Consider the following 458,036-nt stretch of genomic DNA (forward strand, 5'->3'; position numbering starts at 1 on the left):
CATATGGCGGCCTTAGATGGCTGTGATGCCCTAGTGATCGTGACGGAATGGAAAGCCTTCCGCAGTCCTGATTTTGATCTTCTCATGCAAAAGCTCAAACGAGCGATCATTTTTGATGGCCGTAATTTATATGAGCCAAGCGCCATGCGCGAAGTTGGTATTGAGTACCACGGCATTGGGCGTCATAATTAAACCAATTTATATTTGAAAAGTAGCCCTGTGGAAAAAGCAAACCGAGAACAGTTTTCAAAGACCCGCTTACTGGTAGTGGGCGATGTCATGCTCGATCGTTACTGGTTTGGCGACACTAACCGGATCTCACCAGAAGCCCCAGTTCCAGTAGTTCAAGTCGGCAAGATTGATGAGCGTTTAGGTGGCGCTGCAAACGTGGCCCGTAACGTAGCTGCTTTAGGTGCTAAAACAACTATTCTTGGCGTTATTGGAGATGATGAGTCAGGCCGTCGTGTTACCGATTTACTGGGGTCTAGTGGTGTTGATAGTCAACTCGAGATCGATGCAAAGGTTCCCACGATAGTGAAGTTGCGTGTCATTGCACGCCAACAGCAACTGATTCGTTTGGATTTTGAAGAAACTCCTAGTGAGGCAGCTTTAGCTCATAAATTAGAGCGTTTTGAAAAATCATTAGGTGATGCCGATGTAGTGATCTTGTCAGACTATGGCAAAGGTGCCTTAGGTCAAGTTGCTCTCATGATTGAACAAGCAAGAAGCCAAAACAAAGTGATTCTGGTTGATCCCAAGGGTGAAGACTACGAGAAGTATCGTGGTGCCACGGTCTTAACCCCTAATCGTAGCGAGTTACGACAAGTGGTAGGTCAGTGGACTAGTGAGGAAGATTTAACGCAGAAAGCGCAAGCATTGAGAAAATCGCTCAACCTACAGGCCTTATTGCTGACTCGTTCAGAAGAAGGGATGAGTCTCTATACCGATTCAGGTGTGACGCATGTTAAAGCGCAAGCGCGCGAGGTATTTGATGTTTCTGGTGCTGGAGATACTGTGATTGCCACGCTTGCAGTAGCATTGGCGTCTCAATGGCCTCTAGAGAAAGCAATGGCGCTGGCCAATCGAGCTGGTGGTATTGTCGTTGGTAAATTAGGAACCGCAACCGTAACAGCAGAGGAATTGCAATGACCATCATTGTCACTGGCGCAGCCGGTTTTATTGGTGCAAATATCGTTCAGGCCCTCAACGCACGTGGCGAGAAAAATATTATTGCCGTAGATGATTTACGTCCGGCTGATAAGTATCGCAACCTTGCTGATTTAGACATCATTGATTACCTGGATAAAGATGAGTTTTTAGAAGCTTTTAGAAGTGGGCGTCTTGGCAAAATCAGGGCAGTCTTTCATGAGGGAGCTTGCTCTGACACCATGGAGACTGACGGTATTTTTATGATGGCGAACAACTATCGCTACACCATGGATTTACTCGATATCAGTACTGAGCAAAAGGTTCAATTGCTATACGCTTCTTCCGCTGCTACTTATGGTGGCTCTGATGTATTTGTGGAAAGTCGTGAGCATGAGAAGCCATTGAACATCTATGGCTATTCTAAGTTTTTATTTGATCAAGTCATGCGCAAGCGTTTTGCAGAAAAGGCCACGAGCGCTCAAGTAGTGGGTTTTCGTTACTTCAATGTCTATGGTCCACGTGAGTCACACAAAGGCCGGATGGCATCAGTTGCTTTCCACCAATATCATCAATACAAAGCCAATGGCCAGGTCAAACTCTTTGGTGAATATGGTGGCTATGGTCCGGGCGAGCAAAGTCGTGACTTTGTCTCAGTCGAAGACGTTGTAAAAGTAAATCTCTTCTTCTTGGATCACCCTGAAATTAGTGGCATATTTAATTTGGGTAGTGGCCGTGCGCAACCCTTTAATGATGTTGCGCACGCGGTGGCCAATGCGATGCGCAAGCTTGATCAAGCGCAACCAGCAACCCTACAAGAGTTAGTGAAAGAAAAAGCCATTGAGTACATTCCATTTCCGGATGCACTCAAAGGAAAATATCAATGCTTTACGCAAGCAGATTTAACTCAGCTTCGTTCTGCTGGGTATACCGAGCCCTTCTTAAATGTAGAGCAGGGTGTAGGTAAATACATTGAGTGGCTATCAGCTAATGCTGATTTTCTGGCCAATCCGCTTTAGGTACCCCTATCTAGTCAACACCTGCTTTAGTTCTCCGTTGTAAATGATCCATGTGCACTGTGTGCCCATGGATTTTTTATTAATCAATGGAGATTCGATGACTACATATCAGAATTTAGATAAGCTAATTGGTTTAGTAAGGTTACTTGCAGTGTCCGGTACGCTCGCATTTACTTCATTAAATGGGGCTATAGCCGCACCTGTCAATGTCAACACAGCAACACAGTCTGAGCTTGAAAGTATCAAGGGGATCGGCCCATCAAAAGCAAAAACGATTATTGCTGAACGTTTGGATGGGGGTCATTTTCAAGATGCCAATGATTTACAAAAGCGGGTGCGCGGCATTGGGATGAAGTCAGTAGAAAAGATGGTTGATAACGGCTTAACCATTGAGGCTCCTAGCGCGTTTCGTGAACCAAACGGCAGAACTGGCAAGGAAGCGGCTGGCTCTAATAGACGTGGTTCACGCAATCAAGCTGGCTCTCGCAATAACGCGGATCGTACAAGCTCATCTCGCAGAAATTAAGCCTGTTCGTATTGATGGGAACTTATGGCTAAAATGACTTAATGAGCAGACCTTCATACTTAACCATTTCACAAACAGTGGGCAATACTCCGCTCGTTCGTTTACAGCGCATTCCAGGTGCGGAAAACGATATTCGAAATAATGTGTTATTGGGTAAGTTAGAGGGTAATAATCCAGCCGGGTCGGTGAAGGACCGACCTGCGCTGTCGATGATTTTGCGTGCGCAAGAGCGCGGTGAAATTAAACCTGGCGATACTCTTATAGAGGCGACCAGTGGCAATACAGGCATCGCATTGGCCATGACTGCTGCGATGCTTGGTTATAAGATGGTATTGGTGATGCCGGAGAATCAGAGTATTGAGCGTCGCCAAAGTATGGCCGCTTATGGTGCTGAATTAATTCTGACTGCAGCATCTGGCGGCATGGAGTTTGCTAGAGACTATGCCTTGCAATTGCAAAAAGAAGGTCGTGGAAAATTGCTGGACCAGTTTGCTAATCCAGATAATCCGCGCGCTCATATTGAAACCACTGGTCCAGAGCTTTGGCGTGATACAGATGGACAGATTACCCACTTCATTTCTGCGATGGGCACTACCGGCACTATCACAGGCGTGTCTACCTATTTGAAGTCGATGAATCCTGCTATCCAGATTATCGGAGCGCAACCAGAAGCGGGTTCGCAGATTCCGGGTATAAGGAAGTGGGCGCCTGAATATTTACCTAAGATCTATCAAGGCGATCGGGTTGACCGCATTGAGTACGTTACACAGGCAGACGCAGAAGAGATGGCGCGCCGACTAGCGGCTGAGGAGGGTATCTTTTGCGGTATCTCTGCCGGAGGTGCATTGGTTGTTGCTTTGCGAGTGGCAAGGCAAGTTGAAAACGCGACTATCGCCTTTATTGTGTGCGATCGTGGCGATCGTTACCTGTCGACAGGCGTCTTTCCAGCCTAATTGTTAGCTTAGCTCAGAGTGGATTTAATTCTGACTCTGCTTAGGCTTTTTCTTAGTGGACGATTTTTTCGATGTGGATTTAGCCGGCTCAATTACTGGAACAGCACTTTGATTTTTATATCCCAAAGCTTCTGCAAATTCAGCAACACTTTGTGCGTAAAAGTAACTGCGGTTGTATTGCACAATGGCTAAGAAGTTATTTAAACCCACAAAATATTGCGCTTGATCATTTCCATCTTTATCAGGGTAAGGAAGATCGATAATGAATGCTTTACTTTGCGGGGCAACACCTCCTTGCTGAAGGTCCCCCTGGCTAGGCTTGAGGATGCCCTTGCTAATGAGGTCTTGCACGGTGTATTTCAGGAGGGGCTCACCATCAGCTAGCGCTTTGGCTTGAGCAATGCCTGCTTCTTGAACCGGGAAATAAATTGGCATGTCCGCTTGCCAGCCTTGGGCTTTTAGAAAGTTGGCTACGCTCGCAATGGCATCCTTAGGATTTTGTCGTAAATCAATATGGCCGTCGCCATCACCATCTACAGCGTAAGTACGAATGCTGCTAGGCATAAATTGCGGTAGACCAATAGCGCCTGCATAAGAGCTATTTTGATTTAAACAGGCATTTAGTTGAACCTTATTGACTCCCAAATTGCTATTTTGAGAGGGTAGTTTGCCGCCCGCATCATTCCAGCACATCAAAATCAACTCTTTTAATTGATCTTTAAATAATTGCTCTCTACTTGATTTATTGGGTGTATCTGGATAACTAAATGCTAGGGTAGCCAATACATCCTTCACCCTAAAATTGCCCATCTGGCGACCATAAATGGTCTCGATTCCAATGATGGCAACAATGATTTGAGCTGGCACCCCGGTTTCTTGTTCGGTTTTGCTTAAAAAGGCCTCATTTTGCTCCCAGAATGCCCTACCAGCCTTCAGTCGGACGGGTTCCACAAAGCGCTTGCGATAGGAAAGCCAGTTCTTTTTGAATGTGCTGGATGGGGGTAATACCAATTTGCGTATTGAGGGAATCGTTTTAGCATCTAGAAAAGCAGATTGCAGGGTATTTAGAGGAATTTCTTGGGTTTGTGCCACCTGAACTAATAGTGACTCCAGGTTCTGGCTAAAGCGTGCCTCGCTGGCTGCATCATCTGCTAGATTTGGAATGGTCTCAGACTTGGTGGTTTGCTGTGTGGGTGTGCTAGAACAGGCGTTCAATAAGAGAATAAAAATAAATGTAATGAAGCGGAATTTCATAGCAAGTCGCAGCCAATGATGATGAAGTAATCATCTATTAGATTATAAAAACAGTAATTTTGATATTAGGGGTTTTGCTTTATGGCAACAGGATACATAACTCATTCAGATTTCTTAAAGCACGAGATGGGTAGTCACCATCCAGAATGTCCAGAGCGGATTCAGGCAATCAATGATCAATTGATTCGAAGTGGGATCGATGGCTTCCTGCAGCATTTAGAGGCGCCATTGGCCACTGAAGAGCAAATTGAGTTGGTACATACTCCAGAGCATGTCGCCTTCGTTAAAGAGCGCTCACCAGAAAGCGGTTACGCCATGATTGATGGTGACACGATTATGAACCCCCATACATTGAGGGTGGCGTTACGCGCTGCTGGCGCTGCAATTGCAGGGGTCGATGCGGTAATGAAGGGAGAGGTTGAAAATATTTTCTGTGCAGTAAGACCTCCTGGTCATCATGCCGAGCCAGATCGTTCCATGGGCTTTTGTATTTTTGATAGTGTGGCGGTAGCTGCTCGCTATGCAATTGAAACTTATGGCATCGAGCGTGTCGCCATTATTGACTTTGATGTACACCATGGTAATGGTACCGAAGCCGCTTTTTTTAACGATCCCCATATTTTGATGTGTAGTTTTTTCCAGCACCCCTTTTATCCATATAGCGGTCTGGATGGCAGCAAGAATATGGTTAATGTACCTTTACCAGCATCAACACGCGGCGATGTAGTGCGCTCAATTGTTGAAGAACGATGGTTGCCAGCATTAAGAAACTTTGAACCTGAGCTCATCATGATTTCTGCTGGCTTTGATGCTCATCGTGAAGATGATTTGGGGCAAATGGGTTTAGTAGAAGATGACTATGCTTGGATCACTAAACGGCTCAAAGAGGTGGCTGACGAGTTTGCCCAAGGCCGCATTGTGAGTTGCTTGGAGGGTGGTTACAACTTATCCGCATTAGGGCGTAGTGTAGTTGCGCATATTAAGGCTTTGGCCGACCTATAAGAACAAAACAAAGACGAGAACGAGACATGCACAATCAGTTTGAGCAGGGCTTAGAGCGTAATGCGGCTAACTTCACGCCAATTACACCTTTATTATTTATAGAGCGGGCAGCCCAAGTTTATCCAGAACGAATAGCAATCGTTCACGGAAATTTACATCAGACTTGGAAGCAAACATATGAACGCTGCTGTCGCTTCGCAGATGCCCTGCAAAAGAATGGAATTGGCCTTGGCGACACCGTTGCTGTCATGCTGCCCAATACACCGCCAATGGTTGAGGCGCATTTTGGTGTGCCCATGTCAGGCGCTGTTTTAAATGCCCTCAATACCCGTTTAGATGCAGAGTCGCTCGCTTTCATGCTGAACCATGGTGAAGCTAAGGCAATCATCGTTGATCCAGAGTTTGCTGGAGTCATGAAAAAAGCGATCGAACTAGCAAAGCAAGAGAGTGGCAGAGAGTTTTTGGTAATTGACGTTGAGGAAACTCAGTTTGACATTGCCGGCGAGAAGCTGGGCAGCTTAACCTACGAGCAACTATTGGATTCTGGTGATCCAAACTTTGCATGGCGGATGCCTGAAGATGAGTGGCAGGCAATTTGTTTAAATTACACCTCTGGCACCACAGGAAATCCAAAGGGGGTGGTTTATCACCATCGCGGCGCAGCGATGAATGCAGTCTCCAATGTTTTGGATTGGGATATGAATAAACACCCGATTTATTTGTGGACGCTACCCATGTTTCATTGCAATGGTTGGTGCTTTCCTTGGACGGTAGCTGCGCGTGCAGGAGTGAATGTGTGCTTAAGACGGGTTGATGCGCAGCATATATTTGCAGCAATTAAAGAACATCAGGTGACTCATTATTGTGCAGCGCCCATCGTACACAACCTGCTAGTCAATGCGCCTGCAGAGATGAAGCTAGGGATTCCTAAGGGCGTAAAGGGTCTGATTGCTGGCGCTCCACCGCCGGCATCGATCATTGAAGGCATGGAAAAACTTGGCTTTGATTTGACTCATGTCTATGGCTTAACTGAGACCTATGGGCCTGCCGCAGTTTGTGTGAAGCGGGATGAATGGAATGATTTAAATATTGGTGAACGCGCTCGTCTCAATGCACGTCAAGGAGTGCGATATCACCTGCAGCATGCAATTTCAGTAATTAATCCCGAAACAATGGAGCCGGTTCCCGCTGATGGTGAAACCATGGGTGAAATTATGTTTAGGGGCAATATCACCATGAAGGGTTACTTAAAGAATGAGCACGCTACCAAAGAAGCTTTTGCAGGGGGGTGGTTTCATTCGGGAGACTTAGCTGTCATCAACCCCGATGGCTATGTAAAAATCAAAGATCGCAGTAAGGACATCATTATTTCGGGTGGAGAGAATATTTCCTCTATTGAGGTGGAGGATGTGCTTTATAGACATCCTGCTGTAATTGCGGCAGCTGTTGTGGCCATGCCGGACCCAAAATGGGGAGAGACCCCTTGTGCCTTTTTGGAGATTAAGCCCGGGGTCGAGGTCACCGCTGCCGATATAGTGACCCACTGTAAACAGCATTTAGCAGGCTTTAAAGTGCCTAAAGCAGTGGTTTTTGGGGATTTACCAAAGACTTCAACGGGGAAAATACAGAAGTTTGAATTACGCAAGAAGGCAGGTTCAACTGGCGCAATCGATGTTTGATATTGAATCTTAGTGATCAGTTAAAATAAAACGATCGTGCTTTTTGAAGTAGCTTTATCTTTATTACACATAAATCGAAGGAATTTCTTAGATGAAAATCTTAGTAGCCGTGAAACGCGTGGTTGATTACAACGTTAAGGTGCGCGTCAAGTCCGACAACAGCGGTGTTGATATTGCTAACGTCAAAATGAGCATGAACCCTTTTGATGAGATTGCCGTTGAAGAGGCTGTACGCTTAAAAGAGGCTGGCGTTGCTACTGAGATTGTGGTTGTTTCTGCAGGCCCCACTCAATGCCAAGAGACCTTACGTACTGCCCTTGCCATTGGCGCCGATCGTGCCATTCTGGTCGAGACTGAGTCTGAATTACAGCCTTTGGCAGTGGCTAAATTACTCAAGGCATTAGTAGATAAAGAGCAAGCTCAAATGATGATCCTTGGCAAACAAGCGATTGATGACGATAGCAATCAAACTGGTCAGATGCTGGCTAGTCTTTTGGATATTCCCCAGGGCACCTTTGCCTCTAAAGTAGTAGTTGCAGATGGAAAAGCTTCGGTTACCCGCGAGGTAGATGGTGGCCTAGAGACGCTTGCACTCACATTACCTGCCGTGATCACCACTGACTTACGCCTCAATGAGCCACGTTACGTTACTTTGCCAAATATTATGAAGGCTAAGAAAAAAGTGATTGATATTGTGAAGCCTGAAGATTTGGGTGTAGACATTAGCCCACGTCTCAAAACGATCAAAGTGGAAGAGCCGCCAAAGCGCTCTGCAGGCGTGATGGTTGCTGATGTAGCGGCCTTAATTGAAAAACTTAAAAATGAAGCGAAGGTGATCTAAATGGCTGCTCTTGTTATTGCTGAACACGATAATCTTTCTTTAAAGGCTGCAACCTTAAATGCAGTGGCAGCTGCTCTGCAGTGCTCTCCTGAGGTGGATATTTTGGTAGCCGGAAGCCAATCTGATCCTGCTGCTCAGGCGGCAGCGCAAATTGCCGGTGTTCGCAAAGTAATTCAGATTGACGCTCCTAATTTAGTCGATCAATTAGCGGAGCCGTTGGCTGCGCAAATCTTGGCATTGGCCTCCAGCTACACCCATGTCTTAGCACCTGCAACAGCAAATGGAAAGAATGTCTTGCCTCGCGTAGCTGCTAAGCTAGATGTGGCGCAGTTATCTGATGTTACAAAAATTGTCTCGCCCGATACTTTTGAGCGTCCAATCTATGCTGGCAATGCAATTGCTACTGTGCAGTCAAGCGATCCCATTAAGATCATTACGGTTCGCACAACTGGTTTTGACCCGGTATCAGCTGCAGGCGGATCTGCTGCAATTGAAAAACATGCCGCCGCTGCTGATGCTGGCAAATCTGCTTTCGTAGGGCGCGAGTTGACTAAATCCGATCGTCCTGAATTGACTGCTGCCAAGATCATTGTCTCTGGTGGTCGCGGCTTGGGTTCGGGTGAAAAATATCAAGAATTGATTGCTCCCTTGGCTGATAAGTTAGGCGCAGCTTTAGGGGCATCGCGCGCCGCAGTCGATGCGGGTTATGTTCCTAATGACTATCAAGTGGGGCAGACTGGCAAGATTGTCGCTCCGCAGCTCTATGTTGCTGTTGGGATCTCTGGAGCCATTCAGCACTTGGCTGGTATGAAAGATTCCAAGGTGATTGTTGCGATTAATAAAGATCCAGAGGCGCCAATATTTAGTGTGGCTGACTATGGATTGGTTGCTGATTTATTTACTGCAGTGCCCGAGTTAACTAAGGCATTAGGCTGAGGAATGAATAGCCTTTTCTTGAATCACTTTTTGCTGATGAATTACTAGGAGTTGAAATGACTTACGTAGCCCCGGTCAAAGACATGCTGTTTGTGATGAATGAATTAGCGGGGCTTGCGGATATCGTTGCTTATCCCTCTTATGAACAAGCAGGTGCTGACCTTGATTTAGCTCCAGCAGTCTTAGAAGAGGCTGCAAAATTTAATCAAGATGTTCTTGCGCCTCTCAATTGGATTGGCGATCAAAATCCAAGCTCATGGAAAGACGGTGTAGTTACAACTACCCCCGGATTTAAGGAGGCGTTTGAGCAATTTGCAGCTGCGGGTTGGCAAGGTGTTATTCATCCGACTGAGTTCGGCGGGCAAGGTCTTCCCAAATTGATTTCAACCGCCTGCTTGGAGATGATGAATTCCGCCAATCTCTCCTTTGCTCTTTGCCCTTTATTGACTGATGGTGCCATAGAGGCCCTACTTACTGCAGCAAGCCCAGGTCTAAAGGATCAATTTATTCCTAATATGGTTGCTGGAAAATGGACTGGCACCATGAATCTCACTGAGCCACAGGCAGGTTCTGATCTTTCTTTAGTGCGTACTCGAGCGGTGGCTCAAGCAGATGGTACTTATAAAATTTCTGGTACAAAAATTTATATTACCTATGGCGATCACGATATGGCAGAGAATATCGTGCATCTAGTATTGGCGCGCACCCCAGATGCACCTGAAGGTATTAAAGGTATTTCACTGTTTGTAGTTCCGAAGTTTGTAGTCAATACAGATGGCTCTTTAGGCGAGCGCAATGATGTGCAGTGTGTCTCGATTGAGCATAAGCTGGGAATCAAGGCTAGCCCAACTGCGGTCCTTCAGTTTGGTGATCATGGCGGTGCCATTGGTTACTTAGTCGGCGAAGAAAATCACGGCCTGGAATACATGTTTGTAATGATGAATGCAGCCCGCTTTGCTGTCGGCATGCAGGGTATTGCTGTAGCCGAAAGAGCATATCAAAAAGCGGTTCAGTACGCTAAAGATCGCGTACAAAGTCGCGACTTAGCAGGCTCACCAGGCCCAGTTGCCATCATTCATCAGCCTGATGTTAAACGGATGTTAATGACAATGCGTTCATACATTGAGGGTTCTAGAGCATTGGCTTACTATGCAGCGGCTGCTTATGATGCGCAACATGCATCCCCCAATAAGGTGAGTGCGAAAGAGAATCAAGAGCTCTATGAGTTTTTGGTTCCGATTGTGAAGGGATTTTCTACAGAAATGTCGATTGATGTAGCTAGCTTGGGTGTTCAGGTGCATGGCGGTATGGGTTTTATTGAGGAAACCGGTGCTGCTCAATACTACCGTGATGCGCGTATTCTGACGATCTATGAAGGCACTACTGCGATTCAGGCAAATGATTTGATCGGTAGAAAAACGGTACGTGATGGTGGCGCAGTAGCAAAAGGAATTGCTCAAAAAATATTGCAAACAGAAAAAGATTTAGCTGCTAGCGGTTCTGCGGATGCTAAAGCAGTGCTAAAGCAATTAAGCCCAGCGCGAGAAGCATTTGAAACATCGGTAACTTATATTGTTACCCATGCGAAGACCGACATAAAGGCAGTCTATGCAGGCAGCTTTGCCTACTTACGTTTGTGTGGCTTGCTTTTTTCTGCCTGGCAAATGGCCCGGGCTCTTCTGGCGGCTGAGCGCTTGCTCGCTGGAGATCCTAGTTTCTTCGACGCAAAAATTGCAACGGCGCGTTTCTTTGCTGAAAATCAGTTGCCCCAAGTGCAGGCTTTAGCAACCTCTATTTTAGAGGGTGGGCATTCAACCAATGCACTTGCAGTAGAGCAGTTTTAACTGTGCTGATATTGATGCATTAAAACTATCCCAAACTTACTGGGATAGTTTTTTTGCTTCGTAAATCTGAGAAATAAAGAATTGCTCAAAAGCAATTGCAAAAAAAGTCATCATTACTCCCGCTCCCAATACCAATGACAAAATCACAGTCAGGATGGTGAGCCAGCCAGATTGGGTTTTACTCTCTTCGCCCGATCTAAACTGAGCATCCCAACGTTCGTCTGGGCGCAAGCCAAGCGCAATCGTGGTCAGCCAAGATGCCTCTATTGCGATAAAGCCAAGGGTAATGAGCACCCAACCTGGCGCAGAGTTAAAGTGCTCTAGCTTTAGTAGAGACCAGCCTAGGATGCCGCAAAGAAGCGCCAATAATTGAGACCAAGCCCAAAATGATTTAAGGCCGAGCAAATAAAAACAGTTCAAACCAGTGCCTGGAAAAAATAGTCCTAAGGAGCAAAAAATGAGTTTAGAGTTTTTCATAAGGTAATCGTAGTGCTACTAGTGGCGTGATTCTGAATTTATTTTTTAATGGGATTGCGCTGCGCAAAGGTGAGTACTTCACGGTCATTGCCAATCATCAGCATGCGGTCACCATCACGCACGATGGTGCGGTAATCGTTGAGCTCGTATAGAAAATCATTTTCTAATTCCATACGCGGGGCTGCACATGCCATTTTTGTAGCTGCAATTTTGTTTAAGGTGAATCCGCGAGAGTCTTCATCTAGAGCTGCCGTGAAACGATTACAGCCTGTAAAACCACTCAGCTGTTGGCCTGAGCTATCAAAAGACATTTGAATTGGGTTGCTGCTTTCGCCTTGGGGTATTTGCCTGGCTCGCACCTCACCAGAGCTATTGGGTGGTAAATTCCAACGAATTAACTCCCATTTGGTATTTCTGAGCTCGCTGCTAGGAGGGCTGGTTTTCGCTGTGCAAGGGGGAATAATGTTGGCGCAAGCGGTCAAAAGAGACAATCCCAGGCAAGAAAGCATTAAAAAAAAGCCATTTGAGGGGCCTCGATATGAAAATAAAGTATCTTTTTTAACGGACATTTTTATGTAAATTACTGTTTTTAAAGGTTAATTTAATGATACTGGGTATTTATTCTATCTACTGGAAGTCTTAAATAGGTAGAACAAATAGGGGTTTTCGTCTAGAATATGAGGTTTTCCGCTTTACCGTGCATTTGTTTTGTTGATTTGCTTGGTAACGGAGCCCAAGATTTTTTGTAGAAACTTCATTGGGTTGTAATCAACCTGTTTTCATTTTAGATTTTAAGGAATAAGTATGGTCGTCATTCGACTGGCACGCGGCGGTTCTAAGAAGCGCCCTTTTTATAGCATCGTTGCTACTGATAAGCGCAATCGTCGCGATTCGAACTTTATCGAGCGTATCGGTTATTTCAATCCACAGGCAGCTGCTACTGAGCAAGCAATGCGTATTGCTCAAGACCGCTTGACCTATTGGACTGGTGTTGGTGCTCAGATTTCTCCAACTGTTGTGCGTTTGATCAAAAACAATCCTGCAGTCTAAAAATCTTTTAGATCCAGACTTTTTCGTAATGATGAAGTCGCCAGTTGTGGGATTGCAATGTCGTGTTATCTGGGGAAGATGGGTAACTTCACTATGAGTACACCCTCCCTAGATACTTTAATTGAGCTGGGCGCAATTGCTGATGCTCAAGGCTTGCAGGGTCAAATTAAGGTCAGACCGCATTCGACCGACCCTGTAGCGCTTCTCTCCTCAAAAGAAATTTGGCTATCTCTCATCCCTCGTCGGGATGCGGGAGTCTCTGCTTCTCATGAGCAGGCCTCTTTGCGCGCCTATAAAGTGAAACAGGCCAAGATGCATAGTGGTACTGTGGTGATGGCTCTGGATGGCGTAACGGATCGAGATCAAGCTCTTGCATTAAAGGGCGCCAGAATTTTGGTGGGTCGTGAAGTTTTTCCAAAAGCACAAGCGGATAGTTTTTACTGGGTAGACCTCATTGGCTGCCAAGCTAAAAATCTCCAAGATGAAATCTTAGGCGAGGTTATTGATATGACTGAGCATGGTGCCCATGGCGTTATTGCAATTGGTGATGCCTCTACCAAAGTCATCAAGCAATTGGTGCCTTTTGTAAAAGAGGTTGTCCAAAATGTCGATTTACCCAATAAAGTAATCATCCTAGATTGGCAGTCTGACTGGTAACTATGCGCTTTGATGTTGTCACCTTATTCCCGGAGATGTTTTCGGCGCTGACTCAGTGGGGGGTGACGGGGCGTGCATGTGAGCATAATTTGGCAAGTGTCCACCTCTGGAACCCGCGTGATTTTTGTACCGATCCTCGCAAAACAGTAGACGATCGAGCTTATGGCGGTGGGCCTGGCATGGTAATGATGGTTAAGCCGCTGGAAGATACCGTTTGTGCCGTAAAAGCCACACATCTTACAAAGGGTATTCAAGGCGGCCCAATTTGCCTATTAGCTCCGCAAGGTGAGACCTTTTCTCAAAAAATAGCTGAAGATATCCTCAATTACGGTAATTTAACCTTCATTTGCGGTAGATATGAGGCTATTGATCAACGTTTTGTGGATCGGAACGTCGATTTACAGCTTTCCATGGGTGATTTTGTGCTCTCTGGAGGTGAAATTGCTGCGATGGCAATGATGGATGCTGTTATTCGCTTGATCCCAGGGGCCTTGGGAGATGGCCAGTCAGCGGTTCAGGATAGCTTTGTAAATGGCCTTTTAGACTACCCACACTACACCCGCCCAGAAATATATGAAAATTTATCGGTGCCGGACGTGCTTTTAGGCGGACATCACGCTAAAATAGCGGATTGGCGTCGGCAGAAGTCTTTAGAGCTGACGTTCAGGTTAAGGCCGGATCTTATAGAAACGGCCAGAGCCAAAGGGTTGCTAACCCGAGAAGATGAACAATATCTTCGTTCACTGTAAGCAATTACGGTAACGAATTCAGAGTTTTAATTTTGGTTTAGTGAAAATTGTTTTAACTGCATCCTCTATCAGGTCCGTTGATTGATATCTCGGGATTAAACGCTGACAAGATGTTTAAGGATTAATAATGAATTTGATCGAAAAAATTGAGCAAGAAGAAATTGCTCGCTTAAGCGCCAATAAAACGCTTCCTAGCTTTGCTCCTGGCGACACCGTGGTTGTTGGTGTAAACGTTGTTGAAGGTACACGTAAGCGTACTCAGGCATTTGAAGGTGTTGTGATTGCTAAGCGCAATCGTGGACTCAATTCCAGCTTTATCGTTCGTAAGATCTCTTCTGGTGAAGGTGTTGAGCGTACATTCCAAACTTACTCACCATTAATCGCTAGCATCGAAGTAAAGCGTCGCGGTGATGTACGTCGTGCCAAGTTGTACTACTTGCGTGATCGTTCTGGTAAGTCTGCACGTATTAAAGAGAAGTTGCCGGCTCGTAAAGTGGCTGCTACTCCAAACGCTGCATAAGAATTACGATGAGCAAATAAAAAGGCGACCGAGGTCGCCTTTTTTGTTGGCCTAAAATAAGAATATGCCTAAGATTGATACCGCCGAAGAAGTGCTCAATGTTGCTGCGCCTTTAGGGTTTGATGCACAAGCTATTCCAATTGAATCAATATGCACTGGGCAAGTTGAGGTTCCAAAACAGATGCTGCAGCCCGAGGCTATTAGGGCACGTTTGGCAGCTCCTCCTGCTTGGCATCCCGAAATCACCGATGAGAATCGACATGTCATTGCAGCAGACATTATTGCCAGGCGGCAGGCAGCCGGCAAGGTCACTCGCGCTGCCGTATTAATCCCCTTAGTTTTGCAATCTGAGGGTCTAGCGGTTTTGCTGACGCAGCGCACCAATCATTTGCGTGATCACGCGGGTCAAATTAGCTTTCCCGGTGGACGTATGGATGAGGGCGATAAAGATGCGATTGATACAGCTTTGCGTGAGAGCCAAGAAGAGATTGGCTTGAGTGCAGATCATGTCGAAATTATTGGATGTTTGCCAGAGTATTTGACGGTTTCTGGATATAGCGTTACCCCGATTATCGGTTTGGTAAAACCTCAGGCAGAATACGTATTAGATGAATTTGAAGTGGCGGATGTTTTTGAAGTGCCATTACGTTTTTTAATGAATCCGGAAAACCACCAAGTGCGGGTTTGGGAAAGTGCGCAGGGCAGTCGACGTTTTTATGCCATGCCTTATGAGAATCGTTTTATTTGGGGTGCAACTGCAGGTATGTTACGTAACCTTTATCATTTATTAAAAGTATGACTTTCTTTTCTATCCTCTTCGCATTAATTGCTGAGCAATATCGCCCGGTCACTGCCAATCACTGGATTCGGAGGGTGAGTGCGCGCTGGTTAGATTGGGTCGCGGGTGAATTTGGTGGAAAAACAGAAGCAGGTGCAAGCCCGATTGGTGCGCGTCTGGCTTGCATGGTTGCATTCATATTGCCAACTTTTTTTGTCTTTGTTGTGTATGTCAGTTGTATGTTGACCTACCCAATACTGGGATTTTTATGGAACATACTCATTGCCTATCTTTTCTTTGGTTTTCGCCAATTTAGCCATTCTTTTACGGCAGTTCATGAGGCGATTGAGAATCATGATTTGCCTGCCGCCCGACTTGCTTTGGGCCAATGGTATGGAGCTGATTTGGATGTTTCGGATTTAACTGAAACAGAAGTCATTACTTTGGCATTGGAACGAGCGATTATTGGCTCCCAGCACCATGTGTTTGGTGTCCTCTTTTGGTTCTTGATGCCGATCGGACCAGCAGGTATTGTTTTATATCGTTTGGCAGATACAGCCTCTATGCGCTGGTCCGAAAGAGGCGATTTCAATTTAAGCGAAGCGTCTCGCCATTTCTTTTACGTTTTAGATTGGATTCCATCGCGTATCACTGCGATGGGATTTGCAATTGTTGGCAACTTTGAGGATGCCGTCTATTCCTGGCGTCATCTGACACAAAAATGGTCTGATCCTTTATCTGCTGTGATCCTGGCAAGTGGCAGCGGCGCCTTGGGTGTTCGCTTGGGCGAACCCTTGACTGAGCCCGATAGTGATGAGGCTTTGCGAATGGCTGAAGCTGGTGAGCCACTCATTTATGAAATTGGTCTTGAGCCTACTGAGCGAACGATGCGTTCAGCCGTTGGCTTAGTCTGGCGCTTGGTTATCGTTTGGATGGCTTTATTGCTAATGCTGACCATCGCTCTTTGGCTTGGCTAATACCTTGAATTTGGGTGTCTGCTGTTTTTGAGTCAGCCCACAATTGCCTAAATAGCGCTAGTCTCTCTGGCGCTATTTCATTTTTATCTACAGCTTCGCGAACGGCGCAATCAGGTTCACTGAGGTGTGCGCAATTATGAAAGCGACACTTGCCTAGATAATCTTTAAATTCTCTAAAGGCATGTTGCAATTCGCTTACCGACATATGGGCTAAACCAAATTCCTGAAAGCCCGGAGAATCAATCAGCGCTCCTAATTTGCCAGCCGCATTACGACCCCAAGATTGTGGCAATTCAAAATAGCGGCATGCTGTCGTGGTGTGTTTGCCAGTATCGAGTCGTACCGAATATTCTTGGGTAAGGGCGGCGGCATTGGGAACCCAGGCATTTAAGAGGCTGGATTTACCCATGCCAGATTGCCCAACAAATACGGAGACCTTGCCTTGGAGGGCGGGGCGTAGAGCATCAATTGATGCCCGATCAAATTTGGCTGACACCTCGCTCACAGGGTAGCCCATGCGAGCGTAAGGCTCAATTATTTTGCGTGCATGCGCTAAATTATCTTTGAGATCGCACTTATTCAATAGGATATGCAGGCCAATTTGATTTGCTTCTGCAGCTACAACCGCCCTACCAAGCAGGTCGGGTGAAAAAGCGGGTTGGGTTGCCAGTACTACTAAAATTTGATCGACATTAGAGGCAATTAATTTGCTCTTAAATGCATCAGAGCGATAAAGCAAATTTTCTCTAGGTTCAATCTGAATGATGCGTGCTTGATCAATCGACGTCATCTCCAGCAGCATGCGGTCACCCACGGCGCCGATATGTTGTTTCGCTGGCGTGCTTACTTGAATCAAATCGCCCTGTGGAGACTCATGACCGGTAGAATCGGTCACCAAGCGCTGCGCTAAATAGTGTCTTCCATAAGAAGCAATCAATAGCGCGTGAAATCGGTCCATGCCAGATTAATGAGGGCGCGCGAGGTTGGCAATGCGCAAAGGGGCTGGTGGATGGGAGCTATAGAAGGCAGTGTAGATTGGGTCTGGTGTTAAGGTTGATGCATTATCTTGATATAGCTTTACCAGCGCCGAGATTAAATCTTGCGCAGAAGATTTTTCTGCAGCAAAGTTATCCGCCTCATATTCATGTTTGCGTGATGCCAAGCTTGATAAAGGGGTGAAGAAGAAACTAAATACTGGAGACACCAGCATAAAAAGAGCCAATGCTAGACCACCATTAAAACCATAGGGATCAGGCATGACACCTAGGTCTAAATAAAACCATGCTTGCGTACTGAGCCAACCTAATAGGGCAAACATTCCAAAGCTCAATGCAAATGAAACCAGCAAACGCTTGCGAATGTGATTGCATTTGTAATGACCTAACTCATGCGCCAATACAGCCTCTACTTCGCCGGGATTGAGCTTCTCAATCAGGGTGTCAAAGAAGACAATGCGCTTAGCTTTGCCCATACCGGCAAAAAATGCATTGCCATGTGCGCTGCGCTTACTGCCGTCCATGACAAATAAACCTTGACTAGCAAAATCACAGCGTTGCAATAGAGCCTCAATCTGAGTTTTTAAAGGACCGTCTTCTAGGGCCTTAAACTTATTAAATATGGGCGCAATAAAGCTTGGGAAAATCCACTGCATGAGCAGGCTAAAGCCAGTAATGACAGCCCAAGCCCAGAGCCACCAGAGACTGCCAGCTTTGGCCATCAAGCTCAAGATTGCCCAGAGTAATGGGGTGCCAATCACAATAGCAAGTGCAATGCCTTTGATCATATCGGTAAAGAATAATTTTTTACCCATGCGATTAAAGCCAAACCGCTCTTCTAGTTGAAATTGCTTGTACCAAGAAAATGGCAGATCAATTGCTCCAGAGATAAGGGCGATTGAACCAAGTAAAGCAATTTGCTGAATCATTCCTTCGCCAAGCCATTGGAGTAAGGCGAAATTCAGAATCTGTAAACCGCCCATGAGAGTAAAGGCAATCAATACAATAGCACTCACACCATTTTCTAAAATACCAAGACGTAATTTCGCGATAGTGTAGTCAGCTGCTTTTTGATGATCGGCCAAGGTGATCTTTTCCGCAAACTCTGTTGGTACGGATTCACGGTTTTTGGCTACATGGCGAATTTGTCGTTGAGCAAGCCAATGGCGTAGGCCAAAACTGGCGATAAAGGCGATTAGAAAAACAATTGTGAATGTCATGAGATCATTATAGATATGAGCGAAATAAGCACACCAAGCAACCCCAAAACCCCATCCCCCAGCGATAATCTCATTTGGGTGGATATGGAAATGTCAGGCTTAGACCCTGAAAAAGAACGTATTTTAGAGATTGCCATCATTGTTACGGATGCGTATCTGAATACTATTGCCACAGCGCCAGTATGGGTTATTCATCAAGAGGATGCCCTTTTGGATGGAATGGATGCCTGGAATAAGGGCACGCATGGACGTTCTGGTCTAATTGATAAGGTGAAAGCCTCTACTTTGGATGAGGCAACAGCCGAAGCCCAGTGCATTGCCTTTTTGAAGCAATATATCAAACCAGGTATAGCGCCAATGTGTGGCAATACGATCGGTCAAGATAGGCGCTTTATGGCGCGCTACATGCCTAAGTTAGAGGCTTACTTTCATTATCGAAATATCGATGTTTCTACCCTCAAAGAGCTTTGCAAACGTTGGCACCCAGAATTGGTAAAAGGCTTTACTAAAAAGCAGGCCCACACGGCTTTAGCTGATATCGAAGAGTCTATCGAAGAGCTGAAGTACTACCGCGATACATTTATTGTGCCTTTGCCTTGAGGGCACTTTTTGGTCGAAAGGCCTTGATGAATGCTTCATTGGTTTGAATGTAAGGTCCACCTATCAAATCAATGCAATAAGGCACTGCCGCAAAGATTCCTGGAACAATAGATTTGCCCTCGGCATTTTTAAGACCTTCCAGCGTTTCTTGAATGGCCTTTGGTTGCCCCGGCAAATTAATCACGAGGGCAGCATGCCCAGGGATTTCTCTGAGAACAGCAGTTTGGCGAGACAGGATGGCAGTAGGGACAAAGTGCAGGCTGATTTGGCGCATTTGCTCGCCAAAACCCGGCATCTCACGCGTTCCAGCGTCCAGGGTAGCCTCAGGGGTCACATCCCGTCTAGAGGGGCCCGTACCGCCTGTGGTGAGCACCAAATGGCAGTGATGCTCATCTACTAGTTCCATAATCGCTTTCGTGATGGTTGCACGTTCATCTGGGATTAAGCGCTCTTCAAAAAGAGATGGGTTACTGATGGCAGCGCCGAGCCAATTTTTGAGGGCGGGCAGACCCTCGTCAATATAGACACCCTGGCTTGCACGGTCTGAAATCGAAATCAGACCAATTTTGACAGTATCTTGCTGCTCGTCGTCTGGGGTTTGGTTATGCTTCATGTTTCTATTCTAGCTATTATTAGGGTATGTTCACATACACATCAAATCAGTTCCAAGAAATCATTGATTTCATGCTTAAAGAAGCGCGTCGCCGCGGAGCCTCCGATGCAGTTGCCGAGGTTTCTGAGGGTCAGGGTTTATCCGTTACGGTTCGCAAGGGTGAGGTAGAAACCATTGAACAAAGTCTGGATAAGCAGGTCGGCGTCACCGTTTTTTTGGGCCATCGTCGCGGCAATGCCAGTACCAGTGATTTCTCGGTCGATTCATTACGTGCCACTGTAGAAGCTGCGTACCATATTGCTCAGTACACTGCTGAAGATGACTGCGCGGCACCGGCAGAAAAAGATTTATTAGAAAAAAATCCACGCGATTTGGATTTATTCCATCCTTGGGCTTTAGATGCGGCACTAGCAATTGACATTGCACGTACCGCCGAAGGCGCTGCTTTTGCAGTTAGTAAGCAAATTAAAAATAGCGATGGCGCATCAGTATCAGCTCATCATGCGCATTTTATGATGGGTACCTCTCAGGGTTTTATGGGGGGCTATCCATTTTCACGTCACTACATTTCCTGTGCGCCAATCGCAAGTGAGGGCGGTAAAAAATCTCCCATGCAACGAGATGATTGGTATTCCAGTTCACGCATTCCTGAGCAGTTAGCTGAGCCAGCCTCCATTGGTACGTATGCCGCCCAACGCGCACTTTCCCGCCTAAAAGCAAGATCATTAAGTACCCGGCGTTGCCCTGTCATTTTTGAAGCACCTTTAGCCGCTGGATTGCTAGGTTCTTTAGTGCAAGCAGTATCGGGAGGCGCTCTCTATCGACGCTCTAGTTTCTTATTGGATAGCTTGGGCAAACAAGTGCTGCCTAAACACATCAGTCTTTTTGAAAATCCCCATCTTAAGTCGATGACGGGAAGTGCGCCATTTGATGAGGAGGGTGTCAAAACCTCTCCAAGAACAGTGGTGAATAAAGGTATTTTGGAAGGTTATTTTTTATCAACTTACTCTGCGCGTAAGCTTGGTATGAAGACCACTGGCAACGCAGGCGGTTCACACCATTTAACTTTGCAGAGCCGCAAGACACCCCAAGGTGGCTTACCTGCTTTATTAAAAGAAATGGGTACCGGTTTATTGGTCACTGAATTAATGGGTCAGGGTGTGAATTATGTGACTGGTGATTATTCTCGTGGCGCATTTGGCTACTGGGTTGAGCATGGTGAAATTCAGTATCCCGTTGAAGAGCTCACAATTGCTGGTAATTTAAGGGATATGCTATTAGACATTGAGCTCATAGGAAGTGATTCTTTAATTCGCGGTACCAAAGAAACCGGTTCGATATTGATTGGTTCAATGACGGTGGGTGGTAAGTAGCGCCCTGGGAAAACTGAGTGGCTCAAAGGAGAAATGGACCCTGTTGGGCCCATTTTTTTATTTTCGCTCGAGGGTGATAAATCGAAAATGAATATCACCTTCAGACCCCGGCGTCTTCTCGATTTCTTGCCAATTTTCAGGGTCAGGGATTTCAAAAAAGGTATCTCCGTCTACAATATCAATATCGATTTCTGTGAGGTATAGGCGATCTGCTTTAGCAAAACTTTGCCTAAATAGTTGTTCCCCACCAATCACAAAAACCCGTGGTGAGTCCGATAAGCGATTGAGCGCTTCATCCAAAGAGCTGGCTACTTCTGCGCCAAGCAAATGCAAATCAGTGTTTCTGCTGACCACAATATTGCGACGGCCAGGCAAAGGTCGACCAATCGATTCCCAAGTTTTTCTGCCCATGATTACTGGGTGGCCCATGGTGACGCGTTTAAAGAATTGCAAATCAGCGGAAATCTTCCACGGCATCTGATTATCTTTGCCAATGACGTGATTACGCGAGCGTGCAACGATCATAGAGATAGCAGCTTGTGTCATCTTGTTCTTAAACTGCTACAGGAGCTTTAATGGGTGGATGGGATTCATATCCGACAATTTCAAAGTCTTCAAACTCATAATCAAATAATGACTCTGGTTTGCGTAAGATATTTAATGTAGGTAATGGATAAAAGCCACGCGATAGTTGTAAATCAACCTGCTCGAGGTGGTTGCTATAGAGGTGGCAATCACCGCCAGTCCAAATAAAATCACCCACTTCAAGATCGCATTGCTGAGCCACCATATGCGTCAGCAAGGCATAGCTTGCAATATTAAATGGCACGCCTAAAAAAATATCTGCACTGCGTTGATACAGTTGGCAAGATAGCTTCCCATCGGCTACATAAAATTGAAAGAAGGCATGGCACGGTGCTAAAGCCATCCGAGGAATATCGGCAACATTCCAAGCCGAAACAATAATACGACGTGAATCTGGGTTGGTCTTAATTGTCTGAATGACCTCGGAGATCTGGTCAATATGCTGCCCATTTGGCGCAGGCCATGAGCGCCATTGGTAGCCGTAGATTGGACCTAGGTCGCCATCAGGCGCAGCCCATTCATTCCAGATTGATACACCGCGCTCTTTTAGCCAGTTATTGTCGGTGCTCCCTTTGAGGAACCAGAGTAATTCATAGATGATTGATTTGAGATGCAGCTTTTTGGTTGTCACCATGGGAAAGCCGTCGGCTAGATTAAACCGCATCTGATGACCGAATACAGAGATTGTGCCAGTACCGGTTCTATCGGACTTTTGAGCTCCTTTGGCAAGGACTTCCTTCATGAGGTTGTGGTATTGGCGCATGGGACTAATTTATCAGTGATTAAGTATTAGCAAGAGCTTACTCGATATTGGGCGAACTAACACCAAGCGCCTTATGGAGCTTGGGCGAGGTCGTGGTGTACTGCAATGGAATCTGTTTTTCCGGTTGGAGATAGGCTGCAGCAGCAAAGGCGGCTAGAGCAGCTTCATGAAATCCTGACAAGATCAACTTCTTTTTTCCTGGATAAATATTGATGTCACCAACTGCATAGATTCCGGGAATATTAGTTTGAAACTTTTCTGTGTCGACGGTAATTTGTTTGCGATCAATAGTTAAACCCCAGTCAGCAATAGGTCCTAATTTTGGTGAGAGACCAAAAAAGACTAGTAAATCATCGACGGGGATTGTTTGACTTAGCCCATCAATATCGGTGACTTGAAGTGCGCAGAGACGTCCATGCATCGTCTCAAAGCTGGAGATTTGACCAATGAGCAGCGCCATCTTTTGTTTGGCGCAAAGTCTGCGCATTTCGCCAATAGCCTTAGGCGTTGCCTTGAAATCGTCCCTGCGATGAAGGAGGGTAACGGATTTAGCTTTACCTACCAAATGCAGTGCCCAATCCAGCGCGGAATCACCGCCACCACAAATTACGATTTGCTTATCAGTAAAACGCTCGGGATCATTGACGTGATAAAAAAGTTGTTTACCTTCAAATGCTTCAATGCCCTCAAGCTTAAGGGTGCGTGGCTGAAAGGCGCCTACTCCAGCAGCAACAAAAACCGTCTTACTTAAGAATTGGTTGCCTTGTGAAGTGCTCACCAGAAAGCGCCCATCACCTTGACGCTCAAGGCTTGCAACTTCCTGTCCCAGATGAAATTGTGGGGCAAAAGGTTCAATTTGCTTAAGTAAATTATTGGTGAGTTCTCGTCCAGTGCAAACTGGAATAGCCGGTATGTCATAGATGGGTTTATCTGGATACAACTCGATGCATTGGCCGCCTACTGCTGGCAGGGAGTCAATGACATGGCTTTTTATTTCCAGCAAACCAAGCTCAAAAACTTGGAAGAGGCCCACTGGACCTGCGCCAATAATCAGGGCATCGGTTAGTGTGGGCTGATTCAAACTAAATCTCTTGGATATAGCTTAGTGGGTGGAGAAGTAAATAAACCTTACTTCACCAATTGATCTAATTTATTTTTAATATCTTTCCATTCATCGGCCTCAGGCAAGGCGCCCTTAGATTTGGTAATGGAAGTCCATGAAGAAGCTAACTCTGCATTGAGCTTGATAAATTCTTGTTGATCGCCAGGTACGTCGTCTTCGGCATAAATTGCATTGACTGGGCACTCGGGAACGCAAACGGCACAGTCGATGCATTCGTCCGGATCGATAACTAAAAAATTAGGACCTTCGCGAAAGCAGTCAACTGGGCAAACATCCACACAGTCGGTGTACTTGCAGCGGATACAGGATTCGGTAACAACGTAAGTCATGGCGGAGTAGTTTCAATGGCCCATTGAAAATGGGCTGACAAGTTATAAAAATACAATTTTAGCCGAATTAGCCTATTTTTTAGGTAAAGTGAGGGCTATTACCACTTCAATTGAATGCATATGAACACCTCAGCACAATCCCATTCCCTTCAAAAACCCAAAATTTTGGTAGCAAGAGCTATTTTTCCGGATCAATTAGCAAAACTAGAGGAATCTTTTGAGGTTCAGTCAAACCAGGAAGATCGCATTTATTCTGCAGACGAGTTAAAAAAAGCCCTGTCTGGTGTAGTCGGCGCCCTAGTTACCGGCAGCGAACGAATTGATGCAGGCGCCTTGGCCGATGCTAAAGATTTGAAAATCGTGGCCAATATTTCAGTGGGCTACAACAACTTTGATGTGCCAGCAATTACGGCGGCCGGTGTCATGGCATCCAATACTCCTGACGTTTTAACGGATACAACTGCAGACTTTGGCTTTGCTCTTTTGATGGCTACCGCTAGACGGATTACAGAATCTGAGCATTGGGTGCGCGCAGGCAATTGGAAGCAATGGTCGCTGATCAATAATCCACTTGGGATGGACTTGCACCACACTACCATTGGCATTATTGGTATGGGGCGGATAGGTCAGGGGATTGCTAAGCGGGCCTCAGGTTTTGGTATGAATGTCATTTATCACAACCGCAGTCGTTTGCCCGAGGCAGATGAAAAAGCATGTCGTGCTACTTATGTTTCTAAAGAAGAGTTGCTAAAAACTGCCGACCATGTGGTCTTGGTGCTGCCTTACACCCCAGAAAATCATCACACTATTGGTGAGAAAGAATTAGCCCTCATGAAGCCGACTGCGACCCTCGTCAATATTGCGCGCGGTGGTATCGTAGATGACTTGGCTTTAGCGCAAGCCTTGAAGGCAAAAAAGATATTTGCAGCAGGCCTAGATGTGTTTGAGGGTGAACCAACAGTTAATCCAGAATTGCTTAAATTGAGCAATATTGTGTTGGCACCTCATATTGCTAGCGCAAGCGAAAAGACGCGCAGAGCCATGGTGGATTTAGCGGTGAAAAATCTCACTGCAGCAGTTGCTGGAACTAAGCCACCAAGCTTAATTAATACTGAAGTCTTTAAGGGCTAAGTAAGAAATAGACCCTGTAAATAAATTTGTGTAAGTTCCTGCGGTCAATTAACCTTCATAGAAGGATAGCCACATGGAACACAACACAATGGATCGTAGTAAATTACAAGCCTTAGCCAACGAACTAGCCAAGGACCTCAAGACTCCAGAAGATTTAAATATCCTTTCACAGGAGTTGGTTAAGCTCACGGTAGAAGCAGCTTTAAATGCGGAGCTGACCCACCATCTGGGTTACGAGAAGCATCGCAATCGGCCTAGTAGCAATGCGCGTAATGGCATTACTAGCAAACGCCTTAAAGGCTCCCATGGCGAGGTGGTTATTGACACCCCCAGAGATCGAGATGGCAGCTTTGAGCCGCAACTGCTTGCTAAGCACCAAACCCGCTTAACCAGCATGGATAGCCAGATTTTGACGCTCTACGCCAAAGGCTTATCCACCAGAGAGATCGTGGGTGCTTTTAAGGAGATGTACGATGCCGATGTCTCAGCTACACTGATCTCTCAGGTGACTGATAGCGTCATTGAGCAAATCACTGACTGGCAGGCTAGACCACTCAATGCCATCTATCCCATTGTGTATTTGGACTGCATTGTGGTCAAAATCCGCGAGAACATGCAGGTTATCAACAAATCCATTTACCTGGCTCTTGGGGTTGATATGGACGGACATAAGGAGCTATTAGGCCTATGGATCTCCGAGAACGAGGGGGCCAAGTTCTGGCTATCTGTACTGACAGAGCTCAAGAGTCGTGGTGTGCAAGATATTCTGATTGCCTGCATTGATGGGCTCAAAGGCTTTCCACAGGCCATTGCCAGCGAGTTTCCACAAGCTCGAATTCAGCTATGTATTGTGCACATGGTGCGCAACAGCCTGAAGTACGTTTCTTGGAAAGATTACAAGGCGGTCACCGCTGATCTCAAACGTATTTATCAGGCCAGCACCGAAGCGCTGGCTCAAAAAGCGCTAGAAGAGTTTGGCACCACCTGGAACAGCCAATATCCGCAGATCGCTAAATCCTGGACTAGTCACTGGGAGAACCTACGAACCTTATTTGACTATCCCCCAGAGATCCGCAAAGCCATTTACACCACCAATGCCATTGAGTCTTTGAATAGTGTTATTCGGTCAGCCACCAAGCGCAGAAAGTTATTTCCTAGCGATACCGCAGCCACTAAAGTCATTTACCTAGCCATCATGCAAGCATCAAAGAAGTGGACGATGCCGATACGGAACTGGCGGGCAGCACTGAATCGCTTTGATATAGAATTTGGAGAACGCATCGCTGTTCACCAATAACCCCGCGGTGAACTTACACAGAAATATTTACAGGGTCAAGAAATAAATCGAAGCCGATTTATTCGGTTTCGATTTCTTCTGGTAATTCTCTTAGGGCTACTTCAATGCCACCAAAGGTATCTGCAACCCAGTTATACACTTTGCAGGCAATCCATAAGAGCGCAAAGCCAAGCAAGGCATTCAGAATCAGGGCTGATAGAACGGTGAATCCTGGGATTGCACCATCACGGATGAAAGCCACAAATAGTGCCAAGAGCACAATTGGGAATGAGAAACAGAGATAAACCAGAACCAAGGTTTTGGCGGTATGGACTGGATCGACGAAGACAATTTCTTTTTTGGTGAGTTTCATAGCCGCAATCTTAAAGCAGTCCCTCAAAAAGTGCCACATCTACCCACTCTCCTGCGGCTACATTGCCTTGCTCGTGATTGAGAATGACAAAGCAATTTGCCTCACTCATGGAGCGTAATATGCCGGCACCTTGACTTCCAGTCAGCCTGACAGTTGGCCTGCCATCCTTATTGCGCCCTAGAATGGCGCGCTGAAATTCTGTTCGACCCGCCTTTTTGCGAATGGGAGCTTCAGCAATAGCCTGCATCAGCGTTGGTTCAGTTTGTGAGGCGCCATTCAGAGCAAGCAGCGCTGATTGCACAAATTGATAGAACGTCACCATGACTGCTACGGGATTTCCTGGAAGGCCAAAAAATAGCGTTCGTTTTTTATTGGCTTGCCCATCTACTGGCTTGAGTGTGCCAAAAGCCATGGGCCGACCTGGACGCATGGCAATCTTCCAAAAGCCAACATCACCCAGTTCTTGCATGATTTGTTTGGTGTAATCGGCTTCACCCACTGAAACGCCGCCCGATGAAATCAATACGTCTGCTTGTTTGGCTGCATCACAAAAGGCTTTTTTGAGAGAGGCGGGATCATCACGGACAATCCCGCAATCAATGATTTTGAAATTGAGGCGATTTAATAAGCCAATCAGACTATAGCGATTGCTATCGTAAATTGTCCCGGTGCTTAAAGGCTCTCCGAGTGGGCGTAATTCATCACCGGATGACAGAATTGCCACTTTTAATTGAGGGCGTAAGGGCAGCTCTTTGATACCAAGGGAGGCTGCCAAACCCAAATCAGATGGCCGTAATATTCTTCCTGCCGATACCGCAGCCTTCCCCTTTTGTAAATCTTCACCGCGCAGACGACGATTATCGCCAGCCTTGAGCAGCTTTTTCTCAAACTCAATAGTAGCCACATTGTTTGATGACTCAATTATCAATTCTTGTGGAATGACGGTGTCGCATCCCGCTGGCATGAGTGCGCCTGTCATGATTTTGACGCATTGGCCACTGGAGACTACTTTATCAAATGGCTTACCAGCAAAAGCTGTGCCTACTATTTGGAGCCGAGCGAGATCGCCATCATCTTTGAGGCATGCGCCATCAAATGCATAGCCATCCATTGCAGAATTGTCTGCTGCTGGTACATCAATAGGTGAAAGTAAATCACTACCCAAGATGCGATTAATAGATTGATCTAGAGGTGTTAATTCAAAATTAAGGGGAGTCTGCTTTTGAGCCTCCTCGAGCAATTCCTTGACTAAGTCAGCGATAGCCTCGCGGGCCTTTTCCACTGGCAAAGCAGGGTTTAAAAGTGGGGGTCTGTTAGGGGAATGCGGTTCCATATAGCTTATTTTGCTGCATTCTCTAGTGCATGTAATTCTTCAGGCGTATTGACGTTGGCAAAAGCATCTTCATTTTCAAAGACAACGGTACTGGTGCGTAACTCTGTAAACCAGTGATCAATCTTTAAATCACCCTTGCTCAAGAAGGTGCGTAAAGAATCTGCCAAATCACTGCGCATCAAACAAAAAACCGGCTGAGCCCAATGCCTGCCATTTGCACTCTTGGTGGATGCATAAACTAGTTGTGCATTGGTCTTCTCCAGCTCTACGGCGAGCATCTGAGCTAGATCTATGGGAAGCAATGGAGAGTCACAAGGTGAAGTGAGTAGGTAAGGTGTTTGAGCTGCCTTGAGGCCAGCCAAGAAACCCGCTAAGGGGCCTGCAAAGTCTGGCGTCTCATCGGCAATCACTGCGTATCCATACACTGAGTATTTTGTGATGTTGCGATTGGCGTTAATCATGATCGGCCCAACTTGCTCCTTTAGTCGGGTAATCGCGCAGTCAATTAAAGGTTTTCCTTGAAAAGAGATTAGGCCTTTATCAATACCGCCCATGCGTTGGGCGCGACCACCCGCCAAAATCAAACCAGTAATCGCTTCTTTTTTAATCATTAGCCGCCAATATAAGACATCTCGACCTTGCGGCCATTGGATATCTTTTCTTCAGGGTGTGAGCCCCTCATTTCTGAGTAGTTATCCGTGCGCTGTGACCAGGTACTCATAATGGCATTGGCTATTTCAAGATCTGATTTTCCCGAACGCAGTAGCGTTTTAAAGTCAAAACCGGAATTGGCAAATAGACAAAGATACATTTGGCCATCAGTGGAAATGCGTGCACGCGTGCATTCATGACAAAAGGTTTGTGTAACGCTGGAGATCACACCGATCTCTCCAGAACCATCTTGATAGCGCCAGCGTTGCGCCACTTCGCCAGCATAGTTTGCCTCAATGGGTTCAAGCGGGAAGACGGTATTGATCTGGGCAATCACATCTTTGGATGGAACAACTTGTGCCATATCCCAACCATTTGAACTGCCAACATCCATGAACTCAATAAATCTCAAAATGATTCCGCTGCCCTTGAAGTGTTTGGCCATTGCCAAAATTTGATGTTCATTGCAGCCCTTCTTAACCACCATATTCACTTTAATGTCAGTGAAGCCGACATCTTGTGCAGCCAGAATGCCATCTAAAACATCGGTAACAGGAAAATCGACATCATTCATTTTTTTGAAAATGGCATCATCTAAACCATCTAAGCTTACGGTGATTCTGTGCAGCCCTGCTGCTTTTAAAGCCGCAGCTTTTTTTCGTAAGATGCTGCCATTGGTTGTCAGCGTCAGATCAAGCTGTTTGCCTGATGGCGTGCGAATCTTTGCCAACATCGCTATCAGTACCTCGAGGTTCTTACGAAGTAAAGGCTCGCCACCAGTAAGGCGAATCTTTTCGATGCCAGTAGTGGCAAAAATAGTACTTAGCCGCGTGATTTCCTCAAAGCTCAATAATTCTTGATGAGAAAGATAGGGGTAGTTCTGATCAAAGATCTCTTTGGGCATGCAATAGGTGCAGCGAAAGTTGCAGCGATCGGTTACAGAGATGCGTAGATCACGTAGCGGTCTGCCGCGAGTATCTTGAGTGAGGTTACTTGTGGGAAGGAGTGCGGTTGGAATGGACGGCACAAGACCTGCACCTTCAGCAATTCGTATTGGGATTACTTTTTCAACCATGGGTGAATTATGGCTGTGAATGAATGTTTCTGCCAAACCGCCATAAATCCTTTTGAGATCTATGGCAGCCTGGAGAAAAGTTTAAATAGTTTTTTCTTGCCCGCCGGTTTCAACAAGAACCATTGGACCTTCTGGCAGGCTAGCAGCCGGTTTGGGGGCTCTTCCTAAGTTCAGAGAGATTGGCTCTGCACTAATCTGATTCTGAGCTTCAGCATGCTTATTCGCATCGGTAGCAACCCAAACCATGCCCGCTGATTGAACAACATGATGCAAAGGAGTTTCCTCAAGCGCCTGGAAGGACACCTTTGGAAGCTCTGGCGCTGGTTTAGCGGCCACTTCAATTGGTGCTATTGCGTCCACTACTTGGGCTGGTGCTGTAGCTGTTTCAGTTGGGCGATTGTTTTGACGGGGCGCGCGTGGCGCTCTTTCAATTTTTGGCTCAATCGCGGGCGTGCTGACATGAAAGCTCTGCACAATATCTTTGATTGGCATAACAGAGGATGCACCCGACATTCCGGCAGGAGGTCCTGAGAAGCTTGGCGCTACAGCATTGCTAGGCGCTGTAGCTACATTCTCGTTGCTCGCATCTGTGTTGCCTTCGGTGCGCTCACCACGTTCGCGTTGACCACGTCCACGACCACGACGATTGCGTCCACGACCACGACGCTCTTCTCCCTCGGCTGTTACTGGAGTTGCTTCGTTTGCTGGCGCAGCTTGTGTTGCTGGTGTCACTACTGCTGGCTGTTCTGGCTTTGGATTATTGCGATTACCTTGGTTGCGGTTGCCATTGCGGTTGCGACCTTCTTGGCGAGCTTTGCCTTCAGTATTCGCAGCAGCTCCCTCAGCATGATTGGATGTACCCTCTGCGTTGGCAGCTGGACGATCACCACGATCATTGCGTTCGCCGCGACGACCACGATTCCGATTGCGATCGCCGTTGCGGTTACTTTGGTTGCGACCACGGGGCGCGCTTGGGGCTGGTTTTGCTTCTTCCTCAGGAGCAGAGACAAAGAGGCGCTTGATAAAGCCAAATAGACCACCAGAGCTTGCAGCGCTAGCTTTAGGTGCAGTACGGGCTGGGCGTGGCTGGCTTACTGGAGCAGGTTGATTGGGAGTAATTCCTTTAACAGCTGCCTCAGGGCGAGCTTTTAATTCTGCATCTTTGCGACTAACGGTAGTGTCAGTTTCCAATTCACGTGCAGCTTCTTCCGCCATCACATAGCTTGCCTTTTGGTCATCCAAACGAGGATCATCATGGCGCAAGCGCTCGAGTTTGTAGTGTGGTGTTTCCAAATGCTTATTTGGGACCATCAACACATTCACTTTGAAGCGAGTTTCAATTTTAATTACTTCAGCGCGCTTCTCATTTAACAAGAATGCAGCGACTTCAACTGGTACTTGCGTATGAATCGCGGCAGTGTTCTCTTTCATTGCTTCTTCTTGGATGATGCGCAAGACTTGCAATGCGGACGACTCAGTATCACGAATATGGCCTGTGCCATTACAGCGAGGGCAAGTCACATGACTGCCTTCAGACAGGGCGGGGCGCAAACGTTGGCGCGACATTTCCATCAGGCCAAATTTGGAGATCTTGCCCATTTGTACACGTGCACGATCATGGCGCAAAGCATCGCGCAAACGATTCTCAACGTCTTTCTGTGCCTTGCTTGACTCCATATCGATGAAGTCAATGACAATCAAGCCACCCAAGTCACGCAAACGCGCTTGACGAGCAATCTCATCGGCAGCTTCTAAGTTGGTACGGGTGGCCGTTTCTTCAATATCAGAGCCGCGGGTAGCTCGTGCAGAGTTGACGTCAACTGAAACCAAGGCTTCGGTGTGGTCGATCACAATCGCACCGCCAGATGGCAATGGCACGGTGCGGGAATAGGCGGTTTCTATCTGATGTTCAATCTGAAAGCGAGAGAACAAAGGCACATCATCTTGATAACGCTTTACTCGGGAGAGGTTGTCTGGCATTACTACAGACATAAATGCCTGAGCTTGCTCGTAAATGTCATCGGTATCGATCAAAATCTCGCCGATATCAGGCTGGAAATAATCGCGGATTGCGCGAATAACCAAGCTTGATTCAAGATAAATCAATAAAGGAGCTGAGTTGCCTTTGGCTGCTTCATCAATTGCACCCCAAAGTTGCATTAAGTAGCTTAAGTCCCACTGTAATTCAGTGGCATCACGACCAATACCGGCGGTACGGGCAATAATGCTCATGCCATCGGGCACCTCTAATTGAGCCATTGCTTCACGCAGCTCTTGGCGATCTTCACCTTCAATGCGACGCGAAACACCGCCTCCACGTGGGTTATTGGGCATCAATACCAAATATCGACCAGCCAAGGAGATAAATGAAGTTAAAGCCGCGCCTTTTTGGCCGCGCTCTTCTTTTTCTACTTGAACAATAATTTCTTGCCCTTCGCGCAAGGCATCTTTAATGGACGCATTGCGAACATCGATACCTTCTTTGAAATAAGTACGGGCTACTTCTTTAAATGGCAGGAAGCCGTGGCGTTCCTCACCATAATTTACAAAGCACGCTTCAAGCGAAGGCTCAATGCGGGTAATAACACCTTTGTAAATGTTGCCTTTACGCTGTTCGCGTCCGGCAGCTTCGATATCAATATCGATGAGTTTTTGACCATCGACGATGGCAACTCGCAACTCTTCTTGTTGAGTTGCATTGAATAACATGCGTTTCATAACACTCTCCTATGGGGGAGGGTGTCGCTGCGGCGGTGCGTTAGGGGACAGGTTAGATCGCTTAAGGCAGGGCCCATGGGCGAATGGTGAGTGTGGGTCAAGCTAATCTGGGCATATCTTGCCCAGTCCACCAAGTTCAATGTTTGTTAAACCGGTGCCACACTTGACGATCGCCGCAGAGACCTCCTTTAGGTCATCAATGCAGGCGCTCGCCTGAAAACTGTCTTCTAATCGCGGGTCGCGGCATACGGCACACCAACCCTGCGCCTCATTACAACGGGGGAGGGGCAACCCCGGGAGTCTATTAAGGGCGACTCCAAGCTCCACGATTCAAACCTGACTTCAGGTTGGGATCAAGCTAATAAATTAGCTAGAGCGTTGATTATACGGCACAAGTTGAATGACAATGGGGTATTGTTAAGTCCCTCGCCGAGGTGGCGAGAGAGATAAACTATGAAATCAACACCCATTCCGAAGACCCCACAGCCAAAAACAGCCATACCTGCATCCGTTCATTTGCAGACGATTGGTCCCGAGGAGGCTGGGCAGCGCTTAGATAACTATCTTCTTCGCTGGGCCAAAGGGGTTCCCAAGAGCCACGTATACCGGATTATTCGTTCTGGCGAGGTGCGGGTCAATAAGAAGCGGGCTGAGCCGACTACTCGCTTGATTGAGGGGGACGTGGTCCGTTTACCGCCCGTTCGCTTGGCTGAACCAGCTCAGATGGCGGCAGTCAATACAGCTCAAACCAAGTCACGTGCCCGGGGTTATTCAGACAAAATGCCCATTTTGTTTGAAGACGAGGCGCTCTTAATCGTCGATAAACCACCGGGTTTGGCGGTTCATGGTGGTTCCGGGATTGCGTTGGGGGTGATTGAGACCCTGCGAATCACTCGCCCAGAGCTCAAGTTCTTGGAGTTGGTGCATCGTTTAGACCGAGACACCTCCGGGGTCTTGCTGTTAGCTAAGAAAAGAAGTGCTTTGGTTGAATTACATCGTCAAATCCGCGAAGGTCAGACCGATAAGCGCTATTACTTGATTGCACATGGTGAAATTGTCCAGACTGCAGGGGTAATGCAGTTGAAATTTCCTCTCCATAAATACCTACTCCCTAACGGTGAGCGCCGTGTGCGGGTGGATCCGGATGGATTGCCTAGCCACACTGCCTTGCGGATCAGCAAAATCATGAAACAGGGCGACCTTGCTATTACTTTGGCAGAGGCGCAATTAAAAACAGGCCGTACCCACCAGATTCGGGTGCATTTGCAAAAATTAGGCCACGCCATTCTGGGCGACGATAAGTATGGTTTTGAGGATGAAGATAAGAAAGTAAAGTCCAAGCGCCTCTATTTGCATGCGCATTTGGCTGGGTTTACCCATCCAAGAACTGGTGAAAAAATGCGCATTGAATCACCTTTGCCGGACGAATTTACTGCCTTGATGAGTCGTTTTGAGTCACACGAGTAACGTAGTATTGCCACCATGAATGTAGATAAAAAGCTCGCTAGACGCTACGACCTGATTGTTTGGGATTGGGATGGCACCATCATGGATTCCACCCCAACGATTGTTCAGTGTATTCAGCAGGCCTGTCGTGATTTGGGTTTTAAAGAGCCCGATGATTCTCTGGCGAGCTCCGTCATTGGTTTAGGTATTCATGATTCTTTACGTCGTGCAGTTCCTTGGATTGAACCCGCGCATTTTTCTAAATTGACTGAACGTTTTCGTTATCACTATTTAGCTAAAGACCATGAGCTCCATTTATTTAAGGGCGTTCGCGATTTGCTAGAAAAATTACGTGCAGATGGTTATCTATTGGGAGTAGCTACCGGTAAATCACGCGTTGGTTTGGACCGCTCTTTGCAGCACCATCAGTTAGAGCATCTCTTCCATGAGACACGTACAGCAGATGAATCCTTTTCTAAGCCTCATCCTGGCATGTTGTTAGAGTTATCCGATGCTCTCCAAGTGCCAATGCGTCGCATGCTGATGATCGGTGATACCACGCATGACTTAGACATGGCAGTCAATGCTGGGGTGGATGCGGTTGCGGTGACCTATGGCGCACATCCACCGGATACCTTGAAAGAATCTACGTCACTTGCACATGTGGATGATGTGCCTCAGTTAGCGCAGTGGCTTGATACCAATTTAGTTATATAAGAACTGGGTTAAATGAAATGAGCGATATGAATCGTAATAACAATGACAGTGCAAATTGGGAGCGCCAAGCACTAGAGCACTTATTGCTTGAGAACTTAAAAGAGACGCGTAAAGCACGCCGCTGGAAAGCGGTATTTCGGGTGCTCACATTACTGATTTTTATTGGAATTGTGTTGGCGGTTTTTGATTTTCATTTGCCAGGCGGTAGCATGAGTGTTGAAAGACACACTGCATTAGTTACGCTTGAGGGTGAAATCGCTGCAGGTTCAATGGCTAATGCCATGGACATTAATTCATCGCTTGATGCTGCTTTTGAGAATGAGCATAGTGCGGGTGTGATTTTGCAAATCAATAGCCCAGGCGGCTCGCCAGTCCAAGCCGGCATGATTAATGATGAAATTCATCGCTTACGCAAGCTTTATCCAAGTAAGCCTTTTTATGTAGTAGTTGAGGATATCTGTGCCTCAGGTGGATATTACGTCGCTGTTGCTGCCGATCAAATTTTGGTTGATAAGGCAAGTCTGGTTGGCTCGATTGGTGTGATTATGGAAGGCTTTGGTTTTACTGGCTTAATGGATAAATTAGGTGTCACACGCCGCATGATCACAGCGGGTTCCAATAAGGGCATGATGGATCCATTCTCTAAAGAAAATCCTCAGCAAGTAGTCATGATGAAAAATATGATTGATGAAATTCATCAACAATTTATCGCCGTTGTAAAAGAAGGGCGCGGAGCACGACTCAAAGATGTGCCTGATTTATTTTCTGGTCGAGTTTGGACTGGTGAGCAAGCCGTCAAAATTGGTTTGGCTGATGGTTATGGCACAGTAGATTCAGTTGCCCGTGACGTCTTTAAAGCACCAAGCGTGCTTGATTACACAGTGAAAGAAAATTTTGCTGAGCGCGTAGCAAAACGCTTCGGAGCTGAAGCAGGAAATGCGGCCGGTAAAGCCTTGCTGAAAACTCCCGACCTCAGATAAGTTTGCTTTGTAAATTAGCCCAACAACAGAAATACAGTTGGTCTATTTTGCAGGCCTACACACGCAGCTTCATTAGGGTAACGTTTGCGCCACTCGGCAATAGTCAGAGTGGTAGTCATCTCTGATTTGAGACTCAGGTCTACTCCAAGGCAAAGTAGTGTTTGCGGAGCAAGGGCGCTCAGGCAGGCCATCAGCATGGCGGTATTGCGATACGGTGTTTCAATCCAGATTTGTGTTTGCTTTAATTTGCGCGACTCAATCTCTAGTTGCTTAAGGCGGTTAATTCTTTCCTGAGCATCATGGGGAATGTAGCCTTGAAATGCAAAACGTTGCCCATTTAAGCCGCTGGCCATGAGCCCCAGTAAGATTGAGCTTGGCCCAACCATGGGCCTTACTTTTGCTCCCAGTTGATGTGCAGCCAATACCAGTTCAGCGCCTGGATCAGCCACTCCCGGGACACCTGCTTCCGACATCAGCCCCACGTCATGACCCGCCAGCAAGGGCTTTAGAAGTTCGCTAGGTTTGACTGCATCACCATACTTTGCGTTACGCGTTGCACCACGCCACTCGCTCATTTGCATGGTTTGAATCGAGCACGCCAAAGGGGAGATAGTGTCAACTGCTTTTAAAAAGGCGCGCGCTGTTTTAGCATCTTCCACAATCCAATGAGTCAATTTAGCTGTTTGCAAAATTGTTTCATTAGGCAGAACCCAGGGCAATTGCTCCACTCGAGAATCCTCTCCCAAGGTGTTGGGAATTAAATATAAGGTTCCAAGTGAATGACTCATGAATTTGTTTCTATATTGGATTTTTTAGGCGGAATGGAAAATCCCGCATTACGTAATAAACCACTTAAAGCAATCAGGGGCAAGCCAATGAGCGCCGTCGGGTCATCACTCTTAATGGACTCCAGCAGGGAAATTCCCAAGCCTTCTGATTTGGCGCTACCAGCGCAATCATAAGGCTGCTCTGTTAGCAGGTAGGATTGCAAAACATCATCCGGTAGTTTGCGAAATGTGACTGCAGTTGGCACGCATAAGGTGGTGTGCTGATCACCTTTCATTAAACATAAGGCTGTTTGAAAAGTCACATCCGAGCCACGCATAAGTTGTAATTGCGCCATAGCCCTCTCAAAATTGCCTGGCTTGCCAATTGCGGCGCCACAAAGATCAGCCACCTGATCCGATCCTATCACCCAGGCATCCGGATGTGATTGCGAAACGGCTGCTGCCTTAGCTGTTGCAAGGCGCATCGCTAAAGCTAGGGTGCTTTCCCCGGGTAGCGGGGTTTCGTCAACCTTTGGTGAGATCACTTCAAAAGGAATGCCAAGACGGCTGAGTAGTTCCCGGCGATAAACCGATGTGGAGGCCAAAATGAGCTTGGTTTGAGAGGAATTGGGCATAACAACTTCGACTTTCTTAGGTGGCTTCATTTAGACTAATGTCATGAATCGTAATCAAGTTTTACCTCAAGTTGCACTTCCAGCCGATCCAGGCGCTTTGCGAAGGGTCGATCTTTCGTCCTCTCAAGCCTATCGAGGCGAGGGTTTCTTGGCAATTTCAATGCTGGCAAGGCTGGCACAAGAGGTTTCTACGATTGACTCTAAAGACGGAGTTAAATGGGAGGCGGAAACGTATTTTGAGGATTCTCCTGGGGAAGAGCCTAAGCAGTACCTCAATTTAGCTCTAAAAGGGCATCTCCATCTGCTGTGCCAGCGTTGTTTGCAGGATTACCCTCTCGAGTTAACTGAAAAGCGGCAATTTGCCTTGGTGGCTAGTGAAGAGGAGGCAGATGAATACCCAATGGACGATGACCTACTGGAGCCTTTGGTAGCTAGTCAGTATTTTGACCTTCTGGGAACGATTGAGGATGAGATTTTGTTATCTTTACCCTTAATTCCCAAGCATTTGGATGGCCAATGTGAGGCATATATCACGACATTTGGCGATGAGGAGCTAGATTTGGAAGCATCCGAAAAGCCAGAAAATCCTTTTAACATATTGAAAGATATAAAGAAAAACAAATAAACCGCCTTTTCCGCCTGGCGGGGTGTCAAATCTATTTCAACAGTAAATCAAGCGCTTAGCGAGTTTTTCATGCTAGAATATTGCCTTGCTTAGGAGTTCAATATGGCCGTCCAACAGAATAAAAAATCACCTTCAAAACGTGGCATGCACCGTGCACACGACTTTTTAAATGCACCTGCTACGGCTGTTGAAGCCACAACTGGTGAGGCTCATTTGCGCCACCACATTTCACCTAACGGTTACTATCGTGGCCGTAAAGTTGTTAAAACTAAAAACGACTAATCCCTTAGTCTAAAAAGATCGAAGCGGCTCCCGAAAAGGCCGCTTTTTTCTTGGATAAATCACTTGCAGCAGCCAAAGATTTTATGAGTGTCACTCTAGCTATTGACGCCATGGGCGGTGATCATGGGCTCGTGATTACGGTCCCTGCTTGCTGCGATTTTCTAGAAAAACACAGCGATGTCAAAGTCACGCTGGTTGGAGATGCTGATTTACTCAAGCAAGCATTGAGTCAATTTCCAAAAGCACCTTTAGATCGCATTCAAATTATTCCGGCTAGTGAAGTTGTTCTAATGGATGATCCCATTGAAATTGCATTGCGTCGGAAAAAAGATTCTTCTATGCGAGTGGCAATCACTCAAGTGAAAGAAGGTCTTGCGGACGCTGTCATTTCCTCTGGGAATACAGGTGCCTTAATGGCAATTTCCCGCTATATCTTGAAAACCCTTGACGGCGTTGATCGTCCCGCTATTGCCACAGCCATTCCAAATGAATTGGGGAGTGGCACCACCATGCTTGATCTTGGTGCGAATGCTGATTGTGAGCCCATGCATCTGCTGCAGTTTGCGCAAATGGCCAATGTCATGGTGCAAGTAGTGGATGGAAAAGAGAATCCTACTATTGGCCTTTTAAATATTGGCGAAGAGGTGATTAAAGGCAATGAGGTGGTGAAGCAGGCCAGCGAGCTTTTACGTGCCAGCGGTTTAAACTTTTACGGTAATGTAGAAGGAAATGATATTTTTAAAGGCACCACTGACATTGTTGTCTGTGATGGTTTTGTGGGTAATGTAGTCTTAAAGGCGAGCGAAGGCTTAGCTAAGATGATGAGTGGTTTAATTCGCCAGGAATTCAATCGCTCATTGATAACCAAGTTGATGGCCTTTTGTGCAATGGTTCCGCTCTTGCGGGTTCGCAAGCGCGTAGATCATCGTCGCTATAACGGCGCTGTTTTATTGGGCTTACGTGGTTGCGTAATTAAGAGTCATGGCTCAGCAGATCGCTTTGCATTTGGCTTTGCATTAGAGCGTGCTTATGAAGCCGCTAAAAATCACATGGTTGAGCGGATTGCTACAGCCTTTGTTGTGGAGACAAAAGAATGACCGTGTACTCAAGAGTGCTAGGGACCGGCAGTTATCTTCCGGCTGAACGATTAACGAATCATGATTTAGTTGAGCGCCTTGCCAAGATTGGTCTGGAGACAAGTGATGAGTGGATTAAAACCCGTAGTGGAATTTCAGCGCGTCACTTTGCCGCTGCAAATGAGCTAACCAGCGATTTGGCAGTGAAAGCGGCCCAGGCAGCTTTAAAGAGTGCCGGTATTGAATCTAGCGATCTTGATTTGATTATTTTGGCTACCTCAACACCTGATCATTTGGGTGGTTTTCCCAGTACTGCTTGTGTAGTGCAGGATAAATTAGGTGCACACAATCATTGCGCTGCATTTGATGTCCAGGCAGTCTGCGCAGGCTTTACTTATGCCTTAGCAATAGCCGACGCATTTATTCGTGTTGGGACCTATAAAAAAGTAATGGTTTTAGGCGCCGAAACTTTTTCACGCATATTAAACTTTCAAGATCGCACTACATCCGTTTTATTTGGGGATGGCGCTGGCGCTGTGATTTTAGAGGCATCTGCCGAGCCCGGCATTCTGTCCGCAGCCTTGCATGCCGATGGAAGTCAACGCGACATTCTGTGTGTGCCTGGCCGAGCTACTAATGGCGGGGTTGAGGGTGCTGCATTTTTAACCATGGATGGTCCTGCTGTCTTCAAGCTAGCGGTCAAAGTATTGGAGCAAGTGGCGCATGAGGCATTGGAAAAAGCGAATCTCAAGTCCGAGCAAATTGATTGGTTAGTACCACATCAGGCGAATATTCGAATTATGGAGGGCACTGCCCGCAAGATGGGCATGTCCATGGATAAGGTAATTGTGACGGTGCATGAACATGGCAATACCTCTGCCGCATCGATTCCTCTTGCTTTGGATGCCGGTATTCGCTCGGGTCAAATAAAGCGTGGCCAGCACTTGCTTTTAGAGGGCGTTGGCGGTGGCTTTGCGTGGGGCGCTGTCACCATTAAATACTAAGTGCAGTCTCTAGAATTTATTCATTACTACATCCTTTAACCGATCTATTTATATGATATTTGCTTTTGTATTTCCTGGCCAGGGCTCCCAATCAGTTGGCATGCTCAATTCCATCGCAAGTCGCCCAGAAGTAAAAGCTACTTTGCAGGAGGCCTCCGATGCTCTTGGTGAAGATGTTGCAAAGTTAATTGCTGAAGGGCCAGCAGAGGCGCTCTCACTAACTACGAATACACAGCCAGTGATGTTGACTGCTGGTGTAGCTTTTTTTCGGGCCTGGGTTGCGGCTGGTGGTGCATTGCCTAAGGTGATGGCGGGTCATAGCCTAGGTGAGTATTCAGCCTTGGTTGCAGCCGGTGTTATTTCATTTAAAGATGCGGTACCGTTAGTGCGATTTCGTGCTGAGGCTATGCAAAATGCAGTTCCCGTTGGAACTGGTGGCATGGCTGCCATATTGGGCTTGGATGATGCCGCGGTTATTCAAGTATGTGCGCAGGCAAGTGACCAGTCAGGTAGTGTGGTCGAGGCGGTGAACTTCAATGCTCCCGGCCAGGTTGTGATTGCTGGTGCAAGTAGTGCAGTGACTAAAGCATGTGAGTTGCTCAAAGCTGCTGGTGCTAAACGTGCACTGCCATTGCCAGTATCCGCACCATTTCACTCCTCCTTGTTAAAACCTGCCTCTGAGAAATTAGATGCTTATTTGGCTGGGATTGAGTTTAAAGTGCCCGCCATTGCTGTAATTAATAACGTGGATGTGGAGGTGCTTAATGACCCTGCAGCAATTAAAGAAGCCCTAGTGCGTCAAGCTGCCAAACCCGTTCGTTGGCATGAAACGATTCAAGCGATGGCTAAGCAGGGCGTCACGCAGGTAGTCGAATGCGGACCAGGCAAGGTGTTGGCTGGTCTTACAAAGCGTATTAATGATCAACTTACTGGCGTGCCAGTATTTGATGAAGCCAGCCTGAATGAGGCCTTGGCTCATTTGAAATAGGAACAGAAAAATGAATATCGACTTAAGCGGACAAATTGCTCTAGTTACCGGAGCTTCACGTGGTATTGGTCAGGCCATTGCCGAAGAATTGGTCAAGTGCGGAGCTAAGGTAATTGGAACGGCAACCTCGCCGGATGGTGCAAAAGCAATCAATGCGCGTCTAGAGTCCAGTGGCGGTCGTGGCGAGGTTCTCAACGTGACTGACCCCCAAGCCTGCGAGCAAATCATTGATTCAATCGTCAAAGATTTTGGTGGTATCTCTATTTTGGTCAATAACGCTGGTATTACACGTGATCAATTGGCCATGCGTATGAAGGCCGACGAGTGGACGGACGTGATTGATACCAATTTAAGTGCGGTTTTTCGATTGTCTCAGGCGGTGATGCGCCCCATGATGAAGGCGCGCGCCGGCAGAATTATTAATATCACCTCTATTGTTGGCCATATGGGTAATCCAGGGCAGGCGAATTATGCTGCTGCAAAAGCGGGTGTCTCAGGCATGACCCGTGCCTTGGCGCGTGAAATCGGTAGCCGCAATATCACCGTAAACTGTGTTGCCCCTGGTTTTATTGATACCGACATGACCCGTGCTCTGAGTGAAGAGCAGCAAAATGCCCTAAAGGCGAATATTCCGCTAGCCCGCCTGGGTAGCCCGGAAGATGTCGCTCAGGCGGTGGCCTTTTTGGCCTCTCCTGCCGCAGGATATATCACTGGTAACACACTACACGTCAATGGCGGACTCTATTTAGCCTAACGGCAAAGCAAGGATTTATTCAATTTTTGGCGGATTTTTCTGATTTCTTCTGCCAAGCTGATAAAATCCTTCCATCGTTTTTACAACCCCTGGGGAAATTAATGGACAACATCGAACAACGCGTTAAGAAAATCGTCGCTGAGCAATTGGGCGTCGCAGAAGGAGACATCAAGAATGAATCTTCCTTCGTGAACGACTTGGGCGCTGACTCTCTTGACACTGTTGAGCTTGTAATGGCTTTGGAAGATGAATTCGGAATCGAAATTCCTGATGAAGAAGCTGAAAAAATCACTACTGTTCAGCTCGCTATCGACTTTGCTACTTCTAAAGCTCAGGGTTAATTCCCTTTGCTATAGCTAATTTTTAGTTATTACTGTGTCAGCATCAAATGGCCGACGCCGGGTAGTAGTCACCGGCTTAGGCCTTATCTCACCAGTTGGAAATTCGGTTGACGCCGCTTGGTCTAATTTGCTTGCGGGCAAATCAGGTATTGCGACGATCACTAAATTCGACCATGCTCCGCTAAGCGTTCATTTCGCTGGAGAGGTGAAGGATTTCAATGTTGAGGAATATGTTTCCGCCAAAGAAGCGCGCCACATGGATACTTTTATCCATTACGGTATTGCCGCTGGTACGCAGGCTATTCGCGATAGCGGTCTTCAAGTAACAGAAGAAAATGCTGAGCGAATTGGCGTGATGGTTGGCTCTGGTATTGGCGGTTTGCCAATGATCGAAGAGACCAGTGCTGAATTGTTGGCCCGCGGCCCGCGTCGTATCTCCCCCTTCTTTGTGCCTGGCTCAATCATTAATATGATTTCTGGGCACTTGAGCATCTTGTTTGGATTGAAGGGTCCCAATGTAGCTGCTGTGACCGCTTGCACAACAGGCTTGCACAGTATTGGCTTAGCTGCCCGCTTGATTCAATATGGTGATGCAGATGTGATGGTGGCTGGCGGCGCAGAATCCACTATCTCTGCTTTGGGTGTAGGTGGTTTTGCTTCGGCCCGCGCTCTATCCACTCGCAATGATGATCCGGCAACGGCATCACGCCCTTGGGATAAAGATCGTGATGGTTTTGTTCTTGGTGAGGGTGCTGGCGTAGTGGTTCTTGAGGAATATGAGCATGCAAAAGCACGTGGTGCAAAGATTTATTGCGAGCTTTTGGGTTTTGGCATGAGTGGTGATGCATATCATATGACAGCACCAAATATGGATGGCCCACGCCGTTGTATGGTTAATGCTATGCGCGACGCCGGTTTAAATCCAGATCAAATTCAGTACATTAATGCGCACGGCACTTCTACCCCTTTGGGCGATAAGAATGAGACCGCTGCAATCAAGGCTGCCTTAGGCGATCATGCCAAAAATACCTTGATTAATTCGACCAAATCGATGACTGGTCACCTTTTGGGCGGCGCTGGTGGTTTGGAATCTGTTTTTACAATTCTGGCTTTACATCACCAGAAATCCCCGCCAACCATCAATATCTTTAATCAAGATCCTGAGTGCGATTTAGACTACTGCGCTAATACAGCACGGGACGTAAAGATAGATCATGCCGTTAAAAATAACTTTGGTTTTGGTGGAACAAACGGCACCTTGATTTTTGGTAAGCTCACCTAATATTCTTTACATTGTTTATTAATTGGTTTTTACCAAGTGGGTTAATTAGCATGATAAAAAAGTACTTCATTGCACTCTTGGCGGCCTTAAGCCTAGGGAATTTCTCATTTATTTCCAGTGTATATGCGCAAAGTCCACGCGTTTCTATTCCTGATTTTGCTGATTTAGTTGAAAAAGCCAGTCCTGCAGTAGTGAATATTCGTACCACTGAAAAGGTGGTAGTGCAGCAAGCGCAAGGTGGTTTCCCTGGGATGCCTGATGATCAGGCAGAGTTCTTTAGGCGTTTTTTTGGGGTACCTATCCCTGGAATCCCAAGCGCTCCTAAGCAGCCACCCGCAAATCAAGGTCAGCCGCAGGAAGCTGATCGGGGTGTGGGCTCCGGTTTCATTTTTGATGCCAATGGTTTGATTCTGACAAACGCCCATGTGGTTGAAGGTGCTAGCACTATTTATGTGACCCTCACAGATAAACGTGAGTTCAAAGCCAAGCTCTTGGGGTTGGATAAGCGGACTGATGTTGCTGTGGTGAAAATTGAGGCACACGACCTCCCAAAATTGCCTTTAGGGGATTCATCTAAGGTTAGGGTGGGTGAGTGGGTGTTGGCGATTGGATCGCCATTTGGACTTGAAAACTCAGTTACCGCAGGTATTGTTTCGGCTAAGAGTCGCGATACCGGGGACTATTTGCCCTTTATTCAAACGGACGTCGCAGTCAATCCTGGGAACTCTGGCGGCCCCCTTCTAAATACCGCTGGTCAAGTAATAGGAATCAATTCGCAAATCTTTAGCCGCTCGGGCGGTTATATGGGAATTTCTTTTGCTATTCCAATTGATGAGGCAATGCGAGTGGCTGATCAGTTGCGCACTAACGGTAAGTTGGTCCGCGGCAAGATTGGGGTTGCATTGGGCGATATGACTAAGGAGGTGGCTGAGAGCTTGGGCCTTGGTAAGCCACGCGGCGCCTATGTACGCAATGTGGAGCCTGGCGGCCCTGCTGCATTAGGTGGGATTGAGTCTGGGGATGTCATTCTGAGCTTTCATGGCAAGGAGATTGCTAAGTCGACTGATTTGCCACGGCTAGTTGGGGAAATCAAGCCTGGCACAGCGGTGAATGTTCAAGTTTGGCGCAAGGGATCTACGCGCGATCTGACGGTCACTGTTGGAGGTGATTCTGAAGTGGCTGCTACAGCGAGCAAGAAGCCTGAAGCTGGAAGTGCTGCCGGTGGCAGCGCCAACGCTCTCGGCGTGAGCGTTGGCGAGCTCTCAGATGCCCGTAAGAAGGAATTAAATATCCATGGAGGTGTCGAGGTTATCGGCATTAATGATGGTGCTTTAGCTCGCTCTGGAGTGCGTCCGGGCGATGTCATAGTCCGCATTGCTGACGTAGATATTTCGGGAGTGAAGCAGTTTGAGTCCCTTGTGAAGGGGCTGGATTCCAATAAAGCGGTGCCAGTGTTTGTCCGACGTGCCGATAGCACTCTGATTATTCCAGTCCGGCCAAAGTAAGCCTAAATGCCCTAATTTAGGGCAAATAATTGGGTTCGGCGCCTGCAGGGCGCCACCCATTACAATCCTACCAAGACGACTTTTTGCAGCGCATCATTGTGGTGCGTTCTGACAAGGCGTTTTTTGAATGACCTAATAAGACGCCATGGATTTAATCCGCAATTTTTCTATCATCGCCCATATCGATCACGGTAAATCTACTCTTGCTGATCGCATTATTCAGTTGTGTGGCGGTCTTTCTGACCGTGAAATGGAAGCCCAGGTACTCGACTCGATGGATATCGAACGCGAGCGTGGCATCACCATCAAAGCGCAAACAGCCGCTCTGGCTTACAAGGCAAAAGATGGCAAAACCTACAACCTCAATCTAATTGATACCCCGGGGCACGTCGACTTCTCATATGAAGTGAGTCGCTCCTTATCGGCCTGTGAAGGCGCTCTCTTGGTGGTGGATGCGAGTCAAGGTGTAGAAGCGCAAACAGTTGCTAACTGCTATACGGCGATTGAGTTGGGTGTTGAGGTCGTGCCTGTATTAAACAAGATTGATCTGCCACAAGCAGATCCAGAGCGAGCAAAACAAGAAATTGAAGATGTGATTGGCATTGATGCATCAGATGCCATGACCTGCTCTGCTAAAACAGGTGTAGGTGTGATTGACGTGATTGAAGAGATGATTCGTCGCGTACCGCCTCCTAAGGGGAGTGCGACAGATCCCCTACAGGCCCTGATTATTGATTCTTGGTTTGATAACTACGTTGGCGTAGTGATGTTGATACGCGTAGTCAATGGCACCCTAAAGCCCAAAGACAAAATTACATTGATGGCCAATGGCTCGAGTCATCTTGTTGAACATGTTGGCGTCTTTAGTCCAAAGTCGGTAGATCGCCCGCAGTTATCTGCTGGACAGGTAGGCTTTGTGATTGCCGGTATCAAGGAGTTAAAAGCGGCCAAAGTAGGCGATACAGTGACCCATTCTCCAGGTCAACAAGGCCGCGTTCCAGCGAGCGAGCCATTACCTGGTTTTAAAGAGGTGAAGTCGCAAGTTTTTGCTGGCCTGTACCCAGTCGAGGCAAGTGAATACGATCAACTGCGCGAGTCGCTTGAGAAGCTACAGTTAAATGATGCCTCTCTTTTATATGAGCCAGAGGTATCGCAAGCTCTAGGCTTTGGCTTCCGTTGTGGTTTCCTGGGCTTGCTGCACATGGAGATCGTGCAAGAACGCTTAGAGCGTCAATACGGCATGAACTTGATCACCACGGCGCCAACCGTGGTGTATCAAGTTGAGCAATCGGATGGCACGATTTTGATGGTAGATAACCCATCCAAGATGCCTGAGACCAGCAAGATCAATACCATTCTTGAGCCAATTGTTACCGTCAATCTCTACATGCCGCAAGAGTATGTGGGCGCGATTATTACCTTGTGTGTTGGGAAGCGCGGCATTCAGACGGACATGAACTATTTAGGTCGCCAGGTCAAGCTTACTTATGAATTACCGATGGCTGAAATCGTGCTCGATTTCTTTGACAGGATGAAATCCATCTCACGTGGCTATGCCTCAATGGATTATGAATTTAAAGAGTACCGCCCTGCGGATGTCGTCAAAGTCGATATCTTGATTAACGGCGAACGTGTGGATGCACTGTCAGTGATTGTCCATCGAAGTAACAGTCAGCATCGTGGTCGCGAAGTCGTGGCTAAGATGCGCGGCATCATTCCAAGACAAATGTTTGATGTAGCGATTCAGGCGGCTATTGGTAGCAATATCGTGGCACGTGAAAACGTGAAGGCTTTGCGTAAGAACGTATTGGCCAAATGTTATGGCGGGGATATCTCTCGTAAACGCAAGCTTTTAGAGAAGCAAAAAGAAGGTAAGAAACGGATGAAGCAGGTCGGAAATGTGGAAATTCCACAGGAAGCCTTCTTGGCTATTTTGCAGGTAGATGATTAATGAATTTTGCGCTAGTTCTTTTTATTTTGGTCCTTGTGTCTGGTGTTGCCTGGCTTGCAGACCGATTTTATTTCGCACCACAAAGGCGTGTTGCAGGCATCAATCAAATGCCCTTATGGCTGGAATACACCGCTGGTTTTTTCCCAGTCATTTGTGCGGTGTTCTTGTTGCGTTCGTTTATAGCTGAGCCATTCAAGATTCCGTCTGGATCAATGATTCCGACTTTGCAGATTGGCGATTTTATTTTGGTTAATAAATTTACTTATGGCATTCGTTTGCCGGTAATTAATCAAAAAGTGATTGAATTAGGATCTCCTAAACGAGGCGATGTAGTGGTATTTCGTTACCCACGCGATGAGTCAGTTGATTACATTAAGAGAATCATTGCTTTGCCTGGCGACACAATTGAATACCAAGACAAGCGTTTAAAAATTAATGGCCAGCCATTGCAATATACCGGAGGCGAGTCTTATCTTGATCCGGAAAATATGCGCTATGCAAAGCGCTATACCGAAACTTTTCCAGCTGACTTGGGTGGCAACAGTCACTCCATTCTGAATGACCCAGAGCGTCCTGCGGGCAATTTTCCGAGCGAGCGTTTTCCTGGCTTTGAGAACTGCCAGTACCAAGCCTCTGGAGTGATATGCAAAGTACCTGAGGGTAACTATTTTGCAATGGGTGATAACAGAGATAACAGCGCTGATTCTCGTTACTGGGGATTTGTGCCGGATAAAAATATTGTTGGAAAAGCCTTCTTTGTATGGCTCAACTTAGGTTCTTTAAGTCGCATTGGCAGCTTCGATTAGGCATATGAACGCGCGCGCTGTTATCGAAACCGCACCATTGCAAGAGCGCCTCGGCTATAGCTTTAAGAAGGCTGAGTTGCTCAATCAGGCTCTCACGCATCGCAGTCATAGCAAAAAGAATAATGAGCGTCTAGAGTTTTTGGGCGACTCAATTTTAAATTGCGTGGTTGCTGAAATGCTCTACGAACGCTATGCAGATTTGGATGAGGGCGATCTCTCGCGCGTCAGGGCCAATTTAGTAAAACAACAAGCTTTATACGAAATTGCCCAGACACTTTCTTTATCTGACTACCTTCGCTTGGGTGAGGGCGAATTAAAGAGTGGTGGATTCCGCCGCCCATCTATTTTGGCTGATACGCTTGAGGCAGTTACAGGCGCAATATTTTTAGATGGTGGGTTTGATGCTGCTAAGACATGCTTGCGCAAACTGTATTCTGTCATTCTGGCTAATGTAGATCCAAAGACTCTAGGTAAGGATGACAAAACCTTGCTTCAGGAGTATTTGCAGGGTTATCAGTTGCCGCTGCCAACCTATAACGTGACTGGTACTACTGGTGCGGCACATAACCAGCAATTTGAAGTGGAGTGCCTTATTCCCAGTCTGAAAGTCAGCGTAAAGGGTGAGGGTGCTTCTAGGCGTGCAGCTGAGCAGGCGGCTGCCAAACTTGCTTTAATGGCAGTACTCAAGGCATTGCCTCAAGAGTCACGTAAACCAAGGAAAACTCGGTCGGCCAAGAAAAAGGCTGCAAAAAAAGAAGCGACCGAAGAGCAGTTAAATCTTAAGCTGAAGGGCTAATCGTGTTTAGATGCGGCACTATCGCCATTGTTGGGCGCCCCAATATGGGTAAATCGACCTTGCTCAATGCACTGGTGGGTCAGAAGATCAGCATTACTTCCCGTAAGGCTCAAACTACGCGCCATCGAATTCTCGGAATCCAGAATCGCGATGATGCTCAATTTATATTTATTGATACGCCTGGGTTTCAAACACGTTTGATGAATACCTTGAACAAGGCCTTAAATCGTACAGTGACTACTGCGCTGCAAGATGTCAATGTGGCCTGCTTTGTAGTTGAGGCTGGGTATTTTGGTGAAGATGACAAAAAGGTCTTAAAGTTATTACCTGCGGATTTGCCAATCGTGTTGGTGCTTAACAAGCTCGATTTATTTAACAGTCGCTTTCAGACCCCTTCTGAGCGAGATCAGGCTTTATTGAATTTCATGAAAGAAATGAGTCGCCCCTGGAGTGAATTGGGTGGTCATGAAGATCAGAATCAATGTGAGTTTGCTGAGATTGTCCCAATGAGTGCCAAGAGTCCACCCGATATTGCGCGCCTGCTCGATGTCTTGGAGGGATATTTGCCTGAAGGTGAGCCGGTTTACGATGGCGATACGATCACTGATCGTAGTGAACGATTTTTGGCGGCAGAGATTCTGCGTGAGAAGGTGTTTCGCTTTACTGGTGAGGAGTTGCCCTACACGAGTACTGTAGTGATTGATCAGTTCAAGATGGATGGCAAAATGCGCCGCATTGCTGCAACTATTTTGGTAGATCGTGATAGCCATAAAGCAATGATCATTGGTCAAAAAGGCGAGCGTCTCAAAAAGATTTCGACTGATGCGCGCATTGATATGGAAAAGTTATTTGACGGGAAAGTCTTTTTGGAGACTTGGGTCAAAGTAAAACGCGGCTGGGCTGATGATCGTGCAGAATTGCGGGCGCAAGGCCTAGAGTAAAAAATGGCCTCCATTCGTGTAACTGACGAACCCGCTTTTGTATTACACAGCATTCCTTATAAGGAAACTAGCTTAATTCTGGATGTTTTTACTCGCCAGCATGGCCGTATGGCTTTGATCGCTAAAGGTGCAAAGCGTCCACACTCAAGCTTACGTCCAGTCCTGCAGCGCTTCCAGCCGCTGCTCGTTTCTTGGAGTGGTAAATCAGAATTACGCACCCTCACAAAATCAGAGTGGGTTGGTGGTACACCTTCATTGGTAGGCGATGCTCTTCTCTGTGGTTTTTATCTAAATGAGCTCTTAGTCAAGTTTTTAGCACGTGAAGATGAGTACGAAAGACTCTACGATCACTACACTAATACAATTTTAGCGCTCTCTAACTTAGAATTTGAATCAAAGGGCTTAGAAGAAATTTTGCGCCCATTTGAGCTGACTCTTTTGCAGGAAACTGGTTATGCCGCTGCCTTGGATCGTTGTGTTGAAACCAATGCTGCGCCGGTCGCACAAGAGAGGTATGTCTATCAGCCTGAGCGCGGCGTCAGGCCTGCGCAAAGCGATGACCCTGGTCATTGGCCTGTATTAATGGGCAAATCCTTGCTGGCAATCGCAGTTGGAGATTTTTCTGATCCAGAGACACTCTCAGAGAGCAAGCAGCTGATGCGATTTTTGTTGGGACTGCATTTACAAGATCAGGTTTTAACCACCCGCCAAATTCTGATTGATTTGAAAAAAATCTAGTAATCTAGCTAAATGAGTAAGAACTACCCCCTTGAACTTGGTATCAATATTGACCATGTGGCGACACTGCGTAACGCACGTGGGACGATTTATCCAGACCCTTTAAAGGCTGCTTGCCTAGCAGAAGAATCGGGCGCGGATTTGATTACGCTGCATTTACGTGAGGATCGACGTCATATTAAGGATGCTGACTTAATTGCATTGCGTCCCTTGATAAAAACCCGGATGAACTTGGAGTGCGCGGTTACACCGGAGATGGTTGATATTGCCTGTCAAGTCAAGCCGCATGACGTTTGTCTTGTCCCAGAAAAGCGTGAGGAAGTCACCACGGAGGGTGGCTTGGATGTTGTGCGTTACTTTGATGCCATCAAGGAAGCTACTACAAAACTTGTGAATGCAGGTATTCGGGTATCTTTATTTATTGACCCAGAAGAGCGGCAAATCCAGGCCGCCAAAGATGTTGGCGCCACAGTGATTGAATTGCATACTGGCCGTTACGCAGATCTTTCTGGGGTTGAACAAGAGAAAGAGTTGGAGCGTATTCGTAAAGCTGCCCAGTTTGGTAAAAATATTGGTCTGCGGGTAAATGCAGGCCACGGTTTGAATGAGGGTAACGTATTGCCTATCGCCGGCATTGTTGAGCTATCAGAACTCAATATTGGCCATGCGATTGTTGCTGAGGCTTTGTTTAAGGGTTGGCAGCGGGCGATTACCGACATGAAGTTTCTTATGGCTCAGGGTCGAGACAAGTAAGCGCATGATCATTGGTATTGGTACAGACATTTTGCAGATTGAGCGGCTGCAGGCTGCTTATGATCGCACTCATGGTCGATTGGCTGAAAAAATTCTTGGACCTGATGAAATGATAGTTTTTAAGCATCGTCTTGCCAGAAATCACAAACGCGGCATCGCATTTTTAGCAACTCGCTTTGCAGCCAAGGAAGCTTTTTCTAAAGCAATTGGTTTGGGTATGCGCATGCCAATGACTTGGCGATCCCTGCAAACCTTAAATGAGCCAAGCGGTAAGCCGGTAACAAGTTATTTAGGCGCATTGGCAGGTTTTATGGCTGAGCGCAATTGGGAAGCGCGGGTCACGGTCAGTGATGAGCAGGATATGGCGATTGCCCATGTGATTGTAGTGCAGAAATAAGTTCAACAACAGATACAGCAGAAGGAATTCTGAGGAAAAAATGAGTAAGCTAAATATGAAGCCAGGCCCAGTTACTTTGGATGTTGTTGGTCTTGAATTAAATGCCCAAGATCGTCGACGTATTCAAGATCCTCTGACTGGTGGCGTCATTTTATTTGGTCGTAATTTTGCTAGTCGCAAGCAGCTTACTAAGTTAACCGGAGATATTAAAAAGTTACGCCCTGATGTATTGATCTCAATTGATCATGAAGGTGGAAGAGTCCAACGCGCTAAGCAAGATGGCTTTACACACTTGCCGGCGATGCGTAAATTAGGCGAACTTTGGTCGGTAAAAAATACCTCTAAGCATGCCGCTCAATCTGCTGCTTTAGCAATGGCAGCTGCTACTGCCTGTGGTTATGTGCTTGGTGCTGAGCTGCGTGCCTGCGGAGTTGATTTCAGCTTTACGCCTGTACTTGATCTGGATTTTGGACGCAGCGGTGTCATTGGCGATCGTTCTTTTAGCCGTGATCCCCAAATTGTCTTTGCTCTAGCAAAGAGTTTGAATGATGGCTTGCGCATGGCGGGTATGGCCAATTGCGGCAAGCATTTTCCGGGGCATGGATGGGCTGAAGCTGATTCGCATGTAGCCATTCCAGTTGATGAGCGTTCATTACAAGACATTCTCAATGATGATGCGAAACCATATGAGTGGCTCGATTTGAGTTTGGCAGCCGTAATGCCAGCCCATGTGATTTATCCGCAGGTGGATAGCTTACCGGCTGGATTTTCTAAGATCTGGCTGCATTCGGTATTGCGCCAAGAACTCGGTTTTGAAGGCGTGATCTTTAGTGATGATCTTTCGATGGAGGGCGCTAGTGTTGCGGGCTCAGTTGTGAAGGGTGCAGAGCTGGCATTAGAGGCTGGTTGTGATGCTGTATTGATTTGTAATCGCCCAGATTTGGCTGACCAGTTATTAAAAGACTTAAGGGTCTCAAAAGCGAAGCAGTCTGAGTCGATGAGTCGCTTAAACCGTTTAATGCCGCAGCCCCCCGCACTGGATTGGAATGCCCTGCAGAAAGAGGCTCAGTATCAGCATGCTAAAGGCTTGTTACAGCAATTTCAATTGATTGCTTGAGTCCTATTTTGATAGGGCTTCGGAAATAATAAAAAAGCCCGGCATGCCGGGCTTTTGCTTTAATGACAGACGCTGATTAGTTCGCGCGGCTGCGATACTCGCCTGTGCGTGTATCAATTTCAATCTTGTCGCCGGTATTGCAGAAAAGAGGAACTTGCAATTCATAGCCGGTGGCTAATTTTGCGTTCTTCAAGACCTTGCCAGAGCTGGTGTCACCTTTTACTGCTGGCTCGGTATAAATAATTTCACGAACCAAAGAATTTGGCATTGCTACTGAAAGCGCTTTACCTTCATAGAACACAACTTCACATGGCATACTTTCTTCTAGGTAGTTCAATGCATCACCCATGAATTCGGCTTCAACTTCGTATTGGTTGTAGTCGCCGTCCATGAAAACATACATTGGATCAGCGAAATAAGAGTAAGTACATTCTTTCTTATCAAGGATCACGACATCGAATTTGTCATCGGCCTTGTATACGCCTTCGTTTGGAGCGCCTGTTAACAAGTTCTTAAATTTCATTTTCACAACGGAAGAGTTGCGGCCTGAGCGGCTGTATTCGGCTTTCAAAACGACCATGGCATCGGTGCCGATCATTACTACGTTACCAACGCGGAGTTCTTGTGCTGTTTTCATCTTGCTATTCCTGGGTGCAGAGCTGATTTTCTGCGGGTTTTGTCAAAAACAAGATTGTAACCGCCCGCCCGCCTTTATTGCTTGGGATTAACCGACAAATGCCAATAAACGAGCTGCTAAACCACCACCCCCTTGTTTTTTGAGTAAATGGGCACGCCAAGCCTCGCCATGGGCACTCCAAGCGTCGATAGCCCCAAACCACTGGCTCGGCATTGCCCAAGTCATAGCTGCAATTGTCGATAGCCTCAAATCTTGATTAGCCCCCTCTAGATAGAGGTCTAGGAATGCAGCTAATTTCACCTCATGGGCACGGTCTTCTTGGGGATAAATGTGCCAAATAAATGGTTTGCCTGCCAATTGCGCTCGCACAAAAGAGTCCTCACCTCGAACGATATTGAAATCACACTGACTTAAGAGCCAGTCGTATTCATCTTGTGACACAAAGGGAAGGGGGTGCAATTGGATGTGCTCGGGCAATTGAATTGCTTGGCCGGTATTGATGCCTAGCAGTTCGGCATGACCGTGCGTGAGCAGAATGTCAAAGTCCTGATCAAGACTAGCAAGATCTTCTAGCCATTTACGCAAAGGAGCTCCAGGATAGCAAAAGATACTAATGCGTTTGGCATGAGGGCGAAGCTGCGACCACACTTTCTCAAGACTTGCGGGAATGCTTGAAATGCTAGGAGGACTGCTTGGCGGTACTGGGTCTATTAAGATTCCGCCAGCCTGATCTTGAAAACCGGGAAAGAAAAAATACTTCGGTATGCCGTGAGATTGCGGCGAAGATTTGCCATGGAAATCCACAATCCATGGTTCAGCACTCAAGTACTCAAGATTAATAATGATCGGTTTTTTGGGGGCCACCAACAGGCCTGCTAGGTAGCGCTCGGGGAGTTGGCAGCCAAATGCCTCAATCACTACATCAGGCGCTTGCGCTTGGTGCCGATGGTTTTCAAAGCTACTCTCCCATGGCAATAGTTGGATTTTGTCTTTAATGTCTACATGAACCCCAGATGCGAGTAAATTGAGGGTTGGCAGGTTATCGCAAAAAATACGTACTGTTTGGCCATGAATGCTTGATAAGCTTCGGGCTAGGCGCCAGCAAACACCGGCATCACCATAGTTGTCCACGATTTGGCAGAAAATATCCCAATGCATGAGTAATTCGCTTTTTGAAAATCTACAGCAAGACGTTAAACGGCTGCCCGGATTGCCGGGGGTGTATCGCTTCTTTGATGAAGCTGGACAGATTCTATATGTAGGCAAAGCACGCAACCTAAAAAAGCGTGTTTCGAGCTATTTCCAGCGTACCCAGCTTTCACCTCGAATTGCTCTCATGGTGAGCAAAATCGCTCGTTATGAAACCACGGTCACGCGCACAGAGACTGAGGCCTTAATTCTGGAAAACAATCTGATTAAGGAGTTAGCGCCGCCATTTAATATCCTCTTCAGAGATGATAAGTCTTACCCCTACGTGATGCTGACTGGTCACGAATTTCCAAGGCTTGCCTCTTATCGTGGCAAGGTGGATAAGCGCAATCATTATTTTGGCCCGTTTCCAAACTCATGGGCGGTGCGCAATAGTGTGCAAATTTTGCAAAAAGTGTTTCGTTTACGCACCTGTGAGGATTCCGTTTTTAAGAATCGTAGTCGGCCTTGTTTGCTTCATCAAATACACCGCTGTAGTGCACCCTGCGTTGGTCGTTTGAGTGCGCAGCAATATGGACAAGATGTTGCGCAAGCTACTCGCTTTTTAGAGGGAAACCACAGTAGCGTGCTTTCTGAGCTTGAGAGAGAGATGCAAGCGCATAGCGATGCGATGGAATTTGAAATGGCTGCGGTCTTGCGTGATCGTATAGCCGATCTCTCCAGCGTCTTACAACAGCAGTCAATGGATGCGGTTGCTGAAGGCGAGGGTGACGTTGACATCATTGCGGTAGCGCAAATGGAAGGTATGGTTTGTGTTAACTTGGCGATGGTTCGCGGTGGCCGTCATTTGGGTGACCGCGCTTATTTCCCTAAGGGCTTGCGGACACACTCTGGGCAATTACCATTGCCAACCGAGATCTTAGAAGCATTCATTGGCCAGCATTATTTAGATGATCAAAATGAAGGTGAGGCAGCTACGGCCCAGGCAATTCCGCCAGTCATCATTCTCAACCACTCTTTGCAGTCAATAAGCGAAGCTGAATCTGATGCAGGGGATGAGCTACCCGAGAATTTGCAAGATTTGCTGAGCAATCAAGCGGGTAAGAAAATTACCTTCTTGCATCAGCCTCAAGGTCAGCGGCGTCATTGGTTGGCGATGGCAGAAGGTAACGCCAAGATCGCTTTGGCTAAACGTCTAGTAGAAACTGGTGGACAGTTGGCTAGGGCCCGCTCTTTAGCTGACATCTTAGGCCTTGAACTTGAATCCCTGGAGCAACTTCGGATCGAGGGTTTTGATATTAGCCATACTTCTGGAGAGGCAACCCAAGCTTCTTGTGTTGTTTATGCAAAAAATGCAATGCAATCGAGTGAGTACCGTCGTTTTAATATCAACGATATCACCCCTGGTGATGACTACGCAGCAATGCGTCAAGTGTTGCAACGGCGCTATGCGAATTTCCAAGAGCTTCCAGTTGAGAAAATGCCGCAAGTGATTTTGATTGACGGGGGTAAAGGCCAGGTAGAAATGGCTCGACAAGTGCTTGCAGAATTTGGCATGGATGTGAGCTTGATTGTGGGGGTTGCCAAAGGAGAGGGTCGTAAAGTTGGCTTAGAAACATTAATCTTTGCTGATGGTCGAAAGCCTTTGGAATTGGGTATAGATAGCGCGGCTTTACTATTAGTCGCTCAAATACGAGATGAGGCTCATCGGTTTGCAATTACTGGAATGCGCGCTAAGCGTGCAAAAGCGAGAACAGTTTCCCGCCTCGAGGAAATTGAAGGTATCGGTGCTAAGCGCCGTCAAAAATTACTGGCTCGATTTGGTGGTTTGCGCGGGGTGGCCAATGCCAGTATTGAGGAGATTGCTAGCGTAGATGGAATTTCTACTGCGTTGGCAGAGCAAATTTATAAACAACTCCATTAATTTTTTTGGACATATCCAGAGTCATCAGATTCGTTTATGCTTACCAAATGCCATTTAACTTGCCCATCGCCTTAACCTGGTTGCGTGTAGCAGCAATTCCATTGCTCGTGGCAGTCTTTTATTTACCCACGAATTGGCTTAGTCCTGCAGAGCAAAATCTCATAGCGACTCTTATTTTTATTTCTGCTGCTGTGACTGATTGGCTCGATGGCTTTTTAGCTCGACGCATGAAGCAGGAATCTGCTTTTGGTCAATTCCTAGACCCGGTGGCGGATAAGTTAATTGTGGCTGCATCATTATTGGTTCTTCTTAACCTCGATCGTGTTCAGGTCTGGGTGGCGCTTGTCATTATTGGACGTGAAATAACGATCTCTGCATTAAGGGAGTGGATGGCATTACTGGGTGCAGGCAAAAGTGTTGCAGTACATATGGTTGGCAAGCTCAAAACAACTGCTCAACTCATTGCCATTCCTTTTTTACTGTTTAACGACACCTTATTTGGTTGGCTTGATTGCGCTAGGGTAGGCACTTGGTTGATCTGGGTGGCTTCTTTTTTAACGCTTTGGTCGATGTTTTATTACCTAAAGAAGGCATTGCCCCAGCTGGCTGAAAAGACGGAATAAGCCTAGAGGCCAATTGGCATCAGGCTTTGTGGGTCTAAGTAAAACAAATAATGCCTTCTTTGAAATTGTTTGTTAAACTATCGCCCTGTTATGCGGGAATAGCTCAGCTGGTAGAGCGATACCTTGCCAAGGTATAGGTCGGGAGTTCGAACCTCCTTTCCCGCTCCAAGTTCGATGGGAAGCCCTAAAAAGCTTCCCATTTTTGATTTAGGTATCTTTGGCGCGTTGGCCGAGTGGTTAGGCAGGAGCCTGCAAAGCTTCGTACGGGGGTTCGATTCCCTCACGCGCCTCCAAAATTTCTTGACGATTTTGGGGTCTCACCTAAAATACTTATAGCTAACATAAGTAGCATTGACTCTGAAAGATCACTCTCATGATTCAAATCAAACGCATCCCATCTTTAGCAGCCATTTTGTTGATCTCTGGTTTGTTATTTGCTTGCGCCTCATCGGGTGATTCGCCAACCGGTACCCCTGCAGAAATTCAAGAAGTGCAGGCTCAATTACTTGGGGATATGCCGCTTCCACAGGGCGCTCGTATTTCCGGTGGTGAATCCATCATCATTGGCGGTGGATCCTCATGGGTTGGGCGTGCCGTGATTAATGCCCTGCAAGGCGCAACTGATGTCTACGCATTCTTCCAATCTGAATACCCTAAAGCAGGTTGGACCACTGTGAGTGCCGTGAAAGCAAAAACCAGTATTTTGGTTTTTACCAAGGGTGATAGAACGGCAACGGTTGAGATTACTGAGGGCTCTCTTGGCGGCCCTAAATCGGTTATTACAATTACCTCATCACCAAAAAATGCCAGCGTGACTGCGCCAGTTAAACGTTAATCCTTTAGTAAGACTGGGAATAAAAAAGGACTCACTAGGAGACCTGTTTTATTTGCAACAAACCTTGTTCAAAGACCTTCTGCTCTGATCAGCCCTACTGCTTGACCTTCAACGGCAAAGTTTGCTTGACGCGCATCCACTAGGATATTTTTGAAGTCGGGGTTCTCTGCTTGCAATTCAATTACGAGACCATTGGCGGTTTTCTTTTGATTCCAGCGCTTGACTGTGACTTCGTCATCCAGACGTGCCACCACAATATCGCCATTACGAACCTCGGTAGTTTTTCTCACGGCCAAATAATCTCCATCCAGGATGCCGGCATCACGCATGCTCATACCCTTCACTTTTAACAAGTAATCAGCACCCTTGCTAAATAAACTGGGATCAATCGGCACTTGTTTTTCAATATGCTCGACGGCCATGATGGGTGAGCCTGCCGCCACTCTACCAATGAGTGGAAGAGTGAGTTGTTGAAGTGCGCCAGACGGCAATGACATCTGGCGATATTGGTTCGGGTTGTGTGTTTGGTTAAACCGCTGGGCAATTCGAATTCCACGTGAAGTCCCTGGCGTGAGTTCGATATACCCTTTTTTAGCTAGTGCACGAAGATGTTCTTCTGCAGCATTTGCTGATGCAAAGCCGAGTTGAGTCGCAATTTCTGCTCGAGTTGGTGGTAGTCCGCTATCCTCGATTGCCTTGCTAATTAAGTCCAAAATCTCCCGTTGACGTGGGGTGAGCTTGGGGAGGGCAGTCAGCTCCTCCAAGAAATCAACTGTATTTATGTCCATACTGGGATTGTATACAGCACTTTTTGATAATTCAAGGGATTTTGAAGGAGATAATGGGGTATGAGCTCAACTTCTATAAGCGGTAATGAAAATATCCCCCATATATTGGTGCTTGGTATGGGGGGAACCATTGCTGGCGTCGCTGCCAACCCTGAATCTAAGCCGATGGAGTATGCGGCTGGCCAACTCGAGATTGGCTCATTATTGACTCATATTCAGTCCGCCATTCCTCAAGGTGTGCATTTGGTTTCCAAGCAGCTTGCCAACATGAATAGTCGCAATCTCACCGAGTCTTTGTTGACCCTGTTGGGGACGAGCGTGAGGGAGGCCCTTGAAAATACAATGGTGAGAGGGGTAGTGATTACTCACGGAACTGACACTATAGAAGAAACGGGGGTGTTTTTACAGCTGACTTGTGGCAAATTTGCCGAAAATTTAGGCAAGAGAGTCATCTTAACTGGTGCAATGCTGCCGGCAAATGCACCTGGAGCTGATGGACCATCAAACTTATTGGATGCAGTCCGTTGGGCCTGCCTCCCTATTGATAATTGCCCAGGCGGCATTTATGCAGTGATGGATGGAAGGGTCTGCATGGCCATGGATCTAGCAAAGCGCCATGCAACAGCCTTAAATGCCCCCATTCAAAGTGCACCTAGTGGTTCGGTGGGCTTGGTCAATCCCTCATGGTTATCCGGTGCGAAGGCGGTGCAGGCAGCTTGGAATGAGGATTTACCTATACCCGAGGAGGGTGAATGGCCTTGGGTGGAGATTTTGACAAGTCATGCTGGCGCACGTGCCAAGACTATCGATCTGTGGCTAATAAGCAATGTTCGCGGTTTGGTGCTTGCCGGCTCAGGCATGGGCGGCTTTCATGATGAGTGGCTTGCCCCACTCAAACAGGCGATCACTCTGGGAATTGCTTTGGTTCGCACTACCAGAACTGGCGCTGGCAGGACTTTACTGAACATTCCAGAAAAAGACCCGCCTGGGTGCATGGCATCAGGCACTTTAACTGCCCCTAGGGCTCGAATTGCTCTGCAATTGGCATTAAATGCTGCAGATTTAGCTCAATCTGAAGGTAAACCACTGACTTGGCAGGATTTTTTTGCTAGAATAGCCAACTTGCCTGAAATCAGGTGAGTGTTTTAAAAGTCTTGTATGTTGTACCTACAATTTGTTACTACCTTGTCACACTGGCGCTAACTTTAACAACCATCGGAAGTTAGCAAGACGCCCAGGTGACTTTATCCTTAAGGAGTGTTTGATGCGTCATTATGAAATCGTCTTTATCGTCCATCCGGACCAAAGCGAGCAAGTGCCTGCGATGATTGATCGCTACAAAGCGACATTAGCAGCAGCTGGTGGAAAAGTTCACCGTATTGAAGATTGGGGCCGTCGTCAAATGGCTTACATGATCGACAAGCTTGCTAAAGCCCACTATGTTTGCATGAACATTGAGTGCGACCAGAAAACTCTGGAAGAGCTCGAGCATGCGTTCAAATTTAACGATGCTGTTTTGCGTCACCTCATCATCAAGACTAAGAAAGCGGAAACAGAGCCTTCCATCATGATGAAAGAAGTGCAACGTGAAGAAGCGCGCAAATCAGCTCAAGCCGACGCTCCTGTAGCGGCAGCCTAAGTTAGAAATTTGAAGAGGAATACACAGACTAGAGAACGTATCTGAGTGGCGGAACGGCGTTGAATCATTTCACCCTAACTGCATTCTTGGTAGCTAAAGACGCGATTCGATTTACACCAGCAGGAATACCGGTGATGCATTGCCAGCTAGAACATAGCGGCGTAGCAAACGAGGTAGGAGTGGCAAGGAAAATTCAGATGAGTGTTGAAGCCATAGCAATTGGTCCGATACAAAAGGATCTTGAGCAAATGGACTTAGGAGCCGAGGCAGTGTTTGAAGGATTCATGGCACCCAAGACCCTGCGTAATCAAAGACTTGTTTTCCATATTACCCATATTCAATTGAAAAATTAAAGAGGAAATCATCATGGCGTTTGGAAAGAAACCCGATTTCAAAAAGAAACCAGCTCAGAACCCATTGTTCAAGCGTAAGCGTTATTGCCGTTTCACTGTTGCTGGTGTTGAACAGATCGACTACAAAGATGTAGACACATTGAAGGACTTCATTGGCGAAAACGCCAAGATCACTCCTGCTCGTTTGACAGGCACAAAAGCAAAGTATCAGCGTCAGTTAGACACTGCTATCAAGCGTGCTCGTTTCTTGGCCTTGTTGCCATTCTCCGATCAACATAAGAAATAATTGGGAGCCCTCAATGCAAATCATTCTCTTAGAAAAAGTAACAAATTTGGGCAACCTCGGCGATGTAGTTCGCGTGAAAGATGGTTACGCTCGCAATTTCTTAATTCCACAACGCAAAGCGCGTCGTGCAACTGAAGCAGCAATTGCCGATTTTGCAGTGCGTCGTGCCGAATTGGAAAAATTGGCCGCTGAGAAGTTGGCTGTTGCGCAAGCGGTTGGCGAAAAGCTCAAGGACTTGGTTCTTGAAATCAGTCAAAAAGCGGGCGTTGACGGTCGTTTGTTTGGTTCTGTAACCAATCATGACATCGCTGATGCTTTGAAAGCAAAAGGTTATGCAATTGAAAAATCTTCTGTTCGTTTACCTACTGGCCCATTGAAGATGGTTGGTGATCACCCTGTAGCAGTAGCTGTTCATACTGATGTAGTGACTGATATCACTGTCCGCGTAGCTGGCGAGCAAGCTTAAGTATTAAATCGGTACACTAGCCTGATGGCTGAATCCCGTTCACGTTCCGTTGCGTCGAATCCTGGCATGATGGGCTCTGGGGATCCAGTCGTGCAGGCTCTCAAAGTACCGCCGCATTCTGTAGAAGCCGAGCAATCTTTGCTCGGCGGTCTACTGATTGACAACACTGCCTGGGATCGCCTAGGTGGCATCCTCAACGAAAAAGATTTTTATCGCCCTGAACATGCTTTGATCTACAAGGTCATTGCTCGTTTGGTTGGCGACAATCATCCTGCTGACGTGATTACCGTGCATGAAGCGGTTAAATCAGAGCAGGGTGGTGATTTGGTGGGTATTGATTACCTCAATTCATTAGCGCAAAGCACCCCCAGTGCCGCCAACATTAAAGGCTATGCCGATATTGTTCGTGATCGCAGCATTCTGCGTCGCTTAATTGAAGTTTCAGACAATATTGTTAACTCCGCATTTGTGCCGGAGGGCCGTTCCGTCAGAACACTTTTGGATGAAGCAGAGTCCCGCATTTTGCAAATTGGTGAAGAGGGTAGTCGTAAAGCCGATTACCTTGAAATCGAGCCTTTATTGCGCACAGTGGTTGCACGCATTGACGAGCTTTATAACCGCCAAGGTGGCAGTGATATCACTGGAATTGCAACTGGATTTATTGATCTCGATAAACAAACTAGTGGTTTGCAAAAAGGCGACTTAGTGATTGTTGCCGGAAGACCCTCAATGGGCAAAACGGCGTTCGCACTCAATATTGCTGAGAACGTGGCATTGGCCGAAGGTTTGCCGGTCGTGGTCTTCTCAATGGAGATGTCGGGCGAACAATTGGCGGCACGTTTATTGGGATCGGTAGGGCGTGTTGATCAAGGTCGCATGCGTACTGGTAAGTTGCAGGATGATGAGTGGCCACGTGTGACTGACGCGATTGCTCGCTTGAGTAATACCCAAATTTTGATTGATGAGACAGGTGCCTTATCTAGTCTAGAATTACGCGCTCGCGCACGTCGTATCGCTAGAAACTTTGGTGGCACATTAGGTTTGGTGGTGATTGACTACTTGCAACTGATGAGCGGCTCTGGCTCTGAAAACCGTGCAACTGAAATTTCTGAAATCTCTCGCTCACTCAAGTCTCTTGCAAAAGAGTTGCAGTGCCCAGTAGTTGCCCTCTCGCAGTTAAATCGTGGCTTGGAGCAGCGCCCCAATAAACGCCCAATCATGTCTGACTTACGTGAGTCTGGCGCTATTGAGCAGGATGCTGACTTAATTATGTTCATCTATCGTGATGAGGTATATCACCCTGATACTACTACTGACAAAGGTGTGGCGGAGATCATCATTGGTAAGCAACGTAATGGTCCAATCGGAACTATTCGTCTAAGCTGGCAAGGCCCATATACCAAGTTCGACAATCTCGCTGCTGGATCAATTGCTTATTCATCGGGTGGATATGAGCCCTTCTAATTGGCTCATTTAGATGCCTAGTAAAAAAGCCTCGCACTGCGAGGCTTTTTGCATCTAGGGTACATCTATGCTTCTGGACTTTGCTTTACGATCATATGCTGAGATGCTACTGGTGCTGGGAAACCTGCCGCATTTAAAGATTCACTCATCACTCGGTTAGTATCAAAATACACTTGCCAATAGTTTTCATTCTTACAGTAAGGCCGAACGGCTAATACAGGGCCTACTAAATTAAACTCAAGAATATTGACCTCAACTGCTGGTTGATCTAATACGTTTTCTATTCCAGAAACTTTTTCACGGAGCAAGGCCATGGCTGTAATCGGATCTGCTGCGCTGGAAATTTGGTATTTCATATCAACGCGACGATAGGGGGTGTTGGTGTAATTTTGAATGTTATCGCCTAATATTTTGGTGTTACCAATAATGGTGGCGATATTGTCAGAAGTGTAGAGGGTTGAAGAGAAGAGTCCAATCTCTTTGACGGTTCCGGTGATGCCGACCGCTGTAATGGTATCGCCGACCTTAAAAGGCCGTAGCACAATAATGAATATCCCTGCAGCAAAATTAGATAGTAGGCCAGCCCAGGCAGCTCCTATCGCAACGCCGGCAGTAGCAATCAGGGCGGCAAAACTCGTCGTTTGAATACCAAAGTTTCCAAGGATGCCAATGACTAGCAGAATATTTAATGTGACTGAAACAACTGAGTGCGCATAGCGCAAAATCGTTGCATCGATATGCTGGCGCTGTAATCCAAGCTTGATTACGCGTAGGGTTATGCCAATTAACCAACGGCCAATAATCCATATCGCAATCGCTGCCAGAATCTTAAGGCCAACATCGGTAGCGGCATTAATTAATACATCTTGAATATGGCCTAAATCGATTTCTTTCATTGCGCTCCTCAATGGATTGACTTAATTAGCAATTCGGCGAGCCTCAGTAAATTTAGCTGCCCAATAAGGGCTTGTAATATATTCAAGTCTTACTGTGCCACCTGTGCTGGGCGCATGGACAAATCGGCCTTGCCCAACATAAATTCCTGCATGGGAGTACTTCTCGCCTGTTGTATTGAAAAAGACTAGATCGCCAGGAGCGGGCGGCTGATTATCAACGCTCCTGCCCACAGCGCTCATAGCTTGAATGGTGCGTGGTAGTTTAATGCCCGCGGCCTTGTTATAGACATACGCAATCAGCCCGCTGCAATCAAAGCCACCCCTAGGAGTATTGCCGCCATAGCGATAGGGTATATCGACTAAGCCAACTGCGGCAATAGAGATATCTTCCGTACCAACGCTGGTGTCCTGTTTAAATTGAGAGACTTTGCTCGTATTGGGTTTAGAGCTGAAGCTACTACAGCCTGACAATGCCGATAGGATGCAAATAAAAATACCGCACCCTAACAGAGTGCGGCATGAGGGGGGCGACTTAGAGTGCGTCAGCAGCATGATCCGCAAGACGTGAGCGCTCCCCACGTGCCAAGGTCACATGTCCACCGTGACGCCAGCCTTTGAAGCGGTCCACCACATAAGTTAAACCGGAAGAACCTTCTGTTAAGTAAGGCGTATCAATCTGGGCGATATTACCTAAGCAAACAATTTTGGTTCCTGGACCCGCGCGAGTAACTAAGGTCTTCATTTGTTTAGGAGTTAAGTTTTGCGCTTCATCAATGATTACAAACTTGCTCACAAAGGTTCTGCCCCGCATGAAGTTCATGCTCTTGACTTTAATGCGCGAACGAATCAGTTCCTGAGTGGCAGCACGCCCCCATTCACCAGCATTATCTTCATTGCGGTGAAGGACCTCAAGGTTATCGTCAAACGCACCCATCCAAGGCTGCATCTTTTCTTCTTCGGTTCCAGGTAGGAAACCAATGTCTTCGCCCACCGGCACAGTTGCACGGGTAATAATGATCTCGTTATAACGCTTGCTATCTAATACTTGCTCAAGTCCGGCAGCTAAGGCTAGCAAGGTTTTACCAGTTCCCGCTTGACCCAATAAAGTCACAAAATCCACATCTGGGTTCATCAGTAAATTCATGGCAAAGTTCTGCTCACGATTGCGAGCAGTCACACTCCATACATTATTTTTCTGGTGCGAAAAATCACGCAAAGTTTGCAGAAGTGCAGTTTTGCCATTGATTTCTTTTACCTGAGCATAGAATGGAGTCGATCCATCTGGATTCTCTTGGTAAACAAACTGGTTGACCAGCATGCTAGGGACCGCAGGACCAGTGACTCGATAGAACATGGTTCCTGATCTTGAGTCAGCCCAGCTCTCCATCGCTTTGCCATGCTTGGGCCAGAAATCCGCTGCCAAGGCCATGACGCCTGCATACATTAAGTCACGATCTTCGAGCACTTGATCATTGAAATAATCTTCAGCCGGTAAGCCAAGTGCGCGTGCCTTGATGCGCATATTGATATCTTTGGATACCAAGACCACCTCTTGACCTTTGCGGGTTTTTTGAAGTTCACTCACTACTGCCAAAATGAGGTTATCCCCCTTGCCTTCAGGAAGGCCTTCTGGAAGTGCTTGAGTGGTTAGTTTTGTTTGAAAAAATAAACGGCCAGATACATCCTGGTTGCCGAGTTTATTGAGTGGAATACCTTCGTCTAAAGTACCGCTAGTACCAGCAACCAATTGATCAAGCGAGCGACTCACTGTACGGGCATTGCGCGCTACTTCAGTCATGCCTTTCTTATGGTTATCCAACTCTTCAAGCGTGGTCATCGGCAAGAAAAGATCGTGCTCCGAAAAACGGAAGAGGGAGCTGGGATCGTGCATCAACACGTTAGTGTCCAAAACAAATAAGCTTGGAGGGCCTGTACGAATCATGCGTTTAGGCTTTTCCGGAACGGACGAGGCTTTGATTTCTGTTTTATTTGGGCGTGAAGCGGGGCGGTCCGCTTTGATTCGATCTAAAGCTACTTCAGCTGCTGAGAGGTCTTCAGGCGCTTCTTCAGTCCAGGAGGCAGAATGACTCTCCATTACAACCGGTTTTGCTGGTGCGGGACGCTTTTTTAAATTGGGGGTGTCCTTCGAGCTCAACTTCACTTGATCAGCAATTTGAGTTGGAATGGGGGGCAATGGCATGCAGACTCTCCTAAAAGAAAAAACCGCCAAGCAAGTTGCGTTGACGGTTTGTTGCGCTACTAATTAAAAAACAATCTAAAAAATTCAGGGGGTTGCTCATCAAGCCTGTCTTTGTGTACTCAGGCTCCTGATTGAAACGGATGAACTGTATTTCCCGTCGTTTACGGTGCATGTAAACCACTTTACCCCAATTTTTAGAGTTTGCAAGCACCCGCTTACAAAATAATTAAAAAATTTATTTTGCTTCTTGAGCGGCCTGTAATACCTCTGTCACATGGCCTGGAACCTTGAGGCCGCGCCACTCTTTTACTAGCTTGCCGGAGGAGTCAAACAGGAAGGTGCTGCGCTCAACACCGCGGACTTGCTTGCCATACATATTTTTCATCTTCATGACTCCAAATAGCTGGCAAAGCACTTCTTCAGTATCGGCCACCAACTCAAAAGGCAACTCTAATTTGCTGCGGAAATTGTCATGTGATTTAAGGCTATCGCGTGATACCCCCACGACCAGGGTATTCGCTTTTGTGAATGCCTCAATATTGTCGCGGAACTCTCCTGATTCGGCAGTGCAACCTGGCGTCATATCCTTGGGATAGAAATAGAGAACCAACTTCTTGCCTTGAACTGAAGTTGGAGAAAAGGTGAGTCCAGAGGTTGCAGGTACTTCGCACTGGGGAATGGGTTGTCCAATTGCTACTGTCATGATCATCCTTTGATTGATTAATGTTGCCTCAGATCCCTAATAATTCTGATGTTAATTATTTAGGGTGATTCAATAATTAACTCGCCACTTCTATTTGGTATTTCGCCCCAGGCGAGGGGTAATACAGCTATTTTATCGAGTTGTTTCGTAGCCGCCCATGATTGGTGTAACTCCCCCATGGTAACTAGTTCGTGACCTTGATTTAACCAGCCTATCAGCAACTTCTCAAACGCAGGGAGTAGTTTCTGGCCCTCTAGTTCTGCGTGGAGGGTGAAAACCTGGTCATTTGGATTGCTACCAGTGATTTCTAGTAACTTGGTCACCGCGCCAAATTCATCAGCCCCATCAATACCAATTAATTCATCAAATGTCGGTAAGGTAGTGGGATATTGCACATGCTTTGCTTTCCCGGAGGGTAGCTGGAGGCGATATGGCATTAAGTTGGGTTCTGCCCTGCCATCCGAGGAATAGGTAATGCCCCATTGATCGAGTTGCTCAAAAGCGGCTTCATTCATTTGCCAACCTGCAGCACCATAGGTGGCGGGAGGGCGACCAAATATCTCTAGAAAACGATCCCAACTTTTTTGCATCTGAGCCTTAGTCCAGACTGCATCTTGCTTGCGCACATTATCTTGCCAGTCCACGTGGTCCCACGTATGGATTCCAGTTTCATGACCAGCCGCATCAATTGCTTGCATTTCCTTGGCAGCTTTTTTGCCAATATCAGGCCCTGGTAGCAGTACACCATACAGCAGGGTTTTGATGCCGTAATGCTCAAGCACAGAGGTACGGCTGACCTTCTTAAGAAAGCCAGGCCGAAAGACGCGTTTCAGGGCCCACCCGGTATGGTCAGGGCCAAGACTAAATAGAAAGGTTGCCTTAAGACCAAAACGCGCTAGGGCGCGCGCTAAGTTTGGAACACCTTCCTGAGTACCGCGTAAGGTATCTACATCTACCTTGAGTGCTATTTTGGCCATGAACCTCGGTGCTTACTCTTTATCGACCAGGTGACGGGCTTTTTCAACATCTTGACGGTATGCTTCAAAAATATTCTTGAGCGCATCAGCCATGGTTGTCGTTGGCTTCCAGCCTAATTCACTCATGGTGTTGTCAATTGCAGGAACGCGATTTTGTACATCCTGATAACCTTCACCGTAATAAGCGCCTGAAGTCGTTTCCACGATCTTGACTGCGTTGGCTGTCTTTGCGTACTCAGGAATGCTTCTAGCAATTTCCAGCATTTGGTTGGCGAGTTCACGCACGGAGTGATTATTTTTGGGGTTGCCGATGTTGTAAATCTTGCCATTGGCTACGCCATCTTTATTGGCAATGATGTGCATCAACGCATCGATACCATCATCAATATAGGTGAAAGCACGTTTTTGAGCGCCACCATCTACTAAATTGATTGGTTCACCACGTACGATGTGACCGAGGAACTGAGTAACTACGCGGGAAGAGCCTTCTTTTGGAGTGTAGATACTATCAAGGCCAGGTCCAATCCAGTTAAACGGACGGAAGAGGGTAAAGCGTAAGCCTTCCATGCCGTAACCCCAAATGACGCGATCCATCAGTTGCTTAGAGCAGGCGTAGATCCAGCGCGGTTTATTAATTGGGCCATAAACCATATTCGATTTCGCAGGATCAAATTCGCCATCTTCACACATGCCATACACCTCAGAGGTGGATGGAAAGACCAAGTGCTTTTTATATTTGACGGCTGAACGAACGATTGGAAGGTTGGCTTCAAAATCGAGCTCAAATACTTTAAGTGGTTGCTGTACATAAGTTGCTGGGGTAGCAATCGCAACTAAAGGCAGTATGACATCGCATTTACGGATGTGATACTCAACCCATTCTTTATTGATAGTAATATCGCCCTCGAAGAAATGCATGCGAGGATGATTTATCAAATCACCCAAGCGGTCATTTTGCATATCCATGCCGTAGACGTCCCAATCGGTTGTCTCCAGAATGCGTTTCGAAAGGTGATGGCCAATAAAACCGTTTACGCCAAGAATGAGTACTTTTTTCATCTTTACTGCCTCGTATTAATCGAATCTGTTTGTGCCGCGCTAATTATTTTGTTTTGCTGGGAACCAATGGAGTATCTCTACTGCCTGTTGGTTGCCGCAAATCCCGAATACCCGATTATCAACCACTTGGATACCAGGCGCCCCAAGATTGAGCTGACTCGGAAATGGCCCTTTCAGGGTGGTTTTTGCAACGATTTGATCTTGCCCTTGCCACTGCGTGAACGCGCCCGGATACGGCGGGGCAACTGCTCTCACTAGATCATGGACCTGCTGGGCTGTTTTGCCCCAATCTATCCGCCCATCCGCTGGTTTACGGCCGCCAAAATAACTTCCTTTGGCCAGTTCATTGGGCTTTCTGGGAACCTTTCCCTGGATCAAGGCTGGCAAAACTTGCTTCATGACTTCAACGGCAGCTTTGCTCACTTTTCCAAACACATCTGTCGCCGTTTCATCTGGGCCAATACTGACTGCAATTTGACCAACAATATCACCCGCATCTGGCTTTGTTTCCATAACATGCAAGCTAGCGCCTGTTTGTATTTCTCCATGCAAGATCGCCCAATTGACTGGAGCGCGGCCGCGGTATTTTGGCAATAGCGAGCCATGCATGTTTAAGGCTGCAATCTTGGCGCAACTTAAGATCTCGCCAGAAATCATGTGTCTGTAATAAAAAGAGAAAATATAGTCGGGGGAAATTGCCTGAATTTTTGGGGTGAGAGTCTGTAATTCAGTGGCGCTCGGTGTGAGATAAGGGATTCCTTTTTCTTCACACAGCTTAGCAACACTTCCAAACCAAACATTTTCCTTGGGGTCATCTTGATGGGTGAGAACGAGATCTATTGTGACGCCCGCTTCCAATAGTGCATTGAGGCAATTGACGCCCACATCATGGTAGGCAAAGACGACCGCGTGCAATTATTTTTTCTCTAAAACGGTTTGAACTACGTAGCGTGGTCGTTGCCTTACTTGTTGGTAGATGCGACCCACATATTCACCTAGTAAACCTAGGCCAAATAACATGACCCCAATTAGGAAAAAGGTGAGTGCGAAGAGGGTAAATACACCCTCTACTTCAGCCCCTAAAACAAAGCGACGAATCAGAAGGTAAATAAATAAACTGCCAGCAGCCAAAGATAAAAGCATGCCTAGACCAGAAAAAATCTGCAACGGCATTACCGAGAAGCCGGTGACCAAATCAAAGTTCAGGCGAATCAATTGATATAGGCTGTATTTAGATTCACCAGCAAAGCGTTCTTCATGCTTCACAGTAATCTCGGTGGGATTGGCTGCAAAGGTATAAGCAAGGGCCGGAATAAAAGTATTGCTTTCATCACACTGACGCACAAGATCAACAATACGGCGGCTATAGCCACGTAACATGCAACCTTGGTCAGTCATAGTGATGCGCGTAATGTTTTCGCGTAAGCGATTCATTGCACGTGAAGCAAATTTTCTAAAAAAGCTATCGCGACGATCTGCGCGAATTGTTCCTACATAGTCGTGACCATGAATTAGTTGTTGAACCAGGGCATCAATTTCTTCGGGTGGATTTTGCAGGTCTGCATCAAGGGTAATGATGTATTGGCCTCGAGCATATTCAAAGCCAGCCATGATGGCCATATGCTGGCCAAAATTGCTGTGAAAGAGTACGGCCCGTGTGACATCAGGGCGCAACTCTACTTGTTTGGCCAGAATGCCTGCAGAACGGTCTTTGCTGCCATCGTTTACAAAAACGATTTCATAGGCAAGATTGCGCTTGCTGGCAAGGGAGTCCAAAGCAGGATAAAGGCGATCAAAAAGGGCTTGGAGGCCATCCTCCTCGTTGTAAACAGGTATTACAACGCTCAGCTTGGGTGTGCCGGTTTGGCTCTCTAAATTGGCAGTCATAGTGCAATTTTGCCTGATCTTCGATTTTCCCTTCATTTCTGCGGAAAAACAGGTTTTTGACGCTTATTGGACTTATTTTTTAGCGTGTTGCTGCAGAATGTTGACTAAGGCTTCAACTACTCGACCGATATCCTCATCTGCCATTCCCGGAAAGAGGGGGAGCGTCAAAATGGATCGGCCGATCCGCTGCGCAACGGGGGTATCACTCGCTTGGTAGCCAAGATTTTTGTATAGACTAAAACCAGTGATGGCCGGGTAATGAACGCCAGTACCAATCCCAAGCTCTTTGAGCTCGGTCATGACTTGGGCGCGATCGACATTTAATTGCTCAAGAGGTAAAACGACTTGAAACATATGCCAATTAGTATCAGTGAAATTCTCCACTGGCAACTCTAACTGGAGATGCTCGAGGCCAGCACTTTTTAATTTTGCACGAAATGCATCAAAGTATTGACGCGCCAGATTGGTTCTGCGAATTTGATAGCTCGGTAATTGTTTGAGCTGATGCAAACCAATGGCTGCATTGAGGTCAGTCAGATTATCTTTCCCGCCCAAGACCTCTACATCCATGCCGTCCATGCCTTGACGAGTAAGACCTTGCAGTCGCAGCTTTTCCGCTAGCAGCGCTTCCTTCTCATTATTTAATACCAGGCAACCGCCCTCTACGGTGGATAAGTTTTTGTTTGCCTGAAAACTAAAGCTCACTAAATCACCAAAGGCACCAATTTTTTTATCATTCCATTGGGAGCCAAATGCTTGGGCAGCATCTTCAATAACACGTAAATTAAATTGCTTTGCTATTGCGTAAAGCTCGTCCATGTTGACCGGTAATCCAGCTAGATATACCGGCATGATTGCTTTTGTTTGTGGTGTCACTGCTGCGGCGATCTTGGATAAATCCAGATTGCGCGTTCTTGGATCAATGTCTACAAAAATGGGCTTTGCACCCACGCCTAGAATGACATTGGACGTGGCCACCCAAGAAATAGGTGTTGTGATCACCTCATCACCTGGACCAATTCCGGCAACTTGCAGGGCAATTTTCATGGTAGCTGTGCCATTGGCAAAACAGCGGACGGGACGGCCACCAAAATAGTCGCTTAATGTTGCTTCAAATTCAGCTAACTTAGGGCCTGAAGTAACCCAGCCAGAGCGCAATACCTCGCCCACCGCATCAATCGTTTCTTGGTTAAAGCTGGGTCGAGTGAAGGGGATAAAGGGTAGTGCTGACATGGGCAACCTTCTGATTGACTGATTGATTATTGAGAGAAGCTTACCGCATCTGGATGCTTCACAATCACCCTTCGAGAATCGCGCCCAAGCTCCTGCATAGGTAGTCCGGTTTTTTGCAGTTCTAGATATTGTTCTGGAACCATGAGGGCATAAGCACTTTGATCCTCATTCCAGCGGACTTTAAAAGCATCTAAGGAGGGGATCCACAAATCGGGCTCTTGATTTACGCCGAACTCAAGTTCATCTGGAAACTCCACCATCACCATAGTTCTACCTAGGTAAAAAGGAACTGTGTGATCCAAGATACGGACAGAATAAATATTGGCGTTCTTGGGAATACTTGCTTTGACTTGATTAGCCAGATCGATGCCCGAAACTGCCCGACCCAGCACTTCATGGCCGGTGCCAGCAATAATCGCGCACAGAAAAAAACCACTCGCAAAACTGGTAATACTGGCCAAACCCTTGCGTTTACTTTGTACGAATGCGAAGAGATTAAAGCCAATGAGCGCAATCAGAGCGGCAATGACCCAGTGGGTGTATTGCGTATATGCCTCAATCTCATCGGGTCGAGCTTGTTGGCCAATTGCAGACAAAAAGAAGAATCCCACAAAACCCAACATTGCAAAACCAAGAGTCTGCAATTGCCAAGATTTAGAGAGTGAATTAATGAGACCTAAATTTCGATCTAGGCAATTGCCAACCAGCATTGCTAGTGCTGGAAAAATGGGAATGATGTACCCGGGCAATTTGGAGTGAGAGATACTGAAGAAACCGAGTATCACCAAAAACCAGCAGACCAAGAGCCAGCTAGGGGAGAAGTAACCACGTCGCTCGCGCCAGGCCTGTGCAATCGAGCTTGGGATTTGTGCTATCCATGGCAAGAAACCAATCAATAGCAATGGTATGAAATAGTAGATGGGGCCGGTACGACTATGGTCATCTTGGGTAAAGCGCTGCAAGTGTTCGTGAATAAAGAAAAATTCAAGGAATTCGGGATTGCGCCTCGCCACCAGCGCAAACCAGGGTGCAGTAATTGCTAAATAGAGTGCGATCCCACTGATGAGATACAGACGCTTCCAAATTTTCCAATCCCAAGCGGATATCGAGTACACCACAAAGACCATCGCCGGAATTGCTATGCCAATGACGCCTTTAGAAAGGGTGGCTAATGCCATACAAGCCCAACAAGCCCACATCCAATTTCGAGAAAGCGTTTTATTTTCCGATGATTGTGCAAATAGCAAACTACAGAGTGCAGCAACTAAAAAAGCGGAAAGACCCATATCGAGGGAGTTGAAGTGTCCCGCAATCACCCACATGGGGCTTGAGGCGAGTACTAATGCGCCTAACCAGCCGGCCCGCGCGTTGTAAATTCGCGCCCCAGTAAAACCAATACAAAGAATAGTCAGAAAGCCAGTGAGCGCGGTCCATAACCTTGCCTGCCAATCGCCAATGCCGAAAGCTTGAAATGCAGCAGCGGTCGCCCAAATTTGTAGGGGTGGTTTTTCAAAATACTTATAGCCGTTATAACGTGGGGTGATCCAGTCACCGGTGACCAGCATTTCACGAGCCATTTCTGCATAACGCCCCTCATCAGATGGAATAAGGTGACGATAGTTGAGTGTGCCAAACCAGAGTAAGCTATAGAGCAATACTAATAAAAGGATCTTGCCTGGATTTAAAGCGCTTGACTGCCGGATTTGCCCAAATTGCATTAAGCAGCGTCCACGAGTAAGGCCAGCATCACCTTGCGACCCTCGCCTACAAGGATGTTGTAAGTTCTGCAGGCAGCCTGTGAATTCATGATCTCAAAGCCAATTTTTGCGTTAATGAGGTCTTTCAAAAGCTCCGGTTTTGGGAATTGCTGACGTTTGCCGGTGCCAATCAGAATTAATTCTGGTTTCAAATCAATCATTTGTGTGAAATGACTTGGATTTAACTCCTCAAAAGCAGCAACTGGCCAACGCGATATAGCGCCATCTGAACTCAATAAAACCGCATGTTCATAAGGGATCTTATTAATCTCTACATAGCCAGCGCCGTATCCGGTAATGGCATTGGCTCCGAAGTGGGGGTCAGATTGAAGCTTCACGTGGACTCTCTGTCATAATTATGTCGATTATAGCTAGCTGTTTTTTCCTAGATTTCAAGAACTTACCCTTTAATTTATTGTGAAACCCATCCTAAAGTCCGAAAAACTCAATAACGTTTGTTATGACATACGTGGACCCGTGCTGGAGCTTGCTCAGCGCATGGAGGAAGAGGGTCAAAAAATCATCAAATTAAACATCGGAAATGTGGGGGTATTCGGTTTTGATCCCCCTGAGGAGATACAGCTCGACATTATTCGCAATTTGGCTAATGCCTCTGCCTACTCAGATTCCAAGGGTATTTTTGCTGCTCGCAAAGCCATCATGCAGTATTGCCAAGAAAAGGGTATCCAGGGCGTTACTCTGGAGGACATCTATACCGGCAATGGGGTGTCTGAGCTCATCGTATTAGCAATGAATGCCTTGCTCAATACGGGTGATGAAGTCTTGGTGCCTGCGCCAGATTATCCCTTGTGGACGGCGGCAGTGAGTCTGTCTGGCGGTACTCCAGTGCATTACTTGTGCGATGAATCCAAAGAGTGGGCTCCGGATTTAGACGATCTTCGTAAAAAAATTACGCCTCGTACTAAAGCGATTGTGGCAATCAATCCCAATAATCCCACGGGCGCGATTTACTCTAAAGAAATCTTACTTGAGTTGACGCAGATTGCGCGTGAGCATGGTTTGATTTTGTTTGCCGATGAAATCTACGACAAGATGTTGTATGACCAAGAGAAGCATATTTCGCTTGCATCTTTATCAACAGACGTAGTGGTGATCACCTTTAATGGCCTTTCTAAAAATTATCGTTCTTGCGGCTATCGTGCTGGCTGGATGGTGGTTTCAGGTGATAAGGAAATGGTGCGCGACTATATTGAGGGTCTCAATATGTTGTCATCTATGCGTCTGTGTGCCAACGTGCCAGGACAATACGCTATTCAAACAGCATTAGGCGGCTATCAAAGTATTAACGATTTAGTTGCTGAGGGTGGTCGCCTAGCAAAACAGCGCGATTTAGCCTGGAAATTGTTAACGGATATTCCAGGCGTTACCTGCGTGAAGCCAAAATCTGCCCTGTATTTGTTCCCGAAATTGGATCGCGATATGTATCCAATTGAGGATGATCAGCAATTTGTTGCCGATTTATTAAAAGAGGAAAAGGTGTTGTTGGTGCAGGGCTCGGGTTTTAACTGGGTCCAGCCAGACCATTTCCGTGTAGTGTTCTTGCCCCATGAGGATGTGTTGAAAGAGGCTATTAGCCGCTTAGCGCGATTCTTGGAGCGTTATCGTCAAAAACATGGCCGCAAAGCGGCTTCAACAGCAGCAAAGGCATCATGAAACCGATTCAAGTTGGACTGTTAGGTATTGGTACTGTAGGCGGCGGTGTTTTCACCGTACTTGAACGTAATCAAGATGAAATTTTGCGTCGTGCTGGTCGTGGTATTCATATCCATACTGTTGCTGATCTCAATGTTGAGCGTGCCAAGGAGTTGGTAAAAGATCATGCACAAGTAGTAAGTGATGCGCGTGCTGTGATTAACAATCCTGAAATTGATATTGTGGTCGAGTTAATTGGTGGTTATGGGATTGCCAAGGATTTGGTGCTTGAGGCCATTGCTGCTGGTAAGCATGTGGTCACCGCCAATAAGGCCTTGATTGCGGTTCATGGCAATGAAATTTTTAAAGCTGCTCATGAAAAAGGTGTCATGGTTGCCTTTGAAGCTGCTGTTGCTGGCGGTATTCCAATTATTAAGGCTTTGCGTGAGGGTTTAACGGCCAATCGGATTGAGTGGATTGCTGGAATTATTAATGGCACAACCAACTTTATCCTTTCTGAAATGCGTGACAAGGGCTTGGATTTTGCTACCGTCTTAAAAGAAGCGCAGCGCTTAGGTTATGCAGAGGCTGATCCAACATTTGATATTGAAGGTGTGGATGCAGCCCACAAAGCAACCATCATGAGTGCGATTGCATTTGGTATTCCGATGCAATTTGAGAAGGCGCACGTTGAGGGCATTACCAAGCTCGATGCAATTGATATTCGCTATGCTGAACAATTGGGTTACCGCATTAAGTTACTGGGTATTGCCAAGAAGACTGCTAGTGGGGTTGAGTTGCGCGTGCACCCAACCTTAATCCCTACCAAGCGTTTGATTGCAAACGTAGAGGGCGCTATGAATGCTGTTCAGGTATTCGGTGATGCAGTTGGAACCACTTTGTACTACGGCAAAGGCGCTGGATCAGAGCCAACTGCTTCAGCAGTGATTGCCGATTTAGTCGATATCACACGCTTATTAGGCGCAAGCCCCGAGAATCGCGTTCCTTATTTAGCATTCCAGGCTGATGCAGTGCGCGATACACCTGTTTTACCGATGGGTGAAATCACCACTAGCTACTACTTGCGTTTGCGTGTTGCTGATCAAGCTGGCGTGTTAGCAGACATCACAAGAATTCTGGCTGCGCATGGCGTTTCGATTGATGCCCTCTTGCAAAAAGAGGCTGATGAGGGTGAGAGTCAAACTGACTTAGTGGCATTGACCCATGAAACAAAAGAAAAGAATATGCTTGCCGCAATCAGTGAGATTCAAGATCTCAAAACAGTCGCTGGTGAAGTAGTGAAAATTCGTTTAGAAAATTTGTCTTAAATTACGAGTAGGCATCGAGCAAGTACCCATATATGCGTTACCAATCCACTCGTGGCAATAGCCCGCAACAATCCTTTCTTGAGATCTTACTTGGTGGTTTAGCGCCAGATGGCGGCTTGTATTTGCCAACGGAATACCCGCAGATTACGCCGGCGCAGTTAGATGCATGGCGTAGCTTGTCATATGCTGATCTTGCTTATGAAATTCTCAGCTTATATTGCGATGACATTCCTGAAGATGATTTGCGATCTTTGCTCCGTAAAACATACACTGAGCAGGTTTACTGCAATGGACGTCCTCAAGATAATGCAAAAGACATTACGCCTTTGCATTGGTTGGGTGAGGAGCAGGGAGCTCGTATTGGTTTACTTAGTCTTTCAAACGGGCCTACCTTAGCATTTAAGGATATGGCGATGCAATTGCTTGGCAATTTATTTGAATACGCCTTAAAGCGCGCAGGTCAGAATCTCAATATTTTGGGTGCAACTTCTGGTGATACTGGTAGTGCTGCCGAGTACGCTATGCGCGGTAAAGAGGGTGTCAAAGTATTTATGCTTTCACCGCGCGGCAAAATGAGTGCATTTCAGTCTGCACAAATGTATTCCTTGCAGGATCCCAATATTTTTAATTTGGCAGTTGCTGGCGTGTTTGATGATTGCCAAGATATTGTCAAAGCAGTTAGCAATGATCACGCTTTTAAGGCTAACAATCAAATCGGCACCGTTAACTCAATTAATTGGGGGCGGGTAGTCGCTCAAGTCGTTTACTACTTCCAGGGTTATCTCCTAGCGACTAAGTCTAGTAGTGAGAAGGTATCGTTTACGGTTCCTTCGGGAAACTTTGGAAATATTTGTGCTGGGCATATTGCTCGCATGATGGGTTTACCAATCGAACATTTAGTTGTTGCCACCAATGAGAATGACGTGCTTGATGAATTCTTCCGCACTGGCGTTTATCGTGCGCGAAAATCAGCGGAAACTTTGCACACCTCAAGTCCCTCGATGGATATTTCTAAGGCGAGTAACTTTGAGCGCTTTGTATTTGATCTGATGGGTCAAGATGGCAAGCTTACTGCTGATATGTTCAAGCAGGTGGACCAGTTTGGTGGCTTTGATTTATCCAAAGACTCTGTTTTTAAAGAGATCGGGAAGTACGGTTTCCAGTCTGGACGCAGTACTCATGAAAACCGCTTGGCAACCATTCGTAATGTAGATGAGCAATATGGCATCATGATTGATACCCATACCGCTGATGGTGTGAAGGTTGCTCGTGAGCATTTACAAACAGGTATTCCGATGCTGGTATTGGAAACGGCCTTGCCTATTAAATTTGAAGAGACAATTGAGTTGGCTCTAGGACGCCCTGCAGAATGTCCTCCAGCATTTAAAGATATCAAATCAAAACCACAACGCGTTGAAAATATCGATGCTGATGTGAATCAGGTCAAAGCCTTCATCACTCAGCATTTGAATTAAATCAATTAGCGCTTCCATTATTTAAGGTCAGATGAATAAGCCGCCGATGTTGACTGCGCAAGAGGCCTTGGACCATCTATTGGCTCATGCAAAACCAGTTCACGAAACTGAGCTCGTTACAACCCAAGCTGCACTCGGACGTGTTTTGGCTGGCGATATTGCTAGTCAAGTTGACGTGCCTCCCTTGGACAATACGTCTATGGATGGCTATGCAGTGCGCTGCACCGATATCCTCTCGCCTGGCACTACATTGAAAGTGACTCAGCGCATTCCTGCTGGATCTATGGGTCTTCAATTACAGCCTGGAACTGCTGCACGTATTTTTACAGGAGCCCCTATTCCAGCTGGGGCTGATGCCGTAGTCATGCAAGAAGACTGCAGTGCGGTAGAGGGTCAAGCTGATCATATTCAAATTAATAGTGTTCCTAAATTGGGGCAATGGATTCGCCGACGTGGTGAAGATTTAAGTGCCAGCAAAACAGCTTTGCACGCCGGAATGATTTTGCGCCCACAAGAATTGGGAGTGGCCGCCTCAGCCGGTCTCACCCACCTCAATGTCAAACGGCGCATCAAGGTCGCCGCATTCTTTACGGGTGATGAGTTGGCTTTGCCCGGTGAGCCGCTAAAACCTGGTGGAATCTACAATTCGAATCGCGATACCCTGTTGGCCTGTTTGCGCTCCTTGGGTTGTGATGCCACGGACTTAGGAATCGTGCCTGACCGTTTGGATGCAACCCGTGAAGCTTTACGTAAAGCCAGTAAAGAGCATGATTTGATCATTACCTCTGGCGGGGTATCGGTGGGCGAAGAAGATCATATTAAGCCTGCTGTGACTGCTGAGGGGCGTTTAGATTTATGGCAAATCGCTATTAAGCCTGGTAAGCCCCTGGCATTTGGTGCTGTTCGTAAGTCAGATTCATCTGCGGATGGAGAGGCCTGGTTTATTGGTTTACCTGGTAATCCAGTCTCAAGTTTTGTCACCTTTTTATTATTCGTGCGACCTTTTATTTTGAAGTTAGCTGGACGCAATGACTTATTTTCACCAAGCTATCAAATGCGGGCTGATTTTGATTGGCTTAAAGCAGATCGCCGCAATGAATTTTTAAGGGCCAAAGTCAATTCCAATGGCGGCCTTGATGTGTTTCCCAACCAGAGTTCGGGTGTGCTCACTAGTGCTTCATGGGGAGATGGTCTGATTGACTGTCCTGCCGGACAAACATTTAAGGCTGGTGCATTGGTTAAATACATACCCTTTAGTGCATTACTATCTTAAAAGATGTTTTGAGCTTAAGTGATTACGAAAGTCATATGAACCTTCAATTACGTTTTTTTGCCTCATTACGTGAAGCCTTGGCTTGCTCCGAGGAGGCTATTGATATCCCAAGTCAGATTAAAACAATTTCGCATTTGCGTTCATATTTACGTGAGCGTGGGGGCCAGTGGGCTCAAGTGTTGGCGGAAGGAAAGCCGATTCGATGTGCGCTTAACCATGAGATGGTGCCTGAAGATACTGCATTACAAGAGGGTGCTGAAATTGCCTTCTTTCCACCAGTGACCGGGGGTTAAATTGACTGTTCGTATTCAAGAAGAAGACTTTGATCTCGGCACTGAAATTGCCGCCCTTCGCAAGGGTGATGCTCAAGTAGGTGCGGTAGTTAGCATCTTGGGTACAGTTCGCGATATGAATGAGGGTTGCCAGGTCAAGGGAATGACGCTTGAGCATTACCCACAAATGACTGAGAAATCACTAGAGAATATTGCCGCTCAAGCCAAAGCGCGCTGGGATATTCGGCAGGCCTTAATTATTCATCGGGTTGGTCCATTGCTTCCAGAAGATCAAATTGTCCTGGTTGCTGTGACTAGTAGCCATCGCGGGGAAGCCTTTGCTGCATGTGAATTCATTATGGATTACCTCAAGACTGCAGCCCCTTTTTGGAAAAAAGAAGAAACTCCTGGGGGTGGTCGGTGGGTGGATGCGCGCGTTACTGATGATGTGGCTATGGCACGCTGGGTAGAAAATAAGCCCAAGAGCTAAACGGTTATCAGATTAAAAATCATCAGAAAGGTATAGAATCTGAGTGATGCTACCGCGTTCTTCTAAAACAATCGTTTTAGGTATTTGCCTCTTTTTATTCGCCTTTAAGGTTGCAGCTTCAAGTATATTTATTGAGGCAGCCTTGGAGCGCGCCTATCAAACAACGCACTTCAATTTAAGTGCGGCAAGTCAAGGTGCTCATGCCAGTAAAGAGTCGGCCGATGATAAGCATCATCAAGTGAGTTCATTGAATATCATGAGTCATATCACAGCGCATCTTAGTGAGATGAACAATACGCTGACATTACCTGAATTTACACAGCGTAAGTACATTTTCGAGAACGACGATTTGAGAACGCAAAACTTTCCAGACTCTGCATTTAAACCCCCCAAAATAAACGCCTAATTTTTGGCGGGGTGATATATATCGCCCCTAATTTTTATAAGACTCATGTTGAGTCTCTTTTGGGAAAAATGATTATGTTGAAATTATTGAAAATTGTGCCTTTGGCATGTCTCATCTTATTTGTTGCCGCTTGTAGTACTGGTGTGAAATTGGATGACACCAACGGTGTGGCATCGGTCAATGCCGGGGGTGGAAGTGGTTACGATCCCATTAGCGATCCTAAATCAAGCGTCTATGGAAAGCGCTCTATTTATTTTGAGTTTGATAGCTACACCATCGATCCAAAATATGCTCCGGTGATTTCTGCCCATGCTGCCTATTTAAAGGCATTTGAAAAACAAAAAGCTTCGATCATTATTCAGGGTAATACAGATGATCGTGGGACAGCAGAATATAACTTAGCACTGGGTGAAAAGCGTTCTGAGGCTGTCAAAAAAGCCTTGATGGCTCTTGGAGTGAATGAATCCCAGCTTGAGGCGGTGAGCTTTGGTAAAGAGAAGCCTGTCAATCCTGCGCAAACCGAGGCCGCTTTTAAAGAAAATCGTCGCGCTGATATTGTTTATCGTTAAGCAACAGACTTTGTTAAAAAACAAATTAATTAGGAAAATGGATGAAAAATACTTACAAGGTCATGTGCTTGTTGCTAGTTGCTTTGACTGGTTGTGCTGGAACACAAACATCGGTATCTCAGCCCGCAAGTAATAATAGTGGTGAACAATTGCAAAAGCAGGTGAATGTCATTCAGAAAAAATTAAATGACTGTATTGCTAAGGTCAATCAATCGGATGATGCGAAATTTGTAGATGCTCACGTTATCTCGTTAACTGCAAATAATCCGAATGCGCAAGAGTTATTTAATTCAAGCGAGAAGATCACACCTGAACAAGCAATTGTTTTGAGCCGTTTTAAAGATTCCACTGTAGTCTGCAGGGCCATCTCGGATGAGTTTCCTAAGCCGGCTTTAGTAGCCGTTTATAGTGATTTTTATAAGAACATTGATGCTGTGTATGCAGATCTTTTGTCTAAACGGGTCACCATAGGCGTTGCCAATCAGGAGCGGGCAATGCGTATTCAGTATGCTAAGTCTCAGTGGGTAGAGACAATGCAGAAGTTACGGGGCAATTAAGAGCTTCGAATTTTTGTACTGTAATGAATAGTAAAAAAGCTGCGCTCGCGTGGCTTTTTTACTATCTAAAAAATAATTATTGCCAACCAAAGCGTTTTGAATAAAAGTTTTTCATTAGTTGAGTCAGTACGATATATCCAATTAAGATGGCTCCCAAGATTGGAAAATAAGTCAACGGTAGCGGCACCATTTTGAAGTAGGACGCTAGTGGGCCCATAGGCAGAAATATACCTGCCGCCATGATAGCTATTGTCATTGCTAATAAGGCGTTTCCCGGACGGCTTTGGATGAATGGAATTTTTCTAGTGCGAATCATGTGCACTACCAATGTTTGGGTCATTAGCCCCTCAACAAACCAACCCGATTGAAATAGTGATTGGTGTTCGGCTGAGTTCGCTGAAAAAACAAACCACATGACGCAATAAATTGTGATGTCAAAGATCGAGCTGACCGGTCCAAAAAAGACCATAAAGCGGCCTATATCACCAGGATTCCAGCGTTGAGGGAGTTTGACGGATTCTGGGTCGACATTATCAAAAGGAATGGCAATCTGAGAGATGTCATATAACAAATTCTGTACCAATAACTGCATTGGCAGCATGGGCAAGAAGGGAATAAATGCACTTGCAATCAATACGGAAAAAACGTTTCCGAAGTTTGAGCTGGCAGTCATCTTAATATACTTGAGCATATTGCCGAAGGTTTTGCGACCCTCAATTACACCCTCCTCTAGAACCATCAAACTCTTTTCTAGCAAGATGATATCGGCCGCTTCCTTAGCGATATCAACTGCAGTATCGACGGAGATTCCAACATCTGCTGAGCGTAAGGCTGGCGCATCGTTGATGCCATCGCCCATAAATCCAACTACATGACCTGCAGCCTTGAGTGAGCGAACAATTCGGTCTTTATGTGCTGGAGTCAGTTTGGCAAAAATATGATGTGACTCAACTATCGCGGATAGCGCCTCGTTATCCATGATCTCAATCTGGGATCCAAGGATAATTTCGCTGGCATCTAATCCAACCTCTTTGCATACTTTAGTGGTTACCAGCTCATTGTCGCCCGTTAATACTTTGACGGTGACTCCATGGTCGGCCAGCGCTTTTAAAGCTGGGGCTGTTGATTCCTTTGGGGGGTCTAAGAATGCTACATAGCCAATCAGCATAAGACCCGATTCATCTGCAACGCTAAATGTTTCTTTGCAGACATCAAAGGACTTGGTGGCTACCGCAACAACTCGTAAGCCATCCTCATTGAGGTCGGCGGTAACCTCCTTCACACTGGCTAACACTTCAGGGGTTAGTTTGCTCTTATGACCCCCTTGTTGCACTGTAGTGCAAATGCTGAGGATCTCTTCAACAGCGCCCTTACAAATGAGGATGTTTTTACCTTCGTGATTGGAGACGATAACCGACATGCGCCTTCTTTGAAAATCAAAAGGAATTTCATCGATCTTATGAAAGTTTACCGTGGGATTGAGCTCCTTATATACATGCTTGTATTCCAGCACGGCTACGTCGAGTAGATTTTTCAAGCCAGTTTGATAAAAACTATTGAGATAGGCAAACTCAAGCACATCATCTGAATCTTTGCCCCATGCATCTGTATGATTTGCTAAGAAAATTTTGTCTTGTGTGAGGGTGCCGGTTTTATCTGTGCAAAGCACATCCATTGCACCAAAGTTCTGGATGGCATCCAAGCGCTTCACAATCACTTTTTGCTTCGAGAGCACCACCGCACCTTTGGCTAGCGTCGATGTCACAATCATCGGCAGCATTTCTGGGGTTAGGCCCACCGCTACGGACATTGCAAACAGAAATGCTTCTGCCCAATCGCCTTTGGTAAAGCCGTTTATGAAAAATACGAGTGGCGTCATGACCATCATGAAGCGAATTAGCAGCCAGGCCACCTTATTAACACCCATCTGAAACTGTGTAGGCTCTTGATTAGAAGTCGTTAGATCCTTAGCCAATACTCCAAAATAGGTGCTATCCCCTGTGCTGATCGCAATTGCGGTTGCCGTTCCCGAGACCACGTTAGTACCCATAAAGGCGAGGTTCTCAAACTCCAGAGGGTTATTTGTTTGGGCTGATTTTGGAGATGCGAATTTTTCAACAGGTAGAGATTCGCCGGTCATCGCGGCTTGGCTGACGAATAAATCTTTAGCGCTCAATATGCGGCAATCAGCTGGAATCATATCGCCCGCAGAGAGCGCAATAATATCGCCCGGTACCAACTGATTTATAGGGATTTCCGTTCTTTCGCTCATCTCAGGGTGCGATTGAATTCCAAAATGAACCTGCGCTTCTTCCAAAATAGATTCACTCGGATCCCGCCTGATGACGGTAGCGGTATTGCTTACCATTGCCTTAAGTGCATCAGCAGCTTTATTGGATTTTCTTTCTTGCCAAAAGCGAATCAGAACGGATAGGAAGACCATGCTACCAATCACAACGGTGGCCTTCATATCTTCAGTAATATAAGAAATGATGGCTAGGACGGTCAGTAGAATGTCAAAGGGGGTCTTGTAGCAACGCCACAAATGCATCCACCAGGGAGGTGGTTTTTCCTGCTGAATTTCATTTAGGCCAACGAGCTCACGCACTGCAAATGCTTGCGTTTCTGTCAACCCATGTTCATGAGAGCCAAGTGTTTGAATGACTTCGTCAATAGTGCTGGTAGCTGCCAAGCTTAATTTATGAGAAATACTTGCTGGTATGTCTTTACTGGCACCAGACCCATGAAATGAGTCAAACATCGCTAGGCGACGAAAGTGTCTCCGCATACCTCGATTGCTAATGAACCGATTAAAGAATTCGCTGAGAAATGAGAGCTTCATATGCAATGCCCGATGCGATGAGGAGTATTACAAGTCTATGACATGAATAAGGCCGTTGCATGTAGCCAGTTGATGAATTTTATTGCCTTAGCTCTCAAAAAAGGCTATTTTTTTCTTTCGGGGTAGGCGTTTTAGCTTGGCCTCTGCCTTGGAGGCCTCTGAGCGGTCTTGATGGGCTTGGGTTGCCAGGAGAATCACTGGTCTACGTGAGCGGGTATAGCGCGCACCCTCCCCCGAATTATGGGCTTCCAGGCGATGCTCCAGGCGATTGGTAATGCCAGCATAAAAACTGCCATCAGCGCATTGGAGTAGGTATACGAGCCAGGACAAAATAAGTGGGTTCTTGAAGGAGTATTGTGAGAAGCCGGGCTAGGGGTTTTGCCTAAAGCGGGGCAAAAACCTTGAAATTGGTCATATTGTCCTTATATTCTATAGATAAGAATACATGGAATATGTGAGATAGAAAAATGAGAATAGATAAATTAACAACTAAATTTCAAGAGGCCTTGAGTGAGGCACAAAGTCTGGCTCTGGCCAAAGACAACCAATATATCGAGCCTGCCCATTTGCTATTGGCTATGTTGCGTGATTCGGATGGTGGAGCTAAGAGCTTGCTAACAAGAGCTGGTGTCAACGTACCTGGCTTGGAAAAAGCCACTGAAAAATTAATTGGCAATCTTCCTGAGGTACAGGGTACCAGTGGGGAAGTGCAGGTGGGTCGGGATTTAAGTAATTGGCTCAACTTGACTGAAAAAGAGGCCAATAAGCGTGGCGACCAATTTATTGCAGGTGAGCTGTTTTTATTGGTAGTCTCCGAAGATAAGGGTGAGCTCGGAAAAATTGCTCGTGAAAATGGTTTAAATCGGAAGTCATTAGAGGCGGCCATTGAATTAGTACGCGGAGGAGAATCAGTGAATAGTGCAGATGCCGAAGGCCAGCGTGAAGCCTTAAAAAAATACACTGTGGATTTAACAGAGCGTGCACGGATGGGTAAATTAGATCCGGTGATTGGGCGCGATGATGAAATTCGTCGCACTATTCAGATTTTGCAACGTCGCGGTAAAAATAATCCGGTGCTGATAGGCGAGCCTGGGGTTGGTAAAACAGCCATCGTCGAGGGTTTGGCCCAACGTATTGTCAATGGCGAGGTTCCAGAAACCCTCAAAGATAAGCGCGTCTTGGTCTTGGATATGGCTTTGCTATTGGCTGGCGCCAAATATCGAGGTGAATTCGAGGAGCGATTGAAGGCTGTCTTAAGTGATGTGGCTAAGGATGAAGGTCGCACTATCATTTTTATCGATGAAATTCATACAATGGTAGGCGCTGGTAAAGGCGATGGCGCAATGGATGCAGGCAATATGCTCAAGCCCGCATTAGCTCGTGGTGAGTTGCATTGTATTGGGGCTACTACGCTAGATGAATATCGTAAATACATTGAAAAAGATCCTGCCTTGGAGCGCCGCTTCCAAAAGGTGATGGTTGAGGAGCCTAGTGTCGAAGCAACCATTGCGATCTTGCGCGGCTTGCAAGAGCGTTACGAATTGCACCACGGTATTGAAATCACTGATCCAGCAATTGTTGCGGCTGCTGAGTTATCGCATCGCTATATTACGGATCGCTTTTTGCCAGATAAGGCAATTGATCTGATCGATGAGGCCGGCTCACGTATTCGGATGGAGATTGACTCCAAGCCAGAGGTAATGGATAAATTAGAGCGTCGCTTGATTCAATTAAAGATTGAACGTGAGGCCGTGAAAAAAGAGAAAGATGAGGCATCCCAAAAACGCTTAGGTCTGATTGAGGATGAAATCAAGCGCCTTGGTGCTGAGTATGCCGATCTGGAGGAAATCTGGAAAGCTGAAAAAGGTGCCGTTTTGGGCGCTGCCAACATCAAAGAGGAAATTGAGAAGATCAAGGCAGATATCGCTAAATTACAGCGCGAAGGTAAGTTAGAGAAAGTCGCAGAGCTTCAATATGGAAAATTACCAGAGTTGGAGGCTAAGCTCAAATCCGCCGCCGCTGCAGAAGCTAAGGGCGATAAAGATGGTGTTGTGAAACATAAGCTCTTGCGCACCCAAGTTGGCGCTGAAGAGATTGCTGAAGTTGTTTCTCGTGCAACCGGTATTCCAGTATCCAAGATGATGCAAGGTGAGCGAGACAAGTTGCTGAAGATGGAGGAGTTGTTGCATCAGCGCGTTGTTGGCCAGGAAGAGGCTATTCGGGCAGTATCTGATGCTATCCGCCGCTCGCGTGCCGGACTGGCAGAAGAGAATCGTCCTTATGGCTCGTTCTTATTCCTTGGACCTACTGGCGTTGGTAAGACCGAGCTTTGCAAGGCATTAGCTGGCTTCTTGTTTGATAGCGAAGATCATCTTATTCGTATTGATATGAGTGAGTTCATGGAGAAGCATAGTGTTGCACGCTTAATTGGCGCGCCTCCCGGCTATGTTGGTTACGAAGAGGGTGGTTATTTAACTGAACAAGTTCGTCGTCACCCATACAGTGTGATCTTGTTTGATGAGATTGAAAAAGCGCACCCAGATGTATTCAATGTACTCTTACAGGTACTAGATGATGGTCGCTTGACTGATGGTCAAGGTCGTACCGTGGACTTTAAGAACACTGTGATCGTCATGACCAGCAACATTGGTTCGCATTTGATTCAGTCAATGACCGATAAGAAGCAATCTGAAATCAAAGATGCCGTATTTGAGGAGTTAAAGAATCACTTCCGTCCTGAGTTTTTGAATCGTATTGATGAGATCGTGGTATTCCATGGACTCGACAAAGGCAATATTGCAAATATCGCCAAGATCTTATTGAAGAACTTGTCAGATCGATTGGCTAAGGTAGATATGCAACTTGATGTGAGTGATGCCGCCTTAGGCAAGATAGCTGAAGTTGGTTTTGATCCCGTGTTTGGAGCTCGCCCACTAAAGCGTGCAATTCAGCAGCATATTGAAAACCCAGTTTCTAAGATGATCTTAGAAGGCAAGTTTGGCCCTAAGGATGTGGTGCCAGTGGATGTGGACTCTAAAGGTGACTTTAGTTTTACGCGCCAAGTGCATTAACAATTTTTGGGTAACAAAATGTCCTGATGGATATGGCGCTCTTTGAGCGCCTTTATTTTGGTTTCTCCAATAACATTTCATAATATGAAATGTTATTGCGCTGCGTAAAAAGCAATACAGCATTAGGGGGTGATTTGTATTTCATCGGTTGATTTTTATTTTCATAATGTAAAAAAATAATATAAGTAACTGATTTAAATGGATTAAATATTTATTTAAATCCCATCAATTTAGCTTGCATCGTTTTGCAATATATCTAAACTCTTATATAAGACATAAGAGTTAATTGTCTAAATATTTCGATATATCAGAGGTACTTGTTTAACTTAGGGAGAAAAACATGGCAGATCGCAAAGCAGAAATCGCAGCAATTCAAAAAGATTGGGATACAAATCCACGCTGGAAAGGTATTACCCGAGGCTATACGGCCGAAGACGTTGTTCGTTTGCGTGGTTCATTAAAGATTGAACATACTTTAGCTAAGCATGGCGCTGAAAGATTGTGGGATTTAGTCAATAACGAAGCTTATGTAAATTGTTTGGGTGCATTGACTGGTGGCCAAGCAATGCAACAAGTTAAAGCCGGAATTCAGGCGATTTATCTTTCTGGTTGGCAGGTTGCGGCTGACGGTAACTCATATGCTGCTATGTACCCAGATCAATCTTTGTATCCAGTGGATTCAGTTCCAAAAATGGTTGAGCGCATCAACAACTCATTTCAACGCGCTGATGAGATTCAGACTGCAAAGGGCATCAATCCCGGTGATGCTGGTTATATTGAGTACTTTGCACCAATTGTTGCCGATGCTGAGGCTGGTTTCGGTGGCGTATTAAATGCATTTGAATTAAGTAAGGCGCTCATTAAGCAGGGTGCTGCTGGCGTTCACTTCGAAGACCAACTCTCTTCAGTTAAGAAGTGCGGGCACTTGGGTGGGAAGGTATTGCTGCCAACGACCGAATCTGTACAAAAATTAATTTCTGCGCGTTTAGCTGCAGACGTAATGGGTGTACCGACTATCATCTTGGCGCGTACTGATGCTGAAGCAGCTGATTTATTGACATCAGACTACGATGAAAACGATAAGCCATTCTTGACTGGCGAACGAACTCCAGAAGGCTTCTACAAAACTCGCAAGGGTTTGGATCAAGCCATCTCACGTGGTTTGGCTTATGCTGCATACGCTGATATGGTTTGGTGTGAAACTGGTACGCCCGACCTTGACTTTGCTCGCAAGTTTGCTGAAGCGATTCGTGCGAAGTTCCCTGGAAAAATGTTGGCTTACAACTGCTCGCCATCATTTAACTGGAAGAAAAATCTGGACGATGCAACGATTGCTAAATTCCAACGCGAACTAGGGGCAATGGGCTATAAGTATCAATTTATTACCCTCGCTGGTATTCACTCTATGTGGTACAACATGTATGACTTGGCACAAGATTACTCTAAGCGCGGCATGACAGCTTACGTAGAAAAAGTTCAAGAGCCAGAATTTGCAGCGCGTGATCGTGGTTACACTTTCGTTTCGCATCAGCAAGAAGTTGGTACCGGTTACTTTGATGATGTCACCACAGTCATTCAGGGTGGCAAGTCTTCCGTGACTGCGTTGACAGGCTCCACTGAAGAAGAGCAATTCCACTAAATCGAATCCCTAAGTAGTTTGTATTACCTGGGCATCTAAATTACCTCACAAGGGTGACTTAGATGCCTTTTTCATATACATTTCTATTATGACCAATTGCATACTTTGTAAAGAAGCATCTTCTACAGATGGGGAAACTCTGATTTGGCGCGGAGATGATTGCAGGGTGATCTTGATAAATGACCCTAATTTGCCGGGGTTTTGTCGTGTGATTTGGGCTGATCATGTGGCTGAGATGACTGATCTCACTTCTGCTGAACGTGGCCATTTGATGGATTTGGTTTTTGTGGTTGAAGCGGCGGTTCGTCATGTCATGAACCCTGGCAAGATCAACGTAGCCTCGCTGGGCAATATGGTTCCCCACATCCATTGGCATATTATTCCCCGATTTAATGATGATCCATTCTTTCCTGGATCTGCCTGGTCTGAAAAAACCCAAGACACACCAAAATCAACTCTTGATGCCCGCAAGGCAAAGGTCTTAGAGTTACCGGCAGCCATTAAATCAGGTATTGCCGCGTTATTCTGATTGCATCTCCTTTGGACAAGTGCATCTGCTATCCAAGAGTTTATAAAAGGTATAATCAATTGAAAGATTAACCATTGTGACTATCAGCAAAATCCTTCAAAATAATTTATCAGAGATAGGCATCTCTTTCTTGCTGTATTGGGTTTTTTTTGGCTTTACTTTTTTGATTCCAGGCTTGCAGAGCAGTCCGATCACTTATTTCGTCTTTATGCCGGCAGGCATGAAGTTGTTTGCAATCTTAATATTTAACTGGCGTGGCGCACTCGGTTCTGGCATTGCCATTTTCAGTCGTTTAATGTTGATGAACTCAGTACAATTTTGGAGTGATTGGCTATTGCTAGCAATAGCTGTCAGTCTGGCCCTGTATCTATTAGTGGAATTGATGCTGTGGTGTTTTAGGATTGATCCTAGTCTTGATGGCCTCAGCTACTATCAAATAGTGATACTTGCCACCCTAGCTAGCATTTGCAATGGTTTTGTTTATGCATACACTTATAGCCAATTGGATATTGGGTATTTGGGTGGCGGGAACATTATCCACGCAGGCTATTTAACTATCATGGGTAACCTAGCCGGTAATGCCATTTTTGTCTGTGCAGCCGTGTTTATATTGCGCAATAAAGAATTGATCAAAGTCATTCTTCGCTTAAAAAAATAAGCTTACAATCATCTCTAAATAAGAGATTTATTAGAAAACATAGAACGAAATATAGCCATGAGTAAGATTAATCATTCTTCATACTTGCGTTTCCTGAATTGCTTAAGTGCAATGGATGCAAAAAAGCCAGAGAAAAAGTTGGATGCAATTGAGACGCAATTGCTCGATCAAGTTATGCTGGGGTATACACAGAATCGCGAAATTCTGGTGGGTGATTTATTGGTCTTGAGTCAGATTGGCTCTCAGGCAACTTTGCATGGCCGTATTAAAAAGCTTGATCGTTTGGGCTATATTAAGCTGGTAACTGATAGCGTTGATCAAAGGCGGAAGTGGGTGCAGCCATCAAAGAAAGCACTGCGTCATTATGAAAAACTTTCTCAGCTTTTGGAGATGGCTGTAGCAAGCTGAGATATTAACAAAGCCGTTTTAGGGCCTCGAGGTATTTCTCGGGGCTCAGTTGCCCCCCTTCTCGCTGCGCTTCCCACATTACTTGACCCAAGCATTCCATCATCTGGTGTTGCGCTTTGTGTTTTGATCCCAATTTTTTTGTTAAATCTTCAGCTATCTTGCGAATGCCAGGTGGCTGATCGATTGATATCTGCTCACTAATAGAGAGATGCATTGAAAGGTGCAAAAAGGGGTTGGTTTCGCCACGCTCTGGTGTGTAATCTTGCTCTAAGGCGCCCTCAGGATCGGCGAGTACTGCATGGTATTCCGGATGTTCGGTCATCCAATCTGCGGCCAATGTTTCCATCGGCGTCAGGATGTGATTCTCTATTTTCTTTTTCCAGGTATTGCAGAAAAAACGTCTAACTTCTTCACGGGTTGGGTTAAATATCGCCACGAACTTTTCCTTTGCCTGTTTTTTGCTTATAGCTGCATAAAGGTTCGACAATGCATTGTTCGCACTCGGGATTGCGAGCCTTGCATGTATACCTGCCATGCAGAATAAGCCAATGGTGGGCATCTTGCAAAAATTCTCGAGGAACACGTTTCAGTAGCTGCTCCTCCACTTTGACTACATCCTTTCCAGGTGCTAGGCCGGTACGATTTGATACTCGAAAGATATGGGTATCAACCGCCATGGTAGGTTGACCAAAGGCAGTATTCAAAATGACGTTAGCAGTCTTTCTACCAACGCCTGGTAGCGCTTCTAACTCCTCCCTTGTTTGTGGAACGATGCCTTGATGTTTTTCTAATAAGAGGCGGCAGGTTTCTTGTATATGCTTGCCCTTGGAGTTGAACAAGCCAATATGTTGAATGTACGGCTTTACACCTTCCTCCCCAAGCTCTAGAAGGGCTTGGGGAGTATTGCCAATCTTAAAAAGCTGACGAGTGCCCTTATTGACAGAGACATCCGTTGCTTGGGCAGAAAGTAGTACGGCAATCAGTAACTCAAAAGGTGAGCTGTACTCCAACTCCGTCTCCGGATGGGGGTTGTTGGCTTTGAGTAATTCAAAGAAAGCGTGCCGTTTTTCTAGGTTCATCATTTTTGTTGTGCTGCTCTTGCTATGGCGGCTGCAATGATTGCCCGTTTGCGATCCTGCTCTTTTTTTGCTTCCTCGGAGTCAGGTCTTTCGGCGTTAACTACAGTTAATTTTGCCGCAGCTTTTTTAGCCAGACGCTCTTCGTTATCTCGAATTTCCCGATCTAAGCGCAATGATCTTGAATGATATCTAGAGCGAGCCTCATCAGCCAGTTCTGCAGACCATGCGTCCCATCCTGTTTGATGATTTGAAACTTCAATCATCGTGATGCAGTCTACCGGGCAAGGTGGTAGACACAAGTCGCAGCCGGTGCACCATTGATCTAGCACCACATGCATCTGCTTGGAGGCGCCAACAATGGCATCAACAGGGCATGCTTGGATACATAAGGTGCAACCAATACATTGCTTAGGATCGATAAAGGCAATTGCTCTAGTGCGTTCTTCGCCACACTCTGGAACGATTACAGGGTTTTGTGCAAATGCATCCTGAGGGAAAATTGGTTCCAATGCGGCAGATAGGCGTCGAATACCTTCTACACCCCCAGGTGGGCAACGATTGGGACGCACCTCACCTGTCGCTAGGGCCTGAGCATAAGCTCTGCAGTCGGGGTAGCCGCATTTAGTGCATTGAGTTTGCGGAAGAATATCTTCCAGGCGATCGATAAGTGCGTTCGCTTGCTTGATCTTCATGGAATACCTGAGACACTAATTAAATAAGAGGCCAATTGGCCTCTTATTGTCTTGGCTTACTTTGCGTTTAGTTTTGGTAAGCGGGCTTTGGTTTTTCGCTGCGCAGGTTGATGCTCGCGAATGAATGATTTGATCTTTGGATAGACCTTTTCACGCCAACGACGACCTGCGAAGATGCCATAGTGACCTGCGCCAGCAACTTCGTAATGATCCTTACTTGTTTTTGGAATGCCGTCACACAATGCATGTGCAGAACGCGTTTGGCCACTTCCAGAAATATCATCTAATTCGCCCTCTACCGTCAGAAGAGCAGTTTTTTTGATATCTTGCGGCTTCACCAATTGACCAGCTACTTCCCAAGTGCCGTTTGGTAAAGAGTAATCCTGGAATACTGTTTTGATGGTATCCAAATAGAATTTGGCATCCATATCCAATACAGCGTTGTATTCATCATAAAAACGAATATGGGCTTCAGCATCTTGCTCGTCACCGCGCACTAGGTTTTGGAAATAATCCCAGTGAGACTGCAAATGGTTTTGCGGATTCATGGCGATAAAGCCAGTGTGCTGCAAGAAGCCTGGATATACCTTACGTCCAGCGCCTGGATATGAAGGCGGAACTTTATAAATCACATGACTTTCAAACCACTCATATGACTTTTGGTCCGCCAAGTTATTCACAGCGGTAGGCGACTTACGGGCATCGATTGGTCCACCCATCATGATCATGGATGCTGGAGTTACTTCACCAGCCGAAGCCATCAAGGAGATTGCCGCTAAAGTCGGAACTGTAGGTTGGCATACGGAAATCACATGCAAATCTTTTGCGCCAATCGTGCGAATAAAATCCTGTACATAATGAACATAATCATCTAGGCCAAAGTCACCCTCTGAAGTTGGTACGAGGCGGGCATCTACCCAGTCGGTGATGTAAACCTTATGATCCTGCAAGAGGGTGCGCACAGTGTCACGCAATAAAGTGGAGTGGTGACCAGAAAGTGGGGCAACCACCAAAACAGATGGATCTTCTTTTAATTTTTTAATGACTTCGACATCGTCAGAAAAACGTTTAAAGCGAATTAATTTACAAAAAGGTTTGGTAATCGTAGCAATTTCATGAATGGCGACTTCACGTCCATGAGCTTGCACAGAGCGAATGCCGAACTCCGGTTTTTTGTAGTCTTTGCCTAGGCGATAGAGTAGCTCGTAGCTTGCGGCTAAACGTTCTGATCCCGGAACCTTAGATGCTGGATTGGAGGCATTAATAAAAGCCTCTGAGGCCGCACGAGCCCACGAGCTCATTGGTTGAAGTAGCGCTTTTTGAAACTCATGTAACTGATAAAGCATATTACCTCCTGTAAAACAGTGATCCGCTTGTTACGCTATGACGCGGGCAATCGCTGTAGCTACTTTATCAATATTTTTGGTATTGAGGGCAGCTACGCAAATACGACCTGTTGAGAGGGCATAAATGCCGTCTTCTTTTTGTAAACGCTCCACTTGCTCTGGAGTTAAGCCGGAGTAAGAGAACATACCGCGCTGGGCATTAATAAATTCAAAATCTTGTTTGGCGCCGGCGGCCGCTAATTTGCTGACAAGCGCTTCACGCATCGATTTAATACGCTCGCGCATCTGCGCTAATTCATCTTCCCAAAGCTGGCGTAGTTCTGGTGAGGTCAGGACAGCAGTAGCAATTGCTCCGCCATGTGTGGGCGGATTTGAGTAATTGGTGCGAATCACACGTTTGAGTTGAGACATGACGCGCGCTGATTCATCCTTAGATTCTGTGACGATGGAGAGTGCGCCAACACGCTCACCATAGAGTGAGAATGATTTAGAGAATGAGCTTGATACAAAGAATGAGAGACCAGATTGGGCAAATAAACGCACGGCAACCCCATCTTGCTCAATGCCATCAGCAAAGCCTTGATAAGCCATGTCCAAAAATGGAATCAGCTCTTTGGATTTGCAAATATCAATTACTTGGCGCCATTGCGCTTCGGTCATATCTGCGCCGGTAGGGTTATGGCAGCAGGCGTGAAGCACTACAGTCGTATTTTTTGGGAAAGACTCCAGGGATTTCACCATGCCATCGAAATCAACACCACGAGTTTTACTATCGAAGTAGCTGTACTCAACAACATCAAAACCCGCTGCTTCGAAAATACCGCGGTGGTTTTCCCAAGTTGGATTGCTAATTGCGGCAGGGGCATTTAAGTTGAGACGCTTAATAAAATCTGCGCCTACGCGTAATGCACCGGTGCCACCGATACATTCAGCAGTAACAACGCGACCATCTTTAATTAAAGACGAGTCGTTACCAAAAAGTAGTGTTTGAACGGCCAGGTTGTATTGACTTGGGCCCTCCATTGGGATGTAGCCACGAGGCGCGTGTTTTGCAACTAGCGCTTCTTCTGCCTTAATTACCGCTTGCAAGAGTGGAATCTTGCCTTCATCTGTGTAATAAACACCCACACCTAAATTCACCTTATCAGCGCGTTGATCGGCAACATAGGCTTCGGTAAGGCCAAAAATAGGGTCTTTAGGGGCTAATTGAACAGAGTGGAAGAGAGTCATTTGGAGTCAGAAGGGGTAATTTATAGGTTATTTCAGGATTAATCGACGTTAAATTTGGCTAAATTGTTTAGTTTTGAGAACGTATTCAACTTTTTCCAAAGAAAAACGGCAAAATCAACGTTTATACAAAATTCGCTGTGAACAAAGCTCACAGATGAAATGATAGCTGAGATGCCCCCTAAGTCCCCTAAAAAATCCCCCGTTGACCCAGTTGCTGAGATAAAAAAAGTTCCAGCGGTTGACCCTTTGGGCGAGGTCGGACATGATTTGGATCCAGCGAAATTCGTTACTTTTCCAGATTCGCCATATCAGCTCTACCAGCCCTTCCCACCTGCTGGAGACCAGCCAGGCGCCATTGATGCCCTCGTAGCGGGCGTTGAGGATGGATTGACGTTTCAGACGCTCTTAGGGGTAACCGGCTCAGGCAAAACCTTCACAATGGCCAATGTGATCGCCCGTACTGGACGTCCGGCCATCATTTTTGCTCCAAATAAGACCCTGGCCGCTCAGCTTTACAGCGAGTTTCGGGAGTTTTTCCCCCGCAATGCAGTCGAGTATTTTGTTAGTTATTACGACTACTACCAGCCGGAGGCGTACGTTCCCCAGCGGGATTTGTTCATTGAAAAAGATTCATCCATCAATGAGCATATTGAGCAGATGCGTTTATCCGCTACCAAGAGTTTGTTAGAGCGGCGTGATGTCATTATTGTTGCGACTGTTTCAGCAATCTACGGTATTGGTAATCCTGGCGACTATCACAGTATGGTGATGACATTACGCCCTGGCGACAAGATGAGTCAGCGCGATATCTTGATGCGCCTGATTGCGATGCAATACGACCGCAATGAAACAGATTTCAAGCGTGGTGTATTTAGGGTGCGTGGCGACACGATTGATATCTTTCCAGCAGAGCACAACGAGCTAGCAGTGCGCGTGGAACTATTTGATGATGAGATTGAAAGTCTGCAGTTTTTTGATCCACTAACAGGACGTATTCGTCAAAAGATTCCACGCTTTACTGTGTACCCAAGTTCTCACTATGTAACTCCACGTGAAACTGTTCTAAAAGCCATTGAAACGATTAAGACTGAATTACGCACGCGCCTAGATGAGTTTGTGAAAGACGGGAAGTTAGTAGAGGCGCAGCGACTGGAGCAGCGCACGCGCTTTGATTTGGAGATGCTCAATGAATTGGGTTTTTGTAAAGGGATTGAAAATTACTCCCGCCATCTTTCTGGTGCCGCTCCAGGGGATGCCCCGCCTACCTTGGTAGACTATTTACCTAACGATGCGCTCATGTTCTTGGATGAGAGTCATGTATTAATCGGTCAACTCAATGCAATGTATAACGGTGATAAGTCGCGAAAACATACCTTGGTTGAATTCGGCTTTCGCTTGCCATCGGCAATGGATAATCGACCGCTCAAGTTCACCGAGTTTGAAACCAAAATGCGTCAAACCATTTTTGTTTCTGCTACCCCGGCTGACTATGAGAAGACGCATCAAGGGCAAGTAGTGGAGCAAGTTGCAAGGCCAACTGGTTTGGTAGATCCAGAAATTGAAGTTCTGCCGGCAACTACTCAGGTTGACGACCTATTGCAGCAGATTCATGAGCGCGTCAACCTACATGAACGCGTATTAGTGACTGTACTGACAAAGCGTATGGCAGAGCAGTTGACGGATTATTTATCGGATAACGGCGTCAAAGTGCGTTACGTGCATTCGGATATCGATACAGTCGAGCGTGTCGAAATTTTGCGTGATTTACGCTTAGGCATTTTTGATGTGTTGGTTGGTATCAATTTATTACGCGAAGGTTTGGATATTCCAGAGGTTTCCTTGGTGGCCATTTTGGATGCTGACAAGGAGGGCTTCTTGCGCTCAGAGCGTAGTCTGATTCAGACGATTGGCCGTGCCGCAAGAAACGTTCGCGGCAAGGCCATCTTGTATGCAGACCGTATTACGGATTCGATGCGCCGCGCTATGGGTGAGACCGAAAGAAGGCGAACCAAGCAAATTGCTTTTAATAAGGAGCATGGAATTGAGCCCAGAGGGGTACAAAAGCGCATCAAAGATATCATTGATGGGGTTTACGACGTCAAAGAGAAGCGTTCTGAGATGCAATCTGAGCAAGAGCGCGCTCGTTATGAGGATATGAGTGAAAAAGACCTAGCGGCCGAAATAAAGCGTCTGGAGAAGCAAATGAACGCCGAAGCTAAGAACCTGGAGTTCGAAAAGGCGGGGGCAACCAGGGATCGCCTCGCTAAGGTAAAAGAAATGGCTTTTGGAGCGATTTCTCATGACTCTGTCTAGCGTTTTGGGATGAATGCCCCTTGGTTTTTTGGGATAATTCCCGAGCAAATTAGTGGGGAATGTGGTAAAGTTGAGTGGAATAGTCGGGTATTACCCATCCGACTGTTAGCTGTCCATAACAATCCATTACCAAGGTGACATATGAGACTTACAACTAAAGGCCGTTTTGCAGTAACCGCAATGATCGATTTAGCCCTGCGTGAAACGCATGGACCTGTAACATTGGCTGGAATTAGCCAAAGACAAAAAATTTCCCTCTCTTACTTAGAGCAGTTGTTCGGCAAATTACGCCGTTTCAACATTGTTGAAAGTACCAGAGGACCCGGTGGTGGATACACCCTAGCGCGTAAATCCGACGAGATTAGCGTGGCTGACATTATTGTTGCTGTTGATGAGCCTTTAGATGCAACTCAATGTGGTGGCAAAGGAAATTGCCATAGCGATGAAGACAATCAGGGTCGTTGCATGACTCATGATCTTTGGTCTAACCTCAATTCGAAGATGGTTGAGTATCTGAGCTCTGTTTCATTGCGTGATTTAGTACAACAGCAAGAAGGGCGGGGCATCGTTATACATGACATGCGCCAAAAGAAAATGAGAGGTGATGGTTTTAAAACGGATAAGCCAGCACCTATCATTGCAGTCAAAAAAGAGATCACGCCAAAGCGACCACTTATTAATTCTGTTTTTAATCTAGCGCAGCAAAGTTAAAGAAATCAATCAATCATGAACGCACCACAAGAAACCTCACTACAGCCGGTTCCAATGTTTAGTCCTAAGCATTTCCCGGTCTACATGGATTACTCGGCAACTACGCCAATTGATCCGCGTGTGGTTGACAAAATGTTGCCTTATTTGCGTGAGCAGTTTGGTAACGCCGCCTCTCGTAGCCATGCCTACGGCTGGGCAGCAGAAGAAGCGGTTGAGTGGGCGCGTTCAGAGGTTGCTCAGTTAGTACATGCTGATCCACGTGAAATTGTGTTCACTAGTGGCGCTACTGAAAGTATTAACTTGGCCCTCAAAGGTGCAGCGCACTTTTATAAAGAGCGCGGTAATCACATTATTACTGTGAAAACCGAGCACAAGGCTACGTTAGATACTTGCCGCGAATTAGAGCGCGAAGGTTTTGAAGTGACCTACTTGGATGTGCTGCCTAACGGCCTGATTGACTTTGCTCAGCTAGAGGCGGCTATGAAGCCTGGCACGATTCTTGCTTCTGTCATGTTTGTCAATAATGAAATTGGTGTTGTCCAAGATATCCCTGCAATAGGTGAACTTTGTCGTGCTCGTGGAGTGATTTTCCATGTAGATGCGGCCCAGGCTACAGGCAAGGTTGAAATTGATTTAGAAAAAATCAAAGTGGATTTGATGAGTTTTTCTGCCCACAAAACATACGGACCAAAAGGTATTGGCGCATTGTTCGTGCGTCGTAAACCGCGTATTCGTATTGAGGCGCAAATTCATGGTGGTGGTCATGAGCGCGGTATGCGTTCTGGCACGCTGGCTGTGCACCAGATTGTTGGCATGGGCGAAGCATTCCGTATTGCCCGAGTTGAGATGGTTGAGGAAAATAAACGTATTCGTGCCTTGCGCGATCGTTTGTTAGCGGGCTTGAAAGATATCGAGGAAGTATATGTAAACGGCGACATGGATGATCGCGTTCCCCATAACCTGAATATCAGCTTTAACTATGTTGAAGGTGAGTCGATGTTGATGGCGCTGAAAGACTTAGCAATCTCATCTGGTTCAGCATGCACTTCTGCTTCCTTGGAACCTTCTTATGTATTGCGCGCTTTAGGTCGCAATGATGAATTAGCGCATAGCTCAATTCGTTTTACCTTGGGGCGCTTTACAACGGAAGAAGAGGTAGATTTCACTATCAATTTGGTGAAAGAGAAGATTGCAAAATTACGTGAACTTTCGCCTTTATGGGAAATGTTTAAAGATGGTGTGGATCTGAGCACTATCCAATGGGCGGCGCACTAAGTAAATAAAAGAATTCGAGAGGAAATATCATGGCATATAGCGACAAAGTAATTGACCACTATGAAAACCCACGTAACGTTGGATCGTTTGCAAAAACAGACGAAAACGTTGGTACTGGGATGGTTGGCGCACCAGCTTGCGGTGACGTCATGAAATTGCAAATTCGCGTGAATGAAGCGGGCGTGATCGAAGATGCAAAGTTCAAGACCTACGGTTGCGGCTCTGCCATTGCCTCATCTTCTTTGGTTACCGAGTGGGTAAAAGGCAAGACTTTAGATCAAGCCTTGGAGATCAAGAACTCCTTAATTGCTGAAGAGTTAGCTCTGCCGCCTGTGAAAATTCATTGCTCAATTTTGGCCGAAGATGCAATCAAGGCTGCAGTTCAAGATTACAAAGAAAAACACCCAGGCAAGTAGAGAAGAGGGTAGGGTACTTATATGGCTATTACCTTAACTGATAAAGCTGCGAAACATGTGCAGCGTAATTTGGATAAGCGCGGCAAGGGCTGCGGTTTGCGCCTAGGTGTTCGCACTACAGGCTGCTCTGGTTTGGCCTATCAACTTGAATACGTTGATGAAGCCGCCCCTGAAGATACGATGTTTGAATCGAATGGCATTAAGGTATTTGTTGATCCAAAAAGCTTGGCCTATTTAGATGGCACCGAGTTGGATTTTGTGCGCGAGGGTTTGAACGAAGGATTTAAATTTCAAAATCCAAACGTCAAGGATGAGTGTGGTTGTGGCGAATCTTTCCGCGTCTGACAACTACTTCCAGTTTTTTGGATTAAATCAGCAATTCAAGATCGATTTGTCTGCACTGGATCAGGCTTATTTGGCAATCCAAAAAGAGGTGCATCCAGATCGTCATGCCCGTGGTAGTGATACGGACCAACGCTTAGCGATGCAGATGGCAACATTTGCCAATACTGCACTGCAGACGCTTAAAAACCCGATTCAGCGCGGACTGTATTTGTGTGGACTCCATGGGGTGGATGCCAAACTCGAAACGAATACTGCCATGCCAGCTGCTTTTTTGATGCAGCAAATGGAGTGGCGCGAAAGTCTGGATGATTATGCAAACGACTTGGCGGCTCTCGAGACATTGATGACCGAAGTAGAGCAATCTAAGCAAATTATCTTAAGTGAAATTGCTCAAGCAATTGATGTGGATAGTAGTTACGAGAAAGCAGCGGAGTTACTAAGGGGGCTACTCTTTATTGATAAATTTGCTGCTGAGCTCGACGATGCAATATCTGCATTGGTATAGCTTTAAACTAAGAAACTATGGCCCTATTACAAATTTCTGAACCCGGTAAATCCCTTGCCCCTCACCAGCGGCGCATTGCAGTTGGGATTGATTTGGGGACTACGAATTCTTTGGTTGCCATTGTGCGCGATGCCTTGCCTAAAGTCCTGCCAGATGAACAGGGGCGTGAGCTACTGCCCTCAGTGATACGTTATTTGCCCGATGGCAGAACGCAAGCTGGTTTTGAGGCTCTTGATAGCGTGGTGATTGATCCTAAAAACACGATTGTTTCAGTAAAGCGTTTTATGGGCCGTGGCTTAGTCGATGTCGAGCATCTTGAAAGTGCGCCATATGACTTTGTGGATGAGCCCGGCATGCTCAAATTGAGAACTGTTGCTGGTGATAAGAGTCCAATTGAGGTATCTGCAGAGATCTTGGCGCGTTTGCGTCAGTTGGCAGAAGATTCTGTTTCTGATGAAATTGTGGGTGCGGTGATTACGGTGCCTGCTTATTTTGACGATGCTCAACGCCAGGCAACCAAGGATGCCGCCAAATTGGCTGGTATTGCAGTATTGCGATTATTGAATGAACCAACTGCAGCAGCGATTGCCTATGGCTTAGATAATGGCTCCGAGGGTGTGTATGCCGTCTATGACCTAGGTGGTGGCACCTTTGATATTTCTATCTTGCGCATGAGTCGCGGAGTATTTGAAGTACTCTCTACTGGTGGTGATACTGCGCTTGGGGGCGATGACTTTGATCATCGTTTGTATTGCTGGGTGATTGAGCAAGCCAATTTACCGCCTTTGTCGATCCAGGATCATCGTGCTTTATTGCAGTGCTGCAAGAATGCAAAAGAGCACCTGAGTCATAGCCCATTGGCGCGTGTTCATCAAACTTTGAGTGATGGCACCTTAGTCAATGTTGGCATTAGCCAGGCGCAATTCTTTGAGATGACGCAAACCTTGGTCGCCAAGACTTTGGTTTCTTGCCGCAAAGCTCTCCGCGATGCGGGTCTGAAGGCTGAGGATGTGAAGGGTGTGGTGATGGTTGGTGGTTCAACCCGTATGCCTAATGTGCAGCGTGCTGTTGGTGAACTGTTTGGTACGCAGCCATTAAATAACCTCAACCCGGATCAGGTGGTTGCCCTGGGCGCCGCGATGCAGGCTGATTTATTGGCTGGCAATCAAAGCAAAGATGACGAGTGGTTGCTATTGGATGTGATTCCATTGTCTTTGGGTATTGAGACTATGGGCGGCTTGGTAGAAAAGATCATTCCTCGTAACACCCCTATTCCAGTTGCGAGAGCACAAGATTTCACGACTTTCAAGGATGGTCAAACTGCCCTTGCGATCACGGTAGTGCAGGGTGAGCGTGAGTTGGTTCATGATTGCCGTTCCTTGGGTAAATTTGAGTTACGCGGAATTCCTCCAATGGCAGCTGGTGCGGCCCGGATTCGCGTTACCTTCCAAGTGGACGCTGATGGTTTGTTGTCTGTCAGCGCTATGGAGCAAGGTTCTGGTGTACAAGCCTCAATCAATATTAAGCCGTCTTATGGCTTAACGGATGCTGAGATCACTCGGATGTTGCAAGATGGCTTTGCTTCAGCCAAAGAGGATCTTTTGTCTCGTTCTTTGCGTGAAGAACAGGTTAATGCGCAGCGTTTACTCGATGCCGTTCAGACTGCCTTAAATAGTGATCGTGCTCTGCTCAGTGAGCAAGAGCAGGCCGCAGTGGATCAAGAGATGGCTACTCTGGAGCGAATTCTCAAGGAAGAAACTGACAGCGCCGTGTTACGTAAAGCGGTAGACCACGCTGCTAAAGCCACTGATGAATTTGCACAAAAGCGCATGAATGCCAGCATCCAGAAGGCCTTAGCGGGCAAGAATGTGGCAGAAATTTAATCTATAAAAACAATACTTAATTAAAACACCATGACCCAAATTGTTGTTCTACCCCATAGTGAATATTGCCCTGAAGGTGCGGTTGTTGAAGTGGCACCTGGAACGTCAATTTGTGAAGCTTTGTTAGAAAACGATATTCCAATCGAACATGCTTGCGATATGGTGTGCGCTTGCACCACTTGTCATGTGATTGTGAAAGAGGGCTTTGCTAGCTTGAATGCCCCAGATGAAAACGAAGAAGATTTGCTTGATCGTGCCTGGGGCCTAAACCCTCAGTCGCGCCTGTCTTGCCAAGCCATTGTGGCAAGAGAAAATTTGGTAATTGAGATACCAAAATACTCAATCAACCACGCCAAAGAAAATCACTAATTTACTGCGCAGTCACTTCTCGAATCATGCCGGCTGCAACGGTGTGATTACTTGTTTCGTCAATCAAAATGAATGCGCCAGTATGTTGGGATTGTTCAAACAAGTCAGCAACAATTGGCTTTTGCAAAATAAAGTCGACCCGTCCAATTTCATTGGTATTGAGTGCGTGAATATCACTGGCGTGCGATAGCGTTTCAACATCCAGCACCCTTTGAATACCTTTTACTTTGGCACCTACCGTATTGGTAGTATGGCGCAGCGCATACTTACGACTCAAAGAGAGTGGCTCACTATCTAACCAGCATAAATCAGCAGAGAGTTGTTTGCTCAGCGTTGGTGGTGTTACGTCATCAGCGCTTACAAAGAGGCAGCCACGTGACACATCAATATCTTCAGATAGGCAAATTGCCACAGCTTCGCCAGTCTGAGCTGATTCAACAGCATTATTGCTATGGGCTTGATTGCGATCGGAACGATTACCGAGGTAAATTTCCGAGACGGTTGCCTCTAGGTTTCCTGGTAATACTTTAATTTTTTGCCCTTTGAGAATGCTGCCCGATTCAATTTGCCCTAGATAACCGCGGAAGTCATCAGAAGCACTGCCATCTTGACGTGCAACATACTGTACCGGAAAGCGTAGGGCAGTTTTTTCAGACTGAGGGCTGGTATCTAAAACCTCTAACCATTCGAGCAAGGTAGGACCTTTATACCAAGGGGTGTCTTTGCTAGCAGTCACCACATTGGTACCTAAGAGGGCTGAAACTGGAATGAGGGTTGGTTGAGGCAGACCAATTTTTTCGGTCAAATCCTCAATAGCCTCTTTGATGGAATTAAACACAGTTTCATCAAACTGAAAGAGATCCATCTTATTTACGGCAAACACCACATGACGCAAGCCCAATAAATGGACGATAGCGGCATGGCGTTTGGTTTGGGCAAGCAAGGTAGCGGGTTTGGTATTTAAATCTACGCGGGTTGCATCGACTAGTATCACTGCAACATCCGATTGTGATGCTCCAGTCACTAGGTTACGGGTGTACTGCACATGCCCGGGGGCATCGGCAACAATGAACTTACGTTTGGGTGTCGAGAAGTAGCGATAAGCTACATCAATGGTGATACCTTGTTCACGCTCCGCCTCAAGTCCATCGGTGAGCAATGCTAAATCAACGCCTGCATCGGATGAGGTCACGCGGGCATGTTTGGTTTTGGATAAGGACTCCAGTTGATCAACAAGAATAGACTTAGTGTCATACAGTAAGCGCCCAATTAAGGTGCTTTTGCCATCGTCAACGCTTCCAGCATTAATAAAGCGCACTACATTTTGCTGTGCAGTTGGGTTGATATTTTGAGTCATCAGAAATAGCCTTCTTTTTTGCGGCGCTCCATTGAGGCCTCATTTGTTTGATCATCCATACGGGTTGCGCCACGCTCAGTGATTTCAGTAATGGCGGTTTCGGCAATGATGTCTAGTGGATTGGCTGCAGTACTCAGTACTGGGCAGGTGCAGCTAATATCGCCCACGGTACGGAAGCGCACGTCTAAAATTTCACTGACATCACCAGCAGCTTTGGGGGTGATATCGGTGACGGGCACAAATAAATTATTCTTACGTACAACCTCGCGCTTGTGCGTGTAGTAAATGCTTGGTAACTCTAATTTTTCGCGGGCAATATATTGCCAAATATCGAGCTCTGTCCAGTTAGAAATTGGGAACACGCGCATATTCTCACCTTGGGCGATACGAGCGTTATAGAGATTCCATAACTCAGGACGCTGTGCCTTTGGATCCCATTGACCGAATTCATCGCGGAAGGAGAATATGCGCTCTTTAGCGCGGGCTTTTTCCTCATCGCGACGGGCTCCACCCATCAAGGCATCGAATTGATATTCAGCAATTGCTTCTAGTAGTGTTACAGCTTGAGCAGCGTTGCGTGAATCAGTTGCCTTGCGTAGACGCACTGTACCTTTTTTAATTGAGTCTTCTACATGGCCAACGATTAATTTGACGCCCGTATTTTTAACCACCGCATCGCGGTAGGCAATGACTTCAGGATAATTATGTCCCGTATCAATATGCAAAATAGGGAAAGGCAGCCTCACTGGGCGATCGCCAAACTGGAAGGCCTTGCGTGCCAAGTGAAACATGACGATAGAGTCTTTACCACCTGAAAACAGCATCGCTGGATTGGAGCATTGAGCCACCACTTCACGAATGATGTAAATAGATTCAGCCTCAAGCCAATCTAAGTGATCATCTAATAATTTTTGTTCTTGCATTCTGTAAATCGATCTTTGCTAATGGGTAATTCGGTAACGATGTATTTTATCGATTGATGTGTAAGCCACATTCTTTGCTATCACTTTGTAGCCACCACCAGCGACCCGCGCGGATATCTTCACCTTGTTTTACTTGACGGGTGCAGGGCTCGCAACCAATGCTAGGGTAGCCCTTCAGGTGCAGTGGATGAATAGGCACGCTCTCTTGTTTGATGTAGGCCCAGATGTCTGCCTCCGTCCAGTCAAATAAAGGATTGAATTTGGCGATCCCTCTGGCTTCATCCATCTCCTCAAAATGCAATTCTGTGCGGGTGGTTGACTGTTCACGACGTTGACCAGTCAACCAGGCATCTGCGCCAATTAAGGCAGCATTGAGAGGTTTGATTTTGCGGGCGCCACAGCAGGCCTTTTTGGCTTCTTCACCATCGTAAAAACCATTCATGCCATATTCATCTACGAAAGCATCAATATCAACTTCATGAGGATAGATTTTGTCAATCCGCAATCCATACTGATCTTCAGTAGTCTTGACCATATCAACCGTCTCTTGATGTAAGCGACCGGTAGCTAATGTGAATAAAGCAATTGAAGTTTTGGTTTTAGAGATGGCGTCCGTTATCACCATGTCTTCAGCGGCTAAGCTTGTAGCAAAACGCACCTTAGAGAAGCGTGCACCAATGTCCTGCAATCGTTTGTAGAGCGTAGCTGACTTTTCAGCTAATTGTTCTGGTGTGAGGGTGCTTACTGGTATTGACCAAAGTTGCGGAGTCATCATGAACAAACTAATTTAATCCCGACTAAGAAGAGGGTGCTGGCGAGAGTCATTCTAGTGACTTTCTCTGAAAGGGTGCTCGAGAGTTTAGCGCCCAACCAAATTGCTGGTACTGAGCCAATTAAAAGGCCAAAAAGCAGGTCAAAATGGACATTGCCCAGCCACCAATGACCTATGCCAGCCAAAGCTGTAAGCGGAACGGCATAGGCTATATCCGTACCAGCAACTTCTGCGGCTCTGAGATGTGGATAGAGAATCAGAATGAGGGTAGCACCAATAGCGCCTGCGCCAATTGATGAAATGGTGACAAGAACCCCAATCACTGCGCCTACAGCAATAGTTGCAAGCTTTAATGCAAATCCACTAGGTAGGTAGTTCGGATTAGCTTGTACCCATTTGAGTATTTTTGCTCTGAATAAAAGTGAGGCCGCAGTTAGCAAAACCGAGACACCGATTGAAAGGCTAATGAGGTGCGTGAAATCTTTTGAAACTGGACCCACATACTTTAAGGTCAAAATGGACAAGACAGCAGTGGTGATGCTGCCGATGCATAGTAAAGCAACTATATTCCAGCGTACATTTCCGTGGAGCCGATGTGCTGCAGTGCCAAACCCTTTAGTAAGGGCTGCGAATGCAAGGTCAGTGCCCACAGCAGTAGTTGGAGCAACACCAAAGATGATGGTGAGCAAAGGCGTCATCAATGAACCGCCACCTACGCCTGTCATTCCAACCAATAAACCGACGAGAGCTCCTGAGAGAATAAATTGTGAAGAATCAATAAAAAATTGGATCATGAGGGGTCACTGTTTAATTATGCAAATGATTGCTCAAACTCTTCGAGTTTGATGGCATTCATGAGAAAGAGAATTTGGCGCTGAAAAGACTTCCGCTCATTGACCATGTCATGCGGTAAGCAATCATGCTCGCGCAATAGTTGGGTGATAACTGGGTTGTAATGTTCTCTTACGGGTGACATTTCAAATCCTTGGTAAATAGCGTATGAAACACAATTTACCAAGTCTCCTATATATCTACAAGAAATATATAGCGATACTTATATGACTTTTAGATATATAGATTATTTCTCTACGAAGGCGCGTTCAAATACGTAGTCGCCGAGTTGGCCGAGGCTTGGCGAAACCTTGAAGCCTCTGGAGTCAAGCATTTCACAGGTTTCTTTGAGCATGGAGGGGCTGCCACATATCATGGCGCGATCTACTGCTGGATCTAAGGGGGGCAAGCCAATATCTTTGAAGAGCTGACCAGACTCGATTGCAGTAGTTAAGCGTCCGGTGTGCTTAAAGGCTTCACGGGTTACTGTTGGGTAGTAGATGAGTTTGTCGCGAATTAATTCGCCTAGGAACTCGTCTTGGGAGAGCTCATTCTTGATGTAGTCACCATAGGCTAATTCGCTTACAAGTCGAACGCCATGAATTAACACAACCTTCTCAAACTTATCGTAGGTCTCAGGATCCCGAATGATGCTCATAAATGGAGCAAGGCCAGTGCCAGTGCTAAAGAGATAGAGGTGCTTTCCAGGATTGAGATCGTCAATCACCAAAGTACCAACAGATTTCTCGCTAACCAAAATCGGGTCACCCACTTGAATTTTTTGCAGGCGCGAGGTGAGGGGGCCGTCTTGCACCTTAATGCTTAAAAACTCGAGATGTTCTTCGTAATTAGGGCTGGCTACGCTATAAGCTCGCACCAAGGGCTTGCCCTCAACCTCCAGGCCAATCATCAGGAAATGGCCGCTACGAAAGCGTAAACCCTTATTGCGAGTGGTGGTGAAGCTAAAGAGGGTATCGTTCCAGTGGTGAACGGTAAGGACTGTTTCGGTGTTGTATGCGGCCATGAGGAAAGCTTAGTAAATTAAGGTAAAACGGTGATTATCCTCATAATTTGCCTTGTTAGCCCGTGAAAGCCGGATTAACTTCTCATATCAAATCAATTTTTAGTTATAAGGACACCTCCCTTAACGGAGCTATCATTTACCCATGCGTCAGAGCCAATACCTTTATATCTCCCTTTTATCTCTTGGCTTAGTTGCTTTTGCCGTGATTCTTCAGCAAGTGGGCTATCAGGGGGTGAGCTTTATGCCCTGCCCACTGTGTATATTGCAGCGCGTTGCTTATTTGGGGGTAGCCCTTACTTGCCTCTTAGCTGCGAGATTTTCCTCGGCTAGAAAGTTGTTTCATGGGTTGGCTATTATTTCGGCGGGCTATGGAATATCGGTGGCTGGACATCAAGTCTGGTTGCTTTCTCATCCTGAAACCTCTTGCGGCATTGACCCACTGGAGACTTGGATTAATCAATTCCAGTTGGCAAATCTTTTGCCTTGGCTCTTTAAGGCGGATGGACTTTGCTCTGCAAAGCTTCCTGCCATCTTGGGCTTGCAAGTTCCAGAATGGTCCTTATTCTGGTTTGCGATTCTCTTTGTCCTGTTATTAATGAGCTTTTTAAGAAATCTCAAGCATAGATCAATTAGTGCTTAACTTATAACCAGAGCTTCTTTTACAAGAACCGACTCCTAGCCTAGTATCACTTATTCATGTTGTATACCTATTTTGCTTTAAGGAAAGCCTGATGACTTACTTTACCGATAATTCTCAAACCATTGGCCGCACACCTCTAGTGCGTTTAAATCGAGTGACTGATGGTGCTAATGCCACCGTTCTAGCAAAGATCGAAGGCCGTAATCCTGCCTTTTCAATTAAGTGCCGTATTGGTGTATCAATGATCAATGATGCACGGGAAAAAGGCCTGCTTGGGCCCGGCAAGGAATTGGTTGAGCCAACCAGTGGTAACACTGGAATTGCCTTGGCATTTGTAGCGGCAGCGCGAGGTATTCCGCTAACACTAACGATGCCAGAAACGATGAGCATTGAACGACGCAAGTTATTAACTGCTTTAGGTGCCAAGATTGTCTTGACAGAGGGTCCTAAGGGCATGAATGGCGCCGTTGCGAAAGCGAAAGAGATCGCCGACTCCGATCCAGCCAAATATGTGTTGCTACAGCAATTTAGTAATCCTTCTAACCCAGCAATTCATGAAAAAACAACTGGCCCAGAAATTTGGGAAGATACCGATGGCAATATCGATGTATTTGTTGCTGGTGTCGGTACTGGCGGAACCATTACTGGTGTGGGTCGTTACCTCAAGAACACAAAGAAGAAAAATGTAGAAATAGTGGCGGTAGAACCCACTACTAGCCCTGTGATTACTCAAAAACTTAATGGCGAAGAAATCAAACCAGCTCCGCATAAGATTCAGGGCATTGGCGCAGGCTTTATTCCGGATAACTTGGATTTATCAATCGTAGATAAGGTCGAGCAGGTGAGCAATGAAGAGGCGATTGAATTTGCACGCCGTATCGCTAGGGAAGAGGGTATCTTGGTTGGTATTTCTTGTGGGGCTGCAGCAGCAGTAGCGGTGCGTCTAGCGAAGAAGCCTGAGTACGCTGGTAAAACTATTGTTGTGGTACTGCCAGATGCGGCAGAACGTTACTTGAGTTCTGCTTTATTTGAAGGCGTCTTTGATGAAAAGGGTTTGCCTGCCTAAGTGCATGCATGAGAGCTAGGAATAAAAAAGCACCCTCGGGTGCTTTTTTATTGCTACTGAGAATTCGCTTGCCCAATATTTAAAATTACTCTTCCTCGCGACGTAAATGCGGAAACAAAATCACATCCCGAATGTTGGGTGCATCGGTAAGCAACATGACTAAGCGGTCAATACCAATACCGCAGCCGCCAGTTGGAGGCATGCCGTATTCAAGAGCGCGGATGAAATCATGGTCAAAATACATAGCCTCTTCGTCGCCCGCCTCTTTTTGCTCCACTTGCTTGCGGAAACGATTGGCTTGATCTTCAGCATCATTTAATTCGGAGAAGCCATTGGCAATTTCACGACCGGTGATGAATAGCTCAAAGCGTTCGGTAATACCTGGGCGTGTGTCAGACTCGCGTGCTAATGGGCTCACTTCAATCGGATAATCGATGATGTAAGTTGGCTCCCAGAGGTGCTCTTCAGCTACCAATTCAAAGAGGGCTAATTGCAAGGCACCAATACCGGCATTTTTAAGAGTGGGGCTATCTGGGTTCTCGCCACCTTTTTTCAGTTCAGTGCGAATGAAATCAGCGTCGTCTAATTGAGATACCTCATAGCTTTTGCCAGATTGACCGCAGTATTTTAGGATGGCTTCATTGATCGTTAAGCGTTGAAAAGGCTTACTTAAATCTAGTTCACGACCTTGATGCGTTAAGACGGCTGTACCTTGTGCATCGACTGCTGCTGCACGAATCAAGCCCTCAGTAAAGTCCATGAGCCAACGGTAATCCGTATAGGCTGCATAGAATTCCATCATCGTAAATTCGGGATTGTGACGTGGGCTGACGCCTTCGTTGCGGAAGTTGCGATTAATTTCAAAAACGCGCTCAAAGCCACCAACTACCAAGCGCTTTAAATAGAGCTCTGGCGCAATACGCAAGAACATCTGCATATCCAAGGCATTGTGGTGGGTGATAAATGGCTTAGCGGTTGCGCCACCTGGAATCGGGTGAAGCATTGGGGTCTCGACTTCCATGAAGTCAGCCTCAAGCATATGGCGGCGCAATGAAGCAATGGCATTGCTGCGTGCTTTAAATGTATTGCGACTCTCTGGATTCACAATCAGGTCAACATATCGTTGACGATATTTTGTTTCCAAATCAGATAAGCCATGAAACTTGTCTGGTAGGGGGCGTAGGGATTTGCTGAGAAGGCGTAAATTACTTGACTCTACTGAGAGCTCGCCTTTGTTGGTCTTGAAGAGCTTCCCTTCGGCTGAAATAAAGTCGCCCATATCCCAATGCTTAAATGCGCCATGGGTGTCAGCACCACTGATTTCATCATTGATATAAAACTGAATTTGTCCACTACGATCTTGAATCGTTGCAAAGCTGGCTTTACCCATTACGCGCTTTAACACCATCCGGCCCGCAACTTTGACGTGAATGTTTTTCTCAGCCAATTCTTCTTTTGAAAAGCCATCGTAATGGGCGTGCAAGTCTGCGGCTAAATGGGTGGGTACGAAATCATTTGGAAAAGCTACCCCGCCTGCGCGTAGTTTGGCTAACTTCTCGCGACGCTCTGCAATGATGTGATTTTCATCAACGGGTTCGTTTGCGGGGGATGGATGGGTTTTATCGTTCATGTCTTTAGCGCGATACGGGTAAGAGAATTCGGTTTAAACGCCTTGCTTCAGGCTGGCTTCAATAAAGGCATCAAGATCACCATCTAACACCTTCTGGGTATTGGAGATCTCAACGTTAGTGCGTAAGTCTTTAATGCGACTTTGATCAAGTACATACGAGCGGATTTGATGACCCCAACCAACGTCGGTTTTGCTAGCTTCCAACTTATCTTGTTCGGCACGACGCTTTTGCATCTCATGTTCGTATAGTCTTGACTTGAGCATGCTCATGGCTTCTGCGCGATTGCGGTGTTGGCTGCGATCGTTTTGACACTGCACCACAATACCTGTTGGTATATGAGTTAAACGAACTGCAGAGTCAGTTTTATTAATGTGTTGCCCACCCGCACCCGAGGCACGATAGGTATCAGTACGGATGTCAGCAGGATTGACGTCAATCTCAATCGAATCATCAATTTCAGGATAGACGTAAATACTGGCGAAGGAAGTATGACGTCCATTGGACGAATCAAATGGAGACTTACGTACTAAGCGATGGACACCTGTCTCTGAGCGTAGGTGTCCGTAGGCATACTCACCATCGACTTTAATCGTGGCGCTTTTGATGCCAGCAACGTCGCCATCAGACTCTTCCAAAATTTCAGTCTTGTAGCCTTTTCGTTCGCAATACTTGAGGTATTGACGATAGAGCATGCTCGCCCAGTCGCATGCCTCGGTACCACCAGCGCCCGCCTGAATATCAATAAAGCAATTGCAGGAATCCATTTCGTTATGGAACATGCGACGGAACTCGAGGTCACCAATGATTTTGCTATAGGCTTCTGAGTCCTGCTCAATAGCAGCGATGGTCTCAAAATCACCTTCTTCTTTGGCCATATCAAATAATTCAATGGCACCAGTGATATTGGTATTTAAATCAGTAAGAGTGGTAACAACACCATCAAGCAATTTTTTCTCTTTGCCGAGGGCTTGCGCTTTCTTCTGGTCATCCCAAATGGTGGGATCTTCCAGAATGAAATTAACTTCGGTAAGGCGGCGTGACTTTACTTCGAAGTCAAAGATACCCCCGAAGTGCTTGCTCGCGCACGAGCAGATCGGAGAGGGTGTTTGAAATACTGTTTAATTGTTCGGCTTCCATCCCCTAATTATAAGGTGGTTATTGATCCTTGCCCTGAAGTAGGGGGTTAGGCAATATCTTCGTCATGCGCTTCAATCATCAGCTGTACACGGGCTTGCCCCTGATAGCGGTCCGTGGCAATCCGATAGGCCAGCTTTGCTTTGGCTGGTAAGGTTTGTGTGCGATTGAACCAGACTCCCGTGAGGGGTTTCGAATCTAGAGCCCCATTTCCTACGGGGCGAAGTTGTAGGCGCAGATGTTTTTCTTTCATGAGGCTTTGCTGTCCAATCTCAAACTCCCCATAAAAAATAGGCTGTGGAAAGCCTTGCCCCCAAATTTCCTCTGCTAATAGATCACCAATTTCTGGGGTAAAGTCTGCAGCAGATAAGGTGCCATCATGAATATGTTTACGCTCAAGCAGTTCATCGTTGAGCAATTCCTTTGATACCGCCTGAAAAAGGGTATCAAATTTTTCAAAATCAGCCTGACGAATCGATAAGCCTGCTGCCATGGCATGACCGCCAAATTTCAAGATTAAGCCTGGCTCACGCTTCGAAACAATATCCAAGGCATCTCTTAAGTGAAAGCCAGTGATAGATCTACCTGAGCCACGTAATTCTTCACCAGTAGCGCCATCGGCTGGAGCAAATACGATCGCGGGGCGATTAAAGCGCTCTTTGAGGCGAGAGGCAACAATCCCGACCACCCCTTGATGCCATTCTGAGTGCCATAAGCAAATACTGTTGCGTCCCTCAATACCCCCGGCAATCTGATCTTCTTGCAAATGGGCAAGAGCGGTCTCTTGCATACCCGTTTCAATGACGCGGCGTTCACGATTAATGCGATCCAACTCATGCGCTAGCTCATAGGCCTCTTCTTGTGTATCACTCAGTAATAAGCGGATGCCTAAAGTCATATCCGCAAGGCGCCCTGCAGCATTGAGCCTAGGCCCTACTGCAAACCCAAGATCAAATGTATTGGCTTTACGAGGATCTCGATTGGCTACTTGAAATAAGGCTTGCATACCGGCTTGCGAGATGCCGGCACGAATTCGTTTTAAGCCATTGGCAACTAGGATGCGATTATTACGATCTAGTTGCGCAACATCTGCCACAGTACCCAGTGCGACTAGATCTAACAGATTTTCAATTTTCGGCTGGTTCTCGCTGGTAAATTTACCGCGCTTTCGTAGCTCTGCGCGCAGGGCAACTAAAAGATAAAAAATAACACCTACACCAGCTAAAGCTTTGCTGGGGAAGCTGCAGCCGGGTTGGTTGGGATTGACTAGCGCACTGGCTTTGGGGAGCGTATCTCCGGGCAGGTGGTGGTCCGTAACGATAACTTCCATACCGAGTTCGCGCGCGCGATCTACACCAGCCACACTGGCAATCCCGTTATCAACGGTAATTAAGTAACGCGGTTTTGGTGTTTGTTGCGCTGCCAATTCCACCACTTCAGGGGTCAGTCCATAACCCATCGTAAAGCGATTTGGCACCAGAAATTGCACGGGTATTTCAGGACCACCCAGCATTTTCAGCCCACGAAGCGCTACGGCGCAGGCGGTCGCTCCATCGCAATCATAATCAGCCACCACCAGTATGGGCTCATTCTTCTCAAAGATGTCCGCTAAAAGTGCGGCAGTGCTAATGCAATTTTTTAATTCTGTGGGTGAGAGCAATCGCTTCAGATCTAAAGGGAGGTCTTCCGGAGAATCAACGCCCCTTGCGGCAAATAGCCTTGCAAGTAGGGGATGTAAGCCGCTTTGCTGCAGCCAAAGTGCAGTGCGTTCGGAGAAGGGACGTGCTGAAAATTGACTCATGATGTGATGTTTATTCAGCAATTTCTTGCCAAGAGCGCATTGTTGGTTTATTCCAAATCTTCCAAGATCTCTTGTAGAGATCACCTATTTTGAAGATGCGTTGACGCAATTTACCTTTTGGAAAATCAATCAATTCAATTTCATCCAACTGCTTATCGATCAGTGCTTGAGTGAGTATTGGCCAAATACTCTCGGCCTGATTCAACCAGGCAAAAGTATTTATCAATTGCGAAGGGTCTAATTGCTCTTGATGAGTAATTCCCAGATATTTTGCTAAACCAGGCAAAAGTGGATGAGATCCACAAAGCATTTTCACTTCTTGCAATGGCATGGGTGTCTGCACATCTTGGAGTTTGCCAATGCCGCTAATCCACAGGGAATTGATGCTGGGAAGGCCGCGTGCGGTACGTTCCTCATTTGTGGGGTCTACATGCCAAAGCATCTGGATTTCATTTTGAAGTTTGCGCCAACGCTTGGCTACCCCTTCCTGATCAGTATCTCTGGGCATCCACCAATCTATATTGCGGCCATGAGCTTGATCAACGCTATGCGTGGCTAGGCTTGTAAATGGCCCAGCCTGAATAAACCAATCATTTCCGCCATTAAAAAGGAGGGGTGATTCAAAGTCTTCCTCAATAAATGGAAGTGCTGCTTGCAGTAATTGGGCGGATTCTGAAGCTGTCAGATTCACCTGAGATTGGCCTAAGAGAACCAAGTGGTCTCGGGTGGCATGAAAATGAACTGGCTGTAGGCAGGCAATCGATAGGTTTGGATCGAATGCCTGGTCAGACTGACCAAGCAGAAGAACTGGGGCGATTGGTAGCTTAGCGCCAAGCAGAAAGCGCTCATGCGGTAAGCCATTGGCTGGGGCGCCATCTAAGGATTCTTGGACGTCGTTATCCAAAAAGTCTTCTCCAGACAGCATGAGGGTAAAGCGTTTTAGGGTTGAATTTGCACTCATTCCCCTGATTTTAGGTGGCATTTAAGTATTCCATCAGATTGATGCGCAATTGTCTAAACTGTAGGGATGTACAAACTACCTCTTGAACTGGAAATCGGCCTACGCTATACACGCTCTAAGCGTCGTAAAACGGTTGGTAAACGGGATGGCTTCTTATCCTTTATCTCCGGAATATCCACTGCTGGCATTGCTTTAGGGGTTGCCTCATTGATTGTGGTCCTATCAGTCATGAATGGGTTTCAGAAGGATGTGCGTGATCGGATGCTCTCGGTGCTATCCCATATTGAGATCACCGCCCCTGATGGCCTAGCTAATTGGGAGGCGCTAGCAACAAAAGTGGCTCATCAGCCCCACGTCATTGGTGTTGCTCCGATGGTCAATTCACAAGGTTTGCTGACCCGAGAAAATGTCATGCGTGGCGTTTCCATTCGCGGAATTTTGCCAAGCGAAGAAGCTAGGGTTTCAGATTTGCCTAGGCAGTTTGTTGCAGGCAGTGTTGATGATCTGAAACCGGGAAGCTTTGGCGTTGCCTTAGGTGCCCAGTTGGCCTCTATGGTTGGGGCTCATGTTGGTGATCGCATTAATTTAATTGTGCCGGAGAGCGATTTAACTCCTGCGGGCTCGATGCCTAGAATGCGTACCCTACAAGTAGTAGGCATCATCGATAGCGGTCATTACGAGTATGACAGCTCGCTTGCGGTAATGCATTGGAAGGATGCTGCTGCCTTACTGCGTCTGCATGATCCATCTGGGCTACGTGTGAAGGTCGACGATATGCAACATGCTCCAGAGATCGCAGCTCAATTGTCTGAAGTGGTTCCTCCGGAACTCTGGATCAGTGATTGGTCACGTTCTAATCGTAATTGGTTTGCTGCGGTTCAAACCGAGAAAAAGATGATGTTCATTATCTTGACTTTAATTATTGCAGTAGCGGCATTCAACTTGGTATCCACTCTAGTAATGACGGTCAATGAAAAACAGGCTGACATTGCGATTCTAAGAACGATGGGCGCGAGTCCTGGACTCATCCAGCGCATCTTTTTGGTTCAAGGTTTGGCTATTGGTTTGTTGGGTTCTTTGGCTGGTGTTGCTCTGGGGCTTCTGATCGCTTTGAATATTGATGTCATCGTGCCAGCGATTGAAGCTATCTTCAGGGTACGCTTCTTGCCTCGCGATGTTTATTTTATTAGCGAGTTACCTTCCGATGTCAGGTTGCATGATGTCTTAACCGTAGGCTTCATGGCTTTTGGTTTATCCGTTTTGGCAACGCTGTATCCGAGTTACCGCGCAGCAAAAGTACAACCTGCGGAGGCACTACGCTATGAGTAATTCTGTTGAGTTGGTGCTTAGTGCCAAAAACCTCGCCAAGCAATACGGCGAAGGAGATACAGTAGTTGAAGTTCTTAAATCGGTCGATCTTGAGGTTGCGCCTTCTGAGAAGGTGGCAATCGTGGGTTCGTCTGGATCCGGAAAGAGTACGCTCTTACATATCTTGGGTGGCTTGGATACAGCCAGTTCCGGTACGGTCATCTTGGCGGGATCGAATCTCGCTAACATGTCGGTTGCCAAGTTAGATCGATTGCGTAATCAAAGTTTAGGTTTTATTTATCAGTTTCATCATCTTTTAGATGAGTTCAGCGCACTGGAGAATGTAGCCCTTCCTTTGCGGATTCGGGGCTTAAGCGCTGATGAGTCAATGGACAGGGCAAGCAAAATGCTCAGTTTGGTTGGCTTGCAGGCGCGAGAACTTCATACTCCCGGAGAACTCTCGGGTGGTGAGCGTCAGCGGGTAGCAGTGGCTAGAGCTTTAGTTGGGAATCCAGCTTGCGTATTGGCAGATGAGCCTACCGGAAATTTGGATGCCGAAACCGCTGATGGTGTCTTTGATTTAATGTTAGATGTGGCGCGCGAACAAGGCACTGCATTTGTTATCGTGACACATGATCCCATCCGTGCAAGACGATGCGATCGCATTTTGCATTTAGAGCGCGGAGTATTAAAGACGTTTTCTCAATGAGCGTAAACCATCCATGGATTGATACCCATTGTCATTTAGACGCCTCTGAATTTTCCGAGGATCTAGATCGGGTGATTGCTGATGCCGCGCAAGCTGGCGTCAAGGCAATATTGCTGCCTACTGTCAAAGCGGCAGATTGTGAAAACGTTCGCAATGTAGTTAAAAAATACAGCAATGCGATTCCTGGCTTGGTTTATACCTTGGGTATACATCCCATATTGATTCATCAGGCTCAAGAACATGACCTTCAAACCCTTCGTCATGAAATCGAAACATCTCTAGCTGATCCTCGTTTTGTAGGAATTGGGGAAATTGGCTTGGATTACTTTTTACCGAATCTAGATCCCCAAAGGCAAGAATTCTTTTTCCACGAACAACTCGATATTGCCGCACAATTTCAACTGCCAGTGATATTGCATGTTCGTCGCTCGCAGGATGCCATTCTGAAAGCCTTACGTCGTCGCAATATCAATGGCGGTATTGCCCATGCTTTTAATGGCAGTCTTCAGCAGGCAGAGCAATTTATTGATCTGGGCTTTAAGCTTGGCTTTGGCGGGGCTGCTACCTATGAGCGTGCACTGCAAATTCGTCGGCTATTAACGAGCTTGCCTCTTAGTGTAATCGTTACAGAAACGGATGCCCCTGACATTCCCCCGGCATGGTTGAGTGCAGAGGGTTTGAGATACAACGAACCCGCATTTTTACCTCGTATTGCAAAACAATTGGCTCAAATCCGCGCTATAGATGATGGACAATTTGCAACTGCAGTATGGCGTAATGCGATGGACGCAATACCTCGCTGGTCAACCTTATTGACCTCACTCAATCTTCCTGTAGTTTCTTAAGAACTTGCGTTTCGCTATTGCGGCATTTATTGCCGGGGGTTCGCTTCTTCTATTTTTGCCGGTTTTACCCGGTTTATGGCTGGAGGGATCTCTCTGCGCAACTGTGATCAGCCTCTTTGGATGCACATTCAGTGGGAGGGTATTAAAACATAATCGGGCCCCTTACCAGTATTTCTGTTTTTGCCTCATATTTTTCTCGCTAGGATTTGCCTGGAACGCATATTACGCACAAGGCCGCCTCAATAATTTATTGCCAACAGAGCTTGAAGGTAAAGATTTGCAGATTGAGGGTAGGGTAAATTCACTCCCCCAAGGCAATGCCTCTGGCGCTAAGTTTTCCTTTTCCGTGGAACGAATGCTGCTTGCTCGTGAAGTAGTAGTTGATTTTCCAGAGCGCATCTATTTAAGTTGGCAGCCTGCTTGGCGCAATCCTGAGGATATTCCAGAAATCGTTCCTGGACAGCGCTGGAAATTACGGGTGAAGTTAAAGCAACCTTACGGCTCATTAAATCCATACACTTTTGATTTCGAGCGCTGGTCTTTTCATCAAAACTATGGCGCAAATGGTTCAGTTAGATCTGGAGAATTAATTTCCAAAAAAGATATTGGGGTAACTGAATTCCCTTTAGCTATCGAGCTCCAGAGATGGAAGTTAAGGAAGAAGATACAGCGTTTACTACCCAAGGGCGCCCCTTATGCAGGTGTGATTATTGCTTTAGTCATGGGCGACCAAAATGCGATTGATCAATCTGATTGGCGTGTATTTAATGCAACGGGTATCGGTCATTTGATTTCGATTTCCGGACTCCACGTCACGATGCTTGCTGGTTTAGGAGCCTCATTCGCTTCTTTTTTATGGCGGCGTCAATCCCTTCCTTTGATTATTCCGGTTAGCAAAGTAGCAGCGGCCTGTGGGTTTTTAACTGCTTTTTTTTATGCCTGGTTGGCTGGATTTCAAATCCCAGCGCAACGAACCATGTATATGGTTGGCGTGGTCGCTTTTGCTTTATGGTCTGGCAGAAATCCTAGATCTTTTGATATTTGGTGGTGGGCTTTAGCTTTAGTTCTGATCTTTGATCCTATGGCGCCCTACACCCCGGGGTTTTGGTTGTCATTTGGGGCGGTCGCGGCAATTCTATATGGGATGGGTAATTCGGATGGTTTATTGGGAATACCCACAGGCAGGGAATTGGAGCTAGGTAAACGAGAGCGTTTTTTGCAGGCGCTGCGAGAGGCATGTCGTGTGCAGGCAATAGTTACCTTTACTTTGTTGCCCGCCACGCTCTATTGGTTCTATCAGTTTTCAGTTATTTCACCAGTGGCAAATGCATTAGCAATTCCGATAGTGAGTTATATCGTTACTCCCTTAGCCATTGGGGGTGCACTTTTACCGGATTTTATTGGTCAATACTTATTGTTACCAGCTCATGCCGCAATGGAATACTTGGCCATGTTCTTGAAATGGCTTGCCGACTTTGATTGGGCGGTAGTGTGGTCTTCACAACCAAGATGGTGGGCTCTCATCATTGCTTTGCTTGGCATTGTTGTTGCTATTCGACCGGGAGAGTTGAAAACATCCTATTGCTCTAGATTGATAGGCCTTTCCTTGTCGACCTGTTTATTTTTCAATCCTGTGGGTTCTGTTCCCTTGGCCTCTGGTGATTTTCGCGCTCATGTGCTCGATATCGGGCAAGGCACATCGGTTTTAATTGAGACGGCGTCACATCAGTTGCTTTATGACACCGGACCCATACAAGGAAAAAAGGATGATGCTGGGCAAAAGGTAATCTTGCCATTCCTGAGAGGAAAGGGGGTAAATCAAATCGATCGCATGGTCATTAGCCATAGCGATAGCGACCATATCGGTGGTGCTACAACGCTTTTAAGAGAAATTAAGTTTAATTTAATGATGGGGTCATTGCCGAGCGGCAATCCCTTATTGCTTGATTTAAAAGGCAGGGGGATTGCCAGCATCCCTTGCCGATACGGCCAGCAGTGGAATTGGGATGGTGTAGATTTTTTAATCTGGCATCCGCAAGAATATACTTTATTTGAGGATCAATATCCCTATAAGCCAAATGAAATGAGTTGCGTGCTTGAAGTGCGCAATCAAAATCATTCGTTGTGGTTGACTGGAGATATAGAGAGACAGGGAGAGGCGGAGTTAGTTGATCGTTTAACGAGTAAACAGATAAAGCATTTGGACGATAAGCAGTTGGTTTTTATGGCGCCACACCATGGAAGTAAGACCTCTTCTTCTATCGAGTTACTGAGCAAATTAAATCCCAATAGGGCCTTTGCTCAAAACGGCTACCGTAATCGATATGGCCATCCTCATCCTTTAGTTACTGCGCGTTATGCCGATCTAGATATTCCCTTTTATCACACCCCCTTAACCGGTATGCAAGAGTGGACTTTTTCTAATCATGCGTATTCAAGGGTCTTATTTTGGAGAGATGAGAATGTCCGTTTATGGCATCGTTTCAGTGGCGAACAATGACTCTATTTGTCGGCAATTTGTTTGACATCCCAACCTCCCCCGAGCGCTGTAATCAAGCCTACATGGGCCGCAATCTGTCGATTTAGAAGGGACATCAATGTTCGTTCATTTGCGAGCTCAGACGCTTGCGATGTTGCCACATCTAAATAAGTGATGACTCCCTCTTTGTATTGGTTCATGCTAATACGTACTGCATCTTGAGCATGCTTGACTGCGCTGGCTTGAGACTTGCTTTCCTTTTGCAACAGCCGCAGAGCAACCAAATTGTCTTCGACGTTCTGAAAGGCTGCCAAAACAGTCTGACGATATTGCGCTACATTTTGGTCGTAGGCTGCCCCAGCTTGTTGATAGGCGCCGATACGAAGACCACCATCAAATAAAGGTTGTGCAAGAGCAGGACCAATCGACCAGTAGCGTAAAGGCATACTTAAGAGACCAGGTAAATCAACACCTTGATATCCACCACTTGCTGAAATCGTTAGGGTGGGGAAGAAGGCGGCGGTGGCTACACCAATTTTGGCATTTGCGGCAGCCATTTGGCGTTCTGCAGCGGCAATGTCAGGACGTCGCTCTAAGAGTGTTGAGGGGACACCTACGGGGACATCTGGTAATTCAGCGACTAATCTTGAGACCGGGCTTACTACCAGGCCAGTAACCGGATCAATTGTGCGCTCTTGAGCTTGCAAAGAGAAAGTTGATGGCGTTTGGCCAACGAGTACTGCAATAGCATGCTCGAGTTGTGCGCGTGCGAGTTGCACATCAATTGCAAGAGCAATTGTTGATTCGAGTAGTGTGCTGGCTTGGGCAACATCTAGCTGCGTTACTATGCCAGCGTTATATTGGTTTGTAGAAATCTGTAGAGATCTTTCGTAAGCTTTGATCGTATCTTCATACATCTTGATTTGCATATCAGCGATACGAAGCTGAAAATACGTTTGGGCTAATGTTGCTTGGGTTGAAAGTCGCACAGCATCTAATTGGGCGGCGCTAGCTTGAGCATTATCCCCACTAGCCTCTACATTGCGCCTCACTTGACCCCAAATATCGGGCACCCAACTGGCACCGATATTGGCATTGAAGGTTTGATCAATAGTTGAAAATCCACCATTAGAGTTTCCGTTAAGTGTTCCTCTATTGCCACTACCATTTGCGGTTAATGTGGGGAAGAGTGCCGCCCGTGCTTGGGTTAGAAGGGCAGTTGCTTGACGGTATTGGGCATCAGCAGCAATGATATTTTGGTTGTCAACATTGACCTTCTCCATCAACTGATTAAGTACGGGGTCTTTATAGATCAGCCACCATTTTGTATTCAAACCCGCTTCATTGGGCTGCGCAAGTTTCCAGCCATCACCGCTTTGCATGCCATCCAGCTCTTTATAGCTGGGTGCAGTTGCGCTGTCTGGTTTTTTGTAGTCAGGGCCAACCATACAGCCTGTCATTAGTGAAAAAAGACTAATCGCACATAGCGCCTTGAGTGCCGTATTGGGATGCATGATTTTGCTTGCGTTACTCATTTTCTTTTCCACTTCCAGGTACGAAAACGTTCCATGTAAAGATAAACCACTGGTGTTGTATAAAGCGTTAGTAGTTGACTCATGATGAGTCCGCCTACGATCGAAATTCCTAAGGGTCTATGAAATTCTGCACCATCACCCGATCCAATGGCCAGTGGGATAGCCCCTAGAATCGCTGCCATTGTGGTCATTAAGATAGGGCGAAAGCGCAATAAACATGCCTTGTAGATTGCATCTTGCGCCGATAAGCCATCGGTTCTTTGTGCGTGAATAGCATAGTCAATCATCATGATGGCATTCTTTTTAACAATGCCAATGAGCAAAATCACGCCAATTAAAGCAATGATACTAAATTCAGTATTGCAAATCATCAGCGCAAGAAGGGCTCCAACACCGGCTGATGGAAGAGTTGAGAGAATCGTAATGGGGTGAATCAAGCTTTCATACAAGATGCCCAAGACAATATACACAGTAATGAAGGCTGCCAATATCAACCAAGGTTGACTGGAGAGGGAATCTTGAAATGCCTTTGCGGTGCCCTGAAAGCTACCCCTGACGGTATTGGGAACATTAAGTCTATCCATCATGGCATAAATAGCATCGGATGCTTGTCCAAGTGATACACCTTGTGGAAGGTTAAAAGAAATAGTATTGGCAGTAAATTGACTCTGGTGATTGACTACCAAAGGCGTATTAGTTGAGGCGTATGTAGAGAAGGCTGCCAGGGGAACTTGACCTCCTACCACCTTTGTACCCGGGGCATGCACAGCATTAATGGGTATAGTTGCCGCAGTTATTGACTGAGCAGCCCCAACGGAGAACGAGTTCGGGGTTGGTGCTGCAGTGCTGACATAAATCTGCTTGAGCGTTTCTGGGTTCTGCCAATATTTGGGAGCCACCTCCATCACCACATGATATTGATTGAGTGGATTAAAGATGGTGGAGACTTGGCGCTGACCAAAAGCATCATTCAGAGTGGTATCAATGAGATTGGTAGTAAGACCAAGCTTAGCTGCCGTGTCGTGATCGATGGTGAGGGTTGTTTGAATGCCTTTATCTTGAGCATCGGTATTAACATCAACCAGTTCAGGCAAATCAGTCATAGCAAAACGAATCTTAGGCCCCCAGGTTCTTAGGTCCTCAAGGTTGTCTCCCAGTAGCGTAAATTGATACAGGGCATTACTTGCTCTCCCGCCAATCCGAATATCTTGCACTGGCTGCAAGAAGAGTGTTGCACCTGCCACTATATTGAGTTTGCGGCGTAATCTACCAAGCACTTCATCCATACTGCTTTGACGAAGATCGAGTGGCTTAAGAACAATAAATAAACTTCCTGTATTGGTTTGACCGCCACCATTAAAACTGACTACTTTGCCTACATCCGGATCTTGCATGGCAATTTTCATAAATTGCGCCATCTTTAATTGCATTGCCTGAAAAGAGATAGCTTGATCTGCCTGGACGCTGCCAATCATTCTGCCGGTATCTTGTTGTGGAAAAAAACCTTTGGGTATGTTGATGTAAAGATAGATATTAAGTCCAATGACCGTAAATAAAATCATCATCATCATGCGTCGATGTTGCAGAGCGTATTCAAGTGAGCTCGCATAATGCTTATTTACACTGGCGAAGAACTTTTCAATTGCCAACATAAAACGGTTATGCGTTCCCTTATCGTGGGCTTTGAGTAATTTGGCACATAGCATTGGGGTTGCGGTGAGAGAAATTACCAGAGACACTGTAATAGCCACCGATAGAGTGATGGCAAATTCTCGGAAAAGTCGCCCAACAATTCCGCCCATCAATAGAATTGGAATAAATACAGCTACCAGCGAGATGGTGATTGATATTACTGTAAAACCAACTTCCTTTGCGCCTGCAATCGCCGCGGCTAGTGGCGTCTCACCCTGTTCAATCCTGCGTGCAATCACTTCAAGAACCACAATGGCATCATCAACGACAAATCCAGTGGCAATCGTTAGGGCCATTAAGGAAAGATTGTTGAGAGAGAAGCCGCATAAGTACATCGCGGCAAAGGTTCCAACCAGCGAGACTGGTACGGCAATGCTTGGAATAATGGTTGCACGCGCATTACCTAAAAATAGGAAAACCACCATCACCACCAGAATGACTGAGATGATTAGGGTGCGCTCGACCTCGCGCAAAGAGGCGCGAATGGTTGGCGTCCGATCTAATGCAATATCCATATCAATAGCCGCTGGTATGGAGGCCTTCAGTTGCGGTAGTAGGGCTTTAACACCCTCTACGGTATCGATGATGTTCGCGCCCGGCTGACGCCAGATGACCAGTAGTACAGCTGGTTTACCATTGGCTAGACCGCCATTGCGCAAATCCTCAACAGAGTCAACAACCTCTGCAAAATCCTGAATGCGCACCGGTGCACCATTGTTATAGCCAACAATCACCGGCATATAGTCTTTTGCAGTACTGGAAGTGTCGTTTGCCACTAGTTGCCAGGCGCGATCGCCGCTTTCAATAACACCTTTGGGTCGAACCGTATTGGATGCCGCAATGGCGGTGCGGACATTCTCAAAACCAATCCCTAGTGCAGACATGAGGGTGGGGTTGATTTCCACTCGAACTGCTGGAAGAGAGCTGCCCCCCACCGTAACTTGTCCTACCCCTTTGGACTGCGAGAGCTTTTGTGCCAAGATAGTGGAGGCGGCATCGTACAGCTGCGCTCTGGGCATAGTGTCAGAGGTCAAGCTGATAATCAGAATCGGCGCATCGGCTGGATTGACTTTGCGATAAGTGGGATTACTTGGTAGTCCGGTTGGCAAAAGTGCGTGAGCCGCATTAATGGCGGCTTGGACATCATTTGCGGCACCATCAATATTGCGACTCAGATCAAACTGCAGGGTGATGCGGGTTGAGCCTAATGAGCTCGATGAAGTCATTTCGGTAACGCCAGCAATGCGGCCCAGTGAGCGCTCAAGAGGGGTTGCTACAGTTGCCGCCATCGTTTCTGGGCTAGCTCCAGGCAGACTGGCCGATACGGAGATCGTCGGAAAATCGACCTGTGGCAATGGCGAGACTGGCAGCAATCGAAATGCTGTAATACCTGCCAGCATGATTGCTAGCATCAATAGCGTGGTGGCAATTGGCCGATGAATAAATGGTACGGAGATATTCATCAACGAATTCGTTTATTCATGGATTAATTGTTACGACTGGCTTGGTAAGTTTTAATGCGCCTAGAGAGTCGATCAAAGGCTAGATAAATTACCGGAGTAGTAAATAAGGTCAGCACTTGACTTAACAGCAATCCACCGACCATAGTGATACCTAGGGGGTGGCGCAGTTCAGAGCCGGTACCCGTACCAAGCATGAGCGGTAAGGCGCCTAATAGAGCGGCCATTGTTGTCATCAGAATCGGGCGCAAACGTAAGAGGCAAGCCTCATAAATCGCCTCCCTCGGTGTTTTACCTTCAACCCGCTCGGCCTCAAGAGCAAAGTCAATCATCATGATGGCGTTCTTCTTCACAATGCCAATCAACAAGATAATGCCGATAACACCAATGATGCCTAAGTCATTACCAGAAATGATGAGTGCAAGTAATGCGCCTACACCAGCAGATGGTAGGGTCGACAAAATCGTAATCGGGTGGATATAGCTTTCATATAAAACACCCAAGACGATGTACATGCAAATAATTGCTGCAAAAATAAGGGTGACGGTATTGTCTAGGGAGGCATTAAATGCTTTGGACGCACCTTGAAAGCGTGTAATTAAGCTGGCAGGAACCTGCATGTCATTTTGCGCATCTGTAATTGCTTGCACAGCATCACCTAAAGAGGCAGTGCGCCTAAGATTAAATGAAATGGTTGCAGCAGGAAATTGGCCTTGATGGTTAATATTCAGCGAACCATAGCGCTCCTCAATATCAGCCAGCACGCTCAATGGGATTTGTTTGCCGCCTGCACCTGGAACATAAATTTGATCTAGGGCATTGAGTCCTGATTCCGGGCTTGGCATAGCTTCGAGAACAACACGATATTGATTGGTCTGAGTAAAGATAGTTGAGATCAGTCGCTGACCATAAGCGTTATAAAGCGCATTATCGATTGAGGCAATGGTTACTCCGAGGCGTCCAGCAATATCACGATCAATATTGATATAGGACTGCAAGCCCTTGTTCTGTAAATCGCTGGCAACATCACTTAATTGGGAAAGCGTCTTGAGTTTCTCGACAATCTTCGGGGTCCACTCATTTAATTCGGCAGCATTAGCGTCCTCAAGGGTAAATTGATATTGAGTGCGACTCACTCGATCTTCGATAGTGAGATCTTGTACCGGCTGAAGAAATAGTTTGATATCGGATAGTTGATCTACTTTGCTTTGCAGACGACGCAATACGGTTTTGACATCATCACGCGAATTATGTGCCTTGAGATTGATGAGCATTCGGCCATTATTCAAAGTGGCATTAGTGCCATCGACCCCAATAAATGAAGATAGACTTTCAACATCTGGATCTTTGAGGATGATGTCTGCCAAAGCTTGTTGGCGACTGGCCATTGCTTGATAAGAGATTGACTGGGGTGCCTCTGAAATGCCCTGGATCATGCCCGTATCTTGAATTGGGAAGAAGCCTTTCGGTATAAAGATATAGAGCAGAACAGTTAAAACCAAGGTCAGGACTGCTACTACTAGAGTTGATTTTTGACGATCAAGTACCCAGTTCAATCCGCGGCTATATTGATGAATGAGTCGATCAAACTGAGCGCCACTCCAGTGATAGAACTTCGATTGTTTGGATTCAGGGATATGGTGCAGCAGCAGAGCGCACATCATCGGCGTGAGGGTTAGTGACACTACTGCCGAAATAATGATGGCAACTGCTAAGGTCACAGCAAATTCTCTAAATAGTCTACCAACTACATCACCCATGAATAGCAGTGGAATCAGCACGGCAATCAGCGAAATAGTAAGTGAGATGATCGTAAAGCCAATTTGTTTCGATCCTTTGAGCGCAGCCTCTAAAGGCTTGTCACCCTCCTCGATATAGCGAGAGATATTTTCAATCATCACAATCGCATCATCAACCACAAAGCCGGTGGCAATTGTTAAAGCCATCAGTGAGAGGTTATTGAGCGAGAAGCCTGCCCAACTCATGATTCCAAACGTACCAATTAATGATAGGGGAACTGCAACGCTTGGAATGATGGTGGCTGGAACGCTTCGCAGAAATACGTAAATGACTAAAACAACGAGCAAGATGGAGAAAAGGAGCTCTATCTGGACATCATCAACAGAGGCGCGGATCGTGCTTGTTCTATCGGTCAGAATATTAACTTCTAGTGACTGGGGCAGCGTGGCTGATAGTTGTGGCAATAGCTTTTTAATTTGATCAACTACTTGAATCACGTTCGCGCCAGGTTGGCGCTGAATGTTCAGAATGATCGCCGGCTGCTTATTGGCCCATGCTCCCAGGCGAACGTTTTCAGGACCGCTCACCACCTTAGCAACATCCGATACCCTGACAGGGGCACCATTGTTGTAGGTGATGATCAGGTTCTCATAACCCTCAGCCGATTTAATTTGATCGTTTGCATCAATCGTTGAAGATTGGAATGGACCATCAAAACTGCCTTTTGCTGAATTGACATTGGCATTGCCAATCGCTACCCGGACATCATCCAAGCTCAAGCCTTTGCTCGCGAGCGCTCGAGGGTTAGCAATAATGCGTACCGCTGGTCTTTGGCCACCAGAAACGCTGACTAAACCAACGCCTGGAATTTGTGAGATCTTTTGTGCAAGGCGGGTATCGACTAAATCCTCGACGCGAGTTAATGGGAGCGTAGCTGAAGTGATCGCTAAAGTCAGAATTGGGGTATCGGCGGGATTTACTTTGTTGTAGATCGGGGGCGCAGGTAGATCGCCTGGCAATAAAGAGTTGGCGGCGTTAATGGCTGCCTGAACTTCTTGTTCTGCTACATCAAGACTGAGATCGAGTCCAAATTGCAGAACAATCACTGAGGCCCCACCGGAGCTCACAGAAGACATTTGATTTAAACCCGGCATCTGACCAAACTGGCGCTCAAGCGGGGCGGTCACTAATGAGGCCATGACATCAGGACTGCCGCCTGGGTAAAGGGTGACTACTTGAATGGTCGGGTAGTCAACTTGAGGCAGGGAAGAGATTGGCAAACTGCGATAGGCCAGAATACCGCCCAATAAAATTGCCACCATCAATAATGAGGTGGCAATCGGGCGGAGGATGAATATCCTGGATGGATTCATGGGGACCTTAGAAGCTCTCTATGTAATGAGGTGGGGTAACTAAGGCTTACTGGCTTGACCGGAACCCTTAGCTCCTTTACCACCAGCATTTGCAGCCCCAGATGCTTGCCCAACCATGACTTTTGCGCCATTGCGCAACTTATCTGTGCCATCGACTACTACGATGTTTCCAGGCTCAAGACCTTCAAGTACCTGCACGTTATAGCCATCGACAGGGCCGAGCTTGACAGGCACAACTGAGACGGTATTGTTTGAGTTGAGTCGGTATACAAAGGTGCCTGGTGTACCACGCTGAACCGCGGGCACTGGAATGACCACAACATCGGATAGAACGTCCAGTATCACCCGAACATTAACAAATTGATTCGGGAAAAGATTCATCTCATCGTTAGAGAAAATGCCCCGTAACTTTACCGTTCCTGTGGTGATATCAATTTGGTTATCAATACTTTCAAGATAACCTGTGGATAATTTTTTAGTACTATCACTGTTCCAGGATTCCACTGGAATAATTATTTTTTCAGGGGCATTGCTTGTGCTATCGGTTTTGGCGCTGCGGTTTTGCTTACTATGATCTGTATATGAGGCATTAGCTGGAGGCACGGTTTTAATGGTGTCAACGATCGCTATGACTTCAGGAGGCGGTGGCTCTTGTAAGAATTTTCTAAACGAAGGAATGACTTCCTGGGGAACTGAGAAAAGAACCGTAGTGGGTTGTAGTTGGGTAATAACAAATAAACCAGTGGCATTATTTGGTTGCACCAAATTACCTGGGTCAACTAGTCGCATACCAATTCGACCATTGATGGGGGATGTAATGTGCGCAAATTCGAGTTGCAATTTTGCGTTGCTGACCAAGCCTTCATCAGTGAGGACATTGCCTTTGTACTGCTCTACTAAGGACTTTTGAGTTGCGTAGACTTGCTTGGATATCGAATCTTGCTTGAGCAATGTGTCGTAACGCTTCAAGTCGAGCTCAGCATTGGCTAACAGGGCTTTGTCTTTACTTAAAGTACCTTCAGCTTGCTTGAGACTTGCCTCAAAAGGGCGGGGGTCAATCAGGGCTAGTAATTGACCGGCTTGAACCAGGTCACCCTCTTTAAAAAATACTTTACTCAAGATGCCACTTACTTGTGGAAAAACGGTCACAGTATTTCTTGGGGTAACGGTACCGAGCGCAGTCTGGACCACCGTAATTTTGCCAAGCTTTACCGGGGATGTGACTACTGAAACAGGGCGCATCCGGGCATCACGTGCTTTAGTGTCCTCTACAAATCCACCAATGAAATGCCAAAGGGTACTGAGCACAATATAAATGGCGATATAGAGAATAATTTGAGTAGCTTTAAAGCTGAGTGCGAACTCTTGATTTTTACTGACGCGACGAACGAGTGTTTCCAGCCTTGGTTGGGTGTAAGCAACCATCTTGAAGTTCGCCACCTTTAGTTTTTGGATGCCCAATAAGATCTTCACCTTGCAGTAATTGAAAGTCCTTAACCAAACAGGATTACTTTTCAGACGTCCCCATAAATTTTGACTGGCTGAAAGCAGTTTTTCTAATAATTTTTTCATTACATTCGCATTGTGAGCTACATCAAGTCATGCCTCAGGAGGACCGCTCCAGGCTTGACTTAGTTTAACAAGACTACAGGTACTGCCGGTGGCGCATCAAGGTATGTTTAGTAGCTCCGCCAAAAGTATCTAGTTGGGCGCCCATTTGCCATTATCGGCTGGAGGGTTGCCACCCATATCCGGCAGGTTGTAGCTCGACTGATTGGGGAGTTTTTGGGGGCTTGCGGCAATAAAGCTGCTTATTTTGCTGTCAAAAATACCTTTTTGTTCATTGCTTAGGAGTTTGTAGAGGGGTTTGGCGGTTTCCTCAACTTCTTTTAGGCTGGTATAGCGGCTTTTTGCATTTTCCTCAGCAGTATTGAGATACTTGAGGGCATCGCCTTGGGGTGCTGTACCACTATTGAGCCTAGCCCTTTCTTTGGCAACATCGCTGGCATAGATACGCACCTTGCTTGCAAAGTTATCCCAAGCTTTTGTTTGATCTTGCGTGAGCTTTAGGCTGGTTTCCAGCTGAGAAAGGCCTGCCTCCATTTGTTCATAAGTCAATAGATTGGCCCCTGGGCTTGGGGTATTGGCATGGTTATTCTGGGAGCCGGCATTGCTATTTGAGTTCTGGCTATTGGAATTGCCGCCACGTCTCATGCTGGACATGCCTGAATTGATCAGGCCGCCCCATTGCGCATTGGCCTCCTGTATGGGTGACAAGACAGTCAGTAGGGTTAGTATGAAAAGAGTGGATCGAAGTGAAAAAGCGGTCATGGCAATTATGAAGTGATTAATCGGATGCAGCTCATTAGACTAATTGGACGCTTAAATACTTACGATCATGATGAAATATATTTTTGTACAAGCCATAAGTATTTCATAGGCTATCCAGTCTAAATGCCAACAAATAAGGAGAAATAGATGAAAAGAGCAATACAGGGTTTCATGATGGCAAATATTTTATTGGTTAGCACTATTGGGCTAGCTTCAGCGGCTTTGCCTGAGCCTCAAGACCCTCAGGTTGTGGCGAATATGACTTTTGAGCAAAGAATGCAAATGTCAAAGGATTTGCGTGAGCAGTTTAAGCAGGCGACCCTAGAGGAGCGTCGTGAGTACCGCCAAAAACTGCATGCCAAATTTAAGGCTTTAAGCCCCCAGGAGCGTAAAGCATTGCGTGACAAGATGCATGCGCAGTGGGAGGCCTTAACACCCGCCCAAAAGAAGGAGTTGCGTGATAATCGCAAAGCAATGATTGCCTCTATGACTCCTGAGGAACGCGCGGAAATGAAAAAAGAGCGGTCCGAGTGGATGCAGGCTCATCCAAATGCGCAAGATCATTGGAATAAGCCAATGAATAACTAGGAATCGGTTTGAGTTTATTTACCGGTAAACAATATCGGGCTGAGCAGGATTTACTGAAAAAAGCAGTAGCTGGTGATTCTGGTGCGTCGCAGGAGATTATCCGATCCCTTAGCCAGTCAGCCTACTCGCTTGCCTGGAAAATGCTAGGGCGCCGTGAAGATGCTGAGGACGTTGTGCAAGAGGCCTTCATCAGGCTTTGGCGCTCAGCAGCTAACTTTAATGGCAAGTCAGCTTTATCCACTTACTTTTATGCAATTGTGAGCAATCTGAGTTTGGATCGCTTAAAAGCAATGAATAAAACGGCTTTTGAGGTGTTTGACGAGTTAGAGAATCTGCCTGCCGAGTTGGTTCATGTCGATTTTTCGGACACGTTTGATTCTGGGCGAATTTCAGAAGCAGTGCGTTCTTTGAGTGTGAAGCAGAGGATGGCAATCTTAATGTGGGCATATCAAGATTTAACTGCGGCAGAAATTGCCAAGGTCATGGGGATGAATAAGAACAGCGTCGATCAGCTATTGTTTCGCGCTAAATTGAAATTGAAGTCTGAATTAGAAAAAGGTGGTGCATATGCGGACAACTGAAAACAAAAATCTACAAAAACTGTTGGACCAAATATCTGTCCCCTGCTCTTCTGTTCATTTTGAGAAAACTCTGCATCAGGATTGGCGCAGAGTGGTGCATCAGGAGGTTTACCCCAGTCATCGCATGTCTCATGTGCTGACCTTGGCAAAGTCGCATCGCCGCCTTACTGCTTTTATAGTGGCCGCTGCATTTTTGGCTTCAGCCCTGATGGGCCAACATTTACTGAGCTCTCAAGAAGAGGATTTACGTCAAATGGATACGCTTTCAGAATTGAGTCTATCGACTCTTTAGGCGGCTTAAAGAAGTCTCTTCCCTTTGCCCCTCTCCCGATTAAGGTTGAGGGGTTTTTTTTTGATGGGATCGTTGCGCGCTATAAATGCTCGAATGACCAGAGAATAGATAGCTCACCACGCAAGTAATGGCAGCATAGATGCCTACTTCCCCGCCAAACAATTCCATGGCCATGACCATGGATGCAAGAGGTGTGTTTGCGGCGCCTGCAAATACCGCAACAAAACCCACACCCGCTAATAATGAGAAGGGCATATCCAAGAGGGGGGCCAAGGCGTTCCCTAAGGTCGCCCCTATATAAAACAGGGGAGTGACTTCGCCCCCTTTAAATCCGCTGCCAAGAGAGGTGATCGTGAAAATCATCTTTCCTAAAAAATCGTACGGAGCGACTGGTTGATTAAAGGCCTCATAGATAGTGGGGATGCCCAACCCAATATAGCGATCTGACCCCATTAGATAAGTGGCAGCTATGATCGCTATCCCGCCAATGAATGGCCTCAGAGGAGCATAAGCAACGATCTTCTTAAAGTAGGCCGTAAGGTGATGGGTAGTCTCTGCAAAAGCTTTTCCAGTCAGGCCAAACGCTACGCCGGCAATCACCATGGCAAATAGTCCCCATGACGTTATTGCAGGGATTACTTGAATGCTGTATTGGGTGTGGTGAACACCCCAAAGTAAAGAAATCTGATCTGCAATGATGGCGGCAGTCATGCAAGGAAAAATCGCATCGTAGCGCATGCTGCCAACAATCAGGACCTCAAGGCCGAAGATGGCGCCAGCCAAGGGCGTTCCAAACACGGAGGCAAAGCCAGCGCTAATACCGGCCATGAGAATAATTTTGCGATCTTCGGAATTAAATTGAAAGAGATGGGTGAGTTGGTCTGCTAACGCGCCACCCATTTGAACTGCCGTTCCTTCTCTGCCAACCGATGCACCAAATAGGATGGAGATGATATTGCCAAAAAAGACGAAGGGGGCCATCCGAAAAGGGATGATTTTTTTAGGATCATGAATTTCATCGATCAGCAGGTTATTGCCTCTTTCGACATGTTCCCCAAACCGTAAATAGATCCAACCTACAGCAAAGCCAGCCACTGGCAGTAAAAAGATGAGCCAGTGATTTGCGGTGCGGGTATCGGATGCCCATTCCAAGGCAATCAAAAGAAATGCGGATGCTGTTCCTGAAAGAATTGCAATTGCCGTTGTGATTACCAGCCATTTACCCAAATAGGGAATCAGCTTCATTTGCTCGAAAAATGGTGGTTTTGGCATATGTGTGAATATTCTAAGTGAATAGGCCCTCAGTTAAGCTAAAAACTTCGTTTTCGGCCCAAAAGTCAGCGACATCACCCAGATTGACTTATTTTGTTTCTTGGAAATATGAAACAATGGGTTTTGACTGATTTGGCGCTATTGCCACATCCAATCTTTTATTCAAATTAAAGGCTTCAAAATGTACCGTATCGCTCTTTTCCTCCTGCTGACTATGAGTCTGGTTGCTTGTCATAACAACGAGAAGATAATTGAGGCGCAAGAAGCAAATGATGTTTACAAGGCAACCATGGCTTCGCCAAGCCCCCTTAATGGTGAGAAGGTGTATGTTGGGCCATCAATCAATACTATGGATGATGCCAACACATTTGAGATGTATAGCTTGGTAAGTGAGGCCTCTCCAAAGGGATCGAAGTCTTATCAGTTGATGGTATTGCTGACCTACTTTAAAGAGTGGCGTTACTACGATTCAGCTACCTTGGAGAATAATCCAGCCACTACCTTCAAATCCGTCTCCAGGGAGGCAGGGGTTTGTGATGATAGGGGTTGTATTTTCAAAGAGTTGATGTCCATTCAGCTGACGGATGCTTTTTTACGCGACCATCTTAAAAAAGGTTTTCAGATCAGCGTTTCATCAAAAGTTGGCATTAAGAGTGACCTCTTCGTGCCGCCCGAATACATAAAGGGCTACCTCAAAGCTGTAGATGGGCCTAGTAAGTAAGACCTCGAAGGCCCTTGCAAATGAGTGATGATTTAAAAAACACAAACAGAGTCAAATTCGAAAAAAGAGTGCAAATTGCCATATTTGCACTCATTGTCTTGGTATTCGTGCTGGCCTACGTACCATGGTGATGTCCTTTACTAAAGAGATCAATTGAACAAACAAAGCACCCATTTCACTCTATTGATGGTATCGCTCCTACTTACCATTCCTATGGGCGCACATGCTCAAAATACTACCTACTCTCCTTATACAAAGGAGCAGTTAAAGGAATTCAATTCTCAACCGCTGGCACCCGCAGTTGCTGTAGATGAAGTAGATGGAGAATCAAACCCCAGAGTGCCAAAGATTGATAGTAAGTACTTTCGTCAGCCTGAGGGCGAGGAGGAAGCCGAAGTACTAGAAACTGGATCCTCAGATCCCTACACCCCAATACAACCGATGTTTACCTTCTAAGGCCAGAAAAGCAAAAAGGCTTCTGAGTCAATTGACCTAGAAGCCTTCTACTGTTTGGTTGCGGGGGCAGGATTTGAACCTACGACCTTCGGGTTATGAGCCCGACGAGCTGCCAGACTGCTCCACCCCGCGTCTGAAGCTAACATTCTACCATTTTTTCAACCCCTGTGTCGAGGCTTTCCTTCAATAAAGTAATAAATAAGGGGGTTTTGAGGGGTAAACTCACCCCTCAATCAGCTGGCATAAGGAGTAATATATTGCCACGCAACAACAGGGCGGAACATATTCATGTCAGTCAGTAATCCAGAGTTTTCAGAGTCATCCTTGCTAAGGCCAGTAGAGATCTCCCGCGAAGACCATCTACCTAAAAAAGGTGCCTCTCTTGCGCTAATGATGGCAGCCATTGGCGTTGTGTTCGGAGATATTGGCACTAGTCCTCTCTATGCCCTTAAGGAATGCTTCAGTCCTGAGCACGGTATTCCATTCTCGGCGGATGCGGTTTATGGCGTTATTTCAATGGTCTTTTGGGCCTTTGCAATCGTTGTGTCTCTAAAGTACGTCTTGTTTGTGATGCGTGCGAACAATAATGGAGAAGGCGGCATCTTAGCCTTAATGGCTTTGGCCTTGCGTACTGCACCAGCCGGATCCAAAAGAGCGTTTTTGATCATCATGTCAGGTGTCTTTGGTGCCTGTATGTTTTATGGCGATGCAATTATCACTCCAGCAATTTCAGTTTTATCTGCGGTTGAAGGTATGGAAGTGATTTCACCTGATTTCACACGCTATGTTCTGCCGACCACCATTCTCATTCTAATTCTTTTATTTTTTATTCAAAAAACGGGTACCGCGGTTGTAGGAAACCTTTTTGGGCCAGTCATGTTGGTATGGTTTGCGGTGATTGGCCTGATGGGTCTCAATCAGGTGGTTCAGAACCCGGCCATCTTCGCCGCTGTTAATCCCTTATATGCGGTGCGTTTCATGCAGGAGAACGCTCTGCAAGGTTTCATTGTGCTTGGCGCTGTTTTCTTGGTGCTGACAGGTGCTGAAGCGCTCTATGCAGACATGGGTCATTTTGGGGCTAAACCAATTCGTATGGGCTGGTTCTTCGTGGTCATGCCATGCTTAATATTGAATTACTTTGGCCAAGGCGCGATGTTTTTAAATAATCCTGAAGCCATTCAAAATCCATTCTTTTTGATGGTTCCAGAAGCCTTTGTTTTCCCTCTCGTAATCCTGGCAACTGTTGCCACGGTGATTGCTTCGCAAGCCGTCATTTCTGGCGCGTTCTCGATGACTAGTCAAGCTATCTTGTTGGGATTTGTACCGCGCATGAAAGTGCAGCATACCTCTGATAAAGAGATTGGCCAAATTTATATGCCATTGATCAATTGGACCTTATTGGTTTTGGTAGTAGCTGTTGTATTGGCTTTCAAGAAGTCTGAAAACTTGGCGGCTGCCTATGGCATTGCTGTGACGACCACTATGATCGTGACAACATTTTTAGCGGCCATTGTGATGCGTGTGGTGTGGCGCTGGAACACGATTTTAGTATCTTTGGTTATTGGCGCCTTCTTGGTAGTGGACTTTGCTTTCTTGCTGGCAAACTTATTAAAAATCATGGAGGGTGGTTGGTTCCCATTGCTATTGGGTGCCGCCTGCTTCTTACTCCTAATGACTTGGTATCAAGGGCGTCAATTACTGCGCCAACATGCGACTGATAACGGTATCGAATTAAAAGGCTTCATTGACAGCCTGATGAAACATCCGCCCCATCGGGTGGAGGGTACTGCCATCTTCTTAACTGCTCACGTTGATTATTTGCCAGTGTCTTTCTTGCACAATCTCAAGCACAATCATGTCTTGCATGAGCGGGTCTTCTTCTTAAAAGTGAGTATTTGGGATGTACCTTATGTGAAAGACGATGAGCGAATTACTTTGCGAGATCTAGGCAATGGTATTTACGTCGTCCGTGCCGTATATGGCTTTAATGAAACGCCAGATATGTTGAAGATTTTGGAGTTGATTGAGCATAATTCTGATCTGAAATTTGACTTAATGAATACCTCCTTCTTCTTATCTAGGGACACGATTGTTTCTACGGAAATTCCAGGAATGGCCATGTGGCGTGAACGTTTATTCTGCTGGATGTATCAGAATGCTGGTCGCCAATCCGATTTCTTTAAGATTCCCACCAATCGTTTGGTTGAACTGGGCGCGAAGGTAGAAATTTGAGAGTCTGTTTTTCATTACGTGCCAAAGTATTTTTATCAATACTGCTTTTGGTTTGCTCTTTTAGTAGGGTGGCATTCGCTACCCCCGAAGAGGATGCCGAGTTAGTGCGCTTGGATAAAATTGACCAAGAGCTTGAATTGCAGCGAGATTGGGCTAAGTACCGCTGGGGTGCTGCCCAGCATGATTGCTATAGCCTTTATTTGGTGAACCGCTGTTTGCGTAATGCACGTGCTCAATATCGCAAAGAAATTGATCCCATTCAGGAGCAGCAGGTAGCACTCCATGCAGTGCAGAGAAAGCTAAAGGCGAGTGTCAAAGATCAGAATGATGCTAAGCGTGCAGCAGATCTGGCATCTCCAGAAAAGGCTGCAGAGCGGGCGGATAATCAACGTGAATTCGAGCAAAAACAAAAAGATGCGGCAGCACGTGCAGCAGATTTAGAGCAGCGTCGTAAGGATGCGCCAAAACGCTCGCAAGAAAATAAAGCGGGCACCCAGCTCGATTGATCTGTTTCCACCGACCCTCATTTAATTAGGTAAAGCTTTGGCCAAGGTAAAAACGATTTACATCTGCCAGTCCTGCGGTGGCACCTCTGCTAAGTGGCAGGGACAATGTCCCTCTTGCCAGGCCTGGAACACGATGGAAGAGGGTTTGCCGGAGGTAAGTGCCAACTCGCGTTTTCAGGGATTGGCCCAAGCACTACCAAGACAAAAACTATCTGCCATTACGGCAGAAGACTTGCCTCGCTTTTCTACAGGCGTTGAGGAGTTTGACCGCGTATTGGGCGGTGGTCTCGTTCCCGGTGGAGTAGTCTTGTTGGGCGGGGATCCTGGTATCGGCAAATCAACTTTGCTATTGCAAGCTCTGGCTGAGATGAGTTCTGCAGGTATGAATGTGCTTTATAGCAGCGGCGAAGAATCAGCAGCCCAAATTGCGCTGCGAGCAAAGCGGATTGCACTCGACGCACCTCAGCTAGAGGTGCTTGCAGAAATTCAGCTCGAAAAGTTGCTCTCCATTATGGATACCGTTAAGCCTCAGGTATTGGTGGTGGATTCGATTCAGACCTTGTATTCAGAGGTGCTGAGCTCAGCGCCAGGATCGGTTGCTCAGGTTCGTGAGTGTGCCGCACAACTTACCCGAGCAGCTAAGTCGAGTGGTATTTGCGTATTAATGGTTGGCCACGTCACAAAAGACGGTCATTTAGCTGGGCCGCGTGTGCTTGAGCACATTGTTGATACTGTTTTGTATTTTGAGGGTGACACCCATTCTTCATTCCGTTTAGTTCGCTCCATTAAGAATCGCTTTGGAGCCGTCAATGAACTTGGCGTTTTTGCAATGACAGAGAAGGGTTTGCGCGGTGTTGCCAATCCTTCAGCAATCTTTTTATCCCAGCATGCTGAAATGGTCCCTGGCGCTTGCGTTCTTGTGACCCAAGAGGGTAGTCGCCCCTTGTTGGTGGAGATTCAGGCTTTAGTGGATACTGCCCACATTCCCAATCCAAGAAGGTTGGCGGTTGGACTTGAGCAGCATCGTTTAGCCATGTTGCTGGCGGTATTGCATCGTCATGCTGGCGTTGCGTGTTTTGATCAAGATGTCTTTTTAAACGCCGTAGGTGGTGTGAAGATTTCTGAGCCAGCAGCTGACTTAGCAGTGTTGCTGGCGATTCAATCGTCGATACGTAATCGCGCACTGCCAAAAGAACTCATTGTGTTTGGTGAGGTTGGCCTAGCTGGAGAAATTCGTCCATGCCCTCGTGGTCAAGAGCGCCTTAAAGAAGCGGCAAAACTTGGGTTTACGGTGGCGATTATTCCGAAGGCGAATATGCCGAAATCTAAAATTCCTGGTTTGCGTGTGATTCCAGTTGAGCGGATTGATCAAGCCATTGCCGCTGCTGCCGAGCTAAGTTAACTTCTAATGCAGATCTTCCGCCTGAATTAAGAGAACTTGCTCTTCGCCGGCAGAAACCTCCATCCAGATGACTGGGATTTGTGGAAAGGCATTTTTGAAGTTCTCATATTCATTGCCAATTTCAAGAAGGAGTGCGCCGCGTTCAGTGAGGTAGTCAGGTGCGGCGGCAATGATGCGTCTAATCAAATCCATGCCATCTTCACCACCGGCTAGTGCAAGCTCAGGCTCTGCGTGATATTCAGCAGGCAAAGTATTCATCGAGCTGGCATTCACATAAGGAGGATTGCAAATAATTAAATCAAAGCGATTGTCATCATTCGCTTCAGGCAAGGCATCCCACAGATCGCCATCTAATAAATCAATCTGGGAGCTAAGACCATGGCGATCTAGATTGCGTGATGCAACCGCCAGCGCAGGAAGACTAATATCACATGCGGTTACCTGAATATCTGGGCAGCTTAACGCTAGCAAAATCGCCAGTGAGCCATTACCAGTGCAAAGATCAAGCGCCTTGCCATCGGCGGGTAACCAGGGTTCTAAGGAGCCATCGGTAATCAGTTCGGCAATCCAAGAGCGCGGCACAATGCTTTGCTCACTGCAGAAAAAGGGAACGCCCATTAACCAGGCTTCACCCAGAATGTAGGCAAGTGGTTTGCGCGTTTGAATCCGCTCCTGGGTGATTTCCAATGCTTTAGCTTGATCTGTTTCGCTGATCAAGTCATTCAAGTGATCAAGTGCCTCTGCAGGGCTCATATCCAGTTGCTTGCTAACTAGCCACAAGGCTTCGCTGCGAGCATCGATAGCGCCATGACCGTAGTGCAAATCAGCAGCTTCTAACTGCTGTGTAATATGATCAATAAATTGGTTAATGCTGATTACTTGGGCAGGCTCAGGGTCCATGATGGATTAGTTAGATTTGAGGAAATTAAGCAACAAGTTGCTCAAGGGTCTTGCGATAAATATTTTTCAAGGGTTCGATGTCATCAACAATGACGCTCTCATCAATCTTGTGACTCGTGGCATTGAGTGGGCCGAATTCAACTACTTCTTTGCAGATCTTGGCAATAAAGCGACCATCACTGGTGCCGCCAGTAGTTGATAGCTCAGTATCAATTTCTGTTTCAGTTTTGATGGCATAGCGCAGAGCATTAGCCAGGGCACCATCCCCAGTAATAAATGGGTTACCACTTAAAGACCATTCGATTTCAAACTCAACCCCCGCAGCCTTCAGTATTTGCTCTAAGCGTTCGCGTAATTGCTCAGGCTTACTCTCGGTAGAAAATCGAAAGTTGAAATCAATGGCAAGTTCGCCTGGAATCACGTTGTTGGCACCAGTACCAGCGTGAATGTTGGAGATCTGAAAACTAGTCGGCTGAAAATATTCATTACCTTTATCCCACTCGGTCTCTACCAGATTCTGAATAGCAGGCGCTGCTAGGTGAATTGGGTTTTTTCCAAGATGTGGGTAGGCAATATGCGCCTGAATTCCTTTGATCTTGAGCTTGCCAGATAGGGAGCCGCGACGACCATTCTTAATCATATCGCCCAAGTAATTTACAGAGGTTGGCTCACCAACGACACAGTAGTCAAGCCGCTGACCGTGTTTTGCAAGACGTTCACACATGATGACAGTGCCGTCGTGTGCAGGCCCTTCTTCATCGCTGGTAATTAAAAAGGCGATGGAACCTTGGTGGTCGGGGTGTTTGACAACGAATTCCTCTGCGGCAACTACAAAGGCTGCGAGAGAGGTTTTCATATCAGCGGCACCACGACCATATAAGTAGCCATCACGAATACTTGGCTCGAAAGGATCGCTGGTCCATTTTTCCAGTGGGCCAGTTGGAACAACATCAGTGTGTCCTGCGAAGAGAAGAACCTTCCCCTGATCGCCAGACTTACCTTTTTTGATTGCCCACAAATTAGTTACTTGGAATGATTCTGGTCCACTGACCACGCTCTCAGTATGAAAGCCGATCGCTTTGAGGCGATCGGCAATCAATTCTTGGCAGCCGCCATCTACTGGCGTAACAGAACGACAGGAGATGAGGGCTTGAGTTAGCTCAAGAGTGGCGCTCATAAAAAGTCTTAGTCGCGGAGTAATTCATTGATGGCAGTTTTTGCTCTGGTTTGAGCATCCACTTTCTTCACAATGATTGCGGCATAAAGACTGTACTTGCCGCAAGCAGATGGCAGTGAGCCAGGAACCACTACGGAGCCAGCAGGAACGCGGCCGTAATGAACCTCGCCAGTTTCGCGATCGTAAATTTTGGTACTTTGACCAATGTAGACACCCATTGAAAGCACAGCGTTTTCTTCGATAACAACCCCTTCAACAACCTCGGAACGAGCCCCGATAAAGCAGTTATCTTCAATAATGACTGGACCAGCTTGGATCGGCTCTAAAACGCCGCCAATGCCTACGCCACCAGAAAGGTGTACGTTTTTACCAATTTGAGCGCAAGAACCCACGGTCGCCCAGGTATCAACCATCGTACCTTCGCCTACATAAGCACCAATATTGACATAGGAGGGCATTAAAACAGCATTTTTGCCAATAAAGGAGCCGCGACGGGCTACTGCAGGAGGTACTACGCGAAATCCACCTTTGGCGAAGTCCTCAGCAGTGTAGTTTTCAAACTTGCTTGGAACCTTGTCATAGAACTGGGTAAATCCACCCGCGGACATTGGTTTGTTGTCTTCAAGGCGGAATGAAAGCAAAACAGCTTTCTTGACCCACTGATTGACTTCCCATTTGCCAACGCTTTGGCGTTCAGCCACGCGAATCGTGCCTGAATTAAGGCCTTCAAGTACCGCATTGACTGCATTGCGGATTTCCGCTGGGGCAGCCTCTGGAGAGAGGTTTGCGCGGTTTTCCCAGGCTTGTTCGATGATGCTTTGTGGTGATTGGCTCATGCTTTTTAGTTAACTATCAGATTGTTAAGGGATTTTGACCCTGAAGGTAGATTTATCATTATATCGGTGGGGCAAAATCCCGTCCGAGAAGCCCTAAGCTTGCTATCATCTTCCAACTTAAGTTTTAAATAAATTACCTCCTTTCTGACCCTTTTTCCCTACAAAGTCCGCCGTGCAACTGAAATCCATCAAACTTTCCGGCTTTAAGTCTTTCGTTGACCCAACCCATTTTGAGATGCCAGGCCAATTAATTGGCGTAGTTGGTCCAAATGGTTGTGGAAAATCAAACATCATTGACGCTGTTCGTTGGGTCTTGGGTGAATCCCGCGCCAGCGAACTGCGCGGCGAATCCATGCAAGATGTCATCTTTAATGGTTCTGGATTGCGTAAACCTTCAGGGCGTGCCAGTGTTGAATTGATTTTTGATAATTCAGACGGTCGGGCACAAGGGCAGTGGGGTGCATTTACCGAATTAGGGGTCAAGCGCGTTTTGACTCGTGATGGCAACTCTAGTTACTACGTTAACAACCAAGTAGTGCGTCGTAAAGATATTCAAGATATTTTTCTGGGCACTGGTATGGGCCCGAGAGGTTATGCCATTATTGGTCAAGGCACCATTAATCGTATCTTGGAATCTAAGCCTGAAGAATTGCGCGTCTTCTTGGAAGAGGCCGCTGGTGTTTCAAAATACAAAGAGCGTCGCAAAGAAACTGCTTCACGCTTGGAAGATACCAAAGAGAATTTAGTTCGTGTAGAAGATATTTTGCGCGAGCTTGAGCAGCAACTCAATCGCTTAGAAAAACAAGCTACCGTAGCAGAGCGTCATGCCGAACTTTCAGCGCAGATGAAGTCGCAACAACAGCTCTTGTGGTTCGTGCGTCAAACTGAGGCAGGTAAGGAGCAAGAGCGTCATGCCAATGGTATACGTGATACTCAGGTGAGCCTTGAAGAGCAAACCGCCAAGCTACGTCATGCCGAGGCTGAATTAGAAACCATGCGTACTCATCAGTACGCGTTGCAGGACAAAGTATCACAGGCCCAGGGCGATCTCTACCAAACCAATTCTGATGTAAGTCAAGTCGAGTCTCAGATTCATTATGTGCAAGAGGCACGTCAGCGCTTACAACAGCAAACCCAGGATTTACAGGCGCAGCTCCAACGTTGGACAGTGCAAGAGCAGGATGCAGCGCAAGCACAGCGTTCTGCTGAACACGAGTTAAGTCTGGCTGTAGAAAAGGAAGAGTCTTTGCTTGCTGATTTGGCCGGCTTGCAAGAGCAAATGCCTGGAAGCGAAGAGATGTATCAAGTCAATATGCGTGAGTTAAATGAAGCACGCAATCATTTGGCTTCGATTGATCAAAGATTGGCTAGCTTAGGCGAGCGCACTCGCTCTTTGAGTGCGCAGCTGGATGAATTAAAGGGTCGCGAAACCCGTCTGAATGGTGAGTTAGGCGGTATGCGTAAGCCCGATGCGGAAGCCTTGCAAATGGCGCTTGATCGTCATGCAATGGCTCAACGTAAAGTCGAAGAGACGCGTAACCGTGCGATTGAAACCCAACAGCGCGTTCCAGCGGCTGATGAGGCGCGCAGTACTGCCCAGCAACAAATTCAATCTGCTAATCAAGATTTGGCTCAAACAGAAGCCAAATTGACAGCCTTAACCGCTTTGCAGGCCAGCGTGCAAGCACAAGGCAAGATTGGTCCTTGGTTAGAAAGTAAAGGTCTTAAAGAAAGTAAGCGCCTTTGGCAAGAGTTAAAGGTAGAGAGTGGCTGGGAAGCCGCTCTGGAGTCAGTTCTGCGTGAACGCTTGGCAGCCATTACTGCTAAGAGCGTTCAGGAAACGTTAGCACTTGCACAAGAGGCGCCACCAAGTCGCTTGGCTATTTTGCTCACCGATGAAATTATCCCCGCACATACCGCGATACCCGCTAACTTCATAGCGTTGCTTACTCGCGTACAAAGTGCAGGTGCGCCTGGAGTGGCTGCTGTATTAGAAGAGTGGCTTGACAATGTTTATATTGCTGACAGCATAGAAGATGCTTTAAACCGTCGTGAAAAATTACCAGCCGGCGGTGCCTTGGTAACTCAGCAAGGTCACTTAATCAGTCGGGTTGGTGTTCAGCTCTATGCAGCTGATTCTGAGCAAGCTGGCATGTTGGCGCGCGCTCAAGAAATGGAAAGTCTTGAGAAGCAATTACGGGCACAACGATTAATGCAAAGTGAATTGCAAGGTGAGCTGGATCAATGCGTCGCCAATTATCAAGCTGCCCATCAAGCGGCGGAACAAGCTCGTATCGCCGCTGAACAAGCTGTGCAAGAAGCGCATGGCTTTGAAGTTGAAAGAATGCAGTTAACTCAGGCTGAAGAGCAATATAGTCAGCGCGCCACGCAAATTCAAGGTGAGTTGGGTGAGCTACGTGAGCAAATGGAACAGCTTGGCGTAAACCAAGAGCAGTCTGCTGCTGAATTGATTCAAACCGAAGAGACTAAGCAAGCTTGTGGAGAAGGTCTGGCGATTGCTCAAGAAAAATTAGAGCAGGCCAGCCAAGAGCGTGATCATTTACGCGAATCTCTGCGTATTGCTGAGATGGCAGCACAAGAAGCAGCCTTTACGACTCGCTCCCTGCAGCAACGCATCGCTGATTTGCAGCGCGATCAAAGTACTGCACGTACTCAGATCATGGAGATTCAGGATAAGCATGCTTTGGCCGAGCAAGAGCTTGAAACTTTGAGCGATGTTGAGGCGCAAGAAAAATTACAGGGTTTATTGGTTACCCGCAGTGAGCGTGAAGGTTTGCTTGCGAATGCCCGTACGGAACAAGATGCTTTATTGCATCAACTGCGTGAAGCTGATGAAGTGCGTATGCAAATAGAGCGTAGCTTGCAGCCCATGCGCGATAAGGTGGTTGATTTGCAATTGCGCGAACAGGCTGCTCGTTTGAACTTTGAACAGTTCGCAACCTTGCTGGCAGATGCAGAGGCCGATTTAATTGCGCTTGAGGCCAGCTTCAGTGCTGACCTCAAGGTGGGTGCATTGCAGACTGAAGTAAATCGCTTAACGAGTGAAATTCAATCGCTCGGACCAGTCAATATGGCAGCCTTGGATGAATTGGCTAGCTCACGTGAGCGCAAGCAATTCCTCGATGCGCAATCAGCTGACTTAAATGAGGCCATGCAAACCTTGACGGATGCCATTGCTAAGATTGATGCTGAGACACGTGACTTATTGCAAGGCACATTTGATCAAGTAAATGGTCATTTTGGACGGCTATTTCCTGAGTTATTCGGTGGCGGTCATGCTGAATTGGTAATGACCGGGGAAGAGATCTTGGATGCGGGTGTTCAGGTAATGGCTCAGCCGCCTGGCAAGAAAAACAGCTCTATCTACCTGCTTTCCGGTGGAGAAAAAGCCTTGACTGCCATTGCCTTAGTTTTCTCATTATTCCTTTTGAATCCAGCCCCATTCTGCTTGCTTGACGAGGTTGATGCACCATTAGATGATGCGAATACCTTGCGTTACGCGCAAATGGTTGCCAAAATGTCAGATAAGACCCAGTTTGTATTTATCTCGCACAACAAGATCACTATGGAAATTGCTCATCAATTAATCGGTGTGACCATGCAGGAACAGGGCGTATCTCGAATTGTGGCTGTCGACATTTCCTCTGCGGTGTCGATGGTGGAGGCTGCCTAAGTGAATTTAGAGCAAATCATGACAAGCCTTGGATTGTCTGAATTGCAATTTGCTTTGGGGGTCATTGGCCTCCTGATATTGCTGTTCGTGCTCATATTAAATATTTACTATGCTCACGCCCGTCGTAAAGCGGGCTCTCAAAGGGATCTTGCACTCGATGAGCTTTTTGTAGCAAGAGAGCCCAGTTTGAATGCGGGTTTTGCACAGGCAGCAAATCAAGAGCGTGTAGAACCTTCATTGGGTGAGTCAACAAGCAATACGCCACCCGCAACGATTTTTACAATTGATCCTCGTATTGATTGTGTGATTACCTTGCGCTTTGATGAGCCTATTAGTGGCGTAGAGCTTTTATCTGAAATAGAGGCTTTGTCAGATGAAGGGGGTGCGCCACACTTACCTTGGATCTGCGAAGGTTTAAATGCGGATGATGGTGCACCTGAGGATTGGGAGCAATTAAAAGCAGATGCAAGCTACGCCGAATTACAGCTTGCGATGCAGCTAGCTAATCGACGTGGTCCGATTGGAGTGCTCGAGTTATCCGATTTTTGCTCCCGCGCGCAAGCACTTGCAGAAACTCTAGGGTCACAAATTGATATGCCTAGCGTGAGCGCTATGCTGGAGAGTGCCAAGGAGTTAGATGTATTGGCTGCTGAAAGTGATATTCAATTAAGTATCAATGTGGTGTTTGATCAGCCACTTCGATGGGCGAACTTTGATGCTCTTATGCGTCAACGTAGTTTCCAATTGGCGCGAAATGGAAGGCAATACGATTTTTTCAGCAATGGTAGTCTTATTTTTAATAGTGCTGATGTGGATCCTAATAAACCCGTTGCTCAAGTAACCCTCTTATTGGAGGTGCCCTTGGTAAGTCATGAAGAACGTGCCTTTGAGAGAATGTTAAGTGAGGGCGTAGAGATTGCGCAGGCTGTTCATGGCCGGCTAGTGGATGACAACGGCATCAATTTAACTGAAAACACTGTCATCACTATTCGTCAGCATTTAGACATCCTCTATGCCAATCTTGAGAAGGGTGGCATTGCTGCTGGCTCTTCTACTGCCAATAGACTTTTTAGTTAAGGACCACCCTGTTGTCCTCAAGTTCGCCAAATTTAGCGGAGCGCTACGCTTTTTTACAAGGTGAGTTAGCCCGTCTAGAGCATGCTTACTACGTGCTCGATAACCCCCTATTGCCTGATAGTGAATATGATCGCTTGTATCGTGAGATGCTCGAGATTGAAGCAGTTCACCCAGAGTGGGTAAGTCCCCAATCCTTATCCCAGCGTGTTGGTGGAGTCGCCTTAAAAGAATTCGATACCGTTGTGCATGTAGTGCCCATGTTGTCGCTCAATAATGCCTTTGAGGATGCAGAGTTAATTGCCTTTGATCGCCGTTGTCGTGAAGGATTGCATGTAGATCACGTGACGTTTGCTGGAGAATTGAAGTTTGATGGCTTGGCGATTTCATTGCGTTATGAGGATGGAGTCTTGGTCCGCGCTGCAACTCGTGGTGATGGGGCAAGTGGTGAAGATGTAACGGCTAATATCAAAACGATCCGTGCAATTCCGCTTCAGTTGCTTGGCAAAAATATTCCGAAAGTCCTTGAGGTGCGCGGTGAGGTCTTCATGTATCTCAAAGATTTTGAGAAGATGAATCAACAAGCAGCAGCTCTGGGGGAAAAGGAGTTTGCCAATCCTCGTAATGCTGCAGCAGGCAGCTTGCGCCAGTTGGATTCTAAAATCACCGCTAAGAGACCCCTGTCTTTTTTCGCCTATGGCCTGGGTGCATTAGAACCCCAGTCTTGGCTACCAAGTACGCATGAGCAGTTATTAAATGCATATGTCCGGCTTGGTTTACCTGTATGTCCAGAGCGGCGGCTATTGCATTCGGTGGCAGAAATTCTGGATTTTTATAACGAGATTGGCGCTAAGCGCGATTCACTCCCCTATGACATTGACGGCGTTGTCTATAAGGTGAATTCTTTTGCAGAGCAAGCTAAGTTGGGCTTTGTTTCAAGGGCACCTCGTTTTGCTTTGGCTCACAAATATCCAGCCCAAGAAGCCTTGACAACTGTTTTGGGAATTGATGTTCAGGTTGGTCGCACCGGTGCAATTACCCCAGTAGCGCGTTTAGCCCCCGTTGAGGTTGGCGGCGTCACTGTTACTAATGCCACCTTGCATAATGAAGATGAGGTGAAGCGCAAAGATGTCCGTATTGGTGATACGGTTTCGGTTAGGCGTGCAGGGGATGTCATTCCTGAGGTTGTTTCGGTAGTTAAAGAGCGTAGACCGGTAAATGCCCAGCAATTTGTCATGCCAGTTCGTTGTCCGGTATGTGATTCTCATATCGAACGTTTGAGTGATGAGGCAGTGGCTCGTTGCAGTGGCGGCCTCTTTTGTGCAGCCCAGCGCAAGCAAGCCTTAATTCATTTTGCACATCGTAGGGCGATGGACATTGAAGGTCTCGGCGAAAAAATAGTGGATCAATTAGTTGACCTCAATTTAGTCAGAACTCCAGCAGACTTATATCGACTTGGCTTTACCGCCTTAGCTAATCTTGAGCGTATGGGTGATAAGTCTGCAGACAATCTCATGCAAGCAATAAATCAATCCAGAAACACGACCTTAGCTAGATTTATCTTTGCCTTGGGCATTCGCCATGTGGGTGAGACGACTGCTAAAGACTTGGCCAATCATTATGGCTCTATGCACTCCTTAATGGATGCTTCTCTGGAAGACCTTCTCACAGTCAAGGATGTCGGTCCTGTAGTAGCTGATTCCATTACCAGTTTTATGCAAGAAGCCCATAACCGTGAGGTAATTGAGCAGTTGCTTTTCTCGGGTATGCAACTTTCAGTGGAAGAAAAAATCTTCAGCGCAGCTGTTTCTGGAAAAACCTTTGTACTGACAGGCACATTCCCAACTATGACGCGCGATGAGGCAAAGGATCTCTTAGAAAAGGCTGGCGCCAAGGTAGCGGGATCTGTCTCTAAAAAGACCGATTTTGTTGTAGCGGGCTCTGATGCTGGTAGCAAGTTAATTAAAGCAGAAGAGCTTGGTGTGCCCATCATTGATGAAGCTGCCATGCTTGAGTTGTTAAGCTAGAGCCGCTCTAGGAGTCTTAAGCTACCAAAGCCTCTAAGAGTTCAGTCTCAAGCTGTATTTGTAATTTCGGATTTTTACTCAGATTCACAGCGTCTAATAGCAATACGTCCTCTACGCGCTCACCTAGGGTATTAATGCGCGCAGTGTGAAGTGAAATGTGGTGTTTCGCCAGCACTCTGGAAATTGCATATAACAAACCAGTGCGATCACTAGCAGAAATCGACAATGAGTAATAGCGACCCCGATCATCAGGAGTCATGTGGACTCGAGGCTGAATTGGGAAGGTGCGAGATTGCCTGGAGAGACGACCCATACTTGCATTGGCGAGCGGTTCAGCGTTCGTAAGAGCTTCGGTAAGCTCGTACTCAACTAACTGAATGAGGTCACGATATCCACCACCTTCGCTTACTAAATTACCGCCTGATATCTGGAAAGTATCCAGTGCATAACCACTATTGGTTGTGTGAACTCGGGCATCCCAAATGGAGAAGCCGTGACGCTCAAAGTAGGCGCAAATGCGTGAGAATAAATCCTCTTGGTCTTTGACATAGACGGCAACTTGTAGGCCTTCGCCTATGGGTGAGAGGCGCGCACGTACGACTGGTTTATCACTATCGACTTTATTAAACAGATGGCGTGTCAGCCAGGCGATGTCTGCTGAATCCTGGCGCAAGAAAAATCCAACATCCAATTGCTTCCAAAAATTTTCATAAGCAGAATCTTCGATGCCATAGAGGCGCAATTTGGTTCTGGATTCTTCTTGGCGCTGAGCAAACTCAGAGGAGGCATCTGGTTTAGCACCGCCAAGCACTCTGAGTGTCGCTCGATATAAATCTTCGAGTAATTTGCCTTTCCAGGCATTCCATACTTTTGGACTGGTTCCCCTGACATCAGCAACAGTGAGTAGGTAGAGTGCGGTTAAATGACGCTCATCCCCAACCTTCTTGGCAAATGCCCTAACAACATCTGGGTCAGTAATGTCTTGCTTTTGAGCAACCTGACTCATTTGTAGATGTTCAGCAACCAACCAGATTAACAATTCTGTATCGGCCTTGTCTAGGCCATGCTCTTTAGCAAACTTACGGGTATCGGCTTTTCCGAGAAGGGAGTGATCACCACCGCGTCCTTTTGCGATATCGTGAAAAAGAGCGGCAATCACTAGCAGCCATGGTTTCTCAAAGTGCGCAATCAGGCGACTGCAAAAAGGAAATTCATGTGCATGTTCAACCACCATAAAGCGCCGTACGTTGCGTAACACCATCAGTATGTGTTGATCAACGGTATACACATGGAACAAGTCATGTTGCATCTGACCGACAATTTTTCTGAAGGCTGGTAAGTAACGCCCCAGCACACTAGTGCGATTCATTAGCTGAAAAGCTCGGCTCACACCCTCTGGTTGCTTTAAGAGCTCAATGAAGAGTTTCCGATTGCTAGGATTATTACGCCACTGCGCATTCATTCTGTGGCGTGCGTTATACAGGGCTCTGAAAATTGTGGCTGACAAGCCCTTGACGCTGGAAGTTTGTGAAAAGACTAAAAAGGTGCGCAGGATTTGATCGGGATCTTTTTCATAGAGCTGCGGATCTTTAATATCAAGTACGCCTTGGCGTTCAATGAAATGTTCATTTCCTTCGCCTGGTATGGGGTAAGTGGTTTTGGATTCTTTAGGAAAAAGCAGTGCCTCAATATTTTGTAAGAGCACATCATTGAGCTGGGTTACCGCTTTTGCAGCCCAGTAGTAGCGCCGCATAATGGCTTCACTAGCAAGGCGTGAAGAGTTCTCTTTGATACCCATAGCTGCCGCTAAGCCTGCTTGCAAATCAAATACAAGTACATCCTGTCTACGGCCCGCTAACAGATGCAGGTTAGCGCGCAAGGTTTCCAGGAAGCGTTGATTGCGCGTGAGCTCTTTAAGTTCATGCTCAGTAATCAAGCCTTCTAGATTTAAGTCTTTAAATGTATTCCCTAAATGCGCAGCTTTACTTACCCAGGAGATCACCTGAAGATCACGCAGGCCGCCGGGGCTTTCTTTGCAGTTGGGCTCCAGTGAGTAGGGGGTGCTTTGATATTTGTAATGACGCTGTATTTGCTCTGCTAACTTTGCCTGAAAGAATGCTTTCGGGTCGAGTGTTTTTGCAAACGCAGATTCAAATTCTTTAAATAAGATTTTTTTGCCACAAATTAGGCGTGACTCCAGCATGGCAGTGCGCACAGTAATATCCTGTTCTGATTCAGAAATGCACTCCGATACAGATCGAACGGATGAGCCAATTTCAAGGCCAGTATCCCAGCATTTAGCTATAAAGGATTCGATCTTGGTGGCTAAAATTTCTTCAAAGAGTTTTTTATCACTAGGAACCAAAATCAGAATATCGATATCGGAGTAGGGGAATAGGCTGCCTCTACCAAACCCACCTACAGCAATCAGTGCGGCCTGATTATTCAAGCCACATGTATCCCACAGGCTAATCAGTAATTGATCGCTTAATTTTGTTAAGGTCTTTGCTAGCCTACCAACAGATTGTGTTTTACGAAATTGGGCATACGCTTGCTCGCGTGCAGCTCGTAGCTGGGCAATATCCGTAATGTGATTGGCTTGTGTTGCGGCTTGCATTGCCTAAGCGATGACAGGCGTAGGTCGGAAGGATAAGCCTTTGACGCAATCGGGTGGGGGATTGCTGCCCTCTGACCAAGTAAGCACCTCAACGCCAGTTGCCGTAACTAAAAGTGTGTGTTCCCATTGCGCCGAGAGGCTACGATCCTTAGTTTTCACGGTCCATTGATCTGGCATGGTGCGAATTTCGCGGCGACCAGCATTAATCATTGGCTCAATCGTGAAAGTCATACCTTCAACCAATTTCTCGCCCGTGCCGGCGCGACCATAGTGAAGAATTTGTGGATCTTGGTGAAACACCTTGCCAATGCCATGACCACAATATTCTCTGACGATGGAGTAGCCCGCATTTTCAGCATGTCTTTGAATCACATAACCAATGTCACCCAATGTAGCCCCAGGTTTCACTTGGGCGATGCCAAGCCAGAGGCATTCGAATGTAATTTGAGTCAGGCGCTTGGCTAAAACTGAAACATCGCCAACCATAAACATGCGGCTGGTATCGCCGTAATAGCCATCTTGGGTAATTACGGTGATATCTAGGTTTACGACATCACCCGATTTGAGGACTTTTCCCCCGGGAATGCCATGACAGATGACATCGTTTACGGATGTGCAAATGGATGCTGGAAATGGGGGGTATCCAGGGGGTTGGTAATTTAATGGGGCAGGGATGGTTTTTTGGACGTCACGCATATATTCGTGGCAAATCCGATCAAGCTCACCGGTGCTCACCCCAGGCTTTACATGGGGGGTCACATGGTCCAAGACCTCGCTGGCTAAGCGGCCAGCCTCACGCATCCCTAAGATGTCTTTTTCGGCAGTAAATACACTATTCATGCCTTGATTATCAACGACTTGACGAATTTTAGTTACCCATAATTGCCTAAATATTAGGCAAAAAACCTCAATTTACCCTCTCCAGCCCCTATACCTCCAGTGACAGCGACTAGATAAACGTCGCTAGAGTACTGATATTTAAGCTATAATTCGGTTCTCAAGACTTTTTTGACTTGAAATCGCGGGTTAAGCCTTCCAGGGTGGCGTTTTTTAGCGCAGCTAGGACTTAACCTTAGAACACAACCCTTAGGAGAAGTTATGTCAGTAACTATGCGTCAAATGCTGGAAGCCGGTTGCCATTTTGGTCACCAAACCCGTTTCTGGTCCCCAAAGATGGCCCCTTATATTTTCGGCCATCGCAATAAAATCCACATCATCAACTTGGAAAAAACATTGCCAATGTTTCAGGACGCCCTGAAGTTTGCAAAACAAGTTGCTGCCAATCGTGGCACTATTTTGTTTGTTGGTACAAAGCGCCAGTCCCGTGAAATCATTGCTGAAGAAGCTGCACGTGCTGGTATGCCTTACATCGACAGCCGTTGGTTGGGCGGTACGCTCACCAACTTCAAAACCGTCAAGGGTTCGCTCAAGCGTTTGAAAGATATGGCAGTTGCTAAAGAAGCGGGCGACTGGGAAAAGCTTTCCAAGAAAGAAGCTTTGACAAACGACCGTGATCTCGACAAGTTGCAAAAAGCACTTGGCGGTATTCAAGATTTGAATGGCGTTCCTGATGCTATTTTTGTAGTGGACGTTGGGTATCACAAGATTGCTATTACTGAAGCCAACAAGCTTGGTATTCCTGTGATTGCTGTAGTGGATACTAACCATTCACCAGAAGGTGTTGATTACATCATTCCTGGTAACGATGACTCCAGTAAAGCTGTTCTTCTGTACGCTCGTGGAATTGCTGATGCAATCCTTGAAGGTAAAGCAAGTTCAACTCAAGAGATCTTGACTGCTGTTAAAGAGGGTGAAGAGGAGTTTGTTGAAGAAGGGAACGCAGAATAATGGCCGCTATTACCGCTGCAATGGTTGGCGAGTTACGCGCCAAGACGGATGCTCCAATGATGGAGTGCAAAAAAGCTTTGACCGAAGCCGATGGGGATATGGCGAGAGCGGAAGAAATTCTGCGCGTCAAATTAGGTAGCAAAGCTGGTAAAGCAGCTTCACGCGTTACTGCTGAAGGTGTTGTAGCTTCGTTTATCAATGGCACTACTGGCGCTCTGCTTGAAGTAAATTGCGAAACTGACTTCGTATCTAAGAACGATGACTTTTTGGCTTTTACTGCTGACTGTGCAAAGTTGGTTGCTGAAAATAATCCTGCTGATGTCGCTGCTTTGTTGGCCTTACCTTTGAATGGCTCTACTGTGGATACGATTCGCAGCGCCTTGATTGGTAAGATCGGTGAAAACATCATGCCACGCCGCTTCAAGCGTTTTGCTGGTAGCAATAAGCTGGTTTCCTACCTGCACGGCACACGTATCGGTGTAATGGTTGAGTTTGAAGGTGATGAAATTGCCGCTAAAGATGTGGCTATGCACATTGCTGCGATGAAGCCAGTGGCTTTGTCGATGGCTGATGTACCTGCTGAGTCAATCGCTATTGAGCGCAGCGTTGCTGTGCAAAAGGCGGCTGAATCTGGCAAGCCACCAGAGATCGTTGAAAAAATGGTTGAAGGTTCTATCCAGAAGTACCTCAAAGAAGTATCTTTGTTGAACCAAACTTTTGTGAAGAACGACAAGCAAACCGTTGAACAGATGCTCAAGGCTGCCAATACAACTATCAAAGGATTTACGATGTTTGTTGTTGGTGAAGGTATTGAAAAGCGTCAAGACGACTTTGCAGCTGAAGTAGCCGCACAGGTTGCTGCTGCGACTAAAGCTACAGCGTAATCGTTGCAGGCTCTGGCCGGGCTTGTTCTGGCCGGACTGAAATGCTCAAAAGGGCATAGAAACCTTGGTTTCTATGCCCTTTTGTTTTATTGAGCCCAAGCCCTTTATAATTCAGCTGAGATATTAAAAGTACTTAAAGATCAATAAGCTAAGAGAGTAAATTGCTTAGCAAATTACGGAAAAGATAATCATGCCAACCTACAAACGCGTCCTACTAAAACTATCAGGTGAAGCCCTTATGGGGGATGATGCTTTCGGTATCAATCCAGTAACCATTGACTTAATGGTGAAAGAAATTGCCGAGGTGGTGAATAGTGGGGTCGAGTTGGCAATTGTGATTGGCGGTGGAAATATTTTCCGCGGAGTGGCTGGTGGGGCAGCAGGCATGGATCGCGCTACAGCTGACTATATGGGTATGTTGGCAACCATGATGAACTCCCTTGCCTTGCAAGATGCCTTGCGTCAAAAGGGTGTCGAGGCACGCGTTCAATCTGCTTTGCGTATGGATCAGGTAGTTGAGCCCTATATTCGCCCGCGCGCCATTCGCGCCTTAGGTGAGGGTAAGGTGGTTATATTCGCAGCCGGTACGGGCAATCCTTTCTTTACAACAGATACTGCCGCCGCTTTGCGTGGCGCTGAAATGGGTGTCGAAATTGTTCTGAAAGCAACTAAGGTAGATGGCATTTATACCGCTGATCCAGTGAGGGATCCGAGCGCCACTTTGTACAAGACCATTACTTTTGATGAGGCCATCATTAAGAACTTGCAGGTTATGGACGCGACGGCCTTTGCTTTATGTCGCGATCGCAAACTACCAATCAAAGTGTTTTCGATTCTTAAACCAGGCGCTCTCATGCGCGTGGTCCAAGGAGAGTCTGAGGGCACGTTAGTACACGTTTAATAGGAGGCTTGATGTCTGCAGCAGAAATTAAAACCAATACCGATCAAAAGATGCAAAAGTCTCTTGATGCATTGAAAACCAACTTAGCCAAAATTCGTTCGGGTCGTGCAAATCCAGGAATTTTGGAACACATTCAGGTGGACTACTACGGTAATCCAACGCCCTTGAGTCAGGTAGCTAGCTTAGGCTTGGCCGATGCCCGCACCATCAATGTTCAACCCTTTGAAAAAACAATGGTTGCAGTCATTGAAAAGGCTATTCGTGATTCTGATTTGGGTTTGAATCCAGCTTCTCAAGGCACGGTTATTCGTGTTCCAATGCCAGCCTTAACTGAAGAGCGCCGTCGTGACTTAACAAAGGTAGTAAAAAACGAAGGTGAAGAGGCCAAAATTGCGATACGTAATTTACGTCGTGACGCTAATGAGCATCTTAAACGCCTAACCAAGGATAAGGAAATCTCTGAGGATGAAGAGCGCCGTGCAACTGACGAAATCCAAAAGATGACTGATAAGGCGGTTTCGGATGTGGACAAGATTGTTTCTGAAAAAGAAAAAGAGATCATGACGGTTTAGCCGTCGCCGATTTGATTTTTACTTTTACCCCATGACGAGCCACGCTAGTTCCACGCAAACTATTCCAGAGGTCAGTGCGATTCCACGTCACGTGGCAATCGTCATGGATGGTAATGGTCGCTGGGCAAGCAAACGCCTTATGCCTAGGGTAGCGGGTCACTCAGAAGGTCTTGGTGCTGTCCGCAAGATTGTTGAAGAATGTCGCAAACTCGGCGTTCAATACCTCACTGTGTTTGCATTTAGTTCCGAGAATTGGCGCCGCCCACCCGAAGAGGTGGGCTTTTTAATGAAGCTGTTTCTGAAATCGTTGAAGGGTGAAGTATCGCGCCTTGCAGAAAATGATATTTCATTGCGGCTTATTGGAGACTTAAGTCGTTTTGATTCTGCCATCCAAGAGATGGCGCAATTTTCTGAAGAAAAAACAGCTGGCTGCAAAGGTTTGACTTTCACGATTGCTGCTAACTATGGCGGACGCTGGGATATTTTGCAGGCGATGCGTCAATGCCTGGCAAATAATCCAGGCTTACAGCCTGAGCAAGTGACAGAAGATTTGCTCACCTCTTATTTGTCGATGGCTTATGCCCCTGAACCGGATCTATTTATTCGTACCGGTGGCGAGCAGAGGGTCAGCAATTTCTTGTTGTGGCAACTCGCTTATACCGAGTTATATTTCACTGATGTCTTATGGCCTGACTTTGATGTAGCCCATTTACATCGCGCTTTCGACTGGTTTTCTCAGCGAGAGCGTCGTTTTGGCCGCACCAGTGCGCAGCTTGCATCGGCGGGCGCTGACAATCCAGTCTGACCTTCATTTACTAAACTCCCCTCATGCTAAAAACCAGAGTGCTTACTGCCATTGTTCTTTTGGCGGTTCTTTTGCCGATCTTATTTTTCCTGCCGCCCATTTACTTGAGTATATTTTTGTTGATTGCTGTTGTTGCTGCAGCCTGGGAGTGGAGTCGTATGATTGCACCCAATGCTAAGTACTCCGCTTGGATTTATGCCGCCTTATGTTTATGTATTATTTTTGCTTTGTTTGGCTTGAATGATCCGACTTGGCAGTTTGGCTTGCTGTTTATTGCTGTTTTGTTTTGGTTTTTTAATGCACCTTTTTTGCTTGCCAGGGGGATGAGGCTATCTTTAGAGAAGTGGCGTTATTACTATGGAGTCTTGGGTTTAATTCTTTTGCCAGCCACATGGTTTGCCCTGATTTTCTTACGAGAAATCGGCCTTATTTTTATGCTTTCCACTATGGCTTTGGTGTGGATCGCCGATATTGGTGCTTACTTTGTCGGCAAGGCTTTTGGAAAGCGCCGCTTAGCAGCTCAAATTAGCCCTGGTAAGTCAGTGGAAGGGGCCTTGGGTGGCATGGTGCTCTGTTATGTATATGTACTTGCCTGCGTATTTTTTCTCCCTTTGGACGCCACGTTATTTGGCGCCTGGGCATTTCGTTTTGGTTGGATTCCGCTTTGGTTGATGGTCACTGTACTGGTAGCCTTTAGTATTTTTGGTGACTTGTTTGAGTCCCAGTTAAAGCGCTTGGCAGGAGTTAAAGATAGTAGTCAGCTTCTGCCTGGTCATGGCGGCGTCTTAGATAGGGTAGATGCCTTATTGCCGGTCATGCCTATTGCTGCCTTGTTAGCTGGATTTATTTGATGGCTATTCAGCGTGTAGCAATTCTGGGCTCTACGGGCTCTATTGGGGTAAGCACTTTAGATGTGATTCGAGCTCACCCCGATCGCTTTCAAGTAGTTGCCTTAACAGCAGGTCGGCAGGTCGAACGCTTGGCTGAGCAATGTCTTGAATTCAAACCCCTGATTGCGGTTGTGACTGATGCGGTAGGGGCGAGCCGGTTGTCAGACTTGCTGCGCGAGCAACATTGCACAACAGGGGTTTTATACGGCCCAGAGGCATTAGTGAGTGCAGTGCTAAATTCTGACTGCGATACGGTAATGGCAGCCATTGTCGGTGCTGCCGGTTTGGTCCCTACATTAGCGGCAGCCAAAGCGGGGAAGCGGGTATTGTTGGCAAATAAAGAATCATTGGTAATGGCTGGCGATTTATTTATGCAAGCTATGAAGTTGGGTGGTGGCGAGTTATTGCCAATCGATAGTGAGCACAATGCCATTTTTCAATGCTTGCCAGCAGACTTTACGAGTGCCCCGCAGGCAAGTTTCGGTGTTGAAGAGCTATGGTTAACTGCTTCTGGTGGCCCATTTAGAAACACCCCCCTTGCAGATTTGGCCATGATTACTCCCGATCAAGCTTGCGCCCATCCCAATTGGGTGATGGGTAGGAAGATTTCGGTGGACTCTGCCACCATGATGAATAAAGGCCTGGAAGTGATTGAAGCTTTATGGTTATTTGGCCTACCTTTGGAAAAAATTAAGGTGGTAATTCATCCACAAAGCGTAGTGCATTCTATGGTTCGGTATCGAGATGGTTCTGTCATTGCTCAAATGGGCCAACCTGATATGCGAACACCGATTGCATACGGACTTGCATGGCCAGAAAGAATCGACGCAGGAGTCGCGCAGTTAAATTTGACGCAGCTTTCTGCTTTAAATTTTGCCGAACCTGATCTTGAGCGTTTCCCGTGCTTGAATATGGCATTTACTGCAGCCCGGGCTGGAGGTACAGCTCCCACGGTATTAAATGCGGCCAATGAAATTGCTGTCGCTGCATTTTTGGATCAAGGCTTGCCTTATTTGCAGATACCCGCAATCGTAGAGCAGACTCTTGACCAAATTCAAGTCAGTCCCGCCACTTCCATAGAGCATCTCTTGGAGATGGACGCTCAAGCTAGACAGTTGGCGGGTAAATTGGTTACGCAAGTCAGCTCCCGTTGATGGGTTCTTTAAGGAGTCCCTTTTCTTGCATCCCTTGATCACGCTACTAGCATTTATTGCAACCCTCGGTATCCTGGTAACTTTTCATGAGTTCGGGCATTACTTGGCTGCTCGCTGTTGCGGTGTGCGGGTTTTGCGCTTCTCATTGGGCTTTGGCAAGGCAATTTTTACCTATCGTTTTGGAGGTAATCAAAATGCAACCGAGTGGGTGATTGCTTCGATTCCCTTGGGTGGCTATGTCAAGTTATTGGATGGTCGAGATCGGCAGCAGCTTATTTCAGAGATCGATCGAACTAAAGCATTTGATCTTAAGCCCTTATGGCAACGCTCAATCATTGTGGCTGCTGGCCCCCTAGCTAATTTTGTATTGGCCATTCTTCTCTTTGCGGCAATTTACCTTAGAGGTGCTCCCCAGGTGCCATCCTTTTTACAAGCTCCTCCCGAGAATTCGGTAGCAGCCAGGTTGGATATACAGGCGGGGGATCGGGTAATTGGATGGAAAGAGTTGGGTGCAACCCCTGGTGCCAATGAAGAAGAGGGTGGCTTTGACCCGATTTTGAGTTGGAATGCCCTGCGCTGGAATCTCCAGGATGCCATCACTGCTCGACAGGGCTTTGTGCTGGAGGTGCTAGCGCCATCTAAAGACATTTATATCAAGGTCATTCAGAAGGCTGATTTACCCAGGCTGGACCCCGATTCAGACCCATTTTTGACTCTTGGGCTCCTGCCAGCCCCGATCTCCGCAGATGGGATGCAAGTGCTCAAACTGGGCCCTGTTGACGCTTTGGTTTATGCGGGCAAAAGGGTTTGGCAAATCACCAAGGTTTCTACTCGGATGATGCTTGGATTTTTGACTGGAAATACCTCATTTAAGCAGCTTGGAGGCCCCTTGAGCATTGCTGATATGGCTGGGAAGTCAGTCCAGGTTGGCTGGCAGCCTTTTTTAGGGTTTTTAGCGCTTCTTAGCATCAGTATTGGCCTATTAAATTTGGTGCCTTTACCAATGCTGGATGGGGGTCAGCTACTGTATGATGCATGGGAGTTGGTTTCCAGTAAGCGGATTTCGATATCCATGCAAGAGCATTTTCAAAAAATTGGCTTTTTCTTGTTGATTTCGATGTCTCTTCTGGCTTTGTTTAACGATTTGCAACGCTACTTTTTATCTTGAATTTTTTAACCTCTTCATTCCGCGCTGTTACCCATTTTGCTGTGCAGGCTGCTTTTATATTTTTGGCTACCCTCAGTGTTAATGCACATGCAGCTGATACCTTTGTCATTAAGGATATCCGCATCGAAGGTTTGCAGCGCGTTGAGCCTGGAACCGTATTTAGTTACTTACCAGTTCAGGTTGGTGATACATTCAACGAAGAGAAAAGTGCTGAAGCAATTAAAGCTTTGTACACCACCGGCTTTTTTAAAGACGTTCAAATTCAAGCTCAGGGCGATGTATTGATTGTCATCGTCGACGAGCGCCCAACGATTTCCCGAATTGAATTTACCGGCATGAAAGAGTTCGACCAGGAAACGGTACGCAAATCTTTGAAGGCGGTAGGGGTTGCAGAAGCCCGCTTCTATGATAAGGCTCTGATTGATAAAGCCGAGCAAGAATTAAAGCGTCAATATGTCGGTAAGGGAATGTATGCCGCAGAAGTCGTGGCGACGGTTACTCCTGTTGAGCGTAATCAAGTGGCTATCTACTTCAATATTGATGAAGGCCCTACAGCAAAAATTCAAGAAATTAAATTTATTGGCAATCAAGAGTTTAGCGAAAGTACCTTGACTGGCATGATGCAGTTAAAAACGGGCGGCTGGCTGTCTTGGTACAGCAAAGATAATTTGTATTCCAAGCAAAAGCTGACTGCTGACTTGGAAACAATCCGTTCGTATTACCTCAATCGTGGCTATTTAGAGTTTGCCATTACCTCCACTCAGGTTTCTATTACGCCCGATAAAAAAGGGATTTACCTGACCATTAGTGTTAAAGAGGGGCAGAAGTTCACCGTGAAGGATGTTCGTCTGGCTGGTGATCTATTGGGCAAGGAAGATGAGCTCATGCAGTTAATTACCCTAAAGCAGGGTGATACTTATTCTTCAGCCAAGTTAACTGAGAGCACTAAAGCAATCGCAGAAATTCTGGGTTCATATGGTTATGCGTTTGCAGTTGTTAATCCCCAGCCCGATATTCGCCGTGAATTAAGCGAGGTAGATCTCACTTTGGTGGTTGATCCTGGTCGACGTGTATATGTCCGTCAAGTGGTCATTACTGGCAATGCAAAAACACGCGATGTGGTTATTCGTCGCGAGATGCGCCAATATGAGAGCTCTTGGTTTGATAGCTCCAAAATTGACTTGTCGAAAAAGCGTGTAAATCGCCTTGGTTACTTTACCGAGGCTGAAATTACCACTGAAGATGTCCCCGGAGTGTCTGATCAAGTGGACGTTAAAGTAAATGTGAAGGAAAAGCCCACAGGATCGGTATCTGTTGGCGCGGGCTATTCTTCTACAGAAAAAATCATGCTTACCGCCGGTATTAATCAGGACAATGCATTCGGTACTGGAACGGCTATTGGCTTGAACGCTGGCCTGGGTAAGATTAATCAAAGCTTAACCCTGTCGCAGTATGACCCATATTTCACGGATGATGGTATCAGTCGTTACTCTGATGTCTACTACCGCTCATCTAAACCGCTTTATTACGTTGGCGATCCCGACTATCAAATTAAGTCCGTTGGTACGAGTCTGAAGTTTGGTGTTCCGTATACCGAAGTAGATCGTGTGTTCTACGGTACAGCGTTTGAGGCGTTCCAAATTAGTTCCACAGTAAATACGCCTCAACCCTATCTCAACTACATGCAGAGTTACGGGGTGGCTGCTCCTGGTTATCCAGCTACTTTGAATACCTATAACGTTCCAGTGACCGTTGGTTGGACAAGGGATGGCAGGGATAGCGCTTTAATTCCTTCTACAGGTTCTCTCGAGACATTATCTGCAGAAGTGGGTACTCCAGTTGCTAATATGGAATATTGGCGTCTTTATGGCAAGTATCAGCAATATCATTCCTTTGATAAAGGCAATATCTTGTCTTTCAATGGAGAGGTCGGTTATAGCCAGGCTTATGGTAGCAACCCCTTCCCGATTACTAAAAACTACTATGTTGGAGGTATCGGTTCCGTTCGTGGCTATGCGCCAGGCTCATTGGGCCCCACCTACTACAACACACTTGCAGGAATTTGGATGCCAACAGGTGGCCAATCAAAGATTGTTGGTAATGTGGAATACACTGTTCCAGTGCCGGGGACTGGTGTTGACAAGACTCTGAGAACCTTTGTCTTTACCGATGGCGGTAATGCTTTTGGAAGCAATCTTAATCTGGTCTTGCGCTACTCTTACGGTATAGGTTTAGAATGGATATCACCGTTGGGACCGCTAAAATTCAGTTATGGTATTCCGATCAGCCCACAGCCTACGGATAATATTCAGCGGTTACAGTTCCAGATCGGTACAGCGTTTTAATTGTTTAAGGAAAGTTTTATGAAGCTGCGTCAATCCTCTAAGTGGATTCAATTGAGTTTGGTAGCCTTTGCCTCTGCCCTTTTGGCATCACATGCATTTGCTCAGGATGCTGGTACGCGTGTTGCAGTGGTTAACTCAGAAAAAGTGTTTAATGAGTCAAACTTGGCAAAGGCGATGCAAACGCGTTTGCAGAACGAATTTACCAAACGTCAAAATGACTTACGTGATAGTGCTCAAAAAATTAAGAGTGCCGCTGAGAAATTGGATCGTGATGCGGCTGTCATGACCGAGGCAGAGCGTATCCGTCGTCAACGTGAATTGGCAGATCAAGATCGCGAGCTGCAACGTAAACAACGTGAGTTCACTGAAGATTTGAATCAGCGTACTTTTGAGGAGCGCGCCAAAATTGCTGAAAAGGCTAATGCGGTTCTCAAGCAAATCGCTGAGCAGCGCAAAATTGATCTCATCGTGCAAGAGGCAGCATATGCCAATCCAAAAGCTGACGTAACCGATGACGTCATCAAGGCTTTGAACAGCCAGAAGTAAGTCTTATGCCCACTGCCATCCAGCTGGCCGAACAGTTTCACATCAGCTTGGTGGGAGAGGGCTCTGCGGTGTTCCGTGGGTTAGCCCCCTTGGAGCAGGCTCAAGCAGATCAAATCTCTTTTCTTTCAAATCCACTTTACCGTACTCAAGCTCTAGACAGTGCGGCTGGTGGTTTAATTCTTAGTCAATCAGACTATGAGTTTCTTAATGCGAACTCAACTAGCGCTAGTTCTAAGCGGGTTTATTTTGTTGCAAAAAATCCCTATGCAACTTTTGCTAGAATGGCGCAGTATTTTGCTAAAGCCTCTGCTAGAGAGCATATGCCAGGCATTCATGCCAGTGCAGTAATTGACTCTTCAGCAGTCATTCCTGACTCTTGTCATATTGGCCCCTTTGTCCAAATTGGATCAGGAGTGCATTTGGGTGAGCGGGTAGTCATTTTAGGAAATGTCTCGATTGCCAATGGGGTAGTTATTGGAGGTGACACAACCATTCATCCAGCGGTATCCATTTACGCTCAAACACAAATTGGTGAGCGTTGCATTATTCATAGTGGAGCCATTCTAGGCGCGGATGGTTTTGGTTTTGCCCCTGATTTTTCAGCAAGCGGCGGTGAGTGGGTCAAGATTCCTCAAACTGGTAGGGTTGTCATTGGTAATGATGTGGAGATTGGCGCCTCTACTACGATTGACCGTGGCGCAATGACTGACACTACCATTGGCTCCGGAACCAAGATTGATAATCAAGTTCAGATTGCACACAACGTGATTATTGGTAATTGCTGCGTGATTGCTGGATGTGCTGCAATTTCAGGGAGCACCAAGATCGGTAATTTTTGCATCATAGGTGGGGCAGCCAATTTTGCTGGTCACCTGACGATTGCTGATAGAACAACAGTTTCTGGAAATACATCTATTATTCGCTCCATTACAGAGCCTGGACAGCACTTCACAGGTGTTTATCCCTCCATGCTGCATGCAGCCTGGGAGAAAAATGCCGCAATTTTGCGTGGGCTCGATAAAATACGTCAACGCTTACGTTTGCTAGACAAGAATAAAGCGACAGAGTCATAGGCTGTTAGCAGTCATTTCATCATTCATCTTTTTATGTAGGTAAGCTCATGAGTAAAGCAATCGCAATCGACATCAATCAAATTTTGAAGTTATTGCCACATCGCTACCCTTTTTTATTGGTTGACCGCGTACTGGAGTTAACTCCACGCGAAAGCATTACAGCCTTAAAAAATGTCACAATGAATGAACCTTTTTTTCAAGGACATTTCCCTGATTTTCCGGTGATGCCTGGCGTCTTAATTATTGAAGCCCTTGCTCAAACTGCTGCTTTACTGACCTTCTCTGAAGAGCGTCAAGAGGATGCAATTTATTACTTTGCTGGGATCGATGGCGCACGCTTTAAAAAGCCTGTTTTACCTGGGGATCAGTTGATCATGACCGCTAAATTAGAGCGTGAACGCGCTGGAATCTATAAGTTTCAAGTCCAAGCAACTGTAGATGGTGAATTAGCGGCAGAGGCTAATATTACTTGTGCGGTACGTACGAAAGGCGCGTAATGACTCGGATTCATGCATCCGCTCTTGTAGATAGTAAAGCTGAGTTAGCTGACGATGTCGAGATCGGCCCCTATTCCGTAATTGGTCCTAATGTCAAAATTGACTCTGGCACTAAGGTTGGCTCTCATACAGTCATTGAGGGTTGCACCACAATCGGCCGGGAGAATAATTTTGCTCACTTCGCTGCTATTGGTGGCGCGCCGCAGGATATGAAATATCGTGGTGAACCAACCCAATTAATTATTGGCGATCGTAATACGATCCGTGAATTCACCACCATTCATACTGGTACCTCACAAGATGAGGGGATCACGCGTATTGGTGATGATAATTGGATCATGGCTTATGTACATATTGCCCATGATTGTCAAATTGGTAATCACACTATATTTTCAAGTAATGCGCAGATTGCGGGTCACGTGCAAGTCTGTGATTGGGCGATCATGGGTGGTATGTCAGGCGTACATCAATTTGTGCGCGTTGGCCAACATGCCATGCTAGGTGGGGCATCTGCTTTGGTACAAGATATCCCGCCATTTGTCATTGCTGCTGGCGATAAAGCATCACCACATGGCATTAACGTTGAGGGTTTAAAGCGTCGGGGATTTTCTAGCGAAACCATTTCTGCATTACGCCAAGCCTATAAGGTGCTTTACAAAGATGGTCTCAGTTTTGAAGAGGCAAAAGTAGAAATTCAAAAAATAGCCCTTGCTCATTCAGCCGATGCAGCTACTGCAGAAAAGCTTACCCAGTTCCATGATTTTATTGCCGCCTCAACGCGCGGCATTATTCGTTAACGATAGGTAAGGCTTTGCCAAAATTAGCCTGCGTAGCTGGTGAGCCATCGGGTGATTTACTGGCTGCCCCTGTTTTAAATGCGCTTCAGCAAATTCCAGATATGTCTGGAATAGAAATGTATGGCATCGGCGGCCCTCGGATGCAGGCGGAAGGCTTTCGTTCCGATTGGTCAATGGAAACACTCAGTGTGCGCGGCTATGTTGAGGCTATTAAACAATTACCTGCAATTCTGAAATTACGTCGACAACTCATTGACAATTTAATGGGGGAAGGGCGCCCTGATGTTTTTTTAGGAATTGATGCGCCTGACTTTAATTTGGGTGTGGAGTTAAAGTTGCGTGAAGCAGGTATTCCTACTCTGCATTTGGTATCCCCTTCGATTTGGGCATGGCGTGCTAGCCGCATCAATAAGATTGCACGCGCTGTAGACCGAATGTTGTGCATCTTCCCGTTTGAAATGGAAATATATGCACGTGCTGGTGTCCCGGCAACTTATGTCGGTCATCCGCTAGCCAGTGATATTCCACTTCTCCCGGATACAAGTAGCGCCAGAAATAAAATTGCCTCACTAATGCATATTGACCGTCCTAACTTAGATGGGACTGTCATCGCTGTGTTGCCTGGTAGCCGGGGCTCGGAGATAGAGCATATCGCGCCAATATTCTTTGAAACCATGAGTCTGATAGCCCATAGAATGGCTGGGCAAAAACTACACTTTTTCATTCCAGTTGCTACACCACGCCTTCGAGAGCCGTTGGAGGCTTTACTTGTTCAAGTTAAAAAAAGAAATCCTGACATTCGGATTCACTTGATAGACGGTCATGCGGACCCTATTTTGGAAGCAGCGGATGCAGTTCTGATTGCTAGTGGCACAGCCACCTTACAAGCTGCTTTATGGAAAAAGCCAATGGTAATTTCTTATAAGGTGCCTTGGTTAACGGCGCAAATCATGAAGCGTCAAGGCTACCTGCCATATGTTGGGTTGCCTAATATTCTTTGTGGTGAGTTTGTTGTTCCAGAGTTACTGCAAGATGATGCTACGCCAGAAAATTTAGCCAATGCGGTAATGAACTGGTTAGATCATCCCGAGAAGGTATTGCAGTTGAAGGAGCGCTTTATGCAGATGCATGAAACCTTGCGCCGACCCACTGGCTTGCTGGTTGCGCAGGCTATCTCTCAAGTCATTCAAGCTGGCCATAGCGCATGAGTGCTATATGGATATGTGGGGTAGATGAGGCAGGTCGTGGCCCCTTAGTGGGGTCGGTAGTTGCTGGCGCTGTAGTATTGGATTCGAATCACCCGATTGAGGGTTTGAGGGACTCAAAAAAATTGTCCCCTGCAAAGCGAGAGTTTCTCTTTGAGCAAATTGTTAGCAATGCCAAAGCCTGGGGAATTGGTGAGGCTAGCGCGCAAGAGATTGATCAAATCAATATATTGCAAGCTACTATGCTGGCTATGCGTCGTGCAATAGAGGACCTGACTACCCGTTTAGGTGCTTGGCCGGATAAAGCCTTAATTGATGGTAATCGCTGCCCTGAGTTGACGATTCCAGCAGAGGCAATTGTGAAGGGTGATTCAAAAGAGCCTGCTATTTCAGCGGCATCTATTTTGGCTAAGGTAACGCGTGATCGGCAGATGATGGTTTTACATGAGCAGTATCCACAATATGGCTTTGCGCAACATATGGGTTACCCCACAGAATTTCATTTTGCTGCTTTAAAACAGTTTGGTGCATGTGACCAACATCGCCGCAGTTTCTCGCCCGTAAGAAATGTTTTAGAGGTGAATGCGTGATGGCGTTTGATTTAATTTCATCAAAAGAAAATTCTTTATTTAAAGAGCTGCGTCTCTTGCAGGCTACGGGTTCAAAAGGTCAGAAGGTACGCTTGGCAAGTGGCCATGCTTTGCTTGAGGGCATTCATTTAATTCAGACTTGGGTAGGCGATCCTGCCCTTAAAACACTCTTCACTTCAGAGTTTGGATTGCAAAATCCCGAAATCTCAGAGGCAGTTTATTCTCACCTTGAGATTTGCCCAGAAACCCGAATATTTCAATTGGACTCGAGTCTGTGGGATCAATTAAGCGAACTGGCAAATGCACCGCACATCGCCGGCTTACTCAATCTTCCGGCTTCACGCCTTAAAGCGCCGCAATCGATTTCAAACTTAGAGGGTGATCTAGTCATCTTGGATCGGATTCAGGATGCAGGCAATGTAGGTTCTATTCTACGCACAGCCGCAGCGGCAGGTTTTACACAGGTTATAGCCCTATCGGGATGTGCGCACTTATGGTCTAGCAAGGTATTAAGAGCCGGTATGGGCGCTCATCGTCTTTTGGATTTATATGAGGGCTGGTCCAATCAGCAACTCTTGAGTGCCGTGACAGCACCTTTGCTTGCAGCTGCTGCCGATGCTCCGCAGGATTTATTTGATCTTCGAGAAGAGCTCATGCATCCAGTGGCGTGGGTAATGGGGAGCGAGGGGCAAGGTGTTTCAAGTGATTTGATGGCGCAGGCCAAACCCGTCTCCATCCCAATTGACCCACGGGTTGAATCACTCAATGTTTCTACAGCAGCTGCTATTTGTCTTTTTGAAACAGTTCGAGTTCGACGCTCTTAAGTGACTCTCATCCCAAAATCGTTTTATCGGATTTAATGGCCTGAAGAACGGTTGTCGCGATTTCTTCGATTGATTTGCTAGTGGTTGCCACCCAGGGAATAGATTCCTTTTTCATCATTGCGGTAGCCTCATTGATTTCATAGCGACAATTCTCTAATTTGGCATAGTTACTGCCTGGACGTCGTTCATTGCGGATTTCAGATAAGCGCTCAGCATCGATCATCAACCCAAAAATTTTATGGCGGTAAGGTGCTAAATCTTTAGGCAATTGACCGCGTTCAAAATCCTCTGGGATGAGGGGGTAATTAGCCGCCTTCATGCCGTACTGCATTGCCAAATAGAGGCTGGTAGGGGTCTTACCAACACGGGAAATGCCCACAAGAATGACATCTGCATCAGCTAGATTTTTATTCGACTGCCCATCATCGTGAGCCAGGGAGTAGTTAATCGCTTCAATACGGTTTTTATAGGCCGCAGTGTCAGCATTGTGATGCAAGCGGTTCATTGCATGGGTCGATTTCAGGCCAAGAGCTTGTTCGAGGGGTGCAACAAAGGTTTGGAACATATCCAAAATTAAGCCATTAGCCCGAGCAACAATGGCATTTAATTCAGGGGTAATAAGAGTAGTAAAAACAATGGGTTGGACACCATACTTAGAAGCAGCCTGATTAATCGCTGCAACGGCATCATGGGCTTTATCGACGCTATCTACAAAAGGCACCCGAATATGCTTAAAAGTGGCCTCAAATTGCGCCAAAATTGACTGGCTGAAGTTCTCGGCAGTAATGCCAGTGCCATCGGAAACAATAAAAACAATGCGGGGGTCGTTGGACATAGGATTTGGGCTAAAAGTCATGGTCAGCACTACAATATGAGGTTATTGAAGTATGCCGTATTTTGTTCGGCCGCTCGACCAGTTTCCTTATCCTTAGAGAGTTTTATATGTCCAACCAACAGCAGCAAAATAGCAATGTAGCAAACGCCTATGTTCTCCCTTTTGAGCAACTCCGCATGACCGATGTTGAATCGGTTGGCGGTAAGAATGCTTCTTTAGGAGAGATGATTTCTCAATTGGCCACTACCGGTGTGCGTGTGCCAACCGGTTTTGCAACCACAGCCTTAGCCTTCCGTGACTTCTTAGAGCACAATAATTTGACTGAGCGCATTCAAAAGCGCTTGGAAAATCTCAATATTGATGATGTGCGTGCATTGGCTGAAGCCGGTAAAGAAATCCGTCATTGGATCGAAACTGCACCATTTCAGGAGCGCTTGGATCAAGAAATCCGTGAGGCATTCGCTAAATTAGACGATTCTGGTAAAGGCTCATTTGCAGTGCGCTCCTCTGCAACAGCGGAAGACTTGCCAGATGCTTCTTTTGCTGGTCAGCAAGAGACCTTCCTGAACGTGGAAGGTATTGATGATGTTCTAAAGAAGATTCGTGAAGTATTTGCATCCCTTTATAACGACCGCGCTATTTCTTATCGCGTTCATAAGGGTTTTGCTCATGCCGAAGTTGCCTTGTCTGCAGGCATTCAGCGCATGGTACGTTCTGACTTAGGTGCAGCCGGTGTGATGTTTACTCTGGATACTGAATCTGGTTTTGAAGATGTCGTGTTTATTACTTCTAGCTATGGCTTGGGTGAAACAGTGGTGCAGGGCGCGGTTAATCCGGATGAGTTTTATGTATTCAAAACCACTTTAGCTAAAGACAAAAAAGCGATCATTCGCCGTTCTTTAGGTTCTAAGTTAATTCAGATGCAATTTGCTCCAGCAGGCTCGACTGAAAAAGTGATCACCGTTGATGTTAGCCCAGAGAAACGCAACCGGTTTTCTTTAGAAGACGCAGACATTACTGAGTTAGCTAAATACGCAGTCATTATTGAAAAGCACTATGGTCGTCCAATGGACATCGAGTGGGGTAAGGATGGTCAAGATGGCCGTATCTACATCTTGCAAGCTCGCCCAGAGACCGTAAAGAGTCAGGCAGCTGGTCAGGTAGAGATGCGCTATAAATTGAAGGGCAGCTCTAAGGTTTTGGCTAAAGGACGTGCAATTGGTCAAAAAATTGGTGCGGGCCCCGTTCGCGTGATTCGCGATCCAAGCGAAATGGATCGTGTACAACCTGGCGATGTATTGGTTGCCGATATGACCGACCCGAACTGGGAGCCGGTGATGAAGCGTGCTTCAGCGATCATTACTAATCGCGGCGGCCGTACTTGCCATGCTGCAATTATTGCCCGTGAGTTGGGTGTGCCAGCGGTTGTAGGTTGCGGTGACGCTACTGAACATTTGCAAGATGGCATGATGGTGACCGTTTCTTGTGCAGAGGGTGATGAGGGTCACATTTACGATGGCTTGATTGAGACTGAAGTCACTGAGGTTTCTCGCGGAGCTCTCCCAGAGATTCCTGTGAAAATCACCATGAACATTGGCAATCCTCAGTTGGCATTTGATTTCTGTCAGATCCCCAATGCTGGGGTTGGCTTAGCCCGTCTTGAGTTCATTATCAATAACTACATTGGTGTTCATCCGCGTGCTGTTTTGGAGTATCCAAATATTGATGCTGACCTGAAGCGTGCCGTTGAAAGTGTTGCGCGTGGTTATGCAAGTCCACGTCAGTTTTATGAGGATAAATTAGTTGAGGGTGTTGCTACCATTGCGGCTGCTTTCTATCCAAAGCCAGTGATTGTGCGTTTGTCTGACTTTAAGTCAAACGAGTACAAAAAGCTGATTGGTGGTTCACGTTATGAGCCGGATGAAGAAAATCCAATGCTTGGCTTCCGCGGCGCATCCCGTTATGTGTCTGCTGATTTTGGCGAGGCTTTTGCTTTGGAGTGCGCTGCAATGAAGCGTGTTCGTGAAGATATGGGCCTGGACAACGTCGAAATCATGGTTCCATTTGTGCGTACGATCAAGCAAGCTGAGCGTGTCATTGACATGATGGCTAAGTTAGGGCTCAAGCGTGGTGAAAATGGCTTACGCCTCATCATGATGTGCGAAATTCCTTCAAATGCTATTTTGGCCGATCAGTTCTTAGAGCATTTTGATGGTTTCTCCATTGGCTCTAACGATATGACTCAGTTAACTCTGGGTCTTGACCGTGACTCTGGTATGGAGCTGTTGGCGATCGACTTTGATGAGCGTGATCCTGCGGTTGAGTTCATGATTGCGCGCTCTATCGAAGCTTGCCGTAAGCAAAATAAATATGTTGGAATCTGTGGTCAAGGACCTTCTGATCACCCTGACTTTGCTCGTTGGTTGGTGGAGAAGGGCATTACTTCCATCTCATTAAATCCTGATAGCGTAGTTGCTACATGGGAAATGCTTGGTAAGCAGTAAGCAGCAAAAGAAGTTTGATCAAGACCTCTCAATAAGGTCTTGATCCCAAGGCGGTTTGTTTAGGCTTTTGCCTTTACAGCCGCCTTTTTCTTTTTAGCCGGCGCAATGGCCTTAACTGACTTTTTTCCTTTGGTCATACTTAGACTCGGTTTATTGATTGGCACCAAGCCCATTTTCTTTGCAGGTGCCGAGATAGAGCCACCCGGCGTGCTAGTTGACCAAGTGGGTTCTGCAATGGAGTTAAATGCAGACCGCAATTTTTCTCCCCAAAGCTGATGAATCATCTGGAAGTAGGGGTTGGATTCATCCAGGGTGACGAGCTTATTGGGTTTTAAGGAGTTCTTCTCATACACCAATAAATCAAGTGGTAGGCCTACGGAAATATTACTGTTGAGCGTTGAGTCCATTGAAATCAGGGCACACTTAGTTGCTAGGTCTAGTGAGGTATCAAAGCCCAGGACGCGATCTAGGATGGGTTTGCCATACTTAGATTCACCAATTTGGAAATAACAAGTCTCAGGGGTAGCTTCAATAAAATTACCAGCTGAGTAGATGTTAAAAAGTCTTGGTCTTTCGCCTTTAATTTGACCGCCAAAAATTAAATTGCAATTAAAGTCAATGCCGGCTTTTTCTAGGGCCGCATGATCTCTCTCGTAGACCTGCTTTACTGCATCTCCAACCACTACGGCTGCATCATGCGCATTTTTGATATTCCACAAGTTTTTGCCATTGAGCAATTGACCCTGAAGCAAGATTTCTTTTATGGCCTGAGTAATAGCTAAATTTCCAGCACTCATCAGCGCAAAAAATCGATCGCTGCTTTGAAACAATGACATCTTTCGAAAGGTGCCGATCTGGTCAACGCCAGCATTGGTGCGTGTATCAGATAAAAAAACTAAACCATCCTTTAGGCAAAGCCCAACACAATATGTCATACAACAACCCCTTCAATTAATTTCCTAGAATTATCTCTTAATTGTGGGGTACTTAGTCCAACTTCTGAATAGAGATATTGGCGGTTAATTCTTCACCGCCGCCGCCTGATCGAACGCCCTTCACAGGGGCGGCAGAGTAGTAGTCGCGGCCAATTGCTAGGCGAATATGGCGTGCGTCTACTAAGCAGGCATGAGTGATGTCTACGCTGTGCCAGATACCTTTGGCGATGTCACTACAGAAATCAATCCAAGCATGGCTGGCAAGATTAGGTGATTCTTCTGCAAAGAAATAGCCGCTGACATAGCGTGCTGGAATATTGGAGGCGCGACAAATGCTAAGCATGACGTGGGCGTGATCTTGGCAAACTCCTGAGCGCATTGCAAATGATTGAGCTGCTGTGGTTGCGAAATTAGTTTGTCCTGGATTGTATGTAATGGCTCCTTGTACTGCTCCAGCAAGCTTTAATACTGCATCCACCGAGTTTGTCTTTGGAAGGTGTGGGGCAAAATATTCGAGCATGGCTTCAGAGGGCTCAGTCAAATTAGTTTGCTGTAAAAGATAAAAGGGCGACACAGCCTTAGCATCATCGATAAACTCAGATGCCCCTTCTGTTTGTACTTCACCCTCGGCTTCAATCATCATTGAGGTGTATGGCGACTCCTGAACAAATACGCTATAGGTGTTACCAAAAGCGTCTATTGAGTTGCTGGCCTTGATGGGCGTGCTAATTTTCCACTTATCAATTTTTTGACCTGCCACATTGGCAGGCGTTAGGCGCAACTCTTGAATCGAGTAGTGAACCGGTGTTTCATAGCGGTACTCGGTGCGATGGCGAATTTTTAGGTGCATATGTTCTTAGGCTACCGCTAAAGGTATGAGGTAAGCATTACTAAATTCATCAGCAATGTGGTTGATGCGAGCCAAAAATTCCTCAATATATTCTTCAAGACCCTGGGCAAATACTTCATCGATATCGGAATAATCTAAATTGGCCTTGAGCTTTCCTAGCAGACGTTCAATTTCTTTGGATTGAGCATTTTTGATTTCCGCTACCAATGGAATGAGTTCATTTACGCAGCAAACCAAGGAGCGCGGCATTTGTTTATTGAATATCAATAATTGAGCGACTTGTTTGGGTGTTACTTGATCAGAATAGATTTGGCGGTAGATTTCAAAAGCGGAGACGGAGCGTAGTAAGGCAGCCCAGTGATAAAAATCAAAGAACTCACCATCAGCGCCATCATCCGCGCGCTTCTCATTTGCGCCTAAAACCTTTGCGCTCTGACCTTCATATTTAGTTTGCAAGATGCGGGCGGTATTGTCTGCGCGCTCTAAAAGAGTTCCCACATTCATGAAGTAGAAAGATTGATTCTTAAGCATGGTGCCATGCATTACCCCTCTAAAGAGGTGGCAGCGATGTTTTACCCATTCGAGCAATCTACTAGGGTCGGCTGAGTTACGCGCCTCCACAATCCTCTGCCATTCGAGCCAAGTGGTATTTTGAGTTTCCCATACTTCCGAGGTAATTTTTCCACGTATAACGCGTGCATTCTCACGGGCGGCAAATAGGCACGAAGCAATGCTAGAGCTATTACTGGTTTCATAAATCATAAAATCCAATACATTCTCACGATTGATCACTTCATATTTTGCTAAAAAACTATCTTCGAGTTTGGAGATGGTCAGCAATTTTTTCCAGCTTTGCTCTAAAAATTCTTCGGGCTGGGGAAGCAATGACGTCTGGTGATTGACATCAAGCATGCGCGCGGTATTCTCAGCGCGTTCTGTGTAACGGGCCATCCAGTAAAGGCAATCAGCGGTGCGACTCAGCATATTTTTTCTTCGCTCTTCTTTTATTCTTCTAGAACCCAGGTGTCCTTCGTGCCGCCACCTTGTGAGGAATTCACCACCAAGGAGCCTTCTTTTAAGGCAACTCGTGTTAATCCGCCTGGAACCATTTTGATGGTTTTTCCTGAGAGGACAAATGGACGTAAATCAATATGACGAGGTGCTACACCAGACTCAACAAAGGTTGGGCAAGTCGATAGCGCTAAGGTAGGCTGAGCAATGTATTTATCTGGATTGGCTAGCAAGTGAACTCTAAATTCCTCAATCTCTGCTTTGGTAGATGCTGGGCCAACCAACATGCCGTATCCGCCGGCACCATGCGTTAATTTAACGACTAGCTTATCGAGGTTGGCTAGGGTGTATGCCAAGTCATCTGACTTACGACACTGAAAGGTGGGAACATTATTGAGGATGGGCTTCTCGCCCAAATAGAACTCAATCATATCTGGTACGTAAGGGTAGATTGATTTGTCATCTGCAACACCGGTACCAATTGCATTGGCTAGGGTGACATTGCCTGCGCGATGTGCTGACAACAAACCAGCAACGCCTAAAGTAGAGTCTGAGCGAAATGCCAGGGGATCTAGGAAGTCATCATCCACGCGGCGGTAGATCACATCAACGCGCTCTGGGCCTTGGGTGGTGCGCATAAAGACTTGCTCATTCTTGACAAATAAGTCTTTACCTTCGACCAACTCAACTCCCATTTGCTGGGCAAGATAGCTATGTTCAAAATAAGCTGAGTTGTACATCCCCGGGGTGAGCACAACTACATTGGGTTTTTTAACATCATCCGGCTTGACTGACTTCAAGCATTCGAGCAGTAGATCGGGGTAATGCTCAACCGGTGCAACCCGATATTTTTGAAACAAATCTGGAAAGAGGCGCATCATCATCTTGCGATCTTCAACCATATAAGAAACGCCGGATGGTACGCGCAGATTATCTTCTAATACATAAAACTCACCTTCGCCTGCCCGCACAATATCAATACCCGCGATTTGCGCATAAATATCTCGAGGCACATTCACGTTGCGCATTTCTGGGCGATATTGCGCATTGTTATAAATTTGCTCGCCAGGAATAATCCCAGCTTTAATAATTTCTTCGTCGTGATAGACGTCGTAAATAAAACGATTGAGTGCTTTTACTCGCTGGCGCAATCCGGCCTCAAGTTGCTCCCATTCTTTGGCTGTAAAGATGCGAGGGACCTGATCAAAGGGAATGGTTCTTTCCGAGCCAAGGTCGTCGCCATAAACTGCAAAGGTGATTCCAACTCTGCGGAATATGAGATCAGCTTCAGCACGCTTCAGACCCATCAGGGTATCGCTCTGCTGTTTTAGCCAGTTATGGAATATTTGGTAATGTGGCCGCGCTTTACCGCTGGCATCGAGCATTTCGTCAAAGGGCAATTTCATAGTTACAAAATAACGCCTTTTGGATGGCTGCATTGAGGTCGAGGTAGCGGCTTGGTGCTTATATGCACTAAATTAGTGCATAAATGCCTACTTAAGCTTCCCTAGTGGGTGTTTAGCCCAGTTTAGGCGTTTAAGTCACCTCTGGCAATACGACCTTTTTGCACCTCCCACTCACGCTCTTTAGTGGCTGCACGTTTGTCATGTTGCTTTTTGCCTCGAGCCAAGCCAATTTCGCACTTCACATTCCCCTTGGAGAAATGTAGGTTTAAGGGGACTAGGGTGTAGCCCTTTTGTTCCACTTTGCCAATCAACTTTCGGATCTCAATCGCATTCAAAAGTAGTTTTCGGGTGCGTGTGCTATCCGGAACAATATGGGTGGAAGCAGATAGCAGGGGGGTGATGTGGCAACCTATGAGGAATAGCTCCGCCTGGCGAATGACGACATACGCTTCTTTAATGTGCACGCGACCAGCCCGGATTGCCTTAACCTCCCAGCCTTCCAGAACCAGCCCTGCTTCAAAGCGTTCCTCGATAAAATAATCGAAGAAGGCTTTTTTGTTATCGACGATACTCATATTTATTTAGCTTCTCAAGATCGATTATGGCAGACGTCTATAAGACCGTTTTAATTGGCCAATCCGCTGACCGGATGTACGGCCTAGTAACTGATGTTGCGCGTTATCCAGAGTTCTTGCCTTGGTGTGGAGGAGTAGAGATTTTTGAGCAAACCGAGACGGTGTTAGATGCCAAAATCAATATCCAATTTAAGGGTATTTCTCAGTTTTTCCATACCCGCAATGTCAATCATCGTCCAGAAACCATTGATATGGTTTTTGTAGATGGCCCATTTAAGCAATTTTCAGGGCAATGGAATTTCATTCCATTGGGCGAGGATGCCTGTAAGGTTGAATTCAAGCTGCACTGGGAGTTCAAGAGTGTCATTCTGGACAAGATCATCGGCCCAGTTTTTAGCCACATAGCGGGTACGTTTGTGGACTGCTTTGTAAGGCGGGCTGAAACACTCTATGAGTGAGAGCGCTCTCGAGATTTTGCTGTGCGATGCGAGGGGGCGACAGCCCATCTTGAGGCCTTTCAGGCTTGAGTTGCGCCCAGGAGAGCTTGCCACGGTTGGCTTGGCACTGTGTAAAGCGGGGATTGCCAGTGGCCCAGAGGACCCTGTTTTAGAGCGAAAAGGTAGTTTTGGTGTCTTTGGGAAGCGCAAGGATTGGGATAGCCCACTGTATTCCGGGGATCGCTTGGAGCTGTACGCCCCACTGTTGATTGATCCTAAGGCGGTTCGTCGAAAGAAGGCCAATCAGAATCAGGATGCCAAATTTCAAGCTGCCGCAGCTAGAAGGAAGGCTAGGAGGCTATAATCTGTTTTTGCGACTAGGGGTTTTGCATGCGACTCATTCAAAAAGCACTCACTTTTGACGATGTGCTCCTCGTACCGGCTTATTCATCGGTACTTCCTCGAGATGCCAGTTTGGCAAGTAAGTTAACTCGAGACATTTCACTCAATACACCATTGGTTTCAGCTGCTATGGATACTGTGACCGAGGGTCGCTTAGCGATTGCTATGGCCAGCGAGGGCGGTATTGGGATTATTCATAAAAATTTAACGCCAACAGAGCAAGCTCGTGAAGTAGCTAAAGTAAAGCGTTATGAATCTGGTGTTCTGCGTGATCCGATCACCATAGGGCCAGATGTCACACTGCGTCAGGTTATTCAATTGTCGCGCGAACATGGATTCTCGGGATTTCCAGTGTTGATTGGTAAAGAAGTTGTCGGAATCATTACCAACCGAGATTTGCGCTTTGAAGAAGATCTTGATACTCCCGTCAAAACTAAAATGACACCCCGTGAGCGCTTGATTACTGTAAAAGAAGGTTGCTCCCTTGATGAAGCCAAGCGCCTCATGAGTCAGCATCGCTTAGAGCGCGTATTGGTTGTCAACGACAAGTTCGAGCTGCGTGGCTTGATTACAGTTAAAGATATTTTGAAGGCGACTGAGCACCCAAATGCCTGTAAAGATAGCGAAGGAAAGTTACGCGTTGGAGCGGCAGTTGGCGTAGGCCCTGACAATGATGAGCGTATTGAGCTCCTGGTTCGTGCAGGTGTGGATGTCATCGTGGTTGATACTGCGCATGGTCACAGCCAAGGCGTATTGGATCGCGTGAAGTGGGTGAAAAAGAATTACCCACAAGTTCAGGTAATTGGTGGAAATATTGCCACTGGCGATGCTGCAAAAGCATTAGCTGATCATGGCGCTGATGGGGTCAAAGTAGGTATTGGCCCGGGATCTATTTGCACTACTCGTATCGTAGCTGGTGTTGGAGTTCCTCAAATTAGCGCCATTGTGAATGTGGCGGCAGCCCTAAGGGGTACAGGGATTCCTTTGATCGCTGATGGCGGCGTTCGTTACTCTGGTGACGTGGCTAAAGCATTGGCAGCTGGCGCAAGCTCTGTCATGATGGGTGGCATGTTTGCTGGTACAGAAGAAGCGCCTGGTGAGGTATTTTTGTATCAAGGGCGTTCATACAAGAGCTATCGTGGTATGGGTTCATTGGGCGCGATGGCCGATGGTTCTGCAGATCGCTACTTCCAAAGCGATATTGTTGCTAATGCTGAAAAACTGGTTCCTGAAGGTATTGAAGGTCAAGTGCCTTATAAAGGCAGCGTGCTTGCAATCTTGCATCAATTGACTGGCGGCATTCGCTCATCAATGGGTTATTTAGGATGCAGAACAATTGACGAATTGCATGAAAAAGCCAATTTTGTGGAAATCACTTCTGCTGGTGTGCGCGAGTCGCATGTCCATGATGTGAAGATCACTAAAGAAGCGCCAAATTACCATATTGATTAAGACTTAAATTAAGGCTGTTTCTTTCGTGCACGACAAAATACTTATTCTCGACTTTGGATCACAAGTAACCCAGTTAATTGCGAGACGCGTACGCGATGCAAAAGTGTATTCAGAGATTCACCCATACGATTGTGACCCTGAGTTCATTCGTCGCTTTGTAGGGGAGCAAGGTTGTAAGGGAATCATTTTGTCAGGAGGCCCAAGCTCAGTGACTGAGGATGGCAGCCCACGTGCACCCCAAATAGTGTTTGAATTAGGTGTTCCCGTTTTGGGGATTTGCTATGGCATGCAAACCATGGCAACTCAGTTGGGTGGCGCAGTTGCTTCGGCGGAGTCACTCGGTAAAGCCCGTGAGTTTGGTTACTCTGAAGTGCGTGCGCATGGACACACCGAGTTGCTCAAAGGAATTGAAGATTTCGCGACTAGTGAAGGTCACGGTATTCTGAAAGTATGGATGAGTCATGGTGATTCAGTCACCACACTGCCGCCCGCATTTAAATTAATGGCCTCTACGGAGTCATGTCCCATCGCTGGTATGGCTGACGAAGACCGCCGCTTTTATGCTTTTCAATTTCATCCAGAAGTAACGCACACCATACAAGGCACAGCCATCCTTGAGCGTTTTGTTCATCAGATTTGTGAATGCAAGGCCGATTGGGTGATGGGCGATTACATTGCTGAAGCGGTCGAACATATTCGTCAGCAAGTTGGTGATGACGAAGTCATTCTTGGGCTTTCTGGTGGCGTTGATTCTAGTGTTGCAGCAGCACTGATCCATCGGGCAATCGGTGACCAGCTGACCTGTGTGTTTGTCGATCATGGTTTGCTTCGCCTGAATGAAGGCGATATGGTGATGGAAATGTTTGCACGCAATTTGGGTGTCAAAGTGATCCGGGTAGATGCTGCCAATACTTTTATGTCCCAATTAGCTGGTGTGGCGGATCCAGAGGCCAAGCGCAAAATCATTGGCAAAGAATTTGTGGAGATTTTCCAAGCAGAATCTGGAAAAATTCAGAACGCTAAATGGTTGGCTCAAGGCACCATTTACCCTGATGTTATTGAATCGGCCGGCAAAGGGAAGAAGGGTGCGCACACCATTAAGAGTCATCATAATGTCGGCGGCCTCCCCGAAGATATGCATCTGAAGTTACTTGAACCATTGCGCGAACTCTTTAAAGATGAGGTGCGTGAGTTAGGTGTTGCCTTAGGGCTGCCACGAGAAATGGTTTATCGTCATCCATTCCCAGGTCCAGGCCTTGGTGTTCGTATTCTGGGTGAAGTGAAGGCTGAGTTTGCTAGTTTGTTGCAACGAGCTGATGCTATCTTTATTGATGAGCTGCGTAGTAACTTTGATGAAATTAGTGGCAAGTCTTGGTATGACTTAACGAGCCAAGCTTTTGCTGTCTTTTTGCCAGTTAAATCAGTTGGTGTGATGGGCGATGGACGCACTTATGAGTATGTAGTGGCTCTGCGTGCTGTGCAAACTCAAGACTTTATGACTGCGCATTGGGCTCATCTACCACATGAATTACTGGGTAAAGTATCCAATCGCATCATCAATGAGGTGCGCGGCATTAACCGAGTGGTATACGACATTAGCGGAAAACCGCCGGCCACAATAGAGTGGGAATGATAATTATATCATAAGTTATTGATTTATAAGCAATTTATTTTTACAAAGTTTTTACAATAAAATCAATTTCTTATGTAAACTCATAGAGTTACGAATTTACTCTATGAATGATGTTACATACTCTACGAACGATTGATATCAATAGTAGTAACAAGAAAAAGAAGAATTTAAAAACTTCTGAAAAAGTTTCTCGTATGTCTGACATTACAGACATCTTCGATGGACATGTTCGTATCTTCAAAACTACTCATAGTGGTGATGTTTATCAAATGAGAATGTATGTTCAAGAAGAGAAGAGATACATTCGTAAGTCACTAAAGACAAGGGATAAACAACTTGCTCTATCAATTGCTCAGAAAGAATTTATTTTCTATCAAGCAAAAATACTAAATGGTGAAAAACTATTCTCATTAACTGGGAATGAGATGAGAGAAAGATACTTAAAGTATGTTCAGACATTGGTAGATGAAAAACAAATTAGTGTCGGTAGACAAACAAATATTAAGACATTTACTAAACACTATCTTGAGTTTGTTGGTAAGAATACAAAGATACAAAATATTGATAAGAAGTTCTTTCAGGGATATCGATCACATAGACAATCAAAGAAAAAAGATATCACTATGACAGTTGTTGTGAATGAATCAATCACAATTAAACAGATGTATAAGTGGTGTGTGAATGAAGGTTTAATACAGTCTGGATATGTTCCAGATTTTGGAACAATTAAAGTTCGTAAGAATGAAGTTAGACGAATCGGTTATACGATTGAAGAATATAGACAACTCGTAGATGTATCAAAGAGATGGTATTCAAAAGTGTCTAAAGAACATCTATTAAGAGATGAAGAAATTTATTACAGAAAGACTATTCGTGATTTCATTGTTCTAATGGGAAATTATGGATTTAGAACTGGTGAATTAAGACTTCTCAAATGGAAAGATGTAAAAGTTCATCAAGATGAAACTTCAACAATAACAATTCATTACGAAACAACTAAAGTTCGTGAATCAAGAACTGTAACTGGTAGAAGAGGTGATGTATTTATTAGAAGGAAAACATACTCAAAATTTACTGATAACGATGATTATGTATTTTCACATTTCAGAAGAAATGATGTCATTACAAAAGAACTCTTATACGATTACTTTAATAAGTTAGTAAAAGATGTAAAACTTAAATATGTAGATTTTGATACTAAAAAAACACTCTATGGAATTAGACATTTTTGGATTTCACTACATCTTTTAGTTGGAAAAGTTGATGTTTTCAAGATATCAAGATTTAGTGGAACTTCACCGAATCAAATCTATAAACACTATGACAATGTCAAAGATGAACAGATTTCTAAACAAATTCTCTCGTATAACTTGAAATTTGATAAAAATAACGAAATCATTCTTGATGATGACTTCAAAGAGTAGTTATTATTACTAGAACAAGTTCTAAAATAGTTCGGAATTGTTAGAGATACACATACTCAAACTATCTAGAAATTCTGTAATGGAGTTATCTTTTTGGAGGATTCGATGGAATTCAGTTATGTAATTTTTCCAATATTTTCATTCGTTACTGTTTATTACATACACAACATTATTAAACAGTTAGTAGATCTACAAAAACTTCAACTAAAGTCAAATGAATTGTTGTATGAAATAAATTCAAAATTAGGTTCTTTAAATAACAAATAGACTTCTTACGATATGAAATGAATTAAATGACACTCAAATCTATCTTTGAATCAATTATTAATTTTGATTTATCAAATTTATTCAACTTCTTATTGAAGATTATTTTTCTATTATTTATCGTATATGTTTTCTATTACTTCATAAGTAAAGTTCGTGAAGAATTCAAAACATCATCTCTGTCTGGAAAAATACAGTTTATTGTCGGTGGAATTTTTCTTATATGTCTTTTACCGACATTCATAATTATGTTGATATCTTAAAAAAACTATATTGAGGGAAAATTAAATGAATAACGATGAATTAAGTAACTGTATTGAAGAATGTCATAAATGGATTGATGATGTTGTTTCTAAGTTCAAATATTCATCTGATGAGTATGTATAAATTTATTAAACATGAAAATCAGTTAGAAAAACTTGAAGATTCAAATAATACAGATGAAGAAAAAATAACTAAATTGAGATTTAAAACACATATGTATCACATTGAAATAAGAAAAAGCATCATTGATTTAATTACAAACTACTCAATTGAAGATAGGTTACCAAATAGGTTTTATTTGACTGATTTGTAATTTAACTCTTATCTTCCAATACAACTAACAATAGTTTCTTCTTTGTATTGAATTTAACAAATTTGTTCAAGTCATTTAAGTAACTTTGAACGACTGATTCCTTTAAATCATCACAAACTCTTAAACAGTAAAGAGATTTTTTCTCTAAAAGTTCCAATTCTCTTGAGTTCATAGTTCATTACTATCAAGAACAGGTTCAACAGAAATCATCACATCTGAATTCTTTAACATTTTAAGTGTAAGTGGAACTAATTCATTCATGTAATAAACAACATCTTCTTTACTCATATCCGAAAATAAGTCTAACGAATACCACTTCTCTTGTTCTTCCTTAATAAATCGTTTAAATGTTTTTATAGTTGTTTTTTTCATTTTTATCTTTCTTTTTAATCAATCAAAATTACTAACTAAGACTGTTAGTAACGACTACGGTTACGACTACTTGTGACTCTCGAGGAACTCTGTGACAAACTTTGTGAGAACTCGTCTAGTGAATGTAGATTTGTTCATTTTGTAAGTCTTGGAGATGGTTTCAATGTGTTCTAGTAAGTCATTTGACACACGAATATGAATGTCTTTTTCTAAGTTTTCATTCATTGATAAATTCATCTGTATTTCTCTCTTTTTATTGTGTTCTGATACATATATTTATGTCACATCAAAACACTAGAAATACAGTAAAACTCACTACTACACAGTAAAAGTCATATAGATATTGACTTCTAGGGTAGTTCTTAGAAAAACGACAGATTTTGGTAGGTGAAATTTAGTTCAAAAAATCACTCAAAGTGGTGGGTAATTTGTTGGATTTTTGTTGGGATTTTATGTAATTCTGATAAATGTCTTTTGAATACTTTCCACTTTTTGAGTGGATTAGATAACCTTTTTTATCTCTTCTTTGACACATCAATTTATGAATTACATTTGTAAGTAGTGAAATTTCAAAACGATTTAACGAGAGAACATCTTCAATTCCTTCTTCTCTCTGTTCTTTCTTGAGAATCTCATTTCTTCTCCAGTTCTTCTTAATCCAAGAATCTTCTGAATCATAAGATTCGTTATCAAATCCAATTTTGTATCTTAGATATGATTTGTTTCCATACCAATCATTTCCACCTTTTGTTATGTATGTAGAGATATGTTTTAAGTTTTCATTAAGAGATTTAGAACTTCCTTGAAAAGATGTAGATAAGTTCTTCAATTCAATTTGTCTTGGAATCTTGTTCCAAGTTGGATTCAATCTTAAAAGATAGTTAAATCTTTCTAAGTTGTAATCACTACTTGAAGTAACGATTCCATGGAAGTGAATCAGAACGAGTGATTCAGATTCTCTTTCTTTCTTTTTTCTCAATCTTTTTGAAAGTTTTTCTAATACATCTAGTTTTCTGTGTTCAGAATCACTAAATTTATCTTCTTCTCTAATTTTTCTCATCATTCCTAGAGAAACAACTTCTACTTCAATACTTCCTAAACACCAAATAGACTTAGATTCCGATACGACTTTATGAATCTGATATCTCATTTCTTCAATAGAATCCAAGATTCTCTGTTCATTCAATATCTCTACCGAATGAAGTAGTGTCAAAAACTTATAAATCTTCTTAGACTTCGTTTCTTTGTGTTTAATGAATCGTTCATATAACGACTTTGAATGAATCTTATGAATCTGTGGATTTAGTAGAGTTTTATCTAGTAAATATAAATCATTCGTTAGAGAGAGTGATTTCCTTAATTTTTCTTTGTTATGAGATTGAATGATGAATCTAGAACTCATTAATTCCTTACGAATTCCTTCAACAGTCACTTGACTGTTCTTTTTCATTTTCTTACGGAATTCTTTGTTTATTGTTGAGTTCATGTTTTATTTATACACTTTGTTACACAAACATGAGTAGTGTTTTCCATCAAAAAGTAAATTATTAAAGTTTTCAGTTTGAGTGGAAATAAACTTTTTTAGTATGTTCAGAAATCATCCAAAATTTAACACCTTCCAAAGTATCAAATTTGATGTTTTTTTGACATTTTGAACATCTTCAGAAAACTAATGATTTGTGAACTATTGATATCTATCATTTAGATTTTTTGTATTGTCGTGTCGATTTGTTCTAGTTTATTGATAATTTTATTAAGTGATGAATAATTTTCAATTGATGACAATTGACTCTCAATTCTTTTTAGAGAGTATTTGATATCTTGTAATTCTAGTTCAAGTTTGTATGAGTTATCTGAACTTGAATTGTTTTTTATGAAACTCAGTGATGACTCTATGTTCCATAGTAAATATGTAATACCACCAAGTAAGGTAACAAAAATTCCTATTATATTTTCATTCATATTATCCTCATAAAATTTTATATACAGTTCCGACACCAATCTTTAATTCTTTTGAAATATCTTTAATCCCCATTCCCTTATCTCTTAGTAACTTTACCGCAGTTATTAAACTTTCATTAATTTTTGTTTTTCTTCCCAACTTCTTCCCTTGTTCTCTCGCCCGATTCAACCCACTCATGATTCTTGAACGAATCATTTCTCTTTCGTATTCTCCAAGAGAACTGAATACATGAAATATCATTCTTCCAATACTAGTTCTTGTATCTACACCTTCTCTTAAAAAAATGATGTCTATATTTAATTCATTTAATTGATTCACGATTTCAATACATTCTTTTGTATTTCGAGCAATTCTATCAATTGATGAAACTATCAATACATCAAATAACTTTCTACTTGCGTCTGATAACATTTGAGATAGTTGAGTTCTTTGACTAATTTCTTTTCTACTTGATGTTGAATCATCTTGAATCGCTACCAATATCTTAGACACTTCCCAACCTCGCTTGGTACTGCTCTTCAAATCTTACCGGAGAAAGTCCATTGTTGTAACTATGGCGTCTAACCGGGTTGTAAAACATTTCGATGTAATCAAAAATATCTTCTCTTGCTTTTGCTCTGCTGGCATAGGTTTTACGTTTAATCCGCTCCCGCTTGAGTAGTTGGAAAAAGCTCTCCACTACGGCATTGTCATGGCAGTTTCCGCGCCGACTCATGCTTTGTTTGAGGTTATGTTCTTTTAAGAACGCTTGCCACTCGTAACTAGAAAATTGACTGCCTTGATCCGAGTGGATCATCACTGTCTGCTTGGGTTTTCGTTTCCATAAAGCCATCAGCAAGGCGCTGACCACCAACTCCTTATCCATTTGACCTTGCATCGACCAGCCTACAATCTGGCGGGAGAATAAATCCAAGACCACCGCCAAGTACAGCCAACCCTCATGCGTGCGGATATAAGTAATGTCCGTTACCCAGGTCTCATTAGGTTCTAAAACATCAAACTGCTGACCCAAGTGATTGGGGGCTGCCACATGAGGCTTACCAGTATGGTGCCGTGGTTTACGCTTGTAGCCTGTTTGGGAACGTAGGCCTTGCGCCTTCATCAAGCGATACACCCGTTGCTCTCCACAAGCAATCCCCAGATCTTGCAGGTCATCATGGATCTTGCGATAACCATAGATGGTGCCGCTTGCCAGCCACGCTTGCTTAATTTGACCTACGATCATCTGGTTCTCATACGCTCGAGACGAGAGCGGCTCTTTAAGCCAAGCGTAATAGCCACTGTGGTGGACTCGCAAAACCTTGCACATCGTGCGGATGGCATGCTCATGCTGGTGCTTTTTGATGAAGGCGTACTTTAACCGGACTCCTTGGCAAAGTACGCGGCGGCCTTTTTTAGGATGTCGCGCTCTTCGGTAACCCGCCGCAGCTCCGCCTCCAGTCTTTTAAGCTTAGCTAATTGATCATCTTGAACTAAGCGCTGCTCGGCTGGAATACCATATTTATTAATCCAGGCATACAGACTATGGGGTGAGGTGCCCAGCCTAGCAGCCACATCTCGAACCCCAAATCCTCGCTCAACGACTTGCTTGACTGCCTCTAACTTGAACTCTTCAGTAAACCGTCTTCTTGTACTCATTACACACCTCCTAATAGACTAAATATTAGGCTAGAAAGTGTCTATAGAAGTGGTAGCGATTCATCTTGATAAGTTTTAACTATCTCTAAATCACTTCTTTTCGTGTATTCAATCATTTCCAACACTTGATTCAAACATTGTTGTTTTTCAGTAGATACACGACTGTATAGAACACATCTTTTCATTTTTAACTCCAAATTTAAGATTCAACACTTATTCAAAGTTCTTACTTTTTAGTGATTAAACTCAATTACTACTGTTAAAAATGTCATTGAAATACAGTTGTTTCTAGTAAACTCAATGTATTCAATGAATTACAAGTGTTTTGAGTGATAAATCTACTATTAAAAGTTACAAACTCCCTACAAAGTGAAAAAATACTCAATGAAAACAGATACTTGTAACTTAACTATCATTGAGTGGGAATAAGCAACTTAAGCTTGTGATGAACCATGCTTGAGTTACGAGAAACCGCCCTCGCAATACTGGCAAGCACTGACGCGCAATCAAAGGTAAAGCAGCTGCATCATTTATTTGATGAGTATCAGCTTGGGCGCGTTGGCTTGGTAATCTCTCGCACGCTTGAGGATCGAAGTCTGAATCTGCCGGGACGCCCTTCCAAACCTGAATTGGTTCCGCCCTTGGAGGTGCCAAAAAGAAGAATGGATACCCTTGAAGGAAGGGCTATCCTATTGCACTCACTTGCTCACATTGAATTTAATGCTATGAATCTGGCCTTAGATGCGATTTGGCGATTCTCTGATATGCCTCAAGCGTATTACGAGGATTGGTTGAAAGTAGCCAAAGAGGAGTCATATCATTTCAGCTTAGTGAACGAGCATATGCAGTCTTTAGGTTACTGCTACGGCGATTTTCCAGCGCACAATAGTTTGTGGGAAATGGTTGAGAGAACATCAGATGCAGTGATTGCCAGAATGGCCTTGGTTCCAAGAACTATGGAGGCCCGAGGCTTAGATGCGGTTCCAGGGATTCGTGATCGCTTCAAGCAAGTTAAAGAAAGCAGGGCAGTAGAAATACTAGAGATTATTCTTCATGATGAGATAGGCCATGTCTTGATTGGTAATCGCTGGTTTAATTTTTTATGTTCCAAGGCTGGCCTATCTCCAATCGCCACCTATCGAGATTTGGCGAGAAAATATTGTGCACCCACTCTGAGGGGGCCATTTAATGTGGAGGCTCGTAAGCAGGCTGGCTTTACCTCTGAAGAGTTAAGTATTCTGGGGGTGATATGAAGGTTCTGAGTCTCATTCCTCCGATGACTCAATTAAATACGCCGTACCCATCGACTGCCTATCTCACTGGTTTTTTACGTTCAAGAAAAATCAATGCCGTTCAAGAGGATTTGGCACTTGCCTTAGTTCTTGATTTTTTTACACCCGCTGGCCTTGCTCAAATAAGAGCGCAAGCCTTAAGCCTGCCTGAGCAAGAGCGTTCTGCAAGCGTTCATTTTTTCCTAGATTATTTTGAAGATTATCAAAGTACTATCGCGCCAGTCATCGCCTTTTTGCAAGGTCGTGATAGCACCTTAAGTCACCGAATCAATAGCCGAGACTTTTTGCCAGAAGGACCTAGATTTACAGTCATTGATGCTTTTGATGATGACTCGGGAGATTCTTTAGCTTGGGCTTTCGGCGCTTTGGGTTCACAAGATAGAGCGCGCCACTTTGCCACCCTCTATTTAAATGATTTGTCAGATGTGTTGCGCGATGCGGTGGACGATCGCTTCGAGTTTGTACGTTATGCCGAATCTCTAGCCAGCAGTCAGCCAAGTTTTGAGCCATTAGCCCAAGCTCTGGCAGCTAAGCCAACATTAATGGATGAATATCTTCGGCGCTTGACAATCGAGGCGCTCGATAAACATCAACCATCTTTGGTATTGCTCTCAGTACCTTTTCCTGGTGCAATGTACGCAGCACTTCGCATCGCTCAAACGATTAAGGCCAGCTACCCAACAATCAAAATAGGTTTGGGCGGGGGCTATGTTAATACAGAGTTACGCGAGTTAGATGAGCCAAGAATATTTAATTTCGTTGATTTCATTACCCTCGATTCTGGGGAGAGGCCTTTACTCTCGTTGTTAGAGCATCTTGCCGGCAAACGAAGTGCCGATCGCTTGGTAAGAACATTTATTCGAAATGAGCAAAATCAGGTTGAATATAAAAACTGGCCCGAACCAGATATTCCTTTCGAGGATGTCGGAACGGCTACCTGGGATGGTTTGCCCTTAGACTCCTATTTATCCCTATTGGATATGCTTAACCCCATGCATCGACTTTGGAGTGATGGCCGGTGGAATAAGCTCACTGTAGCGCATGGATGTTATTGGAAAAAATGCAGTTTTTGTGATGTGAGTTTGGATTACATCTCCCGCTATGAAACGGCATCAGCCTCTTTGTTGGTTGATCGTATCGAGGCCATTATTGCTGAGACTGGGCAAACCGGTTTTCATTTTGTGGATGAGGCAGCACCACCCAAAATACTCAAAGCCTTGGCAGAGGAGTTGTTGCGCCGTAAGGTCCTGATTTCTTGGTGGGGAAATATTCGGTTTGAAAAAACCTTTACCCCTGAGCTTGCGCAACTCTTGGCCAAAAGTGGGTGTATAGCCATGTCCGGTGGGCTGGAAGTGGCCTCTGATCGATTATTAAAATTGATGAAAAAAGGGGTTTCAGTTAATCAAGTTGCACAAGTGACCAAAAGTTTTTCGGATGCAGGCATTTTGGTACATGCTTATTTGATGTACGGATTTCCAACGCAAACCGTTCAAGAGACGGTTGATTCACTTGAATATGTTCGTCAATTATTTGCAAATGGCTGCATTCAAAGCGGTTTCTTTCATCGCTTCAGTTGCACAGTACATTCACCTGTGGGTCTGAATCCCCAAGAGTACGGCATCAAATTAATTCCACTTCCCCCAGTCAGTTTTGCTAAGAATGATATTGGCTTCATAGACCCCAGCGGGGTTGACCATGTGGCGCTTGGTCTTGGATTGAAAAAGGCAATTTATAACTTTATGCATGGCATTGGTCTTGATGAAGATATTCGTGCTTGGTTTGATATCTTGGTGCCAAAGCCTTCTGTCTCGCGCCAGCAAATTGTAAAAGCCTTGCGCATGTAGTAATTTGGTGAAATGATTGTTTAAGATTTCGATTACAGGGTAACTTCATGAACTTATCTAGACGTGCATTTATCACTTCAGCCGCTCTGGCACCGGTTGCCTGCGGAATGCCACTTTCCTATGAAAACGGTACCCCAGTTCCCCAGCCGAGTCCTTTGCCATCCGTTCGATTACCCCAAGTGGGTCAAGAATGGACCTATGTCAAGCGCGACGTCTTTAATGGAAAAACACTTGGGGTGCTTACTGAGCGTGTTGCTAAGGTTGGATCTGCCATTGTGATTGAGCGTAGCTTGGCAGACGGAGCACAATTACCCAGTGAAATTCAGAGTGCATGGGGGATGGTGACGACTGATCCGCAATGGCCTCGTTTGCTTCACTTCAACCCCGCTTTACCCCTTTGGCCGCAAGAGTTATCTAGCAAGTGGAGCAAGCAATTTACTACGCATTACACCATCGGAGATTACTCTGATTCAAAGCTAGGCTGGCAAGAGTACATGAGTGCAGAAGGTTGGGAAAAAATTACGGTACCTGCAGGAGTATTTGTTGCTTTGCGTTACCAAACTCAAATTCATTATCAAAGTGATGATGACAATAAAGTGGATTGCATGCGCAAAGAAACAATGTGGTTTGCTCCAACAATTGGTCGCTGGGTTGCACGCGAAGCCTCTGGTTCTTATGAAATACAAGGCCAGCTAGGTGAAGTAATTAATGAGGGGAGCTATCGTTGGGAGCTGACAGCCTACAAGTAAGTTTAGTGAGTGTATTTTGGCGTGGCCTCGTTCTAGTAACACAGCTTTTGCTAGTGGGTTGTATTTCATCGCAACCTTTCCCAGCTGGCGCCCCATTACCGCAACCTCAACCACTTCCCCTGCTTAGGGCACCTCAAGTTGGTCAAGAGTGGGTGTATGAGGTGCGAAATGTATTTAACCAAGCTATTGTTGATACGGTAACTGAAAAAGTTGTATCGATTGGAGAGCAAGTTCGCATAGCAAGAGCCAGTGAAAAATCTGGTCCATTGCCAGATGAAATCCAAGAGCCTTGGGGATATGTTGTGCAGGATCCCCATTGGAATCCACCGCAAGTATTCAACAAGCCGTTACCTTTGTGGCCAGAGCAGCTCTCTATAGGACCATCTTCATTCATTCGCACCCGTTATCAAGTATTAGGCTTCCCAGATAACTCCTATTACTGGGGTTTCAGTATGCAGGCGATAGAGTGGGAAACAATCTCGGTCCCAGCAGGTCAATTTACTACTTTGAGATACCACAATGAAGCGCCAACATTCCAAAGTAATGATTTATTTAGATTGGCCAACATGCGCCAAGAGGATGTTTGGTTTTCTCCCGAAGTTGGGCGATGGGTTATCCGGAGGTCATATGGAAGATATCTTTTGGGTGGAATGGCCTGGAACAACGCCTTATGGGAGGATTACTTTGAATGGCGCTTGGTGTCGTGGAAGTAAGCAACTTGGCATTAAGCGCTTAAAATAGCGAATCTATTAAAAGCTGCTATGTATACCGTAAAAGAACTCTTTCCCACCCTTCAAGGCGAAGGCGCACATGCTGGTCGCGCTGCTGTATTTTGCCGTTTTGCTGGTTGTAACTTATGGAGCGGCCGCGAAGAGGATCGCCAAACTGCGATCTGCCAATTTTGTGACACTGATTTTGTGGGAAGCGATGGTTTTGGTGGCGGCAAGTTTCAGACTGCGCAAGCTTTAGCTGATGCGATTGAGCTCTCCTGGAAATCTACCTCAGCTGGCCCTCAACAGCGGTATGTTGTTTTTACAGGCGGCGAGCCGCTACTTCAAATCGATCAAGATCTGATTGAGGCAGTGCATGCTAAGGGTTTTAGTATTGCTATAGAAACCAACGGAACAATCAAGGTTCCCAAAGGAATTGATTGGGTTTGTGTCAGCCCTAAGGCGGGTGCTGATTTGATTGTTTTGCAGGCTGATGAAATTAAGCTGGTGATCCCTCAGGCAGGACACGATGCACTAGAGACTTTACTGGCGCGCTTTGAGAAGATGGATTATCGCAATCGTTTCTTGCAAGCTATGGATGGACCCAATCTAAAAGACAATATACAGTTGGCGGTGCGGTTATGTCAGAAACGTCCTTTGTGGCGTTTGAGTGTGCAAACCCACAAGGTTATTGGTATTCGCTAAACAAACCTGAATCCATTTTGATTGTTGATAAAACTATGAAGTCTTCCCCTATTTCAATTACACGTCGCCTCGAATTTGATTCTGGCCATCGCATACCAAATCATGATGGCCAATGCCGTCATTTGCATGGCCATCGCTATGCAATTGAAGTTACCTTAACGGGTGATGTGGCAAATCATCCGGGCAAAGCCGATGATGGGATGGTTCTCGATTTTGGCGATATTAAGCGCCTTACTAATCAATACTTGGTTGATTTATGGGATCACGCCTTTTTAGTGGCGCAAGAAGATCAGGGTTTGGTTAATTTTTTAGCCACTATGCCCAATCACAAGACAGTCATCATGGAGCATGTACCTACTGTTGAGAATCTTGCAGCAGCAGCATTTGCTATTTTGCAGCCTATATTTGAAAAAGCTTTCTCTGGATCTTTGCGCTTAACGAATATCCGTTTATTTGAAACTCCCAATTGCTGGGCTGATGTAAGTCACCCTTAAATCATGCAAGCGCAGCTTGACCGTCAATTTATGCAAGAGGCCCTAGAGCAGGCTAGATTGGCTGCACTTGCTGGAGAAGTGCCAGTGGGGGCGATTCTGGTGCGCGATGGACAAGTGATTGGAAGAGGCTTTAATCAGCCAATAGGAAATCATGATCCTAGCGCACATGCAGAAATGCTGGCCTTACGAACTGCCGCTCAAGGCGTTGCCAATTATCGTTTGCCGGGAGCAACCCTTTACGTTACCCTGGAGCCTTGCGTGATGTGTTCGGGTGCGATGCTCCATGCGAGAATTGATCGGGTTGTTTTTGGTGCCTCTGATCCTAAAACTGGCGCTGCAGGGAGCGTTTTAGATATTTTTGCAAGTAAGCAGATTAATCATCAGACGCAAGTCGAAGGTGGAATATTGGCTGAAGAATGTGGCCAGATATTGCGTGATTTTTTTAGGGGGCGACGTTGAAGTCTATTCATTTGATTGCCCCGTCTGGAGCTTGCTTGGATAGCCGTAGTCCTGCTAATGGGATTGACTGGCTAAAACGACAAGGATTTAGTATTTCAAATGAGGCTTGTGCGCAACGCATTCATCAGCGCTTTGCAGGCACTGATATCGAGCGTTTATCGGAACTGAACCAATTGAGTCAGCTAAGCCCCGACTCATTAGCAATGGCAACCCGCGGAGGATATGGGTTACAGCGCTTATTGCCAGGTATCAAATGGGATGCTATTACCAAAGCCATCCAAAATGGCGCGCAAGTGTGCGGACATAGCGATTTCACGGTATTTCATTTAGCTTTGTTAGCTAAAACAGGGGCGATCAGTTTGGCGGGCCCGATGCTGAACTTTGATTTTGGATGCCTTGATGAGCAGGGGGGCTTAATAGAGCCAAGTCCTTTTATGTGGCAGCATTTTCAAAATGCTATAGAAGATCGCAAGCTAGATATTGCTACCCAGCACCCACAGAATTTTCTTGGAGAAAGCCTACAAGGACTTACCTCGGGCATATTGTGGGGTGGTAATTTAACGGTACTTGCCGGTCTAGTTGGTACACCTTATTTTCCGAGTGACAAGCAAATAAGTGGCGGCATTTTATTTCTGGAGGATGTCAATGAGCATCCATATCGAATTGAGCGGATGCTGATGCAATTGCTTGACTCTGGAATTCTCTCTAGTCAGGCGGCGATTATGTTGGGTGGATTTTCAGCATACCGCTTGTATGAGAATGATCGTGGTTACAACTTGAATGCCGCCATTGAAATGATTCGGCAGCGTCTGCCCAAGGCTATTCCAATGATTACCGGGCTACCATTTGGTCATCAGGCAGACAAAATTACTTTGCCCGTGGGTGCTCGGGCTCAATTAAGTTATCAATCATTCGGGTTTGCTCTGACAGCAAGCTGGTAGCAGCCCCCCAGTTTATTTAGCCTCGAAGCTTTTCAGTAAAAAATTTGCGCCAGTATCTTGAGCTAGAGCCTTTGTTAGGATCGGTAACGCTTCTGCCAAGTCTTTCTCTAGCGTCCAAGGTGGATTAAAAATGAACATGCCGCTCGCCTGAAGTCGGCGCTCTCTAGGAGCGTTCTCCACTCTCAGTTCTGCTTGTAGCCATGATCGGTTGTGCGCTGCTGCAATTTTTTTCATCCTACCCGGTAAATCCGCTGCCTCTCTACGAGATAGCATGGGATACCAGATTGCATAACATCCCGTTGCAAATCGCTGCAGCGCTTCTTCCATCATGACTTCTAAATTTCGATAATCTTGTTTATCCTCATAAGAGGGATCAATTAAAACAAGCCCGCGTCTGCTGGGTGGTGGCATCAGACCCTTCAGTCGCGCAAAACCGTTTTCCGCATAAATATCAATTTGCTTTGATTGCTTTAACTCACCAATATTGTGGCGCAAGATATCAATTTCTTTTGGGTGTAGCTCGAAGAGTTTTAAGCGGTCCTGAGGTCTAAGTAAGCGTGCCAGAATAAAAGGGGATCCGGGATAGATGCGGGTGTGCTCGGTGGTATTTTCTGCATCAATGCAGGCCAGATAGTCGTTAATGCTTTGTGCAAGCTTATTCCCCTCGCTGCCACATTCATTTGCAAAGCGCTGTAGACGCATAATCCCGTTATCCGCCTCTTTGCTGACAGCAGCAAACCCATCTTCTAGGTTGTAGATGCCAGCGCCTGCATGGGTATCTACAATGGTTAGGGCGCCCGGCTTTTCTTGAAGATATTGAACCAGGTGAACGAGGGTGAGATGCTTCAAGATATCGGCATGACTACCGGCATGGAAGGCATGGCGATAACTAAACATGGTCGACTGACTTTGCGTTTTGCGCTTTTATAAAAAAGAAGAGGGTAATCGCAATGAAGGCAACACATACATACTGTAGTGGGGCATTCAACTTGATATCAATAGTTTGTGTGAGGAGTATGTAAGCGGTGATGAGGCCACTGCTTGCGATGAGTCGAGCCCAGATACTCTTGGGTATTAACCAAGACTCAGGTATAGCGCATGCTACTTTTGCACCCAGCATGCCACACCAAAGACCAATGCCCATGCCGGCTAGAACATCGGTCAACCAATGAGCACCAACAGCAATGCGCGATAAACCTATTAATAGAGCAAGCACAAAAAGAGTGGAGAGGTATTTACGATGTTGTGCATTGCATACAAAATAGATGGCACCCGCAATCGCAAATGCAGTCATTGTGTGACCTGATGGAAGTGAATTGTTAAAGAGGGGTTCACCTATCCTGTAAAAAGAGCCATCATTCAATACTCCCGCTGGTCTGGGAAGATCAAAAAAAGGCTTCAGTATTTGAGCGGCTACCCCTGAGATCAGGCCGCCAAAAATTCCTGCGCTTAATAAACGTGGCGCCAGCAAGAGTAGTGGCAGGGTCACTGCAAGGGCGCCCCAACCGTTGCCAAGAAAAGTGAGTCCCGCCCACAATCGATCAGGCAATAGCTGAGTAAAGTGATTAATGAATAGAAAGCTACTTACTTGCCAATCTGCTTGATAAATCAAAAAAGCCAATGCAAGTAGTAGGTATGGGAAAAACCAAGCAAATAGAGGGAATGGTTTTTCATGCATGGCGATTAACGTGCTTTAGCCTGGTCAACGCCCTGTAACTGGATTGCTACTTTCTCTAAGACTTGCTCAACGGTAATGGCTTGCATGCAAACATTGTCATGACAAGGTGTCTTGCGGTGGTTGGCTGCACTAACGCAAGGGGAGCAAGCCAGATTGGCAGTAATGGCGATTGAATTACCAACCGAGCTGTACAGCGCTGGTGTTTCAGGACCAAATAACACCACTGTTCTAAGAGGTGTTACAGCGGAGAAATGTCCAGGCCCAGAATCGTTAGTTACCATTACATCTGATAAGGTGTAAAGGGGAGGTAGCTCAGCAAAACTGACTTGCCCAGCAAAATTGATTGCTTGCTTCACATTGGCTACAGAGCGAACTTTTTCAACGTATACAAACTCTGCTGGAGAGCCGGTAATTAAAATCAGATCATTTGGATAGCGCTGATGAATTGCTTGGATTAATTCGGAAAAACGTTGTTGTGCCCAGCGACGTTGTGGAAGGAGATCGCTGGCATTAGGGTTAATTAGAATGATGCGGTCTTTTCCAAAGGCGTATGGAATATTCGCTTCCTTAGCTTTTTTCTCAATTCGCTCTTGCACTTTTCTTAATGAGATTGGGTCAATGACTGCTTGCTCCAAACGCACTTCTGAATCAGGAATGTGAATTTTGCTAAACGGTACCTCGATCTCTTTAGCAAAAGCAGCATGAATTAAGGATAAGAAATTCTTTGTGATGTGAATATGTGGGTTGTAGTGAACCTTGCGCGTCAACATAAAACCACGCCAGAGACCTTCCCCATGAAAAATGTGATATCCCACACGACGACGCGCACCACACAAGCCCGTTAAGAGGGCGGTAAAACGCGAAAAAAGCTCTAAGTCAATTGCAGTATCAATTTTGTGACGACGCGCTAAGATTAAAAAGCGTAAGGTGTCTTTAATTAAGCCGCCTAGGCTAGATGAATCAATCGTGAATATATTCTCAGGCTTAACAGTGTTGAGTAAAGTTAAGCTCGCACGATTGCTTTTAAATATCAGGAAAAATATTTCAGCGCCTCTGGCCTGTGCATTCCGCATGGCTGGATCAACCAAAATAGCACTACCCATTTCAGAGAGTTCTATGAAGAGCAGTTTTTTGGGTTGAGCAAGATCAGGGCTCACCAAGCTCTTGATGCGATCGACTAAAGCTACCAGTGGGCTTACTAGAGCGCATAGTGGCACACCGACCCAGTGATCGATGGCACGCATAGTGTTGACGCTAATACTCATAGTTTGTCTCTAAAAGAGTTATTTTCGTTTAAATAAAAAGTAGGCCCCTGGCAAAACAGAGATGACACTAATCGCGCCATAACTAATAGATGCTAATACGGTAAGCGAGGGGTTGACGCCCCAAAGCGCCAGAACAGAAGAAAGGGTTGCTTCACGAAGTCCCCAGCCTGAAATGCTAATGGGCAGCATGAGGAGGAGGCTTAACGCTGGCAGGCCAATCATGAGGCTTTGAATAGGGGCATTGACTCCATAGGCTTTTAAGCAGCAAAGGAGAGTCAAAATAGTGAGGAAGTGAATGCCGATACCGCATATGCCTTGAGCAATATTATTGGGCCATGAAAAAGCAAAGCGAATACCCAGAATCGCATTAGGCATTTGCAAGCGCTCTAATAATTTTTTAAGAAGGAGTTGGGTGCTACCCCACGCCAAGGCAAGGGCGGTGACGATTGCCGCAAAGACCATGATGGCAATGACTAGATAGCCTAAGCTCGGCCCCCAGGCCGCTAAAGTAGCGCCGCCGAATACCAGTCCAATGCCGCCTAAGAGATTGTTACCTGCCAAGCCAACCAGACGATCGACTAGAACCATGGCAAAACTCAGACGTAATTTTGGTGCCGAATGCTCTAGATTAATAGGGTGATGTAGTTCTGAATCTAATTCTTTGATATGGGTATAGCCACCGGCATGGCTGAGGTGGGTTGCTGCAATGGCGCGATAACTATCACCACCGAGCGTACTAGGTAGACCCTGATTGATCAGGCCGCCAGCAAAATACAGGCCAATATAGCTCAGCGGGCGTTTGGGGAAGCCTACGGATTGCATAAAAAGGGCCCAGCGGTAGCCACCAAACATAAATGCCAATGCCATGCATCCAAGGGCTGCCAAAAACCAGATCGGCTGCATCTGAATTTCAGAGCTCAAGAGGGATTGCCAATCGATTCCGCTAGTCGCTTTCCATAACAGCGCAATGGAAAGCAACACCCGAATGCTTGGCCATGCGCGCTTCAGAATGGACTTCCACCCTGCTGATGCTGTGGGGGTGGCTTGGGGTTGTGAACTCATAGGCGTAAGGATAATGCCTAGCGCTCCTAAGGTCTTGAATTTGGTGAATTACTGACCTTGCCAGTTGGAGCACAGACTGAAGTCAAACCGAGATAAAAATTGTCCAAATCGGACAATTTCAAGGGTATCTATGATTTTGCATTGCTCAAAGCCTGATTTAGTACCAATGGGGGCATTAAATGACATGCCAGACCAGTTAATGAGGAGGGTGCTAGCCCCTGCGCTTAATTGTCCAAACCAAATATCAAATTGATCTTGGCGTTGGTCTAGAACAAATACAGGCAGCGGTCTCGCATACCATGCTGCACGACTAGCCAAAGTCCAATTTTGGACGGCAATACTCTCAACGTGATTGGTTTGGGCTATTTGTGCGGCCTTTTCTCCTGCGATCTTCCAGCCATACAGATCAGCAATAGGATTGGATTTAACGGCGATCGAAGGGATGCCGCCAGCAAGAACAAAAGCAAAGCCAAGCAGGCAAAGCAGTACCTGTATTACTAGCAGAGCGCGAATGGCTCTCGAGAGGATCCGGTGGCGCATTGGCCATGCATTTGCAAGACCAATGCCTGCAAATGGTGCCAAACAAAACCAGGCTGGTGTTGTCCAGTGAGGCAGGCTGCCACCGCCAGAAAGGGCCGCAAAGATCATGAAGGGAATCAAAAAGAAGCCAAATAGGGCACCCAAAACCAGTTTTTTACTGTGGCAATATTGCTTGATAAAGAGCATGGCTCCCAAAGTGAGGGCGGGGCCAAAGCAGGCAATTTGGATGCCAATAAAAGCTGCGACCCTACGCCAGACCCAAGCACTGCCACCGCCATGGGCTAATTGATATCTAAATGAGATCCAGTCATGTGTCGCATTCCAATAGAGCACCGGGCAGATGAGTAGTAATGCAATGCTTGCTGCTAGCCAAAATCCGCTGCTATTAATCCATGGCTTCTTTGGAGTGCTTAAAAAAACAAATAGTAGGGCTAGGGCTGTAAAAGCGGCGGTGTATTTGCTCAGACCTGCTAGTCCAAGCAAGATGCCAAGCAACGCCCATTCCGCTTGATTCAAACGATCTTTGCGCAGCCAGCGCAAGGCCATCATCATCAGCCCCAGACTAATGGGGGTGAGGATGGTATCGGGTAATAAGCCAATTGCTAGGACATGTGGCAAAGGCGATGCAATGATGGTGAGTACTGCCATCAATCCACAGGTTTGAGGCAATGGGAGTGCTTGGGTCAAATAGTCGCTATTGCGCTGTTGTAATAAGTGGTGGATTTCCAAAGTGACTTGGTAAACCAGGTAGCTTGATAGAACCCAGAGCAACTCCGGAATGATACGGATCAGACCTTCAGATGAAGTGAGGTGAATGAGTGGCCACTGAATCCAGCCTACTAATGGAGGGTGGTCAAAATAGCTCCACGCCAAATGATAGGCATATAGAACGTAATGCGCTTCGTCTACCGAAAACTCAATGGAGAAGCCTAATGCGAAGTGCACCACTGCGGCAATGAAGACGCAAATCGCTGCCCAAGTAGAAGGTGAGTGGTGTCGCATCTTTGTCTTTAGGTAATAGGCTCAAGCTAGGCTGAAATGATTTTAGACTCACTTGTTGCTTACTTTGAGACAATTGTGCATATGTCTAGTAAATCTGGCTTCCTGCTCATCTTGACGCTCTGCTTATTGGCTGGCTGCGCGGGTTTTTCAAGAAACTCCATTCAGGATGAATCAGGCAAGACCCTGCAATTGGATCAAATACCGGCGCAAGAGGCGATTCCTAAGTTTTCAGCTGAAACAGCACGCGATGGTATTCCGCGGGGTTGGCAGTTTTATCGAATTGCACCATATAAGAACAATACGGTGTATCGCTTGGAAAATATTCAGGGGAAAACAGTCTTAAGCGCCAAGGCAAACACTTCGGCCTCTGGTTTAGCAGTCAATCTACAACCACGTCCAGCAAAAAATCTATGGCTGAGCTGGACGTGGATGGCGTTTAGCGCTATTCCCCAGGCAGATAATGCTGAGCAAGCACAAGACGACTCTCCGTTGCGAATTTTGGTGGCATTTGAAGGTGATAAATCAAAATTGACTTTGAAGGAAAAGTTAAATTTTGAGATGGCCAATCTCATTAGTGGGGAAGAGATGCCCTATGCCACGCTCATGTACATCTGGTCAGGCAAGACACCAGTCAATACAGTTTTAGATAATGCGCACACCTCGCGCGTCAAAATGATTGTGGTTGATTCTGGTTGGGACGATTTAAATGAGTGGCGTGCGCACGATCGCGATCTGGTTGCTGACTATCAAATGGCTTTTGGTGAAGTGCCCGGGAAGATTATTGGCGTAGCCATCCTTACTGATACGGATAACACTAAAACAAAAACAAGCGCCTTTTATGGTGATATCGAATTGATTAAGAAGTCACCAAAGTAGATGTTTTGCTTAATGTCGTGCCTGCCAACGGGTTAATAACAAGGCATTAGACAGTACGCAGAAGCTCGATAGTGCCATGGCGCTGCCAGCTAACATGGGTGATAGGTAGCCAAAAGCTGCAAGCGGAATGCCAGTAGCGTTAAAGATAAAGGCCCAAAATAAGTTTTGCCGAATCTTGTCCCATGTTTTTTTGGAGATATCGATCGCGTCTGCTACTAGACCGGGGTCGTCTCGCATTAAGGTAATTCCAGCAGCTTGCATTGCTACATCTGTACCGGTTGACATGGCCATGCCAACATCGGCAACAGCGAGTGCAGGTGCATCATTGATGCCATCACCCACCATGGCTACCCATTGTTTTTTCCCGGTTGACTCTGAGCTTTTGAGTTTCTCAATAATGAGTGCTTTATCACTGGGTAGGCTTTGGGCAAATACTTCGTCGATCCCAATGGAGTGGGCTACACGTTCTGCGGCGGACTTGTTATCTCCTGAAAGCATCACGGCACGAATACCCAACTCTTTTAAAGCTTGAATAGCTATTCCTGCATTGACCTTTAGTTCGTCACCAAAAGCAAAGGCGGCTATTGGGGTGGATGAAACTACATTGATCAAAATAGAAACGGTCTGACCCGCCTCAAAACAGGGTTGTACTTTTTTCATCACCATTGGAAGAGCAGGATTTTGCTTCAGTGACACAACGCCTTGTAAGCTCAACAACATTCCATTCCATGGTCCTAAACCTGGGCATCCTTCAATGCCAACGCCGGGTAATGCTTTGCTTTGTGAGGCTTTAATAGGAGTAAGTCCCTTTTCTGTGGCTGCCTCGATTAATGCTTTAGCTAGAGGGTGTTCACTACCGAGCTGGAGTCCTGCAGCTGTCATCAATGCAAAATCAGCATCTATGCTTGTCTCGAATGTAATCAGATCTAAGAGTCTAGGCTTGCCAATTGTCAATGTGCCAGTTTTATCAAAAGCCACGATACTGAGGCGATGCGCTAACTCTAAAACCTGAGGGTCTTTAATCAGAATGCCAAATCGAGCAGCTACCCCAGTACCCGCCATAATGGCTGCAGGTGTGGCTAAGCCCAGAGCGCATGGGCAAGCAATGACCAAGACAGCAACCGATCGAAGAACAGCGATTGCTACCGAGTGGTAATAAAACCAATTACTCAGGCCCGTAATAAGCGCAATCACAATCACTGCGGGTACAAAAATGGCGCTCACATGATCTACTAATTTTTGAATAGGCGCTTTTTGTACTTGAGCATCTTCTACCAAGGAAATAATTTTTGATAGAACGCTTTCTATGCCAACTGCCTGAGCCTCTACGACTAAAACGCCTTCGCCATTTAATGCGCCACCAATTAGCTTTGCACCAAACTCTTTTTTGATGGGCTCACTTTCACCGGTGATAAGTGATTCGTCAACATGACTGCTTCCAGAAAGGATGACGCCATCAACAGGGATGCGCTCACCGGGTAATACCAAGACACGATCTCCTGGCAGCACCTGGTCAAGCGGGAGGTCCTGATAGTGGTCGCTTGTAGCTGCTTGATGATCGAGATTGAAGTCGGTATTGAGTACCTTGGCGTGCTCTGGCCATAGTTTTTGTAATGCACGGATTGCTTCGCTCGTTTGTTTTTTGGCGCGCGCTTCCAGCCATTTGCCAAGTAAGACCATGCAAATGATGACGGCTGAGCCTTCAAAATAAAGCTCATGATGTTGATGGGGAAAGGCCAGGATTTGATACACACTCAGGCCATAAGCAGCGCTGGTGCCTAATGCCACCAATAAATCCATATTGCCCACGCCGGCCCTGAGTGATTTAAAGCCTGCAAGATAGAAGCGCCAGCCTAGAATCAATTGTACTGGTGTGGCTAGGGCTAATTGCCAGTTGGGCGATAAAGACCAATCAATACCAAATGGCATGAGCAGCATTGGCAGAAACAGGGGCGCAGAAAGAGTAAAGCTGAGTAATACTCGGCCTAGACCATCCGCTTTCCAGAATGATTGCACTTGCTTGCTTGCCGGCGTTCCTTGCGGCGCACTGATTTTGGCTTCGTAACCAGTTTTTTGAACTACTTCAATCACGTCCGCAAGGCTTGGTCCCGAACCGGATTTAATGCGTATGCGGGCCTGTTCAGTCGCTAGGTTGACTGTTGCTGCCTGCACTCCAGGAATCTTGCTTAAAGCCTTTTCTACGCGCCCCACGCATGAGGCACAAGTCATTCCCCCAATATCCAGGGAATAAAACTCGGAATTTGTCTGTTTTGGGCTATTCATATCGACGATAATCTACTTTAAGCCCTAAAAAGGCTAGATAGTGCGATTTCAATAGAGGATAGGAAAGTTAATGTTAACTCTGACAGTTTCTGGGATGACCTGCGGCGGCTGTATTAAGGCCATTACCCGCGCTTTACAGGTGCAAGATCCTGCTGCAACTGTAAAGGCAGATTTGGCAAGCCAAACTGTCGAGGTTCAGTCCAGTCTGAGTCCAGAGTTAACCCGCCAAATTATTGGTGATGCTGGTTTTCCGGTAATTGATTAAATTTTTTGTATTTGGCAGGGAATTTATTCGCTTTGAGCAAATATTTCTTTATGGGGTTAATCTACGCCCCATTCATTCAATTGTAGGAGAGCGTTGTGGCGGTTACTGAAGAGCTTGTAAAGAATGTATTGAAGGATCTGATTGATCCCAATACGAAGATTGATTTTGTCACAGCCAAAACAATCAAAAACCTCAAAATTGAGAACGGCGATATTAGTTTGGATATCGTTTTAGCTTATCCAGCCAAAAGTCAATTTGATTCGATTCGTAAGTCGGTGATTAATACCTTACGCAGTATTGAAGGCGTTACCAATGTCGGCGTGAATGTTTCTAGCAACATCGTCTCTCATGCGGTTCAGCGCGGCGTTAAATTGCTACCAGGCGTTAAAAATATTATTGCAATTGCCAGTGGTAAGGGCGGCGTTGGAAAATCCACCACTGCAGTCAACCTGGCGTTGGCACTAGCTGCTGAAGGGGCTCAGGTTGGCATCTTGGATGCTGATATCTATGGCCCTAGTCAGCCGATGATGCTTGGCATTACCGGCAGACCAGAATCGGTTGAGGAAAATACGATTGAGCCAATGGAAGGTCATGGTCTTCAAGCAAGCTCGATTGGATTTTTGATTGAAGAGGATAGCCCGATGGTGTGGCGCGGACCGATGGTCACCTCTGCGTTGGAGCAACTTCTTCGTCAAACCCGCTGGCGTGATTTGGATTACCTCATCGTCGATATGCCACCTGGTACAGGTGATATCGCTCTGACTTTATCGCAGAAGGTGCCCGTTACTGGCGCAGTGATTGTCACTACTCCGCAAGACATCGCCCTATTAGATGCGCGCAAGGGCCTTAAGATGTTTGAGAAAGTGGGTGTGCCCATCATTGGCATTATTGAAAACATGAGTACCTACGTATGCCCGAATTGTGGCCATGAAGAACATGTCTTTGGTTCTGGCGGTGGTGAAAAAATGGGCAAAGACTTTGACGCACCGTTTTTAGGTGCGCTACCCCTCAATCTTTCTATTCGGGAGCAGGCCGATGCAGGTAGGCCAACCGTGGTGGCCGATCCAGATGGTGCGATTAGTGCAATCTATAAGGGTATCGCAAGGCAAGTCGCCATCCGGGTTGCAAGCTTGTCTAAAGATATGAGCAGCAAATTCCCAAATATCGTGATTCAAAATACCTAAGCAAATATGCGTTTTGCAGTCTTCATGCGCAAGCAGAACATCGACAATCCTTGGGTATCCTACAAATGGATTCCTCAGGAAGTTCTGCCAGACCATGGGCAATTTTCTGTGCTTGAAGCGGGCTCAAAAGCGATTGTTGGTGAGTATCTGGGTAGGGATACTGATGGTGAAAATTGGATTTTCACTGGCTATGAGCTCAATCTTTTTCCAGATGAAGCCGAGGGCTACTACTTAAACATCGCTGCCGATAATCCATGCTGGTTCGTGATGTGGCGCCTTGAAGAGAACTTTGTTCAATACATTGACAGCCAATCGCTTGCCATGGCGAAAGACTCGGAAACGATTGCAGTGCCACATCGGATTTGTCTGAGCTATAACGAGGCGGCTCGCTTAATGGATGGCGGTGAGTCAGTCGATGCGGTGCCCTTAAGTATTGAGTGCGCTTCATGGCTGCAAGATTATGTAAATACCCATTACAAACCTGAACCGAAAAAACGCCATCGACCCGCCTCTTTCAAGGGTGCCGAGCGTCCAGCGGAGGAATAATGTCAGAGGGATTTCTGAAGCGCTGGTCGCGTCGCAAGACTGAAATAGAAAGCTCAGAGGTAAAGCCGCTGGAAGATTCTGCGCAGCAATCTGATATCGCTAAGCCGTCTCAGAATGTGAATGAGTCAGCATATGGTGATCAGAAACCGCCAGTAACAATGGACGATGTCGAAAAGATCGATACATTTGCCCCAGATTTTTCTGCTTTTATGAAGCCTGGAGTTGATCCTGCGATACAGCAGGCTGCCTTGAAGAAGATGTTTACAGACCCTCATTTCAATGTGATGGATCGCTTAGATATTTACATTGATGACTACTCCCAGCCCGATCCATTGCCTACTGAGACGCTCAAAAGAATGGTGCAGTCCGATATGCTTGAGCTGTTTCGTAAGGATGAAGTGAGTCAACCAGCAGAAATTGAAGAATCTATTCATGCAAAGCAAGCCTTACTATCAGATAGTGAGGGCGATAGCTCTATTGCTGATAGCACTATTAAGACAATCCACAAAGAAGAGTAATGAGTCAGAAATTAATTTGTAACTGCAACGAGACAATGCCTTTGGACTCGAAGGCCTTGGGCTTGCCTATACACACCTCCTTATGCAGACAAGAGGTGGGCTCCTTCTTAAAGGCTCTTGATGGTGATGATGCTGTGCTGGTTGCTTGCACGCAAGAGGGTGCATTGTTTAGTGAGCTAGCTGAGCAGTCTGGTAAACCATTGGTGGCGCCATTGCGCTTTGTCAATATTCGCGAATATGCTGGCTGGACTCAAGAGGCAAAACAATCGAGCCCCAAGATTACGGCATTGCTTGCCTTGGCAGATATGCCTCAAGCGGAACCAGTTCCTGTAGTCTCTTACGAAAGCGGCGGGAGCTTATTGATCATTGGCGCAGCAGAGCAGGCCTTACCTTGGGCCGACAAACTCAATACTGCCTTGGATGTTTCTGTCTTATGTGCGAAGGCTGGTGATCTGCCCTTGTCACGTACTTTTCCAATTTACAGCGGCGAAGTATCTAAATTAGAGGGATTCTTGGGGTCTTTTTCAGTAGATTGGAATTTACAAAATCCCATTGACCCTGAGATGTGTACACGTTGCGGTGCTTGTGTTGAGGTTTGTCCAGAGCAAGCAATTAATGCCTCTTTTCAGATTGATCTAGATAAGTGCAAATCACATCGTGCTTGCGTAACAGCGTGTGCGGGTATTGGTGCTATTGCATTTGATCGTATAGATACTAAGCGCAGCGGTGAATTTGATCTGATTTTGGATCTTCGCCCTGATCCAAAGATGCCCATGAGCCAAACCCCCCAAGGTTACTTTGCCCCTGGCCCAGATCCATTTGATCAGGCTCTGGCTGCCAATGAATTGCTCGGCATGGTTGGAGAATTTGAGAAGCCTAAATATTTCGTCTACAACGAAAAGATTTGCGCTCATGGTAGAAACGGACAGGTTGGGTGTAGTGCCTGTATTGATGTTTGTTCAACTGGCGCAATTCGTTCTATTTTCAAAAGTGGCCAAGGCCATGTTGAGGTGAATCCTAATTTATGTATGGGTTGCGGTGCTTGTTCAACAGTTTGCCCATCCGGTGCCATGCGCTACAACTACCCGAGCGTTGCCCATCAAGGTAAAGAAATAAAAGCGCTCGCTACTGTATTTATCACTGAGACTACCAAACAAAATCGCACGGTAGCGCCTACTTTATTGCTCCATACCCTAGAGGCTGGCGCTCAATTACTCGATGGCTTAGGGCGCGCCGCCCATATTCAGTCAAAGCAATTTGAAGGCTTACCTTCCTATGTATTGCCATATGGTATTGAGCATATTGCGTCGACTGGAATGGAGTTCTGGTTGGGCGCCTTAAGTTATGGCTTTGGCGAAGTTGTATTGCTTCTGAGTGGTGAAGAGGATCCTGCATATCGTGCCGCACTTGAAATACAGGTGGATGTTGCCAATACGGTTCTGCAGGCCTATGGATTCACTCCTCGTATTCAGATGGCATGCGTCAGTTCATCAAAGGACTTAAGTGCAGTCTCAGTGGTGATGGGGCAATTGCGTCAACGCGGCCCATTGCCTTCCTTGGGGGCTCCAGCCAGTTTTGGTTTGAGTATCCAAAAGCGAGAGACTTTAGAGGTCATCCTGGAGTATTTGCAAAAACATGCCAAGACACCTCTGCCAGATCAGGGCAGCGCTCTACCAAAAGCATCCCCCTTGGGTGGCCTACAAATGAATTCCGAGGCATGCACTTTATGCATGTCTTGTGTGGGCAGCTGTCCAGAGGGCGCTTTATTGGACAACCCGGATGAACCTAAGCTCTCTTTTATTGAGAAGAATTGCGTACAGTGCGGTATTTGCGTGAAGACTTGCCCAGAAGAGGCTTTGTCCTTGCTTCCCCGTTTAGTGAATGTTGAGCAACGTAAGCAACGCATGGTTTTGAATGAAACCCAGGCATTTCACTGCATTAGCTGTGGCAAACCGATGGGCACTCTGAAAATGGTCAATTTGATGTTATCAAAGCTATCAACCCATGGAGCCTTTTCTGGCTCCGCCCTGGATAGACTCAAAATGTGTGGTGACTGTCGTGTAGTTGATATGGTGAAAAAAGAGCTATGAAAGAGTTAAGGAAAGAAGAAAATGCGATTGAGGTAGGTGAGATTGGCTTGCCCGAGGATCTTGCCCGTGCTGATCTCTATGGCTTGATTGCACGCTTCTTTTACCAACCGCCAGATCAGGAGTTGCTAGATCAAATTGCTGCTTCAGCTGCAGATGAGGCTTCTCAGTCCTCTGAGGGGAATGCCCCTCTTGCACAGGTATGGTTGAGTGTCGTTGAGGTGGCTAAAAATAATTCAGCAAAAGCTTGGCATGATGAGTTTGATTTGAATTTCATCAGCGTTGGTCGGCCCAATGTGATTTTGAATGGATCTTTTTATATGGCTGGTCATTTAAATGAAAAGCCTCTCATCGAAATTAGGCGAGCATTAGACGCTTTTGGGCTTGAATCTGCCCAGGAAATTACCGAGACTGAAGATCATATTTCTTCCCTTTGCGAAGTCATGCGTTATTTGATTGCTGGAGACGACGTCGAGGTTTCTAACCTGACCAATCAGCAAATATTCTTCAATGCCCATATACGGCCTTGGTACGAGCAATTATGTGAAGCTATTGAGGAAATTCCGGAAATGCATCTGTATCACCCAGTTGCTGCGCTCACCCGAGAATTTTTGGATATCGAGGGCCACAGTTTCGATATGTTGTAATGTTGCAGTGCACTAATAAATGCCCTGGATTTTGCTCAAAAACTGCAAAAAATACCAATAGCCTATAAAATTGATGCAAATCAATTATTAATAAAAACGGATACGCCATGAGCTCAAAAAAGCCCGCCTCAGCAGCAAAGGGTAATCAAGCTTCACGCCGCCAATTTTTCATTGGGGCGGGAGCAGCAGTCGGTGCTGCAGCCATTATTTCTCAAACTCCTGCAGGTAAAGCAGTGATCAAAGAGGTGACTTCTACTGTCACGGATAAAGTCGATGGTTATCAAGCATCTGCACACATTCGAAAATATTACGCAACAACCTTGATTTAATTCAAGGCTTGGTTTTTCAAAAAAATAAACATATAAAAAATTCCCTAGGTACGCCACATGAGTTTGACTCGTAAACCGAATACCCCTCAGAGCAGTCGTAGCAGCTCATCTTCTCGTTTAATAGGTAGCCTATCGCGAGGTCTCAAGGCTGCTGTCCCAACCATGGACCGCCGTACCTTCTTAAAACGTTCAGGCATTGGTGTTGGTGCGGGTATTGCTGCTGCTCAACTTAGTATGGTGCAAAAGACAAGCGCCGAGCCAAGCCAGGCGATGCTCGATGGCAAAGCAGGAAAGATTGAAGTAAAGCGTTCTGTATGTACCCACTGCTCAGTTGGTTGTGCGGTCGATGCTACTGTTGAGAATGGTGTTTGGGTCCGTCAGAACCCCGTCTTTGACTCTCCAATTAATATGGGTGCACATTGTGCCAAAGGTGCGGCTCTGCGTGAGCATGGTCATGGCGACTACCGCTTGCGCTATCCCATGAAACTGGTTGATGGTAAGTATCAGCGTATTTCTTGGGACCAGGCTTTAACCGAGATTACTGCGCAGATGAAAGATATTCGCAGTAAATACACGCCAGACTCAATGTTTTTTATTGGCTCCTCCAAGCATAACAATGAGCAGTCTTATTTATTGCGTAAATGGGTGTCTTTCTTCGGTACTAACAATACCGATCATCAAGCGCGTATTTGCCACTCAACGACTGTTGCTGGTGTAGCGAACACGTGGGGCTATGGTGCGATGACCAATAGCTTCAATGACATGATGAATTCCAAAGCAGCTCTCTATATTGGCTCGAACGCTGCTGAAGCCCATCCTGTTTCGATGTTAAGCATGTTGCATGCTAAAGAGAGCGGTTGCAAATTAATCGTTGTCGACCCGCGCTATACACGAACTGCTGCAAAGTCAGATCAGTATGTACGCATTCGCTCCGGAACTGACATCCCATTTTTATTTGGCGTTCTGTATCACATCTTTAATAACGGCTGGGAAGATAAAAAGTACATTGATGATCGTGTTTACGGTATGGATGAAATCCGTAAAGAGGTCATGGAGAAGTGGACTCCCGCTAATGTAGAAGCAGCTTGTGGTGTGCCTGAAGCGCAGGTTTATAAAGTGGCGCAGACAATGGCCATGAATCGTCCGAGCACCATTGTTTGGTGTATGGGTCAAACACAACATACAACGGGTAATGCGATCGTACGCGCCTCCTGTATCGTGCAATTAGCACTTGGTAATATTGGTGTATCTGGTGGCGGTACTAACATTTTCCGTGGGCACGATAACGTTCAAGGCGCAACTGACGTAGGCCCCAATCCAGATTCATTGCCAGGCTACTATGGCCTTGCAGCGGGCGCTTGGAAACACTTTGCTTCTATTTGGGGTGTGGACTACGAGTGGATCAAGGGTCGTTATGCACCCGACATGATGGAAAAGTCTGGGACGACAGTCTCTCGCTGGGTTGATGCAGTGCTTGAGAAAACGGATCTCATTGATCAGCAAAATAATGTCAAGGGATTGTTCTTCTGGGGTCATGCGCCAAACTCCCAAACACGTGGTCTTGATATGAAACGTGCTATGGATAAATTAGATCTATTGGTAGTAGTTGATCCATATCCAAGTGCGACTGCGGCCATGGCTGCGATGCCTCCTGCAGAGGGTGGGCAAGTAAATCCAAAGCGCAATGTGTATTTGTTGCCGGCAACCACTCAATTTGAGACGCATGGTTCAGTAACCTCTTCAAATCGCTCTATTCAGTGGCGTGAGAAAGTAATTGATCCGCTATTTGAATCGGTGCCTGACCATGTCATCATGCAGGCCTTTGCTGATCGTCTTGGTTTTGGTCAAGAGCTCTCGCAAAACTATCAGTTGCTCGATTCCAAATATGCTGGTACGCAATGGAGAGAGCCAGAGATCGAATCGATCTTGCGCGAAATCAATCGTGGCATGTGGACCATTGGTTACACAGGCCAAACGCCAGAGCGCCTGAAAGCCCATATGCGCATGATGCATGTGTTTGATCCTAAAACTTTGAAGTCACGTGGTGGCGTAGATCTAGTGACTGGCTACGACACAGCGGGTGATTACTTTGGCTTGCCATGGCCTTGCTATGGAACAGCTGCAATCAAACATCCTGGCTCACCGAATTTGTATGACACTAGTAAGAGTGTGATGGAGGGTGGTGGTAACTTCCGCGCTAACTTTGGTGTGGAGCGTGATGGCAAGAGCTTGTTAGCTGCTGACGGTTCTTACTCAAAAGGGTCTGCAATCAAAACCGGTTATCCAGAATTTGATGCAACCCTAGTCAAGAAGTTGGGCTGGTGGGATCAGCTTACTGAGGATGAGAAAAAACTCGCAGAAGGCAAGAATTGGAAGACTGACTTGTCAGGTGGCATTCAGCGCGTAGTGATGAAAAACGGTTGCATGCCTTTTGGTAATGCAAGGGCTCGGGCAGTTGTTTGGAACTTCCCGGATCCGATTCCGACCCACCGTGAGGCTCTGTACAGTACGAACGAGCCAATGATGCGCAAATATCCAACGATTGCGGATAAGAAGAATTTCTGGCGCTTGCCAACGCTCTATAAGACTGTCCAGGATAAGAACTTGAATGACAAGCTGTATGAGAAGTTCCCAATCACTCTGACTTCTGGTCGCTTGGTTGAATACGAGGGCGGTGGTGATGAGACGCGTTCCAATCCATGGTTGGCTGAATTGCAGCAAGAGAACTTTGTTGAAATGAATCCAGCCGCTGCTGCCGCACGTGGAATTAAAAATTGGGATTATGTTTGGGTGAAGTCTCCAACCGGGGCTCAGATTAAGGTTCGCGCTTTAGTAACTGAGCGCGTGGATGCAAGTACGGCATTTGTGCCTTTCCATTTTGCTGGATGGTGGCAGGGTGCGAACTTGCGCAAATACTATCCCGACGGTGCGAGTCCCGTGGTCTTGGGAGAGGCTGTGAATACAGCCACTACTTATGGTTACGACATGGTAACTATGATGCAAGAAACCAAAACCACAATGTGTCAAATCGAAAAATTTGCCTAAGTCAAAAATAAGATCAGGAAAATAAAATGGCAAGAATGAAATTTATCTGTGACACAGAGCGTTGCATTGAGTGCAATGGTTGCGTGACAGCTTGTAAAAATGAAAATGAAGTGCCTTGGGGCGTCAATCGTCGCCGGGTGGTTACGGTAAACGATGGCATCATCGGGCAAGAAAAGTCGGTATCAGTGGCTTGTATGCACTGTACTGATGCGCCGTGCATGGCCGTGTGTCCAGTCGATTGTTTCTACCGCACCGATGAAGGGGTGGTATTGCACGATAAAGATATTTGCATTGGTTGCGGCTATTGTTCATTAGCCTGTCCATTTGGCGCCCCTCAGTTTTTGAGCAAAGGTGCATTTGGTGTCCGCAGCAAGATGGATAAGTGCACATTCTGTAATGGTGGCCCTGAAGAAAATGGTAGCGTAGAAGAATTTGAGAAATACGGTCGTAACCGTCTGTCTGAAGGTAAGTTGCCATTGTGTGCAGAGATGTGTTCTACCAAGGCTTTAATTGCGGGCGATAGTGAAGTAATCACCAGTATTTTCACGAACCGTGTAACTACCCGTGAAAAAAATGGCCACTACCCTGGTAGTGAAGCATTTGGTTGGTCTACTGCCTATGGTGGACCGGGTACGCCAGGCCCAACGCCAACCCCTGGCGCTCAAGTTCCTGGAGCGAAATAATGAAATGTAATTTCAAACTGCTGGGCTTATGTCTTGCTGCACTGACCTTATTGTTAGCTTGTTCTGAGCCTCCTGAGATTGCTGCCAAAGCTTCGAAGCGTCCCGATATGGCTCCATATATGGGCGCGAACGATGGCTTCATGACTAAAGATTGGACGCCTGGCAATCGCGAGAGCTGGATTGATGCGCTCAATAAGCGTAATGAAAACCAGAATGAATATGCCCGCCTGAAGTGATTAGCGATACAACAATAAATAAAACAGAATCGTTCAAGGATATCTTTATGACCCAATCATTTTTTCGAGTCGTGCGCCCGCTGATCTTGGCGCTAGGTTTAACGCTTACTCTAGCTAGCGGATTTAGTTTTGCAGAGCGCGCACCAATGGCACCCCTTCCAAGCCCGAGTGGTGTGGATGTGCCGCGCAATCCCAATAGTTTGGCCAATGGCACGCAAGCTCAATCACAGCCGGCCAATAGCCCACCTGCCAGTGGCCCAATTTGGGAGACGGCCAATAGCGATCCCCTGAACTATGTCAGCATTCCGGATACGCAGGCTGGTGTTTTGATTCAGCGCTCTGGTCAGCAATGGCGACTGATTCGCAATGGTATTGTGACTGTCTATGGCGCATGGTTATTGGCGATCTCTGTATTTGGTATTGCAGCGCTCTATCTACTAAAAGGCCCGATTAAATTGCATGAACCGCTGTCAGGAGTAATGATTAAACGTTTTAGTAGGTTTGAGAGGTTTGCTCATTGGACAATGGCCTACAGCTTTGTGGCATTGGCATTCACTGGATTGATGATCCTGTATGGTAAATATTTTGCCATGCCTGTGATTGGTGGCTTGGCTTACGGCAAATTCTTATTTGTATGTAAGAACATCCACAACTTCACTGGACCTCTATTCACCCTCAGCATTATTGTTTTCTTCTGCCTCTTCGTGCGCAAGAATCTTCTGGATAAGGTTGATATTGAGTGGCTCATGGCATTTGGCGGCATTCTATCTGGCAAGCATGTACCATCAGGCTTTTTTAACTTGGGTGAAAAGATTTGGTTCTGGTGTGGCATGGTGATCTTAGGTTTAACAATTTCAGCATCGGGTTGGGTGCTAGATATGATCGTGCCATTTATTCATATTGAATATTGGCGTGGCACCATGCAGCTCGCTAACCTAGTACATGCTATTGGTGCCTTATTGATGACTGCGATGGCGATGGGTCATATCTATATTGGAACGATTGGCATGCAAGGCTCAATCGATGGCATGAAGACAGGCTATGTTGATGAAACTTGGGCTAAAGAGCATCATGAAATTTGGTACAACGAAATTAAGTAAAGGCGAAGTAATGAAAAACATCGGTATCTTCGCTATTTGTGCCTTGGTGTGTGTATCTTCGTACGCTGCATTGCCGCCATTGTCTGAAGAGGCGCAGCTTGCAGCTAATTTAGCGAAGGCAAAGGCTGCTTATGGCGATAAGGTAGCTGCTTACCAGCTATGTCAGGCGCAAAATCGCGTTGCTGATCACTATCGGGTCGCTGGCACTCCTTCGCCAGCTGCCTGCATAGCGCCACCACCATTTGAGGCGCCAGTGGTTCAGGCTGCAGAAGCGCCAAAAGTAAAATAATTAGCTTATTGCTAACTCGTGATTTAAGTAGTGCTGCGCTGCAAGGGTTTGGGGGTTGGAGAAGAAGGCGTCAACAGGCCCAATCTCTTTTATCTCCCCCTCATCCATAAAGATCACGTATTGCGCTACACGTTTCACTTGTGCCAGTTGATGCGAGGAGAACAAGACTTCTGCGCCCCGATTCTTAAGCTCCTGTATGAGCCTCTCAACTTGCGCGCTTGAATTTGGGTCAAGATTGGCTGTTGGCTCATCCAATAAAACAAGAGCCGGTTTTTGCAAAATAGCTCTTCCAATGCATAGCTTTTGGCGTTCACCCGCTGATAATTGAGTCGCTGGGCGATCGGCATGATCGCTTAATTCAATTTCTGCAAGCACTGCGTCAACATCTGCATCGGTAATGCGTGAATCAACATCCTTTACCATACTTAAATTGGTTTTACAGGAAGCTCGCACCATCGGAGTGTGATGAAGTACTAGGGCAGTTTTTTCATGACCATTTAAATATGTGATGGTTCCGCAGTCAGGCTTGATGAGTCCGGATAGCAGTTTTAAGAGCGTAGTTTTACCTGCTCCATTTGGACCAATGCAGGCTACGATTTGCTGATTTGGGATGATGGCGTGCTCAATGCTTAAGATGGTTTTGCCATTGCTGCGGACCTGAATATCTTTGAGCTCAATCAATTTATCCATAGCGCCGCTCCGATATTTGCCGTACAGCAAAGATAAACAGGTTAGCTAGTAAGACGATGCTTAAAAGGATGATTCCTAGGGCAAGAGCGAGTGGCAAGTCACCCTTACTGGTTTCCAATGCAATTGCAGTCGTCATCGTGCGGGTTGCATGATCAATATTTCCGCCTACGATCATGACTGCACCAACTTCTGAAATTGCTCTTGCCAGACCTGCCAAAACTGCAATTGTGAGGGAATAACGGCAGTCCCAAATCAGCCATTTGAGACGGGACAATTGAGGAAGGCGAAGAGCCAAAAAGGAGTCGCGATGAATTCTCCAGGAATCCTCTAGGATTTGCCTGCTCAATGCGGCGATCAAAGGGGTTGTGAGCAAGATTTGAGCCAAAATCATGCCCTTGACTGTGAATAGCATGCCCCAAATGCCTAACGGTCCAGAGCGTGAGAGAAGTAGGTAAACAATAACACCTACAATCACCGTTGGAACGCCCATGAGGGTATTGAGGGTCACAATGATGGCCTTTCTGCCGGCAAACTCTTCAGTAGCTAAAAATGCACCAATTGGCAGCCCCAGCACAATGCCAATGAATAGCGCGCTCAGGCTCACCTCTAGTGAAACCAGCACAATCCCCATCACACCTTGATCTAGATGTGCCAAAAGGAAAAGAGCAGCTTGAAATGCGGTAAACATGGGCTTGATTCTATCAAGGCGGTGGCAAAATAGGCCTAATGCTATTAAATACATCCATTTACCCAAATGTCTGAAATCATTTGCCTTTGTAATGAGGTCCATGAAGCGGATTTGCGTGCCTATTTAGATGCAAACCCCGTGAACTCAATTGATGAGTTACGTGAACAAGCATCTATTTGCAATAAATGCATGCAGTGCCAAGATTTGGTGGAGGGCGAGATCTACTTGGCTCGTCTAAGACGTCAACAGGCGGGCAGTTAATTTAAATGCATAAAAATAAGCCTGGGCAATTCAGCGTCATGACTATGAATGTGCATAAAGGCCTTTCCCCATTGCATCGGCGCACAACGATTTATGAGTTGCGTCAAAAAATGCGGCATCACCATCCCGATCTACTTTTTCTGCAGGAGTTGCAGCAAGAGCACCGGGGCAGAATACGTCGGTATGGGCAATGGCCCTTGACTGAGATGACCCATTTCTTGTCAGAGAACTTTTGGCAAGATTGGCATTACGGTAAAAATGCAGAATATGCTGATGGGCATCATGGCAATGCCATTTTGTCAAAGCAACCTTTGTTTAAAGGACAAAACTACGATATTTCTGCCTATCGTTTTGAAAAGCGTGGTCTGCTTCATAGTGTGATGCAGTTGGAGGGCCTCAGTGCATCTGTTCATTGTTTCTGTGTTCATCTAGCCCTTTTTGAGAGAGGCCGGGAGCGTCAGCTTGAAGAAATTATTCATTACATTGATACGCTTGCTGCAGATAGACCGGTGATTGTTGCTGGCGACTTTAATGATTGGCGCAATCGGATGAGTGTGCCGATGCAACAAGCTGGCTTTGCAGAAGTATTTGAAATCCTAACCGGCGCACCAGCTAAAACCTTTCCAAGTGTTAAGCCCATACTCCCCATGGATCGAATTTATGTCCGGGGTTTGCGTGTACGTTCGGCCAGTATTTTGCATGAATGGCTTAAGCTCTCAGATCATCTGGGTATCACCGCTCAATTGGAGCTAATATGAATTCTCTTCTCGCGCCTCTATTGGAATCAATGACCTCATTCCATCTACATTGGTTATTCTTGGCCCACATTACTTTTGTGATCCTTTTCATTGGGGTGATTATTTCCGTCAGAAGGCCAGTAGGAGTGGCATTCGCTTGGATTTTTATTGTGGTAGTCTTCCCTTTGATTGGAATAAGCCTATATATCTTGATAGGCGAAAGGCCGGTAGGGCGTAGTTTGAGACAAAAAATTACGCGTATGAATGTCCCTTACGCAAAGATTACTGAATTATTGCGTCAGGAGTACGCTGCCGATCGAGAAAAACTGCCGGCTGAAGGTAAAGCCTTGAGTATTTTGGCTGAAGCAAGCAATGGCACACCAGTAATGGCCGGCAATAAAATTGAATTGCATACGGACTCGTTAAAAATTCTGCAGCTCTTTGTCGATGAGATTAATCGGGCAAAAGTCAGCCTGCATTTGGAATTCTATATTTGGGCTTTGGGTGGAGATGCTGATCGTGTTTGTGAAGCACTCATTGCAGCTGCTAAACGCGGTGTGGCTTGCCGTGTTCTATTGGATTCCTTGGGAAGCAAGGATTGGTTCAAATCAAGTTGGCCAAAACGTTTTCGTGAGATTGGCATTCAAGTAACTGAGGCCTTACCAATTCAAGTGGGTCGCTTTCAATTTCGTAGAGCTGATCTGAGGCTGCATCGCAAAATCTTTGTAGTCGATGGATCTGTAGTGTGGTCTGGCAGTATGAACATGGTCGATCCAAGAACATTTAAGCAGGGCGCAGGGGTGGGTGAGTGGGTAGATGCCATGGTGCGCGTTGAAGGCCCGGTTGCATCCCAGTTTGAACTGACATTTGCATTTGACTGGAGTGTTGATAATCCTGACATTACTAGCTTTGATGATCGTATGCCACCAGCTTCGCCGGTTGAGGGTGGAGCGATTGCTCAGGAGTTTTCTTCTGGCCCGGTATATCGAGACGATATCTTGTATCAGGTCCTCCTATCTGCAATCATCGATGCCCGTCAAGAGTTGACAATTACCACCCCATATTTTGGCCCTGATGATGGTCTGTTACAGGCTCTAATGGCTGCTGCTCGGCGGGGCGTGAAGGTAACGCTTATCGTGCCTAAACTGAATGACTCTAAATTAGTGGCCTGGAGTAGCAGAAGCTACTATGAAGACCTCATGAATGCAGGTGTTCATATCGCTGAGTTTCATGGTGGCTTGCTGCATACTAAAAGCTTGTTGATTGATAAGCGGATTGCTATTTTTGGCTCAGTTAATTTTGATCAACGCAGCCTACGCCTGAATTTTGAGATTAGCTTAATTATTTATAACGAAGATTTCTGTGCAAAACTAGAGGGCCTCATTGGAACCTATTTAGCACAATCCGAATACGTTGATTCACAAACTTGGGCTAAGAGACCTAGATGGCAGAAATACTTATGTAATGCCGCCCACCTTACCTCACCATTACTTTAAAGGCGCAAACTGATGGAGCATTTTTTAGGATGGTTTGCATTACCTTCGATTGGTCTTCCTGCTGTATTTGTAAGTGCCTTTTTATCGGCTACCTTAATACCTGCTGGATCTGAGCCGATTCTATTTGGGTATACCTCGGTTAATCCTCAAATGTATTGGATTGCTATATTTTTGGCGACGATAGGTAATACTTTGGGTGGAATGGTCGATTGGTGGATGGGTTTGCTCGGCAGAAATGGCTTTGAAGCATTTAAAGGGCATACGGGGGGCAAACTGCAGGATTGGCTAAAGCATTGGGGGCCTAAGATTTTATTGCTTGCATGGCTCCCAGGGGTTGGCGATCCCCTCTGCTTGGCGGCAGGCTGGCTTAAGCTTCCTTTATTGCCTTGTACGATCTATATGTTTTTTGGCAAGCTATTTCGTTACCTGGCCTTGACTTGGCTGCTAACCCTAGTTCCTGAGAGTGTTTGGCACCAACTAGGACATTGGCTGCATTTAATTTAAGCCACTCTATACGGCGCAATATTTTTGTTGAATTTCATCATTGGCCAATAAATTTTGGGCTGTGTCATGAAAAACAATTTCGCCTTGATCAAGAATGTAGGCTCGATCAGAAATCTTGAGGGCCTGTTGAACATTTTGTTCAACCAGCAGTATGGTCAGACCTTGCTGTTTAAGCTTTGCAAATAATTCAAACATTTCTTCAACCAAAACCGGCATGATGCCTTCGGATGGCTCATCTAGCAAGATGACTTTGGGCTTACTAATCATAGCCCTTGCAATGGCCAGCATTTGCTGCTCACCACCTGACATAGAGGTGCCGTCTTGATGAAGACGCTCTTTTAGTCTTGGAAATATCTCGGCGATTTCATCAACCATGGCACTCATGTTGCCGCGATCCTTTTTAACAATGACCCCAAGTTCTAAGTTTTCTTTTACAGTCAATCCAGGAACAATTCTGCGATCCTCTGGAACATAAGCCAAGCCTAGGTGAAAGCGTTCATGTGCAGGTAAGTCTAAAAAAGAGGCTCCATCGATTGATGCTTTTCCTTCCCTTTTGCTTAATAAGCCCATTAAGGATCGGAGTGTGGTCGTTTTACCTGCGCCATTGCGACCCATTAAGGTGACAATTTCTCCTTTATGCACATTTAAGGAAATTCCCTGGAGGATATGACTATGGTCATACCATGCGTTTAAGTTTTCTACGAGCAACATATTTTTAACCCTGTCCTAAGTACACGCGGCGTACTTCTGCATTATTCTGAATGTCCGCTGGCGTACCCTCAGCCAAAAATTCTCCATGATGGAGGACGATAATTCTTTCGCATAGTCCCATAATGAGTTTCATCTTGTGCTCAACCAAGATCACTGTTCGCTCTGTAGCTAATGTACGAATCAACTCCATCATGACAAGCGTTTCTTCAGGCGACATACCAGCGGTTGGTTCATCTAAAAGCAAGAGGCTAGGATTACAAGCTAATGCCATTGCAATTTCGAGGGCGCGTTGTTGCCCATGAGCTAGATCACCAGTTTTTTTATTTCTTAGATGCTCTAGATTGACGCGCTTTAATAGCTGATCTGCAAGCTCAATTGGACGTGGATAGTGTTTTGCATTCGTTAAAAAGTTGTAGCGACTCGTTTCCATTTGTGCCGCTACCCGAACATTTTCATGAACTGTTAATTGCTTGAAGACATTGGTGATTTGAAAGCTTTTGGAAATTCCTATGCGGGCAAATTCATGCTGTGCAAGACCTGTAATATTTTTGCCATTAAATAAAATTTCTCCACTGGAAGGTGGAAAGGCACCGCTGAGGACGTTAAAGAAAGTACTTTTACCAGCACCATTAGGACCAATGATGGCAGTTAGTGTGCCAGGCATAAAGCGGGTGGATACATCTTTTAGTGCCTGAAATTTTCCGAAGATTTTGCTAATATTGCGAGCCTCAAGAATGGGCATCTCATGCTTACTGGTCATTGTGATGAGTCCTGCGAAATATGTAATTTACTTAAAATGCTGCCCCAAATTCCCTTAGGAAAAAAGAGGACGAAGAACATAAATACGATGCCAACGACTGCCATCCAATGCTTGGTATATCCGGTAACAATGTCCTCCAAAAATAGCATGACCGCAGCGCCAACAAAGGGGCCAAAAAAAGTCCCCATACCACCCAAAATACTCATCATGACCGCTTGACCAGACTGCAAGTAATTCAGGGAATCTATGGGAACAATGGATAAATGTAGAGCGCGCAGAGATCCTGCTAAGCCGCAAATTGCCGCAGACAAAATAAATACTAGTAACTTGGTGCGCGCAACATCATAGCCGCAGGCAGCCGCCCGCTTTTCATTCTCTCGAATGGCTTCCATTACAGCGCCAAGCGGAGAATTCAGGATACGAGAAATCAGCCAAATTGCAAGAACGACAAAAAATAAAATGACGTAGTACTTCGCTAGGGGATTGAGGAGGTCAACTGGAATCCCAAATATTTCAAAATTATCTACTCGCACCCCTCTCAAGCCATTTTCTCCGCCCGTAAGGCTCTCTGCTTTATAGAAGATGAAGTAAACGATTTGCCCAAGCGCTAAAGTGACCATCGAAAAATAAATGCCACGAGTCCTTGTAGCCAGGAAGCCCATCAAAAGACCCCCAATCGCAGCGCCAATGACTCCAATCAGAATCGCCAAGCCCCAAGGTAGAGAGTAATGAACAATGCTGATTCCTGTCAGATAGCCGCCAATGCCAAGAAATGCGGCATGCCCAAACGATAGGAGTCCCATATAGCCAAAGAGGAGATTAAAACCCATGGCGAATAAACCAAAAATCAAGATATTTACAGCCAATGCTTCGTATGGCATTAAAAATGGAAAGATCATCAAAAACAGGCTACTTGCCAATACGCGATGTCTTGCAATGAGTTGAAAGAATGAGTTCATATTGATCATTGGGCTTAACCCATTGCTCCCGCTTTACCAAATAATCCTTGCGGACGAATAATGAGAACCACTGCCATTAATACAAAAATAGAAAGTTCTGCAAAGTCTGGGAAGAACAGGGAGGTCATGCTGTATACAATCCCAACGAGAAGTCCGGCAACTACCGCTCCAACTGGTGAGCCCATTCCGCCTACCACCGTAACTACAAAAGATTCCGCCAAAATGGGAATGCCCATCTCAGGGTTTACAGAACGAGTGGGCGATGCCAAAATTCCAGACAACCCAGCAATCGCACAACCTAAAGCGAATACAAAAAGCCATACTTTCGCAATATCAATACCCAATACCTTGACGATTTCTTGATCAGCTGCACCTGCTTTAATGATCAGTCCATATTTAGTCTTTTGGATGAAAAACCAAACAGCAAAAAGAATTAGTGCAGTTGCGCCAATGAGGAATATTCGATATTTTGGAAAATAACCAAATCCAACATTCATTGCGCCACCCAAGCCTTCTGGCGTAATGGAGGGTAGGCCTTCAATACCAAAGGTCACGCGCATTGCTTCGATCAGCACATACGACAGCCCAAAAGTAAGGAGAAGAGGGTAGTCGATGCCGCGTCCATAAAGAGGGCGAACCAAAAACCGCTCTGTAACTAAGCCAATGCAGCCGGTTAAAAGGGGGGTAATAACGAGGCTTAACCAAAAGTTACCTGTAATGCCTAAGAAGTAGACCCCTAAAAAGGCGCCAACCATAAAAAAGGCGCCGTGCGCAAAATTAACGACATTGAGCATGCCGAATATGAGGCAAAGCCCAAGCGCCAAAAGTGCATAGATGCTACCCAGGGAAATTCCAGTGAGTAACTGCATGCAAAAAAGTTCGAATGAAAGTCCGGTCATAAGTATGTGTGATAGGCGTCTTGCTTAAACGCGATAGAAAAATGAATCGGGGTAAATAGATCATTTACCCCGAAATTCTAGATTTAAGCTTTGAAGCCCAACTCAGTGCACGAGCGCATATTCTTATCGGTGGTTGGTTCGATCGTCAAAATATTAAATATGTCGTACTTATCCTTCATATTCTTCGATTTTGATTCAATGATGATCACCGATTGCACCGCCTGGTGATCGCATTTGCGATAGTATTCAGGACCCTTATACCAGTCGTACTTCATGTTCTCCATTGCAGCAATTACTTTTGGAGTATCGATTGATTTAGCAATCTTGACAGCAGCCAATACGCTCTTGACGCCGGCATATCCGTAGGAGCCGTAATCCGATGGAACTGCCCCGTTATACATTTTTCGATAGGCGTCATTAAATACTTTGGCGCTAGGAATGCGATCTTCAAGGCCCCAGTAGTAAGAGGTTCCACCAATAATTCCTTCAAATGCTTCGGGACCACCAGCGAGGCGAGCGGTATAGAGTAGTACAGGCGTAACTATTTTCATACTAGACTTCAAGCCAAAGTCCGTACATTGTTTGGCAGCATTGACCAAGTCGCGACCAAAGTTGCATAACACCAAAATATCGGGATTGAGTGCTTTGATGCGTGGCAAAAATGCCGAGTAATCAGAGGCACCCAGTGGGTGGCGAATATCGGCAAGAGTCGTAGCACCCATTTCTTTACCGGCTCGCTCAAAAGCGCGCACCATTTCATGGCCATACGCATAATCCGCAGTTAAGAATACGATCTTTTTTCCATAGCGAGGGATGGCGTAGCGGGCGACAGCGCCAGCAGTCATGGTTGGGTTAAGGGCCTCATGAAAAGTGTAAGTGCTCCAATCTTTTGCTTCATTAATGGCATCGGATTGACTGATGGAGTTAAAAAGCACCTTACGCTCTTTACATACCGCATTAATGGAAAGCTGGGTGGCTGCGGATACAGAGCCAACAACGAAGTTAACCTTATCTTTTTCGATTAACTCAAGGGTTCGAGTAGCTGCTTCACCTGAGTTTAATTTGTCATCGCGAACTAGTAACTCTGCCTTGCGACCATTAAAGCCGCCGGCATCGTTAAATTCCTTAATGGCCAGCTCCGCTGCTTTTACTTGATCCTGCGCTTCTGCAGAAAAGGGCCCAGTCAGCGGTGTTGGAAATCCAATTTTGATAGTCTCTGCTTGCGCCTGCGCTAAATTAATCCATAGCGGTGTTGTTGCAGCAGTTGCCCCACCAATTAGTAACTTTCTTCTGGTTTGATTCGTTATCTTTTGTTTCATGGTTGTCTCCTCCATATAAAACAGTTGGTTAAATAAGTTTGTTGCTCAATACACCATTAATGCTTTTATTTATAGTTAACTTAAAGTGTTGCTGCTGCTACTGGTACTGCTTTTCCTGCTGCTAATAATGAACTAATATCTACAGCCGTTTCTGCCATTACCGTATCGGCATTTCGCTTAAGACTTTCTCCATCGCGATTACCTTTGGCGCCCTGAGCTTGCATATATCGCCCTAGATATTGGGCCCTGGCAACAACCTGCTGACCAAGATGCAGTCGCTCTACGCTGTAGGCATCTAAGGCTGCCGGGACTGCGCCTAATAGAGAGATGTGTTTGGCAATACACATGGCCTCATCACCTGCTTTAGTGACCCCCATTCCAACATGGGGTCTGCCTACAAAAGCCGCATCACCCATGAGCGCGATTCTGCCAAACACTATTTGCTCCGAGCGCACGTCATAGATAGCCTGCAGGAAAGGAGCGGGCGTCTTTTCTAAAATCTCTGCATATTGTGGGGCCAGTATTTCTCGGGCTGCAGATCGCATGGAGTGAATATGCTGCCAGGATACTTTTGCTGGCGGAATACCTGTGGGGTAATGGTGGCCATCAGCATCGCTCAGTAATTTAATGAGCTCATCCTCTTCTGAGGCAGGGCGATACCAGACAAAGTTGTAACGACGACTGCCTACACGGGTGTTATTTCCCGAGCCGGCGACAGGGTAGCCTAGCATTTGCTCGCCATTTGGTAAGCAAAAGCCAAAGTAATTAAAGAGGGTGTCTAATGTGTATTTGGATAAGCAGCCCTCATCACAAACTCCGCGCCACGCAATGTAACCCGCATACTCAGGACCTACGGCAGGAGCAACCTGCGCACGTACCGCAGATCGAATGCCATCCGAAGCAATTAATAGGTCAGCGCTGTAATTGCTGCCATCTTCACAGTCAACATATACTTTGTCGGCGTCTTGTGAAACAGTCTTGACAGTTTTCCCTTGTAGGTAACGCTCACTAGAAAAATTTTCTTTTAGCAACTGATACAGGCGGCTCCAAGAGGTGAGGGTTTGCGTCAAATCCATTTCGCCTAGGCTGGAGCCATCGGCACCGAGTGTGACGCGTTTGCTAACCTTTACCCCGAGGTTTTCATCTATCCTTATACCGGCTTCGCGTAAGGCGTCTGCTAGAGCATCATGGGTCACAATTCCAGCGCCACGACCATCTAGTGAGCCACTTGCCTTTTCTAGCAACAAGACATCTTGACCTTGACGTAGCAGGATATTGGCAGCAAATAAGCCTCCCAAAGACCCGCCGACGATTAATATCTTTGCCATGGCTTACTTTTGCGCTTCCTTGGCATCCAAGGCAGCTTTTTCTGAGGCTGGGTAATTTAATTCAATCACTATCCCATTGGGATCATCCAGAAAGATTTGGTGTAGTTTCAGAACGGGGACGGTACGCTCTCTATACTTGGCGCCAAGCCTTTTGAGTAATTGAATTTTCTCTTCCAGGCCGGTTGCAAAGAATGCAACGTGGTCAATAGCACCTGATCCCTTTAAGCTTTCAGGATCACGCTCTCCTAGATATTGTTTGAGCCCATTGGGATCATTTTTATCTATGGCAATCAGATGCAAGACTGCATTTGCCCAGTCGCTGTCATCCCCGTTGTACATCCATACACCTGGGAATGGAAATTCTGGTCTGGGTCCTACAGTTAGCCCAAGGTAATCGCTATAGAACTGGGTTGTTTTTTCAATTTCCAGACTACGAATTGAAAAATGATTGAGGCTTAAATTTGACATGGATACCTTATTGACTGGTAAAAATAGATTGGGCTGAAAGAAGATATGAGCGCACGCGGTCTTGAATAATTTCTTTATCAGTATTTTGGTTATCTGAAACATAAATAGATTGGCCATAAACCCATCTACGCATACCGATATAAAAAATTCCGCCATGCAAGCCCATTAATAGCTCAAGCTCCCTCTGGCTGGGCTTGGAGCGTGTACTACGCTTACAAAATTTACGGGTTTCTCGAATCAATCTGGGCAGAAGTCTTAGGCGCAATAGCTCAAAGAATCGATCGCTAATGGAATGCTCGCTAAGACCTGAAAAAAGCAAGATTCGAACAAAGTCATAAGTCAGAACAGTGTTTGAATAGTCAATATAAAAAGCGTTCAACTTTTCTTCTGGTGAGAGCTTCTTGTCATCGAGCAACTCTTCCCACTGTGGTTTCCAGCGTGACTCAAAGACCTCTCGGTACACTTCTTGGATGAGGGCCTCTTTGGTCGGGAAGTAGTGGTAGAGCAGAGTGTGTGTGACACCCAATTCCTTGGTGAGATTTCTTAACTGACCATCTATGCCATTTTTGGCGAAAAATTGGATGGCCCCATTCAGAATTTGGCGCTTGCGTTCAACCGTATTCATTCTGCGCCGAGTTGGCTGAGCGGATCCATCAATGCTATTGGGCATTTCTGTATTGAGATGGTTGTTTTGAGAAAAGCTCATGGATGCTCAGGGTTTATCCGAATTTAGGCTTATTGACCAAAAGTTAAATAATGGTACATTGTTGAGCAGTTGGTAGATAAGACTCTATTCGTATAAACCCCAAGGAGATGACATGGAATTAAATGGCGAGCAACTCATTGCCGCTCCCATACCGGACGTATGGAGGGGTTTGAACGATATTGATGTACTGGCTAAATCCATTCCGGGCTGTGAAGAAATTAGCAGAGTCTCTCCAGAGGAGATTCACGCTAAGGTCATGTTCAAGATCGGTCCTGTAAGAGCCCGTTTTTCCGGCAAGCTCCTATTGAGCGACGTGATTCCAGAGCAAGCCTGTTCAATGGCTTTTGAGGGTTCTGGTGGCGCTGCGGGATTCGCTAAGGGTCGCTCTCGCGTGGAATTGAAGTTGGTTGATGGCGGAACCTTGGTTTCTTACACGACTGAAGCCTCCATTGGTGGCAAATTAGGGCAAATTGGAGGGCGCTTAATTAGCGCTTCAGCAAAAAAAATTGCCGATGATTTTTTTCAAAAGTTTGCCAAGGAATTGGGTGGTGAAGTCATTCCGCTTCAATCCGCTCCCGAAGATTAAACCTACGCCACACGAAACTAAAGCAATCCAAGTCAGACGACTTGGTAAAAATAAAGCAGTGGAGGAGACCTTATGAAAGCAGCTCAATTTGATTATGTAAAGCCCAAAACCCTTTCAGAGGCGCTGGACTTGCTGGTCGAGACTGGTGATGATGCTCGCTTAATGGCGGGCGGACAAACATTGTTGGCAACCTTAAATATGCGACTTTCAGAGCCAAGTATCTTGATTGATATCACTGGCATTGCTGAGTTAAAAGGCATATCTGTGCAAGGTGAGAGCTTGCGTATTGGTGCTTTGGTTACCCATACAGAGATAGAGGATTCAGATCTGGTGGCCAAGCATGCTCCACTACTAAAGCTGGCTGTTCCACATATTGCTCACCGCGCTATCCGCAATCTTGGTACTTGGGGCGGCTCATTGGCGTATGGCGATCCAGCCGCAGAGTGGCCAGCGTGTAGCATTACTTTGCAGGCTACCATGATTATTCGCGGGCCATCTGGCGAGCGACGAATTGGCGCCGAAGATTTTTTTATTGATCTCTACACCACATCCTTAGAGCCTGATGAAATCTTGGTAGCTACTGAAATTCCAATTGCTAGCAAGGATCAAATCAGTTATTTCAATGAACTCGCCCGTCGCCATGGCGACTATGCCGTTGCTGGAATTGCAGCAGTTGCAAAAAAGAGTGGTGACGTGCTCAGGGACTGTGTTTTTACTTTCTTTTCGGTTGGCGCAACTCCGGTAGTAGCGACTAAAGCCCAAGCACTCATTGATGGACAAGAGCTCAACGATCAATTGATTAAAGAGGCCGTAGAGATTGCCAGGAGTGAGATTGAGGCAATCGCTGATTTAACCAATAGCGCAGAGGCGAAGCAGCATCTCATCGGTGTATTGCTTGAGCGTTGCCTTAAAGACATGCTAGCCCAGAGATAAAAGAGGGTTTGGAGAACAAAATGAGTTTGAAGAAAAAAATTTCAATGACTGTCAACGGTGAAGCAGTCTCAGCGGAGATAGATCCACGCAGACATTTGGTAGATTTTCTGCGAGAAGATCTTTTTCTTAAGGGCCCTCATTTGGGTTGTGAGCAAGGCGCTTGTGGCGCTTGTACTGTCAAAGTAAACGGTCAAATTATTCGCGGCTGTTTATTCTTGGCCGTTCAGGCTGATGGCAGCATTGTAGAAACTATTGAGGGCGCAACTAAAAGTGGTGCCCTAGAGGACCTTCAGAATGCATTCATGCGCCATAACGCAATGCAATGTGGATTCTGCTCCTCTGGCATGTTGCTTGCGGCCGCTGAGCTCATTGAAAAGCAACCTCACGCTACTCGCGCTCAAGTGCGTGAATGGATCTCAGGAAACTATTGCCGCTGTACTGGTTACCACTCGATTGTTAACGCTATTGTTGACGTCCTCAGCGCTCGCGCTAACGCTTAAGAGAGTACCTCATGAATAAGCCCTTTGAATCAACAGTTATGACAAGCAATCCCATCACTAATGATCAACGCTATATTGGTGTGAGCGAACCAAGACATAAAGCCCGTCGCCTTCTTGAGGGTCAAGGTACCTATGTGGACGACATCGTATTGCCGCGTATGGGGCATGTGGTCTACTGGCGCTCGCCTGTTGCACATATGAAAGTTGTCAAGATTCATAGTGAAGTAGCCCGTAAGATGCCAGGGGTATTGGCCGTTATTGATGGCGTTCAAATGGCAGAAATTTGTAAACCCTGGGTTGCTACTTTGGGTCATATGGTGGGCATGAAATCAGCTCCTCAATATGCTCTGGCAATTGATCGGGCTTGCTGGCAAGGTGAGCCAGTCGTAGCAGTGGTTGCAAAAACCAGAGCGCAGGCTGAAGATGCCTTGCAATATATCGACGTGGAATGGGAGGAGCTGCCGCCAGTAGTTTCTATGGAAACTGCTTTAGATCCAAGCACTCCATTGATTCATCCAGAGCTGGGCGACAATCTGTGTTTCACGCGTAGTCTTGATGTTGGCCAAGTGGATGAGGTATTTGCCAATGCTGATGTAGTGGTTGAAAAAACCTTCGGGTTTGGGCGTCATACTGGAGTTACCTTAGAGCCTCGCTGTCAAATTGCTGACTACAATCCGGGCAATAAAAGCTTGACGGTATATCACTCGCAACAAGCGCCGCATATGATGCAGGATTTGTATTGTCGGCAATTTGGTCTATCGGAGTCCGATGTTCAAGTGATTTGTAAAGATGTCGGTGGATCTTTTGGAATCAAGGTACATGCTTACCCAGATGATTTTGCAACGGTGGGTCTTGCTGTTTTGTTAGGGCGTCCAGTCAAGTTTGTTGCTGATCGACTAGAGTCCTTTACCAGCGATATTCATGCGCGTGAGCATCGAGTCAAGGGTCGAATTGCAGCAAATCACGCTGGCGATATTCTTGCATTTGAAATCGATGACTTGACTGGCATTGGTCCCTACTCCATGTTTCCAAGAACGAGTGCGATTGAAGGCAATCAAGTTGTTAATCTAGTGGGTGGCCCCTACAAACATCAACACTACCGTGCAAAATTAAATGTGGTGTTTCAGAACAAAGCCCCAACCTGTCAGTATCGTGGCGTAGGTCATCCCATTGCATGTGCGGTAACCGAAGGTTTAGTTGATTTAGCTGCGCAAAAATTACAGATCGATCCTTTGGAGTTTCGCAAGCGTAATGTGATTCCAGATGATGCATATCCTTGCACTGGTGCATCTGGAATCAAGCTTGAAGTGCTCTCTCATGAGGAGTGCTTAAGAGTGATTGAAAAAATGATGGACTATCCCGCTTTACGCAAAGAGCAAGATGAGCTCCGTAAGCAAGGAATCTATCGAGGCATTGGTTTTGCAACCCTGATTGAATTAACTAATCCAAGCCCTGCTTTTTATGGCGTTGGTGGCGCCCGTATTGCATCACAAGATGGTGCTACCGCACGATTGGATCCCAGTGGGGTGGTTACAGTGCTGATTGGGGTTGGCGAGCAAGGTCAAGGCACTGAAGCAATCTACGCACAAATTGCCGCTGATGGGGTGGGCGTATCTATTGATGATGTTCGCATTGTCACTGGGGATACTTCGGTTACTCCATATGGTGGCGGCACTTGGGCATCGCGTGGTGCTGGTGTTGGTGGGGAAGCTGTTCTGTTGGCTTGCCAAGCATTGCAGGAAAATATCCTTAAGTTGGCTGGCGCTATTTTGAATCGCCCAGTCGACGATTTAATAGTGTATCGCGGCACTATCTTAGATAGGGCTACAAAAGCAGAGTTACTGCCTTTTACTGAAATAGGTCGTATTGGTTATTTCAGAACGGATACTTTGCCTACTGGATTTTCTGCTGATCTCATGGTGACTCGGCATTACACCCAAAAGGAATATCCATTCATTTTCACTAATGGCGTACAGGCTTCGTATGTTGAGGTTGATCCGGAAACCGGATTTGTAACCTTATTGAAACACTGGGCTGTAGAAGATTGTGGGCGCGTACTCAATCCGATGTTGGTTGATGAGCAGGTGCGTGGCGCTATTGTGCAGGGTATTGGCGGTGTGCTTTTTGAGGAATGTCTCTACGATGAAAGCGGTTTATTGCGTAACGGCAGTATGGCTGATTACTTGGTGCCTATGGCAAACGAGATGCCTGATATTGAGGTGGCTCATGTACAAACACCAACACAGTCATCAAAACTGGGTGCTAAGGGCGCAGGCGAAGCTGGAACCGCAGGTGCCCCAGCAGCCGTTCAAAATGCCATTAACGACGCGCTATCAGCTTTTAATGCCTCTGTATTTGATCAGCCAATTACACCAGAAAAGATACTGCGCGCGCTCGGGAAGCTTTCATAAAACTGACTTAATCAGATTGGTGCATCCCCCATATTGCCATTGGGGATGCATCCTGTAATATCTGGAAAACGGTCTAGCGCCTAACTGCCCCCCACTTTATTAAATGGTAAATCTACGTATGTCTACATTAAAAGGTAAAACAGCAATCGTGACTGGTTCGACCAGTGGTATTGGTTTAGCAATGGCTATTGGACTTGCTAAGCAGGGCGTCAACATCATGGCCAATGGTTTTGGTGAAAAAGACGCCGCTATTGCCCAAATAAAAGCATGTGGTGTTGAAGTGGATTATCACGGTGCTGATATGAGCAAACCCGCCGAAATTAAAGATTTAATAGAGCAGACTGAAAAGCGTTTTGGTTCCATCGATATCTTGGTCAATAATGCCGGCATTCAGTACACGGCAAACGTTGAAGATTTCCCGGAGGATAAATGGGAGTCGATTATTGCAATTAACTTGAGTTCGGCTTTTTACACCTCTCATTACGCGCTCCCTGGTATGAAAAAACGCAATTGGGGTCGCATTATCAATATTGCTTCAGTGCATGGCTTGGTGGGATCTGCACAAAAGGCTGCCTATGTAGCTGCGAAACACGGTATTGTTGGCTTAACAAAAGTGACCGCTTTGGAGAACGCAAAAACCGGCATTACTTGTAATGCAATCTGCCCAGGGTGGGTTTTGACTCCGCTCGTGCAGAAACAGGTTGATGCGCGTGCAGAGCGTGATCATGTCTCAAATGACGAAGCTAAAAACGCGCTGGTTTCTGAGAAGCAGCCTTCAGGTGAATTTGTTGCTCCGGAACAGTTGGCAGCTTTAGCGGTATTTTTGTGTGGCCCTGATGCTTCTGAAGTGCGGGGCGCAGCCTGGAATATGGATGGGGGCTGGACGGCTCAATGAAGTGCTGGGTAGATGATTGAAGATTTGGGGGTCTTTGGGCCCCCATTTTTGATGGTACCGCTGAAAATATCAGAATAGTCTATAGTTGCAGAAATCCTAATTAGTCACTCTTGACTCAACACTACTTCGAAAGGAAAAAAACAATGGAACATACATTGCCACCATTGCCATATGCTCTTGATGGCTTATCCCCCTATATCTCAAAAGAAACGCTTGAGTACCACTATGGGAAACATCACCAGACTTATGTAACCAACCTGAATAATCTCATCAAGGGTACTGAGTTTGAGTCTTTAGGTTTGGAAGATATTGTTAAAAAATCTACTGGAGGCATTTTTAATAATGCTGCTCAGGTCTGGAACCATACCTTTTATTGGAATAGCATGAAGCCAAATGGCGGCGGTGTACCAACTGGTGCTTTAGCTCAAGCTATTGATGCTAAGTGGGGATCTTTTGATCAGTTCAAGGAAGAATTTACTAAATGCGCGATTGGCACATTTGGCTCTGGTTGGGCATGGTTGGTCCAGAAATCGGACGGTAGCTTAGATCTCGTTTCCACCAGTAATGCAGCCACCCCATTAACGGGTGACGCAAAACCTTTGCTCACTTGCGATGTATGGGAGCATGCTTATTATATTGATACACGTAATGCACGTCCAAAATACCTAGAAAACTTTTGGAATTTGGTAAATTGGGAATTTGCAAGTCAAAATCTTGCATAAGTAGTAATTCAACATCAATTAGGAGACTTCTAATATGGCTTCAATTCTGTCCTCTTTAGGGCGCACCGTTTTAGCAGGTTTTGTGCTGCTCGTTTTGATCATTTTGGCTTTGGGTGGCAACTTTTCCGCTCCTGAATTGCCATTTGTATTCCGTTGGTTGCATGTCATGTGTGGCGTCATGTGGATTGGTTTGCTCTGGTACTTTAACTTTGTGCAAATTCCTTCCATGCCAAAAATCCCTGATGAGCAAAAGCCAGCAATTGGCAAGGTAATTGCTCCAACTGCTTTGTTTTGGTTCCGTTGGGCTGCTTTATTTACCGTGATTACCGGTTTGATTGTTGCAACCTTAAACGGATATGTGCATCAGGCAATGACTTTGCAGGCTCCATTCCGTCCAATTGGCTTGGGTATGTGGATTGCTTTAGTAATGGCGTTTAACGTTTGGTTCATCATTTGGCCAAATCAAAAACGTGCCCTTGGCATTGTTACCGTTGAGGCAGATGTCAAAGCGAAATCAGCTCGCGTAGCGATGTTGACATCCCGTTTGAATACATTGTTATCCATCCCAATGCTGTTCTTGATGGTGGCTCAGTCACACAATACAACTTGGTTCATCATTGATGTGATTGCTCCTGTGGTGCAATAAGAATCCAGTCGTAAGCAAAAGGCCCGCAATGCGGGCCTTTTTTTATTACGCCCCAATTGAGGCAATATCTTTACTTACTGCAGTACTGGCGGCAATTCTTTCGTTAGGGAAGCGCGTTGTGCGGTAGCTGCCCCTAATAGAACAAAGCCCAATAAGCTACCATCTGCAGACTCGAAACGCGCCTCCAAGCCATCGTCAATGGGGGCGATTTTCCAGTCTCCCTCGCTGCCTTGAGCTGGTGGCGAAACAATTGTTGGAAAGGCGGGCGTTTTGACCATCACTGGCATTGCTGGGTAAGTGAGTGTTGTCACTCTCCCGAGGAGTGTATTTGCTAAAGCCCGCGCCGCTTGCATGATCGGCATGACGTAGGGCAGCACAAGACCATCGACTTCGGCGCAGTCGCCTAGAGAATAGACATTAGTCGCACTAGTTTGTAGCTCGCGATTAACGGCAATGCCGATATTGGTAGAAATTCCCGCTGCCTTGGCAAGATCTAACCGAGGCTTTAAGCCAACGGCAGACAGCACAACATCACTCAATAATTTTTGGCCATTTGTCAGCTCAACTATCAAGCTGTCATCACCATTGCTAATTGATCCCACTGTGGTGCCAAAATGCCAGCGCACTCCCGCCTTAGTGAGTCTGTCTTGAAGTTCATGCGCAGCTGCTTCTGGGAGTAAGCGGCCCAATGCTTGGGGCGCAAGATCAATCACATCAACCTCATACCCGCCGAGTACCAGATCATTAGCAAACTCACAACCAATGAGGCCGGCCCCCAAGATAGATACCTTTTTCTTGCCGGAGATCGCCTTGCGAAATGCAGCATAGTCCTCTAGGTCATTAACTGTTAGTACTTGAGTTGCTGCGTCGCCTTGCAAGGGTATGCGAATTTGATCTGCACCCAAAGCCAATACCAATTTGCCATAAGATAAATTGCCCTTCGTGGTGACAATCATTTGCTGATTTGTATCTATTGCATTGACATCAGTTTGGCTGAGAATGTTGATGTTTAATTGGGTAGCCATGTTCTCACTGGAATTAGAAATGAGATTTTCTGGTTCTTTCTTGCTTGCTAGTGCAGTTGAGAGCATTGGCTTGGAGTAAAGGTATCCTGGTTCGCGTGTCACCAAGGTAATAGGAGCTTCTTTATCAAGCTTGCGAATTTCACGAATCAGGGTGTAGCCTGCCAATCCGCTACCAATAATGACGATAGCGGATGGCGTTGGATTGGCGGCTGGATTCAAAGTGCAACCATTTCAAAATCAGATTTTGCAACGCCACAATCAGGGCATTCCCAGTCCTCGGGAATATCAGCCCAAGCTGTACCTGGTGCAATACCATCTTCCGGTAAACCCTTTGCTTCGTCATAAATAAAGCCGCATACGATACATTGCCAAGATTTCATGTTGTTTCCTTAATGAGTAGATACTGATTTTAAATTTAAATGGTGATTCTTTCTTGCCTTACTGTGCTGCAAAGGCTTTTGCATGTTCGAGCGCCTTTTTGTAGTGATTCGCGTGACGCTCTTCTACATTGGCCAGGGCTGCAAACCGTTTTGCTGCTTTAGTTAATACCGCTTGGAATTGCTCAGCATGCTCTTTTGATTCAGCAATTTGCTCATCCATTTCTGCGATGGCAGCTGCATTACCTTCTTCTACAGCAGTTTTACGAAAGGAAGGGTACATTTCCGTATATTCATAAGTCTCACCTTCAATCGCGATTTCTAGAGCGCGAGTAGGGGTAATGGAATGAGCGGGGTAGAGTAAATCCAAGTGGCCAAAAGCATGCATGACCTCTTGATCGGCGGTTGCTTCGAAGATTTTTGCTGTTTCTTCATCACCGGCTGCACGCGCTAATTTTGCAAAATAGCGGTATTTGATATGAGCCATTGCTTCACCAGCAAAGGCGGACTCGAGATTTTGAATGGTTTTGATTTCAGGGCGTGTCATTTTTTTATTCCTTTGTAATTAATATTGAATTGCTTGCGTGGCCATGTATGCATACTGAACTTAAAATACTTATCAGTCCAATGAATAAAAATGATACTATTTATCTAATAAATCGATATATGGAAGAAAATGGCTCAATTACCCTCATTGAAGCAGTTGCGCTACTTTATGGCCCTAGCCAAGGAGCTCAATTTCACTCGTGCAGCTGAGGCCTGTTTCGTCGGTCAGTCAACCCTGAGTGCAGGCTTAAAAGAATTAGAGGATGGTTTAGGCGTTCGCTTGGTGGAGCGCGACCGTCAAAATGTATCGATTACCCCGATTGGTTTAGAAGTGCTTGAGCGAGTAAAGATTATCTTGGCTGCATCCGAAGACTTGGTTGAGTATGCAGATGCAACTTCTAAGCCGATGTCTGCAACCATTCGACTCGGGGTGATACCAACCATTACCCCTTTTATCTTGCCAAAGGTGTTGCCAGAGATCCGGGCGCGTTTTCCTAACTTGAAGATTGCCCTACGCGAGGATTTAAGCGCCAACTTGCTCACCAGGCTTGCAGATCATCAGCTTGACTTTGCTTTAATTGCCTTGCCTTACGACGTTGATGGTTTTTTGGTTGAGGAGTTATTTGATGATGAGTTTTGGTTGGTAGCGCCTGCAAATGATCCTGCGCTCAAGGGCAAAGAGGTTCATATGCCCACCAAATTAACAGAGAGACTCTTGTTGCTAGAGGAGGGCCATTGTTTGCGCGAACATACTCTTGCTGCCTGTAAAAAATCAGATGTGATGAAGGTGGATGGTATGGAAGCAACCAGCTTACTCACCTTATTGCAAATGGTGGAGTCGGGCATGGGTATCGCTTTGTTGCCAGCGATGGCAGTGAAGGGGGGATTGCTTAATGGCAGTGAGCTGGAGGCTAGGCCTTTGGCTGCGCCTGCGCCAAAGCGGGTGATCGCTTTAGTTGCAAGGCCGTCTAGCGCCCATCTTGAAGAATTTCATTTGCTGGCACAGTGCATTAAAGAACGTTTTAAAGATGGCTAAACAGCTTACGGCAAGAATTGCACATTCTTGTTAAAGTGAGTCCTCTCTATTTTTTATTACCTCAAGAAAGTGCCTTATGTCCGCAACAGAGATCTTATTCACCCCTGTCAAATTGGGTTCCATTGAGTTAAAAAATCGCCTCGTCATGGCTCCCCTCACTAGGATGAGAGCGGTTGCAGGCGACGTTCCCAATCCTTTGGCGGTTGAGTATTATGCGCAGCGCGCCAGTGCAGGCCTCATCATTACTGAGGCGACCCAAATCTCTCCATTAGGGATGGGTTACCCCGCAACCCCAGGAATTTATTCAGCAGACCAAACTGCGGCATGGAAAAAAATTGTTGAGGCTGTTCATGCAAAGGGTGGGACTATCGTTGCACAGCTCTGGCATGTGGGCCGTATCTCCCATTCATCTTTGCATCCAGAGCAAGGGGTGCCCGTGGCCCCGTCAGCTATTGCCCCTGCAGGCCAAACCTACGGAGCGGATTGGCAGCTGCATGACTACGAGACCCCGAAAGCCATGACCACTGAGGATATTGCGAGTCTTATCAAGGATTATGAATTGGCTGCAATCAACGCCAAGGCTGCTGGATTTGATGGTGTTGAGATTCATTCGGCCAATGGCTATCTCTTAGATCAATTCCTGCAAGACAAAACGAATCAGCGCGTTGATCAGTATGGCGGCTCGATTGAAAACCGTTTACGCCTATTGGGTGAAGTGATTGATGCTGTTGCTAAAGTATTTTCAACAGATCGTATTGGTGTGCGCTTATCTCCCTATGGCACCTTCAATGACATTGGCGATAGCGATCCAATCGCCTTATTCAGCGCGGCCATTGAAAAATTAAATGGCTATCAATTGGCATATGTACATATGATTGAGCCTCGTTCTACAAGCGCTGGTGGTAATGATCAAGTGTATGAAGATGCACCCCTGACTTCAGAGATTTTCCGCAATGCATATCAAGGTAAATTCATCACTGCTGGCGGCTATGACAAAGCCATGGGGGAGAAGGTATTAGAGGAAGGTCTGGCTGATGCAGTGGCTTATGGACGTTTGTATATCTCTAATCCGGACTTGGTAGAGCGCTTTAAAGAAAATGCACCACTAAATCCATATAATCGTGCCACTTTCTATGGCGGTGCTGAGGTGGGTTATACCGACTATCCAACCCTGTAAATTAACAGCAATCTTAGGGTTAAAGGGCCTGGGTTCAACAAACCTAGGCCTTATTTTTACCCAACATCCGCAGTAAGCATTGATTCTGAAGGATGTAATGTTGGCTCAATGCTGCTAGTGCGTGCAGCCCAATCAAAAAGTACAGGGCATTGCCAAGCCATTCATGAAGTGCTTTTAGCGGTTTGCGAGCGGAAGCTCCGGACTCAATCATTTGTGGTAGCGCCCAATTGAAGGGGGCAATTTCTTTGCCTCCAGCCTGTAGAAAAAGTACCCCAAGTATTGGAAGGCCGAGTAATAGGATATAAAAAATCCAATGCATGCTTTGCGCTACTATCGCAGCCGCTTTGGAGCGGGCGAGAGGGGTGGGCACTCCATATATTAGGCGAATGATGAGGCGCATCACCATCGCTATAAATATTAATTGACCCACAAATCCATGGATGGTTTTACACAATTCTCTTGGCTCACTTCCTTTGATAAATTGCCCTTTTAATTCAATGCTGATAAAGGCAATTGCAAGTAACACTACAAGCAGCCAATGAAAGAAGATAGATGCGCGGTGATATTGAATGATCTGCATGAGTGAACGAGATAATCGATCACTCATCATAAATAAAGCAAGTAACTATTTTGAATTTAGGGGATCATGGATCCCCGGTAGAGCAAAGGGTTATAGGCTGAAGCGAACTCGAGCGCTGAGCTCATTTGCCGGGCCGCGTTTATCCAGTTGTGAGAGTCTAAGAGCTTCAACCTCAAAATCAACTTGCGCAGGATGAAATTCCACATTACCGAGGTGGATGACATAGGTCCAAATCAGTTCACGCCCTCGGTTTTTATACACATCGACTACACGTTTCATCTTGCTCGCCTATTTAGACTGCGCTGCTTTTGCTTGGGGCGCTTGAACTTCGATCAGTTGACTCAAGCTCTTTTTTAGTTGTATCAAATTGCGCGGCTCCACTTTAATAATGCCGCCTCGTGGACTATCAATATCAGCAATAAGAAAGAAGGAGGTGGCAATCACAAAGGGCAGCAGCATAAAGAGCCCGACATTGCCTTTAAAGTTCTGCGCACCGTAGCCAACTACTAAATTGGCGCAGATCGCTATGGCTGCCATTAAGCCCCAGGCCATTAGAGGGATACGATTCCACCAGGCTGCTTGGGTATACCCTTCAGAGTTAATGACCTCATTCATGCCGCTGGCAATCAACACATGCATGGCATTTGTTTGGTTTTTCATTACCGGAAGTAGATCATTCCATAAGGTACTTTGTAGTTCACTAGTGCGCTGCTTGATGATCTTGCCAACTTCCTGTTCTTGATAGGAGTAAAAATTGATGCGCTGATCCACATAGTCTAGTAATGATGCTTTAGTTGTTGCAGCTAGTTTGGGGGGTAGCAGGTCTGCTCTTAAGAACTCGGTACCGATTGCATTTGCCTCTGCCTCTTCCAGTACTTTTCGCTGGTCGTAACGTGCAATCGCCATTGAAAAACTAAAGCCAATGATCAGGCCAAGAAGCGTTAATGTTGCTGTCTGAATGATTCCCAAGTCAGCGGTTTTTTCGGCATTCTTTGGGCGGAATCGTCCAATGATGGCACTGCCGAACCAAACAGAAAAAGCACAAGCAAAAAACGTCAGTGCGAAAATAAAAAGAGGGTGGTTTAGTAGGTGCTTAATTTTTAATATGTCCCTGGGTACAAAATGTCTTTGCTTACATTCTGGATATCACGATGCCCTGTAAACGCCATCGTGATATCCAATTCATTATGAATAATCTCCAGGCACTTTGTGACACCGGCTTCACCCATGGCGCCTAAGCCATACAAGAAAGGGCGGCCAATCATCGTGCCGCGCGCACCCAAAGCCCAGGCCTTCAGAACATCTTGACCAGAGCGAATGCCGCCATCCATCCATACTTCAATATCTTTGCCAACGGCATCGACAATCCCCGGCAGGGCTTTAATGCTAGAAATTGCGCCATCCAGTTGACGACCGCCATGATTGGAAACAATTAAGGCATCAGCACCTGAGTCAGCTGCTAAGCGTGCATCGCCTTCATCCAAGATGCCTTTGATAATCAGCTTGCCACCCCACAGTTTTTTAATCCACTCCACATCACCCCAATTGAGGCCTGGATCAAACTGTTCTGCAGTCCATGAGGAAAGGGATGACATGTTGCCTACGCCAGTAGCATGCCCTACGATATTGCGGAAGGTTCTGCGTGGTGTCATCGCCATGCCGATACACCAGCGAGGTTTAGTGGCCATATTGATCATATTGGCAATGGTCAATTTTGGAGGGGCAGACAAACCATTTTTTAAGTCTTTATGGCGTTGGCCCAAAATCTGCAAATCCAGAGTAAGAACCAAGGCGGAACATTTGGCTGCTTTAGCGCGCTCAATGAGACGCTCGATAAAGCCTCGGTCTTTCATCACATAAAGCTGAAACCAAAATGGTTTGGTGGTGTGCTGCGCCACATCCTCAATAGAGCAAATACTCATGGTGGAGAGGCAGAAGGGCACACCAAACTTTTCAGCGGCCTTGGCTGCAAGGATCTCGCCATCGGCATGTTGCATGCCGGTCAGGCCCGTTGGCGCTAGTGCAACGGGCATCGTCACTTTTTGGCCAATCATAGTGGTTTCGGTGGTGCGGTTGGTCATATTGACTGCCACCCGTTGGCGTAACTTAATTTTCTGAAAATCAGATTCATTGGCGCGATAGGTTGACTCAGTCCAGGATCCCGAATCGGCGTAGTCATAAAACATCTTGGGGGTACGTTTTTGATGTAGTACCCGGAGGTCTTCAATATTGGTAATAATTGGCACGCTTGTCATCCTTCGTTTTGAGGCAAGTAAGCTCTATCTTAGCAATACCGGGCATTTGTTTCTACAATAAGCGAACGGGCCTTGTTTGGGCCCACTTCAGTTACCCCTTCTTCCTATCCCCATTGCATGCCGCAACTTAATTTTCTTACTGCGTTGTATTTGGTCATTACCACCGCTCTTTGGGCTGGGAATGCGGTTGCTGGGCGCTTATTGGTTGGCAGCGTCTCCCCAATTACCCTAAGCGCTGTCCGTTGGGGCTTAGCTGGAGTGCTGCTGCTGCCTTGGAGTTGGCGGATCCTCAGAAAAGATAGCCCCCTATGGCAGAACAAGGCCCGCTTTTTGGTATTGGGGCTCTTTGGGATAGGCAGCTATAACGCTTTGCTTTATTTGGCCTTGCAAACCTCTTCACCCATTAATGTCACTCTGATTGGGGCAAGCATGCCTATATGGATGCTATTAATCGGGGCGGTCTTCTATCAAGTTCGACCGAACCTCCTTCAAGTGATTGGCGCAGTGGTTTCCTTGTTAGGGGTAAGCATTGTCTTGACGCGCGGCGATGTGACCGCCTTGGTATCAATGCAGTTGGTCAAGGGTGATCTCCTGATTATGTTGGCCACCATTTTATGGGCCGCCTATAGCTGGATGCTCACCAAGCCGGGTAAAAGTCCCGAGAAACAGTGGACCTGGTCTGATTTTTTGATGGCTCAAATATTCGTTGGTTTTTTGTGGACCCTTTTGTTTGATGGCTTCGAAATCGCATCGGGCAATGCTTACGTACATCTAAGTCTTAAAACCGGGGCGCTGATATTGTTTATGGCAATTGGCCCATCCCTAATTTCTTATCGCCTTTGGGGGGTTGGGGTAAGTAGAGCAGGCCCAACGGTGGCAGCTTTCTTTGCCAATTTTATTCCTTTGTTTACAGCCCTCCTATCGGCACTTCTGTTGGGTGAGCCACCTAGGCTCTTTCATGCGCTGGCATTTGCTTTGATTGTTGTTGGGATTGTTGCCTCATCGACCAAACGTGAGCCCCAAAACCGTAAAAGCCCCTAAAAAAGCCTGATTGACTGATTTCAGGGGTGATTTAGCGCTAGCTTCACTCGAAAGTCTTTAAATCAGTATCATTTAGGTCTATTTAAGTTTTCTAGGAAATTACTATGCCAGGCCTGCTTCCCAATGTTGATCCCGATGGATTGTTAGAGTTCTCGGTTGTTTATACCGATCGCTCTTTGAATCACATGTCTGAGGATTTCAAAAAAGTGATGGTGGACATCTCTAGTGTTCTTAAAGATGCCTACAACGCTACCTCAGCTGTGATTGTTCCTGGTAGCGGCACATTTGGCATGGAGGCGGTTGCTCGTCAATTTGCCAATAAGGAAAAATGCCTGGTATTACGCAATGGCTGGTTCAGTTATCGCTGGACGCAAATTTTTGACTTAGCCAATATTACTGATGACGTGACCGTGATTAAGGGTCGTCAGCTAGATGATTCTGCGCAAGGCGTATTTGCTCCCGCCCCAATCGAAGAAGTGCTTGCTTATATTAAAAATGAGAAGCCAGCAGTGGTATTTGCGCCGCACGTAGAAACTTCGGCTGGTATTTTGTTGCCCGACGACTACTTGAAAGCAATTGGCGAGGCTGTTCGCTCTTACAACGGCTTATTTATTTTGGACTGCATCGCTTCCGGTGCCACTTGGGTGGACATGAAGGCTTGCAATGTGGATGTGCTGATCACTGCACCACAAAAAGGTTGGAGTAGTTCACCATGTTGCGCACTAATTGCAATGGGTGAAAGAGCCCGTGAACGCATTGAAAGTACGCAAAGCAGTAGCTTCTCCATGGACCTAAAGAAATGGCTCCAAATCATGGAGGCTTATGAAAAGGGTGGTCATGTGTATCACACCACGATGCCGACAGATGCACTAAAGATTTTGCGTAAAACGATGAAAGAAACCCAATCATTAGGCTTTGCGCATTTGAAAGAGAAGCAAGCTGAGTTGGGTGCTAAGGTGCGCGCACTCTTGGTTTCGAAGGGCTACCCTTCAGTAGCGGCTCCTGGATTTCAGTCTCCAGGTGTTGTTGTCAGCTACACCAAGGACCCAGAAATTCAATCGGGCAAGAAATTTATGGCCCTAGGTCTTCAAACTGCGGCCGGCGTGCCTTTGCAATGCGATGAGCGCCCAGATTTCCGTACTTTCCGCTTGGGCTTATTTGGTCTAGAGAAATTGCAACATGTGGATCGTACTGTAGAGCATCTTGCTGCTGCATTGGAAAAAATGGTGGAGACTGAGGCGCAACCTGCTTAATCTTCCATAAAGCAAAAAATAAAAGGGCCATCTCAGGATGGCTTTTTTATTGCTTCTAAAGCGAGTGGATTGGGGGTTGCCTCACCGACCTTTGTAAGGGTATTGGTATCAACATGATGAAACGGGTCGGCTTGTCCGGCAATGGCCATCACAGTATCTTGTTCATATGACCAACTACCATCATCAAGGAACGTCACTAAGATCCGATATTCAATCGTTTTAAATGCGTAGTCTAGAAATGGATTAGATGAGATACCAGCAGTGGGGTCTCCTATTTTCGCAATGCACTCAAATTGATCAGCTTGGGCTGTTGCCTTACCGCTTGCCATTGCAATCATGCCCCGCGGAATGGTGAGGGTATGCAAGATGGTCTCGGTAGCGGGCTCCCAAAGCCAATAGCCCACTTGATCATGATATGTTTTATTCTGATCGGGCTTGGTGATATGGGTGTGGTATCGGAGGCCATAAAATAGTTGGGGGCCATTGGTTTGCGGGTCAATGGGCTGTAACTCGATACGCTCAGTAAAAACTTGTTTTTTAGGCCCCGCTGCTTTGGGTTTCACATCCAAACCTTTTTGACCCTCCCAGATTCCAGCCATGCGGCGCAAGGGGCCAAGCATATCAAGGGTATTTACTGAATACCCAACTGGCTCGGTATAGATGTCTTTAGGAAATGCCTGCATGATGAATCCTATTAATTAAGATGGAAAAAGGCATATTTATTAATTTTTTCGGTATTATTAAATTATCCACCCATCTTATTGGAGAATTAAATGAATTCAAGTATTGCGCGTCTTAGCTTAGCTACCCTGGTTGCTGCTGCTATTGGTTTATCTTCGGTTGCAGTAATGGCTCAACCAGCGCCTGCTCCAGCAACAGCCCCAGCTGCAGCACCTATTGCCGCAGCTCCTGCTGCAGCGCCAATGGAACAAACTAAAGCAGAGAAAGCCGCCCAGAAGAAAGCTACTAAAAAAGCGAAGAAGGCTGAAAAGAAAGCGGCTAAAAAAGCCAAGAAGGCTAAAAAGAAAGCTGCACAAGCCGCCGCTCAGTAATTTAAAAAGCGCTTATTGAAAGGAGTGTTGAGTTCATTCCTATATTTCAGTAGGGCTTTCAGTACGAATAAGGCCATCGGATTTTTCCAAGTCCGATGGTTTTTTTATCGGCGCATCATTACGAACTAATAACCACATGGCACCGATTACCAATCCCATGCCTGCAATTTGCATCATCGTGACGGGCTCATTGAGAAAAGCGTAACCCATAAAGATCGTTGATACGGGACCTAAGATGCTCGCTTGAGAAACTAGCGGAGAGCCGATACGGTTAATTGCAACCATAATCATCAACATGGGGATGACGGTGCAAAAGCTGGCGTTTAAAAGACTTAGTCCATAAATAGGCGGGCTTTGTTCAAAAACTGAATGGGGATTTTGAATCAAAATTTGTACCGTGCTTAATATTGCAGACGCACTGCTGGCGAGTACGACTAGACGAACACTTCCTACGCGCTTCACCATCTCCCCAGAGCCAATCAGGTATGCAGCATAGGCACAGGCTGCTCCAAATACAAGAAACATGCCCAACCAGGCATTGGCACCAGTTGAGCTAGCATCTTGAATAAAAACAACCATGACGCCTAAATATCCTAGAACTAATGCATACCATTGCAGTTTGGTAATTTGTTTGGACAAAACAAAATAAGAGATCAGCAATACAACGGTGGGTGTTAAGTAAAGGACAATTCTCTCTAGGCCAACTGAAATATATTGCAGCCCCAAAAAATCCAGATAGCTTGAAAGGAAGTAGCCTAAAAAGCCTAAGACAACAATTTTACCCAAGTCCATGCGAGATAAAGGGTTCATTACTTGTTTGCGTGCTTGCCACCAGTAAATTGCCCAAAACATCGGCAAGGCCATGAGCATTCGCAATGCTAGAAGTGTGGCTGCATCAGTGCCATAGCCAAAAGCGAGCTTGACCAGAATGGCTTTGCCAGAAAATAGAATGGATCCCATTCCGGCCATCAAAATGCCAAGCAGATAGCGACGGTGATGGATTGCTAGACTAGGAGATTGCATGCGATTTATATCAGTCTATTTAATAAATTTCTCATCTCTAGGATGACTTCGGTAGGGGTTAGACCAATGGGTCCAATATGTCTTGCGACTAGGGAGTCAGCCGCGCTAGCGTGAAGCTGAACGGCAATACCCGTTGCCTCCCATAGGTCAAGGTGATGCTCAATGCCTTGTGCAGCTATCGCTGCGATCGCGCCAGTTAGCACATCGCCCATTCCGCCGGTACCCATCCCGGGATTCCCTTGCTGACAGACTAATGGCGGATGATTGCTTGAGCCAACCAAGGTATGATGACCCTTTAGCACAACGATGGAATTGGTGAGTTTAATTAATTCGTTTATAGCATGGATACGATCAGCCTGAATAGCTTGAGTTGAAAGTTGCAAAATCCGCGCAGCTTCACCAGGGTGGGGGGTGATAACAGAGCTGTTGTGGAAGGTTCGATTGCGCGCTTGGAGTAGCTCAAGAAGATTCTTATCTTGGGCAATTAAATTCAGTGCATCTGCATCAATAACAAGCGGTATTCTTGGGTAGAGCAGACACGCCCTCAAGTAATCTTTTGCAAGCTCAGAAGATCCTAGCCCTGGGCCAATCGCAATTAAATCTGGCTGAGTGTTTGCAATCAATTGCCCCGCATCTTTGCTGGCTATATGAATCATTAACTCAGCTTGTTCAGCGTTGGCATGCGCGGATGCTGGGTCAAGCATCTCGAGAATTGTCCAACCAGCACCCAGGTGAAGACAGGCGTTGGCTGCTAGCAAAAGAGCGCCAGCCATCCCGGGCGCACCGCCAATGAGTAGTGCTTTGCCAGCGTTTCCCTTGTGCTCTGTTGCTTGTCGCCTTAATCGACTGACTAATTCAAGCGTATTTAAGGGTGGGAGCTGAATCATTGTGCTACCTTGGCGCCCTGAATGCTATGCCTTTGCATGGCCGCCAAAATAAATCCAGAGGATTTAAGGTCATCGATGATGTGCGTTAAATAAGAAGTTGTATTTTCAAATTCTGGGCGCGCCTTCGGAATCCCAATCGCTTGATTAATTACCATAAATCGACCTGGCAACATCCGTAAATCGCTATACCGTTTTGCATCAACCTCTAATTGCTGCTTGACTCCTGCAGCGATATTTCCTTGACCACTCATGAAGTCATCGATGACTGCTTGTGAGCTAGCAGCGCGAATAAGGCTAGCTTGTTTGATCTCACGACTCAGATATAGGTCATAGGCGCTGCCTTTACCAACTACGATTTCATTCCCGGGTGAATCGACCTGTTCATTGCTCATGAGGGGGGAGTTTGCCTTCACCATATAAGCACCTTCAATTTGAATATAGGCGGGGGTATAACTAATATCTGCGCCGCGTATGGGATCAATGGCAACAAATATGAGGTCGATGTTTCCTTCCTTAATAGCATCAACTGTTGCGCCGGCGGTTTGAAAGGTCTTGAGTTCAATGGGCAGGCCAGTACGTTTACCAATTTCATTGGCGATATCAACCGTGATGCCTTTGGGGAGTTTTGTTTGAGCATCCGTTCCCGCTAAAACGGGGTTGCCTAGATTAATGCCAACGCGCAGAGTGCCGGTTGGTGCAAAAGAATGGATGCTGGCCTGATCAAGTGAGCGCATAGGAGGTATAGGTGTATTAATTGGGTTGGTTTGACTCAAAGCGAATTGGGAAGCGCAGCACAGCAAGGCGCCGATAAGGAATCTCATTTTTGTGTACCGAAAGGTAGGTCAATCCTTATATTAACTGTAGATCTTTATGGCATACAAGCAATTGCATCATTTCAGGGGCTCCAAGGGTTAAGATAGAGTCACTCTTTTGTTTGTAAAGGCTTGGTCATGAGTCCCAAACTTCCGCAGAATAACTCCCAAACCATCACGGAATACTTTAATCTTCATAAAAATCAATTACAGGGCGAAAGCGCCGAAGATTCCTATAAATTCGCTTTTAATGATCGAGCTTTTTTGGCTCGCAAAGAAACTTTGGGTATTCGTTTTGAGTTGGAACTACTAAAGCCCGATATCTTGCTGCGAGAGAATGATATCGAGCATACGATTACGGTATTTGGGTCTACTCGTTTTGTTAGTAGTGACAGGGCCTATGAGATGGAGCGTGAGGCCAAAACAACAGAGGAAAAAGAAGAGGCGCAAAGAGCCCTGCTGCATTCTAAGTACTATGACTCGGCTCGAGAGTTGGGCAAGCTAGTTGCTGGCTATAACGCAACTCAAGCAGATAAGCATAATAAATTGCACATTACGACAGGAGGTGGTCCTGGCATCATGGAGGCTGCTAATCGCGGTGCATTTGAGGCGGGAGATAAAACCATCGGCTTTAATATTAGTTTGCCTAGGGAGCAGAGTCCGAATCCTTACATCACCCCCGGATTGAACTTTCGCTTTCATTATTTTGCGCTGCGTAAAATGCACTTTATGTTCAAGGCTCGCGCAATTGTTGCCTTCCCTGGGGGTTTTGGTTCTTTTGATGAGTTATTTGAAACGCTCACGTTGATGCAAACCAAAAAAGTAGAGCGCTTCCCAATCATCCTGGTGGGGAAAGACTTTTGGTGCGACGTGATTGACTTTCAGAAAATGATTAAACATGGAGTGATAGAGCAAGCCGATGTGGATCTCATGCATTTTGTAGAAACCGCTAAAGAAGCCTGGACGGTTATTAAAGATTGGTATGACTTGGCTTGATGCCCTTGTAGAATAGTCAACAAACTACCCATCATCTATCTTTATATGAGCAATTCAACCACAGCACTTCTCACCGATTTGGATTTGCCTGGTTATCTCCTGGGTATTTTCATGTTGATGCTGGTGATGTTGATTCATGGCATTTCCTTGTTGCAGATCGCTAAGCGCTATGAGGTTAAATCTTTCTTATATTTATCTGAACATGCGTATTCATCCGTTGCCCTGATTTTTTACATCAGTGTTTTGTGTTTATTTCTCACCCATATTTTTGAGATCATTATTTGGGGCGCTTCACTCTATGTATTCAAGTTGCTCCCAGATTTAGGTCAAAGTATTTTATTTAGTGGAAGCACTTATACTGCTATGGGCTTTATGGATGATCTATTGCCAGCAGGCTGGAAAATGTTGGCGATCATTATTGCCTTCTCTGGTATGTTTTCTTTTGCTTGGACTGCTTCAGTGATGATTTCGATGACAAAAAATTTCCGCCAAGCCTACACTCGTCTTCACATGCAAAAACTGAATTTGCCTGCTGATGTCATAGAACGGTTTAAGTAACTCATGAGTAAATATTGGGACGCCATCATCATTGGTGGTGGTGCAGCCGGTTTATTCTGCGCCGGAATTGCTGGACAGCTCGGCAAGAAGGTCTTGGTGCTAGATCACGCAGATGTCTTATGTGAAAAAATTCGGATTAGTGGTGGTGGACGCTGTAATTTCACCAATCTGCACAGCAGTCCCGCCAACTTTCTTTCACTCAATCCTAATTTTGTAAAAAGCGCCTTAGCGCGCTATCCAGCTAAAGAATTCATTAAGCTAGTGCAGTCCTATCGGATTGATTATCACGAGAAGCATCAAGGACAACTCTTTTGCGATGAGTCTGCCCATCAGATTATTCAAATGCTCCTTTCTGAATGCAAGAAGGGTGGGGTTATTGTCAAGCATCCTGTCACCGTACAAGAAATCAAGCAAGAAACTGGCGGATGGTCAGTAAGCACTAGTGCGGGTATTGAAAAATCCAAGTCGGTAGTAATGGCTACGGGTGGCTTGCCCGTGCCAGCAATTGGTGCTACCGCTTATGCATTAGATATTGCTAAGCAGTTTGAATTAAAGGTAGTTGATCCACGCCCAGCATTGGTGCCGTTGTCATTTACAGCTGATGCCTTTGCAAACCTCAATGAGCTGGCCGGCCTGAGTTTGCCAATCCGCATTAGCTCTGGCTCCAAGGGCGCTCGTTATGGCGCCTGTCGCTTTAACGAAGATGTATTGCTGACACACAAAGGTCTATCAGGTCCAGCAGTCTTGCAGGCCAGTAGTTACTGGATTGAAGGCGAAGCAGTTCACATTGATTGGTTAGGGGCTGTAGAAGTCGGGAGTCATTTTAATTGTGATGAGCTATTTAACAATAAGGACAATCGCCTGAAATTAACCGAGACCATTCTGGCATCGGTATTGCCACAACGTCTGGCACGTTCTTTCGCGCAGCAGAAAAATCTACTCGGACGTAAGTGGGCCGAGGTATCCAAAAAAGATCGTCAAGCCTTAAAAGAATTAATTACCAATTGGTCAGTAAAGCCTGCGGGAACCTTGGGTTGGAAAAAGGCTGAAGTCATGCTAGGGGGCGTTGATACCAAAGAGCTTGATGGCCAATCTATGATGTCCAAAAAACATCCGGGCTTATTTTTTATTGGAGAGTGCGTTGATGTCACCGGTCATCTTGGCGGGCATAACTTCCAATGGGCATGGGCTAGTGGTCATGCCTGTGCTCAGGCTCTCTAAAAGTAATTTGATAATTAGTGTTTTTGCTTCTTCTTCTCGCGCGCACGAATATTCAGTAGCTCAACGAAGAGTGAGAAAGCCATGGCAACATATATGTAGCCTTTTGGGATATGTATCCCCATGCCTTCTGCAGTTAACACAACACCCACCACCGTCAGAAATGAAAGCGCTAGTACTTTGATAGAGGGATGGCGATGCACAAAATCTCCAAGCGATTTTGCTGCTAAGAGCATGACGAGGACGGAAGCCATGACTGCAGCAATCATAATGCCAATATGATCAACCATCCCCACGGCTGTAATCACGCTGTCTAGCGAGAAAATAATATCAAGCAAGCCGATCTGTATTACGGATGTCAAAAAAAGTCTCTGCAGTGATTTGGCTTGCTTGATTAGCGTATCACTGGGTTTTGCCAGGTCTTCGCCTTCCTCAACTTCTAGATAGATTTCTTTAGAGGCTTTCCAAATCAAGAAGAAGCCACCGAGTAGCAAAATCAGATCTCTACCGCTGATGGCATGCTCCCCGATGACGAGCAAGGGGTGAGTGAGACCCATTACCCAGGAGAGGCTAATCAACAGGAGAATACGTGTAGCAAGTGCGAGTAGTAAGCCAATGCGTCGAACATTTTCTCGAATCTCGGTGGGGAGTCGGTTGGCAATGACGCTGATAAAAATAATGTTATCAACGCCTAAAACGACTTCTAAGGCAGAAAGTGTTAGAAAGGCAATCCACGTATTTGGATCGCCTAATAGCATTAGCGTAGATTCAAGCATGGTTATTCTGAATGAAAAATATAAATATCACTATACCTAGTAAAGCTGCTTTTAAGCCCAATCAAAGAATCCCCACACTTTAATTAGGTTGATTACGCATCCAGTCAGCCGTCTTGAGAAAGGCTTCCTCCAGTTGTGTGGCCACTTCCCCTGTAATACCACAATCTTCCATGGCTTTGTACATGCACACTAGCCACTGATTGCGCTCTTTTATGCCAATCTTGAAAGGTAGGTGCCTTGCTCTGAGCATAGGGTGGCCATATTTGGGGGAGTAGACATCAGGACCGCCCATCCAGCCGGTGAGGAAAAATTTCAGTTTTTCACGTGAATCTGATAAATCGGGTGGATGCATGGCCCTCAATTCTACTAGGCCGGACTCCAAGGCCATTAAATCATAGAAGCGATCCACGAGTTCATCAACCTTGTCGATACCGCCAATAGCTTCATAAGGGCTTTTTCTCTCACTCATGGCTACATTCTAATAGTCATTGAATTGACAATTGGCAAGTGCATGATTTCGGTATAGAGTGATCTATGCGTTACCCAATATCAACCCAAATAAGGAAGAGATGATGGATAAGAATGATTTTCAAGCATGGCAACGTGAAAAAGCAAAAGAGCTTTTTGCCTACTCGCATAAATTATTAGAAAGCGCTAAAGAACTAAGTGATCACCATATGGCGGAGATTGAGTGGGGCATGAAAAATGCACTCGATAGTGCTAAGTCAGCCGCAAAAAACGATCTTGCTAAGTTAAAAGATTTGCAAGAGGAGGCTGGTAAGCAAGCTAGCAAGCGCGCTGCTGTGTACCATAAAAAAGTGAAGTCACTACTAAAAGATTTAGGCGAAAGCGCTGCAGACGAAACGGAGAGGCATCTTGAAAAAGTACGTAGCTCGCTAGTTGGTTGGCTTGAAGATGCCGAAAGCAAGCTGCCTGCTCATGCCGATAAACTTTCGAAGGTGGTTCATGAAATGTCCACTACCGGACAAAAGATGTTTAAAGAAGGTCGCAAGATAGTCAATCAAGTTGCCGATGCCGCTGAAAAGAATTTAGAAGCGCATACAAGCAAAGCTACTGCAGCCAAAAAAACACCTGCAACCAAGCAATAGACAGTGCCTTTGCAATAAACCAGCCGCCTTGATGGGCGGCTTTTTATTTCCAGCCTTGTATCCACAGGCTAGGATCGCTTAATTCTCGCCAGGCAATCTGAAAAATATTCTTGCTGTAAACAGCCTCTAGTTCAATGTATTCAATCTTTTCCGAAGGGGGTTCGGGCAGAATGACTTTTGATACCAAAAAATGCTTCTCTTTTTTCAGCGGCTGAACGGCGGTCCACTTGGTTAGCAATAATTTTTTTGGACTGATGGGGTTCTTTTGTTTAGAGTGCGTCACAGCGATATTCTTGATGGTTCATTTGAAGGGCTCCGCTTACTGGGACAAAGAGGATGGAGCTATTTTGGATGTCTGTGGGGCAGCTCTCATCAAAATAGCTTTTTTCACCCAAGCTGCCGCAGTAACTAAAATTCTTTTCTTGGAGCAGCATTTGCGCCTTTTTGAGCACCATGGCAGTTTTGATGCCTTCCGGACTTTTGCAGGACCAGCTTGTATAGCTATCCCGCTCGCAGCCCACCATCAAGATGGAAGAGCATGCTAGTGCAATGAATCCATAACAGGAGGAAGTTGATCTCATGTCTACAAGCATATCGGCAATCCGCTTTTTCTGCCAACTGATGCGTTTGTATTAAGATTTGACTTACAAATACTTGCCAGTAATAGGCGAATCTAAAAATAAAAGGAGATGTTGTGGATACAAATCGCAGGGATGTGCTGAAAATGGGTTCAACCGCCGCTTTAGGAGGTATGTTTTTATCGCAGGCGGCAATGGCTGGTCAAGAGCGCCAACCAATTATTGTGGAGCCTTTGACTGGCAAGGCGGGTTTTCGGGTTGCGAATTACTTGCCGAAAATGGGTGCATCCTCCAGGCTCGGCTTAGTGACAAATGATGGTTTGGTAGTGGATATTCCCGCTGAGGCTGCCCGTCAGAAATTGACATTGTCATTTGACCCCACATCGATGATTTCCTTGGCTGGATCTGGTAACTCAGGCTTACTTGAGTTGGCAGCTATCTTCAAGAACCGTGGTGCAAATTTACAAAATGTAAATCAGGTAATTTTGTTATCACCCATTCCAAAACCGCAGAGCAACATCTATTGCGTTGGCTGGAATTACCTTGACCACTTTGAAGAGGGTAAGCTGCATCGCGCTGATAAAGGCGTTACTGAATATCCAAAGGTCCCAGTATTTTTTAGTAAGGGCACTCAAACCATGAATGGCCCCTTTGATACCATTCCATACGACGCTAGCAATTCAACCATGATTGACTGGGAGGCTGAGCTTGCCGTTGTCATTGGCAAGAAGGGCACTAATATCTCCGAAGAAAATGCCATGAATTATGTTTTTGGCTACTCTGCCTTCAATGACACTACTGCGCGTGATATTCAGCAAAAGCGTCACTCAGGTCAGTGGTTCAAAGGCAAGAGCTTGGATGGCCATGGACCAATGGGTCCTTGGGTGGTTACTGCAGGTGGCGTGAACTTGGATGATGTGCGTGTGATCTGCCGCGTCAATGGCGTTGAAAAACAAAATGCCAGCTACAAGCAAATGTATTTTAAGATCCCGACCATTATTGCCGAGCTCTCACGTGGCTTAACCTTATTGCCAGGCGACATCATTGCTACTGGTACTCCCTCTGGCGTTGGTAATGGCCGTACACCTCCAGAGTTTTTAAAACCAGGCGATGTCATGGAGACTCAAATTACTGGGGTTGGGATTATTCGCAATACGATTGCCCCGAGCGCTTTTACTAAAGATCTCTAAAAATACCCCCTTAAAGGGGTATTTCTAAGAGTTTTCCCTGATTTAGAGGGTGAACCCTTCTAGTTTTTATGGATATATACTGGCTCCGAGCTGCGCGCTTAAGCAAATAAATTAAATCCATTCATAGGAGACAAGATGTCACAACACGATACATTGCTAGCTGCTTTTGAGGCATACAAAGCGGAAAATGAGAAGTTCATTGAGAAGGGCATTAAAGCTTCTGCTGCTCGTGCACGTAAAGCCTTGCAAGAAATTGCTGGTGCATGCAAAGAGCGTCGTAAAGAAATCACTGCTACTAAAGAGGCGATGGAAGCCAAGAAATAATTCTTGCGATCCAATAAAAACAAAAGCCTGGTTTTTAAAAAGAACCAGGCTTTTTTCTTGTACATCTTTAATTTGAGATGGTGAGCAAGTGAGCTGCTTGGGCGGTTATATGGCCAATAACACTTGCATTCATGAATTGGTGCTTTTTAAAGATTTCTAAAACAGCATCAACACTAGCGGGGTTGCATGAAACTAATAGGCCACCACTAGTTTGAGGGTCGCTCAATAAAGCCTGTTGAGCTTGCGTAAAACCTGCTGGAAGTTTTACATCGTTGCCATAACTTAACCAATTGCGTCCAGATGCACCGGTGATAACCCCTAGATCAGCAAATGCCTGCACATCTGAAAGTAGAGGCACTGCTTGCCATGAGATCTGAGCTGAGCATTGAGAGCCTCTTGCAAGCTTTAGGCATGCACTCCAGGTAAATTGGCTAAGTCTAGTCCAGCAGTGTTGAGTTTGGTGGTGGTGAGCGTTATGAAGGTATTAAGCCATTTTAAACGGGCGACTTATTACCGACTAAAGCTTTTCTTGGGCGGGTTAGAGCGATGAGTGGGCGCCTTTCCCTGACTGGATTTGGGGGCGCTACCACTGGCCGGTCTAGTTTTACGAGATTGCTGATGTTGCTGACTACGCAATTGAATGGGTTGCGCAACGGCATTTGGATCAGGCTCAAATCCAGCAATGATCTCTTGCGGTAGCTTTTGCTTAATCAGCTTTTCAATATCTCTGAGCATTTGGTGTTCATCAACGCACACGAGCGAGACTGCTACTCCGTTTGAGCCAGCTCTACCCGTTCTGCCGATACGGTGAACATAATCTTCAGACACGTTGGGTAGATCGTAATTCACAACATGGGGGAGTTGATCGATATCAATCCCTCGGGCAGCAATATCAGTAGCAACTAAAACGGTGATCTTGCCATCTTTAAATTCAGCTAAGGCTTTGGTGCGAGCGCTTTGGCTTTTATTACCATGAATTGCCATGCTGGTAATGCCATCTTTTTCTAGTTGGGTAACTAATTTATTGGCACCATGTTTAGTGCGGGTAAAGACCAATACTTGTTTCCATTGCTTGGTTTGAATGAGGTGTGCTAACAAAGGATGCTTTTGGCCTCTATCGACCGGATGAATTAATTGAGCAATTGCCTCATTGGTGCTATTGCTTCTCGCCACCTCAATTAAAGCGGGTGAATTGAGTAAACCATCGGCTAATGCTTTAATCTCAGTAGAAAAGGTGGCGGAGAATAAAAGATTCTGGCGTTGCTTAGGCAGTGCCGCCAAAATCTTTTTGATGTCACGTAAGAAGCCCATATCGAGCATGCGATCGGCTTCATCCAGAACAAGAATTTCAATGGCATCAAGGGATACACATTTTTGCGACATCAGATCTAGTAAGCGTCCGGGAGTGGCGACCAAAATATCTAAGCCAGCAGCAATGGCTTTGATTTGTGGATTGGCACCAACGCCACCAAAGATGACTGTCGACTTCAGACCAGTGTATTTTCCGTAGGTCACAACCGATTCTTGAACTTGTGCCGCTAATTCACGAGTAGGCGTCAGAATGAGTACACGCAGCTGGCGCTTGCCAGAACTCGCTTTTGTATTGCTTGTAAGGCGTTGCAGAACGGGGAGGGTAAAGCCTGCAGTTTTACCAGTGCCGGTTTGTGCGGCAGCCAAAAGGTCGCCCCCTTTGAGTACTGCCGGAATAGATTTTTCCTGGATAGGGGTGGGACTAGTGTAGCCCTCTTCCTCTATTGCACGGAGAATGGACGGAGATAAACCTAAATCTGTGAATAACATATGAGCCAATGAAAAATTGGCCCGTATTCAATTAAACGACTATCCCGGCCAATGGGGTGAGCTGCCGCACTAGTGTGTTTGCAGTAAGAGTCTCTATTTTAAGTCATTGGCCTGTGGGCTCTAGAGGAAAGAGCCAATCCGGCAATGCTTTGGGCTTCAAGGTAGTGGCATCGACCCCCACAATATGGATGACAACAGTCGCAATGAGCTCTGGCTCTATGTTTGGATCCTCTGGGTGAGTGCGTTTGGCGGTTTGACGTACTTTAATTTGGGTTCTACTACGGTGTTCGATGAGCTGATCAATGGCCAATACATCATCTAGGCGCCCTGGTTTATGAAAGCTCATGGTGAGTTCGCGCACGGGCAACAACAGGTTGTAATCTCTCACTAATAGGGAAGGGCTTAGATTGCGCTGATAAAGCCACTCTGCTCGACTGCGTTCAAACATCTCCAGATAGCGGGCATGGTAAACAACACCAGCAGCATCCGTATCAGAGTAGCAAACACGAAACAAAAAAGGAGCATCGGCAGCAGTAGTCATCTTTTTCTTAATATGTGTGATTGAGTTACAAAGTCATATTTTGATGCAAGATGCCTGCCTCTTGATAAAGCAGACCTTCTGCTATAAAACCATGATGTTGATAAAAAGAGCGCGCGCTTACCTGAGCATGCAAATGAAATTGTTCAATACCATTAGCGCGTCCAGTATTTATTAATTGGGTAAGGATTGCGCTTCCAATCCCTTGCCCTCGAAACTCGGACATCACTGCCATTCGACCAATTTGTCCCTGAGTACCATTTTTGATCAACCGGCCTGTGCCCACACATTGCTTATTGTCAAAGGCTAAGGCATGGCAGGCAATAGGGTCAAATTCATCAAGCTCTAAATGCTCTGGCACCCCTTGCTCTTGAATGAAAACCAGGGCGCGGATTGGATAAGCAGCTTTTTGAGCTTGCTCCCAGGATTGAATCAAAATATTCAAGCAATTCTTTGTATAAGTTGGGCGTAATTTAATGGAATAGGGTTTAATTTACCAAATAGGCGCAAGCTAAAACCTAGTAAAACCCCTAGCTTGTAAAAATAGCTAGCAAAAAGGTCTTATTTGATGGTTACAATGAAATGACGGTATTTAATATAAATCCCGCTTTTACCAACCCCCTCTTTATTTAGGAGTTATCTTGAAGAAATCCTTACTTGCTGCATTAGTTGCTTCAATTGGTATTTTTGCTGCATCCTCTGTTTTTGCTCAGGCTCCTGCCAAGATGCTTCCTTTGGCTGCTGAAGCTGCCATTATTACCGCAACGGTTCAATCCGTTGATGTAAGTAAGCGCATCGTTGTTTTGCAAGATGCTAATGGCAATATGTTGCAAATGAATGTATCCAAAAAAGTAAACGATTTGGATCGGATTAAAAAAGGCGATATTTTTGCTGTAGAGCATGCACAAGCGATTGCAGTTGGCTTGATTAAAGTTTCTAAAGATCAAAAACCAGGCGTATCTGGTGTGCGTTCAGTAGTTATTTCTGGAAAAGGAACATCGAAGCCTTTCGAAGAAACTACCGACACAATCTATGCAACAGTCAAAATTGGTACTATTGATTACAAGACACGCGTAGTGACATTCACAATGCCAAGTGGCGAGAAGCAAAAAGTGAAGGTTGACCAAGGCGTATTAGGCCTTGAAAAATTCAAGACTGGTGACGACGTCATGGTTGAGTTCGTAGATGACACCATCATCGGCTTTATGGCTCCTCCAAAGAAGTAATTGCATCAACCTCAATAAATAGCGGCCTCAGGCTGTTATGAAAAAATGCCTATCAGACTGATCTGATAGGCATTTTTATTTATGCCAATTTAATCTTCGTAAGCAAGCTTATTTTTTGGCATTAGGAAAGAAGAGTTGCTGACCATCAATTTTGTAGCCTGCAATGGCATCCTGTCCCTCTTTAGAGACGAGCCAATCAATAAACAGCTGGCCCTCCACTTTTTTGACTTGAGGAAATTTGATTGGATTTACCAACATGACGCCATATTGATTAAAGAGTTTTGGATCGCCTTGAACCAAAATAACCAAGTCGCCTCGGTTTTTAAAGCTCAGCCAAGTACCTCGATCAGCCAAGATATAGGCATTCATGGCTGATGCAGAGTTTAGTGCGGGCCCCATGCCTGATCCAGTCTCTTTATACCAAGGACTTGAGGATGAGACTGCAATGCCCGCATCTTTCCAATAGCGCAACTCCGCAGCATTGGTGCCACTCTTATCGCCTCGGGAAATGAAGGGCGCTTGGCTGGTAGCAATTTTTTGGAAGGCAATTTGAATATCTTTGCCACCTCCGATTTTGGCTGGATCTGATTTAGGTCCAATGAGGATGAAATCGTTGTACATGACCTCACTACGTTTGGTGGAGTAGCCTTCTGCAACAAATATTTCTTCGGCAGGTTTGTCGTGCACAAAGACAACATCAGCGTCTCCACGGCGGCCAATATCCAATGCTTGACCGGTACCTACTGCAACCACTTTGACCTTAATGCCAGATTTCTTTTCAAAGATAGGGAGGAGGTAACCAAATAAGCCAGATTGCTCTGTGGAGGTGGTTGAGGAAACAATGATGCTTTTTTCTTCCGCTGCATGTGCGCTGCCCCAGAGGATGCCAAGCGCAAGAAAGAAGGGTGCTAGTTTTTTCATGATTGATTCCATTTAAAAATTTGATGGACATCATCTCATAAACTAGCTCAACATGTTGCGATGCACCAATTTTCGTGGGGATTACCCCGACTTACAAATAAGCTATTTTCATTTATACAGTAATGAGCTTTGAGCATATAAATATAAAAAGTAATTAGTCAAAAGATACGCCAATAAAGGAGATGGAATGTTTGCATTCTTAGATAAAGAGAGAACGATTGCGGGGCCAGGATTTAATCGCTGGCTAGTACCACCGGCGGCACTAGCAATTCATTTATGTATTGGTATGGCTTATGGCTTTTCTGTATTTTGGCTTCCCCTATCCAAGGCATTGGGTGTATCTCAGGGTGGCACAGAGGCAATTAAATGTGCTGCTGACGTTGGATTCTTTGCTCAACTGTTCACCACAACTTGTGATTGGCAAATATCCACATTGGGTTGGATGTACACCCTGTTCTTTGTATTCTTGGGCATTTCCGCTGCAATTTGGGGTGGCTGGTTAGAGCGTGCAGGCCCTCGTAAAGCTGGAGTGGTTGCAGCTTGCTGTTGGGGTGGTGGCATGATCTTTTCTGCCTGGGGTATTTACCTTCACCAGTTTTGGATGATGATTTTGGGTTCAGGCGTGATTGGTGGCATTGGTCTAGGTCTTGGCTACATCTCACCTGTGTCCACCTTGATTAAATGGTTTCCGGATCGCCGCGGTATGGCAACTGGTATGGCGATTATGGGCTTTGGTGGTGGCGCTATGATTGGTTCGCCACTAGCAGCAATGCTCATGAAAAGCTTTGCAACCTCCACATCAGTTGGCGTGGCGCAAACCTTTGTGGTGATGGGCGTTATATATTTTATTTATATGATCGTCGGTGCAATGAGTTACCGTGTCCCTGCTAGTGACTGGAAGCCAGTGGACTGGAGCCAACCAGCTGCTGATGCATCTAAGGCGATGATTACCACCCGAAGTGTGAGCGTTAAAAAAATCTGGGGCATCCCTCAATTTTGGTTGGTTTGGCTGGTGCTCACCATGAACGTCTCGGCAGGTATTGGCGTGATTGGTATGTCATCCCCAATGCTCCAAGAAATTTTCGCCGGTAGCTTGATTGGTAATGCGCTCAAATTTAGTGAGTTAGATAAAGGTCAACTTGCTGCGATCGCTGGGATTGCTGCAGGCTTTACCGCCTTACTGAGTCTATTTAATATTGTTGGCCGCTTCTTTTGGGCAAGCATCTCTGACAAATTGGGTCGCAAGCTAACTTATAGTGTGTTTTTCATCTTAGGTGGTGCGCTATATTTTAGTATTCCTTCTAGTGCAGCTGCAGGTAGCTTGATGCTCTTTGTTGGGGCTTTTTGCATCATCTTAAGTATGTATGGCGGTGCTTTTGCGACAGTGCCTGCTTACCTTGCCGACCTATTCGGCACACAAAACGTTGGTGCGATTCATGGGCGCTTGTTAACGGCATGGTCTACAGCCGGCATCTTGGGTCCAGTGGTGGTCAACTATATGCGTGACTATCAGCTGAGCTTAGGTATTCCCAAGAGTCAGGTATACAACCAAACTATGTATATTTTGGTTGGTATGCTGGTGATTGGTTTGATTGCAAACCTATTGATTCGCCCGGTTGCCGATAAATGGTTTATGACTGATGCTGAGTTGGCAGAAGAAAAGCGTTTGGCTCATGAAAAGGCATCAGGCGCATTGGTGGGGGGTCAAGCCGGCCATGAGCACACATCCACTTTTACAGTGATATTGGCATGGGCTTTTGTTGGTGTCCCATTAGCTTGGGGTATTTATAAAACATTCCTAAGTGCCTTGAAATTATTTGCGTAATTGATTTGTGGTTTACTTGAAGTCGGCTCCTATCCATGGGCCGACTTTTTTATTGCCCCAACAACAAATGATGCCATTGTTTAAATTACTCCTGATGCTCATTGCTTTGGCATTTAGTCAAATGACATTTGCGCAAAATATAACTATTGCGGTTGCTAGCAATATGAAGCCAGCATTTGAAGAGATGTATGCTGATTTTTCGCAGGCGCATCCGAATAAGATGCGTATTGTTTATGGATCTTCTGGAAACCTGAGCGCTCAAATACGCCAGGGCGCACCATTTTCTTTATTCATTGCTGCTGATGAATCCTTTCCCCAGCGCTTATCGCAAGAGGGTCTTACTCGGGATGGTGGTGTGGTCTATGCAATAGGCCAGTTGGCATTAATTGTGAGCAGAGTAAGCGGTACTCACTTAGAAAAAGGTGTCACCTTTGAGTTTGTATTGGCAAAGGCAAACAAAGTGGCGATTGCTAATCCAGATTTAGCGCCTTACGGCAAAGCAGCAGTTCAGTACCTAAAGGCTGCCAAGCTTTGGGATGGCGTCAAGGATAAATTGGTTTTTGGGGAGAATATTTCTATTCCCACAGTCTATGTCAGTACTGGGGTTGCAAGTGCGGGCTTTACGGCGCTTTCATTAGCGCAGGCGCCTGAGTTGGCACAAACGATTCAATTCATTGCCTTGCCGCCAGACATGTATCAACCAATTAAACAGCGTATGGTTCTGCTAAAAAACCCGCCAGCACCAGCACTTGAACTTTATGATTACATGCAAAGTGCAGCTGCAAAAAATATCTTAATTAAGCACGGATATCTAGCGCCCTAGATTATTTTTGATTACTCATGTAGCTGAGCATCTCCTGCAGTATTTGATCGGGTGATTGCTCTAGATGGGCTACGACGCCTGCATAGTCTTCTGCAGGTCTGTTCTGACTGAGTTTGAACTTGCCGGTAAGTCTTGTAACGTTAATTTCAATGCCCACAATTGAATTGAGCATCATCTGAATATATTCTTCAGGGGCATCACTTACTTTCCAGCTTGATTGATAGGTAGGTTCATGTAGATTGGTTAATGTAGAAACGTGATCAAGTAACCAGGCAGAATCGTTTATTAACTTCAATTGACCGTGAGCATGGGCCACTGCATAGTTCCATGTCGGTACTACCTTGCCAGTCTCTTTTTTAGAGGGGTACCAAGAGGGCGTGATGTAGCCGTGTGGACCATGAAAGATGGCGGTTAATTCAGGTTGACCTTGCGATGCAATTTGGGCAATTGGATTTGTTTTGGCTATATGCCCATGCAAACGTGTTCCATCCTCGCTGAGCATTAAGGGGAGGTGATTAATTTCACTTTGACCATTCAAAATACCAACCACGGTTGCAAATGGATATTTACGGATAAATGCCCCCAGTAGCGCGGCATCTTCAATTTGAAAAAGTTTTGGTAGGTACATATCTCACATCGCAAATAGGTGTTGTTATTGACAGCACCATATCAGAAAGCTATGGGCGAGTCGACATAGCCATACCCAATTTTTCCCTTAAATAGGGGGTATATAATGAGAATCGTTCTTATTAAATTAAAAAGTGACCGCTTTCCATGAACTTGGATCAAGTCCAATTAGGCAATTTATACCGTGTTAGCGGGATTCATGCCCCTAAGGGTGCCCCTCAATTAAAGGGGCAGCTTGAAGATATTGGTTTTTTGCCAGGAGAACAGGTCACATTACTACGCAAAGGTTTTTTGGGTAAAGGCCCTTACATGGTTCGTGTTGGTGCGTCTACTTTTGCATTGCGTCAGTCTGAAGCAAGTATGATCGCAGTGGAATCTATTCCAAATGCCTGAATCAACCATCCACTTTTTTCCAAGCGAGCCTTTGGTTGCCCTGCTGGGTAATCCAAACTGTGGGAAAACAGCCTTATTTAATTTACTCACCGGCAGTCGGCAGAAGGTTGCCAATTACTCTGGTGTCACCGTTGAGCGTAAAGAAGGCCGCCTGACGCTTGCCTCAGGAAAAGTGCTGCGCGTTTTGGACTTGCCCGGAGCCTACAGTCTGTATCCCCGGTCCTTAGATGAGCGCGTGACCTGCAATGTCCTTATGGGTAGAGCGGAGGGCGAGAAAAAACCGAACTTAGTGATTTGCGTTTTGAGTGCAATGAACTTGCGCAGAAACTTACGACTTGTTTTGGCTGCTAAACGTCTGGGGATTCCTTGTGTCGTCGTTCTGAATATGCTTGATATTGCTAAACGACAGGGCTTGGAAATTGATACTACTGCATTGTCAAGAGAGCTTGGTTTGCCGGTCTTGACTAGTATCGGTATTCAAGCAAATGGCGCGGATGATATTAAGCGCTATCTCAATGAATTGGATTGGCGCAATTTGCATAGCCTTCATTCAGGCGTGACTGATTTGGATCAAGAAAAGATCGGGGAGCACATTGCGCATGCGGAGACGGATAATGTCTCGGTTCAAAAAATTCTGCGTAATTTGAATTTGGATCAGGTAATTCCCGATCGTTTTAGTGACCGCTTGGACTCTGTTCTATTGCATCCAATCATCGGCCCCATTATTTTGGCCGTACTCTTATTTTTCATATTCCAGGCGGTTTTTAGTTGGGCCAACTTACCAATGGAGCTGATTAAATCATCCGTTGAGTATCTTGGGGGAGAGTTAAGTGCTTTATTGCCGAATAATTGGTTTCGGAGCTTGTTGATCAACGGTATTTTGGCAGGCTTAGGCGGGGTAGTCATATTCTTGCCGCAAATTTTGATTCTATTTTTCTTTATCTTGTTGCTTGAAGAATCGGGTTACTTGCCACGCGCCGCATATTTGCTTGATCGAGTGATGGGCTCAGTAGGTCTCTCGGGTCGATCATTTATCCCACTCTTATCGAGCTTTGCCTGTGCCATTCCTGGAATTATGGCTACCAGAAGTATTTCTAATGCACGCGATCGTTTGGTGACCATTTTAATTGCACCCATGATGACCTGTTCAGCGCGTTTGCCCGTTTACGCTTTATTGATTTCGGCATTCATCCCCGATAGAAAGCTTTGGGCTGGCATTGATTTGCAGGGCCTAGTGTTGTTCATGCTTTATCTTGCTGGCATTTTTGGAGCCATGGCAGTTGCATGGATTCTCAACCGTTTTACAAGTGAGCAATTTAGGATGAATGCCTTGATGATGGAGTTGCCTAGCTACCATCTGCCGCGCCTAGGCAATTTAGCGATCAGCTTGTGGCAGCGTGCAGAAATATTTTTGCGTCGGGTGGGTGGAATCATTCTGGTCATGACCATTTCTTTATGGGCTTTATCGAGCTTTCCTTTGCCGCCTGAGGGTGCTACGGGTTCTCCGATTCAATATAGTCTTGCGGGCATGATGGGTGCCGGCTTGGCTCATATCTTTGCGCCTATTGGCTTTAATTGGCAGATCAGTATTGCCTTGGTGCCCGGAATGGCAGCGCGTGAAGTGGTTGTGAGCTCGCTTGCAACTGTTTATGCCTTATCAAGCTCGAGTGCGGATGCGGCCGATGCTTTGATTCCTCTCATTTCTAGCGGATGGTCCTTAGCAACCGCACTTTCCTTGCTGGCTTGGTTTGTGTTTGCACCACAATGCTTGTCTACTATTGCAGCCGTTAAGCGGGAAACAGGAGGCTGGAAAATACCTGTGATTATGCTCGGCTACCTATTCTTTTTGGCTTATTTGGCATCCTTTATCACCTATCATGTGGCGCTAGCATTTGGTTTGGGCTAACCCCCCCTGGGTGATTCTCTGGATCTGTTTTTTCTAGCGCAACATTTTCAAGTGCAGTACTATCTCAAAAGTAGTCTAAAAATATAAAACAATATTAGGAGATAGTAATAATGGGTTCACGTCGTCAATTTATTAAAACCGTTTCTGCATCCGGTGCTGGTCTCGTAGCAGCTTCTGCAATGGGTGTGATGCAAGAGGCATCCGCACATCCAACTTCAGTGTGGGGCGGGGATATTTACAGTGGTCCACATGAGATGGTTAAAAACAGCAAAATTCTTTCCATTAAAAATCCCGACGGCACTGAGACCCTCGGAGTTGTGACTCCTAAGGGCGTCATTGATGTTCGTGCCGTGGCAAAGAAAATGAAAATTTCAGCGCCTTTGACGCTCGATCAATTGCTTCAAGAAGGTAATGCAGCCGGATTTAATAAGGTGGTGGCGAGCGCTGATAAATCTGGCGTACCTTATTTGGATGAGTCCAAGATTACGTATGGCCGTCTCTTTAAGAATCCAGGAAAAATTATTTGCGTAGGCTTGAACTATCGCCAGCATGCTGATGAAGTTGGTATGGCGCGTCCAGCAGTGCCGCCACTCTTTAATAAGTACAACAATAGTTTGGCTGCCCATAACTGTGTCTTAGAAATCCCGCCACCGGAGATTTCTTATAAGCTTGATTATGAAACTGAGCTATTAATTGTGGTTGGTAAGCGCATGCGTAATGTTCCAGAGGCGGAAGCCTTGAACTATGTGGCGGGGTATTGCACTTCAAATGATTTTTCATCACGCGATCTGCAGCTAGAGCTTCCAAGCGGTCAGTGGATGATTGGTAAAACTTTAGACCAGTACGCACCCATTGGGCCTTATTTTGTTACTAGCGATTTGGTGGGTGACCCCAATAACCTGAAGATTCAGACTTGGGTCAATGGCGAGATGCGTCAAAACTCGAATACATCTGACTTTATCCACAATACCCAACATATGCTTTCTTACATCAGTAAGTATTGGGCCTTAGAGCCAGGGGACATTGTCTTTACAGGCACCCCACAAGGTGTGATTTTGGGCATGCCAAAAGACAGGCAAGTTTGGCTGAAAAAGGGCGATAAGGTAGTCAGTTATGTTGAGAAACTGGGTGAGCTTAAATTCACCTTGGGCTAAGTCTTCATTTCACTTTTGGGTCAGCCACCTTTGGGTGGCTTATTTATTTAAAACCGAGGAATATCGAGTGAGTAGAAATACCTTATTAAGAAATCTTTTCTTTGGTTTTGCATGTTTGGTGGCGACCATCAGCAATGCGGCTACAGTGCAAGAGCAGATGGATCAGTTTCCAGCGGTGAAGCTCGCAGTTGAAGAACTTGTGTTAGCCAATCATATTTTGTATCAGCAAAATGCGGTCGACGGCTATGGGCACATCAGCGTTCGCAATCCAAGCAACCCAAATACTTTTTTCTTATCTCGTAGCATTGCACCTTCGGTTGTCCAGGTCGAAGACATTATGGAATTTGATATGAATGGACGCCCCCTTAATGGAGATGCTCGCACTGCATACGGTGAACGATTTATTCATAGTGGCATTTTGCGCAATCGGCCTGATATTAATTCAGTGGTGCATGGCCATGCTTCTGCACTGCTACCTTTTGGCCTAACCGGTACAACTCTGAAGCCGGTCTACCACATGAGTGCTTTTTTGGGTGAGGGCGCCCCATTGTTTGAGATCCGTCATTTTGCAAAGCCGACCCCAGACTCAGATATGTTTGTTGGGAACCCCGACCTAGGCGATGCTTTGGCTAGCACATTAGGATTACAGTATTTTGTCTTAATGCGAGGTCATGGTTATGCAGCAGGAGCAGATTCAATCAAGAAGGTTGTCTTCCGTAGTATTTATGCCATCCAGAATGCGAGCATCCAGTCCGAAGCGATGAAGATGGGTACAGTTCAGTACCTCAGCCCTGGCGAGGCTCTAGCGGCACAAGAGACCATTGAGAAAACCATAGGGCGCCCTTGGCAACTTTGGAGTGAGCAAGTCAAAAAACCCTAATCATTGTTAAACTCTTGCCGATGCAAGCCCGCCTACTCCTTAGATTATTTCTGATTGCCTTTTTGGTGGTAATACCATCAATCAGTCAGGCAGTTCTGCAAGATGAAATTCAGGTCTATGACGATGAAATCAATGCCAAGGGAGAGCAGAGCCTCGAGTTGCATTTGAATAACACCCCAAGAGGTGTTAAGACTCCCAGCTACCCTGGCGAGGTCATGAACAATAACAATACCCGCATTACCCCGGAATATGCCTATGGTCTTGGTCATGATCTTGAAGCGGGCTTGTATATCAACTCGGTGGTGAACAATAGCACTTGGAATTATGCTGGCGCTAAGGTGCGGATGAAGTGGTTGCCTTATCACGAAGAGAAGGGCGACCCCGTGTTTGCTGGTGTCAATATTGAGCTTTCTAATACGCTGCCTCAGTATGAGCAATCTCGTTATAACTCAGAGGCGCGCTTTATTTTGGGCAAGCATATTGATGAGTGGTTGTTTGTGATCAATCCGATTTTTGACCAACAGTTATCTCAGCCATATGTTCATCAAGGCCCGGACTTCAATACAGCAATTAGGATCTCTAGGGAAGTTGCTCCAGATTGGTCTGTGGGAACTGAGTTCTATTCGAACTACAACCAAATTGGCTCGGGCCCGATTTCCTATCCAAATACCCAGCAATTGGTTTTTCTCAAAGTCTATTGCGATGGTGGTCCATTACCATTCCAAGCGGGTATAGGCAAAGGATTTACCAATAGCAGCGATACCTTAACGGTTATGGCTATTCTCTCTATTCCATTGCCATAACCATCATGGTCTTAGAGGCACATCATGTAGAGCTGATTGGTTACTGCGCCGCTTTTTTAACTACCATTGCATTTGTGCCACAAGCGCTACAGTCTTGGTGCACCAGGGATCTCTCAGGCATTTCTCTTGGTATGTATAGTCTATTTACTGCCGGTGTAGGTTTATGGTTGGTATACGGCTTGATTATTGAAAAGTGGCCACTGATTCTGGCCAATGCCCTCACTTTTGCATTGGCATTAAGCATCTTATTTTTGAAATTGAGCAACATCTCTAAACCCAAGTAATCTCAGCAAAGGACTGTAAATGAATTCAACTTACGTGATTGATCCTCCAGCCATTGTTTCTTTACCCGTTGTGGGAGAGACTCGTCGATTTGCTGTTAATCGAATTTTTTGTGTTGGCAGAAATTACGCTGACCATGCCCGTGAGATGGGCCATGATCCGGATCGTGAGCCACCTTTCTTTTTCATGAAGCCAGCTAGTTCGATTGTTGCTGACGGCAACAATATGACTTATCCAGATCTGTCTAATGACGTGCATCATGAAATTGAGATGGTAGTTGCTATCTCTCAAGGTGGAGCAAATATTCCTGCCGATAAAGCCCTTGAGCATATCTATGGTTATGCGGTAGGACTAGATATGACGCGTCGTGATCTGCAAGGGGAGGCCAAAAAAATGGGTCGCCCTTGGGATACTGGTAAAGCCTTTGATCAATCTGCTCCTTGCGCTGCAATTACGCCAGCCGCAATCTATGGTCACCCCACGCATGGCTCTGTGCAGCTCATGGTGAACGGTGAAGTACGTCAGTCTGGTGATCTCAATCAATTGATCTGGAATGTACCTGATACGATTGCCTATCTTTCGACTTTATTTACATTGGAAGCTGGCGACCTCATTTTCTCTGGTACACCAGCAGGTGTTGGGCCAATTAAAAAAGGTGATGTTTTGGAAGGTTTGGTTGAGGACTTGACCCCTCTCAAATTGACGATTATTTAACTCGGTTATTTCACAAGAAAGTGCATATGCTTAAGCTGTTTATATTGTTTGCAATCAGTCTTGGAGGAGGCGTTCTTCTGTCCTCTTGTGCGAACAGTACTGCATCGAATTCTCAGGCGCAGCTTCAAAGCCCAAGCCACAATCTTTTTGAGCAGGCAGCCCCCTTGGATCTGGGCTTAAGCACTTGGCCCTATCCTTACCCAACGCATGAATTTAAGACGCAGCTCCAGGGTCAAGCGGTCAGCATGGTGTACATGGATCAAGCGGCCCAGGGAGAGCAGAAGGGTGTCGTGGTTTTATTTCATGGGAAAAATTTCTCGAGCGATTATTGGGCGCAAACTATTGCTGCTTTAACGCAAGCCGGTTACCGTGTGATTGCACCCGATCAAATTGGCTTTGGTAAATCATCTAAGCCCGATGTGGACTACCATTTTGATGAGTTAGCTGCCAACACTAAGGCATTGCTCACCTATTTAAAAATTAAACGCGTCAATGTGATCGCTAACTCAATGGGTGGAATGTTGGGCGTACGGTTTTCTATTCTCTATCCGAGTATGGTGGAAAAATTGGTTCTTGAAAATCCCCTGGGCTTGGAGGATTACAGTAAAGATATTCCTCCGCAAACCAATGCCAATCTTTTAAAATTAGAGATGGCTCAGACTGAGATGAGTTACCGACGCTTTTTGCAAAGCTACTTCCCAACATGGAAACCTGAGTACGAGCGCTTTATAGAAGTGTATGTGCGCGTACAAAAAGGGGCTGATTATCCTGCCTATGCCAAGGCATCCGTTTTAACGTATCAAATGATTGATCGCCAGCCAGTAGTCGGTGATTTACCTAATCTCAAGATGCCGGTTCTGCTGGTTATCGGTCAAAAAGATAAGACCGTATTTGGGCGCCGTTTTGCTCCACCCCAAGCAATTAAAGCGCTTGGTAATTTCCCAGAGCTTGGTCGCAAAGCGGCAGTAGCAATTCCAAATGCCAAACTAGTACCGATTGAGAATATCGGCCACGTTCCTCATATTGAGACCCCAGATTACTTTAACCAGATTGTTCTGCAGTTTTTAAACGGGCGCTCTTAACTTATTTTCCTTGCCATTGCGCAGGCCTTCCTTCTAGGAAGGACTTCACGCCTTCTTTAAAGTCTGAACTGTTATACGTCTCTCGCATGATGGCAGCACAGTCTGGCAAATTGCTTTCAATCAATTGGGCCAAAACAATTTTGGTAGATTTTTGCGTCAAAGGGGCGAGAGCGGTCATTTTGGCTGCTAGTGCATCTCCCGCCTGAGTGATTTCTTCAGCCGAAGCAATTTGATATAGGAAGCCTGAGGCTAGTAATTCAGGTGCCTTGATTAATTCGGCAGTGAGCAACATTCTCTTGATCATTGGAACACCCAGATGGGCACTGAGCCAAGAAAGATTGCTTGCTGATAGACAATTTCCTAAAGTCTTCGCGACTGGAATACCGAAGCGGGCTTCCGGCGTTGAAATTCTAAAATCACATGCCGTGGCAATTAAAAGTCCGCTACCCGTTGCAACCCCCTCGATGAGAGCAATCGTTGGAAAGGGGAGGTGTTGAAAAGCGCGAAAAATATGATCAACTGCTTCTTCGTAGGCAACATTCTTTTTCAGGTCGACAAATTGCTGTATGTCGCTACCGGATACAAAAGCGTGATTACCAGCGCCCCTCAAGATGGCAACGCGTATTTCCGGCATTTTTGTAAGCTGATCGCAAATGGCCTTCAATTGCTCGTACATTGGCCAGGTCAATGCATTGCGTGCCGAGGGATTATTAAAGGTAATGCGAGCCATCACCCCGGTTACCTCTAGTTGAAGACAGGGTGCATTATGAGTGCTATTAGGGGTGGTATTCATGGGCCCATTCTATACAAAAGCACCCTCAAAACTGTCTTTCTGGCTTATCCCCACATCCTGATATAGAATTCCCTTATGTATATGTTCCTCCCTTTCCTGACAGCCTTTATCGGACTGGTCTTTGTCTGGTTTGAGAAACGCCTGCCCGCTTTAACTGCAGTGGCCATTACCGTTGCAATTCTGATGTACTGGTTCCATTTCCACGCTACTGATCACTTGAATATTAGCCTGTGAGCAAACATTCCTTCCCCTCGCTTGCAGCCCTAGGCAACCAACTCTGCTTGCTGGCAATTATTGGTGTTCTTTCTTATGCATTCGTAGATCAGTTTTATTTTGGTGAACTACCTTGCCCGCTATGCCTTTTACAACGAGTTGGTTTTGTCGTGATAGGAAGCGCGATTGCTTTAAATATTCGTTGTGGCGCACACTCTGCTCACTATGGGTGGGGGATATTTGGTGGCTTGGTTGGCATGATGGTTTCCTTGCGCCAGATCCTCTTGCATATTGCTCCTGGCGACCCTGGCTATGGAAGTCCTTTTTTGGGCTTGCATTTCTATACCTGGGGATTCATTGGTGCCTTGGGTCTTCTAGGTGGCCAAGCGATTTTGTTAATGTTGCCTAATCGTGAAGTGCGTTCACGCTCTTGGTTTGCCAATGCGCTGATTTTGATTTTCATGCTGCTTGTTTTTGCCAATCTGCTTTCTACCCTCTTAGAGTGTGGCATGGGTCCTTGTGCAGATAATCCCATTGCTTATGATGGCTTGATTGCATTGCGAACTCGCTTCGGTTTTTAATACCACCTTTTTTGCTCATGCTGCAATATCCTAAGGCAGCGAGGATCTTCCTTGCAGCTGCATGCATCATCCTTATCAATCTCGCACATTGTCTTTGTGCCCAAGCCCAGAGCGCAAACAACCCCCTAAAAGCTTGGCCCAAACAGCCTATTAAAGTGATTGTCAGTTTTACCCCAGGTGGAGCACCAGATATCTTGGCTCGTGTCTTAGCTCAACATTGGCAGCAAGCACTGGGCGTTCCTGTCTTGGTTGAGAATCGACCTGGATTTGGTGGGAATATTGGGGCAGATCTAGTGGCCAAAAGTGAGCCTGATGGTTATACCTTGTTAATTGGTACCGTCGGTATACACGCGATTAATGGAGCTCTCTACGAAAAGATCTCTTTTGATCCAGTGAAGGATTTCACGCCAATTAGTTTTTTGGCAAGCACACCTAATGTATTGGTGGTCAATAAACAGCTCGGGGTAAGTAATCTACAAGAGCTCATTGAATTGGCTAAAGCTAAACCCAATCAACTGACATTTGGTTCTTCTGGTGTGGGCACCTCACTGCATATGTCAGGTGAGTTATTGAAGGAGATGATTGGAATCGAGATACGTCACATTCCTTATAAGGGACGCGCGCAATCACTGCCGGATTTACTGAGTGGTCGCATATCCATGCTGTTTGATAACCTATCTTCAGCCTTACCTTTAATTCGCTCTGGAGACATTAAGGCGCTGGGCGTAACGACCTTAAAACGTTCACGCTCTGCCCCAGAAATTCCTACGCTAGCAGAGCAAGGCCTGCCAGGGTTTGAGGCGGTCTCTTGGTTTTCCTTAATGGCTCCAGCGCATCTGGGATTACCGCTCCAAAAGCGCTTAAATGAGCTTACAAGGCAAGCCTTCAATGATCCAGAAGTTCGCAGTAAACTTTTAGCGAATGGTTTGGATCCAGCCCCAGGAAGCCCTGAGAGTTTGTCAAAATTGATTGAGTCTGAGGCGCTCAAGTGGGGTAAGGTAGTGCACAAGACAAGGATTAAAGCGGATTAAAATTACCACAAGCCGTAAGTATTTATGTGGCAAAAGGAGTCTAATGGATAAGGAACGGTCAATGAAGAATATGAAGAAAATCATCCCCTTATTTTGGATCTTATGTGGATCCTTAGCTAGCCTGCTGCCAAGTGCGGCATTTGCAGGGCCTTATGTAGGTTGGAATGTTTCGGTAGGTGGCGGCGGCTGGTATCCAGGCCCTTATGGCGGCCCTTGGCGACCAGCCGGTTACTATGGTGGCTACCCATATCCTGTAGTGGGATATGCCCCACCTGTAGTGTATGCAGCACCCCCTGTTTATATGGCGCCTCCTCAGCCAGTGGTATTGGCTTCACAACCACAACCATCTGTATGGTATTACTGCGCTGAAAGTGGGAAATACTATCCTTATGTAGAATCCTGTGCTGGTACCTGGAAAATTCAGCCGGCATTGCCGCCAGCGAACCAATCTGGGCCACCACCAAGTAATTAATTTTTTGTGTTTTTATAGGATTTAAAAATGAAGCGTGTCATCTTATCGGCAGGATTAATTAGTGTCTTGGCAGCATGTGTATCTGCCCCAACTGGTCCAACGGTTGCCGTTATGCCTCGTCAAGGCAAGCCATTTGAGGTATTCCAGCAAGAAGATCAGCAATGCCGTGAGTTCGCTGCAAATGCGGTTAAGGACACCTCGAATGCCGCTTTAAAAGATGGTGCCACTAGTGCACTGGTTGGCGCTGCCTTAGGTGCGGCTGCTGGCGCTGTGATTGGTGGGGGTAGTCATACCAACGTCGGTACTGGTGCAGGTGTTGGACTCTTAGGGGGAGCTGGTTTAGGTGCGATCAATGCTTCCGGTAAGGAAAACCAGGCACAAGGACAGTACAACATTGCTTATCAGCAGTGTATGTATGCTAAGGGGAATCAAGTACCCAGTTACAAAGGTAATTAATTTTTTAGAAGAATTTAAACCTGAATGGGCGGATGCGTAGCTTCAAAGCGCGCAGCCGTTCTTCTAAAGAGATACAGCAAGAGGGTAGCTGCAAGACCGAGGCTAATACTGTTAGCAGCCCAAAAGCCGCTGGCACCTTGTAAAAATTGCGGCGTATTGCCAAACACATTAAAGCCCAATAAATAACCTCCCACGAGGCCAACACCCCACAGGGAGCCTGCATAAATGATCATCGGCCAAAAGGCAATTCGATAGGCTCGCAGAATAAAAGCTGCGGTGACCTGCAAAGCATCAAACACTTGATAAAAGGCGATGAAGAAAAAGAGCGGCACCGAAAATACCTTCACAGCCGCCGGGGGATCATACAAATCTAGCAGTGCAAACTTCGAGAACCACACTGCACAACCAATGAAGACACACAGGCAGGTGGTAAAGAAAACCGCAGACCAACCAATCTCCTCCGCACGCTCTTGCTGGTTGGCGCCAATCGATTGAGATACCAGCGTCATCGTTGCTATCGAAAGTGAGAGGGGCACCATGTAGATGACGGTTCCCATATTGGCAATGATCTGGTGTCCTGCTAAGGCAGTTGTCCCAAGCCTAGCGATAAATAAAGACATGAAGGTGAATGAAGTAACTTCGATCAAGTAACTAAAACCAATTGGCGTGCCTAGCTTAAGAAGGGTCCAAATGCGATGCCAATCAGGCATGCTAAAGCGGCTGAAGATTTGGAAGGGCTGATAGAAGCGATCAAGTAATACAAAGCTGAGGGTAATGATGAGCCAAAACCAATTGACGATGATGGTCGCGACAGCACAGCCTGGACCGCCCATTGCAGCAATTCCAAAGCCGCCATAGATAAATAATAAATTGAGGGGGAGCTTTAATCCCAGTCCAATCAGTTGTACAACAGTAATCACAGCTGGGCGAGATACGGCATTGTGAAGCGCCATCAGAATGCGCATGCCCATGCTGGCAGGTAAGCCGTATGCCAAGATGTTGAGGTAGAAGCGAGCCTTGCCTTCAATGTCGGCAGTCATATGTGAAATCTTCAGAATTTGCTCTGCATTAGTCAGAATGAGGCATCCGAGCAAAGTCAGTCCGATCGCTAGCCAGCCTGCCTGACGTACCTCTTCACCAATTTCATCAAAGCGCTTGGCTCCAAAAAGTTGCCCTGCTATGGGTGCTAATGCCGATATCACTCCAGTAAGCCCAACATAAATGCTAATAAAGATAGCGGATGCCATGGCAAGAGCGGCAAGATCATCTGCGGAATAGCGTGCGGTCATAGCGGTATCGAGTACACCGAATGCAATTACTGCTAATTGTCCGACTAATAAGGGGGCGGCTAATTTGAGAAGGGCGGGGATATCTTCGCGTAAACGCGAGAGCTTAAAGTGCAGCACGACTTATTCCGGACGCACTTGATATAGTCTGAGTCGCTCATCTCGGTCTGCTGCTCGACGATCTTCCCAAAGCAAAATGAGTTTCTTGTTGTTCAGGCTAGCGTAGGCTTTAGCATCCGATTGATTGTGTGTCAGTACCCATGGGCAACTCGGATCATCGCGCAAAGGTAAGTTGGTGAAGTAATCAAAGGATGCGAGTTGGGCTAGTCCAATATTGCTGCTATCAATACAACCAGCATGTTTGGAGCTCACATAAGCTAGTCGCTGCGCAACATAGCGATAGGTTTTTGCGTAGTTAATCGTTGGTAACCACAGCGTCATCAATAGAACCCACATCAAGGTTGTACCAGAGGCAGAGATGATCAGGCAGCGCCAAATTTCCTTAGGGGCGCGTGAGGTTCTCCAGCGCACGACTGCTAACCAAATTCCAGTAATGATGCTTGCCACCACAAAACTGCGCCAATGAAACTGCCCTTGGAAGCCTGGCAATAAACGCTCCATATTGGCAGCAGTCGATTCTGGAAAGCCCGTTACCTTAGCCAACCAAATCACCCAAATTGCAATTGCAATCAAGGTAAAACTGAACATCGCAAACCAGTCTATAAAGCTGATGAGGCTGCGCTTTAAGATCGGCAAGCTGAAGGCAGCAATAATCGATAAACTGGGAATCAAAATAATCAGATCATGTTCATTCGCCTCGAGACGGAAGAGTACATAAATCAAGCCGCCAATAAATAGACTCAATGGAATGCATAGATGGGGGGCGCGCCAACCACCCGCCTCCCTAGTCTGACCCCAGTGGGCTAGAGAGATCGCTGCTAAAGGCCAAACGGGCCAAGCATAGGCCCAAAAGTTCACGCTAAAGAAGGCAAGCGACTCAATCGATGGGCTTGCTTGCATCGCAGGCATGTTGCGCCAACCTGCTTGTGCAATGTGGCGCCATTCAGGAGTGAGATTGAAGTAATGCCAAAGCGCTGGCCAAACTGCAAAACCAATTAAGCCAAAGACAGTGCTAGTCAATGTCCACCGAAAGCGTAGTTTGGCATTGCTGGCAATCACTGCCACGATAGTAGAGCTCACTACGATCAGCGATAGAGTGAGGTTGCTCGAGAGTGCAACAATCAGAATGCCAAGACCTGTCCACAAACCACCTTGCCAGGGCTTATCTAAGCCGCGCACGGTGCCATACAAGACAATGGAGAGCCCCATGAGTTGCGCCATCATTGGTGTTGTCTCATGAGTACGTTGCGCTAAGCCTACGCAAGCCAAAAAGATGAGTAGAGCGCCATCGGCCAAGGTCATGCCATAACTCTTGCGATCGGGTTGTCCGCCTACCGCTAAGGCCATGGGCTGGACTTCTTGGCGCCGACCTAAAAGATAGGTCGCATACCAAATAGCTAATGCAGATGCAAAAAAACAAATCGCAGAGTAGAGGCGTGCAGCATTGGCATCACCAATATAAGGACCAAAGAGGTCCATGAGGGTAGCGCCCATCCAATAAGGTAAAGGGGGGCCCAGCGATAAATCACGTCCCGCTAAGTGCGGCACGATCCAATCAATAGTATTGCCGTGATGCGCATTCCACATGGCGCCAAAACCAATGGCATCCTCATTTTTCCAGGGATCCCGAAGAAACAAACCGGCAAAGCCATAGACCAAGGTCAACGCAAAAATAATGATGCGTGGAATAGATTTTGTGGCGGCGGCGGTGAGTTTAACCATGTATGAATTAGTAATAAAAAAGGCAGCAAACGCTGCCTTGATTATCTCGTAGGGAAAGGAATTCCCAAAGCCCTACAAAGTGACTAAGTAAATTAAGCCTTTTTCTTGGCTGGCTTTTCAGCAGCTTTCGCTTCTGCAGCAGCTGCTTTTTTCTCAGCAGTTTTTGCAGCGCCATCACCAGTAGACTTGGCAACGGACTTGCTACCGAATTTCTGACGGAATTTCTCAACACGACCAGCTGTATCCATAATCTTCTGGGTACCGGTGTAGAAAGGGTGAGATTCAGATGAAGTCTCGATCTTGGCCAATGGATATTCATTGCCATCCTCCCACTTGATTGTCTCTTTAGTGGACATGGTGGAGCGAGTCTTGAAGCTGAAGTTATTAGAAACGTCTACAAAGACGATTTCACGATATTCGGGGTGAATGCCAGGTTTCATTGTTAGTCCTATTAGCGAGCAGCCGTTTAAGTTAATCAAAGGATTAAGCTAAATACTTACCCAAGTTAAAAGCAAATTAGTAAAGCGTTAAAGGCGAAATTATGCCATGAAATCAATGGGAAAGAGCGCTTTTGCTACTTCCCCAAGGGTAAATTAGCCGCCTTTACGCATTAAATCGAAGAATTCACCGTTATTTTTAGTTGATTTGAGCTTATCGACGATAAAGTTCATTGCTTCAATATCATCCATGTCAGCCAATAATTTGCGTAAAACCCAGATTTTTTGTAGGTTTTCCGCTTTAACCAGCAATTCCTCACGGCGGGTACCGGATTTATTGAGGTTAATCGCAGGGTAGACACGGCGTTCAGCCAAACGACGCTCTAGGTGAACTTCCATATTGCCAGTTCCCTTGAACTCCTCATAGATCAAATCATCCATACGGCTACCAGTTTCGATCAAAGCGGTTGCCAAAATCGTGAGGGAGCCGCCTTCCTCAACATTACGTGCCGCGCCGAAGAAGCGTTTTGGGCGTTGCAATGCATTGGAGTCCACACCGCCTGATAGAACTTTTCCTGATGATGGAATTACGGTGTTGTAGGCACGCGCCAAACGGGTAATAGAGTCGAGCAAAATAATCACGTCTTTGCCCATCTCTACCAAGCGCTTGGCTTTTTCGATGACCATCTCAGCAACTTGTACGTGACGCACGGCTGGCTCATCAAAGGTTGAGGCAACTACTTCACCGCGAACCGAGCGCTGCATTTCAGTAACTTCTTCTGGGCGCTCATCCACGAGCAGAACAATCAAAATAGCATCTGGATTGTTGGCAGAGATTGCATGGGCAATATGCTGCATCATCACGGTCTTACCGGATTTGGGTGAGGACACAATCAAACCACGCTGACCAAAACCAATGGGCGAGATCATGTCAATGATGCGGCCAGTTAAATTCTCTTCAGCTTTGATATCACGCTCTAAATGAATAGTGCGATTTGGGTGCAGCGGCGTTAAATTCTCGAACATGATGCGGTTCTTGAGAGCCTCTGGAGCTAAGCCGTTGATCTTGTCCACTTTCACCAAAGCAAAGTAACGCTCGCCATCTTTGGGGGTACGTACTTCACCTTCTACGCTGTCACCAGTGTGCAAGTTAAAGCGGCGAATCTGCGCAGGGGAGATGTAGATATCGTCTGGAGAGGCCATGTAAGAGGCTTCAGGAGAGCGCAAGAAACCAAAGCCGTCAGGCAATACTTCTAATGTGCCATCACCAAAAACAGTCTCACCGCCCTTAGCGCGTTTTTTCAAAATCGCAAACATCAATTCTTGTTTGCGCATCCGTTGGGTATTTTCAATCTCCAAGCTGGCTGCCATTTCAAGCAGGGCGGATACGTGGAGGGCTTTGAGTTCGGTTAATTGCATATGGTTCTCGGGTATTAATTAAAGGTGTAGGTGTGCTGAACGCTTGTTTGGGGATATGGCCGTCATGAAGAAAATCAGACGGATTGGGAAAAACAGAATTTGGGAGATTTTGCTAAAAAGAAGGGGGGTAGATTACTGGAAATTGGGGCACTTCAAGTGCGCTGAATAACTTATTAACGCCATACTACACTAAAAAACCACAGGCTCAACTGGCGAACCTGTGGTCGAGGACTATTTACAGATGACTATCGATAAATGCAGTCAGCTGGGATTTAGCAAGGGCGCCTACTTTTTGAGCGGCAACCGTGCCGTTTTTGAACAAAATCAGAGTAGGAATGCCGCGAATATTGAATTGGGCGGGTACGCCTTGGTTCTCATCAACGTTCATCTTAGCGATTTGGAGCTTGTCACCGTAATCAGCAGAGAGCTCTTCTAGGATGGGGCCAATCATTTTGCAAGGACCGCACCACTCCGCCCAGAAGTCGAGCAACACAGGTTTGTCAGATTTGAGGACGTCCTGCTCGAAAGAGGCGTCAGTTACGTGTTTAATGCCGGCACTCATGAAAATTCCTTATTTAGGCTTATTTAGTTATTGCAATACAACGCTTATATTAGCAATAAGCCACACTTTCTGCCTGAAAATCAAAATTTACCTCAAATAAACTCAAAAGAACCCAAGCTAACCCAAGCCCTCATGTCTGCCCCATTTCCTCAAATCACCCCGCAAGATGGCCCAATTGCCTGGGCAATTACGCCTGATGCTTCTGCTCTGGAGCAGTTGGCAAAGGGAATTTGGGATTGTGCCAAGCAAACGGGGCAGCGTCCCTTGGTCGTCTTGAGTACCGCAGGTCCTCTCATGGGTGTGAGATCGGCCCTGGAGAAGTATCGCCCCCCACTTGGCGAACTGAATCCAAAAAACGCCTTCTTACCGCAAGTGATGAGTTTCAATGATTGGCTTGAGGCGGCGCCAGGCGCTTGGAGATTTCCTAAGAAGCAAACGGATTTAGAGCGTTGGTTAGGTGTCTTTGCTGCTATCCAAAAAGAAAAGGATCTGCGAGTTTGGTTCAAGGCGGAGAGTGAGGCGGGTGCTTGGGGATTGGCGCAAGCCATTATTGAAGCTTGCAACACCTTATCCGAAGCCCTGAGCCCACGTTTGCAAAAACAAATTCATGCACTCATGGAGCAGGGTGCTCAATTCGCAATCGGTGAGGCTTGGATTGATCAAGTCAAAGAATTGCTTGAGTTGAGCATCTACCAGGTCTATCCGGAGCTATCTCGTAAAGTAGTGGATAGGGAGGCTAAGGTCTTATTAGCATTCTGGCGCTTCATTGCAAGTGCAAGTGATCCAGCCTTTCGTAAACAGTTTGCGATGTTTGCCCACCTTGATGCGGCTGCTCAGGCTCATCGGGCCGGTGAGCTTAGGCCCTTGATTTGGGTTGAGACGGCAGACCCAACGCCAATCGATCAAGAGATCGTGAGTTCACTCTTGCGGCAATATGCGCACTATGCACCCGTAGTTGAAGTCAAAATGAATTGGGAGACAGTGGGTCTTTGGGCTGAAGCGATTGGCGGTGAGATAGCTTGGGCTCAAGCCATAGCAAACGATAAGAAAGCAGACCCTACAAACTGGCGCCTCATTGCCGCAAAGCGCTTTGAAGAATTGGCGTGGGTAGCAGCAAAAGCAATTGAACAACACCTGATTGCGGGCAGGAAAAACATTGCCTTGGTGGCGCAAGATCGCTTAGTTGCTAGAAGAACCCGTGCACTACTTTCTCGGTTTGGTCCTGTATTAAATATCCGCGATGAGACTGGCTGGAAGCTTTCCACCACCCGCGCAGCCGCCGCATTAATCAGTTGGCTGGAATTAATTAAATCGCCCAAAGATGGGCCAACTACCAAAGTTTTATTAGAGTTTTTGAACAATCCATTTTTGGATTTAGAAAACGAGCATTTCCTAAACCGAGAAAAGGGTTCCTGTGTTGGTTTAATTGCCGAGCTTGAAGATATTTTGATTGCCAGTAAAGCAGGTTCTGGATGGAAAACTTTCCATTTGGCGATAGAGGGCGTTGGAGCGAATGCTTTAAAGACCTCAAGTGCCCAACCAAATCCTGCCTTATTCCAGCTGATCCAATTTTTGCGACAGCGTCACTATGAGTGGCTAGCAATCAAGGGTGATTGCAAGAAGGCTTATGAGCTTTTGCAAAAGAATTTAGCCGCTACTGGCATGGCAATTGGTTTGGAGTTTGACGCGGCTGGTAAGCAATTGTTGGAGGTGTTGGAGTCGCTTGATTTGGGTGAGTCAGAGCAGCAAGCAGTGCCGATGCGTTTAGCGGAGTGGCTGAGTTTACTTAGAACGATCCTTGAAAATGCCAGCTATCAAGAGGGTGGCGGAGAAGCGCAAGCCAGTTTGAGTGTATTGCCCCTTAGCTCTACGCGCTTACGCGATTTTGATGCTGTCGTGATGGTTGGTTGTGATGAGCAGCAATTACCTGCGTATTCAGAGCCGCCATTATTTTTCTCGGATGCGCTGAACACTCTGCTCAAGACCTCCACAATTCAATCGCAGTTTGTCCAGCAAGCTCGTGATTTATCTGGCTTACTTGCATCGTGCTCTTACGTCGATCTTCTTTGGCAAAGTACCAGTAAAAACGGCGAGCCACTGCGACCGGCGGCATGGATACAGCGTCTACAAAGTCAAATTCAATGGGAGGCGATGAGTCTGCCACTACCTAGGCACGAGTTTGCGGTTAAACCAATGGCCATGTCGGTTGCACACTTTGAAGAAGATGTGCCATTACCGCTGTCGATGAGTCCCAGTGCATATAAGGCATTACGTGATTGCCCATATCGCTACTACGTTCGTAGTTTGTTGGGTCTGCGTAAAGCCAAAGGTTTGGACGAGGGATTTGATGCCTCTCTAGCCGGCCAAACCTTGCATGCTTTATTGCAACGTTTTTATCAAGCGCTCAAAACCCAAGAGCACACTATGCCAACATTAACAAGGGATATTGAGTTGCGCCGTGCCTGGATGCAAGAGCATTTGTTGATGTATTCGGAGCAAGAGTTTGCGGGGTTGATTGAAGGCGATGCTCGTGTCATGGGTACTTTGCGCGATTGGCAAAAGCAAATTCCGAGTTTTATTGATTGGCAACTCCAGCGCGAGGCCCAAGGTTGGGAGTTTTTGGTGGGTGAGGCCAAAGTAGGTTTTGATTTGCCATTTAAAACGCCTGGGGGCGATCTAAAACATCTCCGAATTGAGGGCTATGCAGACCGTTACGATGTCCAGAATGAAAATAAGAAGTTAGCTAGCGTGATTGATTACAAAAATCAAAGTTTTGGAAAAATCAAAAAGCGCGCTGAGCGTCTCTTGGATGATCCGCAATTATTGATCTATGCTAGCGCAGCCAATCAGCGCCATGAGGATCATCGCATGGCCGGTCATGAGGTTGTGAATGCCGAGTGGGTTTCACTAAAGGCTAGTTTAAGTAAAGGCGACGAAAACGCGGTACGCGCTCAAGTAGTAGAAGATTTGTCTGAACAGATGGCGCGCTTTAATGCACAGATCACTGAAGATGTGGAGGCGCTATGGGCTAAAAAACCGATGGCAGCATTTGCACCAGATGGTGTGTGTCAATTCTGTGAAGCCCGTGGTGTTTGCCGCAAGGGGGGCTGGTGAATCCCGAGTTAAACACCTTAGCGGCAAACGATGCAGCGCCAAAGCTGCCATATTCAGCAGCATTAGCTTGTGATCCTCAGCGATCAGTTATCGTTTCGGCCTGTGCCGGCAGCGGCAAGACATGGTTATTGGTTGCGCGCATGATTCGTCTTTTGCTTGATGGTGTTAAGCCACAAGAGATCCTGGCGCTGACCTTTACACGTAAGGCTGCCCAAGAGATGCGTGATCGACTCTATGGCTTGCTCGAGCAATTCTCAAAAGACGATGATGTGCAGTTGCATAAAGAGTTAATTGATCGAGGGGTAGATCCCACTCAAGTTGCTGTCTATTTACCCAAAGCAAGGGCGCTCTACGAGCAAGTATTAGCCAACCCTCAGCCAATCGTGATTGATACCTTTCATGGCTGGTTTGGTCGCTTGCTTGGCTCTGCTCCTGTATCGCTCGGAATTCAACCTGGATTTAGATTGCGTGAAGATGCTAAGCGTTTGCAGGAGGAGTGTCTCAGCGATTGGTGGGGTGATTTAACGGAAGAACTAAAGGCGCATTACGACGTGCTACTGAAGCACCTAGGCGCACATGAAACCCAAAAGTTCTTAATGGGCAAAGGTAGCCTCTTTAAACAAAGAGGCGCATGGACTTTTTTTGCTAAAGAGTGCAAAGAACAGGGCTCAACACCGATTGAGCGCTTTAAAAAAACCTTGTTTCGATTAAATGTACCCAATCCACTGCTTGCGCTTTGGGATGCTCCCAATGCCCTCAAAAATTTGGAATTTTTAGCTCTCTGTTTGAAAAATAGCAGCACAAACGATCAAAAGCTGCTTCCTTATCTCTTGCCAGCACTTGTCTGTAAAAAGCGCGGTGGCTCAGTCATGGAAGTGGCTGGAATTTTTCAATATACATTTTTGACAAAGGATCCGAAATATCGCGAGAGCAATGACAAGATATTGGGCGACTTAAAAACTTATTTAACAAATGAAGGAATGGCTCATCGGATTGAAGAGCATATTTCCTTTAAGCAAGCTTGGGGCCATGCTTTTGAAGAATACCTGCAATGGCAAGCAGAGCAAGATATTTTTGCTATCAACCAAGCTTGGTTTGCACTGACTGAATCAATGATGGCATTCGCCGAAGCGCAAAAAGAGAATATGCGTGTACGTGACTTTGATGATCTAGAAATTGGGGTCAGCACTTTAATGGCTGACTCTACCAATGCAGCCTATTTGCAGGCGCGCTTAGACGCCAGATATAAACAGATCTTGGTGGATGAATTTCAAGACACCAATCCATTGCAATGGCAAATTTTGCGCTCCTGGTTGGCAGGCTACAGCGAGGGGGACGATAAGCCAAAAGTATTTATTGTGGGTGATCCTAAGCAATCGATCTATCGTTTCCGTCGTGCTGACCCGAGACTCTTCGCAAGTGCCAAACATTATCTCCATTGGGAGTGGGACGCTGTCTACATAGAGCAGGATAAAACCAGGCGCAATGCGCAGGACATCAATGAAGCGGTAAACCGTATTTTTAAGAGTGAGTTACTGCCTGAAAAATATCCTTACTCGCGACAGGAAACTTTATGGACTGCTGGTGATGAGGGCAGGCCACACGAGGATTATGCAAAAGTAGGCGAGGCCTATATCTTGCCTTTGGTGGCTTACGAGCAACCATCGGATGAACAGCGTAGTGGCAGTGCCTTTGATGATCCGATCATCGACCCAGGCAAGACAGTAGCGGATGTTCAGCGTATGCATGAGGGCAAAATGATCGGGCGTTTAATTAACCATCTGCTTGCTACTCGTCAGGTTGCAGATAAAGACGGCGGTAAGGATATTTGGAGAAAGGCTAGGCCAAGTGACTTCTTGTTGCTGGTCAAGCGCCGCAGCTATTTGTCTCAATACGAGAAAGCCCTGCAAGATGCAGGTCTGGCTTATGACAGCTCCCGTCTAGGTGGTTTATTAAACACCCTAGAGGTCGATGACCTGATTGCCTTGCTTACGGTATTCATCTCGCCGCGCCATGATTTACCTTTAGCCCAAGTTCTGAGAAGTCCGATCTTTGGATTTACAGAACAGCAAATGCAAAAACTGGCTATAGCGATGACTACCGAGCGTTATCGTACTTGGTGGGATGCACTGCAAGATAGCGCAGATGAAAAAATACAAAAAGCAGCACGCTTTTTACTGCATTGGCAAGTCTTGAGCGAGCGTTTGCCGGTGCATGATTTGCTCGATCGCATTTACCAAGAGGGTGATGTACGTATTCGTTACGCCGCCATTTGTCACGAGCGTTCACGAGCCCAAGTCTTGGCTAACTTAGATGCTTTCTTGGGGTTGGCTTTGAATCAAGATGGTGGTCAATACCCCAGTCTGAGCCGTTTTATTAATGAGATTAATCTCAAGCGCCGTGGCGATGATGATGAAACCCCTGATGAGGGTGATGTGGATACTACTAGCGAGGACAATTTAGTTGAGCTAGATGAAGATAGCGAGCTATCTATCGAGGAACAGAATCAGCGCGTTCGCTTGATGACGATCCATGGTGCCAAGGGGCTGGAGGCGCCTTTTGTGATTGTCCTTGACTCCAACAATACGGATACCTACGTTGATCACAGCGGAGTCCTCATGGAATGGGCGCCCGAGGAGGCTAGCCCAAGTCATCTTTCCTTATTTACCAATAAAACATTGACTAGTCCTCGCACCGAAATCAACGATGAAGAGAAGAGAATTGGTGAAAACGAAAACTGGAACTTGCTGTATGTGGCAATGACGCGGGCGCGTCAGGGTCTATGGATCAGCGGTGACGCACAAAAGCCAAGCAAAAAGAACCCCGATGGTTTGGATCCATCCTCTTGGTACGGCAAAGCACTTAAAGCAGAACTCCCTCTTTATAAGCTGCCCAATGACATGCCGGTAGAAGAAGGGTTACAAACCTGGAAAATTGCTCAAGCAGAAAAAACAGTAGCAGCAGATACAAATAGACTAGCCAGCGTGGATGATTTTGTGATTCATTGGAGGCCCGCTATCGAGAGTCACGAGCAATTGCTCAAAGATATTGAGAGTGGTGTGACGGCCCAGGTATGTGCCGATGATGATCGGGTCAAAGAGTCTGACCCTGAGATCTTGGAAGAGGGTGTGTACTTTCATAAATTACTGGAGTTCTTGGTGCCGCATTCCGGTAGTACGCAGCAAGACATTGCTATGCCAAGTGAACAAGAAGTGATGAGCTGGTTAGAGGTTGATCAAAGCAGTGCTCAAAAAGTCTTAAAACGCGCACAGACGGTGCTGGATTCTGTAGAGCTGACAACTTATCTCAGGTCGGGTCCATGGATACAGGCCTGGAATGAGCTGGATATTGCCGATGAAAAGGGCAGAAACTTCCGCATAGATCGCTTGGTTGAGTTCGATACATGTTTAGCGATTCTTGACTACAAGTTAACCATTCCAGATATCGATACCGAGAGCTACAGCAAATATCAGGCGCAGCTTGCAAACTACCAAAAAGAGTTGGCACGCATTCGGCCAGATAAGCCCAATAAGGCCTTTTTGATATCAGCTGAGGGCAAAATCAAGCAAATCGGCCAGACCCTTGAAATACCCCATTAAGTCCCCCTATAGTCGGTATTGGATTGAATTCCAAGATCCCTCAAAGTGGGGATAATCAGAAATCACCCCTAAAGGAGTTGCAATGAAGACGTATGGTTTAACTAAATCAGTAGTCAATCTATTTATTGCGAGCGTATTGCTGTGTAGTGGTTTAGCAATGGCAGAGCCCACCTTGCCAGAGGTTTACCAAACCATTGAATCAGGGCAGTTGGCTAAAGCCGATGCCATGATGAAGGAGGTTTTGCAAAATCATCCCAATAGCGCTAAAGCCAATTACATTGCTTCTGAGCTTTACCTGAAGGAAGGTAAGTTAGATGAAGCAAGAAGTGCATTTGCCCGCGCTGAAAATATCGCGCCTGGACTGCCATTTGCGCAGCCTGAGTCAGTCCAGAGATTAAAAGCCCAGCTTACTACTCATAGCGCTTCTGTGCCAATGCAAACAGGTGCAAGTTCTATTTTTGGCAATCCGATCTTTTGGATTTTGATTGCCGTCTTGGTGGGCGGCGTTTTCTTTTTCTTGCGCAAACGCCCTCAGCCCGTTCAGGTCTATAACGCCCCGAGTGCTGGTGCACCAGGCGCATATCCTGGAGCAGGCTATCCCAATGGTCCATACCCTGGTAATCCAGGAATGGGTGGGAGTGGTTTGATGGGTAGCTTAGCAACCGGCGCCGCATTAGGTGCTGGTATGGTTGCCGGCGAAGCCTTGGCCAGCCACCTCATGGGTGGACACCCCAATGCTGGAAATGTGAACTCCGACTTTAATCAGGTAGGTGGTCAAATGCCTGATCAAGCTAACTTCGGTGTCAACGATGCCAGTTCCTGGGATGATGGCGGTGCTAGCTCCTGGGACGACAGCGGCGGCGGCGACTTTATGAGTGATGTGTAATCACTTCACTGCCATGAAGCCAATCAATCAACCTAATTCAATTAACTCAAAGTAACCCAACCAACAGCAACTCAACAGAAAGCAATCCATGTCATTAACCATGTATCAAGCATCAGCACCGCAAATTAAAAAGATGTTACTCAACCTTTCCGCGCTTCTTAAAAAGGGCGAGGCTTTTGCTGCTAGCAAAAACATCAATGAGAGCGTATTGGTGGATGGACGTTTATTCCCTGATATGTTCCCCTTGAGTAAGCAGGTGCAAATTGCCTGCGATCAAGCTAAAGGCGGTATGGCCCGTTTAGCCGGTCTTGAGCCACCGAAGTTTGACGACAATGAAACGACCTTGGCGCAATTGCAAGAGCGTATTGCTCAAACGGTGACATTTTTAGATACGATCAAGCCAGAGCAGATTGATGGTTCAGAAGCCAAAGAGATTAAGTTCTCCATTAAAGAGTGGAACTTCGAGTTTGTAGGTCAGCAGTATCTATTGACTTGGGTTATTCCGAACTTCTATTTCCATGTCACGACGGCTTACAACATCTTGCGTCACAACGGCGTTGAAATTGGTAAGTCAGATTTCTTAGGGGCTTAAAATAAAGTCATGGAACGTTTCACTGAACTAATCGATACGATGAGCCCCTGGTTTTACCGGGCTACTATCTATTTATCGGATAGCTTCTTAGATGATCCCGCTATTTTGGCGTTTGCCTTTTGCTAAAAACCACCTCCGGGTGGTTTTTTCTTGGGTCTAGTGGTATTTCTCTATAAAAAGGCTTGCCAATTGGGAGTAGATTGAATCAGTCTTACTCCTCTCGCATTTCAAGATTGCACAATGCGATTTAGCGCCTTAATTAATCGAAGGGAAGCTTCATGAAATCCAAGCCATTGAATCTCAATGCGACAGCTCAGCAAACTAGGGTGCTTGAAGCATCTAAAGCAATGGGCGCGGTAGCAGCCAGTAAGGCCAAAGAGATTATGAAACTCAATTCGCAAGCTGCTCAAAAAATGACGGCGCTCATTCAAGAGAAGGTCACTGAGTTACTGCAGACCTCTAATCCCAAATCGGTATTCGATATGGTGCACGCGCAAATCTTGCAAGATGCTGCGAAAGAGGTGGTGGAGTATCAAACCGCTGTACTGAAGACCTTGGGCACTGGCAATCAAGAGTTGGTGCAAATTGCCCAAACCATGGTTGAGCAATCCAAAGAAGATCTCATCCACTTTGTCAATGAGGCTACCGAGAATGCCCCGATTGATGCGGCAGGTTTTAACTCCGCCTTTCAGGATCCCTTTAAGGCAGCCCTGCAAAACTTTGAATTGATGCGGGCCGCCATGGCAGACTCTTTTGGCTCTTTTGAGAAGAATGTGGAGAATATGACCGCACTGGCCAAGGCTCCTGCCCAGAAGCGGACAGCCAAAAAGGCCTAAAAACCACACTCCAGGGGCTTTAAAGGAGGGGTAATGCAATAGTGCTTGATATACTGTATGGATATACAGTATATTGGCACTTATGGTACTTATTCCCTCAAATATCACCGCTCCAGAAAGCACTCTAAGCCAGGCTCCACAAGCCTTAGGGGCGCATTTTGATGCTTTTGAGCTCAAGTTACTTAGTCACCGTATTTCCGCTGGATTTCCGAGTCCAGCTGCTGATTATGCAGAAGAGGGTCTGGATCTCAACCGCTACCTTGTAGAAAACAAACCAGCCACCTTTATGTTTACCGTGAAGGGTGATTCGATGATGGGCGCTGGCATTTGTGACGGCGATAAGGTGGTGGTCGATAAGGCCCTCAAGCCAAAACATAAAGACATCGTTGTTGCCGTAGTTGACGATGAGTACACCATTAAGCGTCTGTATCAGTTGCGCGGCCGCATTGAACTTCAACCAGAAAACCCAAACTACCAACCCATCACTTTTAACGAAGGTAGCCAGTTACAAATCTGGGGTGTAGTTGTGGGGGTGGTGCGCAAATACAGTCACGCCAGTAGCCGAGGGAGTCATCAATGAACTCCACCCCAATCATGCCCAACAAAACTGAGCAGCTCTTTGCGTTGGTGGATGTCAATAATTTCTATGTCTCCTGTGAGCGGGTCTTTGCTCCCAAGTTAGAAGCCGTGCCGATGGTCGTGCTCTCCAATAATGATGGCTGCGCAGTAGCGCGCAGTGCTGAGGTAAAAGCGCTTGGTGTGAAGATGGGTACCCCTTGGTTTCAGATGCAAGAGTTGGCGAAGAAGCATGGTATTCAGGCTTGTTCGTCTAACTACACCCTCTATGGCGATATGAGCGAGCGCGTGGTTCAGGTGCTACGCAAGTTCACACCGAACCTAGAGGTTTACAGTATTGATGAAAGCTTTCTGCGGATAGAGACGGTACTTAAGCAGTACGCCAGCCCAGGTGATCTAGGTAGCAAGATCAAACAAACCGTCAAAGACACCACAGGTCTGCCTGTTTGCGTGGGCATTGGCGCGAGCAAAACCTTGGCCAAGTTGGCTAATCATCTGGCTAAGAAGCATGCTCAATTTGCTGGTGTGTGTGATGTTGAAGCCATGCCCAAGGAGGTGCTTTATCAATGGATGACTGAGACTGCAGTGAGTGAAGTCTGGGGCATTGGCAAACAAATGACCAAGAAGCTCAAGGCATTGCAGATCAATACTGTGTTTGATCTTCTGCAGGCCTCCCCACAATTAATGCGTCAACAGTTTGGCGTGGTAATTGAGCGTATTTGCTATGAGTTGCGTGGCGTCTCTTGCTTGGAGTTGGAGGAGGTTGCCCCCGCTAAACAGCAAATCGTTTCATCACGCAGCTTTGGCAGGCCAGTTACCGCCCTAGAGGAGCTGATTGAATCTGTCGCAATGCATGCCGCCAGAGGTGCTGAAAAATTACGCGCTCAGAACTCAGTAACGGGCGCGCTGGTGGTATTTATTCAGACCAATCCATTTAAGCAGAACGAAGAGCAATATCACCGCAGTGTTTCAGTACCGCTGAGCGATCCAAGTGATAACACCTTAATGCTCACGAACGCCGCTATTGCGGGCTTAAAGCAAATCTATAAAAGCGGCTTTCGTTACAAGAAGGCGGGCGTGATGTTCACGCTATTGGCTGATAAACCTACTGTGCAGCAATCATTATTTGAGGATATGGAAGTGAAAGGCAAGTCTGCTGGATTAATGAAAGCCATGGACTCGATTAACACTCGGTTTGGTAAGTCTGTGATTCGTTCTGCAGCCGCCGGCACTAAACAAGACTGGCAAATGCGCTCAGGCAACCGATCACCCAATTACACCACCCGGTGGGATGAATTACCCGTAGTCCAGTAATCAATTAAATAGATAAACGTAGTAACCCAAATTAACTAGGAGAGAAAAATGACTTTACTCAATAACTTCAACGGCATTTCACTCGTACTCATCATGATTTTTTCATATTGCGTAGTTTTAAAAAATACGAGTCGTGGTGAGCGCTCAAAGACATCCTTCTTTGGCAAAAATTACCAATAAGAAAAATGCATTCAAGAATTGCAGTAGCAATAGCAGTGCGCCTAGATGGGGGATAAGGAAATCACGGATTCCTTATTCCCTAGTACAGGCTTTATTTAGCTTCGAGTGCTTTGCATAAATGTGGCGAGACGTTGTCTTGCCGCAGCATCCACTGCTTGTAGTCAGTCGGCACTTGGCTGATAAGCTCACCCTTGTGCTTGCCAAATGGCATCACCGTCGGAATGCGTGCTTTCTCGGACATTTCCCAAAAGGCTTCCAGAGAAGTGGGGTGTAATTTATCAATAATTTGCGCAACAATCTTCGAGCAGATCCAGACATCGGCTAAGGCGCTATGGGCATTGCGTAATTGTTCTCTGGCGCTACTGCGTTCAAAGTGATAGAGCAGGGCGCTTTGCGTGTGGCTATCAAGCTCAGGCCATAGGCTACGTGCCAAGGCAAGCGTACAAATCCGTTTGACCTCGGGGCTGCCAATGGCGACCCAATCAAAATCAATGTTGTGACCAATCAGGTACTTGGTGCCAGCCGGCAGTCTAAAAGAGCTGCTCGATGGGCAATTGACTAATTCTTCATCCATGATGTGATGCGTAGCTAGAGCACCAAGACTAATTGGCTTGCCTGGGTTGTAACGCTGTACCCAGGGGTTGCCCACTTCAAATGGGGTAAGCGAGATCACATCGAGAGATGCTGCCTCAATAATGACTGCATCGTTCTTATCGGTGGCTTCAACATCAAAAATAATGGCTTGGGGCATAAGTACTCGGTTTGGTAATTTAAAGGCTATTGTGCCTTGATTAACCGGCTTATGCGACTTGAATGAGACAGAGGATCATGAGATCTCAGGCCGCCTTTAATTCAAATTTAATCGTTTTCCCAAGCGCTGTAGCTGCGCGAGCCAATGTAATGAGGGTTAGGCTGGTATCACTCTCATCGAGTAGGCGGTTTAAGGCTGCTCTACTGGTATGCATTTTCTTGGCCATGAGTGTTTTTGTGAGTTTTTGTTTCTGCATCTCTTGTTCAATTTGCCATGTAATAACCCGTTTGACGGCTACCGCAGTGGAGCGTTCAAGAATTGACTCTTCTTTTAAGAAGGAGTCAAAGTTGCTACCAATATGTTTTTTCTTCATGAGTGTCTCCTTAACAACTTAACCCTATTTTTTGCTAAATCCATATCCGACTGAGAGATCTTCTGCTGGTTCTTGATAAATCCGTGAACGAGAACGATGGATTTGCCATCAATAACAAATAACACCCTTGCAATTGCACTTCTTAAGTTGCATCTCACCTCCCAGATATCACTTTCAAGGTGTTTAATCAGAGGCATGCCTAAGGGCCAGCCAAATTGGACGGTTTTAATGTCCTCACCAATACGCTTTTTATCTTCTAGGTTCAATGATTGAAGCCACTGTCGGACCGGCTCATTCCCAGCTTCTGTTTTATAAAAGTAAACCTCAAGGATTGGATTTTTCATCCAATGATCGTATCAATAATGGTACGTATATTACATCAGATATTACTTAATAAGTAACAAGAAAGGGGCGCTTTTGCATCAGTCAGAAGCTTTAAAAGCTGGTAGGTGATGAACGGATGTAATGATTATTGAGATAGGGTAGGGTGGATGAGCCAAACCCCCGGCACTGGCAGAAATTGGGTTTGGCTGCTTCGTTCCCGACCTGACCAGGTTATCCAACCCACCATGCGGGGAGGCCCATCCAATTCTATTTTAGCCTTGTTAGAATGGTGACTATGACATCTTTGGCTTTAGCCCGTTCGTGGCGCCCTAAAACCTTCTCCCAATTGGTAGGACAAGACCATGTGGTCAAAGCCCTGACCCATGCCTTGGATCAAGGGCGACTGCACCATGCTTGGCTCTTTACAGGTACTCGTGGTGTGGGTAAGACGACCATCGCCCGCATTATGGCAAAAGCCCTCAATTGCACCGGGTCGGATGGCTCGGGGAAGATGACCTCAGAGCCCTGTGGCAAATGCCCCGCTTGTCTTGAGATCGACGCAGGCCGCTTTGTTGACTATATTGAAATGGATGCAGCGAGCAACCGTGGTGTTGACGACATTGCTGCACTATTAGAGAAGGCTGCCTACGCACCAAGCAATGCGCGTTACAAGGTGTACATGATTGACGAGGTGCATATGCTCACCAATCACGCCTTTAATGCCATGCTCAAAACACTGGAAGAGCCACCAGAGCACGTCAAATTTATTCTAGCAACTACCGATCCCCAAAAGATCCCAGTCACCATTTTGTCGCGTTGCTTACAGTTCAACCTCAAGCAAATGCCAGTACCGCTCATCGTGGAACATTTAGAAAAAGTACTGGCTGCTGAGAATGTGCAATACCAGGCCAACGCCCTACGTGTATTGGCTAAAGCAGCGCAAGGCTCGATGCGCGATGCCTTATCTTTAACTGACCAAGCGATTGCATATGCGGCCGGTATCGTTTCTGAAGAAGCGGTACGAGGCATGCTGGGCACCCTTGATGATGCTTATCTAGTGCGCATTCTGGATTCTTTGACTGCCAAAGATGGTGCCGCACTGTTAGCAACTGCAAATGAGATGGGCGAGCGCAGTATGTCTTTCTCATTGGCCTTAGCCGATCTGTCAAGTCTCTTGCAAAAGATTGCCGCCGCACAAGTAGTACCCGAGTCTGTATTGGAAGATTGGCCGGAGGCGGGCGATATTCGCCGCTTGGCCCAATCTCTGTCTAGGGAAGAAGTGCAACTCTTCTATCAAATTAGCATCACCAGTCGCCCAGACTTATCGCTCGCACCAGATGAGCAAACTGGTTTTGCGATGACACTCTTGCGGATGTTGGCCTTTCGTCCTGGATCTGAAACGGTAAGAGCGGGAGGTGGTACTGTGCCTCCGCCCCCATCAGCAACTCCAAGACCAAGCGCTCCAGCGCCTGCTACAAGGCCTGCGCCCACTACTTCAGCTGCCCCACTTGCGCCAACTGTGTCTGCTCCTGCAGCGCCAGCAGCAGCGATGGCAACTGCTCATGCTGCCGATCGTCCCGACTGGCACGCCTTGATGCGTCAGTTGCCAGTGCGCGGTTTAGTGCAGCAATTGGCGTTTCAGACTGAGCTACAGGTTTGGGACGATTCTCCTGCTGGAGTGCGCGCCACGATCGTGACACCCATGCCGCAATTGGCCTCCGAGGCTTCAGTAGGTCGCTTGGCAGATGCCTTAACTGCGCACTTCGGTAAACCTGTAAAGGTACTCGTTGAAAAGGGTGAAGTAGAGGGCAAGACCGTTGCCAAGGTTGATGCGCAAATACATCAAGAGAAGCGCCAGAATGCAGAGCAAATGATTGCTGCTGATCCATTTATTCAGCAACTCGAGAAAGAATTCGGAGCCAAGGTAGTTGGCGGCTCTGTTAAAGCGCTTTAAGTAATGAATCAGTAATACAAAATAAATGAAGAACTAAGGAAAAGAAGCGATGATGAAAGGTGGACTGGCTGGCTTGATGAAACAGGCTCAGCAGATGCAAGAGAAGATGAAGGTAGCGCAAGAGCAATTGGCTGCTCTTGAGGTGACTGGTCAAGCCGCAGGCGGCGTAGTCAAAGTCACCATCTCTGGCAAATACGATATGAAGCGTGTGCAAATTGATCCAGCCGCCATGGATGATCGCGAGATGTTGGAAGACCTCATTGTGACTGCCTATACCGATGCTTTTAAGCAAGTGGAAGCTGCTAGTGCCCAAGTGATGTCTGGTGCTACTGCTGGTATGCCAATGCCCCCTGGATTTAAGTTGCCCTTCTGATGGCGCGTCACGAAGCACCTCAAGATGCACTTGGTCGTTTGATTGAGGCCTTACGCGTATTACCAGGAGTGGGACCAAAGTCTGCGCAACGTATGGCTTTCTACCTACTTCAACATGATCGCAATGGCGCAGCTGTCTTGGCCAAGTCATTGGGTGAAGCGGTCGAGACCGTAGGCCACTGCGCCCGTTGCAATACCTTCTCCGAAACGCACGTATGTGGCACCTGTGCCGATGAGCGTCGTGATCCGTCATTGCTGTGTATTGTTGAAACACCCGCTGACCAGGTGATGGTAGAGCAAACCCTGAGCTTCAAAGGCAATTACTTTGTATTGATGGGCCGCATTTCACCGCTTGATGGCATGGGTCCGAATGAAATTCATTTTGATCGTCTGCTCAATCGCATTGAATCTCCTGATACGGGTGTGCCCGTTCGAGAGGTGGTTCTAGCAACCAATTTCACCAGTGAGGGTGAGGCAACCGCCTATTACATCGGAGAAGTGCTGAAAATTAAGGGCATTAAAGTGACTCGTATCGCCAGAGGTATTCCAGTGGGTGGCGAGCTTGAGTATGTGGATGCGGGTACTTTGGCGCGTGCTTTGATGGATCGCCGTACCGTCGGCTAATTGGTCTGGGCCCGCTATAAATAGAGGTCGAAAAGAAGATGTCACAAATATGACATCGTCTGCATTTATTGTTCCATCTTTAAACAGGTTTTGAGTATGGGCTATTTCTTACGCCTATTCCCTGCGGCTGTATTGCTCCTATCCATGGGGGCCGTTCCTTTTGCTCACGCTGATTCAGAAATCGACGGAGTAGGGGCCACCTTTCCAATGCCCATCATGCAATCTTGGGCAGAGGCTTATCAAAGTCAAAAAAATATCAAGGTGAACTATTTAGGAATCGGTTCTGCTGAAGGCATTAAGCGCATTACTGCGCGCACAGTTGATTTTGCTGTAACTGATATTGGATTGACTCAATCCGAGTTATCTCAAGATGACTTAATGCAATTTCCCTTGGTGGCAGGGGGCATCACTCCAGTAATTCATTTGCCAGGCATTTCATCGGGTCAGTTGCGCCTCACCGGCTCAGTGCTGGCGGATATCTTTTTGGGTAAGGTCACTTATTGGGATGATGTAGCCATTCAAAATCTCAATGCCACCATCTCTTTGCCGCACTTAGCAATTACAGTCATTCATCGCAAAGATGGTTCGGGCACCAGCTTTACCTTTACTGGCTACCTTGCAAAGGTAAGTCCAGAATGGGATCAGCGTTTTGGTATTGGCTCGAGTTTGCAATGGCCGGTAGGTGAGGCAGCAGCAGGTAATAGTGGGATTGCCAAAACTGTTGCACAAACAGAGGGTTCGATTGGCTATGTTGAGTTTCGTTATGCGCAAAAGTCTAAACTGACAACCATCAATCTAATTAACCGCGACGGTAATAATGTTGCCCCAAGCCTCGATACCTTCATGCAAGCCTACAAACAGGCTCACTGGCATAAGGCAAGTTATTATCAGTCCCTGACAGATTTACCCGGCGCCAATAGCTGGCCTATCGTTGCTATGTCTTATGTGCTTATTCATGCGACGCGTAATGAGCGTGAAGATGCGCTACAAACTTTGCATTTCTTGGAATGGATTTATGCCAATGGGGCGCTTGCTGCGCAAGAAGCTAGCTATATTCCCATTACCGATGAAGCGCTTATTCAGGCCTTTGCTGCCCGCTGGAAGCAAGTCAAGGACGAGCAGGGTAACGCCGTTTTGAAATAATATGCAAAGCAAACGCCTATTCTCTCTATTGATGCTCGCTGGTCTATTGATGGCTAGCTTATCGCCATTATTGGTTAATGCAAAAGGGGTGCCAGTCTCACTCAATCTATCGAAGAATTTTAGAAATCTGATCATTCAGGGCGAGCGCTCAGAAATTGTGGCTTGCATGGTGGCCAGTAATCGCTACTTCAAAAATGCACCTGATTTTGCAGAAATGCGCTGGCTCGATTCAACTTCTCAAACGGCTTTAATGCATGAGAAAGAAGTCGATCATCATTTGACTCGCATCATTGCACTGCATGCTGAAGCCATTCCAAATACCAATACCTTCTTTAAACCATGGACGCCAGTCAAGATTGAATGTATTCAGGTGGATGAAGGTGATCCTCAGGTGAAGGTCGCTGTGGCTATAGAGGCTAAGTAAGCCGGTGACTTTATATAAATTACCCCTCTCGCTATTGTGCTTTGCCCTTTGTGCTGCAATCTTGCCAGCTACTGGCTATGCGCAAGTCCAGTTCGCGATAGGCTCCAGTGTGGATGATATGGAAGGCGCCAAGGTAGCAGTAGAAGGCGAAACACCTCCAGCAGATCAGCGTTGGAATATTCACGGGCAGGCAACTTGGGTAGATCAATATCACCCTACCTTTAATGCGCCTTATAGTGGCACGAATAGTTTGACGCCTCACAGCAATAGCGCCGAAACCTTTGATGCGACACTCTATTTAGGGGTGAAGTTATGGGATGGCGGTGAGGCCTACTTCAATCCGGAAATTGACCAAGGCTTTGGCTTAAGCAATACCTTGGGTCTGGCAGGCTTCTCCAGTGCGGAAGCATATAAGGTCGGCAATAACAACCCATACTATCGCACGCCACGGGCATTCATCCGTCAAACTTTTAATTTGGGTGGCGATTTAATTGAGCTCGAAGATCAAGCGAATCAATTGGCCAAAACCATCACATCCAATAATGTGATTATTACTGCTGGTAAGTTCTCGGTGGTTGACATCTTTGATACCAATACCTATGCCCATGACCCAAAAGGAGACTTCTTGAACTGGGCTGGTGTGGATGCGGGCGCATTTGACTATGCGGCGGATTCTTGGGGTTATACCTACGGCGGTGCGATTGAGTGGAATCAAGATTGGTGGACTTTGCGAGCTGGCTACTTTGATCTATCGATTGTTCCAAATAGCGAAAATATTGATATTGGGTTTAAGCAATACGAGTTGGTCACTGAGCTTGAAGAGCGTCATGAAATTGATGGCCATAAAGGCAAATTCAAGGTTTTGGGATTTGTAAACCGCGGCAATATGGGTTCGTATAGCAATGCGGTTGCCTTGGCGCAGCAAACCGGCACGACCCCTGATACTTCATTAGTGAGACGCATGGCTTGGCGTCCTGGGATTGCGTTGAACTTTGAACAAGAGATCAACCCCAGCGTTGGATTATTTGCACGCGCCAGCCAAAATAATGGCGCTCAAGAGGCCTATGAGTTTACTGATATCAATCAGTCAGTCACCGCGGGTCTCTCATTTAAGGGCGATCTTTGGAATAGACCAATGGATAGTATTGGCGTTCAGGGCATCGTGAACGGAATCTCTAAGGAGGCCCAGCAGTATTTTGCAATGGGTGGTCTTGGAGTGCTGGTGGGTGATGGTGCTTTAACTTATGGTTTGGAGCGTATCTCTGAGGTGTATTACAACCTGGGCGTAGCTAAGCACCTCGCTTTTGGATTTGACTACCAGCACGTGGTTAATCCTGCATACAACGCGGCCCGTGGCCCAGTTAATATCTTCGGTATTCGCGTACACGCAGACTTCTAATGGATTGCTTGATGGTTTTTAGTTGGCTAAGGGCAAGCGAACAATAAAGCGAGATCCAGCACCCTCTTTGCTTTGCACCTGAATATCACCTTCGTGCAAAGAGATTGCCATTTTTACTAGATGTAATCCTATGCCAGTACCGCCAATGCCAGTCACGTTACTGCCGCGGTGATAACGCTCAAAGAGTTGTGCCATATCTTTTTCTGGAATACCAATTCCCTTATCCTCAATGGTGATCACAGCAAAATCCCCTGCAGCATAAGCGGTAACACGGATCTCTTTATCGGCATTGGAGTACTTAATCGCATTCGAAATGAGATTGCTAAAGATCAAAAATAAAAGATCTTGGTCGCCAAATACCAACATCGGCTGCTCGTCATAATCAAAGCGAATCTGGCATTGAGGATTGTTTTCTTCGTTGATGCGACACACGTCGGCAATCAGCTTACACGGATCGAGTTTCCTTGGGGCAAAGGGAAGTTGTGATGTGCCATCGTAAAGACTGCTCGAGGTGATGATGTTTTCCATCACCTTGGTTACCCGCTTGACGGAGTTGCGAATCTTATGGGCACGCTCGACAATGTCATGTGAACTAATGGGTTCACGTAACTTAATCAGGCGCTGCGCCTGACCGTCAATAATCGTGAGCGGAGTGCGAAACTCATGGGAGACCATGGAAATAAAGTTACGCTGCAACTCCGTCATCCGCTGCTCAAGATGTAGCTTCTCTTCGAGTGATGAAGCTTGTTCAATCAGTTTGAGTTGGCTCTGAGAGAGGGCAATCGCATTTTTTTGGAAGATCACTACCGCACGACTCATCTCACCGATTTCATCTGGGCGATCAGTGCCCTTAATTTCAATATCGGTTTGATTGGCCGCTAAGGTGCGCATCTTGTCAGCTAGAGCCAGCAAGGGTAGGGCAATCTTAGTGCGGATGTAATACAGTAAATAAGCGATACAAAAAATCGTAACTAAAAATGCCAGCAATATCAGCTTTTGAGCCTGAGAGTAAATATTGGCCGCGTAATCACTGGCGCTACTAGCACCTTTAACGGTCTGGGAGGTGAGGGTGCTCAATGAAGTGCTCGCTGTTGCAAAATCAATCCGAGATTGACCCATATAGAGTTTGCGCGCTTGATCTGCTTTACCGTTTTTATACAGACTTAACACTTCATCTGAAGTCTTTTTATACCTCTCCCAGTCTTGTTCAAACTCCTGAAAGGTCTTTAATTCTGCTGGACCATGTTTCATAGTTTGATACTTCTTTTCTGTCAAAGAAATAATTTCCTTGAGGGTAATAATTTCTTCGCGAGCACTTTTTTCCACGCTAGGATTTTCAGAAAGAATCAGGTTTGCCTCAGCCGCCCGGTAGTCGGAAGTATCGTTATTTAAGTCACCCAGGAAGAGTGTGCTTTGGAGCCAGTGTCCGCGGATATCAGCCGAAGCTTCATTCACCTCATTGAGTTTGCTAAAACTAAAGAGCCCTAGCCCCAGCGTTAAAAAGAAAATAAGCAGAGAAAACAGAATAATTTGCGTTCTGAGGGATCTCTGGACTAACAAGTTAGAATTCACTAGGGCATCACTGAAGTAGGGATTAAGAGGCTGTTTTTACTCACAGGACATCTTAATACACCATAAGTGTTTGGAAAACATGGAAGCAGATAAAAAGACCATCAAAATCCTCTGTATTGAAGATGAGGAAGAGACTGCCAAGTTATTGGAGGAAGATCTTTCTGAGCGGGGCTATGAAGTGGCGCTTGCTTTTAATGGTCAAGATGGCTTAAAAGCCATACTGAATAATTCCCCGGATCTAGTGCTGTGCGATATCGGTATGCCCGTCATGTCGGGTTTAGAGGTTTTGGAGAGACTCACGGCAGTATCCCCTCGATTAATGCACGTTCCCTTTATCTTTTTAACGGCATTGAGTGATCGCGATAGTGAGCTAAAAGGCCGTAAATTAGGCGCTGACGATTACGTTACTAAGCCAATTGACTTTGATGTATTGGCTACGATTATTGAAGCCCGCTTATCGCGGGTCGCCAGAATGGACGTCTGGCCTAAAGAGGTGCAGCTCAATCCGCGAGAAACAGAAGTACTGACATGGTCGGCGCGTGGCAAAACCTCTGATGAAATCGCCTCGATCTTGGGTTTAAGTAAGCGCACAGTTGACTTCCATTTTGATAATGCCCGTACCAAATTAAACGTATCGACCAGAACCCAGGCGGTTGTCAAAGCCATGGCAGGGCGCTTAATTGATGCTTAGCCTACTTTTGATACTTTGCCCTATGAACATAGGATAATCAGGTCATGCACATACTTTTATCAAATGACGATGGCTATCTAGCCCCAGGAATCTTGGCTCTCTATAAAGCCTTACAGCCTTTGGGTCGAGTTACTGTGATTGCGCCTGAGCAAAACCATAGTGGTGCCTCAAATTCTTTAACCTTGTCACGCCCGCTCTCGATTCATCGCGTTGCTGGTGGTGAGCGTGATGGCTTTATGTTTGTGAATGGCACACCAACTGATTGTGTGCATATTGCCATGACAGGTTTCTTAGATGAAAAGCCAGACTTAGTCGTCTCTGGAATTAATCAGGGTGAGAATATGGGCGAAGACGTTCTGTACTCAGGCACTGTCGCCGCTGCGATTGAAGGTGTCATGTTTGGCGTACCAGGTATTGCATTTTCACAAATTGATCGCGGCTGGGATCGCATTGATGACGTCGCTAAGGCAGCTCACGATATCGTTGCTCAAGCATTAGTTTCCCATTTGTCACATACCGATGGCACCGCTCCTTTGCTCAACGTTAACATTCCTAACCGTCCTTATGCTGATTTATATCGTTGGCGTGTCACCCGCTTAGGTACGCGTCATCACTCTCAGCCGGTGGTAATTCAAAAAAGTCCACGGGGTGAAGACATCTATTGGATTGGTCCAGCAGGTGACGCTAAAGACAGTTCTGAGGGAACGGATTTTCATGCAATCGATGATGGTTGCATCTCCATTACACCAATGCAGTTAGATCTAACGCACCATGCCCGCCTAGCAGCTATGCGTGCCAATGGTTGGGATCGCGGTTGAAACCAGCGGCTGAACGATTTTCTGGGCACCGCCAAGCACTTGCTGCAAAGGTGCTTGCCGCAGGGGTAAAGCATCACAAAACATTGGAAGCCATTGCCACCGTGCCACGCCATGCATTTATGGATGCCGGTTTGCATCCCCAAGCTTACGAAGATTCTGCATTGCCAATTGGGCACCAACAGACTATCTCCAAGCCTTCAGTGGTCGCCCGCATGATTGAGATTTTGCATAAGCCCAGACATTCATTAGGCAAAGTCCTGGAAATTGGCACTGGCTGTGGTTACCAGGCTGCTGTCTTGAGTCTTTTGGCAGAAGAAGTCTATTCCATCGAGCGCATTCGCCCACTACATGATATGGCCAGGGCTAAATTGCGACCTTTTCGGATTAATAACTTGCGCCTGATCTATGGTGATGGCATTTTGGGCCTACCTCAGGCAGCCCCATTTGACGGAATTATTCTGGCTGCTGCTGGTTTAGGCATCCCAGATGCCTTATTAGATCAGTTGGCGATAGGGGGGCGTTTGGTAGCGCCGGTGGTTAAAAACGAAAAAGAGCAGCAATTGGTAATGGTGGAGCGGATGAGTTCCCAGCGCTACCAAAGAACTGTGCTGGACGAGGTCTTTTTTGTCCCCTTACAATCAGGGGTAGTATGAGATTAAACGTCTATTCCATGCCTAAATTGATGCCTAGAGTACTTAGCCTCTTATTTGTAGCGAGCCTACTAGTTTTGGCGAGTGGGTGCTCAGCACCTCGCACTAAACCAGCCAATGTGACTGATCGCACTGCTGGTAGTTCTGATGAACCAGCACCTGCTGGTTATTACCGCGTGAAGAAGGGTGATACCTTGGCGCGTATTGCAATCGATCATGGGCAATCACCAAAGGATGTCATTGCTTGGAATAACCTAGCAAACCCCAATCAAATTGAAATAGGCGATCTGATTTTGATCAAGCCGCCAGCAGGATCTAAACCGGTGGCCAAACCGATTGCTAAGCCAGCGGTAATCAGTGCTCCTGATGCGCCTACACCGAAGGCCAAAGAAATTAGTAAGTCCGACGCTAAGGCAGACGTGGCGTCAGAGGCCGTTGTGGCAGAGCCCGGCATTCGCTTGTCTCAACCCGCTAAGGGCTCTGTTACTGGAGCCTATTCTGAGACCAATAAAGGTATCGATATAGCCGGTAAGTTAGGTGATCCAGTGCTGGCAGCTTCAGGCGGTAAAGTCGTTTATGCCGGTAATAGTTTGCGCGGTTACGGTAACTTGGTCATTGTTAAGCATGACAACACCTATTTAACAGCCTATGCCCACAACAGCAAACTCTTGGTGAAAGAGGGTGATACTGTGACTAAGGGTCAAAAGATTGCCGAGATGGGTGATACCGATGCGAATGCAGTCAAATTGCATTTTGAGTTGCGTGTGAATGGCAAGCCGGTTAATCCTCAACCATACCTACAACAATAAGTAGCGGATGTTGAATTGGCATTAGCAACAGCGCTTGTATTTGATATTGAGACTATTCCTGATGTAGCGGGATTGCGTCGTCTGGAGGATTTTCCAGCATCCGTGTCAGATGCGGAAGTTGCTGAAAAAGCAATGGCCGCTCGAGTCGCTAAGACTGGTAGTGAATTTCTTCCTCTCTACTTGCAACGTATTGTGGCGATTTCTTGTGTGATTCGTCGCACGACCAAAGAAGGTGCTCCACAAATTAAAGTCGGCACGCTCGGTACGCCCGAAGATGATGAAAAGGTGCTCATCCAAGCCTTCTTCGATCTGATTGAAAGGTACACCCCCCAACTGGTTTCCTGGAACGGTAGTGGCTTTGATTTACCAGTGCTGCATTACCGCGCACTTGTAAACCATATACAAGCACCGCGCTATTGGGAAATGGGTGAGAGTCACGAAAACGATAGCCGTGAATTTAAGTGGAATAACTACATCAGTCGTTATCACATGCGCCATCTGGATTTGATGGATCTCTTAGCCAAATTTAACGGCAGAGCCAATGCCCCTTTGGATAGTTTGGCTAAGCTCTGTGGTTTTCCGGGAAAGATGGGAATGGATGGTAGTCAAGTTTGGCCGGCTTTTCAGGATGGCAAGATTGATGATATTCGCCGTTATTGCGAAACTGATGTGGTTAATACTTATTTGATGTATTGCCGCTTTCAGTTATTACGCGGTGGTTTCTCTTTAAAGGAATACCAGGATGAAATTGCCTTTGTCAAAGCCTACCTAGAACAAGAATCCAAAGAGCCTCATGGCTCACAATGGCAAGAATACCTTTTGGGCTTTACTCCTGATGCGTAGAGAAGAAAAGCCAGTCAATATTGAAGTGCTTGAGCCAATCCGCGTTGAAGCCCTCGATTTAGATGCCCAAGGAATTGCACGCCTGGTGCCAAATGAGGAAGAGGCGGTGCAAGGCCATAGCGGCAAAGTCATTTTTATACAAGGTGCGTTACCGACTGAGTTGGTGAGTTACACCATCACGCGTGATAAAGCGCGTTTTAGCAAAGCCAAGGTCAGGCAAATTATCAAACCAGCAGTCTTTCGTGCGCAGCCCAAGTGTGCTGCCTTTGGGGTGTGTGGCGGTTGCACTATGCAGCATTTAGATATGCGCGCGCAAATTGCGATGAAGCAACGCGTCTTAGAAGATGATCTGAGCCATCTTGCCAAAGTAAAGCCTGAAGAAATTCTCCGGCCGATGGGCGGTCCTGCTTGGGAGTATCGCCATCGTGCCCGCTTAAGTGCAGTCAACCGCTCGATTAAAAAAGGTACGGTATTGATTGGCTTTCATGAGGGAAAGAGCGGCTATGTTGCTGACATGCGCGCCTGTGAAATCCTTCCCAAACATGTCTCTGATTTATTGCCAAAGATGCGCACGCTCGTAATGGGTTTATCCATTGTCGATCGCATGCCGCAAATTGAAATCGCCGTTGGCGAGCCTGAGGACCCCCATTCTGATGATCCAATGAAAGCTCGGCCAGTAACTGCTTTAGTGTTTCGTAATCTACAGCCCTTAACGCCAGCCGATGAGCAATTGCTAAAAGACTTTGCCGATGAACATCATGTATGGATTTGGCTTCAACCCAAGGGCATTGAAACAGTTGCTCCATTCTATCCATTGACCGGTAAGCTTTGTTATCGCCTACCTGAGTTTGCAATCGAGATGCCGTTTAAGCCAGCGGATTTCACGCAAGTCAATCACATGATGAATCGTGCGCTCGTCAGTAAAGCCATTCGCTTGTTAGAGATCAAGCCAGAGCACCGTGTCTTAGATCTCTTTTGCGGTATTGGTAATTTCACCTTACCTTTAGCAAGACGGGCTCGCAGCGTCTTGGGTATTGAAGGTCTAGCAAGCTTAACTGCGCGCGCCAAAAACAATGCCGAGCACAATGGCCTCGTAGACAAAGTGAGCTTCATGCAAAGTGATTTATTTGAAGTAACAACAGAGACGATTGCATCTTGGGGCAAAGCAGAGCGCTGGTTGATGGATCCACCTCGCGAGGGCGCGATGGAGATATGTAAGTCTTTAGCCTTACTGCATCAAATTTCTGCTCAGCCAGCAAATGCGCATTTAAATGAGTTAATGCCAGAGCGCATTGTGTATGTCTCATGCAATCCCAAAACACTGGCTCGCGATGCCGAGATTTTGTGTCACCAAGCCGCTTACACTCTGAAGGGTGCGGGGATTGTCAATATGTTCCCCCATACCTCACACGTAGAATCAATTGCCATCTTTCAGAAGACCCTTATTTAAAGGCCTCTAGAGCCAATTCTGCACGTATTAGCTGTCTCGTTTATGCTCTTGTTTTACGACATTCACCCCCCATTTCAAGTTATAAAGGTATCTAAATGAGTTTGCTTTTCTCCGAATACACCCTAGGTTCACCAAGAGGACCTTTAACTTTGGCCAACCGCATTGTGGTGGCCCCAATGTGCCAATACTCAGCTGTCAATGGAGAGGCCCAAGACTGGCATCTAATGCATTGGGCCAACTTGCTCAATAGCGGTGCTGCGCTGTTCATTATTGAAGCTACCGGCGTGGTGCCAGAAGGTCGTATTACTCCAGCATGTTTGGGTTTGTGGGATGACCGCACTGAAGCGGCTTTAAAAGATAAGTTAATGCGTGCTCGCCAGCTTGCACCAGTCACTCCAGTGTTTATTCAGTTGGCCCATGCCGGACGCAAAGCCTCGAGTGCTACCCCTTGGAATGGTGGACAGTTATTGCCAGTAGAGAAGGGCGGCTGGGAAACTGTTGCCCCATCTGCTATCGCTCAGTTAGATGGCGAGCGCCTTCCTCACGAGTTATCCAAAGAAGAACTCCAAGGCTTGATTTTGGCATTCGTAGAATCGGCTGTACGCGCAGATCGCATTGGTGTGGATGGTATCGAATTACATGGTGCCCATGGTTATCTCTTGCATCAATTCTTGTCACCCATTGCCAACCAACGCACCGATGAATATGGTGGTTCATTTGAGAACCGCATTCGTTTTCCGTTGGAATTATTCAAGGCTGTAAGAGCGGCATATCAAGGTGTTCTAGGCGTTCGCATCTCAGCAAGCGATTGGATTGAAGGTGGCTGGACTCCTGAAGAGACGGCTGATTTTGCTGTGCAACTGAAAGCAGTTGGCTGTGATTTTGTGCACATCTCTTCGGCAGGTATTTCTCCAAAGCAAAAAATTGCAGTTGGTCCAAATTACCAAGTGCCGTTTGCCAAAATTGTTAAAGAAAAATCTGGCTTGCCAACCATGACTGTGGGATTAATCACAGATCCACAACAAGCGGAAGATATTTTGCAAAAAGGTGATGCTGATTTAATCGCCTTAGCGCGCGCATTCTTGTACAACCCACGTTGGGGCTGGCAAGCTGCTACTGCTCTAGGGGGTGTAGTGAACTCCAATGAGCGTTACTGGCGTTGCTTGCCACGCGAAGCCCAAGCCATATTTGGTGATGTCAAAATCGGTCAGCGTTAATAGGAATTTATGAAGCAACATTCAGTAAGAGAGGCCTGGCTAGAAGATGCTGTTCGGCATTTAGAGCCCATCTTTTCCAAAGCGGGATATGCCATCCCACCAGTGCGCGTTTCTTGTGGATTCCCGGCATCGAGTAGCCCCAGAACTACCCTGGGTCAATGCTGGCCTCGTGAGCGCTCAGGTGGTGGGGTCAATGAGATTTTTATTTCCCCAAAATTAGATGAGCCCGTGCAATTGTTAGACACTTTGGTGCATGAGTTATGTCACGCTGTAGATGATTGCTTTAGTGGCCATGGTGCTGACTTTAAAGGAATTGCACAAACTGTGGGCCTGGAAGGCCCTGCACGGATGGCGCATGCTACTGAAGAATTGACTGTGAAGTTAATGATGATTAGTCAAGAATTGGGCCCTTATCCGCATCAAGCGATTGTGTTCCCGCCACCCCGCCCAAGTAATGCCAGTCGCAATAAAGCCAAGTGCGGCCAATGTGGCTATGAAGTGACTTTATTAAAACGTTGGGCAACTTACGGTGCGCCTATATGTCCCAAGGACAATATTCGCATGCAAGAGACTGAGCCCGAAACAATTGAGAACACTACCGAGCACGATAGCGAAAGTATTAAAGACACTAAATCTACCAGGGATGAAATCCGTCGGGCTATTAGCTAATTCTTAAAAAATAAACCCAATATGAACATACAAAAAATCGTCAAGAACCCAAAAATTGCTGTTATTCCAGGTGATGGTATTGGTAAAGAGGTGATACCAGAAGGTCTGCGTGCTTTAGAGGCTGTAAATAGTCAATTTAATATCGGTATGCAGTTTGATCATTTTGATTTTGCAAGCTGTGACTATTACCTCAAGCATGGCAAGATGATGCCCGATGATTGGTTTGAGACGCTGATGCAGTACGACGCCATCTTCTTTGGTGCGGTAGGGATGCCTAGCGTTCTACCGGATCATATTTCTTTATGGGGTAGCCTCATTCAGTTCCGTCGTTGCTTTGACCAATACGTTAATTTGCGTCCGGTGCGTTTATTGCCTGGTGTGCCATGCCCACTAGCGAATCGTAAGCCGGGCGATATCGATTTCTTTGTCGTACGCGAAAACACTGAAGGTGAGTATTCTTCTCTTGGTGGAAAAATGTTCCCCGACACAGATCGTGAATTCGTGGTGCAAGAATCTGTATTTACACGACATGGCGTCGATCGTATTTTGCAGTATGCATATGATTTGGCGCAAAGTCGCCCTAAAAAGCACCTCACTTCCGCCACTAAATCCAATGGCATTGCAATCACCATGCCATATTGGGATGAGCGCGTTGAAGAAATGGCTAAGCGGTACGCTGATGTGCGCACTGACAAGTATCACATCGATATATTGGCGGCTCACTTTGTCATGAATCCCGATCGCTTTGATGTAGTCGTTGCCAGTAATTTATTTGGCGACATTCTCTCGGATTTGGGTCCTGCCTGTACGGGGACGATTGCAGTAGCGCCATCAGGCAGCATTAACCCAGAGGGTAAGTTCCCCTCTTTGTTCGAGCCAGTGCACGGTTCAGCACCTGATATCTATGGTCAGATGATTGCTAATCCGATCGGGCAGATTTGGAGTGCGTCGATGATGTTGGATCACTTGGGTTACCCGGAGGCGGGTAAGAGAATTTTCAAGGCAATTGAGTCTGTATTGGCTGAAGGTCCAGCGAATTCACCTTTAACGCCAGATTTGGGTGGAAAAGGAAAAACCGATGATCTAGGTAAGGCAATCGCAGCAGCGATTTAAGATTTGCTTTAACTAGCTAGACTTGAAGGACTCCATACGGGGTCCTTTTTGCTTGCCTTAGCAATTTCAGCGAGGATCTTTTCATGTAGCTGGCAATCTTCTGCGCTTGCGCTCATGAGCTTGAGATTGGTCGGTAGTGGTTTGGTATGACCAGAGGCATCAGTACCCACTGTGTAGTCAATCAGATCAATCGATAGGTCTTCTTGGCCACGCGTCATCGCTACATAAACTTCAGCAAGTAGCTGGGCATCTAATAAAGCGCCGTGCAAAGTGCGGTGCTGATTGCTAATAGCAAAGCGCTCACAAAGTGCATCCAAGGAATTGCGCTTGCCTGGGAACATCTGCCGGGCATCGAGCAGGGTGTCGGTAATCTTGGCGGCTAGCCCCCTAAATGCAGGGCGCTTGAGTAGGGCGAACTCATTGTCTAAAAAACCCAAGTCGAACGCTGCGTTATGAATGACGATTTCTGCCCCATCCACAAATTCAATCAGCTGTTCAACAATATTGGCAAAGACCGGCTTATCAGAAAGAAATTCTCGTGACAGACCGTGAACCGCATAGGCGCCTGCATCAATATCGCGCTCTGGATTGATGTAGTGATGAAAGGTGCGATCTGTTAGGCGTCGTCCGATCATTTCTACGCAGCCGATTTCAATAATACGATCGCCAGTGGCGGGATTCAGACCCGTGGTCTCGGTATCCAGAATAACTTGACGCATGATTGATTTGCCTAGTGGAGGGTAGAGTATTGCTTCATCGATTGGATGAATTTTCTCACAGCAGGGCTCTTGCCTATGGAAGAAATTCTTCAACACCTTTATTGGCCAGTTGGTCGGCTAATTCGTTGCCTGGGTGGCCATTGTGACCTCGTACCCAATGCCAGGAGATGGTGTGATCTGGAAGTAGGGAATCTAACTCTTGCCATAAATCCGCATTTTTAACGGGGTCTTTGCTGGCCGTTTTCCAGCCCCGTTTTTTCCAGCCCTCAAGCCATTCGGTCACGCCCTTTTGCACATACTGTGAGTCGGTCCATAGTTCTACGGAGCTGCGTTGTTTAAGGGCCCGCAGTGCATGAATCACGGCACTAATTTCCATACGGTTATTAGTAGTTAGTTCGGCCCCGCCATGAATATGCTTTTCATGTCCGCCAGAGCGCAAGACCGCACCCCAGCCTCCGGGCCCAGGATTGCCCTTGCAAGCACCGTCGGTATAAATAATGATGTGGGGGAGGGTTTTGGTATCAGTCATGTGGTGTGCGATTTATGGTGCTTACTGTACTTTGTCTGGTGGTGACTTGAGTTGATTGCGTTCGGTGGCAGGACTCAGTTGCGGCATGACCGACAAACGCTTAGGTTGGATCTGCCCAATGAGGCGCACCCCTTGGTGGCGCTTAATCGCCGAAACCAAAAACACTGCACCAAAAATAGGCCACCAGCGGTTACCCATTTTTTCTAAAAAATCCATGCGCGCCATGCTGGCCTCCCCTTTTAAGGGTAGTTTGTAACAGCCAAAATGACCACGATCTAAGGAAAAATTCAATAACTGCAACCAGTCTTTGATGCGGAGTAAATTGATAAATTGCCCATCCCTGGGGAGATAGGGTGAGCCAATTAAGCGACTGAGGTATTGGCGCCCACCCCAAAGGCTGGCGGGATTAAATCCGGAAATAATCAAACGGCCCTCGGGGCGCAATACCCGGTCAGCCTCGCGCAGAATTTGATGGGGGTCTGCGGCAAATTCTAAGACGTGCGGTAAAACCAATAAATCAATACTTTCACTGGCAAATGGAAGTTCAGTAGGGTTTCCTTCAATTAAATGCCAGTGAAAACGTTTGGCCAACTCTTGATGATCATGCTCATGAATGAGTAGGGCATGCAGGGGCATCCGATTCTCGGATAGGGCGTTGATTTGGGGTAAACCGATTTGGACGGCATAAAAACCAAAGACATCAGCGACGATTTGGTCAAAACAGCGTTGCTCCCAGGCCAGTACATACTTTCCAGGGGGGGATTGCAGCCATTTTTCCCATGAGCTCCATGGTGGTGCGGGCAACTGGGAAGGGGTTGAAGGGATTGGTATCATCGGTCTATGGTGAAGAATACTTTATTGCAAGTTTGGCCCATTCCGGCCTTTGATGACAACTACATTTGGTGCATCCATGATGGCCATTCTGCACTCGTGGTCGATCCAGGCGATGCCACCCCAGTTTTGCAGTATCTGAGCGATCAGAAGCTGACATTAAAAGGAATTTTGATTACCCATCACCATGCCGATCATACAGGCGGGATTTTGCAGCTTCTAGCCGCGCTTGACCCCAAGGTTCCAGTATACGGACCAGCAACCATTGACATTCCTGGAAGAACCCATGCTTTGATGGAGGGTGACAAGATTGAGATTGCAGCACCTCGTATTACTTTTTCCGTTAATGAAGTTCCTGGGCACACCCTGAGTCACATTGCATACTTTGCCAATATGCAGGCTAACGTAGTTGAGCCCATGCTGTTTTGTGGTGACACCTTATTCGCTTCTGGGTGTGGTCGATTGTTTGAGGGCACGCCAACGCAAATGACGCAGTCGCTTGCCAAGTTTGCGGCTTTGCCAAAAAATACCCTGGTCTATTGCACACATGAGTACACCTTATCAAACATCCGTTTTGCCTTAGCGGTAGAGCCAAACAATATCAATCTTATTACCTGGGCGGAGACTGCCGCCGCATTGCGTCAACAACACCTACCAACCTTACCGACAACCATTGGGCAGGAATTGCAAGTCAACCCCTTTATGCGCTGCGATCAAGCAGAAGTCATTGCAGTAGCAAAAAATATTTCCGGCGAGAAAGACTTGCCTACTCCTGCCCATGTGTTGGCGGTGATTCGGGCTTGGAAAGATCGCTTCTGATGCGTTTGGTCTATGCGGCAATCCTGATTGCCGCCTTTCTGTCTGGTTGTGCCAGTACGGGTGATTGGTCCTCAGATACGCCGACTAAAACCAATCCGCGTGCTTCTAAAGCGGCGCGCGTCAACCTGAAGAAGCAATCGGTTAGCACTATCTACGCACCATCCAGTAATTTATGGATTCGCATTCGGGATGGCTTTGAGATGGAGCCCTCTAATAGCCCTTGGGAGGGCGAGCAACTGCGTTTGCTTACTGCGAAACCAGAGTACGTTAATCGTTCGATGGCTCGTTCATCGCGCTATTTGTTTTACATTGTGCAAGAGGTCAATGCCCGCGGCATGCCAACGGAAATTGCGCTACTTCCTTTTGTGGAGAGCGCCTTTAATCCACAGGCAAAATCGGGCGCTAAAGCTATGGGTATCTGGCAATTTATGCCGGCAACCGGTAAAGATTTTCAGCTGACTCAAAATATCTTTCGGGATGAGCGGCGTGATGTACTGCAGTCAACTGATGCGGCGCTTGATTACTTGCAGCGCTTGCACGATCAATTTGGAACCTGGGAGCTTGCTTTAGCGGCATATAACTGGGGTGCCGGAAATATTGCTAAGGCACAGAAAAAAAACTTGGCCGCGGGGCTTCCAACTGACTATGAAAGCTTGCAGTTGCCTAAGGAAACCCGTAATTACGTACCCAAGCTGATGGCATATCGACAGATCGTGCTTGATCCAGGGGCTTATGGTGTCACCCTGCCCGATTTGGAGAATCACCCTTATTTTGTGGCGGTAGATGTTGGCAGTGATATTGATGTGGCACTTGTGATTAAGTTGGCGGAAATTCCTGCTGAAGAGTTTCATGTGCTCAATCCGTCTTTTAATAAGCCGGTGATCTTGAGTGCAGCTGGTCAACAAATTTTGTTGCCTTTTGGTCATGCCGAAATCTTTCAGGAAAATCTGAAGAATTATTCCAGGCCTTTATCGTCTTGGACAGCAGTGCAGGTGGGTAAGACCGAGAGCGCTGATCAAACAGCCAAAACCTTAGGGGTTGATCCTGATGTCTTGCGTGATGTAAATGGCATTCCGAAAGGCATGCGCATTAAAGCAGGCTCTACCGTGATCATTCCTAGAAATAGTCGGCGCTTAGGCGATATTTCAGCAAATCTGGCTGACAATGCCAGCTTGAGTCTGGAGAAGCCACCTCCACCGCCCCCTCCAACACCGAAGTGCAGCAAGCCAACCAAGGGAGCAAAAGGCTCTAAAGCGGCTAAGGATTTGAAGTGCACCCCTCCAAAGTCGTATAAAGATGCCTCTAAAGTGGTCTCTAAGGGTAATTCTTCGGTAAAAACTGCCTCCACTCAGCATAAATCCGAATCGACAGTAGTTGCAAAATCTGCGAAAAATGGTAATGCAAAGCCATCCACCAAGAAGGAGGCTAGCAAAACTCAATAAATTTTTTTCTCATTAGGTTGACTATGTCATACAAAGCAGAACACGAGCGCTCCATTAAAGACCCTGACGGCTTTTGGGGTGAGCAAGCCAAACTGATTCATTGGGAAAAACCTTTTGATCATGTTCTGAGCTACGACAAGCCACCATTTGCAAAATGGTTTGAAGGAGGCTTAACCAATCTTTGTTACAACGCAGTCGATCGTCATCTCCAAGATCGTCCTGATCAGATTGCTCTAGTTGCTGTTTCAACTGAAACCAATCAAGAAAAAACTTACACATTTAAAGAGCTCTATGAAGAAGTGAATCGGATGGCTGCGATTTATAAGGCCAACGGTATCGGCAAGGGTGATCGTGTTCTGATTTATATGCCCATGATTGCTGAGGCCAGCTTTGCCATTTTGGCTTGCGCTCGGATTGGTGCAATTCATTCAGTGGTATTTGGCGGGTTTGCTTCACACAGCCTAGCTTCTCGGATCGATGATGCTAAACCAAAATTGATTGTGACTGCTGAAGCAGGCGCACGTGGGGGCAAAGCAGTTCCTTATAAGCCTTTGCTCGATGAGGCAATTTCTCTAGCAACTTATAAGCCAGAAAAAGTCTTGATTGTGAATCGCGGTTTAACTGAGTTCGCCACTGTTGCTGGACGTGATTTAGATTACGCGACTGAACGTCAAAAGCATCTCAATGAACTTGTGCCGATAGAGTGGGTTGATGCTACGCATACCTCGTACATCTTGTATACCTCTGGTACAACAGGCAAACCCAAAGGAGTGCAGCGTGACACTGGGGGGTATGCGGTAGCGTTGGCTGCTTCCATGAAACATATCTTTTGCGGCAATCCTGGCGAAACAATGTTTACTACCTCCGATATCGGCTGGGTAGTAGGTCATAGCTACATCATCTATGGCCCTTTGCTTAACGGTATGGCAACCATCATGTATGAAGGCACGCCGTTACGTCCGGATGCGGGTATTTGGTGGGAACTTGTTGAGAAATACAAAGTGTCAGTGATGTTCTCTGCGCCAACAGCTGTACGCGTATTGAAGAAGCAAGATCCCGCTTTCTTAACCAAATATGATTTGTCCAGTCTGCGTGCCTTGTTCTTGGCTGGTGAGCCTTTGGATGAGCCAACGGCAACATGGATTCATGGTGCAATCAATAAACCCATTGTCGATAATTACTGGCAAACAGAAACTGGTTGGCCAATGCTCGCTATTCAACGCGGTGTGGAGGTCATGCCGCATAAATTTGGCTCTCCAGGCGTGCCATCGTTCGGCTACAACATGAAGTTGCTTGATGATGCGACCTCTGCTGAGTTGGGCCCAAATCAAAAGGGTGTGATTGCAATCGAAGGCCCGTTGCCACCTGGCTGTATGCAAACTGTTTGGGGTGATGACAAACGTTACATCAGTGCTTATTGGGAGACCATTCCAGGTAAGCTAATCTACTCAACCTTTGACTGGGGCATTAAGGATGAAGATGGTTACTTCTTTATCTTGGGCCGTACCGATGACGTGATTAACGTGGCCGGGCATCGCTTAGGCACTCGCGAGATTGAAGAAAGTATTTCCAGTCACCCAAATGTTTCGGAGGTGGCAGTTGTTGGTATTGAAGACAAGCTGAAAGGGCAAGCAGCAATTGCCTTTGTCATTCCAAAAGATTCATCCAATTTCAGCACCCTAGAGGCGGAGTGCATGAAAACCGTCGATGGTCAGTTGGGCGCGATTGCGCGCCCTGGTCGCGTGTATGTGGTCAATGCCTTGCCGAAGACCCGCTCAGGCAAGATCGTGCGTCGAGCCCTGCAAGCTGTTGCGGAGGGGCGTGACCCGGGCGATATTAGCACCATGGAAGATCAAGCTGTTTTGGCGCAAATTAAGGGGATTATTGAGCAAAATCCAAGTAAATCTTAAGAAAAGCCCCCCTTTAGCTTGATAGTGTAGGAGGCATATCACCCGCTAGGCCTCTAGCGTTAGGGATCGAGGGTTTTGAATGGCAAAAATGGTATCATTTGGGCATTCGAAACTTATTAATTACCCTAGCGCTTAAAGACACTCACCTCCCGCACAAACAGTCCTGGGTTGGTCTTTTTGGGGTTGTTGAGCGTCGGATGGAGCAGGGACTGGAGATGGTTTGTCACCCTTGCTTCCTTCTTTTCCCCCAGCTGTCTTGGCTTTAGCCGACGGCACTCTTTTCCCTGGTTTTAGTATTGGTGCCGCTGGTCATACCAGTGGTGAAGTGGTTTTCAATACCGCACTGACCGGCTATCAAGAAATCATTACCGATCCAAGTTATTCGCGTCAAATTGTGACCTTGACCTATCCACACATAGGAAACGTCGGTGTCAATACGCAAGATGCTGAATCCGACCAAATTCATGCGGCAGGTTTGGTGGTGAAAGACCTCTCTAGACGCGTTTCCAACTTCCGCTCAGAAAGCAGTCTAGATAACTATCTGACTAATGCTGGTGTTCTCGGTATTGCTGGCATTGATACGCGCAAGCTCACCCGCATCCTGCGTGACAAAGGCGCTCAATCAGGCGCCATCGTGGCAGGTAAGATAGGTGATGATGTACAAGCCCTTGGAAAACAGGCTCTTGAGCTAGCAAAAGCATTTCCTGGAATGGCTGGCCTTGATCTTGCTAAGGTGGTTACCACTAAAACTGCGTACCCATGGCGCGAAGCCGAATGGGAATTGCATGGCGCGGATGGCAAACCTGCCTACAAGACTGTAGATCAAAGCAAGCCGCTTAAAAAAGTGGTGGCCTATGACTTTGGTGTGAAGCGCAATATTTTGCGCATGCTTGCAGAACGTGGTTGTGAGTTAACAGTAGTGCCTGCACAAACCTCGGCAGCCGAAGTGTTGGCGATGAACCCCGATGGCGTGTTCCTCTCAAATGGTCCTGGCGATCCTGGTCCTTGTGATTACGCAATTGCTGCCGCTAAAGAAATAATTGAAAAGGGTGTTCCTACCTTTGGAATTTGCCTGGGACATCAAATCATGGGCTTGGCCGCTGGCGCTAAAACCTTGAAGATGAAGTTTGGCCATCATGGTGCCAATCACCCTGTCAAGGATTTGGATACTGGGCGCGTCGCCATTACCTCGCAAAATCATGGTTTTGCAGTGGACGCCAACACCTTGCCGAGTAATGTACGTGTGACTCACGTTTCCTTATTTGATGGATCTTTGCAAGGTCTTGCTTGGACAGACAAGCCGGCTTTGTGTTTTCAAGGGCATCCTGAAGCATCACCAGGACCGCATGATATTGCCTATTTATTTGATCGTTTTGTGGCGCTGATGAATGCTACTAAGAAGGAGGGCAAATAATGCCTAAGCGTAGCGACATTAAGAGTATTTTAATTATCGGTGCCGGTCCGATTGTGATCGGACAAGCTTGTGAATTTGACTACTCAGGTGCGCAGGCTTGCAAAGCCTTGCGTGATGAAGGTTACAAAGTCATCTTGGTTAATAGTAATCCGGCAACCATCATGACTGACCCAGAGATGGCCGATGTTACTTATATCGAGCCAATTACATGGGAAGTAGTAGAGCGCATCATTGCCGTTGAAAAACCAGATGCAATACTGCCAACGATGGGCGGTCAAACTGCGTTGAACTGTGCTCTAGATTTGCATCGTCATGGTGTACTTAAAAAATATGGTTGCGAGCTCATTGGCGCTTCACCAGAAGCAATCGATAAAGCAGAAGATCGCCAGAAATTTAAAGATGCCATGACCAAGATTGGTCTAGGTTCTGCAAAATCAGGCATTGCGCATTCGATGGACGAGGCGCACGAGGTGCAACAACGCATCCAGAAAGAGGCTGGTAGCTCCGGTTTTCCAGTAGTGATTCGTCCATCATTCACTATGGGTGGATCAGGCGGCGGCATTGCTTATAACCGCGAAGAATTTGAAGAGATCTGCAAGCGTGGTCTCGATTTATCTCCGACCCGCGAACTGTTGATTGAAGAGTCTTTGTTGGGTTGGAAAGAGTTCGAGATGGAAGTGGTGCGTGACCGCGCAGATAACTGCATTATCGTTTGCTCGATTGAAAACTTAGATCCAATGGGCGTGCACACCGGCGACTCGATTACAGTAGCCCCAGCACAAACTTTGACTGACAAAGAATATCAATTGATGCGCAATGCCTCGATTGCAGTCTTGCGTGAAATTGGTGTAGATACAGGCGGTTCGAACGTGCAGTTTTCGATTAATCCGGTGGATGGTCGCATGATCGTGATTGAGATGAACCCTCGGGTTTCACGCTCATCTGCCTTGGCATCCAAGGCTACTGGTTTTCCAATTGCAAAGATCGCAGCTAAATTAGCAGTGGGTTATACCCTGGATGAATTAAAGAACGACATTACGGGCGGAGCAACTCCGGCGTCATTTGAGCCTTCAATCGATTATGTGGTTACGAAGATTCCGCGTTTTGCTTTTGAGAAATTTCCACAAGCAGATTCACGTTTGACTACGCAAATGAAATCCGTTGGTGAAGTAATGGCGATTGGCCGTACTTTCCAAGAATCTTTCCAAAAAGCCTTACGTGGCCTGGAAGTTGGCGTGGATGGTTTGGATGAAGTTTCTACCGACCTAGATGACATCATTGCTGAAATCAATGAGCCTGGCCCAGATCGTATTTGGTATCTTGCGGATGCATTCCGTATGGGTATGGGCTTGGATGAGATTTATAGCGAAACCAAAGTAGATCCATGGTTCCTAGAACAAATCGAAGAACTCATCACCATCGAAACTGAATTAAAGCAACGCAAGATCGATAGTCTCTCAGCTCCTGAATTGCGCTTTATTAAGCAAAAGGGTTTTTCAGATCGTCGCCTGGCAAGGCTATTGGGCGTAGATGCTTCCTCGGTACGTGCTGCACGCCATCGCTTAAAAGTGGTACCAGTCTATAAACGGGTGGATACCTGCGCAGCTGAATTCTCAACGAACACCGCTTATTTGTATTCCACCTATGAAGCTGAGCATGGTGAGTGCGAATCAGAGCCAACGAATCGTGACAAGATCATGGTCCTTGGCGGTGGTCCTAACCGTATTGGTCAAGGTATTGAGTTTGACTATTGCTGCGTTCATGCTGCTTTGGCAATGCGCGATGATGGTTATGAAACCATTATGGTGAACTGCAACCCTGAAACAGTCTCAACTGATTACGATACCTCCGATCGCTTGTATTTTGAGCCATTGACCTTGGAAGATGTCTTAGAGATTGTTGCTAAAGAAAAGCCAAAAGGCGTGATCGTGCAATACGGTGGACAGACTCCATTGAAGTTGGCTTTGGATCTCGAGGCAAATGGTGTGCCAATTATTGGTACATCACCAGACATGATTGATGCAGCAGAAGATCGCGAGCGCTTTCAAAAGTTACTGCATGAATTAAATCTGCGTCAGCCGCCAAATCGAACCGCTCGCGCAGAAGATGAAGCTCTCAAGCTTGCTGATGAAATTGGCTATCCATTGGTGGTGCGTCCTTCCTATGTATTAGGTGGCCGTGCTATGGAAATCGTCCATGATGGACGCGATCTTGAGCGGTATATGCGTGAAGCTGTCAAGGTTTCTCATGACTCACCAGTGCTGCTCGATCGTTTTTTAAATGATGCAATTGAGTGTGATGTGGATTGCATTAGCGATGGTGAGGAAGTGTTCATCGGTGGGGTAATGGAGCATATTGAGCAGGCCGGGGTTCACTCTGGCGATTCAGCATGTTCATTGCCGCCATACTCACTCTCAGATGAAACGGTTGCAGAGATCAAGCGTCAAACTACCGCCATGGCCAAAGGCCTTAATGTTGTTGGCTTGATGAACGTACAGTTTGCTATTCAAAATGTTGATGGCAAAGATGTTATCTATGTACTTGAGGTGAACCCACGTGCTTCACGTACAGTGCCATTTGTTTCTAAAGCCACTGGTTTGCAATTGGCGAAGATCGCTGCACGTTGTATGGTTGGGCAAACTCTTAAGCAGCAGGGTATTCAGGCTGAAGTGAAGCCTGCTTACTTCTCAGTTAAAGAAGCCGTTTTCCCCTTCAATAAATTCCCAGGGATTGATCCGATTCTTGGGCCAGAAATGCGTTCTACTGGTGAAGTCATGGGTGTTGGGAAAACCTTTGGTGAGGCACTCTTTAAATCTCAATTGGGCGCTGGTATCAAGTTACCTGAGAGTGGTACTGTTTTATTAACAGTAAAAGATAGCGATAAGCCAAAGGCAGTTGAAGTGGCCAAGTTATTACACCAATTGGGCTTCCCTATCGTTGCGACTAAGGGTACTGCCGCGGCCATTGAGGCTGCTGGTTTGCCAGTGCGTGTTGTCAACAAGGTAAAAGATGGTCGTCCGCATATTGTTGATCTCATCAAGAATGGCGAGATCTCTTTGGTCTTTACTACCGTAGATGAAACCCGTACTGCCATTGCTGATTCTCGCTCTATTCGTACCAGCGCTCAGGCGCAGGGTGTGACTTACTACACCACGATTAGTGCAGCCAGGGCTGTAATGGATGGCTTATTGGCTTCGCAAAATGGTAACAAGCAGTTGCTGGAAGTTTATTCAATACAAAACTTACATCGGTCGCTTAATTAATCTAAAATTAACTTTTACACGCAATTTCTAAAAAGATTTGCATATTTAAGTTAGGTTAGTTGCATGAGCACAATTCCGATTACTAAGCGCGGTGCAGAACTTCTGAAAGAAGAGCTGCACCGCCTCAAGCACGTTGAGCGTCCAGCCGTCATTTTGGCTATTGCAGAAGCTCGTGCACAAGGCGATCTCTCTGAGAATGCTGAATATGATGCTGCTAAAGAAAAGCAAGGCTTTATCGAAGGTCGTATTCAGGAGTTAGAGGGTAAGTTATCTGCCGCGCAAATTATTGATCCCGCTGCTTTGGATGTGAGCGGTCGGATTGTGTTTGGCGCTACAGTGGATTTGGAAGACCTGGAAGATGGTACTAAATTGACCTACCAGATTGTTGGTGATGATGAGGCTGATATTGCTAGTAGCAAAATCTCCATTAGCTCTCCAATTGCACGCGCATTGATTAGTAAAGAAGAGGGTGACGTAGTGGTTGTTCAGGCTCCCGCCGGTAGTCGTGAAGTTGAAATCTTAGCAGTGCGTTATATCTAATTTCTGGATGAGCAAACTACTGCAAACTGACAATCTACAACGGGTTTTTACCTTGGTCTCCGGTTTATGGATTGGGGCTTTGATTGCGGTTGGGTTTTTAGTAACCCCAGTCATATTTTCAACTTTGGGTGATCGTCAGGTTGCCGGTGTTGTTGCTGGCCACATTTTCAAGGTGCTAGCTATTGGCAGCGTGAGTCTGAGTGTGATCTTAATGATTTTGGCTAATCTTCTAGTGAGTCGTGGACTAAATGCATTTCGCCTGACTCGCTGGGCATTGCTGGTGATGTTGGCTTGCGCGTTTGCGGAGGCCTACATCATTATTCCCTGGATGGATTCATTGCGCGATGAAGCGATTGGTATTGGAATGTCCGTCATAGAATCTGCATGGGCTGATCTCTTCACTCGTTTGCACAAAATCTCGAGCATCTTATTTATTGCACAAAGCATCTTAGGGCTTTTCTTGATTTGGCGTTCCACTAAACCTCAATCCCAATAAGCAGTCGAGAATAGAAAATAAAAAACGCCGATCAACGGCGTTTTTGTTTTAGAGTACATTCGTTTTATGAGCCAAGAGACTTCTTCTTGGTGCTGCTCATACGTACCTTACGTTTTTTGATTGGGGCAGGAGCGGCCACTGCTTTGCGATAGCCTGGTGAGGACCAGCCAATTTTGGATTCAGCGGCATCTGCACGCAATGTCCGCTTCTTAGGAGCAGTAGCCTTCACAGCAGCAGCTCTCTCAAAGGGGGATTTATTTGAAGCTGAGCGGCGATCTGAACGCTCTGATGAGCTAGTACGTACACCCGCTTTAGGGGCTGCACGATTTGGTTGACGCTTAGTGCGAGGCGCTTGCAAGGTCTTCTTAGATTGCTTGCTAGATCTGCCTAAATTAAGGAGGGCGGCATCAACAACATCTTTTGGTCTCCAGAGCACCAGTAATTTGCCAATATGCTGAACTGGTGCCGCATCTAGCTTGTCGCAGAGCTCTTCATAGATGGCAATGCGAGCTTCACGGTCATCGCCAAAAACGCGAACCTTGATGAGTCCATGGTGTCCAATGGCAGATTTAGCTTCTTTAATTACTGCTGGAGTGAGGCCGTCGCCACCAACCATGACAACCGGATCTAGATCATGCGCTTCGCCTTTGAGGGCTTTGCGCTGGGCAGGGGTAATAGTAAGTGCAGTCATGGTCTCGATGATAGAGCATTAAAAGCCTTAAATAAGACAGCAATCGCCAATTTAGGCTGTTTTAGGTCGATTCTTTTTGCCTAAAGGCGCAGAAACAAGGAAAATAGACCTCGAAAGTGGGTAAGTGTTGTGGCAAAGAATAAATTCAATAAAAGTTGGTTGCAGGATCATCTGCAAGATCCTTACGTCAAGATGGCTCAAAAAGAGGGCTATCGTGCGAGAGCGGTTTACAAGCTGAGCGAGATCGATGAGCAAGAGCATTTGATCAAGGCGGGCATGACGGTGGTTGACTTGGGGAGCGCTCCAGGTAGCTGGTGTCAGTACGCTCGCAATCGCCTAACTGAGCTTGGTAAAGGCAATCCCAAAATAGAATCCGGTAAACCCGATGGCATCATCATTGCAATCGATATTTTGCCGATGGAAGATATTGCAGATGTGAGCTTTATCCAAGGTGATTTCCGGGAAGATGAAGGTTTGCGGGCTCTTGAGGCTCTGTTGCCTCGGGATGCTGATGGGAAGGTAGATCTAGTCCTTTCTGATATGGCTCCAAACCTTTCCGGAGTAGGCGTAGCGGATGCTGCCCGTATGGCTTTCTTGGCAGAAATTGCGCTGGATTTTGCATTGGCCCATCTAAAGCCCGAGGGTGCTTTGTTGATCAAATGTTTCAATGGCAGCGGCTATAGCCAAATTGTGGAGTCTTTTAAGAAGGTCTTTAGGAATGTCACCTCTAAAAAGCCTAAGGCCTCTAGAGCGCGTTCATCAGAAATTTTTCTCTTGGGACGGAACTTGAAACCCCTTAAAAACACTCAATAACCCCCCAATTACAAGGGTTTATTAAATATATATGCCATTAGGCCTTGAAAAAGCCTAGTAGTAGAATCAAATACTTAGCTATAGATAAGCTTTTACTCCCGGATTAATCCGGCAAAGGTCTCGGTTTGAACAGCAATATGTTCCAAAAAATTGGTGTGTGGCTCATTGTGGGCCTGGTGCTCTTTACGGTTTTTAAGCAGTTTGATAAGCCGAAGGATCAGAATCAGGTCACGTATTCTCAATTCATGGATGATGCCAAAGCCGGCAAAGTCAAGCGAGTAGACGTGCAAGGCCGCACATTACAAGTTACACCCGCTGATGGTGCTAAGTACTCCATCATTTCTCCAGGTGATATTTGGATGGTAGGGGACTTGATGAAGTATGGAGTTCAGGTAACCGGAAAGGCAGAGGATGAGCCTAATATGTTGGTTTCTGCTCTGTACTACCTTGGACCTACTTTATTAATTATTGGTTTCTGGTTCTTCATGATGCGTCAGATGCAGGGTGGCGGCAAAGGCGGCGCATTCTCTTTTGGTAAATCTAAAGCACGTCTGATTGATGAGAACAGCAACACCGTAACATTTGCAGATGTTGCTGGTTGCGATGAGGCAAAAGAAGAAGTCTCTGAACTGGTTGACTTCTTAAAAGACCCTCAAAAGTTTCAGAAGCTTGGCGGACGCATTCCGCATGGCGTTTTACTAGTGGGTCCGCCAGGTACTGGTAAGACCTTGTTGGCGCGCGCGATTGCTGGTGAAGCTAAGGTACCTTTCTTCTCTATTTCTGGTTCAGACTTTGTCGAGATGTTCGTGGGTGTTGGTGCATCGCGTGTGCGCGATATGTTTGAGAACGCCAAGAAAAACTCCCCTTGTATTATTTTTATTGACGAGATTGATGCGGTCGGTCGTCATCGTGGCGCAGGTATGGGCGGCGGTAATGATGAGCGTGAGCAAACACTCAATCAGATGCTCGTTGAGATGGATGGTTTTGAAAGTAATAGCGGTGTGATTGTGGTTGCCGCTACCAACCGTTCAGATGTCCTGGATAAGGCTTTATTGCGCCCAGGTCGCTTTGACCGTCAAGTACATGTTGGTTTGCCAGACATTCGTGGTCGCGAGCAAATTTTGCAAGTGCACATGCGTAAGGTTCCAATCAGCCCTGACGTGGATGCGGCGGTATTGGCTCGTGGCACTCCAGGTTTCTCCGGTGCGGACTTGGCTAATCTAGTGAATGAATCTGCTTTGTTTGCTGCCCGTCGCAATAAGCGCGCGGTTGACATGAAAGATTTTGAAGACGCTAAAGACAAGATTTACATGGGTCCAGAGCGCAAATCGGCTGTGATGCGCGAAGAGGAGCGCCGCAATACGGCTTATCACGAGTCTGGTCACGCAGTGGTTGCCAAGGTTTTACCAAAGGCAGATCCAGTGCATAAAGTAACGATCATGCCTCGCGGTATGGCGCTGGGTGTTACTTGGCAATTGCCTGAGTTTGATCGTGTCAATCTGTACAAAGATCGCATGTTGGAGGAGTTAGCTATTTTGTTTGGTGGCCGAGCTGCCGAAGAGGTCTTCTTGCACTCCATGAGCACTGGTGCATCTAATGATTTTGAGCGTGCTACCAAAATGGCGCGCGATATGGTGACTCGCTACGGTATGAGTGATAGCTTAGGAACAATGGTTTATGTTGATACCGAATCGGAAAGTATCTTTGGTCGCAATAGTACCAAGACTGTTTCTGAATTGACTCAACAAAAAGTTGACGCAGAGATCCGTTCTTTGATTGATAGTCAGTATGCATTGGCTAAATCGATTCTTGAGCAAAATCGCGATAAGGTTGAGGCCATGGTTGTGGCCTTAATGGAGTGGGAAACCATTGATGCTGATCAGATCAATGACATTATGGAAGGTCGCCCACCGCGCGCACCATTACCACCAGCTGCAACGACTTTCGGTAATTCTGCGGGTGGTGCGCCAGATGCAGCACCTGGTAATGCTCCCGCTACTGCTTAAGTGCTGATGAGTAAAGATCTCTCGCCCGCGACATGGTGTTGCGGGCGTTTTCTTTTTGACTTTGAGAAACAAACCAAGCCTTTGGTGATGGGCATTCTCAATGCTACCCCTGATTCTTTCTCAGATGGTGGTCAGTTCAGAACACCACAAGATGCTATTGCTCAAGCTGCCCTGATGATAGAAAACGAGGTGGACATCATCGACATTGGTGGCGAATCTACTCGTCCTGGTGCCCAGCCCGTTTCCTTGCAAGAAGAACTCGATCGCGTACTCCCAGTAATAGAGGCTCTTAAAGATTGTGGTGTGGCTTTATCGATTGATACTTATAAAGCTGAGACGATGCGTCAAGCCTTGCTTGCAGGAGTGGATTGCGTCAATGATATTTGGGCGCTTAGGCAAGAGGGTGCATTGGAGGCTGTTTCTGAAAATCTAAATTGTGGTGTGATCCTCATGCATATGCAGCGCGACCCACTTACGATGCAATTTAATCCTGAGTATCAAGATGTGGTGTCTGAGGTTGCAGCATTTCTAAGTGAGCGTGCAGAACAATTGGTGACAACCGGGATTGATGCAAATCGTATTGCGATTGATCCAGGTTTTGGTTTTGGTAAAAGCTTGGAGCACAACTTAGCTATGCTGGCGCAGTTTGAGGCGTTCTCCAATTTGGGCTATCCCCCCTTGGCAGGTATTTCTCGAAAATCGATGTTGGGTAAAGTCACTGGTCGCCAGACCAATGAACGCATTCCTACGAGTATTGCTGCAGCTGTTTTGGCTGCAGATCGTGGGGCTAAGATAGTGCGGGTGCATGATGTTCCCCAAACCGTCGACGCCTTAAAGCTCTGGGAAGCGATCCAGTAATAGTCAGTTTTATAATCAAATCCATGAAAAAACAATACTTTGGTACTGACGGCATTCGCGGCGAAGTGGGGCAATTTCCGATTGTTCCTGAGTTCATCATGCGCCTTGGCTATGCCGCTGGAAAAGTATTGAGCAAAGATGCTAAACCCGGTCAACGTAGCAAAGTATTGATTGGTAAAGATACCCGTGTTTCGGGCTACTTGCTAGAGGCTGCACTAGAGGCCGGATTTGCTGCTGCGGGTATGGATGTGATGTTGTGCGGTCCAATGCCAACCCCTGGAGTGGCCTACCTAACTAAAGCATTACGTCTATCTGCTGGTGTAGTCATTTCGGCTTCGCATAATCCTTATCAAGATAACGGGATTAAATTTTTCTCAGCTAAAGGCGATAAATTATCTGATGCTCTTGAGCTTGCCATTGAGAAAGAGTTAAACAAACCCATGGGTTGTGTTAACTCAGAAGAATTGGGTAAGGCTTTTCGTTTGGATGATGCCGCCGGTCGTTATATTGAGTTTTGTAAATCTACCTTTCCTGGGGACTTGAATCTCAAGGGATTGAAATTGGTGGTTGATTGCGCCAATGGCGCCGCATATCACACAGCCCCACATGTATTTCATGAGCTTGGCGCTGAAGTGATCTCGATTGGTATTAGCCCAGATGGCCGCAATATTAATGATGGCTTTGGCGCTACTGCACCTGCAGCTTTGATTGCCAAGGTAAAAGAGGTAGGTGCTGATTTGGGTATTGCGTTAGATGGTGACGCCGATCGACTGCAAATGGTAGATGCCTCCGGCAGACTCTTTAATGGCGATGAATTGCTCTATGTGCTTGCGAAAGATCGTCTTGAGCGCGGTTTTGAGCTGGGTGGGGTGGTTGGAACCTTAATGACCAATTTAGCCGTTGAGAATGCAATCAAAGCCTTGGGAATCGGTTTTGAGCGCGCTAATGTGGGCGATCGCTACGTTCTTGAGTTGCTCAAGCAAAAGAACTGGCTGATTGGTGGAGAAGGATCTGGTCACTTACTTTGCTTAGATCAGCATTCCACTGGAGATGGCACGATTGCTGCCTTGCAGGTGCTGGCCGCCATGAGTCAGCAAAAGAAGACTTTAGTCGAACTCCTAGATTCAGTCAGTCTCTTCCCTCAGGTCCTCTTGAACGTCAAATTCAAGTCGGGATATGACTGGAAGGGTGACCAAGCCCTTATTCAACAGATTGCTCGAGTGGAGGCAGACCTCAAAGGTAGGGGTAGGGTCTTAATACGCGCTTCTGGAACAGAGCCTGTTTTGCGGGTTATGGTGGAGACAGCCGATGGCGATATCGCTATGAGTGCTGCCAAAAGTATTGCTCATTTAGTACCCACTTTATAAAACCTAAGTATTTGTATTTAAAGGTTTATTTTCCATAAACCAGATGTTGTCATAAAAGGGTCACACACCATACGTATCGTCTCGGTATCGCATTCTTTTGTTACACCTTTAAGGACTACACCATGAAACTTGTTTTCAAAAAAGCCCTAGTTGCGGGTGCAGTTGCAGTAGCCATGAGCACCTCTGCATTTGCTGCTGAGATGACTGGCGCAGGCTCTTCCTTCATCTATCCAGTTTTAGCCAAATGGGCTGAGGCATATAAGGCAAAAACAGGCAACAGTTTGAACTACCAATCGATTGGTTCTGGTGGTGGTATTAAACAAATCAAAGCCAAGACAGTCGACTTCGGTGCAACCGATGCCCCAATGAGTTTCGGAGAGCTTGAGGCGGGTGGCATGGTTCAGTTCCCTGCCATTATCGGCGGCGTAGTTCCTGTAGTAAATATTGAAGGTATCAAGCCAGGCCAATTGAAATTGTCTAGCGATGTTCTCTCGGATATTTTCTTGGGCACAATTACCAACTGGAACGACAAGCGTATTGCGTTGTTGAACCCAGGTTTGACAATTCCTGCTGGCGATATCACAGTGGTAAGTCGTGCGGATGGTTCAGGAACTACTGCAATCTTTACAAATTACCTCACTAAAGTAAATGCTGGCTGGAAAGAAAAAGTCGGTTTTGGTGCAGCGGTGAAATGGCCTGCAGCATCTACAGTTAGCGGCAAGGGTAATGAAGGTGTTGCGGCTAACGTTTCTCGGATTAAGAACTCAATCGGTTACGTTGAATTTGCTTATGCCAAGAAAAACAACATGAGCGTGACTCAGATGAGAAACGCCGCTGACAAGTTTGTTTCTCCAAATGCCGCATCTTTCGCTGCCGCTTCTGCCGGTACAGATTGGTCTAAGTTCCCAGGTATGGAAACTTTCATCACTAATGCCCCCGGTGCTGGTGCTTGGCCAATCACTGGCGCAACTTTTGTAGTGCTGTACAAAAAGCCAGAGAACAAAAACTCAGCAGCTGAAGTGTTGAAGTTCTTTGACTATGGATTTACCAATGGTAAGCAAATGGCTGCAGATTTGGACTATGTGCCGATGCCAGATGCAACTACCAACTTCATTCGTAAGAATGTTTGGTCACAAGTTCAGGTTAAGTAATTCTTAGATAAATCGCAGCAGGCCCCAATACACATTGGGGCCATTTTGCTTAACAGATACCTTTAAAGACATAATGGAATCTTCTTTTTCAGCGGGTTTGCCCTCGGCTAAGGCAGTCAAAATTGCCCGAATTCAACGAATCCAGGACTTCTTGTTCCATAGGACAACGCAGTTTTTTTCTTTGACTGTATTGTTTGCTTTGATGGGAATCATCATTTCCTTATTTATCAATGCATGGCCCGCTTTAAGTGAGTTTGGCATTGGATTTTTCTTTAGCGATGAGTGGGATATTATCGGCGGCCAGTTTGGCGGCTTGATTGCCATTTACGGTACATTAGTTTCATCCTTGGTTGCTTTATTGATTGCTGTGCCTCTGAGTTTTGGTATTGCAGTTTTCTTGACAGAAATCTGCCATTCCAGCCTAAAGCGTCCTTTGGGGATTGCAATTGAACTCTTGGCTGCGGTGCCATCGATCATTTATGGCATGTTCGGCTTATTTATTTTTGCGCCAATTTTTGGTGACTATATTGAGCCGGCGCTGCAAGCTACCTTAGGTAAGATTCCACTGATTGGTATTCTGTTTTCTGGCCCAACGAATGGTATTGGTATGTTGTGTGCCGGTTTGATTTTGGCAATGATGATTCTGCCTTTCATTGCCTCTGTGATGCGCGATGTATTTGAAATCGTGCCACCGGTATTAAAAGAATCCGCTTATGGCATTGGTTGCACCACTTGGGAGGTAGTCCGTAGAATCGTTCTACCCTATACCAAAGCAGGTGTGATCGGCGGTGTGATGTTGGGACTGGGCAGGGCGCTCGGGGAAACCATGGCCGTGACCTTTGTAATTGGTAATGCAAGACGAATCTCTCCCTCACTATTTGCTCCTGGCAGCTCCATTGCTTCTACCTTGGCCAACCAATTCGGAGAGGCTGAAGCGGGCTTGCATTTCTCTTCATTATTCGCCCTTGGTTTAGCTCTGTTCTTTATTACCTTCGTGGTGTTAGCGCTAGCTAAATGGATGTTGATTCGCATGGAGAAAAGCCAAGGATTGAAATCATGAGTCAAGCAATCAATATCGATAAAGCAGTATTTGCGCGTCGCAAGCGCGCCAATAAAATTGGTTTAGCTCTTTCCATGTTCGCCATGGTATTGGGCATGGTCTTTTTAATCTGGATTCTGGCAGTGCTGTTTATTAAAGGTTTTTCTGCGATTAACCTGAATTTATTTACGCAGAGTACTCCAGCGCCTGGATCTGAGGGCGGTGGCCTGGCCAATGCCATTGTTGGCAGCTTAATGCTAATTGTGAGCTGTACCCTTATTAGCACCCCCGTGGGAGTGTTGGCTGGTCTGTATTTATCGGAGTACGGTGATCGCAGTAAGGTTGCATCGGTTACTCGTTTCGTAACTGACATTATGTTATCGGCCCCATCTATTGTGATTGGCTTGTTTGTTTACGCTTTAGTGGTCGCTCAAGTAAAACACTTCTCGGGCTGGGCTGGCACGATTGCCTTGGCCTTAATTGCAGTCCCAGTGGTAGTTCGCACCACTGAAAATATGTTGCGACTAGTGCCGGGCAGTTTGCGCGAAGCTGCTTATGCTCTCGGTGCACCTAAGTGGAAAGTGGCCTTCATGATCACCTTGCGCGCTGCACAAAGCGGCATCATGACCGGTATATTGCTGGCTTTGGCACGCGTTAGTGGCGAAACTGCACCATTACTCTTTACTGCTTTAAGCAATCAATTCTTCTCTACGAATATGAATGCACCGATGGCTAATTTGCCGGTGGTGATATTCCAATTTGCAATGAGCCCCTACGATAACTGGGTCAGTCTTGCATGGGGTGGCTCACTCCTAATTACTTTTGCTGTTTTAGGGCTCAACATCTTGGCGCGAGTGGTCTTTCGTGAGAAGGTGCAGGGATGAGTAATATGAAAACTAATTTTGATTTAAATCAGATCGACCGTCTTGGGGGTAGTGTGAACGTGGAAAATAATCAGCAACCACAATCAGAAATTCGTAATGCATTAGAAGTGCGTGATTTGAATTTCTTTTATGGCTCCTTTCAGGGTCTAAAGAACATTAATTTAAATATTGAGGAAGGCAAGGTAACTGCCTTTATTGGACCCTCGGGTTGCGGTAAATCTACTTTGCTCAGAACACTCAATCGTATGTATGACCTGTATCCAGGTCAGCGCGCTGAAGGCGAAATCAACTTCTATGGTCAAAATATCCTAGAGCAGGGTCAAGACCTCAATTTATTGCGCTCCCGAATTGGGATGGTTTTCCAGAAGCCAACTCCATTCCCAATGTCTATTTATGAAAACATTGCATTTGGTGTGCGCTTATATGAAAAGCTTTCTCGCTCAGAGATGGATGAGCGCGTAGAGTGGGCCTTGAATAAAGCGGCTCTTTGGACTGAGGCCAAAGACAAGTTGAACCAAAGTGGTTTATCGCTCTCAGGTGGCCAGCAACAGCGTCTTTGTATTGCTCGTGGTGTAGCGGTCAAGCCATCAGTGATTTTGCTCGATGAGCCGACTTCTGCATTGGATCCAATTTCAACTGGAAAAATCGAAGAGCTTATTAATGAGCTCAAGCATGAGTACACGATTGCCATCGTTACTCATAATATGCAGCAGGCTGCGCGCGTATCCGATTACACTGCCTATATGTACTTGGGCAGCTTGATTGAGTACGGCAAAACAGATGAAATTTTCATCAAGCCTCAGCGCAAAGAAACAGAAGACTATATTACCGGCCGCTTCGGTTAATTGGAGACAGTAATGCCAGATAAACACCTATCATCCCAATTTGACGCTGACTTAAACGCCTTGTCTAGCCGCTTGTTAGAAATGGGCGGCTTGGTAGAGTCGCAAATAGCAACCGCTATGCGTGCCTTTACGCAGATGGATATAGATACTTGCAACATCGTGATTGAGAACGAGAAGCTAGTAAACGATATGGAAATCCAAATCGACATGCTCTGCACTGAAGTGATTGCACGTCGCCAACCTGTTTCTCGTGATTTACGTTTAGTAATGGCGGTATCCAAAGCCATTACCAATCTTGAGCGCGCAGGCGATGAGGCTGAGCGCGTTGCTAAACGCACTAAGCGCTTGATTGAAGCTGGTGCAATTAATAACATCAACGTTGCAGAGATTCGTTTATCGGGTCAAATGGCCATTTCTTTATTGCGCAGAAGCTTGGATGCTTTTGCACGCCTAGATACCATTGCAGCAGCAGAAGTGGTTGAAGAAGACCGCCAAATTGATGAAGAATTCCGCGGTTTTGTACGCAAACTGATTACTTATATGTCAGAAGATCCGCATTTGATTTCTATTGGCTTAGACATGTTGACAATAGCAAAGGCAATTGAGCGTATTGGTGACCATGCTAAAAATATTGCTGAGTTCGTGATCTATATTGTTAAGGGTTCTGATGTGCGTCATATTCCGCATGCGGATTTGGTGCGCGAAGCCAATAAGATTTAACTGATTACTTAATTGAGCCAACCGATGACTCATCGCATATTAATTGTTGAAGATGAGCCCTCCATTGCGGAGCTAATCGCCATCAACTTATCTCATGCTGGATTTGAGGTGGAAAAGGCCATGCAAACTGAGATTGCATTGGTTAGTATGCGCGAGCAATTGCCCAGCCTGGTGATTTTGGATTGGATGCTGCCTGGTAAATCAGGTGTTCAGTTTGCCAAGGAGTTGCGTGCTAATGAGCGCACCCGTTCTTTGCCAATTTTGATGCTCACGGCCAAGAGTGAAGAGGCAGATAAGGTGCTTGGCCTTGATTCTGGTGCAGATGATTACGTAACCAAACCTTTCTCTCCCAAAGAGTTGGTGGCTCGTGTAAACGCTTTATTGCGCCGTCAAACCCCATCTCAGGAGTCAGGCCCGCTGGCTGTAGGCCCGATACGCTTAGATCCAGTTTCCCACCGTGCCACTGCCGTATGGCCAAACGAACAGCCCAAGATTATTCCATTAGGGCCGACTGAATATCGCCTATTGCAGTTTTTGATGTCCAATCCAGAGCGTGTGCACTCTAGAACCAATTTATTGGATCAAGTATGGGGTAGTGAGGTTTATATTGAGGAGCGTACTGTAGACGTCCATATCAAGCGTTTAAGAGCTGCTTTGGCACCCGTCGATTGCGATCGATTTATTGAAACGGTCCGGGGCAGTGGCTATCGCATTACCAAAACCCCAACTCACACCTAATCTGGCCCTTCATACCGGTTTTTTCTACTGTTTTACACAGATGCTCTAAGATTGCTGCATGCTCTCTGCCTTAACCCGTTTTTTTCTAATTATTTGTCTGGCCCTTGTAGTTGCCTCTGTCACCCTTCCTAATTTTGGTGCTAGTTGGGCAATTTGCTCAAGTCTGGCTATTTTGGCGGTGCCACTGGTCTATTCCTACGTCAATTTGGCGCGCCTGAGAGCCTACGCATTGGATAACAACATTGAAAATATGCCTCTACCCAGCGGGTTTTGGGAGGAGGTTTTTTTTCGTCTCCAACGTTTGGTCTCAAACTTAAAGCAGCAAATTCGGACAATTGAAAAACAGCACGAGCGCTTTATCGAAGCTTTTCAGGCTTCACCGAACGGCATTGTGATGCTTGATGATCAAGATCAAATTGAGTGGTGTAACTCCATTTCTGAGCGGTTCTTTGGTTTGATTTTTAAGCGGGATGTGATGCAACGAATTAACTTCTTAATTCGTAGGCCAGAGTTTGTCCAATATTTGGCCAAGCGTGAATTTGACGAGCCCCTATTGCTGGAGCGTATGGGCGTGAATAGCAGTCTGAGTTTGATGCTACAGGCCTTTCCCTTTGGTGAAAAAAGACATTTACTGTTGATTCAAGACGTCACAGACTTACAAAAAGCGGATGCGATGCGCCGCGACTTTGTGGCTAATGTATCCCATGAAATGAGAACTCCAATTACGGTATTAATGGGTTTTCTTGAAACAGTGCAATCTCTCAATTTGGAGAAAGCACAGCAAGATCAATATTTTGAAATGATGATGGCTCAAGCTAAGCGTATGAAGAGCTTGGTTGAAGACCTATTGACTTTGGCCAACTTAGAGGCAAATACCTTGCCAGCGCCGATGAATGTCGTTCAAGCTCAAACCCTCATGGCCCTGCTGAAGAATGATGCTGAGGCGCTATCGCAAGGCAGGCATGCATTTCATTTTGAAACTAAATCATCTATGAATTTGGTTGGAGATGAACGTGAGTTGTTATCAGCGTTTAGCAACTTAGTCTCAAACGCTATTCGCTATACCCCAGATGTGGGCTCGATCAACGTCAAATGGCAGGTGGATGCTCAAGGGCAAGGGGAGTTCTCGGTTACGGATTCAGGCCCTGGGATTGCCTCAGAACATCTGTCACGTCTTACAGAACGTTTCTATAGGGTGGATCGGAGTAGGTCAAGAGATACCGGGGGGACTGGCTTAGGCTTGGCGATTGTGAAGCACATTGCCAGTCGCCATCAAGCCCAACTTCATATTGAAAGCACGCCTGGGAAAGGTAGTTCTTTTGCGATTCGCTTCCCAAAAGAACGGGTTACTGAATAGCTAAATTAGCTCAGTAATTAATCCTTTTTCTTTTTCTTTTTCTTCTTTTTGGATTCTTTAGGCAGCTTATCTGCTGCGCCATTAGCATACAAGCACCAGACTTTGATCTCTTCAAGCAGCTCATTGAGATCATCGTAGGCTAATTTTTTGAAGTCCTCTAGACTGATAGACCCAGATTCTTGTAGTTGCTTTACAGCGTCTTCGTAATCGTATTTGCTCATGACTTAGCTTGTAAAAGTATCAATACCGCGAATCCTACCAAACTAATATGACAAAACCCCTTTTTTGAGGTTTTGATACTTAGCTATCCTGATTGGTGGGTGGGATTTCTGATCCCTGATGGATGCCTGAAAGCCTGGTTGCTAAACGTTCTAGTGGCCCACCGATCAGAAGGGTGATCAAAATAGCGCCCACCGAAAGGCCCCCTAAAATGTATTCACCAGCCCCAAAGGCCGCCCCAATCAAAGCGCAGGCCCACAGGCTTGCCGCCGTTGTTAAACCATGAATCCGTTGTGAATTTCGCTCCCGGATAATAACGCCTGCACCCAAGAAGCCTAATCCAGTAATGAGGCCTTGTAGAACGCGGCTAACAGATTGCGCATCATCATGCGCCAATTGGGCAATCAACAATACTGCAGTGGCTGATCCTATGGAGACCAGGGAGTGGGTGCGTATCCCTGCGGACTTATGATGCAGCCAGCGATTTACCCCGAGAATAATCCCGGCAATCAGGGCACAGCCTAGCCTAAGCCCAATAGTCGAATAAATGTCCCAGTCTTGCATCTTAGATCCCGGTGAGAATAATTCCTGATGGATGCTCTCAGTGTATTCCAGGTGGATATCGTTACAAGCGGATAGGCACTTGAATGCGTTTAATCTGCCTGAATATTCTCTTTAATCAGCAGTGGATGGAATCCATAGGGATTTGCCTCCTTGGGATTTATCTCAATTTCTACAGCTTGAACTTGATCTGATCCCATCACCTCGAGGCGATATACATTCTCCAGGGTTCGTTTTTGATTATTAAGCAGTGGCTGGTCAATTTTCAAGCGATGACTATCGCCATGAATGAGCAGGATGGGCAAGTTAGTGCTACCCGCTAGACTACTGAAGAGCTCAAGAGTGTCACGGTAACCGCTACTTCGACTAGTTGCTTGATCTGGGGAATAAAACATATCCGCCTGAAATGCAAAAATAATGCCTACATATTTTTTCTGTTGCGCTTGGTCGAAGGCGTATTCGATCCAGGCAAGATTCGCAGCATTACGTTTTTTATATTCCTCATCGGAGCTTGCATTGCGACCGAAATTATTGTTGGAGCCTGGTAAATGTATGCTAACAAACAAAAAATCGTTTTTCACCCAAAGGGAGTTTTCAACAAAAGTAGTAAATGCAGGCATCACATCACCTTGACGTGTTAAGACCAACTTTTGTTTGCCAAAACTCAGCTTATTAGAAAATTGATGAGAGCGAATGTAATCTAAGCGCTCTATGGGGTCATAAGAGCCCGCTTGAGGTCGGTGACAGTCGGTCCACTCATTGTCACCAATGCTATATATCAATGGTTTTTGAAAGGTATTGAAGTAATTTGAGATCTTCTGGACATATTCGTCAGAGCAGGGGGTGGAACCTGATTTTGTATCGCCAACAAAAATACTAAATGATGGATTTTCAGAATTAATTTTTCCAATTAAACGCTCGTATCGCACAAAATCACCAGGCAATGTATAGGGCATGTCTCCTAGTGCGACAAAGCGAAACGATTGCGCATGAACTGAGTTGAAAAAAATACAGCAAAGGAGAAGGATCCCTCCCGCAGTACGTTGAAAGAATGGTGTATTCATCTAAAACCTCCATGTAACGCCAACTTCTGTTCGAGTGGTATTGGCTCCTGATCCAGAAGTCACAATGCCAAAATTAGCTGCACTACGCATATAGGATAAGCCAATATCAATCGCTTCTATTGGAGAAAAAATGGCCGCTACTAGACCGTAATTACTTAAGTATTGTTCTGTAGTGGGTGGATTAGTAGTAAGACCCATGTCCAGTGCTAGACGGATTCCTGGACTTACAGTCCAGACTGGTGCAATTGAAAAAAACAGTATGTTGGTTCTGTTGGGGTCTGTATTCTGACCGGTAGGGTAATTCGTGTTGTAGCTTGCTTTTGCATAGGCTACATTAGCGTGAATTTCCACTGCATTCCAATAGACTGACCCAATAAGGGTGGCACCATAATTGAGGGCGCTATAGCCTAGGCCAGCCACTTGCTGTGATGGTGCGCTTGGCAAACGAACACTTGGTTTAATTGCTAGTGCCCAGTCGCCATCCTCACTTTCTGCGAAGCGCCATTTCATTGCTAAAGCCGTATTGGAGACTGGGGAGAATGCCCCCTTTGGCTGAGCATATACCGCGCTACCGATTGAAGCCTCTATGTTATCGCCAATACCCCTTGTGTAGGTTGCTGGATAAGCATGTGCATATTGCGTGTCCACATAATCTTGACCGGGGATGGGTAAATCAACCGCGTTTAATGCGTTACTGTCATGCTGGTTAGTGGTAAATGAATAGATCTCAACTTGATTCCCATCCTTTTTTACTGTTCCCGCATCATCGGTGTTCAAGGGTTCAAAGGCCAGACTATAGCCGGGGATGATTGCCAGGGAGATTAGGGCGTAGTGAAGTCTGACATGCATATCTAGGATTATCTTCATTTACCAAAATAGCACCTACAAATGACGTATTAAAGAATTCGAGTATGGGACAAGTAATTAAATTGTCATGTTTGATGACTATATTGGGTTCATCAGTCATGCACTGATCACGATAAAGCGCTCTTCCTTTTTAAGCCCACTTTGCTGGGCTTTTTTCTTTTTTTATTCGTTATTAATCAAACTGAAATAAACGCCCAGTAGCATCTAACTATCCGACTAACTGATGAGTTCAAGGAGAGATGGATGAATACCCCTCTAAAAAAAGACTGGGTTGATCTTTTGGAGAAGGCAGCCCTCAAGTTAAGATCACCTGCGCCAGATTTAAAAGAGCAATTTGTTCAATCAAAAGGGTGGACCACAAATCGCCAAGAAAAATCTTTTTTGGTTGATACTAAATTTGCTTTAAAGTTAGATGAAATCATTTAACGTTTTACCCATTTTATTGAATGAGCCCTACCTACAATATTCTCTTTTTGTGCACCGGAAATTCAGCAAGATCTATTCTTGCTGAAGCGCTTGCAACCACCCTAAGTCATGGTCGATTTATTGGATTTTCCGCAGGCTCAAAGCCGACGGGCGTTGTCAATCCGATTGCGCTCAAATTAATTGAGCAAATGGGCTATCCGCTTGAATTGGTGCGTAGTAAAAGTTGGGATGAGCTAGGTAGAGAGGGGGCTCCTCATATGGACTTTATTATTACTCTTTGTGATTCAGCTGCTGGAGAAGAGTGTCCATACTGGCTTGGCCATCCTGCAACAGCGCATTGGGGTCTACCTGATCCGGCAGCAGTTCAAGGTAGCGAGGAAGATCGGTTAGCTGCTTTTAAGGCCGTAGAAATGGGTCTGCGCAATCGAATTGAATTATTACTCGATTTGCCGGTCGATAAGCTTGATCATCTAGAGCTGAAGACGCATCTTCATCATATCCACGAGGGATTTAAGTTTAACTAAGCTTACCCGTTGTAGTATAGGGAAAAAGATTTCCCTCTGGAGTGGTAATGCCTCAAAAAAAGAATGCAACTCTTGCTGCTGTAAAGCCTCATTTAAAAGATAAAAAATTTGCCGTTCTGCACTCCGTAGAGTCTTTTAAAGATCCCCGCCCCAGTATCAAAAAACGGATGCAAGATGGTAGGGCACTGCGCAAAGTAGTAAGCTTGGATGCCCAAGGATTGTATACACCCCCAAAACATCGCATCGATCCCATTACCATTTTGGAACGTCAAGCTCAATCTCGGATTACCGCTTTAATGCCAATCCGTTACGAGCGCATGCTGCAATCACCATATACCTTTTATCGTGGTGGCGCTGCAATCATGGCTCAGGATTTAGCCAATCAACCAACTACTAATATCACTGTACAACTTTGTGGGGATATGCACGTTTCCAACTTTGGTTTTTTTGGAACCGCCGAGCATCGTCTCGTTTTTGGAATTAATGATTTTGATGAAACATTGCCAGGAAGCTGGGAGTGGGATATCAAGCGTTTGGTTGCCAGCGCGATTATTGCCTGTAGAAGCATTGGTGGTGACGAGAAGACTTGCAAGCTTCTAGTCCAGCAGATTAGCGGGGAATATCAAGCTCAGATGGCGCGATATGCGCAAATGCCCTACCTCGATCTAGCGCAGCAATTTATTGGTGAAAAGGATGTGCGCAAGTACTTTAGTAAGTCGCATCAAAAAAAGCTCAATGCCTATCTGAAGTTAACCAAGGCGCAGAGTAATGTACAGATTTTAGAAAAACTCACCACATTAGTGGGTAAGGATCGAAAGTTAATTAATAATCCACCGCTGATTGAGCACTTTGATAAAAAGACGCATGGCATACCTTTAATTAATCTAATTGATAGGGCACTCTTAAATTACTCGAGTAGTCTGCTGGCTGATAGAAAGATTTTATTTCAGCGCTACTCATTAAAAGATTTTGCTCGCAAGGTGGTGGGTGTTGGTAGTGTTGGGACTAATTGTATGGTGATGTATTTTGAAGGCGATAGTGAAAATGACGCCTTATTTTTGCAATATAAAGAAGCCCAAAAATCAGTTCTTACTCCTTACTTGGGCGAGTCTATTTACGCTGATATGGGTAGGCGGGTAGTAGCCGGACAACGCTTATTACAAGGCGCCCCCGATATCTTTTTGAATTACGGGGCAGTGGCATTTGACATTGACAAGATGCAGGGCTTTTATATGCGCCAGCTGCGTGATATGAAGGGCGGTATTGTGATTGGCGGTCCTAATGGTGTGTCGCTGAAGAATTTTCCTGACTATGCCAAATTATTTGGTTGGGCTTTGGCTTTGGGGCATGCACGTTCAGGTGATGCAGCAATGATTTCCGGGTATTGCGGTAAATCTAAGCAGTTTGGCGAGGCGATGTATTCCTTTGCGAAGGCATATGCTAAGCAAAATGATGCTGACTATGCGCTATTCTGCAAGGCAGTCAAAAGTGGTCGCCTGCAGGTGGCCAAGAAAAATACAATTTAGGTGGGAAGCTTTTCATGGAAGCGTTGAACAATATCAACTTAGCCTCTTTAATTGATACCTCGATTAGCTTGAGCGCTGCCTTTGTGTTGGGCGGCCTCATTGGTTTAGAGCGTCAATTTCGGCAGCGTACAGCTGGCCTTCGGACAAATATTCTTGTGGCATTAGGGGCTGCCATCTTTGTGGATGCTGCTAATCGCTTAACAGGTCATGAGGGTGCTGTGCATGTCATGGCATATGTTGTTTCTGGGATTGGATTTCTGGGTGCCGGGGTCATCATGCGTGAAGAGGGTAATGTGCGCGGTATCAATACTGCAGCTACCTTATGGGGTTCTGGGGCAGTTGGGGCTTGCGCGGGTGCTGACTTGCTCTTGGAGGCGTGCTTAGGAACAATTTTTGTGCTTGCTGCCAATACCTTATTGCGTCCAGTGGTTACCTTGATTAATAAACAGCCATTGGATATGGAGTCCGTAGAGGTAACGAATTCCATTTACATCATTGCGCCCAAGCATGCCCAGAAGATCGCACTTAAGCAATTTATTGAAAAGCTCGAGTCAGCTGGCTATCAGACACAAGATGTCGAGGTGCATCAATTTGGCGCAGATGACGTGGAGATACAAGCGGTCTTAACGGACAGCGCAGTCGAAGGCGCACAAATGGACGCTTTGATTGAAGAAATAAGTAATATGGATTATGTGACCCAGGCCTATTGGAGTCCAAGTACCACTGATTAAATCCTGACTTATTTTTGCCATATTGACAGTGCAAAATGCCAGTGTGAAAAACCATATTGAAAATCAGCACTCAACTATTACGTGCCCCCATTGCCAAGCACAAGAGACCTTAGAAATTGCAGGCAATTCCTCGCATTATTTGCATCGCTGCAAGGCTTGTAGCGGCATTCTGAAGACCAAGTCAGGAGATTGCTGCATTTTTTGCAGTTTTGGCAATGTAGATTGTTCTCGTTCCGAGCAAAATTTAGCGGCTTAAGTATTTCCCAGTAGACTAGCTTCTTTTTAACGAATATGTCATCGTTCTTACATAAAATAGACATATTCATTTAAGCGCTTGTTTTAACGGGAAACACCTTGGCAATCAATCACCCAGATTTATATTCCCAATCCGCTGATTTGGTAGCGGCAGTGGATTTAGGCTCGAATAGCTTTCGGATGCTGGTAGCCCAGGCTGTCAATACGCCATCTGGCACTCAATTAAGACCCATTGATACCTTGCGTGAGTCAGTCCGCTTAGCTGCTGGTTTAACTGATAACAAGCTACTCGGTAACGATGCCTATCAGCGTGGTTTAACCGCCATTCGTCGTTTTGGCGAGCGTATTCGGGGCTTTGATCCATCCAAGGTGCGTGCCGTTGCTACTAACACGCTGCGCGTGGCTAAAAATGCCCAGCAATTTGTGAAGGACGCTGAAGAGGCGCTTGGGTTTCCGATTGAGGTGATTGCTGGGGTCGAAGAGGCGCGCCTGATTTATATTGGCGCAGCGCATGAGGTATCGGCGGTGCAGGGTAACCGTCTGGTGGTAGATATCGGTGGCGGCTCGACTGAGCTCATTATTGGTAGAGGCTACGAGCCTAAATTAATGGAGAGTTTGTACATTGGCTGCGTATCTCACAGTATGCGTTTTTTCCCCAATGGCAATATTGATGCGCATGCCTTCAAGGAGGCTGAACTTGCAGCCCGTAGGGAGATTCAGGTTATCGCAGGCTCTTACTTAAAGAGCGGCTGGAAACAGGTGATCGGGTCCTCAGGCACGGCTCGTGCATTGGCAGAATTGATTACGAACAACTTTAGTGATGAGCCTGAGCCGCTCACCATGGGGCGCGTGAATGGATCGAGTGGATTAATTACGCGCGATGGCCTAAAGGCCATGAAAAAGCATCTCCTCAAGTACGAGCATATTAGCCAAGTTGAGTTGGACGGCTTAAAAGAAGACCGCAGAGGTGTTTGGCCGGGCGGCCTAGCCATTATGTTGGCGGTATTTGATGAGCTAGGCATTGAAAGCATGGAAGTCACTGATGCCGCCTTGCGGGTTGGCGTACTGTATGACCTCTTGGGCCGCTCCCAACATCACGATATGCGTTATGTCACTGTCGAGCAGTTCATGCAACGCTATTCAGTGGATCGAGAGCAGGCTGATCGGGTTGGTAAATTGGCTGGAGAATTTTTAGCGCAATTGCCAAAGCCTGATGTCGAGGATCGGGCTGACAATATTGCCTTATTACAGTGGGCCGCCAATCTTCATGAGATTGGTTTATCCATTTCTCATAATGGATATCACAAGCACTCAGCTTATATTGCCGGTCATGCGGATATGCCTGGATTTTCTAAGAACGACCAGGCACGGCTCTCGGCCTTATTGATTGGGCATGCTGGTAAATTAGGTAAGCTAGCCAATAACAGCAGTTTTAATGACTGGCGTATGCTCTTTTGCCTGCGCTTGGCACAGGTCTTATGTCGCGGCAGGAGTGATACAAGTCTGCCTAGGGTAAAAGTTTCTGAGCACGGCGGCTCTTACTTGGTGACGCTCTCAGAAGACTGGATTAAAGAGCATCCTTTGACTGAATTTAGCCTGCAAAAAGAAGCGGCCGAATGGGAACGCATCGGCCGAACTTATCGCTTGGGTCTGAAGTAATCATTTGATTACTTCGAGGATGTATAGGCGCTTAGAGCCCTAAAAAATGCTTAGCGTAGCGTGGATTAATATCCGAGAGACGCAGCATCGTTAGTAAATCAGCAGTATTAAAGTCAGGATCCCAGGCTGGAGCGCTACAGATCTTTGCGCCTAATTTGAGATAGCCCTTAATCAATGGCGGCGGCTCCACCTCAAGACCGCCATTCAGGCGATCTAATGGCAAAGGTAAGCGTGGAAAGGCATGGTTTTCAATGGGAGCCATTTGATCATTGCCTAGCGAGTTATATAGGCTAGCAGCAAAGTGGCCGCCATCAGCCATTGGAATGCTTGCGCAACCAAGCATGATTTCATAGTCATGCTTTTGCATGTACTGCGCCAAACCACTCCACAAAGACATAATGACTGCGCCAGAGCGGTAATCTGCATGAACACAGGATCTGCCCAGCTCAACCATCTTAGGACGTAAGTGATTAAGGCGAACCAAGTCAAACTCCGCATCCGAGTAAAGGCGACCAATTTCTTGGGCTTTATGCGGTGGCAGCACGCGATAAGTTCCTACCACTTTGAGAGTTTCTTGATCGCGAATCAATAAATGGTCGCAATAGGCATCGAATTCGTCGACATCTAAATTCTCTGGGTGGGCAGGAAGGTGGGCACCCATTTCTTCGGCAAATACCTTATAGCGCAAACGTTGCGCTTCTTTAATTTCATCAGCGTTACTGGCCCAAGTAATCAGGAAGCCAGCTTTTTTGACTTTTTTAACTTGTTGATCGATTGGCGCGACTTCATGGGACGTCAATTCAGCGCGAGTCTTCAAGGCAAACTTTTTGCCAAATAGTTTTTTGGCAACTTTTTTAGAAAATAATTTCTTGAGTGGATTTGCTTTTGCTTTCTTTTGTTTTTTCTCATCTACTCGAGCAGAGAAAATATCAAAAGCAGCTAATGGGTTAGGAATATCTGACATAGAGAGCCTTACAAATTAAATAAAAGGGGAATACACACAATTGCCCAAAACAGCATTGCGATTACAAGGGCGAGCATGACTGCGGCAGAACCATAATCTTTGGCGCGTTTAGAAAGGTCGTGATGTTCAAAAGAAATGCGATCGATTGCAGCCTCCACGCTAGAGTTGAGAAGCTCAACCACCAAAACTAACACCAAGGAGGCAATCAATACCATTTTTTCCAAAGGGCGCACTGGAAGAGCTAGTGCAATGGGGCTAAAGATGCATAACAAGAGGAGCTCTTGTCGAAAAGCACTCTCTTCTTTAAATGCGTACACCATCCCAGACCATGAGTTCTTAGCCGCGTGCCATGCGCGGGTCAGGCCCCGATTGCCCTTATGCGGATTTTGATCGATGTGATATTTGGTATTCAAAATCAGGTCGATTTACGCTAATGCTGTGAGGTGCACATCTGGAGAGGGCACCGGTCTGAGATGATTGGCAAATTGCTCAGAAGCTGCTCTCCAAGAAAACTTCTCTGCATGTGCGCGGGCAACTTCACGAGGGATTTTGAGTGCCTGTAAGCAAGCTTCCCGTAAGTCTTCATTCATTGCCCCGGCAGGGGAGTTGCCAAGGACATCAATTGGACCGGTTACCGGATAGGCTGCTACTGGTGTACCACATGCCATCGCTTCAAGTAGCACTAAGCCAAAGGTATCGGTTTTGCTTGGAAAAACAAATACATCGGCTGCTGCATATACCTTAGCCAATTCTTCTTGCTGAAGAACGCCAAGGTAGTTCACCTCAGGATATTTTTCTTTAATACCAGCCATGGCTGGCCCATCACCCACAACCCATTTTGATCCGGGTAAATCAATTTCTAAGAACGCATTGATATTCTTTTCAACCGCAACCCGACCTACATACAAGAAAATCGGGTGTGCCGTACTGAGGGCTTTGGATTCTTGTACTTTGAAAATCTTGAGATCGACTCCACGTGACCATAGGACAACATTAGTAAAGCCGTATTTTTCAAGATCTTGTTTTACAACAATCGTTGGTGCCATCACAGCCATTGAAGGACCGTGGAACCAGCGCAAGAAAGCATAAGTGAGGCCAAGTGGAATGCCTGTGCGAGCCTTAACGTACTCTGGGAAACGGGTGTGATATGCGGTGGAGAAGGGCAGTTTATTTCTGACTGCATAGGCGCGGGCTGAAAGGCCCAACGGGCCTTCTGTAGCAATATGCATGGCATCAGGCGCGAACTCTTTAATCTTTTTCGCAACCAGCTTGCCTGGAAATAATGAAAGTGAAATATCTGGATACGTAGGACATGGAATAGTTTTGAACTCTTGCGGCGTAATCATCTGCACTTCGTGACCCATCCCAATGAGCTCGGCACGCGTTTGCTTCAGGGTTCTGACAACACCATTGACTTGAGGTTCCCAAGCGTCGGTAATGATCATGATCTTCATAATGTGGCCTCTTTAATGAATAGTTCAGCAGCAGGTAGGTTGCGAGTCTCTAATGCTTCTAAGGGCTCGCCTTTAATATGGGGCCAGTGAATAATTTTGAGTTCGCCGGTTTGCGTTTCTACTAAGGCGGTCAGACTCTCGACCCAATCGCCGTCATTGCAGTACAGCAAGCCATCGATTTCGCGAATCTCTGCTTTATGGATGTGTCCACAGACCACGCCATCACAACCACGCAGCCTGGCTTCACGCGCCATGATGTGCTCAAAGTCCGCGATGTAACTTACCGCATTCTTCACTTGGTGCTTGAGGTATTGGGATAGAGACCAATACTGCAAACCCATCCGAATGCGAATCATATTGAAGTAACGATTGATGTACAGAATGAAGGAATACAGCGTATCGCCCACATAGGCGAGCCATTTGGCATATTGCATCACGCCATCAAATAAGTCGCCATGAGTAACCCAGAGCTTCTTGCCATCAAGAGTGGTGTGGATTACCTCTTCAACCACCTTGACATCGCCAAAGGACATTCCAAAGAACTGGCGAGCACTTTCGTCATGGTTGCCGGGAACGTAGATGACCTCTGTGCCTTTACGGGCTTTGCGTAATAGCTTTTGGACAACATCGTTGTGTGCCTGAGGCCAGTAAAATGATTTCTTCAGCCTCCAGCCATCGATAATGTCGCCAACTAGGTAAAATCGATCGGCATCGTTATGCCGCAAGAAATCGAGGAGGTAGTTTGCCTGACACCCTGATGTTCCTAGGTGTACGTCTGAAATCCAGATAGCTCTGTAATGCATCATGAGTTGTTATTAGGCCTGTGGCTTGTGTAAAGATCATGACAATTTAATGTCAGTTTTGTGACTCAATTTATGTTTATCATCTTTAAATGAATGAGCAAAAACCACTTCAAGCAGAGCAGATCTCATTTTTTCGCTTGCTGGGGTCATGGAGCCGAATTGGAGTCCATGTATTGGCGGGCATTTTTACGCTGTGTTTTGTATTCCCATGGATTGATGCCCAGTCAAAAAAAAGACATATACAAAAGTGGTCGGCTCACTTATTGGCTATTTTTGAGATTGAGCTTAAGGTATATGGTGGGCAATTACTCCCCAAAAGCCCTTATTTATTGGTAGCAAATCATATTTCCTGGTTAGACATTCATGCGATCAATTCATATCACCCCCTCCGATTTGTTGCAAAGTCAGAGGTAGCAGGCTGGCCTATTTTTGGTTGGATGGCAAAGCAATTAGGTACTGTCTTTGTTCGGCGCGAAAGTGCGCGTCATGCTAGAGCGGTAGTGGGGGAGATTGCACAGGTTTTGCAGAAAGATTCTATTTGCATCTTTCCGGAAGGAACATCTAGTCTCGGAAATATGGTGTTGCCATTTAGGCCTAATTTATTTGAGGCTGCTCTAGTTGCTCAGGTGCCGTTATATCCTCTGGCGATACGCTATGTATCGAGAGTAACGGGAGAAAAAACGACCATACCGGCATTTGTAGGTGATATGGGGCTCTTGGAGTCGATGGTTCAGGTTCTTAAAAATCCCCGATTGGGTGTGGAATTACATTTTTTACCACCCATTAGCCCCACCGATGAAGATGCATTGGATCGAAAGCAATTAGCGCTCTATAGCCAGGAGTGCATCTCCCGACAGATCTAATAGCGCCTTAATTGGTAACAAAATTGACATATGCCTACGATACAAATGAAAATAGGTAATTCGTATTAAGGACTGCAATGACCTCAAAGCATACAGAGATGGCCGAATGGTATCGGCGTGCTCAAGAAGAAATTTTAGATAGCATGGATGAAGAGCTCGAAATGGAGCTCGATGATGATCGTCTTGCCATTGATGGCGAGTCTGGATCAAGCATGCCTCGCCAAGAGTACTTTAAAGAGCTTTTCCGCTTGCAAGGCGAGTTAGTTAAGCTCCAAGACTGGGTGGTGGCAAATAAGGTCAAGGTAGCCGTTTTGTTTGAGGGTCGAGATTCAGCGGGTAAGGGCGGCGCAATCAAGCGCATTACCCAAAGACTGAATCCCCGGGTTTGTAAGGTAGTCGCCTTACCAGCACCCAATGAGCGTGAAAAAACCCAGTGGTATTTTCAGCGTTATATTTCACATTTACCGGCAGGCGGAGAAATTGTTCTTTTTGACCGCAGTTGGTACAACCGTGCAGGTGTTGAAAAGGTAATGGGTTTTTGTACCGATGAAGAGTACGAAGAATTCCTGAAAACCGTGCCTGATTTAGAGCGCATGATGATTAATTCAGGGATTATCCTCATTAAGTATTGGTTCTCCATTTCGGATGAAGAGCAGTACAACCGCTTTATGATGCGTATTCATGATCCATTAAAGCAATGGAAATTGAGTCCAATGGATTTGGAAGCGCGTCGCTTATGGGAGGCCTACACCAAGGCTAAAGAGACGATGCTTGAGCGCACCCATATTCCTGAGGCGCCATGGTGGGTTGTGGCCGCCAATGACAAGAAAAAGGCACGTTTAAATTGCATCACTCATTTGCTCAGTCAGATTCCCTATCAAGAGATTGAGCACCCGGTCATTACCTTGCCTGCCCGCGTCCACAATCCGGACTACCTTCGTGGCCCCGTACCCCCCGAGATGTATGTGCCGGAGGTTTATTAGTGGTAATCTCTTTGTAATACAGAGAGAACGCCATGAAATTACACCCCTCAATTACTAACCGGGAATTTAAGTTGCTGATCAAGCCCCAGGGCTTGGATCGGCGTTCGCAAATTGAGAAACTAAGTCAACAAATTCTCAACTTTTGCCATAAAAACAAGGTTGAGTTTTTCCACCTCGATAATGCGACTACAGGTCTTCGCAATATCTATTTTTGGGATACACCGGGGGAGCATTTTCGGCAAAATAATATTATTTTGCGCGTAAGAGAATCACGTCAAAATGTATGGGTTGATGACTTTTGCGAAGTCACTTTGAAGTGTAGAACGCATGACCTTGAAGACTCCTTCAAATTTGATCCAAAGCCTAAGAAAAAAATTAAAGCTCGCCTGAGGCTAAAAGAAGAGATATTACGAGGCGATGGGCTTGGCACAAAGCGACTTATCTATTCAAATAACGCCATTCTTGATGCAGTACCCCTGGATAATATTTTTGAGCGGACGCATGCCAGCCTGACAGAATTTTTCCCTACGCTCAAAAAAATATTGATTGATAAAAAAACGCCCATTCGTATTGTGGGTGGTAGTACTAACAAAATTCTGGAAGCCTGCTTACCCTTGGGTAACTTGCAATTCGGCGCTGGTGTGCAAGCGCATTGCGATATTGCCATTTGGATGAAAAGCGTTGGAGAGCCAATTGTTGGCGAGTTAGCCTTTTCATATCGTGTCAATGATGAAAATCGCGAGGCCATTAAGGCGCACAAAAGGGCTGATAAATTTTTTAAGAATCTACAAATTGAGCTTAAAGATTGGCTAGAAATTGGCAGCACGAAGACTGCGCTGGTATACGGTAAGCCAGAGTAGGCTTTCTTATGGCAGATAAAAAAAGCGGTGCAAACCTTTGGGATATCTTTCTGCAATTTCTGATCATTGGCGCCATTAGTTTTGGTGGCGGTATTATTGCCTATGAACGTATTCTTTTAGTTGAAAAGCGCAAATGGTTAAACGCTGATGAATTCATGGCCTACTTGGCGATTAGTCAAACCATGCCAGGCTTAAATTCAGTGAATCTAGCAGTGCTTACAGGGGATTTCCTGCGAGGTGTTACGGGCTCAGTGTGCGCAGTCCTGGGCTTACTTCTCCCTGGATCGGCATTTATTCTCGGTATTGGTATTTTATATTCCAGTAATTCGAATCATCCTATGGCCAATATCATTTTGGCGGGAATAGCGGCGGCTGCGACTGGTTTATTGGCAGCCATCACCTACCGCATAGGTGGCGATCACTGGCGGCACATGAAGTCTTTGGCGATTGTGCTGGCAACCTTTGTATTGATGAGTCTATTTAAGCTTTCCCTTCTGGCGGTGCTTGCAATCATGGCTCCGATTGCGCTGTATGTGTATCGTCCTGGTAAATCAATATGAATATATTGCTTCAGCTGGGGCTGAACTTTGTCTTGCTTTCACTTTTGGCGGTGGGTGGCGGAACGGCAGTTTTACCTGAGATGCAAAGTATTTTGTATGCGCATTTTGGCCTAGACCATACCCAGTTTGTTCATATGTACAGTATCGGTCAGCTGGCTCCTGGCCCCAATATGTTGATGGTGCTGATCATTGGCTATCAAATCGCTGGCTTGGCCGGAGCAGGCATAGTTTTGCTGGCATTCTTTCTGCCATCGAGTATTTTGTGTTTTTATGTTGGCCGTTTGTGGGTGCGAATAGGGGAGAGTCCTTGGCGCCGTGCAGTACAAAATGCTTTAGAGCCCATCTCAGTCGGACTCATGGCATCGGGTGTTTATGCCGTTGGCAAGGCTTCGATTGTTAGCTCGCTAACTGCTGGACTGGCGCTGATTACCCTCTATCTTATTTTGCGTACCAAAATTAACCCTGTCATTGTGATTCTGGGCTCGGGTTTGGTGGCAACCCTCATCACCAAGTTCCTTTAAAAAGCAGCTCGAACCCCAATCATGGCGCTGCGACCCGGTTGGGGTGCGTATAAGCGTACCGTCTCTGGCGTTGTGGCATAACGAATATCTTGATTCAATAAGTTTGTCAGACGCAGATAGCCTGTCCAAGAGATGCTGTTAATTCTTTCAGTGTATGACACGCCTGCATTGAGTAGGTTGTAGCTCGGCGTGGGGCCAATCTCAAAGCTAGCTAAGCGCGTCTGCTCAAAAGCATGGATGTAAGTAGCATTCATTTTCCATTGATTTACTTGTTGGGCAATTTCAGCCCCTAAGCGTGGGGCTGGTTGCAGGGGTAAATTACCGCCACTATTAAAAGTCCCTTGAGAGGCGTCACCAAATAGGCGAGTGCCAACGCCATTTTGCTGCCAGTTGTAGGTTAATTCTCCTTCAACCCCTTTAATGGTGGCATTTGCTTGTTGGGAGACTACTACTGGATAGTTGGTATATCCATCACCAGAGGCTGTATTTCCAGTGTAGAAGCCATAAATGTAGTTACTGAACTGATTTTGATAGATGTTGGCTTTACCTTGGATGAGTCCACTTGTTTTTTGTATACCCAATTCAATGTTGTGCGAAGTCTCTATTTGTAAATTGGAATTACCCACTATGTATGTGGCGGTAGCATCGTGTGGACCGAAGGCGTAAAGCTCTGGTGCACTTGGTGCCCTTTGTGAAACGGTGTAGGCTGCAGCTAGTCCATAGCCTTTAGTCACTTCGTAAATAGTTCCCAAAGAGTAGGAACCCAAATTAAACTGACGGTTAATTAATGAAGGTGGGCTATAAGTAGAAATGGAGTCGGCGTAAACGCTGGCCTGATTGGGGTTCTGGGTAACATAGTTGTAGCGCAAACCAAGACTATTTTTAAAGTCACCAAAATTACCTTGCTCCACCCAAAATAGCGCATTGGAATTGGTGACTGTTTGCGGAACGATATCTGCATTGCCACTAGCGATATCGGTTGCCGTTAGTTTGGCGGTAGAGGATTGCAAGCCAACACTACCTTTCCAGCCCATCCAGGATTGATGATCTAGTACCGCGCGTAATTCTGTTGCATCATTTACCCAATTAGTTTGCGGCACGCCGTTGTTATCAAATTCATTGTGCATGTAATGGCTATTAGAGATGCTGAATTTGAAAGCGCTAAAACCATCCATAGGATCGCGGGTTTCATGCTGCAAATCATAGCGATTTTGCGATTGGTTAATAAATCCGCCATCAGCAGTAGGAACGCCATAGTCATGATTAAGGCGCAATAGTGAGACCCCGGTATAACCATGATCACCAATATAAGAAGCGCCCAGCCCTAAGTTATTCTCATTATTAAAGGAGAAGGGTAGCTTGCTAGAGTAGGGCACATTTTGCGGAACGCCGGGGCTGATTGCCCAGTTAGCATTCGGCCCACCTTGCTCTGCGTAGCCAGGGATTTGATAGTTATTGGCATTGCTAATGGCGGTATCAATATGAAAGGCAATTGGTCCGGTGGATGTATCGACTACTGCGCTGGCGGTCTTGTCTTGATTGACGGTTTCATAGCTCGTATTTACTGACCCCGTTGGCTCCCCTGGGAGGGAGGTGGCAATGCGATCATTAATCACATTGACCAAGCCGCCGCTCGAGCCAGACCCATACATCAATGCAGATGCGCCGCGTAGGATTTCAATTTGACGCGTACTTTGTAAGGGGTTGGCGGTAGCATGATCTGCCGAAATACTCGATACGTCACTCACCGATAGGCCATTTTCTAAAATCTGTACCCGCGCACCTTCGAGCCCACGAATGACTGGTCTGGAAGCGCCCGCTCCAAATCCGGTTGCAGAAACCCCCAGTTCATTGGAGAGGGTGGCGCCCAGGTTGTTACCCAGCTTATTTTGCAACTCATCGCCTGACAAAACTTTGCTCGGGCTCATAAGATTATTTTCGGAGATGGCGTTCGATTCAATCACTAAGCCGCCATTCGGATCTTCCGCTCTTGCGGAGTAAGGAAGGCTTACGCCCAAAGCGCTTAATAAAGCCAATTGATAGGGGATTCTAAATTTCATACTTCACTCTTAAAACTATTGAACTATTTCAACAGGTAAATGCACATAAATTCGCTAATAAGGCGAGGGCAATGTAATTAAAGAGTGATGCTGGGGGGAGCTCGAGATTGATAGGGTGAGGCAAGAGCCTGGAAAACCGTTACCACTAAGAGCGGGGTAAAAGTGCCTGAATAAGAAAGCACCCCGATAGAAGATTGAACATCTGGCGCAATAAAACTGGCGAGGGTTAAGGCATCAAATAAATGGCAATCGGCTGCAGCATGAGATATGCCAAAGGAAGTGCGATCGCCAGTGTTGAACTCTAAATTAACGCCCTGGAAGCCGGCATGCGAAACGCTATGTGCAAAGCCTAAATACTGGGTGCCCAAGAGGCTAAATAGCAAAAAGCCAAGAGCGATTAACGCTCGCGTTTGCTTGCTAACTTTGCCGTTAAAAAGGGTGCTCATGGGCCTGAATATTACAGGATTTGGCCCTCAGCAACATGTCGGTGTACAATATCGATTCCGTCGGAGTGTAGCGCAGCCTGGTAGCGCACCTGCTTTGGGAGCAGGGGGTCCAAGGTTCGAATCCTTGTACTCCGACCACTTTCTCAAGTTTCACCATTTAGTCCCAGTACACACATACTGCCTATAGCTCAGCTGGATAGAGCAACGCCCTTCTAAGGCGTAGGTCGCACGTTCGAATCGTGCTGGGCAGGCCAGATATTAAATCCTCAGATAAGTAAAGCAGATGCTTGTTCAGGCTTGTTTGATTGTGCTCAATTGACCTAATCCTGGGTCAAGCTTGGCTAGCGTATAGCTCACCTTGGTCTAGCGTGGTGAATCCTGGTGGACTATCAGCGACTCAGACGAACTTTTGACCCTGACGATCGAGTGTCGGTTCGGCCCGATTCGGAGGTGTCCGGTTACGTGACGGTCAGGTGGCTCTTATAGGGTGGCTTGCTGACGCTCGAGGCAGGGTGATTAGAGGTATTTGGGTGGCGGAGAACGGCCGAGGCTGTGTAAAAACCCCCAATAATCTCCCTGTTTTTGTAAACACCTAAGCACCCTCAAACGTTAATTAAGTATCACTAATTAACGGATGTTCATGAAGATGAAACGATTCATTACTGGCCAAGATCGAACCCAAAGTACTTTATTACCTGAGCTGCTTGATGAGTACATCACCGAAGAAAATCCCGTGCGCGTCATTGATCTGTTTGTCGATCAATTAGATTTAAAGAGTTTGGGTTTTGAAGGAGTAGTTCCTGCTGATACTGGTAGGCCGTCCTATCATCCTGCAGTGCTGTTGAAATTGTATGTCTATGGATACCTTAACCGTATTGCATCGACTCGTCGCCTTGAAACTGAAGCGCTACGTAATGTTGAACTCATGTGGCTCATTACCCGCTTAGCTCCTGACTTTAAAACCATTGCGAACTTCCGTAAAGAAAACGGCAAAGCCATCCGTAAAGTCTGCGCCCAGTTTATTGAGTTGTGCCGTCAGATGAATCTCTTTACCGACGCCATGGTGGCAGTCGATGGCAGTAAATTTAAAGCCGTGAACAGCTCCGATCAGAACTTCACCCAGGCCAAGATCAAACGTCGTATCCAAGAAGCTGAAGCTAGTATTGCGCAGTACTTAAAAGACTTAGAGGCAGCTGATCTGAGCTCTCCAGCCCAATCAACCGCACACCAAGCCAGACTTAAAGAGCGCATCGCGCTCTTTACAGAGCAGATGGCACAGCTACAAGCTATTGAAGAAAAAGTACAAGCAGCACCAGATAAACAGATCTCCATGAGTGATCCCGATGCCCGGTCGATGCAACACCGTGGAGGCGGTATCGTGGGCTATAACGTACAGGCAGCCGTGGACACAAAGAACCATCTCATCGTAGCCCATGAGTTAACTAATGTCGGTCATGATCGCAGTAGCCTAGCTAAGATAGCAAACCAAGTCAAAGAAGCGCTGCAAGTAACGCAGCTGACCGTAGTGGCGGACAAGGGTTATTACAGTGGTGAACAAATCAAAGACTGTATGGACTTGGGTGTCACTCCCATCATGCCTAAATGTAAAACGTCTAGCAATCGATCTCACGGCCTGTTTGATAAGAATGCGTTTATCTACCACCCTGATAAAAATGAATACGAGTGCCCTGCAGGGCAAGTATTAATAGAGCGGTTTAGAACCGTGGAGCATGGTAAGAATCTGATTGCATACTGGAGCTCGAGCTGCAAAACCTGCGCCTTAAAGCCTCAGTGCACTACCGGAATAAATAGACGAGTCAAGCGCTGGGAGCATGAAGTAGTACTAGATCAGATGCAAGCCAATCTAGAAGCCATGCCTGATGCGATGAAGATCCGAAGATGCACCATTGAGCATACCTTTGGAACCTTAAAGAGTTGGATGGGGGCCACTCACTTCCTCACCAAAACCAAAGAGCATGTGAGTACAGAAATGAGTCTGCATATCCTGGCTTACAACCTCAAACGGGTGATGAAGATCATGGGCAGTAGCAATCTGATGAAGGCGATGGCGACATAAGGCGAAAGCCTTACTCAATCCGTAATAAACAGGCCTGAGTAACGCCTCTACGAGGCGTTACTAAAAAATCACAAATTACCAAAACAGAATTGTTGGCTCAACCAGAAGCGTTTGATTTAAGGCCAAAACCCGTGTACACGCTTTAAATCTAAATCAATGGAAGTATTTTGGGTTTTTACACAGCCTCGGCCAATAACAGCCGTTAGAGCAGAGGATTAAAAACACCAAAACTACCTTTAGGTATTAATGAAATTAAACAGAATTTTCTGAGAATGTTTTCTTATAGGGATGATCATGTATATACATTCCTGCAAGCATTGCAACAACAAAAATGATTGCCTTCTGATTTCCAGATCCAAGGGCAACAAGAGCGGGTCCAGGGCATAACCCTGCTATTGCCCAACCAGCTCCAAACAAGACGCTTCCAACAATTAGATCTTTATTGATGTGTGTTTTGCCAGAAAGGTGAAGAGGCTCTTCAAAGTAAGTCGTTTTCTTTTTTTCAATAAACCTAAATCCAAAAAAGGTGACGAAAATTGCCCCCATCATGACAAACATGAGGCTAGGATCCCATTGCCCAAATAAGTCCAGAAACCCAATGACTTTGGCAGGATTAGTCATTCCGGAAATAATAAGTCCGATACCAAAACCTAGACCGGCAAGAAAGGTGAGTAGGTTTTTCATGATTAATTGATCCAATGTAGTAATAGATAGCAAACAATAAATCCTGAAGTCATAAAGCTGAGGGTTGCAACAAGCGAGCGTGTCGATAATCTACCGAGTCCACAAACCCCATGACCACTCGTGCATCCCGAACCCATTCTTGTTCCAAAACCGACTAATAATCCTGCTATAACAAGCTCAATTGAGTTCGTATTGATTTCGATGGTCGGTGCTCCAAAAATTATTGAATAAATTTGATATGAGCCAATCAGCCCCAAAAGAAAAAGGATTCTCCACAAGTAATGATCCTTAGGTGTATTTTGAAATTGCATTAGAGCACCGATAATTCCACTAATTCCTGCGATTCTTCCTTTGAAGATGATCAGAAAAACAGCGCCAAGCCCTAAGATAGCCCCACCAATAAGCGATGCAATAGGGGTGAATTCTTGCCAATTAATTATCATGTTCTTAAATACCTATATATCTAGAAAAGATTTGTAAAGCATGTATATGCCAACCAAAAATGTGAAGGATGCAAATATCTGTTGAATGCGTAAGGGATTTAACTTTTGTGAGAACTGCCTGCTGATGAGTAAGCCAATAATGGCACCTGCTGAGAATAGGATAGCAATAGGCAGATTTAAAGTTCCTGCAAATGCTGAGATTCCTGCGCTGCCAATGGCAATAATTGCCATCACCCCTAATGATGAGCTGATAATTGAATTTGTTGATAGATTGGTGTATCTACGAAGCGCTGGAACAATCACAAATCCTCCCCCAACACCAAGAAGTCCTGATAAAAAACCAGAGACTGCGCCAACACTTAACAAAGTCAAAAAACAGGGCTTTGTCCAAAATAGTTTTCCTGTTGTATTGTTTAATTGGCAGATCGCATTGTCATTTGGCTTTGATTTAGGGCCATCTTTATCGAATATTTCTTTCAAGAAAAAATGCATTGATACGCCTATCAATATCAACCCGAATAGCGCAGCTAGGGGTCGATTAGGCACTTGATGCGCTAGCCACAAACCAAAGGGAGCGGTAGTTAAACCAGCAAGCCCAATTAATGGAGCTGCTTTGTATCTTAAGGTTTTTTCTCTGTGGGCTAAAAGAGCTCCAATGCCAGCCGAAGAAGCAATGGCCATCAGTGCGATTGGACCGGCTTCTGCAATGCTTAAGTGTAAAAAATAGATAAGCGCTGGAACTGAGACTATGCCTCCACCTGCGCCAGTGAGACCCATTAATAGGCCAATAAATAGGCCCAAACTTGAGGTGGTGATTATTTCCATGTTTACATTATAAGGAAATATAATATATAATTCAATATATTGAATAGGTGGAGATTTGCATGAAAGCACAAATCAAGAGTTTTTTCGACAAGGCCACTTGGACCTTTACCTATGTTGTCTCAGACCCTGAGGCAAGGGTTTGCATTGTGATTGATCCTGTTTTAAATTATGACCCCAAATCAGGCAGGACTCTAACGCAATCAGCCGATCAGGTTCTTGAATACATTACAAGTAACCAGCTGCAATTGGAATGGATTTTAGAGACGCACGCTCATGCTGATCATTTAACCGCTGCTAAGTACTTGCAGGATATGCTTGGTGGAAAAATTGCGATTGGCGAAAAAGTGCAAAAGATTCAGGGGGTATTTAAAGGAATCTTTAATTTAGGTGATGAATTTAAGGCTGACGGCTCCCAGTTCGACCATTTGATTAAGGATGGTGAGAATATCTCCTTCGGAAATCTCAATATCGAATCAATAGCTGTTCCAGGGCATACTCCAGCTTGCTTGGCCTATAAGATCGATGATGCTATTTTTGTTGGTGATACATTATTTCCGTCTGATGTAGGCACGGCACGTTGTGACTTTCCGGGCGGAGATGCCAATACCTTGTATAAATCAATTAAAAAGATCCTGAGTTATCCGGAGTCCACAAATTTATACATGTGTCATGACTACCCACCAACTAATAGGCAAGTTATTGGTAGAACTACGGTCGGAGAGCAGCGGGAAAATAATATTCATATCCGTGACGGTGTGACAGAGGATGCTTTTGTTCAAATGAGAAAAGCTAGGGATGCTACTTTAGAGGTACCAGTTTTATTGTTACCCTCTATACAAGTTAATATCCGAGCTGGAGCTATGCCTCCTAAAGAGGATAACGGCACTTCGTACATGAAGATTCCAATCAATTTGCTCTAAACGATATGAAAATAATCAATCTTAAAAAGATGCAATCATCAGCTGATGATGCTTGTCGCTTAATGAAAGTCCTTTCCAATAGAGATCGGATGATGCTGCTATGCCAAATAAGTCAGGGTGAAATGTGCGTTGGGGAGCTAGAGGAATGCCTTGATATTCATCAGCCCACCTTGTCCCAGCAGCTGACCGTTCTCAGAAATGAAGAATTAGTTGAGACCAGACGAGAGGGAAAGCAAATTTATTATTCGCTTTCCAATCATGTTGCATTAGAAGTCATGAATGTGCTGTATAAAAATTACTGCAGTAAATAACCAAAAGGAGTCTTTATATGAAAAGCAATATTGGCGATATTGATCGTATTCTCCGCATGGTGGTTGGTCTAGCTTTAATTGGCTTAGCTGCGACTGGAGCAGTTGGTACTTGGGGTTGGGTTGGTGTTGTGCCGCTCGCAACAGGCTTATTTAGATTCTGTCCAGCTTATACAGTCTTAGGTGTTAATACCTGCGGTAAATAGTTCTCTTTAGTCAGCAGAAGTCACTCTTAATTGTATATATACGCATACACGTATATGAGTGTATGCGTATATATACATCTATTACGTAAGATGATGGTGGCGGAGTGCTCCGCCAAAGTCTCTTATGGGTCGAGGCTGTGTAAAAACCCCCAATAATCTCCCTGTTTTTGTAAACACCTAAGCACCCTCAAACGTTAATTAAGTATCACTAATTAACGGATGTTCATGAAGATGAAACGATTCATTACTGGCCAAGATCGAACCCAAAGTACTTTATTACCTGAGCTGCTTGATGAGTACATCACCGAAGAAAATCCCGTGCGCGTCATTGATCTGTTTGTCGATCAATTAGATTTAAAGAGTTTGGGTTTTGAAGGAGTAGTTCCTGCTGATACTGGTAGGCCGTCCTATCATCCTGCAGTGCTGTTGAAATTGTATGTCTATGGATACCTTAACCGTATTGCATCGACTCGTCGCCTTGAAACTGAAGCGCTACGTAATGTTGAACTCATGTGGCTCATTACCCGCTTAGCTCCTGACTTTAAAACCATTGCGAACTTCCGTAAAGAAAACGGCAAAGCCATCCGTAAAGTCTGCGCCCAGTTTATTGAGTTGTGCCGTCAGATGAATCTCTTTACCGACGCCATGGTGGCAGTCGATGGCAGTAAATTTAAAGCCGTGAACAGCTCCGATCAGAACTTCACCCAGGCCAAGATCAAACGTCGTATCCAAGAAGCTGAAGCTAGTATTGCGCAGTACTTAAAAGACTTAGAGGCAGCTGATCTGAGCTCTCCAGCCCAATCAACCGCACACCAAGCCAGACTTAAAGAGCGCATCGCGCTCTTTACAGAGCAGATGGCACAGCTACAAGCTATTGAAGAAAAAGTACAAGCAGCACCAGATAAACAGATCTCCATGAGTGATCCCGATGCCCGGTCGATGCAACACCGTGGAGGCGGTATCGTGGGCTATAACGTACAGGCAGCCGTGGACACAAAGAACCATCTCATCGTAGCCCATGAGTTAACTAATGTCGGTCATGATCGCAGTAGCCTAGCTAAGATAGCAAACCAAGTCAAAGAAGCGCTGCAAGTAACGCAGCTGACCGTAGTGGCGGACAAGGGTTATTACAGTGGTGAACAAATCAAAGACTGTATGGACTTGGGTGTCACTCCCATCATGCCTAAATGTAAAACGTCTAGCAATCGATCTCACGGCCTGTTTGATAAGAATGCGTTTATCTACCACCCTGATAAAAATGAATACGAGTGCCCTGCAGGGCAAGTATTAATAGAGCGGTTTAGAACCGTGGAGCATGGTAAGAATCTGATTGCATACTGGAGCTCGAGCTGCAAAACCTGCGCCTTAAAGCCTCAGTGCACTACCGGAATAAATAGACGAGTCAAGCGCTGGGAGCATGAAGTAGTACTAGATCAGATGCAAGCCAATCTAGAAGCCATGCCTGATGCGATGAAGATCCGAAGATGCACCATTGAGCATACCTTTGGAACCTTAAAGAGTTGGATGGGGGCCACTCACTTCCTCACCAAAACCAAAGAGCATGTGAGTACAGAAATGAGTCTGCATATCCTGGCTTACAACCTCAAACGGGTGATGAAGATCATGGGCAGTAGCAATCTGATGAAGGCGATGGCGACATAAGGCGAAAGCCTTACTCAATCCGTAATAAACAGGCCTGAGTAACGCCTCTACGAGGCGTTACTAAAAAATCACAAATTACCAAAACAGAATTGTTGGCTCAACCAGAAGCGTTTGATTTAAGGCCAAAACCCGTGTACACGCTTTAAATCTAAATCAATGGAAGTATTTTGGGTTTTTACACAGCCTCGGTCGATTTGAGCCTACCATCGGTAAGTAAGGCGAAGGTCTGCTTTATGTTCAGCAGCAGCCCAACGTGGCCTTGACGCTGTAGTGTCGGTTTAACCGACTCTAAATAATTCAGGTCGCCCAAACCCTAATCTGAAATTAAGCTAACAAGTGTCGTGTTTCGAGACACTTGTTATGAATAATTTATCGCTGCTATTTTCTACCGTTATCACTGATGATGAGCCCATCAAACTCCTTGACGGTCTTCTCACTCTCTATAAGAGACCCACGAGTCACCAATGGCAATGCCGTTTTAAGCTGTCTACTGGCTCTTGGCATTCCGCAAGTACTGGATCTGATCAAGTAGCTGAAGCCACCACCCAAGCAATTGCCATATATGAAACCGTTAAGGTCAAGCTAGCCAGCGATCTAGCCATTAAGACACGAACCTTTCGCCAGCTAGCCGCGCAAGAACTAGCTGCTGCTGCGCGAGTGGTCCAAGCCAATCCTAATAAACGTACTCATGCGGACTATATTCACATCTATACCAAGTACTTGATCCCATTCTTTGGTAATTATCAGATCAATGACATAACCCAAGAGCTAGTAGATGACTATGTGGCCTGGCGCACATCCAAGATGGGTAAGAATCCCAAGACCTATACCCAAAGGCGCCATGCGGGGCTTTATAAGCGAGTAATTGAAAGGGCAAGGGAGCAAGGTCTAATCCATCGACATCGAACCATTCCCTTGTTGGAGGTCGCTGCCGATAGGGCAGAAATTAGGCCAGCTTTTAATCAACAAGAGGTCAATTACTTGCTGGAATACATGCAGGACTGGGAACGCTTTGGCCGTAATCAACGCAGTAACCATATGCGCAGACTTTGTAGAGTCTATGTGGAGTTCTTACTGGGTACAGGGATACGGCAGGGTACTGAAAGTATGCCAATCCGCTGGAAGTCTCTGCAGTGGCATTGGATAGGTGAAAAGCGCTATTTACGGATTTGGGTATCAGGCAAAACGGGGCCTAGATACCTAATAGCAAGGCATTTTGTGATTGAGGCTTTAGAGCGCTTAATTGCTTGGCAAAAGCTACCTTATAAGAACCTAGAGGCTGTGATTGAGGCCAAATTGGATAAGAAAGTATTTGTATTTCCAGAAGGGGATGCTCCGCATAGTCTAGATGATGTCTTTGAGCGGCTAATGATTGAATCAAATTTATTAAAGGATGCTACTGGTAAAAACAGAACCCTGTATAGCCTACGCCATACTTATGCAACCTTTGCTCTAGCTGAAGGTATTGACATACATACCTTAGCCAGGCAAATGGGTACTTCGACACTGATGATTGAAAAACATTACTCAAAGCTCACTCCTATGATGGCGGCCGCCAAGTTAGCTTAAGCTGCCATGAGCGGGTTAATTGGCTCAGGCGTTGGTACTTCTACAATTACTCCACCAGGATTGCTTGGAGGATTGCGTACCGATCTAACAAAGTCTTCAAGACGCTCTAATAATTTACGATTGCTAGAGCTTATTTGCAATTGCGCTGATAGGACTTTGAGTAGCTGATCATCGGGTAGGGCGATACCTTCTTGCTGCAAGATCCACTGCGCCCGAGATAACCAGTCTTTAGCCGAAACTGGAGGCACTACCAGGCAGCTACTACGATCTCGCAAAGCAATGTCCACTTGATCAATGTAGTTCGTTGTAAAGATGAACTGGGTATGACTGATCATGTCATCAACAATATCCCTAAAGGCAATGGCTGCTTTTTGGGTGAAGTTGATTTCATTAGAAACAATGTAACTACGCTTTTGATCATTGGTGGTGAAGAGTTTGTAAAACATCGGCGGACCACCAAAGACCTCGGTGACATCGCTAAAGGATCCAAATTCCACTGCCTTTAGGCGGGTGATTTCAGCAGGCCTTCCTTCAATGGCATCGGGTAATAAATTAGCGATTGTGGTTTTGCCAGTACCAACCCCGCCATAAAGTATTAAAGGCTTTAAGTCTCGCCCATTAATGTATTCAGCTAGCTTGTTTTTGAGAGTAATGCTACCTAGAACAACTTCATCGAGAGTCTTAGGTGCATATTTGAGTGCGAAGCTCATAGTATTTCCTTTCTAATTGGGTAAAAGCAGAGGCGGGTGATCAGTCCTAAACCCCTGTCAAATAATGAACAATGACTTATGCCATCTCTTTGAAGTAGGCTTGGTTAGCCGCTTCGGTAATCGCCGCTTGCGCTGCGAGCTCTGCTTGGGCTTTGATATGCTCATCAACCTTATTGAGCAGTTCCTGGGCGATCTTGCGGATGGCTTGCTCGATCATGGCAGTAGTAGAGCCTGGCACTACGCTTAAAACCTGCGTTTGACCACTCGCTAGCATCTTGCCAATTAAGAGCGTGTATTCAGCGGAATCAGCTGGATGAGCCAAGGCAGTTTTTGGCACCAAACTCAACGGGTGTTGCAGTTGGTTAACTAATAATTGCTTAACCTCGGCAACCTTATTATCAAGCTGGCTACGCTTTTTAATGGTCTCATCGGTAATGCCCTTAGTACTGGCAACTTCCTCAATGCCACCAACCTTGGTTACCCATTCAGCGAAATTTCCCACTGAAATAGCTTCTTTAGCTGCTACCCGTAATGCACGTGAATATGCAGAAGCACGGCGGCGCTCGGCATTAAATACGTACTTTACGATTAGGGTTAGCACTGGAGTGCTGGTTTGTACCTTAATGCCACGTCCTTCTAGATTGGCTTTAATACCCTCTAAAACGACTTTCTCAGCAGAGCTGCCTTTGATCTCGTAATACATGCCAAGGCATTCCGAGAGCAAGGCATAAAGACCCTTGTTGGATTTATCGAAAAAGTCCCGTTGCCAGACTTGACGACGATTTGCTAATGCATCGAGTTTTACCAACGTTGCGCTAGCGATTTCTTGCTTCTGATTTGCTGTGATTCTCATGGTGCTGCTCCTTCATTTTTAAGAAAAATCAACACGTTTTGGCGAGATTGCCGGTGATGCGTTTTGTGTTGATAGAAGCAGTCTAATTTTTTTCGTATTTTTCGCGCAAATCAGGGCGTTGTTTTATTTCCTTGACACAAAATTGTGAAAAATCAAAGCCACGTAGATATTGGCTTGTAGGGTGATTTTTATTTTAAGAAAAAATACCCAAAAAACTCTATTTGAAAAATTTCATCCAAAATTAAATGTGAAATTATTGTGAAAATTTTCAGTGAAGTGTTTTCAATTTACTATTAATCTTAGGCGAAAACTTCGCTCTAAAAATAAAAAACCAGCCGGGTGATAGGCTGGTTGATCAGAGTCTAATTGCTGATTAGCTGCTTAGTTGATTACTTTTTTCCGTATGCAGCATCGTGGTCTGGCTCAATTAATAACACTCTAAGAAAGTGATCCTCTCTAAAGCCGATTCCCCGAATTGATTTGCTAATCCGAAAGGAGTAGAGCGCATCGATACCCTTTGGGGCGGGGACACTATGAATCTTTTCCCATTTAAGACCTTTGTCACGATAAACCTGGTTCCAGGTCAGTTGCGTGATTTTCTCAAAAGTAGCAAAGGCCTTTTCTTGTTCGACTAACTCCAATGTCTCCCAAGCAGATTGAAAGACCGGGCTATTGAGATCAAGCTCAACTAATGGCTCAGGCTTTACGTTTCGTGCCATGCGCTTTAGCCATTTTTAATTTAGAAAGATCAGTCGCTTTTGCCGGGGTTTTTTGTGCCCAAGCTAGAGCGGCTGATAAGTCCTTTTTAACGACAGGCGTATGTATCCAACGTTCATTATCAGGAATAACCGTGGCTGTACGAATTACCCAAACCCCTGGCTCAGGCGTTTCTACCAGTACTTGACGTCCTGCATGCTCTTTACCAAGCGAAATTTGTCCGCTTGATCCAATCGACTTAATAACCTGGTGATCTATGACTGCGCCCATGGCATTCTCCTATATTCATGCTGCATGATTGCATTATAGCATGATTTTATACAATCTGACTGATGTTTCACCATGACACAACCCTGGGCAAAGCCCTTGAGCCCGAACTCACTTAGATCAGTTCTACGGCCTGTCTCTTTTGCTCATCGTTGACGTCGATATATCTTTGCGTTACCGCAATGGACCGATGGCCGGCTAAAGAGGCTAAGATTCGAACGCCAATGCCTTTATTAGCCAAGGTCGTAATAAAAAATTTTCTGCCCGAGTGGCTACTACCACCGCTAATACCCACATTCTTATATAGCTGATGAAACCACACACATAAGCCATTGGGACTAAAACGTAAGCGGTGATCAGTATGAAAAAAGGGAATATCAGCGCCTTTGGCATGTCTTGTTGTGAGGTAGTTGGCTAATTCCACCTGTAAACGCTGAGAAACAAATACAGTTCTGGGGTATTTGCCTTTAGTCTGCGCTGCACTGAGGCGAATTTCATTTTTAATCGTGCCATCGGGGTTCACTACATCACCCATAGTTAAAGACGCAATTTCGGCGACGCGAAGGCCTCCAAGAAAGCTGGTAAGAATGATGGCTCTATCACGTAGGGCGTATTTTTTGGTGCTGACGTACTCTAGAACTTGATCAAGTTCTGCTTGGGATAAGGTTTTTGCTTGTGCCATTTGGTTTTCCTGTCATAAATAAAAAGTGCGTTTTAAGTATGTTTCCTTAAGGAAAAAAGGTCGACCTCAGTTTGTTTGCGAAGTGTCACGTAACAGGACAAATTGACAGTACAAATAGCTTCCAATAATCAATGACTTACAAATCGGGCTAAGAATATAGTTATTTTCTTAACCCGTATTTGCTTATAAGTATTTAGTAATATTTACTAAGATCTGTCGTCTTTAGACGACGACCTTAGCCAATGCTTCAAATCACTGGGTAGCGTACTTTTGTAAGTTCTCAAGTGCTTGCTTATGTCCGCCGACAAATACGCCGTTTGTAGACGGTTTTTGAGGGGAATTTAGCTCGGATTGCGTTGTAGCTATCAGTGCTGGGGTCGGTTTCCCAGGAACTCTAGCAATACAGCTACGTATAGGCAGTTCCCAGTAATCATCGATTCCGCGCTCTGAATCTTTAATTTCAATATAAATTCTGCTGTAGTTCATATCCAAAGACGCATAGCCTTCAACTGCGCTTTTGATCCCAGCTTCATAGCGATAGATCCAGCTCATTAAAACCCCATCTTCATTTACAGGTATGGTTTTTAACTTACTTACAAACTCTACATGTACTGGACTCTTCGGAAAGTGAAACCAAGTTTCAACTTCCTCAAAATCAACTAAATACTTGGCATAAGGACTTGGGATCTCCAATGTGCCGTTGTAGATGGCTTTGCGATATTGACCTTTGCCAAAGGTTGTTCCGTACATTTTGTTTTCCCATAAGCGGGCTGTGATTTCTTTCATTTTTAATCTCCTTGAATGTTGAAAGGAGTTGCGGTGTTGCTTGAGATGCTCTGAGAGGCGAAGACAAAAGATAGTTGCTGTTGCGTGAGTTGCTGTTCAGAGCTACTCATTTGTCCCAAATACAGCAACTAACTGCATCTCTTACTGCAACTGCAACTTATTTCTTATTCGCATCTCAATGCAACTCATTACGCGACTCGTAAATATTTAGTCCTTGTTAATAAAAACCATATTTTTTCTACCCAAAATGAGCCAATTCGGCAATGATCTAAAAAGAGGTCGACCTTATAAAGCTCTGAAATTAACTTGTATATAGGCAATCACGCCATTAACCACAAGGAGACGTAAATGAGTCAATTAAGTAGCCTCAACCTAGTAGCAGTCAAAAAGCCCATGCACCAACCAGCCATTGTTATTCGTAGGAATAAGTTATCTAGTCATTTGTGGGAGCAGATTCAATTAGCAAAAGGGCAGTTATCGGGAACCCCATTTGTATTAATGAAGTTCCGTAGCATTAAGGATGCTCACACAGGGGTGCGTAAGCAAGTAGAGGCTCCTAAGAGGATCAAGCCCTGGTGGTTTCAGACCGAGGAGGGCAAAGTCTGTGTTTCTATTAGGTATGGGAGCTGGACGATTGAGCTAGCAAAGGGAAAGCCCAGTATTCAAGTTGATAGTGCCGAGGACTTAATTAAGGCACTAGAAACAGTTAAGGTTGCTGTGGAAGCAGGGGATTTAGATCCCCAGATTGAGTTAGCGAGCTCTAGTCTTGGCAGTGGCTTTAAGAGGCAGCTATAAGGGGTCTTTAGAGCAATAGCAGTATTGCTCTAAAGAAAAGATGCTAATTTTTGGTCTAGCAGTATAAAATCTACCCATGCTTTAACAAGCCAAATTATGATGCGAAAGGAGATTCAAATGGCTAATTTAATCACTGTTGATCCGGTTATTTGCCATGGCAAGCCCTGTATTCGCGGCTTGCGTTACCCCGTAGAAAATGTTTTAGAGTGGCTGGCTAGCGGCATGAGTACCGAAGAGATTTTGGCTGACTATCCAGACCTTAACAAAGAAGATATTTTGGCGTCTCTTGCCTATGCTGCAAGATTAAGTCATGTTAAACGATTTGAGCGTTTGGTGGCATGAAGTTTTTAGTAGACGCCCAACTGCCAAAGCGATTTGTTGGTTGGTTGGAGGCTCAAGGACATGATGCTATTCATACCTCTGATCTACCTCTCAAAAATGCAACTCCAGATAAAGATGTCATTGCTTGCGCTATTAAAGAAGCTCGAGTTGTAGTCACCAAAGACGATGACTTTGTACAGGCTTTTTTGTTAAACGGCGAACCTGCTTTACTGTTAATTTCTACTGGCAATATATCCAATCGCAATTTAGAGAATCTGTTGCAAGCGAACTTATCTGCTGTTGCGAAAGCATTTGAGGACCATCGTTTTATAGAGATTACTAGTGATGGTTTGATTACGCATGAGTAGCTCAATTACTGATACCCATTTCACTCTAAAGGCGCATTAGGCGCCTTTAGTTTTAGTCAGTCAAAATAAGACTGGCTAAATACTTGCATGAATAAATATCAAGCCTATGTCAGGATCAAGGGTCAGTTAGTAAATACGGCTGTTTTTGCCACAAATCCAATTCACGCTAGATTAATCTTGCAATATCAATTTGGGATGGATAGTCTAGCTAGCACCCCATCCATTGTTACCCGTGAAAGCAGGGGGTATCAAATGATTGATGAGGTTATCTCTGCTATTAAAGCAAAGCCCCCACAAACACCCGATCAGGCTAGAGTCGACAATTTACAAAAACAGAAAGACGCTGCTAGTAAAGCATTAAAGATGGAGCGTAATCGACAGAAGATTAAACGAGCTCAACAGCAGATTTCATTAGCTAACTCAAATATATAGCTGCGCAGTTTTTAGCTCCATCTAAGATCTCGACCCCCACCAGTCTTAATCTAACTCCCATGACCATAATGATTGTCATAAATCACGCCAAAATACGGTGGTTTTGACGAATTACTGGCTAATTAATATCGATGCTCATGGGGAGGAGAGGTATAGCAAAAATGGTTTGCCATCTCTCAAAATAAGGTCACATCATTTAGTATTGGCATTGATCAATACCCTATTTGTTAAGGATGCTTGCAAAACCATTTCTTAATGTTCCAGCAGGAAGAGGTAGGGAGATCTTTCTTTTTAAACATAGCGAGCCAATCAGAGTATGGATTATGGGATGGGAGAAGGTTATTCTGCTCCGCCCGCGTCCAGTCAATTTTTGTAATGGTAGGTGCGCCATCTCCCCACAGCCTTTGAAATTTTTCCGATAGTGACATTCCATGCTCATGCAACTCAACGCAAAGTAAGTGACTAAAGAAAATTGCATCATCCGTTTGCGCGACAATTGCGGCTAAGGTGGTCGGGTAATCTTCATTAACTAGACTTCCAGAAGCCAGTCCAAAATACTCGGCAGCAGTTAGACTGCCATGCGGTCGACTTTTATATAGAGTTATTAATCGATTTCTGTTGTCTACGGACATTTGTAGGCCATCTGCTGAAAGACTGAGTATTGAGAAAACGCTTAGCAAAGCAGAAGTCATTGAGGTATTTTCAAAAATACTTTTTTGCAATGATTCAACTGGTATTTTTGGTAATGGGAAGGTTTGAAGATTCGCTGTAAAGTTGTGTTGAGAACCCAGTGGTATGGTGCCTAAGGCAAGGCTCTGATTAAAGTTTTGTAAAAGAACTTTTTCTCTCTCGTAGTCATCATGTAGCGGCTTGATAAATTGTTTCTTCGATGTGAGTAGGGCGTTGCAGATGTTGTAAGAGAGGGTGATTGCTATGTTCGTTGAGCTAATGGCTTTGAGTAACTCTTCTCGACCTCTGCCATCTTCAATAATTTTTTGTGCAGCTTTTGCTCCGTAATATGCACCTGCTGCCGAGCCAAATGCAGCAATAACGAATTCGGCGGCATGGTCTTTAAAAAACAAAGGATATTTTCGAGTTCCATTGGCAGTTGGTTTGCTTGGGGTTGATATGCTTACATACTAATACGCTCAGTGTCACGTAACGCGACACTATTTAGTGTCGGTTCGACCGACTCCACACCTGCGGATGCCACACACCACACGGTCAGTTCCACATGATTCCAATGATCTCGGTGCCGATCGAACACCTGATCTTGTAAGGCTTAAACCATTGTCTAAGCTATTGATTTTGCTCATTTTTTAAGCTTCTAATGCGCCTGGAGGTCCTTCAGGTTGGGGTGCACGTGCAACAATCACACTGGTAATTCTTAAATAATTTCAATTCCGAGGAAAAATAATGAATGCAAGAATGATGAAAAAAATAGTGGCAGGCTCTTTATCGCTTGCCTTGGTATTCACACCATTGCTTGGCAATGCCTGTACTAGCTTCATGCTCAAAGCCAATGATGGCGGCTTTGTTTATGGCCGCACAATGGAATTTGGCTTAGCCCTCAAATCCCAATTAATGGTGATTCCACGTAACTTGCATATGCTTGGCGTAGGCGTTGATGGCAAACCCGGAACGGGTCTGAATTGGGATGCAAAGTATGCCGTTGCTGGTATGAATGGCTTGCATTTGCCAGTCTTGCTTGATGGTATGAATGAGAAGGGTCTTGTTGGGGGCTTACTCAATGCTCCTAATACAGCCCAGTTCCAAGCCGTAGCTCCAGCTGATTCAGCAAATAGCATTAGTTCTGCTCAAATCCTTACATACGCTTTAACGAGCTTTGCAACAGTTGAGGAAGCAAGGGCTGGCTTCGAGAAGATCAAGGTGAATCGCTCAACGATTCCACAGTTTCACAATGAGACCGCTCCGGTACGCATGACTTTGCATGATGCCAATGGTAAGAGTCTTGTGATTGAGTACATCAAAGGCCAATTGGTGATGACTGACAATCCAACTACGGTCATGACAAATGACCCAGTCTTTCGTGACCAGTTAAACAATATCGGTAACTATGCTAACTTATCTAGCATGGAGCGTCCGGCCTTAGTTATTAACGGTGCTAGCTATGGCCCACCCAGCTCAGGTAGCGGTTTGCATGGCTTGCCCGGCGACTATGAGAGTCCAAGTCGCTTTATTCGTGCGCTGTTTCTATCTAGCTCTGCTCCCACAAACTATTCCACCACTCAGCAGCTCAATACTGCATGGCATATCTTAGGTAGCTTTGACATTCCGCCAGGTGCCATTACATTGCCAGCAACCAATGCCTACGGTGGTGGTGCAGGTGGAGTTGAAACTACCGAATGGACTATTGTTGGCGATATGAAAAATAGGGTCTATTACATTAAGATGTTTGGTAATACGAATGTACAGGCGTTTGATCTGAAAAAGATTGATGTCAATGCCAAGGATATTAAGTACTACGAAGTAAATATTCCACAGACCTATATTCAGATTAACTAAGGCAGTTGATATTGAAGCGCTTCATTTTTAATGGCATTTAGTTTGTTCGCCTATAACGATGCAGCGCTTTAATTTCACACAAATAAACCACCTCCAGGTGGTTTTTTGTTATCAGTAAAGGGGTTCAAATGACTACTCATTTTCAAAATCCAATTTTAAAGAATGTAAATAGCATGACTGCAAGTGATTCTCCATTACAGACTGATCTTCGGGATTCTTTGCGCTCTTTAACCAAGGCTGCCGATTCCTTAAAAACACTATCTGATATGCTCGATCAACAACCGCAGTCATTGCTGTTTGGTAAACCATCCCAAGGAGCGAAATAATGCGTTTACTTTTAATAGCGGCTTTTCTGACTCTTGCACTCAGTGCCTGTAGTACATCACCTTCAAGCAAATATTATTTTTTTGAGTGCTGAGCCTATTGCTGCAGCACCAGCAAAGGCGAATGATGTGCGTATAGTTGTTGGTCCTATTACTGAGCCCGCCTTAAATGATCGACCTCAACTAATCAGCCAAACTGGTAAAAATGAGGTGCAAATAAATGAGTACCATCGTTGGGCTGGCTCCCTCAATAGCAATATTAGCCGCATCATTACTGCAAATATCGCGCAAGACTTGGGCGCTCCAAATGTCTGGAGTTTTTCACAAAGCACGCCAACAAAATACGATTATCAGGTTTTTATAGACGTTCAAACGCTAGAGAGTAAGCCTGGGGATGAGGTAATCGTTGATGCATTGTGGACAATTAAATCAACAAAAGCAGGTCATAATGAACCCACAGTCGGTCGAACCTTGGTGCATGAATCTGTAGCTGGCGAGGGATTTAATGCTTTGGTTGCCGCTCAAAGCCGGGCGTTTGCTAAGGTCAGTAAAGATATTGCTCTCTCAGGTGCCCTTCGTTAATGCAGCTTACTCTGATTTAATCTGGGAAGTTTGGATAGCTGCATTTTGGCAAGAGTGGGATAGAGTGGTCTACTGATCATTCTGGAAATTGCGCCTGCAATTAAGGCGCTCGCCATTAGGCTTAAGACCAGGCCGTGACCATCAATCATTTCCATCACAATGATGAATGAGGTGAGGGGGGCCTGAGTCACTGCAGCTAAAAATCCCGCCATACCGATCGCAATAAAGATTTGCGCATGAGGTAGAGAAAGAGTGGTTGAGATCGCGTTACCAATTCCGCCGCCAATGGCGAGTGATGGCGCGAATATCCCTGCAGGAACGCCCGACCAGGTGCTGAGCCATGTCGCAATCATTTTGAAGGGTACAAATAAATAGCTCGTGGACTCAGAGCCAGCAATAATTGCTTGGGTGTGGGTATAACCCGTTCCGTAAGTATCGCCATTACTGAGAAGTCCGATTGCGGCAACGATCAGCCCGCAAGCTCCCGCAAATAGCAGTGGGGATTTGATGCGAAAGTAGCCTAGAAGACCCTTGTTAAAACGCAAGGAGGCAATGATGATTTTTGAGAATAGCCCACCCAGGATCCCGCTAACTAGAATCACTAAAGTAGCTGGCCAAATCAGTAGTAGATTGAAGTCGCTCACATGGATTACCCCAAAGTAAGTGTAATTACCATCAATTGAGATACCCATGAGCCCGGCCAATACGATGGATGCAATCATGAGGCCATTACTGCGTTGCTCCAAGGACTTGGAGAGTTCTTCGATACAAAACATCACGCCTCCAAGTGGCGTATTGAAGGCTGCTGCTATACCTGCTGCACCCCCAGCCATGATAAGTGAGGCTTCTGATATCTGGGCGGTAGAAGGTAGCCAGCGTCGCGCATTACGCATGATGCCTGCTGCAATTTGCACCGAAGGCCCTTCTCTGCCAAGTGATAGGCCTGCCAGCAAGCCTCCTGCAGTCAAAATGACTTTAAAAAAACTCAGCCTTAAGGAGACAAACTGATTTCTCTGTGAAACGGGGCATTTTGGATCAAGTGCTGCGATCACTTGTGGGATGCCCGAGCCTGCCGAACCAGGCGCAAATTTACGAGTTAGATAAACAATCGCAACAGTGCAAAGCGGAGTCCAGATTAATGGCAGCCAAAAAGATTGAGATTGAAAATGTAAGAAGTAAGCAAAGGCAAGCTCTGCAAGTTTTGTAAAGCCCACAATCGTTAAGCCAGCTAATGCTGCGTAAGCTAGAACCATTGTTCTGCCTGCCCATAAACCCCAATTAAGAAATTCTTTTTTTAGGGTGATTAGAAAGCGAGCGTAGATCAATTTTTTCTCAAGAACGACATTATTTAATTGCGCTCTCAAGCTCCATGATGCGTTTGTGCAGCGCACGTTCCTCTGTGAAGCGAGCTGTGTCATCCCTAATAATGGCTGCTACTGCAGAAGCTTTACTATGCTCATCAAAGATCATGGAAACCGTAAAAGCAATGGATAGGGGGCTACCTGATTTATGTAAGGCAGGAACGGTTAATAATTTATCACCATAGCGAGTGGTACCTGTTTCCATGGAGTGGTCGTAACCTTCGTTGTGACGGGCTCTTAAGCGTTCAGGAATAATTAGATCCAAGGTTTTCCCTAGCGCCTCGGATTCGGTAAAGCCAAATATCCTCTCGGCAGCTGGATTCCAGTAAATAATTACACCTTTAGCGTCTGAGATGACAACGCCATCGCCAATTGAGCGAACTAGTACTTCAAAATTAATATTTGTATTCATTAAAAGCCAAAATCACTTAAGTTAGGATGATCGTCTGGTCTACGCCCAAGGGGCCAAAAGAATTTGCGGTCAGATTCTTTGATAGGGAGATCATTGATGCTTGCAAACCGCCTCATCATGAAGCCATCCTGGTTAAATTCCCAGTTTTCATTCCCAAAGCTGCGCATCCAGTTGCCAGAGTTATCGTGGCACTCATAAGCAAAGCGAACAGCTATACGATTATCCGCAAATGCCCATAGCTCCTTAATAAGTCTGTAATCAAGCTCTTTGGACCACTTGCGCATTAAAAATTCTTTTACTTGTTGGCGACCACGGGGAAATTCTGAGCGGTTGCGCCAAATCGTATCTTCTGTGTAAACCAGTGATACCTTTTCGGGATCGCGGGTGTTCCAGGCATCTTCAGCCATTCTGACCTTTTGAATGGCAGATTCATGGGTGAACGGGGGGAGAGGTGGTTTTTGCTCCATAGTCTCTTTTCTTGCATCCAGGGCTGAAATAATTTTTTATAAGTATGTAGATAGCTTTGGCAGTGCTTATGAATTGATTAATGACGTTTGAGTTTATCTCGTGTGCGTCAATCTAGAAGGGTTTTTGTCAAACCAATGCTGCCGCATGCAAATCAGACTAGGGTTAACCCTATTTTGGTGCGCATCCATTTTTTTTTGGCTTGGTTTGGTGCATATGTCTACAGCAATCTAGGTCTAGGAGAGTAAAAATGACCTATCTATTCGGTTGTACGAATCTACCCATCTGCAGGAGTTGCAAATGAATCCTTATCGCCCCTTTGATCCAGATAGGCCGCTATTCTCAAGTTGTTGCAGCTGTGGTCGCCACGCCTCGGATGTAGAGCATCAAAAAGACCAATTTGCATTGGCGGTGGATGAGGAGCAGGCCAGCGCCGACTTTATTGAAGCCAGTCTCGTTAAGGCCTTATTTCCCGAGGAAAGTCGCAGGCGCGCTTTTCTAAAGTCAGTTGGCGTGGGTGGAGCAATGAGTGTGTTGTCGAGCTTTTTGCCAATCGATTCTTTGCAGGCGATGGCTCAAGAAAAAGCACCACTTGAAAAGCCGGATTTAAAAATTGGATTTATTGCCATTACTTGCGCAACTCCATTAATCATGGCCGACCCTTTGGGGTTTTATAAAAAGCAGGGCCTCAACGTTACTTTGAGCAAGACTGCTGGCTGGGCTTTGATTCGTGACAAGATGATTAATAAAGAGCACGATGCTTCGCACTTCTTGTCACCAATGCCGATCTCCATGTCAATGGGTTTGGGTTCTGATCCTGCGCAGATGCGTGTTGCCACGATTCAAAACGTCAATGGCCAAGCTATTACCTTAGCTAACAAGCATAAAGATAATCGTGACCCTAAAAAATGGAAGGGCATGAAATTTGCCGTTCCATTTGAGTATTCCATGCACAACTTTTTATTGCGCTACTACGTATCTCAGGCTGGCCTCGATCCAGATAAAGATATTCAAATTCGTGTTACACCGCCGCCAGAAATGGTTGCTAACTTACGCGCTGGGAATATTGATGGATTTCTTGGGCCCGATCCATTTAATCAGAGGGCGGTGTATGACGAGGTAGGCTTTATTCATTTGCTGACCAAAGATATTTGGGACGGACATCCTTGCTGCGCCTTTGGCACTTCAGATGAGTTCATCAAGAAAAATCCCCATACATTTGCTGCGCTCTATCGCGCAGTATTGAATGCCTCCACCATGGCTCGTGATCCAGCTAATCGACCTTTGATTGCAAAAGTGATTTCTACTCCTAATTACCTCAATCAACCTGAAACAGTGGTAATGCAGGTTCTCACTGGTAAGTTTGCAGATGGTCTTGGCAACGTTCAAAATGTTCCCGATCGAATCGACTTTAACCCAATCCCTTGGTACTCCATGGCTACATGGATGTTGACTCAAATGCAGCGTTGGGGATACATCAAAGGCGATGTGAACTACAAAGATATTTCCGAAAAAATATTCTTGTTAACAGATGCCAGAAAATACATGACTGAGACAGGTATTGCTATACCAGAGCAGGCTAAAGCGGGTTATAAGAAGTCCAAGATTATGGGTAAAGAATTTGATCCAAGCCAGCCAGCTGCATACCTTAAATCTTTCCCGATCGCCAAGAAATAAGCAGAATATTGAATGAAAAAGTTATCTGTAAAGGTAAGGGGCGCCATTCTTTCAATTGGTATTCTATTTACCTGTTTGTTTATTTGGCATCTGGCCACCACTCAAAAAGCTGCATCAGTGGAAACTTCTGCTGCTGCTAATGAATATAGCAGCTTGATGGGGCAGGGTGATGGCGGATCGACTCCAAAGTCGGGGTTCCCAACCCTCACTCAGGTTGGTGAGACGATATACACCCAGCTCTCACATCCTTTTTATGACAATGGACCAAACGACAAAGGCATTGGCATACAGTTGGGCTACTCTTTGCTGAGAGTGGGGCTCGGGTTCTTCTTGGCAATGCTTATTGCAATCCCGTTTGGTTTTTTAATTGGCATGTCTCCATTGGCATATCAAGCTTTTAATCCTTTCATCCAGATACTAAAACCAATCTCACCTTTAGCTTGGATGCCGATTGCGCTTTATACGATCAAGGATTCTTCTGCTTCCGGAATCTTCGTAATCTTTATCTGTTCTATTTGGCCAATGTTGCTCAATACAGCATTTGGAGTTGCCAATGTTCGTAAAGAATTGTTAAACGTGACCAAGACGCTAGAGGTTTCCCCTTTGCGTAAGGCATTTTTAGTTATTCTGCCTGCAGCCGCACCAACTATTTTGACGGGAATGCGTATTTCTATGGGTATTGCATGGCTGGTGATAGTTGCTGCCGAAATGCTCGTAGGTGGTACAGGAATCGGATATTTTTTATGGAATGAGTGGAATAACTTATCACTCTCCAGCGTTATTTTTGCAATTCTCATGATTGGTATTGTGGGAATGTTGCTTGACATGGCATTCGCCAAGCTACAAAAGGCGGTTTCCTATGTCGATTGAAAACACTTTCCTAAAGGTTCAGGGCCTTTCAAAATCCTATAAGACCGATGCGCCCCCAGTTTTTGAGGGGATTAATTTTGAAATTGAGCGTGGTGAGTTCGTTTGCATCATCGGCCACTCAGGCTGTGGCAAGACTACCATTTTGAATGTACTGGCTGGTCTGGAAGAGGCCAGTAGTGGTACTGCAATTATGTTGGGCAAACATATTGAAGGGCCTAGCCTCGAGCGTGGGGTTGTCTTTCAGGGTCACGCTTTGATGCCTTGGATGAGCGTGCTACAAAACGTTTGCTTTGCCGTTAAATCCAAGTATCCCAATTGGTCAAAACCCCAGATTATTGAGCATGCTAAAAAATATTTAGCATTGGTTGGTTTGGTTAATGCAGAAAACAAAAAGCCATCAGAGTTATCTGGTGGCATGAAGCAGCGAGTTGGTATTGCCAGAGCATTTGCAATTGAGCCCAAAATGCTCTTGCTTGATGAGCCATTTGGTGCCTTGGATGCATTAACGCGTGGCGTGATTCAAGACGAGTTATTGAAAATATGTAAGCAAACTCATCAGACGGTATTCATGATTACACATGATGTTGATGAGGCTATTTTGCTTTCAGACAAAACACTCTTAATGAGTAATGGCCCAAATGCTCGGATTGCTGAGATTGTTATCAATACCTTACCAAAAGGACGCAAAAGAGCGAGCATGCATCATGATTCAATGTATTACCCGATGCGCAATCACTTGGTTGACTTTTTAGTAAATCGTTCCAAAGATTTGCAGATGAAGGGTGCTAAGGGAGAATTGGATGGCTACAGCCCTGTCATAGTATTGCCTGGTATTGATGCCCCAGAAATGTAATAAACGCAGATTTCAATTAAGGAGAAAAAGATGGATCGTTCAGTCGTAACCCAGAAGATCATAGAGGCAAAAGTTCGCAAAGGAATGAAGTGGAGCGAGATCGCTAAATCAATCGGCGAATCAAAAGAGTGGGTAACGGCAGCATGTTTGGGTCAAATGACCTTTACCAAGCCCCAAGCAGAGGTTGCTGGCAGCTTATTTGATTTAACTGATGAAGAAATGGCTTGGCTACAGATTGTTCCTTATAAAGGCTCGTTACCAACCAGCGTACCAACAGATCCATTGATTTATCGCTGGTATGAGATTGTGAATGTGTACGGTACCACTATCAAGGAGCTCATTCATGAAGAGTTTGGTGATGGCATCATGAGTGCAATTGATTTCTCCATGGATATTCAGCGTGAGCCAGATCCAAAGGGTGATCGTGTGCAAGTGGTGTTGTCAGGAAAATACCTCTCCTACAAGACATACTAATTCCAGTAAACGAAAATAAGCCACCTCCGGGTGGTTTTTTCTTTCCGGCGCCTAACTTGGGCATTGAGTATCATCATCTAGTAATGAAGCCCATTTTGTATTCTTATCGCCGTTGTCCATATGCAATGCGTGCCCGTATGGCCCTGCACTACGCTGGCATTGAGGTGGAGCATCGTGAGATTACATTACGAAATAAACCCCGATCAATGTTGCTTGCGTCTCCCAAGGGCACGGTTCCAGTATTGTGTGTTGACGGGGCAGTGTTGGATCAAAGCATGGATATCATGCGATGGGCGTTGCAGCATTCAGATCGAGATGCTTGGGGCTTGGTTGATCCGAACAGCGCAAATGCCTGGATTGAGAAAAACGACGGACCATTTAAAAAGCTGTTAGACCAATATAAATATCCCAATAGATACCCCGAACTCAATCAAGCAGAAGTGTTGGGGGAGGCTATGGATTTGATGCTTCTACCCATGGAAATGGTGCTGCAATCTCATTCTTATTTAATGGGGGAAGGGCTTACTTATGTAGATGTAGCCATTTTTCCATTTATTAGACAGTTTTCCATGGTTAATCCACAGGAGTTTGAGCGATTGCCAATTCCTTTTGTTAAGAGATGGTTAAATTCGTTGATTGAATCTGAGTTATTTAGAGCGGTGATGCAAAAACATCCAACCTACTTAGACTAATGCCATATGAGGAATGTATATGTCTCGGGGACGTAAACCAATATTGCTTGTAACAGGCGGTGCCAGAGGCATTGGTGCAGCCATTGTTCGGCTTGCAGCTAAAGCAGGCTATGCGGTTGCAATTAATTATCTGCATGCTGCAAATGAAGCTCATGCTCTGGCTCAATCCATTCAACAGCAAGGTGGTCTAGCATTCGCGATCCAAGCAGATGTGAGCAATGAGGAAGATGTAGTGAAGATGTTTAAGGAGGTAGATCAACATTTAGGCACTATTACAGCCCTTGTAAATAACGCTGGCATTGTGGATCAAAAAGCGCGCGTTTCAGAAATGCATTTAGATCGACTGCAAAAGATGTTTGCCACCAATGTATTTGGTAGCTTCTTGTGTTCACGTGAAGCCGTCTTGCGGATGTCAACTCAATCAGGTGGTCATGGCGGCGTTATTGTGAATATTTCTTCGATTGCATCTCGTTTGGGTTCTCCGGGGCAGTATGTTGACTATGCTGCATCTAAGGCAGCTATTGATACTTTGACAACAGGATTGGCAAAAGAAGTTGCCAGTGAGGGTATTCGAGTCAATGCAATATCACCTGGAATAATCGATACTGAGATTCATGCGAGTGGTGGCGAGCCAGATCGCGTTAAAGAAGCTGGCCCAATGATTCCGATTGGACGAGTTGGTACTGCAGAGGAAGTTGCAAATGCAGTACTCTGGGTTCTGTCTGATAAAGCTTCTTACGTTACGGGTGCCTGTATAGACGTTAGCGGCGGCAGATAGATCATTGAGTAATATCTGTAATTAAAAATGCCATCCCGGGGGTTGGCATTTTGCTTTAGAGGGACTTACCCTCAAAGTCGCTTGAATCATGTCGCTCAAGTAATTGCTCTGATGACTCACCCCAGGTTCGATTCACAATTCGACCGCGCTTGACAGCTGGGCGCTCAAGAATGGCATCAGCCCAACGTAAGACGTTTTTGTAATCATGTACGCTTAAAAATTCTGCGGCTCCATATAAGAAGCCCTTCACCAAGGCTCCATACCAGGGGAATACTGCAATATCAGCGATGGTGTAATCTGGGCCAGCAAGATAGGTGCTTTGTGCAAGGCGTTGGTCTAGTACATCCAGTTGTCGTTTGGCTTCCATTGCAAAACGATCGATGGGGTATTCCATTTTGTATGGCGCATACGCATAAAAATGACCAAAGCCTCCACCCAAATAAGGGGCACTTCCCATTTGCCAGAAAAGCCAATTCATGGTTTCGGTTCTTCCAGCAAGATCTTTGGGAAGAAAAGCATCAAATTTTTCGGCGAGATAAAGCAAGATAGAGCCAGATTCAAATACACGGAGTGGGGGAGAGACGCTGTGATCTAGTAGTGCAGGTATTTTTGAGTTTGGATTAATGTTCACAAAATCCGAGCCAAATTGGTCGCCGTCACTAATCTTAATTAACCAGGCATCGTATTCTGCGCCAGAGTGACCTAGAGCAAGTAATTCTTCGAGCATGATGGTGACTTTGACGCCATTTGGTGTGCCCATAGAATAGAGTTGTAATGGGTGACGACCCACTGGCAGTAATTTTTGCTCCCGCGAGCCAGCAGTCGGGCGATTGATATTTGCAAACTTGCCGCCATTAGGCTGCTCCCAAGTCCAAACTTGAGGTGGTACGTATTCAGCTTGATTGGTCATGTTTTCACCTTATTAATGTATTAGTGATTTTAATCTAGCTAGCCTTCAATCCATTGATCAGAAGTGCTGCTGCATTGCCACATAAATGCCTTATTTAGGACTAAAGTCTATGCAATCACCCCTAGTAGGTGTAGATTGATATTAGGGTGAGATCTAGATAGGGTGACTTAAATGAAAACATATCCAATAGCGATAGAGCTGACTGCATGGGTTGAGTTGGGTCTTAATCAGTACGAGGTCACGATTGACGAAATTTCAAAAATCACTGTCAAGCGAACGGATGATGTATTGCACGCCAAAGAACTTACAGACGATCAGGCGCAGCAGTTGATTGAGGCAATTGAGTTGATTGCGGCGCCAGTCATGTTAAATCCAGCCGATAAAACACTCAATAAAGCTGATTCTAGCTATGAATTAATTATTGAGTCAGCTCATTTTTCTATGGAGTTTAATTGGGAGGATGTGGAAGTGAGTCATTCGCAAGCATTTCAAACACTAGTCAAACTCGCTGACTTGATTCAGAGTTTGGGTCAATTTCATTAATTTTTTGCATGGACAATGATGGAAGATAGTTCAAAACAGGATCAACCCCAATATTCAGGAAAAAATCTATCTGAGGAAGATTTGGCTGTGCTCGAGCGCGCACTAGAATTAGAGCAGTTAGAAGAGCGAGAATATCAAGGCACTTACCGCAATGACCAAGCATAACTAAGGCCAGTGAATTGGAGGCGGAAACCTAGAATCGAACCAGGGTATTAAGATTTGCAATCTTATGCATAGCCATTCCGCCATAGGCTATTTTAATGCTTACAAATGTCGTTATTCTGACAAAAGTATGCCTAAATGTGACTAACTGTCACATTCTTTTTGTAAGGTGACTGAATAATCACAGGAAAATTATGACTCGTTACTTTGTTTGGCAATTATCGATTGCCATGAGCCTCTATTTTGGAGTTCTCCTTGTTTTGGAGGGAGCTTCTAAAAATACTTTGATTCCTTTATGTATTTTCTTTGCCCTCAGTGTAGTGGGGGTAATAGATCAATTACAAAAAAAGCATGCAATTTTGCGAAACTATCCAATCATTGGGCACTTGCGTTTTTGGCTTGAGTTCATTCGTCCAGAAATACGCCAATATTTTCTCGAGTCGGATAGTGAAAAATTACCTTTTTCTCGAAACCAGCGCGCCTTGGTTTATCAACGCTCCAAAAATTTATCCGATCAAAGACCATTCGGAACCATTGAAAATGTGTATCGCAATGGTTATGAATGGTTGAGTTATTCGAATTCCCCATCACAGGTGGTGATTAAGCCGAATGACTTGCGTGTCAGCATCGGTAGCGAGACCTGTTCTCAACCTTATTCAATTTCGGTATTTAATATCTCAGCCATGAGCTTTGGTTCTTTGTCGGCCAATGCCATTCTGGCATTAAATAAAGGTGCAAAGTTGGGTGGGTTTGCTCAGGATACTGGTGAGGGATCAGTATCCGAATATCACAAAGTGCATGATGGTGATCTCATTTGGGAGATTGGTTCTGGCTATTTTGGCTGTAGAACCGAAGACGGGCACTTTGATATGAATAAGTTTATCCACGTGGCTTCTGATCCGCAAATCAAAATGATCGAGATTAAGTTATCTCAAGGTGCAAAACCTGGGCATGGTGGTATTTTACCGGCCGCTAAGATTACTCCAGAAATTGCGCAAACACGCGGAGTGCCAATGGGGGTCGATTGCATTTCTCCCAGTCGCCATACAGCATTCAATAGCCCAGTCGAAATGCTTCAATTCATAGCTACATTAAGAGAGAAGTCTAATGGTAAGCCAGTGGGCTTCAAGATGTGCGTGGGAAAACCAGAGGATTGGTTCGCCATATTAAAGGCGATGATCGAAACCAAATTGACTCCAGATTTTATTGTGGTGGATGGTAGTGAGGGGGGTACTGGAGCAGCTCCAGTGGAGTTCATAGATCATATTGGTATGCCCATGCGGGATAGCTTAAGATTAATCCACGCCACTTTACTTGGCGCCAACCTGCGGGACATTATTCGAATTGGCGCTGCTGGAAAAATTATTTCCGCGTTTGATATTGTGAGGGTGTGTTCGATCGGCGCCGATTGGTGTAACTCAGCACGTGGCTTCATGTTTGCGATTGGCTGCATTCAATCGCGTACCTGCAATACAGACATGTGCCCTACTGGGGTAGCAACACAAAACCAGTTAAGGCAAAAAGCCCTTGATCCAATTGATAAGGGTCAGCGTGTTTATCACTACCATCAAAATACACTCCATGCCCTTTCTGAAATTCTGATGGCTGCGGGCTTGAGTCACACTTCTGAATTAAACCCAGATTACATCATGAAGCGCGATGAAAATAGCGTTGCTCAACCATTTTCCAAAAATCTGATGCATATGGAAGCTGGGGCTCTAATTGATCAATCTCCAGAGTTGGCATTTAAAGCGGATTATCAATATCTGGCGCGCGCTTGGAGGCGCGCCAATCCAAGTCAATGGTAGTTGAGTCTGTTGGCCAGTGACTAGGTAATGATGGGGCTGGGTATTGGCTGTCGTCCAGAGGCAATTAAGTCCTCAAGCATTTCAAGACGATCCTGCCCCCAAAAAGGCTCGCCTTCATAAATGAAGAAGGGTGTGCCGAAGACCTGTTTTTCAAGACCCTCTTGCGTAAGGGCATTCAGCTTTTCTGTAATGGACTCTGCCTTATTTTGCTCATATAGTGCTGGCCCATCCAATCCGGAGCGATTTGCTACTGCAATCATGACATCGGGATCTGCGAGATTGAGATCATCAACCCAGAGTACTTTTAATGCATTACCAACAAAATCTTTGATATCTTGTTGATTGGCTATTGCAGCCAATAGCATGCGATGTCCAATCTCAGCGCTACAAGGATGATATTTTGGTTTTAATACCAGGGGAATATTTCTGATCAATGCCCAGCGCTGCATTTCAACCAAGCGATAGGATTGTCTTTGCGGCGGTCTTTTGCTAACGGGCAGTCCCCCGCTGGCTGTAAAGATCGCATGCAGATCAATCGGTTTGTAATTTACCTCTAAATCTAGGCGTTGTGCTAGATCTTGAAATGCTTCATAACCAATATAGGTATAGAGGGATACAAAGCTGAAATAGAAATCCACAACCTTTTTCTTACTCATCGTTACCTTTTCACTATTTATTCGGTTTGTTGGTGACGCCTTGGGTCGTAAAATCGATTGCATGTGGAAGATTTTGACTTGCAAAATTAATCATTTCAGTAGGCTCAATTCTTAATCTTCCCTGGAAGGGGTGTCCAAAGATCACAATAAGAAATAGAGTTGCTGCCAGGGATGCAGAGATGAATCCAGTTGATACCAGATGCATTGCAAAACTCTCTGCAGTGTAAAGGTAGCTTACAGCAATCGTTAAAAATCCAGACAGGAACATGACTGCCCAAATAACAGGTGGTACGTGATTTTTAGTTGCGAGGGTGCGATCACGCCGAGCATCAAAGAGCTCACTAATTCTGTCTAGTAGCTTTGATTCTGTGTTGGCTATTACAAGATCATTCGTTTTATAGTGGAGCAAACGCTCTCTACTGCGGATAATAATCAATCTAGCTTTATCTGGAATGGCTTCATTTGCAACCATTGCCGGCCATTCCTCTTTAGTAACAACCTCGATATACTCACTAATATCACTAGCTAATTGAGATTTAATCGGCTCGGGCATGCCTTGTGATAGGTGATAAAAATCCTCTACCTTGCGCGCCTCGGCATTGACGATCGTGTCGGTGTCATTATAAGAGTTCCACGTGTTAATAACGATTAAGGAAATTAACACCGAACTAAATAATCCTACCGTTCCTAAAGAAAGACTGATGCAATCATTATTTGCTTTATTAAATGAATGTGTCAGCAATTTTTTAAAGACAAATAATCCTATGAGGCAAAACGATACTGATATGCATACTGCGATGAGGCACATGACCCATGCGGGGATATTCGTATTGTTGACGTAGAGCAGATTAATCAAGTACATGTGCTGACACCTTTTTATTTGATCTTAGTTATTGTCTTTGGCGCAGGTAATTTTGCCCGTCTTGATTGCATGCAAAAAGGTGTCGTAATCGGCAGCATTTTGTTTGCTATATGCAATTGAAAAAGCAACAAGCGCATCATCTAAGGCTTCACCTCGGCCACAATATCCAGCTAGCACGGCAGGATCTCCTGAACGAGCATGTGCATTGGCTAAAGCCCAGCCGAATAGTTTCGCAAAGGGGGGGAATTCATCGACACCAATATCATCTGCGCTAATGGAAATACCACCCTTCATATCCCGTAACTGTCGAATGTAAAAATCCATTTCCCTTGTTTGGCCAAACCCCAAGAAAGCATCAGGCGCACCCTGGATTAGTCGTTGACCGAGTACCACTCTTTCACCTTGAGAGGAGTAGGTGTGCTCTGGAAAAAAGGGCGCAAGAACCGATGGTTGCGCTTGCTTGCTTTGCAGAAAAAGAGGGTCATTTTCAGAAGTCCCCTCCATATATAAAACCCAGCAGGCTGTGCCAACGCTGCCAACCCCAACAACCTTGCGAGCCCAATCAACTAATTTGTAGCGCATCAAAAGCTGTTTGCGGTCTGCTGAGAGAGACTGCGCATAGGAATTAAACCCCGCATCATTTAGCTCTGTGATCTTATGGCCATGGATGGAAATTTTAGGATGCTCAATTAACGGCGGCTGATTAATTAAGCGAACACCCAAGGGTGTTTTTTCGGTTAATTTGCCAACGACCCCCCAATTAGTATTACTTTTTGCCTTGTTGACTAATTTGGAGAGCATCTTTTGAACGGCAGGTATGGTGTAAGCAGCATGCTTTGATAGCCTGCCTTCATCAAGATAGGCGCGCGCCAAATCGATGAAAGGGGTATGGGCATACTCATTCATATAGCGTCGGTAAGTGCTGGAGATATTGCGAACAATCATTTCTCCGTATGCCTGGTCTTGGCCAAGCATTTGTGATGCAATCATTGCACTGGCTATCAGACGTTTTAAATCCCAATCAAAGTGACCGGGTAGGGTTTCATCAAAGTCGTTAATGCCAAATACCAGTTGGCGCTCTGTTGTGGAAAAGAATCCAAAATTACTAACATGCATATCGCCACACAGTTGCACGGTAATAGGGGGGCTTGGAGTCGTTGCCAAATCCGTAGCCATAATGCCGGCACCTCCACGAAAAAACGCAAATGGATTTGCCGCCATCCGAGCATGGCGTATTGGGACATATTCAGGAATGCGGGTTTTTGCCTGTTCAAGCAGAATATCTATGGGAGTTTGGCGCTTGGCTTTGATGGTAAATTCGGCCAGCGAAGATCGATTTGCTAGCTTACGTATCGATTTTCCGTGATCGAGCCTTTCTCGAATGCTAGGGCGCTTGCTAGTGAGGGACTTGTAGAGCTCGCTGGTCATACGCTTATGATGCCACAGGGGCTTGGCTCATAGGGCTCAATAGGAGCACCCCAGAAAGGATGCGGGATGGATTCGCCTGTTTATCCATTCATGGTATCGTGAATGTAAGTACTGAAAAAAGCCGTTCATAGCCCAAAAGTAATGCAGAATGTGTCATATCAATCATCGGAAAACTGTCGTCTATTTATGAAGCAATTGTTTCAGCCTTTAAAGCTCATATTGGTTGGAATGGGCTCCACTTTGTTTGCGACATCATGCATGATGGTTGGCCCCGATTTTGCTCGTCCTGCAAGTAAGGTTGAAACTACTTATAACAAGCCTACCAGTTCTGAATTTACAGCGGCTATCCCTGAATCACAGAATGCCTATTTAAATCCCGCACAATGGTGGGCTAGTTTTGATGACCCCACTTTGACCAAATTGCTTGAAAAGGCATCCGGTCAAAATTTGACCCTGCAACAAGCTGCATTGCGTGTTTTCCAAATGCAAGCGCAGTTAGGCGTGAGTGATGCATCGGTCTTGCCAACAGTGGAACTCAGCGCTTCATCTGCTCAATACCGAAATAGTGTTTTTCAAGAGATCACCAATAACTCTAACAACCTAATTACCAAAAACGTAGTAGTACAGGCTAATTGGGAAATTGATTTCTGGGGTAAATTGCGTCGTGGTGTAGAGAGTAATCTGTCGAGCTATTTATCGGCTGTGGCTGCTTACTATGCCTCTGATGTATCCATCAGCGCAGATGTTGCAAATGCCTATATCAACGTGCGTAATAACGAGGCACTCATTGAGGTAGCCAAGACCAATCTGGCGCTCCAGGCTGAGAGCTTGCGGATTGCCAATGCGCGTTTTAATTATGGCGCCACCTCCATGCTGGACTTGAGTCAGGCCACCTCTCAATATGAACAGACTAAGTCTGAGATTCCACCCCTGATTGCCTCCCTTAGAAAGTCGGAATATGCATTAAGTGTTTTATTGGGTGAGCCGCCTGATTACTATGCCAAACACTTTGGCGCCACCAAGGGCGCTTTAAAACCGCCCCCTGAGCTTGGCGTGGGCATCCCGAGAGACCTTTTGCGCCGCCGTCCAGACGTCTTGCAGGCAGAATATGCTGCTGCTGCCCAGTCTGCTCTCATTGGTGTCAATAAGGCGGCACTCTTTCCTAGTTTTACTTTGGGCGGCATATTTGGTTTTGCAACTTCAAACTACGGCAGTGTTAATCAGGGTCCGATGTTTTCTTGGGGCAACACCTCTTCTGGGCTAACTGGAGGCTTAGTCTTTCCACTCTTTTATCGTGGCGCGATCATTGATCAAATAAGAGTGCAGGATGCCGTTTTCCAGCAAAGCGTATTGGCATATCAAAATCAAGTATTGATGGCGCAAAAAGAGGTTGAAGAATCGCTCATTACGATTTCAACTTCAAAGAGTTCCGTTGAGGATTTGAAAAAATCAGTGGTAGCGGCCAAAAGTGCTGCTGAGTTAGCGCTCGAGCGCTACAAAGCAGGTCAAAATGACTACAGCACTGTCATTAGTGCACAGCAATCTCTATTGCGCGTCCAAAACTCCAGCGTTCAGATGCAAACCAACCAGCTGTTGGGCTATGTAGGTGCCTTTAAATCCCTGGGCGGTGGATGGGCTGCCGATATGAAGGTGCCGCAATTGCCCAAACAAATGGTCAGCGAGATGGAGGAGAGGACGGATTGGGGAAGCGTGCTCACTCAAACCGGCGATCCTACGAATGTGAGGATTGGAAAAGTGCTTACTGGCACCCCAGATTCATCGGCAACATCAGGTAAATGAAATGACTAATCTCAATTTAAAAAATACGCAACACACTCTTCAAGTTCTCTTAGTCTGCACTGCGCTAATGCTGATGACTGCGTGCGGGAAAAAGACCGTGGAGACAGGTGTTGCGGTGACGGTAGCTAAGCCCTTAAGCCAAGCCGTGTATGCCTATCAGCTATTTGATGGCACGGTTTCTCCTTTGCTGACCGTGAATTTAGATGCGCGCGTCCCAGGCTACCTCACTAAGATCTTGTTCCAAGATGGGGGTATGGTTAAAAAAGATGATTTGCTTTTTGTCATCGAACAGGACCAATACCAGCAGCAAGTCAAGTTGAATCAAGCGGTTTATGAGGAGGCCAAGATTGAGCATGCCCGTCAAAAGCATTTGCTAAAAGAAAATGCTACCTCTCAAGCTTCAGTTGATAAGGCTCTATCTTCTCTGCTGCAGGCTGAGGCCAACTTAAAGCTCGCGAAGATTAATTTAGGTTATACGGAGGTGAGGGCGCCGTTTGACGGCTTGATGGGGCGTCATTTAATTGATGTGGGTAGTTATCTTGGTAGTGACCCACAGGGCGTGAAGTTAGCCACCATTCAAAAAATTAGACCTATTTATGTTTACTTCTCAATAAACGAGCGTGATTTATTAACATTTAAATCAACCCATCCCGTTGATCTTGAGCATAAAACTTTGGTGAATACATTGCCAGTCTATGCTCAGTTACAGGGCGAAAAGGGCTATCCCCATAAAGGTATTTTGGACTACAGCGCCAATTTAGTCTCGACAGATACAGGCTCCCTACAATTGCGAGCTGAAATGCCAAATGAGGATTTGAGTTTGATTCCTGGCTTGTATGCGCGGGTTCTAGTGCAGTCCGGTGATTCACATCCAGCCATTCTGATTCCTTATTTGGCGGTGTTGTCCGATCAGCAGGGCAATTATGTGTATGTTTTGGATGCTCAGAAAAAAGCTACTCGCCAAAATATCACTTTGGGTCAAAAATTTAATCAATTGGTCGAAGTCACTAAGGGGTTGGATCCCAATCAAGTTATAGTCATCAATGGGTTTATTAACTTAAGTGAAGGCCAAGTAGCCGATCCAAAAGAAATTACCCTAGAACCATTGGCCGGTCAGTAAGTCATGCTATCTAAGTTTTTTATCGAAAGACCTGTATTGGCGAATGTGATCGCTTTGATCACCATGCTCATCGGCGCAGTATCTATTCTGGGCTTGCCGATTTCTCAATACCCAGCCATGACGCCGCCCACCATTCAGGTAACTACTTCTTATCCAGGTGCCAGTGCAGCGCTGGTGCAGCAGTTGGTAGCTAGCAATATTGAAAATCAAGTCAATGGTGTACCCGGCATGCTGTATATGCAGTCCGACTCGACCAATGACGGTCGCTACACTTTGACGGTGACATTTGAGGTGGGTACTGACCCTGACCTCGCTCAGGTAAACGTGCAAAACCGAGTCGCCATTGCGGTGCCTTCACTCCCTTCAGCCGTGCAAAAGCAGGGGGTCACTACTAAAACTCAATCGACTGCCATTTTGCAGTTTGTGACATTAACCTCAAGCAATCCCGAACATGATGCATTGTTCTTAAGTAACTTTGCTAATTTGCAAATGCAAAATCGTTTAGCACGCCTTCCCGGTGTTGCTGCTGCAAATGTCTTTGGAGTTGGTAATTACAGCATGCGTATCTGGTTAGATCCAGCGCAAATGCAAATGCGCGGTCTTACCCCTAGTGATGTCATGACTGCCATCAATCGCCAGAACGTTTTACTATCTGCCGGTCAGGTTGGCGCTCCCCCGGTTCCAAAAGGTCAGGACTTTCAGCTCACTCTGAATGTCACCAGCGCATTAGATAACCCAGAAGAATTTGGCCGCATTATTTTGAAGGCAAATTCTCAGGGAGAAATTACGCGTCTAAGTGATGTTGCGCGCATTGAAATGGGTAGTCAAAATTACAGCCAGTTCTTTAAGATTGATGATAAGCCTGCTGGTGGTATAGCGATATACCAAACACCCGGTGCTAATGCGATTCAAACTGCGAATGCTGTTCGTGCCGAGATGGAGAAGATCTCCAAAACTTTCCCTAAAGAGCTTCATTGGGATATTCCATTTGACACCACTTTATTTGTCAGTGCCTCTATCCATGAGGTCTATCGCACTCTGTTTGAAGCTGGCATTTTAGTTTTGCTTGTCATCATGGTTTTCCTGCAAAATTGGCGCGCTACTCTGGTTCCCGCAACTACCGTACCAGTTACTATTATTGGCGCTTTTGCTGCTATGGCTGCAATGGGTTTCTCGATTAATTTATTAACCCTGTTTGCGATTGTGCTGTGTATTGGTATTGTGGTGGACGATGCAATTGTGGTTGTTGAAGCGGTCTCGAAGAAGGTTGAGCATGGCGAGGACCCAAGGGAGGGTGCTATCGATGCCATGACTGAATTGATGGGCCCAATCATTGGTATCACTCTGGTCTTAATGGCGGTGTTTTTGCCTGCATCGTTTATTGCAGGTATTACCGGTCAAATGTATCGTCAATTTGCTTTGGTCATAGCAGCTACAGCTCTGATTAGTGGTATTAATGCGATCACACTAAAGCCAACGCAGGCCGCATCGTATCTAAAGCCGCTTGATCCTCATGCCAAGAAAAATGCCCTGTATCTCAAGTTTGATTTTTATTTTGAGAAGTTGTCATCCTGGTACGGTCACATGATGGAGTACTTAATGGCCCATCGTTTTATTGCGGCCAGTTGTGGTGCGGTATTGATTTTGGTATCGATCATCGGTTTAGCTTTGGTGCCAACCGGCTTTATTCCCAACGAAGATCAAGGGTATTTAGTCGTAGCCACCCAATTGCCTGATGCCTCCTCTTTAGAGCGCACTGAGGTCGGCATGAAAAAAGTGGTGGATGTGATCAAGGCTGTGCCTGGTGTCGATCAAGTGGTCTCAATTGGCGGGGTAAATGCCTTAAATAACAATAGCTCACAGTCGAACTCTGGAACGCTTTACGTCATTATGAAAAGTTGGGATAAGCGTGGCAAGGGTGAGGACTTGAAGAATATTTATCTGAATATGAATCAAGCCCTGAAGCAGGTTCAAGAGGTTAAATCACTCGTTATTTTGCCACCAGCCATTCCGGGTCTTGGCTTGTCGGGCGGCTTTCAGATGCAATTGATTTTGACTGATGGTAGCAATGACTTCAAAAAACTTAGCGCTGCCACCCAAAATTTCTTAAAGAAAGCCCGAGAACTGCCTGAGATTGAACAAATCTTTACTCCGTTTCGGGATGACGTTCCGCAACTGCAGTTGACTTTTAATACTGCACGCGCAGAAACACTTGGAGTGGCTATTGGGGATGCATATGATGTGCTTCAATCCTACTTGGGATCTTCATATGTAAATCAATTCTTTAAATATGGTCAGACCTATCAAGTCTATGTCCAGGCAGATGGTCAGTTCCGCAATAGTGCTGACAAGATTGCGCGCCTCTATGTAAAAAATAAAGTGGGGGATATGGTTCCACTAGGATCATTCATTGATATTGAGGAAACTACTGGACCTCAAATTGCCTCTCAGTATCAGCTTTATCCTACTGCAGCAATTTTAGGTGGATCGAAAAGTGGCTATAGCTCCGGTCAAGTTATTGCCGCCTTGGAGGGTTTAGTAAAGACTGCATTACCAGCGGGCATGAGCTATCAGTGGACAGCAATGTCTTATCAAGAGAAGTTAGTTGGTAATACAGTGGTTTTGGTATTCGCTTTATCTATCTTGCTGGTGTACTTGGTGCTGGCTGCACAGTACGAATCATGGGTCTCGCCCCTTGCTGTCATTACTGCAGTACCACTCTCTTTATCAGGGATTGTGATTGCCTTATTTTTGACTGGAATGGCCAATAATATTTACGTTCAAATTGGTTTGGTCTTAATGATTGCGCTGTCATCCAAGAATGCCATTCTGATTGTGGAGGTTGCACTTGAGTCTAAGAGGGCTGGCATGAGTCTGGTTGACTCTGCTCTGAAAGCTTCACATGAGCGGTTCAGGCCGATTGTGATGACCTCTATTGCCTTCATCCTGGGGGTAGTTCCACTATTGACCTCTACTGGTGCAGGCGCTGCAGCTCGTGTATCGATCGGTATTACGGTTTTTAGTGGAATGATTGCATCTACTTGCTTAGCAGTTGCTTTGGTGCCGGTATTCTTTGTGCAGATTGAAGGTTGGTTTGAGAAAATGGCTCAGAAAAAAACACTGCCCAAAAAGTGAGTGAGTCCGATGGGCCTAAATCGCTTGCTTTGATTGAGTGTCGCTTGAGTTGTACATCATCAAAAGCAATATCACCACCATTGGAGGTAGCACAAAGCACCACATTTGTAGGAAGTTAAAAATGGCTGCTCCGCTGGCGCATCCAATTGCAAAGGTGATGATGACTGGAATCATATTTTTCAGCCGGCCATAAATCAAGGTTTTTTGCTCCCCATCAACCCCATGCAGAAGATCGGTAATGTCGAGCATGACTTGGGTAACCGTCATGGTCATTACTGTGGAGGGTGGCGCAGTAGATAGATGGACTCTATGCACAGCGTTTTGCAATGCCATGGCAGCTACAAAAATCAAGCCAGTAAATACCGCAATGAGTGCATTGCCATCTACAAATGGACCATAATGAATTGCTAGTGTCGCGCCGAGCGATAAGAGCATGAATTTGACTAAAAGCATCCTGCTAAATACGTCGATATTGTTGCGTACGAGTAGGTGGCGAAAAAGCCGACAGAGCACGATGGCTAAGCAAAAGACAGGTAGGGCCAGGGCTTTATCGATTGTGCCAGTTGACCCGCTTACCAGAGCGGCCCCCAGGGTGGCAAAGTTGCCTGTCACATGGCCGGTAAAGAGGCCATTTAAAGCCAAAAAACCGGCAGTATCAACATAGCCGCCATTAAAGCCCAGAACCGCTGGAATCCATTTTTTATTCCACATGGCCTATTTCCTAATGAAAATTGTATTAGGGGGTGAGGCGAAAGTTTAATGCTCCGCTAGGAGAGGCTAGGGCGGGATCAAGCGGCGTGATGAATCTAGGTGGTTGAATTATTTTGAGTAAATTGCGCTGAACATTGATCTGCTCTTTCAAGTAGGTTCCAACGTTCGGTGGTCGTAAACGCAAGTTTGCTTCAGAATCGCCCATCATATTGCGAGGCTTTAATCCATGTTTTTCACATAGGATCTTGATGGGACGGTTCCAACTGATGCAATGCATGTATAAATCTGTATAAAAGCGATTGCGAGACCAGGTGATTGCCTGATCCATCATGGCGCTTGCAATGCCTTTTTGGCGATATTGCTGCCCAACGATCACGCCAAATTCAACTTCTTGGTCATGCGTGGCGATATGAATAGTGCCGGCCCAGTTGCCATCAATCTTGGCAACCAGAATCCGGTTATTTTTTGGATCTGCTGAGAATTTCTCCACCAGAGTGTCGATTGCCTGAGTTCCAATGGCACATCCAAAGTAAAGGTGAATGGTTTCAGGGTCCTGGCTATTAAGCCAAGCCCCGTATTCAGGGAATTGATTCCGCGAGAGAAACTCAGTAGTTAGCACGTCTTAATCCCAATGCAGACCAAAGTCAGCATGCTTTTCTTGCCAAGCTTTTGCTTCGATCCAAGCATCTTTTAAGTCGCGGATGACGGTAATGATTGTTTTCATGCTTATAGACCCCTATAAGCTAGATAGTGCGCGAGGTAGTCGCTTGAATCAACTTCTTTATTAGTAGAAGCTTGATTGGTATTGATGAATTGCTGAAAACCATTGTTTTTGCTCTGGTTAGCAAACACTTGGCTGAAAAGGTTCAATAATTGTGTCATTTGAAGACTCCTTAATAATTACTAGGGTTAGTACCTAGGTATTATCACTTAATTTTGAAAATGTTGCAAGGCACCATTTAAGTTACCTATTGAGTAAAACCACCTTTAACGATTGAAAAATCAGGTTTTTGACCTCTATAGGTCTTTTCAAACAAATTGCTTGGATATTTTTTATAAATCATGGCTAATAGTCCTCATTTTTGGGAAAAATGACCTATGCGCTTTCCTTGAGGGTGTTTTCTAGTGTATTTTCGCTACCTGCAACTACAATCCAAACTCATTTTTAACTGAGGTAATTTATTTATGACGACTCCAAAGAGTGGTGGCTGGCATCCAATCTGGCTAATCCTTTTGCTTCCTTATATAGCCTTGTTATGGCTACCTTTCTACAACCAAGCAATGCCAAATGTTTTGGGATTCCCTTTCTTCTATTGGTATCAATTTATTTGGGTTCCGCTGACATCTCTCTTAATCTACGTTGTTTATAAGGTTGCCAAATGAATATTGACGCTATTAATCCAATTGCAATGGCGGTATTTCTGGCCTTTTTTGCATTCGTAACCATTCTTGGTTTTGTGGCATCTCGCTGGAAGCGGGGCGATTTGACCCAGCTACATGAGTGGGGTTTGGGTGGCCGCCAGTTTGGCGGTGTGATCACTTGGTTCTTGGTAGGCGGCGATTTTTATACCGCCTACACTGTAATTGCTGTGCCCGCTTTGGTTTATTCGGTAGGCGCTTACGGTTTCTTCGCCTTGCCTTACACAATCATTGTGTATCCCGTGGTCTTTGCGATCATGCCAAAGCTCTGGGAAGTCTGCCATCGCAAAAATCATATTACTGCTGCCGACTTTGTGCAGGGTGAGCATGGTGGAAAGTGGTTCCCAGCTGCGATTGCTATTACCGGCATTATTGCAACTATGCCTTATATTGCCTTGCAATTAATCGGTATGCAGGTAGTGATCAAAGGGCTGGGTGTTTCTGGTGAACTTCCTTTGATTATTGCTTTCTTGGTGTTGGCTTTCTATACATACTCAAGTGGCTTGCGCGCACCTGCCATGATTGCCTTTGTAAAAGACATCATGATTTATATCGTAGTGATCGCGGCGGTTTGGATTATTCCTGAGAAGTTGGGTGGATACGGTTCTGTATTTGATGCGGCTGATAGCTATTTCACAGCTAAAGGCGGTGTTACTGGTATCTTGTTAAAGCCAACGCAATTTACCGCTTTTGCTTCTTTAGCACTGGGCTCTGCTTTGGCTGCCTTTATGTATCCGCATACATTAACTGGCATCCTCTCATCTAAATCTGCTAAGACAATAAAGATGAATGCCGTTTTCTTGCCAGCTTATACAGTTTTGCTTGGTTTGATTGCGTTGTTGGGTTATATGGCAATTGCAGCAGGAGTGCAAGCTAGTCCTGCTTCAGATGTGGTGCCAACCTTATTCAATAAGATTTTCCCGGCCTGGTTTGTTGGATTTGCTGCCGCTGCGATTGCTATTAGTGCATTAGTTCCTGCAGCGATTATGTCGATCGGTGCAGCAAACTTATTTACTCGCAATTTATGGCGTCCTCTAGTTAATCCAAATATTACTGATGAGCAAGAGTCCAAGAATGCTAAGGTCGTTTCCTTGTTTGTAAAGTTGGGCGCATTAAGTTTCATCATCTTCTTGCCAACCCAATTTGCAATTGATCTCCAGCTTCTTGGCGGCGTATGGATTTTGCAGATTTTCCCTGCTGTAGTGTTCTCGCTGTATACAAAGAGACTGTCCACCGTGCCACTGTTCTTCGGCTGGGTGACAGGTATTGTTTTGGGTACTACATTAGCCTTTATGCAGAATCTAAAGCCGGTTTATACATTGCACTTTGGCGATTTTGCTTTGCCTTTGTACATTGGTTTAATCGCATTTGCTGCCAACATTGTTGTAACAGCGATCTTTACTGTGATTCTGCCTAAGAAGAAATAAGCTGCTTAGTAGTGAGCAATGTAAAACCCCACCCAATCAGGTGGGGTTTTTGTTTTGGGGTCAGCCTACTTGGCACTTAATCCCACCGTTCTTCCTGGATACCCCGCAACATCAAAGTACATTTGCTCGCCCATTCGTTGGCGAATCAAAATGGTGGCGTGACCCTCTTGATCAGTTGTCGAGCGAACTTCTTCTTTAATAGCCTTGCCGATGAATCCGCCGGGTAGGGCTTCTGATAAAAAACGTCCTTTTAAATTACCCTTGGAGGCAATGGGAAGTTTTAAGAGCTCTGCGATCGTAATGCCAAGATCTGCATTGCTAGCAGGGAGTGGATCAATGTAATGTTTTTTGAAGCTTGGGCCAATGGCGCCCATCGTGTTCCGAGTGTCAGCTCGAGAAAAGCTACCATGCATTCCCTGACCTTGTTGCAGCAGGGTATCGGAAACCGTCACAGCGCATGTTGTTGGATCGAGACAGGTTTGCTCAAAGCTAGCAAAGTTCACAACAATATCTGGGGTCGGGGTAACCGCGCTGCCGAGCATGCCAATACTCGACATTGGTAATGTGCCAGCAAATCTACCAAGACGATCATTCACGAATATGCCGCTCACATAATCTTGTGAGGAGAGTGTATGGATGATTTTTTCAGCAACAGCTTTGTTGACTGTGGGTAAGTAAATTAAATCTGAGCCACCATTGGCTGCAACAATCGCCAGGGGGTTTGCGGGGTCTGCTCCAATCAGTCCATTGCCCTTTGACAGGCTAGCTCCTGGGCCTACTAAACCATTTTGATTATCAGGATCAAACAAAGGCATACCCAAGCTATGAGCAATATCCATTGCAAGAAAGCCGGGGGGTAGTTGGCCTGTGATCACATTTTTATATTGGCCCTTTGCTGATGGGCTAGTTTTGCTCTGCTTGGAGATAGTAGAAAAACCATGATCAGATACCAAAATAATATCGGTAGTGCTGTCCAGCTCAAGGTCTTGAACCGTTTTTTGAATCGCTGCTAAATCAGTATCTGCATTTTTAATCGCAGCCATACTGGTAGGGCCATTAATGCCTGGCATCAATTGGTTGAGACTATCGCCTTGATTGTGTTGTGAGCCATCTGGATCGCGTGACCAAAATACCAAAACGAAAGACTTCCCTTTTTCTTTGAAGGAGGGCAGGATTGCTCTGGTAGTGACATTGACAAAATAGTTTTGTTGTTCAGTATTGGCAACAGTAGTTCCGGGAGTGCTGCTGTTACCAGAATTTCCATTGAGACCTCGAGTCGGAGCAGTGTCCGGGAGGCCAAGAGCCTGTAATTGAGATTTCAATTCCGTTGACAGAGGAATGCCTGCACGACCAGTTGAATCATCAATGATGATGGACTCATCCCCACTGCGCGCCAAATGATCAAACATCAAAGTGGGCCCAAGCTTGCCAATAGCCGCCGTCATTAAACCTTTTTTACGTGCTGCCGCCAGAATTGTCTCTTCATTCAGATAATCCCCGGCAAAATGAGAGTCTAGTTCTCCTAGCACCGAGTCATTTTCAATAAATGGCGTCACAGAATTAGCAGCACTCTTGGTTGGGAAGTTTACAAAAATAGTATTGCTAAAAATGCCGTTGTCACCCAACAGGTGGCCTGAACTCATGCTGGCCGCATTGGCCATCGTAAAAGTTGGGAAGATGGAGTGGGAGTTTTCAAAGCGAACCCCATTTTTAAGTAGTGTCGCCATTGCAGGGGCATTTTTCTCATTAATGAGTCCTGGGCGCAGACCATCTGCAACAAATAGGATGACGTTGTGTGGTTTTTCATCTGCAATGGCCCAATTACAACTAAAAATGCACATTCCAAGGGTAAAGTAGATGTATGTTGCTAGCTTCATATCAGCCTCAATGTAATGAATAATCTCTAAGATAATGTATTACATATCTGTGACATATTCATTGCATTTTCTAGGAAGTTTGGTTGGTAGCCTGAACATCTTCAAATCCAATCAGTTAACGCACTATGATGAGCTTTCATTCTGCAAATGGAGTATTTTGAAATTGAAGTCTAGATTCTGTGCTTTGCTCGTGCTTTCAACCTGCGCTATGGTGAGTCAGGCGCAATCTATTAATCCGCTGCCGATTGTCGATGACGAGGTGCGTTACTCTGTTGGCGTATCTGCTTGGTCACCTGCCTCAAAAACCAGTTCCTTTTTGGCAAATAATGTATACGCTGGATCCACTCAAGCAAGCGTTCCAGACAACATACAGAGGACTGGTGGTTTTGCAATGATCAATGCAGAGGCCCATCAAGATAACTGGGGTGTGATGGCTGATTTGGTTTATTGGCAAGTCAATAACGGCAGCACCAATACAACATCGTATATCAATAAGAAAACATCGGTATATGAGTCTCAAGGTGCAAATACCGATCAAACTATCTTAAGCGGAGCATTGACCTATACCGTTTTTAATGACGATGCTCTGTATGCCGACGCCTTGTTCGGAGTGCGCTATATCTCCTCTACGACTTCAGCAAACGTTAATTCAGTTATCACTACTACCCAAGGCAAGCGGGTAATAAAACAAGCAGCCACAGGCTATTATTCAGCTACACAGTCGGAGGCGAGCCCAATTATTGGATTGAAGGGGCGCTATCGTATAAATGAATCAGAGTGGTTTTTACCTTTCTATGTGGATGTGGGACAAGGATTTGATGCTGACAACCTAACTTGGCAAGCATTAGGTGGAGTAGGTTATGCATTTTCATGGGGCGATGTAGCCTTAACATACCGCGCTATGTATTTTGAATTAGGCGGCTCTCAAGGGTTAACAAAATATTCAAATTACGGTCCTCAGCTTGGCATCACCATCAACTTCTAATTTCGCTACAAATAATTCTGACTGATCCGCTGAACTGACTTAGAATGAATCGGCAAATAATCGCGCCGCAATGTTTTGCATTTAAGTAGCGCTTAATCAGGATTTCAAATGAAAAAACTCAGTACGTATTTATTCCTTATCTCGTTTCTTGGAGTTTTAGGGGCATGCAGTAATACGCCAAAATTGGCTAGTGAGCCAATGCCAAAATCAGGTTTCTTGCCGAACTACTCGGTTCTCCAGTCAATGTCGGTAAGCGAGTCTGATGCCAGAGTATGGCGCTACCGTAAGGCAAGCGTGAACCCTGGGTCTTACACAGCAGTGATTTTGGATCCGATTTACTTAAATCAGAATGCCACTCAAAATATTGGCGCAGATGTGATTGGCCAAACTAAGCTCGCTTTGCAGCAATCGATGATCGAGGCAATTAATAATAGAGGCAATGTGCGCATTGTGTCTCAGCCTGGCCCTGGCGTTGTGCGACTTTCTGTAGGTATTACGGGTGGTGAATTATCAAACGATAGCCTACAACCTTGGAATTTCACACCGGTTGGCTTGGCATTAAAAGCTGCGGCTTATGCAGGTGGTGTAAATTCTAAAACCCCAGCGTTGTTGGTCGAAAGCAAAATTACTGATAGCCAATCAAACGACCTGCTAGGGGAGGGCTTGGTTACCTTGCAGGGCGAGTCATTCAGAACGGGTTCTGGCTCAGTCGAATCTTTTGTAGCTATGGCAAAAAAAGTCGTTCGCCTTGCTATGGAGACATCAGCTAATCCAACACCAACATCGAGCAAATAAGAGGATGGGGCTTTCAATGCAACTCAACTTAAAACGGATTGTTTTTATAGGTGCTTGCACTATCCTTTGCATGCCATCTTTTTCTTATGCTGATAATACTTCACGCAATCGCGAGATCGAAGAACGTTTTGCGGCAGCTGATAAAAACCATGATGGCAAATTAACGCTTGCAGAGGCTCAGGTAGGGATGCCTCGGGTGGCAGCCCATTTCAATGAAATTGATGTTGACCATAAAGGCTATGTGACCGTTGCTGAAATCGAGGCAATGGCCGATCGCTAAAATAGCGCGCTATGACTTTTCTGATTCCGGGATTTGAAAATAAATCGGTTTGTATCGAAACTAATGATGGGCCGATCGACATCGCCTATCAAATTGGCGGTTCTGGGCCGCCGATGCTTTTGCTGCATGGTTTTCCACAAACCAAGGCAATTTGGCATCGCACAGCACCAGAGCTTGCAAAGCACTATACGGTAATAGCTTCGGATTTAAGAGGGTACGGCCAATCTTCGCGGCCGCACGGCAAACCGGATCATTCTACTTATTCAAAGCGGGCAATGGCAGCCGATCAACATGCTTTGATGAGTGCACTAGGTTACTCACAATTTTTTCTAGTTGGTCATGACCGTGGTGGAAGGGTATCTCACCGTCTAGCAATGGATTTTCCTGAAAGCGTCCTGCGATTAATGGTCTTGGATATTTCTCCTACCTTGAACATGTATGAAAGCACCACGCAGCAGTTTGCAACTGGGTACTGGCATTGGTTCTTTTTGATTCAACCAGAGCCCATTCCTGAGGCAATGATTGGGAGTAATCCGGAATTTTGGATTCAGAACCATATGGGTCGTTATGCTGGTACTGGCGTATTTGAAAAGGCCTGTTGGTCTGAATATGTAGATCAAATCAGCGACCCAAAGAGCGTGCATGCGATGTGTGAAGATTACCGCGCAGCTGCGTCTATCGATCTAGAACATGATCGTGCTGATCGACAGATGGAAAAGATGCTGCAAATGCCTGTGCACGTATTGTGGGGTGAGCATGGCTTGGTGAATGCATGCTTTTCGCCAATCCATGATTGGCAGGCTGTTGCCAAGGAGGTGAGTGGTAAATCTTTGCCGTGTGGGCACTACATACCCGAAGAGCTTCCCAATGACTTGCTGAGTGAAATAAAAGCTTTCTTCCCTCTGGGCCTAGGGGAATAACTTAGGCAATTTTTTCGATTGTGGGATTACTGTCTGCAAGATCTTAGGATCGACTTTGAATATTTTTTTCGCCTTAAGAGGGTAGTTCACCCGAGATAATAGGTTGGCAATTAGGTTGAGGTGGGTAAGCTTTTTATCATTGGCGTCAATCACAGTCCAAGGCGCATCCAGAGTGCTGGTATTTAATAGCATTTGATCGCGCGCAATGCTATAGGCTTTCCACTTTCGTTGCGCCTGCTCATCAATTGGACTAATTTTCCACTGCTTCAGTGGATCAGTAGCGCGACTCTTGAGGCGAAGTGCTTGCTCTTGTTTGCTGATATCGAGGTAATACTTAATAATTTGTATGCCAGAGCCCACCAGTAAAGATTCGAATTCATTGACCGTAGCCATAAATTGCTGGTATTGAAGAGGGGTGCAAAATCCCATGACTTTTTCAACGCCTGCTCTGTTGTACCAACTGCGGTTAAAGATGGTGAACTCGCCAGCGGCTGGCAGCTCAGCGACATAACGTTGGAAATACCATTCACCTTCTTCACGCTCGGATGGTTTTCCCAAGGCAACTATGCGTGTATCTCTTGGACTTAAATGTTCGGTAATGCGTTTGATGGTGCCATCTTTGCCGGCAGTATCGCGACCTTCAAGAATGACCAGTAAACGGGTGCCTTTTGCAATGATTTGACGTTGTAGCTTGACTAGCTCAATTTGCAAAAGTCTTAACTCTGCATCGTAAGAAGTGTCATGCTTGGATGACTTTGCAGCTTTGCTCACGAGGCAGAGTTAATAGCGACTAGATTAAGAGGCGCTAGTTGGGGTTGCTGTAGCTGCCACTTTTTTAGCAGCTGCTTTTTTAGCTGGCGCTTTTTTAGCCGCTACTTTTTTGACGGCTGCCTTTTTCGCTGGTGCCTTTTTAGCAGCAACCTTTTTTACGGCTGTTTTTTTAGAAGGAGCTTTCTTAACAGGGGTCTTTTTAGGGGTCTCCTTTTTGTCCATCTTATCTAAGGCTTTAGCAAGCTTGTCGATTAACTTCTCTCTATCGGCTTCTAGTTTGTCTAATTTTTTTAGTAATTGTTTTACTAGTTTCTTCTGGCTCATGAAATTCCTATCTTTATAAAATGAGAGCGCGATCAAAGCATCTGCTCCCATATGCTTGATCCTACGATTTATTGCTCTTTCTTACAAGCATTTATGACATCAAGCGCCTACTTTGTGTGCGTTCTAAATGTAGATTGACTCATCAATAAATGGATGAGAAAGATAGCTCGAAAAGCTTTTCCCTCAAGCTGGGACGTATGTCCGGTAAGGAAAAAACCCTAAATAAATGAATATTTAGGGTTTTGAAGAACTTTTACTCTGGGTGAAAGTTATTGCTTGCCATGAAGCTAATGGTGCGCTCAAAACCAAGAATTCGGATGTAGCGCCATGCGATATCTCGGTATTTGCTGTCTAAATAGCCAATTGCTACTTCAGGGTCGGTCTTTTTTGACAGATCGATCTCTTGAATTGCGCGGGCCCAACGTTTCAGTCTTGTTGACATATTTGCTACCTCCATGGGCATACAACGCATTGGAAAGCAGTCGAGATGACAGAAAAACAAAAAATTACCGATCATTTGAAGAAATTCTGAGAAATGGCTGTTTAACGCCCCAAAACCCTAGTTTTCTTGTGCGGCGAGCTCTTTTGCCAAAGTTTTGGCTCTGGTTTTGATTGGCTTGAGGTAAATGAGCAAGCAAATAAAGGCTAAAGTTGCCAAAATCACCTCTACAAGCGCCATCCAAAAGTTCAGGCCAGTTTCTAGAATACGAACCAAGCCTTCTGTAATGTAAAGGAGGATCAACATAGATGCCCACTGCATTGTGTATACCTTGCCCCTCCAGAGCCCTGGTATGGCAAAAAGGAGTGGTACCCCCTTCAAAACCAACCAAGAGCCGCCAGGACGCAGGGGTGAGATAAACCATTCCCAGGACACGCAAAGAATGAATAAATCAATAAATGCTGCAGTTGCTAAGAGTTGATAGGGATTCTTTGAGAGGATGCTTTGAAGAAAGTGGTTCTGGCGCATGCTTAGACCTCGATTAACTTCAAGGCTGTTTGGGCCAGGCGCTTGCCCTGAGCAATGGCTAGGCGCTGCTCCTCTGGGCTAATCGGGGCATTTCCAGCGGCGTGGGCAAGATGCGTGACGCCGTAAGGGCTGCCGCCCGTGCTTGAGCTCATCAGGTCGGGCTCGCTGTAAGGTAGTCCCAGCACCAACATCCCATGGTGCAGTAAGGGAATCATCATGGTGAGTAGGGTGCTTTCTTGGCCGCCATGCATGCTGCCGGTGCTAGTAAAGACACACGCTGGCTTACCAATCAAGGCTCCGCCGAGCCATTGGGAGGAGCTCCCATCCCAAAAGTACTTCATGGGAGCGGCCATATTCCCAAAGCGAGTAGGGGAGCCTAGGGCAAGGCCGATGCATTCTTGTAGGTCAGTGTATTCAGCATAAGGGGCACCATCGCTGGGTACAGCCGCTTGTGTCGCCTCGCAAACCGTGGAGATTGCAGGAACTGTGCGCAGGCGGGCATTAGCTCCTGGTACGCTTTCGATACCTTCAGCAATCAGGCGCGCCAAATCTCTGGTGGCGCCGTAGCGGGAGTAGTACAAAACTAAAATATCGTGATGACTCATATTGATCTCTTATGATACGGCGATGCGCCTATTTCGTAACCCCCAATTATGGCTTGCTCTTGCGAAAGAGATATGGGAGCGTAATCGCGGCCAAAATCTACAGCAAGTTGCGGCCAGCCTAGCATTCACCACAACCTTGTCGCTGGTTCCGATGGTTACGGTTGCCTCGATTTTGCTCAGTTACCTACCCAGGGTGATTCAGATCAAAAATGCGGTGCAAAACTGGCTGCTCGATACCTATATGCCGGGTGGTTTAAATACCCAGGTTTTCTTGTACATCAATCAATTTTCATCAAAGGCAAAAGGTCTCACCCTGGTAGGTTCCTTGGGGCTGGTGATCACTACCATGATGACCATGATGGTGATTGAGAGGGCATTCAATCAGTTATTTCGGGTTCAGAAAAGGCGCCCATTCATCAATAAAATAGCGATTTATTTGACTGCCACGATCCTTGGTCCAATCCTCCTGGGTTGTGGAATTTATCTAAGCGGTCTCTTGTTAAGTGCTGCAGAGGGGTGGACTCCAGCGCTCACCTTTGGCTTAGGCTTGTTTGCTACGGTTGCTCCGGTGTTTTTGGCAGTTGCTGTTTATGCCGTCGCTTACAAGTATTTGCCCTATGCCAAAATACTATGGAAGGATGCCCTGAGCGGTGCGCTGTTTGCTGCGCTGGCATTTGAAATCATGAAATTTGGTTTCGGCTTCTTCTTGACCAATGCCGTGTTTTATAAGACGGTCTACGGGGCCTTTGCCATCTTCCCTTTGGCGCTGACATGGATTTATCTAACCTGGTGGATCACCTTGGCTGGGGCCGTATTAGTGGCTAATCTACCGAAGATTCGTAGCGGTCTTATTAGGGTTATTCGCTACTGAATCAAACTATCCTGTTCTTGATTCTATTTAGGCTTGGGAATATATTGAAGCTATCAATCTAATGCTGGAGACCAAATGAAAGTTCGTGACATCTTGCGCGTGAAGGGTAGCACCCTGTTTACCGTAGCTCCAGAGACAGCATTACAAACTGCTGTGCTTGTCATGAGTGAGCATGATATTGGTTCATTGGTGGTGATGGAGTACGACAAGTTAGTAGGAATTCTCACCTTCCGTGAGGTGATATCTGCGCTTGCCAAGCATCATGGCAAGTTGGATGGATTGCAAGTCAATTCGGTAATGAATGCGACGCCACTGACCTGCAATATGGAAACTGAGATTGAGGAAGTGCGCAGAATGATGCTGGTGGAGCATGCTCGCTACTTACCGGTTATTGATCAAAAAATGTTGATGGGTGTCATTTCTTTCTACGACGTGGCTAAGTCGGTTGTAGAGGCTCAGGACTTTGAGAATACGATGCTCAAGGGTTACATTCGCGATTGGCCGGAAGATACAACAAAGGCAACTACTTAAAATTCAATCAGGCGGGGCCTCGATACACGCTCTACCCACTCCCGTCCGACAGATGACATAATGTCGATATGTCAGGAAATACATTAGGCCTTCTCTTTACGGTCACCACATTTGGTGAGTCCCATGGTCCCGCTATTGGTGCGGTAGTTGATGGTTGCCCTCCTGGAATGGCGCTGTGCGAAGCTGATCTACAGATCGATTTAGATCGCCGTAAGCCAGGAACCTCCCGTCATGTTACCCAGCGCAAAGAAGAGGATAAGGTTGAAATTTTGTCAGGCGTATACGAAGGCAAAACGACTGGTGCCCCTATTGGTTTGTTGATTCGCAATACCGATCAGCGCAGCCAAGATTATGGCAATATTTTGCAAACCTTTAGACCTGGTCATGCAGACTATGCCTATCACTATAAATATGGTTTACGTGACCCGCGTGGCGGTGGTCGTTCTTCCGCACGCTTAACTGCGCCAGTTGTCGCAGCCGCCGCGATTGCAAAAAAATGGTTGTATGAAAAATATGGCACGCAGTTTTATGGTTACATGAGTCAATTGGGTGAAGTTGAAATTCCTTTTGAAGACGCTGCGCAGATTGAGAAAAATCCCTTTTTTGCCGCTAATAGCGCAATCATTCCAAAGTTAGAAGCCTACATGGATGATTTGCGTAAATCAGGCGATTCATGTGGAGCAAAAATTGAGGTGCGGGCGCGCAATGTGCCAATTGGTTTGGGTGAGCCGCTCTTCGATAAATTAGATGCCGATATTGCACATGCCATGATGGGAATCAATGCCGTGAAAGGTGTTGAGATTGGCTCTGGATTTAAGTCTGTTGCGCAGCGTGGTAGTGAGCATGGAGATGAATTGCATCCCGATGGTTTTGCTAGTAATCATGCTGGTGGCACCCTTGGAGGAATTAGCAGCGGTCAAGATTTGCGCGTATCGATTGCAATAAAGCCTACCTCTAGTATTTTGAGCCCCAAACAATCTATTGATTGGGAGGGTAAGCCAATTACGGTTCAGACTAAGGGCCGTCATGACCCTTGCGTGGGCATTCGTGCTACACCCATTGCCGAAGCCATGTTGGCCTTGGTATTGATGGATCATGTTTTGCGCCATCGAGCTCAATGTGGCGATGTTTCTTTACCAATTCCGCCTATTCCAGCTGCTCGCCCTGGCTCAGTGAGCGATTAAATGATTCAAAAAGAAAAATGACGCCTTCTGTGCGCTGGGCCTTCGGGTCCTTTTTCTTTTTATATTTTGCTTATGTTGGCTTGGTTTCTCCATACGCCAGCCTCTTTTTCTTAGGTCGCGACTTTTCTGTCATGGAGATCGCGGTCTTAATGTCGATGCTCCAAATTACTCGCATCATTGGACCATTTTCTTGGGGTTGGTTATCTGATTACCTCTCCAACCGAATTGGCATTATTCGATTTTGTGCTTGCTTAGCTGCATTGGTTTTTTTGGCCATTTTTTTCTTGCACACCTACCTCGCTTTTTTTCTGTGGATGTTTATTCTCCACACGATTCTCAGTAGTTTGATGCCTTTGGGGGAGTCAGCAACCGTGCATGCTTTATTCAGAGATAACTCTTTTGATAAGCGTTATGGCCGCCTGCGTCTCTGGGGTTCCATTGGGTTTATAGCGATGGTGCTATTTGCTGGAGATCTTTTTCAGCGAATGGGAATTGAGTACTACCCACTCGTTGGTGCAATTGTGCTGATTTTTCTGGCGCTCGTAACATTTCGCTTACATGAGCCTAAACGCGAGCGTCATAAAATGGTGAAGGGCGAACTATTGGTGGTACTCTTGAATCCAGATGTGCGTTGGTTTTTGGTATCTGGATTTTTTATGGTTTTTGCCCATGCCGCTTTATATGTTTTCTATTCTTTGTACTTGGCAAATTTGGGTTATGACAAGTTTCAAATTGGATTATTTTGGGCGCTCGGGGTTTTTGCCGAAGTCATCTTCTTTTTTTATCAAAGTAAGGTACTGAGTCGCCTTGACTCAGAGGTGGTCTTGCAGGGCGCCTTTGGGATTGGCGTGATTCGATTTGTATTAATTGCTTTCTTTCCTGTAAGTTGGGTATTAATCTTGGCTCAAGTTATGCACGCGGGGACCTTTGCAGCGCACCACAGTGCTGCAACCAAGTTATTGCAACGCTGGTTTACTGGACCATTGCAGGCTCGGGGTCAAGCGCTGATGGCTACCGTCTCCTATGGATTGGGGGGAACACTTGGTGGTTTGTGTGCTGGCTGGATCTGGGATCAATTCCAGCCGCGAGATGTATTCGTTATGTCTGCACTGGCATGCGCTCTGGCGGGCATGGCAATTCAAAAACTAAGGCCGCGCCGCTACCCTTTGCGCAAAGAGTAGGGACGCCTTGTTGTAGGTTCCCTACATCGAGGCGTAATTAGGGCCGCCACCACCTTCAGGCGTTACCCAAATAATATTTTGGGTAGGATCTTTAATGTCACAAGTTTTGCAATGTACGCAATTTTGCGAATTAATTTGCAAGCGCGCTTTGCCATCAGTCTCGATGTATTCATAAACGCCAGCAGGGCAGTAACGCTGCTCTGGGCCTGCATAGTTTTTGAGATTGATATCAACCGGAACAGAGGCATTTTTGAGGGTTAAATGAATGGGTTGATTTTCAGCGTGATTGGTATTAGAAATAAATACAGATGAAAGGCGATCAAATGTAAGCTTGCCATCAGGCTTTGGATAATTAATTGGTTTATGCAGGGCAGCTGGTTCGAGGCACTCATGGTCTGTATGTTTTAAATGGATTGTCCATGGCATATTGCCACCGAGAATCTTTTGTTCAAGGCCAACCATGATGGTGCCCATATACAAGCCTTTAGACATCCAAGGTTTAAAGTTGCGGGCTTGGTTCAGTTCCGTATGTAGCCAGCTATGCTCGAATGACTGTGGGTAGGTGGTTAGTAAGTCAGCAGAGCGATTTTCATTGATGGCTGCTACAGCAGCTTGCGCTGCCAACATGCCGGTTTTAATGGCCGCGTGACTGCCCTTGATGCGGGAGGCGTTTAAGAAGCCTGCATCGTCACCAATTAAGGCGCCACCTGGGAAGATTGTTTTGGGCAGGCTATTAAGACCCCCTGCAGTGAGGGCACGAGCACCATAGGCAATGCGTTTACCACCCTCAAAAGTTTCGCGAATTTTTGGATGTAATTTATAGCGTTGAAACTCTTCAAAAGGGGAGAGGTAGGGGTTCTTATATGAAAGACCAACCACCAGGCCTACTGCAACCTGGTTATCGCCCAGGTGGTAGAGGAAGGAGCCGCCGTACGTATCGCTGTCTAAGGGCCAGCCTGCTGTGTGAACAACTAATCCAGGCTTGCTCTTAGAGGGCTCAATCTCCCAAAGCTCCTTAATACCAATACCGTAACTTTGTGGATCGGCATCCTTATCCAGGGCATATTTAGAGATCAATTGCTTGCCTAGATGTCCGCGTGAGCCTTCAGCAAATAAGGTGTATTTGGCCCGCAGTTCCATGCCCAGTTGAAATTGGTCGGTGGGCTGCCCCTCTTTATCCAGACCCATAGAGCCAGTAATAACGCCACACACCGCACCTTGCTCATCGTACAAAATTTGTGCCGCCGGAAACCCAGGGAAAATTTCCACGCCGAGGGCTTCTGCCTGCTCGCCAAGCCAGCGAGTAATGTTAGCCAAGCTAACAATGTAATTTCCTTCGTTTTTAAAACAATGCGGCAAAAGCCAGTTAGGGACTTGATAAGATTGATTTGCGGTAAGAAATAAAAATTGGTCTGCTCTTACTTCGGTATTGAGTGGTGCGCCAAGCTCTTTCCAGTTCGGGAATAGTTCCGTAAGTGCTTTAGGATCCATCACTGCACCAGACAAAATATGCGCGCCGATTTCAGAGCCTTTTTCTAGGACGCAAACGCTGATTTCTTTACCGGATTCATTGGCAAGCTGCTTTGCTTTGATAGCTGCGGATAGACCTGCTGGCCCACCCCCAACAATTACCAGGTCGTAGTCCATTGAGTCTCTTGGACCAAACTGTTCGAGTAATTCCTGGGCGTTCATGCAAATTCTCCGAGATATCTTAAAAATTGGGTATTACAGCCATCATAGTTTATTTCTGAGCCAAAAAACCCAGCTTGGTGCCTGCTAGGGTTGCCCCGAAGGGCTAAAGCGTTATGATTGGTTTTTTACTCTTATTGGCAATATTAGGAAAAGCTATGAATAAAACCTACCCATCGGCCGTAGAAGCCTTGCGGGATATTTTGAAGGATGGTCAAAAACTGGCTGTTGGCGGTTTTGGCTTGTGTGGAATCCCAGAGGCTTTGATTTTGGCGGTCAAAGATTTGGGTGCTCAAAATTTGACGGCTGTTTCTAATAATGCTGGGGTAGATGGTTTTGGTTTAGGTATTTTGCTGAACTCCCGCCAAGTTAAAAAAATGATCGCTTCATACGTTGGAGAAAATAAAGAGTTTGAGCGCCAATACTTAGCAGGTGAACTCGAGTTGGAATTTACGCCACAAGGAACCTTGGCTGAAAAGTTGCGCGCAGGAGGTTGCGGTATTCCGGCTTTTTACACGAAGACTGGTGTTGGTACTTTGGTTGCTGAGGGTAAAGAAGAAAAAGAATTTGATGGTGAGAAATACATCATGGAGCGTTCGATTGTTTCCGATATCTCGTTAGTGAAGGCATGGAAAGCTGATCGTTCGGGTAATCTGGTGTATCGACACACTGCTCGCAATTTCAATCCAGTCGTAGCAATGGCTGGCAAGATCACCGTTGCTGAGGTCGAAGAGATTGTTGAGAACGGTCATTTGGATCCAGCGGAAATTCATACTCCAGGAATTTATGTGCATCGCTTGGTGGTGAACAAAAATCCTGAGAAGCGCATTGAACAAAGAACCTTGGCCCCTTAATTGCGGCCCATTCATACAGTACTGATAGATATTAAGGAAGATCGATATGCCTTGGAATAGAGATGAGATGGCAGCACGCGCTGCTAAAGAGTTAAAAGATGGCTATTACGTAAACCTCGGAATTGGTATACCAACCCTTGTGGCCAATCATGTGCCGCCCGGAATGGAAGTTTGGCTTCAATCTGAAAATGGTCTGTTGGGAATCGGCCCCTTTCCAACGGAAGATCAGATAGATGCTGATTTGATTAATGCCGGCAAGCAAACTATTACAACCCTGCCAGGTTCCTCCATTTTTTCATCTGCCGATGCATTTGGAATGATTCGTGGCGGCAAAATCAATATTGCTTTCTTGGGTGCAATGCAGGTCAGTGAACACGGTGATATTGCCAACTGGATGATTCCAGGAAAAATGGTGAAGGGCATGGGTGGGGCCATGGATTTGGTTGCTGGAGTCAAGCACGTGGTCGTGCTGATGGAGCACGTTGCTAAGAAAAAAGACGGCACTGAAGAAATCAAGATTCTGCCCAAATGCACATTGCCCTTAACTGGCCTGCGCGTGATTAGTCGCATCATTACTGATTTGTGCGTATTGGATATCACTCCAAAGGGTTTAAAACTAGTTGAATTGGCGCCTGGCGTCAGCAAGGAAGAAGTGATTGCCAAAACAGGCGCCCCTGTTGACACTACTGGTTTCTAACTGCTGCATCCAATTGATGGAATAATGGAAGCACCATGTCTGGCTTCCATCATCATTCCCACGGAAAAAAACACCATCACTCTCATCGGGCTGTAGAGAGTGACCCCGCTTTGCATGCCCATAAAAAAGGGGATGCAAAGCATTGCCATACAAAAGAAGCTTCAAATCAAAACCTGCTTCTCATCGCACTCGTTTTAACATTAGGGTTTTCTGTAGTTGAGGGTGCAGCAGCCTATTTCGCTGGTTCCCTTGCGCTGATTTCAGATGCCGGTCACATGGTGACTGATGCCGCTGCTTTAGGTTTGGCGCTCTTTGCACAAATTATTTCTCGGCGACCACCATCATCTAAACATTCATTTGGATTTGGTCGTGCAGAGGCCTTGGCAGCCTTTGTTAATAGTATTGCCATGCTTGTATTGGTAGCGTGGATTGTGATTGAGGCTATTAGTCGTTTCTATACACCACACGTCGTTGATGGTTATACCGTTTCCGTGGTCGCAGCGATTGGTTTACTCATGAATATCGTAGTGGCCTTGGTGCTTTCTCGGGATCAGCGCAGTGTCAATACACGCGCAGCCTTGGTCCATGTGATGGGCGATCTTCTTGGATCAGTAGCTGCTTTGGCTGCAGGCTTAATCATTCAATTTACTGGTTGGATGCCAATTGATGCCATTCTCTCGATATTGGTCTCGCTGCTCATTCTGAGGTCGACCATTTCGATTCTGCATGAGTCCTTCCATTTTTTGATGGAAGGGGTTCCACTGCATATTGATTACCTTGAGGTAGGGGGTGAGTTAAAAAAAATTGCGGGGGTATCAGCCGTGCATGATTTGCATGTATGGGAAATGACGCCAAATTTTCCAGCCCTGATTGGCCATATTGAAATTGAAGATATGCATCAATGGCCCGAAATTATGTCGCGCATTCGTGTGATGCTGCTTGAAAAATACGGCATTGACCACGTCACCTTGCAACCAGAACAAATTGGCCCAGATGATGTTCATGAGCATGATCATGCCCATGAACATGTTGAACATTGCGGCGATACCCTTTATGTGCTGTGTGGTGAGGGTGAGGGCGTGCATCGCATGGCATACCACGCCTGGGGTAATCCTGAGAATCCCAGGGTATTGATTTGTGTTCATGGCCTGACAAGGCGTGGTAGCGATTTCAATACGCTTGCGCAAGCAATGTGCAAAGACTATTACGTGGTGTGTCCTGATATCGTTGGTCGTGGAAATTCGGATCGCTTAAGTAATCCAATGCTGTACGCGGTGCCCCAATATGTTGCCGACATGATGAGCCTTGTGAAGCATTTAGGCGTATCTCATGTTGATTGGTTTGGTACCTCAATGGGTGGCTTGATTGGGATAGTTTATGCATCCATGCCAAATTCGCCTATTCGTCGCATGCTCATTAATGATGTGGGTCCGCGAATTGAGCCCGAGTCACTCAAGCGCTTAGGTTCCTATGTTGGCCAGCCTTTTGCATTTGCTAATCGGGCAGACGCATTGGAACGCCTTAATCAAATTTGCACCACCTTTGGCGAGCATACCCCCCAAGAGTGGGAAATCTATAACGGTCCAATGTTGGTTGAGCGAGATGGAATGTGGGTAATGCATTACGACCCAGCGATTTCGGTTCCATTTGCCTCTATTAACCCAGTCATGGCAAAAGCGGGTGAAGTTGCTATGTGGCACGCCTTCAAGCAAATTCACTGTCCTATGTTGATTGTGCGGGGTGGGAATTCGGATTTACTCTCATCGGCTACGGCTGCAGAAATGTGCAAAGTCAATCCACATGCAAGAGTGATTGAAATACCCGGTGTTGGTCATGCTCCCGCCTTTGTCAAGACGGAGCAGATTGCTTTAGCAAAAGAATTCTTTAGCTAATCTTTTACTCTTTCTTAGATTCATTTCGGGAGAGATTCATGATTGAGGAATAGCGGAAGCGGTAATGGCAATTTCAACTCAAAAAATTCAAATAGTCGACGGCTGGTATGGTGAGCCTGCTGAGCAGCATGCTGCTGGAGTAGTGACGCTTTTGGAAATGTTGAATTTGGATTCGGCCACACTATTGGCGGCGAAAAATATTGCCCGTACACATGGTAAAGAATCCTTAGTTAAATTAATTGGTGAAGAGCCCGCCAAGTTGCTAATTGGTTATCGCGGCCTACGTCAGGCGCAAGCTAAGTTAGTTCGGGAAGATGGTGGGCTAAGCGTTTCCGGCCAGGAAGAAATGCTGCGCAAAATGCTTTTGGCTTTTGGTGATGATTTGCGGGTCGTCTTAATTTACTTGGCATCTCGCTTGCAAACTCTACGCTGGATTACCCAAGAGAAGATCCCTATGCCTGCACCATGGGCACAAGAGATTCTTGATATTGATGCTTCATTGGCCAATAGACTGGGTATCTGGCAAATGAAGTGGGAGATGGAAGATTTAGCATTCCGGACTTTATCCCCCCAGATTTATCGTGATATCGCCAAAATGCTCGATGCCAAAAGAATTGAGCGAGAAGCTTTTATTGAGCAGATTGTTGCTCGCCTCAAAGAGGAATTAAGTGCAGTCAATATCGCAGGGGAAGTGCTTGGTCGCCCTAAGCACATCTACAGCATTTGGAAAAAGATGCAAGGAAAGTCCTTAGACTTTGCTAACTTATACGATGTGCGCGCGTTTCGAGTAATGGTAGACGATGTCAAATCGTGTTACGCCATTTTGGGAATTGTGCACAATGTCTGGCAACCTGTGCCACGCGAGTTTGATGATTACATTGCAAGGCCCAAGCCTAATGGCTATCAATCCCTGCACACCGTTGTAATGGATGAGGATGGCACTGCATTTGAAATTCAGATTCGTACTCATGAGATGCATCAACAAGCGGAGTATGGCCTGGCTGCGCACTGGCGCTATAAAGAGGGTGCTTATGTTGGCATGGCAACGCCAGCAAAATCAAGTAATACCGCCAATCCTCATCATGCAACCGGAACACATAGTGCCCAAGTAGCTTATGAGCGACAAATTGCCTGGGCTAGGCAATTAATTTCTTGGAAAGAGGATGCTTGGGAGCAACTCAAGCATCACGAGATCGACGATCATATTTATGTCCTTACGCCATTGGGAAAAGTAATCTCACTCGAAAAGGGTTCGTCACCTATCGACTTTGCCTATGCAGTACATACCGATTTGGGTCATCGCTGTCGTGGGGCTAGAGTAGATGGCGCCATGGTTCCTTTGGATACGCCTTTACAAAATGGACAAACCATTGAAATCATTGCGGTTAAGCACGGTGGCCCATCGCGGGATTGGATTAGCCCCGATCGTAATTACTTGCGCTCCCATAGGGCTCGAACTCGTGTGCGAGCTTGGTTTAATGCGCTTGACGATGAAGAGGCAGGGCAGGGCAGCAAAGCGTCTGAGGTCAAGGTAGATTTAAAGTCTGATGCTAAGCCAAGCACACCAGCAATCGTATTGCGCCATAGTAGTCATAAGCAGGTCAAGGGTGGTGATGTCTTGGTGGTTGGCGTGGATTCCTTGTTAACTCAATTGGCGCGCTGCTGCCGTCCTGTCCCACCCGATTCGATTGCTGGGTTTGTTACCCAGGGTAGAGGTGTATCGATTCACCGCCGTGCTTGCAAAACGTTTAAGGGCTTATTAGAAAGGGCGCCTGAGCGGGTGATTCAAACGGCATGGAGCCAATCAGCTGCTAGCGATAGTAAAAATGATCAAAAGCGAGTCTTTCCGGCCGACCTGGCTGTCACGGGGCTGGACCGCCCGGAGTTAATGCGCGAGTTATTTGAAATCCTTACGCGGCAAGGCATTCACGTGATTGACCTGCGTAAATCCGCCCGAAAAGGCTTGGCACAGATCCTGTTGACGGTGGAGGTAAAGGATTCTGAAGTGCTGCGGATAGTCCAAAACAGCCTTGAAGAAGTCAAAGGGGTGACCCAAGTGCGCCGCCGGTGATAAACTCTTGGTCTGATATATAGGCTCGTAGCTCAGCTGGTTAGAGCACCACCTTGACATGGTGGGGGTCGTTGGTTCGAGTCCAATCGAGCCTACCAACGAATAAAGACCCAAAAGGGAATACCCAAACCGGGAAAGCCCAAGAGGCGCGGATGCCCCAAAGCTACCGCGCTTTCTTTTTGGGAAAGATGTCTGTTATGAAGTTCAGTAAATAAGCAAATAAGATAGGGTCATCATGCTTGTAGTTACTCTGCCCGATGGATCAAAACGTGAGTTTGAGGCACCAGTTCGCGTAGCGGATGTGGCCCAAAGCATTGGTAGTGGTCTTGCAAAAGCTGCTTTAGGCGGTATCGTTGATGGCAAGATGGTGGATACCAGCTTTGTCATTGATAAAGATAGTCAATTAGCCATCATCACTGATAAAAGTCCGGAAGCGCTTGAGATTGTGCGCCACTCTACAGCGCACTTATTGGCATACGCTGTTAAAGAACTATTCCCAGAAGCGCAAGTCACGATTGGTCCAGTGATCGAGAATGGTTTTTACTATGACTTCTCATATCACCGCCCATTTACGCCAGATGACTTAGTTGCTTTAGAAAAGAAAATGACTGAGCTCGCGAAAAAAGATGAGCCAGTAACACGCACCGTAATGCCACGCGATGACGCGGTAGAGTTTTTCAAGAAGCAGGGTGAAAACTACAAAGCAGAACTGATTGCCAGCATCCCACAGGGCGAAGATGTTTCTTTGTATGCTGAAGGCAGGTTCACTGATTTATGCCGTGGCCCACACGTGCCATCTACTGGCAAACTGAAGGTCTTTAAGCTGCAAAGCGTTGCAGGCGCTTATTGGCGTGGTGACAGTAAGAATGAGATGCTGCAGCGTATTTACGGTACTGCATGGTTGCGCAAAGAAGACCAGGATGCTTATTTACTCATGCTTGAAGAATCCGAAAAGCGTGATCACCGACGTCTCGGCAAATTGCTTGATCTCTTTCATTTTCAATCGGAAGCGCCAGGCTTAATTTTCTGGCACCCAAAAGGTTGGTCCATTTGGCAAGAAGTTGAGCAATACATGCGTCGCGTGTATCAGCAAGAGGGTTACCAAGAAGTCAAAGCGCCGCAGATTTTGGATCGAGGGCTCTGGGAAAAATCAGGCCACTGGGAAAACTACAAAGAAAATATGTTCACGACGGAGTCGGAGAATCGTGCTTATGCATTAAAGCCAATGAACTGTCCTGGCCACGTACAAATTTATAACTCAGGTTTGCATAGTTATCGTGAGCTGCCATTACGTTTTGGTGAGTTCGGTCAATGTCACCGCAATGAACCGTCAGGTGCATTACATGGTCTGATGCGCGTGCGTGGCTTCACGCAAGATGACGGTCATATTTTCTGTACGGAAGACCAAATTCAATCTGAAGTTGCTGCTTTTGATAAAGCAGTTCGTGCTGTTTACCAAGACTTTGGTTTCACCGAGGTTGCTGTAAAGCTAGCCTTACGTCCTGCTAAGCGCGTTGGTGACGATGCCATTTGGGATAAAGCTGAAGAAGCCCTTCGCGGCGCTTTAAAGGCATCTGGCCAGGAATGGGAAGAATTACCAGGTGAGGGTGCTTTTTATGGTCCAAAAATCGAATATCACCTAAAAGACTCCATTGGGCGTACGTGGCAGTGTGGCACGATTCAGGTGGATTTCTCCATGCCAGCCCGTTTAGGTGCTGAATATGTCGCCGAAGACAACAGCCGCAAGACCCCAGTGATGCTCCATAGGGCAATTGTGGGCTCTTTAGAGCGTTTTATTGGTATTTTGATCGAAAATCACGCTGGAAACATGCCGGTTTGGCTTGCTCCAACCCAGGCTGTAGTTCTTAATATTTCAGGAAATTCTGCTGCATACGCACAACAAGTTCAGCAATCTCTGAAAAAACAAGGGTTTAGAGTCGAATCTGATTTGCGGAATGAGAAAATTACGTATAAAATACGCGAGCACGCATTACAGAAGATTCCATTTTTGCTAGTTGTTGGCGATAAAGAGTGTGAAAGTAATACGGTGGCCGTTCGTGCCCGTGGCGGAGTTGATCTAGGTGTAATGCCTCTTGATGCCTTCGTTGCCCGACTCCAGCAGGATATATCCCAGAAAGTCGGACCCGAGCCTAGCTAGGGGTGGAACGGTTTTTATTGTTTTTTTAAAGGAATTAAGAAGATCGCTACTGATAAATCGCAGCGCATTAACCGGGAAATTACTGCTCCTGAAGTGCGTCTGATTGGAATGGATGGTGAGCCCATCGGTGTAGTTAAGTTGAGTGAAGCCTTGGCTTTGGCAGAAGAGAAAGAGACCGATTTGGTTGAGATTGCTCCAACTGCTGTGCCACCTGTAGTCCGCATCATGGACTTCGGCAAATTCAAGTACCAAGAAGCTAAGCGGATGCATGAAGCGAAGCTTAAGCAGAAGGTGATTCAGGTGAAGGAGGTTAAATTCCGTCCCGGCACTGACGATGGTGACTACGGTGTGAAGCTGCGCAACCTAATCCGTTTTTTGGAAGATGGCGACAAAACAAAGATTACGCTTCGTTTTCGGGGTCGAGAAATGGCCCACCAAGAAATCGGAGTCAGAATGTTGGAACGTTTGAAGTTGGACCTGCAAGAGTATGGTCAAGTTGAACAGTTTCCGAAGATGGAGGGTCGTCAGATGGTGATGGTATTGGCCCCAATTCGTAAGGCTAAGTAACAAGTAGTAATGCTTGTTGTTTAAGTAGGGAGGTGTCGCAAGACACTGGTTGTTGGAAGTGTTTCTAGGTACAGGAAGAGTAACCGTCGGTTACCACCTATGTTGCACATGCAGATGAAGGGGTGCTTTATGCCCAAGATGAAGAGCAAGAGTAGCGCTAAAAAGCGCTTCACGGTTCGCGCAGGCGGATCGATTAAACGAGGACAGGCTTTCAAACGCCACATCCTCACGAAAAAAACCACAAAGAACAAGCGTCACTTGCGTGGTTCAACTGAAGTTGCGAAGTCAGACGTTAAGTCAATTCGCTCTATGCTTCCTTACGCTTAACCTCAGACTAGATAGGAGAACTAAATGCCAAGAGTCAAACGTGGGGTTACAGCAAGAGCCCGTCATAAGAAAATCACCGATGCCGCAACGGGTTATCGTGGACGTCGTAAAAACGTATTCCGTATTGCTAAGCAAGCGGTTATGCGTGCTGGTCAATATGCATACCGTGACCGTCGTAATAAGAAACGTGTATTTCGCGCTTTGTGGATTGCCCGTATCAACGCGGCAGTTCGTCAGCACGACCTAACCTATAGCGTATTCATGAATGGTATGAAGAAAGCATCGATCGAACTCGATCGTAAGGTGCTCTCCGATATGGCCATCAGAGACAAAGAGGCTTTTGCCGCTTTGGTTACTCGGATCAAATCCGTAGTAAGCGCTGCAGCTTAACTAATTAATAAGCTGCAATGGTTTCTCTCGACCAAATTGTCGAGGATGCTAAACGTGATTTCCTCGGGGCTGCCGATGCGGCAGCTCTTGAGGACGCGAAAGCCAAGTATCTCGGTAAATCAGGTGTTCTCACTGAGCGTCTAAAAGCGCTTGGTGGAATGTCGCCTGAAGAACGTAAGAGTGCTGGCGCCCAAATTAATCAAATTAAGAGTGCAGTAGAGACCGCTCTTAATGAGCGTCGCCAAGCTTTGGCTGATGCAGTTCTGCAGCAGCGCCTTGCTGCTGAATCAATCGATGTGTCATTGCCTGGTCGTGGACAAGCGGTAGGTAGCTTGCATCCGGTGATGCGTACCTGGGAGCGTGTAGAAGAAATCTTTCGCTCGATTGGTTTTGATGTTGCCGATGGCCCTGAAATTGAAACTGATTGGTTTAATTTCACAGCTTTAAATAGCCCCGAGAATCATCCTGCACGTTCTATGCAGGACACTTTTTATATCGATGGCAAGGATTCCAATGGGAAGCCTTTGCTATTACGAACACATACCAGCCCAATTCAGGTTCGTTATGCCAGTGAACATGTTAAAAAATATGCTCACGCCGACGTCATGCCACCAATTAAAGTGATTGCTCCAGGCAGAACATATCGCGTCGATAGCGATGCCACGCACTCCCCGATGTTCCATCAGGTTGAGGGTTTATGGATTGCTCAGAGTGTTTCATTTGCAGACCTCAAGGGTGTTTATACCGACTTCTTGAGAACATTCTTTGAAACCAATGAATTACAAGTGCGCTTCCGTCCATCGTACTTCCCATTTACTGAGCCTTCCGCTGAGATTGATATGGCCTTTGGTAGCGGTAAGTTGGCTGGACGTTGGTTAGAGATTTCTGGGGCAGGGCAAGTGCATCCGAATGTATTGCGCAATATGGGTATCGATCCTGAGCGATACACTGGTTTTGCTTTTGGTTCAGGTTTAGAGCGCCTCACTATGTTGCGTTATGGCGTTGATGATCTGCGCCTTTTCTTTGAAAACGATTTACGTTTCTTAGCGCAATTTCCTGCCTAAGTTGACCTTCACTTAGATAAGCTATGCAATTTTCTGAATCTTGGCTACGTCAATACGTTAACCCTGCTATCGATAGCGATGCCTTAGGTCATGCGATGACGATGGCTGGGCTTGAGGTAGAAGAGCAGCATTCAGTTGCACCGGCTTTTACGAATATCGTAGTGGCAGAAATTTTGTCTGCCGAACAACATCCAGATGCCGATCGCTTACGCGTATGCAAAGTGAATGCAGGTACTGGTCAGGAACTACAAATTGTATGTGGTGCACCGAATGCGCGCGCTGGCATCAAGATTCCCTGTGCCTTGGTTGGTGCTGTATTGCCTCCTGCAGAGGCCGGTGGCAAACCCTTTGTTATTAAGGTCGGAAAACTCCGTGGTGTAGAGAGTCAGGGTATGTTGTGCTCAGGTCGCGAGCTTGGTTTGGGTGATGACCATGAGGGCATATTGGAATTACCCTCGGTTGCCCCAGTTGGGCAAGATATTCGTCAGTATCTTGATCTAGATGACCAAATTTTTGTTATTAAATTAACACCCAATAAAGCCGATTGCCTTTCTTTAATGGGTATGGCTCGCGAGGTATCTGCGATTACTGGCGCTGCTTTATGCGCGCCTACTTGGACCGCTCCAGTGCCGTCCGTCACAGATAAGCTCAAAGTTTCTATTGAAGATAATCAGCTGTGCGGTCGTTTTGCTGGGCGAATTATTCGTGGCGTCAATCCGAAAGCGAAAACGCCAGAGGCAATCGTGCAGCGTTTAGCGCGCGCTGGCCAGAGAAGCATTTCTCCCTTGGTTGATTTATCCAATTACGTCATGCTGGAGATGGGGCAGCCTACCCATGTATTTGACATTAAGAAACTGTCCGGTGATCTTGTAGTGCGTTGGGCTAAAGTTGGCGAATCCCTTGAATTGTTAAATGGCCAGACTATTGCTTTGCAGGGTCCAGACTCTTCAGGAAAGATCCAAGATGCAGGCGTAGTCGCAGACCAGACTGGCCCTGTTGCCTTGGCTGGAATTATGGGTGGCAATCACTGTGCAGTAACAGACGATACCCAAGATATTTATGTGGAAGCGGCTTACTGGTTGCCATCAGCAATTCAAGGTCGTGCACGTCGTTTTAATTTCAGCACAGATGCAGCACATCGCTTTGAGCGCGGTGTTGATCCCCAAAATACAGCGAACTGTTTGGAATACCTTAGTGCATTGATTCTCCAGGTATGTGGTGGTCAAGCCGGCCCCGTGGATGATCAAGTGGTTAATGTGCCAGAGCGCAAGCCGGTAGCCATGCGTTTGGCTCGTGCCGTCAAAGTGATTGGGATTGCTCTGACAAACGAGATTGTTGCTGATGTATTTAAACGCCTAGGCTTTGAGTTCAAGCAAGAGGCGAACGACGTTTTTGTTGTCACACCACCAAGCTATCGTTTTGATATTGAGATCGAAGAAGATCTCATCGAAGAGGTGGCGCGCATGTATGGCTTTGAAAATATCCCTGATACGCCGCCGATCTCCTCTTTGAAAATGAGCGCTAAGCCAGAAGCAAGGCGTGGCATCCATTTATTACGTCAACGTTTGGCTTTACAAGGCTATCAAGAGGCAGTCAATTTTGGCTTTACCGATCTTGAGAGTGAGCAGCGCTTGACTGGTGCAACTGACAATGATTTGATTGCTGTTGTCAATCCGATTGCTAGTCAGTACGGTGTCATGCGCAGTAATCTTTGGGGTGGCCTGCTTAGCAATCTAAAAGCTAACTTGAATCGTGGCGCAGCACGCGTGCGTTTATTTGAAGCGGGGCGCGTATTTAAGCGCGATATCCATGTTCAAGAGGAGGCTGGAAAGGTAGCTGGTTTCTATCAGCCACAGCATATTGGCGGACTTGCATATGGATCATTTGTTCCCGAACAATGGGCAAGCGAAAACCGTTTGGTTGATTTCTTTGATGTCAAGGGTGATCTTGAGCGCGTTTTAGATCCCCTGCATTTCACTACTGAAGCTGCATTGCATGTGGCCTTGCATCCTGGTCGTAGCGCCCAAGTCCAATTAAAAACTGCTCAAGGCTTGGTGAGTATTGGTTGGATTGGAGAGCTGCATCCTGGATTACAGCAAGCTTATGAATTGCCCCAGGCCCCCGTTTTATTTGAGTTGGATCTAGAAGCGATTAGTCAATTGGGTTTGCCTCAACCAGAAGAATTGAGTAAGTTTCCTGCTGTTCAGCGTGATTTGGCGGTGGTTGTTAAGCAATCTGTTTCTGCTCAGTCCTTGCTCGATGCCATGAATGCAAGTAAACAAGCCCTTATTCGTAAGATTGAGCTATTTGATGAGTTCAAACCAAAGGCTGGTTCGAGCTCTATGGCTGATGATGAGAAGAGCTTAGCATTTAGGGTTACATTATTAAATCCGCAAGAGACATTGCAGGATGCACAAATTGAACCGGTGATGAGCGCTTTATTGGCTGCGCTAGAAAAAAAATGTGCGGCTCGCCTGCGCTAGGTATAGTATTAATAAATATTTGAATTAATCGTTTTTCAAGAGACATTAAAAAGAGTGCGGCAATGACCCAATTAAACACAAACGATACGGTTACTAAAAACGAATTGTCTGAAGCCCTTTTCGATCAAGTTGGCTTAAATAAACGCGAAGCCAAGGATATGATTGATGCATTCTTTGATCGAATTGGACAGTCTTTGGAGTCTGGTGTAGAGGTCAAGATTTCTGGGTTTGGTAATTTTCAGTTGCGTAATAAATCAGCACGTCCTGGCCGCAATCCAAAGACGGGCGAGATGATTCCAATAGCTGCCCGTCGCGTTGTTACTTTTCATGCCAGCCAAAAGCTGAAGGATGTAGTGGAGTCCAATGCTAGAGAAAACGGAATTTGATGCTGGGTCGGGACTGTTAAGTTCACAGTTGCCGCCGATACCCGCAAAGCGCTACTTCACCATTGGCGAGGTAGCAGATTTATGCGGCGTACGTTCCCATGTTTTACGCTATTGGGAGCAAGAGTTTTCACAGCTCAGCCCACAAAAGCGCCGTGGTAACCGCCGCTACTATCAGCATCATGAGGTTGTTTTGATTCGCAAGATTCGCTCACTTCTTTATGAAGAGGGTTTTACGATCAGTGGCGCACGCAATCGATTGGATGAAGCGCGGGGCGAATTACGTTTGCGCGATGAGCTCCAAGCAGTTTTGCAGATTCTGTCTAAATAGTTACTGATACAATTTCGTCTTTCGTCGGGGCGTAGCGCAGCCTGGTAGCGTACTTGCATGGGGTGCAAGTGGTCGGAGGTTCAAATCCTCTCGCCCCGACCATTCTTCTTCATAATTTTGATAGCTTGCGGGTCTCCCATGTCAAATACCCATACTCCTACGGATTTCTTTGGTTTAAACATTCCCTTTCTGGATCACTTGGGCGTTATTCCTGAGCATGCCAAAGACGGTAAGTCGCGAATTAGCCTGGAGATTCGTCCCGAGTATGAGAATAGCTTTCATATTGCCCATGGTGGCGTCATCATGACACTCCTCGATTTTGCGATGGGTGCAGCTGCTCGTAGCACCACTTCTGAGGGATTTGGGGCTATGACAATCGATATGACTGTCAGTTTTATGCGTCCAAGCACTGGAAAAATTATTGTTGAGGGAAGTGTCCTCAAGGCCGGTAAAACTGTTAATTACTGTGAGGCAGTGGTATTAAATACCGCTGGCGAAATTACCGCTAAGGCAAGTGGTACCTTTATGCTGCGGAAATAATATTAATTAATTAAATAAATATAATATTTATAATTATTATTAATAATGCTTCGATAGCATATTAAAATCTTATTATTTAAAAGGCTTATATTTAAATATAATATTGCCTATTTGTATATTATCTATATAATTCTTACTAGAATCAGATTATTCGATCTGGTTTAAAACATATTATTTGGAGAAATAAACCATGTCTTCTTATAAAGAGCTTTTGGCTCAACGTGAGCAATTAGATAAGCAAATCAAAGAAGCAGTGCTTCGCGAAAAAGCAGAGGGTATTGCAAAAGCAAAATTAATTATTGAAGAATACGACTTAACTGCGGCTGATCTGTTCAGTCGCAAGGCGGGTGGTGCACGTAGTCCTAGCGGTAAAGTGGCGCCAAAGTATCGCAACCCATCCACTGGTGAAACTTGGACTGGTCGCGGTAAGGCTCCCAAGTGGATTGAAGGCAGAGATCGCAACAGCTTTCTCATCTAACCCTCTGAATTAAAAGACTATAAGGCCGCCTCAATAGCTGAGGCGGTTTTTTTATTTCCTTAATGGCACTTTTTAGCCAGGGCCTGTATAAAAATCGGCTCTAAGAGCTCATGTCTGTTTTGTAGGTTCAAACTTGCATCCGCCTCAGAATCAGTCGCTGGATAGCCAATAATCAGTGGATTTTGGCTGATTAAACCGTTTTCGAGATCTTCCTTGATCTGTGCCGGTCGTTCTAGAGGAATTCCATAGGAGTTTTGATCTGCCAAGCTGATCACACCAGGGTGTAGTTTGATAAAACCTTCATCTACCAAAATAGGAATGCGCTGTGTATCCTTGTTTTTGCTCAAATAATGTATCAGATGGACTTGTTCTACCGGTGGAATCAATGCATCTAAAAAGATAAGATCTGGGGCTATAGAAACAGCTGTCATTAATCCCTCCAGGCTATCTACCGCGATTTCCATTTCAACCTTCAATTGCCAGAATTGAATTGACTCCATTAATTCATGACTATTTTCAATCCGCCTAAATATCCCCATTGCAATACATTTTTGAGTGGTCTTTTGGCGCATCGCACGTTTTCTTCTCTGCAGTTGTTGTTCTAGCGAGCTGACTAGAATCCGGCGGTGGCCGCCCCTGGTTTTCCAGGCGATTAATTCACCTAATTCAACCATTTTTTGGACTGTTCCTAGGGAAACTTGAAGTACTTTGGCACTTTGACGCGTACTGAGATATTCCAAGTCCGGGGTAATTGCTTTCATATGTTCTTAATCCCATTTATTTGTTTGAAGATTTAGAGAATAAAAACCATATTCATTTGAATCTGTCAGGAGGCGATTAAAAGGAAGTAGGAAAGCTCTTATTAATTGTTTTCCTTGGTACTTTCCCCGATTTGGTAAAAAATCAGGGAAAGCCCTTTAGGGTAGGGTGGTTACTCGTGTTAAATTACTGCTGTAGTACCAGTAATTGCACAGAGCAATCCGCCAAACGGTAGAGCCGCATAACGGATGGTTATAACCACAGTTTTTATTCGGGAAACCCGATGAAAGGTGAGCATCATGATGCAGGACCAAAGAGATAACTCCTATCTCTTCGGCGGAAACGCCCCTTACGTAGAAGAACTCTACGAATCCTATTTGCTTGATCCAACTTCCGTAGAGGATCATTGGCGAGCCTATTTTGATAATGTGAAACAAGTTCCGGCGGCAGATGGTTCTTCTAGAACAGATATTGCCCATGGACCCATTGTTGCCTCTTTCGCTGAGCGCGCTAAGCAGGGTCCTATCCGAACTGTTTCAGATTCAGCTGACTCTGAAATGGGGCGCAAGCGCGTTGCCGTTCAGCAGCTGATTGCTGCATACCGAAATGTTGGAAACCGCTGGGCTGATATTGATCCGTTAAAACGCACTGAGCGTCCGGACATCCCTGAATTGAATCCTGCTTTTTATGGCTTTACTGATGGCGATATGGATATCGTCTTCAACACTAGCAATACCTTTTTTGGCAAAACGCAAATGCCCTTACGCGAATTATTGCAGGCGTTGCGAGAGACCTATTGCGGCACCATTGGTGTTGAGTACATGTTTATTGCTGACCAGAAAATTAAAAAATGGTGGCAAGAAAAATTAGAGTCGATTCGCTCAACTCCTAAATTTAATGTCGAAGAAAAGCGTCAGATTTTAGATCGCGTAACTGCGGCAGAAGGTCTTGAGCGCTATCTTCAAGCGAAATACGTTGGTCAAAAGCGTTTCTCACTTGAGGGTGGCGAAAGCTTTATTGCCTGTATGGATGAATTGATCCGTGAGGCTGGCTCTAAAGGTGTTCAAGAAATTGTGATTGGCATGGCCCATCGTGGTCGTCTGAATGTTCTGGTAAATACCTTGGGCAAAATGCCGACCGACTTATTTGCTGAGTTTGAACATAAAGGCCCTGAAACATTACCTGCCGGTGACGTTAAATATCACCAAGGTTTCTCGAGCGACATTTCAACTCCCGCTGGCCCAGTGCATTTATCCTTGGCGTTTAACCCCTCCCATCTAGAAATCGTGAACCCAGTAGTGGAAGGTTCAGCACGTGCCCGTATGGAGCGCCGTGGCGATATGTTGGGTGAGCAAGTTCTGCCTGTATTGGTCCATGGAGATGCGGCTATTGCTGGTCAAGGTGTAATGCAAGAAACACTAGCAATGTCTGAGGTTCGTGGTTACTCCACTGGCGGTACGGTGCACATCGTCATTAATAACCAGATTGGCTTTACAACTTCTGATCCTCGCGATTTGCGTTCAAGCTTGTATTGCACTGACATCATGAAAGTAGTTGATGCGCCCGTGCTACACGTCAATGGAGATGATCCAGAGGCAGTTGTTTTGGCAACTAAATTGGCAGTTGAGTTCCGTACTCAATTCCATAAAGACGTTGCGATCGATATTGTTTGTTTCCGTAAATTGGGTCACAACGAGCAAGATACGCCTGCGATGACGCAGCCCTTGATGTATAAAATTATTGCTGCTCATCCTGGTACGCGTAAGGTCTATGCGGATAAATTAGAGGCGCAAGGTGTGTTGCCTGTTGGTACTGGTGACCTCATGGTCAAAGAGTATCGCGCTGCAATGGATGCCGGTAAACAAACCTCTGATCCTGTGCTGAGTAATTTCAAGGGTAAGTTTGCAGTCGATTGGAGTCCCTTCCTCAATAAGAAGTGGACCGACGAAGCTGATACTGCTATTCCTTTGGCGGAGTGGAAGCGTTTAGCCGAGAAGATTTCTACCATTCCTGAAGACTTCAAGGTACACCCGCTAGTTGAGAAGGTCTACAAAGATCGCGCAGCGATGGGTCGCGGTGAGATCAATATTGATTGGGGTATGGGCGAGCACATGGCTTTTGCCTCTTTGGTAGCCAGCGGTTATCCGGTGCGCTTGTCTGGAGAGGATAGTGGACGCGGCACCTTTACCCACCGTCACGCTGTTTTGCACAATCAGAACCGTGAGAAATGGGATTCTGGTACTTACATGCCATTGCGTCATGTAGCTAAAGATCAAGCCCCATTCCTTGTGATTGATTCCATCCTCTCAGAAGAGGCGGTATTGGGCTTTGAATACGGTTATGCGGCAGCAGAACCAAACACTTTGACTATTTGGGAAGCGCAGTTTGGCGACTTTGCTAACGGCGCTCAAGTGGTGATCGACCAATTTATCGCATCTGGTGAGGTGAAGTGGGGTCGCGCTAACGGTTTGGTGATGATGTTGCCACACGGCTATGAAGGTCAGGGTCCTGAGCACTCATCAGCACGCCTAGAGCGTTTCATGCAGCTCTGTGCTGACACCAATATGCAGGTGATTCAGCCTACAACCGCAGCGCAGATCTTTCACGTATTGCGTCGTCAAATGATTCGTCAGTTCCGCAAACCGCTGATCTTGATGACACCAAAATCTCTATTGCGCAATAAAGAAGCCGCTTCACCATTATCTGAATTTACCAAAGGCGGCTTCCAAACGATTCTGCCTGAACGTGATGAATCGATTGATGGCAAGCAAGTGACTCGTTTAATTATGTGCTCTGGTAAGGTTTACTACGATTTGGTCAAGGCACGCACCGATAAGAAGATTGCCGATGTTGCGATTATTCGCTTAGAACAGTTGTATCCATTCCCGCATAAGGCATTGGCTGCTGAGTTGAAAAAATATCCTAAATTGGAAGAGGTGATTTGGTGTCAGGATGAGCCACAAAACCAAGGGGCGTGGTTCTTTGTCCAGCATAATATTTTGGAGAATATGGCCGACGGTATGAAGTTAGCTTATGCCGGCCGTCCTGCTTCTGCATCTCCTGCTTGCGGATATGCACATCTTCACCAAGAACAACAAAAATCATTACTCAATGCAGCATTTGCCAAACTGAAAGGTTATGTGATCACGAAATAATCGTCGACATAACCAATATAAATACATAGATAGGATTAATCATGGCCATATTCGAAGTTAAAGTACCCCAACTCTCTGAGTCTGTAGCGGAAGCTACCTTGTTACAGTGGAAAAAAAAGGTGGGTGATGCCGTTGCTCAGGACGAAATCTTGGTGGAAATCGAAACCGACAAAGTAGTGCTTGAAGTGCCTGCGCCATCCGCCGGTGTAATTACAGAACTGGTAGTTGCTGATGGTGGCACGGTAGTAGCAGATGAGCTGATTGCAAAAATTGATAGTACCGCCGTTGCAGCCGCAGCTCCTGCGGCGGCACCAGCGCCTGCCAAGTCAGCTGCTCCTGCAGCTCAATCTAGTGCGGCCGCAGCTCCATCTGCTGCTAAGTTGATGGCGGAGAATAATTTAAGCGCAAACCAGGTTGCTGGTTCTGGTCGAGATGGCCGCATTACAAAAGGCGATGCCTTGAATGCGGTTGCTGGAGCTTCTAAATCAGCACCTGTAGCAACTGCACCAATTCCAATGAGCGATCGTCCAGAAGAGCGCGTACCCATGAGTCGTTTACGCGCTCGTATTGCAGAGCGCTTGCTTGAGTCACAAGCAAACAATGCGATTTTGACAACTTTTAATGAAGTCAATATGGCGCCGGTGATTGCAATGCGCAATAAATACAAAGATCAATTTGAGAAGGTCCATGGTGTTAAATTGGGCTTCATGTCTTTCTTTGTCAAAGCGGCTACACATGCTTTGAAAAAATTCCCGCTTCTCAATGCTTCTGTTGATGGCAATGACATCATCTACCACGGTTACTTTGATATTGGCATTGCCGTGAGTTCACCACGTGGTTTAGTGGTGCCCATCTTGCGTGATGTAGACCAAATGAATTTAGCTGATATTGAGAAAAAGATTGCTGAGTTTGGCGTCAAAGCTCGTGAAGGTAAGTTGACGATTGAAGAGTTGACTGGCGGTACATTCTCTATCTCCAATGGAGGGGTATTTGGCTCAATGCTTTCTACTCCAATCATTAATCCACCCCAATCAGCAATCTTGGGCATTCATGCCACTAAAGAGCGTGCAGTTGTCGAAAATGGTCAGATTGTGATTCGTCCAATTAATTACTTGGCGCTTTCTTATGATCATCGAATCATCGATGGTCGCGAGGCAGTTTTAGGTTTGGTAGCCATGAAGGATGCCTTAGAAGATCCTTCACGTCTTCTCCTTGATTTGTAAGAAGGGAAGATCATGAGCCAAGCTTTTGATGTACTCGTTATTGGTGGCGGCCCTGGCGGCTATATCGCTGCAATTCGTGCAGCGCAACTCGGATTTAAAGTTGCCTGTGCAGAATCTAATGCCTATGATGATCCAAAAGGGGAGCCGCGCCTAGGTGGCACCTGCTTGAATGTCGGCTGCATTCCTTCTAAGGCTTTATTAGCATCTTCGGAAGAGTTTGAAAAGATTGCACACCATGCCGCTGACCACGGAATTAAAGTGGGTGCTGTGAGTATCGATTCGAAGAAAATGATTTCTCGAAAAGATGACATCGTGACTAAGATGACCGGCGGTATTCAGTTTTTATTCCGCAAGAATAAAATTACGTTATTAAAAGGCCACGCTTCTTTCGAGGGCAAAACGGCTGATGGCTATCAAGTGAAGATTGATGGCAAGGATAAAGAAACTGTCACTACAAAAAATGTGATTATTGCTACTGGCTCTAAAGCACGTCATTTGCCAGGTATTGCTGTTGATAATGTATTGATCTGCGATAACGAGGGTGCCCTCAAGTTTGATTCGGTACCTAAGAAGTTGGGTGTGATTGGTGCCGGCGTCATCGGCTTGGAATTAGGTTCTGTGTGGCGTCGCGTGGGCTCTGATGTGACTATTTTGGAAGCAATGCCATCTTTCTTGGGTGCTTGTGATCAAGGCATTGCTAAAGAAGCGCAAAAGTTACTGAGCAAACAAGGCCTCAACATCAGCACTGGCGTCAAGATTGGTGAAGTAAAAGCTGACAAGAAGGGTGTAGTAGTGAACTACACCGATGCTACTGGAAAGGCCAGTAAGTTGGAATGTGATCGTTTGATCGTTTCCGTTGGACGGGTGCCAAATACCGAAAATCTTGGACTAGACAAGATTGGTTTGAAAGTCGATGAGCGTGGCTTTATTCCTATTGATGATCATACTTGTGCTACAGCTGCGCCGGGTGTGTATGCAGTTGGTGATGTTGTGCGCGGACCCATGTTGGCACACAAAGCTGAAGATGAAGGTGTCTTAGTTGCTGAAGTGATCGCTGGTCAAAAACCCCATATCGATTACAACTGTATTCCATGGGTGATCTACACCGATCCAGAAATTGCTTGGGTTGGTAAAACTGAAGAACAACTCAAGGCTGAAGGCCGCGCTTATAAGCCAGGCCAGTTCCCATTTGCTGCCAATGGCCGTGCATTGGGCATGGGTCGTGCCGATGGTTTTGTTAAGGTCTTGGCTGATGCGAATACCGATGAAATCTTGGGTGTTCATATTATTGGTGCTAATGCATCCGATTTGATTGCTGAAGCTGCGGTTGCAATGGAATTTAAAGCGGCTGCTGAAGATATTGCACGTATCTGTCATCCGCATCCAAGTCTGTCTGAAGTAGTTCGTGAGGCAGCTTTGGCGACAGATAAACGCGCATTAAACATGTAATTGAAGGCTTTAGAGTATTACCATCAAGAGTTAAAGGCGCGCGGGTATCACACAGATCCCGCGCAGCTTGCTGCTATCGAACGTTTGCAAGTCTGTGAAGACGAGTGGATTGCTTATAAAGAAATCCGCAGCAATAGGCTAAAAAAGAAACTCTTTAAACCTAAACTTCCTCGCGGTTTATATTTATGGGGCGGGGTAGGGCGCGGCAAATCTTTTTTAATGGATTGCTTTTTTGCTGCATCCCCATTAGAAAAAAAGATACGCATTCATTTTCATGAGTTCATGCGTGAAGTTCATCGTGAGCTACATGAGTTATCTGGTTTGGCCGACCCCTTAAACGAGCTTGCCTTACGCATTTCAAAACGCTATCGTTTGATTTGTTTTGATGAATTTCATATCAACGATATTGCGGATGCCATGATTTTGTATCGCTTGCTTAGCGCCTTGTTTGCTGATCGAGTGCAGTTTGTCATGACATCTAACTATCGCCCCGATCAACTCTATCCAAATGGCTTGCATCGTGATCGCCTTTTGCCTGCCATCAAGCTGCTAGAAGAACAGCTTGATATTTTGAATGTAGATGCTGGCAATGACTATCGTCGTGTACAGATGGCGCAAGTGGAGGCCTACCTAGCTCCTTTAAATGCGCAATCCGATGCCCGTTTATTGGAGATGTTTCACGCCTTAATTGGTAACCAGCAAGAGCCTTCTAATCCCAGTTTAAATATTGAATCGCGCGAATTAAAGCCTTTGCACATGGGTGATGGGGTAGTGTGGTTTGACTTTAATACGCTGTGTTGTGGTCCGCGCTCTCAAAACGACTACCTCGAGATTGCAAAGCGCTTTCATACAGTTATTTTGTCTGGGGTGCCCTATATGCCTCCCAGGATGACCAATGAGGCACGGCGCTTTATCTGGCTGATTGACGTTTTATATGACCATAAGGTCAAATTAATCATTTCCGCCGAAGTCGATGCCCCCGAGCTATATACAGAGGGTCAAATTACGGCTGAATTCTCCAGAACTGTCTCCCGCTTGATAGAAATGCAGTCTCGAGACTACTTGGATGCTCCGCGTCGGGTAATTGACACCAGCTTGACCTAAAATAGGCCAATGATCAGTAATTTAAGCCTCAATGCCGATTTGCATTGCCACTCGGTCGTTTCTGACGGGACTTTAACTCCCGAAGAATTGGCTCAGCGCGCCTATGCCAATGGTGTGCGCTTGTGGGCTTTAACTGATCATGATGAGCTAGGCGGACAAAAGCGTGCCTCAGATGCCGCCAAAGCCCTTGGAATGAAGTATCTGGGTGGCGTTGAAATTTCAGTGACTTGGATGGGGCAAACGATCCATATCGTTGGGCTTGGAATTGATCCAGACAATACCGGCTTAGTGGAAGGCCTGCGTCAAACGAGAAATGGTCGCGGAAATCGCGCCAAGCTCATGGCTGAGCAATTGCTCAAGGCCGGAATACCAGACGCCTATGAGGGCGCACTCCATTTTGCCGGTAACCATGATTTGATTTCGAGAACCCACTTTGCGCGTTTTTTGGTGGAGCAGGGTATCTGCAAAAATACTGAACAGGTATTTAAAAATTATTTAGTCGAAGATAAGCCCGGTTATGTGCCGCATATGTGGGCCAAGCTTGAAGATGCTCTTGCTTGGATCAAGGCGGCAGGCGGAGTAGCGGTGATTGCCCACCCCGGTAGATATTCCTTTAATGCAATGCAGATGGAGCAGTTATTCATCCGCTTTAAGGAGCTGGGTGGACTGGGTATAGAGGTGATTACTGGTAGTCATAGCCCCGATCAATATAAAACATACGGCAAAATAGCCCAGCAATATGGCTTCCTAGCCTCGCGTGGGTCTGATTTTCATGATCCAAATGAAAGCCATATTGATTTGGGTGTATTGCCTTTGCTCCCAGATAACCTGACCCCGATTTGGTCTGTATTGCATTAACCTATTTCCCCATTACAACAAAGAATAAAGATAAAGATGTTTGCTGAACGTGTACTCTCAGGCATGCGACCAACTGGTAGCCTGCACCTTGGTCATTACCATGGTGTTTTGAAGAATTGGGTCAAGCTACAAAATGAATATCCTTGCTTCTTTTTTGTCGCTGATTGGCATGCATTAACCACCCATTACGAAACACCCGATGTGATAGAGCAGTCGGTATGGGATATGGTGGTTGATTGGTTGGCTGCCGGAGTTGATCCCAATCAGGCCACTTTATTTATTCAAAGTAAGGTGCCTGAGCATGCAGAACTATTTCTCTTGCTTTCGATGGGTACACCACTGGGTTGGTTAGAGCGCGTACCTACTTACAAAGATCAGATTGAGAAGCTCAAAGAAAAAGATTTGCAGACTTATGGTTTCCTGGGGTACCCATTACTGCAAGCTGCCGATATCTTGATTTATCGAGCGCAATTTGTCCCTGTGGGCGAAGACCAGGTGCCTCATGTTGAAATGACACGTGAAGTCGCGCGCCGCTTTAACTATCTATACGGTCGTGAGCCTGGTTTTGAAGAAAAGGCCTTGGAGGCTGTGAAGAAGCTGGGTAGTAAGCGCGCCAAAATGTACGCTGAATTAAGAGTAGCCTTCCAAGAGCGGGGCGATGATGAGGCCTTAGAGCAAGCAAAAGCCTTGCTGCAAGAGGCGCAAAGTTTGTCGATGGCTGATCGTGAACGCTTATTTGGCTTCTTAGAAGGTGCTCGCAAAATTATTCTGCCTGAGCCACAAGCATTGCTGACTACAGCATCGCGCATGCCTGGAATAGACGGGCAAAAAATGTCCAAGTCCTATGGCAACACCATTAGTATTCGCCAGAAGCCGGAGGATGTCATCAAGTCTATCCGCACGATGCCAACTGATCCGGCGCGTGTTCGTAGAACTGATCCAGGTGATCCTGCTCGTTGCCCAGTGTGGCAGCTACATACGGTGTATTCGAATGATGAGACTAAGCAATGGGTTCAGAAAGAATGTCAATCAGCAGGTATTGGTTGTCTAGAGTGTAAGCAGCCCGTGATTGATGCCATCTTGCTCGAGCAGCAACCGATGTTTGAGCGTGCACAAAAGTATTTGGATGACCCTAGCTTGCTCCGCTCCATCATTGCTGATGGTTGCGACAAGGCGCGAAAAGTGGCGCAAGAAACCATGCGCGAAGTTCGCGAGGCAATGGGCCTGGCGTACGACTAAGAGCTTGCCAGTCTTGAGTCATCCGCATGATTCATTAAGCCTCCCATCTAATTGGGTAAGGCGTTATGCGCCGTTCATCCCTAAAAATGGTTTGGTTTTAGATCTTGCCTGTGGATCGGGCCGGCATACTACTTTTTTAGCTCAGTTGGGTTATCAAGTAATGGCGGTTGATCAAGATATCAACACAATCTCACAAAATCACTTGCCTACAGTGACTGCTAGGGCGATGAACTTAGAGGGTGAAGATTGGCCGCTCGATGGTGAGCGTTTTTCTGGGATTGTGGTGACTAACTACCTGTACCGCCCTTATTTGGATCGCTTGCCAGAAATGCTCGAGGGGGGAGGGGTTTTGATTTATGAAACCTTTGCTCAGGGAAATGCCCAATTTGGTAAACCCTCAAACCCGAATTTTTTGCTTAAACCCGGTGAATTATTGGCTTTTGCGCTCAATCAAGGCCTAAAAGTGCTCGCTTATGAGGATATTTATGAAGAAGTGCCTAAACCCGCCATGGTTCAACGGATTTGCACCGTAAAAGGCGAGCAAAAAGGGCGCATTCCGTTACAATTTCATGGTTAATACAGGTACGGATTCGGTATAAGTTCAGTGACAAATACAGCACACTCTAAAGGTAGTAAAAATCCCATAGCTGGGAGTATGCCAGCCATTGTTACTCCCATGTTTGAGGACGGCAGTCTTGATTTCGATGGCCTGCGCGGTCTCTTGGACTGGCACGTAGCCGAAGGCACTGATGGCATTGTGATTGTTGGCACAAGCGGTGAATCACCGACTGTCTCCGTTCAAGAGCACTGTGAACTGATTCGTGTAACGGTTGAACATATTGCTGGACGCATTCCGGTAATTGCCGGCACTGGTGGAAACTCTACCCAAGAAGCGATTGAGTTAACGAAGTTTGCTAAAAATGTTGGCGCTGACGCCAGTCTTCAAGTGGTGCCTTACTACAACAAGCCTACACAAGAGGGTATGTACGCCCACTTCAAAAAAATTGCTGAGGCTGTCGATCTACCTGTGATTTTATATAACGTACCAGGGCGAACTGTTGCTGATTTAGCCGGCGATACAGTGGTTCGATTGGCCGATGTGCCTGGAATCATTGGTATTAAAGATGCTACTGGAAGTCTTGAGCGTGGCACACTCTTAATTGCCGATCTGAAGCGTGCAGGGCACAGCGATTTTTCTGTATTTTCAGGTGATGATTTAACTGCAGCAATGCTGATGTTGATGGGTGGTAAGGGAAATATTTCTGTCACTGCCAATATTGCCCCACGCTTAATGCATGAGCTTTGTGTTGCCGCCATGTCTGACGATGTTGTCAAAACTCGCGCTATTCAATATCAACTATTGGCGGTGCATAAAGCCATGTTTACCGAAGCCAATCCAATTCCAGTGAAGTGGGCCCTACATGAAATGGGCAAAATCACTGCTGGTATTCGTTTGCCATTAACCCCTTTGAGCGTCTCTTTGCGAGAGCCTCTGAAAACCGCAATGAAACAGGCCGGCTTACTATGAACCAAATGATGCAATTTTTTCGTCGACACTCTATATCTCTTTGCGCAATTGCGATTACTTCTGCAAGTGTAGTTGGCTGCAAATCAGTCACAACGAATGACACGGTTGATTACAAAAATACAGGCGCTGTGCGCGGACCGAATTTATCTTATCCACCTGATTTAATTACAGCACAAGCAGATCGTCGCTATATTGTTCAGGATGGTAGTGCGACCATGTCTGAATACTCTGCTGCTGTTAAGAAGACTGCGCAAATGAAAACCAATGTCTTAACCGGTATTCCGGGTATGCACATTGAGCGTGATGGAGAAAGACGTTGGTTGGTAGTTGAAAGGCCCGCGACTGAGCTCTATCCGCAAGTAAAGGATTTTTGGCAAGAGAATGGTTTCCTACTGGTGGTGGATTCACCTTCAACTGGCATCATGGAAACCGATTGGGCTGAAAACCGCGCAAAGATTGCTCAAGACTGGATTCGCTCGACTGTTGGTGGAGCTTTAGATTCAATATTTGATACTGGTGAGCGTGATAAATATAAAACCCGTTTGGAAGTGGTTAAGCCAAATGAAACAGAGATTTATATCACCCAAAAAGGCGCAATTGAAAAGTGCGTTACCGATACAACCGGTGCCTGTATCTCAACTATCTGGACAGCTCGCCCCAATGATCCTGAGCTAGAAGCAGCGTTCCTGGCTCGCTTGATGGAGCGCTTGGGTATGACGCAAGAACAAGCGAAGGCAATGGCCTCTAAACCGCTTCCAGCAAAGCTTGCTAAGGCAAAGTTGGTTCAAGAGGGTGCGAATACTGCACATATTGATTTGAGCTCTGGCTTTGATCGCGCTTGGAGAGATGTGGGTCTCGCACTTGATCGATCTAGCTTTACTGTTGAAGATCGTGATCGCTCGACTGGAACATATTATGTACGTTATGTAAATTCAAAAGATCTTGGTGAATCCAAGGGAGGCTTCTTCTCGAACCTCTTTAGTAGCAAAGACGACTCTAATTTAAAAGCCAAGAAATATCGTGTTGTAGTTAAAGCAAATGGCGATGCTGCTTCAACCATCATTGTTCAGGATGCAGATGGTGGTCCTGAAAATACCCCGGCTGGCCTGCAGTTGTTGACGCTGTTAACGGAGCAACTTTCTCGATAGGGGAAGTTGTTTTTTCTGCCTAATACTTATAGATAAGAAACGGCAGGCAATAAAAAAGCCGCTTTGCAGCGGCTTTTTCTCTTCAAGAAGAAGATTACTTGCCAGCAGCAGGCATAGCAGCAGGAGCAGCAGCAGCTGGAGCTTCAGCAGCAGGAGCAGCAGCAGGTGCAGCAGGAGCAGCGGCTTCAGCAGGTTTAGCTTCTTCTTTTTTACCGCAAGCGGCCAAAGCAATAGCGAACAATGCTACGAGTACGAGTGACTTCTTCATTTGTAATTTCCTCTTAAAAAAAATTAACACCAATTACCGGTAATTGTTGTTGGAATTAACACGGGGAAACTCCCTAGGTGTTTTCCAGTATTTATTATAGCCATGTCTTTGCTTGATCTTCAAAAATGAGCCAGCCTGCCATATAGGCCTCAAAAAGACTACCCCCATCTTTCGGCTTTAGTATTTTGCTCAAGGTTTTACTGGGGTCGAGCGCTTTATCCTTCGATAGTGCGCGCCATGCGGCTTGGATTTCCACCGCCTGATCTTGGGTGACCACGTCCCCATTGCAATAAACCTGAGTTCCTATCGAAAGAATTCGGGTTTGAGGGTGTATCTTGAGCACCTTTTTTTCTAGATTGCGTGCAAATTGACTAGCAGTCAGGCAATGGGTGGGTCCATCAAAAAAGGCCCGAGGCTTGGGTTCGCTTAAATATGAGGCAATTCCAGGTAAAAACGTCTCGATTTGGTCTAATTTGAGACTGGCCAAACTACCCTGAAGCTGCTTGATCATCTGCTCTGGAACTTGCTCTGGATGCAGGCAAGCCTCTTGCTTGGGATCGCTATAGAGGCTAGCAAGCTCAGGAACGTCATCAAAGGATTCGGCAAGACGCCACAAGCCTTCGCGTAGCAATTCTCGATAAGTGGGGGCTCTAAAGCCTATCGACCAAGTTTGACAACCGCTATCGAGTGCAATGCCATCATGGGCAATGTGAGGGGGTAGGTAAAGCATGTCACCTGGCTCTAGAACCCACTCTTGATCATGCTTAAATTTCTGCAAAATCTTGAGCGGTAGATTGGGGTTTAGAGATAAATCTTCTTGGGCGGAAATGCGCCACTGGCGGCGTCCAGCCATCTGAATGAGAAAGACGTCATAAGAGTCAAAATGTGGGCCCACACCACCTCCAAGGCCTGCAATACTAATCATCAGATCATCTAAGCGAGCGTCTGGAATAAAGCGGAACCAAGAGAGGATATTGGCTGCCGCAGGGTGATGGGCTTCCATACCCTGAAGTAAGAGCGTCCAATTTTGATCTTTCAGACTTGGAATAGCCCTTTTTTTCAGTGGGCCCTCGGTCAAGCTCCAGGGTTTTGACTTAATTAATCTGGTTTCTGCCATTTCTTGACCGGCAAGCGCAAAGAGTGTATCGGCTGAAATGGGGCTCGATAAGGCAATCTTCTCTTCTTTAGCCATTGCAAATGCAGGAATAGCCTGTCGAACCAGTAATGGCTTTTTATGCCAATAGGTTTTCATGAACTGCTGTGGACTGATTTTTCCCAATAAGGCCCATGGCTCATCCAGGGGAAGGTCTTTGGGGGCATGCGGGGGTTCGTATGGCTTGCTCAAGTAAAATGAGGTCATAAAGTAAAAGCAATATTAAGATTGATTAAAAACGAATGTCTGAAGAATTCCGCATGAAGATTGAAAAAAATACCATCGTATCCTTACGTTATAAGTTAACCGATGCACAAAATAATGTCATCGAAGAACCTGATACCCCGATGGTATACCTGCACGGTGGTTACGAAGGTACTTTTCCTAAAATTGAATCCTTGTTGGATGGTCAGGATGTTGGCTATGAAGCGAGTATTCAGCTTGAACCTAGTGAAGCCTTTGGTGAGTATGATCCCGAGTTATTAAAAATCGAACCGCGTGTGCGCTTCCCCGAGCCTTTAGAAGTGGGCATGCAATTTGAGGGCGTTCCAGAAGCTGATGAGGAAGATGTTGAGCATGCGGCCGTTGATAGCGATGAGGACGAAGAGCCCTTAATTTATACCGTTACGGATGTAGCTGATAACCAGGTGGTGCTGGATGGCAATCATCCGCTAGCAGGCATGGCACTGCGTTTTTGGGTTCAGGTGGAGGATGTGCGCGCCGCAACGGATGATGAGATTGAAAATCGCCATCCTGAGGGCGGCGATAGTTTTAGCTTTGGCATGCCCATTGAGGGTGACGATGGTGATGAGGATGACTTCTTAGGTGACGAACCTGAGAATCCCAGTTCACACACCTTGCATTAAAAACCTCAAGCGTGTATTGGTACGCTTTTTTATTTCCGACTTACTCTTTGAGCCATTCCTTGAGGGCGCCCAGATCACGCTTGGCATCGCTAGATTCGCCGCTGGGCTGGGCTGGACTATCACTCAATTTGGCAAGTGCTTGCTCTAAAGCATGTATTTTTGCCTCTTGTTCCAGGCTAATATCAATTAAGCCCTTGAGCGCCATTGAAACAGGATCATCAATGTTTGGGGTGATGCCATAGGCTGAAAAATATTCCTTTGCTTTGCTATCGACGCTTTGAGGCAAATCAGGATGAAGAATGCGTGCTGGAATGCCAACAGCGGTTGCGCCCGCCGGAATTTCTTTCAGGACAACTGCGTTGGAGCCAACACGTGCTCCATCACCTACCGTAAAGCCGCCCAAAACTTTAGCGCCCGCACTGACAACCACGCCTTTACCAAGTGTAGGGTGACGTTTGATGCCTTTATAAAGCGAGGTGCCACCCAGCGTGACGCCTTGGTAAATGGTGCAATCATCACCAATTTCTGTAGTCTCACCAATCACAATCCCAAGTCCGTGATCCAAAAAAACTCGACGCCCGATTTTTGCTCCCGGATGAATTTCAATACCAGTCAGAAAACGTGCCAACAAAGAGAGTAGGCGCGCCAACCACTTGAGCCCTAGATTCCATAAGCCATGGGAAACACGATGAATCCACACTGCATGTAAACCGGGGTAGCACGTGATCACCTCAAGGCGATTTCTGGCTGCTGGGTCGCGAACAATGATGGAGTCGACTTGATCGAAAAGGGAATTAAACATGGGTTAATTTTAACGGGAGTAGGCTATTTTCTCAGAAGCATCTGTTTTGCAATACCGCGTAGGAGGTCGATTTCTTCTTTATGAAGACGGCTGCGTGCAAAAAGGGCTTGAAGGCGGGGCATGAGTTTTTTGGGGTTTGCGGGGTCTAAGTACCCAATTGCCTCTAGACCTTGCTGCCAATGGTTCAGCATCGCCTCAATAGCTACTGGATCTGCAAGTTCTGCCTTTTCCTCCCTCTGGGGTAATAGGCCAGCCTTCTGGCTGCTGGACGCGGCATTGAATGCTTCTCTGAGGCTAAAGGCGCAAACCATGATGGCTTGAGCCAGATTTAAGGAGGGGTAGACGGGATTGGCGTCGAGCCACACGCGATGCGTGCAGAGTGCAAGGTGCTGGTTATCCAAGCCAGTCCTTTCTGGGCCAAACAAGAGAGCTACCTTTTGATTTTGATCTACCGCTTGCGCAATCAAAGCCCTAGCCTCCACCCAATCAATCGAAGGTGGACCAAATTCACGATCGCGGCTAGTAAGACCCAAAACTAGGGTGCAGCTTTGTACAGCCTCGCTAATAGAGGTAAATTCTTGGCTTGATTCAAGTAAATCATTGGCCCCACTTGCCAAGGCTATTGCCTCAGGTTCTTTGGCAATCATGACGCTTTTTGGCTTAACCAAGCGCAAATCCTCAAAACCCATGGTCTTGAGGGCGCGTGCTGCTGATCCTACATTGCCAGGATGGCTGGTTTCTACTAGCACCCAGCGTAATTGTTTGGCTTGGGATGGGTTCATTGAGGCTGGTAATTGGACGGGGATTTGGGCAACATCTTTGGGTAATGGGGGCAATCGTTTAGAATCAAGCTGTTGACTCCATATTGTGCTGCAGATTTGCTTGTGCCGCTCAATCTGAGGAGTTTGTTCTTATTTAATTTGTCCATCAATACTATGCATCCCATGTTAAACGTGGCCATTAAGGCTGCCCGTCGTGCCGGAACGGTTATTAACCGTGCATCCCTCAATTTAGAGCGCTTGCAAGTAGATCGCAAACAGCATAATGACTTTGTGACCGAGGTGGACAAACAGGCAGAAGCCGCCATCATTGAAACTCTGAGTGAAGCCTATCCTACCCATGGATTTTTGGCTGAAGAAACGGGCGCGCAAAATACCGATGCAGAAAATGTGTGGATTATCGATCCACTTGATGGCACAACCAATTTCATCCACGGCTTTCCACAGTACGCTGTTTCTATCGCCTTGGCTGTGAATGGGGTGACTCAACAAGCCGTTGTGTACGATCCGACTCGCGATGAATTATTTACAGCCACTCGCGGTGCGGGGGCATACTTAGATCGTCGGCGCTTGCGTGTTGCTACTCAAGATCGCTTAGCCAATGCCTTATTGGGCACCGGCTTTCCTTATCGGGAAGACCAAGATCTAGAAAAATATCTCAAGATCTTTGCAGAGATGACGCGTCAGTGCGCTGGCTTGCGTCGCCCAGGCGCCGCCTCTTTAGATCTAGCCTATGTTGCTGCGGGACGCTACGATGGTTTCTTTGAAAGTGATCTCAAGCCATGGGATATGGCTGCGGGTGCCTTGCTTGTTACAGAGGCTGGTGGACTCATTGGTAACTATCGTGGTGAAGAGGGTTACTTGCAAAGCGGTGAAGTCATGTGTGCCAATCCACGCATCTTTGCGCAAATGGTTCAATCACTTTCTAAGTATTCGAATAGCAAGTAAACAACTGCTGAAACAAGAAGCGAGAGTTCATACTCTCGCTTTTTTATTTATGCTTTGATGAGATCTAAATAGCGGACACCCTGTTCATCTATGAGTAGTGCGCTCGCTTTTGGCATCTCACTTTCTGGGTGATCTAAATCCCAGTCAGATAAAACCCAGCGTTGCCATTCTTGTTCATTGAAATGCTCAACATGGTGAGTGGGTAAGTGGGTATGGCCATGAATCAGTTTATTGCTATTTTGAGCTGCCAATAGCGCAGCGCATGCAGTTTGGGTGACATTGCTGCGAAGCAAATTCTTTTCTGGTGCTGCGCTAGCGTAACGTTGGTATTGCACCGTGCTATTGCTACGTAAATGATTAGCGATTGCCCGACGCCATTTCAGCGGCATTCTTAAGAATAGTTTTTGTATCCAGGGTTTGCGTACCCAGCTACGAAATATTTGGTAACCCACATCGGCAGTGCATAAACCATCACCATGGCTCAGTACATATTCAGCGCCGCCAATGCTGACCTTGCAGGGATCTGAAAGCAAAGTCATACCAGTTTTTGAGAGGTAGTCATTGCCGACCAAAAAGTCCCGATTGCCATGCATGTAATAGGTCTTGACTTTGGTAGAAAGCGTTGCAATGGCACGCTTGACCTCTTGCTGGAAAGGCGAGAGCAAGCCCGCATCGTCGCCCACCCAATATTCAAATAAATCACCCAAGATGAAAACAGCCTCCACCTTAGGAGCTTCTTTTTCACAAAAGTCAAAGAAGCGTTGCGCCGTCAAGGGCATTGACGGCGTCAGATGAATATCTGAAATGAGCAGGGCGCTCGAATAGTGCGGAATCATTCTTCTAGAACGCTGGCCTTTTCAATCACAACATCTTCTGTTGGTACATCTTGATGAAAACCAGCGCTACCTGTTTTTACTTTGCGGATCGTGTCAACTACATCCAAGCCATCAGTTACCTTGCCAAAGACTGCATAACCCCAGCCTTGTGCATTTGGTGCAGTGTGATTTAAGAAATCATTGTCATTGACGTTGATAAAGAATTGAGCAGTAGCAGAATGTGGGTCACTAGTGCGAGCCATGGCAACTGTGCCACGCTCATTCTTAAGGCCGTTATTGGCTTCATTTTCAATTTCTGCGCCAGTGGGCTTTTGCTTCATACCTGAGGTCATGCCACCACCCTGGATCATGAAGTTATCAATGACGCGATGGAAAATGGTGCCGTCATAGTGACCATTTTTTACGTACTGCAAAAAGTTTGCAACACTCTTAGGCGCCTTAACAGCGTCCAGTGTTAGGGTGATATCACCTTTGTTGGTCTTCAAGAGAACTTTAGCCATGATTAAATCAACTTTCTTATGGTTTATTAGTGGTTGGAATGGGATTTTGAGGGGGAGTTTGGGCTGCCGCAGGTTTTTTACTTGGTGGCTTGAGTAATTCAAGTAGTGCCTTGGCGCGATTGCCGTACTGTCGTTGATATTGAGTGCCTTTGGCAGCCTCTTCATAGGCCTGTGCACCGAGACGAATATAGACTTCGCCTAAATTGGCTGAGGCAATGGTATAGCTTGGTCGTAGCTTGAGTGCCAGTTCTAAATAATCACGTGCCTCAATCCATTGTCCTTGATCAGCTGCGAGCGCGGCCAGATTGTTATAGGGCTCGGGTAATTCTGGAAATTGCTGGGTGATTTCAATGAGGGTCTTCTTGGCCGCATCAAATTGACGCAACTCTAGCTGAATACGGGCTTTTACAAAACGTAGTTGTACATTCCTGGGTGTCTTCTTAAGATGGGTATTAATGAGCTCAATAGCCTGTGGGTATTGATGGGCTTTAACTAGTTTTTCAACGTCCGATGGAACAGCATTTTTGGTCACGGGATCCGGCTCGATAATCAAAAATGACATCAGCGGTACAGCAACCGAATCAGATAGTTCTGAATTGACTATGCCGCTATTGGTAGTCAATTTAGGCGGGTCGTTAGGTCGATCGCCCCCGAGATAGGGCTGCTGGGCACAAGGGCAAGCCATTTCCTGTTTGTCCACAGCCAGGATTTTGGCTTCAGCCAGTTGTTGGCCTGTGCTGCTACAGCCTGCCAATACAAAGAGGGCCAGGCTCAAGGCCAATGCTTGAAAAGGCTTAAAACGGCGTGTTAAGACTGAAAATGACATAAGTGGTGGGGTGTAAAACGGACTCATTCGATATACTCAGCGCTCAGTCTAACAAATTGGCGCTACTTGCCTCCTCTTTATAGCTCTATGTTGCAAATCTATAACACCCTAAGCCGCTCAAAACAGGTATTTAAGCCCATCGTGCCAGGCAAAGTCAAAATCTACGTCTGTGGCATGACGGTATATGACTTTTGTCATATTGGTCATGCGCGGGTCATGATCGTGTTTGATATGGTAGTGCGCTGGTTGCGCGCGAGCGGCTATGAGGTTTTGTATGTGCGCAATATTACTGATATTGACGACAAAATTATTCACCGTGCGATTGAAAATGGCGAGTCAATTTCTACGTTAACTAACCGTTTTATCGAAGCGATGCATGCCGATTCTGATGAACTAGGTTTGATGCATCCTGACGTGGAGCCCCGCGCTACCCATTACATCGCGCAAATGCAGGGAATGATTGGCCGTTTAATAGAGAATGAGTTGGCCTACCAAGCGGATGATGGCGATGTGAATTTTGCGGTGCGCTTATTTCCAGGTTATGGCAAGCTCTCTGGAAAAACCCTAGATGAATTAAATGCAGGTGAGCGGGTTGCTGTTGGTAGTGGAAAGCGTGATCCATTAGATTTTGTCTTATGGAAAAGCGCAAAACCAGAGGAGCCTACAGATACGCGTTGGAGCTCACCATGGGGAGAGGGTAGACCAGGTTGGCACATTGAGTGTTCAGCTATGTCTTGCGATTTACTGGGTGATCATTTTGATATTCATGGCGGTGGAGCTGATTTGCAGTTTCCGCACCATGAAAATGAAATTGCCCAAAGCGAAGGTGCCCTGTATGGTATAGACCGCAAACCAGAAGACCAGCCCTTGGTGGATTACTGGATGCATAACGGCCATATCCGCGTCAATGAAGAGAAGATGTCTAAATCTTTGGGTAATTTCTTTTTGATTCGAGATGTTCTAAAGCAATTTGATCCCGAGGTGCTGCGTTTCTTTATGCTGCGCGCTCACTATCGCAGCCCCATTAACTACAGCGATGCTCAGCTTGAAGAGGCGCGTGCTGGTCTGGTTCGTTTATACACGGCTTTATCTCATGTGAACACGGCCAATCAGGCAATTGATCCACACTCCCCTTGGGTAGTGCGCTTTACTGAAGCCATGAATGATGATTTCAATACGCCTGAAGCAATTGCAGTCTTGTTTGATTTAGCTACTGAAATTAATCGTGCAAGCGGCACTGATAAGCAGGAGTTGGCCAGTCTCTTAAAGTGGTTGGCAGCAAGCCTACATTTTCTCCAACGTGATCCGACCGATTTTTTGCAAGCTGGAAGCAAGCAGGAGGGCGGTTTAAGTACAGCTGAAATTGATGAACAAATATTAGCGAGGGCAGCTGCTAAGCAAGCTAAGGATTTTGCAAAATCAGATGCGATTCGTAAAACACTGCTTGAGCAAGGAATTATTCTGGAAGATAAGCCCGGCGGCATTACGGAATGGCGTAGGGCATAGTGACTTCTTCTAAAAAAACGGATATTGCTGTGGAAAGTATTCTGGAATCAATTGCTCCAGATTATTGGGAGCAAGCTTGCAATGAGCTCATGAAGCAAGATCGCATTATGAAAAAAATCATTCCCAAATATGGGTCTGGGTTTTTGATGACACGCGGCGATCCTTTTACAACTCTCTCGAGAGCAATTGTTGGGCAGCAGATTTCTGTGGCAGCGGCTCAATCGGTTTGGAATAAAGTGGTCTTGGCTGCGAAAAAAATTACCCCCAAAAATATCCTCAAACTCACTGTTGAGGAATTGCGTGCCGCTGGCTTATCGGGTCGCAAGGTGGAATATATCCGTGATTTAGCAGACCATTTTGATAATGGCCGTTTGCATGCCAATCAGTGGAAAAATATGGATGACGAGAGTGTCATCAAGGCATTGTGCTCAATTCGGGGAATTGGTCGCTGGACGGCCGAAATGTTCCTGATTTTTAATATGGTTCGCCCTGATATTCTGCCTTTAGATGATGTAGGGTTAATCCGGGCGATTTCCCTCAATTACTTCAGTGGCGAGCCGGTCAGCCGCCATGAAGCTCGTGAGGTGGCAGCCAACTGGGCCCCATGGCGTACGGTTGCAACCTGGTATTTGTGGAGAAGTATCGACCCGGCCCCGGTTGAATATTAAAATCTAGCTATGAAAACGACTTTCCTGGATTTTGAGCAGTCAATTGCTGAACTAGAGTCAAAGATTGAAGAGCTTCAATTTGTGCAAGATGAATCATCGGTAGATATTTCCGATGAGATTAAAACCTTGTCCGAAAAGAGTCAGCAATTAACTAAAGACGTTTATGCCAATTTAACGCCATGGCAAGTGTGTCAGGTTGCACGCCATCCGCAGCGTCCTTACACCCTAGACTACGTGAACGCGTTATTCACAGATTTTCACGAGTTGCATGGCGATCGTACATTTGCAGATGATCAATCCATTGTTGGTGGTTTAGCCCGCTTTGAAGGTATGCCATGCATGGTGATTGGTCATCAAAAAGGGCGTGATACTAAAGAGCGGGCTCTGCGTAATTTTGGTATGAGTCGTCCAGAGGGTTATCGCAAAGCAATGCGCCTGATGCGCCTAGCCGAAAAATTTGGCTTGCCTGTATTTACGTTCGTTGATACCCCGGGCGCTTTCCCGGGAATTGATGCGGAAGAGCACAATCAATCAGAGGCAATTGGTCGAAACTTATATGTACAAGCAGAATTAAAAGTACCCATCATCGCCACCATTATCGGTGAGGGTGGGTCAGGTGGCGCTTTAGCGATTGCGATGGGTGATGTAGTACTCATGTTGCAAAACTCTACGTACTCTGTCATTTCACCAGAAGGCTGCGCCTCTATTTTATGGAAGACAGCCGAAAAGGCATCAGAAGCTGCGGAGCAGTTGGGTTTAACTGCCCAACGTATTAAAGCCATTGGCTTGATCGATAAGATTGTTCCTGAGCCCATTGGTGGTGCGCACCGGGATTACGACACCATGATGACTCATATGCGCAAAGCATTAGCAGAGTCACTCAAGGTATTTGAAGGCATGAAAGAGAGCGCACTTCTCGAGCGTCGCCATGAACGGTTAATGAGTTATGGCAAGTTCAAGGAAATCGAAAAAAAATCCTAAAACAATCAATCGAATCGCTGTTGCCTTAAGTGGTGGCTTAGATTCGGTTGTATTGCTCGATTCAGTTTGCAAGGCGAGTGATCCTGACCACACCGAGATTTGGGTATTCCATATCCATCACGGTTTACAAAAGGCTGCTGATGAGTGGATTCTATTTTGCGAGCAGCTTGCAAAAAAATACAAAGTTCATTTTGATTTCCGCCTTCTACATCTAAAAAATAATCAAGCTCAAGGTAATATTGAGGCGCGGGCGCGAGCAGGCCGTTATGAGGCGCTTGAAGATCTGTGTGTTGAACACAACATCCATGATTTACTTTTAGCCCACCATCAAAACGATCAAGCTGAGACCATCCTATTGCAATTACTCAGGGGGTCCGGTATTGCTGGCATGGCGGGAATGCCGCAGCAGCGTGAGCTAGTCAAGGGTAAAAGCATCACCTTATGGCGCCCATTGCTTGATCAAAGCAGGGCGCAGCTTGAGTCTTATGCAAAAGAACATAAGCTCAAATGGATTGAGGATCCCAGCAATGTCGATACGAGCTATCGGCGCAATGCAGTTCGTAAATATATTCTCCCAAAGCTTGTTCAAATTCAGCCAGAGGCAGTGGCTAATTTGGCGCGTAGTGCGCAGCTCATGGCCCAAGCGCAAGGACTGCTGGATCGACTGGCCGAGCAAGATGGTCAGGCAATCTTCACCCAGCATGAATTAAAAGTCGCCCCCCTCAAAGCGCTTGCAAAGAGCGACTTGCCCGCGGCAAATAATGTGTTGCGCTATTGGTTAAAGAGTCATAACCTAGGCATGCCTTCACAAGAGCGTTTGCAGTCTTGGTGGAGCGATCTTCATTCTGTAAAGCCTTCAGCCCAACTGAAATGGCAACATGATGGGGTCAGTATTTGCCTGTGGCGCAGCAAGCTACAGGTCACCAGCCCAAACCGCCAAGAGAACACGGGGGAGTGGGTTTTTAAGCCAATATCAGTGCGCAGTAAATTACCAGGTATTTCTCTGGATTGGATAGAGGAAGCTCAAAGCAGTGGATCCATTGAGTTGAGGAAGCGTAGCGGTGCTGAGAAATTGCAAATTAAGCCCAGCAGCCCCCGAAAGACTCTCAAAAATCTATTTCAAGAGCTCCAGGTGCCCCCATGGGAGCGCCAAGCGCCCTTGCTTTACATCAACGGCGAGTTAATCGCGGTGGCAGGTGTGGGAGTGAGTTACCCCCATTTAGCTCTGGTTGGACCCCGTGTGTGGCCTCAGTGGTTGCCTGCAACCTGAATGGTCGCAGACGGTGGCTCAAAACCCTGTAAAATAAGCCCTTTTTAGATCCTTAGGAATTCATTTCCTGATTACTGACGGTTTTTATGGCTCTTATTGTTCATAAGTATGGCGGCACCTCAATGGGCTCGGTAGAGCGCATTCAGAATGTTGCGAAACGCGTAGCTAAATGGATGCGTGCGGGTCACCAGGTGGTGATCGTTCCTTCCGCTATGTCGGGTGAAACAAATCGCTTACTGGGTTTGGCAAAGGATATTAATCCCGATGCAAACCCGCGTGAGCTCGATCAAATTGCCTCAACCGGCGAGCAGGTCAGCTCTGGCTTGTTGGCCCTGGCCTTAATGCGCGAAGGAGTGGATGCGGTGAGTTATGCCGGTTGGCAGGTAACAGTGCATACCGATTCTGCTTTTACAAAGGCGCGCATTAAATCGATTGACGATAAAAAGATCCTTGCAGATTTAAATGCAGGCCGTGCAGTAGTGGTAACCGGATTTCAGGGTGTAGATCCCAATGGCAATATCACTACCTTGGGTCGAGGCGGTTCTGACACATCTGCTGTAGCGATGGCAGCCGCCCTGAAGGCCGATGAGTGTTTGATCTACACCGATGTCGATGGTGTTTATACAACCGATCCTCGTGTTTGCGAAGATGCCCGCCGCTTAGATCGCATTACTTTTGAAGAAATGCTGGAAATGGCCAGCCTTGGTTCAAAGGTCTTGCAAATTCGTTCAGTGGAGTTTGCTGGTAAGTACAAAGTTAAAACCCGGGTTCTGTCTTCCTTGACAGATCCTTTGATGCCCTTGGCTGAAGAGATGAAGTCAGGCACCTTGATTACATTTGAAGAGGACAGCACTATGGAAGCCGCCGTTATTTCCGGCATTGCCTTTGCGCGTGATGAAGCAAAGATTACCGTTTTAGGAGTTCCTGATCGACCAGGCATTGCATACCAAATCCTAGGGCCGATTGCGAATGCCAATATTGATGTCGACATCATTATTCAAAATCAGTCTTTTGAGGGTAAAACAGATTTCACTTTCACTGTTCCACGTGCTGATTATCAAAAAGCTTTGGACTTGCTCAAAAACAATGTTCAGGCGCATATTGAAGCTAAAGAAATCACTGGCGATCCAAAAGTCTCCAAGGTTTCCGTAGTTGGCGTTGGGATGCGCTCCCATGTAGGAATCGCGAGCAAAATGTTCCGTACCTTATCGGAAGAGGGTATCAATATCTTGATGATCTCCACCAGCGAAATTAAGATTTCTGTCGTAATCGATGAGAAATATATGGAATTAGCAGTACGTGCCTTGCATAAGGCATTTGAGCTGGATCAGAAGTAAAAGGGCAATAAGGAGCAGTAATTCCCCTCAGTCAACGGAATCCGTTAAACTGTGGGGCGTTGTAAATGTATCGAAGTAAGGAGACGTGGCCGAGCTGGTCGAAGGCACTCCCCTGCTAAGGGAGCATCGGGGCTAAAACTCTGATCGGAGGTTCGAATCCTCTCGTCTCCGCCAAGATGTCAATAGTTAAAAGGGCTTTTTAGCCCTTTTTTCTTTTTCACCACAATTTTCCCCACGTTGGCCTTTAAATCAGTTGGGCCATAGGTTGCACCAGTAAGGTTCGGCAATCCATCCATCATCGCAGCTTACGAGGGCGATCCAATGTTCCTAACCTTACCACTAGTTTTTTTGAAAAGTTAGTGTGTAGTTATCAAAAACATGACTTAATAGTCCTAAGCGCCATTCCCGATGAATGCTACTGGCAATTAAAGCCCCCGTAACCATTAGGCCTACATTGAACTGGCATTGGATTTACTTGCTGCGGTCTATTGGGATCAGGTAGGCCCTGAAGTTGAATCTGTCTACCCTGGGTAACTCCATTCCCCTGTTGTTGAATTGGGGCGGGGGTTTGCTGCCATGCTGGCACACCCTGCATACATTGCTGAGGGTTTTGCTGATATTGGCATTCATTCCAATTTGGATTTTGAGCTATTGCATTCATGCTCATTAACAAAACATAAGCGAAAAGAATTTTCTTCATCATGAACCCATATAAATGTTATTGACATACATAACCGCCATATCCATTGGGAGTGCACACTTTGGACATAGGGTTTATTTGTTGAGGGCGATTAGGATCAGGCATACCATTTAATTTATAGGGCCTTTATTCCACCAGGAATCTTTCCAAGCCTGTCGATTGTTAGCCTCTCTTGCAGCCTGAGCTTGAGCCTGTTGGGCAGCCACTCCTCGTTGTTTTAGATCTAAATCAACTTCTTTTTCACGCATTGCCATTACATCATTGTAAATTTTTCGCTTTGCTTCATTTAGGTTTACATTTGTTTCTTGAAGGATGGTCATCCATTGTTGATTTGCTTCACCAATCGTGATTTTTTTATTCAATAACTGCGCTCCCAAATCATCAGATTTTTTGTAGAAATCAAGCCAAACAGATGGTAGATAGGGAGTCTTATCAAGAGCATTCAGGCGAATGCTTCGACAGCTTTTTTGTTCAATCATAAATTTCTGTAGGGCGGCAGACTGTTTAGAATTCAAACGCTGCTTTGAGAGCATTAAGTCTTTTGCATTAGGGTCTTTTTGACCGGCGAATAAGACTTCTTTATGCACCAACTTTGCCTCATCAGTGGCCTGAATTGAGTCGCTACATTGCTTAGTTTTTTGATTTGCGACCTTAACGGCTTCGACGTATGTGTCTGCTAGCTTTTCTGCGGGTGTTAATTTAGGTGCCGTACTTACTTGTTGATAGTTCCCGCCACCACAGCTAGCTAATGTCATTAGGCACAGCATTGAAATAAAGTATTTTTTCATCTTTTCTCGCTTTGGACCCTTTAAGCCATCTGCCAACTTTAAAGTTGTCAGAATTTAATACCTTTGGTGGCCTCACAATTGCCTGTTTCATGCTCCTGTAATTCTGGTCGCCATCTAGAGTCTGAAATCTTTCCATCTTTATCTAAAGTCCGATACGACGTATAGGCGTCAAATTTCCCCGTAATTCGATCAAAAGAATAGTAGGCAATGATGTGTACCTTTTCATAGGGCTTATAAGTATGGGTACTAGATGCGTTATTACCTAAAGATCCACTGAAGCTAATTTCAGATGATTCTGATTTGAAGCCATCAATCTTGTTCCAGCCCGCTGCAATTGAACCCTCTAAAACTGCACCAGTTTTAGCATCTATCAAAATACCCTTTTCTCCCTTAGATACATCTTCACCTTTTAAATTTAGATTTTTGAATTCCAATGTAGTTTTGCAAGATAAATAGATCTTTTCTGTTTGCCCAAATACAGACGTGCAAATTAAAAAAAGAAGTAAGACGGGTGATGCTTTGATGCATTTATTCATCTAGGAGCTCGGGGAGGGCAATTCTGTAATTTAATTTAAATCAAAAATACTAGTTAAATTTAACGTGGTTATTAGTCTCCAACCTTGCGATTCTTTTGTCAATGGAAAAGAACCGCAAAATCAGTCCTGGGCGCCCAAAGGGTTCTGTATCCTATGACGCAAAGCCTGCTATTGCTTTCGGCAAAGTGGTCAGGGCGAGAAGACTGGAAATGGACATATCCCAAGAAGCATTGAGCTCCTTAGCATCAGTTGAGCGATCCCATATGGGGAAGATTGAAAGAGGGGAACACCTACCCAATCTGGTGCTGATCTTGCGCCTCGCCCAAGCCCTTGAAATTAAACCCGGTAAGTTGATTGATGCCACCGAAGATTTAATGGGGAATTAAGACAAGCTCTAATCATGTATTAGCTTTAGTTAAACTGTTCCAGACCTATAACTAATAGTTAGTATTTACATGCTGGAGCATCAATTGTTCAATGAAAACCATCCTGATTGGGAGCGATTCCATCGTCTTGCCCAATATGGGCATAGTGGTTTTCAATACTTCCTAGCAGCACAGATCATAGGATCGGATGATTATCCCAATCGTCGAGTTGAAGCCTACAGGTGGGCTAGTCTTGCGGTCCTTTTGGGAGAATCTTTTGCACAAGAGATTCCAGACTTTCTTCGCCAGTCGATGTCTGAACAAGAGATTGATATGGCAAATCAGCTAATTGAAGATTGGTTTAGTAATGCTACTGTGTCAATCGGAGCAGGAGAAGGTCAGGCTGAGGGCTGGTCAGTGTCAATTCTGAAAATGTGCGAAGACATTTCTGATGCTGATATCTTTAATGGCCGTGGTAGAGAGAACCCTTATTCAGCGTGACAATAGTAGTTTAACTACTAAGGGTAAACCCTATGATAATCAGATTACTAATGGTAAACCCTATGGTAATCTGATTAGTATGGGGTGAAATTTAATCATCAGTTAATGTATTGATGATCCCATTTCTTTGAAATTCTTCATTGTCGATCTGAAGCATTTCATTGCAGCCAGCTACATTTTCTTTGGCTACAAAGAATTTCCCAGCCTTTTTTCCAAGTCTTTTATCTGCGTACTTCTGCAGATCGCTAAAAAAGTTAGGGCTATCTGTTGGGGGATGGCTCGGATTGGCACATTCTCCGCTCTTAGTGTTTCTACCTTTATGCATTCCAAAAACAGTGTGCTTAGAGGCAATTCTCTGTTCGCCTGAAATGAAAAGGTACACACATCCAGATTTGCATCGATTGAGAGCAATCGTGGTCATCTTTCTCATTTTGATGATGTTCCCAAGATCAAGTGCAACGGCTAGGTTCCCGCCGCCCGAATTAAGCTGCAATTCATAGGAGCTGCATCCCGAGTGGTCTGCTTTTTTCATGACCTCATCAAAAGCGTTTATTAAGGAGTCATTGATCTTGCCATCAATTTTTAGCTCACATTCTCCAGACCTATGAAGACTATAGTAAAGGGTGCCTTTGTCATATCTAGTGGAATGTAAATAACCATGATTAATAAAAATATAGTAGGAACCCACGCTTGCTAATACAAAAATACCTACTAGTATTTTTGTGCGAAGTCGGATTTTAGGTGGGGATGGTAACTTCAAGTTAGATCTCTTCTTGGCGTTTTCTTTTCAATTCAGCAATCAGATCAAAGAATACCTGAGCTCTCTCATTTGCTTCTTCCGAGTCAATGGCTTCCTCAATAATTTCAGTCCGAGCTAATTTAGGAATGGTGTATTCAACTGCCGACATAAACATATCAAAAGCTTTAGCAGGGTTGGGACGCACCAGATATTCGTGCGTTTGCTTCCCCGTCTCAATATCAACTTTACGGACGCCAGAAGCGACTGTATCAAGCCATTCAGACAGCTTATCTATGTTCCCCTCTATCAATGCTGAAATAGCCCTTCTTGAGTCATTTGAAGCCTTATTTGGAGTGCCTGCTTGTCTACCCCCAGTTTTATGTCCAATCGTCATCTCGTTTCTTCCATTTCTCTCTACTTTAGATAAAAGCATCAAGGATTCTTCTTGCTACTACTAGTCCCACTAGTAGCGGGTTTACCCTTAATAATCTGATTAGTAGTCGTATGAGATGTGTAGTGGAACTACAGATCTGACTATCAATCATTTCATTTTTAGCCATAGGTCTAACCAAGCCATGGCAGCTTTTACTGAGCCCTTTTTCCAGCAATCAGTCCGACTCCTGTACTCTTTCATTTGCCTAATCTACATGCTTTATGGGCAACGAAAGACTCTTATTGTGTGCTGCTAAGGCAATACTCCCAAAGGACTTCAAAATCCTTCTCTTTCGTTATGTAATCCGTCCAACCATTATCGATCCAGGGCTTTACAACAATATTTCCAAAGCTATGAACTTTTCTAGTCGAGCTGTTTATTTTTTTTAGGAATAGAGTTTCGGTCATCTCTCCCGGAGATCTAATTGCTAAATGTAGATGCATACGTTTATTACGCCCCATGCCTTCGACAATAGTGATCACTCCGATATGTCTGCCATCTTTTCTGTGGGCTTTACCAAAACAACGATCACTAAGTACGTGTAAAAACCATGAAAAAGCACTTGATGCAAATAACAATTTCTCCTCTTTGCTATTGGGTAGCTTTTCAGATCTAAAGGTGATGGTGACTGCATGACTGGGGTTACTCAGAATCTCATTGAGCTTTGACCTTATTGCCCCTACAGCAACCAAATTCATTGGTCCTCGACCTTCTGAAGCCATTTATTAATATGAGACTGTCGCCATACCTTTACGGTATTAGATAAGGTGATTGGTCTTGGAAACTTTTCTTGAGCTACCCATAGATTGATGCAACTCTTAGATAGAGTTGTTTGTTCAGAGACTGCTTTAATCCTCAGTAACTGGTCGCCAATAGTATGTTGTGTTGTACTTTCGTTCATCTTCTTTCCTTGATACAAGAGATGAATGTATTGTTTCGAATAGGTGTTTATTAATCACCAGAATCAAACACTTATTGCCTATAAATTGTTATTTATGGCTTTTGATAGATTGGGATTTCCAGTTTCGTAAGGTTCTTTCGCTCACTCTGTGACCTAACTCCTCAAGTCTTCTTAAAATAGTTTTTTCACGAGGTCGTGACCTTGGACCATTTTCAGCTACATGCTGATGCATTATTTTAAAAAAAGCCTCCTTGGCTGCTTGTTTTATCGGCCTATGGCTATATATTGGCAAGCCATTACTAGAATTTACAAAAACAGCCTCTTTTGTAGTGGCAACTGAAAACATAAAACAACGAATATCTAAGATGATTTCTTTAAGAGTTGTGATTGCATTGATACGGTTATCAAGCTTATTTTTGTTCAAACCTTCAATTTCAGCAGCTAGGCTTTGTTGAGCGGCATACATTTTTTTTGCGCAAACCAAAATTGTTTTCTGTTGAATCACATCCTCTTGGAGGGCATCTAAAAAATATCCCCCCATTACTAAAGAGTATTTTTTAATGATTTCAAACTCATGATCTGACAGTAGGTTATTTTCATTTAGGTAAACTAATTCATCCATCCTCTTATGAAAATCTTCTTTAAATTGATACCAAAATGCTTTTACTAAGTCACGTGGGGTAACTTTCTTTTTAATTTGTCTTGAGGATTTATAGACTCTTCTTGATGGGTACTTACGATGAGCAACTAGATCATCACCGATTAGGCCAATTATTTGCAAATATTGGTTATCTGAATTTCGTCGCATCTTAAGCAGCCCTTTTCTCTGCAATATTAACTACATTACCCCACCCACCAGTGAGGCAATAATCCTCCCAGTCTTTCATTAATCGCTTCCGATGCTCTAATAAATCACCACGTCTATAAGCGGCCTCTACTTGATTTACAACTTTATGGGCTAAAGCTTTTTCAGCAACCTCTGGACTATGCATTGTTTCTTCTGAAACCCAATCCCGAAAGCTTGATCTAAATCCATGGATGGTAACTTTAGGGTTAATTTTTCTAAGCATCATCAACATAGCCATACTAGAAAGTTGTTTGCCATCTCGTGAAAATAAATATTTACTATCTGGATCAAAGGATTTAGCGATTGCCAGCAACTCCATAGATCTTTTTCCTAAAGGTATCCTATGTTCCTTTTTTGCCTTCATACGGTGTGCCGGAATAATCCAAAGTCCCTCCTGTGTTATTTCACTACGTAATCCATTAAGAACCTCACCGGAGCGATTGGCATTCAGAATTAGAAATTCCAATGCTAATGCGGTAGTGCCTTCCTTTTCTCTTAATATTCGTAAGAAACTAGTAATCTCTGCATACGGTAAAGCGGGGTGATGCTTAACCGGTGCAATTTTGGATGGTTTTGGCAGAATTGTCTCTAAATGACCACGCCATGCTGCTGGATTAATTCCATATCTAAGCTTTCTTGTATTGGCTGATGCCAAAATCCACTCGATACGACCCCGCAGACGTGAGGCCGTTTCAGTTTTGGTGAACCAAATTGGAGTGAGAATATCCAAGATATCTTGAGTATCAATTTCGTCTAATGCCTTTTTTCCAATAAATGGATTGGCGTATTGATCAATTGTGTTGAACCATTGATCTTTATGTTTTGGATTTTGCCATTCCGCTTTTTTTGAATCTATGCATTGTTTGGCATAGTCGCTAAATAGAGGCTTATCAATTTGTTCTGGTGTTATTTGAGCTTTCCAGTAAGTTGCTGGTTTTTTTCCTTGCATTAACTCATTTCTGGATGCCAAAGCTCTTTTTCGAGCCTCTTTTAAGGTAATGGCGGGGTAGGACCCAAGGGATAAGTCCAATCTTTTTCCCGCATATGAGTACCTAAATACCCAATAACCGCCACCACTCGGTTTGATATTGAGGTTTAATCCCGCAATTGCTGCATCTGTATAGCGCCCTGGAGTTTTAAGATTCTTGATAAAGGTATCGGTAAACGCTTGTTTCATATAAATCCCCCTAATTTAAGGTTCCCCACATTCACCACGCAATTGCTGTGATTGGGGAAGTAACCTATAAGTCTCAAAGGTAACTTTTCGGATTTATTGAGTACATGTTTCGTAATACTTATTGCCTATTTTCCCCAGAAGGCAGGAGGGGGCAAGAAGCACAAGGACTATCTAGAACACTCAATAACTCCCAAGAAGTCATCAAGCCTCTATTGGATCTCGTCTCCGCCAGCACTTTTGGCATTTTTTCTCTTTTTTACCATACGCATCAATGACTTAGCCCCCTAACCGGGGCTTTTTCTTTACTACTCCCGCTTACCAGTACGCTTACCACCCAAGCAATGCTTGTTTTGGGATGCTCTAGAGTTTAGTTGCCAAATCTAGCTCTAAAACCTAATGGTTTAAATTGCTCAAAATTTAGGCAATATGGATATCTCAGGTGCTTTCGACATGTTGCGCCTGGTAGGTGGCATATTAAGAAAACTGCATTTTCAAGGTGAATTCAGGCCCTCGATGCCACTAGTAAAAAATCATTTAAATAGCTATTTAGTAGGAAAAAGTGAGGATATGTTTAAAAATGTAGGAATCTATTAAAAAATGTAATAAAAAGTATGTAAATATGTCTAATCGTAAGAAAAAGTGTGTATATGTAAGAAAAAGTATGGGAAAATAACCATTCGAACGAAAAAGCGGAGCTTGAGGGAAATATGAGTGAAATAGGCTACTCACGAGTAAAAAGTCAGTTAGATCTCAGTGCTTTTGATCCTCTGGTACCCGCACGCCTTGCCTCGGTAACCAGTGTAACGCCCACTCAGGGCGCATTGTTGATACCGGCAAAGGTAGCCCCTAAAGATGATCGCCCACTAAGCCACCTTTTGTTTGCGCTAAAGCATGAAGGGGTTAATCTTCAGCTGCTATCGCAGGCCTTAAGAAAAATCCCGGCCCAAGAGATGCTGGCTGCCATTAGTGAATCGCCAACAGGCGTTTATATACGCACAGCATGTTTTTTGTGGGAAGCTTTTAATAGGCAAGAGTTAAAGGGCGCGCCAGTAATTACAGGGCCGATGGTCAATTTATTTGACCCAAAAAAATACATTACCGGTCCAAGCATACGCAATGCTAAATGGCGGGTTCATTTCAATGGATTGGGTTCTTTGGATTACTGCGTAACTGTTGAGCGAACCGCACGTATTAATAGCTTGCTTGAATCCAACATCCTCCAGAAGGCAAATGAATTTCTATCGCAGCTTGGTGGAGCCGCGTCCGATAGGGCAATGTCATGGGCTTATTTAAGCGAGACCAAAAGTTCTTTTGAGATTGAGCATGAAACACCAAGCGCAACTAAAGCAGAAGCATTTGTAGAGCTGCTTAAAAAAGCACATCTGACTCCTCAATTGAATGAAGAATACTTGGTTGGATTGCAAAACACTGCCATTACAAACCCATTAGATAGGGCCGTTCATTATCGGCATGAGCAGAATTGGTTAAGTAGTCCGTTACGTGGTGCTGCTGGCGTAACGTATATTCCACCACCACCTGAAATTGTTAATGACTTGATGAAGGGTTTGGTAGATTTTGCTAATGCCTCGCCAAAGCAGATAGACCCCTTGGTTGCAGCTGCGATTATTTCATTCGGGTTTGTTTTCATTCACCCATTTATGGATGGAAATGGACGTTTGTCCAGATTTTTATTTCATCATGCAATATGCCAGTCTGGCGCTTTAAAGAATGGCCTGCTATTGCCAGTATCCATTGCGATGAAGCGGAATGAAGATTTATATCTAACCGCTCTAAAGAGCTTTTCTGAACCTGCTCGCAAGCGCTGGGAAGTTATTTGGATTGATGGTGATGAATATCAAATGACATTCAAATCAAATGATTCCTTATATCGCTATTGGAATGCCACTGCCTGTGTTGATTTTGGATTGGAGATGGCCAAGCAAGCATTGGAAAAGGACTTAAGAGAAGAGACCGAGTTCTTGGCAAAGTATGACCTTATTTACCGTGCTATTGATAGTCAGTTTGATATACGCGGCAAGGATCTCAACGCCTTAATTTTGACCTGCATGGAACAAAATGGAAAGCTATCAGCTAACCGTCGTAAGAAATTTTCTGCAACGGTGCCGGAAGAAATATTTAATGCAATTGAAGCTGAATATATGAAGATAGCGGACTGATTCAAAAAGCCTTGCTAATTCTATCAAGGTCAACCCAAGGGCTGGCGCAATGATAAATTGGGTAATTCAGTTGCCTGAAGTTTAATCTTCCCAGACCTTTTGGCTTGCATCCTAACTATGTAAGGCCATCATTTGCTTACCATCCCGCTTACCAGCAAAACATGGATTTTAGTAAGTTTGAATGGATTGCTCGGGAGTAGGGTCTACCTTCTAAGCCATATATATAAAAGATTTAATGGACATTGGTGCACATGACAGGAGGGTCAAAACCTAGATCTCGTCTCCGCCATCACTTTTGGCATTTTTTCTGCCTTTTGCTATACGCAGCATAGACTTAGCCCCCTAACCGGGGCTTTTTCTTAATTTCTCCCGCTTACCACTACGCTTACCAGTCAAGCAATATTTGATTTCAGATGTGTGGCTAATGCTAATGAAGCTAACAATCGCTAATTGCATTTTGGTGGCATGGTTAATGTATTGAATACACTAGCTCTCCACATAAAAGTTACGATCATGTCTTATCCAATTTATGAAACTTCATGTACTGAGTGATTTACATCTAGAGTTTGCTGACTTTACCCCCGCATCAAATACGGCAGATGTTGTTGTTCTGGCGGGTGATATCGGCCTTCGCGCGGAAGGTGTAACTTGGGCTAGGAAATCGTTTCCTCAGCAAGCAATTATTTATGTGGCTGGCAATCATGAGTTCTATGGTTCGCAGCGTTGCCATGCGCTTGAAGATATCCGAAATGCATGCGCAGAAAATGCTATTCATTTTCTAGATGATGATGTACTTCAATTGCAGGACTCTAAAACAAAGACTTCCATCCGCTTCTTGGGAGCTACGTTATGGACTGACTTTTTATTATTTGGCGAAGAGCTAAAATCTAAATGCCTAACGTATGGTGAGCTTTACTTAAATGACTTCAGAAGAATCCGTGACGGAGGCAGAAATTTTTCCCCAAAAAAATCGATTCAATTGCATGAAAAGTCACTAGCCTGGCTACAAAAAGAGTTAGAGAGTCCATTTAATGGCAAGACTGTGGTGGTTACCCATCATTTACCTTCAATGAGTTCAGTAGCAGAGCGATACAAGCCGGATTTACTATCCGCCTGTTTTTCCTCCGAGTTAGTCCATCTCTTTGGAAAGATGTCACTATGGATTCATGGGCATACGCATGATTCCTGCGATTATGAATTAAATGGCACTAGGGTAGTTTGCAACCCTCGCGGTTATGTTCGATCTAGCCACGCCGAGAATCCAGAATTTAATCCATCTTTAATTATTGACATCTAGTTACTCAACAAGATCGCTGAGATGTGGAGTTAGCTTTTAGCTAAAGCCTTGATTAATTCAGGACTGCAAATGTCATCAATATGCCTAAAGGCTAGAGAGATCTCCTGGATTTGCTCTGAGGTAATTCCAAGATTTTCAAAGTGTGTTTTCCATTGTCTGGTTACTCGCCATATGCGATCGATAATGGCGCTTGCTTGCTGCGCCGATAGACCAAAGCGCTCTTTGGCGCCATAAGCATTATCTAGTGTGGCTAATTTACCTTGAGGACCAACGCCCAAATGTTGATAGCGCTCACTTGCGATGACTGCATGTGGCATCACGTCATAGAGTGGGCTTAGACTCCAGCCTTTCAGCTTATGATCCCATAAGAATGCATGATTGCGTAGATGATCATCATCGTTACTCACAAAAAGATTAAAGATCATGCGCGCAAATAGCTCTTCAATATCCGATTTGACTGTTGGAATCACGCAATATCTACGGATGGCATCAGCAATATCCATATAGCTTTTTGTATTGGATTCTGATTCGTGGCAAGCGAGGAGGGTGAGGGCACTAACGACGTGATGACGAATTTCGACTGAACGAGCTGAAGTAGTCCAAGAGCGATCAAAGCGTTTGACCATCAATACTTTTTTTTTGCCGACTTGTTCTAATTGAGTTTGCGCAACCTTTAGACCAGCTAGCTGTGCAAGTTTAAGGGTAGCGTGCTCAATGCTCGGTACATCTAAGGCTCCATCGTTGTTGCCTGGGAACTTGGCCATCCATAAAATATTTTCATCGTCGCGCACACTTGCCTTTGGGCGCATACCCCCAAGACCGCTACCCACAATCAAAATTCTAGATAGCGACTCTGATACTGGCAAACCTGCTTCAATCTTCTCCGCCCCTTCGAGTACGTAAGATAGATTGTGAATACTCTCATGAGCAGGGCGCTCTTCTTGGTCAAGCGCTAATCGAATATCTAAAGCCCCAACACGATCACTACCTGCTTCGAGGAGATAAGTTGATTCTGCAAGGCTATTGGCTGGAACCTTGAGCCTAGCTTCAATCACTCTTCTTCCCCACGAATCAGGAGCAGCATCCCGAATTCCACCAAAAGCTTTTAAGCTATTTGGTGGAATGAGGCGTTTACCTTTGATCTCATTTTTATTCTTCAGGCTCAGGGCCACTGGATCCACTTCTTGTGCGTTGCTCCTATCTAAGTAGCGCAGGCCATAAGCAAAGGAAGATGCAATGAGTCTTGAGCCTTCTTCATCCACTTGCAGTTGTCCTGCTGGTACAAATTGCCCATCAAGATTGGCAAAGACAAAAAGATCTTTAGTGGTATTGGCCATCAGAAATCAAGCGCTTTCATTTCCGCTGCATTTAAAGCACGCACGCGTTGTGGACGTGAGCGACGCTCTAAAGCAATGATCGCAGGATCATCTCCGCTTAAGAGTTGCAACAAGGTCATGCCTGGAGCGATTGCATCTAAGTAACGCAAAAGCGCGCCAATCGCCACACCAGGATCACCTTTTTCAATGCGTTGTGCAGTAGCGCGAGATAGGCCGGCACGAACTGCAGCTTCTCCCTGGCGAACACGACGCGCAAGACGCAAAGAAACAAGGCAATGCGCTATTTCAGCGGATTGGCCAAGTTGCTTTGATGCTAGGGTCAGTTCTTGATCTATGCGCATAGTTGCCTCATGCATTTTGTTAAGTATGAGGCTTTAATATACCTGTTTATATGCTATAGGTCAATAAATATAACTCATAAATAAGTCTTTAAGTGTTTTAATGACTCATTTATAAGTCTTTTAATGATTTTAAGTAGAAAATTTAGGCTTGTAATTCCGTCAAAGGGACACCTCTTTACCGGACAGATTCTCCATACGTTTTTCTATAGAGCCCTCCCAGTCGCTCATCAAGCAAGCCCTTTTTTCTAGCTGATCTTGCCTTCTATAGGCCGTTTCTACCCATTGATCTTTGTGTTTTGAGTTCGACCATTCAGCTTTGTACCCATAGTTTCTAACCATCTCGCTTACCAATGAAACTTAGATTTTAGTAAGTTTGAATGGATTACTCGGGAGTAGGGTCTACCTTGTAAGCTATATAAGCAAAGGGTTTAATGGACATTGATAGACTTTGGAGGAGGGCTAAAATCTAGTTCTCGTCTCCGCCAGGTATTTAGGCGGAATAAAGCTTTGTAAAGATGCAATTGCTTTGTTACCAAAAAACCACCTCCGGGTGGTTTTTTATTGCTGCTCGGCTTTATACCAAACCTGTGTTCTTCCTAAGAGTGGTATTCCGATGTAGCCGCGTACATCCATCCTTTTACCATCTTCGGTTGCTAGTTTGACGTTGTAATATTCGCCTTCCTTAGGATCAAGAATTTTCCCTCCTGACCATATTCCTATCTGGTCTTGATGAAGGTTGCTCATAATCTTCATGCCAATGAGGGGCTTATCTTTGAGCTCACCCTTGCAAAGATTGCAATACACCAGTGGGGTAACTCCGGGACTGGGGAATGTCTTAATAATCGTTCCCTCTAGAGCGCCATTGACTTCTTCAATCTTGATTAAGGAAGCTGGTTGGTTGGTTTTGTCATCAATCGTTTTCCAAATACCAATTGCTAGATCAGTTGATTGTGCAATGGCAATGTTGCTCGCCATTCCAGCGAGAGCAATCCAACACCATAAAGTATTTTTGATCATTCCGGACTCCTTGATAAATTTAGCAGCGCTCAAAAATACCGGCGGCACCCATACCTGTTCCAACACACATTGTGACCATGGCATGTTTGATCTTGCGTCTTTGTAGTGCATGGATTGCTGTCGCCGCTCTAATGGCGCCAGTAGCCCCCAATGGATGGCCAAGTGCAATCGCGCTACCCAGTGGATTGACTTTAGACGGATCTAGCTTGAGATCTCGCATCACAGCCAATGATTGCGCAGCAAAAGCTTCATTGAGCTCATACCAGTCAATATCATCTTGAGTTAGACCCGCGAGTCGAAGGGCTGCTGGAATCGCCTCTTTAGGTCCAATGCCCATAATCTCTGGCGGGACACCCTTGACTGCAAAGCTGAGAAAGCGGGCAAGAGGGGTCAAGCCAAAAGTTTTGATTGCCTTTTCACTGGCCAAAATGAGTACGCCAGCACCATCAGATGTCTGTGAGCTATTGCCAGCAGTCACACTTCCTCTTGCAGCAAAAGGGGATTTCAATTTAGCCAAGCTCTCTAATGAGGTATCGCTTCTAGGCCCCTCATCTCTCGAGAACTCATGCCAATGAATATCTACTTGGCCTTGCTCTAGATTCATACTGCGATTAGCAACTTGAACTGGGAAGATCTCGGCATTAAATTCCCCGGCCGCTTGGGCAGCGATCGCTTTTTGATGAGAGGCTAATGCAAAAGCATCTTGATCTTCGCGGCTAATTTTCCACTGCTGAGCCACTTTTTCCGCAGTCAAGCCCATGCCATAAGCAATGCCGATATTCTCATCGCTCATGAAGATTTCAGGGGAGAGGGAGGGTGTATTGCCACCCATGGGCACCATACTCATGGATTCCACGCCACCAGCAATCATGACATCTGCCTCGCCAACTCGGATGCGATCGGCGGCCATTGCTATCGCATTTAATCCTGATGAGCAAAAACGATTTACGGTAATGCCCCCAACCGTATTGGGAAGCCCTCCAAGTAAAAGCCCAACACGCGCAATATTGAGACCTTGTTGGGCCTCTGGCATGGCGCAGCCAATGATGGCATCTTCCACTGCTGCTGGATCTAGTGTAGGGACCTGAGTTAAGGCGTGTTGCAAGGCCTTGCCCAGTAAATCATCAGGCCGAGTATTTTTTAAGGAACCACGACCCGCTTTACTAACGGCACTTCTTGTGGCGGCAACAATATAAGCATCTTGAATATTTTTCATGATTAATGTTTTCTGAGGTATTAGTTGCGCACAGGTTTGCCGGTTTGTAGCAAGCCCATAATGCGTTCCATTGTTTTGGGGTGACCAATTAATTCAACAAAGGCCTGCCGCTCTAGCTTCAGCAACCATTCTTCAGTTACTAAGGTGCCAGCTTCTACATCGCCGCCAGTGATAATGCTGATAATTTTCTGGGCAATATGGGCATCATGCTCAGAAATAAATCCCCCATCACGCATATTGACCACTTGTCCCATCACGGTGGCTGCAACTGAACGTCCGCCGACTGGAATCAGAGTTGGAATCGGTGGTCTATAGCCTGAATAACGCATGGCTTTCACTTGGCTTTGCGCAAGCGCCAATAGCTCATAGACATTAGCAACAATAATGTCACCTTTTTGGAGATAAGACATCTTCATTGCTTCTTGTGCAGAGGATGATACCTTTGCCATTGCGGCATTCTCAAAAGAGCCTTTGGTGAAATCTAGGAAGTTCGAATTACCAGCAAGAGTCACGCCTTGTGCTGCCCGAATGGCTGCTTCTTTTAGTCCGCCACCAGCAGGAAGCAAGCCAACGCCAATCTCAACCAGGCCGATATAACTCTCAATCGCCGCGACCCTACGTGCAGATTGCATAACGAGTTCACAGCCGCCACCTAAGGCGATACCAGAGACTGCCGCAACTATTGGCACTTGAGCGTATTTAACCCGCATCATGGTGTCTTGGAAGAGTTTGACAAACGGCTCTACTCCAGCAGGACCATTTTTCATGACCATAGGCAGTGCAGCCTCTAGATTAGCGCCTGCCGAGAATGGGCCGCCTGGTGTTCCCAACTTGAGGGAGGTGGGTTGCCAAATCACAAGGCCAGCGTAATGAGCCTCTGCAATTTCTATTGCTTTTACGATCCCATTCAAGACCTCTGGGCTAAAGGTATTCATTTTTGATTTAAATGAGGCAATCAATACTTCGGACTGATGTTCGTCTACCCAAGCGCGCAGATCTGGATTCTCATAAATGGTCGTGCCAGCCGTTTTTGGATCTGGTGAGCCATCACCCAGTAAGGCAGCCCTGAATATTTGTTTTTCATAAACGGGCAGGGAGGAGCGGGGGATATATATATTTTCAGATGCAGACCACGAACCCTCGGGCGTATGAAATGCTTGCTTCTCTGCGACAGGCCCACTAAATAGCCATGCGGGTAAAGCTTCCTTGCTCAGCGTTTTACCTTGCTCAATATCTTCTTTAATCCAGTTGGCGACCTGCGTTACGCCGGCAGCCTGCCAATCCTCAAATGGGCCTTTGTCCCAGCCATAACCCCAACGCATTGCAAAGTCAATTTCACGAGCAGACTCGGCAATGCTGCCAAGGTGAATGGCGCAATAGTGAAAGATATCTCGATAAATAGCCCACAAAAATTGGGCTTGTGGATCTTCCGTATTTCTAAGTAATTCCAGGCGCTCACCAATGGGTTTCTTAAGAATGCGTTCAATCAGTGGATCAATCACGGCCGTTGATGGTTTGTATTCCCCTGAGGCAACATCTAAAACCATGACAGTCTTGCCATCTTTGCGATAAAAGCCTGCCTTCGTCTTTTGTCCTAAAGCCCCTTTAGCAATTAATTGCTTAACTACTTCTGGAATCTTAAAAATTCCAGAGAAGGAGTCACCTTGCAGTGAATCTTCCATAGTTTTGATTACATGCGCCATGGTATCAAGGCCAACTACATCGCTGGTGCGAAAGGTTGCTGATTTGGCGCGACCTAATTTGCTGCCGGTAACCGCATCAACGGCATCAAAGCCGAGCCCAAATTTTTCTGCCTGCGCAAATACTGCCAGGATCGAGAAAACCCCCACACGATTACCAATAAAGTTTGGCGTATCTTTGGCTCTGACAACTCCTTTACCCATGGTAGAGGTCATGAAGGTTTCTAGGGCATCCAATACTGTTGGATCAGTATCGCTAGCTGGAATTAGCTCTAGTAAATGCATATACCTTGGTGGATTAAAGAAGTGCACACCGCAAAAGCGTTTCTTTAGCTCACCTGAAAAACCTTTTGCTAGTTCTCCAATGGGCAGTCCAGAAGTATTGGTAGCAAATAGGGCATGCGCAGGAATATGAGGCGCAACTTTTTCATACAGAGCATGCTTCCAGTCGAGGCGTTCAGCAATTGCTTCAATAATCAAGTCACAGCTTGCCAGCAGCCCCAAATCATCATCGTAGTTTGCTGCCACAATAAGGTTGGCATCAGCAGCAAGACCCAGAGGAGCCGGCTTGAGTTTTTTAAGATTCTCAATGGCCTTTAAAGCAATTGCGTTTTTATTTTCTGCTTTGCCATCTTCGGATTTACTAGCCAAGTCAAACAAGACTACAGGCAAGCCAACATTGATGCACTGAGCGGCAATCTGGGCACCCATCACACCTGCTCCCAAAATAGCCACTTTTTTAATCACTTTGTTTTCAGTCATATTCAATCTTTCAGAAGAGATCGGCTGGCATTGCCATCAAGGATTTGGAGCCAGCGCGAGCTTGACGTATGAGCATTGCAGTTTCAGGAAGGAGTTTCTCAAAGTAGAAGCGGGCAGTTGCTAGTTTGGCTTCATAAAACGAATCACCGCTAACTTTATTATTTAACGCAATCTTTGCCATGCGTGCAAATAAATATGCGTAGACTAAGTGACCAACAGTTCGAAGGTAAGGTACGGCTGCGGCACCCACTTCTTCATGGTTCATCATCGCCTTCATGCCAATTTCTTTAGTGAGCTTTTCTACTTTGGTGGCAATGTCGGCTAAAGGATCGACAAACTCCTGCATCTCTTTGCGTACGCCTTCTTCGTCTATAAAGGCTTCAACCAGTTTGCCAAATTTACGCAGTTTTGCGCCCATATCACCTAATACCTTACGTCCCAATAGATCAAGTGATTGGATGGTGTTAGTACCTTCATAAATCATATTAATGCGTGCATCTCTTACATATTGCTCCATGCCCCATTCGGCAATATAGCCATGACCACCAAATACTTGCATTCCTTCATTGGTAGCTGCAAAGGCGTTATCGGTTAAAAAGGCTTTAACTATTGGGGTGAGTAGGGTAACCATGTCAGCCGTGTCCTTACGCACATCCCCATTGGGGTGATTGAGCTCAGTATCGATCATTAATGCTACCCAGTAGGCAAATGCTCGGGCACCTTCTGCATAGGCTCTTTGAGTCAACAACATTCTGCGCACGTCGGGGTGAACGATGATGGGATCAGCCGCTTTTTCAGGTTCCTTGGCGCCAGTAAGGCTGCGCATTTGTAAACGCTCCTTAGCGTAGGCAGCCGAGTTTTGGTAGGCCACCTCAGTCAATCCAAGGCTTTGCATGCCTACGCCCAGGCGAGCAGCATTCATCATGACAAACATGGCGTTTAAGCCCTTGTGAGGTTCGCCCACTAAGGTGCCGATTGCGCTATCAAAGTTCATCACGCATGTGGCATTGCCATGAATACCCATCTTATGCTCCAGGGAGCCGCAGGTAACCTGATTTCGAGCTCCTAGTGTGCCATCACTATTAATCAAATATTTAGGAACGGCAAACAATGAAATGCCTTTAGTGCCCTTGGGTGCATCTGGAAGTCGAGCTAACACCAGGTGAACAATATTTTCAGCTAAGTCATGTTCACCGCTGGAAATAAAAATCTTAGTCCCGGTAATCGAATAAGTACCGTCGGCCAATGGATCTGCTTTTGTCTTCAGAATCCCCAAGTCAGTTCCACACTGAGGTTCGGTCAGGCACATGGTGCCGGTCCAATGACCTGATACCAACTTCTCTAAATAGACCTTCTTCTGCTCATCAGTGCCATGAGCATGGAGGCATTCATAAGCACCGTGAGATAAACCCGGATACATCGTCCAGGATTGGTTGGCAGAATTCAGGGTCTCATAGAGAACGGTATTCAATAATTGGGGCAAACCTTGGCCGCCATATTGGGGATCGCAAGAAAGGGAAGGCCAGCCACCATCAACATATTGTTGGTAAGCCTCTTTGAATCCTTTGGGAGTGATGACTGAGCCATCCTCATTCCGAGTGCAACCCTCTTTATCCCCAATTTGGTTTAAGGGGAAGGCAACCTCGCTAGCAAATTTACCAGCCTCTTCAATGATTTGATTGATTGTCTCTTTGTCGATGTCTTGATAGTTTGGTAAAGCGGCAAGGGTTTTATTTGCATCTAGTAGTTCATGGATAACAAATTGAATATCACGTAAAGGCGGGTTGTATTGAGGCATCGTTTTTCCTAGCAGTTCAGTGAATTTATTGACTAGCTTGATTAATTGCAAAGATATCTTTAATGAGCTTATTGGCAAGCGCTAGACTCTTTGGGTTTTGTAGAAAGCGAGAGTCATGGTGGACTCCCAAGACAATGCTGTAAAGCTGAAATAAAAGATCATCAGGATTGACCGTCTTTTTTAAATGACCAGCTGCAATCGATTCTTTAATAGCCCTACGAATTGCCGATCTCCAATCTTCAACGCTCTGGACTAAAGCGTCGCGCACAATACCGGTGCGGTCATCGAATTCAGCAGCACCGGAAATAAAGAAACAGCTTGAGGTGTCATCGCCAATACTCATCTTGAGCCAGGCAGAGATCATTTGTTTTAAACGTGGCAGACCCTTAGGTTTTAAAAGGGCGGGGCCAAACACTAAATCTTCAAAACGCTGGTAATAGGCTTTAACAACTTCAACTTGTAACTCTTCACGAGAGCCAAAGTGAGCAAAAACTCCGCTTTTACTCATGTTGACGGTTTCAGCAATATTTCCAATTGTCAATCCTTCAAGGCCTGACTTGCTAGCAATTTCGAGTGCGGCTTGCAAAATTGCTGCTTTAGTGACTGAACCCTTTTTGGATTCAGCCGTTCCTTTTGCGCTAATCCTTTGCTCAAGCATGGATATTCTCGTTATGAATTGTTGTAAAAATAATACGATCGTTCGTTTATATTACAACACTTCTTTTTCGGTGGGATGACATTTAAATGAGGGCTATAGCCCATCAACCCATGTGCCACATAGCCAATTAATCTTTCATGAAAAATGCATCTCTTTGAAATTGATGCAGCACAACATTAATTTGGGGAAAACCCGAACTATAAAAGTTTAGGAATGTAGGTACAGTAGCCAAAGTAGTATTCAAACAAATAACTATTAAATTGAACGAGGAAGACAAATGAAGAAAATCAAAATGAGCGCACTTGTTTTGGCGGCAGCCAGCATTGCATCAACTGGAGCTATGGCGCAATCATCCAAGACAAATGCTTGGGAGGGCGCCTATGGTCAGGTTGGAGTTGGTTTTGGTATCTTCACCCCGAAGATTGGTAGCGGAGCTGGCGTTTCCCCGACTGGAAATACACCTGCTGGCATACCATTACTACCCGCTAATGTTCCATGGACATCGTATGGCTATCCAGCAACTGTTTCGCAGAGTGCATCTGCTAGTAACGTAAATAACGTCAATACTGGAATCGCCAATATTGCGGCTGGTTATAACTTTGGAATTAATGAAAGTTACATCCTCGGCGTTGGTGCTACTTACTATCCTGGTGCCAGTTCCTCAGCAACT

At 45.9% G+C, this 458,036-nt stretch carries 473 protein-coding genes, 9 tRNA genes, 1 other RNA gene and 1 pseudogene (2 of these 484 cut by a window edge); 299 read left to right on the forward strand and 185 right to left on the reverse strand.

Annotation, left to right across the window (positions count from 1 at the left end):
• From M2125_RS00910 to cysM, 5 genes are all read left to right on the forward strand, one after another.
• Positions 1–192 carry the 3' end of a UDP-glucose dehydrogenase family protein gene (locus M2125_RS00910; RefSeq protein ID WP_280741693.1) on the forward strand. Its footprint begins 1,173 nt before the window's first position, so only the last 192 of its 1,365 coding nucleotides appear in the window; its start codon lies off the left edge, out of view; it ends in the stop codon at positions 190–192.
• Positions 193–219: 27 nt separating this feature from the next.
• Positions 220–1,149 carry a D-glycero-beta-D-manno-heptose-7-phosphate kinase gene (gene rfaE1 / locus M2125_RS00915; RefSeq protein WP_076022804.1) on the forward strand — a complete coding sequence of 310 codons (930 nt, stop codon included), beginning with the start codon at positions 220–222 and terminating at the stop codon, positions 1,147–1,149.
• Positions 1,146–2,165, forward strand: coding sequence for an ADP-glyceromanno-heptose 6-epimerase (gene rfaD / locus M2125_RS00920; protein ID WP_076022805.1), 1,020 nt, complete (start codon positions 1,146–1,148; stop codon positions 2,163–2,165). Before rfaE1 ends, rfaD begins: the two co-directional genes overlap by 4 nt.
• A gap of 97 nt (positions 2,166–2,262) precedes the next feature.
• Positions 2,263–2,691, forward strand: coding sequence for a ComEA family DNA-binding protein (locus tag M2125_RS00925; RefSeq protein ID WP_277540256.1), 429 nt, complete (start codon positions 2,263–2,265; stop codon positions 2,689–2,691).
• 41 nt (positions 2,692–2,732) lie between these two features.
• Positions 2,733–3,644, forward strand: coding sequence for a cysteine synthase CysM (gene cysM, locus M2125_RS00930; protein ID WP_280741695.1), 912 nt, complete (start codon positions 2,733–2,735; stop codon positions 3,642–3,644).
• Positions 3,645–3,668: 24 nt separating this feature from the next.
• On the opposite strand, the gene mltB is transcribed toward cysM, so the two are convergent.
• Entirely contained in the window at positions 3,669–4,898 is a 1,230-nt protein-coding gene (gene mltB, locus M2125_RS00935) for a lytic murein transglycosylase B (protein WP_280742353.1), read from the reverse strand.
• An 81-nt stretch (positions 4,899–4,979) separates the two neighbouring features.
• Here mltB and M2125_RS00940 point away from each other — a divergent pair, with 81 nt between their 5' ends.
• The 5 genes from M2125_RS00940 (at position 4,980) to M2125_RS00960 (ending at position 11,200) form a co-directional block, all read left to right on the forward strand.
• Positions 4,980–5,900 carry a histone deacetylase family protein gene (locus M2125_RS00940; RefSeq protein ID WP_280742354.1) on the forward strand — a complete coding sequence of 307 codons (921 nt, stop codon included), beginning with the start codon at positions 4,980–4,982 and terminating at the stop codon, positions 5,898–5,900.
• Positions 5,901–5,926: 26 nt separating this feature from the next.
• Entirely contained in the window at positions 5,927–7,579 is a 1,653-nt protein-coding gene (locus tag M2125_RS00945; protein WP_280742355.1) for an acyl-CoA synthetase, read from the forward strand.
• A 91-nt stretch (positions 7,580–7,670) separates the two neighbouring features.
• Positions 7,671–8,420 (forward strand): electron transfer flavoprotein subunit beta/FixA family protein, encoded by a 750-nt coding sequence (locus M2125_RS00950; RefSeq protein WP_076022811.1) that lies wholly within the window; start codon positions 7,671–7,673, stop codon positions 8,418–8,420.
• Positions 8,421–9,356, forward strand: coding sequence for an electron transfer flavoprotein subunit alpha/FixB family protein (locus tag M2125_RS00955; protein WP_076022812.1), 936 nt, complete (start codon positions 8,421–8,423; stop codon positions 9,354–9,356).
• A gap of 56 nt (positions 9,357–9,412) precedes the next feature.
• Positions 9,413–11,200: an acyl-CoA dehydrogenase gene (locus M2125_RS00960; RefSeq protein ID WP_076022813.1), complete on the forward strand. Its 1,788-nt coding sequence runs from the start codon at positions 9,413–9,415 to the stop codon at positions 11,198–11,200.
• A 36-nt stretch (positions 11,201–11,236) separates the two neighbouring features.
• Here M2125_RS00960 and M2125_RS00965 read toward each other — a convergent pair whose 3' ends face one another.
• Positions 11,237–11,677: a hypothetical protein gene (locus M2125_RS00965; protein WP_076022814.1), complete on the reverse strand. Its 441-nt coding sequence runs from the start codon at positions 11,675–11,677 to the stop codon at positions 11,237–11,239.
• A gap of 38 nt (positions 11,678–11,715) precedes the next feature.
• Positions 11,716–12,246, reverse strand: a complete 531-nt coding sequence (locus M2125_RS00970; protein WP_280741701.1) for an META domain-containing protein — start codon at positions 12,244–12,246, stop codon at positions 11,716–11,718.
• 235 nt (positions 12,247–12,481) lie between these two features.
• On the opposite strand from M2125_RS00970, the gene rpsP reads away from it, so the two are divergent.
• From rpsP to M2125_RS01000, 6 genes are all read left to right on the forward strand, one after another.
• The gene (gene rpsP / locus M2125_RS00975; protein WP_011902362.1) at positions 12,482–12,727 is read left to right on the forward strand and encodes a 30S ribosomal protein S16; all 246 of its coding nucleotides are present in this window, start codon (positions 12,482–12,484) and stop codon (positions 12,725–12,727) included.
• A gap of 93 nt (positions 12,728–12,820) precedes the next feature.
• Positions 12,821–13,384 (forward strand): ribosome maturation factor RimM, encoded by a 564-nt coding sequence (gene rimM / locus M2125_RS00980; protein ID WP_277540205.1) that lies wholly within the window; start codon positions 12,821–12,823, stop codon positions 13,382–13,384.
• A 2-nt stretch (positions 13,385–13,386) separates the two neighbouring features.
• Positions 13,387–14,133: a tRNA (guanosine(37)-N1)-methyltransferase TrmD gene (gene trmD, locus M2125_RS00985; protein WP_280742356.1), complete on the forward strand. Its 747-nt coding sequence runs from the start codon at positions 13,387–13,389 to the stop codon at positions 14,131–14,133.
• 127 nt (positions 14,134–14,260) lie between these two features.
• Positions 14,261–14,653, forward strand: a complete 393-nt coding sequence (gene rplS, locus M2125_RS00990) for a 50S ribosomal protein L19 (protein WP_076022816.1) — start codon at positions 14,261–14,263, stop codon at positions 14,651–14,653.
• Between the two features lie 64 nt (positions 14,654–14,717).
• Positions 14,718–15,452 (forward strand): CoA pyrophosphatase, encoded by a 735-nt coding sequence (locus tag M2125_RS00995; RefSeq protein WP_277540199.1) that lies wholly within the window; start codon positions 14,718–14,720, stop codon positions 15,450–15,452.
• Positions 15,449–16,408, forward strand: a complete 960-nt coding sequence (locus M2125_RS01000; protein WP_076022818.1) for a CobD/CbiB family protein — start codon at positions 15,449–15,451, stop codon at positions 16,406–16,408. Before M2125_RS00995 ends, M2125_RS01000 begins: the two co-directional genes overlap by 4 nt.
• Here M2125_RS01000 and rsgA read toward each other — a convergent pair.
• Positions 16,353–17,366, reverse strand: coding sequence for a ribosome small subunit-dependent GTPase A (rsgA, locus tag M2125_RS01005; RefSeq protein WP_280742357.1), 1,014 nt, complete (start codon positions 17,364–17,366; stop codon positions 16,353–16,355). The genes M2125_RS01000 and rsgA overlap by 56 nt on opposite strands.
• A 6-nt stretch (positions 17,367–17,372) precedes the next feature.
• Entirely contained in the window at positions 17,373–18,623 is a 1,251-nt protein-coding gene (locus M2125_RS01010; protein WP_076022820.1) for a M48 family metallopeptidase, read from the reverse strand.
• Positions 18,624–18,638: 15 nt separating this feature from the next.
• Between M2125_RS01010 and orn the strand changes: the two genes are divergently transcribed.
• Entirely contained in the window at positions 18,639–19,223 is a 585-nt protein-coding gene (orn, locus tag M2125_RS01015; protein WP_076022821.1) for an oligoribonuclease, read from the forward strand.
• On the opposite strand, the gene mog is transcribed toward orn, so the two are convergent.
• Positions 19,204–19,836 (reverse strand): molybdopterin adenylyltransferase, encoded by a 633-nt coding sequence (gene mog / locus M2125_RS01020; RefSeq protein ID WP_277540194.1) that lies wholly within the window; start codon positions 19,834–19,836, stop codon positions 19,204–19,206. The genes orn and mog overlap by 20 nt on opposite strands.
• 26 nt (positions 19,837–19,862) lie before the next feature.
• Here mog and pmbA point away from each other — a divergent pair, with 26 nt between their 5' ends.
• Complete coding sequence (gene pmbA / locus M2125_RS01025) at positions 19,863–21,209, forward strand: metalloprotease PmbA (protein ID WP_280742358.1); 1,347 nt, start codon at positions 19,863–19,865, stop codon at positions 21,207–21,209.
• Positions 21,210–21,266: 57 nt separating this feature from the next.
• Here the strand turns inward: pmbA and M2125_RS01030 are convergent, their stop codons facing one another.
• From M2125_RS01030 to fdxA, 4 genes are read right to left on the reverse strand one after another with little or no spacing between them, the layout of a single operon-like run.
• Positions 21,267–21,755 (reverse strand): dihydrofolate reductase, encoded by a 489-nt coding sequence (locus tag M2125_RS01030; RefSeq protein WP_277540191.1) that lies wholly within the window; start codon positions 21,753–21,755, stop codon positions 21,267–21,269.
• A 7-nt stretch (positions 21,756–21,762) separates the two neighbouring features.
• Positions 21,763–22,557, reverse strand: a complete 795-nt coding sequence (locus M2125_RS01035) for a thymidylate synthase (RefSeq protein WP_076022825.1) — start codon at positions 22,555–22,557, stop codon at positions 21,763–21,765.
• 37 nt (positions 22,558–22,594) lie between these two features.
• Positions 22,595–23,638 carry an NAD(P)/FAD-dependent oxidoreductase gene (locus tag M2125_RS01040; RefSeq protein ID WP_277540189.1) on the reverse strand — a complete coding sequence of 348 codons (1,044 nt, stop codon included), beginning with the start codon at positions 23,636–23,638 and terminating at the stop codon, positions 22,595–22,597.
• 47 nt (positions 23,639–23,685) lie between these two features.
• Entirely contained in the window at positions 23,686–24,009 is a 324-nt protein-coding gene (gene fdxA, locus M2125_RS01045; RefSeq protein ID WP_076022827.1) for a ferredoxin FdxA, read from the reverse strand.
• A 120-nt stretch (positions 24,010–24,129) separates the two neighbouring features.
• Between fdxA and M2125_RS01050 the strand changes: the two genes are divergently transcribed.
• Positions 24,130–25,140, forward strand: a complete 1,011-nt coding sequence (locus tag M2125_RS01050) for a 2-hydroxyacid dehydrogenase (protein ID WP_076022828.1) — start codon at positions 24,130–24,132, stop codon at positions 25,138–25,140.
• A gap of 88 nt (positions 25,141–25,228) precedes the next feature.
• Entirely contained in the window at positions 25,229–26,437 is a 1,209-nt protein-coding gene (locus tag M2125_RS01055) for an IS256 family transposase (protein WP_280742535.1), read from the forward strand.
• Between the two features lie 58 nt (positions 26,438–26,495).
• Here M2125_RS01055 and M2125_RS01060 read toward each other — a convergent pair whose 3' ends face one another.
• The 5 genes from M2125_RS01060 to M2125_RS01080 all read right to left on the reverse strand — a co-directional run bounded on the left by M2125_RS01060 (position 26,496) and on the right by M2125_RS01080 (position 32,566).
• Positions 26,496–26,789: a DUF3566 domain-containing protein gene (locus tag M2125_RS01060; protein WP_076023147.1), complete on the reverse strand. Its 294-nt coding sequence runs from the start codon at positions 26,787–26,789 to the stop codon at positions 26,496–26,498.
• A gap of 10 nt (positions 26,790–26,799) precedes the next feature.
• The gene (moeA, locus tag M2125_RS01065) at positions 26,800–28,122 is read right to left on the reverse strand and encodes a molybdopterin molybdotransferase MoeA (RefSeq protein WP_277540186.1); all 1,323 of its coding nucleotides are present in this window, start codon (positions 28,120–28,122) and stop codon (positions 26,800–26,802) included.
• A 5-nt stretch (positions 28,123–28,127) separates the two neighbouring features.
• On the reverse strand, positions 28,128–28,733 hold the full coding sequence (gene mobA, locus M2125_RS01070; protein WP_076022830.1) for a molybdenum cofactor guanylyltransferase MobA: 606 nt from the start codon (positions 28,731–28,733) through the stop codon (positions 28,128–28,130).
• Complete coding sequence (gene moaA, locus M2125_RS01075; protein ID WP_076022831.1) at positions 28,733–29,848, reverse strand: GTP 3',8-cyclase MoaA; 1,116 nt, start codon at positions 29,846–29,848, stop codon at positions 28,733–28,735. Before moaA ends, mobA begins: the two co-directional genes overlap by 1 nt.
• Before the next feature lie 81 nt (positions 29,849–29,929).
• On the reverse strand, positions 29,930–32,566 hold the full coding sequence (locus M2125_RS01080) for a ribonuclease E/G (protein WP_076022832.1): 2,637 nt from the start codon (positions 32,564–32,566) through the stop codon (positions 29,930–29,932).
• A 453-nt stretch (positions 32,567–33,019) separates the two neighbouring features.
• Here M2125_RS01080 and M2125_RS01085 point away from each other — a divergent pair, with 453 nt between their 5' ends.
• From M2125_RS01085 to sppA, 3 genes are read left to right on the forward strand one after another with little or no spacing between them, the layout of a single operon-like run.
• Positions 33,020–34,033 carry an RluA family pseudouridine synthase gene (locus tag M2125_RS01085; RefSeq protein ID WP_076022833.1) on the forward strand — a complete coding sequence of 338 codons (1,014 nt, stop codon included), beginning with the start codon at positions 33,020–33,022 and terminating at the stop codon, positions 34,031–34,033.
• 15 nt (positions 34,034–34,048) lie between these two features.
• Positions 34,049–34,729 (forward strand): HAD-IA family hydrolase, encoded by a 681-nt coding sequence (locus M2125_RS01090; protein WP_076022834.1) that lies wholly within the window; start codon positions 34,049–34,051, stop codon positions 34,727–34,729.
• A 26-nt stretch (positions 34,730–34,755) separates the two neighbouring features.
• On the forward strand, positions 34,756–35,709 hold the full coding sequence (gene sppA / locus M2125_RS01095) for a signal peptide peptidase SppA (protein ID WP_143742128.1): 954 nt from the start codon (positions 34,756–34,758) through the stop codon (positions 35,707–35,709).
• 14 nt (positions 35,710–35,723) lie between these two features.
• Here sppA and M2125_RS01100 read toward each other — a convergent pair whose 3' ends face one another.
• Both M2125_RS01100 and M2125_RS01105 read right to left on the reverse strand, forming a co-directional pair.
• The gene (locus M2125_RS01100; RefSeq protein ID WP_076022836.1) at positions 35,724–36,497 is read right to left on the reverse strand and encodes an SAM-dependent methyltransferase; all 774 of its coding nucleotides are present in this window, start codon (positions 36,495–36,497) and stop codon (positions 35,724–35,726) included.
• A complete protein-coding gene (locus M2125_RS01105) occupies positions 36,494–37,111 on the reverse strand; it encodes a Maf family nucleotide pyrophosphatase (RefSeq protein WP_280741705.1) in 618 nt (205 codons plus the stop codon). The genes M2125_RS01100 and M2125_RS01105 overlap by 4 nt, the downstream gene beginning before the upstream one ends.
• 43 nt (positions 37,112–37,154) lie before the next feature.
• Between M2125_RS01105 and M2125_RS01110 the strand changes: the two genes are divergently transcribed.
• From M2125_RS01110 to nagZ, 17 genes are all read left to right on the forward strand, one after another.
• A complete protein-coding gene (locus M2125_RS01110; protein ID WP_280742359.1) occupies positions 37,155–37,736 on the forward strand; it encodes a YceD family protein in 582 nt (193 codons plus the stop codon).
• 102 nt (positions 37,737–37,838) lie between these two features.
• The gene (gene rpmF, locus M2125_RS01115) at positions 37,839–38,018 is read left to right on the forward strand and encodes a 50S ribosomal protein L32 (RefSeq protein WP_076022838.1); all 180 of its coding nucleotides are present in this window, start codon (positions 37,839–37,841) and stop codon (positions 38,016–38,018) included.
• 83 nt (positions 38,019–38,101) lie between these two features.
• Positions 38,102–39,115, forward strand: coding sequence for a phosphate acyltransferase PlsX (gene plsX, locus M2125_RS01120; protein WP_076023149.1), 1,014 nt, complete (start codon positions 38,102–38,104; stop codon positions 39,113–39,115).
• Positions 39,112–40,098 carry a beta-ketoacyl-ACP synthase III gene (locus tag M2125_RS01125; RefSeq protein ID WP_076022839.1) on the forward strand — a complete coding sequence of 329 codons (987 nt, stop codon included), beginning with the start codon at positions 39,112–39,114 and terminating at the stop codon, positions 40,096–40,098. Before plsX ends, M2125_RS01125 begins: the two co-directional genes overlap by 4 nt.
• Before the next feature lie 52 nt (positions 40,099–40,150).
• Positions 40,151–41,086 (forward strand): ACP S-malonyltransferase, encoded by a 936-nt coding sequence (gene fabD / locus M2125_RS01130; RefSeq protein ID WP_076022840.1) that lies wholly within the window; start codon positions 40,151–40,153, stop codon positions 41,084–41,086.
• Positions 41,087–41,096: 10 nt separating this feature from the next.
• Positions 41,097–41,840, forward strand: a complete 744-nt coding sequence (fabG, locus tag M2125_RS01135) for a 3-oxoacyl-ACP reductase FabG (protein ID WP_076022841.1) — start codon at positions 41,097–41,099, stop codon at positions 41,838–41,840.
• A 101-nt stretch (positions 41,841–41,941) separates the two neighbouring features.
• The gene (acpP, locus tag M2125_RS01140) at positions 41,942–42,181 is read left to right on the forward strand and encodes an acyl carrier protein (RefSeq protein WP_011902246.1); all 240 of its coding nucleotides are present in this window, start codon (positions 41,942–41,944) and stop codon (positions 42,179–42,181) included.
• Between the two features lie 34 nt (positions 42,182–42,215).
• On the forward strand, positions 42,216–43,463 hold the full coding sequence (gene fabF, locus M2125_RS01145; RefSeq protein WP_076022842.1) for a beta-ketoacyl-ACP synthase II: 1,248 nt from the start codon (positions 42,216–42,218) through the stop codon (positions 43,461–43,463).
• Positions 43,464–43,513: 50 nt separating this feature from the next.
• Entirely contained in the window at positions 43,514–44,968 is a 1,455-nt protein-coding gene (locus M2125_RS01150; protein WP_076022843.1) for a DegQ family serine endoprotease, read from the forward strand.
• Positions 44,969–45,113: 145 nt separating this feature from the next.
• Positions 45,114–46,919 carry a translation elongation factor 4 gene (lepA, locus tag M2125_RS01155; protein ID WP_076022844.1) on the forward strand — a complete coding sequence of 602 codons (1,806 nt, stop codon included), beginning with the start codon at positions 45,114–45,116 and terminating at the stop codon, positions 46,917–46,919.
• On the forward strand, positions 46,919–47,725 hold the full coding sequence (gene lepB / locus M2125_RS01160) for a signal peptidase I (protein WP_076022845.1): 807 nt from the start codon (positions 46,919–46,921) through the stop codon (positions 47,723–47,725). Before lepA ends, lepB begins: the two co-directional genes overlap by 1 nt.
• Before the next feature lie 4 nt (positions 47,726–47,729).
• A complete protein-coding gene (gene rnc / locus M2125_RS01165) occupies positions 47,730–48,521 on the forward strand; it encodes a ribonuclease III (protein ID WP_076022846.1) in 792 nt (263 codons plus the stop codon).
• A 44-nt stretch (positions 48,522–48,565) separates the two neighbouring features.
• On the forward strand, positions 48,566–49,462 hold the full coding sequence (era, locus tag M2125_RS01170; RefSeq protein ID WP_233126606.1) for a GTPase Era: 897 nt from the start codon (positions 48,566–48,568) through the stop codon (positions 49,460–49,462).
• Positions 49,463–49,465: 3 nt separating this feature from the next.
• On the forward strand, positions 49,466–50,200 hold the full coding sequence (gene recO / locus M2125_RS01175; protein WP_277540153.1) for a DNA repair protein RecO: 735 nt from the start codon (positions 49,466–49,468) through the stop codon (positions 50,198–50,200).
• A gap of 12 nt (positions 50,201–50,212) precedes the next feature.
• The gene (gene pdxJ / locus M2125_RS01180; protein ID WP_076022849.1) at positions 50,213–50,953 is read left to right on the forward strand and encodes a pyridoxine 5'-phosphate synthase; all 741 of its coding nucleotides are present in this window, start codon (positions 50,213–50,215) and stop codon (positions 50,951–50,953) included.
• A gap of 4 nt (positions 50,954–50,957) precedes the next feature.
• Positions 50,958–51,350: a holo-ACP synthase gene (gene acpS, locus M2125_RS01185; protein WP_280742360.1), complete on the forward strand. Its 393-nt coding sequence runs from the start codon at positions 50,958–50,960 to the stop codon at positions 51,348–51,350.
• A gap of 40 nt (positions 51,351–51,390) precedes the next feature.
• Positions 51,391–52,467, forward strand: coding sequence for a beta-N-acetylhexosaminidase (nagZ, locus tag M2125_RS01190; RefSeq protein WP_076022851.1), 1,077 nt, complete (start codon positions 51,391–51,393; stop codon positions 52,465–52,467).
• Positions 52,468–52,543: 76 nt separating this feature from the next.
• Here nagZ and efp read toward each other — a convergent pair whose 3' ends face one another.
• Together efp and earP are read right to left on the reverse strand one after the other, a co-directional pair.
• The gene (gene efp / locus M2125_RS01195; RefSeq protein WP_076022852.1) at positions 52,544–53,104 is read right to left on the reverse strand and encodes an elongation factor P; all 561 of its coding nucleotides are present in this window, start codon (positions 53,102–53,104) and stop codon (positions 52,544–52,546) included.
• Between the two features lie 87 nt (positions 53,105–53,191).
• Positions 53,192–54,262, reverse strand: coding sequence for an elongation factor P maturation arginine rhamnosyltransferase EarP (gene earP / locus M2125_RS01200; RefSeq protein ID WP_280742361.1), 1,071 nt, complete (start codon positions 54,260–54,262; stop codon positions 53,192–53,194).
• On the opposite strand from earP, the gene uvrC reads away from it, so the two are divergent.
• The 5 genes from uvrC (at position 54,261) to M2125_RS01225 (ending at position 57,635) form a co-directional block, all read left to right on the forward strand.
• The gene (uvrC, locus tag M2125_RS01205; RefSeq protein ID WP_277540148.1) at positions 54,261–56,177 is read left to right on the forward strand and encodes an excinuclease ABC subunit UvrC; all 1,917 of its coding nucleotides are present in this window, start codon (positions 54,261–54,263) and stop codon (positions 56,175–56,177) included. The genes earP and uvrC overlap by 2 nt on opposite strands.
• Before the next feature lie 47 nt (positions 56,178–56,224).
• Complete coding sequence (gene pgsA / locus M2125_RS01210; RefSeq protein WP_076022855.1) at positions 56,225–56,800, forward strand: CDP-diacylglycerol--glycerol-3-phosphate 3-phosphatidyltransferase; 576 nt, start codon at positions 56,225–56,227, stop codon at positions 56,798–56,800.
• 92 nt (positions 56,801–56,892) lie between these two features.
• Positions 56,893–56,968: transfer RNA gene (locus M2125_RS01215), tRNA-Gly, on the forward strand.
• Between the two features lie 51 nt (positions 56,969–57,019).
• A tRNA-Cys gene (locus tag M2125_RS01220) sits at positions 57,020–57,093 on the forward strand.
• Positions 57,094–57,173: 80 nt separating this feature from the next.
• Positions 57,174–57,635: a hypothetical protein gene (locus M2125_RS01225; protein ID WP_076022856.1), complete on the forward strand. Its 462-nt coding sequence runs from the start codon at positions 57,174–57,176 to the stop codon at positions 57,633–57,635.
• A gap of 68 nt (positions 57,636–57,703) precedes the next feature.
• Here the strand turns inward: M2125_RS01225 and lexA are convergent, their stop codons facing one another.
• Positions 57,704–58,423, reverse strand: a complete 720-nt coding sequence (gene lexA / locus M2125_RS01230; RefSeq protein WP_076022857.1) for a transcriptional repressor LexA — start codon at positions 58,421–58,423, stop codon at positions 57,704–57,706.
• A gap of 60 nt (positions 58,424–58,483) precedes the next feature.
• On the opposite strand from lexA, the gene M2125_RS01235 reads away from it, so the two are divergent.
• The 6 genes from M2125_RS01235 to dnaB all read left to right on the forward strand — a co-directional run bounded on the left by M2125_RS01235 (position 58,484) and on the right by dnaB (position 62,631).
• Complete coding sequence (locus M2125_RS01235) at positions 58,484–59,563, forward strand: asparaginase (protein ID WP_280742362.1); 1,080 nt, start codon at positions 58,484–58,486, stop codon at positions 59,561–59,563.
• 124 nt (positions 59,564–59,687) lie between these two features.
• Positions 59,688–60,062: a 30S ribosomal protein S6 gene (gene rpsF, locus M2125_RS01240; protein WP_076022859.1), complete on the forward strand. Its 375-nt coding sequence runs from the start codon at positions 59,688–59,690 to the stop codon at positions 60,060–60,062.
• 59 nt (positions 60,063–60,121) lie between these two features.
• The gene (gene priB / locus M2125_RS01245) at positions 60,122–60,415 is read left to right on the forward strand and encodes a primosomal replication protein N (protein WP_076022860.1); all 294 of its coding nucleotides are present in this window, start codon (positions 60,122–60,124) and stop codon (positions 60,413–60,415) included.
• Between the two features lie 13 nt (positions 60,416–60,428).
• Positions 60,429–60,701, forward strand: a complete 273-nt coding sequence (gene rpsR / locus M2125_RS01250; protein WP_076022861.1) for a 30S ribosomal protein S18 — start codon at positions 60,429–60,431, stop codon at positions 60,699–60,701.
• Positions 60,702–60,714: 13 nt separating this feature from the next.
• Entirely contained in the window at positions 60,715–61,167 is a 453-nt protein-coding gene (gene rplI / locus M2125_RS01255) for a 50S ribosomal protein L9 (protein WP_280742363.1), read from the forward strand.
• Between the two features lie 24 nt (positions 61,168–61,191).
• Positions 61,192–62,631 carry a replicative DNA helicase gene (gene dnaB / locus M2125_RS01260; protein ID WP_233126593.1) on the forward strand — a complete coding sequence of 480 codons (1,440 nt, stop codon included), beginning with the start codon at positions 61,192–61,194 and terminating at the stop codon, positions 62,629–62,631.
• A gap of 65 nt (positions 62,632–62,696) precedes the next feature.
• Here the strand turns inward: dnaB and M2125_RS01265 are convergent, their stop codons facing one another.
• The 11 genes from M2125_RS01265 to M2125_RS01315 all read right to left on the reverse strand — a co-directional run bounded on the left by M2125_RS01265 (position 62,697) and on the right by M2125_RS01315 (position 73,681).
• Positions 62,697–63,527: a mechanosensitive ion channel family protein gene (locus M2125_RS01265; RefSeq protein WP_076022863.1), complete on the reverse strand. Its 831-nt coding sequence runs from the start codon at positions 63,525–63,527 to the stop codon at positions 62,697–62,699.
• Positions 63,528–63,548: 21 nt separating this feature from the next.
• Positions 63,549–64,079 carry a C40 family peptidase gene (locus tag M2125_RS01270; RefSeq protein ID WP_280742364.1) on the reverse strand — a complete coding sequence of 177 codons (531 nt, stop codon included), beginning with the start codon at positions 64,077–64,079 and terminating at the stop codon, positions 63,549–63,551.
• Positions 64,060–65,727 carry a PhoH family protein gene (locus M2125_RS01275; RefSeq protein ID WP_280742365.1) on the reverse strand — a complete coding sequence of 556 codons (1,668 nt, stop codon included), beginning with the start codon at positions 65,725–65,727 and terminating at the stop codon, positions 64,060–64,062. The genes M2125_RS01270 and M2125_RS01275 overlap by 20 nt, the downstream gene beginning before the upstream one ends.
• A 235-nt stretch (positions 65,728–65,962) precedes the next feature.
• On the reverse strand, positions 65,963–66,430 hold the full coding sequence (locus tag M2125_RS01280; protein ID WP_076023151.1) for a peroxiredoxin: 468 nt from the start codon (positions 66,428–66,430) through the stop codon (positions 65,963–65,965).
• A 59-nt stretch (positions 66,431–66,489) separates the two neighbouring features.
• Complete coding sequence (locus tag M2125_RS01285; protein ID WP_076022866.1) at positions 66,490–67,407, reverse strand: polysaccharide deacetylase family protein; 918 nt, start codon at positions 67,405–67,407, stop codon at positions 66,490–66,492.
• Between the two features lie 12 nt (positions 67,408–67,419).
• Positions 67,420–68,466 carry a bifunctional UDP-4-keto-pentose/UDP-xylose synthase gene (locus tag M2125_RS01290; protein ID WP_277540125.1) on the reverse strand — a complete coding sequence of 349 codons (1,047 nt, stop codon included), beginning with the start codon at positions 68,464–68,466 and terminating at the stop codon, positions 67,420–67,422.
• A gap of 39 nt (positions 68,467–68,505) precedes the next feature.
• Entirely contained in the window at positions 68,506–69,381 is an 876-nt protein-coding gene (locus M2125_RS01295) for a formyltransferase (RefSeq protein WP_280741711.1), read from the reverse strand.
• Positions 69,382–70,353 (reverse strand): glycosyltransferase, encoded by a 972-nt coding sequence (locus M2125_RS01300; RefSeq protein ID WP_076022869.1) that lies wholly within the window; start codon positions 70,351–70,353, stop codon positions 69,382–69,384.
• Between the two features lie 72 nt (positions 70,354–70,425).
• Positions 70,426–71,586, reverse strand: a complete 1,161-nt coding sequence (locus M2125_RS01305; RefSeq protein WP_277540119.1) for a DegT/DnrJ/EryC1/StrS family aminotransferase — start codon at positions 71,584–71,586, stop codon at positions 70,426–70,428.
• A 26-nt stretch (positions 71,587–71,612) separates the two neighbouring features.
• The gene (locus M2125_RS01310; protein ID WP_076022871.1) at positions 71,613–73,304 is read right to left on the reverse strand and encodes an ArnT family glycosyltransferase; all 1,692 of its coding nucleotides are present in this window, start codon (positions 73,302–73,304) and stop codon (positions 71,613–71,615) included.
• Entirely contained in the window at positions 73,304–73,681 is a 378-nt protein-coding gene (locus M2125_RS01315) for an Mth938-like domain-containing protein (RefSeq protein ID WP_076022872.1), read from the reverse strand. The genes M2125_RS01310 and M2125_RS01315 overlap by 1 nt, the downstream gene beginning before the upstream one ends.
• Positions 73,682–73,760: 79 nt before the next feature.
• On the opposite strand from M2125_RS01315, the gene M2125_RS01320 reads away from it, so the two are divergent.
• From M2125_RS01320 to M2125_RS01360, 9 genes are all read left to right on the forward strand, one after another.
• Complete coding sequence (locus M2125_RS01320) at positions 73,761–75,017, forward strand: pyridoxal phosphate-dependent aminotransferase (protein ID WP_076022873.1); 1,257 nt, start codon at positions 73,761–73,763, stop codon at positions 75,015–75,017.
• Positions 75,014–76,324: a homoserine dehydrogenase gene (locus M2125_RS01325; protein ID WP_076022874.1), complete on the forward strand. Its 1,311-nt coding sequence runs from the start codon at positions 75,014–75,016 to the stop codon at positions 76,322–76,324. The genes M2125_RS01320 and M2125_RS01325 overlap by 4 nt, the downstream gene beginning before the upstream one ends.
• 32 nt (positions 76,325–76,356) lie before the next feature.
• Complete coding sequence (gene thrC / locus M2125_RS01330; RefSeq protein ID WP_277540112.1) at positions 76,357–77,799, forward strand: threonine synthase; 1,443 nt, start codon at positions 76,357–76,359, stop codon at positions 77,797–77,799.
• Positions 77,800–77,830: 31 nt separating this feature from the next.
• Positions 77,831–79,072 carry a molybdopterin molybdotransferase MoeA gene (locus tag M2125_RS01335; RefSeq protein ID WP_280742366.1) on the forward strand — a complete coding sequence of 414 codons (1,242 nt, stop codon included), beginning with the start codon at positions 77,831–77,833 and terminating at the stop codon, positions 79,070–79,072.
• Between the two features lie 35 nt (positions 79,073–79,107).
• Positions 79,108–79,365: a molybdopterin converting factor subunit 1 gene (gene moaD, locus M2125_RS01340; protein ID WP_076022877.1), complete on the forward strand. Its 258-nt coding sequence runs from the start codon at positions 79,108–79,110 to the stop codon at positions 79,363–79,365.
• Position 79,366: 1 nt separating this feature from the next.
• On the forward strand, positions 79,367–79,834 hold the full coding sequence (moaE, locus tag M2125_RS01345) for a molybdopterin synthase catalytic subunit MoaE (RefSeq protein WP_277540108.1): 468 nt from the start codon (positions 79,367–79,369) through the stop codon (positions 79,832–79,834).
• Between the two features lie 46 nt (positions 79,835–79,880).
• Positions 79,881–80,240: a hypothetical protein gene (locus M2125_RS01350; RefSeq protein ID WP_076022879.1), complete on the forward strand. Its 360-nt coding sequence runs from the start codon at positions 79,881–79,883 to the stop codon at positions 80,238–80,240.
• Between the two features lie 74 nt (positions 80,241–80,314).
• Positions 80,315–80,809: a peptidoglycan-associated lipoprotein Pal gene (gene pal, locus M2125_RS01355; protein ID WP_277540105.1), complete on the forward strand. Its 495-nt coding sequence runs from the start codon at positions 80,315–80,317 to the stop codon at positions 80,807–80,809.
• 41 nt (positions 80,810–80,850) lie between these two features.
• Positions 80,851–81,366: a hypothetical protein gene (locus M2125_RS01360; protein WP_076022880.1), complete on the forward strand. Its 516-nt coding sequence runs from the start codon at positions 80,851–80,853 to the stop codon at positions 81,364–81,366.
• 76 nt (positions 81,367–81,442) lie between these two features.
• On the opposite strand, the gene mgtA is transcribed toward M2125_RS01360, so the two are convergent.
• Together mgtA and M2125_RS01370 are read right to left on the reverse strand one after the other, a co-directional pair.
• Positions 81,443–84,208 (reverse strand): magnesium-translocating P-type ATPase, encoded by a 2,766-nt coding sequence (gene mgtA, locus M2125_RS01365; protein ID WP_076022881.1) that lies wholly within the window; start codon positions 84,206–84,208, stop codon positions 81,443–81,445.
• An 87-nt stretch (positions 84,209–84,295) separates the two neighbouring features.
• The gene (locus M2125_RS01370) at positions 84,296–84,538 is read right to left on the reverse strand and encodes a GIY-YIG nuclease family protein (protein WP_076022882.1); all 243 of its coding nucleotides are present in this window, start codon (positions 84,536–84,538) and stop codon (positions 84,296–84,298) included.
• A 137-nt stretch (positions 84,539–84,675) separates the two neighbouring features.
• Here M2125_RS01370 and clpB point away from each other — a divergent pair, with 137 nt between their 5' ends.
• From clpB to M2125_RS01395, 5 genes are all read left to right on the forward strand, one after another.
• Complete coding sequence (gene clpB / locus M2125_RS01375) at positions 84,676–87,279, forward strand: ATP-dependent chaperone ClpB (RefSeq protein ID WP_076022883.1); 2,604 nt, start codon at positions 84,676–84,678, stop codon at positions 87,277–87,279.
• Between the two features lie 340 nt (positions 87,280–87,619).
• Positions 87,620–88,918 (forward strand): isocitrate lyase, encoded by a 1,299-nt coding sequence (aceA, locus tag M2125_RS01380; RefSeq protein WP_076022884.1) that lies wholly within the window; start codon positions 87,620–87,622, stop codon positions 88,916–88,918.
• Positions 88,919–89,006: 88 nt separating this feature from the next.
• Positions 89,007–89,447, forward strand: coding sequence for an HIT family protein (locus tag M2125_RS01385; protein WP_280742367.1), 441 nt, complete (start codon positions 89,007–89,009; stop codon positions 89,445–89,447).
• 76 nt (positions 89,448–89,523) lie between these two features.
• Entirely contained in the window at positions 89,524–90,105 is a 582-nt protein-coding gene (locus M2125_RS01390) for a hypothetical protein (protein ID WP_076022886.1), read from the forward strand.
• Positions 90,106–90,162: 57 nt separating this feature from the next.
• The gene (locus tag M2125_RS01395) at positions 90,163–90,513 is read left to right on the forward strand and encodes a hypothetical protein (protein ID WP_076022887.1); all 351 of its coding nucleotides are present in this window, start codon (positions 90,163–90,165) and stop codon (positions 90,511–90,513) included.
• 4 nt (positions 90,514–90,517) lie between these two features.
• On the opposite strand, the gene M2125_RS01400 is transcribed toward M2125_RS01395, so the two are convergent.
• The 5 genes from M2125_RS01400 to M2125_RS01420 are packed head-to-tail and all read right to left on the reverse strand — an operon-like array spanning position 90,518 to position 94,860.
• Positions 90,518–90,943 (reverse strand): DUF1841 family protein, encoded by a 426-nt coding sequence (locus M2125_RS01400; protein WP_280742536.1) that lies wholly within the window; start codon positions 90,941–90,943, stop codon positions 90,518–90,520.
• Positions 90,936–91,592, reverse strand: coding sequence for an endonuclease III (gene nth, locus M2125_RS01405; RefSeq protein WP_280742537.1), 657 nt, complete (start codon positions 91,590–91,592; stop codon positions 90,936–90,938). Before nth ends, M2125_RS01400 begins: the two co-directional genes overlap by 8 nt.
• Positions 91,592–92,284, reverse strand: a complete 693-nt coding sequence (gene rsxB / locus M2125_RS01410) for an electron transport complex subunit RsxB (RefSeq protein WP_280742368.1) — start codon at positions 92,282–92,284, stop codon at positions 91,592–91,594. Before rsxB ends, nth begins: the two co-directional genes overlap by 1 nt.
• Before the next feature lie 56 nt (positions 92,285–92,340).
• Positions 92,341–93,630: a polyhydroxyalkanoate depolymerase gene (locus M2125_RS01415; protein WP_076022890.1), complete on the reverse strand. Its 1,290-nt coding sequence runs from the start codon at positions 93,628–93,630 to the stop codon at positions 92,341–92,343.
• Positions 93,631–93,660: 30 nt separating this feature from the next.
• Positions 93,661–94,860, reverse strand: a complete 1,200-nt coding sequence (locus M2125_RS01420) for an amino acid aminotransferase (protein WP_277540096.1) — start codon at positions 94,858–94,860, stop codon at positions 93,661–93,663.
• Positions 94,861–95,019: 159 nt separating this feature from the next.
• Here M2125_RS01420 and uvrB point away from each other — a divergent pair, with 159 nt between their 5' ends.
• From uvrB to fdx, 8 genes are all read left to right on the forward strand, one after another.
• Positions 95,020–97,173, forward strand: coding sequence for an excinuclease ABC subunit UvrB (gene uvrB, locus M2125_RS01425; protein WP_280742369.1), 2,154 nt, complete (start codon positions 95,020–95,022; stop codon positions 97,171–97,173).
• Positions 97,174–97,314: 141 nt separating this feature from the next.
• Positions 97,315–97,884: a Fe-S cluster assembly transcription factor gene (locus M2125_RS01430; RefSeq protein WP_076022893.1), complete on the forward strand. Its 570-nt coding sequence runs from the start codon at positions 97,315–97,317 to the stop codon at positions 97,882–97,884.
• Between the two features lie 15 nt (positions 97,885–97,899).
• Positions 97,900–99,159: an IscS subfamily cysteine desulfurase gene (locus tag M2125_RS01435; RefSeq protein WP_076022894.1), complete on the forward strand. Its 1,260-nt coding sequence runs from the start codon at positions 97,900–97,902 to the stop codon at positions 99,157–99,159.
• Positions 99,160–99,188: 29 nt separating this feature from the next.
• Positions 99,189–99,575 carry a Fe-S cluster assembly scaffold IscU gene (gene iscU / locus M2125_RS01440; protein ID WP_076022895.1) on the forward strand — a complete coding sequence of 129 codons (387 nt, stop codon included), beginning with the start codon at positions 99,189–99,191 and terminating at the stop codon, positions 99,573–99,575.
• A gap of 21 nt (positions 99,576–99,596) precedes the next feature.
• Entirely contained in the window at positions 99,597–99,920 is a 324-nt protein-coding gene (iscA, locus tag M2125_RS01445; protein ID WP_076022896.1) for an iron-sulfur cluster assembly protein IscA, read from the forward strand.
• A complete protein-coding gene (gene hscB, locus M2125_RS01450; RefSeq protein WP_076022897.1) occupies positions 99,886–100,425 on the forward strand; it encodes a Fe-S protein assembly co-chaperone HscB in 540 nt (179 codons plus the stop codon). Before iscA ends, hscB begins: the two co-directional genes overlap by 35 nt.
• Before the next feature lie 17 nt (positions 100,426–100,442).
• Positions 100,443–102,308, forward strand: a complete 1,866-nt coding sequence (gene hscA / locus M2125_RS01455; protein WP_076022898.1) for a Fe-S protein assembly chaperone HscA — start codon at positions 100,443–100,445, stop codon at positions 102,306–102,308.
• Positions 102,309–102,338: 30 nt separating this feature from the next.
• A complete protein-coding gene (gene fdx / locus M2125_RS01460; RefSeq protein ID WP_076022899.1) occupies positions 102,339–102,677 on the forward strand; it encodes an ISC system 2Fe-2S type ferredoxin in 339 nt (112 codons plus the stop codon).
• A 1-nt stretch (position 102,678) separates the two neighbouring features.
• Here the strand turns inward: fdx and M2125_RS01465 are convergent, their stop codons facing one another.
• The 6 genes from M2125_RS01465 to M2125_RS01490 all read right to left on the reverse strand — a co-directional run bounded on the left by M2125_RS01465 (position 102,679) and on the right by M2125_RS01490 (position 107,584).
• Positions 102,679–104,034, reverse strand: a complete 1,356-nt coding sequence (locus tag M2125_RS01465) for a sulfate adenylyltransferase subunit 1 (protein ID WP_280742370.1) — start codon at positions 104,032–104,034, stop codon at positions 102,679–102,681.
• Positions 104,034–104,957 (reverse strand): sulfate adenylyltransferase subunit CysD, encoded by a 924-nt coding sequence (gene cysD / locus M2125_RS01470; RefSeq protein ID WP_076022901.1) that lies wholly within the window; start codon positions 104,955–104,957, stop codon positions 104,034–104,036. The genes M2125_RS01465 and cysD overlap by 1 nt, the downstream gene beginning before the upstream one ends.
• A 46-nt stretch (positions 104,958–105,003) precedes the next feature.
• A complete protein-coding gene (locus tag M2125_RS01475; protein WP_280742371.1) occupies positions 105,004–105,732 on the reverse strand; it encodes a phosphoadenylyl-sulfate reductase in 729 nt (242 codons plus the stop codon).
• Entirely contained in the window at positions 105,729–106,523 is a 795-nt protein-coding gene (locus M2125_RS01480) for a sulfite exporter TauE/SafE family protein (protein WP_076022903.1), read from the reverse strand. Before M2125_RS01480 ends, M2125_RS01475 begins: the two co-directional genes overlap by 4 nt.
• 17 nt (positions 106,524–106,540) lie before the next feature.
• Positions 106,541–106,705 carry a hypothetical protein gene (locus tag M2125_RS01485; RefSeq protein WP_198929275.1) on the reverse strand — a complete coding sequence of 55 codons (165 nt, stop codon included), beginning with the start codon at positions 106,703–106,705 and terminating at the stop codon, positions 106,541–106,543.
• A 102-nt stretch (positions 106,706–106,807) separates the two neighbouring features.
• A complete protein-coding gene (locus tag M2125_RS01490) occupies positions 106,808–107,584 on the reverse strand; it encodes a ferredoxin--NADP reductase (RefSeq protein ID WP_076022904.1) in 777 nt (258 codons plus the stop codon).
• A gap of 142 nt (positions 107,585–107,726) precedes the next feature.
• Here M2125_RS01490 and M2125_RS01495 point away from each other — a divergent pair, with 142 nt between their 5' ends.
• Together M2125_RS01495 and cysK are read left to right on the forward strand one after the other, a co-directional pair.
• A complete protein-coding gene (locus tag M2125_RS01495) occupies positions 107,727–108,224 on the forward strand; it encodes a disulfide bond formation protein B (RefSeq protein WP_076022905.1) in 498 nt (165 codons plus the stop codon).
• A 91-nt stretch (positions 108,225–108,315) separates the two neighbouring features.
• Complete coding sequence (gene cysK / locus M2125_RS01500; RefSeq protein WP_076022906.1) at positions 108,316–109,290, forward strand: cysteine synthase A; 975 nt, start codon at positions 108,316–108,318, stop codon at positions 109,288–109,290.
• A gap of 85 nt (positions 109,291–109,375) precedes the next feature.
• Here cysK and lysS read toward each other — a convergent pair whose 3' ends face one another.
• The 4 genes from lysS to M2125_RS01520 all read right to left on the reverse strand — a co-directional run bounded on the left by lysS (position 109,376) and on the right by M2125_RS01520 (position 114,817).
• The gene (gene lysS / locus M2125_RS01505) at positions 109,376–110,920 is read right to left on the reverse strand and encodes a lysine--tRNA ligase (RefSeq protein ID WP_076022907.1); all 1,545 of its coding nucleotides are present in this window, start codon (positions 110,918–110,920) and stop codon (positions 109,376–109,378) included.
• Between the two features lie 33 nt (positions 110,921–110,953).
• A protein-coding gene (prfB, locus tag M2125_RS01510; RefSeq protein WP_198929260.1) for a peptide chain release factor 2 occupies positions 110,954–112,058 on the reverse strand; the annotation gives its coding sequence in 2 pieces (ribosomal slippage) (positions 110,954–111,985 and positions 111,987–112,058; 1,104 coding nt in all).
• Between the two features lie 46 nt (positions 112,059–112,104).
• Positions 112,105–113,856 (reverse strand): single-stranded-DNA-specific exonuclease RecJ, encoded by a 1,752-nt coding sequence (gene recJ / locus M2125_RS01515; RefSeq protein ID WP_280742372.1) that lies wholly within the window; start codon positions 113,854–113,856, stop codon positions 112,105–112,107.
• 10 nt (positions 113,857–113,866) lie between these two features.
• Positions 113,867–114,817: a hypothetical protein gene (locus tag M2125_RS01520; protein WP_277540077.1), complete on the reverse strand. Its 951-nt coding sequence runs from the start codon at positions 114,815–114,817 to the stop codon at positions 113,867–113,869.
• Positions 114,818–114,883: 66 nt separating this feature from the next.
• On the opposite strand from M2125_RS01520, the gene M2125_RS01525 reads away from it, so the two are divergent.
• Genes M2125_RS01525 through M2125_RS01540 form a run of 4 tightly spaced genes read left to right on the forward strand, consistent with a single transcriptional unit; the run spans position 114,884 to position 120,179 of the window.
• On the forward strand, positions 114,884–116,146 hold the full coding sequence (locus M2125_RS01525; RefSeq protein WP_280741722.1) for a lipoprotein-releasing ABC transporter permease subunit: 1,263 nt from the start codon (positions 114,884–114,886) through the stop codon (positions 116,144–116,146).
• Entirely contained in the window at positions 116,139–116,834 is a 696-nt protein-coding gene (locus tag M2125_RS01530) for an ABC transporter ATP-binding protein (protein WP_076022911.1), read from the forward strand. Before M2125_RS01525 ends, M2125_RS01530 begins: the two co-directional genes overlap by 8 nt.
• On the forward strand, positions 116,831–117,679 hold the full coding sequence (locus tag M2125_RS01535) for a TatD family hydrolase (protein WP_277540070.1): 849 nt from the start codon (positions 116,831–116,833) through the stop codon (positions 117,677–117,679). Before M2125_RS01530 ends, M2125_RS01535 begins: the two co-directional genes overlap by 4 nt.
• A gap of 55 nt (positions 117,680–117,734) precedes the next feature.
• The gene (locus tag M2125_RS01540; RefSeq protein ID WP_483414190.1) at positions 117,735–120,179 is read left to right on the forward strand and encodes a DNA internalization-related competence protein ComEC/Rec2; all 2,445 of its coding nucleotides are present in this window, start codon (positions 117,735–117,737) and stop codon (positions 120,177–120,179) included.
• Positions 120,180–120,181: 2 nt separating this feature from the next.
• Here M2125_RS01540 and M2125_RS01545 read toward each other — a convergent pair whose 3' ends face one another.
• The 5 genes from M2125_RS01545 to M2125_RS01565 form a co-directional block, all read right to left on the reverse strand.
• Positions 120,182–121,693, reverse strand: coding sequence for an efflux transporter outer membrane subunit (locus M2125_RS01545; protein ID WP_198929261.1), 1,512 nt, complete (start codon positions 121,691–121,693; stop codon positions 120,182–120,184).
• Positions 121,690–124,848: an efflux RND transporter permease subunit gene (locus tag M2125_RS01550; RefSeq protein WP_277540064.1), complete on the reverse strand. Its 3,159-nt coding sequence runs from the start codon at positions 124,846–124,848 to the stop codon at positions 121,690–121,692. Before M2125_RS01550 ends, M2125_RS01545 begins: the two co-directional genes overlap by 4 nt.
• A gap of 23 nt (positions 124,849–124,871) precedes the next feature.
• Positions 124,872–127,958 carry an MdtB/MuxB family multidrug efflux RND transporter permease subunit gene (locus M2125_RS01555; RefSeq protein WP_280742373.1) on the reverse strand — a complete coding sequence of 1,029 codons (3,087 nt, stop codon included), beginning with the start codon at positions 127,956–127,958 and terminating at the stop codon, positions 124,872–124,874.
• Positions 127,959–127,997: 39 nt separating this feature from the next.
• Positions 127,998–129,530, reverse strand: a complete 1,533-nt coding sequence (locus M2125_RS01560) for an efflux RND transporter periplasmic adaptor subunit (protein WP_280742374.1) — start codon at positions 129,528–129,530, stop codon at positions 127,998–128,000.
• A gap of 129 nt (positions 129,531–129,659) precedes the next feature.
• Positions 129,660–130,289 carry a Spy/CpxP family protein refolding chaperone gene (locus M2125_RS01565; RefSeq protein ID WP_083657457.1) on the reverse strand — a complete coding sequence of 210 codons (630 nt, stop codon included), beginning with the start codon at positions 130,287–130,289 and terminating at the stop codon, positions 129,660–129,662.
• Positions 130,290–130,436: 147 nt separating this feature from the next.
• Between M2125_RS01565 and M2125_RS01570 the strand changes: the two genes are divergently transcribed.
• From M2125_RS01570 to M2125_RS01580, 3 genes are read left to right on the forward strand one after another with little or no spacing between them, the layout of a single operon-like run.
• On the forward strand, positions 130,437–130,877 hold the full coding sequence (locus M2125_RS01570; protein WP_280742375.1) for a DUF3106 domain-containing protein: 441 nt from the start codon (positions 130,437–130,439) through the stop codon (positions 130,875–130,877).
• Positions 130,878–130,885: 8 nt separating this feature from the next.
• Positions 130,886–131,458, forward strand: a complete 573-nt coding sequence (locus M2125_RS01575) for an RNA polymerase sigma factor (RefSeq protein WP_158025466.1) — start codon at positions 130,886–130,888, stop codon at positions 131,456–131,458.
• On the forward strand, positions 131,445–131,750 hold the full coding sequence (locus M2125_RS01580) for a hypothetical protein (protein WP_076022920.1): 306 nt from the start codon (positions 131,445–131,447) through the stop codon (positions 131,748–131,750). The genes M2125_RS01575 and M2125_RS01580 overlap by 14 nt, the downstream gene beginning before the upstream one ends.
• 39 nt (positions 131,751–131,789) lie before the next feature.
• Here M2125_RS01580 and M2125_RS01585 read toward each other — a convergent pair whose 3' ends face one another.
• Positions 131,790–133,022 (reverse strand): voltage-gated chloride channel family protein, encoded by a 1,233-nt coding sequence (locus M2125_RS01585; protein WP_280742376.1) that lies wholly within the window; start codon positions 133,020–133,022, stop codon positions 131,790–131,792.
• Positions 133,023–133,203: 181 nt separating this feature from the next.
• Here M2125_RS01585 and M2125_RS01590 point away from each other — a divergent pair, with 181 nt between their 5' ends.
• Both M2125_RS01590 and M2125_RS01595 read left to right on the forward strand, forming a co-directional pair.
• Entirely contained in the window at positions 133,204–133,743 is a 540-nt protein-coding gene (locus M2125_RS01590; RefSeq protein WP_076022922.1) for a hypothetical protein, read from the forward strand.
• Positions 133,744–133,896: 153 nt separating this feature from the next.
• Positions 133,897–134,199, forward strand: a complete 303-nt coding sequence (locus M2125_RS01595) for a hypothetical protein (RefSeq protein ID WP_233126594.1) — start codon at positions 133,897–133,899, stop codon at positions 134,197–134,199.
• Positions 134,200–134,254: 55 nt separating this feature from the next.
• Here the strand turns inward: M2125_RS01595 and M2125_RS01600 are convergent.
• Positions 134,255–134,331: transfer RNA gene (locus M2125_RS01600), tRNA-Met, on the reverse strand.
• Positions 134,332–134,589: 258 nt separating this feature from the next.
• Between M2125_RS01600 and M2125_RS01605 the strand changes: the two genes are divergently transcribed.
• The 3 genes from M2125_RS01605 to radA all read left to right on the forward strand — a co-directional run bounded on the left by M2125_RS01605 (position 134,590) and on the right by radA (position 138,339).
• The gene (locus tag M2125_RS01605) at positions 134,590–136,431 is read left to right on the forward strand and encodes a potassium transporter Kup (RefSeq protein ID WP_076023156.1); all 1,842 of its coding nucleotides are present in this window, start codon (positions 134,590–134,592) and stop codon (positions 136,429–136,431) included.
• A 68-nt stretch (positions 136,432–136,499) separates the two neighbouring features.
• The gene (locus tag M2125_RS01610; protein WP_277540053.1) at positions 136,500–136,937 is read left to right on the forward strand and encodes a hypothetical protein; all 438 of its coding nucleotides are present in this window, start codon (positions 136,500–136,502) and stop codon (positions 136,935–136,937) included.
• 37 nt (positions 136,938–136,974) lie between these two features.
• Entirely contained in the window at positions 136,975–138,339 is a 1,365-nt protein-coding gene (gene radA, locus M2125_RS01615; RefSeq protein WP_076022924.1) for a DNA repair protein RadA, read from the forward strand.
• A 3-nt stretch (positions 138,340–138,342) separates the two neighbouring features.
• Here the strand turns inward: radA and prmB are convergent, their stop codons facing one another.
• Genes prmB through dapD form a run of 3 tightly spaced genes read right to left on the reverse strand, consistent with a single transcriptional unit; the run spans position 138,343 to position 141,252 of the window.
• Entirely contained in the window at positions 138,343–139,239 is an 897-nt protein-coding gene (gene prmB, locus M2125_RS01620) for a 50S ribosomal protein L3 N(5)-glutamine methyltransferase (protein ID WP_076022925.1), read from the reverse strand.
• A gap of 25 nt (positions 139,240–139,264) precedes the next feature.
• Positions 139,265–140,416 (reverse strand): succinyl-diaminopimelate desuccinylase, encoded by a 1,152-nt coding sequence (gene dapE / locus M2125_RS01625; RefSeq protein ID WP_076022926.1) that lies wholly within the window; start codon positions 140,414–140,416, stop codon positions 139,265–139,267.
• 8 nt (positions 140,417–140,424) lie between these two features.
• On the reverse strand, positions 140,425–141,252 hold the full coding sequence (gene dapD / locus M2125_RS01630) for a 2,3,4,5-tetrahydropyridine-2,6-dicarboxylate N-succinyltransferase (protein WP_076022927.1): 828 nt from the start codon (positions 141,250–141,252) through the stop codon (positions 140,425–140,427).
• 172 nt (positions 141,253–141,424) lie between these two features.
• On the opposite strand from dapD, the gene smc reads away from it, so the two are divergent.
• The 3 genes from smc to ligA are packed head-to-tail and all read left to right on the forward strand — an operon-like array spanning position 141,425 to position 148,047.
• On the forward strand, positions 141,425–144,946 hold the full coding sequence (gene smc, locus M2125_RS01635) for a chromosome segregation protein SMC (protein WP_076022928.1): 3,522 nt from the start codon (positions 141,425–141,427) through the stop codon (positions 144,944–144,946).
• An 18-nt stretch (positions 144,947–144,964) separates the two neighbouring features.
• On the forward strand, positions 144,965–146,023 hold the full coding sequence (locus M2125_RS01640; RefSeq protein ID WP_280742377.1) for a cell division protein ZipA C-terminal FtsZ-binding domain-containing protein: 1,059 nt from the start codon (positions 144,965–144,967) through the stop codon (positions 146,021–146,023).
• 11 nt (positions 146,024–146,034) lie between these two features.
• A complete protein-coding gene (gene ligA / locus M2125_RS01645; RefSeq protein ID WP_076022929.1) occupies positions 146,035–148,047 on the forward strand; it encodes an NAD-dependent DNA ligase LigA in 2,013 nt (670 codons plus the stop codon).
• Positions 148,048–148,063: 16 nt separating this feature from the next.
• Here ligA and M2125_RS01650 read toward each other — a convergent pair whose 3' ends face one another.
• Together M2125_RS01650 and map are read right to left on the reverse strand one after the other, a co-directional pair.
• Entirely contained in the window at positions 148,064–150,664 is a 2,601-nt protein-coding gene (locus tag M2125_RS01650; protein WP_076022930.1) for a [protein-PII] uridylyltransferase, read from the reverse strand.
• A gap of 3 nt (positions 150,665–150,667) precedes the next feature.
• A complete protein-coding gene (gene map / locus M2125_RS01655; RefSeq protein WP_076022931.1) occupies positions 150,668–151,504 on the reverse strand; it encodes a type I methionyl aminopeptidase in 837 nt (278 codons plus the stop codon).
• Positions 151,505–151,762: 258 nt separating this feature from the next.
• Here map and rpsB point away from each other — a divergent pair, with 258 nt between their 5' ends.
• From rpsB to M2125_RS01735, 16 genes are all read left to right on the forward strand, one after another.
• Positions 151,763–152,512: a 30S ribosomal protein S2 gene (rpsB, locus tag M2125_RS01660; RefSeq protein ID WP_076022932.1), complete on the forward strand. Its 750-nt coding sequence runs from the start codon at positions 151,763–151,765 to the stop codon at positions 152,510–152,512.
• On the forward strand, positions 152,512–153,396 hold the full coding sequence (gene tsf / locus M2125_RS01665) for a translation elongation factor Ts (protein WP_076022933.1): 885 nt from the start codon (positions 152,512–152,514) through the stop codon (positions 153,394–153,396). The genes rpsB and tsf overlap by 1 nt, the downstream gene beginning before the upstream one ends.
• 190 nt (positions 153,397–153,586) lie before the next feature.
• A complete protein-coding gene (gene pyrH / locus M2125_RS01670) occupies positions 153,587–154,297 on the forward strand; it encodes a UMP kinase (RefSeq protein WP_280742378.1) in 711 nt (236 codons plus the stop codon).
• Between the two features lie 11 nt (positions 154,298–154,308).
• Entirely contained in the window at positions 154,309–154,869 is a 561-nt protein-coding gene (gene frr / locus M2125_RS01675; protein WP_076022935.1) for a ribosome recycling factor, read from the forward strand.
• A gap of 31 nt (positions 154,870–154,900) precedes the next feature.
• Positions 154,901–155,674, forward strand: coding sequence for a polyprenyl diphosphate synthase (gene uppS / locus M2125_RS01680; RefSeq protein WP_076022936.1), 774 nt, complete (start codon positions 154,901–154,903; stop codon positions 155,672–155,674).
• A 23-nt stretch (positions 155,675–155,697) separates the two neighbouring features.
• Complete coding sequence (locus M2125_RS01685) at positions 155,698–156,525, forward strand: phosphatidate cytidylyltransferase (RefSeq protein ID WP_280742380.1); 828 nt, start codon at positions 155,698–155,700, stop codon at positions 156,523–156,525.
• A 5-nt stretch (positions 156,526–156,530) separates the two neighbouring features.
• Entirely contained in the window at positions 156,531–157,718 is a 1,188-nt protein-coding gene (ispC, locus tag M2125_RS01690; RefSeq protein ID WP_280742539.1) for a 1-deoxy-D-xylulose-5-phosphate reductoisomerase, read from the forward strand.
• A 25-nt stretch (positions 157,719–157,743) separates the two neighbouring features.
• Positions 157,744–158,886 (forward strand): M50 family metallopeptidase, encoded by a 1,143-nt coding sequence (locus M2125_RS01695; protein ID WP_280742381.1) that lies wholly within the window; start codon positions 157,744–157,746, stop codon positions 158,884–158,886.
• Entirely contained in the window at positions 158,883–161,231 is a 2,349-nt protein-coding gene (bamA, locus tag M2125_RS01700; RefSeq protein WP_076022940.1) for an outer membrane protein assembly factor BamA, read from the forward strand. The genes M2125_RS01695 and bamA overlap by 4 nt, the downstream gene beginning before the upstream one ends.
• Positions 161,232–161,249: 18 nt before the next feature.
• On the forward strand, positions 161,250–161,777 hold the full coding sequence (locus M2125_RS01705; RefSeq protein WP_076022941.1) for an OmpH/Skp family outer membrane protein: 528 nt from the start codon (positions 161,250–161,252) through the stop codon (positions 161,775–161,777).
• 5 nt (positions 161,778–161,782) lie between these two features.
• Positions 161,783–162,850: a UDP-3-O-(3-hydroxymyristoyl)glucosamine N-acyltransferase gene (gene lpxD / locus M2125_RS01710; RefSeq protein ID WP_280742382.1), complete on the forward strand. Its 1,068-nt coding sequence runs from the start codon at positions 161,783–161,785 to the stop codon at positions 162,848–162,850.
• Between the two features lie 47 nt (positions 162,851–162,897).
• Complete coding sequence (gene fabZ, locus M2125_RS01715; protein ID WP_076022943.1) at positions 162,898–163,347, forward strand: 3-hydroxyacyl-ACP dehydratase FabZ; 450 nt, start codon at positions 162,898–162,900, stop codon at positions 163,345–163,347.
• Positions 163,347–164,144 carry an acyl-ACP--UDP-N-acetylglucosamine O-acyltransferase gene (lpxA, locus tag M2125_RS01720; RefSeq protein WP_280742383.1) on the forward strand — a complete coding sequence of 266 codons (798 nt, stop codon included), beginning with the start codon at positions 163,347–163,349 and terminating at the stop codon, positions 164,142–164,144. The genes fabZ and lpxA overlap by 1 nt, the downstream gene beginning before the upstream one ends.
• Positions 164,145–164,158: 14 nt before the next feature.
• Positions 164,159–165,352: a lipid-A-disaccharide synthase gene (lpxB, locus tag M2125_RS01725; protein WP_280742384.1), complete on the forward strand. Its 1,194-nt coding sequence runs from the start codon at positions 164,159–164,161 to the stop codon at positions 165,350–165,352.
• On the forward strand, positions 165,349–165,939 hold the full coding sequence (rnhB, locus tag M2125_RS01730) for a ribonuclease HII (RefSeq protein ID WP_280742385.1): 591 nt from the start codon (positions 165,349–165,351) through the stop codon (positions 165,937–165,939). The genes lpxB and rnhB overlap by 4 nt, the downstream gene beginning before the upstream one ends.
• Positions 165,939–166,763 (forward strand): TrmH family RNA methyltransferase, encoded by an 825-nt coding sequence (locus M2125_RS01735; RefSeq protein WP_076022946.1) that lies wholly within the window; start codon positions 165,939–165,941, stop codon positions 166,761–166,763. The genes rnhB and M2125_RS01735 overlap by 1 nt, the downstream gene beginning before the upstream one ends.
• Before the next feature lie 7 nt (positions 166,764–166,770).
• On the opposite strand, the gene ppsR is transcribed toward M2125_RS01735, so the two are convergent.
• Positions 166,771–167,598 carry a posphoenolpyruvate synthetase regulatory kinase/phosphorylase PpsR gene (gene ppsR, locus M2125_RS01740; RefSeq protein ID WP_076022947.1) on the reverse strand — a complete coding sequence of 276 codons (828 nt, stop codon included), beginning with the start codon at positions 167,596–167,598 and terminating at the stop codon, positions 166,771–166,773.
• A gap of 107 nt (positions 167,599–167,705) precedes the next feature.
• Here ppsR and ppsA point away from each other — a divergent pair, with 107 nt between their 5' ends.
• Positions 167,706–170,102, forward strand: coding sequence for a phosphoenolpyruvate synthase (gene ppsA, locus M2125_RS01745; protein ID WP_076022948.1), 2,397 nt, complete (start codon positions 167,706–167,708; stop codon positions 170,100–170,102).
• Positions 170,103–170,161: 59 nt separating this feature from the next.
• Here the strand turns inward: ppsA and M2125_RS01750 are convergent, their stop codons facing one another.
• The 5 genes from M2125_RS01750 to smpB form a co-directional block, all read right to left on the reverse strand.
• Positions 170,162–171,037 (reverse strand): proteasome-type protease, encoded by an 876-nt coding sequence (locus M2125_RS01750; protein ID WP_076022949.1) that lies wholly within the window; start codon positions 171,035–171,037, stop codon positions 170,162–170,164.
• A 52-nt stretch (positions 171,038–171,089) separates the two neighbouring features.
• A complete protein-coding gene (locus tag M2125_RS01755) occupies positions 171,090–171,887 on the reverse strand; it encodes a transglutaminase family protein (protein WP_076022950.1) in 798 nt (265 codons plus the stop codon).
• A gap of 6 nt (positions 171,888–171,893) precedes the next feature.
• Entirely contained in the window at positions 171,894–172,871 is a 978-nt protein-coding gene (locus M2125_RS01760) for an alpha-E domain-containing protein (protein ID WP_280742386.1), read from the reverse strand.
• 20 nt (positions 172,872–172,891) lie between these two features.
• On the reverse strand, positions 172,892–174,304 hold the full coding sequence (locus tag M2125_RS01765; protein WP_076022952.1) for a circularly permuted type 2 ATP-grasp protein: 1,413 nt from the start codon (positions 174,302–174,304) through the stop codon (positions 172,892–172,894).
• A 122-nt stretch (positions 174,305–174,426) separates the two neighbouring features.
• A complete protein-coding gene (smpB, locus tag M2125_RS01770) occupies positions 174,427–174,879 on the reverse strand; it encodes an SsrA-binding protein SmpB (protein WP_076022953.1) in 453 nt (150 codons plus the stop codon).
• A 26-nt stretch (positions 174,880–174,905) separates the two neighbouring features.
• Here smpB and M2125_RS01775 point away from each other — a divergent pair, with 26 nt between their 5' ends.
• From M2125_RS01775 to M2125_RS01800, 6 genes are all read left to right on the forward strand, one after another.
• The gene (locus tag M2125_RS01775; protein WP_280742387.1) at positions 174,906–175,337 is read left to right on the forward strand and encodes a type II toxin-antitoxin system RatA family toxin; all 432 of its coding nucleotides are present in this window, start codon (positions 174,906–174,908) and stop codon (positions 175,335–175,337) included.
• Positions 175,330–175,680, forward strand: a complete 351-nt coding sequence (locus tag M2125_RS01780; RefSeq protein ID WP_083657461.1) for an RnfH family protein — start codon at positions 175,330–175,332, stop codon at positions 175,678–175,680. Before M2125_RS01775 ends, M2125_RS01780 begins: the two co-directional genes overlap by 8 nt.
• Positions 175,681–175,706: 26 nt before the next feature.
• On the forward strand, positions 175,707–177,170 hold the full coding sequence (gene guaB / locus M2125_RS01785; protein WP_280742388.1) for an IMP dehydrogenase: 1,464 nt from the start codon (positions 175,707–175,709) through the stop codon (positions 177,168–177,170).
• A gap of 25 nt (positions 177,171–177,195) precedes the next feature.
• Positions 177,196–178,803 carry a glutamine-hydrolyzing GMP synthase gene (guaA, locus tag M2125_RS01790; protein WP_076022956.1) on the forward strand — a complete coding sequence of 536 codons (1,608 nt, stop codon included), beginning with the start codon at positions 177,196–177,198 and terminating at the stop codon, positions 178,801–178,803.
• A 107-nt stretch (positions 178,804–178,910) separates the two neighbouring features.
• Positions 178,911–180,227, forward strand: coding sequence for a tyrosine-type recombinase/integrase (locus M2125_RS01795; protein WP_280742389.1), 1,317 nt, complete (start codon positions 178,911–178,913; stop codon positions 180,225–180,227).
• A gap of 637 nt (positions 180,228–180,864) precedes the next feature.
• Complete coding sequence (locus M2125_RS01800) at positions 180,865–181,068, forward strand: hypothetical protein (RefSeq protein ID WP_280742390.1); 204 nt, start codon at positions 180,865–180,867, stop codon at positions 181,066–181,068.
• Between the two features lie 168 nt (positions 181,069–181,236).
• On the opposite strand, the gene M2125_RS01805 is transcribed toward M2125_RS01800, so the two are convergent.
• From M2125_RS01805 to M2125_RS10930, 5 genes are all read right to left on the reverse strand, one after another.
• Positions 181,237–181,440 carry a hypothetical protein gene (locus M2125_RS01805; protein ID WP_280742391.1) on the reverse strand — a complete coding sequence of 68 codons (204 nt, stop codon included), beginning with the start codon at positions 181,438–181,440 and terminating at the stop codon, positions 181,237–181,239.
• A gap of 394 nt (positions 181,441–181,834) precedes the next feature.
• Entirely contained in the window at positions 181,835–182,926 is a 1,092-nt protein-coding gene (locus M2125_RS01810) for a hypothetical protein (protein WP_280742392.1), read from the reverse strand.
• Positions 182,927–183,409: 483 nt separating this feature from the next.
• Complete coding sequence (locus M2125_RS01815; RefSeq protein ID WP_280742393.1) at positions 183,410–183,895, reverse strand: recombinase family protein; 486 nt, start codon at positions 183,893–183,895, stop codon at positions 183,410–183,412.
• Positions 183,888–185,041 (reverse strand): IS3 family transposase gene (locus tag M2125_RS01820; RefSeq protein ID WP_143742197.1). Its coding sequence is split into 2 segments (ribosomal slippage): positions 183,888–184,801 and positions 184,801–185,041, totalling 1,155 coding nucleotides; the frame shifts between segments, so codons are not numbered across the junction. The genes M2125_RS01815 and M2125_RS01820 overlap by 8 nt, the downstream gene beginning before the upstream one ends.
• A 41-nt stretch (positions 185,042–185,082) precedes the next feature.
• The gene (locus M2125_RS10930) at positions 185,083–185,226 is read right to left on the reverse strand and encodes a recombinase family protein (RefSeq protein ID WP_425334229.1); all 144 of its coding nucleotides are present in this window, start codon (positions 185,224–185,226) and stop codon (positions 185,083–185,085) included.
• Between the two features lie 267 nt (positions 185,227–185,493).
• On the opposite strand from M2125_RS10930, the gene M2125_RS01825 reads away from it, so the two are divergent.
• Genes M2125_RS01825 through M2125_RS01860 form a run of 8 tightly spaced genes read left to right on the forward strand, consistent with a single transcriptional unit; the run spans position 185,494 to position 192,235 of the window.
• Positions 185,494–186,294, forward strand: a complete 801-nt coding sequence (locus M2125_RS01825) for a ferritin-like domain-containing protein (protein ID WP_076022957.1) — start codon at positions 185,494–185,496, stop codon at positions 186,292–186,294.
• Positions 186,291–188,177, forward strand: coding sequence for a B12-binding domain-containing radical SAM protein (locus M2125_RS01830; RefSeq protein ID WP_280742394.1), 1,887 nt, complete (start codon positions 186,291–186,293; stop codon positions 188,175–188,177). The genes M2125_RS01825 and M2125_RS01830 overlap by 4 nt, the downstream gene beginning before the upstream one ends.
• 47 nt (positions 188,178–188,224) lie before the next feature.
• Positions 188,225–188,926 (forward strand): hypothetical protein, encoded by a 702-nt coding sequence (locus tag M2125_RS01835; protein ID WP_076022959.1) that lies wholly within the window; start codon positions 188,225–188,227, stop codon positions 188,924–188,926.
• Positions 188,927–188,931: 5 nt separating this feature from the next.
• Positions 188,932–189,639: a hypothetical protein gene (locus M2125_RS01840; protein ID WP_277540011.1), complete on the forward strand. Its 708-nt coding sequence runs from the start codon at positions 188,932–188,934 to the stop codon at positions 189,637–189,639.
• A gap of 48 nt (positions 189,640–189,687) precedes the next feature.
• Positions 189,688–190,341: a 7-carboxy-7-deazaguanine synthase gene (gene queE / locus M2125_RS01845; RefSeq protein WP_076022961.1), complete on the forward strand. Its 654-nt coding sequence runs from the start codon at positions 189,688–189,690 to the stop codon at positions 190,339–190,341.
• 35 nt (positions 190,342–190,376) lie between these two features.
• Positions 190,377–190,835, forward strand: a complete 459-nt coding sequence (queD, locus tag M2125_RS01850; RefSeq protein WP_076023160.1) for a 6-carboxytetrahydropterin synthase QueD — start codon at positions 190,377–190,379, stop codon at positions 190,833–190,835.
• A 3-nt stretch (positions 190,836–190,838) separates the two neighbouring features.
• Positions 190,839–191,294 (forward strand): tRNA adenosine(34) deaminase TadA, encoded by a 456-nt coding sequence (gene tadA / locus M2125_RS01855; RefSeq protein WP_076022962.1) that lies wholly within the window; start codon positions 190,839–190,841, stop codon positions 191,292–191,294.
• Positions 191,291–192,235 (forward strand): LD-carboxypeptidase, encoded by a 945-nt coding sequence (locus M2125_RS01860; protein WP_280742395.1) that lies wholly within the window; start codon positions 191,291–191,293, stop codon positions 192,233–192,235. Before tadA ends, M2125_RS01860 begins: the two co-directional genes overlap by 4 nt.
• A gap of 12 nt (positions 192,236–192,247) precedes the next feature.
• On the opposite strand, the gene M2125_RS01865 is transcribed toward M2125_RS01860, so the two are convergent.
• The 5 genes from M2125_RS01865 to M2125_RS01885 are packed head-to-tail and all read right to left on the reverse strand — an operon-like array spanning position 192,248 to position 197,782.
• Positions 192,248–193,132 (reverse strand): 23S rRNA (adenine(2030)-N(6))-methyltransferase RlmJ, encoded by an 885-nt coding sequence (locus M2125_RS01865; RefSeq protein WP_280742396.1) that lies wholly within the window; start codon positions 193,130–193,132, stop codon positions 192,248–192,250.
• Positions 193,125–193,913, reverse strand: a complete 789-nt coding sequence (locus tag M2125_RS01870) for a phosphatase PAP2 family protein (protein WP_277540008.1) — start codon at positions 193,911–193,913, stop codon at positions 193,125–193,127. Before M2125_RS01870 ends, M2125_RS01865 begins: the two co-directional genes overlap by 8 nt.
• 5 nt (positions 193,914–193,918) lie before the next feature.
• A complete protein-coding gene (locus tag M2125_RS01875) occupies positions 193,919–195,178 on the reverse strand; it encodes a glycosyltransferase family 9 protein (RefSeq protein WP_280742397.1) in 1,260 nt (419 codons plus the stop codon).
• 18 nt (positions 195,179–195,196) lie between these two features.
• Positions 195,197–196,240, reverse strand: a complete 1,044-nt coding sequence (locus M2125_RS01880; RefSeq protein ID WP_076022966.1) for a lysylphosphatidylglycerol synthase transmembrane domain-containing protein — start codon at positions 196,238–196,240, stop codon at positions 195,197–195,199.
• A gap of 48 nt (positions 196,241–196,288) precedes the next feature.
• Positions 196,289–197,782 carry a glycosyltransferase family 39 protein gene (locus M2125_RS01885; RefSeq protein WP_280742398.1) on the reverse strand — a complete coding sequence of 498 codons (1,494 nt, stop codon included), beginning with the start codon at positions 197,780–197,782 and terminating at the stop codon, positions 196,289–196,291.
• An 81-nt stretch (positions 197,783–197,863) separates the two neighbouring features.
• Here M2125_RS01885 and M2125_RS01890 point away from each other — a divergent pair, with 81 nt between their 5' ends.
• Positions 197,864–198,658, forward strand: a complete 795-nt coding sequence (locus tag M2125_RS01890) for a DUF3047 domain-containing protein (protein WP_280742399.1) — start codon at positions 197,864–197,866, stop codon at positions 198,656–198,658.
• A 9-nt stretch (positions 198,659–198,667) separates the two neighbouring features.
• Here the strand turns inward: M2125_RS01890 and M2125_RS01895 are convergent, their stop codons facing one another.
• Entirely contained in the window at positions 198,668–200,941 is a 2,274-nt protein-coding gene (locus M2125_RS01895) for a heavy metal translocating P-type ATPase (RefSeq protein WP_280742400.1), read from the reverse strand.
• A 70-nt stretch (positions 200,942–201,011) separates the two neighbouring features.
• Between M2125_RS01895 and M2125_RS01900 the strand changes: the two genes are divergently transcribed.
• From M2125_RS01900 to M2125_RS01955, 12 genes are all read left to right on the forward strand, one after another.
• The gene (locus M2125_RS01900; RefSeq protein ID WP_076022969.1) at positions 201,012–201,206 is read left to right on the forward strand and encodes a heavy-metal-associated domain-containing protein; all 195 of its coding nucleotides are present in this window, start codon (positions 201,012–201,014) and stop codon (positions 201,204–201,206) included.
• A gap of 95 nt (positions 201,207–201,301) precedes the next feature.
• The gene (apbC, locus tag M2125_RS01905; protein WP_280742401.1) at positions 201,302–202,390 is read left to right on the forward strand and encodes an iron-sulfur cluster carrier protein ApbC; all 1,089 of its coding nucleotides are present in this window, start codon (positions 201,302–201,304) and stop codon (positions 202,388–202,390) included.
• Positions 202,391–202,396: 6 nt separating this feature from the next.
• A complete protein-coding gene (locus tag M2125_RS01910) occupies positions 202,397–202,936 on the forward strand; it encodes a DUF3305 domain-containing protein (RefSeq protein ID WP_280742402.1) in 540 nt (179 codons plus the stop codon).
• A complete protein-coding gene (locus tag M2125_RS01915; RefSeq protein ID WP_280741815.1) occupies positions 202,936–203,454 on the forward strand; it encodes a DUF3306 domain-containing protein in 519 nt (172 codons plus the stop codon). Before M2125_RS01910 ends, M2125_RS01915 begins: the two co-directional genes overlap by 1 nt.
• On the forward strand, positions 203,454–205,544 hold the full coding sequence (locus tag M2125_RS01920; RefSeq protein WP_280742403.1) for a 4Fe-4S binding protein: 2,091 nt from the start codon (positions 203,454–203,456) through the stop codon (positions 205,542–205,544). The genes M2125_RS01915 and M2125_RS01920 overlap by 1 nt, the downstream gene beginning before the upstream one ends.
• Positions 205,541–206,188 (forward strand): TorD/DmsD family molecular chaperone, encoded by a 648-nt coding sequence (locus tag M2125_RS01925; protein ID WP_076022974.1) that lies wholly within the window; start codon positions 205,541–205,543, stop codon positions 206,186–206,188. Before M2125_RS01920 ends, M2125_RS01925 begins: the two co-directional genes overlap by 4 nt.
• A 107-nt stretch (positions 206,189–206,295) precedes the next feature.
• The gene (locus M2125_RS01930; RefSeq protein ID WP_076022975.1) at positions 206,296–206,517 is read left to right on the forward strand and encodes a hypothetical protein; all 222 of its coding nucleotides are present in this window, start codon (positions 206,296–206,298) and stop codon (positions 206,515–206,517) included.
• 57 nt (positions 206,518–206,574) lie between these two features.
• Positions 206,575–209,562, forward strand: coding sequence for a formate dehydrogenase subunit alpha (locus M2125_RS01935; RefSeq protein ID WP_280742404.1), 2,988 nt, complete (start codon positions 206,575–206,577; stop codon positions 209,560–209,562).
• 26 nt (positions 209,563–209,588) lie between these two features.
• A complete protein-coding gene (fdh3B, locus tag M2125_RS01940) occupies positions 209,589–210,245 on the forward strand; it encodes a formate dehydrogenase FDH3 subunit beta (protein ID WP_076022977.1) in 657 nt (218 codons plus the stop codon).
• Positions 210,245–210,481, forward strand: a complete 237-nt coding sequence (locus tag M2125_RS01945) for a hypothetical protein (RefSeq protein ID WP_076022978.1) — start codon at positions 210,245–210,247, stop codon at positions 210,479–210,481. The genes fdh3B and M2125_RS01945 overlap by 1 nt, the downstream gene beginning before the upstream one ends.
• 47 nt (positions 210,482–210,528) lie before the next feature.
• A complete protein-coding gene (locus M2125_RS01950; RefSeq protein WP_280742405.1) occupies positions 210,529–211,581 on the forward strand; it encodes a formate dehydrogenase subunit gamma in 1,053 nt (350 codons plus the stop codon).
• Positions 211,553–211,870: a hypothetical protein gene (locus tag M2125_RS01955; protein WP_277539987.1), complete on the forward strand. Its 318-nt coding sequence runs from the start codon at positions 211,553–211,555 to the stop codon at positions 211,868–211,870. The genes M2125_RS01950 and M2125_RS01955 overlap by 29 nt, the downstream gene beginning before the upstream one ends.
• Here the strand turns inward: M2125_RS01955 and M2125_RS01960 are convergent, their stop codons facing one another.
• Together M2125_RS01960 and M2125_RS01965 are read right to left on the reverse strand one after the other, a co-directional pair.
• The gene (locus M2125_RS01960; RefSeq protein ID WP_277539986.1) at positions 211,871–212,560 is read right to left on the reverse strand and encodes an ATP-binding cassette domain-containing protein; all 690 of its coding nucleotides are present in this window, start codon (positions 212,558–212,560) and stop codon (positions 211,871–211,873) included.
• On the reverse strand, positions 212,553–213,248 hold the full coding sequence (locus M2125_RS01965; RefSeq protein ID WP_076023163.1) for an ABC transporter permease: 696 nt from the start codon (positions 213,246–213,248) through the stop codon (positions 212,553–212,555). Before M2125_RS01965 ends, M2125_RS01960 begins: the two co-directional genes overlap by 8 nt.
• Before the next feature lie 66 nt (positions 213,249–213,314).
• On the opposite strand from M2125_RS01965, the gene M2125_RS01970 reads away from it, so the two are divergent.
• Genes M2125_RS01970 through M2125_RS01985 form a run of 4 tightly spaced genes read left to right on the forward strand, consistent with a single transcriptional unit; the run spans position 213,315 to position 216,246 of the window.
• The gene (locus M2125_RS01970) at positions 213,315–213,509 is read left to right on the forward strand and encodes a (2Fe-2S)-binding protein (RefSeq protein WP_076022982.1); all 195 of its coding nucleotides are present in this window, start codon (positions 213,315–213,317) and stop codon (positions 213,507–213,509) included.
• A gap of 5 nt (positions 213,510–213,514) precedes the next feature.
• Positions 213,515–214,267: an endonuclease/exonuclease/phosphatase family protein gene (locus M2125_RS01975; RefSeq protein ID WP_076022983.1), complete on the forward strand. Its 753-nt coding sequence runs from the start codon at positions 213,515–213,517 to the stop codon at positions 214,265–214,267.
• Positions 214,264–215,742 carry a cardiolipin synthase gene (gene cls, locus M2125_RS01980; protein ID WP_280742406.1) on the forward strand — a complete coding sequence of 493 codons (1,479 nt, stop codon included), beginning with the start codon at positions 214,264–214,266 and terminating at the stop codon, positions 215,740–215,742. Before M2125_RS01975 ends, cls begins: the two co-directional genes overlap by 4 nt.
• Positions 215,743–215,754: 12 nt before the next feature.
• A complete protein-coding gene (locus M2125_RS01985) occupies positions 215,755–216,246 on the forward strand; it encodes a YqaA family protein (RefSeq protein WP_076022985.1) in 492 nt (163 codons plus the stop codon).
• Between the two features lie 6 nt (positions 216,247–216,252).
• Here M2125_RS01985 and M2125_RS01990 read toward each other — a convergent pair whose 3' ends face one another.
• The 8 genes from M2125_RS01990 to M2125_RS02025 form a co-directional block, all read right to left on the reverse strand.
• Positions 216,253–216,957, reverse strand: coding sequence for an ABC transporter ATP-binding protein (locus M2125_RS01990; RefSeq protein WP_280742407.1), 705 nt, complete (start codon positions 216,955–216,957; stop codon positions 216,253–216,255).
• Between the two features lie 4 nt (positions 216,958–216,961).
• The gene (locus M2125_RS01995) at positions 216,962–217,717 is read right to left on the reverse strand and encodes an ABC transporter ATP-binding protein (RefSeq protein WP_076022987.1); all 756 of its coding nucleotides are present in this window, start codon (positions 217,715–217,717) and stop codon (positions 216,962–216,964) included.
• Complete coding sequence (locus M2125_RS02000) at positions 217,714–218,676, reverse strand: branched-chain amino acid ABC transporter permease (protein ID WP_076023164.1); 963 nt, start codon at positions 218,674–218,676, stop codon at positions 217,714–217,716. Before M2125_RS02000 ends, M2125_RS01995 begins: the two co-directional genes overlap by 4 nt.
• 14 nt (positions 218,677–218,690) lie before the next feature.
• Complete coding sequence (locus tag M2125_RS02005; RefSeq protein ID WP_233126599.1) at positions 218,691–219,545, reverse strand: branched-chain amino acid ABC transporter permease; 855 nt, start codon at positions 219,543–219,545, stop codon at positions 218,691–218,693.
• Positions 219,546–219,658: 113 nt separating this feature from the next.
• Positions 219,659–220,894 (reverse strand): ABC transporter substrate-binding protein, encoded by a 1,236-nt coding sequence (locus M2125_RS02010; protein WP_076022989.1) that lies wholly within the window; start codon positions 220,892–220,894, stop codon positions 219,659–219,661.
• Between the two features lie 80 nt (positions 220,895–220,974).
• A complete protein-coding gene (locus M2125_RS02015; protein WP_076022990.1) occupies positions 220,975–222,222 on the reverse strand; it encodes an FAD binding domain-containing protein in 1,248 nt (415 codons plus the stop codon).
• A 3-nt stretch (positions 222,223–222,225) separates the two neighbouring features.
• A complete protein-coding gene (locus M2125_RS02020; protein ID WP_076022991.1) occupies positions 222,226–222,690 on the reverse strand; it encodes a VOC family protein in 465 nt (154 codons plus the stop codon).
• A 7-nt stretch (positions 222,691–222,697) separates the two neighbouring features.
• Positions 222,698–223,396, reverse strand: coding sequence for a TetR/AcrR family transcriptional regulator (locus tag M2125_RS02025; protein WP_083657463.1), 699 nt, complete (start codon positions 223,394–223,396; stop codon positions 222,698–222,700).
• Positions 223,397–223,508: 112 nt separating this feature from the next.
• On the opposite strand from M2125_RS02025, the gene M2125_RS02030 reads away from it, so the two are divergent.
• From M2125_RS02030 to M2125_RS02060, 7 genes are all read left to right on the forward strand, one after another.
• Entirely contained in the window at positions 223,509–223,982 is a 474-nt protein-coding gene (locus M2125_RS02030) for an SRPBCC family protein (protein ID WP_076022992.1), read from the forward strand.
• 72 nt (positions 223,983–224,054) lie between these two features.
• Positions 224,055–224,915: an FAD binding domain-containing protein gene (locus M2125_RS02035; RefSeq protein ID WP_076022993.1), complete on the forward strand. Its 861-nt coding sequence runs from the start codon at positions 224,055–224,057 to the stop codon at positions 224,913–224,915.
• A gap of 20 nt (positions 224,916–224,935) precedes the next feature.
• Positions 224,936–225,415 carry a (2Fe-2S)-binding protein gene (locus tag M2125_RS02040; RefSeq protein ID WP_076022994.1) on the forward strand — a complete coding sequence of 160 codons (480 nt, stop codon included), beginning with the start codon at positions 224,936–224,938 and terminating at the stop codon, positions 225,413–225,415.
• Between the two features lie 11 nt (positions 225,416–225,426).
• Positions 225,427–227,826, forward strand: coding sequence for a xanthine dehydrogenase family protein molybdopterin-binding subunit (locus M2125_RS02045; protein WP_277539963.1), 2,400 nt, complete (start codon positions 225,427–225,429; stop codon positions 227,824–227,826).
• 118 nt (positions 227,827–227,944) lie between these two features.
• Entirely contained in the window at positions 227,945–228,721 is a 777-nt protein-coding gene (locus M2125_RS02050; protein ID WP_076022995.1) for a 3-hydroxybutyrate dehydrogenase, read from the forward strand.
• Positions 228,722–228,864: 143 nt separating this feature from the next.
• Positions 228,865–229,443 (forward strand): superoxide dismutase, encoded by a 579-nt coding sequence (locus M2125_RS02055; protein WP_076022996.1) that lies wholly within the window; start codon positions 228,865–228,867, stop codon positions 229,441–229,443.
• 34 nt (positions 229,444–229,477) lie between these two features.
• Positions 229,478–230,089: a urate hydroxylase PuuD gene (locus M2125_RS02060; RefSeq protein ID WP_076022997.1), complete on the forward strand. Its 612-nt coding sequence runs from the start codon at positions 229,478–229,480 to the stop codon at positions 230,087–230,089.
• Positions 230,090–230,163: 74 nt separating this feature from the next.
• Here M2125_RS02060 and M2125_RS02065 read toward each other — a convergent pair whose 3' ends face one another.
• The 3 genes from M2125_RS02065 to M2125_RS02075 are packed head-to-tail and all read right to left on the reverse strand — an operon-like array spanning position 230,164 to position 232,038.
• Positions 230,164–231,333, reverse strand: coding sequence for an NAD(P)/FAD-dependent oxidoreductase (locus M2125_RS02065; protein WP_280742409.1), 1,170 nt, complete (start codon positions 231,331–231,333; stop codon positions 230,164–230,166).
• On the reverse strand, positions 231,330–231,494 hold the full coding sequence (locus M2125_RS02070) for a rubredoxin (protein ID WP_076022999.1): 165 nt from the start codon (positions 231,492–231,494) through the stop codon (positions 231,330–231,332). Before M2125_RS02070 ends, M2125_RS02065 begins: the two co-directional genes overlap by 4 nt.
• Positions 231,495–231,552: 58 nt before the next feature.
• A complete protein-coding gene (locus M2125_RS02075) occupies positions 231,553–232,038 on the reverse strand; it encodes a rubrerythrin family protein (protein ID WP_076023000.1) in 486 nt (161 codons plus the stop codon).
• 129 nt (positions 232,039–232,167) lie between these two features.
• Between M2125_RS02075 and M2125_RS02080 the strand changes: the two genes are divergently transcribed.
• Positions 232,168–233,073, forward strand: coding sequence for a hydrogen peroxide-inducible genes activator (locus M2125_RS02080; RefSeq protein WP_076023001.1), 906 nt, complete (start codon positions 232,168–232,170; stop codon positions 233,071–233,073).
• A 76-nt stretch (positions 233,074–233,149) separates the two neighbouring features.
• Positions 233,150–234,250 (forward strand): alkene reductase, encoded by a 1,101-nt coding sequence (locus M2125_RS02085; RefSeq protein WP_076023002.1) that lies wholly within the window; start codon positions 233,150–233,152, stop codon positions 234,248–234,250.
• A gap of 43 nt (positions 234,251–234,293) precedes the next feature.
• Here M2125_RS02085 and M2125_RS02090 read toward each other — a convergent pair whose 3' ends face one another.
• From M2125_RS02090 to M2125_RS02105, 4 genes are all read right to left on the reverse strand, one after another.
• The gene (locus tag M2125_RS02090) at positions 234,294–234,860 is read right to left on the reverse strand and encodes a cytochrome b (RefSeq protein WP_280741801.1); all 567 of its coding nucleotides are present in this window, start codon (positions 234,858–234,860) and stop codon (positions 234,294–234,296) included.
• A gap of 60 nt (positions 234,861–234,920) precedes the next feature.
• On the reverse strand, positions 234,921–235,109 hold the full coding sequence (locus tag M2125_RS02095) for a hypothetical protein (protein ID WP_076023003.1): 189 nt from the start codon (positions 235,107–235,109) through the stop codon (positions 234,921–234,923).
• A gap of 9 nt (positions 235,110–235,118) precedes the next feature.
• Positions 235,119–235,799, reverse strand: coding sequence for a bestrophin-like domain (locus M2125_RS02100; RefSeq protein ID WP_143742131.1), 681 nt, complete (start codon positions 235,797–235,799; stop codon positions 235,119–235,121).
• A 131-nt stretch (positions 235,800–235,930) separates the two neighbouring features.
• Positions 235,931–237,076 (reverse strand): alpha-hydroxy acid oxidase, encoded by a 1,146-nt coding sequence (locus tag M2125_RS02105; RefSeq protein WP_277539946.1) that lies wholly within the window; start codon positions 237,074–237,076, stop codon positions 235,931–235,933.
• 126 nt (positions 237,077–237,202) lie between these two features.
• Between M2125_RS02105 and M2125_RS02110 the strand changes: the two genes are divergently transcribed.
• Both M2125_RS02110 and M2125_RS02115 read left to right on the forward strand, forming a co-directional pair.
• Positions 237,203–238,126 carry a DMT family transporter gene (locus tag M2125_RS02110; RefSeq protein ID WP_280742411.1) on the forward strand — a complete coding sequence of 308 codons (924 nt, stop codon included), beginning with the start codon at positions 237,203–237,205 and terminating at the stop codon, positions 238,124–238,126.
• Positions 238,127–238,230: 104 nt separating this feature from the next.
• Complete coding sequence (locus M2125_RS02115; RefSeq protein WP_076023006.1) at positions 238,231–239,379, forward strand: aminotransferase class V-fold PLP-dependent enzyme; 1,149 nt, start codon at positions 238,231–238,233, stop codon at positions 239,377–239,379.
• 32 nt (positions 239,380–239,411) lie between these two features.
• Here the strand turns inward: M2125_RS02115 and M2125_RS02120 are convergent, their stop codons facing one another.
• A complete protein-coding gene (locus M2125_RS02120) occupies positions 239,412–240,062 on the reverse strand; it encodes an FABP family protein (protein ID WP_076023007.1) in 651 nt (216 codons plus the stop codon).
• A gap of 90 nt (positions 240,063–240,152) precedes the next feature.
• Between M2125_RS02120 and M2125_RS02125 the strand changes: the two genes are divergently transcribed.
• The gene (locus M2125_RS02125; RefSeq protein ID WP_280742412.1) at positions 240,153–240,431 is read left to right on the forward strand and encodes a protein tyrosine phosphatase; all 279 of its coding nucleotides are present in this window, start codon (positions 240,153–240,155) and stop codon (positions 240,429–240,431) included.
• A gap of 39 nt (positions 240,432–240,470) precedes the next feature.
• Here the strand turns inward: M2125_RS02125 and M2125_RS02130 are convergent, their stop codons facing one another.
• From M2125_RS02130 to M2125_RS02140, 3 genes are read right to left on the reverse strand one after another with little or no spacing between them, the layout of a single operon-like run.
• The gene (locus M2125_RS02130; protein WP_076023009.1) at positions 240,471–241,454 is read right to left on the reverse strand and encodes a DMT family transporter; all 984 of its coding nucleotides are present in this window, start codon (positions 241,452–241,454) and stop codon (positions 240,471–240,473) included.
• A gap of 5 nt (positions 241,455–241,459) precedes the next feature.
• On the reverse strand, positions 241,460–242,341 hold the full coding sequence (locus M2125_RS02135; RefSeq protein WP_280742413.1) for an NAD(P)H-hydrate dehydratase: 882 nt from the start codon (positions 242,339–242,341) through the stop codon (positions 241,460–241,462).
• Positions 242,338–243,075 carry an ABC transporter substrate-binding protein gene (locus M2125_RS02140; protein WP_076023011.1) on the reverse strand — a complete coding sequence of 246 codons (738 nt, stop codon included), beginning with the start codon at positions 243,073–243,075 and terminating at the stop codon, positions 242,338–242,340. The genes M2125_RS02135 and M2125_RS02140 overlap by 4 nt, the downstream gene beginning before the upstream one ends.
• Positions 243,076–243,291: 216 nt before the next feature.
• Between M2125_RS02140 and M2125_RS02145 the strand changes: the two genes are divergently transcribed.
• The 3 genes from M2125_RS02145 to M2125_RS02155 are packed head-to-tail and all read left to right on the forward strand — an operon-like array spanning position 243,292 to position 245,928.
• The gene (locus M2125_RS02145) at positions 243,292–244,149 is read left to right on the forward strand and encodes an LOG family protein (RefSeq protein WP_076023012.1); all 858 of its coding nucleotides are present in this window, start codon (positions 243,292–243,294) and stop codon (positions 244,147–244,149) included.
• 45 nt (positions 244,150–244,194) lie between these two features.
• The gene (locus M2125_RS02150) at positions 244,195–244,707 is read left to right on the forward strand and encodes a hypothetical protein (protein ID WP_076023013.1); all 513 of its coding nucleotides are present in this window, start codon (positions 244,195–244,197) and stop codon (positions 244,705–244,707) included.
• A 3-nt stretch (positions 244,708–244,710) separates the two neighbouring features.
• On the forward strand, positions 244,711–245,928 hold the full coding sequence (locus M2125_RS02155; protein ID WP_280742414.1) for a BaiN/RdsA family NAD(P)/FAD-dependent oxidoreductase: 1,218 nt from the start codon (positions 244,711–244,713) through the stop codon (positions 245,926–245,928).
• A gap of 14 nt (positions 245,929–245,942) precedes the next feature.
• Here the strand turns inward: M2125_RS02155 and M2125_RS02160 are convergent, their stop codons facing one another.
• Positions 245,943–246,701 carry a TerC family protein gene (locus M2125_RS02160; RefSeq protein ID WP_076023015.1) on the reverse strand — a complete coding sequence of 253 codons (759 nt, stop codon included), beginning with the start codon at positions 246,699–246,701 and terminating at the stop codon, positions 245,943–245,945.
• Between the two features lie 79 nt (positions 246,702–246,780).
• Positions 246,781–247,170, reverse strand: coding sequence for a group II truncated hemoglobin (locus M2125_RS02165; protein WP_076023016.1), 390 nt, complete (start codon positions 247,168–247,170; stop codon positions 246,781–246,783).
• A 100-nt stretch (positions 247,171–247,270) separates the two neighbouring features.
• On the opposite strand from M2125_RS02165, the gene M2125_RS02170 reads away from it, so the two are divergent.
• The gene (locus tag M2125_RS02170) at positions 247,271–247,810 is read left to right on the forward strand and encodes a hypothetical protein (RefSeq protein ID WP_280741795.1); all 540 of its coding nucleotides are present in this window, start codon (positions 247,271–247,273) and stop codon (positions 247,808–247,810) included.
• A gap of 43 nt (positions 247,811–247,853) precedes the next feature.
• Here M2125_RS02170 and M2125_RS02175 read toward each other — a convergent pair whose 3' ends face one another.
• Positions 247,854–248,093: a TIGR02450 family Trp-rich protein gene (locus tag M2125_RS02175; protein ID WP_076023018.1), complete on the reverse strand. Its 240-nt coding sequence runs from the start codon at positions 248,091–248,093 to the stop codon at positions 247,854–247,856.
• Entirely contained in the window at positions 248,080–248,391 is a 312-nt protein-coding gene (locus tag M2125_RS02180; RefSeq protein ID WP_143742132.1) for a hypothetical protein, read from the reverse strand. Before M2125_RS02180 ends, M2125_RS02175 begins: the two co-directional genes overlap by 14 nt.
• Before the next feature lie 113 nt (positions 248,392–248,504).
• On the opposite strand from M2125_RS02180, the gene M2125_RS02185 reads away from it, so the two are divergent.
• Entirely contained in the window at positions 248,505–249,578 is a 1,074-nt protein-coding gene (locus M2125_RS02185) for a fumarylacetoacetate hydrolase family protein (protein WP_076023020.1), read from the forward strand.
• A gap of 135 nt (positions 249,579–249,713) precedes the next feature.
• Positions 249,714–249,902: a hypothetical protein gene (locus tag M2125_RS02190; protein ID WP_011903187.1), complete on the forward strand. Its 189-nt coding sequence runs from the start codon at positions 249,714–249,716 to the stop codon at positions 249,900–249,902.
• Positions 249,903–249,969: 67 nt separating this feature from the next.
• Here M2125_RS02190 and M2125_RS02195 read toward each other — a convergent pair whose 3' ends face one another.
• The 4 genes from M2125_RS02195 to M2125_RS02210 all read right to left on the reverse strand — a co-directional run bounded on the left by M2125_RS02195 (position 249,970) and on the right by M2125_RS02210 (position 252,685).
• Entirely contained in the window at positions 249,970–250,260 is a 291-nt protein-coding gene (locus M2125_RS02195) for an AIR synthase-related protein (protein WP_076023021.1), read from the reverse strand.
• A gap of 152 nt (positions 250,261–250,412) precedes the next feature.
• Entirely contained in the window at positions 250,413–251,702 is a 1,290-nt protein-coding gene (locus M2125_RS02200; RefSeq protein WP_280742415.1) for a DEAD/DEAH box helicase, read from the reverse strand.
• Positions 251,703–251,805: 103 nt separating this feature from the next.
• Positions 251,806–252,243 carry a hotdog domain-containing protein gene (locus M2125_RS02205; protein ID WP_076023023.1) on the reverse strand — a complete coding sequence of 146 codons (438 nt, stop codon included), beginning with the start codon at positions 252,241–252,243 and terminating at the stop codon, positions 251,806–251,808.
• A gap of 25 nt (positions 252,244–252,268) precedes the next feature.
• Positions 252,269–252,685 carry a GNAT family N-acetyltransferase gene (locus tag M2125_RS02210; protein ID WP_280742416.1) on the reverse strand — a complete coding sequence of 139 codons (417 nt, stop codon included), beginning with the start codon at positions 252,683–252,685 and terminating at the stop codon, positions 252,269–252,271.
• A gap of 196 nt (positions 252,686–252,881) precedes the next feature.
• Between M2125_RS02210 and M2125_RS02215 the strand changes: the two genes are divergently transcribed.
• Positions 252,882–253,466 (forward strand): hypothetical protein, encoded by a 585-nt coding sequence (locus M2125_RS02215; RefSeq protein WP_280742417.1) that lies wholly within the window; start codon positions 252,882–252,884, stop codon positions 253,464–253,466.
• 108 nt (positions 253,467–253,574) lie between these two features.
• Here the strand turns inward: M2125_RS02215 and M2125_RS02220 are convergent, their stop codons facing one another.
• Positions 253,575–254,387 (reverse strand): ABC transporter substrate-binding protein, encoded by an 813-nt coding sequence (locus M2125_RS02220; protein WP_076023026.1) that lies wholly within the window; start codon positions 254,385–254,387, stop codon positions 253,575–253,577.
• Positions 254,388–254,574: 187 nt separating this feature from the next.
• Here M2125_RS02220 and M2125_RS02225 point away from each other — a divergent pair, with 187 nt between their 5' ends.
• A complete protein-coding gene (locus M2125_RS02225; RefSeq protein ID WP_280742418.1) occupies positions 254,575–256,212 on the forward strand; it encodes an OFA family MFS transporter in 1,638 nt (545 codons plus the stop codon).
• Between the two features lie 67 nt (positions 256,213–256,279).
• A complete protein-coding gene (gene modA, locus M2125_RS02230; protein WP_198929263.1) occupies positions 256,280–257,035 on the forward strand; it encodes a molybdate ABC transporter substrate-binding protein in 756 nt (251 codons plus the stop codon).
• 1 nt (position 257,036) lies between these two features.
• Here the strand turns inward: modA and M2125_RS02235 are convergent, their stop codons facing one another.
• A complete protein-coding gene (locus M2125_RS02235; protein ID WP_076023029.1) occupies positions 257,037–257,663 on the reverse strand; it encodes an FMN-binding negative transcriptional regulator in 627 nt (208 codons plus the stop codon).
• Positions 257,664–257,809: 146 nt separating this feature from the next.
• On the opposite strand from M2125_RS02235, the gene M2125_RS02240 reads away from it, so the two are divergent.
• The 8 genes from M2125_RS02240 (at position 257,810) to M2125_RS02275 (ending at position 264,876) form a co-directional block, all read left to right on the forward strand.
• The gene (locus M2125_RS02240) at positions 257,810–258,055 is read left to right on the forward strand and encodes a FeoA family protein (protein WP_076023030.1); all 246 of its coding nucleotides are present in this window, start codon (positions 257,810–257,812) and stop codon (positions 258,053–258,055) included.
• Positions 258,048–259,961, forward strand: a complete 1,914-nt coding sequence (gene feoB / locus M2125_RS02245) for a ferrous iron transporter B (protein ID WP_280742419.1) — start codon at positions 258,048–258,050, stop codon at positions 259,959–259,961. The genes M2125_RS02240 and feoB overlap by 8 nt, the downstream gene beginning before the upstream one ends.
• A 110-nt stretch (positions 259,962–260,071) precedes the next feature.
• Positions 260,072–261,115 carry a fumarylacetoacetate hydrolase family protein gene (locus M2125_RS02250; protein WP_280742420.1) on the forward strand — a complete coding sequence of 348 codons (1,044 nt, stop codon included), beginning with the start codon at positions 260,072–260,074 and terminating at the stop codon, positions 261,113–261,115.
• A 67-nt stretch (positions 261,116–261,182) separates the two neighbouring features.
• Complete coding sequence (locus M2125_RS02255) at positions 261,183–261,995, forward strand: class II aldolase/adducin family protein (protein ID WP_158025467.1); 813 nt, start codon at positions 261,183–261,185, stop codon at positions 261,993–261,995.
• Positions 261,996–262,015: 20 nt separating this feature from the next.
• Complete coding sequence (locus M2125_RS02260; protein WP_076023033.1) at positions 262,016–262,798, forward strand: hypothetical protein; 783 nt, start codon at positions 262,016–262,018, stop codon at positions 262,796–262,798.
• Between the two features lie 5 nt (positions 262,799–262,803).
• Complete coding sequence (locus M2125_RS02265) at positions 262,804–263,082, forward strand: SemiSWEET transporter (protein ID WP_076023034.1); 279 nt, start codon at positions 262,804–262,806, stop codon at positions 263,080–263,082.
• Positions 263,083–263,101: 19 nt separating this feature from the next.
• A complete protein-coding gene (locus M2125_RS02270) occupies positions 263,102–263,794 on the forward strand; it encodes a fumarylacetoacetate hydrolase family protein (RefSeq protein WP_076023035.1) in 693 nt (230 codons plus the stop codon).
• A 26-nt stretch (positions 263,795–263,820) separates the two neighbouring features.
• Positions 263,821–264,876 (forward strand): alpha/beta fold hydrolase, encoded by a 1,056-nt coding sequence (locus M2125_RS02275; protein ID WP_277539927.1) that lies wholly within the window; start codon positions 263,821–263,823, stop codon positions 264,874–264,876.
• A gap of 1 nt (position 264,877) precedes the next feature.
• On the opposite strand, the gene M2125_RS02280 is transcribed toward M2125_RS02275, so the two are convergent.
• Positions 264,878–265,669, reverse strand: a complete 792-nt coding sequence (locus M2125_RS02280) for an enoyl-CoA hydratase/isomerase family protein (protein WP_277539925.1) — start codon at positions 265,667–265,669, stop codon at positions 264,878–264,880.
• 75 nt (positions 265,670–265,744) lie between these two features.
• Between M2125_RS02280 and M2125_RS02285 the strand changes: the two genes are divergently transcribed.
• From M2125_RS02285 to M2125_RS02305, 5 genes are all read left to right on the forward strand, one after another.
• The gene (locus M2125_RS02285; protein ID WP_277539923.1) at positions 265,745–265,903 is read left to right on the forward strand and encodes a DUF5993 family protein; all 159 of its coding nucleotides are present in this window, start codon (positions 265,745–265,747) and stop codon (positions 265,901–265,903) included.
• Positions 265,900–266,463 carry a disulfide bond formation protein B gene (locus tag M2125_RS02290; RefSeq protein ID WP_076023038.1) on the forward strand — a complete coding sequence of 188 codons (564 nt, stop codon included), beginning with the start codon at positions 265,900–265,902 and terminating at the stop codon, positions 266,461–266,463. The genes M2125_RS02285 and M2125_RS02290 overlap by 4 nt, the downstream gene beginning before the upstream one ends.
• Before the next feature lie 17 nt (positions 266,464–266,480).
• Entirely contained in the window at positions 266,481–267,494 is a 1,014-nt protein-coding gene (locus M2125_RS02295; RefSeq protein WP_280741789.1) for a Bug family tripartite tricarboxylate transporter substrate binding protein, read from the forward strand.
• 61 nt (positions 267,495–267,555) lie between these two features.
• Entirely contained in the window at positions 267,556–267,966 is a 411-nt protein-coding gene (locus M2125_RS02300) for a hypothetical protein (protein ID WP_277539920.1), read from the forward strand.
• A 27-nt stretch (positions 267,967–267,993) separates the two neighbouring features.
• The gene (locus tag M2125_RS02305) at positions 267,994–268,422 is read left to right on the forward strand and encodes a hypothetical protein (RefSeq protein WP_076023039.1); all 429 of its coding nucleotides are present in this window, start codon (positions 267,994–267,996) and stop codon (positions 268,420–268,422) included.
• A gap of 14 nt (positions 268,423–268,436) precedes the next feature.
• Here the strand turns inward: M2125_RS02305 and M2125_RS02310 are convergent, their stop codons facing one another.
• From M2125_RS02310 to trxA, 5 genes are all read right to left on the reverse strand, one after another.
• The gene (locus tag M2125_RS02310; protein ID WP_076023040.1) at positions 268,437–269,828 is read right to left on the reverse strand and encodes an MATE family efflux transporter; all 1,392 of its coding nucleotides are present in this window, start codon (positions 269,826–269,828) and stop codon (positions 268,437–268,439) included.
• A gap of 3 nt (positions 269,829–269,831) precedes the next feature.
• Positions 269,832–271,550, reverse strand: a complete 1,719-nt coding sequence (locus tag M2125_RS02315) for an ArnT family glycosyltransferase (RefSeq protein WP_280742421.1) — start codon at positions 271,548–271,550, stop codon at positions 269,832–269,834.
• Between the two features lie 92 nt (positions 271,551–271,642).
• Positions 271,643–271,990, reverse strand: a complete 348-nt coding sequence (locus M2125_RS02320; RefSeq protein WP_076023042.1) for a type B 50S ribosomal protein L31 — start codon at positions 271,988–271,990, stop codon at positions 271,643–271,645.
• Positions 271,991–272,143: 153 nt separating this feature from the next.
• A complete protein-coding gene (gene rho / locus M2125_RS02325) occupies positions 272,144–273,406 on the reverse strand; it encodes a transcription termination factor Rho (protein ID WP_076023043.1) in 1,263 nt (420 codons plus the stop codon).
• A gap of 235 nt (positions 273,407–273,641) precedes the next feature.
• Entirely contained in the window at positions 273,642–273,968 is a 327-nt protein-coding gene (gene trxA, locus M2125_RS02330) for a thioredoxin TrxA (RefSeq protein ID WP_076023044.1), read from the reverse strand.
• Between the two features lie 132 nt (positions 273,969–274,100).
• Here trxA and M2125_RS02335 point away from each other — a divergent pair, with 132 nt between their 5' ends.
• The 8 genes from M2125_RS02335 to M2125_RS02370 all read left to right on the forward strand — a co-directional run bounded on the left by M2125_RS02335 (position 274,101) and on the right by M2125_RS02370 (position 285,065).
• Positions 274,101–277,082, forward strand: a complete 2,982-nt coding sequence (locus M2125_RS02335) for a PD-(D/E)XK nuclease family protein (protein WP_280742422.1) — start codon at positions 274,101–274,103, stop codon at positions 277,080–277,082.
• Positions 277,079–280,681: a UvrD-helicase domain-containing protein gene (locus M2125_RS02340; protein ID WP_280742423.1), complete on the forward strand. Its 3,603-nt coding sequence runs from the start codon at positions 277,079–277,081 to the stop codon at positions 280,679–280,681. Before M2125_RS02335 ends, M2125_RS02340 begins: the two co-directional genes overlap by 4 nt.
• 82 nt (positions 280,682–280,763) lie before the next feature.
• Complete coding sequence (locus M2125_RS02345) at positions 280,764–281,567, forward strand: tetratricopeptide repeat protein (protein WP_076023045.1); 804 nt, start codon at positions 280,764–280,766, stop codon at positions 281,565–281,567.
• 88 nt (positions 281,568–281,655) lie between these two features.
• Positions 281,656–282,159, forward strand: a complete 504-nt coding sequence (locus M2125_RS02350; RefSeq protein WP_076023046.1) for a DUF1993 domain-containing protein — start codon at positions 281,656–281,658, stop codon at positions 282,157–282,159.
• Between the two features lie 278 nt (positions 282,160–282,437).
• A complete protein-coding gene (locus M2125_RS02355) occupies positions 282,438–282,995 on the forward strand; it encodes a phasin family protein (protein ID WP_076023047.1) in 558 nt (185 codons plus the stop codon).
• A gap of 82 nt (positions 282,996–283,077) precedes the next feature.
• On the forward strand, positions 283,078–283,575 hold the full coding sequence (locus tag M2125_RS02360; RefSeq protein WP_198929264.1) for a LexA family protein: 498 nt from the start codon (positions 283,078–283,080) through the stop codon (positions 283,573–283,575).
• Positions 283,572–284,885 (forward strand): Y-family DNA polymerase, encoded by a 1,314-nt coding sequence (locus tag M2125_RS02365; protein ID WP_076023048.1) that lies wholly within the window; start codon positions 283,572–283,574, stop codon positions 284,883–284,885. The genes M2125_RS02360 and M2125_RS02365 overlap by 4 nt, the downstream gene beginning before the upstream one ends.
• Before the next feature lie 48 nt (positions 284,886–284,933).
• The gene (locus M2125_RS02370) at positions 284,934–285,065 is read left to right on the forward strand and encodes a hypothetical protein (protein ID WP_269844380.1); all 132 of its coding nucleotides are present in this window, start codon (positions 284,934–284,936) and stop codon (positions 285,063–285,065) included.
• A 91-nt stretch (positions 285,066–285,156) separates the two neighbouring features.
• Here M2125_RS02370 and M2125_RS02375 read toward each other — a convergent pair whose 3' ends face one another.
• From M2125_RS02375 to ffs, 4 genes are all read right to left on the reverse strand, one after another.
• Complete coding sequence (locus tag M2125_RS02375) at positions 285,157–285,816, reverse strand: putative quorum-sensing-regulated virulence factor (RefSeq protein ID WP_280742424.1); 660 nt, start codon at positions 285,814–285,816, stop codon at positions 285,157–285,159.
• Between the two features lie 85 nt (positions 285,817–285,901).
• The gene (locus M2125_RS02380) at positions 285,902–286,189 is read right to left on the reverse strand and encodes an XRE family transcriptional regulator (protein ID WP_076023050.1); all 288 of its coding nucleotides are present in this window, start codon (positions 286,187–286,189) and stop codon (positions 285,902–285,904) included.
• Positions 286,186–286,533, reverse strand: a complete 348-nt coding sequence (locus tag M2125_RS02385) for a type II toxin-antitoxin system RelE/ParE family toxin (RefSeq protein WP_280742425.1) — start codon at positions 286,531–286,533, stop codon at positions 286,186–286,188. The genes M2125_RS02380 and M2125_RS02385 overlap by 4 nt, the downstream gene beginning before the upstream one ends.
• Positions 286,534–286,676: 143 nt before the next feature.
• Positions 286,677–286,775: signal recognition particle sRNA small type (ffs, locus tag M2125_RS02390), an RNA gene on the reverse strand.
• 33 nt (positions 286,776–286,808) lie between these two features.
• On the opposite strand from ffs, the gene dnaX reads away from it, so the two are divergent.
• The 6 genes from dnaX to M2125_RS02420 all read left to right on the forward strand — a co-directional run bounded on the left by dnaX (position 286,809) and on the right by M2125_RS02420 (position 292,429).
• Positions 286,809–288,467: a DNA polymerase III subunit gamma/tau gene (gene dnaX / locus M2125_RS02395; protein WP_277539891.1), complete on the forward strand. Its 1,659-nt coding sequence runs from the start codon at positions 286,809–286,811 to the stop codon at positions 288,465–288,467.
• A gap of 49 nt (positions 288,468–288,516) precedes the next feature.
• Positions 288,517–288,840: a YbaB/EbfC family nucleoid-associated protein gene (locus M2125_RS02400; RefSeq protein ID WP_076023053.1), complete on the forward strand. Its 324-nt coding sequence runs from the start codon at positions 288,517–288,519 to the stop codon at positions 288,838–288,840.
• Positions 288,840–289,463 carry a recombination mediator RecR gene (gene recR / locus M2125_RS02405; protein WP_280742426.1) on the forward strand — a complete coding sequence of 208 codons (624 nt, stop codon included), beginning with the start codon at positions 288,840–288,842 and terminating at the stop codon, positions 289,461–289,463. Before M2125_RS02400 ends, recR begins: the two co-directional genes overlap by 1 nt.
• 96 nt (positions 289,464–289,559) lie before the next feature.
• Complete coding sequence (pstS, locus tag M2125_RS02410; RefSeq protein WP_076023055.1) at positions 289,560–290,606, forward strand: phosphate ABC transporter substrate-binding protein PstS; 1,047 nt, start codon at positions 289,560–289,562, stop codon at positions 290,604–290,606.
• Between the two features lies 1 nt (position 290,607).
• Positions 290,608–291,030, forward strand: a complete 423-nt coding sequence (locus M2125_RS02415) for a hypothetical protein (protein WP_280742427.1) — start codon at positions 290,608–290,610, stop codon at positions 291,028–291,030.
• Between the two features lie 118 nt (positions 291,031–291,148).
• A complete protein-coding gene (locus M2125_RS02420; RefSeq protein ID WP_076023175.1) occupies positions 291,149–292,429 on the forward strand; it encodes a carbohydrate porin in 1,281 nt (426 codons plus the stop codon).
• An 18-nt stretch (positions 292,430–292,447) separates the two neighbouring features.
• Here the strand turns inward: M2125_RS02420 and M2125_RS02425 are convergent, their stop codons facing one another.
• Entirely contained in the window at positions 292,448–294,001 is a 1,554-nt protein-coding gene (locus M2125_RS02425; RefSeq protein ID WP_076023057.1) for a HAMP domain-containing histidine kinase, read from the reverse strand.
• A gap of 79 nt (positions 294,002–294,080) precedes the next feature.
• Between M2125_RS02425 and M2125_RS02430 the strand changes: the two genes are divergently transcribed.
• The 9 genes and pseudogenes from M2125_RS02430 (at position 294,081) to M2125_RS02470 (ending at position 302,261) form a co-directional block, all read left to right on the forward strand.
• Positions 294,081–294,692, forward strand: coding sequence for a response regulator transcription factor (locus M2125_RS02430; protein WP_076023058.1), 612 nt, complete (start codon positions 294,081–294,083; stop codon positions 294,690–294,692).
• A 44-nt stretch (positions 294,693–294,736) separates the two neighbouring features.
• Positions 294,737–295,510, forward strand: a complete 774-nt coding sequence (surE, locus tag M2125_RS02435; RefSeq protein ID WP_280742428.1) for a 5'/3'-nucleotidase SurE — start codon at positions 294,737–294,739, stop codon at positions 295,508–295,510.
• A gap of 29 nt (positions 295,511–295,539) precedes the next feature.
• Positions 295,540–296,163, forward strand: a pseudogene (locus M2125_RS02440) (protein-L-isoaspartate(D-aspartate) O-methyltransferase); the annotation flags it as partial.
• The gene (locus tag M2125_RS02445) at positions 296,160–296,969 is read left to right on the forward strand and encodes a LysM peptidoglycan-binding domain-containing M23 family metallopeptidase (protein ID WP_083657466.1); all 810 of its coding nucleotides are present in this window, start codon (positions 296,160–296,162) and stop codon (positions 296,967–296,969) included. The pseudogene M2125_RS02440 and the gene M2125_RS02445, both read left to right, overlap by 4 nt.
• A 15-nt stretch (positions 296,970–296,984) precedes the next feature.
• A complete protein-coding gene (locus M2125_RS02450) occupies positions 296,985–297,812 on the forward strand; it encodes a 3'-5' exonuclease (RefSeq protein ID WP_076023061.1) in 828 nt (275 codons plus the stop codon).
• Entirely contained in the window at positions 297,805–299,262 is a 1,458-nt protein-coding gene (gene rlmD, locus M2125_RS02455; RefSeq protein ID WP_280742540.1) for a 23S rRNA (uracil(1939)-C(5))-methyltransferase RlmD, read from the forward strand. Before M2125_RS02450 ends, rlmD begins: the two co-directional genes overlap by 8 nt.
• A gap of 95 nt (positions 299,263–299,357) precedes the next feature.
• The gene (locus M2125_RS02460; RefSeq protein WP_076023063.1) at positions 299,358–300,479 is read left to right on the forward strand and encodes an NADH:flavin oxidoreductase/NADH oxidase; all 1,122 of its coding nucleotides are present in this window, start codon (positions 299,358–299,360) and stop codon (positions 300,477–300,479) included.
• Positions 300,480–300,488: 9 nt separating this feature from the next.
• A complete protein-coding gene (locus M2125_RS02465) occupies positions 300,489–301,148 on the forward strand; it encodes a SprT family zinc-dependent metalloprotease (protein WP_277539880.1) in 660 nt (219 codons plus the stop codon).
• A gap of 21 nt (positions 301,149–301,169) precedes the next feature.
• Positions 301,170–302,261 carry a tartrate dehydrogenase gene (locus M2125_RS02470; RefSeq protein WP_280742429.1) on the forward strand — a complete coding sequence of 364 codons (1,092 nt, stop codon included), beginning with the start codon at positions 301,170–301,172 and terminating at the stop codon, positions 302,259–302,261.
• A gap of 8 nt (positions 302,262–302,269) precedes the next feature.
• Here M2125_RS02470 and dnaQ read toward each other — a convergent pair whose 3' ends face one another.
• From dnaQ to M2125_RS02485, 3 genes are all read right to left on the reverse strand, one after another.
• Positions 302,270–302,980, reverse strand: a complete 711-nt coding sequence (gene dnaQ / locus M2125_RS02475; RefSeq protein WP_277539879.1) for a DNA polymerase III subunit epsilon — start codon at positions 302,978–302,980, stop codon at positions 302,270–302,272.
• A gap of 73 nt (positions 302,981–303,053) precedes the next feature.
• Positions 303,054–303,509, reverse strand: a complete 456-nt coding sequence (gene rnhA / locus M2125_RS02480; RefSeq protein WP_076023067.1) for a ribonuclease HI — start codon at positions 303,507–303,509, stop codon at positions 303,054–303,056.
• Positions 303,510–303,530: 21 nt separating this feature from the next.
• The gene (locus M2125_RS02485) at positions 303,531–304,343 is read right to left on the reverse strand and encodes a class I SAM-dependent methyltransferase (protein ID WP_083657467.1); all 813 of its coding nucleotides are present in this window, start codon (positions 304,341–304,343) and stop codon (positions 303,531–303,533) included.
• Positions 304,344–304,349: 6 nt separating this feature from the next.
• Here M2125_RS02485 and gloB point away from each other — a divergent pair, with 6 nt between their 5' ends.
• The 7 genes from gloB to M2125_RS02520 all read left to right on the forward strand — a co-directional run bounded on the left by gloB (position 304,350) and on the right by M2125_RS02520 (position 314,224).
• Entirely contained in the window at positions 304,350–305,159 is an 810-nt protein-coding gene (gene gloB / locus M2125_RS02490) for a hydroxyacylglutathione hydrolase (RefSeq protein ID WP_083657468.1), read from the forward strand.
• A complete protein-coding gene (locus M2125_RS02495; RefSeq protein ID WP_076023068.1) occupies positions 305,159–306,601 on the forward strand; it encodes a transglycosylase SLT domain-containing protein in 1,443 nt (480 codons plus the stop codon). The genes gloB and M2125_RS02495 overlap by 1 nt, the downstream gene beginning before the upstream one ends.
• Before the next feature lie 23 nt (positions 306,602–306,624).
• A complete protein-coding gene (locus M2125_RS02500; protein WP_076023069.1) occupies positions 306,625–308,511 on the forward strand; it encodes a propionate--CoA ligase in 1,887 nt (628 codons plus the stop codon).
• A gap of 229 nt (positions 308,512–308,740) precedes the next feature.
• Complete coding sequence (gene carA, locus M2125_RS02505; protein WP_280741769.1) at positions 308,741–309,925, forward strand: glutamine-hydrolyzing carbamoyl-phosphate synthase small subunit; 1,185 nt, start codon at positions 308,741–308,743, stop codon at positions 309,923–309,925.
• On the forward strand, positions 309,925–313,188 hold the full coding sequence (gene carB / locus M2125_RS02510) for a carbamoyl-phosphate synthase large subunit (RefSeq protein WP_076023070.1): 3,264 nt from the start codon (positions 309,925–309,927) through the stop codon (positions 313,186–313,188). The genes carA and carB overlap by 1 nt, the downstream gene beginning before the upstream one ends.
• Before the next feature lie 63 nt (positions 313,189–313,251).
• The gene (gene greA, locus M2125_RS02515; protein ID WP_076023071.1) at positions 313,252–313,728 is read left to right on the forward strand and encodes a transcription elongation factor GreA; all 477 of its coding nucleotides are present in this window, start codon (positions 313,252–313,254) and stop codon (positions 313,726–313,728) included.
• A 7-nt stretch (positions 313,729–313,735) separates the two neighbouring features.
• Positions 313,736–314,224 (forward strand): DUF4149 domain-containing protein, encoded by a 489-nt coding sequence (locus M2125_RS02520; RefSeq protein ID WP_076023072.1) that lies wholly within the window; start codon positions 313,736–313,738, stop codon positions 314,222–314,224.
• A 64-nt stretch (positions 314,225–314,288) separates the two neighbouring features.
• Here the strand turns inward: M2125_RS02520 and M2125_RS02525 are convergent, their stop codons facing one another.
• Entirely contained in the window at positions 314,289–314,915 is a 627-nt protein-coding gene (locus M2125_RS02525; RefSeq protein ID WP_076023073.1) for a YhbY family RNA-binding protein, read from the reverse strand.
• A gap of 129 nt (positions 314,916–315,044) precedes the next feature.
• Here M2125_RS02525 and M2125_RS02530 point away from each other — a divergent pair, with 129 nt between their 5' ends.
• The 11 genes from M2125_RS02530 (at position 315,045) to phoR (ending at position 326,693) form a co-directional block, all read left to right on the forward strand.
• Entirely contained in the window at positions 315,045–315,728 is a 684-nt protein-coding gene (locus M2125_RS02530; RefSeq protein ID WP_076023074.1) for an RlmE family RNA methyltransferase, read from the forward strand.
• 125 nt (positions 315,729–315,853) lie between these two features.
• Positions 315,854–317,734, forward strand: a complete 1,881-nt coding sequence (gene ftsH / locus M2125_RS02535; protein ID WP_076023075.1) for an ATP-dependent zinc metalloprotease FtsH — start codon at positions 315,854–315,856, stop codon at positions 317,732–317,734.
• Between the two features lie 6 nt (positions 317,735–317,740).
• Positions 317,741–318,592, forward strand: coding sequence for a dihydropteroate synthase (gene folP / locus M2125_RS02540; protein ID WP_076023180.1), 852 nt, complete (start codon positions 317,741–317,743; stop codon positions 318,590–318,592).
• Between the two features lie 23 nt (positions 318,593–318,615).
• Entirely contained in the window at positions 318,616–319,959 is a 1,344-nt protein-coding gene (gene glmM / locus M2125_RS02545; RefSeq protein ID WP_280742430.1) for a phosphoglucosamine mutase, read from the forward strand.
• A gap of 122 nt (positions 319,960–320,081) precedes the next feature.
• Positions 320,082–321,110, forward strand: a complete 1,029-nt coding sequence (gene pstS / locus M2125_RS02550; protein WP_076023077.1) for a phosphate ABC transporter substrate-binding protein PstS — start codon at positions 320,082–320,084, stop codon at positions 321,108–321,110.
• 73 nt (positions 321,111–321,183) lie between these two features.
• Positions 321,184–322,170 (forward strand): phosphate ABC transporter permease subunit PstC, encoded by a 987-nt coding sequence (pstC, locus tag M2125_RS02555; protein ID WP_076023078.1) that lies wholly within the window; start codon positions 321,184–321,186, stop codon positions 322,168–322,170.
• Positions 322,167–323,033 carry a phosphate ABC transporter permease PstA gene (pstA, locus tag M2125_RS02560; RefSeq protein WP_076023079.1) on the forward strand — a complete coding sequence of 289 codons (867 nt, stop codon included), beginning with the start codon at positions 322,167–322,169 and terminating at the stop codon, positions 323,031–323,033. Before pstC ends, pstA begins: the two co-directional genes overlap by 4 nt.
• Before the next feature lie 5 nt (positions 323,034–323,038).
• Positions 323,039–323,878 (forward strand): phosphate ABC transporter ATP-binding protein PstB, encoded by an 840-nt coding sequence (pstB, locus tag M2125_RS02565; RefSeq protein WP_198929265.1) that lies wholly within the window; start codon positions 323,039–323,041, stop codon positions 323,876–323,878.
• A 12-nt stretch (positions 323,879–323,890) separates the two neighbouring features.
• Positions 323,891–324,598: a phosphate signaling complex protein PhoU gene (phoU, locus tag M2125_RS02570; protein ID WP_076023080.1), complete on the forward strand. Its 708-nt coding sequence runs from the start codon at positions 323,891–323,893 to the stop codon at positions 324,596–324,598.
• Between the two features lie 24 nt (positions 324,599–324,622).
• Entirely contained in the window at positions 324,623–325,336 is a 714-nt protein-coding gene (gene phoB / locus M2125_RS02575; RefSeq protein ID WP_076023081.1) for a phosphate regulon transcriptional regulator PhoB, read from the forward strand.
• Positions 325,337–325,394: 58 nt separating this feature from the next.
• On the forward strand, positions 325,395–326,693 hold the full coding sequence (phoR, locus tag M2125_RS02580; protein WP_076023082.1) for a phosphate regulon sensor histidine kinase PhoR: 1,299 nt from the start codon (positions 325,395–325,397) through the stop codon (positions 326,691–326,693).
• 17 nt (positions 326,694–326,710) lie between these two features.
• Here phoR and M2125_RS02585 read toward each other — a convergent pair whose 3' ends face one another.
• The 4 genes from M2125_RS02585 to M2125_RS02600 form a co-directional block, all read right to left on the reverse strand.
• Positions 326,711–326,914, reverse strand: coding sequence for a hypothetical protein (locus M2125_RS02585; protein WP_076023083.1), 204 nt, complete (start codon positions 326,912–326,914; stop codon positions 326,711–326,713).
• Positions 326,915–326,993: 79 nt separating this feature from the next.
• Positions 326,994–327,476: an MgtC/SapB family protein gene (locus M2125_RS02590; RefSeq protein WP_076023084.1), complete on the reverse strand. Its 483-nt coding sequence runs from the start codon at positions 327,474–327,476 to the stop codon at positions 326,994–326,996.
• Between the two features lie 89 nt (positions 327,477–327,565).
• A complete protein-coding gene (locus tag M2125_RS02595) occupies positions 327,566–328,537 on the reverse strand; it encodes a hypothetical protein (RefSeq protein WP_277539866.1) in 972 nt (323 codons plus the stop codon).
• Positions 328,538–329,404: a hypothetical protein gene (locus M2125_RS02600; protein WP_280742431.1), complete on the reverse strand. Its 867-nt coding sequence runs from the start codon at positions 329,402–329,404 to the stop codon at positions 328,538–328,540.
• Positions 329,405–329,647: 243 nt separating this feature from the next.
• Here M2125_RS02600 and M2125_RS02605 point away from each other — a divergent pair, with 243 nt between their 5' ends.
• The 6 genes from M2125_RS02605 to ppx all read left to right on the forward strand — a co-directional run bounded on the left by M2125_RS02605 (position 329,648) and on the right by ppx (position 334,525).
• Complete coding sequence (locus tag M2125_RS02605; protein ID WP_076023086.1) at positions 329,648–329,830, forward strand: hypothetical protein; 183 nt, start codon at positions 329,648–329,650, stop codon at positions 329,828–329,830.
• 20 nt (positions 329,831–329,850) lie between these two features.
• Positions 329,851–330,354 carry an arsenate reductase ArsC gene (locus tag M2125_RS02610; protein WP_076023087.1) on the forward strand — a complete coding sequence of 168 codons (504 nt, stop codon included), beginning with the start codon at positions 329,851–329,853 and terminating at the stop codon, positions 330,352–330,354.
• A gap of 47 nt (positions 330,355–330,401) precedes the next feature.
• Positions 330,402–331,880: a DUF2252 domain-containing protein gene (locus M2125_RS02615; RefSeq protein WP_277539863.1), complete on the forward strand. Its 1,479-nt coding sequence runs from the start codon at positions 330,402–330,404 to the stop codon at positions 331,878–331,880.
• Positions 331,881–331,894: 14 nt separating this feature from the next.
• Complete coding sequence (locus M2125_RS02620) at positions 331,895–332,611, forward strand: MgtC/SapB family protein (RefSeq protein WP_076023088.1); 717 nt, start codon at positions 331,895–331,897, stop codon at positions 332,609–332,611.
• Positions 332,612–332,654: 43 nt separating this feature from the next.
• Entirely contained in the window at positions 332,655–332,867 is a 213-nt protein-coding gene (locus M2125_RS10935; RefSeq protein WP_425334204.1) for a GDCCVxC domain-containing (seleno)protein, read from the forward strand.
• 98 nt (positions 332,868–332,965) lie between these two features.
• Positions 332,966–334,525 carry an exopolyphosphatase gene (ppx, locus tag M2125_RS02625; RefSeq protein ID WP_076023089.1) on the forward strand — a complete coding sequence of 520 codons (1,560 nt, stop codon included), beginning with the start codon at positions 332,966–332,968 and terminating at the stop codon, positions 334,523–334,525.
• Positions 334,526–334,556: 31 nt separating this feature from the next.
• Here ppx and M2125_RS02630 read toward each other — a convergent pair whose 3' ends face one another.
• Genes M2125_RS02630 through M2125_RS02645 form a run of 4 tightly spaced genes read right to left on the reverse strand, consistent with a single transcriptional unit; the run spans position 334,557 to position 337,749 of the window.
• Complete coding sequence (locus M2125_RS02630) at positions 334,557–335,489, reverse strand: GNAT family N-acetyltransferase (protein ID WP_342394101.1); 933 nt, start codon at positions 335,487–335,489, stop codon at positions 334,557–334,559.
• 8 nt (positions 335,490–335,497) lie between these two features.
• Positions 335,498–335,902 carry a diacylglycerol kinase gene (locus M2125_RS02635; protein ID WP_076023090.1) on the reverse strand — a complete coding sequence of 135 codons (405 nt, stop codon included), beginning with the start codon at positions 335,900–335,902 and terminating at the stop codon, positions 335,498–335,500.
• Between the two features lie 12 nt (positions 335,903–335,914).
• Positions 335,915–336,943 carry a glycosyltransferase family 4 protein gene (locus M2125_RS02640; protein ID WP_280742432.1) on the reverse strand — a complete coding sequence of 343 codons (1,029 nt, stop codon included), beginning with the start codon at positions 336,941–336,943 and terminating at the stop codon, positions 335,915–335,917.
• Positions 336,940–337,749: a UDP-2,3-diacylglucosamine diphosphatase gene (locus M2125_RS02645; RefSeq protein WP_076023092.1), complete on the reverse strand. Its 810-nt coding sequence runs from the start codon at positions 337,747–337,749 to the stop codon at positions 336,940–336,942. The genes M2125_RS02640 and M2125_RS02645 overlap by 4 nt, the downstream gene beginning before the upstream one ends.
• A gap of 86 nt (positions 337,750–337,835) precedes the next feature.
• On the opposite strand from M2125_RS02645, the gene M2125_RS02650 reads away from it, so the two are divergent.
• The 5 genes from M2125_RS02650 (at position 337,836) to M2125_RS02670 (ending at position 341,533) form a co-directional block, all read left to right on the forward strand.
• A complete protein-coding gene (locus M2125_RS02650) occupies positions 337,836–338,609 on the forward strand; it encodes a lysophospholipid acyltransferase family protein (RefSeq protein ID WP_280742199.1) in 774 nt (257 codons plus the stop codon).
• Between the two features lie 77 nt (positions 338,610–338,686).
• Positions 338,687–339,592, forward strand: coding sequence for a polyphosphate kinase 2 (ppk2, locus tag M2125_RS02655; RefSeq protein WP_076023094.1), 906 nt, complete (start codon positions 338,687–338,689; stop codon positions 339,590–339,592).
• Between the two features lie 32 nt (positions 339,593–339,624).
• Positions 339,625–340,452, forward strand: coding sequence for a CYTH domain-containing protein (locus M2125_RS02660; protein ID WP_076023095.1), 828 nt, complete (start codon positions 339,625–339,627; stop codon positions 340,450–340,452).
• 8 nt (positions 340,453–340,460) lie between these two features.
• Positions 340,461–341,012: a chromate transporter gene (locus tag M2125_RS02665; protein WP_076023096.1), complete on the forward strand. Its 552-nt coding sequence runs from the start codon at positions 340,461–340,463 to the stop codon at positions 341,010–341,012.
• Positions 341,009–341,533 carry a chromate transporter gene (locus M2125_RS02670; RefSeq protein WP_083657472.1) on the forward strand — a complete coding sequence of 175 codons (525 nt, stop codon included), beginning with the start codon at positions 341,009–341,011 and terminating at the stop codon, positions 341,531–341,533. The genes M2125_RS02665 and M2125_RS02670 overlap by 4 nt, the downstream gene beginning before the upstream one ends.
• Here the strand turns inward: M2125_RS02670 and M2125_RS02675 are convergent.
• Together M2125_RS02675 and M2125_RS02680 are read right to left on the reverse strand one after the other, a co-directional pair.
• The gene (locus tag M2125_RS02675) at positions 341,530–343,593 is read right to left on the reverse strand and encodes a TonB-dependent receptor (protein WP_076023098.1); all 2,064 of its coding nucleotides are present in this window, start codon (positions 343,591–343,593) and stop codon (positions 341,530–341,532) included. The genes M2125_RS02670 and M2125_RS02675 overlap by 4 nt on opposite strands.
• Before the next feature lie 77 nt (positions 343,594–343,670).
• On the reverse strand, positions 343,671–344,039 hold the full coding sequence (locus M2125_RS02680) for a hypothetical protein (protein ID WP_215271596.1): 369 nt from the start codon (positions 344,037–344,039) through the stop codon (positions 343,671–343,673).
• Positions 344,040–344,100: 61 nt separating this feature from the next.
• On the opposite strand from M2125_RS02680, the gene M2125_RS02685 reads away from it, so the two are divergent.
• From M2125_RS02685 to M2125_RS02695, 3 genes are all read left to right on the forward strand, one after another.
• A tRNA-Pro gene (locus M2125_RS02685) sits at positions 344,101–344,177 on the forward strand.
• Positions 344,178–344,216: 39 nt separating this feature from the next.
• Positions 344,217–344,293 (forward strand) — tRNA-Arg (locus M2125_RS02690).
• 392 nt (positions 344,294–344,685) lie between these two features.
• Positions 344,686–346,116, forward strand: coding sequence for an IS1182 family transposase (locus tag M2125_RS02695; RefSeq protein WP_280742541.1), 1,431 nt, complete (start codon positions 344,686–344,688; stop codon positions 346,114–346,116).
• Between the two features lie 252 nt (positions 346,117–346,368).
• Here M2125_RS02695 and M2125_RS02700 read toward each other — a convergent pair whose 3' ends face one another.
• The 3 genes from M2125_RS02700 to M2125_RS02710 are packed head-to-tail and all read right to left on the reverse strand — an operon-like array spanning position 346,369 to position 348,137.
• The gene (locus tag M2125_RS02700; RefSeq protein WP_280742542.1) at positions 346,369–346,800 is read right to left on the reverse strand and encodes a DUF6691 family protein; all 432 of its coding nucleotides are present in this window, start codon (positions 346,798–346,800) and stop codon (positions 346,369–346,371) included.
• Between the two features lie 2 nt (positions 346,801–346,802).
• On the reverse strand, positions 346,803–347,243 hold the full coding sequence (locus M2125_RS02705) for a YeeE/YedE family protein (protein WP_280742433.1): 441 nt from the start codon (positions 347,241–347,243) through the stop codon (positions 346,803–346,805).
• Between the two features lie 12 nt (positions 347,244–347,255).
• A complete protein-coding gene (locus M2125_RS02710; protein ID WP_280742434.1) occupies positions 347,256–348,137 on the reverse strand; it encodes a sulfite exporter TauE/SafE family protein in 882 nt (293 codons plus the stop codon).
• Between M2125_RS02710 and M2125_RS02715 the strand changes: the two genes are divergently transcribed.
• From M2125_RS02715 to M2125_RS02735, 5 genes are all read left to right on the forward strand, one after another.
• Positions 348,128–348,988: an MBL fold metallo-hydrolase gene (locus M2125_RS02715; protein WP_280742435.1), complete on the forward strand. Its 861-nt coding sequence runs from the start codon at positions 348,128–348,130 to the stop codon at positions 348,986–348,988. The genes M2125_RS02710 and M2125_RS02715 overlap by 10 nt on opposite strands.
• Before the next feature lie 5 nt (positions 348,989–348,993).
• Positions 348,994–349,299, forward strand: coding sequence for a metalloregulator ArsR/SmtB family transcription factor (locus M2125_RS02720; RefSeq protein WP_280742436.1), 306 nt, complete (start codon positions 348,994–348,996; stop codon positions 349,297–349,299).
• A gap of 17 nt (positions 349,300–349,316) precedes the next feature.
• Positions 349,317–349,502 carry a YgaP family membrane protein gene (locus M2125_RS02725; RefSeq protein WP_280742437.1) on the forward strand — a complete coding sequence of 62 codons (186 nt, stop codon included), beginning with the start codon at positions 349,317–349,319 and terminating at the stop codon, positions 349,500–349,502.
• 231 nt (positions 349,503–349,733) lie between these two features.
• Complete coding sequence (locus M2125_RS02730; RefSeq protein WP_280742541.1) at positions 349,734–351,164, forward strand: IS1182 family transposase; 1,431 nt, start codon at positions 349,734–349,736, stop codon at positions 351,162–351,164.
• A 360-nt stretch (positions 351,165–351,524) separates the two neighbouring features.
• Entirely contained in the window at positions 351,525–352,733 is a 1,209-nt protein-coding gene (locus M2125_RS02735) for a tyrosine-type recombinase/integrase (protein WP_280742438.1), read from the forward strand.
• On the opposite strand, the gene M2125_RS02740 is transcribed toward M2125_RS02735, so the two are convergent.
• The 6 genes from M2125_RS02740 to M2125_RS02765 form a co-directional block, all read right to left on the reverse strand.
• Entirely contained in the window at positions 352,730–353,443 is a 714-nt protein-coding gene (locus M2125_RS02740) for an ATP-binding protein (protein WP_280742439.1), read from the reverse strand. The genes M2125_RS02735 and M2125_RS02740 overlap by 4 nt on opposite strands.
• A 76-nt stretch (positions 353,444–353,519) precedes the next feature.
• Positions 353,520–354,296: a hypothetical protein gene (locus M2125_RS02745; RefSeq protein WP_280742440.1), complete on the reverse strand. Its 777-nt coding sequence runs from the start codon at positions 354,294–354,296 to the stop codon at positions 353,520–353,522.
• 389 nt (positions 354,297–354,685) lie between these two features.
• Positions 354,686–355,015 carry a hypothetical protein gene (locus M2125_RS02750; RefSeq protein WP_280742441.1) on the reverse strand — a complete coding sequence of 110 codons (330 nt, stop codon included), beginning with the start codon at positions 355,013–355,015 and terminating at the stop codon, positions 354,686–354,688.
• Positions 354,993–355,283 carry a hypothetical protein gene (locus M2125_RS02755; RefSeq protein WP_280742442.1) on the reverse strand — a complete coding sequence of 97 codons (291 nt, stop codon included), beginning with the start codon at positions 355,281–355,283 and terminating at the stop codon, positions 354,993–354,995. Before M2125_RS02755 ends, M2125_RS02750 begins: the two co-directional genes overlap by 23 nt.
• Positions 355,284–355,395: 112 nt before the next feature.
• Positions 355,396–355,962 carry a tyrosine-type recombinase/integrase gene (locus M2125_RS02760; RefSeq protein ID WP_280742443.1) on the reverse strand — a complete coding sequence of 189 codons (567 nt, stop codon included), beginning with the start codon at positions 355,960–355,962 and terminating at the stop codon, positions 355,396–355,398.
• A gap of 252 nt (positions 355,963–356,214) precedes the next feature.
• Positions 356,215–356,748, reverse strand: a complete 534-nt coding sequence (locus M2125_RS02765; RefSeq protein WP_280742444.1) for a hypothetical protein — start codon at positions 356,746–356,748, stop codon at positions 356,215–356,217.
• 348 nt (positions 356,749–357,096) lie between these two features.
• On the opposite strand from M2125_RS02765, the gene M2125_RS02770 reads away from it, so the two are divergent.
• The 4 genes from M2125_RS02770 (at position 357,097) to M2125_RS02785 (ending at position 358,664) form a co-directional block, all read left to right on the forward strand.
• A complete protein-coding gene (locus M2125_RS02770) occupies positions 357,097–357,543 on the forward strand; it encodes a DUF6641 family protein (RefSeq protein WP_280742445.1) in 447 nt (148 codons plus the stop codon).
• Between the two features lie 117 nt (positions 357,544–357,660).
• On the forward strand, positions 357,661–357,885 hold the full coding sequence (locus tag M2125_RS02775; protein WP_215317030.1) for a DUF433 domain-containing protein: 225 nt from the start codon (positions 357,661–357,663) through the stop codon (positions 357,883–357,885).
• Positions 357,882–358,232, forward strand: coding sequence for a DUF5615 family PIN-like protein (locus M2125_RS02780; protein WP_215317028.1), 351 nt, complete (start codon positions 357,882–357,884; stop codon positions 358,230–358,232). Before M2125_RS02775 ends, M2125_RS02780 begins: the two co-directional genes overlap by 4 nt.
• Before the next feature lie 87 nt (positions 358,233–358,319).
• Positions 358,320–358,664: a hypothetical protein gene (locus M2125_RS02785; RefSeq protein ID WP_280742446.1), complete on the forward strand. Its 345-nt coding sequence runs from the start codon at positions 358,320–358,322 to the stop codon at positions 358,662–358,664.
• A 227-nt stretch (positions 358,665–358,891) separates the two neighbouring features.
• Here M2125_RS02785 and M2125_RS02790 read toward each other — a convergent pair whose 3' ends face one another.
• A complete protein-coding gene (locus M2125_RS02790) occupies positions 358,892–359,746 on the reverse strand; it encodes a hypothetical protein (RefSeq protein WP_280742447.1) in 855 nt (284 codons plus the stop codon).
• 346 nt (positions 359,747–360,092) lie between these two features.
• On the opposite strand from M2125_RS02790, the gene M2125_RS02795 reads away from it, so the two are divergent.
• From M2125_RS02795 to M2125_RS02805, 3 genes are all read left to right on the forward strand, one after another.
• Positions 360,093–361,190, forward strand: coding sequence for a linear amide C-N hydrolase (locus M2125_RS02795; protein ID WP_280742448.1), 1,098 nt, complete (start codon positions 360,093–360,095; stop codon positions 361,188–361,190).
• Between the two features lie 128 nt (positions 361,191–361,318).
• Positions 361,319–361,516 (forward strand): hypothetical protein, encoded by a 198-nt coding sequence (locus M2125_RS02800; RefSeq protein WP_076023121.1) that lies wholly within the window; start codon positions 361,319–361,321, stop codon positions 361,514–361,516.
• An 81-nt stretch (positions 361,517–361,597) separates the two neighbouring features.
• On the forward strand, positions 361,598–362,095 hold the full coding sequence (locus tag M2125_RS02805; RefSeq protein ID WP_280742449.1) for a PqiC family protein: 498 nt from the start codon (positions 361,598–361,600) through the stop codon (positions 362,093–362,095).
• Here the strand turns inward: M2125_RS02805 and M2125_RS02810 are convergent.
• The 3 genes from M2125_RS02810 to M2125_RS02820 all read right to left on the reverse strand — a co-directional run bounded on the left by M2125_RS02810 (position 362,092) and on the right by M2125_RS02820 (position 364,335).
• A complete protein-coding gene (locus M2125_RS02810) occupies positions 362,092–363,348 on the reverse strand; it encodes a chloride channel protein (RefSeq protein ID WP_233126604.1) in 1,257 nt (418 codons plus the stop codon). The two genes, M2125_RS02805 and M2125_RS02810, sit on opposite strands and share 4 nt — an antisense overlap.
• Before the next feature lie 91 nt (positions 363,349–363,439).
• Positions 363,440–363,868 (reverse strand): PAS domain-containing protein, encoded by a 429-nt coding sequence (locus tag M2125_RS02815; RefSeq protein ID WP_280742451.1) that lies wholly within the window; start codon positions 363,866–363,868, stop codon positions 363,440–363,442.
• Positions 363,868–364,335 (reverse strand): nuclear transport factor 2 family protein, encoded by a 468-nt coding sequence (locus M2125_RS02820; RefSeq protein WP_280742452.1) that lies wholly within the window; start codon positions 364,333–364,335, stop codon positions 363,868–363,870. Before M2125_RS02820 ends, M2125_RS02815 begins: the two co-directional genes overlap by 1 nt.
• Before the next feature lie 298 nt (positions 364,336–364,633).
• Between M2125_RS02820 and M2125_RS02825 the strand changes: the two genes are divergently transcribed.
• The 6 genes from M2125_RS02825 to M2125_RS02850 all read left to right on the forward strand — a co-directional run bounded on the left by M2125_RS02825 (position 364,634) and on the right by M2125_RS02850 (position 369,677).
• Positions 364,634–366,010, forward strand: coding sequence for a CmpA/NrtA family ABC transporter substrate-binding protein (locus M2125_RS02825; protein WP_280742453.1), 1,377 nt, complete (start codon positions 364,634–364,636; stop codon positions 366,008–366,010).
• A 12-nt stretch (positions 366,011–366,022) separates the two neighbouring features.
• Positions 366,023–366,880, forward strand: a complete 858-nt coding sequence (ntrB, locus tag M2125_RS02830) for a nitrate ABC transporter permease (protein ID WP_076023134.1) — start codon at positions 366,023–366,025, stop codon at positions 366,878–366,880.
• Positions 366,870–367,733, forward strand: a complete 864-nt coding sequence (locus M2125_RS02835) for an ABC transporter ATP-binding protein (RefSeq protein ID WP_280742454.1) — start codon at positions 366,870–366,872, stop codon at positions 367,731–367,733. The genes ntrB and M2125_RS02835 overlap by 11 nt, the downstream gene beginning before the upstream one ends.
• A gap of 30 nt (positions 367,734–367,763) precedes the next feature.
• Positions 367,764–368,207: a cyanase gene (cynS, locus tag M2125_RS02840; protein ID WP_076023136.1), complete on the forward strand. Its 444-nt coding sequence runs from the start codon at positions 367,764–367,766 to the stop codon at positions 368,205–368,207.
• Positions 368,208–368,290: 83 nt separating this feature from the next.
• Positions 368,291–368,899: a glutathione S-transferase gene (locus M2125_RS02845; RefSeq protein ID WP_277539826.1), complete on the forward strand. Its 609-nt coding sequence runs from the start codon at positions 368,291–368,293 to the stop codon at positions 368,897–368,899.
• Between the two features lie 19 nt (positions 368,900–368,918).
• On the forward strand, positions 368,919–369,677 hold the full coding sequence (locus tag M2125_RS02850; RefSeq protein ID WP_277539825.1) for an SDR family oxidoreductase: 759 nt from the start codon (positions 368,919–368,921) through the stop codon (positions 369,675–369,677).
• Between the two features lie 55 nt (positions 369,678–369,732).
• Here the strand turns inward: M2125_RS02850 and yghU are convergent, their stop codons facing one another.
• The gene (gene yghU, locus M2125_RS02855) at positions 369,733–370,587 is read right to left on the reverse strand and encodes a glutathione-dependent disulfide-bond oxidoreductase (RefSeq protein WP_280742455.1); all 855 of its coding nucleotides are present in this window, start codon (positions 370,585–370,587) and stop codon (positions 369,733–369,735) included.
• Between the two features lie 171 nt (positions 370,588–370,758).
• Between yghU and M2125_RS02860 the strand changes: the two genes are divergently transcribed.
• The gene (locus M2125_RS02860; RefSeq protein WP_277539823.1) at positions 370,759–371,130 is read left to right on the forward strand and encodes a hypothetical protein; all 372 of its coding nucleotides are present in this window, start codon (positions 370,759–370,761) and stop codon (positions 371,128–371,130) included.
• A 15-nt stretch (positions 371,131–371,145) separates the two neighbouring features.
• Complete coding sequence (locus tag M2125_RS02865) at positions 371,146–371,295, forward strand: hypothetical protein (protein ID WP_280741934.1); 150 nt, start codon at positions 371,146–371,148, stop codon at positions 371,293–371,295.
• A gap of 15 nt (positions 371,296–371,310) precedes the next feature.
• On the opposite strand, the gene M2125_RS02870 is transcribed toward M2125_RS02865, so the two are convergent.
• Positions 371,311–371,377 (reverse strand) — tRNA-Cys (locus M2125_RS02870).
• 109 nt (positions 371,378–371,486) lie between these two features.
• Here M2125_RS02870 and M2125_RS02875 point away from each other — a divergent pair.
• Positions 371,487–373,100: an FMN-binding glutamate synthase family protein gene (locus M2125_RS02875; RefSeq protein WP_280741933.1), complete on the forward strand. Its 1,614-nt coding sequence runs from the start codon at positions 371,487–371,489 to the stop codon at positions 373,098–373,100.
• A gap of 20 nt (positions 373,101–373,120) precedes the next feature.
• Here the strand turns inward: M2125_RS02875 and M2125_RS02880 are convergent, their stop codons facing one another.
• From M2125_RS02880 to M2125_RS02890, 3 genes are read right to left on the reverse strand one after another with little or no spacing between them, the layout of a single operon-like run.
• On the reverse strand, positions 373,121–373,756 hold the full coding sequence (locus tag M2125_RS02880; protein ID WP_076023198.1) for a 2-hydroxychromene-2-carboxylate isomerase: 636 nt from the start codon (positions 373,754–373,756) through the stop codon (positions 373,121–373,123).
• Positions 373,757–373,769: 13 nt separating this feature from the next.
• Positions 373,770–374,618, reverse strand: coding sequence for a bestrophin-like domain (locus tag M2125_RS02885; protein ID WP_083657490.1), 849 nt, complete (start codon positions 374,616–374,618; stop codon positions 373,770–373,772).
• Between the two features lie 24 nt (positions 374,619–374,642).
• Positions 374,643–376,046: a DUF2252 domain-containing protein gene (locus M2125_RS02890; RefSeq protein WP_076023200.1), complete on the reverse strand. Its 1,404-nt coding sequence runs from the start codon at positions 376,044–376,046 to the stop codon at positions 374,643–374,645.
• Between the two features lie 186 nt (positions 376,047–376,232).
• On the opposite strand from M2125_RS02890, the gene M2125_RS02895 reads away from it, so the two are divergent.
• Genes M2125_RS02895 through M2125_RS02905 form a run of 3 tightly spaced genes read left to right on the forward strand, consistent with a single transcriptional unit; the run spans position 376,233 to position 382,101 of the window.
• Positions 376,233–377,846 carry an efflux transporter outer membrane subunit gene (locus M2125_RS02895; protein WP_158025473.1) on the forward strand — a complete coding sequence of 538 codons (1,614 nt, stop codon included), beginning with the start codon at positions 376,233–376,235 and terminating at the stop codon, positions 377,844–377,846.
• A 1-nt stretch (position 377,847) separates the two neighbouring features.
• Entirely contained in the window at positions 377,848–378,966 is a 1,119-nt protein-coding gene (locus M2125_RS02900) for an efflux RND transporter periplasmic adaptor subunit (protein WP_076023202.1), read from the forward strand.
• 3 nt (positions 378,967–378,969) lie between these two features.
• Positions 378,970–382,101: an efflux RND transporter permease subunit gene (locus tag M2125_RS02905; RefSeq protein WP_076023203.1), complete on the forward strand. Its 3,132-nt coding sequence runs from the start codon at positions 378,970–378,972 to the stop codon at positions 382,099–382,101.
• A gap of 15 nt (positions 382,102–382,116) precedes the next feature.
• On the opposite strand, the gene M2125_RS02910 is transcribed toward M2125_RS02905, so the two are convergent.
• From M2125_RS02910 to M2125_RS02920, 3 genes are all read right to left on the reverse strand, one after another.
• On the reverse strand, positions 382,117–382,812 hold the full coding sequence (locus M2125_RS02910; RefSeq protein ID WP_076023204.1) for a YoaK family protein: 696 nt from the start codon (positions 382,810–382,812) through the stop codon (positions 382,117–382,119).
• Positions 382,813–382,837: 25 nt separating this feature from the next.
• Complete coding sequence (locus tag M2125_RS02915; protein WP_076023205.1) at positions 382,838–383,431, reverse strand: GNAT family N-acetyltransferase; 594 nt, start codon at positions 383,429–383,431, stop codon at positions 382,838–382,840.
• Between the two features lie 107 nt (positions 383,432–383,538).
• The gene (locus tag M2125_RS02920) at positions 383,539–383,694 is read right to left on the reverse strand and encodes a hypothetical protein (RefSeq protein ID WP_280741928.1); all 156 of its coding nucleotides are present in this window, start codon (positions 383,692–383,694) and stop codon (positions 383,539–383,541) included.
• Positions 383,695–383,997: 303 nt separating this feature from the next.
• Between M2125_RS02920 and M2125_RS02925 the strand changes: the two genes are divergently transcribed.
• Together M2125_RS02925 and mctP are read left to right on the forward strand one after the other, a co-directional pair.
• On the forward strand, positions 383,998–384,195 hold the full coding sequence (locus M2125_RS02925) for a DUF3311 domain-containing protein (RefSeq protein WP_076023206.1): 198 nt from the start codon (positions 383,998–384,000) through the stop codon (positions 384,193–384,195).
• Positions 384,192–385,658 (forward strand): monocarboxylate uptake permease MctP, encoded by a 1,467-nt coding sequence (mctP, locus tag M2125_RS02930; RefSeq protein WP_076023207.1) that lies wholly within the window; start codon positions 384,192–384,194, stop codon positions 385,656–385,658. Before M2125_RS02925 ends, mctP begins: the two co-directional genes overlap by 4 nt.
• A gap of 65 nt (positions 385,659–385,723) precedes the next feature.
• Here the strand turns inward: mctP and M2125_RS02935 are convergent, their stop codons facing one another.
• Positions 385,724–387,535: an alkaline phosphatase family protein gene (locus M2125_RS02935; protein WP_076023414.1), complete on the reverse strand. Its 1,812-nt coding sequence runs from the start codon at positions 387,533–387,535 to the stop codon at positions 385,724–385,726.
• 49 nt (positions 387,536–387,584) lie between these two features.
• On the opposite strand from M2125_RS02935, the gene M2125_RS02940 reads away from it, so the two are divergent.
• The 4 genes from M2125_RS02940 (at position 387,585) to M2125_RS02955 (ending at position 390,515) form a co-directional block, all read left to right on the forward strand.
• A complete protein-coding gene (locus tag M2125_RS02940) occupies positions 387,585–388,520 on the forward strand; it encodes a hypothetical protein (RefSeq protein WP_143742145.1) in 936 nt (311 codons plus the stop codon).
• Between the two features lie 108 nt (positions 388,521–388,628).
• Positions 388,629–389,315 carry a DUF3313 domain-containing protein gene (locus M2125_RS02945; protein ID WP_076023209.1) on the forward strand — a complete coding sequence of 229 codons (687 nt, stop codon included), beginning with the start codon at positions 388,629–388,631 and terminating at the stop codon, positions 389,313–389,315.
• A gap of 16 nt (positions 389,316–389,331) precedes the next feature.
• The gene (locus M2125_RS02950) at positions 389,332–389,595 is read left to right on the forward strand and encodes an EF-hand domain-containing protein (RefSeq protein WP_280742456.1); all 264 of its coding nucleotides are present in this window, start codon (positions 389,332–389,334) and stop codon (positions 389,593–389,595) included.
• A gap of 11 nt (positions 389,596–389,606) precedes the next feature.
• On the forward strand, positions 389,607–390,515 hold the full coding sequence (locus M2125_RS02955) for an alpha/beta fold hydrolase (protein ID WP_076023211.1): 909 nt from the start codon (positions 389,607–389,609) through the stop codon (positions 390,513–390,515).
• Here the strand turns inward: M2125_RS02955 and ppk2 (M2125_RS02960) are convergent.
• From ppk2 (M2125_RS02960) to wrbA, 5 genes are all read right to left on the reverse strand, one after another.
• Positions 390,504–391,286: a polyphosphate kinase 2 gene (ppk2, locus tag M2125_RS02960; protein WP_076023212.1), complete on the reverse strand. Its 783-nt coding sequence runs from the start codon at positions 391,284–391,286 to the stop codon at positions 390,504–390,506. The genes M2125_RS02955 and ppk2 (M2125_RS02960) overlap by 12 nt on opposite strands.
• Before the next feature lie 24 nt (positions 391,287–391,310).
• Complete coding sequence (locus M2125_RS02965) at positions 391,311–391,661, reverse strand: serine/threonine protein kinase (RefSeq protein ID WP_280742457.1); 351 nt, start codon at positions 391,659–391,661, stop codon at positions 391,311–391,313.
• Between the two features lie 202 nt (positions 391,662–391,863).
• The gene (locus M2125_RS02970; RefSeq protein WP_143742146.1) at positions 391,864–392,052 is read right to left on the reverse strand and encodes a hypothetical protein; all 189 of its coding nucleotides are present in this window, start codon (positions 392,050–392,052) and stop codon (positions 391,864–391,866) included.
• Between the two features lie 117 nt (positions 392,053–392,169).
• Complete coding sequence (locus tag M2125_RS02975) at positions 392,170–392,577, reverse strand: DUF2069 domain-containing protein (protein ID WP_076023214.1); 408 nt, start codon at positions 392,575–392,577, stop codon at positions 392,170–392,172.
• Positions 392,578–392,579: 2 nt separating this feature from the next.
• A complete protein-coding gene (gene wrbA / locus M2125_RS02980) occupies positions 392,580–393,182 on the reverse strand; it encodes an NAD(P)H:quinone oxidoreductase (protein WP_277539814.1) in 603 nt (200 codons plus the stop codon).
• A 22-nt stretch (positions 393,183–393,204) separates the two neighbouring features.
• Here wrbA and M2125_RS02985 point away from each other — a divergent pair, with 22 nt between their 5' ends.
• From M2125_RS02985 to M2125_RS03000, 4 genes are all read left to right on the forward strand, one after another.
• Complete coding sequence (locus M2125_RS02985) at positions 393,205–394,053, forward strand: YihY family inner membrane protein (RefSeq protein ID WP_076023416.1); 849 nt, start codon at positions 393,205–393,207, stop codon at positions 394,051–394,053.
• A 75-nt stretch (positions 394,054–394,128) separates the two neighbouring features.
• Positions 394,129–394,584, forward strand: a complete 456-nt coding sequence (locus tag M2125_RS02990) for a CBS domain-containing protein (RefSeq protein ID WP_076023216.1) — start codon at positions 394,129–394,131, stop codon at positions 394,582–394,584.
• A gap of 68 nt (positions 394,585–394,652) precedes the next feature.
• Positions 394,653–395,768 (forward strand): chorismate synthase, encoded by a 1,116-nt coding sequence (gene aroC / locus M2125_RS02995; RefSeq protein ID WP_076023217.1) that lies wholly within the window; start codon positions 394,653–394,655, stop codon positions 395,766–395,768.
• Between the two features lie 17 nt (positions 395,769–395,785).
• Entirely contained in the window at positions 395,786–396,949 is a 1,164-nt protein-coding gene (locus M2125_RS03000) for an MFS transporter (RefSeq protein ID WP_076023218.1), read from the forward strand.
• A 21-nt stretch (positions 396,950–396,970) separates the two neighbouring features.
• Here M2125_RS03000 and M2125_RS03005 read toward each other — a convergent pair whose 3' ends face one another.
• Positions 396,971–398,641: an electron transfer flavoprotein-ubiquinone oxidoreductase gene (locus M2125_RS03005; protein ID WP_280742458.1), complete on the reverse strand. Its 1,671-nt coding sequence runs from the start codon at positions 398,639–398,641 to the stop codon at positions 396,971–396,973.
• Between the two features lie 155 nt (positions 398,642–398,796).
• Here M2125_RS03005 and M2125_RS03010 point away from each other — a divergent pair, with 155 nt between their 5' ends.
• From M2125_RS03010 to M2125_RS03090, 16 genes are all read left to right on the forward strand, one after another.
• Positions 398,797–399,492, forward strand: a complete 696-nt coding sequence (locus M2125_RS03010) for a CoA transferase subunit A (RefSeq protein WP_076023417.1) — start codon at positions 398,797–398,799, stop codon at positions 399,490–399,492.
• Between the two features lie 46 nt (positions 399,493–399,538).
• Complete coding sequence (locus tag M2125_RS03015) at positions 399,539–400,189, forward strand: CoA transferase subunit B (protein ID WP_076023220.1); 651 nt, start codon at positions 399,539–399,541, stop codon at positions 400,187–400,189.
• 35 nt (positions 400,190–400,224) lie between these two features.
• On the forward strand, positions 400,225–402,081 hold the full coding sequence (locus M2125_RS10920) for an alpha/beta fold hydrolase (RefSeq protein ID WP_338130171.1): 1,857 nt from the start codon (positions 400,225–400,227) through the stop codon (positions 402,079–402,081).
• A gap of 64 nt (positions 402,082–402,145) precedes the next feature.
• Positions 402,146–404,152, forward strand: coding sequence for a RelA/SpoT family protein (locus tag M2125_RS03030; RefSeq protein ID WP_076023222.1), 2,007 nt, complete (start codon positions 402,146–402,148; stop codon positions 404,150–404,152).
• A gap of 21 nt (positions 404,153–404,173) precedes the next feature.
• Positions 404,174–404,250, forward strand: a tRNA-Val gene (locus tag M2125_RS03035).
• A gap of 137 nt (positions 404,251–404,387) precedes the next feature.
• Complete coding sequence (thrS, locus tag M2125_RS03040; RefSeq protein WP_076023223.1) at positions 404,388–406,310, forward strand: threonine--tRNA ligase; 1,923 nt, start codon at positions 404,388–404,390, stop codon at positions 406,308–406,310.
• 33 nt (positions 406,311–406,343) lie between these two features.
• Positions 406,344–406,877, forward strand: a complete 534-nt coding sequence (gene infC, locus M2125_RS03045) for a translation initiation factor IF-3 (RefSeq protein WP_420875821.1) — start codon at positions 406,344–406,346, stop codon at positions 406,875–406,877.
• Between the two features lie 129 nt (positions 406,878–407,006).
• Positions 407,007–407,204: a 50S ribosomal protein L35 gene (gene rpmI / locus M2125_RS03050; protein ID WP_076023225.1), complete on the forward strand. Its 198-nt coding sequence runs from the start codon at positions 407,007–407,009 to the stop codon at positions 407,202–407,204.
• A gap of 24 nt (positions 407,205–407,228) precedes the next feature.
• On the forward strand, positions 407,229–407,594 hold the full coding sequence (rplT, locus tag M2125_RS03055) for a 50S ribosomal protein L20 (RefSeq protein WP_076023226.1): 366 nt from the start codon (positions 407,229–407,231) through the stop codon (positions 407,592–407,594).
• Between the two features lie 17 nt (positions 407,595–407,611).
• Positions 407,612–408,658, forward strand: coding sequence for a phenylalanine--tRNA ligase subunit alpha (gene pheS / locus M2125_RS03060; protein ID WP_076023227.1), 1,047 nt, complete (start codon positions 407,612–407,614; stop codon positions 408,656–408,658).
• A 23-nt stretch (positions 408,659–408,681) separates the two neighbouring features.
• Complete coding sequence (pheT, locus tag M2125_RS03065; protein WP_280741922.1) at positions 408,682–411,141, forward strand: phenylalanine--tRNA ligase subunit beta; 2,460 nt, start codon at positions 408,682–408,684, stop codon at positions 411,139–411,141.
• A 62-nt stretch (positions 411,142–411,203) separates the two neighbouring features.
• A complete protein-coding gene (locus tag M2125_RS03070) occupies positions 411,204–411,527 on the forward strand; it encodes an integration host factor subunit alpha (protein WP_076023229.1) in 324 nt (107 codons plus the stop codon).
• On the forward strand, positions 411,505–411,855 hold the full coding sequence (locus M2125_RS03075; protein WP_076023230.1) for a MerR family transcriptional regulator: 351 nt from the start codon (positions 411,505–411,507) through the stop codon (positions 411,853–411,855). Before M2125_RS03070 ends, M2125_RS03075 begins: the two co-directional genes overlap by 23 nt.
• A gap of 25 nt (positions 411,856–411,880) precedes the next feature.
• Positions 411,881–411,957: transfer RNA gene (locus tag M2125_RS03080), tRNA-Pro, on the forward strand.
• A gap of 36 nt (positions 411,958–411,993) precedes the next feature.
• Positions 411,994–412,395, forward strand: coding sequence for a PaaI family thioesterase (locus tag M2125_RS03085; RefSeq protein WP_277539810.1), 402 nt, complete (start codon positions 411,994–411,996; stop codon positions 412,393–412,395).
• 190 nt (positions 412,396–412,585) lie between these two features.
• Complete coding sequence (locus M2125_RS03090) at positions 412,586–412,873, forward strand: H-NS histone family protein (RefSeq protein ID WP_076023232.1); 288 nt, start codon at positions 412,586–412,588, stop codon at positions 412,871–412,873.
• A 59-nt stretch (positions 412,874–412,932) separates the two neighbouring features.
• On the opposite strand, the gene M2125_RS03095 is transcribed toward M2125_RS03090, so the two are convergent.
• Entirely contained in the window at positions 412,933–413,634 is a 702-nt protein-coding gene (locus tag M2125_RS03095) for a helix-turn-helix domain-containing protein (protein WP_076023233.1), read from the reverse strand.
• Positions 413,635–413,931: 297 nt separating this feature from the next.
• Between M2125_RS03095 and M2125_RS03100 the strand changes: the two genes are divergently transcribed.
• From M2125_RS03100 to bamC, 9 genes are all read left to right on the forward strand, one after another.
• The gene (locus M2125_RS03100; protein WP_076023234.1) at positions 413,932–416,787 is read left to right on the forward strand and encodes a 2-oxoglutarate dehydrogenase E1 component; all 2,856 of its coding nucleotides are present in this window, start codon (positions 413,932–413,934) and stop codon (positions 416,785–416,787) included.
• 41 nt (positions 416,788–416,828) lie between these two features.
• Positions 416,829–418,010, forward strand: coding sequence for a 2-oxoglutarate dehydrogenase complex dihydrolipoyllysine-residue succinyltransferase (odhB, locus tag M2125_RS03105; RefSeq protein WP_280742459.1), 1,182 nt, complete (start codon positions 416,829–416,831; stop codon positions 418,008–418,010).
• Positions 418,011–418,022: 12 nt separating this feature from the next.
• Positions 418,023–419,459: a dihydrolipoyl dehydrogenase gene (lpdA, locus tag M2125_RS03110; RefSeq protein ID WP_076023236.1), complete on the forward strand. Its 1,437-nt coding sequence runs from the start codon at positions 418,023–418,025 to the stop codon at positions 419,457–419,459.
• Positions 419,460–420,563 (forward strand): cell division protein ZapE, encoded by a 1,104-nt coding sequence (gene zapE, locus M2125_RS03115; RefSeq protein ID WP_277539808.1) that lies wholly within the window; start codon positions 419,460–419,462, stop codon positions 420,561–420,563.
• 9 nt (positions 420,564–420,572) lie between these two features.
• Positions 420,573–421,421 carry a 3',5'-nucleoside bisphosphate phosphatase gene (locus M2125_RS03120; protein ID WP_076023238.1) on the forward strand — a complete coding sequence of 283 codons (849 nt, stop codon included), beginning with the start codon at positions 420,573–420,575 and terminating at the stop codon, positions 421,419–421,421.
• Between the two features lie 36 nt (positions 421,422–421,457).
• Positions 421,458–422,660, forward strand: a complete 1,203-nt coding sequence (locus M2125_RS03125) for a tryptophan--tRNA ligase (RefSeq protein WP_076023239.1) — start codon at positions 421,458–421,460, stop codon at positions 422,658–422,660.
• A 13-nt stretch (positions 422,661–422,673) separates the two neighbouring features.
• On the forward strand, positions 422,674–423,237 hold the full coding sequence (locus M2125_RS03130; protein WP_076023418.1) for a class I SAM-dependent methyltransferase: 564 nt from the start codon (positions 422,674–422,676) through the stop codon (positions 423,235–423,237).
• A gap of 78 nt (positions 423,238–423,315) precedes the next feature.
• Positions 423,316–424,188: a 4-hydroxy-tetrahydrodipicolinate synthase gene (gene dapA / locus M2125_RS03135; protein ID WP_076023240.1), complete on the forward strand. Its 873-nt coding sequence runs from the start codon at positions 423,316–423,318 to the stop codon at positions 424,186–424,188.
• A complete protein-coding gene (gene bamC, locus M2125_RS03140) occupies positions 424,185–425,336 on the forward strand; it encodes an outer membrane protein assembly factor BamC (RefSeq protein WP_425334230.1) in 1,152 nt (383 codons plus the stop codon). The genes dapA and bamC overlap by 4 nt, the downstream gene beginning before the upstream one ends.
• Before the next feature lie 94 nt (positions 425,337–425,430).
• On the opposite strand, the gene M2125_RS03145 is transcribed toward bamC, so the two are convergent.
• Both M2125_RS03145 and M2125_RS03150 read right to left on the reverse strand, forming a co-directional pair.
• Complete coding sequence (locus M2125_RS03145; RefSeq protein ID WP_280742461.1) at positions 425,431–425,604, reverse strand: hypothetical protein; 174 nt, start codon at positions 425,602–425,604, stop codon at positions 425,431–425,433.
• A gap of 94 nt (positions 425,605–425,698) precedes the next feature.
• Entirely contained in the window at positions 425,699–426,964 is a 1,266-nt protein-coding gene (locus M2125_RS03150; protein WP_076023243.1) for a cupin domain-containing protein, read from the reverse strand.
• A 53-nt stretch (positions 426,965–427,017) separates the two neighbouring features.
• Here M2125_RS03150 and M2125_RS03155 point away from each other — a divergent pair, with 53 nt between their 5' ends.
• Complete coding sequence (locus M2125_RS03155) at positions 427,018–427,623, forward strand: FKBP-type peptidyl-prolyl cis-trans isomerase (protein ID WP_076023419.1); 606 nt, start codon at positions 427,018–427,020, stop codon at positions 427,621–427,623.
• A 40-nt stretch (positions 427,624–427,663) separates the two neighbouring features.
• Here the strand turns inward: M2125_RS03155 and cysE are convergent, their stop codons facing one another.
• Both cysE and M2125_RS03165 read right to left on the reverse strand, forming a co-directional pair.
• Positions 427,664–428,425, reverse strand: coding sequence for a serine O-acetyltransferase (cysE, locus tag M2125_RS03160; protein ID WP_076023244.1), 762 nt, complete (start codon positions 428,423–428,425; stop codon positions 427,664–427,666).
• A 23-nt stretch (positions 428,426–428,448) separates the two neighbouring features.
• Positions 428,449–429,261, reverse strand: a complete 813-nt coding sequence (locus tag M2125_RS03165) for an RNA methyltransferase (RefSeq protein WP_280742462.1) — start codon at positions 429,259–429,261, stop codon at positions 428,449–428,451.
• Between the two features lie 99 nt (positions 429,262–429,360).
• On the opposite strand from M2125_RS03165, the gene M2125_RS03170 reads away from it, so the two are divergent.
• Complete coding sequence (locus M2125_RS03170) at positions 429,361–430,152, forward strand: inositol monophosphatase family protein (RefSeq protein WP_076023421.1); 792 nt, start codon at positions 429,361–429,363, stop codon at positions 430,150–430,152.
• A 47-nt stretch (positions 430,153–430,199) separates the two neighbouring features.
• On the opposite strand, the gene M2125_RS03175 is transcribed toward M2125_RS03170, so the two are convergent.
• From M2125_RS03175 to M2125_RS03185, 3 genes are read right to left on the reverse strand one after another with little or no spacing between them, the layout of a single operon-like run.
• The gene (locus M2125_RS03175; protein WP_280742463.1) at positions 430,200–430,988 is read right to left on the reverse strand and encodes a UDP-2,3-diacylglucosamine diphosphatase; all 789 of its coding nucleotides are present in this window, start codon (positions 430,986–430,988) and stop codon (positions 430,200–430,202) included.
• A complete protein-coding gene (locus M2125_RS03180; protein WP_076023246.1) occupies positions 430,985–431,488 on the reverse strand; it encodes a peptidylprolyl isomerase in 504 nt (167 codons plus the stop codon). Before M2125_RS03180 ends, M2125_RS03175 begins: the two co-directional genes overlap by 4 nt.
• A gap of 16 nt (positions 431,489–431,504) precedes the next feature.
• On the reverse strand, positions 431,505–432,314 hold the full coding sequence (locus M2125_RS03185) for a tetratricopeptide repeat protein (protein ID WP_233126613.1): 810 nt from the start codon (positions 432,312–432,314) through the stop codon (positions 431,505–431,507).
• Between the two features lie 87 nt (positions 432,315–432,401).
• Between M2125_RS03185 and cysS the strand changes: the two genes are divergently transcribed.
• From cysS to M2125_RS03215, 6 genes are all read left to right on the forward strand, one after another.
• Positions 432,402–433,820 (forward strand): cysteine--tRNA ligase, encoded by a 1,419-nt coding sequence (cysS, locus tag M2125_RS03190; protein ID WP_076023248.1) that lies wholly within the window; start codon positions 432,402–432,404, stop codon positions 433,818–433,820.
• A complete protein-coding gene (locus M2125_RS03195) occupies positions 433,820–434,488 on the forward strand; it encodes a DNA-3-methyladenine glycosylase family protein (RefSeq protein WP_076023249.1) in 669 nt (222 codons plus the stop codon). The genes cysS and M2125_RS03195 overlap by 1 nt, the downstream gene beginning before the upstream one ends.
• Before the next feature lie 9 nt (positions 434,489–434,497).
• Entirely contained in the window at positions 434,498–435,469 is a 972-nt protein-coding gene (locus M2125_RS03200) for an acetyl-CoA carboxylase carboxyltransferase subunit alpha (protein WP_076023250.1), read from the forward strand.
• Complete coding sequence (gene tilS, locus M2125_RS03205) at positions 435,435–436,739, forward strand: tRNA lysidine(34) synthetase TilS (RefSeq protein ID WP_280742464.1); 1,305 nt, start codon at positions 435,435–435,437, stop codon at positions 436,737–436,739. The genes M2125_RS03200 and tilS overlap by 35 nt, the downstream gene beginning before the upstream one ends.
• 86 nt (positions 436,740–436,825) lie before the next feature.
• Positions 436,826–438,076, forward strand: a complete 1,251-nt coding sequence (locus M2125_RS03210) for an aspartate kinase (protein ID WP_277539800.1) — start codon at positions 436,826–436,828, stop codon at positions 438,074–438,076.
• A 79-nt stretch (positions 438,077–438,155) separates the two neighbouring features.
• Positions 438,156–438,250 (forward strand) — tRNA-Ser (locus M2125_RS03215).
• A gap of 241 nt (positions 438,251–438,491) precedes the next feature.
• Here M2125_RS03215 and M2125_RS03220 read toward each other — a convergent pair.
• From M2125_RS03220 to M2125_RS03230, 3 genes are all read right to left on the reverse strand, one after another.
• Positions 438,492–438,779, reverse strand: a complete 288-nt coding sequence (locus tag M2125_RS03220; RefSeq protein ID WP_280741911.1) for a hypothetical protein — start codon at positions 438,777–438,779, stop codon at positions 438,492–438,494.
• A gap of 107 nt (positions 438,780–438,886) precedes the next feature.
• A complete protein-coding gene (locus tag M2125_RS03225) occupies positions 438,887–439,564 on the reverse strand; it encodes a hypothetical protein (protein WP_280741910.1) in 678 nt (225 codons plus the stop codon).
• A 47-nt stretch (positions 439,565–439,611) separates the two neighbouring features.
• The gene (locus tag M2125_RS03230) at positions 439,612–439,998 is read right to left on the reverse strand and encodes a hypothetical protein (protein ID WP_280742465.1); all 387 of its coding nucleotides are present in this window, start codon (positions 439,996–439,998) and stop codon (positions 439,612–439,614) included.
• A 203-nt stretch (positions 439,999–440,201) separates the two neighbouring features.
• Here M2125_RS03230 and M2125_RS03235 point away from each other — a divergent pair, with 203 nt between their 5' ends.
• Entirely contained in the window at positions 440,202–440,486 is a 285-nt protein-coding gene (locus M2125_RS03235; RefSeq protein ID WP_280742466.1) for a helix-turn-helix domain-containing protein, read from the forward strand.
• 84 nt (positions 440,487–440,570) lie between these two features.
• On the forward strand, positions 440,571–440,966 hold the full coding sequence (locus M2125_RS03240; RefSeq protein WP_280742467.1) for a hypothetical protein: 396 nt from the start codon (positions 440,571–440,573) through the stop codon (positions 440,964–440,966).
• A 91-nt stretch (positions 440,967–441,057) separates the two neighbouring features.
• Here M2125_RS03240 and M2125_RS03245 read toward each other — a convergent pair whose 3' ends face one another.
• The 6 genes from M2125_RS03245 to M2125_RS03270 all read right to left on the reverse strand — a co-directional run bounded on the left by M2125_RS03245 (position 441,058) and on the right by M2125_RS03270 (position 445,063).
• Positions 441,058–441,726 carry a hypothetical protein gene (locus M2125_RS03245; protein ID WP_072582314.1) on the reverse strand — a complete coding sequence of 223 codons (669 nt, stop codon included), beginning with the start codon at positions 441,724–441,726 and terminating at the stop codon, positions 441,058–441,060.
• 1 nt (position 441,727) lies between these two features.
• A complete protein-coding gene (locus tag M2125_RS03250) occupies positions 441,728–442,138 on the reverse strand; it encodes a hypothetical protein (protein ID WP_280741906.1) in 411 nt (136 codons plus the stop codon).
• A 239-nt stretch (positions 442,139–442,377) separates the two neighbouring features.
• Positions 442,378–442,860, reverse strand: coding sequence for a hypothetical protein (locus tag M2125_RS03255; RefSeq protein WP_280742468.1), 483 nt, complete (start codon positions 442,858–442,860; stop codon positions 442,378–442,380).
• Positions 442,833–443,039 (reverse strand): helix-turn-helix transcriptional regulator, encoded by a 207-nt coding sequence (locus tag M2125_RS03260; protein ID WP_280742469.1) that lies wholly within the window; start codon positions 443,037–443,039, stop codon positions 442,833–442,835. The genes M2125_RS03255 and M2125_RS03260 overlap by 28 nt, the downstream gene beginning before the upstream one ends.
• Positions 443,040–443,127: 88 nt before the next feature.
• A complete protein-coding gene (locus tag M2125_RS03265; protein WP_280742470.1) occupies positions 443,128–443,847 on the reverse strand; it encodes a hypothetical protein in 720 nt (239 codons plus the stop codon).
• A 1-nt stretch (position 443,848) separates the two neighbouring features.
• Entirely contained in the window at positions 443,849–445,063 is a 1,215-nt protein-coding gene (locus M2125_RS03270; RefSeq protein ID WP_072582320.1) for a tyrosine-type recombinase/integrase, read from the reverse strand.
• A gap of 707 nt (positions 445,064–445,770) precedes the next feature.
• Here M2125_RS03270 and M2125_RS03275 point away from each other — a divergent pair.
• Both M2125_RS03275 and M2125_RS03280 read left to right on the forward strand, forming a co-directional pair.
• On the forward strand, positions 445,771–447,240 hold the full coding sequence (locus tag M2125_RS03275) for a Fic family protein (protein ID WP_277540731.1): 1,470 nt from the start codon (positions 445,771–445,773) through the stop codon (positions 447,238–447,240).
• 529 nt (positions 447,241–447,769) lie between these two features.
• Positions 447,770–448,537, forward strand: coding sequence for a metallophosphoesterase (locus tag M2125_RS03280; RefSeq protein WP_076023254.1), 768 nt, complete (start codon positions 447,770–447,772; stop codon positions 448,535–448,537).
• Positions 448,538–448,566: 29 nt separating this feature from the next.
• On the opposite strand, the gene M2125_RS03285 is transcribed toward M2125_RS03280, so the two are convergent.
• The 7 genes from M2125_RS03285 to M2125_RS03315 all read right to left on the reverse strand — a co-directional run bounded on the left by M2125_RS03285 (position 448,567) and on the right by M2125_RS03315 (position 457,366).
• Entirely contained in the window at positions 448,567–449,874 is a 1,308-nt protein-coding gene (locus M2125_RS03285) for a type II toxin-antitoxin system HipA family toxin (protein WP_280742471.1), read from the reverse strand.
• Positions 449,874–450,215, reverse strand: coding sequence for a helix-turn-helix domain-containing protein (locus tag M2125_RS03290; protein ID WP_076023255.1), 342 nt, complete (start codon positions 450,213–450,215; stop codon positions 449,874–449,876). Before M2125_RS03290 ends, M2125_RS03285 begins: the two co-directional genes overlap by 1 nt.
• Positions 450,216–450,773: 558 nt before the next feature.
• Complete coding sequence (locus tag M2125_RS03295; protein ID WP_280742472.1) at positions 450,774–451,232, reverse strand: DUF2147 domain-containing protein; 459 nt, start codon at positions 451,230–451,232, stop codon at positions 450,774–450,776.
• Between the two features lie 19 nt (positions 451,233–451,251).
• On the reverse strand, positions 451,252–452,448 hold the full coding sequence (locus tag M2125_RS03300; RefSeq protein ID WP_277540739.1) for an acetyl-CoA C-acyltransferase: 1,197 nt from the start codon (positions 452,446–452,448) through the stop codon (positions 451,252–451,254).
• Positions 452,449–452,468: 20 nt separating this feature from the next.
• Entirely contained in the window at positions 452,469–454,910 is a 2,442-nt protein-coding gene (locus M2125_RS03305; protein ID WP_280742473.1) for a 3-hydroxyacyl-CoA dehydrogenase NAD-binding domain-containing protein, read from the reverse strand.
• Positions 454,911–454,920: 10 nt separating this feature from the next.
• Positions 454,921–456,708 (reverse strand): acyl-CoA dehydrogenase C-terminal domain-containing protein, encoded by a 1,788-nt coding sequence (locus tag M2125_RS03310; protein ID WP_280742474.1) that lies wholly within the window; start codon positions 456,706–456,708, stop codon positions 454,921–454,923.
• Positions 456,709–456,733: 25 nt separating this feature from the next.
• On the reverse strand, positions 456,734–457,366 hold the full coding sequence (locus tag M2125_RS03315; protein ID WP_277540745.1) for a TetR/AcrR family transcriptional regulator: 633 nt from the start codon (positions 457,364–457,366) through the stop codon (positions 456,734–456,736).
• A gap of 277 nt (positions 457,367–457,643) precedes the next feature.
• Here M2125_RS03315 and M2125_RS03320 point away from each other — a divergent pair, with 277 nt between their 5' ends.
• Positions 457,644–458,036, forward strand: the 5' portion of a protein-coding gene (locus M2125_RS03320) for an outer membrane protein (protein ID WP_280742475.1). Its footprint extends 417 nt past the window's final position; only the first 393 of its 810 coding nucleotides appear in the window; its start codon is at positions 457,644–457,646; the stop codon falls past the right edge of the window.

It is taken from the genome of Polynucleobacter sphagniphilus, from assembly GCF_029892205.1.
Classification (GTDB): domain Bacteria; phylum Pseudomonadota; class Gammaproteobacteria; order Burkholderiales; family Burkholderiaceae; genus Polynucleobacter; species Polynucleobacter sphagniphilus.

Bases quoted from the DNA above. Each gene is read 5' to 3' on its own strand.
- rfaD (WP_076022805.1), top strand. From the start codon at position 1,146: ATGACCATCATTGTCACTGGCGCAGCCGGTTTTATTGGTGCAAATATC.
- M2125_RS00925 (WP_277540256.1), top strand. From the start codon at position 2,263: ATGACTACATATCAGAATTTAGATAAGCTAATTGGTTTAGTAAGGTTA.
- cysM (WP_280741695.1), top strand. From the start codon at position 2,733: ATGAGCAGACCTTCATACTTAACCATTTCACAAACAGTGGGCAATACT.
- mltB (WP_280742353.1), bottom strand. From the start codon at position 4,898: ATGAAATTCCGCTTCATTACATTTATTTTTATTCTCTTATTGAACGCC.
- M2125_RS00940 (WP_280742354.1), top strand. From the start codon at position 4,980: ATGGCAACAGGATACATAACTCATTCAGATTTCTTAAAGCACGAGATG.
- M2125_RS00945 (WP_280742355.1), top strand. From the start codon at position 5,927: ATGCACAATCAGTTTGAGCAGGGCTTAGAGCGTAATGCGGCTAACTTC.
- M2125_RS00950 (WP_076022811.1), top strand. From the start codon at position 7,671: ATGAAAATCTTAGTAGCCGTGAAACGCGTGGTTGATTACAACGTTAAG.
- M2125_RS00955 (WP_076022812.1), top strand. From the start codon at position 8,421: ATGGCTGCTCTTGTTATTGCTGAACACGATAATCTTTCTTTAAAGGCT.
- M2125_RS00960 (WP_076022813.1), top strand. From the start codon at position 9,413: ATGACTTACGTAGCCCCGGTCAAAGACATGCTGTTTGTGATGAATGAA.
- M2125_RS00965 (WP_076022814.1), bottom strand. From the start codon at position 11,677: ATGAAAAACTCTAAACTCATTTTTTGCTCCTTAGGACTATTTTTTCCA.
- M2125_RS00970 (WP_280741701.1), bottom strand. From the start codon at position 12,246: ATGTCCGTTAAAAAAGATACTTTATTTTCATATCGAGGCCCCTCAAAT.
- rpsP (WP_011902362.1), top strand. From the start codon at position 12,482: ATGGTCGTCATTCGACTGGCACGCGGCGGTTCTAAGAAGCGCCCTTTT.
- rimM (WP_277540205.1), top strand. From the start codon at position 12,821: ATGAGTACACCCTCCCTAGATACTTTAATTGAGCTGGGCGCAATTGCT.
- trmD (WP_280742356.1), top strand. From the start codon at position 13,387: ATGCGCTTTGATGTTGTCACCTTATTCCCGGAGATGTTTTCGGCGCTG.
- rplS (WP_076022816.1), top strand. From the start codon at position 14,261: ATGAATTTGATCGAAAAAATTGAGCAAGAAGAAATTGCTCGCTTAAGC.
- M2125_RS00995 (WP_277540199.1), top strand. From the start codon at position 14,718: ATGCCTAAGATTGATACCGCCGAAGAAGTGCTCAATGTTGCTGCGCCT.
- M2125_RS01000 (WP_076022818.1), top strand. From the start codon at position 15,449: ATGACTTTCTTTTCTATCCTCTTCGCATTAATTGCTGAGCAATATCGC.
- rsgA (WP_280742357.1), bottom strand. From the start codon at position 17,366: ATGGACCGATTTCACGCGCTATTGATTGCTTCTTATGGAAGACACTAT.
- M2125_RS01010 (WP_076022820.1), bottom strand. From the start codon at position 18,623: ATGACATTCACAATTGTTTTTCTAATCGCCTTTATCGCCAGTTTTGGC.
- orn (WP_076022821.1), top strand. From the start codon at position 18,639: ATGAGCGAAATAAGCACACCAAGCAACCCCAAAACCCCATCCCCCAGC.
- mog (WP_277540194.1), bottom strand. From the start codon at position 19,836: ATGAAGCATAACCAAACCCCAGACGACGAGCAGCAAGATACTGTCAAA.
- pmbA (WP_280742358.1), top strand. From the start codon at position 19,863: ATGTTCACATACACATCAAATCAGTTCCAAGAAATCATTGATTTCATG.
- M2125_RS01030 (WP_277540191.1), bottom strand. From the start codon at position 21,755: ATGACACAAGCTGCTATCTCTATGATCGTTGCACGCTCGCGTAATCAC.
- M2125_RS01035 (WP_076022825.1), bottom strand. From the start codon at position 22,557: ATGCGCCAATACCACAACCTCATGAAGGAAGTCCTTGCCAAAGGAGCT.
- fdxA (WP_076022827.1), bottom strand. From the start codon at position 24,009: ATGACTTACGTTGTTACCGAATCCTGTATCCGCTGCAAGTACACCGAC.
- M2125_RS01050 (WP_076022828.1), top strand. From the start codon at position 24,130: ATGAACACCTCAGCACAATCCCATTCCCTTCAAAAACCCAAAATTTTG.
- M2125_RS01055 (WP_280742535.1), top strand. From the start codon at position 25,229: ATGGATCGTAGTAAATTACAAGCCTTAGCCAACGAACTAGCCAAGGAC.
- M2125_RS01060 (WP_076023147.1), bottom strand. From the start codon at position 26,789: ATGAAACTCACCAAAAAAGAAATTGTCTTCGTCGATCCAGTCCATACC.
- moeA (WP_277540186.1), bottom strand. From the start codon at position 28,122: ATGGAACCGCATTCCCCTAACAGACCCCCACTTTTAAACCCTGCTTTG.
- mobA (WP_076022830.1), bottom strand. From the start codon at position 28,733: ATGATTAAAAAAGAAGCGATTACTGGTTTGATTTTGGCGGGTGGTCGC.
- moaA (WP_076022831.1), bottom strand. From the start codon at position 29,848: ATGGTTGAAAAAGTAATCCCAATACGAATTGCTGAAGGTGCAGGTCTT.
- M2125_RS01080 (WP_076022832.1), bottom strand. From the start codon at position 32,566: ATGAAACGCATGTTATTCAATGCAACTCAACAAGAAGAGTTGCGAGTT.
- M2125_RS01085 (WP_076022833.1), top strand. From the start codon at position 33,020: ATGAAATCAACACCCATTCCGAAGACCCCACAGCCAAAAACAGCCATA.
- M2125_RS01090 (WP_076022834.1), top strand. From the start codon at position 34,049: ATGAATGTAGATAAAAAGCTCGCTAGACGCTACGACCTGATTGTTTGG.
- sppA (WP_143742128.1), top strand. From the start codon at position 34,756: ATGAATCGTAATAACAATGACAGTGCAAATTGGGAGCGCCAAGCACTA.
- M2125_RS01100 (WP_076022836.1), bottom strand. From the start codon at position 36,497: ATGAGTCATTCACTTGGAACCTTATATTTAATTCCCAACACCTTGGGA.
- M2125_RS01105 (WP_280741705.1), bottom strand. From the start codon at position 37,111: ATGCCCAATTCCTCTCAAACCAAGCTCATTTTGGCCTCCACATCGGTT.
- M2125_RS01110 (WP_280742359.1), top strand. From the start codon at position 37,155: ATGAATCGTAATCAAGTTTTACCTCAAGTTGCACTTCCAGCCGATCCA.
- rpmF (WP_076022838.1), top strand. From the start codon at position 37,839: ATGGCCGTCCAACAGAATAAAAAATCACCTTCAAAACGTGGCATGCAC.
- plsX (WP_076023149.1), top strand. From the start codon at position 38,102: ATGAGTGTCACTCTAGCTATTGACGCCATGGGCGGTGATCATGGGCTC.
- M2125_RS01125 (WP_076022839.1), top strand. From the start codon at position 39,112: ATGACCGTGTACTCAAGAGTGCTAGGGACCGGCAGTTATCTTCCGGCT.
- fabD (WP_076022840.1), top strand. From the start codon at position 40,151: ATGATATTTGCTTTTGTATTTCCTGGCCAGGGCTCCCAATCAGTTGGC.
- fabG (WP_076022841.1), top strand. From the start codon at position 41,097: ATGAATATCGACTTAAGCGGACAAATTGCTCTAGTTACCGGAGCTTCA.
- acpP (WP_011902246.1), top strand. From the start codon at position 41,942: ATGGACAACATCGAACAACGCGTTAAGAAAATCGTCGCTGAGCAATTG.
- M2125_RS01150 (WP_076022843.1), top strand. From the start codon at position 43,514: ATGATAAAAAAGTACTTCATTGCACTCTTGGCGGCCTTAAGCCTAGGG.
- lepA (WP_076022844.1), top strand. From the start codon at position 45,114: ATGGATTTAATCCGCAATTTTTCTATCATCGCCCATATCGATCACGGT.
- lepB (WP_076022845.1), top strand. From the start codon at position 46,919: ATGAATTTTGCGCTAGTTCTTTTTATTTTGGTCCTTGTGTCTGGTGTT.
- rnc (WP_076022846.1), top strand. From the start codon at position 47,730: ATGAACGCGCGCGCTGTTATCGAAACCGCACCATTGCAAGAGCGCCTC.
- era (WP_233126606.1), top strand. From the start codon at position 48,566: ATGGGTAAATCGACCTTGCTCAATGCACTGGTGGGTCAGAAGATCAGC.
- recO (WP_277540153.1), top strand. From the start codon at position 49,466: ATGGCCTCCATTCGTGTAACTGACGAACCCGCTTTTGTATTACACAGC.
- pdxJ (WP_076022849.1), top strand. From the start codon at position 50,213: ATGAGTAAGAACTACCCCCTTGAACTTGGTATCAATATTGACCATGTG.
- acpS (WP_280742360.1), top strand. From the start codon at position 50,958: ATGATCATTGGTATTGGTACAGACATTTTGCAGATTGAGCGGCTGCAG.
- nagZ (WP_076022851.1), top strand. From the start codon at position 51,391: ATGAGTAAGCTAAATATGAAGCCAGGCCCAGTTACTTTGGATGTTGTT.
- efp (WP_076022852.1), bottom strand. From the start codon at position 53,104: ATGAAAACAGCACAAGAACTCCGCGTTGGTAACGTAGTAATGATCGGC.
- uvrC (WP_277540148.1), top strand. From the start codon at position 54,261: ATGAGTAATTCGCTTTTTGAAAATCTACAGCAAGACGTTAAACGGCTG.
- earP (WP_280742361.1), bottom strand. From the start codon at position 54,262: ATGCATTGGGATATTTTCTGCCAAATCGTGGACAACTATGGTGATGCC.
- pgsA (WP_076022855.1), top strand. From the start codon at position 56,225: ATGCCATTTAACTTGCCCATCGCCTTAACCTGGTTGCGTGTAGCAGCA.
- M2125_RS01225 (WP_076022856.1), top strand. From the start codon at position 57,174: ATGATTCAAATCAAACGCATCCCATCTTTAGCAGCCATTTTGTTGATC.
- lexA (WP_076022857.1), bottom strand. From the start codon at position 58,423: ATGGACATAAATACAGTTGATTTCTTGGAGGAGCTGACTGCCCTCCCC.
- M2125_RS01235 (WP_280742362.1), top strand. From the start codon at position 58,484: ATGAGCTCAACTTCTATAAGCGGTAATGAAAATATCCCCCATATATTG.
- rpsF (WP_076022859.1), top strand. From the start codon at position 59,688: ATGCGTCATTATGAAATCGTCTTTATCGTCCATCCGGACCAAAGCGAG.
- rpsR (WP_076022861.1), top strand. From the start codon at position 60,429: ATGGCGTTTGGAAAGAAACCCGATTTCAAAAAGAAACCAGCTCAGAAC.
- rplI (WP_280742363.1), top strand. From the start codon at position 60,715: ATGCAAATCATTCTCTTAGAAAAAGTAACAAATTTGGGCAACCTCGGC.
- dnaB (WP_233126593.1), top strand. From the start codon at position 61,192: ATGGCTGAATCCCGTTCACGTTCCGTTGCGTCGAATCCTGGCATGATG.
- M2125_RS01265 (WP_076022863.1), bottom strand. From the start codon at position 63,527: ATGAAAGAAATCGATTTAGGCCATATTCAAGATGTATTAATTAATGCC.
- M2125_RS01270 (WP_280742364.1), bottom strand. From the start codon at position 64,079: ATGCTGCTGACGCACTCTAAGTCGCCCCCCTCATGCCGCACTCTGTTA.
- M2125_RS01275 (WP_280742365.1), bottom strand. From the start codon at position 65,727: ATGCCATTGCCCCCCATTCCAACTCAAATTGCTGATCAAGTGAAGTTG.
- M2125_RS01280 (WP_076023151.1), bottom strand. From the start codon at position 66,430: ATGACAGTAGCAATTGGACAACCCATTCCCCAGTGCGAAGTACCTGCA.
- M2125_RS01285 (WP_076022866.1), bottom strand. From the start codon at position 67,407: ATGGCCAAAATAGCACTCAAGGTAGATGTAGATACCTTACGCGGTACT.
- M2125_RS01290 (WP_277540125.1), bottom strand. From the start codon at position 68,466: ATGAAAAAAGTACTCATTCTTGGCGTAAACGGTTTTATTGGCCATCAC.
- M2125_RS01300 (WP_076022869.1), bottom strand. From the start codon at position 70,353: ATGACTGCCAATTTAGAGAGCCAAACCGGCACACCCAAGCTGAGCGTT.
- M2125_RS01305 (WP_277540119.1), bottom strand. From the start codon at position 71,586: ATGTCAGCACTACCCTTTATCCCCTTCACTCGACCCAGCTTTAACCAA.
- M2125_RS01310 (WP_076022871.1), bottom strand. From the start codon at position 73,304: ATGCAATTTGGGCAAATCCGGCAGTCAAGCGCTTTAAATCCAGGCAAG.
- M2125_RS01325 (WP_076022874.1), top strand. From the start codon at position 75,014: ATGAAACCGATTCAAGTTGGACTGTTAGGTATTGGTACTGTAGGCGGC.
- thrC (WP_277540112.1), top strand. From the start codon at position 76,357: ATGCGTTACCAATCCACTCGTGGCAATAGCCCGCAACAATCCTTTCTT.
- M2125_RS01335 (WP_280742366.1), top strand. From the start codon at position 77,831: ATGAATAAGCCGCCGATGTTGACTGCGCAAGAGGCCTTGGACCATCTA.
- moaD (WP_076022877.1), top strand. From the start codon at position 79,108: ATGAACCTTCAATTACGTTTTTTTGCCTCATTACGTGAAGCCTTGGCT.
- M2125_RS01350 (WP_076022879.1), top strand. From the start codon at position 79,881: ATGCTACCGCGTTCTTCTAAAACAATCGTTTTAGGTATTTGCCTCTTT.
- pal (WP_277540105.1), top strand. From the start codon at position 80,315: ATGTTGAAATTATTGAAAATTGTGCCTTTGGCATGTCTCATCTTATTT.
- M2125_RS01360 (WP_076022880.1), top strand. From the start codon at position 80,851: ATGAAAAATACTTACAAGGTCATGTGCTTGTTGCTAGTTGCTTTGACT.
- mgtA (WP_076022881.1), bottom strand. From the start codon at position 84,208: ATGAAGCTCTCATTTCTCAGCGAATTCTTTAATCGGTTCATTAGCAAT.
- clpB (WP_076022883.1), top strand. From the start codon at position 84,676: ATGAGAATAGATAAATTAACAACTAAATTTCAAGAGGCCTTGAGTGAG.
- aceA (WP_076022884.1), top strand. From the start codon at position 87,620: ATGGCAGATCGCAAAGCAGAAATCGCAGCAATTCAAAAAGATTGGGAT.
- M2125_RS01385 (WP_280742367.1), top strand. From the start codon at position 89,007: ATGACCAATTGCATACTTTGTAAAGAAGCATCTTCTACAGATGGGGAA.
- M2125_RS01395 (WP_076022887.1), top strand. From the start codon at position 90,163: ATGAGTAAGATTAATCATTCTTCATACTTGCGTTTCCTGAATTGCTTA.
- nth (WP_280742537.1), bottom strand. From the start codon at position 91,592: ATGAACCTAGAAAAACGGCACGCTTTCTTTGAATTACTCAAAGCCAAC.
- rsxB (WP_280742368.1), bottom strand. From the start codon at position 92,284: ATGAAGATCAAGCAAGCGAACGCACTTATCGATCGCCTGGAAGATATT.
- M2125_RS01415 (WP_076022890.1), bottom strand. From the start codon at position 93,630: ATGCTTTATCAGTTACATGAGTTTCAAAAAGCGCTACTTCAACCAATG.
- M2125_RS01420 (WP_277540096.1), bottom strand. From the start codon at position 94,860: ATGACTCTCTTCCACTCTGTTCAATTAGCCCCTAAAGACCCTATTTTT.
- uvrB (WP_280742369.1), top strand. From the start codon at position 95,020: ATGATAGCTGAGATGCCCCCTAAGTCCCCTAAAAAATCCCCCGTTGAC.
- M2125_RS01430 (WP_076022893.1), top strand. From the start codon at position 97,315: ATGAGACTTACAACTAAAGGCCGTTTTGCAGTAACCGCAATGATCGAT.
- M2125_RS01435 (WP_076022894.1), top strand. From the start codon at position 97,900: ATGAACGCACCACAAGAAACCTCACTACAGCCGGTTCCAATGTTTAGT.
- iscU (WP_076022895.1), top strand. From the start codon at position 99,189: ATGGCATATAGCGACAAAGTAATTGACCACTATGAAAACCCACGTAAC.
- iscA (WP_076022896.1), top strand. From the start codon at position 99,597: ATGGCTATTACCTTAACTGATAAAGCTGCGAAACATGTGCAGCGTAAT.
- hscB (WP_076022897.1), top strand. From the start codon at position 99,886: ATGAGTGTGGTTGTGGCGAATCTTTCCGCGTCTGACAACTACTTCCAG.
- hscA (WP_076022898.1), top strand. From the start codon at position 100,443: ATGGCCCTATTACAAATTTCTGAACCCGGTAAATCCCTTGCCCCTCAC.
- fdx (WP_076022899.1), top strand. From the start codon at position 102,339: ATGACCCAAATTGTTGTTCTACCCCATAGTGAATATTGCCCTGAAGGT.
- M2125_RS01465 (WP_280742370.1), bottom strand. From the start codon at position 104,034: ATGACTCAAAATATCAACCCAACTGCACAGCAAAATGTAGTGCGCTTT.
- cysD (WP_076022901.1), bottom strand. From the start codon at position 104,957: ATGCAAGAACAAAAATTATTAGATGATCACTTAGATTGGCTTGAGGCT.
- M2125_RS01475 (WP_280742371.1), bottom strand. From the start codon at position 105,732: ATGATGACTCCGCAACTTTGGTCAATACCAGTAAGCACCCTCACACCA.
- M2125_RS01480 (WP_076022903.1), bottom strand. From the start codon at position 106,523: ATGATCCAATTTTTTATTGATTCTTCACAATTTATTCTCTCAGGAGCT.
- M2125_RS01485 (WP_198929275.1), bottom strand. From the start codon at position 106,705: ATGTCACCCGTAAGAGAACATTACAACCCAGTTATCACCCAACTATTG.
- M2125_RS01490 (WP_076022904.1), bottom strand. From the start codon at position 107,584: ATGGCCGCATACAACACCGAAACAGTCCTTACCGTTCACCACTGGAAC.
- M2125_RS01495 (WP_076022905.1), top strand. From the start codon at position 107,727: ATGCGTCAGAGCCAATACCTTTATATCTCCCTTTTATCTCTTGGCTTA.
- cysK (WP_076022906.1), top strand. From the start codon at position 108,316: ATGACTTACTTTACCGATAATTCTCAAACCATTGGCCGCACACCTCTA.
- lysS (WP_076022907.1), bottom strand. From the start codon at position 110,920: ATGAACGATAAAACCCATCCATCCCCCGCAAACGAACCCGTTGATGAA.
- recJ (WP_280742372.1), bottom strand. From the start codon at position 113,856: ATGAGTCAATTTTCAGCACGTCCCTTCTCCGAACGCACTGCACTTTGG.
- M2125_RS01520 (WP_277540077.1), bottom strand. From the start codon at position 114,817: ATGAGTGCAAATTCAACCCTAAAACGCTTTACCCTCATGCTGTCTGGA.
- M2125_RS01525 (WP_280741722.1), top strand. From the start codon at position 114,884: ATGTACAAACTACCTCTTGAACTGGAAATCGGCCTACGCTATACACGC.
- M2125_RS01530 (WP_076022911.1), top strand. From the start codon at position 116,139: ATGAGTAATTCTGTTGAGTTGGTGCTTAGTGCCAAAAACCTCGCCAAG.
- M2125_RS01535 (WP_277540070.1), top strand. From the start codon at position 116,831: ATGAGCGTAAACCATCCATGGATTGATACCCATTGTCATTTAGACGCC.
- M2125_RS01545 (WP_198929261.1), bottom strand. From the start codon at position 121,693: ATGAGTAACGCAAGCAAAATCATGCATCCCAATACGGCACTCAAGGCG.
- M2125_RS01550 (WP_277540064.1), bottom strand. From the start codon at position 124,848: ATGAATATCTCCGTACCATTTATTCATCGGCCAATTGCCACCACGCTA.
- M2125_RS01555 (WP_280742373.1), bottom strand. From the start codon at position 127,958: ATGAATCCATCCAGGATATTCATCCTCCGCCCGATTGCCACCTCATTA.
- M2125_RS01560 (WP_280742374.1), bottom strand. From the start codon at position 129,530: ATGAAAAAATTATTAGAAAAACTGCTTTCAGCCAGTCAAAATTTATGG.
- M2125_RS01565 (WP_083657457.1), bottom strand. From the start codon at position 130,289: ATGACCGCTTTTTCACTTCGATCCACTCTTTTCATACTAACCCTACTG.
- M2125_RS01570 (WP_280742375.1), top strand. From the start codon at position 130,437: ATGAAAAGAGCAATACAGGGTTTCATGATGGCAAATATTTTATTGGTT.
- M2125_RS01580 (WP_076022920.1), top strand. From the start codon at position 131,445: ATGCGGACAACTGAAAACAAAAATCTACAAAAACTGTTGGACCAAATA.
- M2125_RS01585 (WP_280742376.1), bottom strand. From the start codon at position 133,022: ATGCCAAAACCACCATTTTTCGAGCAAATGAAGCTGATTCCCTATTTG.
- M2125_RS01590 (WP_076022922.1), top strand. From the start codon at position 133,204: ATGTACCGTATCGCTCTTTTCCTCCTGCTGACTATGAGTCTGGTTGCT.
- M2125_RS01605 (WP_076023156.1), top strand. From the start codon at position 134,590: ATGATGGCAGCCATTGGCGTTGTGTTCGGAGATATTGGCACTAGTCCT.
- prmB (WP_076022925.1), bottom strand. From the start codon at position 139,239: ATGGACCCTGAGCCTGCCCAAGTAATCAGCATTAACCAATTTATTGAT.
- dapE (WP_076022926.1), bottom strand. From the start codon at position 140,416: ATGAGCGCCACTCTTGAGCTAACTCAAGCCCTCATCTCCTGTCGTTCT.
- dapD (WP_076022927.1), bottom strand. From the start codon at position 141,252: ATGAGCCAATCACCACAAAGCATCATCGAACAAGCCTGGGAAAACCGC.
- M2125_RS01640 (WP_280742377.1), top strand. From the start codon at position 144,965: ATGACAAGCCTTGGATTGTCTGAATTGCAATTTGCTTTGGGGGTCATT.
- M2125_RS01650 (WP_076022930.1), bottom strand. From the start codon at position 150,664: ATGCAAGCCGCAACACAAGCCAATCACATTACGGATATTGCCCAGCTA.
- map (WP_076022931.1), bottom strand. From the start codon at position 151,504: ATGAATAGTGTATTTACTGCCGAAAAAGACATCTTAGGGATGCGTGAG.
- rpsB (WP_076022932.1), top strand. From the start codon at position 151,763: ATGTCAGTAACTATGCGTCAAATGCTGGAAGCCGGTTGCCATTTTGGT.
- tsf (WP_076022933.1), top strand. From the start codon at position 152,512: ATGGCCGCTATTACCGCTGCAATGGTTGGCGAGTTACGCGCCAAGACG.
- pyrH (WP_280742378.1), top strand. From the start codon at position 153,587: ATGCCAACCTACAAACGCGTCCTACTAAAACTATCAGGTGAAGCCCTT.
- frr (WP_076022935.1), top strand. From the start codon at position 154,309: ATGTCTGCAGCAGAAATTAAAACCAATACCGATCAAAAGATGCAAAAG.
- uppS (WP_076022936.1), top strand. From the start codon at position 154,901: ATGACGAGCCACGCTAGTTCCACGCAAACTATTCCAGAGGTCAGTGCG.
- M2125_RS01685 (WP_280742380.1), top strand. From the start codon at position 155,698: ATGCTAAAAACCAGAGTGCTTACTGCCATTGTTCTTTTGGCGGTTCTT.
- M2125_RS01705 (WP_076022941.1), top strand. From the start codon at position 161,250: ATGAAGCTGCGTCAATCCTCTAAGTGGATTCAATTGAGTTTGGTAGCC.
- lpxD (WP_280742382.1), top strand. From the start codon at position 161,783: ATGCCCACTGCCATCCAGCTGGCCGAACAGTTTCACATCAGCTTGGTG.
- fabZ (WP_076022943.1), top strand. From the start codon at position 162,898: ATGAGTAAAGCAATCGCAATCGACATCAATCAAATTTTGAAGTTATTG.
- lpxA (WP_280742383.1), top strand. From the start codon at position 163,347: ATGACTCGGATTCATGCATCCGCTCTTGTAGATAGTAAAGCTGAGTTA.
- rnhB (WP_280742385.1), top strand. From the start codon at position 165,349: ATGAGTGCTATATGGATATGTGGGGTAGATGAGGCAGGTCGTGGCCCC.
- M2125_RS01735 (WP_076022946.1), top strand. From the start codon at position 165,939: ATGGCGTTTGATTTAATTTCATCAAAAGAAAATTCTTTATTTAAAGAG.
- ppsR (WP_076022947.1), bottom strand. From the start codon at position 167,598: ATGTCCAACGACCCCCGCATTGTTTTTATTGTTTCCGATGGCACTGGC.
- ppsA (WP_076022948.1), top strand. From the start codon at position 167,706: ATGTCCAACCAACAGCAGCAAAATAGCAATGTAGCAAACGCCTATGTT.
- M2125_RS01750 (WP_076022949.1), bottom strand. From the start codon at position 171,037: ATGACATATTGTGTTGGGCTTTGCCTAAAGGATGGTTTAGTTTTTTTA.
- M2125_RS01755 (WP_076022950.1), bottom strand. From the start codon at position 171,887: ATGCACCTAAAAATTCGCCATCGCACCGAGTACCGCTATGAAACACCG.
- M2125_RS01760 (WP_280742386.1), bottom strand. From the start codon at position 172,871: ATGCTGAGTCGCACCGCTGATTGCCTTTACTGGATGGCCCGTTACACA.
- M2125_RS01765 (WP_076022952.1), bottom strand. From the start codon at position 174,304: ATGAAATTGCCCTTTGACGAAATGCTCGATGCCAGCGGTAAAGCGCGG.
- smpB (WP_076022953.1), bottom strand. From the start codon at position 174,879: ATGAGTATCGTCGATAACAAAAAAGCCTTCTTCGATTATTTTATCGAG.
- M2125_RS01775 (WP_280742387.1), top strand. From the start codon at position 174,906: ATGGCAGACGTCTATAAGACCGTTTTAATTGGCCAATCCGCTGACCGG.
- M2125_RS01780 (WP_083657461.1), top strand. From the start codon at position 175,330: ATGAGTGAGAGCGCTCTCGAGATTTTGCTGTGCGATGCGAGGGGGCGA.
- guaB (WP_280742388.1), top strand. From the start codon at position 175,707: ATGCGACTCATTCAAAAAGCACTCACTTTTGACGATGTGCTCCTCGTA.
- M2125_RS01795 (WP_280742389.1), top strand. From the start codon at position 178,911: ATGATGTTACATACTCTACGAACGATTGATATCAATAGTAGTAACAAG.
- M2125_RS01800 (WP_280742390.1), top strand. From the start codon at position 180,865: ATGAGTATGTATAAATTTATTAAACATGAAAATCAGTTAGAAAAACTT.
- M2125_RS01805 (WP_280742391.1), bottom strand. From the start codon at position 181,440: ATGAAAAAAACAACTATAAAAACATTTAAACGATTTATTAAGGAAGAA.
- M2125_RS01810 (WP_280742392.1), bottom strand. From the start codon at position 182,926: ATGAACTCAACAATAAACAAAGAATTCCGTAAGAAAATGAAAAAGAAC.
- M2125_RS10930 (WP_425334229.1), bottom strand. From the start codon at position 185,226: ATGAAAAGATGTGTTCTATACAGTCGTGTATCTACTGAAAAACAACAA.
- M2125_RS01825 (WP_076022957.1), top strand. From the start codon at position 185,494: ATGCTTGAGTTACGAGAAACCGCCCTCGCAATACTGGCAAGCACTGAC.
- M2125_RS01830 (WP_280742394.1), top strand. From the start codon at position 186,291: ATGAAGGTTCTGAGTCTCATTCCTCCGATGACTCAATTAAATACGCCG.
- M2125_RS01835 (WP_076022959.1), top strand. From the start codon at position 188,225: ATGAACTTATCTAGACGTGCATTTATCACTTCAGCCGCTCTGGCACCG.
- queE (WP_076022961.1), top strand. From the start codon at position 189,688: ATGTATACCGTAAAAGAACTCTTTCCCACCCTTCAAGGCGAAGGCGCA.
- queD (WP_076023160.1), top strand. From the start codon at position 190,377: ATGAAGTCTTCCCCTATTTCAATTACACGTCGCCTCGAATTTGATTCT.
- tadA (WP_076022962.1), top strand. From the start codon at position 190,839: ATGCAAGCGCAGCTTGACCGTCAATTTATGCAAGAGGCCCTAGAGCAG.
- M2125_RS01865 (WP_280742396.1), bottom strand. From the start codon at position 193,132: ATGTTTAGTTATCGCCATGCCTTCCATGCCGGTAGTCATGCCGATATC.
- M2125_RS01870 (WP_277540008.1), bottom strand. From the start codon at position 193,913: ATGCATGAAAAACCATTCCCTCTATTTGCTTGGTTTTTCCCATACCTA.
- M2125_RS01875 (WP_280742397.1), bottom strand. From the start codon at position 195,178: ATGAGTATTAGCGTCAACACTATGCGTGCCATCGATCACTGGGTCGGT.
- M2125_RS01880 (WP_076022966.1), bottom strand. From the start codon at position 196,240: ATGAGTTCACAACCCCAAGCCACCCCCACAGCATCAGCAGGGTGGAAG.
- M2125_RS01885 (WP_280742398.1), bottom strand. From the start codon at position 197,782: ATGCGACACCACTCACCTTCTACTTGGGCAGCGATTTGCGTCTTCATT.
- M2125_RS01890 (WP_280742399.1), top strand. From the start codon at position 197,864: ATGTCTAGTAAATCTGGCTTCCTGCTCATCTTGACGCTCTGCTTATTG.
- M2125_RS01895 (WP_280742400.1), bottom strand. From the start codon at position 200,941: ATGAATAGCCCAAAACAGACAAATTCCGAGTTTTATTCCCTGGATATT.
- M2125_RS01900 (WP_076022969.1), top strand. From the start codon at position 201,012: ATGTTAACTCTGACAGTTTCTGGGATGACCTGCGGCGGCTGTATTAAG.
- M2125_RS01910 (WP_280742402.1), top strand. From the start codon at position 202,397: ATGCGTTTTGCAGTCTTCATGCGCAAGCAGAACATCGACAATCCTTGG.
- M2125_RS01915 (WP_280741815.1), top strand. From the start codon at position 202,936: ATGTCAGAGGGATTTCTGAAGCGCTGGTCGCGTCGCAAGACTGAAATA.
- M2125_RS01920 (WP_280742403.1), top strand. From the start codon at position 203,454: ATGAGTCAGAAATTAATTTGTAACTGCAACGAGACAATGCCTTTGGAC.
- M2125_RS01925 (WP_076022974.1), top strand. From the start codon at position 205,541: ATGAAAGAGTTAAGGAAAGAAGAAAATGCGATTGAGGTAGGTGAGATT.
- M2125_RS01930 (WP_076022975.1), top strand. From the start codon at position 206,296: ATGAGCTCAAAAAAGCCCGCCTCAGCAGCAAAGGGTAATCAAGCTTCA.
- M2125_RS01935 (WP_280742404.1), top strand. From the start codon at position 206,575: ATGAGTTTGACTCGTAAACCGAATACCCCTCAGAGCAGTCGTAGCAGC.
- fdh3B (WP_076022977.1), top strand. From the start codon at position 209,589: ATGGCAAGAATGAAATTTATCTGTGACACAGAGCGTTGCATTGAGTGC.
- M2125_RS01945 (WP_076022978.1), top strand. From the start codon at position 210,245: ATGAAATGTAATTTCAAACTGCTGGGCTTATGTCTTGCTGCACTGACC.
- M2125_RS01950 (WP_280742405.1), top strand. From the start codon at position 210,529: ATGACCCAATCATTTTTTCGAGTCGTGCGCCCGCTGATCTTGGCGCTA.
- M2125_RS01955 (WP_277539987.1), top strand. From the start codon at position 211,553: ATGAAATTTGGTACAACGAAATTAAGTAAAGGCGAAGTAATGAAAAAC.
- M2125_RS01960 (WP_277539986.1), bottom strand. From the start codon at position 212,560: ATGGATAAATTGATTGAGCTCAAAGATATTCAGGTCCGCAGCAATGGC.
- M2125_RS01965 (WP_076023163.1), bottom strand. From the start codon at position 213,248: ATGTTTACCGCATTTCAAGCTGCTCTTTTCCTTTTGGCACATCTAGAT.
- M2125_RS01970 (WP_076022982.1), top strand. From the start codon at position 213,315: ATGTCTGAAATCATTTGCCTTTGTAATGAGGTCCATGAAGCGGATTTG.
- M2125_RS01975 (WP_076022983.1), top strand. From the start codon at position 213,515: ATGCATAAAAATAAGCCTGGGCAATTCAGCGTCATGACTATGAATGTG.
- cls (WP_280742406.1), top strand. From the start codon at position 214,264: ATGAATTCTCTTCTCGCGCCTCTATTGGAATCAATGACCTCATTCCAT.
- M2125_RS01985 (WP_076022985.1), top strand. From the start codon at position 215,755: ATGGAGCATTTTTTAGGATGGTTTGCATTACCTTCGATTGGTCTTCCT.
- M2125_RS01990 (WP_280742407.1), bottom strand. From the start codon at position 216,957: ATGTTGCTCGTAGAAAACTTAAACGCATGGTATGACCATAGTCATATC.
- M2125_RS01995 (WP_076022987.1), bottom strand. From the start codon at position 217,717: ATGACCAGTAAGCATGAGATGCCCATTCTTGAGGCTCGCAATATTAGC.
- M2125_RS02000 (WP_076023164.1), bottom strand. From the start codon at position 218,676: ATGAACTCATTCTTTCAACTCATTGCAAGACATCGCGTATTGGCAAGT.
- M2125_RS02005 (WP_233126599.1), bottom strand. From the start codon at position 219,545: ATGCAGTTACTCACTGGAATTTCCCTGGGTAGCATCTATGCACTTTTG.
- M2125_RS02010 (WP_076022989.1), bottom strand. From the start codon at position 220,894: ATGAAACAAAAGATAACGAATCAAACCAGAAGAAAGTTACTAATTGGT.
- M2125_RS02015 (WP_076022990.1), bottom strand. From the start codon at position 222,222: ATGGCAAAGATATTAATCGTCGGCGGGTCTTTGGGAGGCTTATTTGCT.
- M2125_RS02020 (WP_076022991.1), bottom strand. From the start codon at position 222,690: ATGTCAAATTTAAGCCTCAATCATTTTTCAATTCGTAGTCTGGAAATT.
- M2125_RS02025 (WP_083657463.1), bottom strand. From the start codon at position 223,396: ATGAGCTTTTCTCAAAACAACCATCTCAATACAGAAATGCCCAATAGC.
- M2125_RS02030 (WP_076022992.1), top strand. From the start codon at position 223,509: ATGGAATTAAATGGCGAGCAACTCATTGCCGCTCCCATACCGGACGTA.
- M2125_RS02035 (WP_076022993.1), top strand. From the start codon at position 224,055: ATGAAAGCAGCTCAATTTGATTATGTAAAGCCCAAAACCCTTTCAGAG.
- M2125_RS02040 (WP_076022994.1), top strand. From the start codon at position 224,936: ATGAGTTTGAAGAAAAAAATTTCAATGACTGTCAACGGTGAAGCAGTC.
- M2125_RS02045 (WP_277539963.1), top strand. From the start codon at position 225,427: ATGAATAAGCCCTTTGAATCAACAGTTATGACAAGCAATCCCATCACT.
- M2125_RS02050 (WP_076022995.1), top strand. From the start codon at position 227,945: ATGTCTACATTAAAAGGTAAAACAGCAATCGTGACTGGTTCGACCAGT.
- M2125_RS02055 (WP_076022996.1), top strand. From the start codon at position 228,865: ATGGAACATACATTGCCACCATTGCCATATGCTCTTGATGGCTTATCC.
- M2125_RS02060 (WP_076022997.1), top strand. From the start codon at position 229,478: ATGGCTTCAATTCTGTCCTCTTTAGGGCGCACCGTTTTAGCAGGTTTT.
- M2125_RS02070 (WP_076022999.1), bottom strand. From the start codon at position 231,494: ATGAAATCTTGGCAATGTATCGTATGCGGCTTTATTTATGACGAAGCA.
- M2125_RS02075 (WP_076023000.1), bottom strand. From the start codon at position 232,038: ATGACACGCCCTGAAATCAAAACCATTCAAAATCTCGAGTCCGCCTTT.
- M2125_RS02080 (WP_076023001.1), top strand. From the start codon at position 232,168: ATGGCTCAATTACCCTCATTGAAGCAGTTGCGCTACTTTATGGCCCTA.
- M2125_RS02085 (WP_076023002.1), top strand. From the start codon at position 233,150: ATGTCCGCAACAGAGATCTTATTCACCCCTGTCAAATTGGGTTCCATT.
- M2125_RS02090 (WP_280741801.1), bottom strand. From the start codon at position 234,860: ATGATGAGTGATCGATTATCTCGTTCACTCATGCAGATCATTCAATAT.
- M2125_RS02095 (WP_076023003.1), bottom strand. From the start codon at position 235,109: ATGAAACGTGTAGTCGATGTGTATAAAAACCGAGGGCGTGAACTGATT.
- M2125_RS02110 (WP_280742411.1), top strand. From the start codon at position 237,203: ATGCCGCAACTTAATTTTCTTACTGCGTTGTATTTGGTCATTACCACC.
- M2125_RS02115 (WP_076023006.1), top strand. From the start codon at position 238,231: ATGCCAGGCCTGCTTCCCAATGTTGATCCCGATGGATTGTTAGAGTTC.
- M2125_RS02120 (WP_076023007.1), bottom strand. From the start codon at position 240,062: ATGCAGGCATTTCCTAAAGACATCTATACCGAGCCAGTTGGGTATTCA.
- M2125_RS02125 (WP_280742412.1), top strand. From the start codon at position 240,153: ATGAATTCAAGTATTGCGCGTCTTAGCTTAGCTACCCTGGTTGCTGCT.
- M2125_RS02130 (WP_076023009.1), bottom strand. From the start codon at position 241,454: ATGCAATCTCCTAGTCTAGCAATCCATCACCGTCGCTATCTGCTTGGC.
- M2125_RS02135 (WP_280742413.1), bottom strand. From the start codon at position 242,341: ATGATTCAGCTCCCACCCTTAAATACGCTTGAATTAGTCAGTCGATTA.
- M2125_RS02140 (WP_076023011.1), bottom strand. From the start codon at position 243,075: ATGCGCTCACTTGATCAGGCCAGCATCCATTCTTTTGCACCAACCGGC.
- M2125_RS02145 (WP_076023012.1), top strand. From the start codon at position 243,292: ATGAGTCCCAAACTTCCGCAGAATAACTCCCAAACCATCACGGAATAC.
- M2125_RS02150 (WP_076023013.1), top strand. From the start codon at position 244,195: ATGAGCAATTCAACCACAGCACTTCTCACCGATTTGGATTTGCCTGGT.
- M2125_RS02155 (WP_280742414.1), top strand. From the start codon at position 244,711: ATGAGTAAATATTGGGACGCCATCATCATTGGTGGTGGTGCAGCCGGT.
- M2125_RS02160 (WP_076023015.1), bottom strand. From the start codon at position 246,701: ATGCTTGAATCTACGCTAATGCTATTAGGCGATCCAAATACGTGGATT.
- M2125_RS02165 (WP_076023016.1), bottom strand. From the start codon at position 247,170: ATGAGTGAGAGAAAAAGCCCTTATGAAGCTATTGGCGGTATCGACAAG.
- M2125_RS02170 (WP_280741795.1), top strand. From the start codon at position 247,271: ATGATGGATAAGAATGATTTTCAAGCATGGCAACGTGAAAAAGCAAAA.
- M2125_RS02180 (WP_143742132.1), bottom strand. From the start codon at position 248,391: ATGAGATCAACTTCCTCCTGTTATGGATTCATTGCACTAGCATGCTCT.
- M2125_RS02190 (WP_011903187.1), top strand. From the start codon at position 249,714: ATGTCACAACACGATACATTGCTAGCTGCTTTTGAGGCATACAAAGCG.
- M2125_RS02200 (WP_280742415.1), bottom strand. From the start codon at position 251,702: ATGTTATTCACAGATTTAGGTTTATCTCCGTCCATTCTCCGTGCAATA.
- M2125_RS02205 (WP_076023023.1), bottom strand. From the start codon at position 252,243: ATGACTACTGCTGCCGATGCTCCTTTTTTGTTTCGTGTTTGCTACTCT.
- M2125_RS02220 (WP_076023026.1), bottom strand. From the start codon at position 254,387: ATGAAAAAACTAGCACCCTTCTTTCTTGCGCTTGGCATCCTCTGGGGC.
- M2125_RS02225 (WP_280742418.1), top strand. From the start codon at position 254,575: ATGTTTGCATTCTTAGATAAAGAGAGAACGATTGCGGGGCCAGGATTT.
- modA (WP_198929263.1), top strand. From the start codon at position 256,280: ATGATGCCATTGTTTAAATTACTCCTGATGCTCATTGCTTTGGCATTT.
- M2125_RS02235 (WP_076023029.1), bottom strand. From the start codon at position 257,663: ATGTACCTACCAAAACTTTTTCAAATTGAAGATGCCGCGCTACTGGGG.
- M2125_RS02240 (WP_076023030.1), top strand. From the start codon at position 257,810: ATGAACTTGGATCAAGTCCAATTAGGCAATTTATACCGTGTTAGCGGG.
- feoB (WP_280742419.1), top strand. From the start codon at position 258,048: ATGCCTGAATCAACCATCCACTTTTTTCCAAGCGAGCCTTTGGTTGCC.
- M2125_RS02250 (WP_280742420.1), top strand. From the start codon at position 260,072: ATGGGTTCACGTCGTCAATTTATTAAAACCGTTTCTGCATCCGGTGCT.
- M2125_RS02260 (WP_076023033.1), top strand. From the start codon at position 262,016: ATGCAAGCCCGCCTACTCCTTAGATTATTTCTGATTGCCTTTTTGGTG.
- M2125_RS02265 (WP_076023034.1), top strand. From the start codon at position 262,804: ATGGTCTTAGAGGCACATCATGTAGAGCTGATTGGTTACTGCGCCGCT.
- M2125_RS02270 (WP_076023035.1), top strand. From the start codon at position 263,102: ATGAATTCAACTTACGTGATTGATCCTCCAGCCATTGTTTCTTTACCC.
- M2125_RS02275 (WP_277539927.1), top strand. From the start codon at position 263,821: ATGCTTAAGCTGTTTATATTGTTTGCAATCAGTCTTGGAGGAGGCGTT.
- M2125_RS02280 (WP_277539925.1), bottom strand. From the start codon at position 265,669: ATGAATACCACCCCTAATAGCACTCATAATGCACCCTGTCTTCAACTA.
- M2125_RS02285 (WP_277539923.1), top strand. From the start codon at position 265,745: ATGTATATGTTCCTCCCTTTCCTGACAGCCTTTATCGGACTGGTCTTT.
- M2125_RS02295 (WP_280741789.1), top strand. From the start codon at position 266,481: ATGCTGCAATATCCTAAGGCAGCGAGGATCTTCCTTGCAGCTGCATGC.
- M2125_RS02300 (WP_277539920.1), top strand. From the start codon at position 267,556: ATGAAGAATATGAAGAAAATCATCCCCTTATTTTGGATCTTATGTGGA.
- M2125_RS02305 (WP_076023039.1), top strand. From the start codon at position 267,994: ATGAAGCGTGTCATCTTATCGGCAGGATTAATTAGTGTCTTGGCAGCA.
- M2125_RS02315 (WP_280742421.1), bottom strand. From the start codon at position 271,550: ATGGTTAAACTCACCGCCGCCGCCACAAAATCTATTCCACGCATCATT.
- M2125_RS02320 (WP_076023042.1), bottom strand. From the start codon at position 271,990: ATGAAACCTGGCATTCACCCCGAATATCGTGAAATCGTCTTTGTAGAC.
- rho (WP_076023043.1), bottom strand. From the start codon at position 273,406: ATGCAATTAACCGAACTCAAAGCCCTCCACGTATCCGCCCTGCTTGAA.
- trxA (WP_076023044.1), bottom strand. From the start codon at position 273,968: ATGAGTGCCGGCATTAAACACGTAACTGACGCCTCTTTCGAGCAGGAC.
- M2125_RS02335 (WP_280742422.1), top strand. From the start codon at position 274,101: ATGTCTGCCCCATTTCCTCAAATCACCCCGCAAGATGGCCCAATTGCC.
- M2125_RS02345 (WP_076023045.1), top strand. From the start codon at position 280,764: ATGAAGACGTATGGTTTAACTAAATCAGTAGTCAATCTATTTATTGCG.
- M2125_RS02350 (WP_076023046.1), top strand. From the start codon at position 281,656: ATGTCATTAACCATGTATCAAGCATCAGCACCGCAAATTAAAAAGATG.
- M2125_RS02355 (WP_076023047.1), top strand. From the start codon at position 282,438: ATGAAATCCAAGCCATTGAATCTCAATGCGACAGCTCAGCAAACTAGG.
- M2125_RS02360 (WP_198929264.1), top strand. From the start codon at position 283,078: ATGGTACTTATTCCCTCAAATATCACCGCTCCAGAAAGCACTCTAAGC.
- M2125_RS02365 (WP_076023048.1), top strand. From the start codon at position 283,572: ATGAACTCCACCCCAATCATGCCCAACAAAACTGAGCAGCTCTTTGCG.
- M2125_RS02370 (WP_269844380.1), top strand. From the start codon at position 284,934: ATGACTTTACTCAATAACTTCAACGGCATTTCACTCGTACTCATCATG.
- M2125_RS02375 (WP_280742424.1), bottom strand. From the start codon at position 285,816: ATGCCCCAAGCCATTATTTTTGATGTTGAAGCCACCGATAAGAACGAT.
- M2125_RS02380 (WP_076023050.1), bottom strand. From the start codon at position 286,189: ATGAAGAAAAAACATATTGGTAGCAACTTTGACTCCTTCTTAAAAGAA.
- M2125_RS02385 (WP_280742425.1), bottom strand. From the start codon at position 286,533: ATGAAAAATCCAATCCTTGAGGTTTACTTTTATAAAACAGAAGCTGGG.
- dnaX (WP_277539891.1), top strand. From the start codon at position 286,809: ATGACATCTTTGGCTTTAGCCCGTTCGTGGCGCCCTAAAACCTTCTCC.
- M2125_RS02400 (WP_076023053.1), top strand. From the start codon at position 288,517: ATGATGAAAGGTGGACTGGCTGGCTTGATGAAACAGGCTCAGCAGATG.
- recR (WP_280742426.1), top strand. From the start codon at position 288,840: ATGGCGCGTCACGAAGCACCTCAAGATGCACTTGGTCGTTTGATTGAG.
- pstS (WP_076023055.1), top strand. From the start codon at position 289,560: ATGGGCTATTTCTTACGCCTATTCCCTGCGGCTGTATTGCTCCTATCC.
- M2125_RS02415 (WP_280742427.1), top strand. From the start codon at position 290,608: ATGCAAAGCAAACGCCTATTCTCTCTATTGATGCTCGCTGGTCTATTG.
- M2125_RS02420 (WP_076023175.1), top strand. From the start codon at position 291,149: ATGGAAGGCGCCAAGGTAGCAGTAGAAGGCGAAACACCTCCAGCAGAT.
- M2125_RS02430 (WP_076023058.1), top strand. From the start codon at position 294,081: ATGGAAGCAGATAAAAAGACCATCAAAATCCTCTGTATTGAAGATGAG.
- surE (WP_280742428.1), top strand. From the start codon at position 294,737: ATGCACATACTTTTATCAAATGACGATGGCTATCTAGCCCCAGGAATC.
- M2125_RS02445 (WP_083657466.1), top strand. From the start codon at position 296,160: ATGAGATTAAACGTCTATTCCATGCCTAAATTGATGCCTAGAGTACTT.
- rlmD (WP_280742540.1), top strand. From the start codon at position 297,805: ATGCGTAGAGAAGAAAAGCCAGTCAATATTGAAGTGCTTGAGCCAATC.
- M2125_RS02460 (WP_076023063.1), top strand. From the start codon at position 299,358: ATGAGTTTGCTTTTCTCCGAATACACCCTAGGTTCACCAAGAGGACCT.
- M2125_RS02465 (WP_277539880.1), top strand. From the start codon at position 300,489: ATGAAGCAACATTCAGTAAGAGAGGCCTGGCTAGAAGATGCTGTTCGG.
- M2125_RS02470 (WP_280742429.1), top strand. From the start codon at position 301,170: ATGAACATACAAAAAATCGTCAAGAACCCAAAAATTGCTGTTATTCCA.
- dnaQ (WP_277539879.1), bottom strand. From the start codon at position 302,980: ATGCGTCAAGTTATTCTGGATACCGAGACCACGGGTCTGAATCCCGCC.
- rnhA (WP_076023067.1), bottom strand. From the start codon at position 303,509: ATGACTGATACCAAAACCCTCCCCCACATCATTATTTATACCGACGGT.
- M2125_RS02485 (WP_083657467.1), bottom strand. From the start codon at position 304,343: ATGATACCAATCCCTTCAACCCCTTCCCAGTTGCCCGCACCACCATGG.
- gloB (WP_083657468.1), top strand. From the start codon at position 304,350: ATGGTGAAGAATACTTTATTGCAAGTTTGGCCCATTCCGGCCTTTGAT.
- M2125_RS02495 (WP_076023068.1), top strand. From the start codon at position 305,159: ATGCGTTTGGTCTATGCGGCAATCCTGATTGCCGCCTTTCTGTCTGGT.
- M2125_RS02500 (WP_076023069.1), top strand. From the start codon at position 306,625: ATGTCATACAAAGCAGAACACGAGCGCTCCATTAAAGACCCTGACGGC.
- carB (WP_076023070.1), top strand. From the start codon at position 309,925: ATGCCTAAGCGTAGCGACATTAAGAGTATTTTAATTATCGGTGCCGGT.
- greA (WP_076023071.1), top strand. From the start codon at position 313,252: ATGAGCACAATTCCGATTACTAAGCGCGGTGCAGAACTTCTGAAAGAA.
- M2125_RS02520 (WP_076023072.1), top strand. From the start codon at position 313,736: ATGAGCAAACTACTGCAAACTGACAATCTACAACGGGTTTTTACCTTG.
- M2125_RS02525 (WP_076023073.1), bottom strand. From the start codon at position 314,915: ATGACTGCACTTACTATTACCCCTGCCCAGCGCAAAGCCCTCAAAGGC.
- folP (WP_076023180.1), top strand. From the start codon at position 317,741: ATGAGTAAAGATCTCTCGCCCGCGACATGGTGTTGCGGGCGTTTTCTT.
- glmM (WP_280742430.1), top strand. From the start codon at position 318,616: ATGAAAAAACAATACTTTGGTACTGACGGCATTCGCGGCGAAGTGGGG.
- pstS (WP_076023077.1), top strand. From the start codon at position 320,082: ATGAAACTTGTTTTCAAAAAAGCCCTAGTTGCGGGTGCAGTTGCAGTA.
- pstC (WP_076023078.1), top strand. From the start codon at position 321,184: ATGGAATCTTCTTTTTCAGCGGGTTTGCCCTCGGCTAAGGCAGTCAAA.
- pstA (WP_076023079.1), top strand. From the start codon at position 322,167: ATGAGTCAAGCAATCAATATCGATAAAGCAGTATTTGCGCGTCGCAAG.
- pstB (WP_198929265.1), top strand. From the start codon at position 323,039: ATGAAAACTAATTTTGATTTAAATCAGATCGACCGTCTTGGGGGTAGT.
- phoU (WP_076023080.1), top strand. From the start codon at position 323,891: ATGCCAGATAAACACCTATCATCCCAATTTGACGCTGACTTAAACGCC.
- phoB (WP_076023081.1), top strand. From the start codon at position 324,623: ATGACTCATCGCATATTAATTGTTGAAGATGAGCCCTCCATTGCGGAG.
- phoR (WP_076023082.1), top strand. From the start codon at position 325,395: ATGCTCTCTGCCTTAACCCGTTTTTTTCTAATTATTTGTCTGGCCCTT.
- M2125_RS02585 (WP_076023083.1), bottom strand. From the start codon at position 326,914: ATGAGCAAATACGATTACGAAGACGCTGTAAAGCAACTACAAGAATCT.
- M2125_RS02590 (WP_076023084.1), bottom strand. From the start codon at position 327,476: ATGCAAGACTGGGACATTTATTCGACTATTGGGCTTAGGCTAGGCTGT.
- M2125_RS02595 (WP_277539866.1), bottom strand. From the start codon at position 328,537: ATGAATACACCATTCTTTCAACGTACTGCGGGAGGGATCCTTCTCCTT.
- M2125_RS02600 (WP_280742431.1), bottom strand. From the start codon at position 329,404: ATGAAGATAATCCTAGATATGCATGTCAGACTTCACTACGCCCTAATC.
- M2125_RS02605 (WP_076023086.1), top strand. From the start codon at position 329,648: ATGAATACCCCTCTAAAAAAAGACTGGGTTGATCTTTTGGAGAAGGCA.
- M2125_RS02610 (WP_076023087.1), top strand. From the start codon at position 329,851: ATGAGCCCTACCTACAATATTCTCTTTTTGTGCACCGGAAATTCAGCA.
- M2125_RS02615 (WP_277539863.1), top strand. From the start codon at position 330,402: ATGCCTCAAAAAAAGAATGCAACTCTTGCTGCTGTAAAGCCTCATTTA.
- M2125_RS02620 (WP_076023088.1), top strand. From the start codon at position 331,895: ATGGAAGCGTTGAACAATATCAACTTAGCCTCTTTAATTGATACCTCG.
- M2125_RS02630 (WP_342394101.1), bottom strand. From the start codon at position 335,489: ATGTCAGATATTCCTAACCCATTAGCTGCTTTTGATATTTTCTCTGCT.
- M2125_RS02640 (WP_280742432.1), bottom strand. From the start codon at position 336,943: ATGAAGATCATGATCATTACCGACGCTTGGGAACCTCAAGTCAATGGT.
- M2125_RS02645 (WP_076023092.1), bottom strand. From the start codon at position 337,749: ATGATGCATTACAGAGCTATCTGGATTTCAGACGTACACCTAGGAACA.
- M2125_RS02650 (WP_280742199.1), top strand. From the start codon at position 337,836: ATGAATGAGCAAAAACCACTTCAAGCAGAGCAGATCTCATTTTTTCGC.
- ppk2 (WP_076023094.1), top strand. From the start codon at position 338,687: ATGACCTCAAAGCATACAGAGATGGCCGAATGGTATCGGCGTGCTCAA.
- M2125_RS02660 (WP_076023095.1), top strand. From the start codon at position 339,625: ATGAAATTACACCCCTCAATTACTAACCGGGAATTTAAGTTGCTGATC.
- M2125_RS02665 (WP_076023096.1), top strand. From the start codon at position 340,461: ATGGCAGATAAAAAAAGCGGTGCAAACCTTTGGGATATCTTTCTGCAA.
- M2125_RS02670 (WP_083657472.1), top strand. From the start codon at position 341,009: ATGAATATATTGCTTCAGCTGGGGCTGAACTTTGTCTTGCTTTCACTT.
- M2125_RS02675 (WP_076023098.1), bottom strand. From the start codon at position 343,593: ATGAAATTTAGAATCCCCTATCAATTGGCTTTATTAAGCGCTTTGGGC.
- M2125_RS02680 (WP_215271596.1), bottom strand. From the start codon at position 344,039: ATGAGCACCCTTTTTAACGGCAAAGTTAGCAAGCAAACGCGAGCGTTA.
- M2125_RS02695 (WP_280742541.1), top strand. From the start codon at position 344,686: ATGAAACGATTCATTACTGGCCAAGATCGAACCCAAAGTACTTTATTA.
- M2125_RS02700 (WP_280742542.1), bottom strand. From the start codon at position 346,800: ATGAAAAACCTACTCACCTTTCTTGCCGGTCTAGGTTTTGGTATCGGA.
- M2125_RS02705 (WP_280742433.1), bottom strand. From the start codon at position 347,243: ATGATAATTAATTGGCAAGAATTCACCCCTATTGCATCGCTTATTGGT.
- M2125_RS02715 (WP_280742435.1), top strand. From the start codon at position 348,128: ATGAAAGCACAAATCAAGAGTTTTTTCGACAAGGCCACTTGGACCTTT.
- M2125_RS02720 (WP_280742436.1), top strand. From the start codon at position 348,994: ATGAAAATAATCAATCTTAAAAAGATGCAATCATCAGCTGATGATGCT.
- M2125_RS02725 (WP_280742437.1), top strand. From the start codon at position 349,317: ATGAAAAGCAATATTGGCGATATTGATCGTATTCTCCGCATGGTGGTT.
- M2125_RS02730 (WP_280742541.1), top strand. From the start codon at position 349,734: ATGAAACGATTCATTACTGGCCAAGATCGAACCCAAAGTACTTTATTA.
- M2125_RS02735 (WP_280742438.1), top strand. From the start codon at position 351,525: ATGAATAATTTATCGCTGCTATTTTCTACCGTTATCACTGATGATGAG.
- M2125_RS02740 (WP_280742439.1), bottom strand. From the start codon at position 353,443: ATGAGCTTCGCACTCAAATATGCACCTAAGACTCTCGATGAAGTTGTT.
- M2125_RS02745 (WP_280742440.1), bottom strand. From the start codon at position 354,296: ATGAGAATCACAGCAAATCAGAAGCAAGAAATCGCTAGCGCAACGTTG.
- M2125_RS02750 (WP_280742441.1), bottom strand. From the start codon at position 355,015: ATGGCACGAAACGTAAAGCCTGAGCCATTAGTTGAGCTTGATCTCAAT.
- M2125_RS02755 (WP_280742442.1), bottom strand. From the start codon at position 355,283: ATGGGCGCAGTCATAGATCACCAGGTTATTAAGTCGATTGGATCAAGC.
- M2125_RS02760 (WP_280742443.1), bottom strand. From the start codon at position 355,962: ATGGCACAAGCAAAAACCTTATCCCAAGCAGAACTTGATCAAGTTCTA.
- M2125_RS02765 (WP_280742444.1), bottom strand. From the start codon at position 356,748: ATGAAAGAAATCACAGCCCGCTTATGGGAAAACAAAATGTACGGAACA.
- M2125_RS02770 (WP_280742445.1), top strand. From the start codon at position 357,097: ATGAGTCAATTAAGTAGCCTCAACCTAGTAGCAGTCAAAAAGCCCATG.
- M2125_RS02775 (WP_215317030.1), top strand. From the start codon at position 357,661: ATGGCTAATTTAATCACTGTTGATCCGGTTATTTGCCATGGCAAGCCC.
- M2125_RS02780 (WP_215317028.1), top strand. From the start codon at position 357,882: ATGAAGTTTTTAGTAGACGCCCAACTGCCAAAGCGATTTGTTGGTTGG.
- M2125_RS02785 (WP_280742446.1), top strand. From the start codon at position 358,320: ATGAATAAATATCAAGCCTATGTCAGGATCAAGGGTCAGTTAGTAAAT.
- M2125_RS02795 (WP_280742448.1), top strand. From the start codon at position 360,093: ATGATGAAAAAAATAGTGGCAGGCTCTTTATCGCTTGCCTTGGTATTC.
- M2125_RS02800 (WP_076023121.1), top strand. From the start codon at position 361,319: ATGACTACTCATTTTCAAAATCCAATTTTAAAGAATGTAAATAGCATG.
- M2125_RS02810 (WP_233126604.1), bottom strand. From the start codon at position 363,348: ATGGTTCTAGCTTACGCAGCATTAGCTGGCTTAACGATTGTGGGCTTT.
- M2125_RS02815 (WP_280742451.1), bottom strand. From the start codon at position 363,868: ATGAATACAAATATTAATTTTGAAGTACTAGTTCGCTCAATTGGCGAT.
- M2125_RS02820 (WP_280742452.1), bottom strand. From the start codon at position 364,335: ATGGAGCAAAAACCACCTCTCCCCCCGTTCACCCATGAATCTGCCATT.
- M2125_RS02825 (WP_280742453.1), top strand. From the start codon at position 364,634: ATGAATCCTTATCGCCCCTTTGATCCAGATAGGCCGCTATTCTCAAGT.
- ntrB (WP_076023134.1), top strand. From the start codon at position 366,023: ATGAAAAAGTTATCTGTAAAGGTAAGGGGCGCCATTCTTTCAATTGGT.
- M2125_RS02835 (WP_280742454.1), top strand. From the start codon at position 366,870: ATGTCGATTGAAAACACTTTCCTAAAGGTTCAGGGCCTTTCAAAATCC.
- cynS (WP_076023136.1), top strand. From the start codon at position 367,764: ATGGATCGTTCAGTCGTAACCCAGAAGATCATAGAGGCAAAAGTTCGC.
- M2125_RS02845 (WP_277539826.1), top strand. From the start codon at position 368,291: ATGAAGCCCATTTTGTATTCTTATCGCCGTTGTCCATATGCAATGCGT.
- M2125_RS02850 (WP_277539825.1), top strand. From the start codon at position 368,919: ATGTCTCGGGGACGTAAACCAATATTGCTTGTAACAGGCGGTGCCAGA.
- yghU (WP_280742455.1), bottom strand. From the start codon at position 370,587: ATGACCAATCAAGCTGAATACGTACCACCTCAAGTTTGGACTTGGGAG.
- M2125_RS02860 (WP_277539823.1), top strand. From the start codon at position 370,759: ATGAAAACATATCCAATAGCGATAGAGCTGACTGCATGGGTTGAGTTG.
- M2125_RS02865 (WP_280741934.1), top strand. From the start codon at position 371,146: ATGATGGAAGATAGTTCAAAACAGGATCAACCCCAATATTCAGGAAAA.
- M2125_RS02875 (WP_280741933.1), top strand. From the start codon at position 371,487: ATGACTCGTTACTTTGTTTGGCAATTATCGATTGCCATGAGCCTCTAT.
- M2125_RS02880 (WP_076023198.1), bottom strand. From the start codon at position 373,756: ATGAGTAAGAAAAAGGTTGTGGATTTCTATTTCAGCTTTGTATCCCTC.
- M2125_RS02885 (WP_083657490.1), bottom strand. From the start codon at position 374,618: ATGTACTTGATTAATCTGCTCTACGTCAACAATACGAATATCCCCGCA.
- M2125_RS02890 (WP_076023200.1), bottom strand. From the start codon at position 376,046: ATGACCAGCGAGCTCTACAAGTCCCTCACTAGCAAGCGCCCTAGCATT.
- M2125_RS02895 (WP_158025473.1), top strand. From the start codon at position 376,233: ATGAAGCAATTGTTTCAGCCTTTAAAGCTCATATTGGTTGGAATGGGC.
- M2125_RS02900 (WP_076023202.1), top strand. From the start codon at position 377,848: ATGACTAATCTCAATTTAAAAAATACGCAACACACTCTTCAAGTTCTC.
- M2125_RS02905 (WP_076023203.1), top strand. From the start codon at position 378,970: ATGCTATCTAAGTTTTTTATCGAAAGACCTGTATTGGCGAATGTGATC.
- M2125_RS02910 (WP_076023204.1), bottom strand. From the start codon at position 382,812: ATGTGGAATAAAAAATGGATTCCAGCGGTTCTGGGCTTTAATGGCGGC.
- M2125_RS02920 (WP_280741928.1), bottom strand. From the start codon at position 383,694: ATGACACAATTATTGAACCTTTTCAGCCAAGTGTTTGCTAACCAGAGC.
- M2125_RS02925 (WP_076023206.1), top strand. From the start codon at position 383,998: ATGACGACTCCAAAGAGTGGTGGCTGGCATCCAATCTGGCTAATCCTT.
- mctP (WP_076023207.1), top strand. From the start codon at position 384,192: ATGAATATTGACGCTATTAATCCAATTGCAATGGCGGTATTTCTGGCC.
- M2125_RS02935 (WP_076023414.1), bottom strand. From the start codon at position 387,535: ATGAAGCTAGCAACATACATCTACTTTACCCTTGGAATGTGCATTTTT.
- M2125_RS02945 (WP_076023209.1), top strand. From the start codon at position 388,629: ATGAAAAAACTCAGTACGTATTTATTCCTTATCTCGTTTCTTGGAGTT.
- M2125_RS02950 (WP_280742456.1), top strand. From the start codon at position 389,332: ATGCAACTCAACTTAAAACGGATTGTTTTTATAGGTGCTTGCACTATC.
- M2125_RS02955 (WP_076023211.1), top strand. From the start codon at position 389,607: ATGACTTTTCTGATTCCGGGATTTGAAAATAAATCGGTTTGTATCGAA.
- M2125_RS02965 (WP_280742457.1), bottom strand. From the start codon at position 391,661: ATGGGAGCAGATGCTTTGATCGCGCTCTCATTTTATAAAGATAGGAAT.
- M2125_RS02970 (WP_143742146.1), bottom strand. From the start codon at position 392,052: ATGTCAACAAGACTGAAACGTTGGGCCCGCGCAATTCAAGAGATCGAT.
- M2125_RS02975 (WP_076023214.1), bottom strand. From the start codon at position 392,577: ATGCGCCAGAACCACTTTCTTCAAAGCATCCTCTCAAAGAATCCCTAT.
- wrbA (WP_277539814.1), bottom strand. From the start codon at position 393,182: ATGAGTCATCACGATATTTTAGTTTTGTACTACTCCCGCTACGGCGCC.
- M2125_RS02985 (WP_076023416.1), top strand. From the start codon at position 393,205: ATGCGCCTATTTCGTAACCCCCAATTATGGCTTGCTCTTGCGAAAGAG.
- M2125_RS02990 (WP_076023216.1), top strand. From the start codon at position 394,129: ATGAAAGTTCGTGACATCTTGCGCGTGAAGGGTAGCACCCTGTTTACC.
- aroC (WP_076023217.1), top strand. From the start codon at position 394,653: ATGTCAGGAAATACATTAGGCCTTCTCTTTACGGTCACCACATTTGGT.
- M2125_RS03000 (WP_076023218.1), top strand. From the start codon at position 395,786: ATGACGCCTTCTGTGCGCTGGGCCTTCGGGTCCTTTTTCTTTTTATAT.
- M2125_RS03005 (WP_280742458.1), bottom strand. From the start codon at position 398,641: ATGAACGCCCAGGAATTACTCGAACAGTTTGGTCCAAGAGACTCAATG.
- M2125_RS03010 (WP_076023417.1), top strand. From the start codon at position 398,797: ATGAATAAAACCTACCCATCGGCCGTAGAAGCCTTGCGGGATATTTTG.
- M2125_RS03015 (WP_076023220.1), top strand. From the start codon at position 399,539: ATGCCTTGGAATAGAGATGAGATGGCAGCACGCGCTGCTAAAGAGTTA.
- M2125_RS10920 (WP_338130171.1), top strand. From the start codon at position 400,225: ATGTCTGGCTTCCATCATCATTCCCACGGAAAAAAACACCATCACTCT.
- M2125_RS03030 (WP_076023222.1), top strand. From the start codon at position 402,146: ATGGCAATTTCAACTCAAAAAATTCAAATAGTCGACGGCTGGTATGGT.
- thrS (WP_076023223.1), top strand. From the start codon at position 404,388: ATGCTTGTAGTTACTCTGCCCGATGGATCAAAACGTGAGTTTGAGGCA.
- rpmI (WP_076023225.1), top strand. From the start codon at position 407,007: ATGCCCAAGATGAAGAGCAAGAGTAGCGCTAAAAAGCGCTTCACGGTT.
- rplT (WP_076023226.1), top strand. From the start codon at position 407,229: ATGCCAAGAGTCAAACGTGGGGTTACAGCAAGAGCCCGTCATAAGAAA.
- pheS (WP_076023227.1), top strand. From the start codon at position 407,612: ATGGTTTCTCTCGACCAAATTGTCGAGGATGCTAAACGTGATTTCCTC.
- pheT (WP_280741922.1), top strand. From the start codon at position 408,682: ATGCAATTTTCTGAATCTTGGCTACGTCAATACGTTAACCCTGCTATC.
- M2125_RS03070 (WP_076023229.1), top strand. From the start codon at position 411,204: ATGACCCAATTAAACACAAACGATACGGTTACTAAAAACGAATTGTCT.
- M2125_RS03075 (WP_076023230.1), top strand. From the start codon at position 411,505: ATGCTAGAGAAAACGGAATTTGATGCTGGGTCGGGACTGTTAAGTTCA.
- M2125_RS03085 (WP_277539810.1), top strand. From the start codon at position 411,994: ATGTCAAATACCCATACTCCTACGGATTTCTTTGGTTTAAACATTCCC.
- M2125_RS03090 (WP_076023232.1), top strand. From the start codon at position 412,586: ATGTCTTCTTATAAAGAGCTTTTGGCTCAACGTGAGCAATTAGATAAG.
- M2125_RS03095 (WP_076023233.1), bottom strand. From the start codon at position 413,634: ATGAAAGCAATTACCCCGGACTTGGAATATCTCAGTACGCGTCAAAGT.
- M2125_RS03100 (WP_076023234.1), top strand. From the start codon at position 413,932: ATGATGCAGGACCAAAGAGATAACTCCTATCTCTTCGGCGGAAACGCC.
- odhB (WP_280742459.1), top strand. From the start codon at position 416,829: ATGGCCATATTCGAAGTTAAAGTACCCCAACTCTCTGAGTCTGTAGCG.
- lpdA (WP_076023236.1), top strand. From the start codon at position 418,023: ATGAGCCAAGCTTTTGATGTACTCGTTATTGGTGGCGGCCCTGGCGGC.
- M2125_RS03120 (WP_076023238.1), top strand. From the start codon at position 420,573: ATGATCAGTAATTTAAGCCTCAATGCCGATTTGCATTGCCACTCGGTC.
- M2125_RS03125 (WP_076023239.1), top strand. From the start codon at position 421,458: ATGTTTGCTGAACGTGTACTCTCAGGCATGCGACCAACTGGTAGCCTG.
- dapA (WP_076023240.1), top strand. From the start codon at position 423,316: ATGCCAGCCATTGTTACTCCCATGTTTGAGGACGGCAGTCTTGATTTC.
- bamC (WP_425334230.1), top strand. From the start codon at position 424,185: ATGAACCAAATGATGCAATTTTTTCGTCGACACTCTATATCTCTTTGC.
- M2125_RS03145 (WP_280742461.1), bottom strand. From the start codon at position 425,604: ATGAAGAAGTCACTCGTACTCGTAGCATTGTTCGCTATTGCTTTGGCC.
- M2125_RS03150 (WP_076023243.1), bottom strand. From the start codon at position 426,964: ATGACCTCATTTTACTTGAGCAAGCCATACGAACCCCCGCATGCCCCC.
- M2125_RS03155 (WP_076023419.1), top strand. From the start codon at position 427,018: ATGAAGATTGAAAAAAATACCATCGTATCCTTACGTTATAAGTTAACC.
- cysE (WP_076023244.1), bottom strand. From the start codon at position 428,425: ATGTTTAATTCCCTTTTCGATCAAGTCGACTCCATCATTGTTCGCGAC.
- M2125_RS03170 (WP_076023421.1), top strand. From the start codon at position 429,361: ATGCATCCCATGTTAAACGTGGCCATTAAGGCTGCCCGTCGTGCCGGA.
- M2125_RS03175 (WP_280742463.1), bottom strand. From the start codon at position 430,988: ATGATTCCGCACTATTCGAGCGCCCTGCTCATTTCAGATATTCATCTG.
- M2125_RS03180 (WP_076023246.1), bottom strand. From the start codon at position 431,488: ATGGCTAAAGTTCTCTTGAAGACCAACAAAGGTGATATCACCCTAACA.
- M2125_RS03185 (WP_233126613.1), bottom strand. From the start codon at position 432,314: ATGTCATTTTCAGTCTTAACACGCCGTTTTAAGCCTTTTCAAGCATTG.
- cysS (WP_076023248.1), top strand. From the start codon at position 432,402: ATGTTGCAAATCTATAACACCCTAAGCCGCTCAAAACAGGTATTTAAG.
- M2125_RS03200 (WP_076023250.1), top strand. From the start codon at position 434,498: ATGAAAACGACTTTCCTGGATTTTGAGCAGTCAATTGCTGAACTAGAG.
- tilS (WP_280742464.1), top strand. From the start codon at position 435,435: ATGGCAAGTTCAAGGAAATCGAAAAAAAATCCTAAAACAATCAATCGA.
- M2125_RS03210 (WP_277539800.1), top strand. From the start codon at position 436,826: ATGGCTCTTATTGTTCATAAGTATGGCGGCACCTCAATGGGCTCGGTA.
- M2125_RS03220 (WP_280741911.1), bottom strand. From the start codon at position 438,779: ATGATGAAGAAAATTCTTTTCGCTTATGTTTTGTTAATGAGCATGAAT.
- M2125_RS03225 (WP_280741910.1), bottom strand. From the start codon at position 439,564: ATGAAAAAATACTTTATTTCAATGCTGTGCCTAATGACATTAGCTAGC.
- M2125_RS03235 (WP_280742466.1), top strand. From the start codon at position 440,202: ATGGAAAAGAACCGCAAAATCAGTCCTGGGCGCCCAAAGGGTTCTGTA.
- M2125_RS03250 (WP_280741906.1), bottom strand. From the start codon at position 442,138: ATGCTTTTATCTAAAGTAGAGAGAAATGGAAGAAACGAGATGACGATT.
- M2125_RS03255 (WP_280742468.1), bottom strand. From the start codon at position 442,860: ATGGCTTCAGAAGGTCGAGGACCAATGAATTTGGTTGCTGTAGGGGCA.
- M2125_RS03260 (WP_280742469.1), bottom strand. From the start codon at position 443,039: ATGAACGAAAGTACAACACAACATACTATTGGCGACCAGTTACTGAGG.
- M2125_RS03265 (WP_280742470.1), bottom strand. From the start codon at position 443,847: ATGCGACGAAATTCAGATAACCAATATTTGCAAATAATTGGCCTAATC.
- M2125_RS03270 (WP_072582320.1), bottom strand. From the start codon at position 445,063: ATGAAACAAGCGTTTACCGATACCTTTATCAAGAATCTTAAAACTCCA.
- M2125_RS03275 (WP_277540731.1), top strand. From the start codon at position 445,771: ATGAGTGAAATAGGCTACTCACGAGTAAAAAGTCAGTTAGATCTCAGT.
- M2125_RS03280 (WP_076023254.1), top strand. From the start codon at position 447,770: ATGAAACTTCATGTACTGAGTGATTTACATCTAGAGTTTGCTGACTTT.
- M2125_RS03285 (WP_280742471.1), bottom strand. From the start codon at position 449,874: ATGGCCAATACCACTAAAGATCTTTTTGTCTTTGCCAATCTTGATGGG.
- M2125_RS03290 (WP_076023255.1), bottom strand. From the start codon at position 450,215: ATGCGCATAGATCAAGAACTGACCCTAGCATCAAAGCAACTTGGCCAA.
- M2125_RS03295 (WP_280742472.1), bottom strand. From the start codon at position 451,232: ATGATCAAAAATACTTTATGGTGTTGGATTGCTCTCGCTGGAATGGCG.
- M2125_RS03300 (WP_277540739.1), bottom strand. From the start codon at position 452,448: ATGAAAAATATTCAAGATGCTTATATTGTTGCCGCCACAAGAAGTGCC.
- M2125_RS03305 (WP_280742473.1), bottom strand. From the start codon at position 454,910: ATGACTGAAAACAAAGTGATTAAAAAAGTGGCTATTTTGGGAGCAGGT.
- M2125_RS03310 (WP_280742474.1), bottom strand. From the start codon at position 456,708: ATGCCTCAATACAACCCGCCTTTACGTGATATTCAATTTGTTATCCAT.
- M2125_RS03315 (WP_277540745.1), bottom strand. From the start codon at position 457,366: ATGCTTGAGCAAAGGATTAGCGCAAAAGGAACGGCTGAATCCAAAAAG.